Source organism: Vibrio albus (assembly GCF_003144035.1).
Lineage (GTDB): Bacteria > Pseudomonadota > Gammaproteobacteria > Enterobacterales > Vibrionaceae > Vibrio > Vibrio albus.
Genome location: NZ_QFWT01000005.1, coordinates 1 through 349,118 on the forward strand (window position 1 = coordinate 1; position 349,118 = coordinate 349,118).

The 349,118-nt window shown below is 45.2% G+C and carries 288 protein-coding genes, 1 tRNA gene, 11 pseudogenes and 1 riboswitch; of the genes and pseudogenes, 173 read left to right on the forward strand and 127 right to left on the reverse strand.

Annotation, left to right across the window (positions count from 1 at the left end; genetic code table 11):
• Positions 1 to 101: 101 nt before the first annotated feature.
• Entirely contained in the window at positions 102 to 788 is a 687-nt protein-coding gene (locus tag DI392_RS10005) for a dienelactone hydrolase family protein (RefSeq protein ID WP_109319773.1), read from the forward strand.
• Positions 789 to 928: 140 nt separating this feature from the next.
• Here DI392_RS10005 and DI392_RS10010 read toward each other — a convergent pair whose 3' ends face one another.
• Complete coding sequence (locus DI392_RS10010; protein WP_109319774.1) at positions 929 to 3,535, reverse strand: bifunctional diguanylate cyclase/phosphodiesterase; 2,607 nt, start codon at positions 3,533 to 3,535, stop codon at positions 929 to 931.
• Positions 3,536 to 3,906: 371 nt separating this feature from the next.
• On the opposite strand from DI392_RS10010, the gene DI392_RS10015 reads away from it, so the two are divergent.
• A complete protein-coding gene (locus tag DI392_RS10015) occupies positions 3,907 to 4,791 on the forward strand; it encodes a substrate-binding domain-containing protein (protein ID WP_181388399.1) in 885 nt (294 codons plus the stop codon).
• Positions 4,792 to 4,945: 154 nt separating this feature from the next.
• Here the strand turns inward: DI392_RS10015 and DI392_RS10020 are convergent, their stop codons facing one another.
• Positions 4,946 to 5,329 carry a hypothetical protein gene (locus DI392_RS10020; RefSeq protein WP_109319776.1) on the reverse strand — a complete coding sequence of 128 codons (384 nt, stop codon included), beginning with the start codon at positions 5,327 to 5,329 and terminating at the stop codon, positions 4,946 to 4,948.
• Between the two features lie 245 nt (positions 5,330 to 5,574).
• Complete coding sequence (locus DI392_RS10025) at positions 5,575 to 6,495, reverse strand: LysR family transcriptional regulator (protein ID WP_109319777.1); 921 nt, start codon at positions 6,493 to 6,495, stop codon at positions 5,575 to 5,577.
• A gap of 118 nt (positions 6,496 to 6,613) precedes the next feature.
• On the opposite strand from DI392_RS10025, the gene DI392_RS10030 reads away from it, so the two are divergent.
• The 4 genes from DI392_RS10030 (at position 6,614) to DI392_RS10045 (ending at position 14,360) form a co-directional block, all read left to right on the forward strand.
• Positions 6,614 to 8,248: a glycoside hydrolase family 13 protein gene (locus DI392_RS10030; RefSeq protein ID WP_109319778.1), complete on the forward strand. Its 1,635-nt coding sequence runs from the start codon at positions 6,614 to 6,616 to the stop codon at positions 8,246 to 8,248.
• A 41-nt stretch (positions 8,249 to 8,289) separates the two neighbouring features.
• Positions 8,290 to 10,077 (forward strand): alpha-amylase family protein, encoded by a 1,788-nt coding sequence (locus DI392_RS10035; protein WP_109319779.1) that lies wholly within the window; start codon positions 8,290 to 8,292, stop codon positions 10,075 to 10,077.
• Between the two features lie 261 nt (positions 10,078 to 10,338).
• The gene (malE, locus tag DI392_RS10040) at positions 10,339 to 11,517 is read left to right on the forward strand and encodes a maltose/maltodextrin ABC transporter substrate-binding protein MalE (protein ID WP_109319780.1); all 1,179 of its coding nucleotides are present in this window, start codon (positions 10,339 to 10,341) and stop codon (positions 11,515 to 11,517) included.
• 62 nt (positions 11,518 to 11,579) lie between these two features.
• Positions 11,580 to 14,360, forward strand: coding sequence for an amylo-alpha-1,6-glucosidase (locus tag DI392_RS10045; protein WP_109319781.1), 2,781 nt, complete (start codon positions 11,580 to 11,582; stop codon positions 14,358 to 14,360).
• A gap of 369 nt (positions 14,361 to 14,729) precedes the next feature.
• Here the strand turns inward: DI392_RS10045 and DI392_RS10050 are convergent, their stop codons facing one another.
• Entirely contained in the window at positions 14,730 to 17,012 is a 2,283-nt protein-coding gene (locus DI392_RS10050) for a bacteriohemerythrin (protein ID WP_109319782.1), read from the reverse strand.
• Positions 17,013 to 17,124: 112 nt separating this feature from the next.
• On the opposite strand from DI392_RS10050, the gene DI392_RS10055 reads away from it, so the two are divergent.
• The gene (locus DI392_RS10055; protein WP_109319783.1) at positions 17,125 to 17,544 is read left to right on the forward strand and encodes a gamma-glutamylcyclotransferase family protein; all 420 of its coding nucleotides are present in this window, start codon (positions 17,125 to 17,127) and stop codon (positions 17,542 to 17,544) included.
• Positions 17,545 to 17,583: 39 nt separating this feature from the next.
• On the opposite strand, the gene DI392_RS10060 is transcribed toward DI392_RS10055, so the two are convergent.
• The 4 genes from DI392_RS10060 to DI392_RS10075 form a co-directional block, all read right to left on the reverse strand.
• Complete coding sequence (locus tag DI392_RS10060; RefSeq protein ID WP_109319784.1) at positions 17,584 to 17,796, reverse strand: SHOCT domain-containing protein; 213 nt, start codon at positions 17,794 to 17,796, stop codon at positions 17,584 to 17,586.
• 202 nt (positions 17,797 to 17,998) lie between these two features.
• Positions 17,999 to 19,363, reverse strand: coding sequence for an ethanolamine permease (gene eat / locus DI392_RS10065; protein ID WP_109319785.1), 1,365 nt, complete (start codon positions 19,361 to 19,363; stop codon positions 17,999 to 18,001).
• Positions 19,364 to 19,400: 37 nt separating this feature from the next.
• On the reverse strand, positions 19,401 to 20,240 hold the full coding sequence (gene eutC, locus DI392_RS10070) for an ethanolamine ammonia-lyase subunit EutC (protein ID WP_109319786.1): 840 nt from the start codon (positions 20,238 to 20,240) through the stop codon (positions 19,401 to 19,403).
• Positions 20,237 to 21,649 carry an ethanolamine ammonia-lyase subunit EutB gene (locus DI392_RS10075; protein WP_109319787.1) on the reverse strand — a complete coding sequence of 471 codons (1,413 nt, stop codon included), beginning with the start codon at positions 21,647 to 21,649 and terminating at the stop codon, positions 20,237 to 20,239. Before DI392_RS10075 ends, eutC begins: the two co-directional genes overlap by 4 nt.
• Positions 21,650 to 21,852: 203 nt before the next feature.
• On the opposite strand from DI392_RS10075, the gene DI392_RS10080 reads away from it, so the two are divergent.
• A complete protein-coding gene (locus DI392_RS10080; RefSeq protein ID WP_109319788.1) occupies positions 21,853 to 22,893 on the forward strand; it encodes a helix-turn-helix domain-containing protein in 1,041 nt (346 codons plus the stop codon).
• On the opposite strand, the gene DI392_RS10085 is transcribed toward DI392_RS10080, so the two are convergent.
• Positions 22,890 to 23,792, reverse strand: a complete 903-nt coding sequence (locus tag DI392_RS10085; RefSeq protein WP_109319789.1) for a LysR family transcriptional regulator — start codon at positions 23,790 to 23,792, stop codon at positions 22,890 to 22,892. The two genes, DI392_RS10080 and DI392_RS10085, sit on opposite strands and share 4 nt — an antisense overlap.
• A 167-nt stretch (positions 23,793 to 23,959) precedes the next feature.
• On the opposite strand from DI392_RS10085, the gene DI392_RS10090 reads away from it, so the two are divergent.
• Both DI392_RS10090 and DI392_RS10095 read left to right on the forward strand, forming a co-directional pair.
• Positions 23,960 to 24,961, forward strand: a complete 1,002-nt coding sequence (locus DI392_RS10090; protein ID WP_109319790.1) for an NADP-dependent oxidoreductase — start codon at positions 23,960 to 23,962, stop codon at positions 24,959 to 24,961.
• A 195-nt stretch (positions 24,962 to 25,156) separates the two neighbouring features.
• Positions 25,157 to 26,491 (forward strand): GGDEF domain-containing protein, encoded by a 1,335-nt coding sequence (locus tag DI392_RS10095; RefSeq protein WP_109319791.1) that lies wholly within the window; start codon positions 25,157 to 25,159, stop codon positions 26,489 to 26,491.
• A gap of 21 nt (positions 26,492 to 26,512) precedes the next feature.
• Here the strand turns inward: DI392_RS10095 and DI392_RS10100 are convergent, their stop codons facing one another.
• Positions 26,513 to 27,595, reverse strand: coding sequence for a mechanosensitive ion channel family protein (locus tag DI392_RS10100; protein ID WP_109319792.1), 1,083 nt, complete (start codon positions 27,593 to 27,595; stop codon positions 26,513 to 26,515).
• A gap of 282 nt (positions 27,596 to 27,877) precedes the next feature.
• On the opposite strand from DI392_RS10100, the gene DI392_RS10105 reads away from it, so the two are divergent.
• Positions 27,878 to 29,212, forward strand: coding sequence for a 6-phospho-beta-glucosidase (locus DI392_RS10105; protein WP_109319793.1), 1,335 nt, complete (start codon positions 27,878 to 27,880; stop codon positions 29,210 to 29,212).
• 28 nt (positions 29,213 to 29,240) lie between these two features.
• Here DI392_RS10105 and DI392_RS10110 read toward each other — a convergent pair whose 3' ends face one another.
• Both DI392_RS10110 and narQ read right to left on the reverse strand, forming a co-directional pair.
• On the reverse strand, positions 29,241 to 29,864 hold the full coding sequence (locus tag DI392_RS10110; protein WP_109319794.1) for a response regulator: 624 nt from the start codon (positions 29,862 to 29,864) through the stop codon (positions 29,241 to 29,243).
• A gap of 13 nt (positions 29,865 to 29,877) precedes the next feature.
• Positions 29,878 to 31,569 carry a nitrate/nitrite two-component system sensor histidine kinase NarQ gene (gene narQ, locus DI392_RS10115; RefSeq protein WP_109319795.1) on the reverse strand — a complete coding sequence of 564 codons (1,692 nt, stop codon included), beginning with the start codon at positions 31,567 to 31,569 and terminating at the stop codon, positions 29,878 to 29,880.
• Between the two features lie 254 nt (positions 31,570 to 31,823).
• On the opposite strand from narQ, the gene napF reads away from it, so the two are divergent.
• The 8 genes from napF to DI392_RS10155 all read left to right on the forward strand — a co-directional run bounded on the left by napF (position 31,824) and on the right by DI392_RS10155 (position 38,310).
• Positions 31,824 to 32,357, forward strand: coding sequence for a ferredoxin-type protein NapF (gene napF / locus DI392_RS10120; RefSeq protein ID WP_425445688.1), 534 nt, complete (start codon positions 31,824 to 31,826; stop codon positions 32,355 to 32,357).
• An 18-nt stretch (positions 32,358 to 32,375) separates the two neighbouring features.
• Positions 32,376 to 32,648 carry a chaperone NapD gene (locus DI392_RS10125; RefSeq protein WP_109319797.1) on the forward strand — a complete coding sequence of 91 codons (273 nt, stop codon included), beginning with the start codon at positions 32,376 to 32,378 and terminating at the stop codon, positions 32,646 to 32,648.
• Positions 32,635 to 35,121, forward strand: coding sequence for a nitrate reductase catalytic subunit NapA (gene napA / locus DI392_RS10130; protein WP_109319798.1), 2,487 nt, complete (start codon positions 32,635 to 32,637; stop codon positions 35,119 to 35,121). The genes DI392_RS10125 and napA overlap by 14 nt, the downstream gene beginning before the upstream one ends.
• 22 nt (positions 35,122 to 35,143) lie before the next feature.
• Positions 35,144 to 35,929 (forward strand): ferredoxin-type protein NapG, encoded by a 786-nt coding sequence (napG, locus tag DI392_RS10135; protein ID WP_109319799.1) that lies wholly within the window; start codon positions 35,144 to 35,146, stop codon positions 35,927 to 35,929.
• The gene (napH, locus tag DI392_RS10140) at positions 35,929 to 36,804 is read left to right on the forward strand and encodes a quinol dehydrogenase ferredoxin subunit NapH (RefSeq protein WP_109319800.1); all 876 of its coding nucleotides are present in this window, start codon (positions 35,929 to 35,931) and stop codon (positions 36,802 to 36,804) included. Before napG ends, napH begins: the two co-directional genes overlap by 1 nt.
• On the forward strand, positions 36,794 to 37,228 hold the full coding sequence (locus DI392_RS10145; RefSeq protein ID WP_109319801.1) for a nitrate reductase cytochrome c-type subunit: 435 nt from the start codon (positions 36,794 to 36,796) through the stop codon (positions 37,226 to 37,228). Before napH ends, DI392_RS10145 begins: the two co-directional genes overlap by 11 nt.
• Before the next feature lie 8 nt (positions 37,229 to 37,236).
• A complete protein-coding gene (locus tag DI392_RS10150) occupies positions 37,237 to 37,818 on the forward strand; it encodes a NapC/NirT family cytochrome c (RefSeq protein ID WP_109319802.1) in 582 nt (193 codons plus the stop codon).
• Between the two features lie 171 nt (positions 37,819 to 37,989).
• The gene (locus DI392_RS10155; RefSeq protein ID WP_109319803.1) at positions 37,990 to 38,310 is read left to right on the forward strand and encodes a hypothetical protein; all 321 of its coding nucleotides are present in this window, start codon (positions 37,990 to 37,992) and stop codon (positions 38,308 to 38,310) included.
• Between the two features lie 21 nt (positions 38,311 to 38,331).
• Here the strand turns inward: DI392_RS10155 and DI392_RS10160 are convergent, their stop codons facing one another.
• A complete protein-coding gene (locus DI392_RS10160; protein ID WP_109319804.1) occupies positions 38,332 to 41,277 on the reverse strand; it encodes a response regulator in 2,946 nt (981 codons plus the stop codon).
• Positions 41,278 to 41,297: 20 nt separating this feature from the next.
• Positions 41,298 to 42,344: a response regulator gene (locus DI392_RS10165; RefSeq protein ID WP_109319805.1), complete on the reverse strand. Its 1,047-nt coding sequence runs from the start codon at positions 42,342 to 42,344 to the stop codon at positions 41,298 to 41,300.
• Positions 42,345 to 42,558: 214 nt separating this feature from the next.
• On the opposite strand from DI392_RS10165, the gene DI392_RS10170 reads away from it, so the two are divergent.
• Positions 42,559 to 44,919: a Lon protease family protein gene (locus DI392_RS10170; protein WP_109320043.1), complete on the forward strand. Its 2,361-nt coding sequence runs from the start codon at positions 42,559 to 42,561 to the stop codon at positions 44,917 to 44,919.
• 66 nt (positions 44,920 to 44,985) lie between these two features.
• Here the strand turns inward: DI392_RS10170 and DI392_RS10175 are convergent, their stop codons facing one another.
• Entirely contained in the window at positions 44,986 to 45,729 is a 744-nt protein-coding gene (locus DI392_RS10175) for a flagellar brake protein (RefSeq protein ID WP_109319806.1), read from the reverse strand.
• Between the two features lie 401 nt (positions 45,730 to 46,130).
• Here DI392_RS10175 and DI392_RS10180 point away from each other — a divergent pair, with 401 nt between their 5' ends.
• Positions 46,131 to 47,111: a sensor domain-containing diguanylate cyclase gene (locus DI392_RS10180; RefSeq protein ID WP_181388400.1), complete on the forward strand. Its 981-nt coding sequence runs from the start codon at positions 46,131 to 46,133 to the stop codon at positions 47,109 to 47,111.
• A 93-nt stretch (positions 47,112 to 47,204) separates the two neighbouring features.
• On the opposite strand, the gene DI392_RS10185 is transcribed toward DI392_RS10180, so the two are convergent.
• Complete coding sequence (locus DI392_RS10185) at positions 47,205 to 48,887, reverse strand: glycoside hydrolase family 13 protein (RefSeq protein ID WP_109319808.1); 1,683 nt, start codon at positions 48,885 to 48,887, stop codon at positions 47,205 to 47,207.
• A gap of 237 nt (positions 48,888 to 49,124) precedes the next feature.
• Between DI392_RS10185 and DI392_RS10190 the strand changes: the two genes are divergently transcribed.
• The 6 genes from DI392_RS10190 to DI392_RS10215 all read left to right on the forward strand — a co-directional run bounded on the left by DI392_RS10190 (position 49,125) and on the right by DI392_RS10215 (position 55,268).
• Entirely contained in the window at positions 49,125 to 50,477 is a 1,353-nt protein-coding gene (locus tag DI392_RS10190; RefSeq protein WP_109319809.1) for an ABC transporter substrate-binding protein, read from the forward strand.
• Positions 50,478 to 50,557: 80 nt separating this feature from the next.
• The gene (locus DI392_RS10195) at positions 50,558 to 51,568 is read left to right on the forward strand and encodes a carbohydrate ABC transporter permease (RefSeq protein WP_109319810.1); all 1,011 of its coding nucleotides are present in this window, start codon (positions 50,558 to 50,560) and stop codon (positions 51,566 to 51,568) included.
• Entirely contained in the window at positions 51,569 to 52,732 is a 1,164-nt protein-coding gene (locus DI392_RS10200; protein WP_219930898.1) for a carbohydrate ABC transporter permease, read from the forward strand.
• Positions 52,733 to 52,752: 20 nt separating this feature from the next.
• Positions 52,753 to 53,853, forward strand: a complete 1,101-nt coding sequence (locus tag DI392_RS10205) for an ABC transporter ATP-binding protein (protein ID WP_109319811.1) — start codon at positions 52,753 to 52,755, stop codon at positions 53,851 to 53,853.
• Between the two features lie 64 nt (positions 53,854 to 53,917).
• Positions 53,918 to 54,496, forward strand: a complete 579-nt coding sequence (locus DI392_RS10210) for a DUF2850 domain-containing protein (protein ID WP_109319812.1) — start codon at positions 53,918 to 53,920, stop codon at positions 54,494 to 54,496.
• 193 nt (positions 54,497 to 54,689) lie between these two features.
• Positions 54,690 to 55,268: a class I SAM-dependent DNA methyltransferase gene (locus DI392_RS10215; RefSeq protein WP_109319813.1), complete on the forward strand. Its 579-nt coding sequence runs from the start codon at positions 54,690 to 54,692 to the stop codon at positions 55,266 to 55,268.
• A 122-nt stretch (positions 55,269 to 55,390) separates the two neighbouring features.
• Here DI392_RS10215 and DI392_RS19600 read toward each other — a convergent pair whose 3' ends face one another.
• A complete protein-coding gene (locus DI392_RS19600) occupies positions 55,391 to 55,540 on the reverse strand; it encodes a hypothetical protein (protein ID WP_181388401.1) in 150 nt (49 codons plus the stop codon).
• Positions 55,541 to 55,833: 293 nt separating this feature from the next.
• Between DI392_RS19600 and DI392_RS20075 the strand changes: the two genes are divergently transcribed.
• From DI392_RS20075 to DI392_RS10235, 5 genes are all read left to right on the forward strand, one after another.
• Positions 55,834 to 55,938, forward strand: a complete 105-nt coding sequence (locus DI392_RS20075) for a DUF3316 domain-containing protein (RefSeq protein ID WP_483887669.1) — start codon at positions 55,834 to 55,836, stop codon at positions 55,936 to 55,938.
• Between the two features lie 133 nt (positions 55,939 to 56,071).
• The gene (gene norR / locus DI392_RS10220; RefSeq protein WP_109319814.1) at positions 56,072 to 57,604 is read left to right on the forward strand and encodes a nitric oxide reductase transcriptional regulator NorR; all 1,533 of its coding nucleotides are present in this window, start codon (positions 56,072 to 56,074) and stop codon (positions 57,602 to 57,604) included.
• Positions 57,605 to 57,789: 185 nt separating this feature from the next.
• Positions 57,790 to 59,451, forward strand: a complete 1,662-nt coding sequence (hcp, locus tag DI392_RS10225) for a hydroxylamine reductase (RefSeq protein WP_109319815.1) — start codon at positions 57,790 to 57,792, stop codon at positions 59,449 to 59,451.
• 103 nt (positions 59,452 to 59,554) lie between these two features.
• A complete protein-coding gene (locus DI392_RS10230) occupies positions 59,555 to 60,589 on the forward strand; it encodes an FAD-binding oxidoreductase (RefSeq protein WP_109319816.1) in 1,035 nt (344 codons plus the stop codon).
• Between the two features lie 82 nt (positions 60,590 to 60,671).
• Complete coding sequence (locus DI392_RS10235) at positions 60,672 to 60,851, forward strand: hypothetical protein (protein ID WP_109320045.1); 180 nt, start codon at positions 60,672 to 60,674, stop codon at positions 60,849 to 60,851.
• Positions 60,852 to 60,920: 69 nt separating this feature from the next.
• Here the strand turns inward: DI392_RS10235 and DI392_RS10240 are convergent, their stop codons facing one another.
• Together DI392_RS10240 and DI392_RS10245 are read right to left on the reverse strand one after the other, a co-directional pair.
• The gene (locus DI392_RS10240; RefSeq protein WP_109319817.1) at positions 60,921 to 62,516 is read right to left on the reverse strand and encodes an ABC-F family ATPase; all 1,596 of its coding nucleotides are present in this window, start codon (positions 62,514 to 62,516) and stop codon (positions 60,921 to 60,923) included.
• Between the two features lie 137 nt (positions 62,517 to 62,653).
• Entirely contained in the window at positions 62,654 to 63,358 is a 705-nt protein-coding gene (locus DI392_RS10245; protein ID WP_109319818.1) for a DUF445 domain-containing protein, read from the reverse strand.
• Between the two features lie 194 nt (positions 63,359 to 63,552).
• Here DI392_RS10245 and DI392_RS10250 point away from each other — a divergent pair, with 194 nt between their 5' ends.
• From DI392_RS10250 to DI392_RS10260, 3 genes are all read left to right on the forward strand, one after another.
• A complete protein-coding gene (locus DI392_RS10250) occupies positions 63,553 to 63,819 on the forward strand; it encodes a DUF5062 family protein (protein ID WP_109319819.1) in 267 nt (88 codons plus the stop codon).
• Positions 63,820 to 63,933: 114 nt separating this feature from the next.
• Positions 63,934 to 66,573, forward strand: a complete 2,640-nt coding sequence (locus DI392_RS10255) for a cation-translocating P-type ATPase (protein WP_109319820.1) — start codon at positions 63,934 to 63,936, stop codon at positions 66,571 to 66,573.
• A gap of 226 nt (positions 66,574 to 66,799) precedes the next feature.
• Complete coding sequence (locus tag DI392_RS10260; RefSeq protein ID WP_109319821.1) at positions 66,800 to 67,162, forward strand: hypothetical protein; 363 nt, start codon at positions 66,800 to 66,802, stop codon at positions 67,160 to 67,162.
• 39 nt (positions 67,163 to 67,201) lie between these two features.
• On the opposite strand, the gene DI392_RS10265 is transcribed toward DI392_RS10260, so the two are convergent.
• Positions 67,202 to 67,879, reverse strand: a complete 678-nt coding sequence (locus DI392_RS10265) for a YiaD family glycine zipper/OmpA-like lipoprotein (RefSeq protein WP_109319822.1) — start codon at positions 67,877 to 67,879, stop codon at positions 67,202 to 67,204.
• Positions 67,880 to 68,159: 280 nt separating this feature from the next.
• Between DI392_RS10265 and DI392_RS10270 the strand changes: the two genes are divergently transcribed.
• Positions 68,160 to 69,245, forward strand: a complete 1,086-nt coding sequence (locus DI392_RS10270; RefSeq protein WP_109319823.1) for a protein kinase family protein — start codon at positions 68,160 to 68,162, stop codon at positions 69,243 to 69,245.
• Between the two features lie 123 nt (positions 69,246 to 69,368).
• Positions 69,369 to 69,851, forward strand: a complete 483-nt coding sequence (locus tag DI392_RS10275) for a phosphate-starvation-inducible protein PsiE (RefSeq protein ID WP_109319824.1) — start codon at positions 69,369 to 69,371, stop codon at positions 69,849 to 69,851.
• A 1-nt stretch (position 69,852) separates the two neighbouring features.
• Here the strand turns inward: DI392_RS10275 and DI392_RS10280 are convergent, their stop codons facing one another.
• A complete protein-coding gene (locus DI392_RS10280; RefSeq protein WP_109320046.1) occupies positions 69,853 to 70,527 on the reverse strand; it encodes an SDR family oxidoreductase in 675 nt (224 codons plus the stop codon).
• 174 nt (positions 70,528 to 70,701) lie between these two features.
• A riboswitch (TPP riboswitch) is annotated at positions 70,702 to 70,801 on the forward strand.
• A 62-nt stretch (positions 70,802 to 70,863) separates the two neighbouring features.
• Between DI392_RS10280 and thiD the strand changes: the two genes are divergently transcribed.
• The 3 genes from thiD to DI392_RS10295 all read left to right on the forward strand — a co-directional run bounded on the left by thiD (position 70,864) and on the right by DI392_RS10295 (position 73,763).
• Positions 70,864 to 71,724, forward strand: a complete 861-nt coding sequence (gene thiD, locus DI392_RS10285; protein ID WP_109319825.1) for a bifunctional hydroxymethylpyrimidine kinase/phosphomethylpyrimidine kinase — start codon at positions 70,864 to 70,866, stop codon at positions 71,722 to 71,724.
• A gap of 129 nt (positions 71,725 to 71,853) precedes the next feature.
• Positions 71,854 to 72,759, forward strand: a complete 906-nt coding sequence (gene rimK / locus DI392_RS10290; protein WP_109319826.1) for a 30S ribosomal protein S6--L-glutamate ligase — start codon at positions 71,854 to 71,856, stop codon at positions 72,757 to 72,759.
• Positions 72,759 to 73,763, forward strand: coding sequence for a succinylglutamate desuccinylase/aspartoacylase family protein (locus DI392_RS10295; RefSeq protein WP_109319827.1), 1,005 nt, complete (start codon positions 72,759 to 72,761; stop codon positions 73,761 to 73,763). The genes rimK and DI392_RS10295 overlap by 1 nt, the downstream gene beginning before the upstream one ends.
• Before the next feature lie 108 nt (positions 73,764 to 73,871).
• Here the strand turns inward: DI392_RS10295 and DI392_RS10300 are convergent, their stop codons facing one another.
• Positions 73,872 to 74,402 carry a hypothetical protein gene (locus DI392_RS10300; protein WP_109319828.1) on the reverse strand — a complete coding sequence of 177 codons (531 nt, stop codon included), beginning with the start codon at positions 74,400 to 74,402 and terminating at the stop codon, positions 73,872 to 73,874.
• Between the two features lie 146 nt (positions 74,403 to 74,548).
• Here DI392_RS10300 and DI392_RS10305 point away from each other — a divergent pair, with 146 nt between their 5' ends.
• Positions 74,549 to 76,468, forward strand: a complete 1,920-nt coding sequence (locus tag DI392_RS10305; protein WP_245884018.1) for a winged helix-turn-helix domain-containing protein — start codon at positions 74,549 to 74,551, stop codon at positions 76,466 to 76,468.
• 46 nt (positions 76,469 to 76,514) lie between these two features.
• Here DI392_RS10305 and DI392_RS10310 read toward each other — a convergent pair whose 3' ends face one another.
• The 6 genes and pseudogenes from DI392_RS10310 to DI392_RS10335 form a co-directional block, all read right to left on the reverse strand.
• Positions 76,515 to 78,215, reverse strand: coding sequence for a sensor domain-containing protein (locus DI392_RS10310; protein ID WP_181388402.1), 1,701 nt, complete (start codon positions 78,213 to 78,215; stop codon positions 76,515 to 76,517).
• 245 nt (positions 78,216 to 78,460) lie between these two features.
• On the reverse strand, positions 78,461 to 79,951 hold the full coding sequence (locus DI392_RS10315; protein ID WP_181388403.1) for a methyl-accepting chemotaxis protein: 1,491 nt from the start codon (positions 79,949 to 79,951) through the stop codon (positions 78,461 to 78,463).
• A gap of 42 nt (positions 79,952 to 79,993) precedes the next feature.
• A complete protein-coding gene (locus DI392_RS10320) occupies positions 79,994 to 80,398 on the reverse strand; it encodes a CHASE3 domain-containing protein (protein ID WP_109319831.1) in 405 nt (134 codons plus the stop codon).
• Positions 80,399 to 80,834: 436 nt separating this feature from the next.
• The gene (locus tag DI392_RS10325; protein ID WP_109319832.1) at positions 80,835 to 81,119 is read right to left on the reverse strand and encodes a hypothetical protein; all 285 of its coding nucleotides are present in this window, start codon (positions 81,117 to 81,119) and stop codon (positions 80,835 to 80,837) included.
• Positions 81,120 to 81,329: 210 nt separating this feature from the next.
• Positions 81,330 to 81,674, reverse strand: coding sequence for a C-GCAxxG-C-C family (seleno)protein (locus tag DI392_RS10330; protein ID WP_109319833.1), 345 nt, complete (start codon positions 81,672 to 81,674; stop codon positions 81,330 to 81,332).
• A gap of 92 nt (positions 81,675 to 81,766) precedes the next feature.
• Positions 81,767 to 82,786 (reverse strand): annotated as a pseudogene (locus DI392_RS10335) (PTS mannitol transporter subunit IICBA); the annotation flags it as partial.
• Positions 82,787 to 82,972: 186 nt separating this feature from the next.
• On the opposite strand from DI392_RS10335, the gene DI392_RS10340 reads away from it, so the two are divergent.
• The 4 genes from DI392_RS10340 (at position 82,973) to DI392_RS10355 (ending at position 85,985) form a co-directional block, all read left to right on the forward strand.
• Positions 82,973 to 83,254 (forward strand): hypothetical protein, encoded by a 282-nt coding sequence (locus DI392_RS10340; RefSeq protein WP_109320048.1) that lies wholly within the window; start codon positions 82,973 to 82,975, stop codon positions 83,252 to 83,254.
• A gap of 381 nt (positions 83,255 to 83,635) precedes the next feature.
• On the forward strand, positions 83,636 to 84,859 hold the full coding sequence (locus DI392_RS10345) for an MFS transporter (protein WP_245884020.1): 1,224 nt from the start codon (positions 83,636 to 83,638) through the stop codon (positions 84,857 to 84,859).
• On the forward strand, positions 84,856 to 85,359 hold the full coding sequence (locus DI392_RS10350) for an NUDIX hydrolase (protein WP_109319835.1): 504 nt from the start codon (positions 84,856 to 84,858) through the stop codon (positions 85,357 to 85,359). The genes DI392_RS10345 and DI392_RS10350 overlap by 4 nt, the downstream gene beginning before the upstream one ends.
• Positions 85,360 to 85,364: 5 nt before the next feature.
• Entirely contained in the window at positions 85,365 to 85,985 is a 621-nt protein-coding gene (locus DI392_RS10355; protein WP_109319836.1) for a LysE family translocator, read from the forward strand.
• Positions 85,986 to 86,390: 405 nt separating this feature from the next.
• On the opposite strand, the gene DI392_RS10360 is transcribed toward DI392_RS10355, so the two are convergent.
• Both DI392_RS10360 and DI392_RS10365 read right to left on the reverse strand, forming a co-directional pair.
• Positions 86,391 to 86,921 carry an MltR family transcriptional regulator gene (locus DI392_RS10360; RefSeq protein WP_109319837.1) on the reverse strand — a complete coding sequence of 177 codons (531 nt, stop codon included), beginning with the start codon at positions 86,919 to 86,921 and terminating at the stop codon, positions 86,391 to 86,393.
• A gap of 320 nt (positions 86,922 to 87,241) precedes the next feature.
• Positions 87,242 to 87,400 (reverse strand): RpiB/LacA/LacB family sugar-phosphate isomerase, encoded by a 159-nt coding sequence (locus DI392_RS10365; protein ID WP_109319838.1) that lies wholly within the window; start codon positions 87,398 to 87,400, stop codon positions 87,242 to 87,244.
• A 299-nt stretch (positions 87,401 to 87,699) separates the two neighbouring features.
• Between DI392_RS10365 and DI392_RS10370 the strand changes: the two genes are divergently transcribed.
• Both DI392_RS10370 and DI392_RS10375 read left to right on the forward strand, forming a co-directional pair.
• Positions 87,700 to 88,722, forward strand: a complete 1,023-nt coding sequence (locus tag DI392_RS10370; protein WP_219930899.1) for an ATP-binding cassette domain-containing protein — start codon at positions 87,700 to 87,702, stop codon at positions 88,720 to 88,722.
• Positions 88,704 to 89,384 (forward strand): ABC transporter permease subunit, encoded by a 681-nt coding sequence (locus tag DI392_RS10375; protein ID WP_109319839.1) that lies wholly within the window; start codon positions 88,704 to 88,706, stop codon positions 89,382 to 89,384. The genes DI392_RS10370 and DI392_RS10375 overlap by 19 nt, the downstream gene beginning before the upstream one ends.
• 6 nt (positions 89,385 to 89,390) lie before the next feature.
• On the opposite strand, the gene DI392_RS10380 is transcribed toward DI392_RS10375, so the two are convergent.
• Both DI392_RS10380 and DI392_RS10385 read right to left on the reverse strand, forming a co-directional pair.
• On the reverse strand, positions 89,391 to 89,708 hold the full coding sequence (locus DI392_RS10380; protein ID WP_109319840.1) for an AzlD domain-containing protein: 318 nt from the start codon (positions 89,706 to 89,708) through the stop codon (positions 89,391 to 89,393).
• 12 nt (positions 89,709 to 89,720) lie between these two features.
• Positions 89,721 to 90,443 carry an AzlC family ABC transporter permease gene (locus tag DI392_RS10385; protein WP_109319841.1) on the reverse strand — a complete coding sequence of 241 codons (723 nt, stop codon included), beginning with the start codon at positions 90,441 to 90,443 and terminating at the stop codon, positions 89,721 to 89,723.
• A gap of 205 nt (positions 90,444 to 90,648) precedes the next feature.
• Between DI392_RS10385 and DI392_RS10390 the strand changes: the two genes are divergently transcribed.
• Complete coding sequence (locus tag DI392_RS10390) at positions 90,649 to 92,631, forward strand: peptidase U32 family protein (protein ID WP_109319842.1); 1,983 nt, start codon at positions 90,649 to 90,651, stop codon at positions 92,629 to 92,631.
• Positions 92,632 to 92,634: 3 nt separating this feature from the next.
• Here the strand turns inward: DI392_RS10390 and DI392_RS10395 are convergent, their stop codons facing one another.
• Complete coding sequence (locus DI392_RS10395) at positions 92,635 to 93,831, reverse strand: MFS transporter (RefSeq protein WP_109319843.1); 1,197 nt, start codon at positions 93,829 to 93,831, stop codon at positions 92,635 to 92,637.
• A 154-nt stretch (positions 93,832 to 93,985) separates the two neighbouring features.
• Here DI392_RS10395 and zntR point away from each other — a divergent pair, with 154 nt between their 5' ends.
• Positions 93,986 to 94,405 carry a Zn(2+)-responsive transcriptional regulator gene (zntR, locus tag DI392_RS10400; protein ID WP_109319844.1) on the forward strand — a complete coding sequence of 140 codons (420 nt, stop codon included), beginning with the start codon at positions 93,986 to 93,988 and terminating at the stop codon, positions 94,403 to 94,405.
• 1 nt (position 94,406) lies between these two features.
• On the forward strand, positions 94,407 to 95,498 hold the full coding sequence (locus tag DI392_RS10405) for an SO_0444 family Cu/Zn efflux transporter (protein ID WP_109319845.1): 1,092 nt from the start codon (positions 94,407 to 94,409) through the stop codon (positions 95,496 to 95,498).
• Between the two features lie 80 nt (positions 95,499 to 95,578).
• On the opposite strand, the gene DI392_RS10410 is transcribed toward DI392_RS10405, so the two are convergent.
• Entirely contained in the window at positions 95,579 to 96,454 is an 876-nt protein-coding gene (locus DI392_RS10410) for an NAD(P)-dependent oxidoreductase (protein WP_109319846.1), read from the reverse strand.
• 176 nt (positions 96,455 to 96,630) lie between these two features.
• On the opposite strand from DI392_RS10410, the gene DI392_RS10415 reads away from it, so the two are divergent.
• On the forward strand, positions 96,631 to 97,971 hold the full coding sequence (locus DI392_RS10415; RefSeq protein WP_109319847.1) for an aminotransferase-like domain-containing protein: 1,341 nt from the start codon (positions 96,631 to 96,633) through the stop codon (positions 97,969 to 97,971).
• 90 nt (positions 97,972 to 98,061) lie between these two features.
• On the opposite strand, the gene DI392_RS10420 is transcribed toward DI392_RS10415, so the two are convergent.
• Positions 98,062 to 99,966 carry a methyl-accepting chemotaxis protein gene (locus DI392_RS10420; RefSeq protein ID WP_109319848.1) on the reverse strand — a complete coding sequence of 635 codons (1,905 nt, stop codon included), beginning with the start codon at positions 99,964 to 99,966 and terminating at the stop codon, positions 98,062 to 98,064.
• Between the two features lie 224 nt (positions 99,967 to 100,190).
• Between DI392_RS10420 and DI392_RS10425 the strand changes: the two genes are divergently transcribed.
• From DI392_RS10425 to DI392_RS10435, 3 genes are all read left to right on the forward strand, one after another.
• Positions 100,191 to 101,552: an NfeD family protein gene (locus DI392_RS10425; protein WP_109319849.1), complete on the forward strand. Its 1,362-nt coding sequence runs from the start codon at positions 100,191 to 100,193 to the stop codon at positions 101,550 to 101,552.
• Positions 101,549 to 102,331 carry a slipin family protein gene (locus DI392_RS10430; RefSeq protein ID WP_109319850.1) on the forward strand — a complete coding sequence of 261 codons (783 nt, stop codon included), beginning with the start codon at positions 101,549 to 101,551 and terminating at the stop codon, positions 102,329 to 102,331. Before DI392_RS10425 ends, DI392_RS10430 begins: the two co-directional genes overlap by 4 nt.
• Before the next feature lie 682 nt (positions 102,332 to 103,013).
• Positions 103,014 to 103,901, forward strand: a complete 888-nt coding sequence (locus DI392_RS10435) for a DUF4062 domain-containing protein (protein WP_109319851.1) — start codon at positions 103,014 to 103,016, stop codon at positions 103,899 to 103,901.
• Between the two features lie 110 nt (positions 103,902 to 104,011).
• On the opposite strand, the gene DI392_RS10440 is transcribed toward DI392_RS10435, so the two are convergent.
• The 3 genes from DI392_RS10440 to DI392_RS19925 are packed head-to-tail and all read right to left on the reverse strand — an operon-like array spanning position 104,012 to position 106,412.
• Positions 104,012 to 104,560, reverse strand: coding sequence for a Mov34/MPN/PAD-1 family protein (locus DI392_RS10440; RefSeq protein WP_109319852.1), 549 nt, complete (start codon positions 104,558 to 104,560; stop codon positions 104,012 to 104,014).
• Positions 104,545 to 106,278 carry a ThiF family adenylyltransferase gene (locus DI392_RS10445; RefSeq protein ID WP_109319853.1) on the reverse strand — a complete coding sequence of 578 codons (1,734 nt, stop codon included), beginning with the start codon at positions 106,276 to 106,278 and terminating at the stop codon, positions 104,545 to 104,547. The genes DI392_RS10440 and DI392_RS10445 overlap by 16 nt, the downstream gene beginning before the upstream one ends.
• A gap of 2 nt (positions 106,279 to 106,280) precedes the next feature.
• Entirely contained in the window at positions 106,281 to 106,412 is a 132-nt protein-coding gene (locus tag DI392_RS19925; RefSeq protein ID WP_281259825.1) for a hypothetical protein, read from the reverse strand.
• A 934-nt stretch (positions 106,413 to 107,346) separates the two neighbouring features.
• Here DI392_RS19925 and DI392_RS10450 point away from each other — a divergent pair.
• The 10 genes from DI392_RS10450 (at position 107,347) to DI392_RS10495 (ending at position 117,014) form a co-directional block, all read left to right on the forward strand.
• Positions 107,347 to 109,290, forward strand: coding sequence for an FTR1 family iron permease (locus DI392_RS10450; protein ID WP_109319854.1), 1,944 nt, complete (start codon positions 107,347 to 107,349; stop codon positions 109,288 to 109,290).
• 71 nt (positions 109,291 to 109,361) lie between these two features.
• Positions 109,362 to 109,880 carry an iron transporter gene (locus DI392_RS10455; RefSeq protein ID WP_109319855.1) on the forward strand — a complete coding sequence of 173 codons (519 nt, stop codon included), beginning with the start codon at positions 109,362 to 109,364 and terminating at the stop codon, positions 109,878 to 109,880.
• 138 nt (positions 109,881 to 110,018) lie between these two features.
• The gene (locus DI392_RS10460; protein ID WP_109319856.1) at positions 110,019 to 111,407 is read left to right on the forward strand and encodes a Fe-S-containing protein; all 1,389 of its coding nucleotides are present in this window, start codon (positions 110,019 to 110,021) and stop codon (positions 111,405 to 111,407) included.
• A 17-nt stretch (positions 111,408 to 111,424) separates the two neighbouring features.
• The gene (locus tag DI392_RS10465; RefSeq protein ID WP_109319857.1) at positions 111,425 to 112,717 is read left to right on the forward strand and encodes an ABC transporter permease; all 1,293 of its coding nucleotides are present in this window, start codon (positions 111,425 to 111,427) and stop codon (positions 112,715 to 112,717) included.
• A complete protein-coding gene (locus tag DI392_RS10470; RefSeq protein WP_109319858.1) occupies positions 112,704 to 113,858 on the forward strand; it encodes an ABC transporter permease in 1,155 nt (384 codons plus the stop codon). Before DI392_RS10465 ends, DI392_RS10470 begins: the two co-directional genes overlap by 14 nt.
• A gap of 1 nt (position 113,859) precedes the next feature.
• Positions 113,860 to 114,534, forward strand: coding sequence for an ABC transporter ATP-binding protein (locus DI392_RS10475; RefSeq protein ID WP_109319859.1), 675 nt, complete (start codon positions 113,860 to 113,862; stop codon positions 114,532 to 114,534).
• The gene (locus DI392_RS10480; protein ID WP_109319860.1) at positions 114,524 to 115,033 is read left to right on the forward strand and encodes a TlpA family protein disulfide reductase; all 510 of its coding nucleotides are present in this window, start codon (positions 114,524 to 114,526) and stop codon (positions 115,031 to 115,033) included. Before DI392_RS10475 ends, DI392_RS10480 begins: the two co-directional genes overlap by 11 nt.
• Before the next feature lie 13 nt (positions 115,034 to 115,046).
• Positions 115,047 to 115,505, forward strand: coding sequence for a copper chaperone PCu(A)C (locus tag DI392_RS10485; protein ID WP_109319861.1), 459 nt, complete (start codon positions 115,047 to 115,049; stop codon positions 115,503 to 115,505).
• Between the two features lie 9 nt (positions 115,506 to 115,514).
• Entirely contained in the window at positions 115,515 to 116,324 is an 810-nt protein-coding gene (gene nqrC / locus DI392_RS10490; protein WP_109319862.1) for an NADH:ubiquinone reductase (Na(+)-transporting) subunit C, read from the forward strand.
• A 345-nt stretch (positions 116,325 to 116,669) separates the two neighbouring features.
• Positions 116,670 to 117,014: a DUF3316 domain-containing protein gene (locus tag DI392_RS10495; protein WP_109319863.1), complete on the forward strand. Its 345-nt coding sequence runs from the start codon at positions 116,670 to 116,672 to the stop codon at positions 117,012 to 117,014.
• A 114-nt stretch (positions 117,015 to 117,128) separates the two neighbouring features.
• Here the strand turns inward: DI392_RS10495 and nlpI are convergent, their stop codons facing one another.
• The 3 genes and pseudogenes from nlpI to DI392_RS10505 all read right to left on the reverse strand — a co-directional run bounded on the left by nlpI (position 117,129) and on the right by DI392_RS10505 (position 119,325).
• A complete protein-coding gene (gene nlpI, locus DI392_RS10500) occupies positions 117,129 to 118,070 on the reverse strand; it encodes a lipoprotein NlpI (protein WP_109319864.1) in 942 nt (313 codons plus the stop codon).
• Between the two features lie 125 nt (positions 118,071 to 118,195).
• Positions 118,196 to 118,339: a hypothetical protein gene (locus DI392_RS19605; protein ID WP_181388412.1), complete on the reverse strand. Its 144-nt coding sequence runs from the start codon at positions 118,337 to 118,339 to the stop codon at positions 118,196 to 118,198.
• A 3-nt stretch (positions 118,340 to 118,342) separates the two neighbouring features.
• Positions 118,343 to 119,325: pseudogene (locus DI392_RS10505) on the reverse strand (efflux RND transporter periplasmic adaptor subunit).
• 302 nt (positions 119,326 to 119,627) lie between these two features.
• Here DI392_RS10505 and DI392_RS10510 point away from each other — a divergent pair.
• Positions 119,628 to 120,212, forward strand: coding sequence for an FMN-dependent NADH-azoreductase (locus tag DI392_RS10510; protein WP_109319865.1), 585 nt, complete (start codon positions 119,628 to 119,630; stop codon positions 120,210 to 120,212).
• A gap of 24 nt (positions 120,213 to 120,236) precedes the next feature.
• Here DI392_RS10510 and DI392_RS10515 read toward each other — a convergent pair whose 3' ends face one another.
• Positions 120,237 to 121,130, reverse strand: coding sequence for a LysR family transcriptional regulator (locus tag DI392_RS10515; protein WP_109319866.1), 894 nt, complete (start codon positions 121,128 to 121,130; stop codon positions 120,237 to 120,239).
• 17 nt (positions 121,131 to 121,147) lie between these two features.
• Complete coding sequence (gloA2, locus tag DI392_RS10520; protein WP_109319867.1) at positions 121,148 to 121,546, reverse strand: SMU1112c/YaeR family gloxylase I-like metalloprotein; 399 nt, start codon at positions 121,544 to 121,546, stop codon at positions 121,148 to 121,150.
• A gap of 217 nt (positions 121,547 to 121,763) precedes the next feature.
• Between gloA2 and DI392_RS10525 the strand changes: the two genes are divergently transcribed.
• The 3 genes from DI392_RS10525 to DI392_RS10535 all read left to right on the forward strand — a co-directional run bounded on the left by DI392_RS10525 (position 121,764) and on the right by DI392_RS10535 (position 125,416).
• Positions 121,764 to 122,657: a substrate-binding domain-containing protein gene (locus tag DI392_RS10525; RefSeq protein ID WP_219930900.1), complete on the forward strand. Its 894-nt coding sequence runs from the start codon at positions 121,764 to 121,766 to the stop codon at positions 122,655 to 122,657.
• A gap of 247 nt (positions 122,658 to 122,904) precedes the next feature.
• Positions 122,905 to 124,926, forward strand: coding sequence for an elongation factor G (fusA, locus tag DI392_RS10530; protein ID WP_109319869.1), 2,022 nt, complete (start codon positions 122,905 to 122,907; stop codon positions 124,924 to 124,926).
• Between the two features lie 181 nt (positions 124,927 to 125,107).
• Positions 125,108 to 125,416 carry a hypothetical protein gene (locus tag DI392_RS10535; protein WP_109319870.1) on the forward strand — a complete coding sequence of 103 codons (309 nt, stop codon included), beginning with the start codon at positions 125,108 to 125,110 and terminating at the stop codon, positions 125,414 to 125,416.
• 74 nt (positions 125,417 to 125,490) lie between these two features.
• Here DI392_RS10535 and DI392_RS10540 read toward each other — a convergent pair whose 3' ends face one another.
• From DI392_RS10540 to DI392_RS10560, 5 genes are all read right to left on the reverse strand, one after another.
• Entirely contained in the window at positions 125,491 to 125,820 is a 330-nt protein-coding gene (locus tag DI392_RS10540) for a DUF2750 domain-containing protein (protein WP_245884029.1), read from the reverse strand.
• Positions 125,821 to 126,047: 227 nt separating this feature from the next.
• The gene (locus DI392_RS10545; RefSeq protein WP_109319872.1) at positions 126,048 to 126,536 is read right to left on the reverse strand and encodes a gluconokinase; all 489 of its coding nucleotides are present in this window, start codon (positions 126,534 to 126,536) and stop codon (positions 126,048 to 126,050) included.
• Between the two features lie 39 nt (positions 126,537 to 126,575).
• Positions 126,576 to 127,853, reverse strand: a complete 1,278-nt coding sequence (locus DI392_RS10550) for a TRAP transporter large permease (protein ID WP_245884031.1) — start codon at positions 127,851 to 127,853, stop codon at positions 126,576 to 126,578.
• 151 nt (positions 127,854 to 128,004) lie between these two features.
• The gene (locus DI392_RS10555; RefSeq protein WP_109319873.1) at positions 128,005 to 128,559 is read right to left on the reverse strand and encodes a TRAP transporter small permease subunit; all 555 of its coding nucleotides are present in this window, start codon (positions 128,557 to 128,559) and stop codon (positions 128,005 to 128,007) included.
• A gap of 86 nt (positions 128,560 to 128,645) precedes the next feature.
• Positions 128,646 to 129,662, reverse strand: a complete 1,017-nt coding sequence (locus DI392_RS10560) for a TRAP transporter substrate-binding protein (protein ID WP_109319874.1) — start codon at positions 129,660 to 129,662, stop codon at positions 128,646 to 128,648.
• A gap of 294 nt (positions 129,663 to 129,956) precedes the next feature.
• Between DI392_RS10560 and DI392_RS10565 the strand changes: the two genes are divergently transcribed.
• Positions 129,957 to 130,298, forward strand: coding sequence for a hypothetical protein (locus DI392_RS10565; RefSeq protein WP_109319875.1), 342 nt, complete (start codon positions 129,957 to 129,959; stop codon positions 130,296 to 130,298).
• Between the two features lie 102 nt (positions 130,299 to 130,400).
• On the opposite strand, the gene aspA is transcribed toward DI392_RS10565, so the two are convergent.
• A complete protein-coding gene (aspA, locus tag DI392_RS10570; protein WP_109319876.1) occupies positions 130,401 to 131,837 on the reverse strand; it encodes an aspartate ammonia-lyase in 1,437 nt (478 codons plus the stop codon).
• A 183-nt stretch (positions 131,838 to 132,020) separates the two neighbouring features.
• Between aspA and DI392_RS10575 the strand changes: the two genes are divergently transcribed.
• From DI392_RS10575 to DI392_RS10600, 6 genes are all read left to right on the forward strand, one after another.
• Positions 132,021 to 132,773, forward strand: a complete 753-nt coding sequence (locus tag DI392_RS10575) for an outer membrane lipoprotein-sorting protein (RefSeq protein ID WP_109319877.1) — start codon at positions 132,021 to 132,023, stop codon at positions 132,771 to 132,773.
• A gap of 3 nt (positions 132,774 to 132,776) precedes the next feature.
• On the forward strand, positions 132,777 to 134,006 hold the full coding sequence (locus DI392_RS10580; RefSeq protein ID WP_109319878.1) for an ABC transporter permease: 1,230 nt from the start codon (positions 132,777 to 132,779) through the stop codon (positions 134,004 to 134,006).
• Complete coding sequence (locus tag DI392_RS10585) at positions 133,996 to 135,231, forward strand: ABC transporter permease (protein ID WP_109319879.1); 1,236 nt, start codon at positions 133,996 to 133,998, stop codon at positions 135,229 to 135,231. Before DI392_RS10580 ends, DI392_RS10585 begins: the two co-directional genes overlap by 11 nt.
• Positions 135,231 to 135,938 (forward strand): ABC transporter ATP-binding protein, encoded by a 708-nt coding sequence (locus DI392_RS10590; RefSeq protein ID WP_109319880.1) that lies wholly within the window; start codon positions 135,231 to 135,233, stop codon positions 135,936 to 135,938. The genes DI392_RS10585 and DI392_RS10590 overlap by 1 nt, the downstream gene beginning before the upstream one ends.
• Positions 135,928 to 137,130, forward strand: coding sequence for a hypothetical protein (locus DI392_RS10595; RefSeq protein WP_245884022.1), 1,203 nt, complete (start codon positions 135,928 to 135,930; stop codon positions 137,128 to 137,130). The genes DI392_RS10590 and DI392_RS10595 overlap by 11 nt, the downstream gene beginning before the upstream one ends.
• Positions 137,131 to 137,309: 179 nt before the next feature.
• On the forward strand, positions 137,310 to 138,764 hold the full coding sequence (locus DI392_RS10600; protein ID WP_109319881.1) for an alpha-amylase family protein: 1,455 nt from the start codon (positions 137,310 to 137,312) through the stop codon (positions 138,762 to 138,764).
• Positions 138,765 to 138,833: 69 nt separating this feature from the next.
• Here the strand turns inward: DI392_RS10600 and DI392_RS10605 are convergent, their stop codons facing one another.
• The 5 genes from DI392_RS10605 to cysD all read right to left on the reverse strand — a co-directional run bounded on the left by DI392_RS10605 (position 138,834) and on the right by cysD (position 146,299).
• Positions 138,834 to 140,708: a methyl-accepting chemotaxis protein gene (locus DI392_RS10605; protein WP_109319882.1), complete on the reverse strand. Its 1,875-nt coding sequence runs from the start codon at positions 140,706 to 140,708 to the stop codon at positions 138,834 to 138,836.
• Between the two features lie 242 nt (positions 140,709 to 140,950).
• The gene (gene yjeH / locus DI392_RS10610) at positions 140,951 to 142,210 is read right to left on the reverse strand and encodes an L-methionine/branched-chain amino acid transporter (protein WP_109319883.1); all 1,260 of its coding nucleotides are present in this window, start codon (positions 142,208 to 142,210) and stop codon (positions 140,951 to 140,953) included.
• Between the two features lie 106 nt (positions 142,211 to 142,316).
• Positions 142,317 to 143,687 carry a YjiH family protein gene (locus DI392_RS10615; RefSeq protein WP_109319884.1) on the reverse strand — a complete coding sequence of 457 codons (1,371 nt, stop codon included), beginning with the start codon at positions 143,685 to 143,687 and terminating at the stop codon, positions 142,317 to 142,319.
• A 251-nt stretch (positions 143,688 to 143,938) separates the two neighbouring features.
• Positions 143,939 to 145,351, reverse strand: a complete 1,413-nt coding sequence (gene cysN, locus DI392_RS10620) for a sulfate adenylyltransferase subunit CysN (protein ID WP_109319885.1) — start codon at positions 145,349 to 145,351, stop codon at positions 143,939 to 143,941.
• Between the two features lie 33 nt (positions 145,352 to 145,384).
• The gene (gene cysD / locus DI392_RS10625) at positions 145,385 to 146,299 is read right to left on the reverse strand and encodes a sulfate adenylyltransferase subunit CysD (protein WP_109319886.1); all 915 of its coding nucleotides are present in this window, start codon (positions 146,297 to 146,299) and stop codon (positions 145,385 to 145,387) included.
• A gap of 122 nt (positions 146,300 to 146,421) precedes the next feature.
• On the opposite strand from cysD, the gene DI392_RS10630 reads away from it, so the two are divergent.
• The 3 genes from DI392_RS10630 to DI392_RS10640 are packed head-to-tail and all read left to right on the forward strand — an operon-like array spanning position 146,422 to position 158,953.
• The gene (locus DI392_RS10630) at positions 146,422 to 147,792 is read left to right on the forward strand and encodes a S8 family peptidase (RefSeq protein WP_109319887.1); all 1,371 of its coding nucleotides are present in this window, start codon (positions 146,422 to 146,424) and stop codon (positions 147,790 to 147,792) included.
• The gene (locus DI392_RS10635) at positions 147,782 to 148,996 is read left to right on the forward strand and encodes a TIGR03032 family protein (protein ID WP_109319888.1); all 1,215 of its coding nucleotides are present in this window, start codon (positions 147,782 to 147,784) and stop codon (positions 148,994 to 148,996) included. The genes DI392_RS10630 and DI392_RS10635 overlap by 11 nt, the downstream gene beginning before the upstream one ends.
• A 3-nt stretch (positions 148,997 to 148,999) precedes the next feature.
• A complete protein-coding gene (locus DI392_RS10640; RefSeq protein WP_109319889.1) occupies positions 149,000 to 158,953 on the forward strand; it encodes an Ig-like domain-containing protein in 9,954 nt (3,317 codons plus the stop codon).
• Positions 158,954 to 159,016: 63 nt separating this feature from the next.
• On the opposite strand, the gene DI392_RS10645 is transcribed toward DI392_RS10640, so the two are convergent.
• The 3 genes from DI392_RS10645 to DI392_RS10655 all read right to left on the reverse strand — a co-directional run bounded on the left by DI392_RS10645 (position 159,017) and on the right by DI392_RS10655 (position 162,675).
• On the reverse strand, positions 159,017 to 159,418 hold the full coding sequence (locus tag DI392_RS10645; RefSeq protein ID WP_109319890.1) for a GFA family protein: 402 nt from the start codon (positions 159,416 to 159,418) through the stop codon (positions 159,017 to 159,019).
• Between the two features lie 256 nt (positions 159,419 to 159,674).
• A complete protein-coding gene (locus DI392_RS10650) occupies positions 159,675 to 161,651 on the reverse strand; it encodes a methyl-accepting chemotaxis protein (protein ID WP_109319891.1) in 1,977 nt (658 codons plus the stop codon).
• Positions 161,652 to 161,727: 76 nt separating this feature from the next.
• Positions 161,728 to 162,675 (reverse strand): substrate-binding domain-containing protein, encoded by a 948-nt coding sequence (locus DI392_RS10655; protein WP_109319892.1) that lies wholly within the window; start codon positions 162,673 to 162,675, stop codon positions 161,728 to 161,730.
• Between the two features lie 286 nt (positions 162,676 to 162,961).
• Here DI392_RS10655 and DI392_RS10660 point away from each other — a divergent pair, with 286 nt between their 5' ends.
• Both DI392_RS10660 and DI392_RS10665 read left to right on the forward strand, forming a co-directional pair.
• Entirely contained in the window at positions 162,962 to 163,309 is a 348-nt protein-coding gene (locus DI392_RS10660) for a glutathione S-transferase family protein (RefSeq protein WP_109319893.1), read from the forward strand.
• Positions 163,309 to 164,091: a DODA-type extradiol aromatic ring-opening family dioxygenase gene (locus tag DI392_RS10665; RefSeq protein WP_109319894.1), complete on the forward strand. Its 783-nt coding sequence runs from the start codon at positions 163,309 to 163,311 to the stop codon at positions 164,089 to 164,091. The genes DI392_RS10660 and DI392_RS10665 overlap by 1 nt, the downstream gene beginning before the upstream one ends.
• Positions 164,092 to 164,139: 48 nt before the next feature.
• On the opposite strand, the gene DI392_RS10670 is transcribed toward DI392_RS10665, so the two are convergent.
• The gene (locus DI392_RS10670; RefSeq protein ID WP_109319895.1) at positions 164,140 to 165,042 is read right to left on the reverse strand and encodes a LysR family transcriptional regulator; all 903 of its coding nucleotides are present in this window, start codon (positions 165,040 to 165,042) and stop codon (positions 164,140 to 164,142) included.
• Positions 165,043 to 165,248: 206 nt separating this feature from the next.
• Between DI392_RS10670 and DI392_RS10675 the strand changes: the two genes are divergently transcribed.
• Both DI392_RS10675 and DI392_RS10680 read left to right on the forward strand, forming a co-directional pair.
• Positions 165,249 to 166,283 (forward strand): ABC transporter substrate-binding protein, encoded by a 1,035-nt coding sequence (locus tag DI392_RS10675; protein WP_109319896.1) that lies wholly within the window; start codon positions 165,249 to 165,251, stop codon positions 166,281 to 166,283.
• Between the two features lie 107 nt (positions 166,284 to 166,390).
• Positions 166,391 to 169,108, forward strand: a complete 2,718-nt coding sequence (locus DI392_RS10680; RefSeq protein ID WP_109319897.1) for a putative bifunctional diguanylate cyclase/phosphodiesterase — start codon at positions 166,391 to 166,393, stop codon at positions 169,106 to 169,108.
• Between the two features lie 99 nt (positions 169,109 to 169,207).
• Here the strand turns inward: DI392_RS10680 and DI392_RS10685 are convergent.
• Positions 169,208 to 169,402, reverse strand: a pseudogene (locus DI392_RS10685) (family 1 glycosylhydrolase); the annotation flags it as partial.
• 201 nt (positions 169,403 to 169,603) lie between these two features.
• Between DI392_RS10685 and DI392_RS10690 the strand changes: the two are divergent.
• Positions 169,604 to 170,260 (forward strand): HAD-IA family hydrolase, encoded by a 657-nt coding sequence (locus DI392_RS10690; RefSeq protein ID WP_109319898.1) that lies wholly within the window; start codon positions 169,604 to 169,606, stop codon positions 170,258 to 170,260.
• 62 nt (positions 170,261 to 170,322) lie between these two features.
• Positions 170,323 to 171,096, forward strand: a complete 774-nt coding sequence (locus tag DI392_RS10695; protein ID WP_109319899.1) for a TIGR01458 family HAD-type hydrolase — start codon at positions 170,323 to 170,325, stop codon at positions 171,094 to 171,096.
• Positions 171,097 to 171,150: 54 nt separating this feature from the next.
• On the opposite strand, the gene DI392_RS10700 is transcribed toward DI392_RS10695, so the two are convergent.
• From DI392_RS10700 to DI392_RS10710, 3 genes are read right to left on the reverse strand one after another with little or no spacing between them, the layout of a single operon-like run.
• The gene (locus DI392_RS10700; protein ID WP_109319900.1) at positions 171,151 to 171,369 is read right to left on the reverse strand and encodes an alternative ribosome-rescue factor A; all 219 of its coding nucleotides are present in this window, start codon (positions 171,367 to 171,369) and stop codon (positions 171,151 to 171,153) included.
• A gap of 53 nt (positions 171,370 to 171,422) precedes the next feature.
• Positions 171,423 to 172,325: a response regulator transcription factor gene (locus DI392_RS10705; protein ID WP_109319901.1), complete on the reverse strand. Its 903-nt coding sequence runs from the start codon at positions 172,323 to 172,325 to the stop codon at positions 171,423 to 171,425.
• The gene (locus DI392_RS10710; protein WP_109319902.1) at positions 172,312 to 175,695 is read right to left on the reverse strand and encodes a hybrid sensor histidine kinase/response regulator; all 3,384 of its coding nucleotides are present in this window, start codon (positions 175,693 to 175,695) and stop codon (positions 172,312 to 172,314) included. Before DI392_RS10710 ends, DI392_RS10705 begins: the two co-directional genes overlap by 14 nt.
• A 261-nt stretch (positions 175,696 to 175,956) precedes the next feature.
• Here DI392_RS10710 and urtA point away from each other — a divergent pair, with 261 nt between their 5' ends.
• From urtA to DI392_RS10775, 13 genes are all read left to right on the forward strand, one after another.
• Positions 175,957 to 177,234 carry an urea ABC transporter substrate-binding protein gene (gene urtA, locus DI392_RS10715; RefSeq protein WP_181388405.1) on the forward strand — a complete coding sequence of 426 codons (1,278 nt, stop codon included), beginning with the start codon at positions 175,957 to 175,959 and terminating at the stop codon, positions 177,232 to 177,234.
• 97 nt (positions 177,235 to 177,331) lie between these two features.
• Positions 177,332 to 179,026, forward strand: a complete 1,695-nt coding sequence (urtB, locus tag DI392_RS10720) for an urea ABC transporter permease subunit UrtB (protein WP_109319904.1) — start codon at positions 177,332 to 177,334, stop codon at positions 179,024 to 179,026.
• A 109-nt stretch (positions 179,027 to 179,135) separates the two neighbouring features.
• On the forward strand, positions 179,136 to 180,128 hold the full coding sequence (gene urtC, locus DI392_RS10725; protein ID WP_425445690.1) for an urea ABC transporter permease subunit UrtC: 993 nt from the start codon (positions 179,136 to 179,138) through the stop codon (positions 180,126 to 180,128).
• Positions 180,125 to 180,964: an urea ABC transporter ATP-binding protein UrtD gene (urtD, locus tag DI392_RS10730; RefSeq protein WP_109319906.1), complete on the forward strand. Its 840-nt coding sequence runs from the start codon at positions 180,125 to 180,127 to the stop codon at positions 180,962 to 180,964. Before urtC ends, urtD begins: the two co-directional genes overlap by 4 nt.
• Positions 180,958 to 181,653 carry an urea ABC transporter ATP-binding subunit UrtE gene (gene urtE / locus DI392_RS10735; RefSeq protein ID WP_109319907.1) on the forward strand — a complete coding sequence of 232 codons (696 nt, stop codon included), beginning with the start codon at positions 180,958 to 180,960 and terminating at the stop codon, positions 181,651 to 181,653. The genes urtD and urtE overlap by 7 nt, the downstream gene beginning before the upstream one ends.
• Before the next feature lie 5 nt (positions 181,654 to 181,658).
• Positions 181,659 to 182,522, forward strand: a complete 864-nt coding sequence (locus tag DI392_RS10740) for an urease accessory protein UreD (protein WP_109320052.1) — start codon at positions 181,659 to 181,661, stop codon at positions 182,520 to 182,522.
• 20 nt (positions 182,523 to 182,542) lie between these two features.
• Entirely contained in the window at positions 182,543 to 182,845 is a 303-nt protein-coding gene (gene ureA / locus DI392_RS10745) for an urease subunit gamma (RefSeq protein WP_109319908.1), read from the forward strand.
• A gap of 8 nt (positions 182,846 to 182,853) precedes the next feature.
• Complete coding sequence (locus DI392_RS10750; RefSeq protein ID WP_109319909.1) at positions 182,854 to 183,159, forward strand: urease subunit beta; 306 nt, start codon at positions 182,854 to 182,856, stop codon at positions 183,157 to 183,159.
• Positions 183,160 to 183,177: 18 nt separating this feature from the next.
• A complete protein-coding gene (ureC, locus tag DI392_RS10755; RefSeq protein ID WP_109319910.1) occupies positions 183,178 to 184,884 on the forward strand; it encodes an urease subunit alpha in 1,707 nt (568 codons plus the stop codon).
• 33 nt (positions 184,885 to 184,917) lie between these two features.
• The gene (ureE, locus tag DI392_RS10760; protein ID WP_109319911.1) at positions 184,918 to 185,388 is read left to right on the forward strand and encodes an urease accessory protein UreE; all 471 of its coding nucleotides are present in this window, start codon (positions 184,918 to 184,920) and stop codon (positions 185,386 to 185,388) included.
• A complete protein-coding gene (locus DI392_RS10765) occupies positions 185,388 to 186,050 on the forward strand; it encodes an urease accessory protein UreF (protein WP_109319912.1) in 663 nt (220 codons plus the stop codon). Before ureE ends, DI392_RS10765 begins: the two co-directional genes overlap by 1 nt.
• 2 nt (positions 186,051 to 186,052) lie before the next feature.
• On the forward strand, positions 186,053 to 186,691 hold the full coding sequence (gene ureG, locus DI392_RS10770) for an urease accessory protein UreG (RefSeq protein WP_109319913.1): 639 nt from the start codon (positions 186,053 to 186,055) through the stop codon (positions 186,689 to 186,691).
• A 12-nt stretch (positions 186,692 to 186,703) separates the two neighbouring features.
• Positions 186,704 to 187,240 (forward strand): HupE/UreJ family protein, encoded by a 537-nt coding sequence (locus tag DI392_RS10775; RefSeq protein WP_109319914.1) that lies wholly within the window; start codon positions 186,704 to 186,706, stop codon positions 187,238 to 187,240.
• 55 nt (positions 187,241 to 187,295) lie between these two features.
• Here DI392_RS10775 and DI392_RS10780 read toward each other — a convergent pair whose 3' ends face one another.
• Genes DI392_RS10780 through DI392_RS10805 form a run of 6 tightly spaced genes read right to left on the reverse strand, consistent with a single transcriptional unit; the run spans position 187,296 to position 194,267 of the window.
• Entirely contained in the window at positions 187,296 to 187,904 is a 609-nt protein-coding gene (locus DI392_RS10780; RefSeq protein ID WP_109319915.1) for a CDP-alcohol phosphatidyltransferase family protein, read from the reverse strand.
• Positions 187,898 to 188,551 carry an ATP-binding cassette domain-containing protein gene (locus DI392_RS10785; protein ID WP_109319916.1) on the reverse strand — a complete coding sequence of 218 codons (654 nt, stop codon included), beginning with the start codon at positions 188,549 to 188,551 and terminating at the stop codon, positions 187,898 to 187,900. Before DI392_RS10785 ends, DI392_RS10780 begins: the two co-directional genes overlap by 7 nt.
• Complete coding sequence (locus DI392_RS10790; RefSeq protein WP_109319917.1) at positions 188,532 to 190,226, reverse strand: ABC transporter permease; 1,695 nt, start codon at positions 190,224 to 190,226, stop codon at positions 188,532 to 188,534. The genes DI392_RS10785 and DI392_RS10790 overlap by 20 nt, the downstream gene beginning before the upstream one ends.
• Positions 190,227 to 190,271: 45 nt before the next feature.
• Positions 190,272 to 191,435: an ABC transporter substrate-binding protein gene (locus tag DI392_RS10795; protein ID WP_109319918.1), complete on the reverse strand. Its 1,164-nt coding sequence runs from the start codon at positions 191,433 to 191,435 to the stop codon at positions 190,272 to 190,274.
• 57 nt (positions 191,436 to 191,492) lie between these two features.
• A complete protein-coding gene (locus tag DI392_RS10800; RefSeq protein WP_109319919.1) occupies positions 191,493 to 193,664 on the reverse strand; it encodes an FAD-dependent oxidoreductase in 2,172 nt (723 codons plus the stop codon).
• 12 nt (positions 193,665 to 193,676) lie between these two features.
• On the reverse strand, positions 193,677 to 194,267 hold the full coding sequence (locus DI392_RS10805) for a carboxymuconolactone decarboxylase family protein (protein ID WP_109319920.1): 591 nt from the start codon (positions 194,265 to 194,267) through the stop codon (positions 193,677 to 193,679).
• 318 nt (positions 194,268 to 194,585) lie between these two features.
• On the opposite strand from DI392_RS10805, the gene DI392_RS10810 reads away from it, so the two are divergent.
• On the forward strand, positions 194,586 to 194,837 hold the full coding sequence (locus DI392_RS10810) for an HPr family phosphocarrier protein (protein WP_109319921.1): 252 nt from the start codon (positions 194,586 to 194,588) through the stop codon (positions 194,835 to 194,837).
• A gap of 101 nt (positions 194,838 to 194,938) precedes the next feature.
• Here DI392_RS10810 and DI392_RS10815 read toward each other — a convergent pair whose 3' ends face one another.
• The 8 genes from DI392_RS10815 to gcvH all read right to left on the reverse strand — a co-directional run bounded on the left by DI392_RS10815 (position 194,939) and on the right by gcvH (position 206,144).
• Entirely contained in the window at positions 194,939 to 195,799 is an 861-nt protein-coding gene (locus tag DI392_RS10815; protein WP_146194531.1) for a hypothetical protein, read from the reverse strand.
• A 143-nt stretch (positions 195,800 to 195,942) separates the two neighbouring features.
• On the reverse strand, positions 195,943 to 197,544 hold the full coding sequence (locus DI392_RS10820) for a putative bifunctional diguanylate cyclase/phosphodiesterase (protein WP_109319923.1): 1,602 nt from the start codon (positions 197,542 to 197,544) through the stop codon (positions 195,943 to 195,945).
• A 133-nt stretch (positions 197,545 to 197,677) separates the two neighbouring features.
• Positions 197,678 to 198,064, reverse strand: a complete 387-nt coding sequence (locus DI392_RS10825; RefSeq protein WP_109319924.1) for a DUF2703 domain-containing protein — start codon at positions 198,062 to 198,064, stop codon at positions 197,678 to 197,680.
• A 52-nt stretch (positions 198,065 to 198,116) separates the two neighbouring features.
• Entirely contained in the window at positions 198,117 to 199,307 is a 1,191-nt protein-coding gene (gene arsB / locus DI392_RS10830) for an ACR3 family arsenite efflux transporter (protein ID WP_109319925.1), read from the reverse strand.
• An 88-nt stretch (positions 199,308 to 199,395) separates the two neighbouring features.
• Positions 199,396 to 200,631, reverse strand: coding sequence for an EAL and HDOD domain-containing protein (locus tag DI392_RS10835; RefSeq protein WP_109319926.1), 1,236 nt, complete (start codon positions 200,629 to 200,631; stop codon positions 199,396 to 199,398).
• 394 nt (positions 200,632 to 201,025) lie between these two features.
• The gene (locus DI392_RS10840; protein WP_109319927.1) at positions 201,026 to 202,240 is read right to left on the reverse strand and encodes an MFS transporter; all 1,215 of its coding nucleotides are present in this window, start codon (positions 202,238 to 202,240) and stop codon (positions 201,026 to 201,028) included.
• A gap of 620 nt (positions 202,241 to 202,860) precedes the next feature.
• Positions 202,861 to 205,737: an aminomethyl-transferring glycine dehydrogenase gene (gene gcvP / locus DI392_RS10845; protein WP_109319928.1), complete on the reverse strand. Its 2,877-nt coding sequence runs from the start codon at positions 205,735 to 205,737 to the stop codon at positions 202,861 to 202,863.
• A gap of 23 nt (positions 205,738 to 205,760) precedes the next feature.
• Positions 205,761 to 206,144 (reverse strand): glycine cleavage system protein GcvH, encoded by a 384-nt coding sequence (gene gcvH / locus DI392_RS10850; protein ID WP_109319929.1) that lies wholly within the window; start codon positions 206,142 to 206,144, stop codon positions 205,761 to 205,763.
• Positions 206,145 to 206,453: 309 nt separating this feature from the next.
• Between gcvH and DI392_RS10855 the strand changes: the two genes are divergently transcribed.
• A complete protein-coding gene (locus DI392_RS10855) occupies positions 206,454 to 207,077 on the forward strand; it encodes a helix-turn-helix domain-containing protein (RefSeq protein WP_109319930.1) in 624 nt (207 codons plus the stop codon).
• Positions 207,078 to 207,245: 168 nt separating this feature from the next.
• Positions 207,246 to 208,364, forward strand: a complete 1,119-nt coding sequence (gcvT, locus tag DI392_RS10860; protein WP_109319931.1) for a glycine cleavage system aminomethyltransferase GcvT — start codon at positions 207,246 to 207,248, stop codon at positions 208,362 to 208,364.
• A 262-nt stretch (positions 208,365 to 208,626) separates the two neighbouring features.
• Here gcvT and fruA read toward each other — a convergent pair whose 3' ends face one another.
• The 3 genes from fruA to fruB are packed head-to-tail and all read right to left on the reverse strand — an operon-like array spanning position 208,627 to position 212,510.
• Positions 208,627 to 210,366 (reverse strand): PTS fructose transporter subunit IIBC, encoded by a 1,740-nt coding sequence (fruA, locus tag DI392_RS10865; protein WP_109319932.1) that lies wholly within the window; start codon positions 210,364 to 210,366, stop codon positions 208,627 to 208,629.
• Between the two features lie 55 nt (positions 210,367 to 210,421).
• Positions 210,422 to 211,366, reverse strand: coding sequence for a 1-phosphofructokinase (gene pfkB / locus DI392_RS10870; protein ID WP_425445689.1), 945 nt, complete (start codon positions 211,364 to 211,366; stop codon positions 210,422 to 210,424).
• A 7-nt stretch (positions 211,367 to 211,373) separates the two neighbouring features.
• Positions 211,374 to 212,510 carry a fused PTS fructose transporter subunit IIA/HPr protein gene (fruB, locus tag DI392_RS10875; protein ID WP_109319934.1) on the reverse strand — a complete coding sequence of 379 codons (1,137 nt, stop codon included), beginning with the start codon at positions 212,508 to 212,510 and terminating at the stop codon, positions 211,374 to 211,376.
• A 296-nt stretch (positions 212,511 to 212,806) separates the two neighbouring features.
• On the opposite strand from fruB, the gene cra reads away from it, so the two are divergent.
• Positions 212,807 to 213,784 (forward strand): catabolite repressor/activator, encoded by a 978-nt coding sequence (gene cra, locus DI392_RS10880; RefSeq protein ID WP_109319935.1) that lies wholly within the window; start codon positions 212,807 to 212,809, stop codon positions 213,782 to 213,784.
• 201 nt (positions 213,785 to 213,985) lie between these two features.
• Positions 213,986 to 215,914, forward strand: a complete 1,929-nt coding sequence (locus tag DI392_RS10885; RefSeq protein ID WP_109319936.1) for an amylosucrase — start codon at positions 213,986 to 213,988, stop codon at positions 215,912 to 215,914.
• A 50-nt stretch (positions 215,915 to 215,964) separates the two neighbouring features.
• Here the strand turns inward: DI392_RS10885 and DI392_RS10890 are convergent, their stop codons facing one another.
• From DI392_RS10890 to msrP, 5 genes are all read right to left on the reverse strand, one after another.
• Positions 215,965 to 217,845, reverse strand: coding sequence for a methyl-accepting chemotaxis protein (locus DI392_RS10890; RefSeq protein WP_109319937.1), 1,881 nt, complete (start codon positions 217,843 to 217,845; stop codon positions 215,965 to 215,967).
• 415 nt (positions 217,846 to 218,260) lie between these two features.
• On the reverse strand, positions 218,261 to 220,141 hold the full coding sequence (locus DI392_RS10895; protein ID WP_109319938.1) for a methyl-accepting chemotaxis protein: 1,881 nt from the start codon (positions 220,139 to 220,141) through the stop codon (positions 218,261 to 218,263).
• A 232-nt stretch (positions 220,142 to 220,373) separates the two neighbouring features.
• The gene (locus DI392_RS10900) at positions 220,374 to 223,217 is read right to left on the reverse strand and encodes an ABC transporter substrate binding protein (protein WP_109319939.1); all 2,844 of its coding nucleotides are present in this window, start codon (positions 223,215 to 223,217) and stop codon (positions 220,374 to 220,376) included.
• Positions 223,218 to 223,299: 82 nt separating this feature from the next.
• Positions 223,300 to 223,905: a protein-methionine-sulfoxide reductase heme-binding subunit MsrQ gene (gene msrQ / locus DI392_RS10905; protein WP_109319940.1), complete on the reverse strand. Its 606-nt coding sequence runs from the start codon at positions 223,903 to 223,905 to the stop codon at positions 223,300 to 223,302.
• On the reverse strand, positions 223,905 to 224,918 hold the full coding sequence (gene msrP / locus DI392_RS10910; protein WP_109319941.1) for a protein-methionine-sulfoxide reductase catalytic subunit MsrP: 1,014 nt from the start codon (positions 224,916 to 224,918) through the stop codon (positions 223,905 to 223,907). The genes msrQ and msrP overlap by 1 nt, the downstream gene beginning before the upstream one ends.
• 615 nt (positions 224,919 to 225,533) lie before the next feature.
• On the opposite strand from msrP, the gene DI392_RS10915 reads away from it, so the two are divergent.
• Entirely contained in the window at positions 225,534 to 225,788 is a 255-nt protein-coding gene (locus DI392_RS10915; protein WP_109319942.1) for a hypothetical protein, read from the forward strand.
• 35 nt (positions 225,789 to 225,823) lie between these two features.
• Here DI392_RS10915 and DI392_RS10920 read toward each other — a convergent pair whose 3' ends face one another.
• Entirely contained in the window at positions 225,824 to 226,006 is a 183-nt protein-coding gene (locus DI392_RS10920) for a hypothetical protein (protein WP_109319943.1), read from the reverse strand.
• A 119-nt stretch (positions 226,007 to 226,125) separates the two neighbouring features.
• Between DI392_RS10920 and DI392_RS10925 the strand changes: the two genes are divergently transcribed.
• Entirely contained in the window at positions 226,126 to 226,752 is a 627-nt protein-coding gene (locus tag DI392_RS10925; RefSeq protein ID WP_109319944.1) for an SGNH/GDSL hydrolase family protein, read from the forward strand.
• On the opposite strand, the gene DI392_RS10930 is transcribed toward DI392_RS10925, so the two are convergent.
• Positions 226,723 to 228,090 carry a (Fe-S)-binding protein gene (locus tag DI392_RS10930; RefSeq protein ID WP_109319945.1) on the reverse strand — a complete coding sequence of 456 codons (1,368 nt, stop codon included), beginning with the start codon at positions 228,088 to 228,090 and terminating at the stop codon, positions 226,723 to 226,725. The two genes, DI392_RS10925 and DI392_RS10930, sit on opposite strands and share 30 nt — an antisense overlap.
• Before the next feature lie 254 nt (positions 228,091 to 228,344).
• Between DI392_RS10930 and DI392_RS10935 the strand changes: the two genes are divergently transcribed.
• Positions 228,345 to 229,577, forward strand: a complete 1,233-nt coding sequence (locus DI392_RS10935; RefSeq protein ID WP_109319946.1) for a dicarboxylate/amino acid:cation symporter — start codon at positions 228,345 to 228,347, stop codon at positions 229,575 to 229,577.
• A 115-nt stretch (positions 229,578 to 229,692) separates the two neighbouring features.
• On the opposite strand, the gene DI392_RS10940 is transcribed toward DI392_RS10935, so the two are convergent.
• The 6 genes from DI392_RS10940 to dgcN all read right to left on the reverse strand — a co-directional run bounded on the left by DI392_RS10940 (position 229,693) and on the right by dgcN (position 236,491).
• Positions 229,693 to 230,565, reverse strand: coding sequence for a putative bifunctional diguanylate cyclase/phosphodiesterase (locus DI392_RS10940; protein WP_109319947.1), 873 nt, complete (start codon positions 230,563 to 230,565; stop codon positions 229,693 to 229,695).
• A gap of 48 nt (positions 230,566 to 230,613) precedes the next feature.
• Positions 230,614 to 232,182 carry an EAL domain-containing protein gene (locus DI392_RS10945; protein ID WP_109319948.1) on the reverse strand — a complete coding sequence of 523 codons (1,569 nt, stop codon included), beginning with the start codon at positions 232,180 to 232,182 and terminating at the stop codon, positions 230,614 to 230,616.
• A 2-nt stretch (positions 232,183 to 232,184) separates the two neighbouring features.
• Positions 232,185 to 233,264, reverse strand: a complete 1,080-nt coding sequence (locus tag DI392_RS10950) for a polyamine ABC transporter substrate-binding protein (protein ID WP_109319949.1) — start codon at positions 233,262 to 233,264, stop codon at positions 232,185 to 232,187.
• A gap of 293 nt (positions 233,265 to 233,557) precedes the next feature.
• A complete protein-coding gene (locus DI392_RS10955; protein ID WP_109319950.1) occupies positions 233,558 to 234,418 on the reverse strand; it encodes a D-amino-acid transaminase in 861 nt (286 codons plus the stop codon).
• 85 nt (positions 234,419 to 234,503) lie between these two features.
• Positions 234,504 to 235,481, reverse strand: a complete 978-nt coding sequence (dgcA, locus tag DI392_RS10960) for an N-acetyl-D-Glu racemase DgcA (protein WP_109319951.1) — start codon at positions 235,479 to 235,481, stop codon at positions 234,504 to 234,506.
• Positions 235,481 to 236,491, reverse strand: a complete 1,011-nt coding sequence (dgcN, locus tag DI392_RS10965; RefSeq protein ID WP_109319952.1) for an N-acetyltransferase DgcN — start codon at positions 236,489 to 236,491, stop codon at positions 235,481 to 235,483. Before dgcN ends, dgcA begins: the two co-directional genes overlap by 1 nt.
• 954 nt (positions 236,492 to 237,445) lie before the next feature.
• Between dgcN and DI392_RS10970 the strand changes: the two genes are divergently transcribed.
• The 4 genes from DI392_RS10970 to DI392_RS10985 all read left to right on the forward strand — a co-directional run bounded on the left by DI392_RS10970 (position 237,446) and on the right by DI392_RS10985 (position 240,674).
• Positions 237,446 to 238,819, forward strand: coding sequence for an alanine/glycine:cation symporter family protein (locus DI392_RS10970; RefSeq protein ID WP_109319953.1), 1,374 nt, complete (start codon positions 237,446 to 237,448; stop codon positions 238,817 to 238,819).
• Positions 238,820 to 238,972: 153 nt separating this feature from the next.
• Positions 238,973 to 240,046 (forward strand): alanine racemase, encoded by a 1,074-nt coding sequence (alr, locus tag DI392_RS10975; protein ID WP_109319954.1) that lies wholly within the window; start codon positions 238,973 to 238,975, stop codon positions 240,044 to 240,046.
• Positions 240,047 to 240,125: 79 nt separating this feature from the next.
• A complete protein-coding gene (gene ppnP, locus DI392_RS10980; protein WP_109319955.1) occupies positions 240,126 to 240,407 on the forward strand; it encodes a pyrimidine/purine nucleoside phosphorylase in 282 nt (93 codons plus the stop codon).
• A gap of 39 nt (positions 240,408 to 240,446) precedes the next feature.
• Positions 240,447 to 240,674, forward strand: coding sequence for a DUF3820 family protein (locus DI392_RS10985; protein ID WP_109320053.1), 228 nt, complete (start codon positions 240,447 to 240,449; stop codon positions 240,672 to 240,674).
• Positions 240,675 to 240,889: 215 nt separating this feature from the next.
• On the opposite strand, the gene DI392_RS10990 is transcribed toward DI392_RS10985, so the two are convergent.
• Positions 240,890 to 241,144, reverse strand: a complete 255-nt coding sequence (locus DI392_RS10990) for a cysteine-rich CWC family protein (protein ID WP_109319956.1) — start codon at positions 241,142 to 241,144, stop codon at positions 240,890 to 240,892.
• A gap of 207 nt (positions 241,145 to 241,351) precedes the next feature.
• The gene (locus DI392_RS10995; protein ID WP_109319957.1) at positions 241,352 to 241,861 is read right to left on the reverse strand and encodes a MerR family transcriptional regulator; all 510 of its coding nucleotides are present in this window, start codon (positions 241,859 to 241,861) and stop codon (positions 241,352 to 241,354) included.
• A gap of 250 nt (positions 241,862 to 242,111) precedes the next feature.
• Here DI392_RS10995 and DI392_RS11000 point away from each other — a divergent pair, with 250 nt between their 5' ends.
• The 5 genes from DI392_RS11000 (at position 242,112) to DI392_RS11020 (ending at position 245,294) form a co-directional block, all read left to right on the forward strand.
• Positions 242,112 to 242,501: a DUF302 domain-containing protein gene (locus DI392_RS11000; RefSeq protein ID WP_109319958.1), complete on the forward strand. Its 390-nt coding sequence runs from the start codon at positions 242,112 to 242,114 to the stop codon at positions 242,499 to 242,501.
• A gap of 156 nt (positions 242,502 to 242,657) precedes the next feature.
• Positions 242,658 to 242,981 (forward strand): heavy metal-binding domain-containing protein, encoded by a 324-nt coding sequence (locus DI392_RS11005; RefSeq protein ID WP_109319959.1) that lies wholly within the window; start codon positions 242,658 to 242,660, stop codon positions 242,979 to 242,981.
• A gap of 223 nt (positions 242,982 to 243,204) precedes the next feature.
• Positions 243,205 to 243,939, forward strand: coding sequence for a Rossmann-like domain-containing protein (locus tag DI392_RS11010; protein WP_109319960.1), 735 nt, complete (start codon positions 243,205 to 243,207; stop codon positions 243,937 to 243,939).
• Between the two features lie 142 nt (positions 243,940 to 244,081).
• Positions 244,082 to 244,603: an NUDIX hydrolase gene (locus DI392_RS11015; RefSeq protein WP_109319961.1), complete on the forward strand. Its 522-nt coding sequence runs from the start codon at positions 244,082 to 244,084 to the stop codon at positions 244,601 to 244,603.
• Between the two features lie 70 nt (positions 244,604 to 244,673).
• Positions 244,674 to 245,294: a class I SAM-dependent methyltransferase gene (locus DI392_RS11020; RefSeq protein WP_109319962.1), complete on the forward strand. Its 621-nt coding sequence runs from the start codon at positions 244,674 to 244,676 to the stop codon at positions 245,292 to 245,294.
• Positions 245,295 to 245,402: 108 nt separating this feature from the next.
• Here DI392_RS11020 and glgC read toward each other — a convergent pair whose 3' ends face one another.
• Positions 245,403 to 246,617, reverse strand: a complete 1,215-nt coding sequence (glgC, locus tag DI392_RS11025; protein WP_109319963.1) for a glucose-1-phosphate adenylyltransferase — start codon at positions 246,615 to 246,617, stop codon at positions 245,403 to 245,405.
• A gap of 332 nt (positions 246,618 to 246,949) precedes the next feature.
• Here glgC and DI392_RS11030 point away from each other — a divergent pair, with 332 nt between their 5' ends.
• A complete protein-coding gene (locus tag DI392_RS11030) occupies positions 246,950 to 248,971 on the forward strand; it encodes a methyl-accepting chemotaxis protein (RefSeq protein ID WP_181388407.1) in 2,022 nt (673 codons plus the stop codon).
• A 126-nt stretch (positions 248,972 to 249,097) separates the two neighbouring features.
• On the opposite strand, the gene DI392_RS11035 is transcribed toward DI392_RS11030, so the two are convergent.
• On the reverse strand, positions 249,098 to 251,149 hold the full coding sequence (locus DI392_RS11035; RefSeq protein ID WP_109319965.1) for an alpha-amylase: 2,052 nt from the start codon (positions 251,147 to 251,149) through the stop codon (positions 249,098 to 249,100).
• A gap of 249 nt (positions 251,150 to 251,398) precedes the next feature.
• On the opposite strand from DI392_RS11035, the gene DI392_RS11040 reads away from it, so the two are divergent.
• The 4 genes from DI392_RS11040 (at position 251,399) to DI392_RS11055 (ending at position 254,160) form a co-directional block, all read left to right on the forward strand.
• Positions 251,399 to 251,986 (forward strand): hypothetical protein, encoded by a 588-nt coding sequence (locus DI392_RS11040; protein WP_109319966.1) that lies wholly within the window; start codon positions 251,399 to 251,401, stop codon positions 251,984 to 251,986.
• 81 nt (positions 251,987 to 252,067) lie between these two features.
• Entirely contained in the window at positions 252,068 to 252,547 is a 480-nt protein-coding gene (locus tag DI392_RS11045) for an aminoacyl-tRNA deacylase (protein ID WP_181388408.1), read from the forward strand.
• An 85-nt stretch (positions 252,548 to 252,632) separates the two neighbouring features.
• Entirely contained in the window at positions 252,633 to 253,142 is a 510-nt protein-coding gene (locus DI392_RS11050; RefSeq protein ID WP_109319967.1) for a 2'-5' RNA ligase family protein, read from the forward strand.
• Positions 253,143 to 253,251: 109 nt separating this feature from the next.
• Positions 253,252 to 254,160, forward strand: coding sequence for an aldo/keto reductase (locus DI392_RS11055; RefSeq protein ID WP_109319968.1), 909 nt, complete (start codon positions 253,252 to 253,254; stop codon positions 254,158 to 254,160).
• 121 nt (positions 254,161 to 254,281) lie between these two features.
• Here DI392_RS11055 and DI392_RS11060 read toward each other — a convergent pair whose 3' ends face one another.
• Positions 254,282 to 255,727, reverse strand: coding sequence for a sucrose-specific PTS transporter subunit IIBC (locus tag DI392_RS11060; protein WP_109319969.1), 1,446 nt, complete (start codon positions 255,725 to 255,727; stop codon positions 254,282 to 254,284).
• Between the two features lie 456 nt (positions 255,728 to 256,183).
• Between DI392_RS11060 and DI392_RS11065 the strand changes: the two genes are divergently transcribed.
• Entirely contained in the window at positions 256,184 to 257,815 is a 1,632-nt protein-coding gene (locus DI392_RS11065; protein WP_109319970.1) for a glycoside hydrolase family 32 protein, read from the forward strand.
• A 127-nt stretch (positions 257,816 to 257,942) separates the two neighbouring features.
• Here DI392_RS11065 and DI392_RS11070 read toward each other — a convergent pair whose 3' ends face one another.
• Complete coding sequence (locus DI392_RS11070) at positions 257,943 to 258,863, reverse strand: aminoimidazole riboside kinase (protein WP_109319971.1); 921 nt, start codon at positions 258,861 to 258,863, stop codon at positions 257,943 to 257,945.
• Between the two features lie 449 nt (positions 258,864 to 259,312).
• Between DI392_RS11070 and DI392_RS11075 the strand changes: the two genes are divergently transcribed.
• Genes DI392_RS11075 through DI392_RS11085 form a run of 3 tightly spaced genes read left to right on the forward strand, consistent with a single transcriptional unit; the run spans position 259,313 to position 261,197 of the window.
• Positions 259,313 to 260,140, forward strand: a complete 828-nt coding sequence (locus tag DI392_RS11075) for an AraC family transcriptional regulator (protein ID WP_109319972.1) — start codon at positions 259,313 to 259,315, stop codon at positions 260,138 to 260,140.
• A 34-nt stretch (positions 260,141 to 260,174) separates the two neighbouring features.
• Positions 260,175 to 260,771, forward strand: coding sequence for a LysE family translocator (locus DI392_RS11080; protein WP_109319973.1), 597 nt, complete (start codon positions 260,175 to 260,177; stop codon positions 260,769 to 260,771).
• A gap of 15 nt (positions 260,772 to 260,786) precedes the next feature.
• The gene (locus DI392_RS11085) at positions 260,787 to 261,197 is read left to right on the forward strand and encodes a DUF2000 family protein (protein WP_109319974.1); all 411 of its coding nucleotides are present in this window, start codon (positions 260,787 to 260,789) and stop codon (positions 261,195 to 261,197) included.
• A 280-nt stretch (positions 261,198 to 261,477) separates the two neighbouring features.
• On the opposite strand, the gene DI392_RS11090 is transcribed toward DI392_RS11085, so the two are convergent.
• The 3 genes from DI392_RS11090 to DI392_RS11100 all read right to left on the reverse strand — a co-directional run bounded on the left by DI392_RS11090 (position 261,478) and on the right by DI392_RS11100 (position 263,361).
• Positions 261,478 to 261,912: a hypothetical protein gene (locus tag DI392_RS11090; RefSeq protein ID WP_109319975.1), complete on the reverse strand. Its 435-nt coding sequence runs from the start codon at positions 261,910 to 261,912 to the stop codon at positions 261,478 to 261,480.
• 268 nt (positions 261,913 to 262,180) lie between these two features.
• The gene (locus tag DI392_RS11095) at positions 262,181 to 262,555 is read right to left on the reverse strand and encodes a hypothetical protein (protein WP_109319976.1); all 375 of its coding nucleotides are present in this window, start codon (positions 262,553 to 262,555) and stop codon (positions 262,181 to 262,183) included.
• Positions 262,556 to 262,839: 284 nt separating this feature from the next.
• Positions 262,840 to 263,361, reverse strand: a complete 522-nt coding sequence (locus DI392_RS11100; protein WP_109319977.1) for a DUF2058 domain-containing protein — start codon at positions 263,359 to 263,361, stop codon at positions 262,840 to 262,842.
• A gap of 307 nt (positions 263,362 to 263,668) precedes the next feature.
• On the opposite strand from DI392_RS11100, the gene zwf reads away from it, so the two are divergent.
• From zwf to gnd, 3 genes are read left to right on the forward strand one after another with little or no spacing between them, the layout of a single operon-like run.
• Positions 263,669 to 265,207, forward strand: a complete 1,539-nt coding sequence (gene zwf, locus DI392_RS11105) for a glucose-6-phosphate dehydrogenase (protein WP_109319978.1) — start codon at positions 263,669 to 263,671, stop codon at positions 265,205 to 265,207.
• 5 nt (positions 265,208 to 265,212) lie between these two features.
• Positions 265,213 to 265,926, forward strand: coding sequence for a 6-phosphogluconolactonase (gene pgl, locus DI392_RS11110; protein ID WP_109320055.1), 714 nt, complete (start codon positions 265,213 to 265,215; stop codon positions 265,924 to 265,926).
• A 12-nt stretch (positions 265,927 to 265,938) separates the two neighbouring features.
• Positions 265,939 to 267,387 carry a decarboxylating NADP(+)-dependent phosphogluconate dehydrogenase gene (gene gnd, locus DI392_RS11115; RefSeq protein WP_109319979.1) on the forward strand — a complete coding sequence of 483 codons (1,449 nt, stop codon included), beginning with the start codon at positions 265,939 to 265,941 and terminating at the stop codon, positions 267,385 to 267,387.
• Between the two features lie 73 nt (positions 267,388 to 267,460).
• Here gnd and DI392_RS11120 read toward each other — a convergent pair whose 3' ends face one another.
• The 3 genes from DI392_RS11120 to DI392_RS11130 all read right to left on the reverse strand — a co-directional run bounded on the left by DI392_RS11120 (position 267,461) and on the right by DI392_RS11130 (position 270,924).
• A complete protein-coding gene (locus tag DI392_RS11120) occupies positions 267,461 to 268,735 on the reverse strand; it encodes a DEAD/DEAH box helicase (RefSeq protein WP_109319980.1) in 1,275 nt (424 codons plus the stop codon).
• Between the two features lie 89 nt (positions 268,736 to 268,824).
• Positions 268,825 to 269,889 carry a beta-propeller fold lactonase family protein gene (locus DI392_RS11125; protein WP_109319981.1) on the reverse strand — a complete coding sequence of 355 codons (1,065 nt, stop codon included), beginning with the start codon at positions 269,887 to 269,889 and terminating at the stop codon, positions 268,825 to 268,827.
• A gap of 57 nt (positions 269,890 to 269,946) precedes the next feature.
• Entirely contained in the window at positions 269,947 to 270,924 is a 978-nt protein-coding gene (locus tag DI392_RS11130; RefSeq protein ID WP_109320056.1) for a Gfo/Idh/MocA family protein, read from the reverse strand.
• A gap of 228 nt (positions 270,925 to 271,152) precedes the next feature.
• Between DI392_RS11130 and DI392_RS11135 the strand changes: the two genes are divergently transcribed.
• The 13 genes and pseudogenes from DI392_RS11135 to DI392_RS20020 all read left to right on the forward strand — a co-directional run.
• Positions 271,153 to 271,905: a DeoR/GlpR family DNA-binding transcription regulator gene (locus tag DI392_RS11135; protein ID WP_109319982.1), complete on the forward strand. Its 753-nt coding sequence runs from the start codon at positions 271,153 to 271,155 to the stop codon at positions 271,903 to 271,905.
• A gap of 187 nt (positions 271,906 to 272,092) precedes the next feature.
• Positions 272,093 to 273,430, forward strand: a complete 1,338-nt coding sequence (locus DI392_RS11140; protein ID WP_109319983.1) for an efflux RND transporter periplasmic adaptor subunit — start codon at positions 272,093 to 272,095, stop codon at positions 273,428 to 273,430.
• Positions 273,427 to 276,585 carry an efflux RND transporter permease subunit gene (locus DI392_RS11145; protein ID WP_109319984.1) on the forward strand — a complete coding sequence of 1,053 codons (3,159 nt, stop codon included), beginning with the start codon at positions 273,427 to 273,429 and terminating at the stop codon, positions 276,583 to 276,585. The genes DI392_RS11140 and DI392_RS11145 overlap by 4 nt, the downstream gene beginning before the upstream one ends.
• 136 nt (positions 276,586 to 276,721) lie before the next feature.
• Complete coding sequence (locus DI392_RS19930) at positions 276,722 to 276,853, forward strand: hypothetical protein (protein ID WP_281259828.1); 132 nt, start codon at positions 276,722 to 276,724, stop codon at positions 276,851 to 276,853.
• A gap of 175 nt (positions 276,854 to 277,028) precedes the next feature.
• Positions 277,029 to 277,445, forward strand: a complete 417-nt coding sequence (locus DI392_RS11150; RefSeq protein ID WP_109319985.1) for a MarR family winged helix-turn-helix transcriptional regulator — start codon at positions 277,029 to 277,031, stop codon at positions 277,443 to 277,445.
• A gap of 36 nt (positions 277,446 to 277,481) precedes the next feature.
• A complete protein-coding gene (locus DI392_RS11155) occupies positions 277,482 to 278,546 on the forward strand; it encodes an HlyD family secretion protein (protein WP_109319986.1) in 1,065 nt (354 codons plus the stop codon).
• A 14-nt stretch (positions 278,547 to 278,560) separates the two neighbouring features.
• A complete protein-coding gene (locus DI392_RS11160) occupies positions 278,561 to 280,081 on the forward strand; it encodes a DHA2 family efflux MFS transporter permease subunit (protein WP_109319987.1) in 1,521 nt (506 codons plus the stop codon).
• A 405-nt stretch (positions 280,082 to 280,486) separates the two neighbouring features.
• On the forward strand, positions 280,487 to 281,476 hold the full coding sequence (locus tag DI392_RS11165) for a Bug family tripartite tricarboxylate transporter substrate binding protein (protein WP_109319988.1): 990 nt from the start codon (positions 280,487 to 280,489) through the stop codon (positions 281,474 to 281,476).
• 99 nt (positions 281,477 to 281,575) lie between these two features.
• Complete coding sequence (locus tag DI392_RS11170) at positions 281,576 to 282,070, forward strand: tripartite tricarboxylate transporter TctB family protein (RefSeq protein WP_109319989.1); 495 nt, start codon at positions 281,576 to 281,578, stop codon at positions 282,068 to 282,070.
• Positions 282,071 to 282,082: 12 nt separating this feature from the next.
• The gene (locus tag DI392_RS11175) at positions 282,083 to 283,588 is read left to right on the forward strand and encodes a tripartite tricarboxylate transporter permease (protein ID WP_109319990.1); all 1,506 of its coding nucleotides are present in this window, start codon (positions 282,083 to 282,085) and stop codon (positions 283,586 to 283,588) included.
• A 253-nt stretch (positions 283,589 to 283,841) separates the two neighbouring features.
• On the forward strand, positions 283,842 to 284,939 hold the full coding sequence (gene citC / locus DI392_RS11180) for a [citrate (pro-3S)-lyase] ligase (RefSeq protein ID WP_109319991.1): 1,098 nt from the start codon (positions 283,842 to 283,844) through the stop codon (positions 284,937 to 284,939).
• A gap of 242 nt (positions 284,940 to 285,181) precedes the next feature.
• Complete coding sequence (locus DI392_RS11185; protein ID WP_109319992.1) at positions 285,182 to 285,871, forward strand: IS6 family transposase; 690 nt, start codon at positions 285,182 to 285,184, stop codon at positions 285,869 to 285,871.
• Positions 285,872 to 285,939: 68 nt separating this feature from the next.
• Positions 285,940 to 286,296: pseudogene (locus DI392_RS20020) on the forward strand (IS3 family transposase); the annotation flags it as partial.
• 375 nt (positions 286,297 to 286,671) lie between these two features.
• Here the strand turns inward: DI392_RS20020 and DI392_RS11200 are convergent.
• Both DI392_RS11200 and tnpA read right to left on the reverse strand, forming a co-directional pair.
• Positions 286,672 to 286,938 (reverse strand): annotated as a pseudogene (locus DI392_RS11200) (transposase); the annotation flags it as partial.
• Between the two features lie 78 nt (positions 286,939 to 287,016).
• Positions 287,017 to 287,344: pseudogene (gene tnpA / locus DI392_RS11205) on the reverse strand (IS66 family insertion sequence element accessory protein TnpA).
• Between the two features lie 283 nt (positions 287,345 to 287,627).
• Here tnpA and DI392_RS11210 point away from each other — a divergent pair.
• From DI392_RS11210 to DI392_RS11240, 7 genes and pseudogenes are all read left to right on the forward strand, one after another.
• Positions 287,628 to 288,629, forward strand: coding sequence for a LacI family DNA-binding transcriptional regulator (locus tag DI392_RS11210; RefSeq protein ID WP_109319994.1), 1,002 nt, complete (start codon positions 287,628 to 287,630; stop codon positions 288,627 to 288,629).
• Between the two features lie 36 nt (positions 288,630 to 288,665).
• Positions 288,666 to 289,910 (forward strand): annotated as a pseudogene (locus tag DI392_RS11215) (ABC transporter substrate-binding protein).
• Positions 289,911 to 289,972: 62 nt separating this feature from the next.
• The gene (locus DI392_RS11220; RefSeq protein ID WP_109319995.1) at positions 289,973 to 290,962 is read left to right on the forward strand and encodes a carbohydrate ABC transporter permease; all 990 of its coding nucleotides are present in this window, start codon (positions 289,973 to 289,975) and stop codon (positions 290,960 to 290,962) included.
• Position 290,963: 1 nt separating this feature from the next.
• Positions 290,964 to 291,854, forward strand: coding sequence for a carbohydrate ABC transporter permease (locus tag DI392_RS11225; protein ID WP_109319996.1), 891 nt, complete (start codon positions 290,964 to 290,966; stop codon positions 291,852 to 291,854).
• Between the two features lie 19 nt (positions 291,855 to 291,873).
• Complete coding sequence (locus DI392_RS11230) at positions 291,874 to 293,223, forward strand: GH1 family beta-glucosidase (protein WP_109319997.1); 1,350 nt, start codon at positions 291,874 to 291,876, stop codon at positions 293,221 to 293,223.
• Positions 293,223 to 294,314, forward strand: coding sequence for an ABC transporter ATP-binding protein (locus DI392_RS11235; RefSeq protein ID WP_109319998.1), 1,092 nt, complete (start codon positions 293,223 to 293,225; stop codon positions 294,312 to 294,314). Before DI392_RS11230 ends, DI392_RS11235 begins: the two co-directional genes overlap by 1 nt.
• A 72-nt stretch (positions 294,315 to 294,386) precedes the next feature.
• The gene (locus DI392_RS11240; RefSeq protein ID WP_109319999.1) at positions 294,387 to 296,798 is read left to right on the forward strand and encodes a glycoside hydrolase family 94 protein; all 2,412 of its coding nucleotides are present in this window, start codon (positions 294,387 to 294,389) and stop codon (positions 296,796 to 296,798) included.
• 61 nt (positions 296,799 to 296,859) lie between these two features.
• On the opposite strand, the pseudogene DI392_RS11245 reads toward DI392_RS11240, so the two are convergent.
• A pseudogene (locus DI392_RS11245) lies at positions 296,860 to 297,468 on the reverse strand (aldose 1-epimerase); the annotation flags it as partial.
• A gap of 197 nt (positions 297,469 to 297,665) precedes the next feature.
• Between DI392_RS11245 and DI392_RS11250 the strand changes: the two are divergent.
• Genes DI392_RS11250 through DI392_RS11275 form a run of 6 tightly spaced genes read left to right on the forward strand, consistent with a single transcriptional unit; the run spans position 297,666 to position 305,895 of the window.
• A complete protein-coding gene (locus DI392_RS11250; RefSeq protein WP_146194532.1) occupies positions 297,666 to 298,277 on the forward strand; it encodes a hypothetical protein in 612 nt (203 codons plus the stop codon).
• The gene (locus DI392_RS11255; protein WP_109320002.1) at positions 298,252 to 300,489 is read left to right on the forward strand and encodes a hypothetical protein; all 2,238 of its coding nucleotides are present in this window, start codon (positions 298,252 to 298,254) and stop codon (positions 300,487 to 300,489) included. The genes DI392_RS11250 and DI392_RS11255 overlap by 26 nt, the downstream gene beginning before the upstream one ends.
• Before the next feature lie 2 nt (positions 300,490 to 300,491).
• On the forward strand, positions 300,492 to 303,581 hold the full coding sequence (locus tag DI392_RS11260) for a site-specific integrase (RefSeq protein WP_109320003.1): 3,090 nt from the start codon (positions 300,492 to 300,494) through the stop codon (positions 303,579 to 303,581).
• A 30-nt stretch (positions 303,582 to 303,611) separates the two neighbouring features.
• Positions 303,612 to 304,493: a cupin domain-containing carboxymuconolactone decarboxylase family protein gene (locus DI392_RS11265; protein WP_109320004.1), complete on the forward strand. Its 882-nt coding sequence runs from the start codon at positions 303,612 to 303,614 to the stop codon at positions 304,491 to 304,493.
• Positions 304,494 to 304,530: 37 nt separating this feature from the next.
• Complete coding sequence (locus tag DI392_RS11270; RefSeq protein ID WP_109320005.1) at positions 304,531 to 305,193, forward strand: flavodoxin; 663 nt, start codon at positions 304,531 to 304,533, stop codon at positions 305,191 to 305,193.
• 9 nt (positions 305,194 to 305,202) lie between these two features.
• Entirely contained in the window at positions 305,203 to 305,895 is a 693-nt protein-coding gene (locus DI392_RS11275) for a DUF4405 domain-containing protein (protein ID WP_219930901.1), read from the forward strand.
• 234 nt (positions 305,896 to 306,129) lie between these two features.
• Here the strand turns inward: DI392_RS11275 and DI392_RS11280 are convergent.
• Positions 306,130 to 306,309 (reverse strand): annotated as a pseudogene (locus tag DI392_RS11280) (group II intron reverse transcriptase/maturase); the annotation flags it as partial.
• Positions 306,310 to 306,440: 131 nt separating this feature from the next.
• Between DI392_RS11280 and DI392_RS11285 the strand changes: the two are divergent.
• Both DI392_RS11285 and DI392_RS11290 read left to right on the forward strand, forming a co-directional pair.
• Complete coding sequence (locus tag DI392_RS11285; RefSeq protein WP_109320006.1) at positions 306,441 to 307,154, forward strand: AraC family transcriptional regulator; 714 nt, start codon at positions 306,441 to 306,443, stop codon at positions 307,152 to 307,154.
• A 96-nt stretch (positions 307,155 to 307,250) separates the two neighbouring features.
• The gene (locus DI392_RS11290) at positions 307,251 to 308,162 is read left to right on the forward strand and encodes a DMT family transporter (RefSeq protein ID WP_181388411.1); all 912 of its coding nucleotides are present in this window, start codon (positions 307,251 to 307,253) and stop codon (positions 308,160 to 308,162) included.
• A 270-nt stretch (positions 308,163 to 308,432) separates the two neighbouring features.
• On the opposite strand, the pseudogene DI392_RS19755 reads toward DI392_RS11290, so the two are convergent.
• Positions 308,433 to 308,540: pseudogene (locus DI392_RS19755) on the reverse strand (integrase); the annotation flags it as partial.
• 318 nt (positions 308,541 to 308,858) lie between these two features.
• Here DI392_RS19755 and DI392_RS11300 point away from each other — a divergent pair.
• Together DI392_RS11300 and DI392_RS11305 are read left to right on the forward strand one after the other, a co-directional pair.
• Positions 308,859 to 309,704, forward strand: a complete 846-nt coding sequence (locus DI392_RS11300; RefSeq protein WP_109320008.1) for a hypothetical protein — start codon at positions 308,859 to 308,861, stop codon at positions 309,702 to 309,704.
• A 637-nt stretch (positions 309,705 to 310,341) separates the two neighbouring features.
• Entirely contained in the window at positions 310,342 to 311,682 is a 1,341-nt protein-coding gene (locus DI392_RS11305; RefSeq protein WP_109320009.1) for an MFS transporter, read from the forward strand.
• A gap of 1,046 nt (positions 311,683 to 312,728) precedes the next feature.
• Here the strand turns inward: DI392_RS11305 and DI392_RS11315 are convergent.
• The 4 genes from DI392_RS11315 to DI392_RS11330 form a co-directional block, all read right to left on the reverse strand.
• Positions 312,729 to 314,285, reverse strand: a complete 1,557-nt coding sequence (locus DI392_RS11315; RefSeq protein WP_109320011.1) for an AbgT family transporter — start codon at positions 314,283 to 314,285, stop codon at positions 312,729 to 312,731.
• Positions 314,286 to 314,486: 201 nt separating this feature from the next.
• Positions 314,487 to 315,839, reverse strand: a complete 1,353-nt coding sequence (locus DI392_RS11320) for an MFS transporter (protein ID WP_109320012.1) — start codon at positions 315,837 to 315,839, stop codon at positions 314,487 to 314,489.
• Between the two features lie 156 nt (positions 315,840 to 315,995).
• A complete protein-coding gene (locus DI392_RS11325) occupies positions 315,996 to 317,657 on the reverse strand; it encodes a GMC oxidoreductase (RefSeq protein WP_109320013.1) in 1,662 nt (553 codons plus the stop codon).
• 116 nt (positions 317,658 to 317,773) lie between these two features.
• Complete coding sequence (locus DI392_RS11330) at positions 317,774 to 318,904, reverse strand: Gfo/Idh/MocA family protein (protein ID WP_109320014.1); 1,131 nt, start codon at positions 318,902 to 318,904, stop codon at positions 317,774 to 317,776.
• Between the two features lie 482 nt (positions 318,905 to 319,386).
• On the opposite strand from DI392_RS11330, the gene DI392_RS11335 reads away from it, so the two are divergent.
• From DI392_RS11335 to DI392_RS11345, 3 genes are all read left to right on the forward strand, one after another.
• A complete protein-coding gene (locus DI392_RS11335) occupies positions 319,387 to 320,670 on the forward strand; it encodes an MFS transporter (protein ID WP_109320015.1) in 1,284 nt (427 codons plus the stop codon).
• 327 nt (positions 320,671 to 320,997) lie between these two features.
• Positions 320,998 to 322,407, forward strand: a complete 1,410-nt coding sequence (locus tag DI392_RS11340; protein WP_109320058.1) for a carbohydrate porin — start codon at positions 320,998 to 321,000, stop codon at positions 322,405 to 322,407.
• A gap of 127 nt (positions 322,408 to 322,534) precedes the next feature.
• Positions 322,535 to 324,436 carry a methyl-accepting chemotaxis protein gene (locus DI392_RS11345; RefSeq protein ID WP_109320016.1) on the forward strand — a complete coding sequence of 634 codons (1,902 nt, stop codon included), beginning with the start codon at positions 322,535 to 322,537 and terminating at the stop codon, positions 324,434 to 324,436.
• Between the two features lie 91 nt (positions 324,437 to 324,527).
• Here the strand turns inward: DI392_RS11345 and DI392_RS11350 are convergent, their stop codons facing one another.
• From DI392_RS11350 to DI392_RS11360, 3 genes are all read right to left on the reverse strand, one after another.
• Positions 324,528 to 325,445 (reverse strand): LysR family transcriptional regulator, encoded by a 918-nt coding sequence (locus DI392_RS11350; RefSeq protein ID WP_109320017.1) that lies wholly within the window; start codon positions 325,443 to 325,445, stop codon positions 324,528 to 324,530.
• A gap of 129 nt (positions 325,446 to 325,574) precedes the next feature.
• Positions 325,575 to 326,537, reverse strand: coding sequence for a glucokinase (locus DI392_RS11355; RefSeq protein ID WP_109320018.1), 963 nt, complete (start codon positions 326,535 to 326,537; stop codon positions 325,575 to 325,577).
• Between the two features lies 1 nt (position 326,538).
• The gene (locus tag DI392_RS11360) at positions 326,539 to 327,594 is read right to left on the reverse strand and encodes a sugar phosphate isomerase/epimerase family protein (RefSeq protein WP_109320019.1); all 1,056 of its coding nucleotides are present in this window, start codon (positions 327,592 to 327,594) and stop codon (positions 326,539 to 326,541) included.
• A gap of 344 nt (positions 327,595 to 327,938) precedes the next feature.
• On the opposite strand from DI392_RS11360, the gene DI392_RS11365 reads away from it, so the two are divergent.
• The 3 genes from DI392_RS11365 to DI392_RS11375 all read left to right on the forward strand — a co-directional run bounded on the left by DI392_RS11365 (position 327,939) and on the right by DI392_RS11375 (position 330,891).
• A complete protein-coding gene (locus DI392_RS11365; RefSeq protein ID WP_109320020.1) occupies positions 327,939 to 328,391 on the forward strand; it encodes a C-glycoside deglycosidase beta subunit domain-containing protein in 453 nt (150 codons plus the stop codon).
• Between the two features lie 16 nt (positions 328,392 to 328,407).
• On the forward strand, positions 328,408 to 329,523 hold the full coding sequence (locus tag DI392_RS11370) for a sugar phosphate isomerase/epimerase family protein (RefSeq protein ID WP_109320021.1): 1,116 nt from the start codon (positions 328,408 to 328,410) through the stop codon (positions 329,521 to 329,523).
• A 171-nt stretch (positions 329,524 to 329,694) separates the two neighbouring features.
• Positions 329,695 to 330,891 (forward strand): lactonase family protein, encoded by a 1,197-nt coding sequence (locus tag DI392_RS11375; protein ID WP_109320022.1) that lies wholly within the window; start codon positions 329,695 to 329,697, stop codon positions 330,889 to 330,891.
• A gap of 182 nt (positions 330,892 to 331,073) precedes the next feature.
• Here DI392_RS11375 and DI392_RS11380 read toward each other — a convergent pair whose 3' ends face one another.
• Both DI392_RS11380 and DI392_RS11385 read right to left on the reverse strand, forming a co-directional pair.
• Complete coding sequence (locus DI392_RS11380; protein WP_109320023.1) at positions 331,074 to 331,895, reverse strand: histidinol-phosphatase HisJ family protein; 822 nt, start codon at positions 331,893 to 331,895, stop codon at positions 331,074 to 331,076.
• Between the two features lie 239 nt (positions 331,896 to 332,134).
• Positions 332,135 to 333,067 (reverse strand): AEC family transporter, encoded by a 933-nt coding sequence (locus DI392_RS11385; protein ID WP_109320024.1) that lies wholly within the window; start codon positions 333,065 to 333,067, stop codon positions 332,135 to 332,137.
• 389 nt (positions 333,068 to 333,456) lie between these two features.
• Between DI392_RS11385 and DI392_RS11390 the strand changes: the two genes are divergently transcribed.
• From DI392_RS11390 to DI392_RS11410, 5 genes are all read left to right on the forward strand, one after another.
• A complete protein-coding gene (locus DI392_RS11390; RefSeq protein ID WP_109320025.1) occupies positions 333,457 to 334,848 on the forward strand; it encodes a PTS transporter subunit EIIC in 1,392 nt (463 codons plus the stop codon).
• 66 nt (positions 334,849 to 334,914) lie between these two features.
• On the forward strand, positions 334,915 to 335,211 hold the full coding sequence (locus DI392_RS11395) for a Dabb family protein (RefSeq protein ID WP_109320026.1): 297 nt from the start codon (positions 334,915 to 334,917) through the stop codon (positions 335,209 to 335,211).
• Between the two features lie 167 nt (positions 335,212 to 335,378).
• Positions 335,379 to 336,536 (forward strand): multidrug effflux MFS transporter, encoded by a 1,158-nt coding sequence (locus DI392_RS11400; protein WP_181388409.1) that lies wholly within the window; start codon positions 335,379 to 335,381, stop codon positions 336,534 to 336,536.
• A gap of 308 nt (positions 336,537 to 336,844) precedes the next feature.
• Complete coding sequence (locus tag DI392_RS11405) at positions 336,845 to 337,207, forward strand: hypothetical protein (protein ID WP_109320028.1); 363 nt, start codon at positions 336,845 to 336,847, stop codon at positions 337,205 to 337,207.
• 29 nt (positions 337,208 to 337,236) lie between these two features.
• Positions 337,237 to 337,860 (forward strand): hypothetical protein, encoded by a 624-nt coding sequence (locus DI392_RS11410; protein WP_109320029.1) that lies wholly within the window; start codon positions 337,237 to 337,239, stop codon positions 337,858 to 337,860.
• A 177-nt stretch (positions 337,861 to 338,037) separates the two neighbouring features.
• Here DI392_RS11410 and DI392_RS11415 read toward each other — a convergent pair whose 3' ends face one another.
• The 5 genes from DI392_RS11415 to DI392_RS11435 all read right to left on the reverse strand — a co-directional run bounded on the left by DI392_RS11415 (position 338,038) and on the right by DI392_RS11435 (position 341,316).
• Entirely contained in the window at positions 338,038 to 338,832 is a 795-nt protein-coding gene (locus tag DI392_RS11415) for a DUF3800 domain-containing protein (RefSeq protein ID WP_109320030.1), read from the reverse strand.
• A 273-nt stretch (positions 338,833 to 339,105) separates the two neighbouring features.
• Complete coding sequence (locus tag DI392_RS11420) at positions 339,106 to 339,525, reverse strand: YlcI/YnfO family protein (protein WP_109320031.1); 420 nt, start codon at positions 339,523 to 339,525, stop codon at positions 339,106 to 339,108.
• Between the two features lie 82 nt (positions 339,526 to 339,607).
• Positions 339,608 to 339,919, reverse strand: coding sequence for a hypothetical protein (locus DI392_RS11425; protein ID WP_109320032.1), 312 nt, complete (start codon positions 339,917 to 339,919; stop codon positions 339,608 to 339,610).
• On the reverse strand, positions 339,916 to 341,094 hold the full coding sequence (locus tag DI392_RS11430) for a site-specific integrase (protein ID WP_109320033.1): 1,179 nt from the start codon (positions 341,092 to 341,094) through the stop codon (positions 339,916 to 339,918). The genes DI392_RS11425 and DI392_RS11430 overlap by 4 nt, the downstream gene beginning before the upstream one ends.
• Positions 341,095 to 341,103: 9 nt before the next feature.
• Positions 341,104 to 341,316, reverse strand: a complete 213-nt coding sequence (locus DI392_RS11435; protein WP_109320034.1) for a hypothetical protein — start codon at positions 341,314 to 341,316, stop codon at positions 341,104 to 341,106.
• A 195-nt stretch (positions 341,317 to 341,511) separates the two neighbouring features.
• Between DI392_RS11435 and DI392_RS11440 the strand changes: the two genes are divergently transcribed.
• The gene (locus tag DI392_RS11440; RefSeq protein WP_109320035.1) at positions 341,512 to 341,730 is read left to right on the forward strand and encodes a helix-turn-helix domain-containing protein; all 219 of its coding nucleotides are present in this window, start codon (positions 341,512 to 341,514) and stop codon (positions 341,728 to 341,730) included.
• A gap of 252 nt (positions 341,731 to 341,982) precedes the next feature.
• On the opposite strand, the gene DI392_RS11445 is transcribed toward DI392_RS11440, so the two are convergent.
• A tRNA-Gly gene (locus DI392_RS11445) sits at positions 341,983 to 342,057 on the reverse strand.
• A gap of 387 nt (positions 342,058 to 342,444) precedes the next feature.
• Here DI392_RS11445 and DI392_RS11450 point away from each other — a divergent pair.
• The 4 genes from DI392_RS11450 (at position 342,445) to DI392_RS11470 (ending at position 345,139) form a co-directional block, all read left to right on the forward strand.
• Positions 342,445 to 342,654, forward strand: a complete 210-nt coding sequence (locus DI392_RS11450; RefSeq protein WP_109320036.1) for a cold-shock protein — start codon at positions 342,445 to 342,447, stop codon at positions 342,652 to 342,654.
• 192 nt (positions 342,655 to 342,846) lie between these two features.
• Entirely contained in the window at positions 342,847 to 343,404 is a 558-nt protein-coding gene (locus tag DI392_RS11455) for a hypothetical protein (protein ID WP_181388410.1), read from the forward strand.
• Positions 343,405 to 343,579: 175 nt separating this feature from the next.
• Positions 343,580 to 344,191 (forward strand): Crp/Fnr family transcriptional regulator, encoded by a 612-nt coding sequence (locus DI392_RS11460; protein WP_109320037.1) that lies wholly within the window; start codon positions 343,580 to 343,582, stop codon positions 344,189 to 344,191.
• A gap of 126 nt (positions 344,192 to 344,317) precedes the next feature.
• Positions 344,318 to 345,139, forward strand: coding sequence for a sulfite exporter TauE/SafE family protein (locus tag DI392_RS11470; RefSeq protein WP_109320038.1), 822 nt, complete (start codon positions 344,318 to 344,320; stop codon positions 345,137 to 345,139).
• Between the two features lie 82 nt (positions 345,140 to 345,221).
• Here the strand turns inward: DI392_RS11470 and DI392_RS11475 are convergent, their stop codons facing one another.
• From DI392_RS11475 to DI392_RS11485, 3 genes are all read right to left on the reverse strand, one after another.
• Complete coding sequence (locus DI392_RS11475; protein WP_109320039.1) at positions 345,222 to 346,643, reverse strand: alanine/glycine:cation symporter family protein; 1,422 nt, start codon at positions 346,641 to 346,643, stop codon at positions 345,222 to 345,224.
• Between the two features lie 311 nt (positions 346,644 to 346,954).
• Complete coding sequence (locus DI392_RS11480) at positions 346,955 to 347,536, reverse strand: acyl-homoserine-lactone synthase (protein WP_109320040.1); 582 nt, start codon at positions 347,534 to 347,536, stop codon at positions 346,955 to 346,957.
• 159 nt (positions 347,537 to 347,695) lie between these two features.
• A complete protein-coding gene (locus DI392_RS11485; RefSeq protein WP_109320041.1) occupies positions 347,696 to 348,436 on the reverse strand; it encodes a LuxR family transcriptional regulator in 741 nt (246 codons plus the stop codon).
• Between the two features lie 284 nt (positions 348,437 to 348,720).
• Between DI392_RS11485 and DI392_RS19760 the strand changes: the two are divergent.
• A pseudogene (locus DI392_RS19760) lies at positions 348,721 to 348,981 on the forward strand (autoinducer binding domain-containing protein); the annotation flags it as partial.
• Positions 348,982 to 349,118: the final 137 nt, after the last annotated feature.

Consider the following 349,118-nt stretch of genomic DNA (forward strand, 5'->3'; position numbering starts at 1 on the left):
CACCTTAGCTTTAAACTCAGGAGAGTGGTTTCTACGTTTTCTAGTCATAATCTGCTCCAGTATTTCTGGGTACTATCAAAACAGATCAATCACTTAAAGTCATGTCCGAAAATCGGGGGCCACTTCTTATCGATGGCGAGCCTTACGAAGGATATTGGGCTAAAGCCGATGATGGTGCTCCGCTTGTGTTACTGGTTCACGACTGGGACGGATTAACCGGTTATGAAGAAAAAAGAGCAGAGATGCTGAACAATATGGGGTACAACGTATTTGCTGTTGATCTGTTTGGGCAGGGCGTAAGGCCTACCAGGGTAGAAGATAAAAGACAGCACACCGGTGAGCTCTATAAAGATCGGGACAAATTAAGGCGCTTAATGAGCGCTGGCCTGGATAAGGCCGGAAAACTCGGTGGGAATTTAGATAACACGGTTGTTATGGGTTATTGCTTCGGTGGGGCGGCGGTATTAGAAGCAGCGAGAGCCGGTATGAATGCCCGTGGCTTTGTCACTTTCCACGGTGGCCTTAAAACCCCTGACGGGCAGAATTACTCCCAAACAAAATCACCAGTATTGATTCTTCATGGTACTGCTGATTCAGCAATATCAATGAATGATTTTGCTAAACTGGCTGAAGAGCTGGAGGCGTATAACGTGCCACACGAAATGATTACCTATAGTGGTGCACCTCACGCGTTTACTGTTTGGGACACAAATCGTTACCGCAAAGATGCGGATGATAAATCTTGGCAGGCATTTTCAAACTTTTTAGCAGTCAATACGCAAAAGTAGCCAATACCGAAATTAAGTCAGAGGACTTCCGTTGCTGAGTTTATGGTGCCTTTTGTTATTGAGAAAGATTAGAAGATAAGATGGTTCTTCAGGTAATCGACAAGCTTGGAGGCTCTCTGAAATACACGCTAGCTCACAGGTTAGCCTGATAGGTATTCAGGCACTTTTTCAGAACAAGCTGATTGAGAGTGCTTACTCAAGTAGTCCATTAAGTCAGAATTTGACAGCGGTTTACTATAGAGGTAACCCTGCAGATACTGGCAGCCTGAAGACTGTAGAAACTCTGCCTGCACTTCGGTTTCCACGCCTTCGGCAACAACATCCAAGCTCAAGCTTTTGGTCATTAACAGTATGGTTTTTACTAATGTTACATCTTCTGAATCGGTCGGCAGATTCATAACGAAAGAACGATCTATTTTCAGGGTACTCACTGGTAACTTCTTAAGATAACTTAGTGACGAGTAACCTGTGCCAAAATCATCAATAGATAGTTTTACCCCTAGGCTGCGAATAGCTTTTAATTGCTCTAGTATTGCTTGGATGTCAGCGAGTAGCAGGCTTTCGGTAATTTCAAGCGTAAGCTTTTCTGCCGGAAGCTTCGTCTCCAACAGAACCAATTGTACTAAATCTAAGATATTTTGATCTTGAAACTGACGACTAGATACGTTGACGGAAATTCCCGGTGGTTCCTTTACTATCGTTGACCAAGCCATAGCGGCCTTACAGGATTCACGTAAGACCCACTCGCCAATGGGTGCAATAAGACCAATTTCTTCTGCAAGCGGTATAAACTTGAAAGGGGATATTGCCCCCTTGTCCGGATGGTTCCAGCGAATCAAGGCTTCAACGCAATCAACACTGCCAGTCACAGCGTTAACGATAGGCTGATAATGAATATTAAACTCTTTATTCTTCACCGCTAAGTGCAAAGCTTCTTCTAATTCTCTTCTATGGGTCGCTTCGATATCAATTTTCGGAGTAAAGATCTCAAAGTTATTTCGTCCTTTTGCTTTAGCTTTGTATAAAGCGCTGTCGGCTTTACGCATAAGAGTGACTGAGTCATGACCATCATTGGGTGCAACTGCAACCCCTATGCTAGCAGATACAAAAGAATCCCGGCCTTCCAAATGATATGGCTGAGCGAGTGTTCTTAAAATTTCATGTACGCTGGCTTCAATTTCATGGGAAGAAATGTCATGCAACAAAATGGCAAACTCATCCCCTCCCAGTCGGGCAATCGTGTCGGATTTTCTCACAAGACTAACGAGCCGTTGCGACGTTTCTTGAAGCAATTTGTCACCCACTTGGTGACCCATAGTATCGTTAACGTATTTAAAGCCATCAAGGTCAATGCACAGCAAAGCCACGCTAGTTTGATTTTCTTTTGTGTGTTTTAGTGCATTGGATAAACGGTCAGAAAATAGATTTCGATTTGCTAATCCAGTCAAGTTATCAAAATTAGCCTGATGCCAAATACGAGCCTCATTCCGTTTCTGACGAGTAATGTCAACAATAGTTACAGGGATGCTATGAAAGCCGTCCACGGTTTCAGGTATCTGAAAAGAAATGATGCAGGTAATTATCTCTCCATCTAAAGTGCGATAGTTCGCTTCTGACCGAAAAGTCTTTCTCTTTTCCCAAATGGCATTCAGCGCTTTTTTGAAAGTATCAATAGCGTTATCTGCAAAAGTTTCGTTAATTCGACAGTGAAACTCTTCAGTACTCTTCGCACCAAATAATTTCAGAGTTGCCTCATTGACGCTATTCACTCTGACCATAGCAGCCAGTTCCCAAGCCATCTGTTCATTCTTTTTCAAGTATTGGGAAAGGTCAGTCACACCTTTTCGACGGAGCTTTTGCAGTGTAAATATAGCTTCCGAGAAGTCCTCATTCCATATAGACACTTCAGAGTTTTCAAAAAGCCGCTTGAAACATTCTTCGCTATTTCGTAATGCTATAAAGGGTTTTTTTAAATTCGAAATGACAATGGTATTAAAGAGAAGCCAGAAAGAGCATAACTTAAAAACATGCCCAATTATATTAGCAAACCCATAAATTTCGACGTAATTAGTAAAGGATGTTTCTGCACATATCGTTAAGATAATAGCGGCAGACGTAAAGCGTTTTTCACTTATCGAGATACCAGTCCGGTTACGCTTTATATTGAATAGCGCAAGAATTAATATAAATATAATTAAATATTCACTGTATGATTTAAAGCTTGTAGTGCCATATCCTTCGATAAATCCTACCGGGAAATAACCAAATAAAATCAAGGTTGACAGTCCGACAGCTAAGACCCCGAACATACTGACAAGAAAATACCCATTTTGCTTTCTTGTTGCTGCAAAAGGAGCGGCAAACAGTAATATGGCTTCTAGATAGCGGGCACTAAGCCAAAACTGTACGCTCAGATTACCACTTCCTTCTACAAAAACATTCATCCCTTTGTAAACAAGGCTATGCATCAAATCTAATAATCCGATCCATAAATAGCCACAAGCCAGAAATATAAGAAAATCGTTTCTGGTAAATCTTTTCGTAGACCATGCCAGTGAAAACATGAGAAACGAAATTAAAATAGTAGATAGTTCTATTAGTGTGTGAAATGCTAGATGATTAAACTGAGATGTAATGAGTAAGATGGGGGTAATTACTGCAGGAGTAACCCATGACTTCCATCTTATAAGTGAATTAAAAACGATTGTTTGAGCTGTCAAATTAACCACCATCCATTCCTTAGTCATATATTACTCTAGCTTGAGTGACAGTTCTTGCCATTTCTTCTGCAACGTTCTCAACGTTAACTATAGCTTTTATTAATGCTCTCTAACACCGCTTTATTTCCCAGCTGTTGTACACCGGTTGTAAGCGAGCCATTCTACCATTGCATATATGCTTATTTCAATGACCATTTAATTTAGGTTTATTGCTCTATTGAATGTAATTTAAACTATTGTCATTTATTCACAACAAAGCTTATATACCATCTGGTTAGTTAATTAGAACAGCAAATTTCCCGGTTTAAGTTATAACTAAACTTAAGCAAAGCCAGCATAGATGAGCTATGCTGGCCTTTTGCTATTCTATGAACTCATTTTTCATTCGAGGTATGCTTTTGTTAGGTCGAGTAATAGCCTTAATATTATTTTCTACGGTCGTTCAAGCTGAAGATTGCTTCAACCTGGTTGTTGCAGGGCATGAGCACCGTACTTTTTGGACAGATATCATCAACGGAGCAAAAAAGGCATCTAAAGAACTCAACATAGACATTCATTATAGAGGTATCACGCGCGATAGTGATGAACGTCATCAACAATATGCAATAAATTATTTGTTTCACCACTATCAATGTCGTGGTTTGATTGTCGCTCCTGCAGGGGTATCCATCAATGAGGAAGTAAAAGCCTTAAGTAAAAAAGGGATACCAACTATCTATATTGATAAAGATATAGGGGGAGATAGATTGTCCGGTATAGAATCTGATAATTATAATGCAGGCGTTATGGCTGCAAAGGAATTAGCAACGGCCCTACATGGTAAAGGTAATAATGTTGCTTTATTTCGTGTGAAAAAAGGTATTTCATCTACAGATGAGAGAGAACAGGGGTTTATTCAAGAAGCCAAAAAACTAGGGCTTAATATTGTTACTGATGAATATCTTGGTGTAACAACTGGAGATGCAAGAGATCAGGCATTATCTATTTTTAGAGCTGATCCTAACATTCAAGGGATATTTACCCCAAATGATACAACGACAATTGCTGTAATAAAGACCTTAGACCAACTAGATTTATCCGTTCGACCAATCCATATTGGTTTTGATGGCTCTTATTATATGAAGCGTATGATAGGATCAAAACAATTATACGGGTTTATAAAACAAGAATCTTATGAGATGGGCTACAATGCAGTATATTTACTCCAAAAGGCTGTTGTAGGAGAAATACCAGAATCTCATATGAGTGTTCCAGTCTCATTTATATCTGAAGAAAACTTTTGAGGGGTTATTAAGACCGCTGATAAGGCTCGTTATCAAGCAAAAACCGCTTATTAATACTTACAAGGGCATCATGTTTGCCTATCGCTTCATGTCACGGTTAGGTCGTCACCATTTAGTTGTATGGATGTAGTTGTATGGATGCGCACGGTTTTCTTCATTCCTTGTGCATTTGTTGCCTCTCCCTCGCCAGTTTTGCTTCAAAGTCCAACATGTGGAAAGCAATTTGCGTTTCCGCTCGGTGGATCTTTTCGTTCAACCGACTATTAAAAATGGCATCTCTTACCTGACGTTCTGCATATTCATCCATCATCACCATGCAGTTTTCACCGTCAGACAGAGACTCGATGTGTTTAGAAAAGAAGTCTTTTGGCAATCCATTCTTTTCCAGTGCGTCTTCCATCGCCTGAGCCGTCTCACATCCGTTTTTCACACCATCGTCGTGGTGATGCATTTCTACCGGGTAGCCGTTAAACACAACATACAGGATCTTGTATGCTCCATCGTGACCGACCTTTGAACCTAAATGCTCGATTATCATTATTGGTTTCCTTACTGCTCAACCGATGAATTCAATAGCGATAGCCATTGGTATAGGTACCACATTAATCAAAGTCTGATGTTTACCAATTTTCCAGCAAGCTCTTGTGTGGAGTTAGCCCTGTATCAAAGTTGTGGTACTTGAATATTGGTTTTAGGGCTTCTTTTGCTGCTGCCTCTACTTCTAGTTTAGCTTGAAAAGCTTCAAGGCAAAGGCAAATACGTGACCTACACGAGACCAGGAACCTAAATCTCAGTCGTCATGGTCAGGATTTCATTGATAAGGAACTGAGCTTTGTCGTTATCCAACTGGCGTTTGTGATAGATGCCGACGTTGCCGATTTTACTGGTATCCGTGTGTAAACACATCATGCCGTTTTTCTCCATCCAACCATTCATTTTATTGCTGTAAGGCATGATCGCGTTGGTTGTCTCTAATAAATCGAGACTGGCGAGCAATGAACCTACTTCGTACACCACGGGTGCGGTAGCGTTGGATTGATTAAAGGTTTGATCGTATTCAAACGCGTTATTCAGAACTGAGCTGTATCGGGAGTGCCCGGGAGTTACGCGAATCAAAGGAAAACCGGACATGGCATCTGATGGCGATTCCAAAAAGGTTTTATCGTTCAATAATGGGTGGTTGCGATGGACGAAGTAAGACTCTTGATCCTGGAACAGTGGTCGAAACATCACAGCCATTAGATCCTTCAATCCGCCAATTTCGTGTCCAATAAATAAATCTATATCACCTTGAATCAGGTGCTGCATCAAAGACAGGTGGTTACCAAATTCAATGTAGAGTGAGCTGTGCGGATGTGCTTCTTGATATTTGGTGATCCCATGTCGCACGAAAAGCTCCCACCATACTTCACCAACACCAATCTTCAATTTACCGTGTTCCCTTTGGTGCATGTCTTGAATTTTGTGCATCAAATCGAGGTGTTTTTCTTGCTGTTCCTCGACATAACGAAGAAAAACTTGCCCATATTCGGTCAGTTCAACGCCTTTAGAGCGACGTATTAGCAGAGATACACCCATATCACTTTCTAGCTTTTTTATAGCCGTTGTCAGTGTCGGTTGGGTAATGTGTAGCAGTTCAGACGCCTTCTTGATGTTTCCGGTTCTGGCTACAGTCAGAAAATATCGATTCACTCGGTTCATCATCGCCTACTTATTTAGGTATCAATTTTTCCTATATCATAAGCAAAAAGTTCAATTTCTACTAGCTGGAAAAAACCACTATATTTTGTCTTATATTTTTGATTAAAAAGGCTCAGATAAAATGGAAAAAACTTGGTGGCATAATGCAGTCGTTTATCAGATTTACCCACGCAGTTTTTACGACTCCAACAACGATGGTATCGGTGATCTAAGAGGTGTCATTAGCAAGCTGGACTACTTGAAGAATCTCGGTATCAATGTGATTTGGCTTTCCCCGGTTTACCAATCGCCAATGGACGACAACGGCTACGACATTTCTGGCTATCAGACCATCGCCCGTGAGTTCGGTACCATGGAGGACATGGAGCGCCTGTTTAAAGAAGCCAACGAGCGTGACATCAAAATCGTGATGGATTTGGTGGTGAACCACACGTCAGATGAACACCCTTGGTTTGTTTCTGCGCGTGAGTCCAGAGACAGCCCATACCGCGATTACTACATATGGCGTGATGCAACTCCTGAAGGTAATCCTCCAAACGGCATCGATTCGATTTTTGGCGGTAACGCCTGGGAGTGGGACGAGAAAACCGGGCAGTACTACTTCCACCTATTCTCTAAACGCCAGCCAGATTTGAACTGGGAGAACCCGAAAGTTCATCAAGAAGTGTTCAAGATGATGAACTGGTGGATTGAGAAAGGCATTGGCGGTTTCCGGCTTGATGTGATTGACCTGATCGGCAAAGAAGTCGACAAAGGCATTACAGGCAATGGTGAGCGTCTGCATCCTTTGCTTCAACAAATGAACAGAGAGACCTTTGGTAGCAAGAACATTCTGACCGTGGGAGAGACTTGGGGCGCAACGCCTGAAATCGCAAAGCTGTACAGTGCGCCAGAGCGAAATGAACTGTCGATGGTGTTTCAGTTTGAGCACATCACGTTAACGTGGGAAGGCGGCGATAAATGGCAACCTATTCCACTCGATCTCAAAGAGTTTAAAGACGTACTGACAAAATGGCAGGTGGAGCTTCAGGACAAAGGCTGGAATTCGCTGTTTTGGAACAACCACGATTTGCCTCGTGCGGTATCTAAATTCGGTAACGACAAAGAATACCGGGTTGAGTCTGCCAAGATGCTGGCGACCACTCTGCACTTCCTGAAAGGCACGCCTTACATCTACCAAGGTGAAGAGATCGGCATGACCAACGTGGCGTTCGAACAATTGAGCGATTACCGCGATATCGAAACCCGACGCTTCTACGATGTGAAAACAGCGACGGGCGTGAGCCACGAGCACATGATGGATGCGATACATAAGAACAGTCGTGACAACGCGCGTACGCCAATGCAGTGGAATTCAAGTGAGCACGCTGGCTTTACCGGCGGAACACCATGGATCACTGTCAACCCGAACTTCCCACAGATTAACGTGGAAGCGGCGTTAAGCGACTCGAATTCTGTCTTCCACCACTACAAGACACTGATTGAGCTGCGCAAGAGCCATGAAGCGATCGTCTACGGGACGTTTACGCCGGTATGGCAAGATCACCAATACGTGTTTGCTTACGTGCGTGAATACCAAGGTGAGCAGTTGTTTATCGTGAGTAACTTCTCAGAGCAGGAACAAACATTACAGGTTCCGACCCGATACCAGGGCGATCAGGTAGAGTGCTTAATCAGTAACTATGCTGCGCCTTCCGCGATTGATGCGACGATGACGCTCGCACCTTACGAGTCTTTCGCAGTAAAACTTAAATAAATTTAGGAGGATATGGGAGCCTCGAGCTCCCTTATACATCTATGAATTCCGCAGCGAACGTTTATCAGGTTTTTACCCGATTATTTGGCAATACAAACACCACCAATCAACCTTGGGGCACCATCGAGCAAAACGGCATCGGCAAATTCAGTGACTTTAACGACAAAGCCCTTACCGCCATTCAAGAGTTGGGTATCACGCACATTTGGTACACTGGCGTTCCACATCATGCCGTGATTCGTGATTACAGCGCTATCAGCATTGAGAGCGATCACCCAGCAGTCGTAAAAGGTCGTGCAGGCTCACCTTATGCGGTCAAAGATTACTATTCGGTTAATCCTGATTTGGCAGATGACCCAACACGCCGACTGGAAGAGTTCGAAGCCCTCATCGAGCGCACTCATGCTCACAACATGAAGGTCATTATCGATATCGTTCCAAACCACGTAGCAAGGCGTTATCAAGGTCTGAACAACCCGACAGGTATACGAGACTTCGGTGCCGATGATGACACCAGCGTTGAGTACCACCGCGACAACAACTTCTACTATGTTCCGAATCAAGCTTTTGAGTTGCCAAATATTCCCGAGCAACTTTCCCCTCTGGGCGACCCGGAGCTGATTTCGAACTTACCCGCATTTGAAGAGTCTCCTGCCAAATGGACAGGCAACGGTTCGAGACTTGCCAAACCACAATTCGACGATTGGTATGAAACCGTCAAGATCAATTACGGCGTACGTCCAGACGGCAGCAAAGACTTTCCCGAGCTACCTGCCGACTACGCAAACAAAAGTCATGCAGAGCATTTACAATTCTGGCAAGACAAAGTACTACCAAGTTCCTGGTATAAATTTAGAGATATTGCGCTGTACTGGATTGAGAAAGGCGTGGATGGCTTACGCTATGACATGGCGGAGATGGTGCCCGTAGAGTTTTGGAGCTTTATGAACTCGAGCATCAAGGCCGTCAATCCAGATGCGTTCTTGGTGGCGGAAGTGTACCAACCTCATTTGTATCGGGATTACATCCACCTAGGCAAGATGGATTATCTGTACGACAAAGTCGATTTGTACGATTGCCTTAAAGACGTGATTCACGGCAAAGAGAGCGTCAGCAAAATCAGTGATGCTCAAAACAGCCTGATGGACATTGAACACCACATGCTGCACTTCCTTGATAACCACGATGAACAGCGCCTTGCCTCGCCAGAATTTGCAGGCAGCGCAGAAAATGGCTTGCCAGCGATGCTGGTTGCAACCCTTATAAGCACATCACCAACCATGGTGTATTTCGGGCAAGAAGTCGGTGAAGCAGGAAACGAAAACGCTGGTTTTGGTCAGCCAAGCCGCACGTCGATTTTTGACTATATCGGCGTTCCAGAGCACCAAAAGTGGATGAACCACGGCGAGTTCGATGGCGGATTGCTGTCGCAAGAGCAAAAAGAAGTGAGAGCTTACTACCAACGCTTGCTCAACTTCGCGATGACGTCTCCTGCAAAAATGGGGGGCTATTTCGATTTGTATCCGAGTAACCAAGAAGCACTGGGCAATGAGTCATTCTTCTTCGCGCGCCATTCGGCTAAGCAACTGATTTTGGTGATCGCCCGCTTTAGAGGAAATCAGCGCCAAAACGTGGAGTTAGTACTGCCTGACGAGCTGATCAAAAAGATCGAACTTAAAGATGGCGAATATACCCTAAACGATGCGGTGAACCACCTTTCTCCGCTCACCTTGAGCATCGTGAATGGCATCGGTAAATGCCAGTTTACCATCGAGCCAAAATGTGCAAGTGCTTTCACTTTAGATATAGACGCTTTCATCACTCTTTAAATTTGGCTGTTGTTCACAAAAACAGCCACAAACTTCCAAACTCCTTTTTCAAATCAACCTCCGTCAAGCATTGGCTACTAGGTAAAACCGGAGCCAATGCGCTTCCTTGAGCCCACCTAAACGCATTGATATAAAAAAATATAATATCAACGACAAAGAAAACTATTTTAACCCCGGAGCGCATCCTCGTAATATCAACCCCGTGAAACAACAAGTTATAGCGACATCGGTCGCTAGGTTTGAAACAAGGAATCTTTAGCCATGAAATCTATTCTAAAAACGCTTTCGCTTTGCACTTTGTCTGCACTTTTAGCGCCTTCCGTTTCTGCGATGCAGGAAGGAGAAATCACAATTTGGATCAACGGCGATAAGTCTTACGAAGGGCTGAGCCAAATTGGTGAGCAATTCGAAGAGGACACCGGCATCAAAGTTAATGTTCAGTTTCCTGAGTCGCTAGAAGAAAAATTTCAGCAACACGCAGCAACAGGTGGTGGTCCAGACGTCATCTTCTGGGCACACGACCGTTTTGGCGGCTACGCGCAAGCCGGCTTACTGCAAGAGCTGAAACCAAGCCAGGAATTCAAAGACAAGCTTGTCGACTTCAGCTGGGATGCAGTGACTGTGGATGGCAAAATTTACGGCTACCCTCTGGCTATTGAAGTGCCTTCTCTGATTTACAACAAAGATCTACTGCCTAACCCACCTAAGACTTGGGAAGAGCTGGAGTCGATCGACCAGAAAATGCAAAAGCAAGGCAAGAAAGCGATCATGTGGGACGTGAAGAACGCTTACTTTACCTGGCCTATGATTTCGGCGGGCGGCGCTTACTCTTTTGCTAAAACTGCTGACGGCTACAATGCAAAAGACACGGGCATAAACAATGAAGCGGGCGTGGCAGGTCTGCAATTCCTTGTCGATATGGTCAACAAAGGCATCGTTGATCCGAGCATGGATTACTCGGTATCAGAAGCCGCTTTCACTAAAGGTGAAGTGGCAATGACGATCAATGGTCCTTGGTCTTGGGGCAACCTGGACAAGTTGAACGTTAACTACGGCGTTGCGGTGTTGCCAACGTTGAATGGCAGTAAAAGTAACCCGTTCGTCGGAGTTTTGAGTGCGGGTATTAACGCATCAAGTCCAAACAAAGATCTGGCGGTCGAGTTCCTGGAAAACTACCTATACCAAGACAGCGCACTGAAGATCATGGACGACGACAAACCACTGGGTGCGGTAACCCTGAAATCATTCCAGAAGCGCCTAGAGAGTGATGAGCGCATTAAATCGACCATGATCAATGCGAAAAACGGCGAGATCATGCCAAATATTCCTGAAATGACTTCTTATTTCTTTGTTGAAGGTGCAGCCATCGACAACGCGATGCAAGGTAAACAAACCGTTAAAGACGCGCTGGACACCGCTGCAAAACAAATTGTCCATTAATTCTTCATGTTTATGTTTGGCACAGTTCACTGTGCCCTTTTTAGTTTGTGAGACTCTGGAATATGCCCCGATACCCAATGCTATATCTGAAAGGCACACTGAATGGTTGGGGGCTAGACACGCCTTTCCAGCCGATAGACGACCACCTATTGCAGGCGAGCGTGGTTTTTCCTGCCGATAAACACCAATTTAAAATCGCTGATTTAAATGGCAGCGAAAACTGGACCTTCGCCGCGGATGATATTAAAGCAGTTGAGATCAGTTTGAATCAAACACTCTCGCTCATTCCGACTCAAGGTATCGGTAATGACTTAGTCTTCGAGCCAGAACAATCCGGACGTTATTTATTAACGCTTGATCTCAGTGAGGCATCACCTAACCTGCACATCAAACCTGCTACGGTGCACGCTGAATTGCAGCGCACTCAACCCGAATTTGACCAAATTATCACGCCGCAATGTGGTTCCGTCCCTGCAGAGTCCACCACGACTAAGTCAAAGCCAGTAACGACGCTAACTCAAAACGAGCTATTTCAGGCGTTAGCGATTGAGAGCGATACGCCTTTCTCATTTGTTTTTGGTGACAACCTGGACGGTTACTATGAAGGTCAAACGCACAGCGTATCTGGCTCAGCGCGCTATCGCCATCATCAGGGTTGGTATTTGGGCGGCTTTGCATCCTGTGTTGGAAGCACACTCAACAATAGAGAACAGGCGCAACTTGCAGCCTTGATGCCTTACGGGATTGAGCATCACTACACCAATGCGTCCAAAGATTGCTTATCACTGATGGCAGGGCAACGCCTTGTTGCGCTGAGTGTGGAGTCCGCCTGCAGCGATGAGTTGTCGTTGATTCCGGAGCTCAATGTCACTCCGTTAAGCTGCCAAATTGAAGCGGTTGAAAACTGCCTGCTTATCTCTGTCGATCCTGAAATCTGCCCTGAAGGCGCGCTCTCTTTTATCGCAATCAGCGCCAACCAGCCAGTTCGGGTGCAAACCCTCAGCAATGCCAATACTGACATCCATAATGCGGTGTTCGGCACTAGTCAGAATGTTCAGCTTAAACTCAGTTCCGAGTCTCAAACGAAACGCTTCACCACGTATTTCGCTTTTTCAAACGACAGAGCAGAAGCAATCAAACAAGCTCAAACCGCCGCTTTCGAACATGCAGCACTGAAACATCAACACTCGGTATTTGAGTTCCTGACCAATAACTACTTTTGGTGTGATGATCTTGAGTACAACCGAGCTGTCATGTGGGCACGATTAGCGAGTCGGACCTTTGTAAACAAAGAGCTGGGAACAGGCATCTGGGCAGGTCTGCCATGGTTTAAAGACTGCTGGGGAAGAGACACCTTTATCGCGCTACCAGGCACGAGCCTCGTCAATGGTGAGTTCGGCGAAGCCCGCGAGATCATCTCCAATTTCGCCTCTATGCAGTTGGATGATATTCACAATAAAAACCACGGTCGCATTCCTAATCGGGTGACCAGTGAAACCAATATCATCTATAACACCACTGATGGCACGCCGTGGATGGTTCGCGAAATCTTCGAGTACATTAATTACACTGGGGACACTCAGTTCGCTCACCAAATGCTGCCTATCGTAAAATGCTTTATAGAAGGGGTTGAAAAACATTATCTCGATGACGATGGTTTGATGCTGCATCGCGATCCTGACACTTGGATGGATGCGAAAATCAACGGTCAGATCCCGTGGTCACCGCGCGGACCAAAAGCCAACGATATCGAAGCGCTCTGGTATGAGAGCCTGCTCGTGGCGTATCAGCTTGCTGAGTGGAACAATGACCAGGCGCTGTCTCAGCATTGTTTAATCCTGGCTGACAAAGTTAAAGCCAGCTTTATCGACAAGTTCTGGGATGGTGAGTCCATGCAGTTGGCGGATCACCTTAAACAAGGCGATGCTAAAGACACCAGCGTTCGACCAAACCAACTGATGACGCTGACTATCCCGACAAGTCACGCTCTTGTTCCTGAGCATATCGGGCAGCACATCGTGAAGAACAGCGTGGAGCATCTGCTTTTCCCGTGGGGAATTTGTTCTCTGCAGCAAGAACATCCTGAGTTCCATCCTTACCACGATAATCGGTCCGAGTATCACAAAGATGCGGCGTATCACAACGGTACCATTTGGGGCTGGAACGCTGGTTTTACCGTAGGTGCGTTGTCCCGTTACCAACAGCAGGACTTGGCATACGAACTGAGCAAAAATTTAGCTCACCAGATCTTGTACCAAGGTCATCGCGGCACCATGAGCGAGAACTTAGATGCGTACCAAGAGTCGCAAACCTCCTTAATTCAAAGTGGTACTTACGCACAGGCATGGTCGGTGTCTGAATTTGCACGCAATACCCAACAAGACTACTTGGGCTTTACGCCAAAGCTCTCGACCAACACCATCGAGCTTTGCCCAAACCTGCCTTCAGCATGGACGAACATAACGGCTCGACTGCCTTTTAGTGATGGAAATGCGCTTTATGTCCGGATGGAAAAAAGCGACACAACCACGTTCTTATTCGACTTTGAACAAGTAAAACCTGAAATTAAGTTCATCCTGAGACTGCGCAGTCAGCGACATGAGGTAAAAATTGAAGCCTCAATGAGTGAAGCCATGACCATTGAGTGGCAGCCAGAATCAGGGCAAGTCCATTGCAGTCGTGGAGATGTGAAAACAACGCTTAAGCCGCTGTCACCGTTCACTTTGTTGGAAGGATTAACTTTCACTCAACCGAATCGTGCATTGTCGCATCCGGCTCTTGAGGAAGATAATTACTTGCTCAGCAAGCGTTCATCAAAAAATCTTTGTGCTGCTAAAGACTAAAAAAACTCAGAGAGCGCGAAAGCGCTCTCTGGGCCGGAACCAACAGTTTACCTTTGGTGCCGCTTTGAGTTTGAGGATTCCACCGCTAAAACTACCTTTGTTAACCATGTGGATACCAATCCGAAATTCGATTTAGACAGCGTGTTCAAGATAAGTTTGCCTTAACCCCGAAAGTTTATATCAAAACGATTAATGCTCAGCGGCCTTATTCTGAGGGTTAGGAAACAAGCTATCAGGCTACTTACCTTTTGGGAAATCTGCCAGGCAGCACTTTCCTGAAGGGTTTCGAGTCCTGCATGCACAGTTTCCGGCCTTTTTTTCCTCAACCACAAACTGGCGTGTAAGAGGATTTCCAATATACAAACAGCCTTAAAAGTTTGGTGCTGATAATGAGATAAATTCTTCAATAGGGATTGGTTTGCTAAAGAAATACCCTTGATAATTCAAACAACCGAATTTCTCCAGGTGTTCTCGTTGACTCTGGTTTTCTACCCCCTCGGCAATGACACTCATACCAAGTTCTTTTGCCATAAGAATAATCATGTTGACGATTGACTGATCATTCATATTTGTGTCTAACGCTGAAACAAATGCGCGATCTATTTTAAGCTGACTTAATGGTAAGCGTTTTATGTATTGCAATGAGGAGTAACCTGTACCGAAATCATCAATAGAAAACTCGATACCGAGATTATTTAGCGTTGTCATGCGCGAGATGACCAGTTCAATATCATCAACAAATAGACTTTCCGTCAGCTCAAGCTTGAGTTTTCCATGTTCTAACTGATATTTTTGCATCAATTCACAGACTTTATCTACGAATGAAGGTTGACGAAATTGTACATAACTGACATTAACTGACAGCGTAAGGTCACGTCTGTTTTCATCTTGTTGCCAGAGGTTAAGTTGTTGACATGCGGTGTCTAGAACCCAATCCCCCATCGGTATGATAAGTCCTGTTTCTTCGGCGATAGGAATAAAGCGATCAGGGCAAACAAGGCCATCAAGAGGATGATTCCAACGAATTAATGCTTCGGCACCGAAAATTCGGCCTGATTGGTCTACCTGAGGTTGATAGAAAAGTGTGAATTGCTGCTCTTCAATCGCGATCCTTAGCTCATTTTCCAGCTTCATTCGGACTTTGATTTCCTGCTGCATCAGTGGGTCATAAAAGCGAACGGTATTCTTTCCCCCTTCCTTAGCCTGGTACATGGCAATATCCGCTTGTTTCATCAACTCATGCGCTGAGGTGCGGTTGTCATTAAATAAAACCATACCGATACTTGCGCTGATATTACATTGACACTCGCGGATAAAATAGGGTTCAGATATAGACAATGCTACCCTATTGGCTACCGATTCAGCCTTTGCGGCAACTTCGATCGAATTACCACTAAAATTAGAAAGAATAATGACAAATTCATCTCCGCCAACACGAGAAACCGTGTCTCCCTGATACAGACAGGACTGAATACGTGTCGAAATCTCCTGGAGAAGAATATCACCATATTCATGGCCATGACTGTCATTCCAAGTTTTAAAGTCGTCAATGTCCATGCACAGTAAAACATTGTAGGTTTGGCTACGTTGTGTCATTGCGATGGTTTGATTTAATCGATCCAGCAATAAACGCCGATTAGGCAATTGAGTTAGAGGATCATAATAAGCTAGTTGTGTGATTTGCTCTTCATCTTGCTTGCGGTCTGTTACATCCTGTAAAAACCCCGATATTTTTTCAGGTATACCATCTTCGCCGTAGACCACTTTACCCCGGCATTCTATCCAACGTTTAGCCCCATCATTCACCCGTTCGATTTGATACACCATTCGGTGTTCTTCTCCGGTTTCAAAGCTATGTTGAACCGAATCCAGAAAATTCTTCTGGGAGTCCTGACTCATTATGCAGAAAAATGATTCCAGCTCCGGAGTCGTATTTTCAGCTATGCCGAATAAACGGTATATTTGTGGAGACCATTCAGCCGATTGATCTGCGTATCGTAGTGACCAGTGTCCGATTTGCGCATAATCCATAACGGCCTGCAACTGACGTTCACTCTCTAAGTGCATATCGAGTGCTTGATTTTTTGCTTTAATTTCCCGCATCAGACGAATCGCGTTAGAAGATAAGCTCTTATATGCCGCCAGAATAATATTGATGGCATTTCTGCCATTTTCGCGCATCTGTTTTTCTGCGCTGTGCTTAGCTTCATCTAATGACATTCCTGACTGCACAGCTTTAGCTAGCAATGCCATATATTTATCACTTTCTAAAATATGAGAGGCGAGCCAGCCAGCTAAAAACGACAGCAGTTCATCAAGCCACTCTTCTTCTGTAAGGATCGACGTTTTTTGCTCAAAATCGTGGACACGTTGGATAAAGTCGAGGTGGCTGTTGTGATGTTTATCGGTTGGTTCTGACTCGGAGATAGTTGAAAGCCAGTAGTTATCTTCCGTATTAAAGTGGTAAACCGCATAATCAACCAATTCGAGAATTAAATCGTCTAAATTGAGTGTAGAGTTTTGGAAGGAGATGAAGCTGGCAACCCGATTGAGTATAGAAACCAGTTGCTTATGTTGCTCATCAATTTCGGGAATACCGATATTAAAACTATCATACCAAGGGAAAATATCGATATGTTCATCTAAAGCCATACAATCACCAAAATCTGTCACATACCAATATGGATAATGCACACGTTATATATAAGAATAGCATTCTATTCTTGGCTTTGATAATCAAGGCATTGAAAAGAGAAAGCTTGTAATGACTGATGACTTTATTTTTGTATACGGAACCCTTCGTAAAGAAACCGCAACACCTATGCACTGTGTTCTTGCCCGATATTGTGACTACTTTTCTAATGGGACAATGCAGGGAAAATTGTATGAGGTTGATGGCTATCCGGGGGCGATAGAATCAAATCAATCGGGTGATAGAGTTCATGGAGAAGTCTACCGGATTATTAACCGGGAAATGGTATTTATTCAGCTTGATGAGTATGAGGAATGCTCAGATACGTTTCCTCAACCACATGAATATATAAGAAAAAAAGGACTAATATCTCTACCTGATGGGGGAAATATCTTAGCCTGGGTGTATATCTTCAATCATGATTTATCAACGCTCACCGAAATTAAGAGCGGTGACTATCTGGGGTACATAAAATGTCGAGGCGCTCTCTGAGCGAATAAGAACGGAACTGCTTCGGCTTCGTTATAGCCTTTAGAGGTTCCGTTTGATCTCATCCAGTTCTTCTTTGGTGATCTCTCCTGCGGCATAGCGTTTTTTGGCGATATCTAACGCAGTTTCAGTGGGGCTGTTGTTTCTGTTTTTTGATGAAAACACCAGCCAGATGATCGCAATTATTAACAAAATCCAGAACAGGAACATAAACCCTCCTCCTGAAAATAATCCCCAGTCATAGAAGCCATGCATCTTTATTTCCTCTGTTGGTTACCTATACCCTAATTACAGCAGAAAAAGTGTCTGGATGTGTGTCATTAGTTTATTTGTTTTTGACAAGGGCAGGAAATAACAAAGTTTGCCACACTCAGGGTGGGGAACAGGCTTAAAAGGCTGGTTGGATTAGGGAGGAAAAATATACCCAGGCATCCAGAGGCTGCCTGGGTATCCGTGCTTATTCGCTTGCTAAAGCCACTTCAGGTGTTGCTTCTTCTCGTTGCGCCTTAGTTGCGCGGAAATACGCATAACCCAACAGCATCATCACAGTGAATACAGCCGCAATAACCGGGTTAAACCAGACCATAGCAATCAGGCAGACGATAGACAAAGCCAGTGCGATAGCCGGAACAACAGGGTAGCCCGGAGCCATGTAGCTGCGTTCCATTTCAGGTTCGCTCTGACGAAGTTTAAACAGGCTCAGCATGCTCATGATGTACATCACGATAGCGCCAAATACTGCCATTGTGATCATCGCTGCAGTCAGGCTCATACCTTGCAGGTTAATCACGCCGTCACTGAAGATAGCGATGATACCGATAATACCGCCGGTAAAAATCGCTCTTTGCGGTGTTTTAAAGCCCGACAGTTTAGACAGGCCTGCAGGCAGGTAGCCAGCGCGGGAAAGTGCAAAGAACTGTCGAGAGTAGCCAAGGATAATACCGTGGAAGCTTGCAATCAGACCAAAAAGACCAATCCATACCAGCATGTGCAGCCAGGTTGAGTTGTTACCAACCACCATTTTCATTGCTTGCGGAAGCGGATCATTGATACCTGACAGCTCCTGCCAGTTACCAGCACCACCGGCAAATACCATGACACCGATAGCCAGAGCGACCAGAGTCAGGATACCTGTGATGTAAGCGACAGGAATAGTACGCTTTGGATTCTTCGCTTCTTCGGCGGCCATTGCTGCGCCTTCGATAGCCAGGAAGAACCAGATAGCGAACGGGATAGCGGCAAAGATACCAGTCATAGCATCAAGACCGAAGGTTTCGCTGCCAGCCCAGCCGTTGGCGCTGAAGTTGGCAATGCTGAAGTCTGGTGCCACAACACCCATGAACACAAGTAACTCGATAACGGCCAGAATAGTCACAAAAAGTTCAAAGGTCGCAGCAAGTTTTACGCCCAGGCAGTTCAGCCCCATAAAGACGATATACGCACCAACGGCTGCGATCTTAGGATCCAGACCCGGGTACTGAACATTCAGGTACGAACCGATGGCCATGGCAATCGCTGGTGGAGCAAAAACAAATTCGATCAGAGTGGCAAAACCGGCGATCAGGCCACCCGTGTCACCAAATGCGCGGCGGCTGTAGGCGAAAGGTCCGCCAGCCTGAGGGATCGCGGCTGTCAGCTCGGTAAAGCTAAAGATAAAGCAGGTATACATCAGTGCGACGAGAGCGGTTGTGATCAGAAAGCCCAGTGTGCCGGCAACACCCCAGCCATAACTCCAGCCAAAGTACTCGCCGGAAATAACCAGCCCCACAGCGATACCCCATAAGTGCAGGGTACCTAATGTTGGTTTTAATTTTTCAGTCATAGTCGTGATTCCATTCATTAAGTAAAAAGTATATCGGTTAATTGGTTAAGCAAAACTGTTGTTTTGCCGTAGGTTCTAACTGGCCGTCGTCAGAGCGGTCTTTCAGACCAACGCCAGTCAACTGAATTCGGTGTGATTCACTGAGCAGGTAGAAGCATTTATGCGTGGCTTTTTCATAACTCAGCCCTTCTGTACGGATGTTGGAAATGCAGTTACGCAGCGATTCTTCCATCCCCCTTTTCGGGTTCCAGGTCAGGTAAAGCCCGAGGCTATCCGGTGAGCTGAGCCCCGGACGCTCACCAACCAGGAGCAATACCTCTTTGGCGTTGAGCGCTTCACCGGCATCGTCCCCGACGGCAACCCGGCCTTGTTCCACCAGGCAGATGGGAGCGATGTTCCATTCTTTTTGTGGATCATCATTAAGCGTCTTAATCAGGCGGTTTAAAAAAGGAATCGCATGATTGGCGATGGCATAAGAAGAAAGCCCGTCAGCGATGACAATCGCCAGGTCATAAGATTCGCCATCCGGCTTACGTAACTGCTGCAACTGGTACAGTGATGCTTCATTCAGTTTGCGTCCAAGATCCGGGCGTTGCAGGTATTCCATCCGGTCGCGTGCTTCACTATGCAGGCATTGTGCTGGCAGGTAAGGCACCAGGCTCGGCGTTGATTCCAACTGGCCGACAAAAGCCTGTATATCCAGAGGGAAATGAACCGCGTCGATCGCCTGCGCATGAGACAGCTGAAACTTAAGCATTTCGCTGGTCGGAATACTGGTACCTACCCGGCCAATACCAATGCGGGCATCGGTAAACTCACGCAGTCTTTTCCACGGGTCGTCATGTACAAGTTGTCTGATTGGGGTGACGTTCTTCATGATGCCTCCTGAAGTTGTTTAAGAGGCTGAGCAAACGGTTCTGCTAATTGATCGGATAGCTGGGATTGCCCATCAGAAGGCGAAATACCGATCTCTTTCAACCATGTATCGAATTCAGGCGCGGGGCGCAGTCCGAACAGCTGACGGGCATACAGTGCATCATGGAAAGAGGTGGTCTGATAGTTCAGCATAATGTCATCAGAGCCGGGAATACCCATGATAAAAGAGCACTCAGCCGCGCTGAGCAGGGTCAGCAGGTTGTCCATATCATTTTGGTCGGCATACGCGTGGTTGGTGTAGCAGATATCGCAGCCCATCGGCAGACCAAGCAGCTTGCCGCAGAAGTGATCTTCCAGTCCGGCACGAATGATCTGTTTGCCATCGAACAGATATTCCGGACCAATAAACCCAACCACCGTATTGACCAGCAGCGGATTAAATTTGCGTGCAACCGCATACGCTCTGGCTTCACAGGTTTGCTGGTCGACACCATGATGGCCGTTGGCGGACAGCGCACTGCCCTGACCGGTTTCAAAATACATCACATTATTGCCGACGGTGCCGCGGTTCAGGCTGAGTGCCGCGTCATAGGCTTCCGACAGCACATTCAGATTGACGCCAAAACCACTGTTGGTCGCCTCTGTGCCACCGATGGACTGGAAGACCAGATCTACCGGCGCACCAAGCGCTATAGCCTCAATAGTGTTGGTGACATGGGTCAGCACACAAGATTGTGTCGGTATTTCATAGTGCTGGATGACTTCATCCATCAGCTTCATTAGTTTTACGGCCTGACTGACACTGTCGGTCGCAGGGTTAATGCCCAGAACCGCATCGCCATTGCCGTACATCAACCCGTCAAACAGTGAGGCAGCGATGCCATTCACATCATCGGTCGGGTGATTCGGCTGCAGGCGGGTAGACAGATGTCCCGACAGTCCGATGGTATTGCGAAATTGGGTGATGACGCGGCATTTCTTCGCGACCAGAATCAGATCCTGATTTTTCATGATCTTGCTGACTGCCGCGGCCATTTCGGGGGTAATGCCTGCCCGTACCTTTTCCAGCTCGATACAGGTAGTCGTTTCCTGCAGTAACCAGTTGCGAAAATCACCCACGGTCAGATGAGCAATGTCGACAAAGGCCTTTGCATCATGTTCGTCAACAATCAGTCGGGTGATCTCATCGTTCTCGTAGGGAATAAGCGGCTCTTCCAGAAACACTTTAAGTGGCAGATCAGCCAGAACCATCTGTGCAACAACACGCTCTTCCGCTGAGTGAGCACTCACCCCCGCCAGTTGATCTCCTGAACGGAGAGGAGAAGCTTTTGCCATCACTTCTGCTAATGTCCGGAACTGATAAACCCGAGTACCGAGTTGGTAGCGATATTTCGACACTGTGTACCTCATAAAAACGATATTTCCGACCGAAAAGACGCTTTTTCCATTGGGAAGCTATCGGCCTGAACCTTGCTATGTTCTTATCGTGATCTGATGCCAGTAGCGATCCAGCGGAATAGCGTATTTGCGCATTTCTGAAATAATTTTATTTATCAGGTAGTTATTTATGTATTGCTATAAGGTGGTGCACCAAATATGGAAGAGTGTTGACGATGAAATTTCTTAATCTGCCTCATGAAGATAATTCATCTGCACCGATAAGGTGCAGATCGTACGCCTATGATGCAAGCCAGCAGGCGGAAAGTCTGGTGCGTTGGGAGCAGAGCTATGAACAACACAGTAACGGGGGCTTCTCTGGTTATCTGGATGAATTAAACCTGGGTGGAGTGCACCTGTTTGAAGAATTCACCAGTCAGGCGTTACTGCAGCACTGCTGTGTCAATGAGGACAGCATATGGATTGGCTTTTCCCAGCAGTGTCAGAGTCCACGAATTAACGCGAATCAACTGCAGCAAGGGCAGCTCATGGTTCGACCGTCCCACGTGGAATTTGAACTGGCCACCCCTTCTGATTTTCACATTTTTGGCCTGGTTCTGAACAAAAAGACAATCGCGGATGAGTTTACCGGTCTGGACTCAGACTTATGGCTGGGACATCCGGAAAACATACTGATCACCGATCCCCGTCCGCAGCTTAGCTATGAGCTGGCCAAGCTTATTCGTATGCTTCTGACCGACGACTCTCCATTAAACAACCATATTTCGGAAGTGGGCAGTCAGGCTCGTCTTCAACGCCTTAGACCACTTGTCACTTCAGCGATTACGGATCTACTGGCACAGATAACACCGCAGAATTTACAAAACCCGAAGGACATTCGTTCTGCCCGAATGGTGGTGATTGAGCGGATCCAGAAACATATTGAGCAAACGGGTGAGTACCCGCTAACGGTGAGTGAACTATGTCAGATAGCCTGCGTGAGCCGGAGAACATTACAATACGCTTTTGAACTAGGGCTCGGAACCACGCCGATACACTATATAAGAAACTGTCGGTTAAACTTAATCCGGTCGGCGCTTTTAGAAGAAGGAAACGAGAAGAGTATTTCCGATCTCGCCATTGAACATGGTTTTTACCACATCAGCTTGTTTAATCAGCATTATAAGCAGCTATTTGGCGAAACCCCCACACAAACCATTAACCGCTCCAATTCATATAGCAGGCGTATTATTTGTCGGGATATGACCCATCGTTAAGCATCTCCTAATCTATGGCGAATAAAATCGACTGCAGCCTGAATCTTGGGGTTATTGTAGGCCTGCTGGCGATAAAGCAGATAAACAGCATTGGTTTTGTCAGGAGATACACTGGTTGGCTGGTTAAGTGATAGCTCAACCAGCTGTCCTTCTTTAATTGCCTGTTTAACAGACCATCTTGGCAACATGGCAATGCCTTCTCCGGCTATCGCTTTTTGAATCAGCCAGGGGCCGGAGTTGGTTGCCAGTCGCTCTCTGGCACTCACTTCCTGCCAGTTATTATCAATATAACTCCACCACCTTATTGGTCCGTTCGCGGAGAGATAAAAGAGCCCGTGATGGCTCTTGATCTCTTCACTATTTTCCGGCTTACCATATTGAGAGAGGTAGCCTGGTGAGGCAACTGGGATAAACTCGTTACTCATTAGCTTAACGGCTACGATTCGCTCATCTGGTGCAAACCCGGCACGTATTGCGATATCTACGTTTCCATCGGGCACTTTCGTCAGAGTATCATTCAGATCCAGCCGAATGCGGACATTAGGATATTTCTCCTGAAACTCATCTATAACTGGAATCAGATAGGTTTGGCCAAAGCCTGTCACGCTGCTAATAAATAACGTACCAGAAGGCTCTTTCTGATAAGTCCGGATCAGTTCTTCTGAATCTTTCTCAAGTTGAGAAAGGCGTTTGACCTGCTGATAATATAGCTCACCTATTTCGGTCAGATTAATGTGCCGTGTGGTGCGATTAATCAGTTGAGCACCGAGTAACTTTTCCAGATCAGAGATCCGTCTTGATACGGAAGAAGCGGGTACTGAAAACTTTTTGGCGGCAGCGGAAAACCCGCCATATTCGACGGTCGCTATGAAATAGTGAATGGCTTTAAGCTTATCCATAATTGTTGTCTTTTTGACAAAAGTGATTCGCTATTTTACCTGTATATGGCAATAAAAATCTATGTGATACTCACCTTACATTGAAAAAGGGACGTTACTACAACGTTTTCTCTGTCGGTATCGTCGATACCATAACTGACTGTAAAATATAAAAAGGAGAGGAATATATGTCCGGATATAAAGAAGTGTTATTAGCTCAGCGACCAGAAACAAGCCGGGATATAGGCTCTCATCTATTCGAGATTCGTAAAAATGAAGAGATTTCTGCACAGCAGGGACAAATTGCTGTACAGGTCACTCACCTTTCGCTTGATCCTGCAATGTTAGGCTGGATGATGCCTGATGAAACCAGTTATATTCCGCCGGTAGCTCTGAACTCACGAATGCGTGGTCTGGGAATTGGAACGGTCATCGATTCAAAGAATGAGGCTTTCCAAGAGGGCGATACGGTGATGGGGATGTTTGGCTGGACAGAGTTAGCTATTTCGGACGGTCAGGGCGTGACAAAACTCAGTTCCGATATTAATCGGGAAATGGCACTTTCCATATTTGCATTGCCGGGATTAACGGCTACCCAAGGCTTTTTTAATGTTGGAAAACCAAAGCAGGGTGAAACGATTGTCGTCACAGGTGCGGCAGGTTCAGTCGGCTCTATTGTGGGTCAGTTGGCTAAAGCGGAAGGACTGCGCGTGATTGGCGTTGTAGGGTCTGAAGAGAAAGCGAACTGGATTGTTGACCAATTAGGTTTTGATGGTGCCGTAAACTATAAAAGTGATACAGCGGCGAAGCGACTTGAAGAGCTGACTCCCGATGGTGTTGATATTTTCTTTGAAAATACGGGCGGAGCTCTTCAGCAGCATGTTATTGACCAGATGAATGCTCATGGACGTGTTGTTGTGTGCGGTATGATTGCCGATTATCAGAGTGAAACCCCACGGCCAGGTCCAAACTGGATACCGGTGATAAAAAAACGCCTCACTATTCAGGGATTCACAATGCCCGATCACTTTGACCAAACTGAGCAGCTATTGGAAAAGCTCACACCATATGTGCTCGGGGGTAAAATTCAGTACCGGGCGCATGTTCTGAAAGGCTTGGAGAATGCGGTATCCGGGCTATCGCTTTTGTTTACCGGCGAAAACCGCGGGAAGTTAATGGTTGAGCTGTAACAGGTCTGACTTTTCGTTAACCTACGCTTTCTGTTGTGAAGTTGGACTGATCGACTGTGATTACTGTCATAATAATGAAAACTTTCTCTATATTGAATGCTGTTCATAATAATGCGGTAATATTTGTTCGGTATAACCTCTCATGGACGTTTCTATGAGAGGAGCCCTCCGGTGCTTCGGAGCGGTTAAAGGCTTTTGTACTACACGGGTATCAGGAAAAACGATTCTAAAACTGCAGGTCATGAGCTGAAATCACTACTGGTTATCTTTGCCGTTATTTTTTTAGTTAACACTCCTACGACTTATCTGGAAAATGCGCTTTACCCCTATATCTTCGACAAGATTAATGTTTGGGCATCGGTGTTTAAGCAAGAAAGTGAGCTGATAGGTGATTATGCGAGTTTAGTTAATAATGACATAGTGAAGCAGGAGTTTGTTGACAGTGATCAGGTTGGACATACCAACGATCTGATCGCTGTGATTCTGAGCTCCCGACGCGAAGGTTTTGTGGAGTCACTACAGTTACTGACCCTGGATGAATTTCATCAGGTATCCAGCCGTCTGGCGGCTAAAGTGGATCTTTTTTTCTACAATAATACGAACCTCGATCACCCGTTTGTTAGTCGGTTGAGTCAAGATCAGTTCAGCTTGTATTATCCTGTACTTCTGCACCAAGACATTGCGGGTTATCTGGCCGTTGGCATTGATAAAAGTAAGTTCAGTTATTCAACGTTTAAACGGGTTTTTTACCTTTCTGATGGTGGGGTTGTGACGGAAGGGCGCACTGCCTACCCACTGAAAGAGAATAACTGGGATGAACAGCTCTGGATTGAGCTGGATAAGGCCACTATCTATAAAGATTCCGGAATTATCGATTATCAGAACAAGCTGATCCTGTTTCATAAAGTCCCGGCAGTGGATGGGGACGGAGATGCCTACCTTATCTATTTCATCAGTCCGACAGAGAAATTTCTCTATTATCTGCCGAAAATTCTGACATTCTTTGTCTGCATACTGATGGTATCCACTTATATATATTACGAATTTTACAAGCGTTCCAGGCGGTTGGAAGATAAGGCTCATATAGACGAACTCTCCCGGCTGTATAACCGGGCTTATTACAATAAAATAAAACACAAATTTGTGAATACCGATTATTACCTGGGTATTTTAGATATCGACCATTTTAAGATGGTGAATGATCATTACGGGCATGCTGTCGGCGATGAAGTCATTCGTAAGGTGGGATCGTCTCTGAAGGAAGGGATCCGCCACCGTGATTATGCCTTTCGGGTGGGTGGAGAAGAGTTTGTCATTATTCTCAAGTGTGACTCTTATGAGCATGCTAAAGCCTGCTTTGAGCGGCTCAGAGAGAATATCGCATTCATTAATACTAAGCCGGCGATCACGGCTTCACTCGGTTTTACCCGCATGTCATATTCTGCGGATAAGGCATTTAAGATAGCCGATCAGCAGTTGTATAAGGCGAAAGACGGGGGCAGGGACCAGAGCAAGGGAATCCTGATCTGATCCTGCATCACCGGCTTTGAATTATTGCTGCTGAGGAAACGGAGCTTGTTCTACTTTCAGAGTCTGAGTCGGGAAAGCCACATCGGCGTTATGGTCGTGAATGATGTCCATCACTTTCAGAAGGACATCTTGTTTTACTTCGTGAAAATAAACCCAGTTCACCGTCTTGGTAAAGGTATAGATAAAGAAATCCAGTGAGGACGGACCAAAAGCATTGAAGTTGACGATCAGCGTTTGTCTGGCATCAATGTCCGGGTGCTGTTCAAGCATGCTTTTGACGTCACGGATAATGCCTTCCACTTTATGGGCATCGTCATAGCGTAAACCGATGGTTTCATAAATGCGACGGTTCAGCATTCTCGATGGGTTTTCTACTACAATGCTACTGAATACGGCGTTCGGTACATACAGAGGACGCTTATCAAAGGTGCGGATAATCGTCATTCGCCAGCCGATTCGCTCCACGGTTCCTTCTATTTCCCTGTCAGGTGAACGAACCCAGTCGCCCACCTTAAATGGTCGGTCAAAGTAGATCATCATTCCGCCAAAAAAGTTGGACAGCAGATCTTTTGCGGCAAGACCGACAATCAAACCACCCACCCCACCAAAGGTGAGCAGACCGGAAAGGCTAAGTCCCAGTGTCTGCATCGCAGACAGCAGACCCATGATCATAAACAGCAGACGGATTATCTTGGCGATAGCCTGGACTGTCGTTTCATCCCGGCGCTGTTCTTTCAGAACCTGCTCTTCCACGCTGGTGATCAGCCGAAGAATGATCCAGATAAAGATAAAAATAACCAGAAGGGTTTTGGTTGTGCTTAACCAGTCCAGAGAATGCTCTACGACATTCTCCAGCATCAGTCCGATAGATATCATGGCGGGCCAACACCAGATAAATGTGCTGACTGGGGTTTTTAGTGCACTGATCACGGCATTATCCCAGTGGAAGCTGGTTTTATCGGCAATACCTTCCAGTCTTGCACTCAGCATTTTCCAGCCTATCCATACCACAAAACTCAGGCCGGTGATGATCAGTACATCAACGCCCCAGGCCTGACTTTGTTGAGAGAGAAATGAATAAAACCGGGTAATGGGTGTGTCCATAGGTACCAGAACTCTGTGGTGATTAGTGATATAAAAGCTATCAGAAATGAGCGGGTTAGGCCAGATACAGAAAAAAGAATTCAGGTGCAAACAGATATGCAACAGGGACGGTGAAATATTGCACCATGGCACACTTTAATCTTCTTTATCAATAACGACAGGAATATTGAAAAATAACCGTCTATTCTCTTAGGGCACCATTATTAGGTAATTTTCTTTAAATAACCAAACATAACAAATAGGAAAATGAGCTAAATAGATAAATAACTGTAGAGGCAGAAAATGGACGGTTATCTTAAGTTAACTATAGTAGGTGGAGGTTCAAGTTATACGCCAGAGTTGATAGAAGGACTTCTCAAGCGAAAAAATGAGCTGCCAATAAAAGAAATATGGTTGGTGGATATAGAACAAGGCTGGAAAAAAGTCAGTATCATTTCTGCCTTAGCCAAGCGTATGATAAAAAGAGCCGGGGCTGATATTGACGTGTTTGTTTCTCTTGACCGGCGTAAAGCATTCGAAGGGGCGGATTTTATCTGTTCTCAGTTTCGTCCGGGAGGTCTGGAAGGGCGGCTCCGGGATATGCAGATTTCCAGCAAGTATGGCATGAGCGGGCAGGAGACCAATGGACTGGGTGGTTTCTCTAATACGGGCCGAACCTTACCCGTAATGCTTGAAATTTGCAGAGATATAGAGCAGTACTGTCCTAAGGCCTGGTTTATCAACCTGACCAATCCCACAGGTATTATGACCGAAGCTATTCTTCGTTATACCAGTGTCAAGGTGATTGGACTGTGCAATATTCCTATTATTATGGAGCGGGGCATCAATCGGTTGCTGAAGGCAGAGCCCGGAGAAGCTTTGATTCTGCTCGCCGGGCTGAATCACTTTATCTTCACGCGCAAGGTATTGCTGAACGGTGAAGATAAGCATGATCAGATACTGGACGAAATTCTGAAAGGAAATGAGAAATTAGTACCGGATAACACACCCTATCTTGAATGTTCTGAATCACTACAAGAGTCTTTAGGGAGCATCCCAACCGCTTATATGCGCCATTACTATATGATGGACGATATCATTACGAGGGAAAAAATAATCCGTAATAAGGCCGTTGCCGATGAGGCCGGGACATGCGGGGAGTCTATCCAGCAATTGGAAAAATATCTGTTTGATATCTATCGTGATCCCAATTTGGATGCTAAGCCTGATAATCTGGAAGCCTTGCAAGGGAACTACTATTCAGATGCGGCTTGCGAACTGATGGCATCTATCTATAACGACAAGCGAACGATCATGCATGTGACGACGCGCAACTGTGGTGCCATCAGTGGCTTGCCGGATAATAGTGCCGTAGAAGTCAGCTCTGTTATTACTAAGTCAGGCCCTTTACCATTAAATGTGCCGCCATTTCCGGAAGATATTATGCATCAGGTACTGCTGATGAAAGAGTATGAAAGCCTGATGATTGAGGCGGCCATGACCGGAAACATTAATGTAGCTCACAGGGCTCTGATCCTCAATCCGGTGGTTACGGCTGATGAGTTGCTGCAGGAAGCCCTGTTTGAAACCATAGAAGAAAACATCGAACTGATGCCGCAGTTTTCTCATTTGCTATAGGTTTTGTTGAGCATAGAGCCTGATCTGATTAGCCTTTATTTTCCAGATAAAGCACGGTCGCCGCGACTCTGGACTTGACTCTCAGCTTTTTCAGCAGGCTCTTGATATGCACTTTTACGGTTGATTCGGAAATAAACAGCCGATCCGCTATCTGCCGGTTACTTAAACCCAGTGCGACTTCTGCCAGTATTTCTTTTTCCCGCTCGGTCAGGCTGCTGAACAGATCGTCACCTTCATCTTCCCGGTTCAGGGTGTCGAGTACGGCTCTGCTGTAGGCGCTACCAGTGGTCATGGCCTGTTTGAGCAGCCAGACGAGCTCATCTGGTTCCGTATCTTTAAGAAGATACCCGTCGGCACCAGCTTCCACCAGAGCCCGTATGTCCTGACTGCTGTCAGAAACGGTCAGCACAATCACCGTCGCGGTAATTCCTTCCTCGCGGAGTGCTTTCAGGGTATCCAGTCCCGACATTCCCTTCATGTTGAGATCCAGCAGAATCATATCGGGTTCATTTTTACAGGCATAGGTAACGGCGTCAGCCCCATTGCCTGCCTCTGACACGACATTGAATTCATCTTCAAATGAAAGAAGCTGATTAATTCCCCGGCGTAACAGAGGGTGATCATCAACAATTAATACGTTCCAGCGGGTCATGAGTCTTCCTGTATTATTTTTGTAACGGGAAGAGTAACTGCACCTGGCAGCCTCCTCCTTCGATGCTGTTTACTTTTAACTGGCCTTCCAGCCTGTCCGCCCTTTCGGTCATAATGCCCAGGCCATAGTGATCTGTCTTTTCTACGTCGGTGCAGAAACCGACACCATTATCGGTAATAGTAACACTCGCTAAGCTATTTTGTTGCAAACAGTTGATAGTAATTCGGTTTGCTTTGGCATGTTTGATGGCATTCAGCACAGCTTCGCGGATAATTTGCAGGACATGAACCTGATGGTTGGCCCTGAGTGACACGGAGGCAAGCTGGTTATCCAGAATTAATTCTGCGTTTGTCTGTTCTGTGAGTGGATCCAGGAGTTCTTTCAGGGCTTCTCCAAAACTGGCATTGCCGACGGTTAACCGGAAGGTGCTGAGCAGCTCTCTCAACTGAGTATAGGTGTCACTAAGCTGCTGTTCGATGTCTTTAGCTGTGATGCTTGCCTGTTCCAGGTTCTCTTTAGCCAGACTACGATTGAGCAGGGTAGTCTGAATTTTCAGATAAGAGAGAGACTGGGCAATAGAATCGTGAAGTTCACGGGCAATGGTTGCGCGCTCTTCCATCAGAAGTAATTGCTGAGTCTGTTTTTGTGACCGGTTGTAATAGACTCCCCGGGCAAGGATTTGGGCGACATTTCTAATCAGCTGGATATCCGGACAAGGCAGAGAGTTCTGCCACTCCAGACGGCCCAGACTATCGTCATCCAGGCTCAGGCGCTCTTCATGCCACTCTTTTGTTAATGAAGGTGAACCGACTTCAATATCCCAATGTACGCCCGGTTCTTCTTCTACGACCATTCTGATGGCGGTCAGTCCTTCTGTGGCCAGAAGGCGCTGGAGGATATTACGGAAGTTATCTTCACCCAAGTAGCTGATGGAAAGTTCCTGAGAGCACCCATACAGCGTCTCCAGGGAACTCTTGGCATGTTCCAGCCGACGAGTTTTTTCCTGAACTTTAGATTCGAGTCCGGAATAGAGTTTTTCCAGTTCCGACGCCATGTTATTAAAAGCATTAGCGAGAATACCCAGTTCATTTTGCATTCCGTCTGTCAGTTTTACCCGAAAATTACCGGCCTGAACTTGTTTGCTGGCCATCACTAGCTGAGTCAATGGGTAAACCACTTTCCTCTGGGTATAAAAAATGGTGTAGAAGGCGATCATTAAGATAAGCGTAAATCCGAGCCCATAAGACAGGGTAAGCATCTCCAGTTTAAATTCAGAAAACGTTTGCAGCTCCAATACAAACTTATCTATCTGATTGACGAACTCGGCGATGTTGTCCAGGTAGAGCTGCTTGTCGTCTGATCTCAGGATCGGTTGCAGATCAAGCCAACGGGCCGTCAGACCATTGTAGTTGTCAATCAGGGACTGGGGAGTGATCCAACTGTTTATAGATTCGAGCGCTGGTGCATGAATAGATTGCTCATACTGAAGAAGGTGTGCATCAAACTGGTCTGATTCCGTCTCAATATCAAAGGCCAGCCGGTAGCTTTGCATCCTTAATGAACCCGCAATATTGATGGCCCCGGCATCATCCAGACTGGAGAATAAGGCGAATATAGTGACACCGGTCGTTGTCACCGATAACAGCAGAATAAAAGTCATCGCTCTTGCGATAGTTGTTGTGACTGATGTCTGAGGTTTTCGCACAGAATTCCCTATCTCTTTGCCATTAAATGAACATCCATTTAGTTAATGTTTAGATGTGTGAAGTCGACCAAGGTGAATAATTGATCTCGCTCAATATTGATGCCTGATTACCTATTAATAGGTATTTATACCTTTTTCTTGTTTCCTAGACTGACAATAAACCGAATCGGGTGCAGAAGCGAGTTTAGTTGCTGCAAAGCTTGGTCTGACCTTAACAACGTACCATTTTTAACTCAGATTGACTCGCTTTTTCAATGGCTACAACGTCATGTGGAATGACAGAGGAAAGACAGATAGATACTTCGCGACGCAGATTTTTTCGCCGTATGCCGGGAGCAAAGGTCCGGACTGAAGCACCGCACCGTATGCCCTGGACAGTCAGTGAGCAAGACTTTACCGAGGGATGTACCCGGTGTGGTAAGTGTGTTGAGGCGTGTGAAACGGCCATCATTATCACTGGAGACGGTGGGTTTCCCGAAGTGGATTTTCAGCGTGGGGAATGCACCTTTTGTGGTGTGTGTGCTGATGCTTGCCCTGTGCCGGTATTTGTCTCCCGCGAACAGTCTCCGTGGCAAAAGGTGGCGGAAATCGGAGAGAGTTGTCTGTCTTTTCAGAGTACGGAATGTCGCAGTTGCAGGGATATGTGTGAGTATTCTGCCATTCGCTTTCGTTTACAGGCCGGTAACGTTGCGCAGCCGGTGCTTGATGTTGATGAATGTTCCGGATGTGGTGCCTGTATTAAACCCTGCCCGGTAAATGCCATCACAATGAGTGACAACAATAACTAACAGAACTGGGGCAAATAGATGACTTATCACGTGAGCAGCCTTGCGGTACATGCCGTCGCTGACCAGTTAGAACAGGTTAAAGCGGCCATCGAGTCGATGGAAGGTACCGAGGTACCGGGTATGAGTGAGGCGGGAAAAATGGTTGTCGTTATAGAGGGTGACAGCAGAAACAGCCTGGCTGATACCTACGATTCAATAAAGCAGCTGCCGGGGGTATTAGCCGCGACCCTGGTATTCCACCAAATGGATGAGCAATGTGAGTTTGAGGAAGCGAAAAATGAATGTCAGTAGACGAACTTTCTTAAAAGCAAATGCAGCAGTCGCCGCCGCTTCGGTAACCGGAGTCACACTCCCGACATCGATAGCCCGGGCTGCCGGTAAAGATAGTGAAGTTCACTGGGATAAGGCACCGTGCCGCTTTTGCGGCACCGGGTGCAGTGTTCTGGTTGGTACACAAAATGGTCGTGTGGTGGCTTCACAAGGCGACCCGGACGCACCGGTAAACCGGGGCCTCAACTGTATCAAGGGGTATTTCCTGCCGAAGATCATGTATGGACAGGATCGCCTTACTCAGCCTCTTCTGCGTAAAACCGATGGTGTTTACGACAAAGAAGGGGAATTTACCCCGGTTAGCTGGGATGAAGCCTTCGATGTGATGGCGGATAAATTTAAACAGGCCCTGAAAGACAAGGGGCCGACCTCAGTGGGTATGTTTGGCTCCGGTCAGTGGACGGTATGGGAAGGCTATGCTGCCGCAAAACTGTATAAAGCCGGTTTCCGCTCCAATAATATCGACCCGAATGCGCGCCACTGCATGGCATCCGCTGTGGTTGGATTTGGCCGTACCTTTGGTATGGATGAACCGATGGGTTGCTACGATGATCTGGAATATGCCGACGCATTTGTGCTCTGGGGCTCCAATATGGCCGAAATGCACCCTATTTTATGGTCTCGCCTGACGGATCGGCGTTTGTCGGCAGAGCATGTCCGGGTCGCCGTTCTGTCTACCTTCGGTCACCGTTCCTATGAGCTGGCCGACAACCCTATTATCTTTAAGCCGCAAACCGATCTGGCGATTTTGAACTTCATTGCTCACTACATTATTTCCAACAATAAGGTGAACAAAGACTTTATGGCGAAACACGTCAATATCCGTGAAGGTGAAACCGATATTGGCTATGGCCTGCGTCCGACGCATCCGCTGGAAAAGGCAGCGAAAAATCCGGGCAGCAAAAAGTCTACACCAATGAGCTTTGACGATTATGCGAAGTTCGTTGCTAAATATGATCTGGAATACACCTCTAAGCTGTCTGGTGTGCCAGAGGACCAACTGGTTGAACTGGCCGAAATGTATGCGGATCCGAAAGTTAAAGTCTGTTCCTACTGGACGATGGGCTTTAACCAGCATACCCGTGGTGTCTGGGCGAATAATCTGGTGTATAACATTCACCTGCTGACGGGTAAGATCTCCAAGCCGGGCTGTGGTCCATTCTCTCTGACGGGGCAGCCCTCTGCCTGTGGTACCGCTCGTGAAGTCGGCACCTTTGCCCACCGTCTGCCTGCCGATATGGTGGTGATGAACCCTAAGCACCGCGAAATATGTGAAACCAAGTGGAATATCCCTGCGGGCACTATTCCGCCTAAGCCGGGTTATCACGCCGTGCTGCAGGACCGCATGCTGAAAGACCGCAAACTGAATGCTTACTGGGTGCAGTGTAATAACAATATGCAGGCCGGGCCGAATATCAACGAGGAACGTCTGCCGGGCTTCCGCGATCCGGCTAACTTTATTGTGGTATCTGACCCTTATCCTACCGTAACCGCCATTGAAGCCGATTTGATCCTGCCGACCGCTATGTGGGTGGAAAAAGAAGGGGCTTATGGTAATGCTGAACGCCGTACTCAGTTCTGGCGTCAGCAGGTGCAGGCTCCGGGAGAGGCGAAATCCGATTTGTGGCAACTGATGGAGTTCTCCAAACGCTTTACGGTTGAAGATGTCTGGCCACAGGATCTGATCGACAAGAAACCTGAGCTGGCAGGTAAGACGCTGTTTGAAGTGTTGTTCACCAATGGCGAAGTGAATAAATACAGTGTGGACGAACTGGCGGAAGGGCAGCTTAATGACGAGTCTAAGCACTTCGGCTTCTATGTACAGAAGGGCTTATTTGAGGAGTATGCCTATTTTGGCCGTGGACATGCGCATGACTTAGCGCCGTTCGATATGTACCACCAGGCTCGGGGTCTCCGCTGGCCGGTTGTGGATGGAAAAGAAACCCTGTGGCGTTACTCTGAAGGTTATGACCCTTATGTCAAAGAAGGGGAAGAGTTTGCCTTCTATGGTAAGCCGGATAAAAAAGCGGTGATCTTCGCTCTGCCTTACGAGCCACCGGCGGAATCTCCGGACGAGGAATATGACCTGTGGTTCTGTACCGGCCGTATTCTTGAGCACTGGCATACCGGCTCGATGACTCGCCGGGTCCCTGAGCTGTATCGCGCTTTCCCGGATGCGGTGATCTTTATGCACCCGAAAGATGCGAAAAAGCGGGGACTGCGCCGTGGTGACGCGATTAAAGTGCAATCCCGCCGCGGTGAACTGCTCAGCCGGGTGGAAACCCGTGGTCGTAACCGGGTGCCGGAAGGGCTGGTCTTCATGCCATTCTTTGATGCCGGCCAGTTGACCAACAAGCTGACGCTGGATGCCACGGACCCATTGTCGAAAGAGACCGACTTTAAGAAGTGTGCCGTTAAGGTCTCTAAAGTGTAGGGCGTAGTGGGGAGCGTGAAGAATGAAAATCAAACATTCTTTACCATCAGCAAGTCGGCGACGTTTCCTGCGGGACGCGGTAAGAACGACGGTCGGAGTGGGTGCAGCGACCTCCATTTTTGCCCTGCAGTCAGAGCAGAGTAAAGCGAGCGGCGGTTCCGGGGTGCCAATACGGCCACCGGGTGCATTGGGTGAAAATGAGTTTCTGAGTGCCTGTCTTCGCTGTGGTTTGTGTGTTCAGGCATGCCCATACGATACTCTGAAGCTGGCGACGATGCTGTCTCCTGTTGCAACGGGAACCCCATACTTTACGGCAAGGCAGATCCCTTGCGAGATGTGTGAGGATATTCCTTGTGTGGTGGCGTGTCCGAGTGGGGCACTGGATCCAAAACTGACCGATATTAACAACGCCAGAATGGGGACAGCAGTACTGATTGACCATGAAACCTGCCTGAACTGGCAAGGGCTGCGCTGTGATGTCTGTTACCGTATCTGTCCGCTGATCGATGAGGCGATTACTCTGGAGCCGGTGCATAACCAGCGTACCGGAGTCCATGCCAAATTTATCCCGACAGTCCATTCGGATGTCTGTACCGGATGCGGTAAGTGTGAGGAAGCCTGTGTGCTGGAAGAATCCGCAATCAAGGTGGTTCCGACCATTCTGGCAAAAGGCGAGCTAGGCCATCATTACCGTCTGGGCTGGGAAGAGAAACAGAAGCATGGGGGTGAAAGCCTGCTTCCGGACCAGCTTACCCTGCCGACACGGGCACCGATAGGTAATCCTGACGGTGTTAAGGGAGGTAAGTGATGACGCTGAAAGCGAAAAAAACCGTCAGGCACGCTCCTAAAGATGCCGGTAAAGAAGCCGCGAAAAAGTTTGGCTGGTGGCGGGCGAATCGGTTTCTGTTCCTTCGCCGGATAAGTCAGCTGTCGGTGGTAGGTTTGTTTATGGCCGGGCCAAGCTGGGGGATTTTGCAGGGAAACCTGTCATCCAGTGAGTTTCTGGGGGTGGTTCCGATGTCTGATCCTTTGCTGTTGATGCAGACGATCATGACCGGATTTTGGCCGGAAACAACGGCAATACTGGGTGGCGTTCTGGTGGCGGTGTTATACGCCGTAACCGGGCCAAGAGCATTTTGCGGCTGGGTATGCCCGCTGGGGATGGTGACGGATCTGGCCGCATGGCTGCGCAGAAAAACCGGTATCAGGTTCAGTTATCAGTGGTCACCGGTTATTCGCTATTGGCTTTTGCTTGCCATTCTGGTCGGCAGCGCGATATCCGGGTCGGTACTGTGGACATGGCTGGACCCTGTCGCAGCCCTGCACCGGGGACTTATTTTCGGTATGGGAGCCGGTTGGATACTGATTGTGTCGGTTTTCCTTATCGATCTTTTGCTGGTTGAACATGGCTGGTGCGGACATTTGTGTCCGTTAGGGGCAACTTACGGCGTTATCGGGCGTTATAGCATGATGCGTGTGGTGGCTGTCAGGCGTGAAGACTGTCATGACTGTATGGACTGTTTCAATGTTTGCCCGGAGCCAAAGATCTTAAGACAGCCGTTAAAACAGGGTGACCGACGGGTGATGAGTCAGGATTGCACAAGTTGTGGTCGCTGTATTGATGTGTGTTCGGAGAAGGTATTCGAATTTAGAACAAGAACTGGAGCTAAACATGAAGAATAAGTTTGTCGTGTCTGCACTGCTGGCCGCACTGGTAAGTACCGCGGCAATCGCTGAGGTTAACTCACTTCGTGGAGATATAGGTACCGGAGAGGGTAATGAAGTGGAAGCGGTGAAAAAAATCCCTCATAGCCAGGAAAGATTAGGGCTGGATTATGTGAATCAGCCACCGCTGATCCCGCATTCTACCGATCAGGTTCAGCTTAACCCCAGCAATAATGGCTGTCTGGAATGCCATGATGTGAATACTTACCGAAAAGCCAATGCGCCTCGTGTGAGTCCTACGCATTATATGGACAGGGATAATAAAATACTGGCTGAAGTCGCACCACGCCGCTATTTCTGCTTACAGTGTCACGTTACCCAGGTGGATGCTAAGCCTTTGGTTGAAAATGAATTTATACCAGCAGGTAAGTTTGGTGAATAGGGGGTGTTATGGAGTGGATTAAACGCCTCTGGGCGTGGCTGAAAAAGCCGAGCCATATGGCTCTCGGGGTATTGCTGGCGATCGGTTTTGGTGTCGGTGCTTTTTTTGTGATCGGTTTTAACACCACAATGGCATTGTCCAATACGGAAGAGTTCTGTATTAGCTGTCATGAAATGGAACAGAACGTATATCAGGAATACATGGAAACCGTGCATTACACAAACCGTACCGGTGTGCGGGCAACCTGCCCGGACTGTCATGTACCCCATGAATTTGTCCCTAAGATGATCCGTAAAATTCAGGCCAGCAAAGAATTATACGGCAAAATTTTTGGAATCATTGATACGCCGAAAAAGTTTGAAGAGCACAGGTTTGAGATGGCGTCTAACGAATGGGCCAGGATGAAGGCCAATGATTCACAGGAATGCCGGAACTGTCATAACTTTGAATATATGGACTTTGTGAAACAGAAACCGGTCGCCGCCGAGATACATGATAAGGCCGAGGAACTGGGGCAGACCTGTATTGACTGTCACAAGGGTATTGCACATAGATTGCCTAAGGATCATGCGATAAGTAAGGAACTGTAAGCAAACTCTGATAAACCGCAATGTACCGATACCCGGCTGATAGTCGGGTATTTTTTTACATAAAACGACCCTCTTGGTGCCTATGTTTGAGACATGCTGGTACACGTATTAGAGCTATAATAAGGGTAAGAGCGTGGCGTTCACGCGCAAAGGGAAACCGTTGAGGGTGTTATGGCTGTTGTTCGTAAGCATTTTGAGCTGGGTCATAAATATGAACCGGAAAAAGAACTGACGACTGAGCAGCGTCAGCGCTTTTCTGATGTTGCCAATAAAGCAGAGGCTCGCCGGGAACAACGTGAAATTTATGAATCTATCCTGCACCCGGAGAAAGCCAGAGCGGCTAAAGCCAGCAAGCTGAATTCACTGAAGCAGCGTGTGAAGTCCAGAGTAACCGGTCCTCGTAAGAGACGTATCGTGACATTCAGAATGGTGATCTGGCTGTTTGTCCTCTGGGCTTTCTGGCTCTGGGTTATGCTGATGTTCCCTGTCTGATTACGGTATCTGTTGTAAGGCTTAATGCTCAAAAATACCGAGCTTATCCATGAGAGTTTGCAGCTCTTGCTGAGCGCCCTCAAAGTCGTAACCCTCTACACATTTGCGGATTTTCTCTGCCTCTGCCTGCAGTCTCGTTCCTGTGAGTTTGGGTGTGATTTCTTCGATGATAATAACCGCCTCGGTGTCATAATCATGAATCAACGTATCCAGCTTGTAGAGCAAAGGCCTGAGTTGTTCTTTGTCCGGCACGTCACCGGTTCCTGATACGCCGGATAGGGCAGCATCCGGCTCCTGCCTGCGTAAACAGGTTTCCAGTTCATTCATTACCGGATGCAATGCTTTTTCGACCAGTTCGAGAGGCTTCTGCACATCGTTATTTTCTGAGCAAGCCACTTCCAGAGCCCGGGCCGCTGTCTGAACGGCATCAATACCCAATGTACCGGCGGTGCCTTTCAATGTATGCGCTAAGCGCTCTGCTTTTCCTTTCTCGGTGTTGAGCAATGAGGAGAAGTGCCGGTTAAAATCCCGGTTTTGAGTATAAAAATGGCCGAGTAATTTCAGGTACAGTTTGACATTGCCTTGAGTGCGTTTCAGACCGGTTTCGGTATCAATCGTCGTAAGTGATGTCAGTGTGTCATCAACCTCTGTGACGGTTTCTGTTAATGGCTCCGTGCTGGCTTGCTCTGGTTGTTCTGACGGGGTTATCCACTGCGCCATGGTGATGAACATCTCTTCTATGTCCACTGGTTTGGCTATATGGTCGTTCATCCCTGCATCCAGAACTTTTTCCCGGTCTCCCGTCATGGCATTGGCGGTCATGGCAATAATCGGCAAGTCAGAAAAGCGGGAATCCTGCCTGATCAGCCGGGTTGCCGTGTAACCGTCCATCACCGGCATCTGACAATCCATCAGCACACCGTCAAAGTGGGTTTTGTTGAGTTTATCTATCGCCTCTTGACCATTTTCAGCCAGGGTTACCCGGATATCGGCTTCATTAAGGATTTCCATCGACAAATCCTGGTTGATTTCATTATCTTCAACCAGAAGAACAGAGGCTCCGCGAAGCTTGTCCCTTGCCTGACTGGTACTCTCGCTTTTCTCTTTTCTGCGGCTTGGTGAGATGGCCTCTTTGCCCAGAGCGGTCAGAACAGAATCGAGAAGGCCGGATGGCGTGGCCGGTTTCGTTAATGTGCCTGCGATCCCCATGTCTGCGGCCAGCTCAATCAGGCCATCTTTGCTGTAGGCAGTGGTCAGGATAATGGCTGGAGGATTCTGAATGGATGGGTTTTCTTTGATTTTCTGGATGGTTTCAATACCATCCATGACTGGCATATCCCAGTCGATAACGACTATATCGAAATCATTATCACGGTGATTCGCCCTGTTTTCGAGAGTTTCAATGGCTTCCCGTCCACTGTTTTTCTCTGTGACAGAAAAACCAAAGTGCCTGAGCATATTGCTGATAATACCCCTTGTCGTCTCATTATCGTCAGTGACTAAGACGTTAAGATGGCCAACTTGCTCAGAGATGACTTGTGGTAGCCGGGATTGCTGTGGCTGCTTTTGTACCCGGACGGTAAAGAAAAATGTGCTCCCTTTTCCTGGCTGGCTTTTACACCATATTTTGCCTCTCATCATTTCAGTCAGCCTTCTGCTGATGGTCAGCCCCAGCCCGGTACCTCCATATTTTCGGGTAGTCGATGAGTCTGCCTGGGTGAAGGGCTGAAACAGAGCATCCTGCTGATCCTGTGACATTCCTATCCCTGTATCTTTTACTGAGAAAAGAAGGATGACATCATCTTGGGATAATGCTTGTTCCGGAGCCTCTATTTTGATGGTGATCTCCCCCTCCTGAGGGGTGAATTTAACGGCATTGTTGGCAAGGTTGATGAGTATTTGCCCCAATCGAAGAGGATCGCCAATCAGAAATGTCGGCAGATCCGGGGGAATATCAAAGTTAAATTCTATCGATTTCTCCTCTGCTCTCAGAACGATCATCCGGGCAAGGCTATCCAGAACTTCTTCCAGCCGGAATTCGACGGATTCGAGCTCCAGACGACCGGCCTCGATTTTTGAAAAATCAAGCAGGTCATTGATGATATTTAACAGGGACTCGGCACTCTGATTGAGTTTTTCTATCTGGCTACGTTGTCTGGGAGCCAGTTTTGTCTGCAAAGCCAGGTAGCTCATTCCTATTATGGCGTTCATTGGCGTTCGGATTTCATGGCTCATATTGGCGATAAAATCCGATTTGGCCTGGTTGGCACAGTCGGCCTGTTCACGCGCCTCTTCCAGGCTCACGGCCAGCCTTTTCATACCGGCCTGGGCTTTGCGGATATTGCTGATTAACAGCAGCATAATGACGCAGAAAAAAACGGCGGCAAAGAACAGGTAACTGGCTGCCGTATTGTAGGTGGTCATTTCGCTGTAACATTCATCTCCGTATTCACGCAACAGTTCGCCAATGAGTTGCCCTGAATTTTGTATTTTTCCAGTGAGCGATGACAGCTTGAGATCGACCGTATCCAGTTCTGATGAGATGGTTCCGCCGTTCCCTTTTGTATAAGCCAGGGCATGTTCTAATGCCTTTCGCTGTTTTTTCAACTGGATCAGTGCGTCAAAGTCATTTTCGTACTGTTCAAAGCTATGTGTGAATTTCATCAGGTTATGCTGAGGCGTCAGAATTAAGTCATGCTTCAGCCCTTCAAGAAGTGACTGAATATCACTGATTGCCTGCTGAGCTTTCTGAGCGTCTTCATCATTACTGTCACGAATATAGACACTGCGAAACATTTTGGCAGAATCAAGCAGGTAGACGAGTTTATTGACAGTAATGTATCTGTCTACCGTTTTGAAATATTTTCCGGACCAGTAGGTGGTACCAAGGAAAAAAATCAGTACAAACAGTGTGATCAGCCCGGTCAGGTACTGCCCCCGTTTGAAAATGTCTTCCGTTATTCTCATCGTTATTCTGACCCGGTTTATTATTCGTTAGGGTATGTGCTCATGTCATCCTGATATTTCTGTCTTATCGCTTCAATGTTTGGCATGCATTCGAGAAATAAAGGAACCAGAGCCGGGTCAAAATGTTTCCCGGACTGACGCTGAATATACTCAATAGATTTCTCTATAGACCATGCGTCTTTGTACGGACGCTGACTGGTCAATGCATCAAAGACATCAGCAATTGCAACAATACGGGCTGACAGAGGGATCGCATCACCGGCGATGCCATTTGGATAACCGGAACCGTCCCATTTTTCGTGATGATACAAGGCAACTTCTTTTGCCAGTTGGAGTAAAGGAGATGCATGATCACCGATGATTTCTGCACCGAATACAGGATGTTTCTGCATGATGATCCATTCATTATTATTCAGTTTTTCCGGTTTCAAGAGGATTTGATCCGGAACACCGATTTTCCCCACATCATGCATGGGGGCAACGGTAGTCAGAAGTTCACACCAGTCTTCGTCACTGCTGGTCTTCCGGGCAAGGAGCCCGGCGTACAGGCTCATGCGGATGACATGCATACCTGTCTCGTTGTCTTTATATTCGGCAGCGCGCCCCAATCGATGGATGATTTCCAGACGGGTATTGTTTAATTCGGCGGTTCTCAGTTGCACCAGTTTTTCCAAATGGCGGGACTGATCGTACAGATTCAGATGGGTTCTGACCCGGGCAGAGACAATAGGCGGGCTGACCGGCTTGGTAATATAGTCGCAGGCTCCGAGAGAAAATCCTAGCTCTTCGTCTTTTATTTCTGATTTGGCCGTTATAAAAATAACCGGGATTTTGCTGGTCTCGGGGTTACGTTTTAACTGACGGCAGACCTCGTAACCGTCGATTTCCGGCATCATCACATCTAGTAAAATCAGATCAGGTTTGGGAGTTTCTTTAGCAATTTTCAGTGCAATTTTCCCGTTTAAGGCTGCTTTTATCCGGTAAAGTGGCTTTAAGATCCCACTGAGCACATCGATATTTTCGGGGGTGTCATCGACAACCAGAATAGTGGCTTTTTGACTGCTCATTCATTTCTCCTGATGTATGCCGACAAAATAATATGCTGCTTCAAGCATAGCGCAGTAAAGATATAAAACGTAGTAGCAAATCTGAACCCTGACTGTTGTTGCCTGAATTATAACCATTCACTCTTAAACAGAGTGCTAAGTCACTAACTAGTAACACAATTACGTCTACACTGAACAATAACAAATGGATTTTATTGATCATTCGGGAGGTGATATGTCTATAACTCCGCTAAAACCATCTGAGCTGTATCATGTAGCAGAGCTTGATCAGCTTCCGTGCAAGTCGACAAAGGAACTGCCACCTATTGATGAGATAGTCGGTCAGGAGCGAGCACAAAAAGCCGTTGAGTTTGCCATGTCTATTCGTGAAAAGGGATATAACATTTATGCAATAGGACATAACGGACTGGGCAAACGGACTATGATTCTGCGTTACCTTAACCGGCATCAACATGAAGCTGACTTGTTATATGACTGGTGTTATGTCGCTAATTTCGAAGATATTCGTACCCCTAAAGTGCTTAAGTTACCGGCGGGCATTGCAAATCCGTTCCGGCAGGATATCGAAAAACTCATGGTCAAGCTGGTTAAGGCCATTCCACTCGCGTTTGACAACGAAATGTATTTTAGCCGGGCGGAAAAACTGAAAGGGCAACTGACTCAGAAACAACAGTCAGAGCTGGCGGAGATTACCCAGGAAGCAAAAGAAAAAGGCATTAGCCTGACGGTAACCAATCAGGGTGAATATCAGTTTGTCGCGATGAACGGGAAAGAGCTGCATACGGAAGAGACCTTTGATGCGCTGCCTCAGGAGGAACAGGACCGGTTCGGACAAACCATTGATGAGCTGGAGGTAACTCTGCGTACTATGGTTCGTCAGTTAACAAGCTGGGAAGAAGAATACACAGAGAAGATCCAGAAGCTAAATGAGGAAGTGACTCTGGATGTCATTTCGCATTTTATTAGAGAGTTAAAGAAAGCTTATTCCGACCATAATGAGATTAAAAAGTACCTGACTGAACTGCAAAAAGACATTGTCGAGAATGTCGAAATTTTTCTCGAAGAGGGAAGTGAGCAGGGCGAAATTGCCGCGGCCTCTTTGGATAAAAAGCTTCCCCGTCGGTACAAAATTAACGTCCTGGTCAGTCAGGCCTCTGATAACTATCCGATTATTGTAGAGGAGAGCCCCAACTACCATTCTCTGTTTGGGTACACCGAAACCGCGACGTTCAAAGGCACGGTGTTTACCGATTTCTCGCTGATCCGCTCTGGCGCTTTGCACAAAGCCAATGGCGGGGTGCTGTTGATGGATGCGATCAAGGTACTTGAGCAGCCTTATGTGTGGGATGGGCTGAAACGGGCGCTTCGCTCACGGCAGTTGAGCCTGACGTCGCTGGAAAGAGAAGTGACGTTAACCGGTACTGTTTCTCTTGAGCCGGAACCTATTCCTCTGGACGTGAAAATTATCCTGTTTGGCGATTACCGTACTTATCAGCTGTTGCAGCATTATGACCCTGAATTTAAAGAACTCTTCCGGGTAACGGCCGACTTTGAAGACGAGATGGAACGCACCGAAGAATCTGAGCTGCAGTACGCTCAGTTTATCTCCAGTATTGTGCATGATAACGGTATGCTACATTGTGACAAAAAAGCGATAGCCCGGATAATAGAACACAGTTCCCGGTGCGCGGGTGATCAGAAAAAGTTGTCGTTGCACTCGGCTCATATCGCGAATCTGTTGCGTGAATCCAACTATGTAGCGAAAAGTGCCCGCTCAAATTTGATTCGGTACAGCCATGTTGATCAGGCGCTGAAAAATCAGGAGTCACGGGTGAGTCGTTTGCAGGATACTGTCATGGAAAGCTTCCTGACGGGGACAACACTCATCAGAACCGATGGGGAAGCCGTTGGACAGGTGAATGCTCTGTCAGTTCTGAGTACCAGTGACCATATGTTTGGTGCGCCAAACCGCATTACAGCCGTTACGTCTTATGGTGAAGGTGAGGTGATTGATATTGAACGTAATGTTGATCTTGGCGGTAATATTCACTCCAAAGGTGTGCTGATTCTTTCTTCTTATATTGCATCAGTCTTTGGCAAAACGGCCAAAATTCCTCTGACAACGAATATTACGTTTGAGCAGTCTTATGGTGGTGTGGAAGGAGACAGTGCCAGTATGGCTGAGCTTTGTGCGGTTGTTTCAGCATTCTCAAAACAACCAAACCGACAGTATATTGCGATTACCGGGTCAATGAATCAGTTTGGTGAGGCACAGCCGATAGGCGGTGTGAATGAAAAAATTGAGGGCTTTTTTGATGTTTGTGCGATTAAAGGTCGTCATCCTGAACAAGGTGTGATCATTCCCCGGGCAAATGTGCGTAATCTGATGCTGCGTAAAGACATATGTCAGGCGATAGAAAAAGAAGAATTCCATATCTGGGCGATTGAGCATGTAACGGAGGCGATTGAACTGTTTATGGGTAAACCTGCCGGTGAGGTGAGTGAAGAGGGAAGCTATCCTATCGACACTATTTTTGGTATTGCCCAAGCGAAGCTGAATGCATTACGTAAGTAATGTTATGCAGAAATTTACAATGTAAATGTAAAAAGGCGCATCAGCGCCTTTTATTTTCTATTTGGCTCAAAGTTTCAAGCTTAGCTTAGTTCCGTTAAACTTCAGATGGCCTAATAAGGTTTTTACGTTTGCTGTGCCAATGTCATCAAACTGCATTCCATACTTGGCGTAATGCATGGAGCTTTGCAGATTACATACATGGCCCTTTAGCGGAGGTAGCTGAATATTGGAATTTCTTCCGGTAATCACTTCAATGGCAATTTTGTCACCGACATCAAAGTTCCTGGCCAGAGGGTTAGTGATAAAACGGCACCCACCCCGGGATAAATCGCGGATCTCACATTCTAATTTTTTACCATCAACATAGGCCCGGGCCTGAAGATTCACGTCGTATCTTGGTTCTTTCCGTAACTGGTGGACGTTCATTACCCCGGGTATGGAGACCATCACCATAGGTAAGGGATGCTCTATGATGTGTAAAATCTGACTCCGGAACTGAATAATTGCGCCTTCGCCTCGCTGGGAGATTGCTCGTATATTGATCCAGAACCCTTCCTGAAAAAAGAACTGTTGATCTTCTTCGGAGATTTCTGGGATTTCCAGTAAGAGCAGTTGGTCTGAATGGGAGCCAATAAATTTGGTTTTTCCCATATATTTGATACCAACCGGTGTTGTGATGTTGATAGTGAGTTCACTACCATGAGAAATCATATCAATAGCGTCTGTGCTGTTGACAACAGTATCAGTACCTTTGGCTGGGGCTACTGATGCTGCGCGATTATTTACGGCTTCCACTGCGTTTTTGCTCATCTATATCAAAGAGGGGTAATCGTTTTATCTGAATGCCTGACAATATTACCTGTTCGGTTTAACGATTTAAATCACTGTCGGTGATAGGGGATTGAAAAAAAGTGATGCGAATCTCACTTTCATTTGCAACTCAAGAAAATGGTGTACAGCTCAAAATTTTCAAAATTGGCTCAAATTAGTAATAAATAATATAGAGTATTTACTGGAAAGATTTTGTACAGCCTGCTATTTTTCGTACTAAAGATCATAAGTGATGGTAGATTGTTCTATTGCGGGGGCAGTAGAACGTTTTTATCTTTGCAAGACACACTATTTTTAAAATAGACAATATCAAGATAACTCAGACGTCATAAAGAACGTTATTTAGCTTGATTCGCATGTTGGCTAGGGACATAACATTGATGGATGCAACTGCTGAAAAGTTCGATTCAGGAATAGTCAGTCCGTTTGAGTTTCCGGAGGCGTATGAACGCTTACTGGATACCATGCCGGAACCTTCTTTTTTATTCGACAGAGACGGAACGTATATTCAGGTTTTTGGTGGCCGGGATACTAAGCGCTATCATAACCCGCAATTGTTGGTCGGGAAGAATGTGTTTGATGTTTTTGCCCCTGAGCTGGCCAATGATTTCCTGGCAAAAATTCAGTGGGTACTTCAGGCCCAGCAAACCTTTCATTATGAATATACTATTCCGGTGCAGGACGTCGAATTGTTCAGAGGCCATCCAGGTCCGGCAGGAGAGAGAACATACGAAGGCTTTCTGACCCCCGTCAGCTTCGCTTCAGACGAAGACTTTGTGATTTGGAATGCACGGTGTATTACTCAGCACCACAAAACCCTTGGTGAATTGAATAAACAGAAAAAAGAGCTGAAGCGGATTTCTCAGCATGATCACCTTACCTGTATCTATAATCGTTTTGCACTGGAAGAATTGTTGCCGCCTGTTCTGAGACGAGCACAAGAGACCGGACAAAGTATTGCAACGGTTATGGTCGATCTGGACTATTTTAAATTACTGAATGACTATTTCGGGCATCTTGAAGGTGACAGAGCTCTGATCAAACTTGGAGCATTAATTCGCCACTATTTCCAGCCGGAAGGGTATTGCTTCCGTTATGGAGGCGATGAGTTTTTTATCGTTATGTTCGGTGAAGAGCTTTTAAAAGTCGAAGAACGTTTATTGGGGTTCCGTCGCGCTGTTCACGAAGCGAGGATACCCAATCCAAACTCCCCAATTTCAGAGCATCTGACGGTAACGATAGGTGTGCACTATAATCAGCAGATCTCAGAAGAGGTTGATATCGAACAGCTGGTTTCACTGGCGGACAAGGCTTTGTATAACGGTAAAGCTGAAACAAAAAATACGATTTCGTTTGTATAAGGCTATTGTCTGAGTGTTGATATAGACCATATTGGCAGGCGACCTCTATCAAAGAGGCCGCTTGTTTTGTTTTGAGCTTAATGTTACTTCCGTTTATTCCACTTCAAAAATGGTTGCCTGGTAGGGTCTGAGTGATAAAGCAGACAAGCTGCTTACTTCATCGTCGTAGTTATTCAGTACCACTTTTTTCAGAGAAAAGTCGTAATCTCTCGTCTGCGACTTTTTGCTGAAATTAGCGACAATTAGCAGCATTTTACCATTATATGATCGCAAATAAGCATAGACATCTGCATCTTCCGGATCCAGCAACTGGTGTTTACCATACACAATAACATCACCATATTCGTCTCCCTGACGCAATTCGATCAACTGCCGGTAGTGGTGGAATACGGAGTCTGAGTCGTTAGTGGCCTGTTCTGCATTAATCTGCATGTAGTTGTTATTGACGGCCAGCCATGGTGTTCCGCTGGTAAAACCGGCATTGGCTTCGTTACTCCATTGTACCGGTACTCTGGCGTGATCCCTGGAAAAGTAGTTCAGAAACTCTATTGCTTTTTGTGGCGTTAAACCGCGTTCCAGCATCTTTTTGTAGTGAAATTTCGCCATCAGGTCGTTAAATTCACTGATATCGGTAAAATGCTTATTGGTCATGCCGAGTTCTTCACCCTGATAGATATAGGGAGTACCACTCATCATGTGCAGCGCGGTTCCTAGCATTTTGGCGCTGATAATCCGGTATTCCTTGTCATCGCCATAGCGGGATACCGCTCTTGGCTGATCATGATTATTCCAGTACAGACTGTTCCAGCCCTTCTGGTACAGATCATCCTGCCATTTAGACATGATGGCTTTGAATTCCACCAGATCAAATGGCTTACGAACCGCATTATGCTCTTCACGGTCAATGCTCATGTGTTCGAAATGGAAAATCATACTGACTTCATTGCGAGCCGGGTTGGAGTAGTAACGGCCATCCAGCGTGGTGGTAAACGGAGTTTCCCCGACTGTCAGCACATCGTAGTGAGAGAGTACCTTTTCATGCATTTCTCTCAGATACTGGTGACAGAGCAAATTATTGGCCCAGTGTTCCCATCCGGCCACACCTGAGTCAAAAATGGTGGCATCGGGAAAATCGGATGGCTTGCCAATCATGTTGATCACATCCATCCGGAAACCACCCAGTCCCTTTTTCAACCAGAAATGCATCATATCGTAAACAGCTTCCCGGACTTCAGGGTTCGCCCAGTTGAGATCCGGTTGTTTGGAACTGAACAGGTGGAGGTAGTACTGACCGGTATTTTCATCCCATTCCCAGGCTTTCGGGGTAAAAAATGATTCCCAGTTATTGGGTTCACTGCCGTCTTCTTTGGGATCTTTCCAGATATACCAGTCACGTTTAGGGTTATCTTTGCTGCTTTTCGACTCTATAAACCAGGGGTGCTCATCTGAAGTATGATTCACGACCAAATCCATGACGATTTTTATGCCACGCTTGTCGGCTTCGGTAATGAGTCTCTCCATATCAGCCATAGTGCCAAATTCAGGCGCAATTTCGCAGTAGTCAGAAATGTCGTAGCCATTGTCATCCATAGGGGATTTATAGACCGGGCTCAACCAGATAACATTGGCTCCTAACTTATTGATATAATCCAACTTTTCGATGATTCCCGGTATATCTCCAATACCGTCACCATTGGAATCATTAAAGCTACGAGGGTAAATCTGATAAACCACAGCATTATGCCACCAGTGTGGCGCTAATTTTTCGGTACTCATTGACTGACTCCTGACGTTAAAACGTAACCTGATTACACACTATAGGATCAGATTTCACAAAAAATAGAATATTTAGCCCAATTTGTTGATCCACTGCATAAATTGAGAACGTTTCCTTAAACAAATCACGTCTGGGGAACTAGGTTATATAGAGCACGCTGACGATGCGGGCTAAATATATAATTAATTGAAATAATAACCCTACTTAAAGTAACTGAATACATGGAGTTCCAGACAATGAAGACTTCCCTACTTACTAGCGCAGTTGCTCTTGCTATCCTATCTTCCTCTGCTGCCGCCGCTGAGCTGAAATTTAAGCCCGGCGAAGATAATCGTTTTAATTGGCCTAGTTATGAATATCTGAAAAAGGTTGATTTAAAAGGAGAAGTTATAAAAATCAGCGGCCCTTGGCTTGGTCCTGACAAAGCGTTAATAGAGAGTGTTATTGCTTATTTTGAAGAGGCTACCGGAGCGGATGTTCAGTACGCTGGCTCGGATTCATTTGAGCAACAGATAGTCATCGATGTACAAGCAGGCAGTGCGCCAAATATTGCCATTTTCCCACAGCCTGGTTTGGCTGCAGACCTTGCCTCTAAAGGCTTCTTGAGCCCTCTGAGTGATGACACAAAAGAGTGGGTGAAGAATAGCTATGCAGCCGGTTCTTCGTGGGTTGACTTGGGAACGTTTGCGAACAAAAAAGGTAATAAAGAACTGTATGGTTTCTTCTACAAAGTGGATTTGAAATCTCTGGTTTGGTATTCGCCTGAAAACTTCGAAGATTTCGGTTATGAAGTGCCAAAAACGATGGAAGAGTTGAAAGCATTGACACAACAAATGGTCGATGATGGTCAGACTCCATGGTGTATTGGTCTGGGCAGTGGCGCGGCGACAGGCTGGCCTGCAACGGACTGGGTGGAAGACATGATGCTGAGAACTCAGTCTCCACAAGACTACGACAAGTGGGTAACGAACGAACTGAAGTTTAATGATCCTAAGGTTGTCAATGCGATTAAAGAATTCGGCTGGTTTATCGGTAATGATGATTATGTCGATGGTGGATCCAGCGCGGTAGCAGCAACCGATTTCCGTGACAGTCCTAAAGGTTTGTTCAGCTCTCCGGCTAAATGCTTTATGCACCGCCAGGCTTCGTTTATCCCAAGCTTCTTCCCTGAAGGAACAAAACTGGGACAGGATGCTGACTTCTTCTACTTCCCTGCTTATGAATCGAAAGATTTGGGTAAACCGGTTCTGGGCGCGGGAACCATGTGGAGCATTACGAACGATTCCAAAGGTGCTCGTGAGTTCATGAAGTTCCTGCAATTGCCAATTGCACATGAAGTGTGGATGGCTCAGTCAGGCTTCCTGACTCCATACAAAGAAGCTAACTTGGATGCATATGCGAATGATTCTCTGAAGAAGCAAGGTCAGATCCTTCTGGGCGCAACTACATTCCGCTTTGATGGTTCAGACCTGATGCCGGGTAAAATCGGTGCCGGTGCTTTCTGGACAGGCATGGTGGACTACAGTGGCGGTAAATCAGCTCAGGAAGTTGGTGATAATATCCAAAAAACTTGGGATGCACTGAAATAATAGTGTGTTGTTGATAAAGGGGCTTATGCGCCCCTTTAATCCTATTCAGAGAACAATAAAGGTAGTGAGGTTAATTTGTTATGGGACAATTATACTCCTCGATTTTTGTTGTAGTTGTTGGTGTTCTCGGGTGCGTTGCCTACTTTTTTGGGACCAACTGGCTATTAAAGCTGGTTTTTCCTATCAGAGGTGTTTCCAACGAACAGATGGCCCGAAATATTCGCCGTGCAGCTGCAATCCGGCCCTGGCTATTTTTAGGCCCGGCCTTGAGCTTTTTGGGCTTATATCTTGTTTATCCGGTATTTGAATCTGTCGCATTATCGTTGCACGACAGAAGCGGAGAGAACTTTGTTGGGCTGAGCAACTATATCTGGCTTGTCCAAGATACAGAGTTCAGGGAGTCACTGTTTAATAACCTGCTATGGCTGTTAGTGGTACCTGCTGCCTCGACATTCTTTGGTCTGGTTATTGCGGCTATGACCGATAAAGTGAGCTGGGGCAACATTGCGAAAAGCCTTGTATTTATGCCGATGGCGATTTCTTTCATTGGTGCGTCCATTATCTGGAAATTCATCTATGACTACCGGGCTGAAGGGGTCGAACAGATAGGGCTGCTAAACGCGATAGTAGAGTTTTTCGGTGGATCTCCGCATGCCTGGATCACGATTCCTTTCTGGAACAATTTCTTTCTGATGATCATTCTGATCTGGATTCAGACGGGCTTTGCGATGGTGATTCTTTCTGCAGCACTCAGGGGTATACCCGAGGAAACCGTTGAAGCAGCCGTACTGGATGGCGCTAACGGTATTCAGATCTTCTTTAAGATCTTAATTCCACAGATCTGGGGGACCATTGCCGTGGTATGGACCACAATCACAATTACTGTGCTAAAAGTCTTCGATATTGTATTGGCAATGACAAACGGTCAGTGGAACTCTCAGGTACTGGCGAACATGATGTTTGACTGGATGTTCCGCGGGGGCGGTGACTTTGGCCGAGGGGCTGCGATTGCTGTGGTTATTATGGTGGCTGTTATTCCTGTGATGGTTTGGAACATTCGTCAGGCAAATGCTCAGATGGAGGGACGCTAAATGTCAGATGCAAAATTCTCCATGAGTAAATTACGTCGTTCACCGCTGACCATTCTGGTGCATATATCAGTACTGCTGATAGTGATTCTCTGGACGATGCCGACCGCTGGTTTGCTTATTTCCTCATTCCGGGATAAGTCTCAACTGGCTATTACGGGTTGGTGGACATCGCTTTCGGCTTCCGAACAAAATCTGATCGGGCGTACTGAAGATCCGGACACTCAGATTGAGAAAGATGGTGTGTACATATTGCAGGGCAATCTTTCAGAGGATGGTGAACCGTTGCATGTCGCTCAGTTTGGCTGGTCATCAAGAGATCCTGCGGCGTATACGGCGGGTGAGGTTGCTCCGATGAGAAAAGGGGGAACCCTGACGGTCACTACTGACGGGCAGTATACAATGACCTCTCCGGAGCCATTTACGGGTTCGCGAGGTAAGCGTATTTTCTATACCGCAGAAGTGCCGCCTAAGTTTGGCCTGGACAACTATGTCGAGGTGTTAACTGCCGAAGGTATCGGACAGTCCTTTATTAACTCGCTAACAGTGACCATTCCTGCGACGATCATTCCTATATTGATCGCAGCCTTTGCCGCCTATGCACTTTCCTGGATGCGTATGCCCGGTCGCTCGCTGCTGATTGCTGTGGTGGTTGGGCTGTTAGTGGTTCCTTTGCAGATGTCACTGATTCCGTTGCTGCGTTTGTATAACGACATCGGGGCTTTCTTTGGGGTGGGAGCGAAAACCTACCTTGGCATCTGGCTGGCGCACACGGGGTTCGGTTTGCCATTGGCTATCTATCTGTTGCGCAACTATATATCGGGATTGCCGAAAGAAATTATTGAATCGGCTAAAGTGGACGGAGCAAACGATTTTGAAATCTTTGTTCGTATCGTATTACCGCTGTCGTTCCCGGCACTGGCATCCTTTGCCATCTTCCAGTTCTTATGGGTATGGAATGACCTGCTGGTCGCGACTGTATTCCTGGGGAATGGCGAAAATGAACTGGTACTGACCGGGCGATTGAGAGAGCTGCTGGGCTCACGTGGTGGTAACTGGGAAATTCTGACCGCATCAGCATTCGTTTCAATTGCGGTTCCGTTAACAGTGTTCTTTAGTCTGCAGCGCTACCTGGTTCGTGGTCTGTTGGCTGGCTCGGTGAAATAATAGGTTGAGAGATGAATTCGATGAATGGTTTAAAACTGACAAATATTAAAAAAGCCTACGGTGAAACCAAGGTAATTCACGGTATCGATCTGGATATTGATATCGGCGAGTTTATTGTCTTTGTAGGGCCGTCAGGGTGCGGTAAATCGACTTTGCTGAGGATGATCGCCGGGCTGGAAGATATTACCGGTGGTGACTTATATATAGAGAGTGCCAGAGTTAATGATACACCGGCTGCCATGCGCGGTATTGCTATGGTGTTCCAGACTTATGCGTTATACCCGCATATGACAGTGTATGACAACATGGCTTTTGCTATGCGTATTGCTAAAGCGTCAAAGGATGAGATCCACGAGCGGGTAACAAAGGCGGCTGAAATGTTGCAATTGACACCGTATCTCGGACGTTTACCAAAAGCACTGTCTGGTGGTCAGCGTCAGCGTGTGGCGATTGGCCGTGCGATTGTACGCAACCCTAAAGTCTTTCTGTTTGATGAGCCTTTGTCTAACCTTGACGCCGCTCTTCGGGTACAGACTCGTATTGAAATTGCTAATTTAAAAGAGAAAATGAAAGAAACCACCATGATCTATGTGACTCATGATCAGGTGGAAGCTATGACGCTGGCGGACCGGATCGTCGTGCTATCCGCAGGGAAAATAGAGCAGGTAGGTACACCTCTTGAGCTGTATACCAATCCGGCCAATGTGTTTGTTGCCCGCTTTATAGGCTCACCGGCAATGAATATTCTGGATACTGAGCTTGTTGAGAGTGGTAGTTCAGGCCAACTGAAATTCGAGTCAGGAGTGACAACGGAATTTCCATTTGCTTGTCCGGATGCCCTTAAAGGGCAGAACATGCAGTTAGGTGTCCGGCCGGAAGATTTCCAACTGGCGGAGAAGGATGAGGCGTTCGTGAGCGGTGAAGTGATGTTTGTCGAATCTCTGGGCGAAGTCACCTTATTACACATTGATGCTCCTCACCATAAAGAACCGATTATTGCCAAGATTCCAGGAATTATTGATTTACATAAAGGAGAAGAGGTTAGCCTGAAAGCGGCACCGGAAAAACTGCACCTATTTGATAGTGAAGGTATTTCGGTTAAGCACCTGGAACAGAATTAAGACTATCTATCTTATTTAGCAGGCAGTAGAATAGAAGAATATTTGACCACCTGCTGAGGGGTTTATGGCTCAGGAGCTGTTACGTAAGAGCAGAGCAGAGAAGTTACGTGAAGCCGCAAAGCGACGTAAACAGGAAGCTTTGCGTAATCAGACGAAGCAGAATCAGACTGTAGCCCGCTCAAATAGTGATGAGCAGGAAAAACGGCCTATTGCCTGGGGAATGTATATCTGGCTGATGCTGGTGCTATTGTTTTCTTTGGGCGTGGGCCGCGTTGCTTATATGAGTTATCAGGAATATATCGATCCACAGCGCGTATATGGGGAGTGGATTGAAACATCGGCTCCTGAATACGATGTTGATATGTTTATTATCAGCGAACAAGGGGTGATGATTAATAGTCGCTATGTCGCGACGAGCATCAGGTTCGATGGTGATGTTGTGGCGTTCTGGTTTGGGGACACTCAGTATGAATATCAGTTATTCGGTGAATTTGACGAAAAATTAAGACGTGTTGCTGGCGAAGGCCACTCCGCTCTTTTTGTTAAAAAAGGATACGAGCACACGATACCACAGGATGACAGTGCTGGTCCGGCCCGGCGTAGGCGGGTATCATTAGCAGAACACTTTAAAGCGAAAGAATAAATTCGGTCTAAATGGGTTAAGTAACAACCAACTAAACAGAAAAGTCGTGAACTTTATTAGAAAAGCGAATGAAATTAAGGTGAAGCTTGAGCTGATTTGGTTTAATCTGACGTTAATGTGGTCGATATCTTATTGTAAGGTTTCACAATTATTATGGTTCGGCAAGCGTGTATGAGGATTTTACGGAGGCCAGATGGTACGCGATTGGGATAAATGTGCAACAGAGTGGGAAAAGGATACGGGTGTCGCACTCTATACCGAGTTGGCATTTGCTGAATTGCAGCAGTTGATTGATATTAAGCGTAAGCGCTTTTTTGACTTCGGATGCGGTACAGGGCTGTTAAGTCAAAAGCTCTCTCCACTGGCAAAAGATATAGTCGCTCTGGATAAGTCGGAAGCGATGATTGAAGAACTGGATAAAAAATATCTCGAGAATGTCGAGCCGGTCGTTGATCATCTGTCTCGCGGTCTGGTTGCTCAGCATCCGGCATTTCGTGGTCAGTTCGATTGCGTTGTTGCATGTGCGGTGTGCGGTTATCTGGATAATTTTCAGGAAGCGGCTGTTATTGTCCACTCTTTACTGGAAGAAGAGGGGTTATTCGTACACTGGGATTATCTTGCTGAAGATGGAAAGGAAGGCGGCCTGAGTCAACAACTGGTTGACAAAGTTCTGCGAGGTGCCGGGTTTGAGAATGTGGCAGTATCGGTTCCGTTTGAAATCGAAACAGAAGAAGGCCCTCGCTCTGTTTTGATGGGCATTGGCGAGAAGTGATTTGATCTAAAATCAGTGCGAGAATCATAAAAGGACAGTCAGTGGGCTGTCCTTTTTGGATCGTGACATTTTTGTCATCGAAGCAAAAAGGCATTACCTGTGCCTAAGCCGTAACCGGGGGATTATACCCAGGTCAGTGCAAGCAGAAACGTTGGTAGTGCTGCGCATGCGAACAAAGCCAGAACACCAGCCACGTCTTTTACTGTTGTTACAACAGAGCTGCTTAGTGTTGAACGAGGTGCTGAAATTTCTGATGAAAGAATAGAAGCCATAGTTTGATCTCCTTGTTTTGTTTTATGGTGTCATTATGTGCTAACAGTCACAGTATTGTTCAAACTGTGACCTGTGTCAATGTTTCTGTTGTAATAAAAATACAAATCTGATCTAAATCCTACTTTTTTATAGGGTTCAGAGGAATTGTTCTGAAAAGTCATAGGATTAGCTGAGGGTAGAATAATGGGAAAATAAGGGTTTTTAGGTTTTTAGATCGATTTAGAACTCTGTAAATAACCCTTTAAATCAAACAATTACCTGTTATTTCTGCGGTATCTCTCAACCACTCTCAATGGTGGAAAGTTTTTATCAATTCGCTGAGTCTCGCGGTAATATCCAGTATCGCGCTACTGTGAATCTGGATTACCATTACCAGTCACATGAAAGCAACAGCTAATCACGGTTGTATGACAGACAGCCTTCTTCGCCCCGCTCTGGCCAAAGAGCGGGGCGTTTTTATCTGTAGGATGTATTTATGACAACGCTGTGTTATGTTGCCGTGGATTCTTTGAAAACATAATTTAAGTGATATGACGTCATCCGTAGAAAAAGTCTTACTGCAAATTGCTTTGGACCTGAGTACCGACCTCTCCAAAGGGCATCATTACCAAAAGCTGATTGATTCGGTAAAACAGGTTCTCCCCTGTGATGCCGGGGCTCTGTTTGTTCTGAACGATAAAGGCCTGCTAAAGCCCGTCGCCGTCAGTGGTCTGTCCGGAACGGTATTAGGATTAACATTTGTTCCTGAACTGCACCCCAGGTTACAAGCCATTCTTACCAGCCGTAAGCCCGTTCGTTTTGATGCTGACTCCGAGCTTCCGGATCCTTTTGACGGCTTGCTGGAATCGGCTCCGGATAAAGTGATTGATGTACACGACTGTATGGGATGTAGCCTGTATGTGGAAGATAAGCTGGTCGGTATCCTGACGCTGGATGCACTAGACGTCGGTGCGTTTGATAACGTTGATCCGATTACCGTGGAAACCTTTGCAGCCCTCGCCGCAGCAACGTTAAGAAATACGGTGCTGTTTGAAGCACTGCAAGAGTCAAACCGTCAGCAAAAGTCAGTGAATCAGTTGCTGATCGAGCAGGCTCGTTCCAAAGAAGGAAAACTGGTCGGTATCAGCCCCCAGATGCAGCGCTTGCGAGACAGTATCTGCGTGGTAGCGAATACCGATTATGCTGTACTGATCAGCGGAGAAACCGGTACGGGTAAAGAACTGGTCGCTCATGCACTGCATGAGCAATCTGCCCGCGCAGATAAGCCTATGGTATACATTAACTGCGCCGCACTGCCGGAAAGCCTGGCGGAGAGTGAACTGTTTGGTCATGTGAAAGGTGCCTTTACCGGAGCCAATGCTAACCGGGCCGGTAAATTTGAAATGGCAGATGGAGGAACCTTGTTTCTGGATGAAATCGGTGAACTGCCTCTCCACCTTCAGGCAAAACTGCTGAGGGTTATTCAGCAGGGGGAGGTTCAGCGTGTCGGGGCGGACAGAAATCTGCTGGTTGATGTGCGTATTATCGTTGCCACGAACAGAAATCTGGAACAGGAAGTCGCTGAGGGGCGTTTCAGAGCCGATCTATATCATCGTCTGAATGTATTCCCGATTTTCATTCCGCCGTTGCGAGAGAGGGATGGTGATATTCCGGTTCTGGCCGGGCATATTCTGGACCGGGTGCGTCGTCAGTTTAATCTCCATAATCTGCACATTCATCCCAGCTGTCTCAGTAGGCTGGAGAGCTTTCCCTGGCCGGGTAATGTCCGCGAGCTGGAACACACCCTGATGCGGGCCGGTTTGCGTGTTATTCAGCAGGGTAATGACGTTATCAGGCTGATGCATTTAGGCATCGATGAGGTGGTACCGGAAGCGAAAGTCGTAACTGGAAGTCCCCTGCCGGGTGAGACTGTACCAATGCGTGAACAGGTAGAGTTGTTTCAGAAACGGCTGATCGAACATGCATTAGAGCAGTGTGATGGTGTCTGGGCACAGGCAGCAAAGTTTCTGCAGATGGACAGGGGTAATCTGTATCGCATGGGGAAAAAGCTGGGAGTAAAATAAGAAAACGGCGTTGTTATAATAACATCGATATGATGTTATTATAACAACGAGAAATGATATGGTATCTTATTATTTTCAATAAAAACAATAAGATATATTTTGGCATGTTTGCTGCTATATGGCTCCGGGAAAATAACTGTCGACTTTGATACCGACAGATAAAATAACTGATTGGGAGCGCAAACATGTTCTGTATTCAATGTGAACAAACAATTCAAACCCCTGTAGCAAAAGGTTGCTCATATACTCAGGGTATGTGTGGTAAAACGGCGGAAGTCTCTGATCTTCAGGACGTTCTGGTTTATTCTCTGCAGGGACTTTCCTTCTGGGCCAGCCTTGGCCGGACATGTGGCATCATTGACACTGACATTGATCAGTGGGCACCAAAAGCCTTCTTTGCCACTTTAACCAACGTTAATTTTGACCCTGAACGCGTGATTGAGTTTGCTCAACAATCTCATGCGTTTAAGCAACGTCTGGAACAGAACGTCAGAGCCGCAGCACTGGCATCCGGTGTTGACATTCCGGAATTGTCGCCAGCCGCGAAATTTGATCTGCCAACCGATCCCGCGGAACTGTTAGCACTGGCCCCGGAGGCCGCGGTTAACCGTGGACACGACAGCGAGCATGAAGATGTGATCGGTCTGCGTCTGCTGTGCTTGTATGGCCTGAAAGGTGCCGCTGCTTACATGGAACATGCGCGTGTATTGGAACAGACTGACGAAGAAGTGTATGCGGAATACCACCAGATCATGAGCTGGCTGGGTACGGATCCTACGGAACTGCAGGCGCTGCTGGATACCGCTATGCAGATTGGTCGTATGAACTACCGTATCATGGAAATGCTGGATAAAGGTGAAACCGATACCTTTGGTCATCCTCAGCCGACTCAGGTGAATGTAAAACCGGTAAAAGGCAAATGTATTCTGGTTTCCGGTCATGATCTGCATGATCTGGAAAAAATCCTGCAGCAAACGGAAGGTAAGGACATCAATGTCTACACTAATGGTGAGATGCTGCCTGCCCATGCGTATCCGGAGCTGAAAAAGTACTCACACCTGGCAGGAAACTACGGCAGTGCCTGGCAGAACCAGCAGAAAGAGTTTGCGAACTTCCCGGGTGCGATTGTGATGACCTCTAACTGTCTGCTGAATCCGAATGTTGGTCAGTACGCTGACCGCCTGTTTACACGAAGTATTGTCGGCTGGCCGGGTGTTGCACATGTGGAAGGTGATGATTTCAGTGCAGTGATCGAGTGTGCGCTGGCACAGGAAGGGTTCAAATACGATGAAGTCGAGCAGATGATCACGGTTGGCTTTGGTCGTAATGCACTGATGGAAGCCGCTCCGGCGGTGGTGGATCAGGTGAAGCAGGGAAATATTAAGCATTTCTTCCTGGTGGGTGGTTGTGATGGTGATAAATCTGAGCGTAGCTACTACACAGACTTTACGGATCAGGCTCCGGATGACAGCGTAATCCTGACTCTGGCTTGTGGTAAATTCCGTTTCAATAAAAATCAGTTTGGTGATATCAACGGTATTCCACGTCTGCTGGATGTCGGTCAGTGTAACGATGCCTATTCCGCTATCCAGCTGGCACTGGCTCTGTCTAAAGAGTTCGACTGTGATATCAACGAACTGCCACTGACACTGGTCCTGTCCTGGTTTGAGCAGAAAGCAATTGTGATTCTGCTGACTCTGTTTGCACTGGGTGTGAAAGGTATTTATACCGGACCGACAGCACCGGCATTCCTGACCGATAATCTGTTGAAAATCATTCAGGACTCATTCGATATGCGCAGTATTTCTACTCCGGAAGCCGATCTGCAAGCTATTCTTGCCGCTTAATTCTGTATTGAGTTTCTGACGCAGTCAGTATGCTGTCTCTGATCTATTTCAGGGGCAGCGTGCTGCTGCTTCAGGTTTATGTCGTTTATAAGGAATACATACCATGTTTGACTGGAAACATTCCGATTCCCTATCACTTACCTGCAGCAGAAAGTGGCAGGAAACGCCGGATACCGTTAGTTTCGAGCTGGAATCTCCGGATACCCCCCTGGAGTTTAACTTTAAACCCGGTCAGTTTGCCTCTCTGGGATTTATGATCAACGGAAAGGAAGAGTTCCGGGCTTACTCCATCAATTCGCTGCCGGGAGAAACCGCCCTCCAGTTTACGGTGAAGAGAGTAGAAGGCGGACTGGTTTCAAATTTCATCATGGATGAGTTAGAAGCCGGAGCTCCGGTTACTTTATTTAAGCCTGCCGGTGCTTTTAATTGTATTGATTGTACAACCAGGCTGAAGGTGACTCTGGTTAGCGCAGGCTGTGGTATTACGCCGGTGATGTCGATGGTGAAATACTGGCTGGCGAACGATTCTGCGGTAGACATTAACTTTATTCATATGGCCCGCAGCAAAGAGAGTACGATCTATTTTGATCAGCTTGAACGGCTGGATAAGCAGTACAGCAATTTTAATCTGCGTCTGCTGCTGAAAGACAACCGCGGTACCCGGTATCCACAAGGACGTCTGAATAAAGAATGGTTGTTTACACTCTGTCCTGATCTGCAGGAACGAACCGTTCTTCTATGCGGACCTGAGGGTTTTATGCATGACATAAAAGGGTACCTTCAGGAATCTGGGTTCGATATGAATCATTTTTATCAGGAAAGCTATACACCCGAGGCAGCAGTCAGTCAGGAACCGGCTGATGAAGAGGCTGGTGGGAATGTGCAGATCTCGGTGCCCGGTTTTGGTGTGGAACTGGAGGCTGAGCACGGCAGTCTGCTGGTAGAAGCACTTGAACAGGGAGGATTGCCTATTATTGCAGCCTGTCGCAGCGGTATCTGTGGTTCCTGCAAATGCAAAGTGGAAAAGGGCAGCGTAGAGTCCACCAGTAAAGAAACTCTGACTGAAGCGGAAATTGATCAGGGTTATGTATTGGCGTGCTCAAGCCACATTAAGTCTGATGTGGAAGTCGGATTCTGATTAAACGCTTAAATATATCTGACATTATCCACACATAGATGGCCTATATTGCGGGTTTTGAGGTGTGTTGGGAATGTCAGATATGAAAACATGTTTAGTATTACTCATTTCTGCAATTATGGTCAGCGGCTGTCAGTTAACCCGGGTTGAGGGTGAAGTCGAAGGAGTGGGTATCAAACTGGATACCAACAAAACTTATAAAACCTATGATTATGGACATAAATTTTGTCCACCGGGGCAGGCTAAAAAAGGTCGTTGCTGATACAGCGGGAGCATGACACACAACAGGGGGCCATATTATATGGCCCCCTGTCGTTATACCAAGTGCGAATTAACCGATAAGCCCCTGTTTGGCCAGGTACTCATCGTAAGTGCCGTGGAAATCGTTCACACCATCTTTGGTGATTTCGATAATACGGGTAGCGATAGAAGACACAAACTGACGGTCATGGGAGACAAACAGCAGTGTGCCTTTGTAGTTTTCCAGTGCCAGGTTCAGTGCTTCGATGGATTCCATATCCATGTGGTTGGTTGGTTCGTCCATCAGCAGAATGTTCGGCTTTTGCATGATTAATTTACCAAACAGCATGCGGCCCTGTTCACCACCAGAAATCACTTTGACTGATTTTTTTATGTCGTTCTGTGAGAACAGCATGCGGCCCAGAATGCCACGGACGACCTGCTCATCTTCGCCTTCATTCTTCCACTGAGCCATCCAGTCCATCAGATTCATCTCTTCGCTGAACTCATGCGCGTGGTCCTGAGCATAGAAACCGATATTGTTGTTTTCGGACCATTTGATTTCACCCGCCATTGGATCCATTACACCCGCTAAGGTGTTCAGCATGGTCGATTTACCGATACCGTTTTCACCGATAATTGCAATACGTTCACCGACTTCAACCATTAAATCAACATCGTTAAACAGGATATTGTCGTCATAACCTTGTTTCATGCCAGTGACTTCCAGCGCATTCCGAAACAATGGTTTTTCCTGTTCAAAACGGATAAATGGTGACTGGCGGCTTGACGGCTTCACGTCTTCCAGCTGAATTTTATCCAGTTGCTTCTGGCGCGAAGTGGCCTGTTTTGCTTTAGATGCATTCGCAGAGAACCGGCTTACAAAGGTTTGCAGTTCGGCAATCTGGGCTTTCTTCTTGGCGTTGTCGGCATGCAGACGTTCACGTGCCTGCTCTGCCGCAATCATGTATTCATCGTAGTTACCGTGGAACAGGCGCAGCTCACCGTAGTCCAGATCGGCCATATGCGTACAGACGGTATTCAGGAAATGACGGTCGTGCGAGATGATGATCATGGTGCAGTTACGCGCCAGCAGCGTTTGTTCCAGCCACGCGATGGTGTGCATATCAAGGTTGTTGGTCGGTTCGTCCAGCAGCATGATTTCAGGCTCGGCAAACAGTACCTGCGCCAGCAATACCCGCAGTTTCAGACCCGGGGCAATTTCGCTCATCAGGCCGAAATGCTGTTCTTCTGGGATACCCAGACCAAGCAGCAGTTCGCCGGCGCGGGCTTCAGCCGAGTAACCATCCATCTCAGCGAATTCTGTTTCCAGATCACCGACACGCATACCGTCTTCATCCGACATTTCCGGTAACGAGTAGATACGGTCACGCTCTTCTTTCACCAACCACAGCTCTTTATGACCCATGATCACGGTATCAATAACAGTATATTCTTCAAAAGCAAACTGATCTTGTCCCAGTTTTGCCATACGTTCATTTGGATCGGTTGAAACTGTGCCGGCGGAAGGCTCCAGCTCACCACCCAGAATTTTCATAAAGGTGGACTTTCCGCAGCCATTCGCGCCGATAAGACCGTAGCGATTGCCATTACCAAATTTAATCGAGATGTTTTCAAACAATGGCTTATCGCCAAATTGCATGGTGATGTTTGCAGTTGATAGCACAGGACATTCCAGGTTGGGTGGTAAACAAGAAAAAGTTGGCATAAAGGCCAACTTTTCAAACTCGGGCTATATTAACAGCTTTTGTGATTGATATCACTCTTTGTCAGAGCCATCTATTCGATAGCGGCAGGATAACATTAAGCGATGAAAGAGGAGATCACACCGATAAGGCCGCCAAAGACGCCACCCCATACGACAAGCCAGCCCAGGTGCTGCTTAATCATCTTCTGCACCATTTCTTTGACCAGTTTAGGCGTAAGCTCCTGCAGTCGCTGATCGATGATGTTTTCGATATTATCGCGGATTTCGTCCATCATTTGCGGCTGTTCAAACTGATTTTTTAATGCGTTTTTGACGGCATCGCTTCGACTGATTTCAACCACGGACTCCTGCATTTTTTCCACAAAGGGTTGTTTCAACGGCTGAAGTGCCTCTGTGCCTCCAAACATGGCCAGCATTCCGCCAAAAGAAGAGTTAGCAATCACGTCGACCAAAGAATCGAAGGTGGGATTAAAGTCTATACTTTGTATTATTGGTTGCAGGTCGATTTTAGCGTTCCCGGCGATCTCTTTATTCAGAAAACGGTCAATGTTATTGCTGGTAAAAAACTGTTCCATCATCAGCCTTTTTATTGCCGCTTTAAATTCTTCAAAGCGAGCCGGAATAACACCGGATCCGTAAAGACCGGGTACCTTTTCAAACAGCATATGAACGGCCAGCCAGTTGGTTATTGCCCCGGAAAAAGCAAAAAGGCCGGCATAAAGGGCAAGCTGATTGCCGGTCTGGTAGCCTGCGGCAAGCAGTAAAAGTGCGAGAATGTTGGTAATGAAGCTTTTATTCATAGTAAATCCGTTATCTGTTCAGATAAAAACTGGCGAGATTTTAAAAAAGATAGTGAGATAAAGAAAGCTTTTAGTTAATGGGATCTCTTCGTGTTTTTAGCTAAGAAAGTCAGGAAATTACTATTAACTTAAAAGCAGAAATTATAGTTTGATATATACTAACTGCATGATTTGGCATGAACTATGGTGAGCATATGTCGAAAACAGCAAAGATTAATAATGAAGATAAGCTGTTTAAAAAAGCGCTGGAAGTCGGTTGCAAGATGGCAGAGATGCAGGGATTCCCGTTAACAAATAAAAATACGTCTCCGGCAATTAAGGCGAAAGCTGTGTATTTATTTCTGGTGGAAGTTAACCAGATTACCCCACTTCCGGCTGACAAATTAGATGGAAAGAACATTAAAAAGCGCCTGGCGCTCTGGATTCATCACGCGTTGCCAGACGATGATCCTTTGAAGTAGGTCATGCTGCTTTAGTCGCCAACGGGAGCGACATGTCAGATTCTGTGTAGATTGCCACTCTCGTTTAGTACGTACATGTCCTATGGATCGGGGATGTACAAAGGAGTAACGAGAATGGTATCCGTACAGGTGAATGCAGATAAAAACAATCTGGATCCTTTGTCTGGATTGACGCAAAAAGAAGCCGAGAAGAGGCTAAAAAAATTTGGGCCTAACTGCTTACCTTCTCCTCCTTTGGCGGGGCCTTTGATCATCTTTTTGCGTCAATTTCTGAGTCCGTTTATTTATATTCTGTTTATTGCCGCAGTGGCGTCCTTTCTTCTTGGTCAGAACCCAAGTGGTATTTTTATTCTCGCTGTACTGTTTCTTAATGCCATTATCGGCACCATACAGGAGTACTCCGCACAACGTTCCGCCGCTGCCCTTCGCAATATGGTGAAAGGGGAGACTCACGTGATTCGTGATGGGATAGGGCAGACTATCAATGTTGAGGATGTGGTTCCGGGTGATCTGGTTATATTGTCCTCGGGTGACAAAGTGCCGGCCGATGTGCGGTTATTGTCGAGTCAGAACCTGGCCATTGACGAATCCCTGCTTACCGGGGAATCGCTGGCTGTCAGTAAAAATGCGCAGGCAGACGTGGCGGATGACGCACCATTATCAGAAAGGGTCAACCAGTGTTTTGCCAGTAGTATTATCACTCATGGGCGGGCACAGGCTATTGTGACTGCCACAGCGACGAATACTGAAATTGGTAAGATTGCCAGCCATGTTACTCAGGAGCGAGTCTCTGAGCCACCTTTGATGATCAGAATTCGTCGTTTTACCTATCAGGTTGCCGGGGGCATATTTGTCGCAATCTTAGGCCTGACTCTTATGATGCTATTAAAAGGGGGCTATGACAGAGAAGCGATTATTCTGATGACAATAGGCTTAGCGGTTTCTGTTATTCCTGAAGGCTTGCCTGCTGCTCTGACGGTTGCATTGGCCATAGGTATGCGTCGTATGGCGAGAGCTAATGTCATCATACGTAAGCTTGTTGCTGTGGAAGGGCTTGGTTCTTGTACCTTTATCTGTTCTGACAAAACCGGCACATTAACGGTAAATGAACTGACAGTCCATCAGGTCGTACTGCCGGATAACAACATTTACCGCGTTACCGGAGAAGGAGTTTCACCCGGGGGTAAGATTTGCGGTGATACAGAAAAAAAGCATTTACGTCAGTTGTGTATTGCCGGTGTATTAGCCAATGAAAGCCACCTGGATTATGCCGGAGGAGAGTGGGTTTCAGACGGTGATATCGTTGATATTGCCTTTCTTGTGCTGGCGAAGAAGTTAGGCATATCGATAAAAGACCTCAGACGTCGCCAAACCCAGATTGAACTCATCCCATATGAACCAGAAAAAGCCTACTGCGGCAGTGTTAACGTTGACGGTGATACCGCATGGCTTTATGCCAAAGGCAGCCCGGAAAAAATGCTGTCCATGTGCAATAGAATGCAAACCGAACAGGGGCCGGTGGATATTGACAGGCAGTTGCTAGAGACACAGTTCGAGTCTCTGGCAACTCAGGGTTACCGGCTAATTGCGTTAGCGAAAAGGGAAATTACCGTAAATGGGCAGCGCAAACTGGAACAGATGTGTTTTCTCGGTATGGTCGCCATGATAGACCCGGTCCGTAAAGAAGCGTGCTCGGCTCTTGATCGTTGTCGTTCTGCAGGGGTTGAAGTTGCCATGGTGACCGGAGATCACCCCGCTACTGCTAAGTCTATTGCGATGGAGCTTGGGCTTTGTCAGGAAGAGGATCAGGTTGTTACCGGGAGCATTATTCAACAGACTATTATCAAAGGGCAAACTGCTTTTGATGAGCTGATTCGTCCGGCACGTGTATTTGCACGAATAGAGCCGCAGCAAAAGGAGCTGATTGTTGATAGCTTTATGCGGCAGAACCACTTTGTTGCTGTGACTGGTGACGGCGTTAATGATGCCCCGGCTATGCGACGGGCTAACACCGGTGTAGCCATGGGTAAGCGGGGAACCGATGTGGCAAAAGAGACCGCGGATCTTATTATTACCGATGATAATTTCGCTTCTATCGTATCTGGTATAGAGCAGGGGCGGGTTGTCTATAACAATATCCGAAAGGTTATCGCTCTGCTGATAGCCACTGGGTTTTCTGCCATTTTGTTGTTCTTTCTGACGGTAGTTGCTGGTTTACCAATGCCGATGATTGCGGTGCAGCTGCTCTGGCTTAACCTAGTGGCAAATGGTCTGCAGGATGTCGCTCTGGCCTTCGAGCCAAAAGAAGGCAATGAACTGACCCACAGTCCCAGAAACCCGAGTGAACCGGTATTCGACAAAAAGCTGATAGAACATGTTCTTATATCTGGCACTGTCATGGGTGGATTGGCCTTTCTTAATTACTTTCTGGCTCTACGGTCTGGTGAAAGCGTTGAACAGGTGAGAAACCTGACACTTATGCTGATGGTTATTTTTGGTAATATTCACGCACTGAACAGCCGTTCGGAAACCCGCTCGCTTTTTGCTCTGCCCATCAAAACAAATCTGTTTTTAATGTGCGCCGTTCCTCTCGCGCAACTGGTGCATATTGCGGCCATGTATACGCCGGGCCTCAGCGACATTCTGGAAATTCAGCCTATATCCCTGCGGCAGTGGGGGCAGCTTCTATTCATTGCTTTAAGCCTGTTAGTGGTTGAGGAAATCCACAAGTGGTGGCGTCGTAAAGAAATATGAGGAGAGCCAGATGTATTCTTTACTGAGCATCAACCAGAATCTGACAAATTTCTATATTGCCTGAATATACTGAATAAACGGTATAAGTGACCGTGTTTCTTTAAGATGAATCGATACGAATACTGTTTGTATTTGCCCAAAGATGAGACTGGCTGTCAGTCTCATTAATTGATGAATATATCAATCTATACTTACCAGTAAGCTCGATAAAAGAAGAGGAAAACCAATGAAAAAATTATTACTTCTTACGACGTTGATAGCCTCTTGTAGTGTGATGGCTGAAAAACCTTCATGGGCGGGAAAAGGAAAACCAGACTCTGATAACCTGCGAGAAAATTCAGGACTAATGGTCGGTCTGGACTGTGAAGCGGGCGATGATGCCTGTAAAGAAAGGCTCAAACAGCGGCAGGAATTTGAGAAAGAGCAACAGAAGCGATCTGCTGAACAGCGTAAAGAGAGAATAAAGCAGAAAGAGGAACACCTGAAAGAGCTTGATAAGCGCCGCGAAGAGCAACAGAAAAAGATGCTGGAGCTGGAAGAAGAACGCTTGAAACTGCAAGAAGAACTGGAAAGAGAAAGAGCTCTGTAAGTGCATGAAAACGGCCCCGGATAGGGGCCTGTTATGCAGTTACTTATTTAGGGGAAGAATACTGATCTCAACCCGACGGTTACAGCGGCGTCCGGTCGATGTGTTGTTTTCGCAAATCGGATAACGCTCACCCATGCCCTGAATCATCATTCGTGTGGCGGCTACATTCTGTCCGCTTAAATAAGCCCGAACTGAATTCGCACGTTTCTCCGATAAAGTCTGGTTATAGCTGTCGCTGCCAGTACTGTCTGTATGGCCTGTAATCAGTAGTTGGGTATCAGGGTATTCCACCAGAATACGGGCAACACCATTTAGCGTGTTATAGATACTGGTATCCAGATAGTAGGAATCAGACTGGAAGCCGATACCGTTTTCCATCACCAGAACCAGCTGGTTTTCACTCACACGTCGTACCTGAACACCAGAGTTCAGCAGTTCTTGGCGCAAGGCGGCTTCCTGCTGATCAAAGTAATAACCGACCCCGGCTCCTACAGCGGCACCACCGGCGGCACCAACAATCGCACGTCTACGGCGCTCTTTGGCACTATCTCCCGTAGCCAGCCCGGCAATCGCTCCGGCAACGGCACCAATAATCGCACCTTGTGTAGCAGAGTTGGTTTCCATTTCACCAGTGGTGGCATTTTGTCGTTGTGTCGATGTGGATTCACAGGCGGTCAGAGAAAAAATAATGGCTAAGAAAAGTGCTAGCTTTTTCATTTTAGTTCCTTACAGATTTAAGCTTAATCAGCATTATAAGTCATTGTCGATACCGCTAAGTATAGCGGAATAAGATAAAAATAAGGTCATAGAAGTGTAATTTAGACAAGGAAGAATGAACCAACCTCTTAAAAGGTAAACAGTTATCTTTGTCATCTATATCTACACCTTTGTTCTCATCCCTTATGTGCTTTCTTTTAGGGTGTTTTTATTTTCAGCCGAGTAGGTCTTAATGGCTTCAGGCGAGAGTGTGTCCTAATGAGAGAAGGAAGAGAAAACCATGAATAAACGCCAGCGTGAACAGGTAGAGTTCGATGAGAGTGGTAAGAATATGGTTGTCGGAGAGGCAGAACGCTGTCCGGTGCCTCCTGACACTTTAGCGCAGATGACCGCCGGATCAGATTATGTTGTTCAGGTGATTGAATCCGGACTTACGGCTGAAATTTTCCGTATCCGGGTGAGTGGGCAGGATTACACGTTAAAGAAAAAGCGTCCGATTGCGAAAGTGAATAATATTGACGGCAAATACTCATTTCTTAATGAAGTACAACGGCGTCATGATTTTGAGCAGTTGAAATCCCAGCCGGTCTGGAAGCAGGCATTCTCTAGTATTGTTAATACCGTTTATGCCGACTACCGCCTTGGTATTATTCTTTCTCCATGGATTGAAGGGGAGCCGGTTAAGAAGGTAGACAACGCTTTCCTGACACAGTTGCTGCAAGTGTTGACGGCCTGTGAGAAAAACGGCTTGATGGAATGGGATTTATGCAGCGGAAATATGCTGGTCGATCACAATGGAAAGCTTTGGCTGTTCGACTTTGGTTATATGTACCCGTTTGATCCGTTGAAAGAATTTAACAGTAATGGTCTTTCTGATCCTATATTCCATGCGGTGGAGCGGTTTGAAACGCGTTTCTTCTTCGGTTGGTTGTTACGGCAATCATTCCCGGAAGAAGAACAGTTATCTCTATTCAAAGAGTTGAAGCAGGCTGCTGTGACGGCTTATCGAGATAAAATTGACTGGTTGGTGGATAATGGGGCTGAGAGTCGGGTGATCCGTCATGTCGAAAGTATGGTCCTGTTATGGCAAGAAGCTCTGGAGAATCATGAGGCGCTGGAGAATACTTTTCGTCTTGAAGCCTTCCGTTCCCATGTTCTCGATATTGAAGATGATCTCCATGGTGAATCTTGTACGTCACTGACACTGAAGCGGATTGATTATGTGATGACCGCTTTAGAAAGTCGCTATACCTATCTGCGGGAGAATGGTGCTCTATTTTATGCCAATGAAGATAAGTCTCAGGATGAGTTGCTACTTTTGTACCGAGACAAACAGAAACTCGCTCACTCTTTTCAGTTAAGTTAGATTTTGAAAAAGAAACACGCTTTAGCAAAAAAAGATAGGGTAGCCTGACCCGTGAATGGAACAGTTGACCTTATGTGATAATAACAATTATTCTGGTTATATCGTCAATCAGGGATGAGTTGTATGGAAACGAATTTGCCGAAAAACTTCACCAGAATGTTTTTAAAGATATACCATATTGTTGAAGCGATACTTCTGGTCGCTATCACATTAGCGACCTTATTCGCTATAAGTAATGAATTTCTCCATGTCTTTACTGAACAGAGTGTTTTACTCACCGATATTCTGCTGATGTTTATCTATCTGGAAGTACTTTCCATGGTGCAGCAGTTTGTGACTCACGGCAAAATCCCGGTTAGATACCCGATTTACATTGCGATTATGGCCATTGCCCGTTACATCACGCTGGGAATGAAAGAGCTGGATGGGGTCTTTGTCGTTTGGTTATCTCTTGCCGCATTGATTCTTGCTATAGCAACGTTGGTGATTCGTTTAGGGCACTATTACTGGCCATATGAAAGAATAGTGAAACGCTACCACCCTCTGGACCGGAAATTGGCCCAGCGGGGAGAGAGCAGAGTCGATATAAAGGAGGAGGTTGATTAGATTATTCTAATTCTACTGGCGGGCGGAATGTCATGTCATGCATGACCACGTCGTCCGGTAGTTCAAGAATACAGTTAATCGTCTTCGCGACGCTTTCTGCACTCATATATTGTGGACGTTCGGCCTCACGGAAGTTGGTATCAGTGCCTCCCGGAAACAGGGTAGTGACTTTAATGCCGTGAGGCTGGGCTTCTTTCATCAGTACGGCACTGAAACCCGCAAAGCCTTGCTTCATTGCCGTATAAATACTCATTGTTTCGTTAGAGCGCTTCGCCACGGTGCTGGCGACATTGATGATATAACCTTGATTCACCGGCTTCATCACCTTGAGCGCTTCCCGGCTCAACAGGGCCGGTGCCCGCAAATTGATGGCATACTGCTCTTCAAATTCATCCAGAGTAAATTCATCAATCGGACATTTTCTGGAAATCATACCGGCATTGTTGACCAGTACATCCAGAGTTCCCAGCTTTTGACACGCCTCTTTAAACATGTTGATTGTCTGGGCGGGATCACTCAAATCAGCGGCAATGGTATGACAATGAGTTAAAGACTGCAGTTCAGCCAGTTTCTCTTGATTGCGCCCCGTAGCGACAAGAGTATGTCCTTTTTCAGATAGAAGTTTTGTCAGCGCATAGCCGATACCGCTGGTGGCTCCTGTGATCAATATATTCATATGCAGTCCCTGTAGAAATAAAGTCATATATCAGTGAATGCTACTGTAACATACCGTATCCGATATTGGAGGTGACGGAATGGTTCAAGCCTTGTGAGTTGCCGGTTTTCTATTCTGTGTGGCAGAGTGAGAAGAATCTTTAGATAATGGCCTGAATTCATAGTAGTATTCAGAGCCACATAGTCGGGGTGCCGAAAGGCTGAGATCGCAAGTTGCGAGACCCGTTGAACCTGATTCAGTTAATACTGGCGTAGGGAACTATAACTCTTGTAAGAGATAGTGTATCCATATCTCTTTGATGGAATAGGTTCCTGCATGCCAGTGTGAGGAGCTTATATGCCAGATGTGATTCAACCCTCTCACTCTTTATCTTCTGCTGTTCCTATTGTGCTGACTATTGCTGGTTCTGACAGTAGTGGTGGTGCGGGTATTCAGGCTGATATCAAAGCGATTTCCGCTACAGGCAGTTACGCCTGCTCGGTAATCACTGCGATCACTTCCCAAAATACTCTGGGTGTCTCGGGGGTATTTCCCATCCCTCCGGAGCATGTGGAAAAGCAGTTGGAGGCCGTCTTTTCTGATTTGAATGTTGCCGCGGTGAAAGTCGGTATGCTAGCCGATAGCGATATTATTCAAACTGTTGCAAAAAAGATCAGGCAATATCAGCCGCAGTTTGTGGTCGTCGATCCCGTAATGGTGGCGACCAGCGGCGATCCGCTGCTGGCGGAATCGGCGGTTCACGCATTGAAGTCAGATTTGCTTCCTCTGGCCGATCTGATTACTCCGAATTTACCCGAGGGGGCAGCGTTAACCGGGCTACCTGTACCGGAAAACTCGGCTGATATGTCGTCGATGGTCTCAGAACTTCGTCAGACAGGTGCCAAAGCGGTGCTGTTAAAAGGCGGGCATCTGGAGCAGGACGAGAACAGTAATGATTTGCTGATCTTTCCGGGCCATACTGAATTACTGACCGCAAAAAGAATTCACTCAGATAACACTCACGGTACCGGATGTACTCTTTCTTCTGCTATCGCTTCCTATCTGGCTCAGGGACATAACCTGCTTGAAGCGGTTACCTTAAGTAAAGCTTATATTTCTCAGGCTATTGCCCATGCGGATCAGTTAGATATCGGTAAAGGACATGGTCCGGTTCACCATTTTTTCCACAGTGACGGGGTACATCACCCATCTAATTAAACAGAACGATAGCAGGGAATGCTCAACAATTTTATTTCATCGACAGGATAAAATTAATTTGTTTTTCATTGATCCGAATAGGGTATATGGTCACGCCAAATTACCTACCCAGCTATTCGGAATCACGTTATGCGTATTGCTATCTTATCTGTTGAGCCATCAACTTATTCAACCCAAAGACTGAAAGAAGAAGGGGAAGCCCGGGGTCATCAGGTTGATATTATTGATACCTTGCACTGCTACATGGATATTACCAGCAGTAATCCTAAGGTTCGTTATAAGGGTGAAGAGCTTCCCCGTTATGATGCGGTGATCCCGAGAATTGGCTCGTCTATCACTTTCTACGGCACAGCGGTTGTTCGCCAGTTTGAGATGATGGGAACCTTCTGCGTTAACGAATCTCTGGCCATCAGCCGTTCCCGGGATAAATTACGATCGTTGCAACTGTTGTCACGTAAAGGCATTGGCCTGCCCCGGACCGGGTTTGCCAGCAAACCAGATAATGTAAAAGATCTGATTGCCAATGTGGGTGGGGCTCCTCTGGTGATTAAATTACTGGAAGGTACTCAAGGGATCGGCGTTGTACTTGCGGAAACCACCAAAGCGGCTGAAAGTGTGATCGAAGCGTTTATGGGGCTGAAAGCGAATATCTTAGTGCAGGAATTTATCAAAGAAGCGGAGGGTGCCGATATCCGCTGTTTTGTGGTGGGTAATAAGGTTATTGCCGCGATGAAGCGTCAGGCGGAAGCCGGTGAGTTTCGTTCAAACCTGCACCGGGGCGGGGAAGCCAAAGTGGTCAGACTGAGTAAAGAAGAGCGCATGACAGCCGTCAACGCGGCAAAAGCCATGGGCCTGAACTTGTGTGGTGTGGATATTCTGCAGTCACACCGGGGGCCAGTGGTGATGGAGGTGAATTCATCACCCGGTCTGGAAGGTATTGAAAAAGCGACAGGAAAAGATGTTGCTGGAACGATATACGAATTTATTGAAAAAAATGCCAAGCCATACACAGGCCGGGGCCGGGGTCAGGGATAATGCAAAACATTCTGACCATTGCGGAACATGATATTGCCCCGGGAGAAAAGTGTCAGCTCGATATTCCGGTTGCCAGCCTGTATACGAACACTGATGTGTCTATCCCTGTTTATGTGCAGAGGGCAAAACGTAAAGGGCCGGTTGTTTTTGTCAGTGCGGCCATACATGGCGATGAACTGAATGGTATTGAGGTCATTCAGCGGTTAATTAAAGCTAACCTCAATATCATCAGGGGAACGATCATCCTGGTTCCAATGGTGAATGTGTACGGGGTTTTGAACCAGAGCCGTTATCTTCCGGACCGGCGGGATCTCAACCGCAGTTTTCCCGGTTCGGCGAAAGGTTCACTGGCTGCCAGACTGGCACACACCTTTATGAAGAATATTGTGAACCAATGTGATGTGGGTATCGATATGCATACCGGAGCCATCCATCGCTCTAACCTTCCTCAAATAAGAGCCAATCTGGAGGATGAGCAGACACTGGATCTGGCAAGAGCATTCGGGGTGCCAGTTCTGCTAAATGCCTCTCTGCGTGATGGTTCTCTCAGAGGGGAAGCGATTGAATATAAAATCCCGGTTCTGATATATGAGGCGGGAGAGGCTCTCAGACATGATGAGCTTTCTATTCAGGCTGGATATCAGGGCGTCGTTAATGTTCTGATGTATTTGGGACTTATGAGAAAGAACAGAAGAAAAAGACGTATTGATCCTTTTGTCGCGAACAAAAGCGAATGGATCCGGGCTCCGGGCAGTGGGTTTGTTAATGAGTTTGTTAAACTGGGAGAACAGGTCGAAAAAGGACAGATTCTGGCTGAAATAAACTCCCCTTTAGGTGAGCTGATACAGCATGTGGTATCCACCCGATCCGGAATTATCATCGGCAAACAGAACATCCCTCTCGTTCAGGAAGGCGATGCTATGTTTCATATCGGATATTTTGGTAAAGACGCTGACGAAGTCGCAGGGCATATCGAGATGATGCGGGATACTTTGTTACTGTAACGGATATGAATTAGTCATTGATATTAATTGCAATTACCGCTGTTGGTATGACGTAAGCCCAGGCACTCATTACAGGTGCCTGGGCTTTTTTATGTTTCAATCAATGGCCTACATACCTTTATTACCCAGTGGAACCATAATGTGTGCGAAAGGGGTGTCTTTCCACATGACATAAGGGCCACCGTTATAAGGGTCGTCACTGATGCCTTTCAGTAATTCTTTGGGAACCACTATCATCACATGAGGGCCTTCCTGAACCCATACGTCCCCATTGTTTGGATCTGAGGCCATAGGGTTAGCGTTACTGACATTGGCATCGCCCTGCATCATATAAGAGATACCGATGCGGTCTGTAGAGAAAGGCTTACCTTCTGCTGCTGCTTTAAGAAATTCTGTCCATACCGGATCATTACACATTGGATGCATATCTCCAGGCATGATTGGGATACCAGGGTAGCATTTCCAGTTTGAGTTTCCTTCCTTCAGTACCGTACCATCGGCATCCAGTATGGTTGCTTTTTCGCTCAGTTCAGAATGAGCCGCACTTTGTGCTCGCTCAATCTTGGTGGTATTGGCGGAAGCTGAGCAACCGACTAGGCCTATGGCTAAAGTCATCAGGAAAGCCTTAAAGAATGTCATGGAACCTCCTGTTTCTTTCAATTCTCATCCGTAAATATAGCCAAAATTGATAGTATTAATAATGAGAATTTGATGAGTTTTTCATGTGAGAATGATTGCGTCTACTATTCTCGATAGTAGGGAAAAGCAATCAAAGGAATATCATCGTGGATTCAGTCATAGAGATAACACGAGCGGCAGAATTAAAGCTTCTCGAGCAGATTCTTGACACGAAGGGACCTGATATTATCGGTCTTTATGGTATCGCCGGGATAGGGAAAAGTATGTTGGTGAACAGTTTGGTGAAACGACATCCAGATTGCTGCATCAAGATCAACTGTCAGTTGATCGAGCCGACTCCTCATGCATTTATTAAGCAGTTACAGACATTGGTGAACAGTCAGGCGGATCTGAGTTTACTCCGCGATGATATTTCTCCTGGGACCATTTTGGTATTGGATCAGTTTGAGTCTTTCACACTTATGGAGTCATGGCTGAGGCGCGACTTTATACCAGCGATGAACGGGCAACTGAAACTCGTTTTTTCGGGTCGTTTGCACCCGGATATGCAGTGGGTGATCAACCCTCCGGATAATACCGAGTTTCGAGCTTTGAAGCTTAGCAGCCTGTCTTTCAATTCTGCGCTTCATTACCTCGAACATCAGGGACACTCTCATTCAAAGGCGGTAAGCATTAACCATTTTGCAAATGGCCACCCGTTAGCCATGCAACTAGCCAGTTCCGCAGTACGGGCACAGCCAGAAAGGTGTCTGAGTGATGCGCCCCCTAATGAAGTCATTCAGATCCTGGTCCACTATTTTGCTGAGGATATAAAAGAGCCTGTTTTGCGTCAGGCGCTGGAAGCGACCTCTGTTGTCAGAAGAATTAATGAATCTATCCTTTCTGAGATGTTAAAGCTTGATAGTTGTACAAGTGAGGAACTTTTTGAGCGGTTAAGGAAAATTGATTTTATTGAACATAGGGAAGACGGTCTTAGTCTGCATGAGGTATTAAAAAATGTCTTGTCTGCGAATCTGAAGGCACGCTATCCCGATGGGTATGGTATATATCGTGACCGCGCATGTCGCATATTGTTAAGAGAAATGCAGACAGCACCCGCCAGTCAGTTGTGGCGATATACGGCTGATATCCTTTATCTGGTAGAAAATCCCGTTATTCGTTCAGCGTTTTTCCCGCCGGATGATGTTAGGGAATACAGCGTGGAGCCTGCGAGAGAAGCTGATAAGGCCTCTGTAATGGGTATTGTTGCTCTACATGAGCCGGTGAATAGCCTTGATATCTATGAGTGCTGGTGGCAGCAACAGATCAATGTTTTTCACTGTGTTAAAAATAGTGAAAACAGAGTGGTGGGCTTCTATTGCCTGATAAAGCCGGATGAAGTGCCACCTACATTGCTGCGCTCAGATCCTGTTACGGATGCCTGGTGTAAGCATGTGAAGGTCAATAATAATGATAAGCCGGGACAAAATTTGTTTATCCGACGCTGGCTTTCCCATGAGGAAGGGGAGTCGGCCGGGGGTGTACAGGCTGCCTGCTGGCTGGATATTAAGCGAACATATCTGGAGATGAGGCCGAAGCTAAGGAATGTATATTTAACACTATGTGACCTGAAACCTTATGCTCCGGTGGCTGTTGAGTTGGGTTTTCAGGTACTAGGTACGGAAATAGATATTAATGGACAACGTTATTATACAGCCATGTTAGATATGGGGGCTGGCTCTGTTGATGGCTGGATCTCTAAGAGGCTCCTTAATGAGATTCGTCAGGATGCGGAAACCATGGATTATCCATCCTGGTTTGATTTGAAGGCAAGGCAAGTTAACCTGCATGGAAACAGAGTTGATCTTACCCCGTTAGAGTTTGGCACTCTGGAGCTGCTTATGAATAATCAGGGGATCGCTGTTTCGCGTAAGGAATTACTCAGGAAAGTCTGGGATATTGACTATGAAGGTTCCAGTAATGTGGTGGATACCATAGTCCGTTCTCTCAGAAAGAAGCTATATGAGCAATCTTCTGCGATTCAGTCAGTGCGTGGTGTGGGCTATAGGTATATGAAAAGTAGTTAAAATTTACTTTTTATAGGCTTTGATTTAGTTACTGCAGCTCTAACGATCATTTATTTCTGGAAATATCGACAATTGGCTCATGATCATGAACAGGAAATAACTCATTAGCTGGTAATGGTTTACAAAATAAATAGCCCTGGGCAGTATCGCATCCAAGTGATAATAAGTAATTTAGCTGTTCTTCATTTTCTACACCTTCAGCGATGACAGTCAATCCCAAATTATGTCCTAATCCAATTATAGACTTTACGATAGCTTGTTCGTGCTTATCAATAGTTATTTCTTTAATAAATGACTTATCAATTTTTAAGGTGTTTACTCTTAATGTGTTTAAGTAAGATAGAGATGAATAACCAGTACCAAAATCATCTATAGATATGCTAAAGCCAACATCTATTAGTTTAGAACAAAGAGACATAATATTATCTGGGTCACTAACTAATATTGACTCAGTAACCTCCAGTTCTATTTTATAAGGAGATATTGATTCACTGTTCAATATTGAAAGTATATTCTCATAAAAATGTATATTCTCGATTTGTTGAACAGAGAGGTTAATTGCTACTCTGCCATTAAATGATTTTTTTTCTTTTTCCCATTGATTTAGCTGTTTACATACTTCTACAATCACCCAATTGCCAATAGATGTCATCATCTTATATTTCTCTGCAATCGGTATGAATTCCACTGGACTTATCATACCTAGATCAGCATCGTTCCAGCGAAGCAATGCCTCCATCCCATCGACTCGTCCTGTTTTTATATCTATTTTAGGTTGATATGCCAGCGATAGCTGATGGTTTTGTATCGCTAAATCCAGTTTTCTACTTAATTCTAGCTCTCTGGCATATCTGGAGCCAATATCTGCAGAGTAAGGCCTGTAACGGCAGTTTGATGTTTTGGCGCCATACATTGCCAAATCAGCTCTGGAAAGTACTTGTGTGAGTGTAATTCCATCTTTGGGCCATATAGCTGAACCTAAACTGGCGTCTAAATAATATTCTTGATTATCTATTGTAACTGGGGTTTGGAAGGAATTTACGATCCTTCGAGCTAGTTGAGATACACTCTCTTTCGACGCATTTTTGTGCACAACTACGAACTCGTCACCACCAACTCTTGCGATAAAATCATCTGAAGTAATAATGTTATCCAGACGACTTGCGATTGCTGTTAACGTTTTATCACCTAATAGGTGTCCAAATGTATCATTAAGTTTTTTAAATTGATTTAAATCAACAAATATAATTGCAAAATAATTTTCTTCTATCGGAGGTAAGGTGATGATTTTACCAACTTCTTCTATAAAATAAGCACGATTGTATACCTCAGTGAGGCTGTCAAAATGTGTTAATTTCTTTACGATTTTTTCAGAATTTTTCTTCTCGGTTATATCTTTTTTCTCTCCAAGATAACAAACCACATCTCCTATAGTGTTAGTAATAGGAGAAATGATAGCCTCTTCAATATATTCATGTCCATCCCGATGAATATTAATAAATTCTCCTTTCCACTGCTCTATTTTTTGTAATGTATGGAACATTTCTTTATAATTTTCTTTAGGTGTCTTTTTTGCACTTAGAATTCTTGGGTTTTTACCTAAAACTTCATGTGACATATAGCCACTTATTTCTTCAAATTTATTATTAACATAAATAATATTCATATTATTGTCTGTAATTACTACCGAATTTGAACTTTGATTGACAATAGAACGGTACAATAAGTACTTATCTTCGATAGCCATATCTGAAATACTACAATTGCATATGAATGATGACTGTAAAAATGGAGTAAGTTCTCGGTTCGCTTTTACAACATCCTGAAGTTTAAACTTAAATGGAATATTTATATTATTAGAACTATTCATATGAAGTTAGGTATATCTATATATCTATATAAATAGATATATTGTCATGAAAAGAAATATACTCATTAATACCTTTGTTTAATGAGTATATGAGATTCTCTCTGCATAAATCCAGATTCAGTTTAGATCTTAAACTGTGTTACAAGTTGGCTAAGTTGTTCTGCCAGTCGGGCAATTTCAGTACTGGAACTGCGAGTCTGGTTTGCTGCTACAGAATTTTCTTCGGCGATTCGTTTCACATTCACAACATTTTCATTAATGCTTTCTGCCACTGAGCTTTGCTGTTCGGATGCGCTGGCAATTTGCATATTCATATCGTTGATAACACTGATAGCACAAGTAATAGCATTTAGTGCGGATCCAGTGTCATTGGCTTGTTGAACACAACGGTCTGCCTGAATTTTACCTTGTTGCATAACTTCGACGGTGCTTTGAGTCCCCGACTGTAACTGCTCAATGATAGTTTGAATTTGAGACGTTGACCCCTGGGTTCTTGCTGCTAAAGTCCGAACTTCATCCGCGACAACAGCGAATCCGCGTCCTTGCTCCCCCGCTCTGGCAGCTTCAATAGCAGCGTTAAGTGCAAGTAAGTTTGTCTGGTCGGCAATTTCTTTTATCACTTCCAGGATAGTGCTGATATTAAGAACTTCTTGTTGTACCGCATTTAATTTTTCAGAGGAATGATTTACGCTTTCTGATAATGAATTGATAGAGTTAATTGTCTCTTCAACAACTTTTGAGCCAGATATGGCTTCCTGATCAGCCTGGTTAGCTGCATCTGCCGCTTTTGCGGCATTATCTGCTACATCATGAACGGTTGTTGCCATCTCATTCATGGCTGTTGCCACCATTTCCGTTTCTGATTCTTGTTGAATGATACCTTCCGTAGTTTGTTCGGTAACAACCGCTAATTCTTCTGAGGCTGACGCCAATTCATTACTGGCACCTGAAATGGTCGATATCATTGATTTTAGGTTTGTCGCTGTATTTTGCATAGCCTCTAGTAATCGGCCTGTCTCATCTTTGCTGGTATTTCCCACATTAACGGTTAAATCACCTTGTGCCAACTGATTGGCTGCATCCACCGCTTTATGAATAGGTCTGGTAATATTCATTGTTAATAAATAAGCTGCAATCATTCCCAAGACAAGAGCAAAAACAGATAATATAAGCGTAACCTGAGTACTTCTGTCGGTACTTGTTGTAAGCTCAGAACCAACGGTACTCAATTCTTGCATAATTGAGAGTTTTATTTCTTCAGCATCTTTGGCAACCTTTGGACCAGCTGTTCTTAGTGTCCCATTTTGTATGTTATTTTTTTCATTAACTAAGTCACGAATATAATACATAGCCTCGATGTACTTTTTGCGTGCATTGTTCAGATCCGTAAGTTCTCTGCCTTGAAAGTCTTCAGATAAGTTTTTAATTTCTTCGGCTAAAGCGTTATCCATATATTTAATCGAAAGATTAAAATCATCATTAGTATTAGACTGCAAGAATTTTGAGACATAAAGACGTCCGATTAACATGTTTTTCTGTGCTTTATTTGCATGATGAATAATTTCACTATTATTATGCATATAAGCGGATTCGATGATATTTTCCAATGACACTATCATCTCTTCTCCACTGGAAACCAGTTGGTTTTCTGTAATTTATGATATTTTTCGTGTTAATTCAATAAGTTGTGAAAATGCGTTTTGGTAAGCACTGACAGTCGAATCAATGTCAGATATAAGTAAGGCTTGCTTAGGATTTTGTATATCCTGCTTTGCATCCTGTAAATGGTTTTGCATGTCGGACAAATAATGCTTGTATTTCTGTACACTTTCATCACTTTCTGTGGAAAAATAATTTATCACATTCATACGCATCATCAGTATATTCGTTTGGATATTACTTACCAAATTAGTATTACGTACGAATTCTCTATATTTTATTATTCCATCTTCCGCTTTTTTAAGTGACACTATACTAGTGCCTGAAACAGTCACTAATAGTGCGAGAACAATACAAAAGCCTAATCCTATTTTTAACCCCAGCCTAAGGTTCTTAAGCATACTATACCCTTATATTAATATTGTTATTAATAACTATTCTGACTACTTAAAATGAGCTAATATTTTCTATTCACTCTTGTACGCTAATTCCAGATTACCGAGCAACTCTCATCACTTATAATACCCTGAGTGGCTTTGCGTTTTTCTCTGTAGTGTATAAACCCAATATGACAACTTAATTAATTTCGGTGTTTGAGTCACATAAAAACTTAATAGGTGTTGACATCGGGTTCGTAATTTGCACACTCTAGCATTGCATGTCTATGCATTGCAATTGAACGAATTATAATTATTTGGAATAAAAACGACTAGGTTTATTGCTCTATTGGCTTGTTTGTTATTATCTTTTGATAAATTAATAAGTTAGTATTTATTCTACAAATGGTTTTTGATTTCTTCGTGTAAAAATTATGGAGCAGTAATCTGCCTATATGGTTTAAGCGAGAAAGTAGGAGCGTCTGTCCAAGCTCTTTCTAACGCCTAATTGTTCAAACTTATTCAGACAGTACAAACCTAACCAGCCTATACCAGTACCAGGTAAACCAACCAGAAGGGCACCCCATGTGAATTTATCAATTAGGTGTGGTTCTGAAATTAAATCAACGAATACTAAAAGTAGAAAAAGATCTCCCAGATACGCCAGAAAACCAAAGACCCCGGTTGCGATAACGCGGACTATTTCCGGAAGATTAAATAAGTCAAATTGATAGAAATTTTTCATCTAAACACACTCGAAGTATCGGCTTTTATTCACTAGTGGTGACAAAAGGCTAGTCAATTAAACACATATTCAGATGTTCGGTAAATTGGGTCAATCAAGAATAGAATTAAGATGTAGAAAGTGTCGGATACGACACACTGCAGGGGATGTCAAATAAATCGGTCAGAGTTCGTCTGGCTTATATTGATAATGGACGAGGTGTATTTGTTATTATTGGTTGTCTTTCACCTGCTCCTCTGCCAAAGAAGTAGCGAGCTTCACAAGCTCCCGACAGCCTTCTCGGCTTTCACGAATATCAGTACAGTAGATAGAACCTGTCTTTTGATGAAATTTATGCAGAAGTTTTTCTGCTGCCTGATTATCACCTGAAACCATTAATGCGGAGTAGATAGCGCCGCAGATCCCTCCTTCAGCCCGACCCCCACCTAATGCACTGGCCTGGTAGATTGTGATTTCGGAGATATTACGCTCCTGCTGAAAAGTTTTCAGTACAGATTGAGCGCAGTTATACCCTTCTTTACCATGGAAGTATTTGGCTGCCTGCTTAGATTTCATCTGACTATTCCTGTATATCGTGTTCGGCAACCTTAGCAAAATCCGCCGACCTTTACACCCGGAAAAATAGGGGTTTATTGCTGGGTCTGCTTGGTCGGTACCGTTTTTAACAGGATCGAGGCAACAATAAATGAGACGGCCATGGACGCAAAGATAGAACAGAGAACCCCAAACATAGACGACCTTGGTGCCATCAACATGACGGCAAAAATAGAGCCCGGAGAGGCTGGTGAGACCAATCCCGCATCAAACAGAGTCAGAGTAAACACACCAACCATGCCGCCGGCAATAGCGGCTAAAATCAGGCGGGGATTCATCAGAACATAGGGGAAATAGATTTCATGGATACCACCAAAGAAATGGATCACACTGGCACCTAAGCCCGTTCTTTTTGTGGCTCCGGGGCCAACAAATACATAGGCCAGAAGAATGCCCATACCCGGCCCTGGATTGGCTTCGATCAGGAAGAAAATCGACTGGCCAGCCTCATTAACCTGCTGGACACCCAGTGGAGAGAAAAGGCCGTGGTTAACCGCGTTATTCAGGAACATAATTTTCGCCGGCTCAACAAAAATAGATGTCAGAGGGAGAAGTCCGGCATTAATAAGAAAACTGACCGCACCGGTCAGGAATGTATTGATGACTGTCAGTGCCGGGCCTATCAGGTAATAGGCAATAACGGCTAGCATCATCCCTATGATGCCGGCGGACAGATTATTCACCAGCATCTCAAAGCCACGTTTTACTTTTCCTTCAATCTGCTTATCAAAGGTTTTAATGAAGTAGCCACCCAACGGGCCCAGTATCATTGCCCCCAGAAACATGGGAATATCAGTACCGACTATCGCCCCCATTGTTGCTGTGGTGCCGACAATCGCTCCGCGTTCACCGCCAACTAGTTTCCCGCCGGTATGCCCTATCAGCATTGGCAGCATATAGATGATCATAGGGTGAGTTAAGCTGGCTAATGCTTCGTTGGGTAACCATCCGGAAGGCATGAACAGGGCAGCGATAATTCCCCACGCAATAAAAGCGCCAATATTAGGAAGCACCATATTCGACAGAAAGCGACCAAAACTGTGTAACTTAATTTTTGTACTTGGCTGTAGCATAAAAAGTTGCCTATAGGTGATAAGAACGATTGTCACTCCTGATTTTAGGATGAATGGCGTACTTTTTAAATAAGTTATTGTATATTGGTGTGATCCTGCACATACGAATAGTACCTGTAACGATTTGAGAAAAAGAGTCTTTAGGGGAGATCGGTGGCATTTTTGCATTTATAAAGAGAGACCATGATGGCTAAAAAGCCGGATAGAATAACGGCTATGCAGCAGATCATTGATGCTGTTAAGGCTGAATTTCCGTTGTATCAGGAAGACACCTTTGTATGTGGGCCGGATAATACCTGTATTGGCTGTCCTAAGAAGCTAATGGAAATGGTGGATTCGGAGTTGCAATACTGGCAGTACCAGGTTGACAGAAGAATTCCACCGACATTCGATGAGCTTTACCGGTTCGGTAAAATGTGTAAAAACATCCGTCGGTCTTTAGTGCGCAATAACAGGATTCCTGCCTGATAGCACACTAATACAATTGCAATATTTACCATACAGTCTAAACTGAGAGCTGATCAAAAAGAGAAGAGTAATGATTATGACTTTCAAACAGGCTTATTTATATTTCTTTGCGTGGGCTGCCGGTCTGGGACTGGTTTTACCATTTATTGTCCTTTATTTGGCGGCCTCTCGCTGAGAATTAATACAATAATGTTATAGTCTGGAGGAAGCAGGCTACGCTCAACTGGTCTGCTTCTTCTTTTAATCACAATGTTCCTGTCCATTATCTGCTCCCTGCCTGCTCTTGTCTGACTAAACCCTTATAGAACGTGTTGTATTTTCATTATGCATTAATCGGTATACTGTCCTGACTTCATATTTCAGATTAGTCGAGACCTCATAGTGAAAAGTTCCTCTTCTCCCCGTTCATGGCAGACCCCCAAGAATTTTCTGATTCTTATTTCTATTGTTGTTCCGATTGCATTTTCGACCTGGATGGCTTTGCTGAATAATTTTGCTGTGGAAAAGGCGAACTTTTCTGGGGCGGATATCGGGTTGCTACAAAGCGTGCGGGAAATTCCCGGATTTCTGGCTTTCACTGCGGTATTTATTCTGCTGTTTATCCGTGAGCAGCGGTTTATGATTCTGTCGCTGATTATACTGGTGACGGGAACCATGATAACCGGTCTGTTCCCGTCTCTGGGTGGACTATTGTGTACGACTTTGCTGATGTCTACAGGGTTTCACTACTTTGAAACATTAAAACAGTCGCTGTCACTACAATGGTTGACCAAAGAAGAAGCCCCGGAAGTACTAGGCAAACTGATTTCTGTCGGAGCGCTTGCGTCTTTGTGTTCCTATGCGGGGTTATGGCTATTATTGGAATACTTCAAGCTGGATTATGTCTGGGCTTACGGTATCACGGGCGGAGTGGCTCTGACTGTCGTGATTATTATTGCTTTGTCTTTCCCTGTATTTGAAGCACAGACCGTGCAGACGAAAAAACTGGTTTTGAGAAAGCGCTACTGGCTTTATTACGCGTTAACTTTTATGAGTGGTGCTCGAAGACAGATCTTTACCGTATTCGCTGGTTTTTTGATGGTTGAGAAATTCCATTACTCGGCAGCTGATATTTCTCTGCTTTTTTTAATCAACTACTCATTTAACTGGCTGTTTGCTAAAAAGATCGGTCAGTTGATCGGTAAAGTCGGAGAGCGGAAGGCGCTTATCTTCGAATATATCGGGCTGGGTGTGGTTTTCACCGGATATGCTTTTGTCTGCTCGCCAGAGTGGGCCGCTGCCTTGTACGTCGTGGATCATCTGTTTTTTGCATTGGCTCTGGCAATAAAAACCTATTTCCAGAAAATTGCCGATCCGGCGGATATGGCCTCAACCGCAGGGGTGTCCTTTACGATTAATCACATTGCGGCAGTAGTGATCCCCGTTACCTTTGGTATGGTCTGGTTAATTTCACCTTCTGCCGTTTTTCTGATGGGAACCGGCATGGCCGTGGTATCACTGCTTCTTTCATTAAATATTCCAGAACATCCGCAGGAAGGTAATGAAGTCAGAATGTTTAAATGGACCGGTAAAAATCTGGCATCTGACACGGGAGGACAACAATGAGCTATTGTTGCCCAACGTGCGGACATCCGACACTGGAGGCGGTATCTGATAAGCAGTTTGTGTGTACAGAGTGTCAGTTTACGTTTTTCCAGAATGTTGCTGCTGCGGTTATGGTCGCGATTTGTTATCAGAGTGAGTTGCTGGTCGCGACCAGAGCACACGATCCCGGTAAGGGGATGTGGGATCTTCCGGGTGGGTTTGTGGATCCTGATGAGTCTCTTGAAGAGGCGGTTGTCAGAGAGCTGCGTGAAGAGTTGGGGATTGTGATTTCTGGAGCTCGGTATGTGTTTTCAAACAGCAATACCTATTTATATAAAGGTATAGAGTATAAAACCTGTGACGCTTTTTTCATCGTAGACCTGGATGAAAAACCCCTGATGCAGGCTCAGGATGATGTTGCCGCGATTGAGTGGGTCAAACTGGACGAGGTGGATCCAGATAAATTTGCTTTTGGCTCTGCCAAAAAAGCATTGCTTGAGTTAAAAAGAAAAGGGAGGTGAGTTAAATGAATATTGCGTTACTAAGTGTTTTTATCCCGACATTCTTTTTTGTATCTATTACTCCGGGTATGTGCATGACACTGGCGCTGAGCCTGGGAATGAGCGTTGGTTATAAGCGAACACTCTGGATGATGGCCGGAGAAGTGGTCGGAGTCGCATTAGTTTCTGTTGCCGCTGTGGTCGGCATTGCAACGGTGATGTTGAATTATCCCTGGCTTTTTATGGCCTTTAAAGCTGTGGGAGCGAGTTATCTGTTTTATCTTGGCGTTCAGATGTGGCGCTCTAAGGGGAAATTGGCATTAAGTGGAAATGAGGAACCTGTTGAAGTCGGCAAGGACTGGGATCTGGTTGTGCAGGGCTTTGTTACTGCAATAGCGAACCCTAAAGGCTGGGCATTTATGATCTCGTTGCTGCCACCGTTTATTGACCAGAGTAAGTCAGTTTCCCACCAACTGGTGCTGCTGGTTTCTATTATCATGATTTCCGAGTTTATCTGTATGACGCTGTACGCGACGGGTGGTAAAGGGCTGAAAAAGGCGCTTGGACAGGCAGAAAATGTTCGGTTGATGAACCGTATTTCCGGTTCGTTGATGATGGGCGTGGGTGTCTGGCTTTTCCTGAGTTAAGACAGCTTACAGATTAATGTATAAGGGACGTTCATCTTCACAAATAACTAAATAATTTTTCATATGGCTAGATTTGTATTTTGTTTTGATATACCATGTATATACATTGTAAATAAAGGAGATAGCTTATGAAACCAGAAATGATTGAATTTTCGGCTTTTGGTCTTGTTGAACGAATCTGTCTGTTCTCATTGACCGTTGTGTTTTCTGTTCTGGCTTTAGTGTAAATAACGATTATAGATTCACTGTGTCATTTGGCGGTAGCCGCATTAGTGCGGCTTGCCACAGACACTAGTGCTTTCCCGATTTTCCCGTCCCTCTCAATCCCGATGTATTCTATTCTGCCTAAGCTGTTTTTTGCTCTAGCTAGGAAGATAGTTGATTAAGAAAAATTCTGAACACGCCCTAAAACGGACTCTCTTTGTTCAGCGCATTACACATTTCGATAATGGACAGTGATAAGCTGGATTTGATGATTCGTTGTTGTCTTAGCAGCTGCAGCTGATAAAACTCTGAATCCATATTCTCATCAGGGGTGGTCACATCCAGCTGTGCCATGCTCATGCTTTTCAGCAGCCGGAGTTCTTTTATTGAAGATAAGATGAGGGGATCGGTGAACTGATATTCCTGAACGTCATTATTCAGTTCATTTCTCAGTTTTATAATGTCTTCCATATCATGATAAACGTCATCAGGAATAACGCCTAAGCCATAAAGGAGTTTCAGGCGGACGGGAAGGTTTCCAAGTGGGCCGGAATCGTGCAGCAGAGGGCCGACAACAGACTGTACCGCAAAGTTATCTTTGCGGAAAATTCTCTGCATAAGAGCATCAATAGCTTCCTCCAGTATTTCTACTGCAGTAATAAAAAATCCCCGGACGGATGGGGTGCTATTCAGCCTTTCAATAATGTCGGTTTCGTTAAATGCTGCGGTCATAACTGGGCGTTTGGTCTATCATTTTTGTATTCTAGCTCAATTACACTGATTTTTAGCAGTGTTTTTTTCTCTATTAGTGCAGAGTGGATAGATTTTCGCCGCTCAGGTTACATGAATCCTCCTTAAGAGGATAGTGATATTCGCACGGGGGGCAGTTTAGTGCATATTTAATCGGCGGAGGTATCGAATTCGGAGAAGTACAATACTTAGGCACGCCCTGGTCAATACGACCTAAGTATTGCACTGTAGCCGATCAGTCTAGTTCGCCATTTTGTTCTATCGTTTGTATCTGTTGTACTCTCTTTAAGTGTCGTTCCCCTTCAAAAGAAGCAGACAGCCAGCCCATATGCAGGGTAGTCAGTTCTTTCTTCTGAGTCTGCTCCCATATCAATGATTTCTATTCCCTGATTTTCAAGGTATTCCATGATCAATTCTTTCATTTTGTAACCTACATGGTCACTACCAATAGCGATTTTCATAACTCCTTCATTTTTTAACCAAATTAATATTAAAAGTTAAAAAATAAAAAAGCAAAAATAAAAAAAACCCATTGAAACCGATTTTAATCAATGATTTACGGTATTTTTGGGTTTTATGTTTTATATTGATATTTATTTTTGTGATATTAAGTGTGTTTTTTGAACAGGGTAATGGCTAGATTATGAACGAGCTGGGAATGAGTATCGATCTCGATGAAAAAGTGGAAAACCTGGCTATCTCTTACAAGTAAATGGTTGAAATCGCCAAAGCACTAGCGACCCATGCAAGAGTGCTTATCATGGACGAACCGACATCATCTCTGACGGATAAAGAGGTTGATAAATTATTTGAAGTCACAAACCGACTTCGCTCAAACGGAACGGCCGTTGTTTATATTTCTCACAAGCTAAAAGAAATCAGACAAATCTGCGACAGATATTCGGTACTCCGTGATGGTCGTTCAATGGGGTCTGGTTTAGTTGAAGATACGACAGACAAAGACATTATTCGTCTGATGGTCGGGCGGGATATTGCAGAAGATCGATATCACTCAGCGACAAGTCATACCATTGAGCGATCCGAAATTCTCTTTTCAGTGAAAGGGATTACATCAAGTAATAGAAAAGCGGTTGTTGACGTCTCTTTTGATATTCGTCGTGGTGAAATTATGGGATTTGCCGGATTAGTTGGCGCAGGCAGGACGGAGATCATGAACTGTCTGTTTGGCATTGATCCCTTAGCATCAGGCAGCCTGTTCTATAAAGGTAAAAATATCACCCCAAAAGATCCTCTTGATGCCATTAATAACGGGATAGCTTATGTGACAGAGTCCCGGCGTGAAAATGGATTTTTTGATAATTTCAATATCAGCCAGAATATTGCTATCGCTCGCTCATTAAAATCGGGTGGAAAGAGTGGAATGATGGGGCTATTTTCCAAATCGGAGGAAGATGAACTCTCTCATAAATACAAAAAAATTCTGGGTATTAAATGTGATTCTATCCATCAGAAAATAACAGATTTATCTGGAGGAAATCAGCAAAAGGTCATTATTTCAAAATGGATGGCTTCTAATCCGGATATCATTATTTTTGATGAACCGACAAGGGGTATTGATGTCGGGGCTAAATCAGAAATTTATAAAATCATGCGTAAACTTTGTGATGATGGAAAAGTAGTAATTATGGTGTCTTCTGAACTACCAGAGATCTTGGCAGTAAGCGATCGGGTTGCTGTAGTTAAAGAAGGGAAAATTTCTAATATTCTAGACAATGACGGAATTTCCGAAGAGGAGATAATGAAATGGGCACTGCCACAATAGAACAATCTCAAAAAAAAGTTAAAGTAAATTTCCCTGAAATATGGGGAAAATATGGAACACTCGGAATTCTGACATTAATAGTAATGATTTTTGGTGTTAGCTCTCCGGAGTACTTCCTGACCGGAAATAATATCACTCAAATATTTACTCAATCTGCAGTAACCGTTCTGATTGGTATGGGCGTATTCTTTGCCATATTAATTTCAGGTATTGACTTATCCGTTGGTGCCGTGCTGGCGTTGTCCGGGATGATTACTGCTAAATTAATGATTGCGGGAATGAATCCGGTATTAGCCGCCCTGATTGGTGGTGTATTTGTCGGGGGTGGTTTAGGTGCCATAAATGGTGCGTTAGTTAACTATACTGGTCTGCATCCATTTATTATTACATTGGGAACCAACTCAATTTTCAGAGGGATATTATTAATAATTTCGGATGCTAACTCAGTCTACGGATTTCCTTATGAGTTTTCCGATATTTTTGCCGGAACATTATTAGGTATTCCAACCCCTGTTATTTTAGCTCTTGCAGTGGCCGGTTTACTATGGTTTATGACCACAAAAACGCGTATCGGAAGGAATATTTATGCGATAGGCGGAAATAAAGAGTCGGCTCACTTCTCGGGAATAAATGTAAAAAATCATACTTTAATTGTATTATGACGGTTTTTATACGAATACAATTAACTTCAGCACCAGAAACAATCCCATACTCACCACTGTGGTCAACAGGACATTCTTTGTCTTCCAGGCAATCAGAGCCGCTAACAGGGCGGCCAGAAGATAAGGATTATCCGGAGTCATACTGAGCTCACCTTCCGGAAGAAATACGATAGGCCCCCAAATAGCCGTCAGAACCGCCGGGCTGGAAAAGCTCAGCAGGTGTTGCGCTCTTGCATTGAGCCTTAGTGGCAGTCGGGGTTCCAGAAACAAGTAGCGGCTTAAAAAGACAACGGCAGTCATCGCCAGAATATAAAACATGATCATAATTGGTCTCTTTTACCTTCCTTGTTTTGCACAGACTGTATCGCACAGATAGCCGATGATCATGCCGGATACAGAAGCAATAATCAGCCCGCTTTCGATTTCCCAGTACGCAAACAAAACCGAAAGGAAAAGGGAGCTGATGACCGTAGCCAGTGTGGCGACACTTTTTATGGTCGGCACGACAATAGCGATAAAAGTGGCCGCTACCGCAAAATCCAGTCCCATTTCATTCAGCGAAGGTAGGTAACTGCCTGCGACAATACCGAGCACAGTCGTGGCATTCCAGACCAGGTAAAAGACGGTGCCGACACCCAGCGCATACCATGAATTAAACTCTTCCTTAGACTGGCTACCGCAAATAGCAAACAGTTCATCGGTCAGCCAGAAACCTAGCCCAAGCCGCCAGCGGAGAGGTAAGGGGCTGATTTTACTGCGCATAGAGACACTATAGAGAAAATGGCGTGACGTAATAAAAAAGGTGGTCAGCAACATAGTTGCCAGGCCAACGCCGGTTTTAAACATACCCACTGCAACAAGCTGAGCCGAACCGGCAAAAAGAATGGCAGACATCGCCTGAGCTTCAACGGGAGTCAGACCCGCTTCAATCGCAAAAGAGCCCGCCAGAATACCCCATGGGATCACGGCGATACATAAAGGGAGGCAGGCAACGGCTCCCCGCCAGAAATAGTGCTGGTTAGAATATTGCCCAGAAGAAATGGCGGCATTGGTCTGCATGATCTAAGAGATACCTCGGCTAAAGAAATTCAGTACAGCATATTGCTTGGGTATAGGAGATATGGGGATATGAGATCAGGAACACAATAGCTTCTATCAAAATAGGAACCTATTCGTCTGAAAAAATAATTGGGAAAATGTGTGAGCAGACGAGTAGAATGGCCGGCAGATGTCAGTAGTAGTGTAAGCAGTAAGTAGGTTGTACGTGGACAGAAAGCAATTTGAGTTATTAGCTCCCGGTGGAGATGTTGAATCAATCAAAGCGGCAATCGCGGCAGGAGCCGACGCCATATACTGCGGACTTGATCGGTTTAACGCCAGAAATCGTGCGACCAACCTTTCTATGGACAATCTGAAAGAGATTTTGTCTCTGGCACATCAGAACCACTGCAAAATATTTGTCACCCTTAATATCATTATTCTGGAAAATGAAATCCGCTCCGTGGTTAAGGTACTAAATCAGCTGGCCAATACCGATATTGACGGCGTGATCATTCAGGATCTGGGGTTGGGTTATATTCTTAAACACCACTTCCCAACCCTTGACGTGCATGCCTCTACACAGATGAATACCCATAACGAAGGACAGGTTCTGTTGACCCGTCAGTTGGGAGCCAGCCGGGTAAATCTGTCGCGTGAGCTGAATATCCGGGAGATTAAGCATCTGGCTCAGTTTGGCCGTGAGCGGGATGTACTAATGGAAGTGTTTATTCATGGCTCTTACTGTATTGGTTTCTCCGGACATTGCTATATCAGTTCGGTAAGAAATGGCGCATCAGGGAACCGTGGACGATGCAGCCAGCCGTGTCGTGACACCTACCAGGCTACAGACATGGGGGTTGATCACCCGCTGAATATGAAAGATAACTGTGCGTTCACTGATCTCGATGCGTTGGTGGACGCTGGCGTTTACTCTCTGAAAGTCGAGGGGCGAATTAAAAAGCCACATTACGTGTATACCGTGGTAGATAACTGGCGAAAACAAATCGATCACTATTGCGACACGGGAGAGCTGCTGACCGATACCACGGAACTGCATACGGTGTTTAACCGTGATTTTTCTACCGGCTATCTGAATGACTCGATCGGACAGGAAATGATGATCGACAATCCACGGGATTATTCGGCGGCCCACTTTGTGAAGCTAGAAGGTGCCGATTCTCAGCTGGATATTCAGAGGATCAAGCAGCAGGTTTACGATAAGAAAACCGATATTATCCAGGTCGTCAATGAGAAGATCAGCGAGTTGACGGCATCGGCGGAACCTGAGACTGAAGAGAGCAAACGTGTCCCACATAAAGATCTGCCGAAGCTGGTGGCTTCCGAGCCGGTAACGGAAAGCCCGACCTTATCGGTATTAATCTCATCGCCGGAAGATATTGCGTTAACCCAGAACAGTCAGGCGGATATTTATTACCAGCTACCTTCTGCTCTTGCCAGAAACCTGAGTGCGCTGGTGGAACTATTTAATGCCAATCCGGCGTTGTTACCCTGGTTCCCGACGATTTTGATTGGTGATGATTACGCGGCCGCAGAGCAGCTCTTACAACAGATCACTCCTCGCCAGATCGTGACCAACAATACCGGTGTGGCTTATTTTGCCGGTCAGAAGAACATTCCGTGGGTTGCTGGTCCGGAGCTGAATATTACTAACTCCTACGCATTGAAATGTATTAAAGAAGAGTTTGGTGCTGTCGGAGCCTTTATTTCCAATGAGATTACCGCGCTGCAGATGCGGCGGATCGTTCGTCCGGATAACTTCCGCCTGTACCACAGCATCTATCACCCGATCACTCTGCTAACCAGCCGTCAGTGTTTGTTCCAGCAGACCACGGGCTGTCGTAAGACACGGGTAAACAAAGGTTGCCTGCCAAACTGTGAGAAAGCGACCTCGATCATCAACCTGAATGGCTCAGAGTATGTGATTCATAAACAGCGAGGCAGCTATAACCGGATGTACAGCAGCCAGAACTTCCTGAATACCGAAGTACTGAGTGATATCCCCGGCCTGTATACCGATATATTTATCGACTTACGGGATATAAAAACGGAGACCCGTCTGGGTGTGAATAAGAAACAGGTCATGGAAATCTTCTCTGATTTTCTACAAGGCCGGGACAATGCCGCGGCAAAAGTCAAAAGCGTTATTAGCCCAACGTCCAATGCCCAGTATATTAAGGGGCTGTGATATTCAATTCTGCAGCACCTTTTTATCCCGCGCAGCGAGGTTGGCAAATGTGGTGCAGAACAGAGCGATAACAGCAATAAGCAGAAGCGGCATCGTCCAGGCTTTTGTCGCGGTATAAAAATAGCCAACAAGAGTTGGGCCAACAGCTGCCAGCGCATAGCCGATACTTTGTGACAGTCCTGAAAGTGCCGCGGCTTGATTTGGGTTACTTGTTCTCAGCCCGACAAAAGAGAGAGCAATGATAAACGTGGAACAGTTTGCCAGCCCGAATAAACCTACCCAGAAAATCGCATATTGTGGAAGTGCGATCAGTCCGGTCACTGCGATAAACACAGAAAAAGCGCACAGTGAAATCAGCGCTCTCTGGTTATTGCTTCTGGACAGGATAGGCAGCAGCAACAGCCCGGGGATCATGGTTGAAAACTGAAGAAAACCATAAATATAGCCAGCATCTATTTCACTAAACTGCAGATCGCTCAACATCTTGGGTAACCACCCAGCAAAAGAGTAAAAGGTAAAAGAGTTCAGCCCTATTCCCAGCGTTACCTGCCAGGCTACCGGACATTTCAGCAGGTGGCGCATGGTCCTATCACGGCTGGTTTGCGGTTCTTTTGGTGTGTTCTTTGTGCCTTTTATCGTCTTTGGCAGCCATATCGTCAGAGCCAGCACCGGAAAGATAAGGTTAAACAAAAGCGCAATCTGCCAGCCTGAAATATCATCCAATTCTAAATTTGATATAGGGACCATCAGGCTGGAACTGAGAGTCGAGCCTATGCCCATGGTGAAGATATACAAGGACGTTACCGCCGAGATCCGGGAAGGAAAATTCACCTTAACCACTACCGGAAGCAATACATTACCGGTCGCGATTCCTATTCCAATCAGTACGGTTCCCAAATACAGCAAGAACTCATAACCCCATGAACGGAGAATGATACCGCAGGCAATAGATACCAGAGCGAAGACAAGGCTTGGATATAAGCCGAGTTTACGGGGAATGCCAGCGGCGATTGGAGAGAAAAAGGCAAATGACAACAGTGGCAGGGCAGTCAGAAATCCGGCAGTCGATGCCGAGAGCGATAAATCCTGCATGATCTGTCCCAATACCGGAGCCAGGCTGGTGAAAGGGCCCCGCAGGTTCAGCGCAAGAAATAGGATCCCCAGAAACACAAGGATTGTTGCCCGTTTGGTGTAAGCCATTCAATTTTCCTGAATATATTTGGGCAACCAGTATACCCAAAATGTGATATATATCGAGTTAAGAGAAGACACGAGAGATCTGATAAAACCTTGACCCTGTACCCAACTACAAGGTTTATACTGTGGGTATCACTTATAGAGGTAAGGGCAAAGAATGGTATCTCTCACACGGGGGCAGTTAGCTAAGCAGCTTGGCATGACGACTGAAGCCATCCGTTTTTATGAACAGCAGGGATTGCTGGAACCGCCACGGGCTCCCAATGGCTACCGTCAATATGATCAGGATTGTATTGAGAAAATGAAGTTTATTCTTCATGCCAAAGAAGTAGGGTTGTCTCTCAGTGATATTCAAGAGCTGCTTTCGATTCAAATTGAACCGGAGCAGCATACCTGCCAGGAGGTCAAAGACATCACTCAGGCAAAGTTACATGATATTGAGCAACGAATAAGTCAGTTACAACATATGTACAACGCTCTGAAGGTAATCAATGAACGTTGTTGTGGTGGTGCTCATTCAGCGGAGCACTGCACAATATTGACCGCATTAGCAGAGACACAAGCGGAGGATGCTTAGTATGGAGACTATTTCTACGTTTTTTACCACATTACTCGACCTCTGGCTGGATGCCGCCTTCTGGTTAATCATTGGTTTGATTATTGCCGGATTGCTAAAAACGACGCTGAGCAGCGATAAGTTAGGCAGTCAGTTAGCAGGTAAGGGCCCCTGGCCTGCGGTAAAAGCGGCGGTTTTAGGCATGCCTTTACCACTGTGTTCATGTGGGGTTATCCCCGCTGCTGTGGGGCTGCGTCGGGCCGGTGCGTCGAAAAGTGCCACCACGGCTTTCCTTATTTCCACTCCTGAAACGGGTGTTGACTCCATCTCTATCTCATACGCATTGCTGGGACCGTTTATGGCCATTATCCGACCGGTGGCCGCCACGACTTCTGCTATTGTTGCCGCTATGCTAGTACTGATTTCTGATAAGGAAACAACCGTTGAAAAAGCGGATTCTGAGGAACAAAAAGCCAGCTCGTGTTATTCAAGCAGTTGTGGATGTAGCAGCAAAAAAGCGGCTGATCCGGAGGCAAAAACGTCCTGGCTAAGCAAATTATGGCAGGGGCAGCGTTACGCTTTCAGTGAGCTCATCGAAGATCTGTCGCTTTGGTTAATCGCCGGACTGGTTATGTCAGCGTTAGTGGTTACCTTTGTCCCATCCGAAGCGCTGGCGGAAATCAGCCGGGGCTCCTGGGCAATGTTGCTGATGGCCGTTGTCGGTGTGCCCATGTATATTTGTGCGTCTGCTTCGACTCCTCTTGCGGCAGGTTTAATGCTGGCGGGCGTTTCCCCCGGTGCGGTACTGGTCTTTTTACTGGCCGGCCCAGCAACTAACATGGCAACCTTGGGCATTGTTCAGAAAGAGCTCGGAATGCGCTCGCTCATCAGTTACCTGGTTGGTGTTGTCGGTGTCGCAATCTTATTTGGCTACTTGACTAATTTTCTGGTGGATAGCTATTCAATTAATATTCAGGCCCAACTGGCCAGCAGTAATGAGTTAATACCACCGAGTATCGCCTGGGTTAGCGGGATAGTGCTGGCTGTTATTATTATTAACGATCTTTGGAAAAGATACCGGCCAAAAACAACCCAGACAGGGTGTTGCCACTAAGTGGTAATAGCTTTCCCCCTGAGTTTGTCCTATCGTAGTTAAGATGACCGATAACCACCGTCAGAGACGGTGGTTATTGTTTATTTAGCATCATAAGCTTTGATCAATACGGATGTATCCATGCGGCCTAGGCCTCGCTGTTGAAGCTCCTGATACTGGCGATCCACTTCTGCTGTCAGTGGCAGTTCTAACCCATGTTTTTGTGCTTCTTCAAGGCAGATACCCAGATCTTTTCTCATCCAGTCGATAGCAAAACCAAAATCGAATGATCCCTGAGACATGGTGACGGCGCGGTTTTCCATTTGCCATGAACCGGCCGCCCCGTGTTTCAGTACATCGACAACCTGTCCGACATCCAGGCCGGATTTTTGTGCTAACAGCAATGCTTCACTCAGGCCTTTTAATACACCGGCAATACAGATCTGATTGACCATTTTGCATCTTTGTCCCTGGCCATGGCCTCCAAGTAGTGTTGCTTGCTTGGAATAGCTATTGAGTACAGAAGAAATAGCATCGAAAACAGGTTGTTCACCACCACACATAATGGTTAACGCCCCGTTCTCCGCTCCGGCCTGACCGCCAGAAACAGGGGCATCAACAAAGTGAATGCCGTGCTCAGCACATGCGGATGCCAGTTCTTCCGCCAGCTCAGCAGAGGTTGTTGTATGATCGACCAGTACCGATCCTTTTTTCATGCCTGCTAGTACGCCATCGCTACCATAAACAACGGCTCTGACGTCGTTATCGTTGCCGACACAAACAGCGACTACATCGGCACCTTCTGCTGCTTGTTTCGGTGTGTCGGCGAACTCTCCCGAGAAATGTTTTGCCCACGCTCTGGCTTTTTCTGTTGTACGGTTATATACCTTGGTGCTGAATCCCGCGCTTGAAAGGTGTCCTGCCATAGGGAAGCCCATTACACCTAAACCAATAAATGCGACATTGTTTACTTTCATGATCTCTCCTGATTTATGTTATCTGAATTGATATTCCTTATTTTTAGTTTGATCTAACTTAATCTCATAATTGACATATGTCAATGTGATGAATTGAACTATTTTCCAATGATTATCTCACATTGAACTAAGTCATAGTTTATACTTCCTCCCGAAATCGGTTCAGGAGATGACAGGTGAGTAGTACCAAGTTTAGTAAAATAGCGCAGATTATTGAGAAACGGATTGATGAAGGTGAGTATCCGTTAAATTCCAAACTACCCACACACCGGGTGTTAGCTGATGAATTGGATACTACTCCGGCAACCGTTGCCAAAGCCTATAAATTGCTTGCAGACAAGGGGAGACTGGAGTCGTTCATTGGCCGGGGTACATTTGTATGCGAACCGTCAGAATTGAGCATGGCCATTCAGGCACCGGAAGACGAGGCAGACTTCAATTTCTCCATTTTACAGCCTTGCCTGCACAAAAATGTACTCTCACTGCAAAAGGCCTATCAGGTTGCGGGCCAGCAACTGACGGCGGATTTGATCGGCTATACCGAACATTCCGGTCATAAGGCACACCGTCAGGCTGGGGTTAATTGGGCGAAGCGCTATGGCCTTGAAGGCGGTGATGTCAGTAATACCTTGTTGACTAATGGCGCACAGCACGCCCTTTTCCTGTTGATTAATGCCCTTACTAAGCCGGGAGATACCATTGCCGTTGAATCCCTGACCTATCCGGGCATCATGGCGGTCGCCAGTCTGTCCGGACGTAATGTTGTGGGTATACCGATGGACGGACATGGTGTGATACCGGAAGAACTGGAAAAGGTGATTGCTGAGTCTAAACCAACTCTTGTGGTGGTGGTGCCTTCACACCAGAATCCGACGGGAATTACCATGCCTGAATGTCGTCGTCGGGAAGTCGCCGGTATCATTGAAAAACACGATATCTGGCTGGTTGAAGATGATATTTACTGTTTTCTTAACGAAGAACCCATCCCTGCGATCAGTAACTTTATACCATCTAAGTCATTTCATATCTCAGCGCTATCTAAGGCCATTAGTCCGGCAATGCGCTGTGGTTTTGTCAAGGCACCACAAGGGCAGGTTACTTCTCTTAATGCCCATATCAGGACAAACACCTGGCTTTCATCACCAATAAATTACATTGCAGCGACTCATTTGATCGACACCGGTGAAGCTTTCGAGATGGCTGCTATTCAGCGTGAAACCGCCTGTCAGAGGCAGCACATTGCACGAGAGATTTTGCCTCAGTTACAGTGTCACTCAAGCGGTTACCACATCTGGCTTCCCCTTCCAGAAAGCTGGAAAGCGGAGCGTTTAATGGTAGAGGCGAAGAATAAGAATGTGATCGTCAGTAGCGGAAGTTATTTTGATGTCACCGGCAATGAGCCTGATCATATCCGTTTATCCCTGATGTCGGTCAGTACTGAACAACGGCTGAGGGAAGGCCTTAGTATCTTAAAGGCCTTAATGGATTCCGATGTGAATACACTGTTTCCTTTTTAGCCTTCATCCGCCATCAGCGTTCTTCTGAAGGCTATGTCTAATAAAACAGGTTCTTATTTGTAAGAACCTGTCGGGTTAAGTGGTGGTGAATTACGCCAGTTTAAATTTAGAGACGATATTACTCAGCTCATGATTCACCTGAGCAATATTGTTTGACAAGGCAACGGAGGCTTCACCGCTGCTATTCAGTTCTCTGACCATATCACTAATAGCAGTCATATTCCGGCTGATATCGTTGCTGACACTGCTTTGTTCTTCAGCTGCAGTGGCTATCTGGGCGCTGAGATCATTAATACCGTTAATATGATTAACTAACTGCTGAATGATGCTGCCGACCTGATCAGTATGTTCGAAGGTATCCTGACAGCGGCCCTGTGTCCCGTTCATCGAACTTACTACCGCATCAGTACCGCTTAACAGGCGGTTTAGCGATGTTTCTATCTCTTGGGTACTAGCCTGAGTGCGGCTGGCAAGGGCCCTTACCTCATCGGCAACGACGGCAAATCCACGTCCCTGTTCTCCGGCACGGGCTGCTTCAATCGCTGCGTTAAGTGCCAGCAGGTTGGTCTGCTCTGCGATATCGCCGATAACCTGCAGGATAGACGTGATAGATTTCGCTTCTTCACTCATTGATGTTAACTGTTGCGAGGTTTCTTCAACGTCTGTCACCAGGCTGGTGACTTGTGTCTGAGCTCTTGAAACCACCTGTATAGACTCTGCGCCATCATCAGTAGCCTGAGTCGTCAGGCTGGCGGCTTCACTGGCGTGATGAGCCACGGATTCTGCGGTTGCGTTCATCTCTTCAATTGCGGTAACGACTTGCTCGGTTTCAATCACATGCCTTTCCAGAATGGAGGCGTTATTACCGGATTGAGACAATAGCTCCGCCGCGTCCTGTTGCAAATGTTTGGAAGCTTCATTGATTTCCAGAAGCATTTTCTGAAGACTTTCAATAAACAGGTTAACGCCATGGGCTATCTGGCCCAGATCATCCTGAGAGGTTACTTCCAGACGCTGTGTCAGGTCGCCGTTGCCTGTTGATAATCCGGCAATGGTCTTTTTCAGGTTCAGGATCGGTTTGTACAGGATGCGTAAAATAAGCAGAGTGATAATGATACTACCGATAACCAGAATCGCGGTTAAGATACTCGCATACGTTTTTGTTTCTTCGAGAGAAGCAAATGCGGTGGCTTTATTGAGTCCGACAACCAGATACCAGTTTTTATCACCGAATGAGATGCGGTGAGTAAACATAACCTTATCCACGCCTTTTAGCACATAGTTAATAATGGCTGAATCGGTACTTGTTGCCTGCCTTACCGGGTCGACCAGAGTGCTGATATCAGTCAGTTTGCTGCCACTTGGTACCGCTGGCGAAGTACTTGCTAATACCGATGAATCTTCAGTCATAATGACAGCCAGTGCCCCCGGCATATCAATGGACTGTACCGTTTTATCCAAGACCGAAAGAGAAATATCAGCTAATATCACACCCCCCTGAAACCTTTTTGCGATGCTAACCAGAAGTTCTCCATTATTGGCATCAATATAAGGTTCCGTGTAGACAAGTTGATTCGTCTGCATGGCATCTTTGTACCACGGCCTTTTACGGGCGTCGTATGAGGGAGGGTTTTTGTGATTATTCCAGTCGGGAAAGTCTGCGGATGCATAAGAGTCACCGTTTTCAAATGCCACCATAAGGTTAGATACGGAAGTCAGCTTCGCCCCGATACGCATTCTTTCGGCATGTCCATCACGGTACTGATAGGTTTGGTAGTCATTGGCTAACTCATCAACAGCCTGGGATTTCATCCGTATAAAAGTGTCGATGATGTTGGACTCAGTAGATACAAGCCCGGTTGCACCACCATAGATATTTTGTTCTAACGTCTGTTTTTCATGTTGATATGACAGATAGTTTGATAGTCCGAGTGACAGCGCAATAAGCAAACAAACTGATACCAACAGCGTCGATTTAAATCCTAGCGTTTTCATTATTTATTCTCGCTTTATAGGGGAAACGTCTATTATTTAAAATAGAGTAAAAGTACTAATTGTTAGATTAGCCAATAAATTCAATTATGTCATGGGGAACGTTCTCTGAGAAAAAAGTAAAATCGCCTCATCACCTGGTAATATCCTCATTCCCTCTGCTTTTTGACCTTCTAGGTCGGGGATTATGAACTACACTCTAACTATATGTCTTAGTGGAAACTCAGATGTCTCGTTGGGTAATTGGGATACTTTTAGGTTGTCTCATTGGATTAACGGATCTGTCCTCTGCTGACACAATTAAGTCAGACAATGTGCTCTCCAGGACAATTCCGGTACTGACTATCAGCGGTGCTATCGGGCCTGCTGTAGGTGACTATGTCATCAATGAAATACAGCGAGCCAACCGCCGGTCAAACGTTCCTGCCATTATTATCACCATTGATACTCCCGGTGGACTGGTATCCAGCCTGCGGGATATTAATCAGCAGATCCTCGCGTCAAATATTCCTGTTCTGTGCCTTGTCTATCCTCAGGGTGCTCGTGCTGCCAGTGCCGGTACTTATATTCTTTATGCCTGTCATATTGCTGCGATGGCTCCGGCTACCACGCTTGGCGCAGCCACTCCGGTACAAATAGGTGGTATGCCGGGCGGTGGCTCCCCGGAAGGGGAAGAAGAAAACCATGGTCCGAGTGCAATGGAGAAAAAGATACTCAATGACTCCATTGCCTATATCCGTTCGCTGGCACAACTGAGAGGCCGGAATGCTGAATGGGCGGAAAAGGCGGTTCGGGAGGCGGCGACACTGTCTGCCAGCGAAGCGCTGGATAATAATGTGATAAACCTGATTGCGGACACACCGGATGTTCTCGCTGAACGTTTGCATAGCCAGACCGTGGTGGTGAATAAACAGCCACAAGAGATGGATCTGCAGGGAGCGGCTCTGGAACCCAGAACACCAGACTGGCGGAATAAATTTCTGGCAACAATTACGGATCCGAATATCGCCTATATCCTGATGATGATTGGTGTGTACGGCTTGCTGTTAGAGTTTTACAGCCCGGGCTTTGGTATTGCGGGCACGATAGGGGCGATTTCGTTGCTGGTGGCCTTATATGCGTTTCAGCTACTGCCGGTTAACTATGTCGGGCTTGGGCTGATATTGGTCGGCATTGCTCTGCTTATTGCCGAAGCTATGGTACCAAGCTTTGGCCTGCTCGGTGTCGGCGGCATTATTGCGTTTACATTGGGCTCGGTATTTCTGATTGATACTGACCTGCCGGAACTGAAGATTTCCATGAGCCTGATTTATGCCATCGCAATAGTGTCAGGTGGATTTATCGTTTTGGTGCTCAAGACCCTCTGGAACTTCCGACATAAACAGGTCGTCAGCGGCGCTGATGCCCTGATTGGTTGCGAAGCTGAAGCGGATAATAATTTTACTGAGCATGGGTTTGTGCTAATCCGTGGGGAACGCTGGGCTGCCCGATGTGATGAACCATTGCGTAAAGGTGACGTAGTTGTCGTTGATACGGTCGATGGTCTGACTTTACAAGTTCGCAAGCGAACTGGGAGTGAAGAAAAATGATGGAATTAGTAATAACCAGCGGAATGCTTACTCCGGTATTGGTTGTATTTCTGATCGTGATTATTGCGTTCAGCATGTTTCATATTTTGCGCGAGTATCAGAGAGGGGTCATCTTCTTTCTGGGACGTTTTCAGGCGGTGAAAGGTCCGGGATTGATCATTGTTGTTCCTTTTATTCAGCAGATTGTGAAAGTGGATTTACGTACCGTGGTTATGGACGTACCGAGTCAGGATGTGATCAGCCGGGACAACGTGTCAGTCAGAGTGAATGCGGTGATCTACTTCCGGGTTCTGGATTCGCAAAAAGCCATTATTAATGTTGAGGACTATTTCCAGGCCACCTCCCAACTGGCACAGACAACATTAAGATCGGTACTGGGTCAGCATGATCTGGACGAAATGCTGGCGAACCGGGATATGCTGAATGCTGATATTCAGTCCATTCTGGATGCAAGGACCGATGGCTGGGGGATTAAGGTATCGAATGTCGAGATCAAACACGTGGATCTGAATGAGACAATGATCCGAGCGATTGCAAAACAGGCGGAAGCTGAACGGGTTCGGCGTGCAAAAGTCATTCATGCCTCTGGTGAGATGGAAGCGTCAGAAAAACTGGTAGAAGCGGCTGGCCGGCTTGCGCAGCAACCCAACGCTATTCTGTTGCGTTATCTGCAAACCCTGACAGAAATCGCCGGAGAAAAAAGCTCCACCATTCTGTTCCCGATGCCGACAGAGTTGATGAGTACGCTGTTTAAAACGAACAAGGACGGTGATAAATAGGCGCTGTGAATATTTCCCGAATTCCAAATCCGCATGTTGGGAGTTGGAATCTCTCCCCGCTGCTACCTTCACATCAGAGCCTTAGTGTTTACTAAGGCTTTGTTGTTTCAGGGTTTTATGAAAAGTCCCTACCACTTATATCTTAGATATACTTAGATTTAGGCTACTTTAGTTTCTGCCTTCAGATAGGTTTCCCTTTCCATATCTGGTCGTCTGTGTGAGCAACAGGATCTAACCAGAGTAAAGAACTCCGGTTTTTCTTAGCTAATGATTTGAGCATAGACAAGAATTCTCACCGGAGCATTTCTGGTGCTTACTCGGTCATATATCCCACTATTAACTGTTTATCGAACGCCCTCTGAAATCATTAGTACGCTCAGAATGGATTGGCCGGATGCATCTTTGAAGATCACCGCTAACTTGAAAATGCCCCAAAATCATTTAGCTTAAGATTCCTGGCCTCTTTGTCATGTCAGTTCTTGACCAACTTTCCCTAATAGCAGACTATGAGCCTAGTAGAGCATTTGCATTGATGCAGACATGTTCTGCAATTTGTGAGTGCAAAGAATATAAAGACAGCTTAAACAGTATGTTGCTGCTATGGTGTCCGCATTTTATGGAAATATAATATAGACAATGTCTGCTGAAAAGACACTGTTATGAGTTTTCAGGAGTATAAAATATGCCCCAAAAAGGCCTGATATATCGAGTGTTGATTGCTTCTCCATCGGATTGCGTAAAGGAGAGGTCATCTATCCCGGAGATAATTTACTCATGGAATTCATCGCATTCTTTTCATACAGGGGTCATTTTAGAGCCCGTAATGTGGGAAAGTCATGTTATTCCTGATTTGGGAGGGAGGCCACAAGAAGTTATAAATAAACAAATCGTTGATTCATGCGATTTTCTAATAGGCGCATTTTGGACTCGAATAGGAACGGTTACTGGCGATCACATATCCGGAACAGCTGAAGAGATTGACCGCATTAGGACACAAGGAAAGAAAACGCTTTTATATTTTTCTTCAGCACCTGTAGTTCCTGACAGCATAGATCCTGACCAATATAAGGAACTTCAAAATTATAAGAAGGCTATACGAGATCAAGGTATCACCTTTGATTATGCGGATATAGGTCAATTTAGAGAAATGTTGCAAAAACACATTTCTTCATTAATGGCTTCTCTTACCAAAGAGATCGGTGATATTTCTAATCAGGGAGATCGTGAGTCCAAATCAGAAATACAGATGTTTAAATCTCAATTTGATTCATTTATTAGAAAGTTAAACGCAGAGTGGGCATCTGAACGTAACAGTGAGCCGCATAATATTGAAGATGCGAAATATATTCTAAGCTCAGCTGTCGATGAGTTATTGCATTTTCAATCGCAGATTGTGTCTGATCCTAATAATGAAATAATTCCTTTTTTTCAAGAATGTGTCAAGGATCTAAAAGTGTTACAACGGCACAGGTTGTATATGGATGGCGGCAAGTCTTTTACCGAGTTCTGGGTAAAAGGTGATGCAGCAATAATGAAATTACAAAAGATTTCTGATGTGCTTGCAAGCTAACAAGGCGCTCACTGGGACCTTCGCAGCTACGGCCCCTTAGCACGGCGTTGAAGCTTCAGATAGCAAAAACCCTCGGCTCATAAAGCGTTATAAAGCTAATTATGGTTAGTTTAAAATTCTGGATTATGAAAAAGCAACCAATCATTATTGGCACTTTTTGAGGCTAGTTTCAAAGCTATCGGCTTTGCCACTAAACCAATGTATGTTTGGCGCTCTGAGCCAACGTACGAGATGGTTTTGTTGGAAGTCAGTTGACCGCCTATTATGATCATTAAGCTTCTGTTGTTTGTATGATTCGCTCTCTTCGCGTTTCTTAAAATCGTAACTCGATCAAGCCAACTTGTCCTAGGAGAAGCATTAGGATGTGTATGCCAATCTCCTAAGTAGTATTCCTTTCCCAAAGTGTCGTTAAAGTGTCTTTCAGCTTCTTCAACGTGATACTCGTAATCCGGGGTAAATATGAACTTTCCATGCTTTGCTGAGTGACCTGGTCCCACAGCATCTGTTACAACCCAGTGCTCCATTCCTTCAGAAGTATTCCTATATCCAAGAAGGATTCCTCCCGTTTCGTAATCGAATTTATCGGCTCTCTCTAAAAGCATTTTGGTGTATGTATCATTTCGAATCCATACTTTAATCGCCTTTATCGGGAGTGACATGAGCAGTCCGGATGCTTATCAAATGAAAAAGTAAGAGAAAGAGACTCAGAATGCGTGTTTTTGTCATTTCTAAGGTTTATGTTCATTGCATGCCAGTCAACCGCCGGAAAACCGGTCTCACTTGTTAACGATCCAACAATAGTTCTAACCGCATGCAATGAAATTAAGTCAGACTCAAACCCATATCCCTCTGTTGTTAAGGCGTTACAACCTCCAGGTTGAATGCTGCTTCCTGAATCATCGCCATTAGGCATTGGAAGGGTTTTCTCGTGTTGATACCTCTGTAAGCAAGACCAACAGGGGCCTTCAGGGTTTGTTAGATTCCATACCTCCCCTCCCCATGTGCCGGGTCTGGTGGTGACTACCACCGAAGGCGCATTCAAAGCATTAAGCCGGTGACTTAAAAAGTAACTAACACCTTGTTCAGCTGCCGCATCAACGATGATGTCAGCCTCATCCAGAGCCTGCATTGCCAGTTGGCCATGTTCGTTAATAATCGGGTTACCAAAGGCATGACAGATAGGCTCTACAGCCGTGAATGGGTAATTTTCCTGAATGTACGAATGTAAGGCATGAACTTTTGACAATCCACTGTATTGTAAGCCAAGTGCATACCTGACTGATGTGGTTGCATCGATGGTATCGCCATCAATCAGATAAAGTTTATTAATTCCCGCCTGAGCCAACTTAATTGCTATAGTGCTTCCTAGCATCCCGCAGCCAACAATACAGACGGATTTGGTACCCAGTTCCGAAACTTCCGGAATTCGGACCAGTCTGTTGCTGGCACGAAAATCTTCAAATTTAAGAGGTGTTGCTTCATATAGCTTCGATCGGGCTGGCGTTTTTTTTCTACCTTGACCAACTCTTTTCCCTTTACCCGTAGATGGGTTTAAGTGTACCGTTCGCCAGGCTGTATCGTAGACGCCTTGTTGTACTTCTTGTTCAAACACTGCTGCGAACAAGAATTCATCTGTACCTTGACATTTTGAGTTGAATAAACTTTCGTTAACCAGCCGACACAATTCTTGGGGATTATCTAGCTGGCGAACATCATCAATGCTTGTGATATCAATTTTTTTCCAGTATCCCTTTACGGACACATTGCTACCAAAACTTCTCAATAGCTCCGGTGAAGTATCAATAGCATGATTTGCTATATCAAGTACTTTTGTTAGAGCAAAACGAAATTTATCTGATGAAGAAAGACGGTTAGCGAAAAAATTGCCACAACTTATTTCGCTGGGCATAGAGATATCTGGCACCAAAAAAACAGAGTCAGGGTGACTGCTAAGGTAGCCTGAATACGGTTCGCCTTGGGGCTCTTCGTTCTCAACTGCGTACGTACTGCTAGGTGCATTAGCAATAACAAATATTTTTTTGAGGTGGTCAAACAACAAGTCTGCCATATACGTTTGGGCTTCCCATCCAGTTTGGCCAGCTAAAAGACATAACTCGCCGGAAATGGGGTTGTGATGTCGCGGTAATGTGATGTTATCTGGCGAAAGATATGCGTAGCCTTTAAAGAAAGGATATTCTGGTGGAAAACAGACCTTTATTGGGTATTGAACATCATCATGCGTGTAAGTTATTTGAACTACACGCATTCCGTATTCTTCTTGCTCTTTAGTTGTAACCTCCTTAGGATTCCAGTCATTTTCAGCAAGTTTTTCAATTTCTGTTTTATACCGTTCAGGCCATATTTCCCACCAGTTCATACTTAGCCCACCTTACGTCCATTACCAGGAGTTGGCGCGTTACCCGGACCCTGACCATTACTGTGATCAGGTGGTGTATTATCAGGTTTGCCATGGCCCTTATTCTGACCTGGCGCATTATCTCTATTGCTCATATTGAGTACCTCTACGAAATTTACGTTTGAGTATCCGTTATACGGATACAATATACTCTATGGGACTCAAGATGCCAGAAATCAATGGTACATTTTGATATTAACTTACTAATTATATTGACAATTGTAATAATAACTAATGAGAATTTACTCAGTTGTCTGTGACAGAGAAGATAGGTAAAACTAAACCCTGTGTAGTCTGATAAAACGATCTTAATATCCTCTGAGTGTCTGCATGCCGCTCAAGGTCGGTCACTTGAAATTGCACATAGGCTGGCAATATCAAGAAGACAATAAATATTGGAGTTGCCGACAGATGAAACATAAGCACCCATCTGGGTATTGTACGAAATGAGGTATCTGTTGCTTTAGTCAGGATTAAATTCGGTAGTTCCCAAAACTCGATGTGAAAAATTGTGACAGGTTACTCTGAAACACTATTTGTCCGTACGACTTCACGTCTCACGTCCAATTCCGTGCAAAATTACCATCGTTAGAAATGATGGTAATTTGCGATTTGGAATACTTAAAGTTATCCGAAAGGAAAATACTGCTCGAAGAACGTAACTCAGAAATGTCCATTTCCGCTTTAGAAGTGAGCTACATAGACCTCTAGCTATGTGGGCGTTGTGTGAGTTAGCGGCGTTAAGGGGATCTAAACAAATTCAAATAAATCAAACTCATAAGAAAAAAATAGTAGTTAATCTATCTAGGCGATAGTCACGGAGACGAATTCCAAATCCCCGTATTGGGCATCCGAACCTCTCACCCTCACCATATACAGAAGCCTCAGCCGAAAAGTCGAGGCTTTTTTTGATACCCATACCCCAACATAAAGTATGTAATTCTGTTTGACCTGCCAACTCTTTCTTGTTAACGTAATTATAAATGAAAACCATTATCATTATCGTTATATTTTGTGTTGGGGTTGAGCATGCGTTATCTACAAGGACTGTGTTTAACAGTATTACTTTCTTTTTTCAGTGTTTCCGCTTCCGCTGCGGTTGTGGACTATCAGGCTGCCGTTGACGACATCAACACCAGGCTGGATAAAACATTTGAGCTTTATCAGGCTGGCAATATCCCGGAAGCAAAGTCTGCGGTGCAGATGGCTTACTTCGATGTGTATGAAGATATTGAAGGCCCTATTCGTATTAACTATTCACAGCAATACAGCTATCAGCTTGAAGCCAAATTTGGTGAAATCCGCAAGATGATTTCTGAACAGAAACCTTTGGCAGAAGTGGGGCAGGAAATTGAATGGCTGAAATCTGAAGTTGCTACCATTCCCGATATCCTGGAATCCGGCCACAAACTGATCGCTGAAACACAGGATTTGACGAAAGAAAGTATTCTGCCGTTTTGGCGTACGCAGGTTCAGGACATCGAGACCACACTGAATCAGGCTCTTACTGAATATCGTGAGTCATCACAACAACCAGAAAGCGCAGCAGAAAAACAACAAAAAGCCTATCAGTTAGTACAACAGGCTCAGTTTACCTCCTATAAAAATTCAGAGCTGGAGATCGCGATTCGCCTGAACCGCTCTACCGCAAAATCGGCAGAATATAATGATCGCTTTAAAAGCATGATCAATATCACCAGAGAGTCGTACAGTCAGCAGAAGCTGATCCAGTTCAGTTATGAACTGTCTACGCTGGTCCAGGATCTGAAGGATGATTTACCCGGTCTTCCTGCTACACGTGATGAGCAGAAAACTCAGCAAGAATCCCAGAGTGACCAGATTGCAGACAAAGACTGGGGTCTGGTGGTGAAAGATATTGACGCAGCTGTTTCATCCGCGATCAGTCAGTATCAGAATGGACAGACTAACAGCGCCATCATGAGTGTTCAGGATACGTATTTCGATATCTTTGAAGCGTCAGGAATGGAAAATGCGCTCGGCGCGAGAGATTCCGGTTTTAAAGCCGAGCTGGAAGGCTATTTCACTCGCATGGTCAGTATGATGAAGGCGGGTTCACCAGTCAGTGAACTTCAGGATATGCACGGTCAGATGAAAGTAGCACTACAGCAGGGTGCGGATACCCTGTCTCAAAGTGGTGATGGCTGGTGGGCCATGCTGATCGCAAGCCTGACGATTATTCTGCGTGAAGGTCTGGAAGCCCTGCTGATTGTGGCGGCAATCACCGCATACCTGATTAAAAATCAGGCTCAGGACAAAGTCTATATTGTTAAAAATTCAGTGATTGTCGGCCTGGTTGCTAGCCTGATCACCGCGGTTATTTTCCAGTGGCTGTTTACTAACTCCGGCGCAAGCCGAGAGCTGCTGGAGGGGATCACGATGCTGATTGCGGTGGTAGTGCTGTTCTTTATGAGTTACTGGCTGCTGTCCAAAGTCGAGGCATCGCAGTGGAAACGCTACCTTGAAAATAAACTGTCCGCGTCCATTACTACCGGCTCTCTGTTCGGACTCTGGTTTGCCAGCTTCCTGGCGGTCTACCGTGAAGGGGCGGAAACGGTTCTCTTTTACTACGCCCTGGCGAGCGGCGCTTCTTCTGTTGCTCTGGCTGGTATGTTTAGTGGTCTGGCTGTTGGCTCTGCGGTATTGATCGCTATCTTCTTTGTGATGCGTTACAGCGTCGTCAAGTTACCACTGAAACCTTTCTTTATCTTTACCGGCAGCTTTATGTATCTGATGGCCTTTGTATTTTCAGGTAAAGGCGTATTAGAGCTGATAGAAGGCAAGCTGTTTGAGCCGACCCTGATGCCAGGTTTACCAGAAGTCAGTCTGCTGGGTATCTACCCGTATATGGAAACCCTTATCCCTCAGGGAGTCCTGATTCTTGCGGCGCTGTTTGCTCTGTTCATCATTAAGAGCAGAAGCTTCCGATTACAGCAAACCGTATCTGAATATTAATTATTTTTGTGAAAAATGCTTATACAACAAATGGTTGTGTAGGGGTTGCTTATATAAAAAGGAAACGAAATATGTCTAAAAAACTATTAGCGTCAGCTATCGCGGCAAACATGCTGGCAGCGGCAGCCGCTTATGCTGGTGAAGTTCCGGCTGGTGAAACCGTAGAGATGAACGGAATGGAGATTGCTGCTGTTTACCTGGAGCCGGTAACCATGGAACCTCAGGGCATGATGAAAGCGGCTTCTCAGACTGATGTCCATCTGGAAGCGGATATTCATGCACTGAAAGGCAATAAAAACGGCTTTGGTGCTGGCGAATGGATCCCTTACCTGACGATTCAGTACAAACTGAAAAACGTCGATACCGGTAAAACGCAGGAAGGTACATTTATGCCAATGGTGGCGGCAGACGGTCCTCACTACGGTTCTAACATCAATATGATGGGCGTGGGCAACTACGAGCTGACTTTCACTATCGAGCCGCCTTCAAAAGCGGGTCTACTACGTCACACTGACGAAGGCACAGGTGTTGGCCGCTGGTTTAAACCTTTCGATGTGGACTACACGTTCAAATACGTTGGTCTGAACTAATTCTGCTTCTTACGCATTTTTAAACTGGCCCTAACATGATACGGCTTTCATCGGGCCGTATCTTTTTTGTTTCTGTACCGGTATCTGTCTGAATCGCTCAGACCCTTCCCGGGACTGTTTGTATTTATAGGGAAAAGAATGAGTTTTTATCTTTCACAGGTACTCTCCGTTTTTTTGCTCCCGGCGGTGCTATTTGGCCTGTTGTGGGAGAGAGCGGATGCCCGGCTGTATAAACAGCAGTTCTGGTCATTTATGGGTGCCGTTCTGGCTGGGGCTTTTATGCTCAGGATGCTGCCTTTTAGTCAGGTGAACATATTGGTTATTGCCGGTGTATATGCGGGCGTATTACTTCTGCTGCTTGTTTACGTACTTCTGTTTCGCATTCACTCCTATGTGCTTCTATCTGGACAAACATTGGCGTTGGTACTGGCCAGTTTCCTTTGGGCAAAGGTCGCCAAGCTGGATATGCTCAGTGCCACCAATGTCATCAACACCGAATTTATTCTGAATATTTCTGCGCTGGTGATTGGCTTTCTGCTGATCATGCTGCTCCAGGTGATGACTACCAGACTATCGGCAGGTTTGGGTAAGGTTGTTAGCAAACTGTTGGTCTCTGCGCTGGTGTTGATCGCGTTATTGCCCTTGTCCGGTGAGATCATTCTGGCGGCGATGAAACTTCAGATTCTGGGACTGACTCAGGGGTTGCTGAGTTATGTTTCACGGGTAACGAATTTCTACTGGGTCTACCCATACTGTGTTATGGCGCTAACGCTGGTCTCTCTTGTCATTCGTTTTTGGGGGCAGGTGGTTCCGCTGAAACAGCAGATTGCTCAGGCTCAAACAGCGATAGAACGACGGAAACGACAGGCCCGTTTTCATCACCATTTTTCTGTCGTCCGCACTTACGCGCTCAGTGTTCTGCTTGTTTTTTTCAGTCTGTTGTACTGGGACATGGTGGCTTCTCAGCCGCTGCAACGTGATCCGGGTACTCGTATCGAGCTGGCGGCTGATCACTCTGTACATATTCCGGTCACGGAAGAACTGCTGGATGGCCGTATTCACCGTTATGAGTGGGTGGCGAGCGATGGCAAAGTGGTGCGCTTTTTTGTTATCGACCGTTACCCGGGTGAACAGAAGTTTGGCGTAGTATTTGACGCCTGCATGCTGTGTGGGGATGCAGGATACGTTCAGTCGGGCGAGCAGGTGATCTGTCTGGCTTGTGGAGTACACATCTTTATTCCGTCCATCGGTAAGCCGGGCGGCTGTAATCCAATCCCGATTCCGGAATGGAGACAGCAGGGCGGTGAGATCCTGATTTCACAGAAGATGCTGGAAAGTGGCCTGAAATATTTCAGTGATGTGGTTGAGATAACGGCCACAGACCCGGTTAACGGCGAGCAGCTGAGTAATATCGGGGCGGAATATACCTACCTGTTTGGCGGTAAAACCTATTTCTTCACTACCGAAGCATCCTACGAAGCGTTCCGGGCTGACCCGTGGACGTATACGGATCATGAGCCACTTTAGCTTTCAGGAGAATTACTATGTTATGGACTATGCTTCGCCAGTCCTGGGCGCATGATACCGGGCGAAAATTACTGGCAACGACGACGGTGTTTCTGGCGGCAGGGTTGATTTCGGCTCTGCTGGCTATCTCCGTCAATATCGGTGACAAGATGTCGCAGGAGATGAAAAGCTACGGGGCAAATATCGAGATCTCTCCCGAGGGACAGATCGCACTGCCGGAGATGCTGGCTTCGCACACCGCCGAGCTGGCAAAAGATGACCTGCTTAAGGAAAGGGAACTGCCGAATATTAAGGATATATTCTGGCGCAACAATATTATCGGCTTTGCCCCGTTTGTGCGCGGAGAAGTGAACGCTCAGGCCTCTGGATCGTCAGCGCAGATCAATCTTATCGGTACCTTTTTTGACAAACAGATTGCGGTGCCTGATGAGCCGGATTATCACACCGGCAACCGGATCATTGCGACCTACTGGAAGGTCGATGGCCAATGGCCGGACGATGAAAAATCGCAGGCTCTGGCGGGCAAAACACTGGCCGAGCAACAAGGCTGGTCGGTTGGTGACGAGGTACACCTGAGTGGAAAACAACATTCGACAGCAAGGGTAACCATTACCGGTATTCTGACCAACGGCTCTGAAGATGAAACGGCACTGCTGGTCCCGCTGCATATTGGACAGCAGCTTCTGGATCTGGAAGAACGGGTTCAGACAGTAAACGTCTCCGCCCTGACGGTGCCGGAAAATGCACTGTCGAAGAAAGCCCGTGAAGATCTGGAATCACTGGATTCTGACGAGTATGACCTCTGGTTCTGTACCGCTTTTGTTTCCTCTATCTCTTTCCAGCTGGAAGGGGCGATGAACAATGCGCTGGTGAAACCTATCTGGCAGGTGGCCGCATCGGAAGGCATTGTTATCGGTAAGATCCAGAGCCTGCTGTTTGTGGTGACCTGTGCCGCTTTAGTCGCTGCGGCAATGGGCATTGCCTCTCTGATGACCAACGCGATTCTGCAACGAGCCAAAGAGATCGGCCTGATGAAATCGTTGGGGGCACATAACTGGCAGGTGTATCTGCTGTTCTATTCAGAATCCATTATCTGCGGCTTACTGGGTGGTCTGCTTGGCTGTCTGGCAGGCTGGGGGCTGGCAAAGGTCATGGGATATGCCCTGTTTGGTTCCATGGTCAGTTTCAACTGGATTATTGTGCCTATGGTACTGGTGATCTCCGTCATTATCACGGTAATCGGCACCTATTTCCCTTCCCGGCGTATTGCGTCGCTCTATCCTATCGAGGTGTTGTATGGCCGCAAATAAAGGTTCGTCTGTTAATGGGGCGTCTATGAACCGTCTGCTGGTATGGCGTTCGCTCAGGCTGCGTGTCCGCCGGGTGTTGATAGTATTTACTGCACTGACGGTTGGGGCGGCAATCATTACTGCGATGGCCGGCGTCTATTTTGATATCAATGAAAAAATGAGCCATGAACTCAGAAACTACGGAGCCAACTTTTTTGTTGGTCCGGGTGAGAAGCTGGCGCACTTATCTGCTTTGGATTACCGGCAGATACGTAAGCTGGCTCCGGAGAGCAGTCTGGTCGCTTCCAGTCCATATCTGTATGGGATGGCTCAGTCTGATCTGGAAAAAGTGGTGCTGATGGGCATCGACTTTTCCCAGTTACAGAAACTGACCCCTTACTGGCAGATAAAAGGTAAGTGGATCAACGTGGCTTTCGATCAGCGCAATGCCATGATCGGCAGCAAGCTGGCGCAAAAGCTGGAGCTGGGGCTTGGTTCGCAAATCAACATCATCAAAGACAATGCGAAGCACAGTTTTACCATTAAAGGAATTATTGAGTCCGGTGAAGCGGAAGATAATTATCTGATTGTTAACCTACCGGTGGTGCAGGACTGGCTGGAAAAAGAAGGACAAGTTAACTACGCCATGTTCAGTCTGGCGAACAATAACGGGCAGGTTGAACAGTTTGCGGCAACGCTGCATGAGAAGTATCCACAGCTAAATATCCGCCCTATCCGTAAGGTATCAGCATCCGAAGGTAAGGTGCTGAATAAGATTAAGCTGTTGATGGGCGTAGTGGCATTTGTGATCCTGGTTTTGTCTACGTTGTGTGTGAACACCACGCTGACCGCCATGATCTCGGAACGGCGGTACGAGTTTGCGCTGCAAAAATCATTAGGCGCGTCTCACAGCTCGATCACCAAACAGATCCTGGCCGAAACTGCTTTGATGACACTGGCCGCGATTGTCGTGGGGCTGGCGCTGGGCTATCTGCTGGCGCAAATACTGGGACAGACCGTATTCAGCGCCAGTATTGATCTGCGCGGCCCCGTTTTTCTGATCACATCCGTACTTTCATTTCTTGCGGCCCTGGTGGCTGCGACCATCCCGACGTTAAGGGCAATCAGCGTCGATCCCGCCAGAGTGCTTAAAGGAGAATAGAATGTCAACTTATGCAATTGAAACCAATGGGCTTTCCAAATATTTTGATCAGGTAAAAGCGCTGGATAACATTAATATTTCCATTCAGCATGGCGAGTTCGTCGCCATTATGGGGGCGTCTGGTTCCGGCAAGACAACCCTGATGAATATTCTCAGTTGTCTGGATACCGCAACCGAAGGTCAGATTTACCTGGACGGTCAGGATGCAGCACATCTTGATGAAGACGGACGACGCTCGTTCCGGGCAGAAAAAATCGGCCTGCTGTTTCAGCAGTTCCACCTGATCCCTTATCTCACTGCACTGGAAAACGTCATGCTGGCTCAGCATTACCACAGCGTGACCGACAAAGAAGCAGCCGTTCGCGTACTGGAACAAGTCGGTCTTGGGCACCGGATCGATCACCTGCCAAATCAGCTTTCCGGTGGTGAGCAGCAGCGGGTGTGTATTGCCCGTGCACTGGTAAATGAGTGTCCGATCATTTTCGCTGATGAACCGACCGGCAATCTGGACGAAGAGAATGAACAGATTGTCCTGGATATCTTTAAGCGTCTGCATGCACAGAACCGCACCATCATTATGGTGACGCATAACCCGGATTTGGGGCGTTACACCGATCGGATCATCCGCTTGCAGCACGGCAAGTATATGGGTGAGGAAAGACCGAATGAACAGTAATCAGCTAAAGGGTAAAAAACACTTTGCTTGTCTGGTTTTTCTGCTGACTGCTGTGCTCAGCGGGTGTAAAGACGAAATTGCCAGGGTGGGAGAAAGTGCTCCCTCTGTTGCGGCATTCGATGCCCGTCAGCAGGAGATTAAGCTGGCAGATTATCAGGGCAAACCGGTTGTTCTGGAGTTCTGGTCGGAAACCTGTGGTGCCTGCCTGCTGATGATGAAGAAATGGCAGCAAGTGGTACAAGAGCGTCCGGATGATCTGACGGTTATCTCCATCAATATCGATGATAAAGAGGTTGATCTAGATGCGATAGCCGATGATCTGGGCATCAGTTTCCTGCTGGGTAAGGATCAGTTAGGCATTACTCAGGAGCGCTATTTAGTCTCGGTGACACCAACCACCTTTTTTATCAATAAGGCGGGCGTGATAGAAAAAACGCATATCGGCTATTCGTCGGGCATGGACCTGAACGGCTACATCAATAAATTACAAACAAAATAACAGGGATTCATTCATGATTAACAAACCGTTATCGGTTTTTTTTATGGCGGCTGCATTCTACCTTTCTTCTTTTTTCTCACAGGCAAATGAGGGAACGCTTCAGCAGTTGGTTGACGTTGAAAATCCGATGATTTTTCAGCTCGCTCAGGGGGCGAACGGAACTGGAAGCAAAATGACTATTCATAACAATACCGGTAAAAAGTTGGTGATCACTGGCCTGAGCAGTGATGTTTTCGGTATGACTATGCTGCACAGCACCAAATTTGAAAGCGGAAAGCGGGTAATGTTCCATATTGATGAAATCGCTATTCCGGCTGATAAAAAACTGGCTCTGACACCGAATACGCATCACCTGATGCTGTTTAACCCTAAACGTACTCTGGAGCTGGGAGAGTTCCTGACTCTGCATATTCAGACTAACCAGGGTGAATTTAACATTATCGCTCAGGTTGTCCCTCGCCGTCTGAAATAGGAGCTGTATATGAATATGTTGAACCTTAAAAAAACCGGTGTAATTACAGCAGGTATACTGGCCTTGTCCGGCTGTTTCGGTTCTGATCAGCCTGGAAACAATGGACAGGTCGAAAAACTGAAGTCTAGTTTAAGTCAGAGCAACGCGCACCAGCCAGAAATAACCAGACTGGATAAACGGCTGGTGCTGATGGAAACAGCAGGCCTGATGAAGAAAAAAACCAGTATGGTAAAACTGATGGAACAGTACGTTGAACCACGATTAGTGGATCTGAACTCCGGTCAGTTTATTGATGATACAGAGCGTCTGGAAAACTACGATGCAGAAGTTGCCCGTACCGACCCGTCACTTTCGGTGTCTTTGGCTGAAAAGGACGACTATGCCGGTTTAAAACGGCGCGAAAATATCGCTAAAGTTTTTCTGATCAAAGATGAGCAGGGTCGCTATGATAGGGTAGCTCTGCCAGTTCGGGCGTTTGGTAAATTTTCTCTGCTGCAAGGGTATCTGGCTCTGGAACTGGATAATTTAAGTATCAGTGGGCTGGGTTTTTATCAACATGCGGAAACCCCGGGGCTGGGTGGTAAGATCATCGACGAACCGGAGTGGGTACAGCAGTTTATCGGTAAGCAAATTTTTAGTGAGGGTAAACCGGATTTTCAGGTGGTGGTGAATCACAGACAGGTTATTGGCGATCATTCCGTCGACGGGATTTCCGGGGCAACCCTGACCAGTCACGGTGTGCAAAACGCGCTGAATTTCTGGTGTGGAGAGCAGGGATTCGGGCCTTTTCTGCGTAATCTGAAAATATCTGTTGGTTAACTATAAATAAGATAGAAAATAATGTCTCATCATCACAGATGGAATAGTTATCATTCAAAAGTAATAGTGATTTAAAATTAAGTAGCACATTTTATGTATAATGAAAATTATATTTAAGTACATCTTGATCTATATCAACCAAGTGCTACTTTTAACATGGGAGTGCAATTAAATTAAGAGCACTTGGATACAAGCCCTGAATTTAACTATCTGATATCTCTTTAATTTATATAAATTAAGATTTATTAAATATTAATTTCAAGGTGTTAAATGGGATAGAGTTAAAGCAAGGTATTGAAATCTTGTTAATTCGATACAGCGGTTAACTCTGTATAAGGACCTACCATGAAGACATTTATTACTATTGCTGCTGGCTTACTCACTACCTTTGCTGTATCAGCTGCTCAACTTGAGACTGTTCATCGGGACACCATGTTAACCAGCGATTCTTTTGGTACTAAATCAGAAGCATTAAATGCCGGGTTTAATATGTATGAATCTCTTAATACAGCCAGTAACCGACAGTTACGTAGCAAATTAACTACATTTGCTGATAATGTTGTAGGTGGTATCTCTGTTGAGAGTGCTCAGGTTCGAATTGAAGAAGTGCCTGTATCACGTAATAAAATAGAGTACCGCGCTGTAGTTGATGTTGATTACAACTACAAAGCAAGGAGAAGTAATGACTAGATTGCAGTTAGATAAGGCTTTCTGGTTATTTATCCAAGGTGATTAGAAAAATAATATTAGTACATTAATATTAATTTTCTACCACCTTGGTTGTTCATATATAATAAATTATATTTAATTTACCTTTACAAAATCATCAACTCTGCCAGATTGTTGAGCTTTTTTATATTCATTGAATATACGGCCAAGTTCTAAGAAAGAATACCCATGCTCTACGTAATCGTAAACATTGAAAGAAATAGCAAGTTTGTACAGAGACAATGCGTCCGAGTAATCACCATGAGCTTTACGGTATTTTCCTAAATAAAAATAGGCTTCGGTTAAACGTTGAGCCATGAGGACATTGTCACGAGTTTGACTTGATACAATTGAATAAGCCTGTTCTTCACTTATCTCCCCTAACATAATACCAACTAATACCCAGTTCCAATTGTCAGTAGTACGCTTATGGTATTTTGTTGCCAGACGTTTAAGCGCTGCCTTTTCATCGACTTCTCGTTCAACGATGAATAGCCACAGAGAGCGGAACGGATCATTTGGATCTTTTTGATAGTAGGTTTGCATGTCTTCCAGAGCAAGATTGATGCGATCACCATAATAGAGTGCGATGGCCCGGTTACGTATAGCATCCTGATTATTAGGGTCTAACTCTAAAGTTGAATCAAAGGCTTCATAAGCGGCATCATATTCTCCAACTTGTGTAAAATACATTCCCAGTCGGTTGAAAATCGCAGGCTGTGCCGGGTTGATCTTAAGAGATTGTCCGAAATCCAGGCGGGCCAGATCTTTCAGGCCCAAGTTATCGTAATAATAACCCCTTTCATAGAAAACTTTCGCTCGGTCATCTTCGGTAAGGTTTTGATTTAGCAGTAATTGGCTAAGCTTTGCTATCTGGGCTTCGTTTTCAAAACTTGATTGCAGAGGAACCGCCATAGTCGGATATACCAATGAATTTTTATCAACTTGGTTGTCATTGCCGGCTGCAGTACTGACGGATGCCCAACTTGTAACAGCAAACAGTACGCCTAATCTGTATAGCTTAGATAATTTCAACATTTCATCTCCTGGTGTGTCCCGAAGGCTTAACGGGACGGACGAAGAGTTTATATCATGAACGCTATCGATTGGCTACTTTTTAACCAGTTTTCATTAGCGGCATCCCGGAATTTAATCCATTGGTATTAATCTGAACCTGAGGCACCGACAATGGCCACCATTTCCCCCCGGTGGATAGACAGGTTTACCTTGTTAAGAACCGTCAGCTCTTCATCACCGGCAGGGAACGTCCGGCTGATCCCGGAGATTTCAAGTAATGCTTCACTCATGGCTTACATCCCCATCATTGGTGGGCCCGCCCGGTGAGAGCTGGAACTGTTTCCTTCGGAAGGCATCCCGATAACGATTTGATCACCGTCGTTCAGACCCGACACAATCTGTGCATTGACCTTGTTGTTGATGCCGACTTCTACGTCACGGTATTCAACCTGACCGTTTATCAGGACGGGTACCTGATAGTGGCTTCCCGGCCCCGGTTGTTTTATCAGAATTTGTGCGGGTACAAGCAGGGTGTCGTCGGCACCATTCAAAATAATTGATACTTCAGCCGTCATTCCTATTCGTAGTCGATGATCCGGGTTTTCTACCTCAAACAGACCGTTATAGTAGATAGCGTCACTGTCATCGGCGCTTAGGTCGCTGTCATCACCATCCATCAACGTTGGCCCCGGTTCTATTGCCCGCAATACACCTTCATAGCGCTGGTTTGATGAACCCAGAATCGTGAAATAGGCTTTCTGACCGGCGTGAACATTAATGACACCGGCTTCAGATATCTGGGCTTTTACTGTCATGGTATCCAGTTTAGCCAGCTCGATAATAGTTGGCGCACTTTGATTAGCGTTTACCGTCTGACCCTCTGAAACAGAGGCATAAACGACGGTACCGTCCATCGGTGCATTAATGGTGGTGTAACCTAAATCCAGTTTGGCATTATCCACGCTGATCATGGCTTGCTGTTTTTCTGCTTTCAGTTGATCCAGTTCTGCTTTATATACTGCGAGATCAGCTTCTGCTGCGTCAGGTCATCTATCTGAGCGATAAGATCGCCTTGTTTGACTTCATCACCAAGTTGAACGGCCAATGTTTTGATTTGTCCCGATATCTGGGCTCCTACACTGACTAACCTGGAGGGATGCAACATACCATTTGCGAGAACGGTATGTTCTATCCTGCCGCGTTGAACCGTTTCAGTGGCATAGCTTGGCTCCGGTTCTGCCGAAGGATAAAAGTAGAACAGGCCACCGGCCATCATTATCAGGAGTGCTAAGGCCAGAAACAGGCTACGTTTTGATTTTTTTTTTCATAATTGGCTACTGAATTAAACGCCGGATGTACACACCGGAAATTGATAAGAGTTCTCATTATATTATTTTGGTTTGTAAAGGAGGGAACAGTGAATGTAAAGGTACGTAAAGGGTGTTCTTACCTGTGGATGGTCATTCAAAATTTTTGAAATGACTGCTCTAATTATTCTAATATTTTTACCGGATCGTTTTAGGTAAAGTAAGTACACAAGTTAAATGAAACTCGTCATGAATTGAAAGGGGAATAACTATGTCAAGCGTATTAGTTCTAAAATCAAGCATTCTTGGTGAACACTCACAATCTAACCAGCTTCTGAATATTGCTCTGGAAGGCAGTGCCAACATTATTGAACGTGATCTGGCAGCGAATCCTTTACCTGTTATGGATCTGAATGTCATCGGTTCTCTGGGTGGTAATGAAGATGAACTTAACGATGAACAAAAAGCGATCCTTCAGCAGTCTAACCAGCTTATCGATGAACTGAAAGCCGCCGATTCTGTGGTTATCGCTGCACCAATGTATAACTTTATGGTACCGACTCAGCTGAAAAACTGGTTTGATATGATAGCTCGTGCCGGTGTGACTTTCACGTACACAGAGACTGGTCCGGTTGGTCTGATCGACAACAAACCAGTGACTATCGTAACGACTCGTGGTGGTCAGCATAAGGGTACTGAACATGATATCGTGCACGGTTATCTGAAAACCATCCTTGGCTTTATCGGCCTGACGGACGTGAACTTTGTATTTGCTGAAGCTCTGAACATGGGTGATGACGTTGCAGCAGAAAACCGCAAAGGTGCTCTGGAACAACTTGCGGGTGCACTAAGCTAATTTATTAGCTGGTATGTTTGGCGTTTAGAGTGGCCAGTTGATTTTGCATAGCTTGTTAACGAACCACTCAAACGCTCTGCCTTCCTGCTCTTTATGCCAGGCGATATAGACTTCCTGGTTCGGTCTTGGAAAATCACACTCTTTTTCTATCAACTGGCCCGATTCCAGATAGGGTTTCGCCAGATGTGCGGGTAGAAAACCGGTTCCCAACCCACGTATTTGTGCGGAAATTTTAGATTCGATATCACTGACCAGGATCACTTGTTTACTGGTAAAGCGCCCGGAATTGAGTCCCGGGAGTATCTGTGATGTATCTGCAACGACAATCGAAGGGTAATCAGATAGCTGTTCCTGTTCTATTTTGCCCTTAACATTCGCCAATGGGTGCTGTGGAGAAATGGCGAAGGTAAAGGCCACTTCCCCCATTTTATGGGTGTTAAATAATCCTCTCGGCAGTTCACCCGTCGCCCCGATAACGATATCGGCACGCCCACTGTGCAGGGCATCCCAGCCTCCCCCCAGTACTTCAACACTCAGAGAAATATTGACGTTCTGGTCTAATTGGTTGAAATCCACGATCAGATCGAATAGATAATCCTGGGGAATAACGGTATCCCGGGCGATACGGATTTCACTTTCCCAGCCGGATTCCAGTTGCTTTACTGAGTCGACTAAGCGATTTGTGGCGCAGAGTATCTCTCGTCCCTGCTCCAGAACCAGTTTTCCTGCGGGGGTCAGCTGTGCCCGTTGTTTTGAGCGGTCGAACAGTGGTACACCGATATCATCTTCCAGCTTTTTAATGGTGTAGGTTAACGCAGACGGGACTTTATACAAGGATTTGGCGGCAGCAGAGAAGCTGCCTTTTTTATCTATGGCATCTAAAGCCCGAAATGCTTCTATGGTGACTGCGTTATACATCTGACTTCCTTTTCTGGTTATTCAACAGGTGTTACTTCATACAGCTCTAATGGCAAGCCATCCGGATCCTGAAAAAAGGTGAACCGGCAGCCAGTATAAGGATCAATCCGGACTGGCTCGACGTCAATATCAAATGACAGCAGGTGTTTTATGCTTTCATCGATAGACTGAACGGTAAAAGCCAGGTGCCGGAGCCCCTGAGCTTCGGGAAAACTCGGTCTTTTTGGCGCGCCGGGGAAGGAGAATAGCTCTATCTGATTACCATTAGGTAATGCTAAGTCGAGTTTATAGGAGTCTCGTTCACTGCGATAATTTTCAGCCAGAATGTTGAGCCCTAATATTTCATTATAGAACCGTTTCGATACCGGATAATCTGAGCAGATAATCGCAGTGTGATGGATTCCTGAAAGCTTCATAGACGTTCTTTTTCATTGTGAAGAAAATACCCTTAGTATTCACACTGTTGGATGAGATGACAAGTGGGTTCATGATATAAGTCTTTAGGGCGTGTCCTGGCAGTGTGTCATATTTGGCAAATCAACCTGATTTATTGAAAAGTCGGATTTGTATTCGGTTTCAGCACCTGAGTTATGAGCTATGCTTGACGGAAAGCATACCGGTGAGGACAGAGTGATGCGTATACCAAAATTTTTCATGGTACTAAGTTTGTTGGTGACTTTGTTTACCCCTTGGGCGGCACAAGCAGAAAAGAACCTGGCTGTTATTGTATCAGGCAGCGAGTTAAGACCGTTTTGGGCTGATGTCATTTTGGGCGCTCAGAAGGCAGGTGAGGAACTTGGATATCAGCTCTACATTCGGGGTACGATTAATGATAAGGACTCTGAGGGACAAAGAGTCATTTTGAATCGGTTTGTTGATGAGCATAATAGTGTTGGTGTCGTTATTGCCCCTTCCGATCCCTCCCGGAATAAAGATGTTGCTCTGCTGAAGGCTCGGGGTATCCCTACCGTGTATATTGACCGGGATACAGGAGGGGTACGGGTAGCTTCCGTGACCACGGACAATTATGCAGCGGGTCAATTAGCCGCGGAAAAAATGTCGGAAGCTCTGGGTGGCAAAGGGAATGTGGCATTGTTTCGTTTACAGGAAGGGGTCGCCTCAACAGATGCAAGAGAATCGGGCTTTATTTATGGTGCCAAAGAAAGAGGGCTGAAGATTGTTGCGGAGCCTTATCTGGGAACCCGGGTGGGTGACGCAAGAGCGATATCGCGCAGAGTGCTTTATAGTATCGACAATCTTGATGGTATCTTCACACCGAACGATACGACGACCATAGGGACCATTATTGCCCGCGAGGTGATCAAAAAACATAAGAATGTGGTTCACATAGGCTTTGATGAAGATCCGTTTATCATGGAAAGTCTGCACAGAGGAAAGCTGGAAGGGTATATTACTCAGTCACCATATGAAATGGGATATCAGGGCGTTTACGCTGTGCATCAGGCGCTGCTGGGTAATGAATCAATTAATAATGTGAATACCCCAGTGGTGTATATTGATGAATAGCTTTCTGTTAAGCAAATTAACTGATCTATCAATCATATGAAGGAAGACCAATCGTCACAGTTATGAAATGAGTCACACCAGAGATAAAAATTAACAGCCAAGCTATATACATTATTTCTGCTATCGGACTTACCGTGCATATATCCATTCGCAAAATGACCTGGAAGACGAGCTGGCGGTTTAACCGCCAACTCGTATGTTGATGTTGTTTTTACATTTGTATCTACATTTTCTTCAGGAGTGATATATGCCAGTTAATAAAATCAGGAATGTGGCCTTTTCCGGCCAAGCAGGTACGGGCAAAACCAGTTTGATTGAGCGTCTGTTGTTTACAGCGCAAGCGACAGAACAACTGGGGAGCGTAGCCAGAGGAAATACCGTTACCGATTTCGATCCACAATCTATTCAGTATCAGCATAGCATTGAGGCCACCCCCGTTACTCTGAGCTGGAAAAAACACCGGATGAATATCATTGACACTCCGGGGCAGGCTGAGCTCTTAGGGAGGAGTCTCAGTGTCTATCCGGCAGTCGAATCGGCGGCTTTGGTGATAGATGCTGATACGCCTCTGAACCAAATTTCTGATCGTCTGTTCAGTTTTGCGCAGGAGCAAAAAAAATGTCAGATGATTATTGTGAATAAAATCGATCAAGATCCGCAAAAAGTGTTCGAGATTATGGTGGAGATTGAGGATCACTTTGGCAGCCACTGTCTGCCGATCAATCTGCCAAATGAAGATGGTTCAGGTGTTGTCGATTGTTATTTCGAGCCAGAATATGATAAGCCAACACTGTTTTCTGATGTATCCACGGCGCATGAAAGTCTGATCGATCAGATTATTGAAGTGGATGAAGAGCTGATGGAGCTCTACCTTGAGCAAGGTTCAGAACTGACGCCGCCTCAGTTACATGACCCTTTTGAAGAAGCACTAAGAACCGGGCATGTTATCCCTGTTTGCTTTACTTCCGCTGAAACCGGAGCCGGGTGTGAGCTGTTACTGAAGACGATAACCGAAATTATGCCGATTCCTCCGGAAGGCAACCCGCCTTTACTGGAGAAAGAAGGAAAACAGATCCCTGTCGATTGTGAAACGCTGGAACATACGGTAGCGCATGTGTACAAGGTGAGCGTTGATCCTTATATGGGGAAACTGGCCTATATTCGGGTATTTCAGGGAGAAATCAGTGTCGGCAGTCAGCTGTATGTCGGAGAGAGCAACAAAGCTTTTAAAGTCGGGCATTTGTATCAGTTACAGGGCAAAGAGCGTATTGAAATTCAGCACGCCATTGCCGGAGATTTCTGTGTACTGGCCAAAGTGGATGAACTGGAATTTGACTCCGTGATCCACGATTCTCATGACGAAGACGGTGTCGTAATGCGTACCCTGAACTTCCCTGAATCTATGTACAGCCAGGTTGTTCGTCCGAAGAAACGGGGCGATGAACAGAAACTGTCTGAGGTGCTTAACCGTATCGCAGCGGAGGATCCTTCTCTACGCATTGAGCACCGGACCCGCACGAATGAAACACTGTTGAGTGGTCAGGGGGAATTCCACCTTAAAGTGGCTCTGGAAAAAATGCAGAGCGTATACAAACTGGATGTGGAAACCAGTCAGCCGAGCGTTGAATATTTTGAAACCATCACTAAGCCTGCTGAAGGGCATTACCGGCATAAAAAGCAGAGTGGGGGGGCCGGTCAGTTTGGCGAAGTACAGCTTAAAGTTCGCCCACTGGAACGTGGGGCCGGATTTAAGTTTGTAAATAAGGTTGTCGGAGGTGCTATCCCGACGGCATTAATTCCAGCTGTAGAGAAGGGCATTCGTCAGGCTCTGGATGAAGGCGCGATTTCTGGCAATCCGCTGAAAGATCTGGAAGTGACGGTCTATGATGGCAAGTTCCACTCTGTCGATTCAAAAGAGATTGCGTTTGTTATTGCGGGTAAAAAGGCATTTCTGGATGCGGTTAATAATGCCGATCCGATCGTTCTGGAACCGATCGTTCAATTGGATCTGTTTATTCCGACTTCTGCCGTTGGTGATGTGTCTGGGGATTTGTCCGGTAACCGGGGCCTTATTGAAGGTACTCATCCACAGGCCAATAACTTTACGCTGATAAAGGCCAAATCACCGATAAACGAGCTGCAGGATTATTCACGTCGGCTGCGCTCCCTGACTGGTGGGGAAGGCAGCTTTAGTATGGCACTAAGCCATTACGAGCCAGCGCCGCCAGCCGTGCAGCAAAGGGTATGTGCGGAAGCCGGGGAGGAATAATTCGTACCAGCTTATGTTGTTGTTAACCATACATGGCAGGCATGGCATTCGCCGTCCTGCCATTCATTGTTTTTGCCTTCCATACTTGATTCTCTGAGATAGCTGCTAAACTGAGTAATGGTTCTACTCTAAAAACCATGAAGTCTTAGGCTAGTATATTGACCCGTTAAAGGAGAGTTATATGGATAAGACAAGTTTGCAAACTCAGACTAATCAGAAGATCGCGGTTTTGCTACACATGTTAACGCAAGAGCTACATAGTACGGATAACATGCCTCAAGCCGAAGGGTGGAAGTATTTATCGACACTGGTAATGAATCACCTTAATGAGGATATATCACGTTTCGAGCAGGAGCTTGCCTGCAATTATTCCGATATGCGAATGATGTTCTATCAACTCGTTATTGCGAAATTACGTGAAACCGTGGAGGAGAAGAGAAGCCAGTCGGGGCTGCCTCATTATGGCCGTGGTCAGCTATCCATAGCCTAACCTTTCTTAAAAGCGACATCGCCGTGCCAAAGCTGGTTAGCACGGCGATGGATTATCTTTGTAACGGCATAAAATTAACGACGTTTTGATTCGCGTTTTCTTAATTCACTGTCGAATTCGTCAGGGTAAAGTACAATCCCTTCACCTTGCTGATCAGGAAATACGATGACGGAGAGTTCGTCTTCTTCTAACCCCGGTGTCCAGCGACTTTTCCATTTAGCAACAGAGATAGCCTCAGGTTTGAACCCTTCCCACTCTTCCGTCGCCCATTGCTCGGCGTGTGCCTGAGTTGGCCAGACAGGTACACAGTCTTCATCGTCAGCGGTCAGCAGAACGCTGCCGTGTTCATCAACCAGTAGCCAGATTTTGAGGTCATTGGCGACCGTGTTGAAAAACTGATTCATACGCTCGGTCGGATCTTTCGGGAGGCTAGCTAAAGGAGTCGTTGCAGTCATTAGGAACCTTACTTTTGTTCGCTTGTGAATTATGCACAGTATAACGGATATCAGCTGTCGGTACTATTTGGCTAGAGCGTCATCCAGAGATTTAGTCAGAATCGGGGAGAGAACATGAAAAAACTCTGTGAGAATTTGCCACACAGAGTTTACAGGTTACGACATCTTTACTTAATTTAGGCCAGGTTAGCGAGTGTATATTGAACAATTTGTTGTGGAGACTGCCTGATATCAACATACAGTGCCTCTTGTTCATTCGGTTCAACCAGGATGTCAAACTGACTTTCCAACATGGCTGAACCATTGAAGTAGTGGCCTTCACGCTTCTGGTGTCTTGACCAGATAGTATCAAAATCTCCTTTCAGGTAAATAAAGTGGATATCCTGACCGCCTTTTCTCAGCAAATCCCGGTATTCCGGTTTTAGAGCAGAGCAGGCGACGACTAAGGCTTCTGGTCCACTAAGCAGTTCGTTCAGCATTTTCAGCCAGGATTGCCGGTCCGTATCAGTCAGAGGCTGACCGCTTTGCATTTTCTGTACATTTTCTTCTGGATGGAAATCGTCACCATCATAAAAAGGGATATTGAGTGCTTTACCCAGCGCGGCTCCGATAGAGGATTTACCACACCCCGACACTCCCATAACGACGTATTTTTTACTCATAATTCATCATCTCTTACTTTTTTATGCTTTATTAGGTAAAGGTTACTGCCACCAGAGCGCCAGCTCAGGGAAGATAATAACCAGTGCCAGTACGCTGACTTGCAGTGCGATAAAAGGGATCATGGAGGAGAATATTTCTCCCAGAGAGATATCTTTCGGCGCGACCGACTTCAGGTAAAACGCCGCCGGACCAAATGGTGGGGACAGGAATGCTACCTGCATGTTCAGACAGAACACCACACCAAACCAGACAGGATCCATACCCAGGCCAGTAATGATTGGAACGAAGATCGGCATGGTCAGCAGAGCAACGCCTACCCAGTCCAGGAACATGCCCAGCACAAACAGAATTGCCATCATAATCAGCAGGGTTGTTGTGGCATTACCGCCACTCAGAGCCAGAATGGTTTGCTCAACGAAGTCGATACCACCCATCAGGTTATATACACCGACCAGAGCAGAGGCACCGATACCGATCCACATGATCATGCCACAGGTGCGCATTGTTGCGATTGCAGACTCTTTCACCATCGTGGCGTTTAGCTCTCCACGAATCCAGGCACTCAGTGCGATACCAACAACACCCAGAGCAGAGGCTTCGGTTACTGAGGCAACACCGGTATAGATACTGCCCAGAACAATCGCAACCGACAGCAACGGGAAGAACAGTGCTTTAAAGTAGCTTGGACGGTTTTTGGCATCTTCCGCCAGTTCTTCTTCTGATGGTAATGGAGCCAGAGACGGGTTCAGTTTGCATCGAATCAGAACATAACCCACATAGAACATAGCCAGAATGAACGCAGGCAGAAAAGCGGCTTTAAATAGCTGACCAATGGACACCGATGCAGACAGACCATAAATAATCAGTACGATACTCGGAGGCAGCATGGTACCCAGTGCACCACCGGCACAGGTTGTCCCGATAGCCAGTTTACGGTTATACCCAAGACGCAGCATTTGTGGCAGAGCCAGAATACCCAGAAGTACAGTTTCCCCACCGATAACTCCGGACATAGAGGCCAGTACAACCGCTACCAACAGGGTTTGTACCGCAACACCACCACGTACCTTACGACCAACGCTTTTCATTGCATCAAACAAATCTCGTGCGATACCCGAGCGGTCGAGCAGGGCGGCCATTAATACGAACATCGGTACAGCAAGGAAAACATAGCCATTTACAAAACTGAAAATACGGCTGGTTACCAAAGGTAACGCGTCAACACCAAACCAGCCATAAGTGAAGATCAGGGCAACCAGGCCGGTAACAAAAGCCAGTTGCATTCCGGTCAGCAGCAGAGCAATCATAAGCACCAGCATCAGCAGACTGCCATAGCCGATACCAATAGAAGATAAGTCAAATGAGATAGCCTCTGCGCCCAACCAGCCCAGGGCTAATAACAGAACGAATACTCCCGGTACAAACGCCAGTGGCATGCGACTACGGGAGACCGGTTTAGTTGAAGTTAAATCAGTCATTGTTCTCTTCCTTTAGTGTTTGGATTTCATTAATCAGGTGCAGCACAAACTGAATAAAAATCAAAATGACAGTAAACAGAATGAGTCCCTTAAGCAGTGCCGGAAAAGGTGGGTTCCAGGCGGTACCCGATGTTTCCAGATGGACATCCCCCCATGGCGTGAACCATGAGTTAGCCACCATCTGATAAGCGCCGTAAACCAGCATTCCGGAGAAGAACAGGCCTGCGATGTGGTGGAAAAGGTTAAGATAATGCCGGGTTCTTTGTGAAACGATGTCGTACAACAGTACCACTCTTACGTGTTTGTCGGTGGCCAGGGCATAGGCACCACCAATAACAAACAGTGAACCGCCGATAAACGAGGCTGTTTCATGTACCCATATGGTTGGTGAGTCAAACAGATAACGACTGAGTACTTCATAAAAGGAAATAATAACGGTAAAAACAAAAAGGTAGCTAAGTATTTCACTGACTCGGGCTAAAAGCTTATCGAGACCATTGTGAGGCATTTCAGCCACCTTGATGTCGATGGTTTCTGAATTTTTCATAACGTTTTATCCAAAAAAAGGGGAAGAAATGCCCTCCCCAAACAGAGCTGGTTACAGAAAACCTGTGGAGTTACAAGATCTGAGACTTATAGAAGACCGGAGTCTTTCAGGTAAGTTGTAATAGAGTCATATACCTTCTTCGCATTAGGCGATTGTTCGGCATACTTTTCCCATTCACCCATGGCAATCTGACGGAACTTCTTACGCTCTGCCGCTGGCCAGTCGTGGATAGTGATTTCAGGGTTTGCTTGCGCTTCTTTCACGGCTTTCGCATCCGCGATGCGTAGCTGGGTAGTTATATCCTGAGCAAAATCACGTACAGATACGGTCATAATGTCCTGTAGATCTTCCGGCATCTTGTCCCATTTCTTCTGACTCATGGAAATATCGATCATTGGCAGAGAGTGGAAGCCTGGCTGAACCGGATGGGTGGCGATATCGTTCATACCGGCTTTCTGGTTAGTCGAGAATACGGTGTAGTCAGCCGCATCAATGACGCCTTTGCTCAGACCGGTAAATACTTCAGAACCGGGCAGGTTAACCGGTGCAGCGCCTGCGGCAGCAAATACCTGTTGAACCAGACCTTCCGGAGCGCGCAGTTTCAGACCTTTCAGGTCAGCGACGCCATCCAGTGGCACTTTAGATACAAAGGATTCCACGCCCGTTGTCGAGCCACCCACGTATTTTACGCCGTATGGAGCGTATAGCTCGGTCATCAGATCATAACCACCGCCATAGTTGATGTATTCAAGAAGTTGACGGGTATCAGACCAGGCACCAACCAGGTTACCAATCAGACCAAAGGCCGGATCCTTACCGGAAAAATAACCGGTAGCAGTAACATGGCCGTCGATGACACCCATTTTGATTGCACCCAGTGTTTCCGTGTGCTTAACCACAGCGCCAACAGGCAGCAGATCAATATGGATACGACCACCGGACATTTTTTCTACTCGTTCTGTCCACTCCTGCTGTACCTGGAAGTTTTTATCACCAGACGGGTCACTTGACTGGAATTTGAAGTTGAAATCAGCAGCCAGTGCAGAGGTGGACAGCAGAGCAACGGCGACTGTAGAAGCAAGGGTTTTTATAGTGAATTTCATAGGGTATTTATCCTTTCGTTATCATCTTTCCCTAAATGTTACCGGGAACATTGATAATGTTATCGGTAACATCGAGTAACATTTGGTAGTTCTGTCACACTTTTTATGGTTATTGTTAGTTTTGTGATCTTTGACTCAAAAAAGATTTAGGGCCTGAGAAAGGAGAATGAACAGAAAAGTAAGGAAGATAGAACCGTAAATTTTGGGGCTTTATTGGGCTCATTTTCGCTGAACTAATACTCTATACTTTTTCTAGTAGGTACGTCATTTTTGTTTCGGTATGGAGGTGTTTGTATGAGTCTACAATTGGCGTTTTTACTGACTTTCATTGCCGGAGGACTGTCGGTATGGGTATTGATGAGAATGTCTAAACAGGCTGAAAATGAGCGAATGAATATCATTGAAAAACACATTAATGCTTTAGGTGGCACTATTATTAGTATTGAGTTAATCAATAGAAAAAACTGTCCTTTTAGTAGCGAGTATCACGATCCTGATTTGGTCTACAAATTTTACAAAGTCAGTTACGATCTCGAACATGAATTAAAAGAGTGCTGGACTGTTCTGGAGATGAAGCAACGTAGCTATGGCCCCGGAGGTGCTATTGATGCCAAGTGGGTATGGCGCGATTTGTAAGGGGAGTCTCTTCTCCGATGTTGGTGAACAAAAAAGAACTGCATAGAAATGCTAAATTAGTAATGGGCCTAACCCTTTTAGGTTAAGCCCCATTTATTATTTTTAAATACAGGAAGGAATCAGATTCTCGACAGAGAAAATATGAGCCAGTTCCTGCTCGGACAGGTAGCCTTGTTCCAGAGCCACCTGCGCAACGCTTTTACCGGTTTCTGCGCATATTTTGCCGATAATGTCTCCGGCATGGTGCCCGATAATCGGATTCAGGAAAGTAACGATGCCGATTGAGTTCAGAACGTTTTGTTTGCAAACATCCGGGTTCACGGTAATACCATCAATGCATTTTTCTTTCAGGTTGATACTGGCGTTACTCAGCAGATTAATGGATTCGAACAGACACTGAGCGATGACCGGTTCCATCACATTAAGTTGCAACTGACCGGCTTCTGCAGCAAATGAAACCGTGGTGTCGTTACCTGCGACTTTAAAGCAAACCTGATTGACGACTTCCGGAACTACAGGATTCACTTTGGCCGGCATGATTGAGGAGCCGGCCTGAAGCTGAGGCAGGTTCAACTCATTCAGTCCGGCACGCGGGCCAGATGAAAGCAGGCGCAGATCATTGCTGATTTTAGATAGCTTCAGTGCCAGCCGCTTAAAAGCGCTGTGTACCATCACATACGCACCGCAATCTGACGTCGCTTCTATAAGGTCTTCTGCCGGAGTGCATTCCAGCCCGGTGACTTCGGACAGGTATTGCACCGCTTGTTTCTGATAACCTTCAACGGTGTTAATGCCTGTGCCGATGGCGGTGGCACCAAGGTTCACTTCCAGCAGTAACTTCGCTGTATAACGAATGTTACGGATCTCTTCACCCAGAGTAACCGCCCACGCTTTAAATTCCTGTCCAGAAGTCATCGGCACGGCATCCTGAAGCTGAGTCCGTCCCATTTTCAGTACCCCCGCAAACTCTTCCCCTTTTCGCTGAAAAGATTGTTGCAGAAGTTCAATCGACTGAATGAGATCCTCAATGCTGTTATAGACCGCGATGCGGAAACCTGTCGGATAGGTGCAGTTCGTTGACTGGCACTTATTGACGTGATCGTTCGGATTAATGTAATCGTAGTCACCTTTGTTTTTCCCCATCAGCTCAAGCGCGATATTGGCGATGACTTCGTTGGTATTCATGTTAACGGAAGTCCCTGCGCCTCCCTGAAAAACATCAACAGGAAACTGATCGTAATAGTGGTTAGAGTTCAGAAGGTTGTCACAGGCCTGAATGATATAGTCAGCAATTTGAGTAGGGATGGTCTGGAGCTCCCGGTTTGCCAGTGCTGCCGCTTTTTTAGTCATAACCATTCCACGGATAAACTGGGGAATGCCTGAAATAGTTGCGCGGGAAATGTTGAAGTTTTCAGTGGCTCTGAGGGTGTGGATTCCCCAGTACACATCTGCAGGAACTTGACGTTTTCCAAGTAGATCTTCTTCAATCCTATAATCAGCTGTAATTGGAGGATCCAGGTTAGTGATATTGTTGGTCATTTTGTTTTTCCTTGTGGTTACATTTGTTTATTTTGTCTTTTTAACAGTTATTTGTTCTGTATAAAAGTATCAAAAGCAGGCAAAGATCATAGTACCAGGAAGGGAGGGCTGATAGAGCCAGTGAAGGTGCAGGAAATATCCTATAGTTAAAGTAGTCAAAGTGATTGATCTTAAGGAATAACCATGCGCCCGGCTCCATTTCTTCTGTTTTTTATCTGCCTGTTTTATCTGCCTCATGGCTGGGCTGAAAGTGCCACGGATATTGTGAATAAATCGGATCAGCAGATGCGGGGAGAATCCAGTTACTCGGTCGCCACCATGCGTATTATCCGGCCTGACTGGATCCGAAGTATGAGCATGAAAAGCTGGACGAAAAACAGGGACTTTTCTCTGGTGCTGGTGACGTCACCAGCAAAAGATAAAGGCACGGTTTCCCTGAAACGATATCGGGAGATGTGGAACTGGATTCCGGCGATTGAAAGGGTCATTAAAATTGCCCCATCCATGCTGAGTCAGTCGTGGATGGGATCAGATTTTACCAATGACGATTTAATTAATCAGTCTTCGATTGTGGTGGATTATGAACATAAGCTGGTTAAAGAAGAGCTGTTTGACGGTGAAATGACCTATGTGATTGATGCCGTTGCCAAACCTGATGCTCCGGTGGTGTGGAGCCGTATTCGCTTGTGGGTATCAAAACAGACTTATCTCCAGCGCAAAGCGGAATTTTATGACGAGTTTGAAGACCTGGTGAATACGATGCAGACCTTCGATATTCAGGAGATGGGGGGACGGATGCTGGCCACTCATCTGGAGATGATTCCGGCTGATAAGCCCGGGTATAAAACCGAATTTATTACCCATGAAGCGCAATTTGATTTTGCTATCGGGGAAGGTTTCTTCTCATTGGATCAAATGAAACAGTTAAGGGACTAGGCGATGTTAGTTAAACTGGCATGGCGAAATATCTGGAGACAAAAACGGCGGACCTTTCTGACGGCCGGGGCGCTGGCGCTGGCGCTGTTTCTCTCTTTACTGATGCGTTCTATGCAGGAGGGCAGTTACTCTATTAGCATCGACCATGCGGCCCGCTTTTATACCGGGCTGATACAACTGCAGCATCCTAAATACGCCGAAAGCCTGAGTATTAATGATCTGTTGCCGATGACTGACGATTTTATCCAGCCAGTGCTGCAGAATCCCGACATTTCTGATCATCTGCCTCGTCTGGAGTCCTTTGCTCTGGCCGCTGCCGGTGAGCGGTCCAAAGGCGTGATGGTCATCGGCGCTGTGCCGGAAATGGAAAAGGGGTATTCGAATCTGGACCAGAAGCTGATCGCGGGGGAATTTCTGACCGAAGATGACCGGCAGGTGTTAATCGGTGAACGTCTGGCAAATTACTTCAGGTTGAAAATCGGTGATGAGATTGTGTTGTACGGGCAGGGATATCGGGGTCAGACCGCCGCTGGCCTGTATCCGGTGAAAGGCATTCTGCATTTCCCCATGCCTCAGCTCGACAGCCAGCTCGTGTATATGCCTCTGAGCCTTGCTCAGAACTTGTATTCCACCGGTAAACAGGTCACTGCCTGGGTGTTGCACACCAGAGATTTGGCTCTGGTAACGGGAACTGAAGCGACACTGGAAAAACATTATGGTGACACGGTGAATGTCAGAGACTGGGAAGAACTCGCCCCGGAAATGTCCCAACAGATCACGATGGATAAGGTCAGTGGTATCTTTATGCTTTATATCCTATACGGTGTGGTTGGCTTTGGGTTATTTGCTACGATTACCATGATGACGCTGGAAAGGCAGAGGGAGTTTGCCGTGATGTTAGCAACAGGCATGTTGCGTATCAGGTTGTTACAACTGGTGGCTGTGGAATCTTTGTTTATTGCTACTCTCGGGATAGTGCTTGGTCTTATGGTCGCGGCACCGGTATTGACTTACCTCCATTTCAATCCGATTCAAATGACGGGGGATGCAGCCCGGATGATGGAAGAAACCGGGTTTGAGCCGATTCTTCCGGTATTGATTGCCCCTTCTCTGATTGCGAACCAGATTATCGCTGTGCTGGTACTTCTGCTTATCAGTTTAATCTATCCCATGGTGCGTATCTTTCGTCTGAGTCTTGCATCGGCATTAAAAGGAGGCGCGCATGCTCATTAAGCTGGCGTGGCGTAACCTTTGGCGCAATAAACTCAGAACCGGCATTATGCTGGGTGCGATGGTCTTTGGGTTGATGGGCATCGTCGTTATGTTGGGTTTTATGTCTGGTATGGTGGACAACATGGTACACAATGCCATTGCCTGGCAGATCAGTCATGTGCAGGTACAAAATAAACGTTATCTGGAAAACCCGGACATCAACGCCACTATTGTGGATTCTGAACCATTGCTGCAACGATTATCGTCAGACCCTCAGGTGCTTTCTTTCTCTGCCCGTTTTCTGGTTGATGGAATAGTTGGCTCGGCCCACAGCAGTAAAGGTGTGCGGATCAATGGGATTGATATAGCGTCTGAAGCGAAACTTACCCCATTGTCTGAACATATTGAGCAAGGTGAGTGGCTTTCTGAAAAAGACAGAAGACCAATACTGGTTTCGCAAAAAACAGCCAACCGGCTCAAGCTGAGAGTCGGTTCTAAAGCGGTTTTAACCTTTACCGACAGCAAAGGTGAGGTTACCGGGGCAGCGTTTCGGGTGAAAGGAATTTTCAAATCTCCCTCCACAAACTTCGATGATATGAATGTGTACGTTCGCATTCATGATCTGAGAAAGATTGCCGGTATGCAGGGCGTGCATGAAATCGCTGTGTTGATGCGTGGCAACCAGAGCGCGGATGACAGACAGCCGGTAGTGCGTTTTCGTAAGCTTATCGCAGCGTATACCACAGACGCTAATGAGGTCAGAGACTGGGCGCAGGTTCAGCCTTTATTAGCGTCTATGCTAGCTACCACAGGGGTTAGCAGTGCGATCATGCTGGGTATTTTTATGCTGGCAATGGGCTTCGGGATTATCAATATCATGCTGATGTCGGTCTTTGAACGCACACAGGAATTTGGCGTATTGATGGCTGTCGGCATGCAAAAGCATAAGATACTAGGGCTGATTCTTCTTGAAAGTCTGTGGCTGGGAGTGAGTGGTGCCGCCATGGGGCTAGCCGGCTGCATTGGTCTGATTCAACTATTACAGGTAACAGGTTTGCCATTAGGCGCAATGGCCGAAGGGTTGGGGGCGTATGGTGTGGATACTATCCTCTATCCGCGGGTGTCGGTATCTGAGTATGTCACTATCTTTATGACCGTTGCGGTTACCGCGTTGATTGCGGCTCTGTATCCGGCCAGACAAATCCTGAAGCAGCATCCGGCTGCAGCGATGGCGGAGAAACACTAATGACTATTGAAACTCATAAGCTGTGTAAAATCTATAATCAGGATTCCGATTTTCCGGTTCACGCCGTGCAGGCGTTGGATCTGACTATCAAACAGGGCGAATTTGTTGCGGTCATGGGGCCATCCGGGTCCGGTAAAACCACGCTTCTTAATATGCTGGGAGGGATCGATCATCCGACATCGGGAGAGGTGTTCATTGATGGCTGTAATATTTGCACCCTGCCAGAGAAAGAACGGATAGCGTTTCGCCGCGATAATATCGGCTTTATTTTTCAGGATTACAGTTTGCTACCGGTACTGACTGCGTTGGAAAACGTAGAGTTTGTTATGCAACTTCAGGGCGTAAGTGAAAAAGAATGTCGAAACCGGGCAGAAGCGCTACTGAAGAGAGTAGGGTTGGCCGCACAGCAGAATAAACGGCCGACCAAACTGTCCGGAGGACAGCAACAGAGAGTGGCGGTTGCCCGGGCTCTGGCCTCTCGTCCGCGCTTTGTGATGGCGGACGAGCCAACGGCTAACTTAGATGCCGACAGTACGGCGGATCTGTTGAATATTATGCAGCAGCTGAATGAGACGGAAGGAACGACTTTCATTTTTTCTACTCACGATCCGCGGGTCATTAAACGAGCCAGACGAGTCATCGTATTTGAAGATGGCAGACTCACGGCCGATCGTGATATGAGTGAAGAGCAGGACGATGAGTGCTAAGTACAGGATCTGGTCCGGACTTCTTATTCTGAGTATCAGTATCAGTATCAGTATCAGTATCAGTTTCAGTGCCATTGCTCAGATTCCAGGCCTGGTTCCGGAGCAAGAATGGGAACTGAACGGGTATATTCAGTACAGAGTGAATGGCTACTTTGTACAGGGTGAACACGATGTTTTCGACCAGTCGTTACAGCAGCGTTTCAACTATGAATATCGTCTCAACCCGGACTGGCGTTATAATGTCGGGATGCGTAACCGGGTCACTCATGGCGGTTCTGTTAAAGCGAATGACTACGCAGACTGGTTTGGGCGGGACACCGGGTATATGGATCTTTCCGTTAACTGGATGGAAGAGCGGGAGGTTGTGGGGAATAGTCAATTTGACCGCCTGTACATCACCAGTCAGCAGGGAGACTGGCTGATGCGTACAGGACGGTTCCGCGTCAACTGGGGAATGACGACGATCTGGAATCCTAATGATATCTTCAATGTGTATTCGATCTATGACACCGACTATGCAGAACGTCCCGGTACAGATGGCATTTTACTCGGGAAAAAGTTAGGTTTTGCCAGTGGCGTTGAACTGGTCTTCAGTCCCGCAGAAGAAGCCGCTTTTAACCGGTATGCTGCCCGTTATTATTTAAATCGTAAAGGTTGGGATGTTCAGTTTATTGCCGGAAAATCGGAACAAGATAATGTTATCGGGCTGGGCTTTGCCGGTTCGGTCAGTGGTGCTGGTATCCGGGGGGAATCAAGTTACTTTAACCCTACGGAGCAGGAGCGAGAAGGTAACCTAAACCATACGATAATTTCCAGCTTTGAAACGGACTACAGCTTCAGTAGTCAGAGGAACTGGAGTATCCGGGCCGGCGTATTACACACAGCCGATCCTTCTACGCCGGACAATTTTACTGACTATTTAACTCAGCCTTTGAGTGCCAGAACCTTAAGTTTTAGTGAGTTTACCGGTTATGCGGAGGTGAGTTTTGATTTAACACCACTTAACCGCAGCTCTTTTTCCTCGATTTATTATCAGGACGGATCACTTTATTTTAGCTATACAAATCAGTACTCTCTGGCCGATAACTGGCAGCTGACCGCCAGTATTCAGCGCTTTGACGGTGTAGATTCGAGTGTATTTGGTATGACGCCGACGACAATGGTCTATACTATGATCCGTTGGGATTGGTGATATAGATCACATTTTCCTGCTACGCCCCTTATCTAAGCCTGATTAAAGCAGGGTAAGGGGGATTTCGCTCTTATCGTGCAATTTATAATGCCGTCAGTATTCCAACAGTGCTGAACCCGATTTGCATTCATACCTTTTCATCAATAACGGGTTTATGCCGACGGTTAAGGAGAGTAACAATGAATACCTTCTCTACGATGAACAAAAGCGATGTGATTCTTCATGCCTTTGACTGGCCGTATTTAGACATCGCAACACATGCCAAAACAATCAGTTCTCTGGGTTATAAAACGGTTCTGGTTTCACCGCCAATGAAATCTTTGAAACACAAAGATGGCACCCAATGGTGGCAACGATATCAACCACAGGATTATCGGGTGATCGATAATCAGCTGGGTAATACCACTGAATTTTTTAACATGGTTAAGGCGCTGGGTGAATATGACGTCTGGGTATATGTCGACGTTGTTTTCAACCATATGGCAAATGAATCATGGTACCGTCCTGATCTGCAGTATCCGGGACAGAAAGATATGCTGAACTATCTGCAAAACTGGGAAGAGTACCAGGAGCAGCTATTGTTTGGTGATTTAAGAGAACCGCTGTTTACTGACGATGATTTTGTGGAAGCGTTCGGTATCGAAGACTGGAAAGATCGCTGGCAGGTCCAGAATGGACGGATTACTGGCGGAGAAGACGATCCGGGCTTACCGACATTAAAAGACAGTGACCATGTTATAGAGCAGCAGCAGCGTTATATCAAAGCCCTGAAGGGAATGGGTGTCAGAGGCTTCCGGATTGATGCGGCGAAGCATATGACACTTGAGCATCTGAAAAAGGTCTGGACGCCGGACATTGTCGATGATGTGCATATTTTTGGTGAGATCATTACCGATGGCGGGGCAACCAAAGAGGAATATGAACTCTTTTTGCAGCCGTATCTGGAACAGACGCGTTTATCCGCTTATGATTTTCCGCTGTTTAATACGGTATATGAGGCGTTTCAGCCGGACGGCAGCCTTGAATCGTTAGTTAACCCGTACAGTTTAGGGCAGGCGTTATCCAAGCCCCGAGCCATTACTTTTGCCATTACTCATGATATTCCGAATAACGACGTGTTTCAGGAACTGATTCTTTCTGAAGAAGATGAATGGCTGGCGTATGCCTATATTCTGGGACGTGATGGCGGTGTGCCGCTCATTTATACCGATCTGAACCCTAGCGATATCCGTAATAAACAAGGTCAGCCACGCTGGAAAAACAGCTGGAAAGACCCGCGCATGACACAAATGATCGCTTTTCATAATTTGGTTCATGGTGAGGTTATGACACCGATTCTTTCGGATAAAGACTGTTTGGTGTTTTCTCGGGGAAGCAAAGGACTGGTTGCTATTAATAAAGGCAGGAAAAAGCTGCAGGTGAATATCGACTGGGAGAGTGATGTCGTTAACCTGATCGACAACGAGCCTTACGGTGTTCAGCAGGGAGAGCTGACCTTCACGTTGCAGCCTAAGTCGTGTGTGATGATGGTAGATAAAGGGTTGTTGTCTGTGGATGACACGTTATCTCTTAAAAATAACGCGGTAGAGAAAGTTCCCGGACAGTCAACATCCTGCATGGTCAGGCAGATTTAGATTAACTGGTATTAAAAAATAACGGAGCCTTATGGCTCCGTTATTTTATGTCATGTAACCACGGTGGAACTACACGATAAATTTATCCAGAACGGAATTCTGGTCACGAACGTTTTCAGTCTGAACTTGCATGGCCGTATTGGTTTGCTGGGATTCATCAGACACCTGCACGGAGAGATCTTTGATCTTCAGCGTATTGGCATTAATTTCTTCCGCAACCAGGCTTTGTTGCTCGGCAGCAGATGCAATTTGCAGGTTCATATCCGTAATACGTCTGATGGCTTCAAAGATACGTTGTAGAGATTCATCGGCCTGCTGGGCTTTTTCTACGGTTCCCGCTGCCGCATTTTTACTTTCATTCATGGTTGTCGCCACGGCTGTGGCACCTGCCTGTAACTGTTCTATCATGCTTCGTATTTCGGTGGTGGATTCCTGAGTACGCTGGGCAAGCGTCCGGACCTCATCAGCGACCACAGCGAATCCACGTCCCTGCTCTCCGGCCCGGGCGGCCTCAATTGCCGCATTCAGAGCCAGCAAGTTGGTCTGGTCAGCAATATCATTAATGACCTGAAGTACGGTTTCTATGCTGTTTGTTGCGTCTTCCAGTTTCTGTACTTCAGAGACTGCATGTTCAATCTGGGCAGAAAGTGTATCAATGGACGTTGTGGTCTCACTAACAATTTCAGCACCAATTTGGGTGGCATCATCTGCTTCCTGTGCAGCTGCTGCCGCTCCCTGAGCATTGTGCGCCACATCGGAAGCCGTGGTGGCCATTTCATTCATCGCTGTGGCCAGTTGTTCCAGTTCCTGTAACTGGGTACTCATCGCGTCTGCCGAGCTGGCTGCCCCTTTCGCTGTTGTCTCAGTTCCTCGCAGAATTTCCTGACTGATGGCTTTCAACTGCGTAATCTGACCTTGCAGGTTTTCACTAAAGGTATTGAACCCACTGGCTAGCTCTGCAAATTCCTGATCAGTATCTGTCCCCAGACGTTTGGTTAAATCTGCATGCCCGGAGGCTACGTCCTTGATAGCGGTATTCAGATCGCCCAGAGGTGCCATCAGTTTACGGATAACAAACAGAAGGATGACGATACTGACAATCAGGCCAAGGAGACTGTATATAATGGAGTTATTTCGGATATCGTAAACGGACTGAAAGGCTTCTTTCTCGTTAAGTAACACACCGACATACCAGTCTTGTCCTTCAATTTTTGCATAATTGAGTGTGTAATCCATGCCATCTTTTAGGGTGACATTTTGATACTGGTTTTCTCTAATCTGGATACTCGGAAGGAAGCTGTCCATTTTTTTCCCGTTTAGCTCACTATCCGGGTGAGCAATAACGGTTCCGTCTTTCGCGACAATAAACAGATAACCGGCGTTAAAGAGCTTAACGTTATTAACCAGCTCAGACAGACTAGACAGACTCATGTCGTAAAAGATAGAACCAATAAAACGGCCCTCTCTTGTCAGTGGTGTCGCAATAGAAACCAGAATATCTTTGGTTACAGAATCGGGGTAGGGATCGGTGATGATAAGACTTCCCTGACTTTTTGCATCTTTGTACCAGGGCCGTTTCCGAGGGTCCCAGTCTGAACTAGGGATCCAGCTAGGGTCACCGGTAAAGTATGCTCCATCCTCTTCAAAGCCACCGCCAACAAGCAGGAAGGTATCACTCAGCTCAGGCTGGCTGATGACTTCCGTAATATGTTCCCGAGATGGGTTTTGCTCTGCGAGGGTGGTTGAGTAACGCGCTAGTGCCTTTTTATTATTCAGCTCAGCAGTGACTGTATTGCGGACACCATTAACGATATCGCTAATACTTTCATTGATGGTGTGGTTCATTTCTGACTGAACAGTAAAGAATTGCTTGGCGCTTAACAAGCTAATAGTAATGAGCAGTAACACGGAAGATGCTGCAACAATTTTATGGCTAAATTTCATAGTGAATCCCTTTATGAAAGTTATGCTGGGAAATAAAGTTAATGATAATTATTATTATTTTTGTGATAATCTAATTACATATATGGGCGATATATAACATATCGCATCTACTATTGATAATAGTATCTAGATGGGAAATATGACAATTGTTCTTTGCCCAACCAGAATTGACCGTGGTCATGCCATCCTCTCACGACGTAATGAAAGAAATATCACATAGAATATAGATAATAGGTTACGGGTTAATGGTTTAGGTTTTTACCCAGAGCCGTGTGTCTTTTGGGAACAAGGCGTAGTAGCAAGAATACCGCAACGGAGTACAAAGCGGCCCATTGCAGACAGATAAACACAATCGCTGTGATAGTCAGTGCTACTGCTGCCAGACATTTGTTAATGCCAGTGAGTAACCGGTATGCGGCCAACATGGCGAACAGGTAAATCAGGATAAATACGCCGTTAGCCAGCTTGACCAAATGTTCTAGGTCAAGATGCAGTAGTTCTCCTGCAACAGAGCTGAGGACCAGAACAATCGCGAGTGTCAGAGTCGCGTTGGCTGGAACGCCCCGAGAGGAAATTTTTGTGAGTTTACTGTCTTCCCGGTTCTGTTTTGCCAGAGACCATGTCATGCGTGACAGGCTCTGCATATACAGGTTCATACTGGCAAAGCAGGCCAGATAGCCAAGCAGGCTGATAAGAAGAGAAGCTTTGTTACCAATTAATTTTTCAGACAGCCAGGGAATGGAGGCGGTATCCATCTCTGCTGTACCATAGGCATGAAATTTCAAAATGACGACTGTACAGGCCCAGTAAATAAACCCGGCGAACAGACAGCCCAGAACAATCGATATCGGAAAATCTCGTTGCGGATTTTTAAATTCTTCTCCCATATGGGCGAAGGCTTCTATGCCAACGAAGCACCAGAACATAACGGCCAGAGCAGAAGCTATAGAGGGTAAAGCATCTACAGAAAGCGGAGGCATAACCGTATCTTCGGTCCCGACTTCACCAAATACCCACAGAAATGAAACCAGCGTGCAAATGCCTAAAGCAATCATCACCTGTATCCGTGATGACGATTTGCTGCCAATCAGGTTCACCGCCGTCAGCAGGAATATGGTCAGTGTCTGCGCCAGCAAAGGTGAGCTGAAAGGTTCCGGAAGTAGCTGTTGACCAAAGCTGCCAGTAAGGGCGACCCCCGCAGGAATCCCAACAGGAATAATGCTGAGAAACAGCCATGCCACACTGCGTTCCATTTTTTCATTAAACGCTTTACGCACAAAATAGGAAGTACCACCAGCATTCGGGTAGCGTTTTCCAAGAGCGGCAAAGGTAAGAGCAATAGGTACAACGGCAATAAACAGAATCAGCCATGCCCATAAGGTCGCGTTACCTGCAATTCCGGCTGCGATAGCCGGGATCATAAATAAGCCTGTACCAAGTAAAGTTGTGGATAGTTGACCGATACCGCCGATTAATGTGATTTCTTTTTTTAATTGATTCACCTTATCATCCCCGAACCCTAATAATGACAATACCCCGCTTACGCAGGGTATTGATTTGCAATCTGTTGAATAATGTTGCTATTTATACGCTTTGTTTTTTTAAAGATCAAAAAATCAAATGAGCTACACCTGCAATAACCGGAAGCGTAATCAGAGTTCGCAGAATAAAGATAAGGAACAACTCAAAGATATTCACCGGGATTTTACTGCCAAGAAGAAGCGCACCCACTTCGGACATATAGATCAACTGAGTCACAGACATAGCCGCGATAACAAAGCGGGTTAGCTCACTATCAATCGATGCAGCCAGAATAGCCGGAATAAACATATCCGCAAAGCCTACCACCATGGTTTCTGAGGCGGCAGCTGCATCCGGAATAGACAGCAGTTCTAAAAACGGAATAAACGGCTTACCCATAATCGCGAACAGTGAAGTGTATTCAGCTACAACCAGAGCGATAGTACCCAGCCCCATAACCACCGGAAGCACACCAAATACCATATCAGCGGCATTTTTCAGGCCATCAATAAATACGCTGCGGAAGTCTTTGACCTGATCCGCTTTATTCAGCGCCAGCTTCATACCCCAGGAAAACGATGTGTGACCTTCCGGAATATGGTGACTGTCTTTTTCCGGAGCGGAGCCATCAACAAAAATGTCTTTCTTTCTGCTCAGTGGTGGAATACGCGGAATAATAATCGCCGCGGTAATACCAGCCAGACAGATGGCTCCATAGAAAGGAAGGAAATATTGTTCCAGTTTCACCTGTGCCAGTACAACCAGACTGAACGTGATGGAAACAGCAGAGAAAGTTGTACCTACCACCGCGGCTTCACGCTGGGTATAGAACTTTTCCTCATACTGCTTGCTGGTCAGCAAAATACCCACACTGCCGTCACCTAGCCAGGAAGCGATACAGTCGATGGCTGAACGCCCCGGTAGGTTGAATACCGGACGCATGACTTTACTCAGTAGGGTGCCAAACAGTTCAAGCAGGCCAAAATTGAGTAACAGAGGAAGAAGTAATCCTGCAAAAATAAAGACAGCAAATAGTGTCGGTAACAGACCATCCAGTACCAGACCGCCGGTGTTTGGTTCCCACACGGCTTTCGGGCCAAGCTGGAAGTAAGTCATCACTACTGCAAGACCGCCAATAGAACGGACAGCCAGCCATAGGGGTGACGGACTCAATAAGTTGTGCAGAAATGGTTTGTCAGCAATAAATGCTGGTTTTGCTGCGGCATATAATAGGGAAGAACCAGCCATCAGAGCGATGATGGCGGTAACAATGGCAGTGATATTGTCACCAATCAATGCCAGCAGAGATTTTGCCAGTATGGCAACAGGTATGGTCAGGTCACCCTGATAGCTGATCGGTGCCATAAACAGAAAAACGCCCAACAGGGAAGGAATAAGGAACACCCAAAAGGTACTTTTCTTCTTCGGGAGTTCAGCGGTTTGAGTTGTATTTTGCATGTCTATTCTCAACGTACTCGTTTGCTGTATTCCGATCCTGATTGGAATAAATATGCACTAGACTACCCTGTCCGGCTGTTGGTGCGCAGAGTAACTGTTGTGACTGTGAAATGCAATACTATTCACTATAAAATGAATATTATTCAGTGTTAGTGATTAAATGTGTGCTGTGCGTGCAAGTAAATACATCGAATTTCATATCAGAAAGACTCAGGATCTGATTAGACATGCAAAATAGTATGAATAAACCGTTATTCTATTTTCAGGCACCCCCATTCAGGAAAGTGTTCTCTTATATAGGCGTTGAGCTCTTTTTCTTCTTCTGAATAGATACGTTGGTCCGGACTTGAACCGTCGATAGCATGCTTTAGCATACCTGCGGCGACAGTACTGTTAGTGTAACGATCAATAATAATAAATGCCCCGGTTTGCGGAAGCTGGTTATATTCATCAACGATTATTTTTTCATTCAACGTTATTGCAACTGAGGCGATATCGTTGAGTTCAAGTACGCCTGCGTCAGAAGAGCGTTGCTCCAGTGTATCGATATCCACTTTGTACTTGATATTGTCAATATTCCCTATGCAGGTTTTAGTGACAAACTTAAACAGGTATTCGTGAGGTGTCTGAGCCGGATGTTCTCCCATCCATACAATATGGGCAGCAATGGTGTTCGATAGCAAAGGTTCATGCCCTCGGTGGACCAGCATATCTCCACGGGATACATCGATATTTCTATTCAGAGTCAGTGTGACGGCCTGTCCGGGAACGGCAGAACTTAATTCTCCGTTATGAGTATAAATGGATTGTATTTGTGCGAACTGATAGGAAGGCAGAACGGTTACCTCGTCACCCACTTGTAGTATTCCGGAGGCAAGTGTTCCGCAATAGCCCCGAAAGTCAGCATTAGGGCGGTTAACATACTGAATAGGAAAGCGCATCTGATCGAGGTTTTTGTCCTGTTCAATTTTTACCGTTTCCAGCAGTCTCATTAGCGGGGAGCCGGGGTACCAGTCCATATGCTGGCTTAATGTCACGACGTTATCGCCTTTTAAGGCCGAAATGGGAACGAAACGTAAGTCCTTAAAACGAAAGCTTTGTGCCATCTTGCGATAATCTGCCTTAATGTCCCGGTAAACCTCCTGGCTGTAATTCACCAGATCCATTTTGTTGACGGCCACAATCACATGCTTGATACCCAGCAGGTGACAGATATAGCTGTGACGGCGTGTTTGTAGCTGAACACCGTGCCGGGCATCAACGATAACCACCGCGAGATCGCAGTGGGAGGCCCCTGTCGCCATGTTACGGGTGTACTGCTCATGACCTGGTGTATCAGCAATAATAAATTTACGTTTATCGGTTGAAAAGTAACGGTAGGCAACGTCGATAGTGATCCCTTGCTCACGTTCAGCCTGGAGCCCGTCAACCAACAAGGATAAATCAAATTCGTCGCTTGTCGTGTTGAACTTCTTTGAGTCCCGCCTGATGGCTGCCATCTGGTCGTCGTAAATATGCTGGCTGTCGAAAAGCAGGCGTCCAATCAGGGTGGATTTGCCGTCATCTACACTGCCACAGGTCAGAAAGCGCAGAAGATCTTTGTGTTGATGTTCTGTTAAATAAGTTTCAATGTCTCTAGTTATTAGATTTGATGAATATGACATGGTAAATATGGGTTCCGAATTTGATAAATGATTTCAGAAGTAGCCTTCACGTTTCTTTTTTTCCATGGAACCAGAGCTGTCATAGTCAATGGTTCTGCCTTGCCTTTCTGATGTTGTGGTCAGCAGCATTTCCTGAATGATTTCCGGTAAGGTCGTTGCCTGAGATGGAATGGCACCGGTAAGTGGGTAGCAGCCTAAGGTGCGAAAGCGCACCATTTTCTCTTCCACGGTTTCGCCGGGTTTTAGCTGCATTCGGTCGTCATCGACCATGATCAACATACCATCACGATTGACGACCGGGCGTTTCCGGGCAAAGTAAAGGGTCGGGATTTCAATTTGCTCAAGATAGATATATTGCCATATATCCAGTTCGGTCCAGTTTGACAGTGGATATACCCGGATACTTTCGCCTTTGTTGATTCTGCTGTTATAAATATTCCACAATTCAGGACGCTGATTCTTTGGATCCCAATAATGATTGTTGTCCCGGAAAGAATAGACGCGCTCTTTGGCACGGGATTTTTCCTCATCACGACGTGCGCCACCAAAAGCAGCATCAAACCCATATTTCTCCAGAGCCTGCTTTAGCCCCTGAGTTTTCATGATATCCGTATGCATGGCGCTGCCATGAAGGAATGGGTTAATGTCCATTTCGATACCCTGAGGGTTCTGGTGCACAATTAGCGACATTCCGGCTTGTTCGGCGATTTTGTCCCGGAACTCAATCATTTCTTTGAACTTCCAGAGTGTATCAACATGCATTAAAGGAAAAGGGGGCGTTCCCGGTGAGAAGGCTTTTTTGGCCAGATGCAGCATTACAGACGAGTCTTTACCCACGGAATAGAGCATTACCGGGTTATCAAATTCAGCGGCGACTTCACGCATGATGTGGATAGATTCAGCTTCAAGTTGTTGCAGGTGGGGTATTCTTAGTTGAGGGGTGTTCATTTTCTATTTATTACCATAAAAGACAGATCATAGTGTAGGTGCAGTCAGCTCAATCTATCAAAGAAAAGAGTCTCAAGTGTAAGAATATGTTTTTTCGATAGTATGGTTAATAAAGAGATTATATGCTTGGCCGTTTTCTGGTATTAATGGTGGGTCAAAGTCGCTCCGGAACCTCTCAAAGACATGAACGATTAGGTATGATGAACCCTTTTTTCTACAGGTGTGTTTTGCATTTATTTTTGGGCCGGAAAGCACTGTTGCCGTGCTTACTCTTACTTATTCCGGTAAAGGTATCGGCCTATGAGCTTTTAAGTTTTAGCAATTTTGCCCAAACGGTAACAATTACTCCTCATGGTGAACGTTATAAGATTATCGAATCCGGTGAAGAGGTCGTTCTTTCAGATCGTTTAATCGTAAAGACAGAGCCACAATTGGATAAATCAGATCTGCTTGCACTGTCGCCGAAGATCTTGTCTGTAAGAGAGATTTTTATTGCCGACACCTTTACGTATTTTAGTGTACGGGTCACGCATCAGGCTGATCTTTCCCGGGTATCAGAACAGCTAAAATCTCACCGAAGGGTTTTGTTCGTTCAGCCCGATTTACTGCAACTGCGTCATCCTCTGTCCGGTGAAAAGGCATCAACAAAACACATATCATTGTTAGAGAGGCGGAAAATTTACTCCGGGTACCTGAAAAAGATAGGGGTTCCGACATTACAGACGCAAACCCATGGGAAAGGGGTGACGATAGCCGTTATTGATGATGGATTCTTATTCCGTCATCCGGCGTTAAAACATAAATCGCCACGCTTTGCTTATGATCTGGATAGTTTAACCATGTCTGCTCAAGCAGCCAGCCTGGGGGGAAGGCACGGCACTATGGTTGCCAGTATTCTCTTTGCCCGTCCTGATGAAGAGATCGCTGGTGGAATCGCACCGGAAGCTGATTTTATTGCACTGCGTCACACCAATACCTGGACCTCTAAAATCGTACTAAGCTTTCAACTCGCCAATCTGGCCGGTGCGGATATTATCAACTGTAGCTGGCGTTCCCGATGGCTGACGGAACCGGTAGCCGATGTGGTTAACTATCTGGCGAAAAAGGGAAGAAAAGGTAAGGGCACTATTGTTGTGTTTGCAGCTGGTAACGATGGTAAGAAGATTATTGCAAACAGCACAGAGGCTGCACTTTCAAGTGCTCTCGTCGTGAGTTCAAATAATTCTCAATTTCAGCGAATTCTAAGTAGTAGCTTCGGCCCGAGTGTGGATATAATGGCCTTTGGTGGTATGGCCAGAGCTGCTTCGGCAGATGGCGGTTATCGCTGGTTTAACGGGACTTCGCTTTCAGCCGCGATTGCTTCCGGGGTGGCGGCATTATTGCTTTCTCAGGAGCCAGAATTAACGGCAGATCAGGTAACCGAAAAATTATCGCGGCGGCTAAAACCGCATGGCAGTAAATATATTCAAGATAATAAAATCAATGAACGATAATTTTAATAATGCGCCTCAGGAAGAGGGACGCAGTAACAATGCTCAACATGAAAAAATGGATTTAGGTTGTCAGTATTCAGAGAATCTCCCGGCCATTTTAAAACAGCTCAATGTTTCTCTTGCGCTGACCTCTTATCAGGTCGGTAAGTTGATTCTGGTACGTAGTGATGGTCAGCAATTAGACGTTAACTACAAAAGTTTTCCCCGTCCGATGGGACTGGCTGTACACGATGGCGGATTAACTCTGGGTATCTTTACCCAGATAATCAATTTTCAGCGTGAAGACGGCTTGTTAGAAAAAATCAAACAGCCTCTGGACAGAATCGAGCAGGATATCACCGCACCTAAAGTGAAGCCTACCGATGACCAACTGGACGAAGAACAGCGAAAACAGCAGGATGCACTGTATGAACCGGTTGATGACCGTACGGACGCCTGCTTTATCGCCCGATCTGCTCACCATTCCGGCATGATTAATATTCATGACATCGAGTGGGGGAATGCTGGTTTATGGGCGGTAAACTCGAGCTTCTCCTGCCTTTGTACTTTAGAACCTGATTACAGCTTTGTACCGCGCTGGAAACCGCATTTTATTTCTGAACTCGTTCCGGAAGATCGCTGCCACCTCAACGGTATGACACTTAAAGATGGTAAGCCCGCGTATGTGACGACTTTCTCTCAGGAAGATACTGCAGCCCAGTGGCGGGAAAAAACCGGTAAATTTAACGGCACCCTGATGGATGTTCAGAGTAATACTATTCTGGTTGATGGCCTGAGCATGCCGCATTCTCCGCGCTGGTATCGTGATCGGGTTTACTTTTGCAATTCTGGCCAGGGGGAACTATGTTCTTACGAACCTCAAAGCAACAAAACCGAAGTGCTTGCTGAGCTACCGGGCTTTACTCGGGGAATGGATTTTTATGGTCCAATTGTCTTTGTCGGGTTGTCCAAAGTGCGCGAATCCAATGTGAAACGTCCGGCACCGTTAACGGAAAAATATCCAGAGACCATGGCAGGAGTCAGGGTTATCAATCTGGAAGATAACAGCGAAATCGGCTTTATCCAGTTTACCGGCGATGTTGCACAAATTTACGATGTCGCTCTGATACCCAATACCTCGTTTCCGGAGTTAATCGAACCGGATCATCCGCGCATGCGGAACCATTTTAGTCATCCTACTCTACAACCATTAAATGAGTCGTAAGCAATGAAAAAAAAGAATAAGAGAAATAATAAATTAGCCAAAGGGGCATTACCATTGCTTGCTGCCCTGGGCGGAAATGCTGTCGCCAGCCAGTTACCGGGCAGCATCAGCAGTGGAAGCCGCCGTTTTTCACGAACTGCCGCCGTGGCGGTGAAGGATAAAGCGACCAGTGAAACAAATATTTTAGTTGAACAAGTCAGTGATACTGAACCAGCTAAGCGTTCTGCTTTTTCGGCTTTTGGATCCCCAAAGCTTGGTAAACCTCAGGAAAGTAAACCACAGTCAAACCGCCGTTTATTAAACTATTTAGCTACCAATAGTCTTTTGAAACCACAACAGGCTGTTTCAGCAGAGATAAGTGGAAGTACCGATGGGCGAAAAGTATTTTTAAGCGGTTATTGTACATATTCAGACATTAGGTATAGCAGTATAACACAAGGATCATGCGTAGGTTCTTATCATTGGCATGATACCAGCACGCCGTCAAATAGTGTCCCCACCAATATTACCCTTGACAGTACCACTATTAATGATTCTGCAACCGGAAGTGGTGCTGTAGTGGGTGTATTGGGAACCACTGACGCTGATGATGGTGACACTCATACCTACGCACTGGTGAGCAATGGGGCTTCCGGTAGTGGCTCTTGTGGCTCATCTGGTGATGATGACAATGCCAGTTTTCAGGTTGATAATACAAACGATGATTTAGAAACTTCCGGTAGCTTAACTGCTGGATCTTATAATGTTTGTGTTCAAACTCATGATGGCACGGATTCTTACCAGAAAACCTTTACCATTACTGTTAATGATGCCACTGCACCATCTTATGAAAACAGCACTCCCTCCCTTTCTTCTATAAATTTATCGGGTGCGACTCTTTCTGCCGATTTAAATGAAGAAGGTACGGTTTATTATGTGGTTATCGCTGATGGAGCAACAGCACCAAGTGTCTCTCAGGTGAAAAACGGACAAGACAGCACGGGATCATCGGCACTGGTTTCCGGCAATTTTACTACTTCCGGCACCACGGGAAGTGACAGTTTTTCCGGGCTAACTGCTTCTACAGCTTATGACATTTATGTTGTTGCACAAGATGACGAAGGCACACCTAATGTACAAACCTCAGTGACATTGGTAAATCTTACTACCGCATCTCCTGATAGCGACGGCGATTTAACGGCTTCAGCTGGTGTCACCGAACCCGTAGCATTAAACACCACGGTAGATACTGTTGGCGAAGCCGTCGATCTGTTCGACTTCACGCTTTCAGATAGCGGCACCAGCGATGGTCTGGCGATGGCTATCTCTCAGATCGTTGTGAATGTATCAGGCACGGCTACTGATACAGTACGAGATCAGATTACCTATCGCCTGAATGGTAATGATGCTTCAAATGTTGCCGGTGTTTATAACGCGGCTGCCGATACAATCACGTTCTCAGGGCTGAGTATTTCAATTGCTGATGGTGCCAGCGAGACTTACACCATAAACGGCTATTTTAATGACAACTCTGGGTTAACTGAAGATCAGACGATCATTCTGAGTGTGGATGGCGATACGGATGTCACCACATCCGGCTCTGGTACTCAAATGGGAGCGACCTCTGCGGTAACGAACTCGACGGGTACAACGATAGAAATTGATGCGACTCAACTGGTATTTACTACTCAGCCTTCCGGTTCGGTATCCGGTTCTGCGCTAACGACTCAGCCAGTCGTTACAGCGCAGGATGCTTTTGGTAATACCGACGTTGATTTCACAGAAACGGTCACTCTGACCGAGGCCAGTGCTGGTAGCTTGAGCAGCAATACTGCGACAGCGAGCAGTGGCGTAGCCACCTTTAGCGGACTGACCTATACAGCGACAGCGGATCAGCAGAGCTTTACATTAACGGCTAACGATGAGGATGGAACCGGCACCGATCTGAGCACGGTTGATGCAAATGCGGTTACAGCTGATGTCATTGCAACTAAACTGGTATTTGATACTCAGCTAAGTCCTCTGTCTGTTAATGATGGTGAAGCTACAAGTTTGACCACCGTACCCGTTGTGTCTGCTAAAGATGCAGATGATCTGGTGGATACGGGGTATTCAACGGGTATTACTCTTGCTGAGGTCAATGGTGCAGGCTCTGCAACCATGACCGGTACGGGTGATACTGATGGTAATGGTGCAACTGTCACTATTACTCCATCTTCTGGGGCTGCGACGTTTACAGGAATGGCCCTTACCTATACCGCGTCTGGTTCTTCCGATGAAACGTTCAATCTGCAGGCCAGTTCTGGTGCTTTGACGACAGCGAACAGCAGTCAGATGACGGCATTGGTGGACAGCACTGCCCCAACCTTTGACGCGACACCATCCCTTTCTTCCGTCTCTGCCAGTGGTGCAACTCTTTCGGTTGATCTGGACGAAGAAGGTATTGCTTACTATGTGGTGGTGGCCGACGGTGCAACCGCTCCGACTGCCGCGCAAGTTAAAGCCGGCCAGGACAGCACTGGCTCTGCGGCGACCGCTTCAGGCAGTATCACCACCTCTGGTACCACGGGAAGTACCACTATTTCCGGACTGGAGGATGGCACCAGTTATGACGTCTATGTCGTGGCACAAGACAGTGTCGCTAACCTTCAGACATCGCCAACTCAGCTTAATTTAACCACGACCGATACCTCACCGGATGTAACGTCGATTACCGTATCCGGCTCTCCGGCAGCCAATGCATCCAGCGTTGGTTTTGTCGTTACCTTTGGCGATGACGTCAGCGGTATTTCTGCCGATGACTTTACCGCTAAGCTGGATGGCAATACGGACAGTGGTCTTTCTGTCACCGGAGTGTCAGCCACCTCTGGAAGCAGCGTCACTGTAACGGTATCTGTGACCAATGTGGAAGGCGCTGTTCGTCTGGATCTGAACAGCAGCAATGACATTGTCGATGAAAGCAGCACTAACCCTGTGGCCTTTACCTCGGGGTCTACCCATACAGCGGACACCGTTGCGCCAACAGTGACCTCCATTGTGCGTAAAACGCCGGTGGATGAAAGTACTAACGCTGACTCGCTGATCTGGACGGTATCCTTCTCTGAGTCAGTCAGCAATATTGGTACTGCGGATTTTTCAGTATCAGGCACGACGGCAACGGTTAGCAGCGTTTCGGCTGCATCCGGCAGCAGCGTTGATGTGACCGTCTCTGGTGGCGATCTGGCTGATTACAATGGCGCAGTTGCGTTAAGTATTGCGGCCGGAAATGATCTGAAAGACGGCGGCGATAATGCGCTGTCCAGCACCACACCAACGGGCACAACAGAAAGCTATACCCTGGATAATACGGATCCGACATTTGTGTCGGTAGCCGACAGCGGAGACAGTTATTACAAAGCAGGTGAAACCATCACCTTCGATGTCAATCTAGGTGAAACGGGTCTGACCGTTACTGCCAACCTCTCGGTTCTGGATAGTGACCTGGGAACTGCCGTTGCGCTCACTGATGACGGTGATGGTACCTACAGCCTGACAACGTCAGCGCTGAACGCGGGCGGTAATATGCAGGAAGGCGCGATTACGGTGACCTTTACGGCAACAGACAGCGTAACTAATTCAGCGACAGATAGTTCTTTATCATTGAATCTGGATAAGACCGCGCCAACATTCGATAGCAGCAACTCAACCCCGAATGACAACGCCACTAAAGTGACGGTGGGCGATAACATCGTTCTGGACTTCAGTGAAAGCATTAATCTGGTCAGCGGTCAGACAATCACTCTGGTTGATGTAACGAACAGCACCACCCGAGAAACCTTTACCGCGACCAGTGCGACAGCGGCAACCGGAGATCAGGGCGGAAGCGCAAGTCTGTCATCGGACAAAGTGACACTGAATCCGGGCTCTGATCTGTTGGCCGGTACTCAGTATGCGGTGCAGATTGCTTCAACGGCTGTTGAAGATCTGGCAGGAAACAACTTTGCCGGTATCAGCGACAATACCACCTTTAATTTCACCACAGCTCCGACACTCGCCATTAGCGTAGATTCCTCAGAAATATCTGAAATGTCGGGTAGTGCCACCTATACCGTGACACTTCAGGATGGTAATGGCAATGCGTTCACCGCAACAGAAACTATTTCAGTTGAGATCGCTCTGGCCGGAACAGCAACGCTCGATACCGATTATTCGGTGACCGGACTGGGCTCTTCCGATGAAGTGACGATTGCATCCGGCAGTTCTTCTGCGACCTTTACAGTAACGGCCACTGATGACGCAACCGACGATGATGCAGAAACGATCACGGCAACACTGAATTCGGTTCTGTCTGGTACCGCAAGTATCAGCAGCAGTAATTCCGAATCCGTTACCATTAATGAAAATAATCCGCCGGTCTTTAGCAATCTGGATGCAACACCATCCTATACGGAAGACGGTTCAGCCGTGGTTATCGACAATGATGTTACGGTCAGCGATACCGAGCTGGATGCCCTTAATAGCGGTAGTGGTAACTACGATGGCGCAAGCCTGACGATTGCACGCAGTGGCGGGGCCAATAGTAATGATGTGTTTGCCAACAATGGCCTGCTCAGTGCATTAACTGAAGGTGGTGACCTTATTTATAACGGCACCACCGTGGGTACGGTCACGACAAACTCAAACGGTACCCTGACGCTGACCTTTAACAGCAATGCGACCACTGCGCTGGTGAATAGCGTGATGCAGAATATTACTTATGCGAACAGTGCGAATGAGCCTGCCAGCTCGGTAGTTCTGAACTTCACCTTTAATGATGGTACAGAAGACAGTTCCGGTACCAATCAGGTAACGGCTTCCGTTTCTGCCAGTAACGATGCGCCAACCTTAACGGCCATTGCGGCTAACCCGACCTTCACCGAAGGTGGCAGCACGGCGACAGTGTTTACAGGAAGCGCAGTGAGCACGGTTGAAGCCGGTCAGACACTCAGTGGGCTGGTACTGACAGTGAGTAATGTGACAGACACTGGCAGTGAAATTCTGACGGTGGATGGCTCGGCCATCACGCTGGACAATGGCCAGAGTGGCAGCACAAACAGTCTGACTTATGTGGTATCGGTGAGCGCCAATACGGCAACGGTAACCTTAACGGGAGGGAGCTTCAGTGAAGCCGACTTCCAGACACTGATTGACAGTATCAGCTACCAGAACAACAGCGATGACCCGACAACGGACAGCAGCCGTGTGGTGACCATCACCAGCCTGACCGACAGCGGTAGTGAGAATGCAACGGCCACCGTGAGTATTGCTTCAACGGTCACCCTGACTCCGGTGAATGATGAGCCAACGCTATCAGCAACCGCAGCAAACCCTACCTTTACGGAAGACGGGGATGCGGTGGCGCTGTTTAGCAACTCATCGGCTGATACGATAGAAAGTGGCCAGACGTTTGCGAGCTTGACACTAACGGTAACGAACGTTGCCGATAGCGGAAATGAAGTGCTGAATATTGACGGAACAGCTGTCGTTCTGGATGACAGTGAAAGCGGTACGACAACCACCAATAGCCTTACGTATACCGTATCGGTTTCATCAACAACGGCAACATTGACGTTGACCGCTGGCAGCCTGACAACGTCTGAGTTGCAGACATTGATCGACAGCATCAGTTACCAGAATAACAGCGACAATCCGACGACGGATAGTGAGCGTGTCGTTACCATTACCAGTCTGACAGACAGCGGTTCGAATACGGGTGACAACGACAACGTAAACGACGCGCTGAGCGTGACGTCGACCGTTAGTCTCACAGCAGAAAATGATACACCGGTTGTGAGCAATTTACCTTCGGGCTTCTCTGTAACAGAAGATATCTCCTCTAATCTGGATCTCACAGCTATTAGTTTATCCGATGCGGAGGACGACAGTGTTTCTGTGGTTCTGAGTGTGGGCAGTGGGGTACTGACTGTCTCTGGCGGTGATGGCTCCGCAAATGGTGTCACTGTGAGTGGTTCTGGCACAAGTAGTGTGACAGCCAGTGGTAGTGTCGCCGATCTGAATAGCTGGTTTGCAACCGCGAATATATTAGGCTTTACCACGGACAGCAACCAGGTCGCTAATGTGACGCTTACGGTTACGCCATCCGACACTGAGACTGGTAGCGCTGTGTCTTCAGTGTTGACCGTGACAGCAGTCAATGATACGCCGGTGATCAGCGGTACGCCATCGACGACGGTAGCGGAAGATTCAACTTACAGCTTTACCCCATCGGCCAGTGATGTGGATGCGGGCGACAGCCTGACGTTCAGCATTACCAATAAGCCAAGCTGGGCAAGCTTTAACACCAGCACGGGTGCGCTGACCGGTACGCCGACCAATGACGATGTCGGCACCACCAGCAATATCGTGATCAGCGTCAGCGATGGGACGGCGTCTGATTCCCTGTCGGCTTTTAGCCTGACGGTGACCAATGTCAATGATGCGCCGGTTATTAGCGGCACGCCATCGACGACGGTTGCGGAAGATTCCGCTTACAGCTTTACCCCAACGGCCAGTGATGTAGATGCGGGCGACAGCCTGACGTTCAGCATTACCAATAAGCCAAGCTGGGCAAGCTTTAACACCAGCACGGGTGCGCTGACCGGTACGCCGACCAACGACGATGTCGGCACCACCAGCAATATCGTGATCAGCGTCAGCGATGGGACGGCGTCTGATTCCCTGTCGGCTTTTAGCCTGACGGTGACCAATGTCAATGATGCGCCGGTTATTAGCGGCACGCCATCGACGACGGTTGCGGAAGATTCCGCTTACAGCTTTACCCCAACGGTAAGCGATGTGGATACGGGCGACAGCCTGACGTTCAGCATCACCAATAAACCGAGCTGGGCAAGCTTTAACACCAGCACGGGTGCGCTGACCGGTACGCCGACTAACGACGATGTCGGCACCACCAGCAATATTGTGATCAGCGTGAGTGATGGTACGGCGTCTGATTCCCTGTCCGCCTTTAGCCTGACGGTCACCAATGTCAACGATGCACCGGTGATCAGCGGTACGCCATCGACGACGGTAGCGGAAGATTCAACTTACAGCTTTACCCCATCGGCCAGTGATGTGGATACCGGCGACAGCCTGACATTCAGTATTACCAATAAACCAAGCTGGGCAAGCTTTAACACCAGCACCGGTGCGCTGACCGGTACGCCGACCAACGATGATGTCGGCATCACCAGCAATATTGTGATCAGCGTCAGTGATGGCACGGCGTCCGATTCCCTGTCGGCCTTTAGCCTGACGGTGACCAATGTGAACGATGCGCCGATAGTCGTTGACGATAGTTTTGAGTTTACCGTCACTGAGGATGGTATCTATACCCTGGATGTATTAAGCAATGATACTGATGTGGATGACGATACCTTACAGCTGGAATGGGTCACAACCGATGCCGGTAGTGCGACGATTCAGGATGGGCAGATTGCTCTGGTGACGGACACCCTTGGTACGGTCAACCTGAAGTATGGGGTTAGCGATGGCAACGAGGGCTCTGATACAGGACAAGTCACCGTTGTGATCTCGCCGGATGCGGCGGTAGCGCCGGAAATTACTGCTCCAAATGATGTTGAAGTGGATGCGACCGGACTGTTTACGAAAGTAAACCTGGGAGTAGCAACCGCCGTAGACAGCAGTGGAAATGCGCTGCCGGTTTCTCTGGTTGACCAGCAAACCTTCTTCCAGCCGGGCGAGCATACCGTGTACTGGAGTACGGAAGACACGAATGGCAACAAGGCAACCGCCAGTCAGCAGGTGGTGGTGCATCCACTGATTTCTATCGGTAAAGACGCTACCACGACAGAAGGGTCAAACCACAGTGTGAACGTGTTCCTGAATGGTGAAGCGCCGGCCTATCCGGTCACCATTCCATACACAGTGGGTGGTACCAGCGACGGCTCGGATCACGATCTTGTCGGTGGGCAGGTCACAATTAGCAGCGGTACGCAAGGCACCATCGCGTTCTCTGTGCTGGAAGACAGTGTGTCTGAGGGGGATGAAACGCTGGTAATTACCCTTGATGACAGCCTGAACCTGGGCAGCAAATCCAGTTATACGCTGACGATAAGTGAAGAGAATGTTGCACCGGAAGTAAGTGTCGCGATCACTCAGGGTGGTGACGCTCGCTCTGTCGTAGAAAGTAGTGGCGGGACAGTAACAGTAACGGCCACCGTTACGGATGCCAATGTCGGTGATACCCATACCTACCAGTGGATTAATGATAATTCGGAACTGGCGAATATTAGCCTGAATGAAAACGAGTTTGCATTTGATCCGAGTACATTGACATCAGGGGTATATAAACTTCAGTTAGTCGTCACCGACAGCGGCTCTGCCTCTGTAACGTCCAATATTTACCTGAGTGTGGTGGGGCAACTGGCTACGCTGGACGGTACTGACAGTGATGGTGACCTGATCCCGGATGATCAGGAAGGCTTTGGTGACAGTGATGACGATGGGATCCCAGACTATCAGGATGCAATTGATGACTGTAACGTTATTCAGGAGCAGGCTCTGGAGTCAGGCAGTTACCTGGTAGAAGGTGACCCTGGTGTTTGTCTGCGCAAAGGCGTCACTCTGGCAGATAACCAGACAGGCGGTACACAGCTATTAGCGACTGAAATCACAGAAGATGATTCGGCAGACAACATTGGCGGTATTTTTGATTTTGTTGCCTACGGATTACCAACTGTAGGGCAGAGTTATCAGGTGGTATTTCCTCAGCGTCTGCCTGTCCCGGCAAATGCGATTTATCGTAAATATACTCAGGACAGCGGGTGGGTTGATTTCATCACAGACAGTAGTAACTCTGTTTCTTCTGCTCCCGGCGAATCCGGATACTGCCCTCCTCCGGGTGACAGTGGATGGACACAAGGACTGACTGAAGGCGACTGGTGTGTGCAGTTAACCATTCAGGATGGTGGTCCGAACGATGATGATGGTATTGCTAACGGCAGTATTGTTGACCCGGGTGGTGTAGCTACACTGGCAGCGAATACGTTACCGGTGGCGGCTGACGATACGGTGTATGTGGCCATTAATGGTAGTGTCGATATTCGTGTGCTGGACAATGATACGGATGCCGATGGTGATTTACTTTCCATCAGCTCAGCCAGCGCAAATCATGGTTCTGTGACTATCAGCTCCGATGTCCTTATTTATGAGGCTCCAGTGGATTATTTCGGAACAGATACCGTTACCTATAGCATTACCGACAGCAACGGTGGTACGGCAACAGGTACGGTGACCGTCAACGTAACAGAAACAGCCGGAGGCGTTGTTAATAACAGCGCAGGAGGCGGCAGCATGGGAGGTATTGCGATGTTTATGCTTGGTGGTTTGGCGATGATTCGCCGTCATAGCCGCAAGTGGTTTGCTGCAGCACTGGCTCTGTTGAGTTTTAACAGCCAGGCTAACTGGTATGTAGACGCGGATTTTGGTGTCAGCAAAGCTGGTGAGCGTACGTCGGTTTATGATGATTCCGTGCTGGATACGGATAAGCGGGATACTGCGTGGGCTGTTGGGGTTGGTTATCAAATTAATCCTGACTGGTCAGTCACGGGTCGATACCTTGATTTAGGTGAGGGGAGTGCAAGCCTCTCTCCCGATAGCAGTATGGATCCGACTGAGTATCATGAGGCGGTAGCAGAAGTTACACCGGTACTTGCCGAGGGCTTTGCGCTGGATGTGAGTTATGCCCTGATCAATGAGGAAAAAGCCAGTCTGAATGCGATTGTCGGCGGTTTTGCCTGGAACGCGGATTTTGACAGTGAGTATCAGGGAACACACATTAAGACAACAGAGCGAGGCGTTGACCCATATATCGGTATTGGTGTTGACTACCATTTGACTGAAACATGGGATATGGGGTGGCACTTTAACCGTTACTTTATGGACTTAAATGATGTGACGACTCTGAGCCTTACGCTTTCTTATCAATTTGAAAAATAGCCATTAGCTTTTTTTCATAATACTAAATAAAACCGTTGTTTCTCTGATATGAGGGCAACGGTTTTATTTCACAAACTGATCGATTTCTGAATCAAACTTAATCCAGCCTTTGGATTTTTCTTCGTAGGTAGAGACTCCCCGTATTGGAAAATCCTGTTCATTAAACAACCCGACTGGGACAATAACATAGTCAGGAGCAAACTCTGTTTTTAGCAACATCGTGTCTCCGCACCGGGGGCAGAAATGGAAAATAATTTCACTCCCGTCTTCATAAATCCGGGTATAAGTGATGACATCGCCATCAATATGAGTCTGCTCGGTAAGAAACCCCACCTGAACGCCAAAAATGCTTCCCGTGCGCAGTTGGCTCTGCAGACACTGAAAAGGGATTGTACTTGCTGGATCACCACTGCACCTAAGTGTGACAAGATTACAGGAGCAAGTCGCTATACGTATTTTGCTCATAAACACTGACCCATAAACGTTACTACCTGTTTTTACTTTAGAACTGACGTGAGTTTTCTCAAGTTTTTGTCAGCGAAATAGTCAGAATTAGAACATCTTTGTGAATAAGATCATCTACTTGAGTGATTGGTGATTAATCAATGAATGATGTTGTGAAGTGTTGGGCTTTATTGTTTGGTTCCTGATTAATCTATAGAAACCGCCTTAAATATGAAGGCGGTTTTTATGGGAGTGATACGAAGAATGAGTGGCTAAATCAGACTCGGAACTTATCAATCAACTGACGTTGCTGTTCTGACTGTTCACGTAGCTGAAGGCTCGATTCATTATTGGCTTCGGCACCTCGGGCGGTTTCTTCTGCCGAATCGCTGATATGTACCACACTGGCACTGATTTCTCTGGCTGTTGAACTCTGTTCTTCCGTCGCAGTTGCAATCTGCATATTCATTTCAACGATTTGTTTGATGACCTCATCCATTTGCCGTAATCCATGGTCAGCCTGTTCTGCTACGGAAATATTGTGGTCATTTTTACTCACATTGACAGCAATGGTATCCACAACAGCCTGAATGAGCTTCTGCATAATTTCAATCATACTCTGGATCTCTTCGGTGGAGCTTTTGGTTCTGCTCGCAAGATTGCGAACCTCATCAGCGACCACCGCAAATCCCCGGCCTTGTTCGCCAGCCCGTGCGGCTTCAATTGCTGCATTCAAAGCAAGCAGGTTGGTCTGCTCTGCAATATCCTGAATGGTTTCGATAATACTGTCGATTTTCTTACCGTATTCATTCAGTTCCTGAGCAGTAAGCGATGTTTTTTCTATTTGTTCGGCCTGTTCTTTAATATTGGTGATGGCTTGTTTAATGCTCTGGCTGACGCCTTCCATTTCTTCATTGGCTTGTTCTGCTGCCATCATGGTGTCCTGAGCCCGTTGGGCGACTTCGGCTACGGAGCTTTCCATTTCCGTCATTGCTGATGCCGTCGTCTCCAGAAGCGTTCGTTGTTGTGAGACTGCCCCGGTGGTTTTCGCGCTTATATTCGCATTTTTATTGGCAACACTTGCCAGTTGTTCTGCCGATGTATTCAGTGAAGAGAAAGTGGCGCGTAAGTTGTCGGCCAGCCCATTCAGGTATCCCCCCAGTTCACCAAACTCATCTTTTGTGGAGTGTATGAACTGGACCCGAAGATCGCCAGCCGTCATTTCTTTCAGCGCCCCACGGAAATTACGCAATGCCTTATGAATCCAGGTGGCGATCCAAAGTGGTACAACAACGGCGATGATAATGGCGACTGAACTGATGGCAAACATACTTTGTTTAATTAGAGAAATGCTTTTGTTTGCGGATCCTTTCGCTTGTTCAACCATCTGTTCAGCCTGAGAAATAAATTCATCAACGGAGTCTAACAGTAACTGTCTGGTGCTATTTGTCAGCCCCAGTAGTTGAGTTGTGGTCTGATTATTCTCATATTGTGAACGGTAAAGATGGTATAAACCCTGATCGGAACGGAGCTCCTTAAGTAATGGATCAAACATGAGAGTAAATAGCTTTCCAATATCCTGATCAGAACGTTTGACCTCATTAAAGTGCTGCTCAATAACTATATCTGTTCCTTCAATACTGGTTGTCAGGCTTTCCATATTGCTATCGGTAAGATACTTATCAAATGCTGACAAGACCTTATTTACCTCTCTTTCCAGTCCGGAAAGAGCGAACCTGAGTTGGCTATCACTGGTAGAGGCGTATTTATTCAGATAATAAGATAGGCGGCGTTTAAGGTTATTGAGTAGTTGTAGTTGCTGGTTAATCTCATGCTCCATTTTTATGGCCGTTTTACGTAATTCAAACAGCTCTAAGACGACAGATTTATGTTCCCGACCAATTGACCGCACCTGTTCGAGAGTTTGTCTCAGCGCCTGATTGTCATTCATAACTTCTGCGGGCAGGTTGGAAATTTCATCCAGAATAGTTTGATCAAGGCTTTGAAACTGAGATTCATACTCTTCGACGGCTTCAACAGTATGGATACTGTAAATGGACATGGTACTTTCATTCTGCATGGCAATGTTAAGCTTTATTTTATTGGCATGCTCAGAGAGCGGTAGTGTCTGGTCTGTGATGGTCGTTAAGCCCTGGTTTATGCTGGCGACTGAAAAATAGTTAACAGCGACCAGTGCGGACAGAGCAAGAAGTAATATGACAAAACCACCAATGATTCTTTGCACTAAGGACATATGGATCTCCTCGGTTAGTTAGGTAGAACGCTTCAGTTACACTGAAGCCGCCTCCCTACGGTTCTTTCTGAATTCGTTAGTCTTTTAGAAATTGCTCGTAGTTATCTGATGTCACCAGCCGAAACGGTACCCAGTGTGGTGAGGGTACGTGCTGGTTAGCCATCATCTGATAACTGGCCTCTACGGCACTTTTTGCCTGTCCTAATGCATCCTGAAGAACCGTGACATTCAGTTCACCAGACGCTACTGATCGTAATGCATCTGGTGTTGCATCAATGCCTCCGGTTAAAACACTGTTGGGATCCCGTCCTGCATCTTTAAGTGCCATGATGGCACCCAGAATCATTTCATCATTATTGGCAACCAGTATGTCGAACTCAATATTTTGCTTCAGCCAGTCAGTAACGACCTTGTAGGCCTGATTGCGCTGCCAGTTTGCCGCTTTGCTGACGACCAGTTCCATGTCAGGGTACTTGCTCATCACATCCTTAACATCCTGTGTTCTCGTCACCGCAGCAGGGTGTGTTGCTTCTCCAATAAGCAGAGCAACCTTGCCCCGGTAATTGGCTTGCCGGGCCAGTTCTTCCATCTGCATCGTTCCTGAGTCGACTTCGTTCGAGCCGACATACAGAGTATTGGGTGGCATAGAACTGAGGTCACTGACGGGCTCTGCGTTGATAAAGATAAGGGGAACCTTTTTGGCAAACTCGAAGAATTTTTTATTTTGCTCTTCATTACCGTCACTCAGGATGATGATGGCATCAGCCCCAACATCCACGTAGCTTTTGACCTGCTCATACTGCGTTTGAAAGTTACCCCCGGCGGAATCGATATAGACCTCATCTCCCGGTATCTGGTCGACGGTCGTTTCAATACCTGAACTGATCAGGTTCCGAAAATTATCTTCCTGACTTACCGTAACCGTAATGAGTTTTCCGTAAGCGGGCGAAAGTACGGTGGCAGTCAGTACACTCAAATATAAAATCAGATTAGCGAAAGTAAGGGAAAAGCAGGGTCTGATCATCTTGTTCTCCTTGGAATCAACAGTCCTAGCCGGTTTATTGTTCTAATTTTAGGGTTATAGGAAGATTAGGTAGTTAGTACTTTTTCTTGAGTATGCTTTAGTAAGCATAGTTAACTTATTTCGGAATGATGCAGTTTCGACCACTTTATGTGAAGTCTGATTATCAATATTTTGTAGATAATAACTCCATGTTTTCGTCATTGTTAATGAAATTAAAAACAAACATACTACGGGGTAAGCGGTTCAGGCGATGGTGCATGAATAAAAGCAATAGGAGAAATTTCTTATGTTAGTAGATGGTAAGTGGACAAAAGACTGGCAGCCGGTACAAGCAAAAGATAGAGAGGGTCGGTTTGTACGACAAACCTCGAGTTTCAGGAACTGGATTACGAAAGATGGTGAAGCCGGTCCTACTGGTGCTGGCGGTTTTAAGGCGGAAAAGGATCGTTATCATCTCTATGTTGCTTATATCTGCCCATGGGCAAGCCGCACATTAATGGTAAGAGAACTGAAACAGCTGCAGGATTACATCACGATCAGCGTTGTTAACCCGGAAATGACGGATCAGGGATGGAAATTCGGCGGCTTTGGTGGCGCGGATATTGTCCCGGTTGGACCTAAGGAGATCCTTTAATGAACCGACAGCCCTCTCTGTTTATTTCTCATGGTTCGCCAATGATGGCGGTAGAAAAGAGCAAGACCTCGGTATTTCTTAGCCGGCTAGGTAAACAACTGACAAAACCGGATGCTGTTGTCGTGTTTTCTGCCCATTTTGATCTGGCGGACAATATTGTTATCACTGCGGGGAAAAATCCGGAAACAATCCATGACTTCTATGGTTTTCCTGAAGAGCTATACAGTATCCGCTATCCTGCTCCGGGAAGCCCTGAGCTTGCAACAGATATTGCCGAGCGGTTTATTCAGGCCGGACTCAATCCGGTACTGGATGAACAGCGGGGCTGGGATCACGGGCTATGGATTCCATTGAGGCTGATGTTTCCTGAAGCGACGATACCGGTCGTGCAAATATCGATCAACAGTCGCTTAGGGGCTCAGCGAAATTTCGATTATGGCCAGCTTCTTGCTCCGTTGCGGGATAATAATGTTCTAATTATCGGTTCAGGAGGCATTAGCCATAATCTGCGTGAACTGTTTAATCCACAGCCAACACCGAACCGAAAAGAGATGGTTCAGGCCTTTACTGACTGGGTCAGTCAGAAGCTGGGATCCGGAGATACACAGGCGTTACTGAACTATATGGATGATGCCCCTTATGTTCTGTTTAACCATCCGACTCAGGAGCATTTTCTTCCGTTAATTGCGGCAATGGGTAGCGGGAAAAACGGATCGGCAAAGAAAATACATCAGGATACGGAATACGACATACTGGCGATGGATGCATACTTGTTCGCCTGACAGCGGGTCAAAGCACTATGGCAGAGCCCAAAAGTAATCGACCTGAACTTAAAACTGATCCCAGTAGGGCTCAGGGCCATAGTAATCACTGGCAAAGTCGATAAAGCTTCGTATTTTGCTTGGAAGATATTTCCGGTTTGCATACACCATGTACAGGCCCATAGGGTGAGGCTCATAATCATGAAGAATGCGTACCAACCGTCCTTCTGACAGCGCTTCACCGGCGATAAAGGTGGGCTGAATGGCAATACCACCACCACTGATGGCAGCATCAACTAAAATGTCGCCGTTGTTTGCCGTGAGTCTGGGTTTGAAATGGAGTTCCTGTGCTCTTTTCCCAAACCGGGAAAAAACCACGGCACTGTCTGAATAACTGTATTTCAGATAGTGGTGGGAAGGCAAATCCTGTGGCGTCTCTGGCGTACCATGTTCCTGCAGGTAGTCAGGAGATGCCATAATAACAATATTGATAGGCGCTATTTTTTTAGCTATCAGTGTGGAATTGTTTAACTTTCCGATTCTTAGTGCAATGTCGACCCCTTCTTCGACAATATCTACTTTAACATCCGTCAGTTTCAGATCGACTTCTACATCGGGGAATTTTTTCTGGAAGTCGACTAATAGCCGGGAAAGGTGCCTGATACCGAAAGAGACAGGCGCGCTGATAGTCAATACACCGGATACCTTTTTATGCAGGTTGGTCAGTGCGTCTTCCATTTCTTCAATGTCGAGCAAGACCTGTTCACAACGCTGACAATACAAATGCCCGGCTTCGGTCGGGCTGACTTTTCTGGTTGTTCTGTTGAGCAAACGTGTATGCAGGGAGTCTTCGAGTGCAGAGACATACTTACTGGCCAGTTGAGGAGAAATCGCCAACTTCTCTGCTGCTCTGGAAAAAGATCCTTCCCGGACAACAGCCAAAAAGGTCCTCATTGTATCTAATTTATCCATATTAAGGTTGTTCTATTCTCAGGTTGTAATTGGGCATCGATATATTAGGGCGTGTTACTAGTTACTATCTTAATCTTTTCCGTTAGCTCTGGCATAGGCTTCTCGCAATAATCTTGTCTTAGATACTTTATTCTTCTAATGTTACAATAAGTAACAATTTATTAGTGACGGTGTCACTTTTCTGTGTAGGTCAAGAAGGCCGGGATATGAATAAAAAGATTGCTCTGTTTTTGTTGTGCTTTCTGGGTGGGATTTCTTCCTCTTTTGCTGATGAAATCAGAATTTATACGTGGGAAGACTATTTTTCCGAAGAGGTACTCCGCCAGTTTGAAAAAGAGACGGGCCATGTGATTAAGCAGGTCTATTTTGAGAGTGAAAAGCTCAGGGACGAAGTGATATCGAGCAGCAGAGGCGAATCGTACGATTTATTCATCATGGACGGGTACACACTTAGCGTATTTGCCTCTAACGGTGTTCTCAACAAGATCGATTTTAGCACTCTGAAGAATACGGATAATATTGATCCCAAAGCGATACAGGCGTGCGGCTCCTATGGTGTGCCATACACATGGGGTACGATGGGAATAGGATATCGCGAAAATAAGGTGCCTGGTCCGGTTCGTTCCTGGAATGATCTGTTTAACTATGCCAAAGAGCATAAAAACACAGTAATGATACCACTTGATGATATCGATACCATTGCGGTAGCACTACTGGCTCTTGGTTATAACCCAATGGAAGAGGACGAATCCGCCCTAAAGGAAGCGTATCAGTTATTGAGTGAAGCTAAAGGTAACTTGCTGGATTTTCGCACCGCCAATTCCTATGTTATGGAAAAAGGGGAAGCTTCTGAGCTGGATATGGCAGTCGTTTATTCAGGGGAAGTGTACTCTATCGCTAAAGACTCATCTCAGGATGACTGGAAATATACGGTGCCGGAAGAAGGGTCGTTAATCTGGTACGAGTGCTTTGCGTCTGTGGCACAAAGACCTCTGAATGAGGCCTCGTTGATGTTCCTGGATTTTATTAGCCGACCCGATATTGCGGCTAAAAATGCGGAGGAGATCTGGTTTTCGACAGCCAACCAAGCAGCATTAGAATTGGTCAGCGACGATTATTTACAGGATGAAGAATTATTCCCGGATGCAGAGACATTGAGCCGCAGTACGGTATATAAACCAATCGGTACTTCAGGTTTGAGGTTGAGAAACCGTATAATCAGTGTATTGGACAAGGACTAGGAAGCATCGTGAGACTATCAGTAAAAGTAAACTACATACTCTTCCCTGTCATCTTCTTCATTTTCTCTCTGGCCGGGCTCTACTCTTATTATACGCAGAAGTCTATAATGCTTGAGTCTGTAACAGATAAATTAAAATATGAATCTGAATATATAATAAAAGATCTGGAAAAAAATGTTCTGGAATTAGGAGGTATGACAGATCTTTTCCTAAACAGCGTAGAAGTCACTCAGCTGTTAAATGAGTCTGAGACAGATCTCTCTGTGATGGTTATTGAGTCTCAGTTGTCTAAATATATAGAAGGTTTTCGTATTTCTTTTGGTGAAGTTCGATCTTTTAATATTTTGGATGACAAGAAAGAGAGTATATATCATTTTAATCTTAATGATCCGTTTGCGACTCCTGTTTTGTCAGACAATCTCAATGTTTATATTGATGATGTGGCAAAGAAAATAGGAAAAAAAGGTTCAGTTGAACTGGCAACAACATCATATGAGTTAATCTATAATGATGATGGTAAATCATTGTTAAACATTTTCAGAACATTTTCTCCTGACATACCAATTACTAGTAATCGTTTTCCCGGTAATGTTAATGCTTATACGGCTGTCATTGAATCTTATCTGGATGTTGAACAACGTTATACAGAATTATTAAAAGGGAATTTTGATGATAATGTTAAAATAAATTTTTATCCAAGAGGGGTCGTGAGTAATTTTGATAGGGATATTCATCATGAAATCAAGGTGGACAAAAAGCATATAGGAACGGTTTCTAGTGATAGCTTTTTATCTGTTACGATCGAAATTCCAGATGAATACTTTTTGTCAAAAATGGAACCCTATAGAAATACCATTATAAGTGTAGTTATAAATATAAGTATTATTACTTTTATACTTCTTAAATTGCTAATACAGAGACAGATTATACGGCCGATAGTGTCTCTAACCGAGCAAGTGGAAGAAGCCATTAATGGCGGATACAATTTACTGACTAAAATAGAAAGAAAAGATGAAGTCGCCTCATTAAACAACAATTATTTAGAGTTGTTTGATGAACTTAATAAAATGGCCAAATATGACCATCTAACTGGCTTAACCAATCGTAAATTCTTCAATAGTTCTATAGAAACGGCAATAAACCATGCAGAAAGGTATAGAACAAAGAGTGCATTGTTGTATATCGATATCGACAACTTCAAGTATGTTAACGATACATTTGGTCATCATATTGGTGATCTACTGTTAAAGTCTTTTGCCAAAAAGCTGAATCAAAGTCTGAGATCGTCTGAATTGTTGATTCTGAGAAATACCGATTATGAAATTTCCAGGTTGGCTGGTGATGAGTTTGCGGTTCTTCTCATGGGCATGCCTAATACCGATGCTATAGCACATATAGCCAAAAGAGTTGCTGGCTTATGCCAGAATGGATTTGATCTTGATGGTGCGAATTATGACGTGAGATTGAGCATTGGTATTTCTGTTTGTCCTGACGATGCAGACGAAGCTGAACTATTGCTAGTCAGGGCTGACTCGGCGATGTATCAGGTGAAGAAAAAGGGCAAGAACGGATTTCAGTTTTATTCGAAAGCATTAGATGAAGAGCTAAAAAGACACGCTCTGATCGAGGAAGAAATAAAGTTATCGTTAGAACAGGAGACGTTCTATTTGGTTTATATGCCGGTATTTGACTGCCGGAATGGCAGGTTAGTAGGAGCAGAATCGTTGTTACGCTCTTCTTCTGAGTTGTTATCCACATGTGGTCCGGCCGAATTTATTCCAATTGCTGAAAGTAGTGAATTAATTAGAGACATTGACTATTGGGTTATTGAGTCATCAATTAAAAAATTGAAAGAGTTAATAGATAAATTTCGGTTTGACGGAACGATATCTGTTAATTTTTCAGCATGGGAGTTGAAAAATGAGAACTTTGCTCACGATCTTTCTTTATTAATAAAAAAATACTCAGTTCCTGCGTGTCAATTAGAACTTGAAATTACAGAAACGCATTTGATTATTGATAATGTGCAGCATATTTCTGTATTGAACGACATTAAATCATTAGGGGTACACCTTGCATTAGATGACTTTGGCACCGGTTATACGGCGTTCAGACAGTTGATGAACTACCCTGTTGATACGTTAAAAATTGATCGCTCTTTTATCGACGTTATTGATATTGATAGCTGTGAAGAGAGACTGCTTGTTGATATTATCGTGGAATTAGGTGAACTATATCATTTAAATGTAGTGGCGGAGGGCGTTGAAACACAGCATCACTTTGATTATGTCAGAAAGCTTGGCTGCGACCGGGCCCAGGGCTACTTTTTATCCAAGCCTATAGAGTGGGAAGAGTTAGTTGAGTTATATCAAAAGCATACTCCTAAGTTAGATTATGTTTCGCAAAGAAGTGAACATGAATTAATCTTTAAAACGACAACCGGCAGTGTTTCCGTTCACACTGACAGAAATCTAATGGTCATTGACTATAGAGGCCTGATTACTTATGACTTGGTTGAATACGTAATCAATAGCATCGATATGTGTGTACCACATCTTACAGAGGAGAAATGGGGTGCATTGGTTATCAATGATTATGTTTATGATATTTCGGATGAGGTCAAAAAGGGAATTAATACGTTAGTGACGGTTTGTCTTGAACATGGTTGTATTGAAAGTGCCTATGTTATAAAAAGTGATGAGGCGGTAAAACAGATTAAAGGCTTTAGAGACAGGGCTAACCTCGCGAATAATTTGTCAGAAAAAACATTTAGCTCTGTCAGGTTGGCTAAAGAGTATCTTACTGAAAAACTCAAAGAATCGTAAAAAAAGAATAAGATGAGCTGTCAATAAAAAAGGCGAATATTACTTGTTAAATAAAAACACAGTTAATATTCACCTTTTTTTATTTACCGGTCAGTTATATCAGACATCTGCCCCATTTGATTGGATAACCTGTTTATACCAGTCAAAGCTTTTCTTCTTCGAACGGGCAAAATCACCCGTTCCATCGTCATGGCGATCAACATAGATAAAGCCATAGCGCTTTTTGTATTCTCCAGTGGTGAAAGAGACACAGTCAATGCAGCCCCATGGTGTGTAACCAAGCACGGCACCCCCCAAAGGAAATTATCCGGGAATCCAGATTTACTCATATTTTTCACCTTATTCTATCCGTTAAAATTCAGGCCGGTTCCAGCCTTAAGAGTAGTATATGGAATTATTGTTACCGGTTCCATGACGATTGTTGCGCGCCTATATTAGGGTTGAGATTTCATTATTAAACTGTTTTTATAGAGGAAACGATAAAGGAGAGAATGTATGAACTTTAAAGGCTTACTGTTTGATTTAGATGGAACCCTGGTCGATTCCGGTGCGGTTGTCGATCGAGCCTGGCTGCGATGGTGTAAAAAGAATGGGTTGGATTTTGCAGAGGTAGAGAAAGTGCTTCATGGCCGACCGGCTCGCGAGACCGTTAAGATGTTTTTACCCGAAGCCGATGAAAAGGTGATAGAGCGGGAGTTTCAGTGGTTGGTGGAAGTAGAAAGTACTGATATTGAAGGGGTCGTCGCGCTACCCGGAAGTATTGAATTTATCCAGCGGGCCGCTGAGCTGAATGTACCCTGGGCGATAGTGACTTCCGGAACGCTACCTGTTGCAACCGCACGGATTAAAGCCAGCGGAATACCTGAGCCGGAATTTCTGATCACTCCGGAATTAGTGAAACGAGGAAAGCCGCATCCGGATCCATTCCTGCTCGGCGCGGATAAGCTGGGGCTCGATGCTAAAGGCTGTATTGTCTTTGAAGATGCTCCCGCGGGGCTCAATGCTGGTAAGGCGGCACAATCTATGACGGTTGCCATTATGAGCCGCTACTCTGAAGAAGAACTGCCGCCGTCTGATGATTATGTCAATTCGCTGGCCGAGTTGGACATTGTGGAAGCCGAAGAGGGGTTTATTCTTCAGCGTAAGGGGTAAAGTCAGTTGTGCTCAGCCCTTGTGACCTATAATTACCATTGATAGATAAGAGAGGGCTGGGTATGAATCGTCTGGATAATATAAGCGGTATTCTGTTTGACCTCGAGGGGGTGCTGTTTGTTGGTGAGCAGTTGATCGATGGTGCTGTTGAGACGGTTCAATACCTTAAACAGAAACATATCCCGTATCGTTTTGTTACCAATACCACCACTAAATCCCGTGGTGAGCTTGCGTATAAAATGCAGCGGCTTGGTTTTGCTGTCGAAGCCGATGAGATATTAACCGCTCCGTGTGCAGCCAGTGCTTATCTGCAAAAGACCAATCCTGCATCCTGTTATCTGTTGGTTGCCGATGCAGTGAAGGAAGAGTTTTCTGCTTTTTCTGTATCAGAGGAGAACCCTGATGTTGTCGTGGTTGGCGATATCGGGCCTGTGTGGAACTACGATATTGTTAACAGGGTATTTCAGATGCTGATGTCCGGCGCTGAGTTAGTTGCCCTCCACAAGAGTAAATACTGGCAGACAGTGCAAGGGCTACAGGTCGATATTGGTGCCTTTATTGCGGGCCTTGAGTATGCCTCAGGTAAGCCGTCTGTGGTGATAGGTAAACCCTCAGAGGCTTTTTTCAGTGCCGGCATTCAGGCGCTGGGATATCCGAAGGAAAAAATACTGATGGTTGGGGACGATATTGAGTCAGATATCGGTGGAGCACAAAAGAGTGGTATTTGTGGCGCGTTGGTACGTACCGGTAAATATCGTGAAGATATCGCGGTGACTTCCTCTGTCACGCCGGACATCATTCTTGATTCCGTCGCGGATCTGAAAAAATATTTCTGATCAGTCATACATTCAATACGATTAAGAGTAAAGAACCCTGTTCAAAATCAACGTTTAAGCTGCTTTTGAATAGGGCTCTTTGCCTCTATGTTTCGCTTTCCTCTGGAAGCTGCCTTTACCTTTTTTAGCTTTTTCTACTTTGGCTTTAAACAGTGGACTGGTTACCAGTGCTTTCAGCGCATTGTCATTAATCTGACCTCTTCCTGTTTCCACATCTTTATGCTGAGTCTGATGGGATTCAACAGGAGTTAAATGGCGTTGTTTCTTACCCATTATGATTTCTCCTCTGATTAGGTGGCTGATTATTAATTAATCAGAGGCAGAAATCAAACCTGTTCTAGTAAGCGAATTGAGATACTGGCGGCGGCAGTGCGGTTATCAACGTCCAGTTTTTTATATATCTGCTCCAAATGTTTGTTCACCGTTCTTGGTTTCATGTTCAGTATGGTCGCAATTTCCCAGTTGGTTTTGCCAAAAGAAAGCCAGTACAGTACCTGTGATTCCCTTTTGGTGATATTCAGTTCCCTCTGCAGGTCTTCTTCCGTTCCAACCTTCTTTGGGGTAACCAGTCGGATCAGAGAATGTAGCTGATCATATTCTCCGGCGTATTCAGCCTGTAAAGGGGGATCAAAGTGATTAAGAGACAGAGGTTCCTTCTGCTCTCCGGATAGCAACCACAGGGCGATATCCGGCTGGATACTTGCCCAGGTTTCCAGAAGCTCTCCGTTTATTGTTTCGATCAGTTCCTGGGCATGTGGTGTTGCCCATTCCAGACGACCTTGTTTTGATACGCAGAATATATACTGTCCGGCATAATCCAGCGCGACTTGTGCGGACTTTGCCAGTTTGGCGTTGTGGCTGTGTACCTTAATGCGCGCCAATACTTCGCCCGGAACCACAGGCTTAGTAATATAATCGACTCCGCCGACTTCAAACCCATGTATGACGTGCTCTGAGTCATTCAGGCCGGTCATAAAAATAATCGGTGTAGAGGGCAATTTTTCTTTTAGTTTCTGGCAGGTATCAAACCCGTCCATTTCCGGCATGATTGCGTCCAGAAGTACGACATCGGGCTGAACTTTTTCCACAATCGATAATGCCTGTGCGCCGCTGAGTGCGACTAACACGGTAAGCCCGGCCTGATTCAGGGTGGCATTCAGCATACCGAGAGACTCTGGTGAGTCATCAACAACTAAGACAATAATGTTACTGGATTCAATAATGCTCATTTATTAACTCATTCAAATTATGTACGATTTTTTCAAAGTTGCATTGTGATGCATCGTTGCGTATTGAGCCGAAAAAAGCTTCGTTTGTGACACCGGAATTTATCATTGCGTCAAGCTTCTCCGAGAATGCGGACATAAACCCAATTTCTGCATAATCCAGTAACTGGGTTAGTTCTTCACGTGGCGGGATGACTTTTTGTTCTTTTTGTTCGGTTATGGCGGGAGACATAATTTCTTCTTCAAAACACCAGTCAATAGGAAGCAACTTGCTCAGTTTTGCCAGCAGTTGTTCGCGTGACAGGGGCTTGCTCAGATAATCATTATGATACTGAGCCAGCATATTGCTTTTTTCCAGTTCGTGGATATTGGCCGACAGCATCATAATCGGGCTGCGGATACCCTTTTGCCTGAACTGAATCGCCAGTTGCCAGCCGCTGGTTTCTGGCATGGTAATGTCCAGAATATAAAGATCGATAGGGTGATCTTCCACCATTTTCATCGCCTCAGTCGCACTGCCGGCCTGAAGCACGATAAAGCCAAGAGGTGTCAGAATATTGCTGACCAGGTTGCGCTGATCTTCAATATCATCAACCACCATAATGGTCTGTTGAGCGCCTTCATAACCAGTAACTGTCTGATTGACCAGTTCTGGAAGTAAAACCGGACTCTCGATGGCAGAAATCATCATTTTCAATGTAAAAGTACTGCCGGAATTAAGCGCACTCTGACAGGAAATTTCCCCTCCCATCAGTTCGGCAAGCGCATTTGAGATAGTCAGGCCAAGGCCGGTTCCGTGAATGGTTCGGGTATGGTTTGTCTGTACCCGCTCAAAGGGATTAAAAATGTGCTGGATATCCTGCTCTGATAGCCCTATTCCTGTGTCCTGAATGGAGAAACAGACCACCTGATTCCTGTATGTAACCGTAAAACAGACCTTACCCTGTTTCGTATATTTAATAGCGTTATTAAGCAGGTTGATCAGTATTTGTCTTAGCCGTTGTTTATCGGTAGCAATATGTACCGGCAGGTTAGTACATGGGTGATACTCAAACGTAAGCCCTTTTTTGGATGCCTCCATACTGAACATGTCAGCAAGCTGATCCAGCATGGTTGGAAGGTTAAACTCGTCCCGTTGCAATTCCAGACGTCCCGCTTCAATTTTCGATATCTCAAGCAGGCCTTCCAGTAAGTCTGATAAGTGGTTACCGTTACGCTGCAGAATATTGGCGTAATCTCTGGTTTGCTGATCAAGCTTTCTGTCATCACAAAGTAATTGTGCATAGCCAAGAAGAACATTAAGCGGGGTACGTAACTCGTGGCTGAGCCCGGCTAAATAACGACTTTTCGCGTTATTGGCAGTTTCCGCAGACTTTCTGGCTTTTTCCAGCTTTTTGGAGGTTCTTTCATGGGCACTGATTTCCTGAGTGAGCAGCTGGGCGTGGGCTTTCAATTCAGTGATGGCGGTTCGGCTGCTATTGCGGGCCAGAACAAACAGGCCGCTGATAATGCCGATAGGGATAAGCAGTATCACAAAGGACTTAAGCATTCCTCCGGTGATGGTATGCATATTATCCGGGGCCAGAGAAGGGATCTGGCTGTAGGCAATCATAAAAATAGCCGCCATAAGGCTGCTGACCATTGCCATTACAATAATAAACTGGCTAACCGGGGCTGATAGTTTGTTCAGCCATGGCTCGGGGATAGCCGGGGTAAGCAGCGTTTTTATCTGCTGAAGAATGGTCGCCTTTGGCCGGCATTTGTCATGACACCGCACATCCAGAGAGCAGCACAGGGAACAGATGTGTCCTCCGTAAGCCGGGCAATAGGCCATATCTTCAGGTTCGAAAGTGTGTTCACAAACAGAGCAGATTAGCTCTGAATGTTGGTTGACCGGAATATCAGTCCCTGAGGTGACCAGATAAAACTGCCCCTTAGTTAACCATGCAATAGCCGGAGCGGTAATAAAGGGCAGAGCGAATGCGATATATGAGGCAAAGGCTTTCGCCTCTTCATTAAACATATCCAGATGAGCGGCGATTCCGACAGAAGAGGCAATTAACATGGAGCCTAGCCCGACGGGGTTGATGTCATACAATTTCGAACGTTTAAATTCGATACCCGGAGGGCTTAACCCCAGCGGCTTGTTGATAATGAGGTCTGCAACCAGACTGCCTATCCATGCCAGTACCAGTACAGAATAGACCTGCAGTGTTTTTTCCAGCAGTTGATAGACGCCCAATTCCATCAATAACAGCGCAATAACGACATTAAATATCATCCAGACAACGCGTCCCGGATGGTTGTGGGTAAGCCGGGAAAAGAAGTTTGACCAGGCCAGTGAGCCGGCATAAGCGTTGGCGACGTTGATCTTCAGCTGAGACATAATCACAAATACACCAGCAGCCAGCAGAGCCAGCTTGGTGTTTTCAGTCATATAGCTGAAGACCGTGAGATACATGTGGGCAGGGTCGCCGGCTACAGAGACCCCAAAGCCATGACTGATAGCCAGCCAGGCCAGATAGCTTCCAAGTACCAGTTTTGCTGCACCAAACAGCATCCAGCCCGGCCCGCCAAATAACATGGACAGCCACCACTTCACACGGCCGCACTGTTTTTGTTCCGGCAGAAAACGAAGAAAGTCTACCTGTTCACCTAACTGGGCCACAACGGCCAGCAACACAGCAGATGCACCACCAAACATTAACCAGTTAAAGCTGTCCCCGGCTTCATTTATTCCGCCATAGGCCAGCCAGCCGTCAATCTGTGATTCCGGGTGGGTAAAGACATAGAACAGGGGCAATAGCTGCATGATCAGCCATAATGGCTGTGACCACATCTGAAAACGGCTGATATGGGTGATGCCAAGGATCACCAGAGGGATCACCGCAACGGCACTGATGATATATCCCCAGACCAGCGGGACACCAAACAGCAATTCAAGTGCCATGGACATAATGGCCGCTTCCAGGGCGAAAAAGATAAAGGTGAAAGAAGCGTAAATCAGAGAAACAATCGTGGAGCCGATATAGCCAAACCCTGCTCCCCGGCTGAGGAGGTCAACGTCTACACCATATCTGGCCGCGTAATAACAGATAGGGATACCGCTGAAAATAACCACAGCAGAAACGGCGGCGATTGCCCATAACGCATTGACTGAACCGTAGGAAAGGGTGATCGACCCCCCAAGCGCCTCCAGAACCAGAAAAGAAACAATACCGAGAGCGGTATTGGCTATCCATGTCGCTGACCATTTTCGGGCGCGTTTCGCTGTAAAACGCAGCGCGAAATCCTCCAGCATCTCGTTGGCGACGAGCTTATTGTATTTGCGTCGGTTTACCGGAACCTTTGGCATAGTGGGGTGTTCTTTCATCCATAATAAATAATTCCGGGCTGCACTCCTTGCAACCGGGTAAGGCTCAACTGTCCTCGCGCGCTAGTATATATTATTGTCAATAATTCTGCCTATGCGTTATTTGACGTAGTTCTTTGACCTGATCTGCGCATATTCATCCTGCGTGTTTTTTTCAATACTAAAACGGCTCATTAACGGGTTGTTAACCTGAACCTCAGGTGAACGGATACCCGGAAAAGTTTGTTTGGAACTGAAAAATTAATTTAAGGATGAATACGAATGAAAAGGAAACTACTTTCAAGTGCGATTCTGGCAGCATCGTTATTCGGTGGTCAGGCGGTGGCCGCAGAAGACACGATTAAAGTCGGTGTGTTGCACTCTCTGTCCGGGACAATGGCAATCAGTGAAACCACTCTGAAAGACACTATGCTGATGCTGATTGATGAACAGAATAAAAAAGGCGGTTTGCTGGGTAAAAAGCTGGAGCCAGTAGTGGTTGACCCGGCTTCTAACTGGCCTCTGTTTGCAGAAAAAGCGCGTGAGCTTATCTCTAAAGACAAAGTGGATGCAGTATTTGGCTGCTGGACGTCTGTATCACGTAAATCTGTTCTGCCAGTCTTTGAAGAACTGGACAGCCTGCTGTTCTATCCGGTTCAGTATGAAGGTGAAGAGTCTTCCAAAAACGTATTCTATACCGGTGCCGCGCCAAACCAGCAGGCTATTCCTGCCGTTGATTACCTGATGGATCAGGGTGTTAAGCGCTGGGTTCTGGCGGGAACTGACTATGTGTATCCTCGTACTACTAACAAGATCCTGGAAGCTTATCTGAAAGCGAAAGGTGTGGCTGATTCAGACATCATGATCAACTACACGCCTTTCGGTCACTCTGACTGGCAGTCAATTGTGGCTGACATTAAGAAATTCGGTTCTGCCGGTAAGAAAACTGCAGTGGTTTCTACCGTAAACGGTGACGCTAACGTTCCTTTCTATAAAGAGCTGGGTAACCAGGGTATTACTGCAGATGAAATCCCGGTAGTTGCCTTCTCTGTCGGTGAAGAAGAACTTTCCGGTATGGATACTTCGCCACTGGTAGGGCATCTGGCAGCCTGGAACTACTTCATGAGCGACGAGTCTGATGCGAATGATGATTTCATCGAAGAGTGGCATAAGTTCATCAAAGATGAAGATCGCGTGACCAACGATCCGATGGAAGCACATTACATCGGTTTCAACATGTGGGTTGAAGCGGTGAAGAAAGCCGGTACTACAGACCCTGAAGCCGTTGGTGATGCGCTTATCGGTATTTCAGTACCAAACCTGACAGGTGGCTATTCTTCTATGATGCCTAACCACCACATTACCAAGCCGGTACTTATCGGCGAAATTCAGGACGATGGTCAGTTCCAGACAGTATGGAAAACATCCGGCCTGGTGGCTGGTGACGCATGGTCTGACTTCCTGCCGGGTTCTAAAGACCTTATCTCTGACTGGAGACAACCTCTTTCATGCGGTAACTACAACGTGAAAACAGGTAAGTGTTCAGGTCAGAACTACTAACCTGATCACTTTATGGATAACAGAGCTATTACTATGGGTAGCTCTGTTATCCGGTGTGTTTAGGTAAAGGATTTACGCTGAAACCAGAGGTATTTTCATGGTATTCGCAACCAATATTCCATTAGCCGGGGCTCGTCATCTTTTACAGACAGCTGTCAAACTGCTGGTCCTGTTTCTTTTATTTAGCAGAGCCATTAGCGTACATGCAGAAACAACTGTTAGCGCACAATCGGCAACGGAACAAGACACTCAATTTAATCAGGCGCTTCAGTATCTTGTGACATCAAAGTTTTCTGATGTCGAAAAAGGCGTCTCTCTTCTCGGACAAAGTAACGACCCTCGTTCAACTGAAGTACTGACACTCCTGTTGAGCGGTGATTTGTACCGGCATAAGAAAGAACAGAAGCTGGTGACCATTCAGGGCAAACAGGACAATAAGTACGTAATTCAGGATCTATTTACTAAAGATGCCACATCATCAGTTATCGTTAGTAAACGTAAAGTAAAAAGGGTTCCGCTGAATAACCAGCTGCGTGGACAGATAAAATCTGAACTTGCGCGGCTGAACCTGTCATCACCGGAAGCCGATATCCGGCGCAATGCTGTGACTCAATTAATGGGGACACAGGAAGCCACACTGTATCAACGCCTGACATCGAGGTTAGACGTTGAATCTGATGCGTCAGTGAAAGAACTGATCTCGGTCGCGGTCGCCATTTATGAGTTAAATGCCAAAGCATCTTCCTCTTCGGTAAAACAACATGCACTTCAGGTGCTGGGGGAAAGTTACCAGCCAGAGGCGCGTAACGCGATCAATCGTTTTGTTTCTGCCGGAGCCGAAGGCGTATTACTAAAAGAGGCTAATAAAGCGCTGGGGCTAATTGAGCAGCGCGCTAAAGTGGCGGAGTTTTCCCAGACTCTGTTTTTCGGCCTGAGCCTTGGCTCCGTACTGGTACTGTCAGCCATTGGTCTTGCCATTACATTTGGTGTGATGGGCGTTATCAATATGGCACATGGCGAGCTGATGATGCTGGGTGCGTATACCACTTATGTGATTCAGACACTGATGCCCGACAGCATTGGCGCTTCTATCTTTGTCTCCATACCTGCGGCATTTTTGGTGTCCGCGGCGGTGGGTATTCTGATTGAACGTGGTGTTATCCGCTTCCTGTATGGCCGGCCACTGGAAACCCTGCTGGCGACGTTTGGTATCAGTCTGGTTCTGCAACAGGCAGTACGGACTATTTTCTCTCCGCTGAACCGTTCAGTGGCAACACCGGATTTTATGACCGGGGTGATTGAGATCAACCCATTATTAAGTCTTACCCTTAACCGGTTATACATCATTGGCTTCTGTCTGGTGGTGTTTGCGGCGCTGTTTTTCATTCTGCGTTACACCCGTCTGGGGATTGAGGTTCGCGCAGTATCGCAGAACCGGAGTATGGCAAGAGCCATGGGGGTTCGTTCGGAATGGGTGGACGCTATGACATTCGGTCTGGGTTCCGGTATTGCCGGTATTGCCGGTGTGGCCCTGAGCCAGTTGACCAACGTTGGTCCGAACCTTGGGCAGGCCTACATTATTGATTCATTTATGGTGGTGGTATTTGGCGGTGTCGGCAACCTGTGGGGAACACTGGTTGCGGGTATGTCTCTGGGTATCGCGAACAAAGTCATGGAGCCATGGGCCGGTGCTGTGCTGGCGAAAATCCTGGTACTTGTCTTCATCATTCTATTTATTCAGAAAAAGCCTAGAGGGTTGTTCCCTCAGAAAGGCCGCTCTGCGGAGGGGTAACATGAGTCAGCAAATTAACTTGTCTGAAAATGTACTGTTTGACCGTCCGACACAAGCGTTTCTTGTGGTTCTGGTTGGTGTCATAAGCCTGGTTCTGGGGCTGAACCTGATGTTCGAACCGGGGCACGCACTTCATGTGTCAACCTATACCGTTACACTGATGGGTAAATACCTGACTTATGCGCTGCTGGCTGTGGCGGTGGATCTGGTCTGGGGTTATCTGGGCATTCTGAGCCTTGGGCATGCGGCATTCTTTGCGCTTGGTGGTTATGCCATGGGCATGTACCTGATGCGTCAGATTGGTGACCGTGGTGTGTATGGTAACCCTGAACTGCCGGACTTTATGGTGTTTCTGAACTGGCAGGAGCTGCCGTGGTTCTGGCAGGGCTTTGATAACTTCTGGTTTGCCGCGCTGATGATTGTACTGGTTCCGGGTGCTCTTGCCTTTGTTTTTGGCTGGCTGGCGTTCCGCTCAAGGGTGACCGGGGTGTATCTGTCGATCATTACTCAGGCACTGACCTATGCCCTGATGCTGGCGTTCTTTCGTAATGAAATGGGCTTTGGCGGCAACAACGGCCTGACCGATTTTAAAGATATTCTGGGCTTTGATCTGCAGGCCGATTCGACGCGGTTAACGCTGTTTTTATTGTCCGGTCTGGCTCTGGGACTGGGTTATCTGGCCTGTCGTTTTATCGTGGTTAGCCGGTTAGGCCGGGTGGCACTGGCGATTCGTGATGCGGAAAACCGTACCCGTTTTACCGGCTACAAAGTGGAATATTTCAAGCTGTGGATCTTCTGTTTCTCCGCGGTATTAGCAGGCATTGCCGGGGCTCTGTATGTGCCGCAGGTCGGTATTATCAACCCGTCTGAGTTTTCACCGCTGAACTCTATTGAACTGGTAGTTTGGGTGGCCCTTGGCGGACGCGCAACCCTTTACGGTGCTGTACTTGGTGCATTTTCGGTGAACTACGCCAAAACCTATTTAACGGCAGCACTGCCGGAAGTATGGCTGTTCAGCTTAGGTGCTATGTTTGTGCTGGTCACCCTGTTCCTGCCGAAAGGTGTGGTCGGATTGATAAAAACCCGGGAGGCTGAAGCATGAATATTACGAATTTTATGAGACAGGCAGTAGACCGCGATCGCGTTTACGATTTTATGATTCCTCCAGAGAATCCGATGCTGAACGTTGGTCATGGTTGTCTGCTTTACCTGGAAGGGATCAGTGTTAGTTTTGACGGGTTTAAGGCGATTAATGACCTGAACCTGTATATCAAAGAAGGCGAGCTGCGTTGCATTATTGGTCCGAATGGCGCGGGTAAAACCACCATGATGGACATCATCACCGGTAAAACGCGTCCGGACTGTGGCTCTGCCTGGTTTGGTCAGAATATCAATTTACTGGAAATGACAGAGCCGGAAATTGCTCAGGCAGGGATCGGCCGTAAATTCCAGAAACCAACCGTATTTGAACATCAGACTGTATTCTGCAATCTGGAACTGGCCATGGCGGGAAATAAAAACGTGTTGCCGACCTTGTTTGCACGCCTGAGCCCGAGCCAGATTGATCATATTGATTACGTGCTTAAGCAGATTGGTTTGTCTGAGCAGCGTGGCTTACTGGCAGGGGCTTTATCTCACGGTCAGAAACAATGGCTGGAGATAGGTATGCTGCTGATGCAAAACCCCAAATTGCTGCTGGTGGACGAACCGGTTGCCGGTATGACCCATCAGGAGATGGACAGAACCGGTGAGCTGCTGACCAGTCTGGCAGGCGAACACACCATTATTCTGGTGGAGCACGACATGGACTTTGTCCGTTCTCTGGCAAGAGAAGTCACGGTTCTCCATCAGGGCTCGGTACTGGCGGAAGGGTCAATGCAGAAAGTGCAGAGTAATCCGCAGGTTGTGGAAGTGTATCTGGGGGAAGAAGCATGTTAAGCATTGAATCACTCAATCAATTTTATGGTCAGAGCCATACGCTCTGGGACCTGAATATGCAGGTACCGGAAGGAAAATGTACCTGTCTTATGGGCCGAAATGGCGTAGGTAAAACCACGCTGCTGCAATGCATTATGGGCTTGCTACCGGTGGAAAGCGGAGCCATTCATTATCAGGGGGAGAATATTCTCTCTCTTTCGGCAGAAAAACGGGCACCGGTGGGTATTGGCTATGTACCACAGGGGCGGCAGATCTTTCCGTTGCTGACAGTGGAGGAAAACCTGCGTATTGGCCTGCCTGCTCGTGGGGATGGTTTGCGCCAGATCCCGGACTTTATCTATGAACTGTTCCCGGTGCTGAAAGAGATGCTGCACCGCCGTGGCGGCGACCTGTCTGGTGGTCAGCAACAACAGCTAGCGATTGGTCGCGCTCTGGTAGTGAACCCGAAGCTGTTAATTCTGGATGAACCCACAGAAGGGATCCAGCCTAATGTGGTGGCGGAAATCGGCGATATTATCCGCCAGCTGAATGAAGAAATTGGCCTGACGGTGCTGTTGGTAGAACAGAAACTGCCGTTTGCCCGTAAGGTCGCAGATAACTTCTGCATTCTGGATCGTGGCCGTCAGGTTGCGACCGGTGACATGGATGAGCTCAATGACGAGTTGGTTAAGAAGTATCTGACGGTTTAATGCTTATGAACGGATTCAGTACGGATTTATTGTCCACTCAACAGCAGCGTCACTGGCCAGCGTTTCTTTCTCTGGGATTTGATCACGGTGAGAAGAAAACCCGAATGCATCAGATGCAGTTTCAGGGGCCTTTGCGAGTGCAGCGGCCATTCTATCCTGAAGGCAAAGTCTGCCATGTTTATCTGCTGCATCCACCGGGTGGTCTGGTGTCTGGTGACGATCTGAATATTCAGCTGGATTGTGCTCCAGACAGCCAGGTGCTGGTGACAACGCCTTCAGCGGGAAAGATCTATCGCTCCGACAGTAATGATATCGCGCAGAAGCAGCGGGTGGATATTCAGGTGACGGACAGCCAGTGTGAATGGCTGCCGATGGAAACCATTGTGTTTGACGGTGCTCACGGGATCCTGAATACCCATATCTGCTTATATGGTGAGGCGAAATTTGTCGGGCTGGACGTGTTTTGCCTTGGCAGACCAAAGAGTGATCTCCCTTTTGAATCAGGAAGTGTGGAGCAACGTCTTTCGGTCTATCACGACGATAAACCTCTGCTGCTGGAACGACAGTATCTGGCATCCAACGACCCGCTGATAGCCGCGAGCAGTGGTTTTAACGGCTGGTTGGTTTCAGGAATGCTGGTGGCGTTTGGGCTGGCAGAACCTGAAGAAGCGGTGACACTGCTCAGAAACTATCTGGAAAATGAAGCGATAACCACGGTTAGCGTGACATACCGGTTAAAAGTACTGGTGGTTCGTTACCTTGGCGACTGCAGTGAAGAGGCTCAGGCTCAGTTACGGATGTGCTGGCAGTTGATTCGCCCGATGCTGATGGGGCGACAAGCTTGCGTACCCAGAATTTGGAATACCTAACAAGGATTAAGGATAAGGTTATGGAATTATCACCAAGAGATAAGGACAAGTTGCTGCTGTTTACCGCAGCTCTGGTGGCTGAGCGCAGGCTGGCACGCGGCGTGAAGCTGAACTATCCGGAAGCTTCTGCTTATATATCCGCTGCCATTATGGAAGGGGCAAGGGATGGAAAAACCGTGGCGGAGCTGATGAGTGAGGGCAGAACACTTCTGTCGCGAAATGATGTGATGGATGGCATCGCTGAACTGTTGAATGAAGTGCAGGTAGAAGCCACGTTTCCTGACGGCACCAAACTGGTGACCGTTCATGACCCGATTCAGTAGGAGGCCTTATGATTCCCGGAGAATACATTCTGAATGATAGCCCAATAGCGTTAAACACCGGGCGTAAAACCGTATCTATTTCGGTGGTGAACCACGGTGATCGTCCTATTCAGGTGGGCAGCCATTATCACTTTTATGAAACCAATCCGGCGCTGGATTTCGATCGTGAGCAGGCAAAGGGCATGCGCCTGAATATCGCCGCCGGAACTGCGGTACGTTTTGAACCCGGACAAAACCGGAAAGTAGAACTGGTTGAACTGGCTGGCTCGAAGGAAGTGTACGGCTTCCGTGGTCAGGTTATGGGCAAACTTTAAAGGCAGCAGGAGCAGAAAATGACGCAAATATCTCGTGAGGCCTATACGGATATGTATGGTCCGACTGTCGGCGATAAAGTACGGCTGGCAGATACTGAACTGTTTATCCGGGTGGAAAAGGACTACACCACCTACGGTGACGAAGTAAAGTTTGGTGGTGGTAAGGTTATTCGTGATGGCATGGGGCAGAGCCAGAAATGCCGTGATGAAGTGGTTGATTGTGTGATCACAAATGCGCTGATCCTGGATCACTGGGGGGTGGTTAAAGCCGATATCGGAATTAAAGACGGCTTTATTCATGCGATAGGTAAAGCAGGAAACCCGGATATTCAACCGGATGTGACGATTAATATCGGTGCCAGTACAGAGGTGATTGCCGGAGAAGGGCATATTGTTACTGCCGGAGCGATTGATGCGCATATTCACTTTATCTGCCCGCAACAGATAGAAGAAGCGCTGATGTCGGGGACGACAACCATGTTGGGTGGTGGCACAGGTCCGGCTACGGGCACCAATGCGACCACCTGTACGCCGGGAGCATGGAATATCGCTAAGATGCTGCAAAGTACCGATGCGATGCCGATGAACTTTGGTTTTCTTGGCAAAGGTAACGCAAGCCTGCCAGAGGCACTGGCTGAACAGGTGGAGGCCGGAGCCTGTGGCCTTAAGCTGCACGAAGACTGGGGCACCACGCCCGCTTCTATTGATAATTGTTTAAGTGTTGCGGAAAAGTACGACGTTCAGGTGGCCATTCATACCGATACCCTGAATGAGTCCGGTTTTGTTGAGGATACGCTTGGGGCGTTTAAAGGCCGTACTATCCATACGTACCATACAGAAGGGGCCGGTGGCGGCCATGCACCCGATATCATCGTGGCGTGTAAAGAGCCGAATGTTCTGCCTTCTTCAACCAATCCGACACGTCCGTATACCGTGAATACCATTGACGAGCATTTGGATATGCTGATGGTATGCCACCATCTGGATTCGAATATTCCGGAAGATGTGGCATTTGCTGACTCCCGTATCCGTAAGGAAACCATTGCCGCAGAAGATATTCTGCACGATCTGGGTGCATTTTCCATGATTGCATCGGATTCGCAGGCAATGGGACGGGTTGGAGAAGTGATCTGCCGGACCTGGCAGACCGCCCATAAAATGAAGGTTCAGCGTGGTCTGTTACCGGAAGATGCTGACATTGATGCGGATAACTTCCGTGCCAGACGCTATATCGCAAAATACACCATTAACCCGGCGATTGCCCACGGTATTGACCATATGGTTGGGTCACTTGAAGTGGGTAAGCTGGCGGATATCGTACTCTGGAAACCGGCATTCTTCGGTATTAAACCGGCACTGATTGTTAAAGGTGGTTTTATTGCCGCAGCACCAATGGGGGATGCGAATGCCTCTATTCCGACTCCACAGCCGGTGCACTACCGTTATATGTTTGGCGGGTTTGGCCGCGCAGCTTCGGCAACGTCTGTCACATTTACCAGTCAGGTGGCGATTGATAATGGCCTGGCAGACAAGCTAGAGCTGAAACGAGAGCTGAAAGCCTGTAGCGGGTGTCGAACCGTCACAAAACACGACATGATTCTAAATAACTATATGCCGGATATTACTGTAGACCCTCAGACCTATGAGGTTCGTGCCGATGGTCAGCTATTAACGTGTGAACCGGCCAAAGAACTTCCTCTGGCTCAACGATACACATTGTTTTAGATACACACGTTTTTAACCGAACAAGGAGTAGTTATGTTGAAGATTACCCATCGCTCTGATCATCATCACGGCGAGATCAACGATTCAGTTATTCTTCCTTATGCATTAAGACAAAAGGGACGATTCAAAGCGAAAACTAAAACCGGACAGGATATTGGCGTCTTTCTGGTGAGAGGTGAAGTGATTCAGGACGGAGATTGTTTGTTTAGCGAATGCGGCAAGGTATTGAAAGTGGAGGCGGAACCAGAAGCGGTTGTGACGGCGCTGGCAACCGACTGGATGACCTTTGCCAAAGCCTGCTATCACCTTGGAAACCGCCATGTGCCTATGGAAATCGGTGAAATGTGGGTGCGCTTTCAGCCGGATCATGTGCTGGAAGAAATGGTCGAATTGTTTGGTCTGAAATGTAGCCATCATAACGCGAGTTTTACACCGGAAAACGGGGCTTACCATGGCGGGCATCACCATCATCATTCTCATGGTGAACAGGAGCATACCCACTAATGAATATTCAGGCACTGCTTTCACTGCTGCATTTGAGTAGTCAGGGGCTGCCTATTGGCGCATTCGCTTATAGTCAGGGACTGGAGACGGCAGTAGAGATGGGGTGGATAAAAGATGAAGAAACTCTGCAGGAGTGGCTTTCTCCTATTCTCAGTTATGGTCAGGCAAACCTTGATATTCCCATTTTGAAACGGGTTTATCAGGCCTGGCAGGACGAAGATATCAGGCAGGTTGAGTACTGGCAGCAGGTGTTACTGGCCAACCGGGAAACGGCAGAGCTGGTGCAGGAAGAGCTGAAACTGGGGCAGACTTTTAACCGCCTGCTCAAAAACCTTGATGTGGCTTTACCGGAGCAGGCTGGTGAATTCAGTTATCTGGTGCTGTTTGCCAAAGCGGTTCAGCATTTTGGTATCGATATACAGGGGGCATCTGTCGCCTGGCTATGGAGCTGGCTGGAAAATCAGGTTACGGCGGCCTGTAAAACCGTACCACTAGGTCAGACCCCGGCACAGACCATTCTGTTGTCGATGATGCCAGACATTGAAAAGGCCATTGCTCATGGTCTGGCTCTGGAGGATACAGATATCGGTCTGACGTTACCGAGCTTCGCCATGGTGAGCGCCTGGCATGAAACCCAATATTCAAGATTATTCAGGAGTTAACAATGAGTACACAATGTTTACGAGTTGGTGTCGGCGGGCCGGTTGGCTCCGGAAAAACCGCGTTATTACGTCAGCTTTGTTTAGCCATGAGAAAACACTACGATTTAGCGGTAGTCACTAACGATATATATACCAGAGAAGATGCGGAGTTTCTGCTGAAGCATGAAGCACTGGAATCTGACCGGATTATGGGTGTGGAAACGGGCGGATGTCCTCATACCGCGATCCGTGAAGATGCATCAATGAATCTTGCTGCGATTGACGAGTTGCAGGAGCGTCATCCTACGTTGGAGCTGGTGTTGGTAGAAAGTGGTGGCGATAACCTGAGTGCGACTTTCAGTCCGGAGCTTTCTGACCTAACTTTATATGTAATAGATGTATGCGCCGGGGACAAAATTCCACGTAAAGGCGGGCCGGGTATTACTAAATCTGATTTGCTGATTATTAATAAAACGGATTTGGCACCGATGGTGAATGCGTCATTAGACGTTATGGACCGGGATGCAAAGAAAATGCGTGGTGATAAGCCATTCGTGTTTACTAATTTAATGCGAGGCGATGGTGTGGCCGACATTATCCAGTTTATCGTTGACCAGGGCATGCTGGCCGAACGAAAAATCGAAGTAGCAGTAACAGAATAAAAGGAATTTAAGATGAAAAAATTAACTATTACAACGTTAGGTTTGCTGTCTGGTTTAGCGGTCAGTTCTTCTGCCTTCGCTCATCCGGGGCATTCAACAACAGCCAGTTTTGCAGAGGGCTTTCTGCATCCTCTGACCGGGCTGGATCATCTGGCCGCATTGATTTTAATGGGGGTATTTGCGGCGACCTGTACAAAGCAGGTAGCGACTAAGCTGGTGGCATTTGTTTGCGGAGCGCTACTGGCTGGTTTTATGATTGGTGTCGAGTGGGTGCACGCCAGTGATGCAGAAACTCTGGTGATGGCATCACTGTTTGTATTGCCGGTTTCTTTGCTGGCATATCGGTTTACCGGTGCGGTTAAAATGCTGGCGATGATCGCAATGGGGGGCTTCAGTGTCTGTCATGGGCTGGTTCAGGGGGCGGAAGCCCAAGGTGCGTTGTTCCAGTATGGTTTTGGTACCATGGTCGCTAGCCTGTCCGTTATCGTTTTGTCGCTTTTGATAACCAAGTTGGTAGAGGCGACAGCCCGCTCGATGAGAGTCGCGTAAATGATCGATGGAGAAGGTTTACTTATGAGTAAGCCTTCTCTTGTTTATTTGAGCCTTATGACTTAAGCGTCTGATATCCGGCCCAGATTCGGGTGGCTGTGGTTATCCAGCACAGGCTTCCGTATACCCAGGCGATAATATCGAAGTGATAGGGGAACAGGCAGAACAGAACCAGACAAACAATGGTTTCGGTTCCTTCTGTCAGCCCGCCAATGTAGTACAGCGATTTTTGCCGGTACACAGGGTTTTCGATGTCCCTCTTACTTGCCATGACCGCAAAACTCAAAAAGCTTGAGCCTGTTCCTATAAACGAAAATATCAGGAATGCCCCTGCAACCGCATTGGCCTCCGGGTTCGCCAGAACAAAACCAAAAGGCACCAGAGAATAGAACAGGAAATCGAGGGTGATATCAAGAAATCCGCCACAGTCGGTTATTCCCTGACGACGGGCCAGTGCACCGTCCAGGCCATCAAAGATGCGGTTGATTAAGATAAACCCGAGCGCCCACAGATATTGTTCCAATATCAGTGCTGGTAAAGACAACAGACCGATCGCAAAGCCTGCAACGGTGATCTGATTGGCAGTAAGACCAGTACTATCCAGAATGGAGGATAGGGCTGCCAGTGGCATACGGACAATTTTAATGGCATAACGATCTAGCATTTATCAGCTCCTTCGGATACCCATGGCCATTGCAGGACGGCTCCCTTTTCAGGTACATCATCACTATCATGGGTGACCATGATCGCTGGTATCTGCCTTTTTCTGATTTGTTCAAAGACGAAATGACGAAACTCAGTACGCAGAGACTTATCCAGTTTATTAAAAGGTTCATCCAGCAGCACGGCGGCCGGTTCTGATAGCAACATACGCATTAAGCTGACTCTGGCTCGCTGGCCTCCGGAGATTTGAACCGGCATCTGATGGGCGAGAGACTGCAATTCAATAGCTGTCAGGGTTTGCATAGCCCGTTTGGCTCGCTCCTTGCCCTGATAGTCTCCGGGTAAGCCGAACATCAGGTTTTCCAGTATATTCAGGTGCGGAAATAATAGGTCATCCTGAAACAGCAGACCAATCCTGCGCTCATTGGGCTTCAGGGCCATCACACTCTCTTCATGTAGAAAGACGTTACCAGAGACGCTGAATTCCGGAGCAAGGTGGCCGGCAACGGCATTTAGTAGCGTAGATTTGCCACAACCACTGGGACCCATCAGCGTAACGATCTCACCCGGAGCTACCGTGAAAGAAACAGGCTGAAATAGGGGGATGCCATCATGGCGGATGCAGAGGTTAGTGACAGACAGTGTCATGAGCTCTCCCTGAATGAGTGATACGTTTATTATGCCGGTAGCGAAAGGCAAATTGGTTGAAAACAAGCGCTATGCTGAAAAACAGCAGAGGCAGAACACCCTGAAGCAGGCCATAGATAGCCATGATCCGGCGATCCTGGCCGCTGGCTAATGCAACGGCTTCTGTTGTAATGGTGTTGATGCGTCCGGCTCCGAGTATTTGTGTGGGAAGGTATTGGGCAAGGCTGACGCTGATACCGACAGCCAGACCAAATACGATGGCAGGCTGAACCTGAGGCCGTTTCACCTGCCACCATGTCTGCCACGCTGTTTTTCCAAGACTCTGGCTGCACATGTCTAAGCGGATATCATAACTACGCCATGCACCATCCAGCGTCAGATAGAGATAGGGAAAGACAAAGATAAGGTGACTCCATATAACCCATAGTCGGTAATACTGCCCCGGCACCAGAAAGATCGAGACCTGAATACCAAAGAGCAGGGAGAGTTGTGGTGTGATAAGCGGTATCGTGATGAGCCAAACCGGCAGACCTTTATGGTATTTATGTCGGTATTCAAGGCAGGCGATAACCAGTACAAGTGCGACAGTAGAGCTGCAAATAGCATAAAAAAGGCTGTTGCCAGTAATGCTAACAATGTTTGGCAGCTCCTGCTGCCAGAACCGGAGGCTATACTGTGACGGCTGGAGTTCCGGAAACCGCCATCGGTGTGCAAATGACCATATCAACAGCACCGGAATGGTCAGCATTGGGATCAGCAGGAACAGGTTAAACGGATGCGCTTTTTTTTCGCGACCCCTAGCGGGGAGAGACGCAGATCCATTCACCTGCCACTGCCTGAATTTTCTTAATATCAGCCATTCCAGACTACGTAGTATGAACAGCGCGGAAGCGGTCATTCCCAGTAACAGCAGCGCACCTGCCGCTGCGCGCGGAAGCAGTAAAAGATCCGGGTCATTAAACCATTGCCATATAACGACCGCCAGAGTAGCCGGTCGCGTCGGCCCCAGAATCAGTGCCACATCAACAACCGACAATCCGTAGGCCGCTACCGCAAATAAAGGTAACCGAATCCTGGGAAGCCATAATGGGAAAATTACTTTTCGCCAGCTTTCTGCCCGGCTGTACCCCAGGCTTTCTGATACCGCACAAAGTCGGTCAACATTGATTTGGCGAAGTACAGGTATGCTCATAATCAGCAGAAAAGGGGTCTCTTTGATGGCGAGTACCAGTATCAGGCCGATGCCGAGTGGATCTTTTATGACACTAAAGCTTCCTGATGTATCGATGCCCATAGCCTCTGCGCCCCGGTACAACCACCCGGTTGGCGACAAAAGCAAAGCGAAGCTGATAGCAAGCGCGACATGGGGCATAGCCAGCATCGGAGATAAACTCCGTTCCAGTTTTTTCCAGAAAGGAGTTCCCCAGTGGTGGCTCAGGATTAAGTAGGATAAAGAGAGTGCAATAAAGGTACTGCCGAGTCCGGTGAAAAGGGTTAACGCAACAGAAATGGACAGATTCGGCCAGTCAATAACCTGCTCAAAAGCACTGAAATCGGGCGTAGTATACCCAAGAGCCGGTAGCCAGGATGCTGCCGGTAGCAGCACACCGAGAATGCCGGGTAATAACGGACAAAAGCAGATCAACAGGGTGACTAAATAAACCAGCTGAATCATAACGCTCCGGAGCAAAAAGAGTCGTTATGCTCTTTTTTAAGCTTATTAGTGACCATAACGTTTTTGCCACTCTGTTTCGATAGCCAGCAGCCAGCTTGGATGAGGCTCAGGAATCGATTTAAACAGCTCCTCTCTTTTCTGACCGTTCTGACTTAATGCTTCCTGAGCTAAAACGGAAGGATCTCCCCAGATTCGGGTATCGGCTTTTCTTGCCTGAGCGGCAGGGCTCAGCAGAAAATTGATCGTCACCAGTGCGCCTGCTTTTGCTTTTGCGTTCCATGGAATGGCAAGAAAGTGAATATTAGACAGCGCCCCCTGATCAAAGGCATAGGTGCTGGCTGTCTTAGCCAGTTTCCCGTTTTCGATAGCGGCTCCCGCTGCATTTGGATTAAACGTGATGGCCAGCAACAGCTGCCGGTCATCCAGGAGCTGAAGCATTTCGCTGCTGCCGGACGGGAAACGTTTACCTTTTTGCCACGCGACAGGATGGAGTTGATCCAGATAGTCCCAGAGTGGGGCTGTGACTGTGTCAAAGCGAGGTTTCTCGTTCTGGGTATCAATCCGCGTATACAATTCGGCGGGTTCTGCGGTTAACTCAAGCAATGCCGCTTTCAGGAAACTGCTGCCATGGAACTGTGGTGGCTGAGGGTAGCTGACTTTTCCGGGAAACGCTTTTGCCAGGCTGAGCAGTTCACCAAAGCTTCGAGGAGGGTTGCTGAGTGTCTGAGTATCGTGAATAAACACCAGCTGTCCTACGCCCCAAGGGGCTTCCAGGCCATTTGTGGGCTCGGTAAAATCTTCGGTCACCGGCAGGCTTTTGTCGACCAGTTGCCAGTTTGGCAGAGTGTCGGTAAAAGGGCCGTACAACAGCTGGCCTTTTTTCATCGACTGGAAGTTTTCACCGTTAATCCAGACCAGATCTACGCTGCCGTTCTGTTCTTTTCCGGCGGTCTTTTCCGCTAGTAAGCGCTGGGTCGTTTCCGCAATATCAGCGACTTTGACATGCTTCAGATGCACACCATATTGACTCTGTAGCTGCCTGTCAGCCCAGCGCAGATAGTCATTGATCTCCTGGCTGCCACCCCAGGCATTAAAATAAACCGTCTGGCCTCTGGCTTCCTGTTGCACCTTGTTCCAGTCGGTCAGATCCTGAGCACAGACTAACGCTGAGGCGAATATCCCAATCAGTCCCGTGACGAGTTTATTCATTCTTTTTTCTCCCTGATGGTTGTTTTATCTATCAGTTATGGCGCATAGCAGCCTCTGCTATTTTTCATGCCGCATCCAGCGATGGTACTTTTCGACCAGATAAAGCAGGCCTTGCGGTGCATTGGCTCTCTTCCATTCCCCCGCCGTATATTTTGCGGCTTCACTCATGGTCGGGTAGGGGTGGACGGTTCCTAATATCTTGCTCAGACCAAGCCCGTGTCGCATCGCCAGAGTAAATTCCGCCAGCAGATCACCGGCACGCTGGCCGACGATGGTCACCCCCAGGATCCGGTCTTTGCCTTTAGGAGTGATCACCTTAATAAAACCATAGTTCTCTCCGTCGGTTATCGCACGATCCAGTTCGTCCAGTTTGTAGGTTGTGATCTCAAATTTAGTATCGAAATCAGAATGTTGTTGTTTTGCTTCTTTTTCATTGATGCCGACCCGGGCCAGTTCAGGTGAGGTATAGGTGACGGCGGGCAGAACCGAATAATCCGCTTTAAACTTCTTAAACTGCCCGAACAGTCCGTTCACGGCAGCATACCAGGCTTGATGTCCGGCAGCATGGGTGAGCTGGAACGGGCCCGCCACATCGCCAACGGCAAAGATATTGGGATACTTTGTCTGTAGATACTGGTTAACTTCGACGGTTCCACGATCGGTTGTACTGATACCAAGCTCTTCCAGTCCAAAGCCCCGGACGTTGGCGACCCGGCCTAATGCCAGCAGAACCGCATCAAATTCAACGGTTGTTGTTTTCTTTGCTGTGTCTTCCAGATAAACCCGCTGACTGTCTGGCTCTGTACCGTTGTGCAGACATTCAAAGCGAATCGCTTTATGCCCGGTTTTTATCTCTATGTTCTCTTTTTCCAGACTTTCTCTGATCAGTTCGGCGGCTTCTTCATCTTCCCGGATCAAGAGTTGGCCGGCCATTTCCGCCAGAGTGACCTGACTGCCTAACCGGCTGAAGCTCTGCGCCAGTTCACAGCCGATCGGCCCACCTCCCAACACCAACAGCCGTGCGGGCAATGTTGTCAGTGACCAGATAGTATCGGACGTATAGTAGTTCACGTCGTTCAGGCCCGGTATTTTCGGAACCAGAGGGTGGGCTCCGGTGGCGATAACGATATTCCGGGTGGTGATACGCTGACCCTGAACCTCCACTTCCCAGGGGGAGATAATATTTGCTTCTCCATGAATACAGTGCACCCCGAGCCGGGTATAGCGTTCTGTACTGTCGTGCGGTTCAACGCGATTAATGACGTTATGGACTCTCTGCATCACCTTGGTGAAATCGACACTTACCGCTTCAGCATGAATACCAAACTCGGCCGCACCGGTTATCTCTTTCACGGTGTGTGCTGCACGAATGAGCGCCTTGGAAGGCACGCAGCCAGTATTCAGGCAGTCGCCGCCCATCTTTTCCTTTTCTATCAGGGTGACTTTTGCTTTCACTGCTGCGGCAATATAGGCACTGACCAGTCCTCCTGAACCGGCTCCTATGACGACCATATTCTGATCAAAGTGGGCAGGCTTGTTCCAGGAGGCATAAACCCGGCGCTTTTGTATCCAGGCCATGACTCGTTTTGCCAATATAGGAAACACGCCCAGTAACCCCAGAGAGAGCAGGATTGGTGGCGAGAGAATACCACTAAGCGATTCAAGCTGACCAAGTTGGGTGCCAGCGTTTACATAGACCATGGTTCCAGCCAGCATACCTAATTGACTAATGATGTAAAATGTACGGGTTTTCATCGGAGTAATAGCCATCAGAATATTGATGACAAAGAACGGGAACACCGGGATCAGACGTAATGTGAACAGATAAAACGCCCCGTCTTTCTTTATGCCGGTATTGATAGCCTGCAGGCGGTGCTGAAATGTTGTCTGCACCCAGTCGTGAAGTAAAAACCGACTGACCAGAAAGGCCAGAGTCGCCCCCAGTGAACTGGCAAAAGAAACAAGCAGAAGACTCCACCAGAAACCAAACAGCGCACCACCAAGCAGGGTCATAACTGCCGCTCCGGGTAGGGAAAGTGCAGTGACGAGAACGTAAATGACAAAATAGATGGCACTGGATTGCAGCGGCTGAGCAGCGATAACGTCTTGCAAAGCGGCCTGCTGTGCTTTGGCATTCTCAAGGGTCAGGTACTGGCCCAAATCGAATGCATACCAGACACTGATAAGAGAAAGCACTAGCCCCAATACAAGAAGTTTCCTGTGGCTCATATCCGGATCCTTTTAATTATCATCATGCGGAGGTGGTGTGGTGCGGGTTGTCTGTTGTTCCGGCTGAATGGGCAGCGAGCAGAAACCTTGCTCTGGCACATCCAGTGCGGTGTTAAATTTGGCCGACAGGTTCTGGAAGGCAATGAGTGCGGTGAGTTCTATCAGAGCATCGTCGTCAAACCATTGATGAAGAGTGGTAAGCATTTCTTCGCTTACTCGCTGTCCTGTGATCGTCATTGCTTCTGTATAGCTGAGTACCGCGCATTCCCGGTCAGTGAAAAGCTGGCTATTTTGCCAGTCAGAGAGCTGTTTAATCTTTTCTACTGAATCACAGCGTTCAGCTAGCTTCATTCCGTTGGCATCAACGCAGAAGGCACAGTGATTTAACTGGGAGGTCCGGACACACACCAGTGAACGAATAACGTCCGGAATAGGGGAGCTCTTTCGATCCAGATACCCGAAGAATCCGGCGACCAGCCAGAATAAGGCGGGTTTTCGACCCCATAGTTTCGCTGGGTTGAGTACTTCTCCATAGTGGCGTTTCTGTAACCAGAGTAGTGGCCTGACAAGCCATGAATAATCATGTTTGCTGTGTATTCTCACGATAGCCTTCCTTATTCCATATGCTCTGCATGCCCGTTAAGTGTATACCCAAATTTCCCTTTCAAAACTATTTGACACAGAAATGGTCTCGAATAAATTCTCGTTTAACAAGTGTCTTGAAATTGCGTAAGTATAATTATTATTACTATTATTCTTGCCGACTTGTAAGACCAGACCTGCCTACAGGCTGATTTATTTCACGGTTATAAAAAAAAGTGCCCCTAAGCAGAGATGGAAGCAAAACAATGAGGCCCAGATCGCAGAATTGAGTGAAAATAATCGGTATTAATAAGGGCATCTTAAGTAGGAGTATTTACTATGTATCAAAAGAAAGTAACCATCACTGCGCCTAACGGCCTGCACACTCGTCCAGCTGCTCAATTCGTAAAAGAAGCAAAACAGTTTGACGCAGAAGTTGAAGTAGTTTCTGCTGGCAAAGCAGCTTCAGCAAAAAGCCTGTTCAAACTACAGACTCTTGGCCTGACTCAAGGTACAGAAGTGACTGTTCAATCTGCATCTCAACAAGCAGTTGATCACCTGGTTAACTTCCTGGCTAACATCAAAGACTAATTGAGGCCCGCAAGGTAAGACTAGAGAAGGGTCTTACCCTACGCACCTTATATACGTAAAAAAGCAAACCTAAATGGTTTGCTTTTTTTATGTCTCCCACATTATAAAAACGGTCTTATATCTATTTTTAACAATGGTGCGGGAAGCTTCTCCGAGACAATAAAAAGATGCTCACCGCTATTATCAAATCCAATACCTTCAGCCTGTTCAAGTAGAGGCAGTGAGATCACAGATGGTGTCAGAGAAAAGACGTCGACCCAGTTTTGATCTTCTGCAACAGGGTAATAATAGGCATCCCCGTAAGTCAGTACTGCAACACCTGAACCGTCTGGCGCAATATCCATTCCTGTTGGCTGACTGGTGTAGCCAAGTAAATCGATTAGTCTGAAGTATGTCTGACCTGGAGCCGGGAAGGGCTTTATTGGGCCTAGCTCCCGGGCTATGGACTGTTTCTGGTTTTTTGGAGTTAGTGGTAACTGATACAGTATTGGCACCTCCTCCCGTTTGCTGAGCAGCAGTACTTGCTGGCGTTTTGCATCAACCGCGACAGACTCACAGTCATGTTCACCATCAGGATAGGTAAAGGTAATATTCCATTTTGGTTGTAAGGTTAAATGTACAGGCATATCTGTCTGGCTAAGGTCTGGTTCCTGCACAATATGGATTGTATAGTGCTTCCGTGATGTGCCGTTGTCTCCCACATCGGCGATCAAAATGTAAGACCGGCCTTCAAACTGAAACGTTGCCAAATCTTCCCAGTCAGTATTTTCTGTGCCGGTAATATCCAGCTGAACTTCCTGTTTTCCTGTTGAGTCCACGCCAAAAACAGAGGCACGGTTACCACTGTCGTTATTTATCCAGATGATATCCCGGTTCTGTTTTGATACGGCGATGCCACTGGCTTCGCTGATGTTTTCTGAGTGGATGACGCCGGAGAGCAGGTTCTCAGGCAGATTGGCCACAGACCTGGAAGTGTGACTGGTACAGGATAGGACAAATAAGGACAGTATGATTGAAATAAGGGTGCCCAGGATAAATCTGGGACGTGTTCTGATGATATTTTTCATTGGGCTGCTTAAGCTTCTATGCCAGGTTGATGCTGCCTCTAATGTACCAAAGTTTTCTGGTTTTGTAGGTACTGAGTAAAACTGTCTAATGGCAATGGCTTACTGAAATAGTATCCCTGCAGATAGTGACATCCCATGGAACATAACCTGTCTGCAGTCTGCCGATCTTCAATACCTTCAGCGACAACGGAATATTCCAGCGATTTTGCCAGATATATAACAGAATTAACAATGGAGGTATTTGATGAGCTGGCTTCCATGTCTGTGACAAAAGACTGATCAATTTTGATCTGACTCAGGGGGAGAACTTTTAACAGGGAAAGTGAAGAAAAGCCGGTGCCAAAATCATCGATGCTGAAACTAAAGCCGGTGCGAGCCAGCAAGGTCATCATTTTCCGGGCCTGATTGATGTCTGTCATCATGGTACTTTCAGTAATTTCGAAAATGAGCTGTTGCGGCTGTATCTCTCCTTTTGATACCGCCCCTTTTAGCTGGGTAACTAAGGAAGGATTATGCATATCTTTTGCTGACAGGTTGATATGCAGGTTGCCTTTAAACCCCGCCTTTTTCAGAGCCGGTAACTCGAGAAGACATTGCTGTATCACCCAGCATGTGATCTCATTAATCATTGAGCTTTGTTCAGCAATAGGAATAAACAAGTTCGGAGGAATAAAACTCCCGTCTTCCTGTGGCCAACGAATGAGTATTTCTGCTCCGTGGACAGAGCTGTCTGCGCTTTCGATGACGGGTTGGTAGTAAAGCTGAAACTCTTTGCTTTTAAGGGCCTCTTTTAATCGTGCAGCAATAGCCAGTTTTTCTTTTGCACCCTGATTGAGTTCTTCAGAAAACACAAGGTACTCTGAGCCCCGGCGCTTGCAGGCATACATGGCGAGTTCAGCTTGCTGCAATAACTTTTCTATATTTCCACTGTGCCTGGGGTAGCAACTGACGCCAATACTGGCACTAATATGTAATGAATACCCATGTATATCCAGTGGGCTACTTAACAGTTCGTGTATCTGATTCGCGAGCAATTCCAGCTCAATATCCGTTGTCTTTTCCCATAGCAGCGTAAATTCATCCCCACTCATACGATAAATACTGCATTGTTCCGGTAGATGCTGCCGGAGCTTTATAGAAAGCGCCCGGATTAGCTCGTCACCCAGATAGTGCCCAATCGCATTATTGATTTGTCTGAAGTTATTCAAGTCAATAACCAGCAGGGTAAATGACGTTCTTTCTCTGATAAGGCTGGTGGCTGCCCGGTGCAGGTAGTGCCGGTTACCCAGAGAGGTCAGGCTGTCGTGTAGCGCGTTGTATTCTTCTCGCGAGGTGGATTCTTCCACTTGCAGTATGCTTCTGTGGCTAAGCTGAGTCACCATCAGAACAAATAGACCTCCACTGACCAGGATAAGTGAATGGACTAGGTATTCCACCGTGAAAACCGGAGCAGAGACAAAACGTATCAGTGAAATGAGATAACCGAGGACAAAGAAAAGAATGAGATAATACAGCAGACACCATCCTTTTTGCTGACTTTTTTTACATATCGCAGCGGTAGGCCTCAGGCTGTACATGAGCATTAGAAGCCCAACAAAAGTCAGTAAAATAGGGATAAGGTTGAGACCCTGATTAGTCATTCATATGTGCATTGACGGTAATGGATTAAATCAGTTAATCACAGGAACCGGGAATTGTAAATAATGCCAGAAAGAGGGCGTTACATGACGCATATGTTTTTGATTTCATACCCTAAACATATATTGATAAGGCTTATATTAACTGAGACACGGCGACCAGTGCCGCCTTAACAATGAGATCGGAAGGAATGGCTTCGAACCTGTCGCTTCCAAGCTCAATTGTCCGGCATTTGGCGTCTCCGCAAACCGAACAACAAGGGGTCTTCGTAATTGTTGCGCCAAGCCACTCCTCGATAGGTTTACCGGCAATCCAAATGCGATTCGACTGAGAGGGATCGGTTTTGAACGATTCCCTGTCTATTTTTATGGTTTCGAGGGTGACTTCAATATTTAAAGGAGAGAGGACCTCTTCCAGCTTGGAAACCGCTTCTTTCAGGCTTTCATATGTGCTGTTGCACCGGTCACAAGTTTGTCCCTGAGAATCGACTAACCGTTGCCATGTGATTTGTAACGACTTCATAGTGGCGCTCCTCATACTTTATTTCTGATATTAAGAGACTGGCTTTTGCCTGCTATTTATCAGCAGCAAACCATCCGGATGTGCGTTTACAGATACTCACCAGCATTAGCATGACCGGAACTTCTATCAGCACACCAACGACGGTTGCCAGAGCAGCCCCCGATGAAAGACCAAATATCATCACTGAGGTCGCGATAGCCACTTCAAAATGGTTGGATGCGCCGATCATGGCGGCTGGTGCCGCATCCTGGTAACGTAAATTAAGGAATTTGGCCGCCAGATAACCCAGAGTAAATATAAATACGGTTTGTATAAAAAGCGGAATCGAAATCCACAGGATGGTCAGAGGATTATCCAGAATAATTTCACCTTTGAAGCTGAACAGCAACACAAGGGTCAATAGCAGTGAACAAATGGTAATCGGGGTAAGAACATGTAAAAACTTGTCGTTGAACCATTGTTCGCCTTTATGACTGATGATCCATTTACGGGAAAAATAACCGATGACTAACGGAAGAGCGACATAAATGGTGACAGAAAGCAGTAGCGCCTGCCATGGGACAGGCAGTTGACCAATGCCCAGTAAGAAACCACCCAGAACCCCATACAAAACCAGCATAGTCAGGGAGTTAATGGCGACCATGACCAATGTAAGACCGTCATTGCCTCTGGCCAGATAGCCCCAAACCAGAACCATTGCCGTACACGGCGCGATGCCAAGTAAAATACACCCGGCAAAATAGCTTCGCCAAAGGGGGATCTGCAGCATTTTGATTCCGTCCTGTAAAACGACGATTCCGTCACCGTATGTTGCACCAACCGGTAAGTTGAGACCAAAAGGCATTTTAATCAGATCGATCGCTTCCTCCCCGATAAACCCCTTCAACAAGCCTCCTAAAAACAGCATCGCGATGGCGTACATCGTGAAAGGTTTAATGCACCAGTTGATAAACAGGGTCAGAAAGACAGGCTTACCGTTTTTTCCGGCTTTGATAACGCTGGTAAAATCAATTTTTACCATGATCGGATACATCATAAAAAAAAGACAAATAGCAATGGGTATAGAAATGACAGGGGCACCATTAACATGAATAGCCATACTGTCCAGTGTCCTGGCTAAATCAGGGGCAACCTTACCAAGTGCTATACCAATAACAATGCACAACCCAACCCACACTGTCAGATACCGTTCAAACAGGCTGCTCATTTTTCGGTCGTTCACTGAGTTTCCTATGTTATCCATTACTTCATCCTGTATAAATGTCTAATCCATGCACATTTTTTTGAGTATAGTAAGGTAAACAGAAAGGCGCTTATGCTTTCTGTCTTGCTTATGAAAGAGTCGTCATCACCTGAGAGACATGCCTGCTCCAGCGCTGGGCTTCACTAAAAGCGTTGCTGACGTCCTCAATTTGTAAGCCAAGTTTTTGGCATTGAAACGAGAAATTCTGCCAGTCCGCCTGTTCAAAGCTTTCCTGCAGCGTTAATAATTCTCCCAAAGGCCCATCTCTTTTCACCAGTGCCGATTTGATGATTTCACTTAACGGTAATGACTCAAGTAATACGTCCAGCTTGTTGTCTAACATGGCATCCAAAAGAGAAAACATACCCATAATAAAGGCCTGATCCTGATGAGGACGGAAAATGTCATAACCGGACATTAACTGACAAAACTGGGCCCGCTGCATTGAGAGTGTATTCAGCTCCCTTGTTTTTTTATTTGTCATATACGATGCAGCGATCAAAGAGACAAATGTTTTAAGCCGATCCTCGCCGAGATAAACTAAGGCCTGTTTAAATGAGGAGATGGGCTTTTCCAGCCGGGTGGACATTGTGTTAACAAATCGCAGTAACTTGTAAGATAGAGCCACGTCCTTCTCGAGGATTCGTTCAACCCTATTAAAGTTGACTTCCGGTCGGCAAACTTCAGTGAAGAGCTGAAGGGCAATCACCTGGTCCGGGCTGACGTACCTCTGTTTGACAATATGGGGCTTACTGAAAAAGTACCCTTGGAAGAAACGGAATCCCGCCTGTAAAGCCGCCTCAAATTCTTCCGGTGTTTCTACCCGCTCTGCGAGAAACGCTGACTTCAGACCATTGGCTTTCTGCTGACGTACATAGTCACAGGCTTTTTCTATTCCCATCTGCATAACATCGAGTTTGATAATATGGATATAGGGAAGAAAGCGATTCCACGATTCCGTACATTCGAAATCGTCCAAAGCGATGATATACCCGTTACTGTGCAGGTGCCGGATAGCCGCAAGCAATTCATCCGTTGGTTCGCAGGTTTCCAGTATTTCAATCACGATTTTGTCTTTTGGTAAGCTTAGAGGTAAAAGGCGGACAATACTCAAATAAGGAAAGTTAATAAAGCAACGTGACGAGTGATAATTCGGATTGGTCCCTAAGGCAATAAAGTTTTCAACAATCAAACGATAAGTCGCACGGTTTTCTTCGATTCCTTTCGGAAAAGCATTGTTTTCTCCATCACGGAACAGAAGTTCATACCCAACGGTATGTTGCTTTCGGTTAAAGACAGGCTGACGTGCGACATAGCTATACATAAAATCGGCTATAGTATTTTTAACGATCTGTGCATTGTATCAAATTATGAGTAATTTCCATTCACTAATTTTTATTTTGGCTAAGTGCTCTAGCCCTCCAGCCCAAGAATCATTGGAAATCCATGACTAATCGTTGTAGATAGTGATAGATACCCTTTACGGGGAAAAAGTAACGGGGTGAAGTGAATTCCTTTAATGTAAACAAAAAAAGCGAACCTTTCGGCTCGCTTTGTCGATAAAGTTGGAAACTCGGAGCGAAAAGTGCACTTTACATCTTTGTCTTTTCGATAACTAAGATGGAAACTTTTCAACATCGTGAAACTGGCAATTTAGTGGACATTCTTGAGTTAAAGATATGGGCCATACAACGTCCTACGCTAAGAACCTTTAAGAGTTATGCTGTTGCCATTCTCAAACGTGGTACTGGCTTATCATTGATTGGAAGATGAATCAATGCAGCAATAAACGCTAGTATGGCCGCTGACCACCAAATTGGATCATAGGACCCGTAATAATCGTAGATACGACCGCCGACCCATGCCCCCAAAAAGCTGCCTACTTGGTGAGTGAAAAACACCAAACCATATAGTGTCGACAGGTAACGGGCTCCAAAGATTTGACGAACTAAACCAGATGTAAGTGGCACCGTTCCTAACCAACAAAAACCGATAGCACCACCGAAGATAATAGCAGTGAGCTCGGTGATAGGCAGTGCCAAAAAAGCACCGATCACAACCGTACGCATCACATACAGCGCAAACATCACATAACACTTGCTAAAGCGATCTGCCATTACACCCCAGAAATACGAGCCAAGGATGTTAAATATACCAACGTAAGCCAACGCCATTGCCGCAGTTGATGCAGGTAGGTTTTTATCCGCCAAATAACTAGGAAGGTGAGTCGCGATGAACATCACGTGGAAACCACACACAAAAAAGCCAGCATGAATCAACCAGTACCCTTTGTGTGCAAACGCTTCTTTCAAAGCGTCTTTTAGCGTTTGCTTGTCTTCGTGCACATGGTTAGCGGTATTTGCATTCCGCTCTGCCGTATTCATGAATAGTGCAAACAACACCATAAAGCTACACAGTACTGCGAACGTTTGCATTGCACTTTGCCAACCAGAAGCGCTCAATAATGCTTGTGCGCCAGGAATCATCGCAAACATGCCAAATGACCCTGCTGCCGTGGTCAAGCCAAAGGCTTTAGCCGCATGTTGCGCTGGTACCACTTTCGCTACTGCACCGAGTACGATCACGTAGCTGGTTGCACTTAAGCCAAGACCAACAAGCACACCTAGCGATAAGTACATCATGGTTGGCTCGGCGGTGATAGAAGTTAAGTACAGACCCACAGCGTAAGAGAGCGAGCCTAAAATGATGATACGTTTCGCCCCCCAACGGTCTGCGGCCATACCCACAAATGGCTGGAATGCTCCAAACAGTAAGTTTTGCAATGCAATAGCAAAGCTGAAGAACTCACGTCCTGTTTGGAAGTAGTCGGAAATCGGTGCCATGAAAATACCAAAGGATTGTCTGATCCCTAGACTGGTAATCAAAATACCTATACCTAGCCAAACAATGAGTGGAAAACGGAAAATAATCATAAATTGCTCTTATTAATGACTGTGGTGCTGAGAGTGCCCTTCATTGCTACCTATGGATTCGTGATCGCCATTGTTAATGGCTTGCGCTGCCACTATTTCCGATAACCTCGGTCAGTTTTAGACAAAGATTAATGACAGGCGCAACATGGTAAGCTCAAGTGAAAAATTAGAGTATAGAGTATTAGATAATGACACAAATGATAAAAAATGAAGTAATTTATGCAATTTATGCATATATCAATTTAGTCTCGAGAATCGAACATCCCCAGTATAGAGTTGCCTTGCAGTCAAACTTTCCGTAACACATTTTATTTATCAGGAACTATACCTTTAAGCTATTACGTGCATATCATTGCAATATAAAATCGTCAAAAGATCCCGAGGCTGTAAAGAGGAAGAGTTTAGAGTCTGGCTGGTTTACTGAAGATGAAATTGAAATGATGTAGCGTGGTTCTACATGTTAGTAATCAGGTGACAGCTATTTCTAGGTTACAGTGACGTGAAAAAAGGCGAACCAAATGGTTCGCCTTTTTTATTCAAGTTAGTTTCCAATTTAGTTATCGGTTTCCAACTCGGTTATCACAGTTTCCAACTTAGTTATCTGTGATCATCTGCCATTCTTAACTTTCATAACTGTCTATCGGCGGACAGCTGCAGACTAGGTGGCGGTCTCCGTAGACATTATCGACCCGGTTAACGGTCGGCCAGTACTTGGAGGCTTTGGTTTGTGCAGACGGAAAGCAGGCCAGCTCGCGCGAGTATGGGTGATCCCATTCTGTTGAGCCTAAATCTACCTGCGTATGCGGTGCATTGACTAGCGGGTTATCTTCCAGAGGCCATTCTCCCTTCTGAACCTTGTCAATTTCAGCTTTGATGGCAATCATTGCGTCACAGAAACGATCCAGTTCGGCGAGATCTTCCGATTCCGTCGGCTCAACCATTAAAGTACCGGCAACCGGGAACGACATGGTCGGAGCGTGGAAACCATAGTCCATCAGACGCTTGGCAATATCCTCTTCACTAATACCGGATGCTTCCTTAATCGGACGAATATCAACAATACATTCATGGGCAACCCGGCCGTTATTTCCCCGGTAGAGAATAGGGTAGTGTGGCAGCAGTCTCTCCATAATGTAGTTAGCATTCAGAATCGCAAGTCTGGTGGCGTGTGTCAGACCAGATGCGCCCAGCATTGTAATATAGGCCCAGGATATCGGCAGAATAGAAGCACTGCCCAGATCCGCTGCCGCAACGGCATAATCGTTGCCTTCCACACCGTTTTCAACATGTCCCGGCAGGAAAGGAGCCAGATGAGATTTAACCCCTATAGGGCCCATACCCGGACCACCGCCACCGTGAGGAATACTGAACGTTTTATGCAGGTTGAGGTGAGAGACATCGGAACCGATGGTTCCCGGCGAGGTTAATCCGACCTGTGCATTCATATTCGCACCATCAAGATACACCTGGCCACCGGCCGCATGCACCATTTCACACACGGTTTTTACCTGCTCTTCATATACACCATGAGTGGAAGGGTAGGTGATCATAATGCAGGAAAGCGCGTCTTTGTGTTTCTCGATCTTTTCACCGAGATCGGTCATATCGATATTGCCGGCCTCATCGCATTTCACAACCACGATTTTCATCGAAACCATAGAGGCAGACGCCGGGTTGGTGCCATGGGCTGACGCTGGGATCAGGCATACGTTACGATGCCCTTCACCATTACTTTGATGGTAACGCTGAATGGCAATCAGACCGGCGTATTCACCGGATGCCCCTGAGTTAGGCTGTAGTGAAAAAGCATCATAACCGGTAATAGCACAAAGCTTTACCTTAAGGTCATTCGCCAATGCGGCATAACCCTGTGTCTGTTCGGCCGGGACAAACGGATGGATGGAAGCAAATTCCGGCCAGCTGATAGGGATCATTTCTGCCGCCGCATTGAGTTTCATGGTGCAGCTGCCCAGCGGGATCATGCCGTGTGTCAGTGAAAAATCTTTATTCTCCAAACGCTTCAGATAACGCATCATCTGCGTTTCACTATGGTGGGAGTTAAATACCGGGTGGGTAAGGAACGCCGATTCGCGTTGGCAGGCTTCCGGAATGGCCTTCAGCTCGTCCTGAGCAATCTCCGCAGACAGACTCTGAATATCGTCAGTGATATTAAAGATGCCAAACAAGGCCTCAAGATCTGCGGTTGTGGCCGTTTCATCCAGACTAATACCGAGTTTGCCTTCTAGTTTTCTGAGGTTTATCTCAGCTTCGGATGCTCTGGTATAGAGCGCTTCAGTCTTGTCATCGGTAATAATCGTGATCGTGTCAAAAAAGCTCTGATGTTGCAGTTGGTATCCCGCTTTTATCAGACCTCGGGCAAATATGGCTGTCAGGTGATGAGTGCGACGAGCGATCTTACGCAGTCCTTCCGGACCGTGATACACAGCATAAAAAGCCGCCATATTGGCCAGCAGTGCCTGGGCAGTACAGATATTCGAGGTCGCTTTCTCCCGGCGAATATGTTGTTCACGGGTCTGCATGGCCATGCGCAGCGCCTGATTACCTTTGCTATCGACGGAAACACCAATAACACGACCCGGCATAGTGCGCTTATATTTATCTCGGGTTGCCATAAAGGCGGCATGAGGCCCGCCAAATCCGACCGGAACACCAAAACGCTGGCTGCTGCCAATCACGACATCGGCACCCATTTCTCCTGCTGGTTTCAGCATGATTGAGGCCAGCAGATCGGTGGCTACCGTAACGAGTGTTTTGTTTTCATGAGCCTGAAGAATAAGGCTGGACAGATCGCGAACTTCGCCGGTTGTCCCCGGGTACTGAAGCAGTGCGCCAAAGACATCGTGCTGAGGCAGCGCATCTGCCGGACCCGTCACTATGTCAAATCCGATAAATTCGGCACGAGTTTTAAGTACGGCCAGTGTTTGAGGGTGTACGTCGTCAGCAACAAAAAACGCCTTGCTTTTGTTTTTTCCCGCCCGCTTGCATAAAGTCATTGCCTCAGCAGCTGCCGTTGCTTCGTCCAGTAACGAGGCATTGGCTATATCCATTCCTGTCAGAACAGTCACCATCTGCTGGAAATTCAGCAGTGCCTCAAGACGTCCCTGAGATATTTCCGGCTGATAAGGTGTATAAGCAGTATACCAGCCTGGGTTTTCCAGTACATTACGCTGAATAACGTTAGGCGTATGGGTGTTGTAGTAACCCTGGCCAATAAAGGTCCGGTAAACGTTGTTTTGCCTGGCAAGCCGCTGTATCTCGCGGAGCATATCAACTTCACTGACCGGTCCCGGCAGGTTCAGGGGCTGGTTGAGACGGATAGCCGCCGGTATGGTCTGATCGATCAGATCGTTCAGACTTTCCGCTTTCACCGTGTTCAGCATCGTCCGCTGAGCCGTAGAGTCTATTCCGTTATGCCGGGTGATAAACTCGTTCTCAGTACTCAGGAGCGTTATAAGAGAGTGGTTTTGATCTGTCATAGCACTTTAGTCCGAATCGTCCGTTATTCGTCTTCTTCGATGGTATTGATATAGTCTTCTGCACCCTTCAGGTTATCCAGTTCAGAAGCATTACTCAATTTCACCTTGGCAATCCATCCGCCATCGTAAGGTTCTTCGTTAACCAGTTCCGGGCTGTCTTCCAGTTCTTCATTGACTTCGATAATTTGCCCTGAGACCGGAGCGTAAACATCGGAAGCTGCTTTTACTGACTCTACCAGAGAAAACTCTTCGCCCGCTTCGATTTCTGCATCTACTTCCGGCAGGTCTACAAACACCACATCGCCAAGCATCTTCTGTGCATGATCCGATATACCAATCGTGGCCGTTCCATCACCGTTATCTTTGACCCACTCGTGGCTGTCTGTGAACTTTAGTGTCATATCCATGTGTATGTTCTCCGAAAATAAAATAAATTGTTTTATAAAAACTGGTTAAAAGAGGTTCTCGTTGTGTTCTTTATTGATATGCAGGATTACCATCCACCATTCACTGAGAATAGCCGCTGTCGCATAAGTTTCTAATCCATTTTCTTAGCAACATACCGATTGTTTGATTGTTGATCAATAAAAAAGTTTCCTATTGGAAACTATGGCGCGATTTTTAGTTGAAAAATCTCGTAAGGTCAGTATAAGTTTGTAATTAGTACAAGCTATGTAAGACTTACTTTATTAACGAGATTTGAGCGATATAACGCTATGACAGATAAGATTACGGATCAGTACCCCTCACTGATGCTGGATAAAGAAAACAGAGATGAACGTATTGAACCTCTGAAGCTTGGCCAGCGAATCAAAGAAATACGGATGGGGCTTTCTTTGACACTGGAAGAAGCCAGTCAACGTACCGGACTGGCACGTTCTACGTTGTCAAAAATTGAAAATGAGCAGATATCGCCAACCTTCCAGGCGATGCAGAAGCTTGCCTCTGGGTTACAGATTGATATGCCCCAACTCTTTGAACCACCAAAGAAAAAAATCGCAATGGGACGACGGGATATTACGCTGAACGGGCAGGGTAAGCCACACCCAACGCCAACTTATGAGCACGAGCTGCTGGCGATACACCTTTCCAATAAGAAAATGATGCCTTTCAAAACCCGTATTCGTGCCAGAAATTTCGAGGATTATCATGGTTGGGTGAAGCACGATGGGGAAGAGTTTCTTCTGGTACTGGAAGGGGCGGTCATGTTTTATACGGAATTTTATGAGCCCATCAGTTTAACTGAAGGTGACAGTGCATATTATGATGCCAGCATGGGCCATATGCTGACTTCGGTTAGTGAGAAGGATGCGTTGATTTTATGGGTTACGGCACAATGAATGATGCTTTCCTGAATAGTTTCAGCTCGAAAAACAGGAAAATGCGTGATTCTTGAGCGTTGATCTGTTATTTCTTTTGTTTATAGTAGACTAAGTTTCTTATTGGAAATATTTTAAAGCTTGGGGTGTCAAACCCAAGTTATTGAACAAGGCTTTACGGAGAAAGCGATGACGCAGCAATTACAGAAAACACCTCTTTATGATCTTCATATTCAGGCCGGGGCAAAAATGGTGCCTTTCGCTGGTTTTGATATGCCAGTTCAGTACCCTCTGGGAGTCAAAAAAGAGCACCTTCATACCCGGGAAGCTGCAGGGCTTTTCGACGTTTCTCATATGGGGCAGCTGATTCTGCGAGGAGAGGGCGCTGCAAAGATGATGGAATCGCTGGTCCCGGTCGATGTTATTGATCTTCCTGCCGGTAAACAGCGGTATGCATTTTTTACCAATGAGCAAGGGGGGATTCTGGATGACCTGATGATCACTAATTTTGGGGATTATCTGTATGTCGTTGTGAATGCTGCCTGTAAAGCACAGGACATTGCTCATCTCAGAGCCCATTTATCGGAAGGTGTTAAGCTGGAGTTGCTGGATAACCGGGCGCTTCTTGCTCTGCAGGGGCCTGAAGCGGCAGCGGCATTGGCCCGAATTCAGCCAGAAGTGGCCGATATGGTCTTTATGGATGTGAAAATCATTGAGCTTGCCGGTGTCGAATGTTTTGTCAGCCGTAGCGGGTATACCGGTGAAGATGGCTTTGAAATATCTGTTCCCGCTGAATATGCCGCCGATCTGGCTGGCAAGCTAACCAGCTACCCGGAAGTTGAGTGGATTGGTCTGGGTGCCCGGGATTCGCTACGTCTTGAATGTGGGCTGTGTCTGTACGGGCATGATCTGGATACGACGACAACCCCGGTTGAAGCCAGTCTTCTTTGGGGAATAAGCAAAGTTCGCCGGATGGGCGGTGAGCGGCAAGGAGGCTTCCCTGGTGCCGATATCATTCTGGAGCAAATAGAGCAGAAAAATGCCACCAGAAAACGGGTAGGGCTGGTGGGGGAAACCAAGGCACCAGTACGTGAAGGCTGCAAACTATTTGACAGCCAGGATAACGAAATTGGAGTGGTAACGAGTGGTACCGCAGGACCGACCGCTGGGAAACCTGTTTCAATGGCTTATGTGAATACAGCGTTGTCTTCTGTCGGGACTCAGGTTTTTGCCGAAGTTCGGGGCAAGAAACTGCCAATGGCGGTGAGTAAAATGCCGTTTGTCCCTCAGCGGTATTACCGGGGCTAAGAGCAATAATATTGGCTCGCAACCGTTGGGCTATACTCTAGGAAAGCGTTTTTATCGGGATGTATCCGTTTCTGTCATTGATAGTCCGAGTTCATTCTCCTCCGGTGGAGGTGGAAGTGTTTCTCTTTTATCTTCCTTACTGCTGCTAATTATAAGGTTGGTAAGAAGGGAGTATTGATGGATCAAGACGAAAAAAGGGACACTTAAATAAGTGTCCCAAAAATGCCTACGGGGGCTGAGGCAAAATTGTTAAAGCGTGCTATTAAGCTTCAGCCGCAACTTCAGCTTTGTTGTGGTTCTTCAGGAATGCATATCCGAAACCAGTTACAGCAGTACCTGCTGCAATCGCTACCAGATACATCAGTACCGGAGAGATAGCGTTAGGGATGAACAGTACAAACAGACCGCCGTGTGGAGCAAGTAGCTTAGCACCGAACAGCATAGACAGAGCACCTGTTAGTGCACCACCAGCCATTGTACATGGGATAACGCGCATTGGATCGCGTGCTGCGAATGGGATAGCACCTTCTGAGATGAAGCACAGACCCAGGATGAAAGAAGCAACACCACCTTCACGCTCGTCTTCAGTAAATTTCTTCTTAGCAAGGAATGTTGCCAGACCCATACCCAGAGCAGGAACCATACCTGCAGCCATGATTGCAGCCATTGGAGCATAAGTTTCAGAAGCCAGCAGACCAACACCGAATGTATAAGCGGCTTTGTTTACCGGACCACCCAGGTCGAAACACATCATTGCGCCAAGGATAATACCCAGAAGAACGGCGTTTGCACTACCCATGTTGTTCAGGAACTCAGTCATTGCAGACATGATGCTTGCTACTGGGTCACCAACAACGTAAATCATTACCAGACCAGTGAACAGAGTCGCAACCAGAGGAATGATCAGGATTGGTTTAAGTGCTTCCATTGCTTGTGGAAGGTGTACTTTGTCAGCAACAAACTTCGCAGAGTAACCAGCGATGAAACCAGCTGCGATACCACCCAGGAAGCCAGAACCGATAGAAGCGGCCAACATACCACCAACAAGACCTGGTGCAAGCCCCGGACGGTCAGCAATTGAGAATGCGATGTAACCAGCAAGAACCGGAATCATCAGAGCGAAGGCAGAACCACCACCGATTTGCATCAGGGCAGCAGCCAGTGTGCCTTCTTCTTTAAACGCTTCGATACCGAATACGAAAGAAAGAGCGATAATCAGACCACCAGCAACGACAACAGGAAGCATGTGAGATACACCCGTCATCAGGTGCTTGTACACGCCTTTTTTCTCATCAGATGCAGATTCGCTTGAGGATGAACCAGAGTGTGAATAAACAGATGCTTGAGCGAATGCTTTATCCATTTCTTCAGCGGTTTTCTTCAGAGCTGGACCTGTGTTGGTTTTGTAAAGTTTTTTGCCGTTGAAACGATCCAGAGGAACGTCGATATCTGCAGCGATGATAACCAGATCAGCTTCTGCGATTTCTTGTTCAGTCAGTTGGTTTTTCGCACCAACAGAACCACGGGTTTCAACTTTGATTTGGTGACCGCGACGTTTACCTTCGTCTTCCAGTGCTTCAGCTGCCATAAAGGTGTGTGCAACACCAGTAGGACACGCTGTAATTGCAACGATTTTCTTCGCGCCGCCAGCTGCAGCAGGAGCTTCCTGAAGCGTTGTCGCCTGAGCTGAAGTCAGCTCTGTCGCACTTGCAGTTGCTTTTTCCAGCCACGCTTTTGGATCTGCAGTTACTTCTGAGATCTCTGCCTGGTAAACTTTTTTACCTACAAAACGAGTTGTATCGATAGGTGTGTTAGTCGCAATCACAACTGTATCTGCTTTTGCGATGTCGTCGGCTGAAAGGGTGTTACCTTCCACCACACTAGAATGACACTCAACCATGGCATTCCAGTTTAATGCCTTAGCGGCTTGTTCAAGTAATCCGGCTGCGATAATGCTGTTTGCAACACCGCTCGGACAAGCTGTGATAATGGCAATATTCATAATAATCGACCTTCTTATCTGTTAATTTCGAAGCGTTGATAACTTCAGAAAATAGTTAGTTAAGTTCTTTAAAGAGAATTTCTTTTTGTAGGGTTTCAAGCTCATCAAAGCTCGGTACGCCAACACCCACCTGCGAAACGGCTAAAGCAGACAGAGCGGTAGCGAAGCTTAATAGCTGAGGCTTATCCATTTCCTGCATATGGCCCCAGCAAAGACCGGCAACTAAGGTATCGCCTGCGCCAACTGTACTTACCACCTGCATTTTAGGTGGTTGAGAGCGCAGCCATTTACCTTGGTTTAACCACATAACACCGTCTGATCCCATTGAAACAACAATGTTTTCAATACCTTTGTCTGCAAGCTGCATTGCTGCTTCCTGACAGGCTTCTGGTGTTGTCAGTTCTTTACCGACAAAGTCGGAAAGTTCTTCATCATTTGGCTTAATAAGCCAAGGGTTTGCATCCAGGCCCGCAACTAAGGCATCACGGCTGCTGTCAAACAGCACCTTTTTGCCTTTTTCGTGCAGACGTTGAATCCATGAAGCACAAAGTTCCGGAGAGACGCCTTTCGGCAGGCTTCCCGCCATCACAAAATAATCGTGAGTTTCAGCCAGTCGGAACAGGTTTTCTTCAAACTGCTCGATAGCCACTTGATCCACAGGGACTCCAGGGAAGTTGATGTCGCTGACTTCACCTGATTTCTCTACCAGCTTCACGTTAATGCGGGTACCGCCATTAACACGAACAAACTCGTCTTTTGCACCAATCTGTTCAAACAGCTGGCAGAACAGTTCCTGGTTGTCACGGCCAAGAAAACCGGTCACGGTAACCTCTGCGCCTAAGTCAGACAGTACACGTGCTACGTTTACCCCTTTACCTGCCGCATGCAGTGAGCCTTGTTTTACCAGGCTTACTGTGCCGACATTCAGCGAATCCAGGCTGCCGGTAAGGTCCAGTGCCGGGTTCAGGGTGATAGTGACAACTTTCTTAGTAGTCATCATATGCTCCTTACGCTTCGCCCAGACCAGCTTCGATAGCAGCACCGATAGATTTCAGTGCATCTTGTGCATCATCACCGTCGGCAGTGAATTGCAGCTCATGGCCTTTTTTCACGCCCATCGCGATAACTTTCATCAGGCTCTTAGCGTTAACGGCTTTACCGTCGCCATTCAGGTTGGCCACTTTAATGTTGGATGCAAATTTCTTCGCTTCAGCAACCAGCATGGCACCAGGACGAGCATGCAGACCGTGTGCGTTCTTAATGATAAACACAGCACTGTTTCCGTCTGCACCGTTAACGGCATCGGCTTCGTCTTCGCCGCTGAAGAACGTCAGTAGTTCTTCGTTACGAGCTTCAATGATGGCGGTTTGTTTTTTCTGGAACACTAACTGGCTTAAGGTTTCCAGCATGTTGTGGTGAGCGTTGTTACATACAGAGAAAGCAATCAGGGCTTTTACCGGCTGCTCTTTGAACTTGAATTCAGTAGAAATAGAAACAAATGACATTGCCGTGCGGCTAACAGCATTGTTGCTGCCTACCAGCCAAAGGCCCTGGCCCAGGTGAGTAGGTTCTTTGGTTGCCAGCTCAGCAACAAAATCTGCGCTAACGGCTTCTTTGTTCTTCAGCAGGCCGCCGGCAACCGCACTTAGCTGAACCATGTCGCCAGCAGGGAAGTCGTGTAGAATCAGAGAAAGATCAAAGTCAGCGTTGAACTGAACTTCACCGTTCAGAAGCGCCATGATTTGTTCTTTAGAAGTGGCTTGTTGCAGCTTCTCTTCCACGCCGTCAGCAGAAAGTACTTTAGTCAGTTGCTTCAGGATACCAAGGTGTTCATCAGATTTAGCGGCAATACCGATAGCCACATAAACCGTGTTTCCGTCACCCCAGTTAACACCTGCTGGGAAGTGGTGTACAGCAACACCAGTGTTTTTTACAAGATCACGAGTGTCAGTAGTACCGTGAGGAATGGCAATGCCATTACCTAAGAACGTAGAGTTCTGTGCTTCACGGTTAAGCATGCCTTCCACGTAGTTCGCTTCAACCAGACCTTTCTCTGCAAGGTCTACGGCTAGCTCACGAATTGCATTTTTCTTATCGTCTGCTGCTTGTTGAAGTTTAATGTCTTGTGTTGTCAGTTTTAGCATGTTCGCCTCTCTGGCTCCCTAATGTTAGAGCTTGGTTATTCTCAATCGCTGAACCCGTTGCTGAATCGGTTCAGCAAAGCTTTAAAAAAATTCAGCAAAGCTATCTCAATATGTTGCTGACCAGTTTCACCTTAAAGGTAGGTGATGCGCTTCAAATTTCAAGTTTTGCTGAATCCTTTCAGCTTTTATACTGAATCGTTTCAGCGTATAATTCAATGCAGATTAGCAACTGACCTTTAGATTTATGATCTGACGCACACTACGGGATGAGAATCTACAGGAAAACGGTGATAAATATGACACTAGATGAAGTGGCAAAGCTGGCAGGAGTCTCAAAAACGACGGCCAGTTATGTGATTAACGGTAAGGCACAGAAGTACCGGATTAGTGAAAAAACGCAGAAAAAAGTGATGGCGGTCGTCGATGAGTACAACTACCGGCCGGACCTGACAGCCTCGTCACTACGTGCCGGGACCAGCCGGTCATTTGGCCTGATCATTCCTGATCTGGAAAACACCAGTTACGCGAGACTGGCAAAACTGCTGGAACAGAATTCCCGTAAAGCAGGTTATCAGATATTGATCGGCTGTTCCGATGATGATCCTGAAACCGAAAAGAAACTGTCTGAGGCATTAGTCAGCCGAAGAATTGAAGTGCTGTTTGTGGCCAGCTGTTTGCAGGATGGAAGCGACTATTATCTGAATGTTCAGAACTCAGGGACACCGGTTATTGCGATTGACCGTCCGTTAGACGATGAGCATTTTTCCTGTGTCGTTAGTGAAGATTTTTCATCAGCTTACGAGCTTACGCATTCCGTATTATCCGGTAATGTGAAAACAGTGGGTCTTATCGGAGCATTGCCTGAGCTGTATATTTCCAAAGAGCGCCAGCTTGGGTTTGAATCTGCTCTGAAGGCACAGTCTAAGCAATCGCTGATAGCTTACGGTAAGCATTATTCGCAAGAAAGTGGCCGTAAGATTTTCGAAAAATGGATCCATGATGGTGTATTGCCGGATGCTGTTATCACGACATCCTACACATTGTTGGAAGGGGTGTTAGATGTGCTTCTCGAACACCCGGCACTGATGAACCAGATTAAGTTGGGTACGTTTGGTGATAACCGTTTGCTGGACTTTTTGCCGGTTAAAATTAATTCCATGGCGCAGCAGTTTGAGCTTATTGCTGACAGTGCGCTGGAAATGGCGCTGAATGCCTCGGCGAAACGTTATCACTCCGGAATAGAGCTGATACAGCGTAAGATTATTCGCCGTTAACCTTCACCTAGAACATATCTTGACGCCTCTTTTTATTGTAAACGTTCCCGATAAAAGAGGCATTTTCCCCTCCTTTACTCACATTTTTTATATTAATACTGTATTTCATTGCAATTTAGTGAGCTTGGTACCTATTGTTTCTTCATGAATTCGCTAAATTGATTTAGCACATAACAGATAAGAGACAGACAGGAGGTGCGTATGGAGTCAGAGCAGATGGGTAGGGATGCACTGGAACTGGTGTTGGAATCCGTTGAACTGCCAAAGTTGACTAAAAAAGATGAAAAAGAGTTCCGTAAGCGGCTGGATCAGCACTTTCCTGATTTAATTGCAAAGCTACATCATCTCTATGGGGAACGTTACGATTTCTTTTACTATGTTCAAAAATTAGTGGTTGGCTTGGCGGCATCATTTGTTGCCCGAAAGCGCAAGCTGAAGAACAGAGATGAGCAAAGGCTAAAAGAGCCCACCTGGTACCGCAGTGAAAAAATGTTAGGTATGGCACTTTATGTTGACCTGTTTGCCGGTGATCTTAAGAACCTGAAAACCAAGATCCCTTATCTGCAGGAATTGGGGGTGAATTACGTGCATTTAATGCCACTGTACAAATCACCGGAAGGAAACAGTGATGGTGGCTATGCCGTATCAGATTACCGCAGTGTTGACCCTAAGCTGGGAACGGAAAAAGATTTAATCGCGGTGGCGGACGCTTTTAATGATGCCGGTATCAGTCTAGTACTGGATTTTGTTTTTAATCACACCTCTGATGAGCATGAATGGGCAAAGAAAGCACGGGAAGGGGACCCTAAATACGCAGATTTCTACTATTTCTTCGAGGATGAAAAAGAAGTTGAGGAGTACAACCAGACCTGCCGCGAAATTTTCCCTACCGTACGTCGGGGGAGCTTTACCTATCAGGATGATATGCAGAAGTGGGTGTGGACGACATTTAACAGTTTCCAGTGGGATCTGAATTTTTCCAATCCGGCCGTATTTAATGCGATCACGGATGAAATGCTGTTTCTGGCGAATATTGGCTGTGAAGGCCTGAGACTGGATGCACTGGCGTTTATCTGGAAAGAAAAATGGACTCAGTGTGAAAGCCTGCCAAAAGCGCATACGTTGATCCAGTGCTTTAATCTCTGCCTGCAGATTGTGGCACCTGCCGTTCAGTTTAAATCTGAGGCGATTGTCCACCCTGATGAAGTCGCTCAGTATATTGATAAAAAAGAGTGTCAGCTTTCTTATAATCCTTTGATGATGGCTTTAATGTGGGAAAGTCTGGCAACCCGCGAAACCAGGTTGCTGACGGCTTCTCTGAAAAAGAGTTTTGAAATTTCGCCAGAGTGTAGCTGGGTTAACTATATTCGCTGTCATGATGATATCGGCTGGACGTTCGATGATGCAATCGCGGAGCAGCAAGGTATTAACGGGTTTGACCACCGTAAATTCCTCAACCAGTTCTATACCGGGCGTTTTGAAGGTTCTTTTGCGGAAGGGGTGCCTTTTCAGGAAAACCCAACAACGGGGGATTGCCGGGTATGTGGCTCACTGGCATCACTGGCCGGGCTGGAAAAGGCACTGGAATCTGGTGATGCAACTGAGCTGGAATATGCATTGAAACGGGTTCGTCTGATGAACAGCATTAGTCTGAGCATCGGTGGCATACCTCTGATCTATCAGGGGGATGAACTGGGTATGCTGAATGACCATAGTTATCTGCAGGATGAACATAAGCGAGATGACTCCCGCTGGGTAAACCGCCCTTATATTACGGATGAGGCAGTAAAACTGGCAACGGATGGCGTATCACCACAAGCCAGAATTCACGATGAACTGAAACAGATGATCCGGATACGCCAGAATAGTCCGGTGTTTGGTATAGCAAACACCGAGATTCTGGAAACCTATCAGCCGCACTTGTTTGCTTATATCCGTGCGCATGACAATGGCGATAAGATGCTGGCCATCTGCAACTTTAGTGAGCAGGGGCAACGGGTACCTTTGTCTATCTGTGATGCTTTGGGAACCCGGGAGGTTGAAGATATCCTTCAGGGCAAAATTGCCGATTACGGGGATGAAATCGTTCTGGATGCGTATGATGTGTTATGGCTGAAAGCCGTAAGTTAACAGAGTGATGCTTTGCCCCTCACCTATTAAGGTGAGGGGCAAATCTGATGTTATACTTTGAAATACCCCAGCTCGCTTTGCTGTGCTTCTGCCAGTTGCGCAAGCTCTGTCGACGCCTGCAAAGTCTGGTTAATCGCAGCCACATTCTTATGAACCAAATCAAATGTCTGAGTCGTTGACTGAGAAATTTCTTCTGTTACCGCAAACTGCTGTTGTGAGGCTGTGGCAACCAGTGTGTTGATGTCTGATATTGATTGAGAGGCTGCAGTAATTTCCTCAAAGGCCGCTTTAATCTGATCGGCCAGAGTCACTGACTCTTCAATTAATTCAACGTTGGTTGCCATATTCTTATTCGCTTTCTGCGACTGAGACTGCAGCTTTTCAATGATTTCCTGAATGCTAACCGTTGATTCCTGTGTTTTGGTTGCTAGCACTCTGACTTCATCGGCAACAACAGCAAATCCGCGCCCCTGTTCGCCCGCTCTGGCTGCTTCAATAGCGGCATTGAGTGCCAACAGATTAGTCTGTTCGGAAATATTGTTGATGACCTCAGTAACTGAGCCAATTTCCTGTACGAACTGGCTTAGCTCATCCACAATACCTGCTGTAGTGGTGACCGAGTCATTAATTTGATCCGTGAGAAGGATATTTTTTTCCAGAGTTTGTTTACCACTGTCAACGCTGGTCTGGGTTTTCCGGGCTTCATCTTCTGCCATAACGGCTTTGTCACTCACCTCTTGTGAGGTGGATGAAAGCTCATTGATCGCTGTCGAAACCTGTTCTATTTGCTGTAATTCGTTCTGTGCGTTGTTCTGAGTATCACTCATCACCACATTCAGTTCCTGAGCGGCAGATGATACATTCTCGGAGATATTGTGAGAGTTTCTAATCAGGGTTGCCAGTTGGGCCGATAAATTGACCAAAGAACGGTAAATTCCCGTTTCCTTACCGGTCGGTATAAAGTTCTGGGTCAGGTCACCACCCGCCATTTTTTCCATTAGAGCGGCAATATCATCAGGGGCACCGCCAACTGGTTTGAGAACGAGTTTGTTGACGGTCAGCAGTAATATAATACCTGCAATAATCAGGCTAATGAGTCCGGTTATTGCGGTAGACAGTAACTGGTCATTCGCCGCCTCCTCAATAACAGTGTCTTGGATAAAAGTCACGTAGCTCCATCCGGTGATATCCAAATGAGACCAGAATGCAGTGAAATCGATATCTTTACCATCTACACTGGCGGTATAACTGAGTTCAGGCTTATCAGTACTGAACCCCTTATACAGAGGGCGGGCTTCGAATATACTCTTTCCGACCATTTCCGAATAAGGTGCAAGTAGTATGCTTCCGTTCTGAGCGTAAAGGAAAATATTACTTTTTTTAGCTAGCTCATCCAGTACCGCGTCAATGCGTACATTAGAAAATACAGCAGCATTACTATTTATTTTATAAATCACAGCCAGTACGGTGTTTCCGGTAACGGATGATTGGTATGGGGGAGAAATATAAAACTGTTTTCCCTGATTAAATACTGCATTGTAGTAGGGGCGGTTGCGTTCTTTTGCATTGAAGGGCAGTTTGTCTCCGGCTTCGTTATAGATGCTCCCGTCTTTAGTTACTATCGCAACTTCATCGCTTATGCTGCTTTGTGCCCGGTGGAGAGCACTTAGTTGTATCACTGCGCTTTCTGACAGCCGATCACCTTGTATGTCGGCCTTAGTTACACGCACTGAAGAGAGCATATGACGGTAGCTGGTTATCTTTTCTTCTAATTCAGCCTCGATGGTGGCGTTTTGCTCTCGCAGCAACTCTTTATTCTGATAAACACTTTCATTTTTAAAAGAATAGTAATTTAATGCAGCAAGTATAACGACGATGATAGTAATAAGGGCACTGAGTGTACCTATAATTTGGAGTTTAAATCTGTTCATGATTCACTCATTTATTGGTATAGATGTATTTTCAGTATCCATATTTCATAGCCATATATACAGGAAATTATGGCAATGAATATAACTACTGACGTTGGTATTAGTACAGTATCAGATGCTATTTATGTCAAATGCAACCCATAACCACCTGTAATTTAGATCTGTAATAATAAAAAAGAATTTTTATCTGGAAACTGATCTTTAATTAGATGATTTTTGGTATATGGTATGGTTTTCTTTTATGATCATCTGGTTGTTTTTGCTCAACAAACATATTCAACTTATTGATGTGTGTGTGATTTCTATGGGGTGGGTGCGGTATATTTACAGGCAGTCTGGCAGGTAATTAAGGTTAGGGAATGTTTATAAATCGCATAGAAATATCCCTCCCCCGAAGGGGAGAGAGTAATAAAGGTTATACTTTGAAATATCCCAGTTCGTTTTTCTGAGTTTCTGCTAATTGAGCCAGTTCTGAAGAGGCTTGCAGAGTTTGGTTAACCGCCGCAACATTTCTGTTCACTAAATCAAAGGTCTGAGTGGTTGACTGTGAGATCTCTTCTGTCACTGAGAATTGTTGCTGAGAAGCGGTGGCAACCAGAGCATTAATGTCTGATATTGACTGACTTGCAGCGGCAATCTCTTCAAATGCGGCTTTGATCTGATCGGCCAGAGCAACAGATTCTTCGATTAATTCAACGTTTTCTACCATGTTTTTATTGGCTATTTTAGACTGAGACTGCAGTTTTTCTATTATCTCCTGAATGCTAACGGTTGACTCCTGGGTTCTGGTTGCCAACACTCTCACTTCATCTGCGACAACGGCGAAGCCTCGCCCTTGCTCTCCGGCTCTGGCGGCTTCGATAGCGGCATTCAGCGCCAGCAGGTTGGTCTGCTCGGAGATATTATTAATGACTTCGGTGACGGATCCGATTTCCAGAACGAACTGACTGAGCTCATCGACGATACCGGCCGTTGTTGTGACGGACTCGTTAATTCGATCGGTCAGGCTGATATTTTTCTCCAGAGTTTGTTTGCCACTATTTACGCTGTGTTGTGTTTTTCTGGCTTCTTCTTCTGCCATAACGGCTTTATCACTGACTTCTTGTGACGTGGATGAAAGCTCATTAATCGCTGTTGAAACCTGCTCCATTTGTTGTAATTCACTCTGGGCATTGTTTTGTGTATCGGTCATGACAACGTTCAGTTCCTGAGCGGCAGAGGATACGTTTTCCGAAATGCTGTGCGAGGTTTTAATCAGAGTGGCTAACTGCGTGGATAAGTTAACCAGAGAAAGGTAGATCCCGGTCTCTTTCCCCGTTGAGCTCAGGTTCTGAGTCAGATCACCGGTAGCCATTTTTTCCATCAGTAAAGCAATATCATCAGGGGCACCACCAACGGGTTTTAGCACCAGTTTATTCATAATAAACATTAATATGACTCCCGCGATCAGTATGCTGAAAAAACCAATAACAGCAGTCGTTATAAGTTGTGAATTTGCCCCTTTCTCGATGGTGCTGTTTTTAATAAAAGTGACGTAATTCCATCCGGTTATATCTAGCTGCCCCCAGAAAGCCGTAAAATCTGTATTTTCGCCATTCACGGTAGCGGTATAACTAAGCTCTGGGGTTTCCCGGCTAAAATTTTTGTATAGCGGCCGTTCTGTAAATATATTTTTATTTATAAGTTCAGGGTAAGGGGCGGCGAGTATCACCCCTTCTTGTGTATAAACAAACATATTGTCTAACTCTAAAACCACATCAAGCATGGTATCGGTATTGACATTAGACAATACGGCTACTGAGTTATTGATTTTATAAGTAACAGCCATCACCATGTTGCCTGTTACCGAAGATTGATACGGAGGTGAAGTGTAGAAAGTTTTGCCTTGGTTGAATACGGCATTGTAGTACGCCCGGTTTGCTTGTTTTGCGTTAGTCGCTAGCTTTTCTCCTGTCGCATCGTACAAGCTACCGTCTTGTGTCAGCAAAAAGATACCATCACTGACTTTGTTGAGTATTTTGGCTAATGCCGCAAGTTGGTTTGTGGCATTCGTGGATAAGTGATCCCCCTGGATATCATCAGCTGATGCCTCAATAGATGCCAGGGTGTTGTGGAAGCTAAGGAGTTTTCCTGTCATTTGTGCATCAAGAGATTGATTATTTTCTCTTAATAGCTCTTTGTTCAGATGAATACTCTCATTTCTGAAAGCGTTGTAATTAAGCGTGGCCAAAATGATAACAATAACTGAAATAATGACACAGAGAGTGCCAACTATTTGAATTTTAAATTTATTCATGGGAGTACTCTAACGTTGTTACTTATATTTTTAAGTATCACTCAGCGAAGCATAAGAGATATGTTTATCAGGGGTGATAATATTATGGAACCGGATCCATAATATATTACTGAATATTATAAGCAACAAATATAGCATTGGATTTTGGAGTAAAAGCCCAAATTGTTGTAATTAAATTGAATGAGACCCTTTTAATATATGCAATAGATATCTTAATTAGGTATTAATAAAATTATTGCCACTCATCGGGGGCTTTCCAATGATTCAGCCAGTCAATAACGTTATATGCAGGCATCGGCTTAGCGATACCGTAGCCCTGAGCGTAACAATAGCCCATTTCTTTCAACTGCCTGCCGTGCTCATCGGTTTCCATTCCTTCGGCAATGACCTTTAAGTTAAATGCCTGACTAAGCGCCAGAATACCTTCCAGTATCATTCTGTCTTCACTGTCATCCAGCATATCAATCACAAAGCTGCTATCGACTTTCAGAACATTAACCGGGAGTTGTTTCAGATAGGTCAGTGAAGAGTAGCCGGTTCCAAAGTCATCCAGCGCAAAACTAATACCAAGCTCCTGACACTTGCTAATTTTTGCGGCAACTTTAGGTAAATTCTCCAGCGCTTGTGATTCAACGATTTCTAATTCCAGTAGTGACGCATCGAGATCAGGGTAACGGTTCAATTGCTCGCTGACTTTTGTTGCCAGTTTCTGCTGTTTAAAGTACAGATGACTGACATTAATGCTGACCGGGAGCTCAATGTTTTGTGCTCTCCATTCATCAAGCTGACGTAATGACTCCTGTACAACCCACTGGTCGATATCAATCATTACATTATGCTGCTCTATATCGGCCAGGAAAGCTCCTGGAGGTAGCAGACCTTTCTCTGGGTGCTGCCAGCGGATAAGCGCTTCCATGCCGATAACCTTTCCGGTTAACAAATTGACTTTTGGCTGGTAGAAGAGGCGGAACTCATTTCGTTCCAGAGCAAGTGAGACTTCATTCAGTGTCTGTTCCAGTTTAAGGGCGTTATTTTCTATCTGGGCGTCAAAAAAGTGGAAACGATTTCGACCACTGTTTTTAGCAATGTACATGGCTTGATCAGCTTGTCGTAACAGAATATCGGCTTCGATCGGGTTAGTTTGTGGGTAATTCGTTATACCAAAGCTGGCAGTGACAGATAAGGTACTGCCTTTATAGAAAACAGGTTCTGAAATAGCATTTAGCAGCTTGTGAGTCATTTCCAGGTCGTCTTCCGCATGTCGGGCGTTCAGCAGTAAAATAATAAATTCATCACCACCCAGACGGGCAACCGTATCGTTGTTGCGTATGGCATTTTTGACACGTAAGGAAATATGTCTGAGCAGGTAGTCTCCCTGATGGTGGCCATACAGGTCGTTAATGCTCTTAAATCCATCCAGGTCAAAATACATTATTGTAATTCGGGAACCGTTTCTGTCGGCATATTTCATCGCCTGATTCAGACGATCAGAAAAGAGAATACGGTTTGGAAGGCCTGTGAGCTGGTCGTGATGAGCGATGTGCTGAAGCTGCTTTTCATGATTCTTCTGGTCAGTGATATCCATGGAGATACCACAAAGCCCATACACTTCGTCATTTTGATTAATTAACGGAATTTTTGTTGTCTGAATATCACGGCTTTTTCTGTGTTTTGAGGTCCAGAACCCTTCTTCTTTCTTATAAAGTCGTTTTGTCTGAAATACTTTCTTATCTGCCTGGATGATTTTTGCTGCTGCTTCGGGCTCATACAGTTGTTCGGCTGTTTTGGAAATAACGTCTTGCGGAGGTAAACCCAAATATGAACAGAGCGCCCGGTTAGCAAATAGATAATGCCCTTGTTCATCTTTCATATAGATATATGCATCTATGTTGTCGAGAATAGTTCGCAGGCGAAGTTCATTTTCTTCGAGAGTCAGACTATGCAGGCGACGTAACCTGTTCTGATGGGCAAGTACAATGATTAACAGGCATAGCAGGACAATTATCGTGGTGACCACGCTGATTTCTCGCCAGTAGGCCTGCAAAAATGAATCGGTTTTATCCTGGTAACGAATGTCAGCATTTGCCGGTAACAATGAAAGCGGGATATTAAATTTCTCCAGTTGCCGGCTATCAAAAATCGGTAGATTAGGACTCTTAGTCAGGATTGGAACGGCATCTACAGGGGTACCTTCAAGTATTTTACGAGCTTTTATTCCCGCCTGACGGCCTTGTTCCTCCAGGCTGACCAGTATACCGCCGGTGATTCCCTCTCCCATACCATGTTCGTAAATATGAAAAACGGGGGCTTTCAGCCAATTCATTATAAGCTGAAGGGATTGTTCAAAGGACAGACTGTCGTTGACTGCATCACGGTATGCGGCAAGTAGGAGGACGGAATCATTTGGCGAGATTTTTCTCAGAGTGTCAGAAAACTGAGACCAGCGTAGCTGAGATAAATCGATAACCGTAAATGACAAATCTGGGTATGTTTTCTGGAAAGATTGGGCCTGGTGTAAATCAGACTGACCAGTCGGTGTATTATCTGCAATAAGGTAAAGTTGCTGTGTGTCTGGCCGTAACTGATGTATCAGCTTTATGGTCTCTCCAATAGAGACGGCTTCAACGACGCCGGTAATCAGTGGTTGCCGATGATTCGCCAGCTCAGCTGCTAATGTCTGATTGTTCAGGCCAAGAAAGACGACTGGAGTTCCGGGGAAAAGTTCGTTGCCATAACGACGTATAAAATCCAACGCGTTGTCATCCGCTACGACGACAAGGTCATACGTGGGCCGGTGTTTTAATTTATAAGCCAGAGAGTCATGAAATAATGCAACGCTGGTTTCATCATACAATCGCTTGCTGTCCATATATTCGACATCAATGACGGGTGGTTTTTTGCCAAAGCCAGCCAGGAGCCCGTGATATATCTGTGGAATGGTGGGGAAAGTGGTGTGGTAAGAATTAATGAGAAGAACACGGGATTCAGAGAGATCAACCGACTGTGCTGCCAGCAGTAGAGGTGCCTGTAAAAAAGTTGCCACCAGTATGGTCAGAATGATTGTTATTCTACGCACTCAAATTCCCATTCAACTTTATATCCTTATCTGATAAGGAAAAGTCTAGCTGGTATTGGCTTGTTTTTAAACAAAGAATATCTTAGGTCGTGCTCTGGAATAGCTTACGTAATTTTTTGTATCGCAGAGCCAACAACAGTGCGGTGATACCAAGGTATATACCCGGTTCGAGCAGTCCTGACTTTACTGACCAATAATAGTGTATGGCTCCGGCCCCAACGGCAACATAGACCCAGTTGTGCAGACGTTGCCAGTGTTTTCCCATTTTTGCCTGTATTTTCTTCGTTGACGTTATCGCCAGAAGAAGCAGAATTGTCCACGCCAGCATGCCCACAATCAGGTAGGGACGGCTAATGATTTCCTCGGCAATAAGAGAAAATTCCCAGGCCAGATCCAGCCACATAAAAGTGAACAAATGCAGTACCGCCCAGAAGAAGCTGTATAAACCCAGAAGGCGGCGAAACTTATACAGAAACCCCCATTTAAAAGATTTAGCAATTGGCGTGATCAGTAAAGTAAGAAACAGCAGGTGGAGGATGCCCTTACCGGTAAACTGCTGCATTGTTTTCACCGGATCACTGCCTAAATAACCATTAACGACCGCAAAATAAAGCCATACCAGAGCGAAGAGGTTAGCCGTATGGATAAACACCTTGCTGATAATAAGCTGATTACGAGTCATCCGCATTAGTAGTTCCTTCTCAGATCAATGTCCTTGTACAGTGAAGCCACCTCATCGGCATACCCGTTAAACATCAGTGTCTTCTGTCGGCGTGAGGAGAAGAGGGTACCTTCACCGATAAACCTTTCTGAGGCCTGACTCCAGCGGGGGTGATCCACATTGGGGTTCACATTGGCATAGAATCCGTATTCGTGGGGAGCCAGCAGGTTCCAGGTATTTGGCGGCCGGTTTTCTGTCAGGCGAATTTTCACAATGGACTTGATGCTCTTAAATCCGTATTTCCAGGGGACAACGAGACGTAAAGGCGCGCCATTCTGCGGAGCCAGAGTTTTACCATACAATCCGACAGCTATCAGTGTAAGCGGATGCATCGCCTCTTCTATGGTAAGTGCTTCTACATAAGGATAGTCGATACCGCCGCCAAGGTATCGGTCTTTCTGGCCTGGCATTTGTTCAGGATCATACAAAGTCTGAAAGGCTATATAACGGGCATTTCCCATTGGTTTGGCCAACTGAATAAGTTTACTTAAAGGAAAACCCAGCCAGGGAATGTTCATTGACCAGGCTTCTACGCATCGAAGCCGGTAGATTCGCTCTTCAATATCTATCTGTTTCAGCAAATCATAAAAATCGATTGTCATTGGTTTATGAACGTTACCCTCAACCTTAACCTGCCACGGATCGGTCACCAGACTCTGAGCGTTTTCTGCCGGCTGGTGTTTGGCGGTACCAAACTCGTAATAATTATTGTAGGTCAGCACCTTCTTCTCCGGTGTTAGCTCCAGAGATGGGTCAGAGAAAGGGGAAGCGACGGAATCTAACGCTGTTCGCTTGTCGGGAGCTTCTTTTTTTTTGCTGCTGAATACATCAAACAGACCGGCGGAGGCCGGAGCGGCCAAAGGCGCGGTGGCTGCCAGCACCCCAAGCTTCTGAATGATCTGACGTCTTTGTAGATAGACGCTTTCTGAGGTGGTCTGGTTTTCGGTAAGATGCCAGTTTTTTCGAATTTTGAATAACATGTTTATTCCTTTCCGGGCGGTACCAGGGTTAGTCACTGTAATGAGAGCATGGCTGATATTAGTATGAGACCGGAGAGTGAGATAATTTCTTTCAGTGTAATATAAAAAGGCGCTGTCAGAGCAGTAGTCAGTAGCCCGTCCTAAAGCCTTTTTATGTTCTCTGAAAAAACATTTTTTTTGTGACTAATATCGCGTTTACGTAGAAAATTCCCCGATGAGATGTAAATGATTACATTTATATGCAGTTAGTTTCTATATCAGCGTGGCTGATATTAAAGAAATACGATTTGATTATTTATCTTATTGTAGATAAAGACTTTATTTTCTTATTCCGAAATAAAAATATAGTCTTTTTCTGAGCTGGCTGATATATAGACATACTTAACATCTTTCTAAGCCAAATAAAAAATCAATAGGTTATGGAAATTCTCAAAAATGGAACGAAGTTCAAATATTGAATGGTATGATTTCTTGAACTAAATTCAAATACAGTGAGTTTATTGAGTTAAATTTCAATTAAGACGGCCATCGTTAATAAGAATAGATCAGACAGATGTCTGCCGTATTTATTATTAATAAGCAACAAAGCAATGAGTTTCATCTGGAGATAGGAATATGTCAGTAAAACGGGCTGGAAAATACCAAAGAACTTTTGATGAACAAGCAATGCAACAGATAGATAAAGTTAAAGACAAACTTAATGTTGCGGTGACTCAATATGAACAGCTGGCGGAAAGTTACTTACTGGGAGAGGTTAGCCAGAAAGCACGTAAAGATGCGTTTAAAAATAGTCAGCGTACCTATGCTAAGCTGGAAAAACTTCATCGGGAGTATTTACAAAAACAGGCATATAGCTCAAGCCAGCTGTAATAGCTGGCTTGCGTCTGTACCGACTTGATATGGAATTATCTTTCAGGGAATTCTTTTTTTCCTCTGCGTTGTTGATCGTCTTCATCAGTCATCCAGTGTTCAGTTGGATCAAAAGCTGCGTCACACAAATCAATAGTGAATCCCATTTCGGCGACTTCTTTTAAAGTCAGATTATCGGCTAATTTAGTAACATCTCCGGCTTTGTTGTGAAGTTCCATAATTTGCCCCCTGCAGTGGTTGCTTGGTTACCAGCCTCATCACTAGTATAGTTCCATGGTATTTTTTTCGCGTTGAAAACTAAAAAAAAGATTTCAGAAAGGATTATTTAGGTACATATATGACTAATCTCCTATGTTTTGGTGATTCGAACACCTGGGGTTTTGTTCCTAACAAAAACAGACGTTATACGCCATCAGAGCGTTGGCCTGGATTGCTTAGCCAATATCTGCCGGAGGAGTGGTGCATTGTTGAAGAAGGGCAACCGGGCAGAACTTCTCTCTATGAGGATGCTTCATGTGGATTTAGTTGCGGCTTGCCTGCATTAAAATCGGCTCTGAAACAACATGTTCCGCAACGAGTGATTATTATGCTGGGAACGAATGATCTGAAAACCAGCTTTGGTTTATCTGCCGAGGATATTTCGCACAGTACCGCGAAACTGGTGGAAGAGATTCAGAGTTCAGGGGTAGATGGCTCAGATATACTATTGGTTGCTCCACCACCTATTAATGAGAAAGGATCTTTCGCCAGGCTATTTTTCGCGGGCAGCGAGGAGAAATCCAGGCAGTTAGCTTATTACTATCAGCAAAGGGCTAAGGAACTGGGATGCCACTTTTTTGATGCCGGTAAAGTGGCTTCTGCCTGCCCGGACGAGGGTATCCACTGGCAGACAGAAGCGCACGCTGAAATGGCGAAAGCTATTGCCCCGATACTTTTAAATATGCCGGGCGAGCAAAGACACTAGGTTGAGTGGCTTACGACCGGTTAGGGCATAGATCTGATGGCTGCATGAAAAGCCATTACACACAACAGTGGCTTCGGGTTTATTTTCCAGTGCGGGTAATAGCGCCTGTTTTGCCATCTGTTGTGATTCCAGAGTATGCTCAGCCTCAAGCCCCCAACTACCCGCCATGCCGCAGCAGGATGCTTCAATAAAGGTAAACGGCAGATCCGGAATAAGACGCAGTGCTTTTCGCATGGATTTCATGGCTCCGACGGCTTTCTGGTGGCAGTGGCCATGAACTAAAATATCGTTGTTTTCGGTGTATGGTTTAAAAGGAGCTTTAAACCGGCCCGCGACAAGCTCTCGGCTAACAAACTCTTCAAACAGAAGGGTTTGTTTGGCCAGTTGTTCCGCTTTCTCCCCTAAGCCCAGCATCAGGAACTCATCACGCAGCATCAGTAGTGCTGAGGGTTCTAGCCCAACTATCCGGACGTTCTCTTTCAGGTAAGGGGAGAGTTGTGTCAGTAAGTCTTCAGCCTGTTGTTTTGCCCGCTCGATATAACCTTGTGAAAATAGGCTTCTTCCGCTGTCTAACAATGCCTTTTCTGACTTAGTTTTTCCGGGTATCTCGGATCCCGGATGAACAATGGTGACAGGATAGTTTGCTGCTTTTAATATGGCTTGTGCATCATCAGCCAGTTGAGGATGAAACAAAGCAGTAAAACTATCAACCAGCAACACGACAGATATAGGATTGGATTCATCGTTTACAACGCTGTCACTTGTATCATTCACAGGCTGATAAGGTGTGTCTGCCGGTTCTGGCATTGGAATTGACCCGTTTATGCCTAACAGGTGATGCCCCAATTTTGCTAACAAAGAGGACCGGTTACGCAGCTTTATCAGAGAGCCGATAACAGGGTATTTGTATAAAAGAAAAGGAAATTCAGCAAATAACCAGGAACGGAAAGACTTGTGCCTTGCCTGACGTTTCTGGGCAAGGTACTCGGCTTTTATTGCTGCCATATCGACATTGTTTTCACACTCTCTTTTACAGCCTTTACACGAAACACATTGATCCATAGAAGCCGCAAGGGATTTATCAGAGATAAAACGGGTTTCATCAGCATTAAGTAACGATTTAAACAGCTGAACCCGACCACCAGGAGACAATTGTGGGTCATCATTGAGGCGAAAACTGGGGCACATCACGCCACGATTGTCGGGTTTCTGACAAACACCACTGCGAATACAAACGGATATGGCCTTGGCAAAATCCTCCCCGTGTTTGGGAATATCAGCATATGCGTCCCCCATGCCCTGATCTTCGTAGTTAGACCAATCTAATGCTTTTTTCATTTAAGCTCCGTGAATTATGTCCGTATACATTGCTTAATCAAGTTCAGTGCCAGGTTTTTAATGGCGATGTTTTATACTTTAATTTGTTTTTATTGATGGTTATTTGTGCTGAATGTCGTGTGATATGTAAGCTGATATTAGAAATATATTTACCTTGATGGGTGTTTGTGCTTTTATCTTGTGGCCTGTGGATATATGGTCTCAGGAAAGAAAAATAATCAACACAACTTAAGTTCTCAGGAGCACAATAATTTATGGAATTATGGAAGAAAATATTACTTGGGATGGTATTCGGGGTCGTTGTCGGTAGCATACTAGGGCCGGACGCAGAGGTACTTAAACCAATAGGGACCCTGTTTGTTAATTCAATCAAAATGTTGATTGTTCCGTTGGTCTTCTGTTCATTGATAGTTGGTATTACGTCAATGAAAGATACAAAAAAAATGGGGCGTATTGGCCTAAAAGCGGTTGCTTTGTACCTTGGTACGACAGCAGTGGCTATTTCAATCGGTATTGTACTTTCTATTGTCTTTGCACCAGGTGAAGGCCTGAACATGGTGGCATCAAATCCGGATGCTGTGGCTAAAGACGCGCCTTCTCTGATCCAAACATTACTCAATATCATCCCTAAAAACCCTGTAGGGGCACTGGCAGCTGGTAACATTCTTCAAATCATCGTTTTTGCTGTTGGCCTTGGTATTTCTCTGGTATTGATTGGAGAAAAAGGGGAGCCTGCCGTAAAGGTATTCGAAGCACTGGCAGAAGCCATGTATAAGCTGACAGAGCTTGTGATGAAACTGGCTCCGTTTGGTGTATTTGGTTTGATGGCATGGGTTGCAGGAAAATATGGCCTGGATGTGTTGCTGCCTCTGGTGAAAGTGATCGCTGTGGTTTATTTGTGTGCAACAGTGCATATTGTCGTGTTCTACAGTGGGCTGGTCAGTACACTTGGACGCTTGAATCCCGTTCGCTATCTGCGTAGCCTGACTAACCCTGCAGCGGTTGCATTTACTACAACAAGTAGTTCGGGGACGTTACCTGCGACTATTAAAACGGCCCGCGAAGAGCTGGGCGTGTCTAAAGGCGTTTCAAGTTTTGTTCTGCCGTTGGGCGCAACTATTAACATGGATGGTACCGCCCTCTATCAGGGTGTGTGTGCGCTGTTTGTTGCTCAGGCGTTTGGCATTGATCTGGAAACCAGCGACTATATCACGATTGTGTTGACGGCAACGCTGGCTTCTGTTGGTACAGCGGGTGTACCGGGCGCAGGCCTGATTATGTTGTCTCTGGTATTAACCACGGTTGGCCTGCCATTAGAAGGCCTGGCTATCGTTGCAGGTATCGACCGTATTCTTGATATGGCGCGTACTGTCGTTAATATTTGTGGCGATATGATGGTGTCTGTGCTGGTAGCGAAAAGCGAAGGCGAGCTGGATGAGACAATCTTCAATGACACTGAAGTTAAGCGGGATATCGAGACAGCTTAAGCTAACTATATGATAATAAAGCCGCCTCTCTACAGGCGGCTTTATTGTTTAATTGACAAGTTAAACTATTTCTCGGGTTAACCGACCCCTTATATGCGCTGACTTATCAAAGTGATCAGTCGTGTCGGCCAACCATTTTCTCCTCTACTTCCTGTTGTCCTTTTAGTAACAGAATGGCTTCATCTGCTGGTTTCGGCGGGCTAAACAGATATCCCTGGATCAGTACACTGTTCTCCTGGGGCAGGTAGTTGAGTTGTTCGTGTTCTTCTATGCCTTCTACAACAACTTTTAGGTGCAGAGCGTGCGCCATTGTTACGACTGCCGAAAGAATGATGCTGTTATTACCTTCGTGTAGATCTTTAATAAATGCGCGGTCAATTTTCAAAATATCGATTGGCAATGTTCGCAAATAACCCAGTGAGGAATATCCGGTGCCAAAATCATCCAGTGCAACCTGTACTCCTATCTCTCGAAGTTTTCTCAGGTTGGTCAGTACTTTTTCATCGCCTTTGATGACAGACGATTCTGTCAGTTCGACATAAATGCTGTCGAACGGAATGTCATAGTGTTTTACGCTGGCTTCTATTTCTTTGACGATATCCGCGTCGTTGACCTGCAAAGCTGAAAGGTTAATGCCGACCCGAAAATCTTTATAGCCAGCTTTTCTCCACTGGTATATCTGAAAACAAACGTTAGTGATGATCCATGAGCCAATACGCATGATCAGACCATTTTCTTCGGCGATCTGAATAAATTTATCCGGCGGTATATTACCAAGCTCTTCATCTCTCCAGCGTATTAATGCCTCGTAGGACTGAATTTTCAGGTTCATACTGTCAACAATGGGTTGGTAGTGGATGCTGAAATTGCCGCGTTCGGTCGCCTGGTACAGGCGCTGTTCTATCCGGGCTCTTTCTTTTGTTTGTTGACTGATGGCTGGCGAATAGTAGCAATACTTATTTTTGCCGCTTTTTTTCGCCTCAGACATGGCCTGGTCGGCAAATATGATCAGCTCTTCGGCATCTTTTGTGTCGTTTTACCATAGAGCAATACCAATACTGGCTGTTACATAAACCGTATGCTCATTAATAGGAATCGGCCGGTTAATGGCTTCCATGATTCGCTCAGCTACCAGTGCCGCCTGATATGGAGCCCGAAGGTGGGGGAGAAGAATGGTAAACTCATCACCGCCAAGCCTTGAACAATTGCTTCTTTCATTATTCTGCTGATCGTTTTCTGCTTCATCATACTCGATACGTGTCGCCATATCTTCTGTTCTTAATAATTCTCTCAGGATATTGGCTATGGTCTGCAGAAGAAGGTCACCAGTGGCATGATTCATGTTGTCATTGACGGATTTAAAATTATCTAAGTCGACATACAGCAGAGCCAGTATTTCATGTTCATGATCGGCGTATTGGATTGCGCGCATCAGGTTGCGCTGGAATAGGGTACGGTTTGGCAAACCTGTAAGAGAATCGATATAGGCAAGGTTGTGAATTCTCTGATTAGAGCGATAGAGTTCATGGCTGAAGTAAGTATAAGCACTGGCCAGTTCATTCAGCTCGTCACTGGTTGTTTTGGGAATCTCAACGATCTCTTCTCCAGTGCGTAATTGATACACAGCCTGATTAATGGTTTCTATAGGGGTTAATATGTAGTTGCGAAACAGCTTCAGCATGAGAGGAATAGAGATCAGCAGCATCAGAGCGGCAAGAGCTAAAATGAAACTGTTGATACTCAATGACGAGGCCAGAAGAACATTTTCCGGAATGTATGCATGGAAAATCAGATCCTGGGCCAGTTTCGTTGAAAAATGCTGGACTCTCTGATCATCTATGGTGGTACTGGTCCACTGATTAACGGGTAAAGTCTTCAGTTGTTTTATCAGATTATCACTATTTAAAATTTGCTTTTCACCGGGATAAGGCTGATAAATTTGGTTGCTTCGGGTAAGCAATGTGGTTCCCTGGTCCCATGGTGAGGGGATGTTGTGGAACAGTAGGTCTGTCGGGTCAATAGAGGCTGCCAGATAGCCTCTGGTTTTGGGGGCGGTGGTAAAGGTATCTTGGGTACGATCCCGGAAAATAATGGGTACAGAGACATAAAAAGTGTTCTTTTCTGTATCCGGGTTAATACCTAAATAAGTATGGAAGGCCGTTTTTTGCTGTTGTATTTCCCTGAAGAAAAGTGAGCCAGATTCATCTTCAGTGTAATTAACAGCGTTACGATTAGATACCCACAGATCCTCATAGCCGTTTGGAAGCAGTAAACTGATTTCCCTCAATTTAGGGTTTGTGTTTTGTACCGCGTGTAATTTTGCCAACATAGGTTTATGCATCAGCATATATCTGTCGGATTCGTCTTTAGTGAGAAGATACTGCCTCAGTAAGCTATCTTCAGACAGTGTTTTAAGTGCAATGGCGGTTTCTGTTATTCCATCGCGATAATGCATCTCCAGATGCTCGATGTAGTATTCAAGCTGAGCATGGCTGGTGTCCATATTTCGGTGCCAAAGCAGGTAGTAAGAGTACACTCCAACTAAAAGTAACGGAATAGTGACCAGAGGAATGATAGTCAGGCTTACTTTTGAGTTCAGGCGCATACTTACCTCCCATTACCTATAAGCTTGGCGCTGATGGCATTTCGTTGTTTGAGTTGTTTTGGGGGAATTAGGCGAAATTGTTCTGATTTCATTAAAACATCTTCGCTTGGAAAGATTATCGGATTGCTCAGGTAGTCTTCCGAAACCCATTTCTTAGCGCTGTTATTTGGAGTGGCATAGTTAGTGTAAACCGCTAACTGAGCCGCATTTTCTGGTTGGTTGATAAAATTAATAAATGCATGAGCGAGGTCAGGTCTGTGGGATTTGGCTCCTACAGTCAGATAGTCTGCCCACAGGTTGGTTCCTTCTTCTGGTATGGTAAACGCCAGCTGATCGAGAGGATCTTTTTCCATGACAGCTAATGCATCACCGCTGTAGGCAACGGTTATCCAGAGGTCACCAGATAAAATTTCTGAATCATTCCCAACAGAAATATATTGGTAGGAACGAACATAATGTTTTTGCTTACGAAGTAGATCGGCCGCCTGTTTTAATGCTTTAGCACTTCCTTCATTGATGGAGTAGCCCAGGGCTTTGAGCGCGATACTGATCATCTCATTGCTGTCTGAAAACATCCCGACCTTTCCTTTCAGGGCTGGCGCGGGCTTAAATAGGTCCATCCAGCTGGTTATCTTGTACGGAATATGATCTCTCCGGTAGAGAATACCGGTTGTACCCCAGAAGTAGGGGACACCATAAGTATTCACGTATGGATAGGCATTTAACCATTTCTTACTGATGTGCCGCCGGTTAGGAACCCGTGTCAGGTCGAGGGGGGCTAGCCAGCCGTGGTGAATATAAGGTTCGATATCAATACCTGACGTTAAAATAATATCGAAGCCTTCTGCATCGTTATCAAGAAGAATTTGAGTGCGGTGTTCATCCGATTCAAAATAGATCTCTGAAACCCGGGTGTGAAATGCTTGTTCAAACTGCTTAACCAGATTTGGATCCAGGTATTCCGCCCAGTTAAGAATAATGAGTCTATCATTCGGGGCATTATCTTCAGCCAGAGCGATATGGGTATTTTGAGTAATCAGTAAAAGGAGCAGTAATCCGTACTGACGCCATTGCTTAACCATATCCCTAGCCTTTAATTTGTAGTTATAACAAAAGGCTAGTCCATGCTCATATTCAAGCAAGTGTTTAGATTTGAGACATTTGTTACTTTTTTGTTAAGTAACGAAATTTACCATGATAATAATAGATTTATTAATAGCGAATACATTCTTTCTGTTTATATAAAAGGGAGGATGTAATGTTTTTGGTTATATCAATTAGTGTCATGATGCTAGGGGGTACCCTAGTCTGAAGTAACAACCAGCCCCACCACTGAGGTGGGGTGGTGTTGGAGGGAAAAGACGATAGCAAATAATCAATCGGCGGTTGATTTCGCTACATCAATATAAATATCACGCAGTTTCTTTGCTATTTCTCCGGGTTTTCCATCGCCAATGGAATGTCCGTCAATATTAATGACCGGCCAGACAAAAGTAGTGGCAGAGCTAACGAAGGCTTCTTTCGCCTGATAGGCTTCTTCAATGGTAAAATTACGTTCTTCTACTTCGATACTGGCATCGTTCGCCAGTTGCAGAAGGCTTTTACGGGTAATACCGTGCAGGATATCGTTACTTAACGGGCGGGTGATAAGTTTGCCTTCCTGAGTCACAATATAAGCATTGTTTGAGCTGCCCTCTGTAACATGACCGTCTTCGATAAGCCAAGCGTCAGAAGCACCAGCTGCCAGAGCGGCTTGTTTAGCCAGACAAGGAGCCAGTAGCCCTACAGTTTTAATATCACGGCGTCTCCAGCGAATATCCGGCACAGAAATCACTTTGATGCCTTTTTCAGCTTTAGCACAGTGGATCAGCTCACGGCTTTGGGTAAACAGTACCAAAGTTGGTTCAATATCTTCTGAAGGAAAGGCAAAATCACGATCACCGGTGCTGCCGCGAGTAAGTTGGAGGTAAATACCGCCTTCTACCAGTGCGTTTTTCTTAATCAGCTCTTTCTGGATGGATGTCAGAACTTCAGCTGAGACTGGTAATTTCAGTTCGAGCTCTTTACAAGAACGCTCAAGTCGGGCGATATGACCATCATTGTCGATCAATTTGCCATCGAGTACCGCAGTCACTTCATATACCGCATCAGAAAACAGGAAGCCTCGGTCGAATACAGAAACTGTCGCTTCTGACTCTGGCATATAGCCGCCATTTACGTAAACAATTCGTTCCATAGTATGTATATCCTTTAGGTAACGGGCTGTATTGAGCCCGCTACTCATTTATTTTACTCAGGAGAGCATTGACTCTCCCCCGGGATCAGCCCCATAGACCTGCAGAAAATGGCTGCATCTCATTCATACTGAACTCGAAGCCGTTGTCTATATCCGTTTCGAGCAGTAGTGGGCCGTCTAAATCGACGATCTCTGCACCCTGAGCGACAACAAAAGCTGGTGCCATACTCAGCGAAGAAGCCAGCATGCAGCCTACCATCACCTGTAATCCCAGCTTTTCCGCTTCCTGTTTCACGGCGAGTGCTTCTGTTAAGCCACCGGTTTTATCGATCTTTATGTTGATCATTTCATAGCGTTCAGCCAGCTTCGCCAGGTTTTTTCTGTCGTGGCAAGATTCATCAGCACAGATTGGAATCGGATGTTCCAGCTCTGCAAGTACAGCGTCGTTGTCCGAAGGGAAAGGCTGTTCGATCATTGCTACGTCGAGCTTTACCAGTTCCGGGATCAACTGTTGATAAAGCTCCGGTGTCCAGGCTTCATTCGCATCTAATATAATTTTAGACGCTGGAGCACCTCTGCGGACAGCTTGTACTCTGGCTAAATCTTCCTCTCCGCCCAGTTTGAGTTTCAGCAGAGGGCGACTGGCATTATCGATGGCCGCTTTTTCCATATTGTCTGGTGTATCCAGAGAAAGGGTATAAGCCGTCACCAACGGTTTCGGGCTGATACCTACTTTATCCCATATGGAGGTCTTTGAAGCTTTACATTCCCAGTCCCAGAAGGCACAGTCGAGTGCGTTACGGGCGGCTCCGGAAGGTAACCATTTCTGGATATCGTCCCTTGTCGGAATATTTTCTTTCAGCTTTGGAATCACCGCTTCCAACTGAGTCAACACACTGGCAACCGATTCGTTGTATCTGGCGTAGGGAACGCACTCTCCCCGCCCGACAACACCGTTTTCTTCGATCTCAACGACAACCACTTCAGCTTCGGTTTTACTGCCTCTTGAGATAGTAAAACTGCCTCGTATCGGCCAGCTGTTAGCGTAAATACGAACTTTCATTACGCGTCCTCTCTGACCGCGCATTCAACGATTCGGCTAACACCCTGACGGAAAGGATCGACAGTTGGCAAGCCAGTTTCAGTCTCGATTTTGTCCATAAGAGCGAGTGCTTCTGCTTCTTCCAGTTGAGAGGTATTGACGGAAATGCCGACAAAATGAGCTGCTGGGTTAGTCAGCCGCGCTGTTGCCAGGTTGGCTGCCATACATTCCTGGATACTTGGTAAGGAATATTCAGGTACACCACGCATATGAGTTCGGGTTGGCTCATGGCACAGAACCAGAGCATCTGCCTGGCTACCGTGGATCAGACCCGTAGTCACGCCAGCAAAAGATGGGTGGAACAGAGAACCCTGACCTTCCAGAATGTCCCAGTGATCATCTGTGTTGTCCGGAGAAATAGCTTCGATAGCACCCGCAATAAAGTCTGCGACTACACAGTCAACACTGACGCCGTTACCGCTGATTAGGATTCCGGTTTGTCCGGTTGCACGGAAATCAACGTTAATGCCTTGTGCATTCATTTCTTTTTCAATTGCCAGAGAGGTATACATTTTACCTACCGAGCAGTCGGTACCAACGGTAAGCAGGCGTTTACCCGAACGTTTTTTACCATTCGCGACAGGGTAGCTTTGTGTCGGATAGCGAACATCGAACAATTTTCTGCCTGCTCGGTTGGCAACCTCAACAAGTTCAGGAATGTCATTCAGACGATTGTGCAGACCGGATGCGAGATCCATACCGGCTTCCAGTGCTTCTTTAAGAACACTGATCCATTCTTCAGAGATTATACCACCGCGGTTTGCAACACCGATGACCAGTGTTTTTGCGCCCGCTTTAGCCGCAGCTTCAATAGTCATATCTTCAAGGCCACAATCAGCCTGACAAGATTCCAGACGGAACTGGCCTACACAATACTCTGGGTGCCATTGTTTAATACCCTGAGCAACTTTAGCTGCTAGTGGATCGGCTGCATCACCAAGGAAAAGAAGGTAAGGCTTTTGTAATTCCATTTTGATCTCCATACATCATAGCTCCCTGCCGGAGCCTTCTGATAATCTTAATGTGGTCATATATTTTGTTTGATTCGTAAATTGCAGAGCAAAATTCATGACAACTTTTCGGATATTACATAAAAAAATTAAAAAGTAACCAGCTTTAACTCAGCTGTGTGAATGGATTGGGGGATTTTTCGAGGTTTGTTTTATGATGAAATCTGTTTTTGATAATTCGTCTTTTTGTTGTTTTTATGAAATTAAATACTGTATGAGTTGTGGGGGTGAAATGATTGTCTGCCTCTTTGTCGATTGACCATTTTATATAATTTTTAGAATTTGCGTTGATGGCAGAATATTATGTTGGTATTGGAGGGGGGGAATTTTTTGCACTTTTATGAAGCGACGCAGGTTTAAAGATTTATCCTGTCTTATGTGGTAGGTGATTATCCTTGTTTTTAAGTTTATTGTGCACTAAAAATAAGCACGATGCATTTTATTGGTGCATTTTATGGCTGTTTTTGTGGGAAATAATGAAATTTATATCTTCTTTGTTTTAGGGGGATTTTTGGTAGGAATGTATCTGAGTAGTAGATAAACCCAAAATCATTGATTTTCATTAAGTTTAAAAATATCGTATTTTCTAGTGTTTTATTCCGTATGTGTGCGCTCTGTTAGAGCATATGGCCGCTATTTTTTGATAAATAGCACAACAAAAATATGGCGTTGTCCTCTTTCAAGTTTTAGTATTTGCTCTATCTCTATTTCTGGTCTGCTAATTGCTATCAGACAAATGTCCTGATAATGGCATAAGGAAATAGTGTTATACCCAAGTGAACTCAAGGTTCAGCAATTAGAACATTCAGTGTTTAGAGCATGGGTATATCTGTTTTAGCTCCGGTCCCGGTAACTCTTTGATTGTACTTTCTTAAGGGACCTCCAGAGCATAAATTTATAATTCGGAGATAGATAATGGACCTGGTAACAGATTTTATTAGTCAGATTAATGGCTTAGTATGGGGTTGGCCGATGCTGATCCTGATTTTAGGCATTGGTATTTATTTAAGCCTAGGACTGAAATTATTTCCTATTCTTCAACTGGGCAGTGCATTCAAGTTACTTTGGGATGGCCGATCTTCGAATGATGATGGAGAGATCCCTCCTTATCAGGCGCTGATGACGGCAATGTCTGCAACTGTGGGTACAGGTAACATTGCAGGGGTCGCGACAGCGGTATTTATTGGTGGCCCCGGCGCGCTGTTCTGGATGTGGATAACGGCGCTGTTTGGTATGGCAACGAAGTTTGCTGAAGCGGTCCTGGCGGTAAAGTATCGTGAAAAAGATAAGAACGGTGCGTATGTTGGCGGGCCTATGTACTATATTAAAAATGGTATGGGCCAGAAGTGGGCTTGGCTGGGTACATTATTCGCTGTCTTTGGTGCTATTGCCGGTTTTGGGATTGGCAACACAGTACAGTCCAACTCCATTGCTCAGGTTCTTGAGTCCAACTTTGGTTTTTCTCCTTTAGTTGTTGGCCTGGTAGTTATGGTTGCAGTCGGTTTGGTGATTATTGGTGGTATTAAACGTATCGGTAAATTCGCAGGGGCCATGGTACCGTTTATGGCGGTTGCTTATGTGGCAAGTGGTTTACTGATTCTTGGTATGAATGCAGATAAAGTTGGTGATGCGTTCGCGATTATCTTTACTCATGCGTTCAGTCCGGCTTCTGCGACGGGCGGTTTTGCAGGCGCAAGTATCATGATGGCCATTCGTTTCGGTGTTGCTCGAGGTATCTTCTCTAACGAAGCGGGTCTGGGTTCCGCTCCTATTGCACACGCCAGTGCTCAGACTAGTGATCCGGTTCGTCAAGGTCTGGTCGCTATGTTAGGTACTTTTATGGACACGCTTCTGATCTGTACGATCACGGGTCTGGTCATCATCATTTCCGGTGCCTGGACTGAAGGTGAGTCTGGTGCCGCACTGACGTCTCTGGCTTTTGATACTGTGCTTCCGGGTTGGGGTAGCAACATGGTTGCTATTGGTCTGGCTGTGTTTGCCTTCACAACTATTATCGGCTGGTCTATCTATGGTGAACGTTGCGTTGAGTACCTCTTTGGTGAAAAAGCCGTTCTGCCTTATCGTGTGCTTTGGGTCATTGCGGTGCCGGTTGGTGCAGCTCTGAATCTTGATTTTGTCTGGCTGGTGGCGGATACGCTGAATGCCATGATGGCGATTCCTAACCTGATTGCACTAGCGGTACTGAGTCCTGTAGTATTTGCTCTTACAAAGAGCTATTTCTCTTCAGATAAAGAACAGTCGGCTTCTTCAGTGCGAGCAACGAAATAATCCTCTTTTTAGCTGCCTGGGGTCTGTACATTGCTCACAGCGTTGTGAACAGGCCCTAATCTCTCTGAGCAGCTTCTCATCATTTCAGGGTAAACTTATAGACACGGAGCCTATAGGTTTGCCTTGTGTATCTTGTTATTGGAAGGAATCATTATGGTTACAGCAGAAGCTGTTGTCGATCTTGAGGCATTGCGGCATAACTATCAGTTTTTCAAAAACCGCTGTAAGGCGTCTAAAGTGGTTGCAGTCATCAAAGGTGATGCGTACGGGCATGGCGCTGTTGAGGTCGCTAAGGCGCTTGACTGTGCTGATATGTTTGCGGTGTCTCGTATAGAAGAGGGCATCTGGCTTCGTGAGGCCGGGATCACTCAACCCGTGTTGCTGTTGGAAGGTTGTTTTTGTGCTGACGACCTGACAATCGCAGCCAAAGAAGGGTTTGAAACTCTGATTCATCACCCGGAACAATTGCGGGATATCGAAACAGCAGAACTGGAAAAACCGATAAAAGTCTGGCTCAAGCTAGATACGGGAATGCACCGGCTGGGCGTTCATGCGGAAGAAGTGGCAGATTATGTTGATCGTCTTCGGGCGAGTAAGAATGTGGATGGCGAACCTGGCTTTGCCAGCCACTTTAGCTGTGCCGATGATCTGAATTCCCCGACAACGCAGAGTCAACTGGAGCGTTTCCTGGCGATGACAGCACCATATCCGGGTGAGAAAACGCTGGCGAATTCCGCTGGCGCTCTCTATTGGCCAGAAGCTCATTTTGATTATGCCCGGGTGGGTATCGCGTTGTATGGAATCTCTCCGGATGAAAACCAGACAGGGAAAGAGCAGGGATTAAAACCCGTGATGACACTAAAATCAAAGCTGATTGCTGTCAGGGAACATAAAGCTGGCGACCCTGTTGGGTATGGTGAGATCTGGCATTCAGGTAATGATACTCGTCTTGGTGTTATTGCTATGGGGTATGGTGATGGTTACCCGAGGCTGGCTCCAGAAGGCACGCCTGTGTGGGTAAACGGGCGCATTGTTCATATTGTCGGACGGGTATCGATGGACATGCTTACGGTTGATCTGGGCGCGGATGCGACCGATAAAGCGGGTGATGAGGTTGAGCTTTGGGGAAACCATCTCCCGGTGGAACAGGTGGCCAGACATATCGGCACCATTCCTTATGAATTAGTCATCAAGCTCACAAAAAGAGTATGTAAAAATTATTTTTAACGCTATATTATCGCCTCTGGCCTGAGGCAACTGAGTACATCGGGCCTGAAGCGATATTAAATAATAAAGGAAATTTAAAATGATTAAGGAAAATACTTACTTTGACGGGAATGTAAAATCACTGGCTTTCACACAACAGGGTGACGATTGCAGTGTCGGTGTGATGGCTGCGGGAGAATATACCTTTGGTACTGCTGCTCCGGAAAAAATGACGGTGGTTAAAGGCGCTCTGACCATCAAACGTGTTGATGATGAAGAATGGACGACTTACCGCGACGGTGAATCTTTTAACGTTCCTGGTAACTCAACGTTTGATGTTAAAGTGGTCGCTAACACCGCTTACTTGTGTGAATATCTGTAAATTTTTCAGATAACAATGCCTGCGTTAGATAAAAACACCGTGTTAGATAAAGAAAATATTGTCAAATTAGCCCGAATGAAAATGCCATTCGGGAAATACGCAGGCAGGGTACTCATCGATCTTCCCGAAGAGTACCTGCTCTGGTTCGCCCGAAAAGAATCCTTCCCGGAGGGCGAACTGGGGAAACTGATGCAATTGTGTCTGGCCCTGAAAGTAGAAGGACTGGATTCCGTTGTTAAGCCGCTTAAATATCCCGATCAGCAATAATCCTTCCAATCGTATGAATGTGTATCCCGACGAAGAAATGTTGAACATGAAAACTGAGGGTAGGCGGAAGCTTTAGAAATTAATCGTAAGGAGCAGACGACGCTGACGCTATTGCACAGTAGTAGACGAGTCTACGCACACAAGAACTGTGTGGGAGCTGCTCCCTACATATTAAGTATATATCCAGTTGAGCAGGAGAGCCAACTTGCTGTGTATTAAACCCCCACTTTTTTACTTTTCTGGAACTTTACTGCGCACGATTTACAAATACATGCCTTTCCTCGCTTTTCTGCCGGAATTTGTGAAAGCAATTCTTTGGGAAAAGTGATTGCCGGATCATTGCACCAACACGACTTAGTGACGTCTTTCCCACCTAAATTCACGCATGAATTCGCTTGTCCGCATAAAGGACAAGAAAGAGGATCGGGAATGACGGATTTTATTTCAAGGCTGTAACGATCAATTTTCATATTTCCTTTATATCTCTCTGACACTAACGCTAAATTGAATTGTGAGTAACACTGATACGATATCTAAGCTATGTATGTCTTAAAAACAAAATCTAACGTGAAGACAAAAATGTCAAACGTTGAGAGTCCCTCACATACTACGAAAACAATTGAGATAAGTACAAGCCCCGTCCCTGAAGCTTGTATATAGTTAAGGCTTATTCAGTACTAAAGTGTCCGAATACGAGCGATTTCCTCAGCGTTAATTCCCAGAGATTCGAGAAATTTCTGATGTTCTTGTGGCTCCATTTCTTCAAATTTCTGATGCCATTTGGTCATATCATTTTCAGAAAATCCGGCTGCACGCATAATTTCTACCCAACGTTCTTTGGTCACGATTTGTTCCTCTAGTAAGTCTGGTTCTTGAAGTAGCACAACGATGGCTTTTTGTTGTGCACGTAAGTTTTGTATTTCACACTCAAGTTCATTGAAGTGATTTTTCAATATTTGAGTTTGAGAAATACCCTGGTGATCTAACAGGGCCCGGATGCTTGTCACCGGCAATCCGTAGGAGCGGTAAGACGCAATGGTTTTCAGGCGTTTTATCTCGTCAGCACCGTACCAGCGATAACCGTTGTCAGAACGACAAGCCGGCGCTATAAGTCCTTCACGTTCGTAATACAAAATAGTGGTACGAGAAACACCACATTTTCTAGCGAGTTGCGTTACAGTAAGCATATATAAGCAGCACCATTGTTTGATCGTATGAGTATCTTGAACCATACACTTATAGACGGGTCAATAGCTTAATTATAAAACGTTTCGAACCGATAATTTATCCATGGGGGAAAGATGTCTGAGCAAGTCGATAAAAAAGTATTTCTGAGCATTTTTTCGACGGTTTTGGTAGCTGTTGATCAGACCTTCTCCGTGAAATGTGACTACAATTAATGGAAATCTAACTTACATGTGTTCTTAGGGAGGGGGGATGTACGGTTTTTCAATAACATTTCATGGTAGTTATCAGGAAGCGATTGAACGTGTGACGGAGGAGTTATCTAAAGAGGGCTTTGGGATCCTGACGCAAATTGATGTTAAGGCCACTCTGAAAAAGAAACTCGATGTGGATAAAAGACCTTATATTATTTTAGGTGCCTGTAACCCCTCATTTGCCAATGAGGCATTAACGGCAGAACCTGACATTGGATTACTCTTGCCGTGTAATGTGGTGGTCCGGGAAGAAGAGGACAGTTCTGTTACTGTCGCTTTTATGGATCCAGAAGCTGTTCTCAATCTGGTCAGTGATGAGAGCGTTCATTCCCTGGCCCGAGAGGTAAAGAAAAAGCTCACAAAGGTCCGGGATGGCTTAGCCTCTTAACTGTGCTCTAAAAATACATTTAATGTGTACGTTATCGAAAAGCCGTGACAACAAGTTGCGGCTTAATTTTACTCTGCTTATGCTGAACAGACGAAACGAGCTCAGGGTATTTAATCTATAATTGTGCGGACATTAAAACCAAATCAAGGAATAAGTATGTTAAAAACAACGACACCGTCAGTCGATGGAAAAGAAATTCAGGAATACCTCGATGTAGTCGTGGGTGAAGCCATTCTTGGTGCCAACATCTTTAAGGATATTTTTGGTGCGATCCGGGATGTAGTGGGAGGACGATCCGGAGCCTATGAAGAGGAAATGGGAAAAGCCCGAAGAATCGCTTTTTCAGAGTTGGAGGAGCAAGCCCGCAGATTGGGTGCAGATGGTATTGTCGGTATTGACATCGACTATGAAGTTGTCGGTCAAAAAGGTGGCATGATGATGGTGAGTGTCAGTGGTACAGCGGTGAAATTCAAAAAATAAGTACCGGTTAAGCGAAAAAGAATAAATGCAGCCGTGGTTTGTCATAAAGCAGACACAAGTCATCCAAATTGTATTGTTTGTTATGTTATAGCGTAGCTAGTGATAATGTTAGCATTATAATCAATTGAAATTTGTAGATTTTATTTTATTTTGGACTTTTTATTCTTAGGTCTTATATATGCATTCTATTAATGAAGAACAGAGTGCAAGGACACGTCATAATATGGAACAAAGCCTATTTTTTACCAATCTATTAAATAAATTCAGAAACATAGTAAAAGAGCATGATATTGCCGGAGAGGAAGTATCAATATCGGGAAAAGTACTGACCAATGAAGAAGCCATAGGCAACCCAGACAGAAAAGACTTTCCTCTTTTAACAGGAAAAGAGCGCCTGATGCAGGCGGAGTTCAGAGGCTTTAAGGGACAGGCTTTTTCTGATATGCCCGGTCCGTTTACAGGTACCATAGCGTCGATTCTTGAAAAGGAGCCTCAGAATAATTGGGAAAGGGCGGTTTTCATCGCCACGATGAATGCGGTATGTGCTTACCTCGGTATCGCAGACAAAACGGTGCATTGCAAAAATAACGAGCCGGAAGAATGCGCCAGTCAGTTAGTTGCGTATGTAAAGCAACATTACGGTAATGCCAAAATTGCTTTGGTGGGCCTGCAACCTAGCATGCTTGAGGCACTTTCCGGAGAGTTTATGGTGCGTAATCTCGATCTGGACAAGGACAAAATAGGGAGCATTAAGTTTGGCGTCGAAATTGAGGACGGCTTTACGAAAAAGGATGAAGTACTCGACTGGTGCGATATCATCATAGCGACAGGCAGCACCTGTGCGAATGGCTCGATTGTAAACTACCTCGATCAAAAACCGGTTCTTTTTTACGGTACCACCGTCAGTGGAGCAGCGGCGCTGATGAATCTACCCCGCTTTTGCGCTTGTGCGGGGTAGAGGAGGAGCTGATATCTGTTCAGAGTCTTATTCCGGGTAATGTTTTAATACCAGTGCCAACACGGCCGGCCTAGAATTGTCGCTCCAGCATATCAGGGAGCTGTGTTATCATCCGCGCTTTTAGACATTGACTGTATCCGACATGAGACACCTGAAAACCACAACACACCCGGACATTGAGGGCCTGGATAGTACTACAATTTTTAACCGGAATGCTGCCCGGGCTATCGTTCTGGACGGTGAAGATATTCTTTTACTTTATACCGAGCGCTATCATGATTATACCATTCCGGGTGGTGGCCTGGATGAAGGGGAAGAGGTTATTGCTGGTATGGTGCGTGAGCTTAAAGAAGAAACCGGTGCTCGGAATATTCGGGATATCGAACCGTTTGGGATCTATGAAGAATTTCGTCCATGGCACAAGAACGACGCTGATGTGGTACATATGATTTCTTACTGTTATACCTGCAAGGTAGACAGAAAGCTGGGGGAGACAGCCCATGAACACCATGAAGTCCAGAATGGGATGGAGCCGGTCTGGATGAACATTCACCAAGCCATTGCCCATAATGAAAGAACAATGGCGGAAAGCCCGAAGAAAGGAATGAGTATCGAGCGGGAAACGTTTTTGCTGAATTTGATTGCGGATGAGTTGCTAAAATGAGTAAGTACAGATAGTTAATCATGTTGGCTGGGATGATTACGTTATAAGACAGGACTGAAATGCAGAGATTATGAAAGATTCAAAGAAGTTCTGGGACAAAAGCGCCGAAAAGTACATTAGAAGCCCCATTAAAGATGAAGCTACGTATAAGAAGAAGCTGACAATCTCTCAAGAGTATCTAAAATCAGATTGGACAATATTCGAATTTGGTTGTGGCAGTGGTGCTACTGCAATTTACCATGCGCCCTATGTGAAGCATGTTGTTGCGACGGATATTTCTGACAAGATGATAGAAGCCGCTCAGAGAAAATCGCTTGAAGCTAATGTTGATAATATTATTTTTCAACAAGGTACCCTAGACAGTCTCACATTTCAGGATGGAAGCTTCGACGCTGTCTTGGGGCTAAACGTGTTGCATCTTTTGGAAGATGTTGATGATGCAATTGTTAAGGTTCATCGGCTTTTAAAAAATGATGGGGTATTTATTTCCAGTACGTCTCTAATAGCGGAACTTAATGTCGCTTTTCGATGGTTGATCTCTGGTATGCAACTTCTTGGCTTCGCTCCCTATGTCAGTAGTTTTACAAAAAAACAACTTATTGCAAAACTATTGAAGTTAGGGTTCAGTATAGAAAGAGAGTGGCAGGCGAACAATGAATCTATATTTATAGTCGCCAGAAAAAGAAGGTAAAGTAGCCATTATGAATAGCTGGTGAGTGGTGTGACTAGTTCCCTATCGCAAAGGCATCTAATAGGCCGGCAGCCACAAAAAGTGACTATGCCAGCCTGATGTCAGGTGTTAAAACTGATAGGACTCCGGTACTACAACCACGCCTTGTTCAGAAATCGTAAATCGCTTCCGGTCTTCTTCCTTGTTCACACCTATGGTGGTGTAAGGTGGGATTTTCACGTGTTTATCAATAATGCAATTCACCAGTTGGCAGCCTTCGCCGACTTCAACTTCATCAAACAAAATACTGTCTGCAACGGTTGCTCCATCGTCAACGAGAACATTAGATGACAGGATGGAGTTTTGTACCGAGCCTCCGGAAATGACTACACCACTGGAAATAATAGAGTTAATAAAAATACCTTCGTTTCCGGTGATAGAAGAGACAGTCCGTGCAGGAGGAAGCTGAGGTTCATAGGTACGGATCGCCCAGTTTTTCTGGTACAGATTCATCGGCGGAATAGGCTTAAGCAAGTCCATGTTGGCCTGATAGAAAGAATCTAATGTGCCGACATCCCGCCAGTAAGCGTCCTGAGTGACTCTTCCTTCATCACCACCAAAGCGGTGCGCATAAACTTTTTCTTGGTCGATCAGTTTCGGAATAATATCTTTACCAAAATCATGGCTGGAGGCGGGATCTTCAGCATCATTTTCCAGGGCATTCTTAAGTGCGTCGGTGGTAAAAATATACACGCCCATAGAAGCCAGGCTGCAATCCGGATTTTCCGGCGTTGGAAATGGCTTTTCAGGTTTTTCTGTAAAGGCGATGATTTTTTGCGAAGGATCCGTTGCCATTACTCCGAATGAAGAAGCTTCACTGACAGGTACTTCCATACAGGCAATAGTCAGGTCCGCATTGGTTTTTTTATGTCGCTGCAGCATCGCCTCATAATCCATGCGATAGATATGGTCGCCAGACAAAACCACCACATATTCTGCTTCGCTGCGTGAAAGTAGCCATAAATTTTGATAAATCGCATCAGCAGTACCAGTGTACCATTGATCGCCTTTGCGCATTTGAGGTGGAACAACAGTGATATATTCGCCCAGTTCTGGGTTGAAAATAGACCAGCCATCACGCAGGTGTTTCTGTAAAGAGTGAGATTTGTACTGGGTCAGTACCAGAATTCGTCTTAACCCGGAATGCAGGCAGTTGGTCAGGGTAAAGTCTATAATCCGGTATTTCCCACCAAATGGTACTGATGGCTTTGCCCTATTATCGGTCAAAGGGGATAACCGGGACCCTATCCCTCCAGCTAGTACAATCGTTAGCGTGTCCTGCATTCTCATTCTCCTTCATTCACTTTGTTACATATAATTTATGTTGCAATCCTTTCAAGTAACGAGCCAACCGCTAATTCATTGATAAACAAAGGCTGTTTAGTTCTTGGAATCTCATTTCGCACTGTTGTGGTGCGCGTGTAGTTTGTGGGTGCACCAAGATGGATGCGGATGCCTTACTTTAGAATTCTCTGTAATTCACAAAAACAGGCATTGCCACTAGCTCTTATAAATAAGGCTGGTCTATGGTTAGGACTAGTCTTGTATAATATTTTTTTACAAAATAAAAATAGACAGTGTTGTAACCCAAAACAAGAACAAAACAGGTAATGGTCATGCCAGAAAATAAGGAAGCCGTAGCGTTATCAAAGCTACTCGATAAATTCTCGATTAAGAAAAAACTGCAGGCGTTAACCTTGCTGTTTATTTTGGTTATCGCAGGAATAGTGGGGTATACCTATTTCTCTCTGAGTCATCAGCAGAACGAGGGGCTGATAGTCAATATTGCCGGTCGGCAGCGTATGCTGACCCAGAAACTCACCAAAGAGTTTTTGTTGGCGATACAGTTAGCCGATCGGCAGCGGGATCAGTATCAACTTGAGCGTATTGATAAAACAAAGGAGCTATTTGAATTATCGTTAGCCGCTTTGATGAGTGGAGGGAAAACTTACCTGGATATCGGTATGACCCAGCCGGTTGATTTACCTAAAGCGAATGCGGTGGCTTATCCTCAACTTCAGGAAGCTCTCCGGTTGTGGAATCAGCAGCAGGCAGCGATCCGTACTGTTGATCCGGAACGTTATACCTCTGAACAGTTGGTTGAAATTAGCGATTTAAGTGTGAAAGTGCTGGCGAGTATGAATAAGGCTGTGATCATGCTAGCGAATACTTCCGACGCTCGGATCAAAAATATGGAAAGGAATGAATTAGTCGGGAGTGTAGCAGCGTTAGTCTTTGGCATCGGTCTATCGATACTCATATTTAACAGTATTACGAAACCACTTGATGATGTGGTCGCAACTACACAGAAAATCGCTGGCGGGGATTTACGTAGTTATAGCTCTGGCTTTGAGCATATGGATAATGAGCTCGGGGCATTGAACCGACATGTCGAGAGGATGCGTTCATCTTTGCATGATGTGATTAATGTGGTGCAACAGAACAGTCGCCAGATGGCCCATTCCGCGCATCAGGTATCTACCGTTTCTGCGGAAATATCGTCAACCAGCCAGATGGAGCAATCCAGTTCTCATCAGGTTCTGGATGCGGTCAATTCATTGCTGGAAACCGCTGCCACTGTCAGTGAACACATCGAAACAGCATCACGAATCAGCGATGAAGCCCGAACGCAAGCCGAGGAAGGGATTGCAGTGGTGAATATGGGGATCGCTGAGCTGAATACAGCAGTAGAAAGCGTCAATGATACGGCTGGACAGATGCGAGAGCTGAAAGAATTTACGGTACAGATCCATGAAATTACGGAATCTATCCATAATATTGCAGAGCAAACCAATCTGCTTGCGTTAAATGCGGCTATCGAGGCGGCAAGAGCTGGCGAGCAAGGACGGGGGTTTGCCGTTGTTGCTGACGAAGTCAGAAACCTTGCGGCGCGTACTTCCAGCTCCAGTACTGAAATTTCTGATCTGATTGAACAGTTGACAGAAAAAGTCGAAACATCCGTAGGTTCAATGGAAACCGTGGTTGAGAAGGTACATCAGTCACAGGAAAAATCTCAGCAGACAGTGCAGTCGTTTAGCTCGATGACCGACGGCATTACCCGCAGTACAGAGAAAGTCTCTTCCATTGCAGAATACAATCATCAGCAGTCTGACAAGCTTAATTATCTGGATAATAAGCTTAAAGAGCTGTTTGACGTGCTGCTGGAGAGCAGTACGAAAGCCAGTACCACCTCTATGGTCGCGGGGGACTTATATCATATTTCTGAAGAGCTGGATAAACAGCTTCAGGGCTTTGAAACGGAGTTCAGCGACAGTGTTGAGACAGCACCAAATGATAAACGTAAGTACCCGAGAATGGAAAACAGCATCAGGGTGAAGCTGGCGCAAGGCAATGTTGTTGCAGATGGACTAACCCGTGATATCAGTATGCGTGGCCTGAAAATCCGTTGTGTTGAAGGATTTGATAATAAGAGAGATGTGGATGTTGAGCTTTATATTCCGAATGAGAATAATCCGCATCAGGACGATTCCATCAGTCTGACTGCCCACGTAGTACATAAAGAAGCAGAGAATGGTTATTTCCATTACGGTATTGAGTTTAACAATATTACCCTTAGCATTGAGCAGAGGTTGAAGCAGGTATTTACGTTCTTTAAGAAACCTTATCGGTATTCGTAATCAGAATCGTCGCCAAAAGTTGTGGCACAACAATAACAGGCGGGCTCAAAAGCCCGCCTGTTATTGTTTAGGGAAGTGATGGTTGACGATGCTAATTGGCTAAGTAAATCAGCCTACTAACAAAAACTATTTACCAACAAACGCGACCACGACTTTGTCGTTATCCAGTTCCCGGGAGAACACATAGGCGTTGTCTTGCGGAATCACTTCGTGCTTGCCTGCTCCGATAGCCGGGTGAGCTTTACGGAACTGACCGACGGTTTGCCAGTGTTTCAGAAGCTGTTCACGCGGCTTATCGAGTTTCCAGAGCATATCGGAGCGGGTTCCCTGATGGAAATCATCCGCATAAGGACCGATCTTTCTGGCAACTTCATCGCCATAATACACCTGAACTGCACCGGGGCTCAGCAGAAGGGCATTTGCCGCCGCCTTTTGCATGTCCATTGACTTAAATCGGCTAAAGAACAGCTCGGTGTCATGGGATGACATGTAGCTAACAGGGTTAAAGTCTTTCTCTGTTTGTATGGTATTGGCATAGTTTTGGTAGGTATCTGCCATCTGGCTGAAGCACGCGGCCCCTTTGTCCATTTTTTTCTGCATATCAAAGTTGATTAACGCATCAAAACCGTCATCAAAGTACGGACTGCGATAAGCAGAATGTCCCCACACTTCACCCATCATAAAGAAAGGCTGGCCCGTCTGGTTGTTGGCTTTGCGCCACTGCTCCAGGCTGCTGGTGGCTTCGGCTTTTAAACGCTTCCAGACCTCGCCTTCAACATGTTTCACCGTATCGACACGATAGCCATCAATACCAAAACGTTTTACCCAGCCTGTCTGCCATTCGATAAGGTAATCGGAAACCCGGTAGTTATCTCGGGCCTGAACGTGGGTGCCTGGGTTATTCAGCAACCATTTAGGCGGGGTAACGGCTTTGTCTGATTCGGTCAGGAAATCAGGCAGGCCAGCCAGCGACATGGTGATATCACTGGAGCCTGGCTGCGGGTAACCAGGTAAACCAGAACGGACCCAGTCACCTCCCCACCAGTTCTTCCATTCTTTGCTCTGGTAGTTAATTTTTGAATGGAAACTATGCCAGTTCTGACCGGCTTTAGGTGTCCAGTCTGCCCATTTTTCCGGCCAGTCAGAGCCGGGGGTGACGACATCAATACCATCAAACTGCAGATCGGCAAGAGATGAGTAGCCAGAGTGGTTAATCACGGCATCCATCAGGATTTTGATCCCTCGCTTATGTGCTTCTTTAACCAGCTTTTTCAGATCGGTTTCTGTACCAAAGTTTTCATCTATCTTAGTGAAATCGCGGGTCCAGTAGCCGTGGTAGCCATAGAAAGGAAATGAGCCGCTTTCTCCTCCGCCGACAAACCCATGCATCTGTTCAACGATTGGGGAAAGCCAGATAGCATCGGTACCCAGGCTTTTAATGTAGTCCAGTTTTTCTATCACACCTTTCAGGTCACCACCGTGGAACGTGCCGACATCGTCTTTGCCGTCTTTGTGACGACCATAGCGGTTATCATTGGAGTGATCGGCATTGTTAAACCGGTCAACCATCACAAAATAGATATTGGCATTTTTCCAGTTCAGGTCAGCTTTTTTCTGTGCTTTGTCTGCGGGTTCCAGCAGGACTAGCCCACCGCTATCTTTTGAAGGACTCACTGAAACCTGACCAGACTTAACCACAACCGTTTTGCCGGTGAACGCGTCTCTTAGTTTGGTGTTGTCCGGGTACGTATCGCCTAACGATATTGTTACGCTGTCACTATTTTGAGTTTCACACTGTACGCGTGGAACCGGGCGTTTAAATTCGGTTTTCGCCGCCTTTTTTGGCGCTCGTTTAATCGAAAGGGTATGCGCGGTAGCATCGTAGTCAAAGGCGTAATCGCCAGAAAAACGGATCTTCAGCGGCAGCTCTGTTGGAGAGCCACAATTTAGTGAAAGTGGTTTGCTAAAGCGTACTTTCTGATTGTCTGGTGCCTGACAATCTCCGTCAATATCGGAAACTTTCAGGATATAAGTATCCTTAGTGAGCGGAACAACAAGCGGCTCATTTTCAGGTAGTGGAAAATTCCGGCTGTTCGTTGTCGTGGAAATTGACAGGTTTGCCGCCATCAGTCCGGGTGAGGCCAGCAGCATCGCCAGGCAGAGCGTCTTCAGTTTCATCGTTAGTCCTTTACATTATAATGAGTTATATGCCTGAGCGACCTCAGTTTATGCGAATGAAGCTCTGAATTCCGCGTTCTGCACTCTGAAGCCACAAAGGTTATTCCGGAGCATAAATCAGGCGGGGAGGGTGGACATCATTCTCACTTTCTACGCCCTAAAAGCGTTATCCGGATCATATCGGGGGCGTAGGACAAGAGTTGGGCAAGCCGGTAAAGTAGCTTCTGACGAAAGGATACTGACTAACTTATGATGATATTTAAAACGTTTATTACCGGGTTATGTTTACTGATTTCCACGTCGGCAATGGCTTTTCCCCCACAATGGCTATTGCCGATGCTGGATACCTCACAGCCTTTATGGACTCTCGATCAGGCGCAGGAATCGACAGAGTTATACGATTGTGGACTCGAGGAAGAGGATCGAGAATTCTGCTCTGGGCAAGTGAAGTACTATGATGTCGATATCGAAGGACGGTTATGGATAATAGATGGTCAGGTCAAAGAGATTGATATAACAACCATCGATTTCTCTCCCTATCTCTACTCTGAACTGCAGTTAAACTTGCGTAAGGATGCATTTAACCTGTATTCCGCAACCATTAACGGAGAGGAGTTCAATATTCCAGAGCGGTTAAATAAGCAGACAGTGGATGAGGTCAACCGGGATTTTATCCGGTTTACCGGGAAAAGTGCCCTGGGAACGAACCGGTATTTTGAATGGCGTCCCGGAAGCGATTTTCATACTACAACGCCAGAACGGCGGGTGATATTCACCAGTAATGGAAAGCAGGTAACTCTCCGGTTTTACCGGGAGCCGGTTATATCCGGGAAATAACACAAACAGAGGCTCAGCAGACCAGCGAAGAACGTATCTGGTTACTATACTTAAAAGGGTACATGGAGTACGGAGGCTTGTATGACCATTGCAACCCGATTAGACCATTATCTGACCGATCATCATATCCCTTATGAAGCGATCAGGCACAACCCTAGTGTCAGTTCTTTGCATAGCGCTGTTGAAGCACATGTTCCTCCAATGCATCTTGCGAAAGGTATTATTTTAGAGGATCACGAAGGGCGGCATTTGATGGCTGTGTTACCAGCCAACGCTAAAGTCAGTTTATCCATTCTGAATGACGAATTTAATGCCAGCTATCATTTAGTGAAAGAGCATGACGTGTACAGAATGTTTGAAGACTGTCAGCATGGCGCAGTACCACCTATGGGGAATGTTTACCATATGGCTATGGTATGTGACAGTGCATTGGCTGATCTGGATTATGTGTATATGGAAGCTGGTGACCACGAAACTCTGATTAAGCTGGATAGAAAAGCCTTTAAAGAATTTATGGGGCACAGCAAATATTTGAGCTTTGCAAGTCAGGTTTTTCATTAATCACAAGGGCGGGTTTTAAACCGCTCAACACAAGGAAAGGCTTTTACCTGGACATGCCGGATAAAAGCCTTTTATTTACCGGCATATGAAAAAACTGTACTTTATTGGAATCGTCTTTGAAAAAAAGATCAGTAGCCGTATTCAGGCTCTCAAGGAGATGGCAAAAACGCAATTTTCCAGCCGCAAGGCATTGCGTTCTCCTGCCCATATTACTCTGGCTGCCCCTTTTCACTATGACACCCAAGAGATTCTGTCGGTTAAAACGGCCATAGCCGAAATGGGCAATGCGTCTTTCCCTATCCATCTGAGCGGCGTCGGAAAGTTTGGTAAAAGAGTTATCTTTGTCCGAACCGATAGCGATAAAGAATTGTCAGGGTACCGGAACCGCCTGGAACAAAAGTTACGCCCGTTTTCGATTGATACCAGAACAAAGAAATTTCACCCTCATGTCACTATTGCCTTTAAGGACCTGAAAGAAGAGGTCTTTCAGGCTGCCTATGATTATTTTCAAGACAAATGCGATGTCGGAGTCAGTCGTCACTGGAGACTGGTTATCCTTGAGCTATTCCCTTACGGCTGGAAAGTATTACAGTGACGGTGATTCATGTATTGGCAGGGCAGCATTGAGGTGGGGCTCAAATCCGTCTAGGATAAATGCGTTATAAACCTATGTATATATAAAAAAAGAGAAAGGAGACGACCGCATGGTTGCAAAAGTGCAAATAGCGCAAAAAGGGCCTGAATTTTCAGAGCTGGTACAAGGGTACTGGCGTCTGACTGAGTGGGGGATGAGTCCACAAGAACGTCTTAGCTTTCTGAAACAGCATATTGAGTTGGGCATTACTACGGTCGATCATGCTGATATCTACGGTAACTATGAATGTGAGCACCTGTTTGGTGAGGCTCTTGCGCTGGACAAGAGTGTTCGTGATGAGATTCAGATCGTCACTAAGTGTGACATTAAACTGGCGACGGATAAGTTTCCTGAGCGCAAGGTGAATCACTATGATACCAGCAAGGCACACATTCTGGAGTCGGTTAATAACTCTCTTCAGCGCCTGAATGTTGAAAACATTGACGTACTACTGATCCATCGTCTGGATGTATTGATGGATGCGGATGAAGTCGCAGAAGCGTTTGCGGAGCTTAAACAGTCAGGCAAAGTGAACCACTTTGGTGTATCGAATTTTACCCCTCGTCATTTTGAGCTGCTTCAGTCCCGGTTGGATGCGCCTCTGGTTACGAATCAGGTAGAGATTAACCCGCTGAATTTTGAAGTAGCACACGACGGCACGCTGGATCAACTACAGATGCTTCGTACTCGCCCTATGGCCTGGTCATGTCTGGCTGGTGGCGGTATTTTCTCCGGAGAGTCTGAGCAAGGTGTCCGGGTGCGTCAGGAGTTGGAAGCGATTCGTGAAGAAGTGGGTGCCGCGAGCATCGATCAGGTGATTTATGCCTGGGTACGCCGTATGCCATCCAAACCTCTGCCTATTATTGGTTCCGGTAAAATCGAGCGGGTGAAAAGTGCGGTTGAAGCACTGAATATCGAACTAACCCGTGAGCAGTGGTTCCGCGTCTGGATTGCATCAAAAGGTCATGGGGTACCGTAAGATACAGTGAGGTGTCTGGCCAAATAAAAAAAAAGCCTGCAGGAATACCCTGCAGGCTTTTTGCTAAGGCACTTGTGGTCAATATGACTAACCCAGTGCCAGGGGGAAGATATTATTGTTGTTATGCAGCTGCTGCTTTCGCCGAATTTGCTTTGGCTTTGCTGCGAGCACCAAGAACCAGAGTCAGACCAAATGAAACCGCGAAAGAGATAATCATACCAATCACAAACACGCTGATAGCATCAGGACGGATAGAGATGATACCCGGCAGACCAGCCGCACCCAGAGCCTGAGCTTTCACGTTGAACATAGTCAGGAACGCACTTGAGATAGCCGCCGCACAGATAGCTGCGATGAACGGGTAGCGTAGTTTCAGGTTCACACCGAACATAGCTGGTTCAGTAATACCCAGTAGCGCAGTGATACCAGATGGCAGTGCAACACCTTTAGTTTTCACATCTTTCGTTGTCATACCAACAGCCAGAGCAGCCGCACCCTGAGCGATGTTAGACATAGCCGCGATAGGGAAGATGAAGGTACCGCCAGTGACTGCGATATCTGCCAGCAGTTGAGTTTCGATAGCGATGAAGCTGTGGTGCATACCCGTGATAACGAATGGCGCGTAGATGAAGCCAAACAGAGCACCGCCTACAAAGCCAGCAGAGTCGTACAGCCAGTTCAGACCATCACCCAGCAGGAAGCCAAGGTCACGAGTTGCAGGACCAACCAGAGTAAAGGTTAGGAAACCGGTGATAAAGATAGCCAGCATTGGTGTCAGCAGGTTGTCCAGTACAGACGGGATAATGCTGCGCAGACCATTTTCCACTTTCGCCAGAATAAAGGCACACACCAGTACCGGCAGAACCGAACCCTGATAACCCACTTTCTGGATTTCAAAGCCGAACACGTTCCAGGTAGGGATAGTACCGGCAACACTGGCACCACCGAAGCCCCAGCCGTTTAGCAGGTCAGGGTGAACCATCAGCATACCCAGAGCCGCACCCAGGAATGGGTTACCACCAAACTTCTTCGATGCAGAGAAAGCAAGCAGAACAGGCAGGTAAACAAAAGGAGCGTTAGCGAAAGTGTTAATCATACTTGCCAGGTCGGCCATGCCAGGGTTGGCATCAATCAGAGACATGCCGTCGATGAACAGGCCTTTTGCTGTCAGAACGTTGAACAGACCCATCAACAGACCGCCCGCAACGATAGCCGGAATAATTGGTACGAAGATATCGGACAGCCCTTTAACTGCGCGCTGAACCACGTTCTGCTTCTGAGCACCGGCAGCTGCCACATCACGGGTAGACATTTCAGCCATTCCGGTCAGTTTTGCCATTTCAGCGTAGACTTTGTTGACGATACCAGAGCCAAAGATAATCTGATACTGACCAGCAACCTTAAACTGGCCTTTTACGCCTTCAAGGTTATCAATTTTATCTTCCTGAATCAGAGACTCATCTTTTACAGAAAGACGAAGGCGAGTGGCACAGTGTGCCAGAGCTTCCAGGTTGGCTTTGCCACCAAGTAGCTCTAAAAGTTCTTTTGCTACGGCAGGGTAGTTCATAACTTACTCCAGGTTCATGATGTTATATCTTTGCAGACTTCTGATATATCCATCTGAAATCTGCTTTAGTTGGGAACGTTTGCAAGATGGATTTTTCGATAATTTTACCCATTCGTCAAAGAGAACAGATTTGAAACGTGATTACGATCGGTTTTTTTGACGGATGTAGATTCTTTTTGTGATCAAAAAGCGCTCTATTCTTATTTATTTTATGCAAACGTTTGTGGTTGAGTGTAAATGCATGCTGCTGTCTCTAAGTAGTATAAGGCTAACACTATTGATGTTGGTTAAAATGGATCTAAGAGGGGCGTGATGAAAGATTTAGAGCCACTTAAGATAAGATATATCTGTTCTACTTCACAGTTCTCTTTATTCTCCGGCTTACTGGCTTGTATTTTGTGATGGGCTAACATAAAGTTGCAAACGTTCCCGATTTGTATTGAGAGTAATAATAAAATGTCGTTAACCCCATTTATTGAAGATTGTGGTGGCGTGGAAAATATCGCCCGTGTCCTTGTTCCCGATGAACGCTTGATTTTTGAAGTAAGAAATCCCACGCTGATACAGGGAAATATTGAAGGCAGCCAGTTTAACGACACTCTTTCACAAATCACCTATCGTTCTTTTCCTACTCCCGCTTCTGAAGAGTTGTTAAATCTTGGAAAGGGGATTGCAAAGTATCAACTGGCAATGGCTGAAGACTTTATCCTTCCTGTTGATTGCGACTATCGACCGTTATGGCATGTTTCTCCGCCAAAAGGTTTGCTAAACGATCCAAACGGGTTCATCTATCACAATGGTGAATACCACCTTTTCTATCAGTGGTATCCGTTCTCTTGTGCTCACAAAGATAAACACTGGGCTCATTTAACCAGTAAAGATCTGGTTAACTGGCAATGGCAACCTATCCCCATGACGCCTTCGGACTGGTTCGACAGCCATGGTGTCTTTTCCGGTCATGCCGTCAGTAACGGGGAAGAGCTTATGTTGTTCTATACCGGAAATGTTCGTATTGATGAGCAGCGAGACCGACATACAACACAATGTGTTGCAGTTTCGAAAGACGGCATTCAGTTTGAGAAAAAAGGCCCGGTTATTTTTGATCTTCCGCCTAAGGTTACCCCTCACTGCCGAGACCCGAAAATTGTCAAACATAACGATGAATGGTTAATGTTATTAGGAGCCCAGCGCGAGGACCTGAAAGGTCGGTTGGCCATTTATAAGTCTGATGATCTGGTGAGCTGGACATTCCACAAACTTTGCGGCGATGAAATGGGCGATTTCGGTTACATGTGGGAATGCCCGGATATGTTTGAGCTGAATGAACAACTGCTGGTTGTGGTTGGTCCGCAGGGTATTGAATCAGACAGTCAGCATCACACCATACCGCACCATAACGGGATTGCAAAAGCTGTATTGAGTGATGATGGTGATATTACCCTGTCTGAATTCCGCAATTTAGATCACGGTTTCGATTTCTACGCACCACAAACAATGCTGACAGCGGATGGACGTAGAGTGATCAGTGGTTGGATGGGGCTTCCTGACGAGGACGATCACCCGTCCGTTGACAGTGGATGGATACACCAACTGACCATGCTACGTGAAATGAAATTTGTTGACGGAAAACTGATACAAATGCCGATTGAAGAAATGACCTCTCTTCGTGGTGAGCAGCATAAGCTGAGTCTTAATAACAGTGGCGCAGATTTACAGACAAAATCGTTTGATCTGACTACAACTCTGGAGTGGGGCAGCACACTGTCTCTGTTTAAAGGTGAAGCTCACCAGCTGGACATTCGTCTGGACAGTGAATCGCGGACTCTGTTCCTTGACCGCAGTAAGACCGAGGTTAGACAAGGTGATAAAGTCCGTGAACTGGCATTGACAGACAGCGAACAGGTTGAGTTGCGAATTCTGGCTGACACGTCATCCGTAGAAATTTTTATCAACCAGGGTGAGTTTGTGATGTCCAGTCGGGTATTTACACCGAAACAGGCAACAGGCATCGTCTTAGAAGGACAAGCACAACTCGATATCTGGACACTTAATGCTGCAGATAAACCATTTGCAGACAAGATGGCTTAACCGGCATTAAAGAACCGATAATATCATTTAAAACCCCATTAAGCTTTTATGGCTTAGTGGGGTTTTATTATATAAGCGAACTCTATCTTTTATCCCCCTTCATTTTAGAAGAGGGAGATATATGAGTTTACTTAATATATTCCAGCAGAGCGGCTTCATTTGGTAATGCTGTCATCGCACCTTTTTGGGTGGTTGCCAGAGCACCACAGCCATTTGCCCAGCGAACCGCATCAGTGATGGTTTCTTTGTTATTCCAGTCATCACTTTGCGCAAGACGGGTGATCAGTCCGCCTACAAAAGCGTCACCAGCACCGGTTGTGTCGGTTGGTTTTACGGCTTTACCGGCAATAAGCTCCTGAGTACCGGCATTAATAACCAGTGCACCTTTTGCTCCCTGAGTAATAAGAACCAGAGGGTTATCGTATTGTTCGATAGCTTTAAGGCCATTTTCTAATGTATCAGTATCGGTCAGGAACAATAGTTCGTCGTCAGAGAACTTCACTACATCAGCCAGTCCAACCGCTTTTAATACAACTGATTTGATTTCAGAAGGGTCAGCCCACACTTCATCACGCAGGTTTGGGTCAAAGCTGACGCAGCCTCCGGCCGCTTTAATTTGTTCCATTGCTGCGAAAGTACTGCTACGGCTTGGCTCATTTGCCAGTGCAATAGAGCAGACATGCAGCCACTGGTTCGCCGCAAATTCAGGGATATCGGAAGTCTGAGTGAATTGATCAGCACTAGGCTTCACCATAAACGTAAAGCTACGTTCACCGGAATCATCCAGATCGACAATCACAGTAGAGGTACGTTGCTCTTCATCAAGCAGCATGTACTCCGTGTTTACATTTTCATCCGTTAGTGTCTTTTTCATAAAGCGGCCAAGAGGATCCTGACCAACACGGCCGAAAAATGCGCTGTCTCCACCTAAACGGGAAACGGCTACAGCTACGTTAGCCGGAGCGCCACCCGGACACTTCAGGTAAGTATCTTCACCTTCCGGAATTAAATCGACAACGGCATCGCCGGTAACCCAAACTCTGTTCATATATTTAAACCTTATTTTGCCTGTTTTGCTAATAACCTTTTTTACTGCCAGGTAGTGTACTAAATCGATTTAGCAATGCAATAAAGAGTCCGTGAGTTTGCGGTATAGGATGCGGGTTTTTGTGATAAATGTGGTGTAAATCAGAAAATACTGAAGCCAGGTGTATGAACTCTCTGACTTGATTGGGAGGTGTAAAATATAACTTTGGAACAGGCGTAAAGAAGGGCGGCTCAACCGGATTTTTTCTTGTTTTTAAGAACGTCAAGATGCAGCAATTTAACGTTATGCAACAGGAAACAGTCATCAAGGATGTTTGCTGACACGAAACTGCCCCAAAGTTTGCTAGATAAGAAAAAACAACTGTTATGCATTTAGCAATTTTGTTCTATCTTCACTATCAGTTGCTATCTATACTTTCATTATGTTTCCACCACGTAGATTGAGTCGGAATGCACGAACAATTTAGCTATCAAAAAAGTGCGCACACTCTAGGATTGTGTTCATTTTCGGCAAAAATGAGAGACTTTAGTTACAGTAAACATGCCCATGAAGAGTTCAGTATCGGTGTTACTTGCCGTGGTCGTCAGGACTTTTTTAGCGATGGAGCTTTTCATAAAAGTCAGGCTGGAAACGTGATCTTTTTCAATCCAGAGCAGGTTCATGATGGGCATGCTGGAGGTGGAAAAGATATGGAATATGAAATGCTCTACATACCTGAATCGATAATGATGAGTTTGATGCAAAGCATCGGGAGTGTATCTAAGGATCAGTCTCGGTTGAGAGAGTCATCCTTTTATGATGCGATTTTGCAACGACAGGTCATTTCATTTGCCCGCTCTATGAACTTAGAACAGCCACTTTCTGCATTAGAAGAAGAGAACCTCTTACTGGGCATTGCTCATTCAATAGTTCGTCTTGGCGGTGGCTCTATTATTGAGAAGGTGACTTATGGGCGAACAGATAAACTATTAGATCAAGCAAGGGAGTTTATTCACTTCAACTTGAATCGAAAGCTAGGCATTGAGGAGATTTCAAACGCTGCCAATATGTCTAAATATCATTTCATTCGATTGTTTAACAAACAGTTTGGTATGACGCCACACCAGTATGTACTTAGCTATAAAATCAATCGTGCAAAACGCGAGTTAGAACTCGGTGAAAATGCAGCGAATATTGCTTTTAAGTACGGCTTTTCCGATTTGAGCCATCTTAATCGTAACTTTAAGAATGCGTTTGGCATCACGCCGACTCAATACCAAAAACAACTCTCGCTTTAGCCTCAACTAAAGCATCTACCAATAGATAAACACTATGCTGGACATAATTATTTATGCTCTAGGGGTCATGTACACCCCTGGACCAGTCAATGCTATCTGCTTAAACAGTGGCATGCAGAAACAAAATTCAATTTTAGGTTTTAGTCTCGGAGTCTCAATCGCCATGTTTGCATTATTCAGCGCTGTTTCGCTTATTGGTGAGACATTAATGAATGACGCTTTCTTGCAATGGACAGCAACACTGGGAGCTATCTACATTCTTTGGTTGGCATACAAAATATTCGTAAGCCAAGTGGGTCAGGTTGAATTGAAGCCAAGCCAAAGTATGAATCTCAGAGACGGTTTGATGATTCAGCTTGTTAATCCGAAAGGCATTACGGTCGCATTGCCTATTGCAACGGTTCACTTTCCATCAGCAGGTATCACGGGCGAGTACATATTTGTATGGTGCGCTATTTTGGCTCTACTTGCGTTTGGAGCTCCTACTGCTTACTACATCGCCGGGTGTCTAATCGGCAAAAAGATAAACGAAACTAGCTGTTTGGTCGTAATGAATAAGCTAATGGCAGTATTGTTACTGTTTGTTGGCTTAAAGATGGGTGTACCACCTGTCGTTGATTTAGTGTTCTGATTAATAAGAGGTTATATGCAATTCGATTCTAAGTTTGTCATTGTTATAGCAGAGGATTTACCAGTATGGCAGAAATTGAATGTTGTAAGTTTTTTGTCTGGTGGCATTACTTCAACATCAGCGGTTAAGACTGGTGAACGATATGTAGATGGGAGTGACAACACCTATCTACCGCTTTGTATTCAACCAACAATTGTACTTAAAGTAAAGAGAAGTAAACTGCCTACTTTTATCCAACGTGCTAATCGTGCAAATATTGAAACCGCAATATTCATCGAAGATATGTTTGCAACAGGTCATGATGAAGCTAATCGAAGCACCGTTCGATACTATGATACGGAAAGCTTACCCTTAGTCGGGATTGCTATGTGTGCAGAGAAAAAATTTGTGGATAAAGTTGTCAAAGGTGCGAAGCTTCACGATTAGGGTTGAAGTAGGTTATACCTGTACGAGCCAGAGAAAAGTTTAGCTCATTTATGTTCAGCTTCGTTCTACGAAGCCACCCACCAAAATAGAAATGTCACGGATGCTGAATATGAAATAAGTTTAGTGCGATGAGTAGCAGCTCAATTGAGATCGTGATAATGACTACCGGTGTAATCGCCTGCCTCAGATGAGCAATGAATAAGAACTAAACCTTATTGGTTAACGAAAAATGCCGACCTATTCAGTGTCGGCATTTTTTATATATCAAAAGTTGTATGGATCAAAATTTGTACGTTACGCCAATCGCAGCGCCTAAATCCAGCTCTACATCATCAATCAATACCAGCTCCGGATGTAACTGACCATAGAATTTCACGCGATTATGGTAAGTCCAGTCAAGACCAACCGGAACCCGCACACCAAAATCATCATGCTTGTTATCCCAGTTTTTCCAAATCCCACCACCGATATACCAATTGGCAGGAAAATCCGTATTATCAAAACGGCCTCGTTTAGCAAAGTAGTCAAACGCTACGCCGTCGTTACCTAAAACTAAGCGGTAATCTTGATTTAGTTCCAGTATCGCACTTAGTCCCTGATCAAACCCAAGTCCGACTGCCACCTGATCCTGAGAGTAACTAGTGGATTCATTTTGTGCAGCCTGTCCGGTTGTCGCCACGAGTAAACCCGTTAATAACCATATTGTTTTGTTCATAAGTTCTCCTGGAAGTTTATACACCTACAATATCGCCTACCTGATGATTCGGTGTCAGGTATCGGTAAAAATATGTTAAGAACAGCATAATTTTAAACCGAATATTCCCTAAAATGAGGATCAGGGGAGGCGTCAGGTTGGACTAAAAGGTGATGAAACAGAGGAAGGGGGAACAGAGAATAGGTACTTAGGTGAAATTTGGAAATAGAAGCCTGACGATATCAGGCTTCAAAGTTCAATCAAACGCCTATAAATATCGAATAATGAGTTAACTTCCTGGTCCGTAGGCAACAGAGATTGTGTCGTCCTCAAGCTTCATACCTGATACAGAAATTCGTGAAATATACCAATCTGTTTCGTCAGAACGACAGAAAAACCTCAACTGTATATCATCGCTACCATCACTGGCAGCATTTGAATCGCATAAGCCACCATTGATAGTTGTTCGAAATGGCACCATAGAGGGTCCATTTATCTCAAGACTATCAATCGTTGACTGTAAGTTGTCGATTGAGCTTTGAAGCGTGTCTACTGAATCTTGAAGTGATTCTACTTTATCTAATAATGCGGGGGCAGCCGAAAGCTGAAATGAAGCAATGAGCCCAACACCAAAAAGATAGGATGCAAAAGGAAACCTTATCATGACTTTTTCTCCAGTTGTAATCTTTACTAGAGGATAATTTGTGACTATCCATCACCCATTAACTCTAGAGCGAGAATATTAATACGAATGAATATCAATATTCCTATTGTCTTGAAGGTAGACCAGCTTAAAGGGTCAGTACAGCACCTCACACTCTTAAAAGTAAGACAATTATCAATTAGGAAAAGAGAAATGAATGGAAAACCGTTGAGGAGATTTGTCAAAGCAGGCTCTTACCAAACAAGGAGCCACCCAATCCATAGGAAAAGGTAGCTCGACAGGGATTACCACATTAAATCATCAGGAACAACGAAATCTGCGTAAGGATCATCTTCATCGACAGTGTCTAACTCAGGTTCTTTCTGAGCGATAATGATGCTCTCGTCTCTCTGAGAAATTTTGTTTGCAACGCTGCTTGGAATAACGGCATAGCCATCTTCATAACGAGCAACGGCCAGAATCCCCTTTAGAAGTTGTTCCCGAACAGGGGTTTCTACATAAAGGGATTTAATAATTGTGCCGTCAGTAAAGTTGTACTTAATGTCACTATCACCTAAATCAATCTTGTTCATCTCAATGAGTTGTTTGATTTGGGACTGAATTTCTTTACTCAGACGCTGTTCATTATTTAGTTCACTTAGCTCTTTGTCCCGCTCTTGCTGCAGACGCTTTTTCTCCTCAACCGCGGCCTTAACTTCACGGGCCTGAACTCGCGATTTTTTGGAGCCTTTTTTGGCTTTTTTCAGTTTTTTCTCATTGACTATGCCAGCTTTTAGCATTTGTTCTTGTAATGTCAGTTTTGCCATAATGCTCTCTGTTTACCTAATGTTTTGGGCATTCTACTGAGTCGTACCGATCAAATAAAGCCGGTTGTGACCGGGTAGTTCGGAAAAACCTATCACAGCGATAGGTAAACCCATCTTTTAAAAACGCAACAAGTCTCCTATCTTTGGCTATCCAGTTGTTTGTTCTTTATAAGAAATAAAAAGAATAAAGAATAGGTTGAGGAATGTTACCGGTAAACCTATAGTAAATGAAGTCGTTAACTTAAGGGCTCTATTTTTATGATAGAGATTGGCAAACAAAAGCAGTATTAACTGCGATGAGAACGCTATGGTTAATGTGAAAAAAAGGGACAATGAGGAACCATCGCCATTGATCCCGGAAAATAATACAATCGTCATATTTGGCGCTTCCGGTGATTTAACGCACAGAAAATTAATTCCTGCGTTTTATCACCTTTACGTGAATGATCTCCTACCTCAGGATTTTGCTATCCTGGGGGCCAGCCGTACCGAATTTACCGATCAGGCATTTCGTGACAAGATGAAACAGGCGCTATTGGCAAATTCAGAAACCGATGAGGCCAGGCTAAGCGGTTTTTGTGATCACCTTTATTACCAACCCCTGAACACATCCGATAAAACGGAATACGGAGTGCTTAAAGAGCGGCTTGCTGAGGTGCATGAAAAGCATGCCACAGACGGAAATACCGTGTATTACCTGTCAACGCCGCCCAGCCTCTACGGTGTGATACCTGAATGTCTTGCAGCTCATGGTCTGAATGAAGAGCATGACGGATGGAAAAACCTGATTGTAGAAAAACCATTTGGTTATGACCTTGAATCCGCCGTTGAACTGGATGATAAAATTCATACCTGCTTTAAAGAGCACCAGATTTACCGTATTGATCATTATCTGGGTAAGGAAACCGTTCAGAATCTCTTGGTATTCCGCTTCTCTAATGCTTTGTTTGAACCATTGTGGAACCGTAATTTCATCGACCATGTAGAGATCACTTCTGCGGAGTTCTTAGGGGTCGAGGAGCGTGGAGGGTATTACGATACCGCCGGAGCCATGCGGGACATGTTCCAGAATCACCTGCTACAGGTGTTATCAATGGTGGCGATGGAGCCGCCTTCTACGATTAATGCGGATTCCATGCGTGATGAAACTGTCAAAGTGATGCAGAGTTTCCGCCCGCTCTCAGAAGATGATCTTAAAAAGAACCTGATCCTTGGGCAGTACACGGCGTCAGACGTCCGTGGACAGCACCTTCCCGGCTACCGTGAAGAACATGGTGTTGCTGAAGATTCCAGAACCGAGACTTATGTCGGGTTGAAAATGTTTATCGATAACTGGCGCTGGAATGGGGTGCCTTTTTATGTGCGTACCGGTAAACGTCTGCCGACCCGGGTAACGGAAGTGGTTATTCATTTTAAAGAAACCCCTCACCCTATCTTTAGTGCTAATTCGCCTGAAAATAAGCTAATTATCCGTATTCAGCCGGACGAAGGCATTCTGATGAGTTTCGGCCTGAAGAAGCCGGGGGCTGGATTTGAGACGAAGCAAGTGTCAATGGACTTCCACTATGATGACCTTGGAGAGGCCAATATGCTGACAGCCTATGAACGCTTGTTGCTGGATTGTATGAAAGGGGACGCTACGCTGTTTACCCGTAGTGATGCCGTACAGACCTGCTGGAAATTTGTCCAGCCAATACTGGATTTTAAAGATAACAGTGAACACCTGTTTGGATACGCGTCGGGTACATGGGGGCCAAAAGAAGCGGATGAGCTTTTGCAAAATGATGGCCGTGACTGGCGTTTTCCATGTAAGAACCTGACTGATACTGATTATTGTGAGTTGTAATGACGATGGATTATAAATTATTTGAAACCCCTGAAGCGGTTGTAACTTCTCTGGCAGAGACCATGTTGGCGATGAGTAAAGAAGGCCGTCCGGTCCATATTTCTTTATCGGGTGGCAGCACACCTAAACTGCTGTTCAAGACCCTTGCTCAGGCTCCGTACGCTGACACGATCCAGTGGCAGAATCTGCATTTCTGGTGGGGGGATGAACGTTGCGTTGCACCAACGGATCCTGAAAGTAACTACGGAGAGGCGAATACTCTGCTTTTCAGTAAAGTAAACCTGCCTGAGGATAATATTCATCGCATTCGCGGTGAGGAAGATCCGGAAAAAGAAGTGATTCGTTTCGGTAATGAAATGGATGCCGTGATTCCACATAAAGGTATGTTACCGGCATTTGACTGGATCCTGCTGGGTATGGGTGGTGACGGCCATACGGCGTCACTGTTCCCGCATAAAACCGATTTTAAAGATGAAAATCTGACAGTGATTGCGTCACATCCGGAAAGCGGCCAACTGCGCATTTCTAAAACCGCGCGACTTCTGGCCAATGCTGACCGTATCACCTATTTGGTGTTGGGCGAGGGCAAAGCAGAAGTATTGAAAGAAATTCATGACACTCCAGAAGAAGAACTACCGTATCCGGCAGCAAAAGTAAAATCTGTACGAGGCACAACAGAGTGGTATCTGGACTCAGCAGCCGCAAAATTGCTGGCATAAGGGGAACGAGAAATGAAAGGTGATATTGGCGTAATTGGCCTGGCGGTGATGGGACAAAACCTGATCCTGAATATGAACGACAACGGTTTTAAAGTAGTCGCATTTAACCGTACTGTATCAAAAGTGGACGAATTTTTAGAAGGCGCGGCAAAAGGCTCCAATATTATTGGGGCTTCCTCGCTGGAAGATCTGGTGGCGAAGCTGGAAACGCCAAGAAAAGTCATGCTGATGGTACGTGCCGGCGATGTGGTGGATCACTTTATTGATGCACTGGTGCCTCTGCTGGATGAAGGAGACATCATCATTGATGGCGGTAACTCAAACTATCCGGATACCAACCGCCGAGTAGCAGCGCTTAAAGAAAAAGGTCTGCACTACATTGGTACTGGTGTTTCCGGTGGTGAAGAAGGTGCTCGTTTCGGTCCGTCCATTATGCCGGGTGGCTCGCCGGAAGCCTGGCCGCATGTGAAGCCTATCTTCCAGGCGATTGCTGCGAAAACCGATGCCGGCGAAGCGTGCTGTGACTGGGTTGGTAAAGATGGTGCCGGCCACTTTGTGAAAATGGTGCACAACGGGATTGAATATGGTGACATGCAGCTTATCAGCGAAGCGTATCACTTTATGAAAGAAGGTCTGGGCCTTTCTTATGATGAAATGCAGGCCATTTTTGAAGAGTGGAAATCGACAGAGCTGGATAGCTATCTGATTGACATTACCACCGACATTCTTGGCTATAAAGATGAAGACGGTGAGCCGCTGGTTGAGAAGATTCTGGACACGGCTGGTCAGAAAGGTACCGGTAAATGGACGGGTATTAACGCTCTGGATTTGGGTATTCCGCTAACGCTGATTACCGAGTCTGTCTTCGCCCGTTGTCTTTCTGCTCTGAAAGACCAGCGTATTGAAGCTGAAACACTGTTTGGCAAAACCATTGCCAAAGTGGAAGGAAATAAAAAAGAGTGGGTGGATGCTCTGCGTCAGGCTCTGCTGGCTTCTAAAATCATTTCTTATGCACAAGGCTTTATGCTGATCCGCGAAGCATCAGAAGAAAACGACTGGTCACTGAATTACGGTAATGTTGCTCTGATGTGGCGCGGTGGCTGTATTATCCGCAGCGCATTCCTTGGCAATATCCGTGATGCGTACGAAACCAATCCGGACCTGAAGTTCCTGGGTTTAGACCCTTACTTTAAGACCATCCTGACTGAAGGTATGGCTGGCTGGCGTAAAGTGGCCGCTAAGTCGCTGGAAATTGGTCTGCCTATGCCAACCATGACATCGGCACTGGCCTTCCTGGATGGTTACACCACATCTCGTCTTCCTGCCAATATGCTGCAGGCTCAGCGCGATTACTTCGGTGCGCACACTTATGAGCGTGTTGATCAGCCTCGTGGTCAGTTCTTCCATACCAACTGGACGGGAACCGGGGGCGATACCTCTTCTACCACGTACGACGTTTAATTTAAGTTAAGTATAAAAATACCGCGTTTCGGCGCGGTATTTTTTGTTTTTCTTTTTAGCTTCACCAAAGTGGCTAACGTGGGCGGTGTTTGCCCCTGTTTTGGTGTATTTTCAGCTTCGCTTTCATTTTTCGTTTTTCGGCTGAGCGCGAAGGGCGTCTGGAGCGCGGTTGATCTTCTGTAATCACTTCTGTTCCCGGTTCAAAACCGGCCAGCCACTCCTGTGGTACTCGTTTGTCGATAAGGGTCTCTATGGCCGCAAGCATAGGTTCTTCATCTCTGCTCATCAAGGATACGGCCAGTCCGCTGTTACCGGCACGACCTGTTCTGCCAATACGGTGGATATAGTCTTCAGCTTTAAACGGCATATCAAAGTTCACCACACATTCCAGCTCGCTGATATCCAGCCCTCGGGCTGCGACATCGGTGGCTATCAACGCACGCACCTGACCGGCTTTAAAGTCGTCCAGTGCTTTTTGCCGTGCTCCCTGACTTTTATCGCCATTAATAGAAGCCGCTTTAATGCCATCCAGTTTTAGCTCTTTTACCAGACGATCCGTGCCTTCTTTGGTTTTAGTAAATACCAGTACCTGTTGCCAGTTTCGTGAGCCAATCAAATAGGACAGCAGTTCTCGTTTACGTTTTTTATCCACCGGATACAAAATCTGTGAGACGGATTCTGCGGCGCTGTTCTGTGCATGAATCTGGATCTCTTTCGGTGTAGTCAGTAAGCGGTATGCCAGCGTCTTCACTTTTTTGTCAAAGGTTGCTGAAAACAGCAATGTCTGACGCTTTTCCGGGAGTCTTTTCAGAATGCGCTGGATATCCGGCAGGAAGCCCATATCCAGCATGCGGTCTGCTTCATCAAATACCACAGTTTCCGAAAAGCGCAGATCCATCGTTTTGTTATAAGCGTGATCAAGCAGTCGTCCGGGGGTCGCGACAAGAATATCTGCGCCACTCCTGAGCTTTTCTTTCTGCGGATTCAGGCTAACACCGCCGTAGGCCACGACTATTTTAAGTTCCAGCCCTTCAGCGTAACTCAGCAGGTTATCAAAAACTTGCTGAGCCAGTTCTCTGGTTGGTGTCACTATCAGTGCCCGGACGCCATTGACAGGCATATTGTCTGCAGGGTCGCTGTTTAACAGAGAATGGATAAGGGGAAGACCAAATGCCGCTGTTTTACCCGTGCCTGTTTGAGCTCCCGCCAGCAGGTCTTCTCCTTCAAGAACAATAGGAATGGCTTGCGCCTGAATGTCGGTCGGGGACTGGAATCCCAGCTCTGCGACTTTGTCCGTTATTCGTGAATCAAGTCCGAGCTGAGAAAAACGGATAGTGCTGGATGACATGGTAATACCTGCGACATGGGAAAGGAGGCGCGATATTAGCAGAGAATCATCCGGGTAACTAGGGCGTGGCCTGGAGAGTGTTTAATCTATTACTGTACGAACCCCACTGGTTGTGGAATGCCATTAACAGTATCAATCAGGTGAAGAGTTCTGGTTTCTGCATCAATCTGGATTAACTGCAGGCAGTGTGCATCCTGAGCGGCAATGATGGCCTGATATCCCATCAGCGTCAGATCCCGGGGCGTTTGCGCACAATAGAGCCGATCACATAATGTGAGTATTCCGCTATCCGGATCGATACTAAACAGAACGATACTGTCTTCTCCCCGGTTAGACACCAGCAGAAATTGCCCGTCTTCAGTGATGACACATCCTGCGGCACTGCTTTCTGCGTTTTCCAGAGTGGCTGGCACACATTGGGTGGCGGTAAATAGTGGTCGCTTTGTGTCCGGCTCCCGGCTAATACTGTAAACAGTCACAGTGTTGCTGATTTCGCTTAGCAGGTAGGCAAAGCGGCTATGGTTTCCGAGGCGCATAATGCGTGAGCCCGACCCTAAAGGAGCGTCAATGGCTCTTTCATCAATCATAGTTAAGTGTCCACCCTGTAAAGAATACAGACACACGCTGTCTGTGCCCATATCAACAGAACAGGCCCATGCTTCGTCGCTGAACTGGCTAATATGATGCGGATGACAGGCAGCCTGACGAATGTCGTCACTGCGTGGACGGTAGGTATGTGGGGTAACATCTGTCATCCGGATAACATCGTCAATAAGCAGTAGCGTATCGACTCCGTCATGGAAAGAAGAGCCCAGCATCTGCTTACCGTGATCCTGCTCAGTGACGGGACAGAGGTGGGAAAATGAGCTGATAAAATAGGGAACGGAATAGTCGTTGTCTACGACCAAGTCACCATCATCAGAAGTCAGGACACGCAGGCCCGAACTGGACGTCTTCTCATCCCGGAAAGAAAGCAGCCACTTGTTATCCTTGCCGTTGTTACTACTATCGTAGCGAATAATCGCTCCCGGCTTTTCCGTGCATGAATAGACGTATTGGGCATCAAGTTGCCCATCGTCAACGGATACCCGGTAAAGTCCACGGCCTTGTGCTTTATTATCCCCGTAAGTGATAACAAGTGTTTCTTTAACCATTGTGTGTCCTTGTGTGTGGGGGGCGCTCTTATCCCGCTTTCGTTATACAGGCATTAGTTACTGAAAAACGATACCGGCTTGTTTTCTGCCCTGAGTCAGGATCTGCATAACGGCTACAGAGTGCTCCAGATAGCGGTAGCATTCGTCGTAGCGGCCTTCAGAATACATCTGATAGAAGTGACGGAATTCGTATTCCATATGGTTGTCCGCATGATTCGCGTTGAAGAACTGTTTTTCACCTTTAACCTCTAGCTCTACTGATGCCGCCACATTCGGGGGGCTGGTGAGCGTCAGGCAGCCGTCCAGTCCCTGAATCACAACCTGACCGGGGCTGGCAGAATCTTTCGCACCTGTACAGACAGAAATAAAGTCAGGATATTGCATGACCATCACACCGGAGGTATCAATACCGTTAAAGCCTTTATTGCAGGTATAAGTGACCTGTTCCGGCGCACCAAACAGATAACATGACAGGTGAATATTGTAGATATTGATATCATACAGAGCCCCGCCCGACATTGCCGGATCAAAGGCGGGGTGGACATGACCTTCCAGATATTGATGATAGCGACTGGATAGCTGGGAATAGTTACTCTGAACAAATTTGATAGGGCCGATTTTTGCCAGGCACTCTTTCATAATCTGAACGTTAGGGGCGTAGATGTTGGTAATCGCCTCAAACAAGAAACATTGATTTTCTTTCGCCAGCCCGGTGAGTTCAATCAACTCCTGATCATCTGACGTAAACGGCTTTTCACAGATAACATGCTTGTTCGCCTTTAAAGCAGACAAGGTGTACTCATAATGCAGTTTGTTGGGGATACCCAAATAGATAAAATCTATCTCTGGGTCATTAAGCATGTGTGCATAATCGGTGTAAAGTTTATTGATGGTGTATTCATCACACAGTGCCTGGCCTTTTTCGGCACTGCTTTCTCTGACACAAATGGCTTCACATGTGATTTCCTGGATGTTGTTCAGTGCATCCAGACACCACTTAACGATATTTCCTGCTCCGACAATTCCAACTCGCATTTCAAATTCCATTACATTAACTTAAAAACACGTAAGTGAATTTGCCTTTGTACCACACAAATGTCAAGTGAATTTATTCTTCTACAAGACTTCACGCATAGTTAAGGGATATTTTACCGATTTAGGGTTTGAGAGCCTATTTGGTAAGTGATTGTGCGTGAAAGGAAGTGTCGCAGTAAAATGTTTAAGGTATACTGCAGCGTAGAGTGGAAGATGCAGGGGGAATAGATGACTCAGGATGAACGTTTGATTGAGCTGGAGGCGCGGATCCACAGCCAGGGAAAAGTGACGCTGGAAGATATTTGTCAGCAGTATCAGATCTCTTATGATTCAGCGCGCCGCGATCTGGTCAAGCTGGCCAAACGGCCAGGGATTTTGCGCATCCGGGGCGGGGCTATTCTTGATGAGAAAAAAGCGAGTCTTCCATACAGTGAGCGGGCTGAGTCTGACCCGGTTAAACAGAAACTCGCTGCTTATGGCGCATCGCTGGTGGAAGAGCATGACATTGTGTTCATTGATGCCGGTACCACGGGCGCTTTATTGGCTGGCTGCCTGAATGTGCCTGTAAGTGTCATTACTAATTCGCTTGAAAGCCTGAGTCAGTTAAGCAGTAAAACCGAGATAAGAAAATGTGTGTTAGGGGGAATGTTTGATGACTTTTCTCACGCAGTGTTAGGTGATGTGACTATTGAACAGATAAAAAAATATCAGGCTAACAGAGCCTTTATTGGTGTCAGTGCACTGTCTGAATCTGGTATTACGACGGATACCGAGATGGACGCCAATCTTAAAGTTGCCATGGCTCAGCAGTCGAAACAGGTTATCTGTATTACCACCGAGAAAAAATTCAACACTCAGCTTATGTTTCAGTCTTGCAGCTGGTCTGATATCGACTGCGTTATCACCAACCAGCGTCCGCCGGAAAATATTGTCAGTCAACTGGAAAGGTACGACGTTGAATTGATGATAGTGGAAGGCTGATTAGCTCTCTGGATACCATAACGCGGTTGGACTGACTGTTCAGGTTGGCTGAATCAGTCCAGAATCCATAAAAAGCCGATATGTTTCAGAGTATTACAATGGTTACAAAATATAAATTGTTTAATTCTTTTCATTGAGGCTTTTGTTAATGTGCATCTGGTTTATATGCGCATTTTGAGAGGGAGTGATGAAAAATAAATGGTTCCGCTTGTTTGTCAGGGGTGTTTTGCCTCTTCTGTTGTTGGCGGGCGCAGGTGTGTTTGTACAACAAATGATGCAAAGTAAACCAGAGGTAGCGAAAGAAGCAGAAGAAAAAAGCTACAAGGTGAATGTATTCGAAGTCGCTCATGGTAACTATCATCCTGAAGTTGAGTTATTTGGCAAAGTAGCGGCACCGCGTCGCCATCTGATTTCCAGTGAGATCTCGGGGCGTCTGCTTAGTGTGGATGTGAAAGAAGGTCAGCGGGTGTTAGAGAAACAAGCGTTGCTGAACATAGATCCTTATCAAGCGCGACAAAATCTGGACTGCAAACAGTTGGAAATAGATGCTGTCCATGCCGATATTCGCCAGGCGCAACAGGAAGACAAACAAGATCGTAAAGAAATGGAAGTACTCAAACGTATTCTGGCCAGCAAACAAAAGCAACTTGATGCCTTCAGGCATATGAACAAGCTGAAGTTATTATCTGACGAAGCGCTGGAGCAAAAGTTTCAAGACAGCGCGAATCAAGAACTGACATTGCAGCGTTTGGCAGCAAAAATTGAAAACCATGAGGCGCGCCTGGATAGACTGCAAGTTAAGTTAAAATTAGGGCAGACGGAAGTGGTCCGGCTGAAGCGCAACTTGGCGAGCACCCTGGTTACGGCTCCATTTACCGGTCAGTTGGTGGGTACCTTACCTCAGCCGGGGCAAAACGTCAGCGTGGGTATGCGTCTGCTTGAATTGTTGGATACGGGGCATAAAGAAGTACAGACTCAGCTGCCGGCACGCATCTACAGTAAATTGCTCTCACCTAATGGTGAAGTTCTGCCGGCCCAAGGCTACATACAGGTCGGCGAGCAGCATCTACGGCTGGAGCTGGTGCGCCTTGCCGGCGAATTGACCGCTGGCTCCGCTGGCCGCACCGCCTATTTCCGCGTATTGGATCAGCCTGAACTTGTCCTGGCAGGCCAGGCGGTGCGACTCAAGTTGCAATTGCCGTCATTGGCTCAAGTTGTGGCTTTGCCGCGCAGCGCCTTGTTTGATGAAACACGTGTTTATTTGATCAACGAAGACTCCCGTGAATTGAAAAAGCTGACGGTGGAGGTATTGGGTGCCCACCAGGCGGATGTTGAAACGCCAACAGTATTGGTGCGCGGCCAAGGCCTAAATGACGGCCAGCGTTTGCTCAATACCAGAATCGCGAATGTTACTTCCGGTATGAAAGTGGCGATTGAAGGTGAGGAGCCCGAAGCTACTGAGCCAGAAATCAAGTCTGAGTCGGCAGAGCAAGGTGCCACGCCTCAACAGGAGACTCAGGCATGATGCAGATGCAACAGGGCTTGTTTGCCTACTTCGTTAAACACAGGGTGGCCGCTAATATCCTTATGCTGATCATGATCGGCTTTGGCTTGGTGGGTGCGCTGGGCATGAAGCAGAACTTTATGCCGGAAATTCAGCCCAAGCAGATCAATATGAGTATCGCCTGGCCAGGTGCCAGCGCCGAGGATGTGGCGCGCTGGCTGGCCAAACCGTTAAGCAATCGGCTGGAGCCGCTGGAAGGCATGGATCAGGTTTCCTCGTCCAGTAACTCGGGCTGGGTGAACTTCTGGCTGAAGTTTGAGCATGATGTTGACCTGACCGATGCGTTAACCCAGGTCAAGGAAGTGGTGGATGGCTATCCAGATATGCCGGCGGAGGCCAAGCGACCCGATATTCGCAAGAGCGAGTTTAAAGAAACGGTGTTCAATCTGGCGCTGACGACGGATGGCGATTTGGATGAGATAAGGCCGTTGGCGATCAAGCTGAAAGCCGAGCTGTTGGCCTTGGGCGTTCCCCAGGTTCGGTTGTCCGGTCTGAAGCGAGAAGAAATGCGCCTGTCCGTGCCGGTTGAACAACTTAAGGCTATGGATATGGGCCTGAGCCAATTGGCGGATCAGGTGGCGACCAAGAACCGGGATTACTCCGCCAGCAGCGTGGGCGAAGGCTTTGAACGCCGCGCCTTGCGCAGTCAGGGGTTCAGTGACCAACTGGCTGAGATCGCCCGGCTTCCGATCCGCACGAAGGCGGGTGAAACCAGTTTGGGGGAAGTGGCAGAGTTGCAGCGCAGAACCGTCCCTGGAGAAACCAGTTTACAGGTTAATGGCAAGACCGCAGTTGAGTTGATCCTGTATCGTTCAAAAGATATTGACTCGGTTACTATAGCCAACTGGGTCAAACCATGGCTGGCCGAGACCCAAGCTGAGCTGCCTGTTGGCATAGAGCTGACAGAGATCTTCAGCATGGCCGAATATGTGGCGGAAAGTCAGGAAATGTTACTCAGTAACGCCTTGATAGGGCTGTTGTTGGTATTGGTGCTGCTGTTCTTTATGCTGAACCGCCGCGTCGCCTTCTGGACGGCGGTAGGCGTGCCTGTCTCCATCCTGGCCAGTCTGGCGCTCCTTTACGGCCAGGATCAGACGCTGAACTTCTTTACCATATTCGCCATGTTGATGGCGTTGGGCATTATCGTGGATGACGCCATTGTGGTGGGCGAGGAGTCGCTGACCCTCTATCAAAAAGGACATTCCCCGCAAGAGGCCGCCTGGCTTGGTGCTAAGCGCATGTTTGGACCTGTAATGGCGTCTTCTTTGACCACAATCGCCGCCTTCTCTCCCTTGCTGTTTTTGCCTGGGGCAGAAGGACAGATACTTAAGCCTATTCCCCTGGTGGTCATCTGTGTGGTGGTCGCTTCCCTGATCGAGTGTTTTGTGATCATGCCAGCCCACTTGCGGCATAGTTTTGAAAAGATGGAAAACGCCGAGCCCAGTCGTTTTCGTCAGGCGCTGGAGGGAGGAATAGAGCGCCTGCGGCAGGGACCCTATCGCAAGCTGGCTGGCTTTGCCCTCGAATTTCGTTTCCTCAGCGTTTCGCTTGCCCTGACATCTCTGATCGTGATGATCGGAATGGTAAGCAGTGGTCAGATCGGATTTAAGCAGAATATTAATGCTGAAAACGATCAGATCTGGACCGGGATGCGGTTTGTCGCCGGTACGCCGGAAGCGGAAATAGACGCCTTTGCCGAACAAGCCATGGTTGCGCTCACCGCCACAGACGCCGGGATTGCCCCTGATGAAACGCTGGTGAAGAACGTGGTCGATAGCCGCGATTACCATGGCAACGTATTGAATATGCTGGTTACCTTAACGCCCAGGGATAAGCGTGAGATCACCAATAATGGTTTCCTTAAAGCCTGGAAAAGTCGGTTGGACGCCAACTCCTGGATCTCTCGTATCTATATGGGCAGTGAAAGCGGCGGCGGCAGTAAGGATGCTAATCAGCTGAGATTATTTCTGGCCGGCGATGTGCCGCTGGAGACGCTGGAGCAGGCATCGCGGGATCTGCAGGATAAACTGGCGCGCTATCCAGAGTTGCAGGAGATCGAGGATAATCTGGGGGAAGGAGAAGAGCAGTTAAACTTCTCGTTAACACCAGCGGCGCGCGCGTTAAATATCAGTGCGGCGGATATCAGCCGCCAGATCCGCACAGCTCTGGACGGTAAGGTGATCCAAAAGTTTGTCCGCTACGGTGAGGAAATGGAATTTATCATTTCCCTGCCCGAAGCGGATCGAGAACGCCTGAATATGTTGGCCCAGGTGCCGGTGATGACGCCACAAGGAAAACTGGTTCCGCTCGGAACCCTGGTCGAATTTTCATCGGATCAGGGCAGTGCCAGTCTGTATCACAGAAATGGCGAGATGGGTGTGCAGGTCAGTGCCAAGCTGGTGTCGGATGACACCAAAATGAATGAACTGAGGAAGGAAATTTACGATCAGGTGCTGCCTCAGATCCTGGACAGGTACAACCTAAAAGCCAGATTTACCGGTAACAATCATCAAATGGCCGAGATGCAACGCAATTTGACTACCGCCGCAATCGCCGCTTTGGTGTTGATTTACCTTATCCTGGCCTGGAGCTTTGCTTCCTGGAGCTGGCCTATTGCCGTGATCCTGGCTATTCCTTTAGGTATTACGGGAGCTTTAGCTGGTCATTGGGTCTTAGGGCTGGATCTCAATATGCTGTCCATATTTGGTCTGTTTGCCGTGGGCGGTATTATCGTCAACGACTCTATTATTCTGGTAAGTCGTTACCGTGAGCTTAAAGAAGAGGGTATGGAACGTAAAGCGGCCATCGTCGAAGCCTCAGTGCAGCGTTTTCGCGCCGTGATCCTGACAACGCTGACCACTGTTTGCGGTTTGTTGCCTATACTATTTGAACAATCTGTCAACGCTCAGTTGGTGCGTTCCATGGCCACTTCCCTGGCCTTTGGCCTCAGCTTTGGTACAGTACTGGTGCTATTGATAGTGCCTTGTTTTCTCAGCTATATAGAAAGCATAAAGGCCTTATTTGACCGGATGATTCACCGTATATTTGACAAAAAGGCAAAGGTTCAGCCTGAGCAGGCTGTCTTACACGTCGCCGAAGAATCGCACGTCGGCTAAGTCTTGTCTACCAAGGGCGTCGCCACCAAGCGACGTCTTTTTCTCCCGGGTTCAGGTTAAGCAGTAAAAAAGATGGAAACCGGCAGTCAAAGCAGGTTATTTGTATTACTCCTGAAAAAAATTCAACACTCAACTCATGTTCCAGTCTTGCAGCTGGTCTGATATCGACTGTGTCATTACCAACCAGCGGCCACCGGAAAACATTGTCAGGCAGATGGAAAAGTACGGTGTGGAGTTAGTGGTAGTGGATGCCACCCACTTATTGTAAATGGTTTTGTTATGAAATGACCTATTCATCACTTCTTCTCTAACCTACTGTTATCCCGTTACTTTTAAAAAAAGATCGAATCAATGAATTTAATATTGTTTACATATAGTAAGTAAAGCTTATTATATGTGGCGAAAGCTAAGTTATCTCTCTTATCCTCAGGAAAGTCATCACTATGAGTCAACAGTCAATCGGATATCTCTTATGGGACGTATCACGCCTGGTACGTAAACGTTATCAGGAAGAAGAAGGATTAATCGGTATTACGCTATGTCAGGGTAAGGCACTGGCACAGATAGACCGTAACCAGGGGATCAGACAAGTTGAGCTGGCTGAATTGCTGGAAATCAAACCGATGACATTAGTCAGGACCATTGATTCACTGGTTGAAGAAGGTTTGGTGGAGCGACGTCGGGACCCGAATGACAGACGAGCACACCAGATTTTTCTGACGCCTGAGGCCAGGCCACAGCTTGAGCAGTTGAGAGCAGTAAGCGACGAGGTGTGGTCGGGGATATTAGAAGGGATACCAGATAAAGATATCGAACAGTTTATGAGCACACTTAAACGTATCCATAAAAACTTAGCGTAATTACTTTATTTTGAATTGTATTGCCGGAAAAGTCGTATGTCAGATGTAAAAGAAGAAATAGCCAAAGAGCCAACATTAAGAAAGTCTAACCGTAAAGCAAAGCGTATGGTTTTGTTATTTGTTGTGCCGTTATTAATTGTGTTAGGCAGTGTCGTTGTATACTTGAAGGGCGGGCGGTATGTTGAAACCGATAATGCTTATGTCAAAGCGGATAAAACCTCTGTGACTTCCGTGGTATCAGGCCGTATTGCGGATGTGCTGGTGGAAGAAAATCAGAATGTACAGGAAGGGCAATTGCTGTTTGTAATTGATCCGAAAGATTTTGAAATAGCGGTCGAGCTGGCAAAAGCGAATCTGAATGATGTTAAAACCAGCCTGACGACCCTAAAAGCGGAATATCAGAGTAAGCTGGCAAATATAAAAGTGGCACAAAGCCAGTATGAATACCTGAAGAAAGAGCAGACCCGAAAATATAATCTGTTAAAAAAGGATTATATTTCTCAGTCTGAATTTGATGCGGCTAAACAAGAAACTCAAACGCAGAAGCTACAGATTGCGGCGTTAAATCAGGAGCTGAAACAGATAGCAGAAAGTCTGGGGGGCAATGTTTCTGCACCAATTGACATTCATCCGAAGTATCAGAGCGCACTAGCATCGCTGAATAAAGCAGAAAACGATTTAAAACATACAAGGGTTTATGCACCAGATAATGGCGTAGTTACTAAAGTGGTCGAAAATGGTCAGTATATTGCTCCCGGAAGTCTGGCAATGATGCTGATATCTGATGCAAATGTATGGATTGAGGCTAACTTTACCGAAACCGAGATCAGTCATATGCAGGTAGGTCAGCAGGTAGAAGTCAAAGTCGATTATGCTGATGACTATATCTGGCAGGGTAAGGTCGAGAGTATGAGCCCGGCAACAGGCTCTGAGTTTTCGGTGATCCCGGCACAAAATGCGACCGGTAACTGGGTGAAAATTGCTCAGCGTCTACCTGTCCGTATTCGTATTAATGGCGAAGCTGATGCTCCGAAACTCAGGGCTGGTTTGAGCGCGGTTGTCACCGTTGATACGCAATATAAACGCCATCTGTCTCTTTAATTAAGGGGGGAAAGATGAGTGCTGAAATAATTAATCCAGACACGGAGGAGTCCGGAAAGCGCGGGTTTATCACTTTGTCTGTCATGCTTGCAACGATTATGCAGGCATTGGATACCACCATTGCAAATGTGGCGTTACCACATATGCGCGGAGCAATGAATGCCACTCAGGATCAAATATCCTGGGTGTTGACCTCCTATATTGTCGCCTCGGCAATTGCGATGCCTCTGACGGCTTTGCTCGCCGCCAGAATGGGACGTAAGAAACTGTTCATCTATTCGGTGATCGGCTTTACACTGACTTCAGTGTTGTGTGGCGCGGCCCAGTCTTTAGACCAGATAGTGATATTCCGTCTGCTGCAGGGGATCTTTGGTGCCAGTCTGGTACCACTTTCTCAGTCCGTGCTTCTGGATACCTATCCGCCGAAACAACATGGCTCAGCGATGGCGATGTGGGGGGTAGGTGTTATGGTCGGGCCGATTTTGGGCCCCTCTCTGGGCGGGTGGTTGACGGAGTATTATAACTGGCGCTGGGTGTTTTATATCAACGTACCTTTTGGCATGCTGGCCTGTTTTGGTATTGCTACTTTTGTGAAAGAAACCAAACTGGATCCGACTCGTTATTTTGATTTGTTCGGGTTTACCTTGCTGGCTATCGCAATTGGTAGTTTGCAGATGTTTCTTGATCGGGGTGAGTCACAAAACTGGTTTTCCAGCACTGAAATCGTGATTGAAGCAGCTATGGCGGCAATTGCGCTGTATATGTTTGTGGTACATATGTTTACCTCAAAATCGGCTCCGTTTCTCGATCCTAAAATGTTTACTGACAAGAACTTTGTGATTGGGTTGCTGTTTGCATTTATGATGGGAGTGATTTTGCTGGCAACCATGGCCTTGCTTCCACCGTTTTTACAAAATCTGATGGGGTATCCTGTACTGGATGTTGGGCTGTTGCTGAGCCCGAGAGGGTTTGGAACCATGGTGGGAATGATGATAGTCGGTCGCCTGGTCAATAAAGTTGACCTGCGTTTTCTTATTACCATCGGGCTGGCTCTGATGATTATTTCCTTATGGGAAATGACACAGTTTGCTGTTGATATCAGTGATTGGGATATCATCAGCACCGGCATTGTTCAGGGGTTAGGTTTAGGGCTGATTTTTGTACCACTATCTACTCTGACGTTTTCGACGTTAGCTCCGCACTACCGGAATGAAGGAACCGCACTGTATAGTTTGATCCGTAATATTGGTAGTAGTATCGGAATTTCTGTTGTCGTTACCTATCTGGCACATCGTACACAAATAAACCATGCTGCTTATTCGGAATATATCACGCCATTTAACACGGCACTGAATGATGCAGTAACAAAAGGCGTATACGATACCGGTTCTACAGCAGGACTCGTCAGTCTGAATAGTGAAGTAACGATTCAAGCGTCGATTCTTGGGTATCTGCAGGATTTTTACCTGATGATGTTTGTCTGTATGGCAATGATACCGCTGTTATTGCTTCTGCGCAGACCAGACTACCGTTAACATTCATCAGATAAATTTTCTAAACGTTTAATTCCCCGTGCTCTGTAGCACGGGGTGTTTACCTTCTTTCTGCTTCTCTGCCTTCATCTGCCTTATATTTTATTTTTACAGGATAAAACACTGTTTTTGTTAGTGTTGATGTTAATATTGCAGGTGTTTACGCTGATAAAGACTAAAAGTCATTAACGCCATTTTCAGCATTAAAGAACTAACTTTAAGAGTTTTAAATCACATAACCTATTTTAACAATCATCAATAATACCATCATCAACTTGGTACTGGTTCTGAAGGACGGAACACTTTTCAAATTTGAATCTGTTTATCTGAGTTCATTTTTGAAAGGTCAACAAGACTGAAGTTCCTATATCAGTTGAAAACATATCAATAACCATAATAGGTATTTCAATGAACATGAAACTAAAAAGCGTTATGATCGGTGCTGCAATTGCCTCTGTTGCAGCTATGCCTCTGAGCAGTGCGGTAGCAAAGGATTATCCGCCTAGAACTCTTTCATTCGTTGCACCATCTGGTGCTGGCGGCGGCTGGGATTTAACCATCCGTACTGTAGCGAAAACTCTGAAAGATACAGGTTTGGTTGAATCTAATATGCCTGTCACTAACCGTCCTGGTGGTGGTGGTGCAGTAAACCTTGCTTACATGCAAACTCAGAAAGGTAAGGCGAACATGATTTCGGTCTATTCTCCACCGATTCTGCTGACAAACCTGACTGGCGCAAGTAAATACAGCTATGAGGATACGACTCCACTGGCTCGTCTGATTACTGACTACGCTGCTTTTGTTGTTTCAAAAGACTCTAAATACACTTCTATTAAGCAAATCATGGATGCACTGAAAAACGATCCTAAGAGCGTGAAAATTGGTGGTACTTCCTCTGCTGGTAGTATGGACCACATTCAGTTCCTGATGGTTGCTAAAGCGGCAGGCGTGCCAAAACTGAACCAAATTGACTACATCTCTTTCCAGGATGGTGGTGCTGTTGCTCAGGTGCTTGGCGGTCACGTTGATCTGATTTCTACTGGTCTGGGTGATGTCGTTTCTCTGGTTAAAAGCGGCAACCTGCGTGCACTGGCTCAAACTGCTGACAAGCGTATCGGTGAAGGTGTTATTGCTGAAATCCCAACAGTAAAAGAGCAAGGCATTGACGCAACGTTTGAAAACTGGCGTGGCCTGTTTGGTCCTAAAGACATGCCTGCTTACGCAGTGACATACTGGAACAAGACACTGAAAGACATGGTGGAAACTCCAGAGTGGGCTGAAGCTCGTCATCGTAATGGTTGGGATGATGCTTATCAGAGTGGCGAAGAATTCACTAAATTCCTGGCAAAAACCAACGAGCAATATAAAGAAATTCTATCTGAAATCTTCTCTAAATAATTTATTTATTATTTGTTAATTAATAAGAGGGAGTTTTTCCCTCTTATTTCACTATCTGATTGTGTTTTTAAATTAAATCTAGCATAAGGAATAAATCCTATGGAAAACAAAAATGTTCGTCCTAATTGGGATGCATTTACGGGATTATTCGGAATTGCATTTGGCCTTATATATGGTTATATGACCTATTCAATGCCGCGTGCAGCGTTCGGTAACCCGATGGATCCGCTTTATTTTCCACTTGGCGTGTCTGCCGTCTCTGTTTTAATTGGCATTCTTTTGCTAGTTAAAAGTGATTTTAAATCTTCGGTTTTAGCTTATAAAAATCTGATAAACGAAGATGCTTCAAAGAAAAATGACCGTCGTCGTATTCTTTATACTTGCCTTATTTCAATAGGTTATGCTCTTGTTTTTGAGCATCTTGGATATGTAATTAGTACATTTTTATTTATGTTCTCTATGTTAACTATTACTAGTGGCAAAGAGTCCTGGAAAAAAAGCATTATTATTGCGATTCTTTTCTCCGTCGGTATTTATTTTGTATTTAGCACTCTGCTAAGTATTAGCCTTCCACCGCTACCGTTCGGTGAATAAAGGAAGATTATTATGACTGATATTCTAGCTAACTTAATGAATGGATTTGGTGTTGCCCTGCAACCCTACCATCTACTTCTTGTCACCATTGGTGGTGTGCTTGGTACTATCGTTGGTATGTTACCTGGCTTGGGCCCCGCGACCGGTGTGGCCGTTCTTCTGCCAATGACATTCGCTATGGGACCAACCGCAGCACTGATTACCATGACTGGCGTATACATTGGTGCAATGTTTGGTGGTTCTCGTAGCTCCATCTTAATCAACACTCCGGGAGACGGCGCAGCATTGGCGGCGACTTTTGATGGTTACCCAATGGCGATGCAAGGGCGTGCAGAATCCGCTTTGGCAATGTCAGCGATAGCGTCATTGATCGGTGGTACGATTGCCGCGGTACTGATGACTCTGCTTGCAGAACCAGTTGCGGGATTTGCTCTGAAATTTGGTCCGGCAGAGTACTTCCTTCTGATGGTTGCAGCATTGTCTATGACGGCTTCCATGTCTAAAGGCAACATGCTGAAAGGCTTCTTGTCGATGGTGGTAGGTTTGGCCATTGCCACGATCGGTATTGATGCTCAGTCCGGTGTTGAACGTTTCACTTTCGGCAGTCTTGAACTGCAAACCGGGGTAGACTTCCTGGTTGTTATTATCGGTATCTATGCACTGGGTGAAGTATTCAAGAGCTTCCGTTCTCTGAGTGAAGGTTCTAAGAAAGCGCAAACTAAATTCAAACGCATCTGGATCAGTGGTGATGACTGGCCTCGTGCTAAATGGCCGATTCTACGCAGTGCTCCAGTAGGTTTCATTATTGGTTCCCTGCCTGGTGCCGGCGGTACAATGGCCTCTCTGATGTGTTACAACAACGAGAAGCAACTGTCTAAGAATAGTGAAGAGTTTGGTAAAGGTGCGATCGAAGGTCTTGCGGCTCCTGAATCAGCAAACAATGCGGCTTCTATCGGTGCGATGATTCCAATGCTGGCTCTGGGTGTACCTGGCTCGGGCACGACAGCGGTAATGATGGGTGCACTACTGATGCTGGGTATTCAGCCTGGTCCTATGCTGTTCACTCAGTATCCGGAAACGGCTTGGGGTCTTATTGCAAGTATGTTCGTGGCTAACTTTATTCTTGCGATTGTAAACATCCCGCTGGCTGGCCTGCTGGTTCGAGTACTGGCCATTCCACCTAAGATTCTGTATCCAGTTGTTCTTGGTCTGGCATTCATCGGTTGTTTCGCTATCAGTAACTCAGTAATCGATTTCTATATTCTGGTTATTCTGGGTGTAGCGGGTGTCATCATGAAGCGTGCGAATATTCCAACAGCACCAATGATTCTGGCTTGTATTGTTGGTGGTACGATGGAACAGTCATTCCGCCAGGCATATCGTATTTCGAACCAGGATTTGTCTATCTTCATGCATTCAACAGTCGCTCAGGTACTGATTGCTATTACCGTACTGTCAATTGGATTGCCTGTGATAAATATGATTCGTGCTCGTAAGCAACAAGCTCAAACTGCATAATATAAGGCAGATATCAAAGTAAAGAGTATAAGTCAGCCTGAGATAAAAATTTTCAGGCTGACTTATTTGGTTTTTATGAATTTATTTTAAATGATTACTGCAGACTCTTATTCAGAGCGATATACTATATAAAGAATAAATTCATAAACGCCATTAACGATTTTATTTCTACCGAAGGGCATGATGTCAATCAAGCTTCTTAGTCAGAATAAAGGCAATAATTTATTTGTGAACCCATTACCGAGAAAAGTCAGTGCTTATTTCATACAATTTTGAAAAGATTAAAAATGGAAATAGCCGGAAAATGGAGAGAGTGCGTACATTCCTGACCAGAATGGGGTTAGGGGTTGACGCCGATGTTGAGTTATTTGTTATCGCATTCAATGGGCTGGATATTGTTGGTTGTGCAGGACTGGCCGGTAATACTCTGAAATCGATAGCAGTCGATGATGCGCACCAGGGACATGGTCTGTCAACCAAGCTATTAACCGAGATAGTGACTTATGCTTATGATTTAGGCAGATATAACCTGTTTATCTATACTAAGCCTGAAAACTATCAAATGTTCCGTGACGCCGGTTTTTACCTCCTTACTTCCGTGAAGGGAAGGGTGATTTTACTGGAGAACAGTAAAAGCAGGCTAAAACAGTACTGTGCCAAACTGGCTGCTCTGAAACAGCCGGGAGCCAAAGTTGGCAGTATCGTGATGAACGCGAATCCATTTACCTATGGACACCGCTACCTGGTTGAGCATGCATCTAAAGAGTGTGATTGGGTACACTTGTTTGTTGTGAAAGAAGATCGTTCTTTTTTCTCTTATCAGGATCGTCTTAATATGATCCGTGCCGGAGTCGAAGAGTTTGGTAATGTCATTATTCACCCAGGCTCTGATTACATTATCTCCCGCGCTACCTTCCCAAGCTATTTCCTGAAAGATGAGGGGGTAGTGAACTACTGCCATACCGCGGTAGACCTGCAATTGTTCCGTGATTATATCGCCCCCGCTCTTGGTGTGACGCACCGTTTTGTGGGCACTGAGCCTATTTGTAAAGTTACTCGTTTTTATAACCAGCAGATGCACCAGTGGTTAACGACACCTTCTTTGGAAAGTTCTCCTATTACCTTAGTGGAAATACCTCGCTGTGAAGAAGGGGAGTTGCCAATTTCAGCTTCTCTGGTCCGTAAACTACTATTCCAGAATGAATGGGATGACATTCGGAAAATTGTTCCGCCTACCACTTATGACTACCTGCGAGATTTGTTCAGTGAAGAAAGCTCCGCCTATCACGCCAAACGTAAACAAGCTGCATTAAGAGCAGCTGCAACAGCTGAATTGAGTGTAGGAGTGTAGTTTAAAAGCGTATTTTGAACTTAATTTTGTTATAACGAAGTATGCTCTAGCTGGATTGGGATTCACTCACCAGCCCTAATTGAACATAGCCTGAGTGATCAGGAAGATAAGCGTTATTTTGGGGATCCAATATCTGCCATTGGTTCTCCAGATAAACTTCAACCCAGTTATGTCAGTCTTCCGAGTTAACAGCAAAAAGTCAGGTACTGTCAAGTTAACTTCCTGTGTGGCAGTATTGACCAATGAATATTTATAAACGGCATCGGTATCCTCCGGATATCATTCAATATGCTGTCTGGGTTTATTTCCGCTTTAGTTTGAGCTTTAGGGATGTTGAAGATCTTCTTGCGGAACGAGGCATTACCGTAAGTTATGAAACTATCCGGTATTGGTGCAATAAATTTGGGCGTATCTATAGCAAGCGTTTGAAGAAAAGTGCCAGTCGGTTCGGTGATACCTGGTTCATGGATGAGGTGTTCATTAATATTCGTGGTGAGCGTCACTACCTTTGGCGAGCGGTAGACCAAGATGGTGATGTTATTGATATTCTTGTACAAAAAAGAAGAGATGGGAAAGCTGCAAAGCGTTTCTTCAAACGCTTACTAACCAGTAATCAAGGAGTTAAACCTTGGAAAGTCGTTACAGATAAACTCCGAAGCTATGATGTCGCTCATAGGGAACTGGTACCCGAATCAATCCACGACAACATCAAGTATCATAACAATCGAGCCGAGAGCTCCCATGAATCGACTAGAGTTAGGGAAAGGCAAATGCGTAAATTTAAGAGCAGGGCTCATGCACAGCGTTTCCTCAGTATGTTTTCGTTGGTTTATAACGTCTTCAATTCACAAAGGCATTTATGCAGTGCCGCACTCTACAAAAGTCGAAGATCTAAGGCCTTTACCACATGGAGAAATATCACGGCTAGTTAAGAGGTATTTAACTGAAAAATTGTGACGCAATGTAGTTAAGTTGACAGTACCTTCATAATAGCGAATTAACAATGAGAGTATTACGGCTTGCAGTACAGAAAAGACGAATTCAGGACAAAGTGGTATTTCATTCTGATCAGGGATGCCAATATACCAGTGATTCTTTTCAACGGACGCTGAAAGAATACGGCATTGAATCCAGTATGAGCCGTGCAGGAAATTGCCTGGACAATGTGGTAACAGAACGTTTTTTCAGGAGCCTAAAATCAGAACGAGTCAATTATCGACGGTACGAAACACGTCACCAAGCGATTGCTGATATCATTGACTACATAGAACCATTCTACAATCAAAAACGAAAACATTATCGGTTGGGGAATATATCGCCTGTGCAATACGAGATAAATTTACAAAAAACTGCCTAAAACAGTCTCCAATTTTAGTTGACCGTTACACTATTCCGGAATACTTCCATCGAGGGCTGACCCTTTTAACTCCTTCTGATTGGATAAAAGCAGCTGATGGGGACTGTGTGGATGAATACTACCAATCGGATGCTGAAGTTCTTAAGACCTATTTAGCCATGTTGTGGAAGCCGATCGAAGAAAGAGCGTTAGAAAGAGGATGCTATCTGGAATTTTTTATGAAGCATCATTTTAACTATGCCTAATATGAACTCGGTCGAGATTTAGTGATTAGCTAAACGCGGTTCTGATACTTATATGAGTGCGAATTATCTGGTAATTTGAAGGGTTGGTTTTGTACTATATGTATGAATATAAAGTGTTTTTTCTGTCTTAAATGAAGTAGGTAGCCTTTTTTACGACATCTAGCTCTTCTGCTTGTTCTGCCAACTGCCTTTTGAGCTTGGCTACTTCAGCGGCTAGCTCTTGCTCTCGCTGACTGGTCGTGGTGTCTTTCTTTACAGCCTTACGCCAACCGTAGATCTGAGATTCATGTAAGGAGAGCTGTCTTGCTGCCGCAGCTACTCCCACCTTCTATGCTAGCTTCAGGGCTTCTACTTTAAATTCAGGAGAATGGATAATACGTTTCTTCTTGTTTGTCATGGTTCACCTTGTTAGTGATTGTACTCACTTAACTCGGTGTCTAAAACTGGTGGTGCGGATCAGGGTTAGCTAATCCCTTCATGATGACAGCTCGCGGATAAGCTGTGCCAGGTAACCTGCGGGGATGTTTAGCTGAATACTAAGTTCAACGTCATTAAACGTGAGCGTCATGTCCGCACCAACAGGAGCAGTCACTTGATAACGAGTCGTCTGCTCAACCACCTCTGCTCGGAACAAAACCGCTCTTTGGATGACTTCGGGTAAGCTCCAGTGAGCGTCGTTTTGAAAAGAAGGTTGAAGGGCTGAGTTGGTTCTGACGGCAGAACTCTCTCTGATTCAGGGAACTACTCTCATACTGCTGGAATATCTCCAGCCATTCTTGGTCGCTGGGTCGGCGGTGAGCCATGATCTTATCTCCTTGCTGATGGAGATAAGATCATAAAACTGGGGTCAGCTTAATTGAATGTGTGGTTTATGACGCGGTTACTATTCTTTTTCTTAACTCATGAAATTCTTTCATGAGTTAAGAAAAAGTGTTGTTGTACGCATTATTCCAGTAAGTGGCAAATAAACTGGAAGATTTTATGTGACAAATGTCACAATCGAAAGTGCGAGGAACCTAGAAAATCAGTTCATGAAAGCGATTTCGGATATCGCAGAGAATTTAGAAGTAGGGTTTTAAAGTTTTTGTGGTCACGATTAAAGATGTCTCTGAATTAGCGGGTGTTTCTCAAGCAACTGTATCGAGAGTGATTAATGGAAAGTGTCGTGTTGGTACAGATAAAAAGCTTAGAGTTGAAAGAGCAATAAAAATTTTGGGTTATAGACCTAATGCGATAGCTCAGGCATTAGCATCCTGCAGAACAGGAAGTATTGGTATTATTGTCCCTGAGTTAGGCGGTTTTTTTTCAGGTATATTAAATAGTATGGAAAGATTGCTCCGTAATTTGGGATATCACGTAATTGTAACTACAGGTTCAAATACCGAACAGAGTGAACAAGAGTCTGTTGAATTTATGCTCAATAGGCGAGTGGATGCAATTATTTTACATACGCAACAGCTTTCTGATGAATATTTAATTGATTTGGAAAAAAAAGGAATATATATAGTATTAATTAATAGAATTATACCTGAAATAGCGGAAAGCTGCATTAACATAGATAATGTGTTAGGAGGTTTAATAGCGACTAAGCATTTAATAAATATGGGGCATAAAACAATTGCTTGTATTACGGGTCCACTTGAGAAGGCTGATGCTAGAGAACGGTTAGAAGGTTATAGACAAGCACTGAATAGTTCAGATATCGAGTACAGAGATGATTTAGTAGTAGAAGCTAGCTTCACTGAAGAGTCTGGAGCCAGAGCTACTGAAAAATTGCTTGGAAGGAACTATGAATTCTCAGCTATTTTTGCATCTAATGATCATATGGCCTTTGGTGCTTCTGAAGTATTGAAAACAAAAGGATATGCTATTCCAGAGCAAATATCTTTGATTGGCTTTGATGATGTTATTTTTGCTCGTTATTTAACCCCTAGTTTAACAACAATAAACTTTCCAGTAGAAAGTATGAGTGAAGAAGCTGTACAGCTTGTTATTCAGAAAATAAAGAAACATGATAAAAATGTAAATTTTAAATTGTCACCATCTCTTGTTATTAGAGCATCAGTGAGAAATTTAAAAGAAACATGATTTTTTATATTCCTAATAAGACATTGAGGATGACATATGAAATTTAAGACATTGGCACTTTCAGGAGCGATTGCATTAACTCTCGCTTCCACTGTTTCTGCTTCGGAATCTAGTATCCGTTTCGATGGATTTCCTGATTTTGATAGTAGTTTGAAAGTAATTGCCCCGGAATTTGAAAAAGAGACAGGGATCAAAGTAGATGTTCTTATGAACAACCATGGGGATCACCATACTAAGCTAACTACTAACCTTGCGACTGGCTCTGGTGCTGGAGACGTTATTGTAGTTGATGTAGAGAAAGTTGGACCCTTTGTGGCTTCTGGGGGACTTGTGGACTTATCTAAACAGTATGGGGCAGATAAATATGAGGAACTATTTGCTCCATATGCTTGGGCTCAAGGTAAAGGTGCTGATGGCGATGTATATGGTATACCCGTCGATTTAGGCCCGGGTGTTATGTATTACCGTACGGATATTTTTGAAAAAGCTGGGATAGATCTTAAGGATGCAATTAAAGACTGGGATTCATATATCAAAGCTGGGGAAGCGTTGAAAAAACAAAATATCCAGTTAATAGCCTCAGCATCAGATGTTGCTCAAGCCATTATTTTTACGACTGTTCCTGAAGGTGAAGGTCTGTATTTTGACAAGAATGGAAAGTCAGTTGTTACCTCAGAGCGATTTGTACACGCCTTTGAAGTTGCAAAAGAAATTAGAGACAAAGGCTTAGACGGCCATATTCGAGCATGGTCGAATGAGTGGTATGAAGGATTCAGAAAAGGCACATTTGCCACGCAACTTTCTGGCGCTTGGTTACTCGGACATTTAAAAAACTGGATTGCTCCTGAAACGAAAGGGAAGTGGGCTGTATCCCATTTACCTGATGGTATCTACGGGAGTTGGGGATGATCTTTCTTATCTATACCTAAACAGTCTTCAAAGCAAGATAAAGCTTGGAAGTTTATTGAATTCATGACAACTAATAGATCTGTTCAATTGGAGCATTTTAAAACAATTGCAGCATTTCCTGCAAACGTGACAACGTATGATGACGCTCTCTTTAAAGAGAGTATGGACTTCTTAGGAGGCCAGAAAGCACGTTTACTATTTGCAGAAGTAGCGAAGAACATAAAGCCTGTTTCTCCAGCTAAAGGTGATCATATTGCTCGTTCTATCGTCTTAGAAAATGCACTGATGGAAGTTTTAGATGAAGGGAAGGATATCAAAGTAGCTTTAAAAGAAGCAGAGCGCCTAATTAAACGTCGCACAAGAAATATGTAGTTATATTAGTAGTTTTTATAATCTAGGGAGGGGAAACCTCCCTATCGTAAGAGGTTTTTACTATGAGTCAAGCAGCAAATGCAGCTATAGATTCGCTATCATCAGAAAAGGTTTTTAATCGCTTGAAATTGAAAGCGCTTACTCCTTATGGGTTTCTATTACCTTTTCTAGTTATTTTTTCGATTTTTGGTATTTTTCCATTAGTTTTTTCTGTTTTCTTGTCCTTTCATGAGTGGAACCCTGTAGAAGGGCTTAGTGCAATGAAATATGTAGGATTCGAAAATTATAGCGTTGCTTTAACCGATCCGTGGCTTTGGAGATCTTTGAAAAATACAGTTTGGCTGGCTATTACATCTGGGGTCGCTCAACACTTAATAGCAATACCAACAGCGTATATTTTGGTTTCTATGGGTAATAACATCCGGCATTGGTTAACATCAGCGTACTTCTTGCCTTATATTACTTCTACAGTTGCAGCATCTCTTATTTTTTTCAATATGTACTCTCCTCATTCAGGAATTATAAATCAGTCTTTGATTGCTTTGGCTGATAATCCTATTCTTGGCTGGGCATTTTCCTGGGTTAATGATTTTCAGCCTATTCGATGGCTAGAAGATTCTATTATGATAAAGCCATCAATTGCTATTATGGTGTTCTGGAAATATACAGGATTTAATATTGTGTTATATACAACCGGATTGATGACTATTCCTAAAGATATATTAGAAGCTGCTCGTATGGATGGAGCGAATTTCTTACGTCGTTTTTGGCATATCTCCTTACCGATGATTAGACCATTCATTTTCTTTGCTATAACCATGACTATTATTGGTAACTTACAATTGTTTGAAGAGCCATTTGTTTTAACTAGTGGTAATGGTGGTACTGGTCAGGCTGGTTTAACTATTTCTATGTATCTTTATAAAGTAGGTTGGGAGTGGCTAGAAATGGGTACAGCATCCGCAATCTCATGGCTACTATTCGCACTTATAGCAACATGTACCACAGTTCAGTTTTTGTTCTTTGGCAAGAAAGGGTTAGAGGAGTATTAAAATGGCTAGTTATATAACAACAAAGAATTCTTTATCTGGTCTGAAGCCTAGCGATAAGAATATTGAACTATTAACAAAGTTATTAATGATTTTTCTTGCTACTATTTTAATCGTATCTGCAGTAATAACCGTATTTCCTTTTATTTGGTCCGCTATTCTTTCAACTCGTGACCGCAGTGAAATATTTGGTTCTGGGATTAGTTTTGCTATTGGTGAAAGTTTAAAAATCAACTATGCGAAGTTACAAGAAATAATGCCGTTCTGGCAGGCTATGTTTAATTCAATTTATATTGCGTTTTTAGGTACAACTATTTCTTTACTATTTTGTAGCATGGGTGGGTACGCTTTTGCTGTGTATAAGTTTAAAGGTAAAAACGTACTATTTGGAATGTTGGTTGGATCAATGATGATTCCACCAGTTCTTAGCTTAATACCATATTTTATGATAGTAAAATTTTTAGGATTGATGGATAACAGTATCGCTGTTTGGTTACCGTTTACTACAACACCATTTGGAATATTCTTGATGAGGCAACATGTAGTAGCTTCTATTCCAAAGGAACTTTTGGAAGCTGCAAAATTAGATGGAGCAGGAGAATTTAGAACATATTGGAGTGTTGTATTACCATTGATGAAACCTGCTTTGGCTACTTTATCAATAGTTCAGTTTGTTTTCTTCTGGAATATGTTTATGCAGCCACTTGTGGTTCTAACTACACCTGAAAATTATGTTATCACTCAGGCATTACGGAGTGTTCAAGGTATTCCAAATACTCCTTGGGGGGCTGTAATGTTGGGTACCACCATTTCAATTTTACCATTAATTATTACTTATCTATTTGCATCTAAACAGATGATTAGTGGACTAACGTCCGGTGCAGTAAAAGGTTAGATTTAAAAAGGTTATGACAATGAATAAATATCAGCTTCCGAGTGATTCTAAGTTACGTAGTAAGGAATTTGTATTCGGAGTAGCAACTTCCTCATACCAAATTGAGGGGGCTGTAAGAGAAGGTGGAAGGGTACCTTCTATATGGGATACGTTCTGTAAAGAGCCTGGTAAAGTGGACAATGGAGATAATGGCGATATCGCTTGTGATCATTATCATTTATGGAAACAAGATATAGACATGATCCATGCGTTAGGTGTAGATGCCTATCGTTTTTCTATTGCCTGGCCTCGTATTATTCCGGAAGATGGTGTGGTGAATAAGCAAGGGCTGGAGTTTTATGAAAAGATTATTGACGAATGCCATGCTTTAGGAATGAAAGTTTATGTCACTCTGTACCATTGGGATCTTCCTCAATATCTTGAAGACAAAGGCGGGTGGCTAAATCGTGAAACTGCTTATAAATTTGCTGACTATGCTCAAGTTGTTAGTAATTATTTTGGCGACAAGATTGATGTATATACGACTCTGAATGAGCCTTTTGTAGCTGCATTTTTAGGTTATCGTTGGGGGGAACATGCGCCTGGAATTTTTGGTGAGCGAGAGGGATTTTCAGCATCGCATCATCTTATGCTAGGACATGGCTTGGCAATGCCTATTCTACGAGAAAATGCTCCTAATTCGAGTCATGGAATAGTAGTTAACGCTTCACCCGCATATCCTTATAGTGAAAAAGATCAAGGCGCAGCAGACTACAGTGAAGCAGAAAACTACCATTGGTTCCTAGACCCTGTACTGAGAGGAAAATATCCGGAATTAGTTGTTGAACGTCAGTCAATGAATATGCCAATGATTCTGGAGAACGATCTAAACATAATTAATGCTCCAGTGGATTATATTGGGATTAATTACTATACGCGTAGTGTTAATCGTTACAACGAGAATGGAGATATAGAATCAGTACCACAAGTTGATGCTGAACAGACGTACATTGGCTGGGAAATATACCCTCAAGGCCTGACAGATTTATTGGTACGTCTGAGTGAACGTTACGATAATTTGCCACCGATCTATATTTCGGAAAATGGAGCCGCTGGAGATGATAAGTGTGTGAGTGGGGAAATTCATGATACCCAGAGAGTAACTTACTATCAGGACCATCTTCAAGCAGTTGACGAGGCCATAAAAGCAGGGGTACCAGTAGTTGGTTATTTTGCATGGAGTCTTATGGATAATTTTGAATGGGCATTTGGTTATACCCAGCGTTTTGGAATGGTTCATGTCGATTATAAGACCCAGAAAAGAACACTTAAACAAAGTGCAATTGCTTATAAAAATATGCTACTAGAGCGAGCAGAGGAGAATAAATAATGGCTAAGGTTGAATTTAGAAATATTAAGAAATCATTTGGTGATGTTGATGTTGTTAAACATTTCGATTTTACTGTAAATGATGGGGAGTTTGTTGTTTTCCTTGGTCCATCTGGATGCGGTAAATCAACAACTCTTCGTATGTTAGCTGGTTTGGAGAGCATTTCTTCAGGGGATATCTTTGTTGGCGACAAGATCATGAATGATATTGATGCGAAAGATAGAGACCTAGCAATGGTATTTCAGAGCTATGCTTTATACCCACATATGACAGTATATGAAAACATTGCTTTTGCCTTAAAGCTAAAAGGTATGCCTAAATCAAAGATCGATTTAGAAGTAAGAAAAGCAGCTAAGATGTTGGAGCTTGAGCCTTTGCTAAACCGCAAGCCCAAAGAGCTTTCTGGCGGCCAGCGACAACGTGTAGCAATGGGACGGGCGATGGTTAGGACACCGAAAGTATTTTTATTTGATGAGCCATTGTCTAATCTTGATGCAAAACTGCGTGGAGTTATGCGGGAAGAAATTAAACGTCTTCACCGGGCTATTAAGACGACAACTATTTATGTAACCCATGATCAAATTGAAGCAATGACATTGGCAGATAGAATCGTTATTTTGAAAGATGGTTATGTAGCCCAGGTTGGTACTCCAACAGAAGTATTCAAAAAACCTGCTAATAAATTTGTAGCGCAGTTTATTGGTAACCCCTCAATGAATATGTTGGATGTAAAACTTAAAGAGAATAGTGGTGAATATTTTGTCGAGCTAGGAGATGTATTGATTCCTCTTCCTGAACGGTTCAAAGCTCACGCGTCTCACAATTTAGCCCTGCATCTAGGCATAAGACCGACAGATATCCACCTGAGAGCGGAGCAAGTTGGTCATGAACGGACACTTCCTATTTCAGTTAAAATTAAAGATAAAGAATTGATGGGCGCAAGTATACTTCTTCAAACAGAAATTCAGGGACAGCCACTGATTGTGGAAACTCAAGCCGCAGAAGTCGATGTAGATGAATTAACACTTTATCTTGATCTGGATTCGATACATTTATTTGATGCGTTTAGTGAAAACTCACTAGCAGAATAATAAATAAATCCATCAATTTAAAATAATTTATTTAGTTTCTCCTCGGGTGAGGAGAGGCTAGGGACACTTATAATGAAATTCGGATATTTTGACGATATAAATAAAGAGTATATAGCAACTACACCATGCACTCCAATAAAATGGTGTAACTATATAGGTACGCTAGGTTTTGGTGGAATAGTTGATAGTAACGGTGGTGTCCTTTTGTGTAAGGGCGATCCAGCGCTCAACCGAATAACAAAGTATATAACACAGTTACCTAATTCTGACTTTAAAGGTTCAACATTATATCTCAAGGTTCGAGACAAAAAAGGGAATGTGGAAATATTTTCTCCCTTTTATACTCCGACATTAAAGCCTTTGGATAAATTTGAAAATCACACGGGTCTTTCTTATACAAAGATTGTCTCTGAGGCCTTTGGTGTGCGTTGTGAAGTAACTTTTTTTATCCCCAAGAATGATCAAATACTACTGCAAGATATCAAAATCACGAATATCTCAGATAGAGAGCTACATGTCGATGTAGTACCTGTCTATGAATTTTCTCATTTTGATGCTCTTAAGCAATTAGTTAATGCTGATTGGGTACCACAAACAATGACCCTGAAAGCTCATCAACAGAAGTCGGGTCATATAGTGTTAGAGCAGTACGCCTTTATGAAGCGCGATAATGCTGTGAATCTAATGACTGCGGACCGAGCATCAACATCTTTTGATGGTGATCGGCAGAAATTTCTAGGAAATATGGGTTACGGAAGCTGGTCAGAGCCAGAAGCATTAAAAAAAGATGAGCTATGCAATAGCGAGTGTCTACGTGGGGATAATATTGGTGCTTTAAATCTTCGCATAGGTTGGCTCGCTGAAGGACAGACAGAGCGTACAGTTGTTCAGTTATCGCAGATGGCTAGTCTGGAAGAGGCTGAGCCTCAGTTGGAAAAGTACCGTGATCACAACAATGTTGATGTCGCATTCTCTGAACTAGCTGAATTCTGGGACGATTATTTGTCAACCATTACTGTTGCAACACCAGATGCAGCAATGAACACGATGCTGAACATTCATAACCCTAGGCAGTGTCATACAACCAAAAATTGGTCTAGATATCTATCTTTATATCAGCTTGGTTTTGGTGCGAGAGGTATTGGTTTCCGAGATTCCGCACAGGATATTCTAGGTGTTATTGCTCATATGCCTGAAGATGCTCGTGAATTTATAGAACGTCTACTTTCGGTACAGAATACAAACGGTTCTGCGATGCACCAATTTTTTCCATCAACAATGGAAGCGAATGCAGGTGATTCTAGAGAAGAAGAAGACCGACCAGACTATTATGGTGATGACCATCTATGGATTATTTACGCTGTTACCCAATATGTAAAAGAAACAGGAAATAAGTCTTTTCTGGATAAAAAAATTCCTTTTTATCAAAAAGATAAGAACGGAGAGCCTATTGAAAAGGCAAGTGTTTGGGAACACTTATGTCGCGGTATTGAATTTACCAGAACGAATATCGGTAAACATGGCTTACCTCTATTAGGTTTTGCTGATTGGAACGATACGGTGAACTTGCCTACTGGGTCTGAGTCTATGATGGTTGCTAACATGTATGGTAAAGCATTATTAGACATGTTGGATTTGTGTAAACTGAGAGGGGATGAGCAACTATCAGAGTACTTTAAATCACATTACGATGACATGAAAAGTAATGTGCAAGCACATGGGTGGGATGGAGAATGGTTTATTCGTTATTTTGATGAGTCGGGACAACCAATTGGCTCTCATAGTAACGAACGAGGTCAGATCTATACTAATGGACAGAGCTGGCCAGTTTTATCTGGGTTCGCCTCAGAGGAACAGTCAAAGAAAGCTTTAAATTCAGTCTATAGCAAATTAAATACTGATAATGGTATTAAGTTATCAACCCCGGGCTACGATGGTTTTAATCCGAGCCTTGGTGGAGTGTCCACTTATCCACCTGGAGCAAAAGAAAATGGCGGTATTTTCCTTCATTCTAATCCTTGGGTTATGATTGCTGAGACAAAAGTAGGTAATGGTGATCGTGCATATGAGTATTATCTTCAGATTAATCCAGCGTCAAAGAATCACAATATAGATACTTTCGAATCAGAACCATATTGTTATCCACAAAATATACTTGGAGATGAGCACAAACAGTTCGGGCTTGGTCGAAATGCATGGCTTTCCGGAACTTCTTCATGGACATATATTGCAGGGACTCAATGGATTCTTGGTATTCGTCCAGAGATAGATGGTTTGCTTATAGATCCATGTATCCCACACAACTGGCCTGGTTTCAAAGTATGTCGTCAATTCCGTGGGGCCACTTACCATATTAATGTTCGTAATCCAAATAATGTATGTAAAGGTGTAGTAGATATGCGTATTAATGGCGAATTTATTGAAGGCAATAAAGTTCCGGTGTTTAATTCAGGAGAGTATAATATTGAAGTAACACTTGGTTAACTGAAGGTAGGGCGCCTACAGCGCCCTACAATATTCGTCATAGGGGTTATTTTTTAGTGTTTTAGCCTCGGAATATAGCATGGCAACTCCAGGTGAAGGTTTGATTTTCATTTGGAGCGAGCTCTAGTAAACCAATGTGGTTGTTAAAAGCATTTGCTGGACAAGTCATTGGTTCAATCGCAATAGTTTGCTCACCCTCAGGAATATAGAGTTGAGTGAATGGATAGTTTGAATCTTGCTGATAATATAATGTAGCTAAATTATCCGACCGGTTTAGTGTAAGTTTTATTTCCGTATTAGATTCGAATTTGAAGCAATGATTTAAATTGACTCCATTTAGAGTGTTCTGCTCTCTAAAATGATCAAATGGAAATGTATTTCCACTTGGAAGATCATTGATATGCTCCATTTCATCGCAATTTGGCATGGATAATAATTGATTATGCAGTTCGGTACCAAGTGAAAAGTATGGATGCCATGCATCACCAAAAGGAAACGATTTGGAACCATTATTTTTTACTGAGGTTAAGCAGTCGAGTTTACCGGTTTTATCAATATGGAATGTTACATCCATTTGAAATGAAAAAGGATAGCCTATATGCAATGAGTCTGTTTCGTAACGCAGTGTCACTTCTGCATGTGAGTGTGAAGTATGGCTGTTAACAAGTTTGAACGCTTGATTATATAATCATCAGCTTGGAAGGATTATGACCACCCTAATATAATTACCCCCGTCTTAGCTCTTTGGTAAGTAATTACAAGCCTTTCAGGGGTTTTTTCTATTTGACTTGTTTGTCATTCAATGCCATTTTAAACCGTAACTAGAATTTATGGTTGCCACAAAAAGTTTACTAAGTATACCTAAATTTGTGGTTTGAGGTGTTGCATTTGGCGAGATTTTTATCTGTCCGGAATAAGAAAAACTTATCTGTTGATGTCCACCCTCGTGCTTATGAGGCATATCGGTTTTTTCATGCTCAGATGTTTTTGTTCCATAAAACTGAACTTGGCACTCAGGTGTTGGACGGACTTCAGAAAGGGCAAATCTTTTCTGCGGTGCAAGCCTCGAGTTCTAAATGTTATCTCTTTAGCGGATTTGAAATACACGGTTTTTCCATTAATGAGTTTGATATGAGCGATCATCAAGTCGTGATTTATGATGACCTGGCTGAAGAGGATATAGAGTTACTGGCCTGGACTGGCGTATTTAGGGTCTTACTTTCTTCAGTTCAGGGAGGAAGAGTGGAGGCGTTACGCAAAGCTATTAATGAGCAGGTACCGAAATCGGTTCTTAATTCTGTTTTCTCTGTTAAAACACTTACCCAGGACTTCGTCGCGAAATGCACACCGTATTCTTTGGCTGGTTTAAAAAAGCAGAGCAAAAAGAGCGCAATTATCCCTACTGCATCAGAGCCTGAAACCAAAACTGTTTCGATTTTCGAGCAATTAACCAATGAAGTTCGAAGCAATGAATCATGATGAGGTAAAGCAGCGGTTTGCTGACAAGAATCAGCAGTACTTCTTTCAGAACTTGTTTTGTGGCTCTGAGCGCGAAAATGGCGCTCTTGCAAATGAAGTTATACGACTGTGTGAAGAGCTGGATGCTCGCTATGCTGCTCACTTTACTGAAATAAAGCTCCTGCTGGAAGTAGCTACAACATATCAGTGTGATTCTCCCTTACCTTTGGCAGAAGTGTATTCCAATTTTAAAGACAAAAATTTTTTAACCCTTTATGTTGTTGCTTGTTTTGTTGCTGTTGATATGAGTCGAATTTCTTATGATATTAAGCAGTATGATCAATACAAAGCGTTAACTTTACTAGTGGTGGCTCACCTGAGCTTTCAGGGGGATCATGAATCAAAAATTGAACGCCTGTGTAACGAATTACGGCAGTATGCATTAGGTAAACGTGAACGGCTTGCGGCTTACCTTCCTAATATTCTCCAGACTACTTTTCCACTCTTAATCGACGAGCTCGAGGTGTTGCTGCAATCCGATGAGCTTCAGCAACTTAATGTCGGCCGTCAGATTGCCAATATTAAAGTGCCTTATCAGGCCTCCTATGAAAATAAGCGCGGCTTTCATCGAAGCGTAGGCTCTCGTGAATTTAAACGAGAAGGCCGATTACACACTACCGAGAAAAAGTATATTGATGACGACAGTAGTGTTTCAGTCGTAGAAATCAAAGAGCTAAAATTTGGTGAGCAGGGTGATAAAAGTGCTTCGTGGGTAGATGAAGAGGAACGATCTGCGAACTCTCGTTCCATTTCAATGGTGACCTCTCCGGGGTTTGTTACCAAGGACTATGGCGCACAGGCGCTACAGGCCAGAGCGGTAAATGAACGTATACGTAAAAAGAGCATGATGCTTACCTGTGATATCTCTGCAATGACTCCGTTGGAGTTACATCATCTGGTGGTTGATTGCATTGCCTCCCTAAAAAATCAGGACGAACATCAGGAATGTGCACGTCTTCTTCTTTTAATGCTTCTGACCGGAAATGGATTTGAAGAGATAAAAGCCTGGCAGGCCAGACGAAACAGCAGGCGGAGAATCATTGGCGTAAAAAGAAAGTTTAAACTCCCGAGTCAAAAGCTTCGAAAGGAACTGCTTCCTTTTGTTAAGAATGTCGCTCAGGAGTACACACTTCCTCTACCTTTGAATCTGGTGAGTGATCTGAGCAGCTTCAAATTTAGCAGCACTGAAGAGAAAGACGTTAAGGCCTTTCTATCAACTATAAAAAAACGCCATGATGTTGGGCTAACATTATCCAGGATAACCTCTTATTTGCCACAGACGTTAAAAGGAAATGGCATTGATTGTACTCTGATTGATTTGATAACCGGCTTTGATGCTAAAAATCAGCCAGCCCGCTTTTATACTCACGTTCCCTACGATGAACTACTCACAGTAGTAAGAAGATACTTTAACCATATAAATAAGGCCGCTGAGACGGATTATTTACTTGATTTAGATGTTAGGGAAACTGGGCAGTCTTTAGGGTCTCCATTGTATATTGATACCGGGATCCTGAAGTTCATATTCACCAAAATACAAACAAAGCTCAATGATGCTCCACCCGAGTGTGAGGATTATTATTCTGAGGAAACCCACAACCTCCGGGTGGTTTATTTGCAATTGGTACTGGGGCTGGTGAGTGGTTACAGGCCTGTTGAGGGTTGGTTTGGAAATGTCGATGATATCCATTTTTCTACCGGCGAATACCGGATAGCCGAAAAAGAACGCGGCACGGGATACAGTGGGAGAACGGTGCTCTTGCCTGATATCGCGTTGGTGCACCTTAGGGAGTATATGAGTTACTGTGAAGAGGCAGCGATTCATTTCTCAGTAACAGACAGTGAATTGTCTCAGCGATATCGTCAATCACTCAATGGCAGTATGCCTTTTTGTTTCTACCGTTATCAGGAGCGGGTACAGGAGGTGACACCTTCAACCTACATGCAACACATTGATTCGATAATTCCTCTTCCTGCTAACTGGACGCGTCACTACTTACGTTCACTGCTGTTCAGCTATGATATCTCCGATGAGTTAATTGGGGCCTGGATGGGGCATATTCATTCCAATCAACTCCCTTTTGCTCAGTTTAGCCAATTGAGTCGTCAGGATTTGCAAAAGATCCGTGATTTGCTGCAAGAGCACATCATCAGTCTGTTGTCTGGAGAGTGACAGTGAAAACGGAAAATATCGGTGAAGAAAAACGGCATAACAAACGTCTCGCGCATAGAGAGGCAGTAAAAAGTAAATCGCGGCAACTGCTTGAAAAGGTATTCCCTAACCCCGTACAAATACCATCTGAAACCGCCTTTATTAGCTCCTGGGAAAAATACAGTGACAGCCTGCTGGATACTTATGGTCAGCAGCGGGATTTCCGGCTTGCTTTTAATCATGGCGTAAGCCTTGTCAAAAAATATCAAAAGGTGCATGGATGGACGCTCTCGCCACCTTCTCACCTGATCACAAATAAAACGCCGACTCAGTTACGAAGTCCCGAATGGTTAAAAGGGGCATGGGCGCTGTATGATGCCTACGATATATGGTTGAAAGAGAAATCAGATAGGGACAAGCGTGATGTCCGCTTTCGCTACCAGTCATTAATCTTGTCGCTCCTCATGGACTCGGGACAGTGCAACATAGATGTTGTAAGAAGCTTTAATCACCAGTTGCAGCAGGACAAAAAGTTAAACCTGAAAAGTTTTGCCAACCGAACATTTGTGACATTAAAACTGGAAAATGAAAATTTAAACAGTAATGCCTATGAGGCAGGTGAGCCTGTCACTACCTTTCAATGTTACTTGTCAGTTAGAACTCTGGGGCAACTTAGGCTCTGGCAAAAGCTGAATAAAAAGGAGTGGCAATTTCCGCAAGATAGTAAGCAGATACTACAGGCCCTGTTAGCCGGCTTTCCAGAGCAAAAACATTTACCGACAAGCTTAAAGCAGTTTTGCTCCTGCGGGGCATTCTGGTATGAAAGGAACGCCAATCTCCGCCTGAGTCAGGCGTTGTTAGAGTACAGGGTAGGGCGAACCCGGTCCTATTCTTTGCCAATTTCCAACCTGGTTAGACTGATTTCTCCTGTTATACACCCTGTACAAGCAACATCATTTTCGGATTTTTCTACCGATGTAAAAGTAAAACACTCCCGAAAACTGGAAACCCAAAGCAAACCGATTTCACTGAAACAAAGCCAGTTTACCAGTGAGTTAAAAAGAGCCTGTAAACCCACTGAAAACGGAGAGAAAGTTACAGAAGATACAGTCAGAGGCAGGCTGGAAGGGCTTTTAGAGCAGTATCAGATGGAGCCATGGCAACAGGTTTTTATCCAGTGGCTGATATACAAGACTCATGGTTGCGTAGCCAAGACAGTTCACCAGTATATGCTTAATCAGGTTAAATACTGGTACCTGATGAACACCGAGAGCCATTTGTCTGAATTGACTGCCAGTGCGGATATTGAAGGTATTTATCAGGAGCAAATTGATAAGCACCTGACCAAGAAATCGCAAAGCTATTTCGCTAAAAGGCTGAAGGAGCTACACGGATTTGCTGCGCCTGTATTGGGGCTTCCTTCACTGAGTGACAGCTTCTTTCACATTGATGCCGGAAAGAAACATACACGGGCAGGGCTTATCGATGAGCCGCTATTTAAGAAGTTACTTCAGCATATCGAAAAATTAATGGATCTTAATGATATCGATAAACTTGCGCTTCAATCGATATGTATCCTGGCTTATCGTTGTGGACTCCGTCTTAACGAACTCTATAAGTTACAGCTTAAAAACCTTGAAAGCTCGAAAACTGGCTGGCTTGAAATTCGTCCGAACCGGTTTGGTGACAACAAAACCGCAAGTGGTCTTCGAAAAGTCCCTGTTTTTTCGATGCTGTTTGAGCATGAGTGCGATATTGTTGCAGACTACCTTCGTTTAAAACGAGGACAAAATTTATCGAAAACTTCGCCGCTGTTGACGATGGGCGAAAATACTCACCGGCCATTTAATACTTTTGCGGTTTCAAACTACGTTGGAAAGGTGCTTAGAGCACTTTCCGGTGAAGATCACCTAGTGTTTTATCATCTGAGACACAGCTGTTTCAGCAGGCTGCAGCTAATGCTTGAAAGCTATAATCCTAAGGAATTGCTGCCTGAATTTTATCCATACTCAGAGAAACAGACTGCAGATCTGCGACAAAAGCTATTTAAAAAAACCTATAGCAATGGATATTGGGAGATAGCGGCTTTGGGGGGGCATGAGAGTCCCCAAGTCACTTTTATGCATTATTTCCATTTGAGCGATTTGCTGGCAACACCGTCGGGTGAGCAAGACACCCCGGTTTCACTTAAAGGTGCGCAGGAGAGCGGGCTGTGCAGCCGACGGTATTATCAATCGCTGAAAAAAGACAAAGAAGACATAACGTATGGAGACTTTTTTGAGTTATTAGCTGATGAACTGAATATCGAGAATCTAGAGACAGAGTCTGAGAAAATTACCGCCGAGGAAATTATTTTGCAGCGCCCTGATAAAGAAAAAGTCAGTATCAGTATTTGTTACCAGGTTCTTGAAGCGATTTCTCGAGGTGAACGTATTGATTTATTAGCGTATCAATATCGCCTGAAACAAGAAACGATAGATAAGTGGCTTCATAATGCTCTTTACCTAAAGTCATTAATGGCCTCAAATTCTGGTTCAAAAGTCAAATACGACAAATCCGGCAATAAGTTGGATATTGCCCCTTTGTCCCGCCAATTTTCGGCTCGCAGAGAGCATGCGCTTGTCCCCGGTAAACTGAAGACGATTAGGGAAATAGAGTATACGGAAAAATTTGTTCAGCAACTAAGAGTTCACTACAAAGAGAGGTCTGAAGTTATCAGCGACATGATGCAGTATTGTTTGAAGCATACCGTTGTCAGTAAGTCTGGTGTTAACTTCAACTCTCCTTCGACGCTAAAGCAATTTATTGACACCTTTCAGTTTGCGATCCCTAAGTCACATTGGCGGGCAGTAAAGCTATATATCAACACCAGTAGCATAAAAGAAGAGTGGCAAGCTTTATTGAAAGGTATGGCAACAATTGAAGGCAAACGAGGAAAGAAAACCGGACGAAGCGGCACTGGTTCGGTTCGGCTTGAGCTCATCAGTCCTTCCGAGGAAAAATATACAGAAGGGGATAGGGTTAATAAATACTCTTCCCACTTGGTGGTGTATCTGATGTTTATGTCGTTTGTGTTGCTGCAGAACCAAGATTTGTTACCGACCTCTAGTTAACGTTGAAAAGCAAAAAAGTCGCTTAATGAATTGTCCAGTCTGACTGGAGCAGAGCAAACACAGCAGTGGGGAAAACCAATTCAGGTTATCCATAAAGGTGATGTGGTTTGGTGTCCGCCAGGAATTAAACATTGGCACGGTGCGGGTGAATCTAGCGCAATGGCACACATTGCTATCAGCCCGGTTGCTACGGATGGAAAAAAAGTCACTTGGCTAGAAAAAGTGGAACTTCCTATAGTTGAAAAAGCCAAACCTCAACAACCAGGCAAACTCGCTACCGTTAATTTATCGAATGAGCAGCTCAGTTTAATCCCAATCGCTGCGTTTACTGCGACTGGCCAATTGGATAAGTTGAAATCGGCTTTGATCAACGGGTTAGAAAAGGGGCTTACGGTTAATCAAATCAAAGAAGTATTTGCTCATCAATATGCCTACGTAGGTTTCCCGAGGGCTTTAAACGGCATGCTTACCTTCAGAGCGCTGCTTGAAGAGCGTTTGGCGGCTGGCATTTCCGACACTTTGGGGGCGGTACCAAGTGTGTTACCGGAACGTACCGATTACTACCGACGTGGTAATCAAACTCTGGCTTATATAAATCAGGTGCCTGTTGAACAGGTATCGGCACCTCTTTTCAATAATTTCTCACCAACCATGGACCATGCATTAAAAGAACATCTATTCGGTTACCTCTTTAGCCGAGACAACTTACCACCGCTGTATCGTGAATTGGTCGTGGTTAGCTCCTTATCAGCATTAGGGGATGTTAATGCACAGCTACGTTCGCATCTAAGAATTGCAACGACTCTGGGAGTTGATGCCAGCCAAATGGAACGAGTGTTTGCTGAATTTGAACAAGCGATGGGTTCTGATTTAGCCGCTAATGCGAAAAGCGTATTACAGCAGCTGCAATAAATTCTCTATAAGAACAATAAATTCAGGAAAAAACTTAATGAAAAATAGTATGCCGGCACTTATGCGTTTGGTGTTATTTACCTGCATCACGACCTCAAGTATTAAGGTGGCTGCAGATGATAGTACAACGCCAAAAGAACCACATAAAAATTTGGTGGTTTACTTTTCTCAACCGGAAGATGTGTCATTAGATGGTGTTGATGCCGTTTCCGGAGCCAGTTTGCTTCGAAAGAATCAGCAGAATTTAGGGGCAACTCAGTACATTGCTAAGTTGATAGAGCAAAAAGTTGGAGCGGATATCTATCCTATAGAACCCGCTCAACCGTATCCCCGCGATCACAAGCCGTTAGTTGATTTCGCTCAACAGGAGAAGAGAAACCGAGTTCGCCCGGCTATCAAACATCCTCTTCCCGATTTAGAACAATACGATACGGTATTTATTGGTTATCCAATCTGGTGGTATCAAATGCCGATGATCCTCTATACATTTTTGGAGGAGAACGATTTTAGTGGAAAAAAGGTTATTCCGTTTTCAACCCATGGTGGTAGCCGCCTTTCTGGGACCGTGCGTGAAATTATCGCTCTCCAGCCAAATGCTCATGTTGAGACCGATGCATTTAGCATTTCAAGAGATGATGTAGCAGATAGTTCCACACCCGAGGAGGTCTATGAGTGGTTAGATGACATCGAGGTTAAGTGACCATTATTCATGATCATCAAGCTTAAATATATTTATCAGGTCGCTCAGGATAGCGTAATGGTTATCCTGTTCGGTGCTTTAATGGGATTCCATTTATGGCAGGAAAGTACCCATGAGTGGTTGGGGCTGGCTTTTTTACTTATAGTATTTAAGCACCTTGTTTTAAATAACCACTGGTTTCAGCGTTTATGGCTAGGTGATTACGACCTGTTCCGGGCTTTGAAGCTAGCCATAAATATCGTGCTGGCTGGTCTACTCATTACTGCTATTGTAAGTGGGGTAGTGCTTTCCCAGCATATATTCGCTGATTTCTTCTTTCATAATGCATCTGATATGGTGCGCAAAACTCATATGACTAGCGTACACTGGCTGCAAATTATCATGGCAGTGCATCTGGGCATGCACTGGAAAATGCTCGCCCGATTTTTTTCGCAATTGTGGCATATTTCTGAGAATTCACGAATTGCAAAGTTCGGTTCATTTTTGTCTTTAATGCTGTCAGTTTATGGGGTAAGTATATTTATTCAGCGGGATATGAGTGCTTACCTGCTATTGCAGGTGGATTATGCTTTCTTCGACTTTGAACAATCAGTGGCTGGTTTCTACTTTGACTATATTGCAGTAACAATCCTGTTTGCCTATACCACGCGGTTTTTCCTCTGGCTGTTTCTGTTCAGAAATGAACAACCAGTTAAAGAATGATTCCTTGCCACTGGCTCCCATAGCGGCTACGAAGATTTGTGCCATGTATAACGCAAATATCATGGAGATTCATCTAGCAAAAGATATTCTGAATGAAGAAAGGGCAAGATAAAATATCTTAGCCCTTAGTGTTGTAGTCAAATACTAAATAATTCGGTTTGGAGAATTATAGCAAACCAGATTATATTATTGGGGTTGTGTTACTCAAAAAAGTCCACGAAGGAAGATGGTGTTGAGAGCGTTAGACTTAATACGCTGTTCGAGACCAGAGAGCGTCATTAACATCAAGGTTGGGGATATAATCCCGCCTTGAGGCGTGCCTTCATCGGTATCGTAAAACAGCCCCTTGTCTACAAAGGCAGACTTTAACCATTGCTCCAACATACGCTTATCAACGGCGACATTATCCATAAACAGCGCTTCATACGACTTCACGTCGCACGCCCCATTGTGAGCTACGTGAACCATCTGCTTGACCTAGTTTTTGTAATGAGTGAAAGTGGCTGGAAATGCCTGTTATTGTCTTTTGTTAACTTGTTGTTAATATGAAAACTAGTTTAAGTATTCGCACTTACACAAAGCGCTTTAGTCGCCATGTTCACGATAGCTATCATCAACTGGTACTGCCTATTCAAGGTAATATTCATATTGATATGGATGGTTTCTTGGGTAAAGTGAGTGTCGGTGAATGCGTGGTAATCCCAAAAGGTGTAGCTCATGGATTTAATGCTGATGAAGCAGCACGATTCATTGTAGCTGATCTTGATGAACTGCCTTCCCATTTGATCAGTGAGGAACTAGCTGTTTTTTCGACCTCTCCCCCTTTGTTGAGCTTTATTCACTTTGTTGAAAAGCAACTTGAATATCAGGTGGATAGTGCAATTGAAGCATCTATGGTAAGTATCTTCACCTTATTGCTGGGACAGCAAGAGTTGTCTCGAACTAACGATCCACGGATTCGAGTAGTGAAGGTGATGATCAGTGAACGGTTAGCCGAGCCTCTTACTATTCAGTCGCTTGCTAAGGTTGCGTATCTTAGTCCAACTCAGTTTAAGAAGCTCTTTAAAGAAAACATAGGGATGAGTGTGCTCAAATACATCACTGAGCAACGTATGGAGAAGGCTAAGGCATTGCTAACCCATACTGACTTACCTGTGCAGTGGGTAGCTGAGCGGGTAGGATACAGCGACCTTTCAGCTTTTAGCCGACGCTTTTCCGCCCACTATGGAATGTCTCCAAGGGAGTTCGCGCGCTCTTGAGTTCGTCTATTTAAGCAACTATTGCGTCCTTTTAGCAAAAACATGATGTGATTAATCACCTAAGATATCTGTCCTGTTATAAGTTTCTCGGTAGATATATCTATGCTGCATAATCGCTATACTTCCTATCAGCTTGGCATTTTCTCGATACTGTTTGCTTCGGTCTTGTGGGGTACTACAGGCACCGTCGCTAGTTTAGCTCCAGATGTCAGCTCTCTAGCTATAGGCGCTTTTTCAATGGGAGTTGGTGGGCTTTTTCAAGCCTTATTATCTCGTAAGCAATTGCGAGATGATTTCAAAAAAATTCTGATTCATAAGAGGAAGTTAGCCGTTAGCGCAATCGCTTTGGCTGTCTACCCATTGGCATTTTATTCCTCGATGAGACTGGCTGGTGTCGCAATTGGCACCGTGATTTCTATTGCAACAGCACCGTTTTTTGCGGTCATGCTTGAGTGTCTATTTAGCAAAGGTAAAAGTATCACGAAAAAATGGTTACTTAGCTTTTCTGTCGGTATTACAGGCATCATGTTGTTGGTTTTTTCGGAGTCATCAGCAATCCATACAGTTAATAACTTGAGACTGATTGGCATCTTGTTGGGTCTTATGGCAGGTTTGTTTTATGCTGTCTATTCTTGGGTTGCTAAGGCACTGATTGAGCAGGGTATCCAATCCCAATCGGCTTTAGGCTGTATTTTTGGTTTTGGTTCATTAATTTTGCTTCCAACGCTTTTGGTCACTGGAGATAATCTTTTTGCATCAGCAACCAATATTCTGGTAGTTGGCTATATGGCCTTGATACCAATGGGGTTGGGTTATATTGCTTATGGGTTTGGCCTGAGGTTTGTGACCGCAAGCAGTGCAAGTTTGATTACACTTTTTGAGCCTGTTGTAGCCGCTGCTTTGGCAGTGGTGATAGTTGGCGAGTCGATACCAATGCTTGGATGGAGTGGTATTGGTTTAATCCTAATTTGTCTGTTGATTCAAGTGAAGGCAGGTAGCCATCTATGAACCACCAGGTATGGATATTATCGTGTCTAATTATTTTCTATGTTAAGCATTAGGCTGACTGCTAACAAAGCTGTTCGATTGCGATATACAGAGCCACACTACGAAAATGGGACACTCCACTAAGCGATTTTCCAATACCTAGAGCTATTCGTATATTACTAAATTAGTAAACACGCAAACAAACTTCTGCCCAACAATGAGCTAGCACATAGGATGAGTATTGTGTGATGAGTATTGGCTGAGGGAATAGCCCTCGGCAGGTAAGGAGCTCTAGGTTTCACAATTTTCTGAGATCGTTAACGCATCCTCTATTTCAACACCCAAATACTCGATGTTGCTTTCTAGCTTTGCATGTCCAAGAAGCAACTGAATGTGTCTTCATTAAAAATGCATCAGTAGTGTGGATACCAGTAATCGGCACAAAGGGCTTTACCGGCAGGCTTGGAGGTGGTTATTGAAAACTTAGCCGGAATCGTGACTGACTTGATAAATATTTTCTGGTATCGATAATCTCGTTCTGTCGGTAGTCAGGTCCTGCTACCTTATGTTATAGCCCTATTGGAGAATTTTCACTTTTCAGATTATATGCGAACCGTCATTTTCTGAACAATCACCATGGGTCAGGTAAGACTTGGCAATGATCAACTACACTATAGATATTCATAGTTGACAGTAGAAACTAGATGCAGGGTATGTATGTTGAAACTAATTTGTTGTGCATTAATTGCCATTATATTTAATGTAGAGGTGATGGCTAAGGAGCTAAGATATCCCAATATACATGGTATAGGTGAGTCTACTCTAGGTTTCTCTATCCTTAAGTTGGCCTTAAGTGAGGTTGAAAATGATTATCATTTGACGGTGAGTCCTCTAAAGGTTACGCCTAATCGGGCCAAGTTTATGCTTGAGTCCGGTCAGTTGGATGTGTTTGACTCGGGTTTTATTCCTGAACTTGAAGAGAGTCTGGAGCCGATTTATTTACCGCTGGAAATGGGGCTACTTGGCTGGAGAATATTTATTGTTCATAAGGATATGCTGGAGAAGTTACGCTTAATAAATACATTGGATGAGCTTAAGGATTTCGTTGTTGGTCAGGGTATTGGATGGGGTGATATTACCATTCTGGAGCATGCAGGTTTCAAGGTATTAACGGCAACAAAAATGGAGAATTTAATTAAGATGGTTGAGCATAAGCGGTTTGACCTGCTACCGCTTGGTGCGAATGAAGCATATAGATTTTTAGAGCTGTTTGGCGAGCAGAGTGATCAACTTACCGTTGATAATACTATCGCTTTAGTTTACCCCTATGGCCGGTTTTTTTATGTGCAGAAGAACAATACTGAATTAAAGCAGGTGATTGAAACCGGGATGATGCGGGCACTGGAAGATGGAAGCCTACTCGCTTTACTGAAGTCTCATCCTTTCTCCCGTGATGCGTTTGAGCGAGCTAATTTGGGAGGACGGGTACAGATAAGAATAGACACACCTAACCTTACGCAAGGGTTTAAGGCGATTGATCAAAAATGGTGGTACGCACCTTAATCTATATCCATTGCAGATAAGTTCTAATTTAAACAACTAGTTAATAGACCACATTAATATCTGAAGCGTGAAATAAAATATCCCTCAAGCATAGTAATCACTTATTTTCATATAAAGTTATGTCTCTGCTGTAACAGTTTACGGTGAGAATCCAAATTATCCGACGATGATAACTTTTATTATCGGTCCGAGCGATACCATAAATCCAGAAGAACGATTTTACACTCATGTGCAATATAAAATATTATCTGTGTGTATGTTTAATAGATGCTTAGTTTGATTAAATTGTCAGGAAGTTTCCAAAGTAAAAAATTATGGATAATTTCATGGCAAGCTATGAAAGTGATTAATTAATACAACATATATCACATTTTGAGTCATGTAATATAAACATTTTAATTTATTATGTTTTGTTTTTATCTGATTCTTTTGTTTTGTATAAAATAGCATCTTGACTAACTTATAAGATAAAAAATAAATATTTTATACCAATAGCTTACAAAGAAACAATCGGAGGGTAGTATGCCAGAAGATATGGCTGGTAATGTAATTAAATTTCATTTATCAGATTCCGGATATCGATCACAAATCATTCTTACACTAACCAAGAGCTCTTAACTCTGCTGCGAGACATTATATGAAAAATGATATTATCAAATTTATAGATTCAAGAAAATTTAGTAGCTTTGATATGAGCTTAGTTATCTTGGGTGTGTTTTTAATTACGTTTACTGGATATGCTGCTCCTGCATATGGTTCAGTTATCCCTATGCTTTTTAAAGAGTGGACCGATCTGAACTGGGATCAACTGGGATATGTCGGTAGTTTATCTGAGTTTGGTTCGCTGTTTGGCGCTTTAGTTTGTAGTATTGTTGCAAGAAAATATGGCATTAAAAAAGTACTGATTGCTTCAGTGCTGATTTTCTGTGCAGGTACCTTTAGCCTGGCGTTATCACCAACGATAGAGATTTTTGCTATTTGCAGATTCATTGCTGGGTTTGGATTCGGTGGCGTTATCCCTCTTGTTATATCCCTGTTAGCTGAATACGCCCCGAAGAACAACAAAAGCCGCTCGGTTGCAACTGCTTTGTGTGGTAACCAGTTTGGTGCAATTATTGCCTCTTTCATTGCTATCTATGTCACGACTCAATTCGATCAATGGCGTCCGGTATTTTGGATGGCATTGATACCGGTTGTGTTACTGCCGTATATTTTAAAAACGCTGCCAGAAAGTGCTCTTTACATGATGAAGAACAATGATGTAGAAGGGCTAAAAAAGGTACTGCGCAAGATTGATCCAGATTACAGTTCTAGTGTGAATGTAGAGGAAGCACTGAAGAGCTTTACAATTAAAGAGCAGGCTAATACCGTTTCTTATAAGGACTTGTTTGGTAAAAAGTATGCTTTGATTTCTGTATTAGCATCGGTTATCGCAATCATGGGGCTTCTGTTTATCAACGGTGTTATCGTATGGCTGCCTGGTGTGATGACAAATGCGGGATATGCGCTGGGCTCTAGTATTGCTTTCACAATATTCTTGTGTGCCGGTACCGTTATCGGCGCCATTTACTGGGCGTCGGTGGCAGATAAAAAGGGATTTGTTGTATTGATGCCAAGTATCTATATTATTGGTTCAGTTTCTTTGCTTCTGATGGGGGTTAAGTCCAATATTATTATCCTGTATATCTTGATTACGCTTGTTGGTTTCTTCCTTTTTGCTGCACACTCGCTGGTTAATGCATTTATTGCTCAACACTACCCGGATGATTTACGCACGATTGCCATTGGTTTACCAAACGCAATGGGAAGAATTGGCGGTCTGCTTGGTCCTACTGTTGGTGGCCTTTTGCTGGCAAATCAGGTTTCAGTCATGGGGTGGTTTATGGTGTTTGCTGGCACCGGACTGATTGCAGCACTCTCATTTATCCTGATTAATATTCAGTCCAAGAAAGCATATAGCATCGATTATCAAGGCTAAGGTCAATCTGTTGCCGTATCGCTTCTAATAATATGGTAATGATTAAAGTTCATCTTTATGTTTTACCTAGATGTTTGATTAATAAAAGCCACCTGATTTTCTGGTGGTTTTGATAGCCCCCGATAAGGGGGCTTACGCGTAACTGCCTAATTGTCAAATGACCTGGCTCTCTTCCTGCTCCTTTCCCTCTCGACTTGATATTTAATACCAATTCCACTAATTATCTAATCATGTTTGCTGGTTAAAATCGCCAGTAATTGCATAAGAATTTTTGTAATTAGTACTGTAACCCTCTCCAAAAAACGTGTCACTGCAAATTCTGCCTTGTTCTTGATGATTTTTCTGCACAAATTTTTGAACAGCTAATTGGTGGTATTGGTATAAGTCATCGCTGTTTGTGCGCTTTATATTCTTCATCTTTTTATGACTAATAAGTACATGGCATATATCTGTATTTCGAAGCATGCTTAAAATGATGATAATCCCTTGGTTGAATTTGGTCTGAGTAGATAAATTAACAACACTGATTCAATTGCCGATTATATATAGCCACTGTTCAACCATTTTGGTCAATAGTTGGTTATGATTGATTTTGGCTTTACCTGTCGTTCCGACATATACCCAAACTACTTAGAGTTGCAGGTAGGCGGCAAGCAAGCGAATTCCTATGAGCATAGATAAACCATGTGATTAGGGGGAGTGAACGCAGTCGACACCGCTGCAGCTTCAAGTAGGAAGAGTATATCTAAGTTTTGGCTTTCCAAGTGGATGAGGGATGCGCAAGGTGAAATAGTCGCAACGTTATAGGACCATTTTCCTTATTTAACAAAGAATAAACGTTGGGGGATCACTTGGGATAAATAGGATCTTTTTTCGATAGTGTCGGCGTTAATAAAGAAATAATACGCTGATAGATAAGGATTCTGAAGAAGCAGGAGCGAGTAGAGCTGCAATAGTTGATACTGGATTAAATCAAGGCCCCCCAATAAGGGGGCCTTGGTTTAGAAGGTGTGTGGTTTACTTGGGGAATCGATCTTAATTGTCGTTTACATTGTGTAGGAATATGGAGCCTGGATTCCCAAAGGAATGCCCAAAGCCCAAAAAGTTAACAAGAAGAGCGCCCAACCAATCAGCATTGCAAGGGAGAAGGGCATCATCAGTGATACCAGAGTCCCTATCCCGGCAGATTTATGGTAACGCTGGCAATAGCGAACAACGAGAGGGAAGAAGACCAACATAGGAGAAATAATATTTGAAACTGAGTCGCCTACGCGATAGGCAGCCTGAGTCAGTTCGGGGGAGATGCCGACGGCCATCAGCATTGGGACTAAGACGGGAGCAAGCAAGGCCCATTTTGCCGATGAGGTACCGATAACCAGGTTTACGCCAGAGGTCAGTATAATCACACTCACAACCGTAAATTGAGATGGCAGATTCAAGGCTTTCAGAAACTCGGCACCATATAGCGCTAACATGGTACCGATATTTGAGTGGATAAATGCAGCCAAAAACAGAGAGCAGAAGAATGACATCACGATATACAGGCTCATTGTAGCCATGGTATCGGACATGGCACCAACAATGTCGTTGCTGCTTTTGAATTTGCCCGTTATTTTACCGTAAACATACCCGGGAATGATAAAGAGTATAAAGGTGAGGGGCACGATAGAGCGCATTAATGGGGCGGAACTACCGGTAATCTCACCCGCTGCAGAGCGCAGGGCTGAAGAGTCTGGGATCACGGCGGCGATGAGTAAAGCAATACCCGCCATCAATGCCCAACAGGCATATCTGAATGCTTTGGATTCAAGCTCTGAAATAGTCCCCAGGTCGGGTTTTTCATCCTGGTGACCGATGGGTGTTTGCGATAAACGGGGCTCAATAATCTTCTCTGTCACATACCAACCGATAGCCACCAGGAGTAGCGGTGAGACGCTGGTAAAGATAATGTTCGCCAGCGGGTTTACGATATAGTCCGGTGCGAGTAATCGTGCTGCAGTCTGAGTGAAGCCGGCCAGCAGCGGATCAATGCTGGAAGGGAAGAAGTTAGCCGAAAACCCGCCGGAGACCCCGGCGAATGCCGCAGCGATGCCGGCTAAAGGATGACGACCCGCAGCATGGAAAAGAACCCCACCCAGTGGAATGATCAGCAGATAACCCGCATCGCCTGCTATGCTGGATAAAATGGCAACCAGCAGAAGCATCGGCGTCAGTAATCTGGATGGCATAATGCTGAGAATCTTTTTCAGGGCTGTTGTAATAAAGCCGGAAGCTTCGGCAACCCCCACGCCTAACATAGAAACCAACACCAGGCCAAGAGGCGCGAAACCGGTAAAAGTTGTTACCATATTCGCCAGAAAATAGGCCAGTGCTTTGCCGGTAAGCAGATTAGTGACAATAACGGCTTCACCGGTTCGCGGGTTGATCAGATCAAAAGAGATGTTGGACAGGATAGCCGAAAGACACCAGGTGATAATAAGTGCCCAGAAAAATAGGATAGCTGGATCCGGGATTTTATTTCCTGCTCGTTCAATAAAAGCTAAATATCGGTCTATTCTATTCGTATTTGGTAACAGGCAATCATCTATATCTTTGTTAATCATGCTTACCAAGCTCCATTGTAAATCATACCTGTAAAAAGGTTATCGTCGTGAGGTTTAAAAAGAATGTTGTATTTGATGTTATTTGATGAAAAGTAAATTTTTAATACTGGAATATTGTTAACGTTTTTATGTTAATACTGCTATTTAGCCTGTCTCTTAAACAGTAACCACCGCATAAAGCGATGGTTACTGATCAATCCATTAGCTTTCTGTAGCTAAATCTAATGATTTTTCTTTCTTTTCAACGTATGACTTGTGAATATTGATAATGGTGATGGAGATAGCGGCCACAACACCAGGTACAGCAAAAGTAACAAACCACACGGTCATCGATACATTGGCAGTAAGCAGTACCCCACCCAGGATTGGGCCAAGCATTCCTCCAACCCGGCCAACTGAGTTAGCAAGGCCAACACCAGATGTTCTCACATCACCCGGGTAGTATTGAGAGGTAAATGTATTCACCAGTGAGTGGGCTGAGAATGCAAACAGACCAATCAGACCAACAAACAGATACAGTACAAACAGATCAGCCTTAATACCCATGCCAAACAGACTTGCGGCACCGGCCAGATAGATTGCAGGCATCAGCGCTTTGAAGCCGACTTTATCCGCTGTGGTCGCCCAAAGCACGGTACCAATCAAAGTGCCCACATTGAGCATGATTGCAAAGGTCAGACTTGAGCCCAGCGCATAACCGTTTTGATTCATGACCTGTGGCAGCCAAGTGTTAACGCCATTAATTGTCAGTAGACCACAAGTATAGATGACACCAATCAATACCGTGCCCAGCAGGTATTTTTTGTTAAAAAGCTGAAAGTAAGATGAGTTCGGCTGTACTTTTTCAAATGCTACTGGATGTTCCTTATCTAGTGTTTCGATGCGGGACTTGTAGTTTGTATCAATCTTCTTCAGTACGGTATTCAGCTCAGCAGGAGAATTTTTGGCCAGATAGCGCGCTGATTCAGGCGTCAGTTTTGCAAAAACAGGCAGCAGGATCAGTGGTAGTGCAGATAGCCATAAAACAGGTTCCCAGCCATATTGCGGCATCACATGCATTGCAATAAACGGTGCTAACATCCCGCCAACCTGGTTACCACAGATGGCAATAGCCACCATCTTCGCTTTGCTACCTTTAGGCGAAAATTCAGTTAGAAGTGAGATAACGATTGGTGTCGCACCACCACTGCCGAATCCGGCCATAAAACGACATACGCCGAACATCAGACCACTATCAGTAAATGTTGCAAGCACAATGAAGAAATTAAAAATGAAAATTGAAATTAATAATAATTTTTTCACCCCAAAGCGGTCAGCAAGCAAACCGAGTGATACGGCACCAAGCATCATGCCAAACATTGCCGAACTACCTATAAATCCAACCTGGGTTGGGCTTATATCCCACTCTTTAATTACCACTGGTACGATTGAACCAAAAACTGAAAGTTCATAACCAGAAAAACTTATAACGAGAAAACAGATAAACAGCAGTGTTTTATGAAATTTATTTAATTCACTGCCGTCTAAAAACTTAGTTAATGTTACTTGATTCATGTGTAAACCTTTGTTTCATTTTATTAATTATATTGCCATGTGTTTGAACTAACGCTATTTGTTATTATTTATGTACACCTCCTTTTTTCTATCAGGCGGAATTCCCCCCGCCTGATAGAACCTGATGATATTTCCGGGTAGATATCTGAATTGATATCAGAGTTGCCCGGATTCGAATTGTTTACCGATATAGTCACAGGCACGGGCGGTGATCGCCATCATGGTCAGGGTAGGGCCTACTGAACCACTGGTGACGAAGCAACTTCCGTCGGTGACAAAGATATTGGGTGCGTCCCATACCTGGTTATATTCATTCAAGACAGACATGCTTGGGTCATGTCCCATTCTAGCGCCGCCACTTTCATGGATAGCAGCACCGATCCCCATGCTTTTGGCGAAAGACATTTTGAATATTTTCCGGGTTAACCAGGACTCGTTAGGAAATACCGGGGAGTCTGGGTCCAACCCTAATGCATTACCGCAAAAATCAATCTGATAGCCTTTATCCAAAACCATCTGTTTTATCCAGTCGGTTTGCGCTTTAATCAGGGCCAGTTCGTTGGGCCCGAATGAACAGTCAATATGCGCAACGGGGATCCCCCAGGCATCTTTTTTCTTGGGGTTAATAGAGATGTTATTGCGTTTGTATGGCAGCATCTCGCCAAAGCCCATAAAACCAAATTGAGCTGGTTGATCATCCGGAACAAATCCTCGGCCAACCACACCCTGATAACCAAATCCACGCTTAAAGTGTCCATTGTCACTGGTTACATTTTCAAACCGCGGGATATATACGCCACCGGTTGGTCGGCAGAATGGATCCTGAATCACGGTGTTATCCGTCTCATAGCCTTTATGAGTTGGGACCCGGCCGGCAATTAAACTTGGGGTTTGTTCTAAGAAATACTTTCCGAGTAACCCGTTGGCGTTGCCTACACCATTTGGATGGGCACTGCATGCGGAGTTAAACAAAATCCGCACCGACTCGATAGCTGAAGCACAAAGCATTACGACTTTGGCATGGACTTGTTCTGCTTTTTTCGTAGTTCGGTTTATGTATTCAATACCGGTTGCCTTACCTGTATTTGGGTCAATCAGGATTCGGCTAACCACGGCGTCTGTCTGTAGCGTCAACAGGCCGGTGTCTTGCGCAGCGATAACCCCTTTGGGAATGCGCTCCAGGTTCGGGGTGGAGAAACGCCAGCTGATAACTTTGGCGTTGCTTTCGGACTCAACGGACTGTTTAAATTCTGCTTCCGGCTTGGTTAGTATTGGCGCTTTAATATATTTGCCGTCCGGCAGGTTGCTAATGCCATCCTGGCTGCCATAAACCCCCAGGAATTCTTCAACTTTGTCATAATAAGGCGCAAGATCATCGTAACTGATCGGCCAGTTTTCTCCGTAACCGTCTCTGTCTGCCGCTTTGAAGTCGATGTCAGACATTCTTAACAGCACCCGACCATAGGTATGCAGTCGTCCCCCCAGTTGTCTGCCTCGGATCCAGAGGTAATACTGGTCTTTAGGGGTGGTATACGGATTTTGCAGGTCGTTAACGAAGAGATGATTGTATTCCTTACTAATGTAAGTAGCCCTTGCCTGAATGGGCTGTCCTGACAGTGTGATTCTCGCGCGGTCAAAGAAATCGATGCCTTTGATTTTTTGGGAAGCTTTCTGGTTATCCGGGAAGTCTTTTTTATCCATGTGCGGGCCGGCTTCGAGTAACAGCACGTTCAGCCCTTTTTCAGTTAGTTCCTTTACTGCAATACTTCCTGATGCGCCAGAGCCAACCACAACTGCATCAAATACATTTTTTTTCATAATAAATACCTTCTATATGCACAAAGCTGAGCATTTGTAATACAGGTTGATTTGGACGATTAGAAAATACTAAAAGATAAAGGTGCTCATTACTTAATGAGCACCTTCTTTACGTACTACACTAAATCGATAGTTTTACCGGTTTCTGCCGACTGGTAGATAGCTTCCAGGATCTGAGTCACTATGTAAGCTTGTTCTGGAGTCACGACAGGATCTTTGTCGTTTTCGATTGCATCCAGCCATGCAGCAAGTTCAGCATCAGCTACACGCCATGGCTCATCACCCATATCCATTGGACCAGGTCCCGAAATAACAATAGGATCGATGTCTACTAGTTGACCTAGTTTAGCTGTGTTGAATGTTACAGCACCTGTACCATTTACAGCAGAAGTGGGAGCTGCCGCACCTTCACCAACCAGTTCTGCACCGGATTTGGTACCGCAAAGAGTAATCTGGCCTTCGCGAGGTTTTTGGATGTTCAGAGCCCAAGACGCTTCAAGGAAAATCGTTGCGCCATTTTCCATTTTAATGAAACCAAATGCTGAATCTTCTACATCAATTGTTTCCGGATCCCATGGGCCAAAAAGATTTCCTTCGTAGTTGTCTTTCATTTTGTGGAATACAGAACCATTGACTTGTACTGGCTTGTAGTTATCCATTGTCCACAATGTAAGGTCCAGTGCATGCGTACCGATATCAATAAGTGGGCCGCCACCTTGCTTTTCTTTATCCAGGAATACGCCCCAGGTTGGTACTGCTTTACGACGAACTGCGTGAGCTTTAGCAAAATAAACTTCACCTAACTCGTCTGCAGTGCAAGCCGTTTTGAGCGTTTGAACGTCTTTACGGAAACGGTTTTGGTAACCAATAGTTAACTTCATTCCCGTTTCTTTTGCGGTATCAAGCATCAGCTTGGCTTCCTCTGAGGTCGCCGCCATTGGCTTTTCACACAGCACGTGCTTCTGTGCCTGCAGTGAAGCCACGGTGATTTCGCAGTGGGCGTTGTTAGGTGTCAGTACATAAACGATCTCTGCGTCAGTTTCTGCCAGCATCTTGTTGTAATCGGTATAGATAACGGAGTTATCAGTACCGTATTTTTGTGCTGCTTCTTCTGCTCGCTCTGCCACGATGTCGCAGAAAGCAACAAGTTCTACTTTGGCTGATGCTTTTTTAAATGCTGGGAAATGTTTAGCTGCAGCAATACGGCCACAACCGACAACGGCAATTTTAGTTTTACTTTGAGACATTGTTCTCTCCGACATAATAGCTAAGTAACTATTACTGTTTAATAAGGTGAATAATATACCCGCTATTCTTTTTAAATAAGAAATAAGGCAGATTTATTTACTCACATTACAACTTTGGGAAGAAGTCTGTTATATGGATTGTTGGTATTGCTCTTATCAATTCCACCTTTTAAATAAACAGTTCATAGTGATGGCGATCACGATAATTTACTAGGAGTGGGTAATTTCTGTGACGCGTAACACACTATTGTCTTGGTTTAGTTTGGTATTTCATTATTTAAATTAGTGAGGTAAGTCAAAAAAATGTGCATTTATTAGAGTTATAAATGCATAAGTTATTGATTTGTAAGGGATGGTTGATTTGTAAAAAGTATTTTATTATTAATTATGGTTGATCGATCACATTAATAATCATTGTTGGTTGAGCGAGTAACTTACTGGAAATATATTTTATTCGAAATTTATTTAAGCAGGAATGTATTATGGCTAATTTGACAGAATGTAAACATGTGTCGAAAAATGACCATGAGTCTTATAATAGTGCATCTAATCAACTTTCAAATCCGGTTGGCGGGCCTGCTAAATTTATCTTTTCAAGACTGAGTGTTTTGATGTTGTTGGAGTTTATAGTCTTCGGATCCTGGTTTGCAACGCTGGGCCTTGTTCTTTTTACTTATAATCAAGCGGGTATTATAGGTATGGCATATACACTATGTGCCATTGCGGCTATCGTTTCACCTCTGGTTATGGGGGCAATTGGTGACAGGCTGCTTTCATCAGAAAAGTTGTTAGGCTTACTTCATCTACTCGGCGCTATTGTTCAGTGTTATCTGCCGACTTTAGTTTCTGACGGAAATTCATATTACATTTTATGCGCAATTTTCATTTACATGTTTCTGTTTCAGCCGACACTGGGTTTAGTGAATTCGATTTCATTGGTTCAGTTACACGAGAAAAGTAGCCAGTTTCCTTATCTGAGAACGTTTGCCACTCTCGGCTGGGTTGTTGCCGGTATGGGGGTAGGGGCATTGGGCCTGTCAGCATCACATCAGATATTTTATGTTACGGCGGCTTCTAGTTTGTTATTGGCACTTTACGCATTTACTTTGCCAGTAACAAAACCAAAAGCACAGGCAGAGTCCAAGATGACGATCTCGGATATGCTTGGTGGACAGTCATTCCAGCTGTTTAAAGAAAAAAGCTTCAGCGTTCTGATGATATGTGCCCTATTAACCTCGATCTCGCTGGGTTTTTATAACACGTTTTCATCAACCTTTATTGGTGCGTTAGGGATAAAAAATGTCGCCGGTATGCTGTCGATAGGTCAGATATCGGAGATTATTTTTATCATATCTGTCCCATTCGTTATTTCTAAAATCGGAATGAAAAATTCCCTGCTGATTGGGATCATGATGTGGGGCATCCGTTTTGTATTGTTTATTATGGCATCTAACGGATATGGTTATTGGACAGCTTTATTGGGAGTGGCGCTACACGGTATTTGTAATGACTATTTTATTATCATTAGTGCTATGTATATCTATAAAATAGCGCCGGTAGAATTGAATGCACAAGCACAGAGCTGGCTTATTATAATGATTTCTGGTTTTGGGGCTGCATTCGGTTCGTCTATTTCTGGTTATTTATACTCTAAATATGTCGTCGGTAATTCACTAGAGAGTTGGGCTTATCTGTGGGTATTACCGATAGTCATTGCTGTTATTACATCCGTGGTCTGGATAATTAACTTCAGAGAGTCTGAATAAATTTTTAGATAAATATATTTATTAGATGTAATTCTATTTCTTCTCATCAGAGGAAACGCACTACTGTTATCTGAAATATGGAAGCCTAATAGTATCATGATGTTATGGTCTATTAAGTGTGCCAAATGATTAGTCTTTTTGTATTCATTTCGAATTGACGACTTGGATGCATATAGCCTGAGAAATAGTAAAAATATAATAATTATTTTTAAAGAAGAACCATGTATATATGCAGGGTGGTTAGCTGCTGCTTTGTATATTTACGCAATAAAAATGCTGTCATGGCATAAAACAATACAGGTATATGAAATGAAAGAGGTAAATAAAATGAAGCGGCAATTTAAACTTAATCCTTTGTCTCTACTTTTGCCACTGGTTTGCGCTCAGAGTGTCCTGGCCGAAGAGGCTGCGCCAGTATTCACTGATTTTGCTACTCAGAATGGTTTCTCCCTTAGCGGATATTTCCGCGCCGGTTATGCCACCGGGGATGAGGGTGCACCTGAGGCTTATGCTGTTGGTGGATTAGGACGTTTTGGTAATGAATATGACGGTTGGTTTGATATCATGCTCAACCAGCGAATCTATGAAGCGAATGAAAAAAAGGTCACCGCACATGTTCAGCTCGATGGCGATATGGAGCTGAGTAAGTCATCTGAGTCGTTTGATAACGATAATGATGGCAATTTTATGCAGTTTTCAGATATGTATGTGAATGCTTCTGGCTTCCTCCCTGCATTACCTGAGGCAAACCTCTGGGTAGGTCGTCACCGCATGCGAGATTATGAAATGCAGATGCTGGACTGGAATGGTTATAAGGCTTCATCCGCTGCGGGTATTGGTCTTGAAAATATTGCATTATCTAATGGTGCGATGGACATTGCGTTGATCAGAGAAGACTTTGATTATTGTGATAAGTCAGATACTTATTACGGGTGTAGTAATTCGGTTGCTCTGAATACTAATAAAATAGATCTACGACTTAAGAATATTTCGCTGGCCGATAAACTTTCTCTGTCTTTTTATGCAACGTACCAGGCGGCGAATAAATCTGATGCAGTGAAGAGTGCGGAAGGTTCAGGAAACTATTATGAAGTAAAAGACGCCTATAACGTGCTCGCTGCCTTGCATCAGGATTTTGATACCATGGGTTTCAACGAGTATGTGATTAACGTTGCCAATAATTCGATGGCAGGTCATATGGCGGATATCAGTAATGCTAATGCTCAGTTTGGTGGTTTGATTGCTACCGGGGAAAATAACAATTATTCCGGCGAGCATACTGATGGTACAGCCTGGCGATTGATGTCCCAGGGTGAACAGTATTTTCTGGATAATAAACTGATTGTGGCGAACTCTTTTGTTATTGGTGGCGGTAAGGATGTGTACAGCTATGAAATGCTGACCTCGCATACCGATTTTGAAACCTTGCGCCTAGCCGTGCGTCCTGCCTGGATCTGGGATCAATATAACCAGACCGGTGTAGAGCTGGGCTATTTTACTCAGACCAACACAGTTAATAACCAGGATTACGATGAATCCGGCTATAAGATGACACTGTTCCATAGCTTTAAGGTCGCTACCAGTATGCTGCGCTCTCGACCTGAGATTCGTTTCTATGCAACTTATCTGGAATCGACCGACAATGAGATCCTGGGTGATTCAGGCTATGCATTTGGTAACGGTCAGTTTGACGACCAGTTGAGTGCTGGTGTGCAGGTTGAACTGTTCTGGTTCTAATCTTTTACTCTCTTTGTTTCCCGCAGGATGCGGGAAACAAGAGGCACTAATCGCCGTCTATTTTGTCTTCAATTATTTTTTCTATATCTCATCAGATCCTCAGTTTGTCTAACAAGGAAATTCCAGGATGACCGGGCTAAACTCACTTAAATTTAAACTTACCTTTGTCGCCAGTCTGTTTATTCTGGCAGGAAGCCTGACGGTTGCGATTATGGCTTTTCGGTCAGAGCTAACTATCTTAAAGGAGAATCTTACCAGCCGGGTGGTAAGCTCCGTTGATCTCTACAACGCGGATGTGGCTAACTGGTTTAGCTATAAAAGACAGTCGCTGCGAGCATTGCCAGCGCAGGCAAAACCAGATTCACTTATCGCGCATTTGCAGCAAATCCGGGATTCGGCAGGGTACAATGTGGTATTCCTGGCTTATCCGGATGGCTCCCAGCTTAATTCGAATAACATCGTACTGAAAAAAGACCCGAATAATCCGCTGAGCAGTGATCCGCGTGCGTGGCCCTGGTATGTGAATGCGAAGGCAAGTCCGGGAGACGTTTATGTGAGTACCCCCAATCCTTCGGCCATGGGAAACACAGTTATCTCGCTTGGTGTTGAAGTGCAGTTGAATGGCGAGTCACGGGTACTGGGTGCGGATATCGGCCTGGATACGATTTTGGCAAGTATGGAGAAAATTGCCCTTCCCGGTGAGAGTGAGGTGATGATCGTGGATAGTCAGGGGATTATTTTTTCCCACCTCTCTGCTGATTTGCTGAATCAGGACGTATCCGTTGTGGGTGTCATACAAAATGATATCCAGCAGGCGATGAACGCAGGGCAAAAAGGGGCGATGATCATGCGCCAGGGAGAAGAGTTCCTGTTGTTTGCTCAGCCTATCTCTGGTACTGAATTAATGACGGTGACGCTGATTAACTGGGGATCGCTGATCACACCTATCTACCATACGTTGATCTGGAAGCTGACTTATATTTTGCTGTTTTTGTTTGTCTGTATAGCCATCTTTTATCTGATCAGTATCCGCCTGGTTGCGCCTTTGACCACCGTGGCATTGGCACTGGATAAGATAGCGACGGGAAATGGGGATCTGACGCAAAAGTTACCGGTTAAAAGTGCGGATGAAGTCGGGCGCCTTTCCGCTAGTTTTAATGCTTTTGTGAATCAACAGTGCAATTTGATTAAAAATATTCGGCATGAGGCGCTCGCGTTATCGGACAAGTCCGGCATCATCCTGACAGTGGCGCAGCGTAAGAGTAGCGAGCTTGATCGTCAGAGTGCCGAGATAACCCAGGTGGCCACCGCGGTGACACAGATGGCCGCCGCAGCGCAGCAGATTGCGCAAGGTGCTGAGCAGACAGCACAAGCGGCGGTAGATTCAGCACAAGAGTCGGCACAGAGTGTGCAGTTGGTGGAGTGCAGTAAAGCGTCTATTAGTGCTTTGGCTGCTGAGTTGCAGGAGGCTGGTGGTACGACGCAGGAGCTGAATACTTACGCGGGTGCGATAACGCAGGTGCTGGAATCGATTCAGGATGTGGCTGAACAGACTAACCTGCTGGCTTTGAATGCGGCGATCGAAGCGGCCCGCGCCGGAGAGCATGGCCGTGGTTTTGCGGTGGTTGCTGACGAGGTCAGGTTGCTTTCTCTGCGGACGCAAAGCTCAACGGAGGAGATAAAAGTAACCATAGACAAGTTGCAGGGGATGGTGCAGCGCATGGTTTCAGTGATGCAGCATAGCCTGTCGTTAGTGGACCAATCGGTAGAGAGTGTTGAGCTGGTTAACACCAGCCTGGAAAATATTAGCCATTCAACGGCGTTGATCAATGATATGACAAATCAGATTGCCACGGCTGCTCAGGAGCAGACTTCGGTTACAGAGGAGATCTCAAGAAATATGACGAGTATCAGTGATGTAACGCATGAGATGGTCCGGGGAGCCAGAGAGCAGGCCAAAGGTGCGCAAGAGCAGAAACAGGTGGCAGAGCGACTACAAGGGGAGGTGTTGCTGTTTAAACTGGATTGAAAAAAATAATCTACATGGCCTGATGTCCCTGATACGCCGTCCTTGGCGTGTCTGAGAATATCAGGCTTATCCTAATACTGATTGAGGAGCGTTATAGCGCTTCCAGTTGCTGGCAGTGTTTCAGGATAATATTTCTCAGCCATAAAATGCCGAAATCATTTGAGCTGTGGGTATGCCACTGTTGTCGTATCTCAATCTTGGGCAGCTTTACCGGGCAATCAAAGATATTGATCGGGTAGTACTGCTGGCACGACATGGCAAATCGTTTCTGTACCGTACCGATAAAATTTGTGCCTATGATTTGATTGACCAGCACACTGAATGTAGGAACGATGAGACCAACATTCCGCATCACGCCGGCTCTGGCGATATAGGTGTCATCCAGCGCGCGGCCTATGGTACGGCTGAAGTTAGCAATAATATGCTTATGCTCCGTATACTGCTCTAGTGTAATCTCAGTATCAAAGTCCTGGTTACTGTTACAGCAGACGCAAACCAGCGTGTCCAAATAAAGGTGTTCGGACGGATGTTGGTTCGATGTCAGTTCACTCGGTGTAATAATCAGGTCAAGATAGCCCTTCTCAAGGTATTCATTAATCGGTTCATCAACGATAGACGATATTTCCAGTGTGATATTGGGGGCGGTTTGCGCTATTTCCTTAATCACAGAGTTCAAAACGATCGCCGCGGTTGAGTCTGAAGCATTGATACGAAATACGCGCTCAGAAGTTTCCGGGTCAAAGGATTTGTTACTCTCAATAACCGACTCACATCTGCGCACAATATCGTGGATATTCTCGGCTAAATGTTGGGCAAAGGGGGTGAGTTCCATACTTCGCCCGACCTGGATCAGTAACGGGTCATCGAAGTATTCTCTTAGCCGGGACAAAGCACCGGAAGTCGCGGATTGACTGAGATTGATTAGCTCACCGGTGCGGGTGACATTTTTTTCAACTAATAGCTTATCGAGAACAACGAGTAGGTTTAGATCTAAACCTTTAAGATGCATAGTATGCTCCTGAATAACAGAACGATTATTTAATAAAAATGTAAAAGGGAATTGGGGATAGTGCCAGCTATCAGCACTTATTTTGGGAGAATGGCCGCCAATTATGCGGCGGCCAGGGTTAAGCGAGAATTACTGATGTTTGGTATTGTTGGTATAGTAGGTGCCGGCACCAAGCAGTCCAGGAAAATCATGGGTGACCAGATAGACCGGGATATCTTTTACAAATGCGGATAGTCTGCCTTTATCCTCGAAACAGCGTCTGAAGTTTGAGTTAATCAGGAAGTCGATAATTCTTGGTGGAATACCACCAGCCAGATAAACCCCGGCCCGTGAGCCACAGATTAAGGCCAGTTCACCGCCGAAGCGGCCCAGCATTTCACAGAACAGGTTAAGTGTTTTGACGCAGTGAGCATTACTGCCTGACAGCGCATTCGCCGTGATCTGCTCCGGCAGCAGGTTATCCGGCTCTTCGCCGCTTTCGTGCATGATCGCGTTATACAGGTTAACCAGTCCCGGGCCGGAGAGTACCCGCTCTACGGATACCCGGCCAAACTGATCCCTCAAATAGCTCAGCAGTGCATCTTCCCATTTTGAGCGGGTTGCCAGGTCAATGTGTCCGCCTTCGCCCGGCAAACTCAGCCACTTATCTTCAGCTTTTAAAACCTGCGCCACACCCAGGCCGGTTCCCGGTCCGTATACAGCGATAGGGGACCAGATCTCGTTCTTAGTACCGCCAACCTGAATCACGTCCTTTGCGGACAGCTGAGGAACAGACAGTGATATGGCAGTAAAGTCATTGATCACAAAAAATTCTTCCAGCCCGAGCTCTTCTTTTGTTTCTGAGATAGAAAAGCTCCACGGAGTGTTTGTCATCTCGATCTTATCGCCGGTGATCGGGCAGGCAATCGCCAGACACGCAGAGTTGATACCCGCGCCAAATACTTCCAGGTACGATTTGAGAATCAAACTCAGCGAGCTATATTCAGAGACGCTGTAAGTGCGTACATCCGAGAGTTCGCTATTTGCCGTGTTGAACAGCGCCAGACGAACATTTGTTCCTCCAATATCACCAACTAAAATACGTGTATTCATATTATGCTAATCCTAATAGTTTTTTGTTTATCTGTTGGGAGTCCTCGCCGGCGGCAAAGTCATCAAATGCTTTTTGTGTTGGAGTAAACAGCTGCTCCTCAATGAATTTAGCACCCTCTTCCGCACCCTGTTCGGAGTCTTTCAGGCAGCATTCCCATTCAAGTACCGCCCAACCGGCATAGTTATACTGAACCATCTTGCTGAAGATCGCTTTAAAGTCTATCTGGCCATCGCCCAGTGAACGGAATCGCGCTGCACGGTTAACCCAGTCAGCATAGCCACTGAATACCCCTTGACTTGCACTTGGATTGAATTCAGCATCCTTAACATGAAATGCCTTTATACGGGCGTGGTATTTGTCGATAAAACCAAGATAATCAATGCACTGCAAGTGCAGGTGGCTAGGGTCGAACAGGATATTTGCCCTTGGATGTCCGTCGACTTCAGCCAGGAAACGGTCGAATGTCGCGCCATCAAACAGATCTTCACCCGGATGCAGTTCAAAGCAGAGGTCTACACCATAACGGTCAAATTCGTTCAGTGTAGGTAACCAGCGTTTTGCCAGCTCTTTGAATCCTTCTTCGACCAGTCCTTTAGGGCGTTGTGGCCACGGGTAGACATAAGCCCAGAGTAGCGAGCCTGAGAAGGTAGCAATGGCGGTTAATCCAAGGTTGTGTGACGCTTTGGCAGCAAAACTCATCTGTTCTTTAGCCCAGGCGAAACGTTTTTCCGGATCACCTTTGACCTCATCCGGGACTAACTGATCCATCAGATCGCTGTAGGCGCTGTGTACGGCAAACATCTGCCCCTGAATGTGAGTTGATAGTTCGCTGATCTCCAGGTCGTATTTACTCAGTGTTGCCTGAACAGATTGACAATAAGTTAGATCATTGGCGGCTTTTTCCAGATCAAATATTTCGGGATTAAGGGTTGGCATCTGCACCGCTTTAAAGCCCTTATCAGCGGCCCAGGAGGCAAGACCTTCTAAGGTATTAAATGGTGCTTCGTCAGAAATAAATTGTGCTAAAAAAATAGCAGGACCTTTAATTTTATTCATCTTTCGTACTCTTTTAATAAGATTGATATTAACGGTAGTATTGTTTTTGTAATTTAATTTACTAATAGCACGAGTAAAAGAATTTATAAAATCTATAATATAGATTTCTAGTATTTGGTCTATGGATAGTAGTGATGATGTGCTTGTAAATATCTGTTTTTTGTCGTTTTTTGTTGTTGGTCTGTATTGGTTGGTTATTGTTTGTATAAATGGGGATATTCGTTTTTATGTTATTTGTCACAAAAGAATTAATTTAAGATTGAACGGATAAAAAATTAATGTAGCGTAATATGGGACATGAGTCGTTAATATTATTGTTAAACTTATTTAAATGCGGAGTCGTTATGTTTGATAACTATCTAATTAACAGGGATAGCTTAGAAAACGAAGTGGTAGATGGCAAAGTTGTAGGATTCAAACTTAAAGTTAGAAACGCCAATTATCGTGGTGTTTTCCTATCCTTACACAATGGCTACTACATCGTTGTAGATGGAGTTAAGTACCCAAATTCAGTGCAAACCTTTGAGATCAACGGTAAGAAACCAAGAACTTATGCAGAGCTGTCTAAAGCAGTCTATGAGCATTGGGATTATGTAGATGAAGGCATCTTACATATTGCGGCTCCAGGCGGTTTAGAGCCGGGCATGCATACTATCGAGTTTCAGCAATCCGTGCTTGCAGCATACGGTTACATGCCAACCGATGAAGAGTGGGTGAAATGTGCACCTGAGCCAGGTACTGGCGCGGGTTCGGATAAAACGCCTCGTATAGTCTCATATGAATTGGCTCTGAAGTAAGGGGGAGAGAAAGGTTATGAAACGTGGTGTATCACTTTATAGTTATCAACAGTCTCAATTTTTTAAAGAGTCTACTTTAGAGTCACAGCTTGAGGAAGTCGCAAACAACCTTGATGGTGCGACCGGCATTGAGTTGATTGACGAGATGTCACTTCAATATCCGGTTCCAGATCCTCAATTTATGAAGAAATGGTATGGATTGATTGAACAACATAACTTAACTCCAGTAGCGATGGATGTAAGCATGGATGTTCTTCAATTCCGTGATCATGTGATGAGCTATGACGAATGTGCAGAACGCTTAAGACACGATATTACATTGGCAAAAATGCTTGGTTTCAGCAATGTGCGTGTATTGTCTATCGTTCCACTTGAAGTCCTGATTAAAGCTCTTCCACTTGCTGAAGCACTGGATATCAGACTGGGTAAAGAAGTTCACCAGCCAATGTCATTAGAAGGTCGTTATGTTTCTGAAATTGTTGAGTTTGCAGAAAAACACAACACTGAGCATTTAGGCATTGTTCCAGACTTCGGTATTTTTGGGACCCGACCTTCAGAAGCTATTCTGGATGGATTTATTCGTCGTGGCGCAGCCCCTGAATCTGCAGAAGCATCAGTAGCTCTGTCTGGCATGATTAAAAGTGGTAACGCGCCATTCAAGATGGTTGATGTTGAAAATCATACAGCAGGTAACGTGCGTTCTTCATTTACTCGTTACATCAATACGGGTGAGTGTATTGACGACTTCAAATCAGCTTTTGCTGTAATTAAAGAACTTGCTGAGAAGTATGTTAAAAACCCAACAGATTTGGATTACAGCGTTGTTGCTGAGGGTATTATGCTTTCGAACACCAGTGCCAAAACTTTGGGCGAGCTGGCAAAACATGTGACTCACATCCATGCTAAGTTCAATAACATGACAGAAATTCCTGGAAAACCGGGTCAGTATCAGGATATTGCGATTGATTATGAGAATCCGATTCGTGAGCTGAAAAAAGCTGGTTATACCGGTTATTTGAACACGGAATATGAAGGTCAACGGTATTTCCAGGATCGCTTTAAAGATTCTATGATGGACGAATTTGAACAGGTTCGCCGTCATCAGGAAATGATGAAGCGCCTAATCGGTTAATAGCCTGACCGATAACGTGAATGTGTTAGAAACATAATTAATTAACATTAAATTTCATGATAGCTGTGCTGTAAGCAATGTTTTATAAATAATACGTTGCAAACGATGCGTTATAAACACTGCTTAGCAGCCAGTTATGTCAAATGAATACAGTTTTAAAGGTAAGAAGAAGTGAAGACATCAGCTGATAATCAAAATTTTGAGCATGCCTTCGCATATGTCGGCACATATGGCGATGAAACTCATCCCGGAGGGATTTATACTTTTTCCGTGAAGGAGGGAGTGGAGAATATCAAAGCAATTAGCCATGTAGCACAACCAGCGCAGGCTGGTTATTTGGTATTTGATAAGCAGACCCATACTCTCTATTCTGTTGATGAGCGGAAAAACGACGGTAGAGGCCCGGTTTCTCCCCCGGCAAGTGTATTTGCACTTTCAGTTGATCAGGCCAGTGGTGAGTTAACGCCAATCAATTCCTGTCTGGCTCCCACGCCGTTTCCGACTTTTCTGAACCTGGATAGTGAAGGCCGCAGGCTGGTCAGTGCTAATCACGGGGGCTTTGATCATATTGAGAAGGCGGTATTCAAGGATGGTCGCTGGACTTCGGATTACCTTTATGATGATTCTTCCGTGATTGTGTATAACCTTGGCGATGACGGTTCAGTGGAACAAATATCTGATCTCGTGGTACTTGAGGGGCACGGGAAAGATCCGAATGGTTCTTTACAGGCAGGAGGTCATGCTCAGTCGGGGCCACACGCGCATAGCTGCGTGCTCTCACCGGACAGAAAGCATCTGCTCGTCTGCGATAAAGGAACCGATCGTATTTATGTTTATCAGTTTGGTGACAAGCTGAAGTTGATTAATTTCTATCAGTTCCCTGAAGAAAGCGCCCCGAGACATCTGGAATTTTTCGGTGACGATAGGGTTTATCTTACTCTCGAGCTTTCCTCGCAAGTTGCATCAATGAACTTTAATCCTGCGAGTGGTGAATTGGTGCTGATTGACCAAGTGTCAACATTGCCTGATAACTACTTATATCCCAATGAACCTGCGGAAATTCGTGTGCATCCTAAGGGCAAGTTCGTCTACTTGAATAACCGTGGCGAAGATACGTTAGTTTGCTTTAAGGTGTCATCAGACGGCATGTTAAGTCGAAAAGGATATACAAAACTGGCAAAATCGATCCATCCGGGATTAGCGGCCAGAAGCTTTACCTTTACTAGTGATGGTAAGTACATTTTCCTTGCTGACCGCCCGGATAATTTGCTGAAAGTGTATGCCGTAGATGAAGAGACGGGGGGCGTTTCTCTGATTAATTCTGTAGAAGTACCTCAGCCGGTATATGTTGAATTAGTCAGTTTCTAAATGGTTTGATGATTTAATTCATATAGTAGACGACCACGGTTAAAACGGTGGTCGTTTTTCATTTGGAATAAAAAACAATCAAACTAAAAGGTGTTTCGATTACGCCTTTCTAAGGTGGGAATATCTATAGGTTAGTCAGGATAACTTCATGATAAATCGAGAAGCCAACAAGTATTGTACTATTAAAGCTTGTGGAAAACTGGCTTCATTTTGTCAAAGGTATTGAACGAATCAAATCCGAGGGTTCTTAATTCATTTTTTACTTCTTCAATTTGATAGCCAAGATGCTCCTCTTGGTGCGAATCAGAACCAATGGTTATGATTTTTCCGCCAAGCTCTTTATATAACCGAAGAATATCTCTTGATGGCATTAAATCCGTTAGTCCGTATCGAAAGCTAGAGGTGTTTATCTCTATGCCTTTACCATCTTCAATAACCGTTTTAAGAATTTCAGTTACTAGATCTTTCGTCTTATCAAATGGATAATTGCCATATTCGTCGTAGCGTTTAATCATATCCAGGTGTCCTAATACACTGTAATCTTTATAGATACGAATGACATTGAGAATTTCTTCATAGTAACGGGTTTGAAATTCTTCCTGAGTTCTTCCATTCTGAAACTCCTGCGTCCAGAATTCCTGGTTTTCTACCTGATGGCAAGAGAGGATGACGAAATCAAAAGGATATTGGTTAAAGTCTTGTTGAAATTCCGAGATAGTGTGTGATTGAATACCGAACTCGATACCAAATTTTAGGGAAATATCGCGAGAATATTTTTCTTTTATACGCAAATATTCAGCCTGATAACTCTCATAATGGCAACTGGAGCCCGTATCCATTTTGTTTTTTTGATAGGTCAGGGCAGGAGATTTCACACCATGATCAACGTGTTCAGTAAAACAGAGTTCTTGAATTCCTAAAGCGATAGCTTTTTTGACGACATCTTCCATCGGGTACGTTGAATCATCACTAAAATCAGTATGAACATGGTAATCGATATACATTTAACTCTGCCTTTAATTGGATAAGTGGATAGATTGGTATGGTCAATTCAGCCAATAATAAACCCATCAATAATAGCATAATTGATTATAGCGAGCAGCAGTGATCATCAGCTGTTTGACAGATTAAAGCTAATCCAAAAAAGTAAAATGGTTGGTATTCGTTTAATTAAATCTGTTTTGTTTTCATTACCACTACCGCTTATATCTTTGTTTTCGAGATTAAAAAACGGATGAACGAGTTAAATTACCATTAATAACCCACTCAGCGTAAAGAAAGATAACATGGTCGTAAATAGCATGATGGCGGATGCGGTACGCTCCTGGCCGTAAGCCTGGGCTAAAATAGTGTAGGTCCCCATCATCGGGATAGCGGCCATTATGATGATCGCTCGATGTAAATCTGTTTCCAAAGGTGGAAAGCCAAATTTCAGAAGAACCCAGATCGTGGCCAGAATGGTAATTGGGTGTAACAATAACTTACCCAGTGCGACTGGAAAAATTTGATGGTTCATGCCTCTTACTGAGAGCCCGACTAGGGTCCCGCCGATAATGAATAGAGATAAAGCCCCACTTGCCCTTGAAAACAGCTCAACGGTCCGTGTTATCGCCTGAGGTAGCGGAATTTCCATAACAGAGACGCATGTGCCTGTTATTAATGCGATCATAAGTGGGTTTTTAGTCAAGCCAATTAGAGTCTTACCCAGCATCGCGTGCCCCGCCGAGCAGCTGCGTTCTGCCATGATGAGCAATAATGGAATCATTACCAGATTTTCAACGATAACATTTAAGGCAAGCGCCACACCGGCTACATCAGGTACGATCAAAAGAAGGATTGGGAAGCCAATAAATCCGCTATTTGAACATGACACACCCATGGCATTGAAGGTAGCGGCCAGTCGATTTTCTTTGAGTACATAACGAGATGAATAATAACCAATTATAAGGCTTATCAGTGAGGCTATGAGATAAGCAGCCAAATAAGTAGTATTAAATATTTCTGTAATAGGGCGCCCAGCCAGCGAACTAAAAACGAGTGCCGGCAGCGCAACTTTAAGGACAAATTTACCCAATACCTGTAGTTCGTTTTTAGTGAAAATGCCATTACGGGTGGCTAGTAGCCCCAGGAGTATTGAAAGGTATATTGGACCTGTGATTGACAGAATATCAAGCATGAGTTCTTTTTAGCGCCTATCTAATGTTATTCAAACTGTAAATGATGGGTAAGTGGCTTCTTTTCTAGAGCAGGTACTTATTGAGCATTTTGAGGACTTTTACATCATTTTGATTAGTGATGCAACTTTCAATGATAGCTATTAGCTCACATATCTCCTTATATCAGAAGGTTACTGTATCAATAGCTGGTATCTTCGATATGGATTAGCTGCGGGTCAGTAATGACTGATGTGATCCTAATACAGTATATTCTTATTATCGTTCTTATCGATACAGAGAATCCATATATACGATTTCACAGTATTAGAGTATCTAAGATACTATAAGGGTACGATATTGAATTTATATAATCAAAACTTAATTAATATATTTAATCTAAGGTGAAATAATGGGTAATTTATTTTCCTTTTTTCAAAGGATAGGTAAGTCTCAAGTACTTCCTTTGTGCATTATCCCTATTACGGCATTGATAACATTTTTCGTAAACTTTTCAACTACCGATGCCGGAATAATGGATGCTGAAATTGGGCGTTATCTTATCGAGTCTTCGTCGATATTACTTAGCATGCTTCCGTTAATCATGACGGTTGGCATCGTGGTTGAGTTTACGGAGAAGGATCCGATAGCGTTGGTCTGTGCTGTAGTTAATTATTTTATTATATGCCAGGTTTTAACGGTCAGTCTGGATGGAGTTACAGAATTTCACAGTGGGATCACTGTGGGAATTGTGAGCGGAGCTATCACATCGGTTATTTATCACTATGTTAAAGCGACCCGTTTACCTGAGTTTTTAGGCTTCTTTGCCGGCAAACGTATGGTACCTGTTGCCGCTATTCCTGCGGCGATCATATGCGCATTGCTGTTATCTAAAATCTGGGTTGGTTACCAAGCTTTTGTTTCAGAGTTTACCTCTGGGATTGTTTATGCAAATAGCCCGGTTACTTTCGCCTTGTATGGTGCCATCGAAAGATTGCTAATTCCTCTAGGCATACACCACATTTGGAATACGCCATTTATGCTCGGATTTGGTGAATATACGAATGCTGCTGGGGTTACGGTACATGGCGAACTGGCTCGTTTTATCGCAGGGGATCCCAATGCAGGACATCTGGCGGGTGGCTATTTGTTTAAAATGTTTGGACTACCCGGAGCGGCATTCGCTATATGGAGCACCTCATTAAAACAGAATAAAGCCCGCAATGGGAAGTTGATGTTGATTGGGGCCGCGACATGCTTTGTTTCTGGCATTACAGAACCAGTGGAAGCTGCTTTCATGTATTGTTCGCCGATACTTCTTGGTCTTCATGCGCTTTTGGCTGGTTCAGGATATCTGGTAGCGGAACTTCTTGGGATTAAGTATTCAACCTCGTTTTCACAAGGATTGTATGATTTTATCATCCTGAATCCATTATCAGTCAATGGTAAATATATATTTATTATCGGTCCAATATACACACTGATATATTACGTTAGCTTTAGATTTTCAATAAACTATTTTGATATAAAATCGCAGGGAAGGGAAAACAATCAGTCAGAAAGCAGAGACAATATTAATATTGCTCCTGACGTACTGTTAGCGCTTGGCGGAAAAGACAATATTACACATTTAAATGCATGTATTACTCGATTAAGAGTTACGGTAACTGACGCATTGCAAGTTGATGTGGATTTACTGAAAAAATCTGGTGCGTCGGCAGTGTTAATTTCAGGTAACGGTGTTCAGGCAATATTTGGTACTAAATCTGAAGAAATCAGGCAACAGATACTTAATATGATTTAAGTGACCGGGGATGGAAATGGTACCATCCCTGGTAATTTAAAATCTATTTTAACAAGGAAAACCTAAATGATTAGGCATATCTTACTTATTAAATTTAAGGCATCATCTGATCAAACTGAAATTGATAAGCTCAGGTCGTTATTTGAAGCAATGCCTGCAAAAGTTGATGGTGTCGTTTCAGTCGAGTGGGGCATCAATGATAGCCCTGAGGTAAAGAATCAAGGTTACACACATTCGGTATTGATGACATTTGCGGATGAAACTGGCCGGCAAAACTATCTGCCACATGCCGAGCATGAAGCGTTGAAGCAGGTGTTTAGGCCGTTGCTAGAGGATATCATTGTATTTGATTATCAGTTCTAATTTGAATTCGGGCTTTCCTAAAGTGCAATTCTTCGGCAATGGTAATGAAGTAACAAAGTCGTTTCATCTCTAACATTGATAATATTTTCCTATTAATCAATTGGTTGTTTTCTATCGGCAGTCCTATCTATTGTCGTGCCGTTTTCTACCTATTTATGATAAATGATATGAGCAAACAGAAATTTGTTATTTTAATGGCCATGATTATGGCTGCCGGACCTTTTGCAGTTGACGCATATCTGCCTGGTATTCCTGGCATGGCATTAGCCCTAAATGTGTCAGGATCCACGATCGCTTCCACTATCAGTTTTTACATTTTTGGTATGGCGCTAGGTCAACTAATTGGTGGTCCATTAGCTGACCGAATTGAAAAGCGTTCTTTAATTATGGTTGGTTTAGGGATCTTCGCTCTATCTTGTCTCACTATCGCATGGGCAGAACAAATGTTCATTATTAAATTAATGCGTGTTGTTCAGGCTATTGGAGCTGGCTTTGCGATTGTTTGTGTGGCTCCTTTAGTCCGGCAGAAAGAAAAAGGGATGGCTGCTGCAAAACTATTTGGCTCAATAGGTTTAATATTTATTATCGCGCCGGCAATAGCCCCAAGTGTTGGTGCTTTTATTTTGTCATTTGGTAGCTGGAAACATATTTTTTATTTTATGGCAGCCTATGCATTTCTTATTATTATAATTGCCGCAACTAGCCTACCCAAGCAATCCAGACGTTTGCCATTTAAATCCCTTTCACTTTTTGAAGGTTACCGATATGCATTCAAAAACAAAACTGCGATGCGATATTTAGTCGTTCAGGCATGTGGCTACAGCGTTATAATGGTATTTGTTACCAACTCTTCGTTTATATATCAAGATCATTTTGGTCTTACACAACAAGTATTTGCTGTGGTGTTTGCTTTGAATACAGTATTTAACATTCTCGTGAACAGAGTAAACGCTTATATGTTAAACAGGGTATCCGCACATATTCTCCTACGCGGGGCTCTTATTATTCAGGCACTATGTGTAGCGTTACTGATTGTTATGACAATGATGGAAGTTAGTGCTGCTGTATTTGCTATGGGGATTATTGGGGCAGTAGGAATTCTTGGGGCAATCTACCCAAACACCAACGCTTTATTCATCAGTCAGTACTATAAACATACAGGATCAGCTTCAGCTCTTTTAGGTACATCTCAGTTCATTGTGGCTTCAGTCATGGGTGGTATTACAACCTGGCTGCACAACGATACGCTATGGCCTCCTGTATTAGTTATGGCTGGATTAGTACTGGTTACGAATTTGGCACTTCCAAAAGAAGTGAAACAGTAAGTTTAATTAGTCAGTATTGATTAAAAACTGCCCGGATTATCCGGTGTAAATCTAGTACGAAGGGTTGCGCCAGGGTTGTGCCAGGGTTTCTAGCTCGATTCGGGACATTAGCGACTTAGAGTATACCCTCTAATGTTTACGTAATAGTATGCAATTCTATAGGCTATGCCATTCTTGACTTAACTCAGTTCAATTCCTAATAACAGAGTACGATATTGATCAGATGGTTATGAAACATGAATCACAAACATAAAAAGTAAACATATGTACATTAGGGATGTATTTGGCTGGGCTAAAGGGAAAACAATATGAAAAATATGGGCTTATTACTTTGTATGACGATTCTAGTAGGTTGCTCAACAACGCCAGTAATGATGGAGATAAAGGACGAAACCATTCTGCGTGGTGATGTTACATATTCGCTCGGAGGTTCCTTCAAGCTAAAAGACCAAAAAGGGTTGGAGTGTGACGGCTCTTACGCACCGCATTTTGGTAGTTACTTGGATGTTTCATTTACATGTAATGATGGGCGTACAGGAGAGGTTCAAATGACCTTGGTAGGGTTCAACAAAGATAGTGGCTCTGGGGTAGGTACACTTTCAGATGGCTCAAAAGTTAGAGTTTTACTAGGATTGGCAACTTTGGCATCAGCACAGCACAACGCATTCTAATCACCGGCGATGTACAGGGGAGGATAAGAGTGGGAACTAAATGCCACGCCGTCGTTGATGGAATCCGCAATTTCTTTGCTAAGAAATTACCATGCCGCAATTGTGGAAAACCTACTCTTCCCGCGACAAAGAAAAAGACGGGGGGACTATGCTTCGTTTGCTGGGACTTACAGCATATTCCATCGATTGTTCATCCAGCAATCTCCACCATTGCGAGCGAAGAGATAAAGCGTGGTAATAGAATTGTATCTGTAAAAAGATCAGCTACAAAGCAGGGTGGCATACGGATAGAAATGAAAGACAAGTTCAAAGATAAATACGATATCGATTCGAAGGATCTTGAATACACAACCGTCCGTCACTCAGATGATTGTTATTATTATTACAACCACAAGATAACGCATGATGCGGTTTATAGCGCTAAGTATTATGATGATCCATGGTCTCGAGGAGGCACAAAGGCAGAGCAAGCGGGAAATATCATTTGGCAAATTTTCTTACGCTACTGTCTTCCACCAATCGTCATTGTTATTGCATTGATTTTGCTATTTGTTTACCTAGAGTTATATGCCGTTGCAGTCATGCTAGGAGTGCTGCTTGCCTTGCCAATTCTTGCAGCCACTCTATGGGTATTAAAAACCATCATTATGTAGATATTCAACATAGAGCATAATGATTGATTTGGGCTAGAAGGTTAAGTCTCAAATATTCCCCCAACTACGATTCCGGGTCTTCTGATTCGGTCTGGGACAAAGCGTGTTAGCGTTGAATAACCAATATCTGTCTAGGTAAGCCCGGACAGTCACACTCGGAAATAAACTACTTAGCGGTTAACTGTATACCTTTTCCCAATACTCGAACTGTTCTCGGGAAACGCCAGGCACATCTAGATTGATCATTACCTTTTCAGTTGATGGGGTGCTTCGGAACTCTTGAGGGAAGTGCCAGATATTGAACTCGGGATTTGGCATCGTATCGTGAACTAGTTTGGTCCACCCAAGTGTCATAGCGATTCGCTTGCACGCGATCTTCTTGGCTAGGTCTATCTGTGCATTTTCATCAATTTGGAGCCAATGTCCGGTATTTACAGCTCCAGTCAGAATATCAACAGCCTGCAGGCCAAAGTGCTGCTTTGAATCCTCCATACTTAGCTCTTCGATTGCGGCACTACCAGTTTTCTTTCTTATCAGGTGGTTACTAATGATTTTAACTACTTCATCTTGCTTGCTATATGAAGTACTTTTTTGATCCATTCTTACCGTAGCTTTACCTTTTTTGTGTTTTAAGGTGTTGGCGAGCAAGATGTCATATGTTGTAAAAAAGGCTTCCTCTTCATCTAACCGCCACTTTCGATATAGATCCTTTCGAACGACAATACAGTGAAAAGAGCACGGGCCTTCCAAAACAAGTTTGGCGATATCAGTACATAGATTTAGTTTTCCTGCGCTTTTCCGAATTTTCTGCCACTTCAGTTCGCCCCTGATACCACTTTTTGATATTAAGCTTTTTATCTGATTATCAAACTCACTCAAGTAGTCTTTAGGGATGGTAAGAATACCAATCGTGTAACAAGGACAGCCTGTTGTAATACCACTTTCGTCTGCAAAGGCAATGACTTCATCCATTAAAGGCCAAACTCCTTCTCTGTTTGATAGTTAACGTGAAAGCTAAGGAAATCTGATGATTATTATCTGGAGAGCTACAGCTATATTTGGTTAATATTTGCACATATTGCCACTTTTTGGGGTTAAATGCAATCAGTTGCACTTTGTTGGGCTGCCCTAGCTTATTTTGTTAATAGATCAGTTATCAGTTTTGACTCTGATCCTCCTAAAATTCACTTCCCGGCGAAACCAATTTAGGAAAGCTGAGAAATATCTGGCCTCCTGCCAGGCAGGTTAGTCTTGATTAACAAACTGCCGGATTAGCAGTCTGGTCCATCGCTTACCATCTGGGCTTAGCTTTCCCATTTGATTTAATCTATCGGCAATCTGCTGGTGGAACATACCTTGCTCGTGCCATTCTATTGCCAACTCTACCGCAGACCTTTCGATCTCCGGTGTTTGAGTGCGCACACACGTATGGTTCGATGTATACACATCGGAATCCTGAGTATTTGGAAATTGTGCGCACGATTCCGAAACCCCATGAACCCGATTAAGTTTCTCTTTACACGCATCTTTCACCCACTGAGAGAAGCTAGTTTCCTCAGGCCTAATTTCTTCAATTGCAGCCAATAACTCATGCTCGAAGCGAATGTTTTTCTTCGCGGATTGACGGTTAGTATTGCTGTTAAGTACTACGACTATTTTCTTCATGGGCGCACATCAAACTGGGAATAAAAGAAAGTGTGCGCACGATTCGGACTTGAACTGTGCGCACAGGCGGGATTGTTCACCTTTAGTGAAGGATGGTTTTAATCGAGATATCAATTCGTGACTCAAGTGCTGCTAAAATCCACACGGAGTCCCGTGCTGAAGGATTGTTTAAACACTGATGTAGTACACGAATTACACCATCGGTTACGTAACACAAAAACTGGTGCTCGCGTTTGTGTTTAATCGGTAAAAGGGATGCTCTTTCACGTATCAACAGATAGATGTCATCACGAAACCCATCAATATCGTCGTGATTCATTGTTTTGAATGATGCCTGCTGGATCACATCAAAGCAGAGGCTGGTACAGTGGATAGCTAGTGGCGAATATTTCATGCTTCACCTCCCATCTCAAGAAATCGTGCAAAAGCACTTCCATCACGTCTTGTCAGGTTAGGCACATAACGTGAGTAAACCCGGAACAGCATGGTCGTTGTGGTGTGCCCCATCTGGTTGGCAATCCATTCCGGAGCTTCTCCTGATGCCAACAGCAATGTCGCATAGGTATGGCGAGTCTGGTACGGATTTCGTGGTCGCAGTTTGGCTCTACGAAGGGTAGGGTACCAAATGGACTTAGACACCGTCTGATAGTTCAACGGAAGTCGCTTATCGTTAGTAAAGACGTATTTATCTTTGAGATAAGCGGTCTTCTTATGCTCTCGAAGTGCTTCGGCGACTTTGTCAGTCAGCATAACCACACGGTATGAGCCTTCTGTTTTTACGTCTGAAAGCTCACCGCGCACAAGGCTTTGATTAACGGTAATCGTTTTATTTTCCAGGTTAACGTCTTTCCACATCAGTCCATCGATCTCACCGGTTCTAAGACCGGTAAAGAATCGAGTGATGTAGTAAGGCTTGTACTTCTCCGGTGCATGTGCAATTACCAGTTCAACTTCTTGCAGGTTAAACGGGTCAACTTCTGTACGACCTACTTTTAATGCTTTGATATTCTTCCATGGCGAAGTAAAATCATATCGATCAGCGGCTTCATTCAACATGACTCTTAGTGGTGTCATGATATGATTGATGCGTGAAGGGCTTAACTCTTTACCTTTTCGACCTGGGACTTTGGCGAGTGTAGATCGAAAGCTTAAGATTTGTTGTTTAGTGATGGCGCTGATCTTCTTATTACCAAACATCGGAATGATGTATTTGTTCAGGATGCCTTCCACATCTTGGTAATGGCCTTTACGCCATTCGATTTTCTTTTCAGATAGCCAGATTTCAGAAAACTCATGAAGTTTTGGAGAATCTGTTGCTTCGAAGTACGCTTTAGCCTGACGTTTTCTAGCATCAATTTCAGAAAACTGTGCAACTTTGTTACTACTCGGGAAGTACTTTGTATAGTCAAAGCTTCCTATCATTATCTCGGCTTCGATGGTTTTTAATAATCGGCTTAGACGATTGCGATTGGCCTTATTATCAGGCAGTTGTGTGTATTCACGACACCGTACGCCCTTATATCTGAAGTCCAGATATAGTTTGTTATTTTTGGTATTAATGCTACCCATAATTGCTCCTTAAATACCGGTAACTAATGAATTAGTTGTTACGCCATTCAACATTTCTTCCTCAACTCTTTCCCAGATGAAGAGAATTTTTCTTCCACCAAAAGGTCGGATGTAATGAATTCCTTCAAATAGGACTGAATCTTTGAGTTGTTCTCGAATAACTCTTTTGTCGTATTTGATTACAGACGAGAGCTCTTCTGTTGTTAGGTAGGTGTAATTCATAAAACCTCCAAAGGTTCTTATTGTGCCTCTTAGGGGTTATTATTTGCCTTGCGAGGGTGCCTGTCAAGCTCTTTTTAACCCTCTAAAGGTACATTTTTAGACTTTCAGTGGTTAATAAGACCCTATAAAGCTCCTAGATCCTGAGTCTGATCCTACGGTATAATTTGGGATATCAATTATTTATGGATGCCTAATATGATCAAATGCCACCTTTCGGCCATCATGGGAGCTAAGCGGTTAAAAATTTCAGATGTGGTAAGAGAATCAGGAATTAACAGAAATACTGTTACGCGTCTTTACCATGAAACGAACAATCGAATTGAATTTGAAACTTTAGAAAAGCTATGTCGCTATCTTGATTGTCAGGTTGGTGATTTGCTTGAAGTTGTAAATGACGATGAAATCGAAAAATAAATCTGGTTTGCAGATCTGCTTTGTTTTTGACATTAGATTTCCTAATGTTGGGCTTATGAACTCAGAGGGACCGGAAAAAATGAGGGGAACACAGTCCTTTTTTTAGTTGGTCCCCAGATGGTCCCTATTTGGTCCCCAGACTAGATTGGAGGCATGGAATAGCATTGAGATATAAACGGCAGATACACAAAAACACGCCTTAAAGCGCTTACTTTTCAAATGGTTGGGATTGTTAGAGTAGGGGAGGGAACTTGGAGCGTGCAGCGGGAATCGAACCCGCATCATCAGCTTGGAAGGCTGAGGTAATAGCCATTATACGATGCACGCTCTGCGTCGATGGAGTTATAATGCCACACTCATTTTTAAATGGAACCCCTGAGAGGAGAAAAATCGTCATTAACTCAACTGTTTGGGTGAAAAATGATCAAGTTGGTGTGATAGTGTCCGTTTGAGGTTGGTGTCGTTTTTCTTTCCGCCGGATTAGGAATATCGGGATCACGAATTTTAACGATTCACTAAAAAATAATATAAATACTGTTGACACTTAGCCGCTTTACTATAGCCTATTCATGGCTAGAAAAAAGCTTTGTTTACAGATTTACCGTACCACTGGTCAGAATTTCCTTTCCATTGTGGCGTATATAAGTAGCAATTGTTTTTTCCACGCTATCAACAACGCCCATAAAGGGTTAACACAATTTAGGAATGAAGACTATGTCTAACACAGTGACTGGTACAGTAAAATGGTTTAACGAAACTAAAGGTTTTGGTTTCATTCAGCAAGAAAACGGCCCAGACGTTTTCGCTCATTTCAGTGCAATTCAGGCGGACGGTTTCCGTACTCTGACTGAAGGTCAGAAAGTTGAGTTCACAGTGACACAAGGCCAAAAAGGTCCTCAAGCTGAAAACATTAAAGTACTGTAATTAATTAACAATTACTGTTGATGTAGGTAGCCAGTCTTCAGACTGGCTATTTTTTTGTCCGGTATTAAGTTTGTTGCGGCAAAAATCACACCTTCTATGTCAAATTAGTCGTCTTGTGGCAATGAGATCAGGGTACACTAAACTTATATGTGGTAAGCGACGAACTTAAGTATGAAGTAAGGCCAGAAGACGATGAGTGAAGCGATAGTAAGTAACCTGAAGCAGCAACTGGAAGTTGTTGGTATTGACACGCTTCCGCTGTCAGACAAAGAAGCAAAGATGTTTCAGGAAACGGTGGAAACAAAAGCCCGTTTTTTTGATACCGTGTGCGAGCAGAAGCAGGATAGTAGCCCCTTGCTACTGTTACTTGGTTTACTGACGAAGTCACACATTGAAGCCATAGGAAGAATAGAGCCACAAATCGAAACGATTTCCGCGATGAGTGACGTTTTTGAAAAAACACTTGGTGAAGACTGTGCACATAAGCTTGAGGCCGATTCAGTTGTCGAGCTTTCTCTTGTTACTAAGCTTTGGTTGATGGTGCAAGGTTATCTGAATATGGATTTTAGTCTGGCAAACGATCATGCGAAGCAGACTTCAGATGTATTGGCTAAGGTACTGCATGCCGAATCGGATCAAATCAGAAGTGAGTTATTAGCCAGTTACTACCATGGTAAAGATAAACGGAAAGTAGATACACCATCATGGAAATGGCCCAAAAGGCTGCTTGACTGGCTGGGAACTAAATAGTGATGAAATATTACCCTGAAACTAGGTTGTAATATACTGCTTACAAATAATTACAATTTACTTTGGCGGTAAAAAGAGATGGCTCTCTTTTTTTGATATTAATTTAATCGTTAATATATCTAAGATCATATAATCCTGTGTTGTCTGATAGTTTTATTTAAAGAAATATAAATTAATGTCACTTCATAGAGAATTAAAATACAGTGTGAAAAACTATGATAAAGGGGAAAAAATTTACTCGGCAAACCAAAAAGCCGAAGGCTTCTTCTTTCTGGAATCAGGGCTAGTCGCTCTTTACCGTAATACGGAATCGGGAAAAGAACACCTAATGCGAGTGTACGGTCCCGGGGACTATTTTGGTTTTCGTTCATTATTCAGTGACGAGCAATACCACCTTACAACCCGCAGTTTACTAAGTAGTTCTGTTCATCATATCAAAGCAGCAGGAATAGACTCACTTGATGTGATGTCACCAACTATGCTGAAAGCGCTGTTATCTAACGTATGTCATGAACTTGGAGAAGCTGAGGCTCGGCTGTCGAATGTGGCTGCGTATAGTGCAAAAGTCAGAATTATTGATGCTATTGTTTGTCTTTTTACTCGCTTTAGTCATTACCCTTGGACCAGCAGAGAAGTTGCAGAGTATTCAGGTACAGATACTCAAACAGTAATCAGATACTCAAAATACCTAAAAGAGCAGAATTTTCTAGATCCGAAAGAAAGAAAAATTAAGCCTGTTGATATTAACTCCCTTATAAGTTTAAGGGAAGATATGATATTGAAGTAGCTGCTTGTTTAATCGGACACAACAAATTAAACGTATGGTGTTCTAATTTTCATTATGTTCACCATCATATTGGTAAATATTATTCACGAGTAACCTAAGTCCATCTTTTATTTTATTGGGATAAAAATGGACTATTTAATACAAGAAATATTTGTATCTTTCTCATTTTATGAGATCTGTATCAGACTTATCTTTGGCTGCTTAATTGGTTTATGCCTGGGTATGACGGGTGTCGGAGGCGGGGTATTTATTATTCCGGTCTTACAGGTTGCTTTTGGTATGAATCCGGTTTTAGCTGTAGGGACGGCAAGTGTGATTTCCGCTCTTGTGAAGGTGAATGCAGCTGTCTCACATATTATGGCCAGAAATGTTTCCTGGAAAGAGGTCGCCTATATTCTGGTTGGTGCGGTGCCAATCAGTATAATCGTCGCGAATTTCATCGTGCATCTTGCCAGGCACCCGGAGTATTCTGGAATGATAACCGAAACAGTTCAGAGGCTAATTCTGACTATCATGCTTTTTTCGTTGGTCACTATGCTCGTTAAGTTAAAAAGAGAATGGGCAGGAATACCTCATAAGACGGGCAATGATTCAAAGAAAATGGTGGGTATTGGATCGGGTGCCGCGTGTGGGGCAATCATGGCCTCTACGGGCGTAGGTGGTGGGGTGTTGATACTACCAACCTTAAATTCGATACTGGGACTGGACATCAAACGCTCTGTTGGTTCTTCCATTGTCATCGCACTTGTATTGTCCGGGATCTCTGCGATTCAGTACAGTAGTGGCGGACAAAGTGATTTAGCAACAGCTCTTATACTAACGGCCGGAGCCTTTACCGGTGTTCCTGTCGCGGTCAGAGCAGTGAATAAGCTCAGTTCCGTTAGCATGTATATTATTACGATTGCCGTTATTTTTATTAGCTTAATGCTAACGTTATTTGGTCTATAGAAATTATTTCCATATCTGGTCATATAGAAAAGCCTCCGCAGGCACGCTGTGGAGGCTTTTGATTTTGTATCAGCAGAAATGATTATTTCTTAGGTAACCAAGCTGTACGGTCAATGTCCAGATCTGAGAATTCATCGGGATTGAATTCCGGATGTTCGACACCAGTTTTCAGTTTCTGTCGGTAATCCTGGAGAATACGCATTGCTGTAGGGAACAGCATGATTAGCGCGAGAAGGTTCACAATAGCCAGAACACCCATCATTGGATCCGAGAAGAAGAATACTGACGTTGCTGCCGGAGCGACAGCACCGACAAATACGATACCCACAACAGCAATACGTAGCAGGTGAACAGATAGTTTACGCTGAGACATAAAGGTCAGGGCGTTTTCACCCAGGTAGTAGTTGTAGATAACTGAACTGAATGAGAACAGCAGAATCGCACCAGTCAGATAATATTGAGCCCACTCACCAAGATGTGAAACCAGAGACTGCTGCGTTAACACGACACCGTCAACACCCGTTGCACCAGGAACGTAGACGTCCCCCAAAAGAATAACAAATGCGGTACAGCTACAGACAATGATAGTATCGATAAATACAGACAGAGACTGTGTGATGCCTTGGCTGACAGGGTGAGTGACGTCTGCTGTTGCAGCAACGTTTGGTGCAGAACCCAGACCCGCTTCGTTTGAGAACAGTCCTCGGCGCAAACCCTGAGCCAAAGCTGCACCCATACCACCACTAACGGCTTCTTCTATACCAAATGCGTTTTTCACGATAGTCGCGATAACGTCTGGCAGATCAGTAATATTCATTAGAATGATCAGAAGTGCGATAGCGATGTAAGCGACAGCCATAATAGGAACGACGACATCGGCAACTTTAGCGATACGGTGAATACCACCGTAGATAATAAAGCCAACGACACCCGCCAGGAATACGCCGGTGTAGATACGATCAATTCCCAGGCTGTCCTGAACAGCACCCGCTACAGTATTACCCTGAAATGCATTAAATCCGAAAGCAAAAGAAGCTATCAGGGACACGGCATACAAGTAGGCCAGCCAGCGGTAGTTTTCACCCAAACCGTGAATAATGGTACGTGCTGCACCCCCGCGAAATTCACCTTCTTCTTTACGTTTGTATAGCTGAGCCAGTGAACATTCGATCAGGCTGGTTGCCATTCCGACAAGGGCTATCGCCCACATCCAGAACACAGCACCTGGCCCGCCGAGTGTAATTGCTACTGCAACACCAGCAATGTTACCGCCACCAACTCGGCCACCAATGGATAGTAAAAGTGCTTCACGGCCTGAGATGGCTTTTTCGTCTGCTGTCTGGTTTTTGGTCAGTAACACGCGGAACATGCGTTTAAAGAACCGGAACTGAACAAAGTCAGTCACAATAGTAAAAAACAGGCCAAATATAACGAGGAATGGCACCAGTGCCCAACCCCACGTTAAATCTCCAATTATTCCAAAAAAGGATTCTAATAGTTGCATCAATACTCCTTGAATTTACAACGCCTTCTGTCTGTTAAGTCATTTTATTGTTATAAGACTATATGTATATTTCGTGCCTTATTATATTGTTATCTTGTATCGTTCATTGATTATAGATTAGTCAATTAATCCAGACTGATACTCAAAAGCCGCAGATTCTACAATAGTACGGGCAATTATCAAACAGTTGTTTTATGGTAGTGTTAAGGGTGCTGGATATTTGAACAATTATTGTTTGCCAGGCATGAATAAAGAGGTGGGGAATTGAACGAGAACCCCGACCGGAGCCGGGGATATTTTTCAAAGGAATATCAGGCCAGTCCTACCGACTGCCTGAAGACATTATCGACGGGAATGAGTAATGCTACCGATTTTGTATCGCCCAGCTTGTAAACCTCACTGCTGCCGAATCTTTGGTGGGGAAGTCCTATGCGCTTAAGAAGTTTTTCAACTCCGGTAGAGGTAACGGTGACATAGTAACTGATAGAGTGTTGAACACCATAGAGATAAATGGCTTTAAACATTTCCATCGTCACGGTACTGGGGGTGTAGTGCGCGCCAACTGACTGGCTCCTCTCAACAGCAAAACGACTGAGTTCGTAGATGACATCTGATTCAGGCGCTTTTTCTCCGCCCAGACACTGTGGGAAAGTATCTTTTAACATATAGTGCCCGCTGGTCGGAAGGATTCTCCAGCATCCGATCATCTGTTGTTCACTTTTGGCAATCAAGTACGTTGGATCCAAGTGATCATAGTTGTCCGATTCTTGATGGTTTACCGATTTTACATCCCATTTGAGCCGTTGTTTAAAGACCCGATAGCGTAAATTAAGCAATTCATCATATTCTTTGTCAGACATTTCTTTTCTGGATTTGCATTCGATATTAATCATGGTTATCTCTCCACTTCAGATAATCAATATATTTGACTGAGAAAATAACTCTTCCAACTGTAATACTTTACAGGTTCTATATTCTTGACGAATGTTATTATGTTCTATACTGTGGGGAAATATGCGCCTAAATAGAAGGCGCATAATGGTTATATATAATTAGTTTATTATTCCGGTGATAATTGCTTTGCTTATAGCTTGATATTTATTTGAGGCATTTAATTTTTCGCATACGTTGGTTAAATGAAAAACAACAGTTCTCTCTGAACAATTTGATATTTTTGCTATTTCCCATGCAGTTTTCCCTTCTGCAGACCATTTAAGGCATTCAACTTCTCTATTCGTTAGTGCAGGGGGTTCAGGAACTGTATTCTTAAAGGATGGGTCATTATGAAAACAACTGATAATCACTGGAGAAAGCGTTTGGGAGGCGATGATAGCCATATCGAAATAACCTAATGTATTGTCACGGTTAGCAAAACTACACATGCCAAATGTACCTCCCGTGGCATGAATTGGAATGGTGACGCCATTGCTTAAGTGATATTTTTTAGCTTCTTCCATAACATTGATGTCAGAATTCATATTATGAGTTATGTTTTTTATATTTGGATCTTCCCATAATATTGGTTTGCTATTTTTAGTACTGTATAAAAAGATGGGATCTATCTCTTTTAGATCATTATTATCATAAGTCTTTCTCCACTCATATGGATAATTGTCAATTATTCCTGAATGAGATTTTGTTATTGATATTGGAGTAGATATGCCAACTAAATAATATTCATAACCAATAATATCAAGAGAGTTATTTATTATATTATTTAGATCTTTTAGACTGGTGCAGGTATCTGTGTCAGTTATTAATTCATATAGTTTGGTTATTCTAATAGGGTCCATAATTAATGTCCTGATATTTATATTATTAATATATAGATATCAAAGTTGATCATTATTTTTGTTATAGGCAACACATTAAAAATAATTAATTAGAAATTACAGGTTGATATGAAGCATAATGCATAAAGGCAAGTGACATGCTCAGGTCGAGTGGAGGGGTGTTATTCAAAAGATGTGCACATATCAGGCAAACAAACGTAATGTGAGGCCAACTTCTTCCATTGGTTTAGCTGATTCTGATACAGTGTGAAGACCAATGAAATCAGCACTTAGGGTGTAATAAAATGGAAAAAATAATAAAGTGTATTGAAACTATCTCTGAAGCTGATTCGACGGTTCTTATTGAACAGGAATTACTCTCCCTGACTCAATTTTTTGATTATGATTTCTACTTGCTTGGGTTGTCTGTCCCGGAGTCTGTCGCCAGGAGTAAGGTGCTTATTTATAACAATTACCCGACAGACTGGAGGGAGTATTACGATAATAATAATCTGGCGAATGTGGATCCTATCGTAAAGCATTGTTTTGAAAATACAGAGCCAATTCACTGGCATCAGAAGTGGACCCCAATGGTTGGACACATAAGCTCATTCCTTAAGTGGTTGATCCAGCTCATGCCGCGTATCTCTGCCTGCCGAAGTAGGCTTCATCAGGGGTGAGGTCATTGAGTCCTTGATGGTTA

What these genes read in the sequence shown, in the direction of transcription:
- ureC (WP_109319910.1), top strand. Translation starts at nt 183,178, where the DNA reads ATGACGCAAATATCTCGTGAGGCCTATACGGATATGTATGGTCCGACT.
- DI392_RS10575 (WP_109319877.1), top strand. Translation starts at nt 132,021, where the DNA reads ATGCGCCCGGCTCCATTTCTTCTGTTTTTTATCTGCCTGTTTTATCTG.
- DI392_RS10160 (WP_109319804.1), bottom strand. Translation starts at nt 41,277, where the DNA reads ATGAGAATAACGGAAGACATTTTCAAACGGGGGCAGTACCTGACCGGG.
- DI392_RS10055 (WP_109319783.1), top strand. Translation starts at nt 17,125, where the DNA reads ATGACTGATGACTTTATTTTTGTATACGGAACCCTTCGTAAAGAAACC.
- DI392_RS11300 (WP_109320008.1), top strand. Translation starts at nt 308,859, where the DNA reads ATGTTGAAACTAATTTGTTGTGCATTAATTGCCATTATATTTAATGTA.
- DI392_RS10280 (WP_109320046.1), bottom strand. Translation starts at nt 70,527, where the DNA reads ATGAATATATTGATCACAGGAGCCACCAGCGGTATCGGCTATGCGCTG.
- DI392_RS20075 (WP_483887669.1), top strand. Translation starts at nt 55,834, where the DNA reads ATGGTGGAAAGTTTTTATCAATTCGCTGAGTCTCGCGGTAATATCCAG.
- DI392_RS11325 (WP_109320013.1), bottom strand. Translation starts at nt 317,657, where the DNA reads ATGAAAAAAAATGTATTTGATGCAGTTGTGGTTGGCTCTGGCGCATCA.
- DI392_RS10460 (WP_109319856.1), top strand. Translation starts at nt 110,019, where the DNA reads ATGAGTTTTTATCTTTCACAGGTACTCTCCGTTTTTTTGCTCCCGGCG.
- DI392_RS11435 (WP_109320034.1), bottom strand. Translation starts at nt 341,316, where the DNA reads ATGAATTACACCTACCTAACAACAGAAGAGCTCTCGTCTGTAATCAAA.
- DI392_RS10970 (WP_109319953.1), top strand. Translation starts at nt 237,446, where the DNA reads ATGGACCTGGTAACAGATTTTATTAGTCAGATTAATGGCTTAGTATGG.
- zwf (WP_109319978.1), top strand. Translation starts at nt 263,669, where the DNA reads ATGGTTAATGTGAAAAAAAGGGACAATGAGGAACCATCGCCATTGATC.
- DI392_RS10740 (WP_109320052.1), top strand. Translation starts at nt 181,659, where the DNA reads ATGAACGGATTCAGTACGGATTTATTGTCCACTCAACAGCAGCGTCAC.
- DI392_RS11380 (WP_109320023.1), bottom strand. Translation starts at nt 331,895, where the DNA reads ATGTATATCGATTACCATGTTCATACTGATTTTAGTGATGATTCAACG.
- DI392_RS10410 (WP_109319846.1), bottom strand. Translation starts at nt 96,454, where the DNA reads ATGAAAGTAAACAATGTCGCATTTATTGGTTTAGGTGTAATGGGCTTC.
- DI392_RS10155 (WP_109319803.1), top strand. Translation starts at nt 37,990, where the DNA reads ATGGCTGTTGTTCGTAAGCATTTTGAGCTGGGTCATAAATATGAACCG.
- malE (WP_109319780.1), top strand. Translation starts at nt 10,339, where the DNA reads ATGAAATCTATTCTAAAAACGCTTTCGCTTTGCACTTTGTCTGCACTT.
- DI392_RS11460 (WP_109320037.1), top strand. Translation starts at nt 343,580, where the DNA reads ATGTCACTTCATAGAGAATTAAAATACAGTGTGAAAAACTATGATAAA.
- DI392_RS10555 (WP_109319873.1), bottom strand. Translation starts at nt 128,559, where the DNA reads ATGAAAAATTCAGAAACCATCGACATCAAGGTGGCTGAAATGCCTCAC.
- DI392_RS10855 (WP_109319930.1), top strand. Translation starts at nt 206,454, where the DNA reads ATGACAGATAAGATTACGGATCAGTACCCCTCACTGATGCTGGATAAA.
- DI392_RS10810 (WP_109319921.1), top strand. Translation starts at nt 194,586, where the DNA reads ATGTATCAAAAGAAAGTAACCATCACTGCGCCTAACGGCCTGCACACT.
- DI392_RS10100 (WP_109319792.1), bottom strand. Translation starts at nt 27,595, where the DNA reads ATGGACACACCCATTACCCGGTTTTATTCATTTCTCTCTCAACAAAGT.
- DI392_RS10340 (WP_109320048.1), top strand. Translation starts at nt 82,973, where the DNA reads ATGGCTAAAAAGCCGGATAGAATAACGGCTATGCAGCAGATCATTGAT.
- DI392_RS11230 (WP_109319997.1), top strand. Translation starts at nt 291,874, where the DNA reads ATGAATAAATATCAGCTTCCGAGTGATTCTAAGTTACGTAGTAAGGAA.
- DI392_RS10670 (WP_109319895.1), bottom strand. Translation starts at nt 165,042, where the DNA reads ATGGATAAATTAGATACAATGAGGACCTTTTTGGCTGTTGTCCGGGAA.
- DI392_RS10585 (WP_109319879.1), top strand. Translation starts at nt 133,996, where the DNA reads ATGCTCATTAAGCTGGCGTGGCGTAACCTTTGGCGCAATAAACTCAGA.
- dgcA (WP_109319951.1), bottom strand. Translation starts at nt 235,481, where the DNA reads ATGAAAGTTCGTATTTACGCTAACAGCTGGCCGATACGAGGCAGTTTT.
- dgcN (WP_109319952.1), bottom strand. Translation starts at nt 236,491, where the DNA reads ATGGAATTACAAAAGCCTTACCTTCTTTTCCTTGGTGATGCAGCCGAT.
- gloA2 (WP_109319867.1), bottom strand. Translation starts at nt 121,546, where the DNA reads ATGAAGCTTTCAGGAATCCATCACACTGCGATTATCTGCTCAGATTAT.
- napH (WP_109319800.1), top strand. Translation starts at nt 35,929, where the DNA reads ATGACGCTGAAAGCGAAAAAAACCGTCAGGCACGCTCCTAAAGATGCC.
- urtE (WP_109319907.1), top strand. Translation starts at nt 180,958, where the DNA reads ATGTTAAGCATTGAATCACTCAATCAATTTTATGGTCAGAGCCATACG.
- DI392_RS10635 (WP_109319888.1), top strand. Translation starts at nt 147,782, where the DNA reads ATGAACGATAATTTTAATAATGCGCCTCAGGAAGAGGGACGCAGTAAC.
- DI392_RS10090 (WP_109319790.1), top strand. Translation starts at nt 23,960, where the DNA reads ATGTCCGGATATAAAGAAGTGTTATTAGCTCAGCGACCAGAAACAAGC.
- DI392_RS11395 (WP_109320026.1), top strand. Translation starts at nt 334,915, where the DNA reads ATGATTAGGCATATCTTACTTATTAAATTTAAGGCATCATCTGATCAA.
- DI392_RS10360 (WP_109319837.1), bottom strand. Translation starts at nt 86,921, where the DNA reads ATGACCGCAGCATTTAACGAAACCGACATTATTGAAAGGCTGAATAGC.
- DI392_RS10185 (WP_109319808.1), bottom strand. Translation starts at nt 48,887, where the DNA reads ATGAGTACCGAAAAATTAGCGCCACACTGGTGGCATAATGCTGTGGTT.
- urtC (WP_425445690.1), top strand. Translation starts at nt 179,136, where the DNA reads ATGTTCGAACCGGGGCACGCACTTCATGTGTCAACCTATACCGTTACA.
- DI392_RS10435 (WP_109319851.1), top strand. Translation starts at nt 103,014, where the DNA reads ATGCCCCAAAAAGGCCTGATATATCGAGTGTTGATTGCTTCTCCATCG.
- DI392_RS11165 (WP_109319988.1), top strand. Translation starts at nt 280,487, where the DNA reads ATGAACATGAAACTAAAAAGCGTTATGATCGGTGCTGCAATTGCCTCT.
- ppnP (WP_109319955.1), top strand. Translation starts at nt 240,126, where the DNA reads ATGATTAAGGAAAATACTTACTTTGACGGGAATGTAAAATCACTGGCT.
- DI392_RS10425 (WP_109319849.1), top strand. Translation starts at nt 100,191, where the DNA reads ATGTCTCGTTGGGTAATTGGGATACTTTTAGGTTGTCTCATTGGATTA.
- DI392_RS11220 (WP_109319995.1), top strand. Translation starts at nt 289,973, where the DNA reads ATGAGTCAAGCAGCAAATGCAGCTATAGATTCGCTATCATCAGAAAAG.
- DI392_RS10710 (WP_109319902.1), bottom strand. Translation starts at nt 175,695, where the DNA reads ATGAAAGAACACCCCACTATGCCAAAGGTTCCGGTAAACCGACGCAAA.
- DI392_RS11275 (WP_219930901.1), top strand. Translation starts at nt 305,203, where the DNA reads ATGATCATCAAGCTTAAATATATTTATCAGGTCGCTCAGGATAGCGTA.
- DI392_RS11370 (WP_109320021.1), top strand. Translation starts at nt 328,408, where the DNA reads ATGAAACGTGGTGTATCACTTTATAGTTATCAACAGTCTCAATTTTTT.
- DI392_RS10030 (WP_109319778.1), top strand. Translation starts at nt 6,614, where the DNA reads ATGGAAAAAACTTGGTGGCATAATGCAGTCGTTTATCAGATTTACCCA.
- DI392_RS11405 (WP_109320028.1), top strand. Translation starts at nt 336,845, where the DNA reads ATGAAAAATATGGGCTTATTACTTTGTATGACGATTCTAGTAGGTTGC.
- DI392_RS11455 (WP_181388410.1), top strand. Translation starts at nt 342,847, where the DNA reads ATGAGTGAAGCGATAGTAAGTAACCTGAAGCAGCAACTGGAAGTTGTT.
- DI392_RS10650 (WP_109319891.1), bottom strand. Translation starts at nt 161,651, where the DNA reads ATGTCCTTAGTGCAAAGAATCATTGGTGGTTTTGTCATATTACTTCTT.
- napA (WP_109319798.1), top strand. Translation starts at nt 32,635, where the DNA reads ATGAATGTCAGTAGACGAACTTTCTTAAAAGCAAATGCAGCAGTCGCC.
- DI392_RS10125 (WP_109319797.1), top strand. Translation starts at nt 32,376, where the DNA reads ATGACTTATCACGTGAGCAGCCTTGCGGTACATGCCGTCGCTGACCAG.
- DI392_RS11135 (WP_109319982.1), top strand. Translation starts at nt 271,153, where the DNA reads ATGACTCAGGATGAACGTTTGATTGAGCTGGAGGCGCGGATCCACAGC.
- DI392_RS10200 (WP_219930898.1), top strand. Translation starts at nt 51,569, where the DNA reads ATGTCAGATGCAAAATTCTCCATGAGTAAATTACGTCGTTCACCGCTG.
- DI392_RS11020 (WP_109319962.1), top strand. Translation starts at nt 244,674, where the DNA reads ATGAAAGATTCAAAGAAGTTCTGGGACAAAAGCGCCGAAAAGTACATT.
- DI392_RS10840 (WP_109319927.1), bottom strand. Translation starts at nt 202,240, where the DNA reads ATGATTATTTTCCGTTTTCCACTCATTGTTTGGCTAGGTATAGGTATT.
- DI392_RS11480 (WP_109320040.1), bottom strand. Translation starts at nt 347,536, where the DNA reads ATGATTAATATCGAATGCAAATCCAGAAAAGAAATGTCTGACAAAGAA.
- DI392_RS10640 (WP_109319889.1), top strand. Translation starts at nt 149,000, where the DNA reads ATGAAAAAAAAGAATAAGAGAAATAATAAATTAGCCAAAGGGGCATTA.
- DI392_RS11255 (WP_109320002.1), top strand. Translation starts at nt 298,252, where the DNA reads ATGAAGTTCGAAGCAATGAATCATGATGAGGTAAAGCAGCGGTTTGCT.
- DI392_RS10300 (WP_109319828.1), bottom strand. Translation starts at nt 74,402, where the DNA reads ATGACATTCTTTAAGGCTTTCCTGATGACTTTAGCCATAGGCCTAGTC.
- DI392_RS10035 (WP_109319779.1), top strand. Translation starts at nt 8,290, where the DNA reads ATGAATTCCGCAGCGAACGTTTATCAGGTTTTTACCCGATTATTTGGC.
- DI392_RS10765 (WP_109319912.1), top strand. Translation starts at nt 185,388, where the DNA reads ATGAATATTCAGGCACTGCTTTCACTGCTGCATTTGAGTAGTCAGGGG.
- gnd (WP_109319979.1), top strand. Translation starts at nt 265,939, where the DNA reads ATGAAAGGTGATATTGGCGTAATTGGCCTGGCGGTGATGGGACAAAAC.
- DI392_RS11090 (WP_109319975.1), bottom strand. Translation starts at nt 261,912, where the DNA reads ATGAACAAAACAATATGGTTATTAACGGGTTTACTCGTGGCGACAACC.
- urtA (WP_181388405.1), top strand. Translation starts at nt 175,957, where the DNA reads ATGAAAAGGAAACTACTTTCAAGTGCGATTCTGGCAGCATCGTTATTC.
- DI392_RS10330 (WP_109319833.1), bottom strand. Translation starts at nt 81,674, where the DNA reads ATGAAATCTAAGCAGGCAGCCAAATACTTCCATGGTAAAGAAGGGTAT.
- DI392_RS11070 (WP_109319971.1), bottom strand. Translation starts at nt 258,863, where the DNA reads ATGAACAGAGTTTGGGTTACCGGCGATGCCGTTGTCGATTTAATTCCG.
- DI392_RS11315 (WP_109320011.1), bottom strand. Translation starts at nt 314,285, where the DNA reads ATGATTAACAAAGATATAGATGATTGCCTGTTACCAAATACGAATAGA.
- DI392_RS10375 (WP_109319839.1), top strand. Translation starts at nt 88,704, where the DNA reads ATGGGCACTGCCACAATAGAACAATCTCAAAAAAAAGTTAAAGTAAAT.
- DI392_RS10420 (WP_109319848.1), bottom strand. Translation starts at nt 99,966, where the DNA reads ATGAAAACGCTAGGATTTAAATCGACGCTGTTGGTATCAGTTTGTTTG.
- DI392_RS10385 (WP_109319841.1), bottom strand. Translation starts at nt 90,443, where the DNA reads ATGCAGACCAATGCCGCCATTTCTTCTGGGCAATATTCTAACCAGCAC.
- glgC (WP_109319963.1), bottom strand. Translation starts at nt 246,617, where the DNA reads ATGCAGGACACGCTAACGATTGTACTAGCTGGAGGGATAGGGTCCCGG.
- DI392_RS11055 (WP_109319968.1), top strand. Translation starts at nt 253,252, where the DNA reads ATGGTTGCAAAAGTGCAAATAGCGCAAAAAGGGCCTGAATTTTCAGAG.
- DI392_RS10515 (WP_109319866.1), bottom strand. Translation starts at nt 121,130, where the DNA reads ATGTATAACGCAGTCACCATAGAAGCATTTCGGGCTTTAGATGCCATA.
- DI392_RS11130 (WP_109320056.1), bottom strand. Translation starts at nt 270,924, where the DNA reads ATGCGAGTTGGAATTGTCGGAGCAGGAAATATCGTTAAGTGGTGTCTG.
- DI392_RS11120 (WP_109319980.1), bottom strand. Translation starts at nt 268,735, where the DNA reads ATGTCATCCAGCACTATCCGTTTTTCTCAGCTCGGACTTGATTCACGA.
- DI392_RS11270 (WP_109320005.1), top strand. Translation starts at nt 304,531, where the DNA reads ATGAAAAATAGTATGCCGGCACTTATGCGTTTGGTGTTATTTACCTGC.
- DI392_RS10270 (WP_109319823.1), top strand. Translation starts at nt 68,160, where the DNA reads ATGAATAAACGCCAGCGTGAACAGGTAGAGTTCGATGAGAGTGGTAAG.
- DI392_RS10430 (WP_109319850.1), top strand. Translation starts at nt 101,549, where the DNA reads ATGATGGAATTAGTAATAACCAGCGGAATGCTTACTCCGGTATTGGTT.
- fruA (WP_109319932.1), bottom strand. Translation starts at nt 210,366, where the DNA reads ATGAATATTGCCATTATCACAGCTTGTCCGAGCGGTGTTGCAAACAGC.
- DI392_RS10925 (WP_109319944.1), top strand. Translation starts at nt 226,126, where the DNA reads ATGACTAATCTCCTATGTTTTGGTGATTCGAACACCTGGGGTTTTGTT.
- DI392_RS11240 (WP_109319999.1), top strand. Translation starts at nt 294,387, where the DNA reads ATGAAATTCGGATATTTTGACGATATAAATAAAGAGTATATAGCAACT.
- DI392_RS10255 (WP_109319820.1), top strand. Translation starts at nt 63,934, where the DNA reads ATGGTATCCGTACAGGTGAATGCAGATAAAAACAATCTGGATCCTTTG.
- DI392_RS11035 (WP_109319965.1), bottom strand. Translation starts at nt 251,149, where the DNA reads ATGAAACTGAAGACGCTCTGCCTGGCGATGCTGCTGGCCTCACCCGGA.
- DI392_RS10935 (WP_109319946.1), top strand. Translation starts at nt 228,345, where the DNA reads ATGGAATTATGGAAGAAAATATTACTTGGGATGGTATTCGGGGTCGTT.
- DI392_RS10920 (WP_109319943.1), bottom strand. Translation starts at nt 226,006, where the DNA reads ATGGAACTTCACAACAAAGCCGGAGATGTTACTAAATTAGCCGATAAT.
- DI392_RS10485 (WP_109319861.1), top strand. Translation starts at nt 115,047, where the DNA reads ATGATTAACAAACCGTTATCGGTTTTTTTTATGGCGGCTGCATTCTAC.
- gcvH (WP_109319929.1), bottom strand. Translation starts at nt 206,144, where the DNA reads ATGGATATGACACTAAAGTTCACAGACAGCCACGAGTGGGTCAAAGAT.
- DI392_RS10455 (WP_109319855.1), top strand. Translation starts at nt 109,362, where the DNA reads ATGTCTAAAAAACTATTAGCGTCAGCTATCGCGGCAAACATGCTGGCA.
- nlpI (WP_109319864.1), bottom strand. Translation starts at nt 118,070, where the DNA reads ATGTTGAAATTATCTAAGCTATACAGATTAGGCGTACTGTTTGCTGTT.
- DI392_RS11430 (WP_109320033.1), bottom strand. Translation starts at nt 341,094, where the DNA reads ATGGGTAGCATTAATACCAAAAATAACAAACTATATCTGGACTTCAGA.
- DI392_RS10780 (WP_109319915.1), bottom strand. Translation starts at nt 187,904, where the DNA reads ATGCTAGATCGTTATGCCATTAAAATTGTCCGTATGCCACTGGCAGCC.
- DI392_RS10785 (WP_109319916.1), bottom strand. Translation starts at nt 188,551, where the DNA reads ATGACACTGTCTGTCACTAACCTCTGCATCCGCCATGATGGCATCCCC.
- DI392_RS11095 (WP_109319976.1), bottom strand. Translation starts at nt 262,555, where the DNA reads ATGATAAGGTTTCCTTTTGCATCCTATCTTTTTGGTGTTGGGCTCATT.
- urtD (WP_109319906.1), top strand. Translation starts at nt 180,125, where the DNA reads ATGAATATTACGAATTTTATGAGACAGGCAGTAGACCGCGATCGCGTT.
- DI392_RS10630 (WP_109319887.1), top strand. Translation starts at nt 146,422, where the DNA reads ATGCTTGGCCGTTTTCTGGTATTAATGGTGGGTCAAAGTCGCTCCGGA.
- DI392_RS10580 (WP_109319878.1), top strand. Translation starts at nt 132,777, where the DNA reads ATGTTAGTTAAACTGGCATGGCGAAATATCTGGAGACAAAAACGGCGG.
- DI392_RS10660 (WP_109319893.1), top strand. Translation starts at nt 162,962, where the DNA reads ATGTTAGTAGATGGTAAGTGGACAAAAGACTGGCAGCCGGTACAAGCA.
- DI392_RS11385 (WP_109320024.1), bottom strand. Translation starts at nt 333,067, where the DNA reads ATGCTTGATATTCTGTCAATCACAGGTCCAATATACCTTTCAATACTC.
- DI392_RS10350 (WP_109319835.1), top strand. Translation starts at nt 84,856, where the DNA reads ATGAGCTATTGTTGCCCAACGTGCGGACATCCGACACTGGAGGCGGTA.
- DI392_RS10395 (WP_109319843.1), bottom strand. Translation starts at nt 93,831, where the DNA reads ATGGCTTACACCAAACGGGCAACAATCCTTGTGTTTCTGGGGATCCTA.
- DI392_RS11305 (WP_109320009.1), top strand. Translation starts at nt 310,342, where the DNA reads ATGAAAAATGATATTATCAAATTTATAGATTCAAGAAAATTTAGTAGC.
- DI392_RS10605 (WP_109319882.1), bottom strand. Translation starts at nt 140,708, where the DNA reads ATGAAATTTAGCCATAAAATTGTTGCAGCATCTTCCGTGTTACTGCTC.
- DI392_RS10075 (WP_109319787.1), bottom strand. Translation starts at nt 21,649, where the DNA reads ATGAGGTACACAGTGTCGAAATATCGCTACCAACTCGGTACTCGGGTT.
- DI392_RS11100 (WP_109319977.1), bottom strand. Translation starts at nt 263,361, where the DNA reads ATGGCAAAACTGACATTACAAGAACAAATGCTAAAAGCTGGCATAGTC.
- DI392_RS10245 (WP_109319818.1), bottom strand. Translation starts at nt 63,358, where the DNA reads ATGAATAAAAGCTTCATTACCAACATTCTCGCACTTTTACTGCTTGCC.
- DI392_RS11450 (WP_109320036.1), top strand. Translation starts at nt 342,445, where the DNA reads ATGTCTAACACAGTGACTGGTACAGTAAAATGGTTTAACGAAACTAAA.
- DI392_RS10010 (WP_109319774.1), bottom strand. Translation starts at nt 3,535, where the DNA reads ATGACTAAGGAATGGATGGTGGTTAATTTGACAGCTCAAACAATCGTT.
- DI392_RS10835 (WP_109319926.1), bottom strand. Translation starts at nt 200,631, where the DNA reads ATGTATAGCTATGTCGCACGTCAGCCTGTCTTTAACCGAAAGCAACAT.
- DI392_RS10150 (WP_109319802.1), top strand. Translation starts at nt 37,237, where the DNA reads ATGGAGTGGATTAAACGCCTCTGGGCGTGGCTGAAAAAGCCGAGCCAT.
- DI392_RS10590 (WP_109319880.1), top strand. Translation starts at nt 135,231, where the DNA reads ATGACTATTGAAACTCATAAGCTGTGTAAAATCTATAATCAGGATTCC.
- DI392_RS11050 (WP_109319967.1), top strand. Translation starts at nt 252,633, where the DNA reads ATGAAAAAACTGTACTTTATTGGAATCGTCTTTGAAAAAAAGATCAGT.
- msrQ (WP_109319940.1), bottom strand. Translation starts at nt 223,905, where the DNA reads ATGCGGATGACTCGTAATCAGCTTATTATCAGCAAGGTGTTTATCCAT.
- aspA (WP_109319876.1), bottom strand. Translation starts at nt 131,837, where the DNA reads ATGACCAACAATATCACTAACCTGGATCCTCCAATTACAGCTGATTAT.
- DI392_RS11045 (WP_181388408.1), top strand. Translation starts at nt 252,068, where the DNA reads ATGACCATTGCAACCCGATTAGACCATTATCTGACCGATCATCATATC.
- DI392_RS10690 (WP_109319898.1), top strand. Translation starts at nt 169,604, where the DNA reads ATGAACTTTAAAGGCTTACTGTTTGATTTAGATGGAACCCTGGTCGAT.
- DI392_RS10085 (WP_109319789.1), bottom strand. Translation starts at nt 23,792, where the DNA reads ATGGATAAGCTTAAAGCCATTCACTATTTCATAGCGACCGTCGAATAT.
- DI392_RS10595 (WP_245884022.1), top strand. Translation starts at nt 135,928, where the DNA reads ATGAGTGCTAAGTACAGGATCTGGTCCGGACTTCTTATTCTGAGTATC.
- DI392_RS10945 (WP_109319948.1), bottom strand. Translation starts at nt 232,182, where the DNA reads ATGCGCCTGAACTCAAAAGTAAGCCTGACTATCATTCCTCTGGTCACT.
- DI392_RS11075 (WP_109319972.1), top strand. Translation starts at nt 259,313, where the DNA reads ATGCACGAACAATTTAGCTATCAAAAAAGTGCGCACACTCTAGGATTG.
- DI392_RS10535 (WP_109319870.1), top strand. Translation starts at nt 125,108, where the DNA reads ATGGATAAGACAAGTTTGCAAACTCAGACTAATCAGAAGATCGCGGTT.
- DI392_RS10795 (WP_109319918.1), bottom strand. Translation starts at nt 191,435, where the DNA reads ATGAATAAACTCGTCACGGGACTGATTGGGATATTCGCCTCAGCGTTA.
- DI392_RS11360 (WP_109320019.1), bottom strand. Translation starts at nt 327,594, where the DNA reads ATGAATAAAATTAAAGGTCCTGCTATTTTTTTAGCACAATTTATTTCT.
- DI392_RS10950 (WP_109319949.1), bottom strand. Translation starts at nt 233,264, where the DNA reads ATGGTTAAGCAATGGCGTCAGTACGGATTACTGCTCCTTTTACTGATT.
- DI392_RS10695 (WP_109319899.1), top strand. Translation starts at nt 170,323, where the DNA reads ATGAATCGTCTGGATAATATAAGCGGTATTCTGTTTGACCTCGAGGGG.
- DI392_RS11150 (WP_109319985.1), top strand. Translation starts at nt 277,029, where the DNA reads ATGAGTCAACAGTCAATCGGATATCTCTTATGGGACGTATCACGCCTG.
- cra (WP_109319935.1), top strand. Translation starts at nt 212,807, where the DNA reads ATGACACTAGATGAAGTGGCAAAGCTGGCAGGAGTCTCAAAAACGACG.
- DI392_RS10145 (WP_109319801.1), top strand. Translation starts at nt 36,794, where the DNA reads ATGAAGAATAAGTTTGTCGTGTCTGCACTGCTGGCCGCACTGGTAAGT.
- DI392_RS11185 (WP_109319992.1), top strand. Translation starts at nt 285,182, where the DNA reads ATGAATATTTATAAACGGCATCGGTATCCTCCGGATATCATTCAATAT.
- DI392_RS10440 (WP_109319852.1), bottom strand. Translation starts at nt 104,560, where the DNA reads ATGTCACTCCCGATAAAGGCGATTAAAGTATGGATTCGAAATGATACA.
- DI392_RS10510 (WP_109319865.1), top strand. Translation starts at nt 119,628, where the DNA reads ATGTCAAGCGTATTAGTTCTAAAATCAAGCATTCTTGGTGAACACTCA.
- DI392_RS10895 (WP_109319938.1), bottom strand. Translation starts at nt 220,141, where the DNA reads ATGAATAAATTTAAAATTCAAATAGTTGGCACTCTCTGTGTCATTATT.
- DI392_RS10105 (WP_109319793.1), top strand. Translation starts at nt 27,878, where the DNA reads ATGGACGGTTATCTTAAGTTAACTATAGTAGGTGGAGGTTCAAGTTAT.
- DI392_RS11235 (WP_109319998.1), top strand. Translation starts at nt 293,223, where the DNA reads ATGGCTAAGGTTGAATTTAGAAATATTAAGAAATCATTTGGTGATGTT.
- urtB (WP_109319904.1), top strand. Translation starts at nt 177,332, where the DNA reads ATGGTATTCGCAACCAATATTCCATTAGCCGGGGCTCGTCATCTTTTA.
- DI392_RS10675 (WP_109319896.1), top strand. Translation starts at nt 165,249, where the DNA reads ATGAATAAAAAGATTGCTCTGTTTTTGTTGTGCTTTCTGGGTGGGATT.
- DI392_RS10195 (WP_109319810.1), top strand. Translation starts at nt 50,558, where the DNA reads ATGGGACAATTATACTCCTCGATTTTTGTTGTAGTTGTTGGTGTTCTC.
- DI392_RS10475 (WP_109319859.1), top strand. Translation starts at nt 113,860, where the DNA reads ATGTCAACTTATGCAATTGAAACCAATGGGCTTTCCAAATATTTTGAT.
- DI392_RS11330 (WP_109320014.1), bottom strand. Translation starts at nt 318,904, where the DNA reads ATGTCTCAAAGTAAAACTAAAATTGCCGTTGTCGGTTGTGGCCGTATT.
- fusA (WP_109319869.1), top strand. Translation starts at nt 122,905, where the DNA reads ATGCCAGTTAATAAAATCAGGAATGTGGCCTTTTCCGGCCAAGCAGGT.
- msrP (WP_109319941.1), bottom strand. Translation starts at nt 224,918, where the DNA reads ATGTTATTCAAAATTCGAAAAAACTGGCATCTTACCGAAAACCAGACC.
- DI392_RS10705 (WP_109319901.1), bottom strand. Translation starts at nt 172,325, where the DNA reads ATGAGCATTATTGAATCCAGTAACATTATTGTCTTAGTTGTTGATGAC.
- DI392_RS10260 (WP_109319821.1), top strand. Translation starts at nt 66,800, where the DNA reads ATGAAAAAATTATTACTTCTTACGACGTTGATAGCCTCTTGTAGTGTG.
- DI392_RS11065 (WP_109319970.1), top strand. Translation starts at nt 256,184, where the DNA reads ATGTCGTTAACCCCATTTATTGAAGATTGTGGTGGCGTGGAAAATATC.
- DI392_RS10700 (WP_109319900.1), bottom strand. Translation starts at nt 171,369, where the DNA reads ATGGGTAAGAAACAACGCCATTTAACTCCTGTTGAATCCCATCAGACT.
- napF (WP_425445688.1), top strand. Translation starts at nt 31,824, where the DNA reads ATGGCTACAACGTCATGTGGAATGACAGAGGAAAGACAGATAGATACT.
- nqrC (WP_109319862.1), top strand. Translation starts at nt 115,515, where the DNA reads ATGAATATGTTGAACCTTAAAAAAACCGGTGTAATTACAGCAGGTATA.
- DI392_RS11350 (WP_109320017.1), bottom strand. Translation starts at nt 325,445, where the DNA reads ATGCATCTTAAAGGTTTAGATCTAAACCTACTCGTTGTTCTCGATAAG.
- DI392_RS10665 (WP_109319894.1), top strand. Translation starts at nt 163,309, where the DNA reads ATGAACCGACAGCCCTCTCTGTTTATTTCTCATGGTTCGCCAATGATG.
- hcp (WP_109319815.1), top strand. Translation starts at nt 57,790, where the DNA reads ATGTTCTGTATTCAATGTGAACAAACAATTCAAACCCCTGTAGCAAAA.
- DI392_RS11420 (WP_109320031.1), bottom strand. Translation starts at nt 339,525, where the DNA reads ATGAAGAAAATAGTCGTAGTACTTAACAGCAATACTAACCGTCAATCC.
- DI392_RS10215 (WP_109319813.1), top strand. Translation starts at nt 54,690, where the DNA reads ATGGTACGCGATTGGGATAAATGTGCAACAGAGTGGGAAAAGGATACG.
- DI392_RS10005 (WP_109319773.1), top strand. Translation starts at nt 102, where the DNA reads ATGTCCGAAAATCGGGGGCCACTTCTTATCGATGGCGAGCCTTACGAA.
- DI392_RS10450 (WP_109319854.1), top strand. Translation starts at nt 107,347, where the DNA reads ATGCGTTATCTACAAGGACTGTGTTTAACAGTATTACTTTCTTTTTTC.
- gcvT (WP_109319931.1), top strand. Translation starts at nt 207,246, where the DNA reads ATGACGCAGCAATTACAGAAAACACCTCTTTATGATCTTCATATTCAG.
- cysN (WP_109319885.1), bottom strand. Translation starts at nt 145,351, where the DNA reads ATGTCATATTCATCAAATCTAATAACTAGAGACATTGAAACTTATTTA.
- DI392_RS10775 (WP_109319914.1), top strand. Translation starts at nt 186,704, where the DNA reads ATGAAAAAATTAACTATTACAACGTTAGGTTTGCTGTCTGGTTTAGCG.
- DI392_RS10940 (WP_109319947.1), bottom strand. Translation starts at nt 230,565, where the DNA reads ATGTCTGAGGCGAAAAAAAGCGGCAAAAATAAGTATTGCTACTATTCG.
- DI392_RS10525 (WP_219930900.1), top strand. Translation starts at nt 121,764, where the DNA reads ATGCGTATACCAAAATTTTTCATGGTACTAAGTTTGTTGGTGACTTTG.
- DI392_RS11400 (WP_181388409.1), top strand. Translation starts at nt 335,379, where the DNA reads ATGAGCAAACAGAAATTTGTTATTTTAATGGCCATGATTATGGCTGCC.
- DI392_RS10480 (WP_109319860.1), top strand. Translation starts at nt 114,524, where the DNA reads ATGAACAGTAATCAGCTAAAGGGTAAAAAACACTTTGCTTGTCTGGTT.
- DI392_RS10645 (WP_109319890.1), bottom strand. Translation starts at nt 159,418, where the DNA reads ATGAGCAAAATACGTATAGCGACTTGCTCCTGTAATCTTGTCACACTT.
- DI392_RS10205 (WP_109319811.1), top strand. Translation starts at nt 52,753, where the DNA reads ATGAATGGTTTAAAACTGACAAATATTAAAAAAGCCTACGGTGAAACC.
- DI392_RS10250 (WP_109319819.1), top strand. Translation starts at nt 63,553, where the DNA reads ATGTCGAAAACAGCAAAGATTAATAATGAAGATAAGCTGTTTAAAAAA.
- ureE (WP_109319911.1), top strand. Translation starts at nt 184,918, where the DNA reads ATGTTGAAGATTACCCATCGCTCTGATCATCATCACGGCGAGATCAAC.
- norR (WP_109319814.1), top strand. Translation starts at nt 56,072, where the DNA reads ATGACGTCATCCGTAGAAAAAGTCTTACTGCAAATTGCTTTGGACCTG.
- DI392_RS10560 (WP_109319874.1), bottom strand. Translation starts at nt 129,662, where the DNA reads ATGAAATTCACTATAAAAACCCTTGCTTCTACAGTCGCCGTTGCTCTG.
- DI392_RS10310 (WP_181388402.1), bottom strand. Translation starts at nt 78,215, where the DNA reads ATGGCTATCGAAGATAAGTACTTATTGTACCGTTCTATTGTCAATCAA.
- DI392_RS11080 (WP_109319973.1), top strand. Translation starts at nt 260,175, where the DNA reads ATGCTGGACATAATTATTTATGCTCTAGGGGTCATGTACACCCCTGGA.
- DI392_RS11485 (WP_109320041.1), bottom strand. Translation starts at nt 348,436, where the DNA reads ATGGACCCTATTAGAATAACCAAACTATATGAATTAATAACTGACACA.
- DI392_RS10275 (WP_109319824.1), top strand. Translation starts at nt 69,369, where the DNA reads ATGGAAACGAATTTGCCGAAAAACTTCACCAGAATGTTTTTAAAGATA.
- DI392_RS11340 (WP_109320058.1), top strand. Translation starts at nt 320,998, where the DNA reads ATGAAGCGGCAATTTAAACTTAATCCTTTGTCTCTACTTTTGCCACTG.
- DI392_RS11470 (WP_109320038.1), top strand. Translation starts at nt 344,318, where the DNA reads ATGGACTATTTAATACAAGAAATATTTGTATCTTTCTCATTTTATGAG.
- DI392_RS11005 (WP_109319959.1), top strand. Translation starts at nt 242,658, where the DNA reads ATGTTAAAAACAACGACACCGTCAGTCGATGGAAAAGAAATTCAGGAA.
- DI392_RS10405 (WP_109319845.1), top strand. Translation starts at nt 94,407, where the DNA reads ATGGAGACTATTTCTACGTTTTTTACCACATTACTCGACCTCTGGCTG.
- fruB (WP_109319934.1), bottom strand. Translation starts at nt 212,510, where the DNA reads ATGCTAAAACTGACAACACAAGACATTAAACTTCAACAAGCAGCAGAC.
- DI392_RS10885 (WP_109319936.1), top strand. Translation starts at nt 213,986, where the DNA reads ATGGAGTCAGAGCAGATGGGTAGGGATGCACTGGAACTGGTGTTGGAA.
- DI392_RS11365 (WP_109320020.1), top strand. Translation starts at nt 327,939, where the DNA reads ATGTTTGATAACTATCTAATTAACAGGGATAGCTTAGAAAACGAAGTG.
- DI392_RS11225 (WP_109319996.1), top strand. Translation starts at nt 290,964, where the DNA reads ATGGCTAGTTATATAACAACAAAGAATTCTTTATCTGGTCTGAAGCCT.
- cysD (WP_109319886.1), bottom strand. Translation starts at nt 146,299, where the DNA reads ATGAACACCCCTCAACTAAGAATACCCCACCTGCAACAACTTGAAGCT.
- pgl (WP_109320055.1), top strand. Translation starts at nt 265,213, where the DNA reads ATGGATTATAAATTATTTGAAACCCCTGAAGCGGTTGTAACTTCTCTG.
- DI392_RS11040 (WP_109319966.1), top strand. Translation starts at nt 251,399, where the DNA reads ATGATGATATTTAAAACGTTTATTACCGGGTTATGTTTACTGATTTCC.
- DI392_RS10175 (WP_109319806.1), bottom strand. Translation starts at nt 45,729, where the DNA reads ATGAGCAAAAACGCAGTGGAAGCCGTAAATAATCGCGCAGCATCAGTA.
- eat (WP_109319785.1), bottom strand. Translation starts at nt 19,363, where the DNA reads ATGACTGAAAAATTAAAACCAACATTAGGTACCCTGCACTTATGGGGT.
- gcvP (WP_109319928.1), bottom strand. Translation starts at nt 205,737, where the DNA reads ATGACAGATCAAAACCACTCTCTTATAACGCTCCTGAGTACTGAGAAC.
- DI392_RS10235 (WP_109320045.1), top strand. Translation starts at nt 60,672, where the DNA reads ATGAAAACATGTTTAGTATTACTCATTTCTGCAATTATGGTCAGCGGC.
- DI392_RS19930 (WP_281259828.1), top strand. Translation starts at nt 276,722, where the DNA reads ATGTTCCAGTCTTGCAGCTGGTCTGATATCGACTGTGTCATTACCAAC.
- DI392_RS11355 (WP_109320018.1), bottom strand. Translation starts at nt 326,537, where the DNA reads ATGAATACACGTATTTTAGTTGGTGATATTGGAGGAACAAATGTTCGT.
- DI392_RS10800 (WP_109319919.1), bottom strand. Translation starts at nt 193,664, where the DNA reads ATGAGCCACAGGAAACTTCTTGTATTGGGGCTAGTGCTTTCTCTTATC.
- DI392_RS10170 (WP_109320043.1), top strand. Translation starts at nt 42,559, where the DNA reads ATGTCTATAACTCCGCTAAAACCATCTGAGCTGTATCATGTAGCAGAG.
- alr (WP_109319954.1), top strand. Translation starts at nt 238,973, where the DNA reads ATGGTTACAGCAGAAGCTGTTGTCGATCTTGAGGCATTGCGGCATAAC.
- DI392_RS11125 (WP_109319981.1), bottom strand. Translation starts at nt 269,889, where the DNA reads ATGGTTAAAGAAACACTTGTTATCACTTACGGGGATAATAAAGCACAA.
- DI392_RS10190 (WP_109319809.1), top strand. Translation starts at nt 49,125, where the DNA reads ATGAAGACTTCCCTACTTACTAGCGCAGTTGCTCTTGCTATCCTATCT.
- DI392_RS11140 (WP_109319983.1), top strand. Translation starts at nt 272,093, where the DNA reads ATGAAAAATAAATGGTTCCGCTTGTTTGTCAGGGGTGTTTTGCCTCTT.
- DI392_RS11425 (WP_109320032.1), bottom strand. Translation starts at nt 339,919, where the DNA reads ATGAAATATTCGCCACTAGCTATCCACTGTACCAGCCTCTGCTTTGAT.
- DI392_RS10655 (WP_109319892.1), bottom strand. Translation starts at nt 162,675, where the DNA reads ATGATCAGACCCTGCTTTTCCCTTACTTTCGCTAATCTGATTTTATAT.
- DI392_RS11000 (WP_109319958.1), top strand. Translation starts at nt 242,112, where the DNA reads ATGTACGGTTTTTCAATAACATTTCATGGTAGTTATCAGGAAGCGATT.
- DI392_RS11440 (WP_109320035.1), top strand. Translation starts at nt 341,512, where the DNA reads ATGATCAAATGCCACCTTTCGGCCATCATGGGAGCTAAGCGGTTAAAA.
- thiD (WP_109319825.1), top strand. Translation starts at nt 70,864, where the DNA reads ATGCCAGATGTGATTCAACCCTCTCACTCTTTATCTTCTGCTGTTCCT.
- DI392_RS10355 (WP_109319836.1), top strand. Translation starts at nt 85,365, where the DNA reads ATGAATATTGCGTTACTAAGTGTTTTTATCCCGACATTCTTTTTTGTA.
- DI392_RS10110 (WP_109319794.1), bottom strand. Translation starts at nt 29,864, where the DNA reads ATGACCCGCTGGAACGTATTAATTGTTGATGATCACCCTCTGTTACGC.
- DI392_RS10930 (WP_109319945.1), bottom strand. Translation starts at nt 228,090, where the DNA reads ATGAAAAAAGCATTAGATTGGTCTAACTACGAAGATCAGGGCATGGGG.
- DI392_RS10295 (WP_109319827.1), top strand. Translation starts at nt 72,759, where the DNA reads ATGCAAAACATTCTGACCATTGCGGAACATGATATTGCCCCGGGAGAA.
- DI392_RS10080 (WP_109319788.1), top strand. Translation starts at nt 21,853, where the DNA reads ATGAAATTTCTTAATCTGCCTCATGAAGATAATTCATCTGCACCGATA.
- DI392_RS10325 (WP_109319832.1), bottom strand. Translation starts at nt 81,119, where the DNA reads ATGAAAAATTTCTATCAATTTGACTTATTTAATCTTCCGGAAATAGTC.
- DI392_RS11010 (WP_109319960.1), top strand. Translation starts at nt 243,205, where the DNA reads ATGGAACAAAGCCTATTTTTTACCAATCTATTAAATAAATTCAGAAAC.
- DI392_RS10265 (WP_109319822.1), bottom strand. Translation starts at nt 67,879, where the DNA reads ATGAAAAAGCTAGCACTTTTCTTAGCCATTATTTTTTCTCTGACCGCC.
- DI392_RS10465 (WP_109319857.1), top strand. Translation starts at nt 111,425, where the DNA reads ATGTTATGGACTATGCTTCGCCAGTCCTGGGCGCATGATACCGGGCGA.
- eutC (WP_109319786.1), bottom strand. Translation starts at nt 20,240, where the DNA reads ATGAAGAACGTCACCCCAATCAGACAACTTGTACATGACGACCCGTGG.
- DI392_RS11015 (WP_109319961.1), top strand. Translation starts at nt 244,082, where the DNA reads ATGAGACACCTGAAAACCACAACACACCCGGACATTGAGGGCCTGGAT.
- DI392_RS10615 (WP_109319884.1), bottom strand. Translation starts at nt 143,687, where the DNA reads ATGCAAAATACAACTCAAACCGCTGAACTCCCGAAGAAGAAAAGTACC.
- DI392_RS11285 (WP_109320006.1), top strand. Translation starts at nt 306,441, where the DNA reads ATGAAAACTAGTTTAAGTATTCGCACTTACACAAAGCGCTTTAGTCGC.
- DI392_RS11060 (WP_109319969.1), bottom strand. Translation starts at nt 255,727, where the DNA reads ATGAACTACCCTGCCGTAGCAAAAGAACTTTTAGAGCTACTTGGTGGC.
- DI392_RS10820 (WP_109319923.1), bottom strand. Translation starts at nt 197,544, where the DNA reads ATGACTAATCAGGGTCTCAACCTTATCCCTATTTTACTGACTTTTGTT.
- napG (WP_109319799.1), top strand. Translation starts at nt 35,144, where the DNA reads ATGAAAATCAAACATTCTTTACCATCAGCAAGTCGGCGACGTTTCCTG.
- DI392_RS10370 (WP_219930899.1), top strand. Translation starts at nt 87,700, where the DNA reads ATGGACGAACCGACATCATCTCTGACGGATAAAGAGGTTGATAAATTA.
- DI392_RS10550 (WP_245884031.1), bottom strand. Translation starts at nt 127,853, where the DNA reads ATGCTGGTGCTTATGATTGCTCTGCTGCTGACCGGAATGCAACTGGCT.
- DI392_RS10060 (WP_109319784.1), bottom strand. Translation starts at nt 17,796, where the DNA reads ATGCATGGCTTCTATGACTGGGGATTATTTTCAGGAGGAGGGTTTATG.
- DI392_RS10445 (WP_109319853.1), bottom strand. Translation starts at nt 106,278, where the DNA reads ATGAACTGGTGGGAAATATGGCCTGAACGGTATAAAACAGAAATTGAA.
- DI392_RS11335 (WP_109320015.1), top strand. Translation starts at nt 319,387, where the DNA reads ATGGCTAATTTGACAGAATGTAAACATGTGTCGAAAAATGACCATGAG.
- ureG (WP_109319913.1), top strand. Translation starts at nt 186,053, where the DNA reads ATGAGTACACAATGTTTACGAGTTGGTGTCGGCGGGCCGGTTGGCTCC.
- DI392_RS10020 (WP_109319776.1), bottom strand. Translation starts at nt 5,329, where the DNA reads ATGATAATCGAGCATTTAGGTTCAAAGGTCGGTCACGATGGAGCATAC.
- DI392_RS11390 (WP_109320025.1), top strand. Translation starts at nt 333,457, where the DNA reads ATGGGTAATTTATTTTCCTTTTTTCAAAGGATAGGTAAGTCTCAAGTA.
- DI392_RS10470 (WP_109319858.1), top strand. Translation starts at nt 112,704, where the DNA reads ATGGCCGCAAATAAAGGTTCGTCTGTTAATGGGGCGTCTATGAACCGT.
- DI392_RS10540 (WP_245884029.1), bottom strand. Translation starts at nt 125,820, where the DNA reads ATGAATCAGTTTTTCAACACGGTCGCCAATGACCTCAAAATCTGGCTA.
- zntR (WP_109319844.1), top strand. Translation starts at nt 93,986, where the DNA reads ATGGTATCTCTCACACGGGGGCAGTTAGCTAAGCAGCTTGGCATGACG.
- DI392_RS11320 (WP_109320012.1), bottom strand. Translation starts at nt 315,839, where the DNA reads ATGAATCAAGTAACATTAACTAAGTTTTTAGACGGCAGTGAATTAAAT.
- DI392_RS10210 (WP_109319812.1), top strand. Translation starts at nt 53,918, where the DNA reads ATGGCTCAGGAGCTGTTACGTAAGAGCAGAGCAGAGAAGTTACGTGAA.
- DI392_RS19600 (WP_181388401.1), bottom strand. Translation starts at nt 55,540, where the DNA reads ATGGCTTCTATTCTTTCATCAGAAATTTCAGCACCTCGTTCAACACTA.
- DI392_RS11175 (WP_109319990.1), top strand. Translation starts at nt 282,083, where the DNA reads ATGACTGATATTCTAGCTAACTTAATGAATGGATTTGGTGTTGCCCTG.
- DI392_RS11345 (WP_109320016.1), top strand. Translation starts at nt 322,535, where the DNA reads ATGACCGGGCTAAACTCACTTAAATTTAAACTTACCTTTGTCGCCAGT.
- DI392_RS10180 (WP_181388400.1), top strand. Translation starts at nt 46,131, where the DNA reads ATGGATGCAACTGCTGAAAAGTTCGATTCAGGAATAGTCAGTCCGTTT.
- DI392_RS11160 (WP_109319987.1), top strand. Translation starts at nt 278,561, where the DNA reads ATGAGTGCTGAAATAATTAATCCAGACACGGAGGAGTCCGGAAAGCGC.
- DI392_RS11085 (WP_109319974.1), top strand. Translation starts at nt 260,787, where the DNA reads ATGCAATTCGATTCTAAGTTTGTCATTGTTATAGCAGAGGATTTACCA.
- DI392_RS10230 (WP_109319816.1), top strand. Translation starts at nt 59,555, where the DNA reads ATGTTTGACTGGAAACATTCCGATTCCCTATCACTTACCTGCAGCAGA.
- DI392_RS10320 (WP_109319831.1), bottom strand. Translation starts at nt 80,398, where the DNA reads ATGCTTAAGAACCTTAGGCTGGGGTTAAAAATAGGATTAGGCTTTTGT.
- DI392_RS10915 (WP_109319942.1), top strand. Translation starts at nt 225,534, where the DNA reads ATGTCAGTAAAACGGGCTGGAAAATACCAAAGAACTTTTGATGAACAA.
- DI392_RS10955 (WP_109319950.1), bottom strand. Translation starts at nt 234,418, where the DNA reads ATGGAACGAATTGTTTACGTAAATGGCGGCTATATGCCAGAGTCAGAA.
- DI392_RS10600 (WP_109319881.1), top strand. Translation starts at nt 137,310, where the DNA reads ATGAATACCTTCTCTACGATGAACAAAAGCGATGTGATTCTTCATGCC.
- DI392_RS10380 (WP_109319840.1), bottom strand. Translation starts at nt 89,708, where the DNA reads ATGATCATGTTTTATATTCTGGCGATGACTGCCGTTGTCTTTTTAAGC.
- pfkB (WP_425445689.1), bottom strand. Translation starts at nt 211,366, where the DNA reads ATGATGACTACTAAGAAAGTTGTCACTATCACCCTGAACCCGGCACTG.
- DI392_RS10165 (WP_109319805.1), bottom strand. Translation starts at nt 42,344, where the DNA reads ATGAGCAGTCAAAAAGCCACTATTCTGGTTGTCGATGACACCCCCGAA.
- DI392_RS10990 (WP_109319956.1), bottom strand. Translation starts at nt 241,144, where the DNA reads ATGAAAATTGATCGTTACAGCCTTGAAATAAAATCCGTCATTCCCGAT.
- DI392_RS11030 (WP_181388407.1), top strand. Translation starts at nt 246,950, where the DNA reads ATGCCAGAAAATAAGGAAGCCGTAGCGTTATCAAAGCTACTCGATAAA.
- DI392_RS10995 (WP_109319957.1), bottom strand. Translation starts at nt 241,861, where the DNA reads ATGCTTACTGTAACGCAACTCGCTAGAAAATGTGGTGTTTCTCGTACC.
- DI392_RS10495 (WP_109319863.1), top strand. Translation starts at nt 116,670, where the DNA reads ATGAAGACATTTATTACTATTGCTGCTGGCTTACTCACTACCTTTGCT.
- DI392_RS11475 (WP_109320039.1), bottom strand. Translation starts at nt 346,643, where the DNA reads ATGCAACTATTAGAATCCTTTTTTGGAATAATTGGAGATTTAACGTGG.
- DI392_RS10680 (WP_109319897.1), top strand. Translation starts at nt 166,391, where the DNA reads ATGCTTGAGTCTGTAACAGATAAATTAAAATATGAATCTGAATATATA.
- DI392_RS11170 (WP_109319989.1), top strand. Translation starts at nt 281,576, where the DNA reads ATGGAAAACAAAAATGTTCGTCCTAATTGGGATGCATTTACGGGATTA.
- DI392_RS11145 (WP_109319984.1), top strand. Translation starts at nt 273,427, where the DNA reads ATGATGCAGATGCAACAGGGCTTGTTTGCCTACTTCGTTAAACACAGG.
- DI392_RS10025 (WP_109319777.1), bottom strand. Translation starts at nt 6,495, where the DNA reads ATGATGAACCGAGTGAATCGATATTTTCTGACTGTAGCCAGAACCGGA.
- DI392_RS10890 (WP_109319937.1), bottom strand. Translation starts at nt 217,845, where the DNA reads ATGAACAGATTTAAACTCCAAATTATAGGTACACTCAGTGCCCTTATT.
- DI392_RS10565 (WP_109319875.1), top strand. Translation starts at nt 129,957, where the DNA reads ATGAGTCTACAATTGGCGTTTTTACTGACTTTCATTGCCGGAGGACTG.
- DI392_RS11155 (WP_109319986.1), top strand. Translation starts at nt 277,482, where the DNA reads ATGTCAGATGTAAAAGAAGAAATAGCCAAAGAGCCAACATTAAGAAAG.
- DI392_RS19925 (WP_281259825.1), bottom strand. Translation starts at nt 106,412, where the DNA reads ATGAGCAATAGAGATAATGCGCCAGGTCAGAATAAGGGCCATGGCAAA.
- DI392_RS11415 (WP_109320030.1), bottom strand. Translation starts at nt 338,832, where the DNA reads ATGGATGAAGTCATTGCCTTTGCAGACGAAAGTGGTATTACAACAGGC.
- DI392_RS10750 (WP_109319909.1), top strand. Translation starts at nt 182,854, where the DNA reads ATGATTCCCGGAGAATACATTCTGAATGATAGCCCAATAGCGTTAAAC.
- DI392_RS10365 (WP_109319838.1), bottom strand. Translation starts at nt 87,400, where the DNA reads ATGAAAATCGCTATTGGTAGTGACCATGTAGGTTACAAAATGAAAGAA.
- ureA (WP_109319908.1), top strand. Translation starts at nt 182,543, where the DNA reads ATGGAATTATCACCAAGAGATAAGGACAAGTTGCTGCTGTTTACCGCA.
- DI392_RS10045 (WP_109319781.1), top strand. Translation starts at nt 11,580, where the DNA reads ATGCCCCGATACCCAATGCTATATCTGAAAGGCACACTGAATGGTTGG.
- DI392_RS10790 (WP_109319917.1), bottom strand. Translation starts at nt 190,226, where the DNA reads ATGATTCAGCTGGTTTATTTAGTCACCCTGTTGATCTGCTTTTGTCCG.
- DI392_RS10825 (WP_109319924.1), bottom strand. Translation starts at nt 198,064, where the DNA reads ATGAAGTCGTTACAAATCACATGGCAACGGTTAGTCGATTCTCAGGGA.
- DI392_RS19605 (WP_181388412.1), bottom strand. Translation starts at nt 118,339, where the DNA reads ATGAGTGAAGCATTACTTGAAATCTCCGGGATCAGCCGGACGTTCCCT.
- DI392_RS10050 (WP_109319782.1), bottom strand. Translation starts at nt 17,012, where the DNA reads ATGGCTTTAGATGAACATATCGATATTTTCCCTTGGTATGATAGTTTT.
- rimK (WP_109319826.1), top strand. Translation starts at nt 71,854, where the DNA reads ATGCGTATTGCTATCTTATCTGTTGAGCCATCAACTTATTCAACCCAA.
- arsB (WP_109319925.1), bottom strand. Translation starts at nt 199,307, where the DNA reads ATGGATAACATAGGAAACTCAGTGAACGACCGAAAAATGAGCAGCCTG.